Here is a 461373-nt window from a genome sequence, read left to right on the forward strand (position 1 = left end):
CGTGGCTTCGGCTTCGGGCGTGCCGCCTTCACTGGCGGTCGAGTTCGGTCGCAAGGTTCTGTATCCGGCGCACCGCCCCAGCTTCAGCGAGCTGGAACAAGCTGTCCGCGGTCGTTGATCCATGGAAAATAATCAGCCAATCATAGTCAAGCGCATCAAGCGCTTTGGCGGAGGGCACCACGGCGGCGCCTGGAAAATCGCGTTTGCCGACTTCGCGACGGCAATGATGGCGTTCTTCCTCGTGCTGTGGCTGATGTCCTCGGCCACGCCTGAGCAGTTGATCGCCATTGCCGGTTACTTCAAGGACCCGGTCGGTTTTTCCGACAGCGGCTCGCCTTACGTCATCGACCTGGGCGGTTCGCCCGAGATGTCGCCTGACCAGACGCTCAACCCTGAGGTGAAGAGCACGCCCGCGCCGGACAAAGTGCCTGTCGATGCCGACAAGCAGGATGCCGCCGCTGAGCAGGTCGAGCAGGAACGCTTGGAAATGCTGCTGCAGGAGCTCCAGACCAAGATCAACGAGAACCCGCAACTGGCCAAATTCAAGGATCAGATTCTGTTCGAGATCACCCAGGACGGCCTCCGCATCCAGATCATGGACGCCGAGAACCGGCCAATGTTCGACATCGGCAGCGCACGTCTGAAGCCTTATTTCGAAGACATCCTGCTGGCCATGGCTGACACCATCAAGGCTGTGCCGAACAAGGTCAGCATCAGCGGTCATACCGACGCGACGCCGTATGTCGGTAACAATGGCTTCGGTAACTGGGAGCTGTCGGCCAACCGCGCCAACGCGGCTCGCCGGGCATTGACCGCCGGAGGATACCCGGATGCGCAGGTTGCACGTGTCGTGGGCTATGCCTCGTCGTCGCTGTACGACAAGGAGCACCCTGAAAATCCGATCAACCGCCGTATCGACATCGTCGTGCTGACCAAAAAGGCTCAGGCACGCATCGAAGACGCTCAGAACGCCGGTGAGGCGCCGAGAACGGACGCTGCACCTGCGCCGACGTCGCCGACCGCCCCGGCCGGCAAGCCCGGCGCATCGACCGCCACGCCAGCGGTCGATCCACAGGCTTACGCCCAGCCCCATGAGATCCGGCAGAAGCTGAACATCTTCGATCAAGGGCAACTGAAGTTCGACGAGACCAAGAACTGACCGTGAGACCGTGGTCGTCCGGGCGGGTCTCTCGCGAATGAATTCGCTCCCACAGTGGGAATGCATTTTTCCTGTGGGAGCGAATTCATTCGCGATGGCCGCACTGCGGAGATAACCAGTGCACACAAAAACGCCGCGATGATCGCGGCGTTTTTGTGTGCACGGACTGTGGGGTTTTCCGACCAAGCGCGTCAGCGTGCAGGAGTGGGCTTGCTCGCGACGCGTCAAGTCAGGCGTCGCGATGGAGTCTGATGGACCGCCACCGCGGGCAAGCGCGCTCCTACACGTTGGCGGCGATCAGTAACTGTTACCCGTCAAGCTCGCAATGATCGACCGGTAGCTGTTCATCCGCTGTTGCTGCACGCGGCCGTCTTCAAGGCCCTTGAGCAGCGCACAACCCGGTTCGCGGTCATGTTTGCAGTCGCGGAAGCGGCATCGGCCGAGCAGGTCGTTGAATTCGATGAAGCCCGCTTCGACGTCTGCACGACTCACGTGACCCAGGCCGAATTCGCGAATCCCCGGTGAGTCGATCAGATCGCCACCGCGCGGGAAGTGGAACAGGCGGGCGGTGGTCGTGGTGTGCGTGCCCTGACCGGAATACTCCGACAACGGTCCGACACGGGTGCCGACTTCGGGCAGCAGGCTGTTCACCAGCGAGGATTTACCCACGCCGGATTGCCCGACGAAGACGCTGATGTGGCCGTCCAGTTGGTCCTGCAGGTTCTGCATGCCGTTTCCGTGGTGGGCCGAGACCTCCAGCACCGGATAACCGAGCGTGCGATAGACCTCCAGCAAAGCGTTCAGCGCCGGGGCGTTCTGATCGTCGATGAGGTCGAACTTGTTCAGCAGCAATAGCGGACGAATGCCTGCGTGTTCGGCGGCCACCAGGTAACGGTCGATCAAATTGGCGTGAGGCTCGGGCATGGGCGCGAACACGATGACGATCAGGTCCACGTTCGACGCGACCGGCTTGAGCTGGCCACGGGAGTCTGGACGGCACAGTTCGGTCGTGCGGGGCAGTTGCGCGACGATCACGCCGATACCTTGATTCCCCGCTCGCCAGACGACCTTGTCGCCTGTGACCAGGGTGGGCAGGTTGGCGCGCAAGTGGCAACGGAACACCTGACCGCTCAGTTCTCCTTCCTGCGCTTCGACTTCCACCTGTACGCCGAAATGCGCGATCACAAGTCCCGTTTGCTCCGGGCCCAGATCGCCGCCTTCCAGGGTTTCCAAGGCTTGCGATTCTCGTTTGGCGGCACGCGCGGCGCGCTCGCCCTGAATCTTTTCGATGCGCCAGTTCTGGCGACGGTTGAGTTGGCGTTTGGCCATGGGTGCTCAGTGTTCCATTGGATAAAGCAGCTGAAGGTTAAAGCGGGGGGAGTTTAGCATGCCCGCCTGAGCTAAACTGCGCGCCTAAGTTGAGGAGCCAACATATGCAGAGCAAGCAGAACCTGATCTGGATCGACCTGGAAATGACCGGTCTGGACCCCGATAACGACGTCATCATCGAAATGGCGACCATCATCACCGACAGCGAGCTCAATACGCTGGCCGAGGGGCCGGTCATCGCCGTGCATCAGAGCGATGAGCTGTTGGCCGGTATGGACGAGTGGAACACCCGTCAGCACGGCGGTTCGGGCCTGACCCAGCGCGTGCGCGAGAGCAAGATCTCCACGGCTGAGGCGGAAGCCATGACGTTGGAGTTCATCAAGCAATGGGTGCCTGAGCGCAGCTCGCCCATCTGCGGCAACAGCATCTGCCAGGATCGCCGCTTCCTTTATAAGCGCATGCCGACGCTGGAAAACTACTTCCACTACCGCAATCTGGACGTCTCCACGCTCAAGGAGCTGGCCGCGCGCTGGTCGCCTGAGCTGAAATTCAAAAAAGGCAGTACGCACCTGGCGCTGGACGACATCCGCGAATCCATCGCCGAGCTGCGTTTTTACCGCGAGCACTTCATCAAGGTCTAAAGCGTTGAGTGAAGAGGGCTTGATGAAGCGCCCTCTTTTGGTGCTCCGGCCCAGTGGTTAGACTGCGCTCCTTTTTCGCAGGGACTGCCGCCATGTTGTTGATGCTCTATCTGATCGCCATCACTGCCGAGGCCATGACAGGCGCGCTGTCTGCCGGGCGTCGCGGCATGGACTGGTTTGGCGTGGTGCTGATTGCCTGCATCACGGCGCTCGGTGGCGGTTCGGTACGCGACGTCCTGTTGGGGCACTACCCGCTGACGTGGGTCAAACACCCTGAATACCTGATACTCACCAGCGTCGCAGCGTTGGTGACGATTTTTATCGCCCCGCTGATGCGGCACCTGCGCTCACTGTTTCTGGTGCTCGACGCCCTCGGGCTGGTCGCCTTCACGGTCATCGGCTGCATGACGGCGCTGGACATGGGATTGAGCATGATGGTCGCAGCGGTCAGTGGCGTGATCACCGGGGTGTTCGGCGGGATTTTGCGGGACATCTTCTGCAACGACATCCCGCTGATCTTCCGTCGCGAGCTTTACGCCAGTGTGTCGTTCGCCGCGGCGTGGTGCTTTCTGCTGTGTCAGTGGGCGGGATTGCCGATTGAACAGGGCACACTGATCACGGTGTTCGGCGGTTTGCTGCTGCGCTTGCTGGCAATCAAATATCGCTGGGAAATGCCCAAGTTCGTTTACAAGGATGGGCATTGAGGCTCGTTGGCTTTTTAAATGGCTTGGCGCTAATCAGATGATCGCGCTTCTCATCTCATGCTGGCGCAACGCCCATTCCACATGCTCACGCACCATCTCCGAGGGATGATCGAGTCTTGCCTTCAAGGCTTCGATTACCGGAATGCTCGACGGCGCATTGCCCAGGCCTACTGCCAGATTCCTCAACCAGCGTTCATAACCGGCACGGCGCAGCGGTGAGCCTTCGGTGTTGCTCAAAAAGGTCGTTTCATCCCACAAAAACAACGTCGCCAGTTCGGCGTTATCAAGGCCGTGGCGTGGTTTGAAGTCGTTCTGGTCAGTCGGGCGGGCAAATCGGTTCCACGGGCAGACGATCTGACAATCGTCGCAGCCGAACACCCGGTTGCCGATCATCGAGCGTAGCGCTTCGGGAATAGCAGTCTTCAGCTCGATGGTCAGGTAAGAGATGCATTTGCGCGCATCCAGCACATAGGGGCCTGCAAATGCATTGGTCGGGCAGATCTCCAGGCACGCGGTACAGCGCCCGCAGTGCTCGGTCGCGTGAGGTTCGTCTACCGGCAGCGGCAGATCGACGAACAGTTCGCTGAGGAAAAAATAGCTGCCCGCCTTACGGTTGAGCACCAGCGTATTCTTGCCGATCCAGCCCAATCCGGCCTGCTCGGCAATGGCTTTTTCAAGGACCGGCGCGCTGTCGACAAAGGCTCGGAAACCGAATGGCCCGATGGCCTGCTGGACGCGCTCTGCCAGTTGTTGCACGCGTTTGCGGATCAGCTTGTGGTAGTCGCGGCCCAGCGCATAACGCGACACGTAGGCTTTCTCGGGTTCGGCCAGCCGTTGGGCCATGTGTGTGTCGCCGGGCAGATAGTCCATGCGCAACGACACAACACGTAACGTTCCCGGCACCAATTCATCCGGATGCGAACGTTTGCTGCCATGGGCTGCCATATAGTCCATCTCGCCGTGATAACCGGCTTCGAGCCAGCGCTCCAGATGCTGCTCATGCTCCGCCAGATCCAATCCCGAGATGCCGACTTGCTGGAACCCGAGCTCGCGCCCCCAGTCCTTGATCGATTGGGCAAGCTCGTTCAACCCCGCAGCCGTCATGGGCACAGAGTGTTTGGATGGATCTACTGTAATCGCGGACATTGCAAAGAGGACACCGGGGCGCAGGTGCGTATAATTCTGCCAGACATCGGAGCTCAAAGACGCATGTTGCACACCAAACCCCCATTACCCGACGCGCTGTATAGCGCCGCGCAAGTGCGTGACCTCGACGCACGCCTGATTGCAGCGGGCACGCCTGGCTTCGATTTGATGCAGCGCGCGGCTCATGCCGCGTGGCGAGCGTTGCGTCGGCGCTGGCCTGAAGCACGGCAACTGACCGTGCTGGCGGGGCGCGGCAATAATGCGGGCGACGGCTATCTGATCGCTGCGCTGGCGCAGCGTGCGGGGTGGCAGGTCTCGGTACTCGCCGTGGGCGACGCTTCTGCCCTGAGCGGCGATGCAGCGTCTGCCTGCAAAGAAGCCCAAAGCGCGGGCGTCAATGTGCTTCCATGGGAGCAGCAACCGCTGGTCGGCATCGTTGTCGATGCGTTGCTGGGCACCGGCCTCAACGGCGATGTCCGTGAACCCTATGCCAGCGCCATTCAGTGCATCAACGACAGCGGCCTGCCGGTGATGGCCGTCGATATCCCTTCGGGCCTGTGCGCGAACACCGGACGCACCCTGGGGCTGGCCGTTCGTGCTGACCTCACGGTGACATTCATAGGCCTGAAGATTGGCCTGTTCACCGGCGACGCCCCCGATCGGGTCGGTGAACTGGTGTTCGACGACCTTCAGGCCGATGCCGCGATCGTGGCCCAGACCCCGGTCAGCATTAAACGCCTGGATACATTCAATCTGCCCAGGCTGGCACCTCGCCCGCGCACGGCCCATAAAGGCATGTTTGGCCGAGTGTTGGTGGTTGGCGGCGACCTGGGGTTCGGAGGCGCAGCGCTCTTGTCCACCGAGAGCACGCTGCGTTGCGGCGCGGGAATGGTGACGTTGGCGACGCGCCCTGAGCATATTTCGGCGGCCCTGACACGTTTTCCCGAAGTCATGAGCGCGGGCATTCATTCGGCTAATCAGTTGATGGGGTTGATCGAACCCGCCAGCGTTCTGGTGGTTGGACCGGGTCTTGGGCAGCACAGCTGGGGGCGCAGTTTGCTGTCTGCCGTCGCCAACGCTGATCGCCCGCAAGTCTGGGACGCCGATGCATTGAATCAACTTGCCGCCGGTTTCGTGAGCCTGCCAAAAGGTTGCGTGATCACGCCGCATCCCGGGGAGGCTGCCCGTCTGCTGGGTGTCAGCACGCAGGAGATTCAGGCCGATCGCCCCGCGTCTGCCTTGGCGCTCGCCAAAAAGTACAACGCCGTCTGCGTACTCAAAGGCAGCGGCAGCCTGATTGCCAGTCCAGAGAAGCATCTGGCGCTGGCCGATCACGGGCATCCAGCAATGGCGACTGGCGGGTTGGGTGATGTACTGGCCGGAGTGATCGGCGCCCTGATAGCGCAAAAGATGCCCGCGTTCGATGCCGCCTGCCTTGGGGTGTGGCTGCACGCACTGGCCGGAGAAAAATGCGGAGCAAGCGGCCGGGGAATGGCTGCCGCTGATCTGATTCCTGTTATTCGTCAGCTTCTGGAGGAGCAACAACCGTGTCTGAGTTAACCCTGCATCTGGTGGGTGAAGAAGCCATGACGAACTTTGGCGCACGGATTGCCCAAGTCACTGAAAGTAATGGGATTATTTTTCTAGAGGGCGATCTGGGGGCGGGCAAGACGACGCTGTCGCGCGGGATCATACGCGGCCTGGGCCACGTCGGTGCGGTCAAAAGCCCGACATTTACCCTTGTAGAACCTTACGAAATTGGGAGGAATCGCGCGTATCACTTTGATCTCTACCGACTTGTTGATCCAGAAGAGCTAGAATTCCTCGGCATACGCGATTACTTCGAAGGGGACGCGCTTTGCCTGATCGAGTGGCCCAATCTTGGTGCAGGCTTTTTGCCAAAGCCTGACCTGATCATTACCATTAGGCCCCACGCGGAAGGTCGAGCGCTGAATCTGAGCCCGAAAAGCTCGCGCGGCGAGCAGTGGTGTGCCGCTTTGGCTTTGGAATTCAAATAGATATGGGGTTAGGTATGCGCATGCGCGCGCTGGTTACTGTGGTAGGACTGCTGCTGGCGACATTGGCTGTCGACGCGTTGGCCGCTACACAGGTACGAAGTGTCCGCTTATGGCGTGCTCCGGATAACACCCGGCTGGTCTTCGACCTGTCTGGCCCGGTGCAGCACAGCGTCTTCACCCTGCAATCTCCGGATCGTCTGGTCATCGACATCAACGGTGCGACGCTGGGTGGTTCGTTGAACATTCCGACGTCCAATACGCCGATCACCAGCATGCGTTCTGCACAACGCACGCCGGATGACCTGCGGGTGGTCATCGACCTGAAAAAAGCCGTGACGCCGAAAAGTTTTACGCTGGCGCCGAACCAGCAATACGGCAACCGTCTGGTCGTCGATCTGTACGACAACCCGGCAGACGCCAATCCGCCGCCGACCGTCGCTGACACCCCTGCAACCATGGCACCCGCCACACCTGCGGTCCCCGTGAGCCCGTCGAAGCCTGAAATCAAACTGCCTCCGGTACCCAACGGCAAACGTGACATCGTGGTCGTGGTCGATGCCGGGCACGGCGGTGAGGACCCGGGGGCCTCGGGCGGTCGCGGGCAGAAAGAAAAGAACGTGGTGCTGTCGATCGCAAAAGAACTGCAGCGTCAGATCAACGCTGAAAAGGGCTATCGCGCCGAGCTGACACGTACTGGCGACTACTTCATTCCATTGCGTAAACGTACCGAGATTGCCCGCGCCAAAGGTGCGGACCTCTTCGTGTCCATTCACGCTGACGCTGCGCCTTCGTCGGCAGCCTTTGGTGCTTCGGTGTTTGCCCTGTCGGATCGAGGCGCTACCTCGGAAACCGCCCGTTGGCTGGCCGACAGCGAAAACCGTTCCGACTTGATCGGTGGTGCGGGCGCTGTGAGCCTGGATGACAAGGACCGTATGCTGGCCGGCGTACTGCTCGATCTGTCGATGACCGCCTCGTTGACTTCCAGCCTTAATGTGGGTCAGAAGGTCCTGACCAACATCGGACGGGTGACTTCGCTGCACAAGTCGCGCGTCGAGCAGGCGGGCTTCATGGTGCTCAAGTCGCCGGATATCCCGTCTATTCTGGTGGAAACCGGCTTTATCTCCAATGCCGCCGAGGCCAACAAGCTAGAAGGCTCGAGCCATCAGCAGGCGTTGGCGCGTTCCATCACTGCAGGTGTGAAGCAGTTCTTCCAGCAAAACCCGCCACAAGGCACTTACATTGCCTGGCTGCGTGACAACGGCAAGCTGGCCATGGGCGCTCGTGAGCACACGGTTCGGCCCGGTGAGTCGCTGAGCATGATTGCCGTGCGTTACGACATGAGCATGGAAGCCCTTCGCTCAGCCAACAAACTCAGCTCCGATCAGTTGAAGATTGGCCAGCAACTCAAGATCCCGAGCGCGGACCTGGCGGGTGAGCCATGACCGACCTGTTGCTCGATGAACAGGGTTTTGACGCGGGTATAAACGCCGACAGTCCGGCCGCTCAAGCGGCGCGTATCCAATTGCTCAGCCCGCGCCTGGCCAACCAGATTGCAGCAGGCGAGGTGGTTGAGCGTCCCGCGTCGGTGATCAAGGAACTACTCGAAAACAGCCTCGATTCCGGTGCGCGGCGCATCGATGTGGATGTCGAGCAGGCGGGCATCAAGCTGCTGAGGGTGCGCGACGACGGTGGTGGCATCTCTTCGGATGATCTGCCGCTGGCGTTGGCGCGACACGCCACCAGCAAGATCCGTGAGCTCGAAGACCTTGAGCGCGTCATGAGCCTTGGCTTCCGTGGCGAAGCGCTGGCGTCGATCAGTTCGGTCGCACGCTTGACGCTGACGTCTCGCACTCGCGATGCCGACCAGGCCTGGCAGGTTGAAACCGAGGGCCGCGACATGGCGTCCCGCGTTCAGCCTGCTGCACATCCGGTCGGTACCTCGGTGGAAGTGCGCGACCTGTTTTTCAACACACCCGCACGACGCAAGTTTCTCAAGGCCGAAAAAACCGAATTCGACCATCTGCAGGAAGTGATCAAGCGCATGGCGTTGGCGCGTTTCGACGTTGCCTTCCATCTGCGGCATAACGGCAAGACGATTCTCAGCCTGCACGAGGCCCGTGATGACGTGGCCCGCGCGCGTCGTGTGTCTGCGGTCTGCGGCCCAGGCTTCCTTGAGCAGGCCCTGCCCATCGAAGTCGAGCGCAACGGCTTGAAACTGTGGGGCTGGGTGGGCTTGCCGACGTTCTCGCGCAGCCAGGCCGATCTGCAGTACTTCTTCGTCAACGGCCGCGCGGTTCGCGACAAACTGGTCGCGCACGCGGTGCGTCAGGCCTATCGCGATGTGCTGTTCAATGGGCGTCATCCGACGTTTGTGCTGTTTTTTGAAGTCGATCCGGCCGTGGTCGACGTCAACGTGCACCCGACCAAGCACGAAGTGCGCTTTCGTGACGGGCGCATGGTTCACGATTTCCTGTACGGCACGCTGCACCGCGCACTGGGTGACGTGCGCCCCGAAGATCAATTGGCCGGCACGACATCGGTCACGGCGTTAGTGCGTCCGACCGGACCGGAAGCGGGCGAGTTTGGGCCGCAAGGCGAGATGCGGCTGGCGAACAATCTGCTGGAAACCCCGCAAGGTTCTGCCTGGAATTCGTCATCCGAGGCGGGCGCTGGGAGCGGGAACGGGGCGGGTTATCAGTATCAGTACACGCCCCGTCCTTCCTCGATGCTGCCGATCGCCGAGGCTCAGGCCGCGTATCGTGAGTTCTTCGCACCATTGCCCGGCGCGCAGGCGAATCCGGCGTCGACGGGCGTCGCCCTGCCCGAGTCTCAGGGCGATGTCCCGCCATTGGGCTACGCACTGGCGCAACTCAAAGGCATTTATATCCTCGCGGAAAACGCACACGGCCTGGTCTTGGTGGACATGCACGCCGCTCACGAGCGGATCATGTACGAACGCCTGAAGGTCGCCATGGCCAGCGAAGGGCTCAGCGGTCAGCCGTTGTTGGTGCCCGAATCGATCGCCGTCAGTCAGCGTGAAGCCGATTGCGCTGAAGAACATATGGCGACCTTCCAGCAGTTGGGTTTCGAGCTGCAGCGCCTCGGCCCGGAGAGTCTGGCAATTCGGCAGATTCCCGCGCTGCTCAAGCAGGCTGAAGCCAATCGCCTGGTGCACGACGTGCTGGCCGACTTGATGGAGTACGGCACCAGCGACCGCGTACAGGCGCACATGAACGAGCTGCTCGGCACCATGGCCTGTCACGGGGCGATCCGTGCCAATCGGCGTCTGGCAATTCCGGAAATGAACGGCCTCCTACGCGACATGGAAAACACCGAACGCAGCGGTCAATGCAACCATGGACGGCCGACCTGGACCCAACTGGGCCTGGACGATCTCGACAAACTGTTCCTGCGCGGTCGCTGATGAGTGCTCTTCCTCCGGCCATCTTCCTGATGGGGCCGACCGCCGCTGGCAAGACCGATCTGGCTATCGAACTGACCAAAGTGCTGCCTTGCGAGTTGATCAGCGTCGATTCGGCGCTGGTTTATCGGGGCATGGACATCGGCACCGCCAAGCCTTCAAAAGCGCTTCTGGACAAGTATCCGCACCGCCTGATCGATATCCTCGATCCGTCGCAGAGTTATTCCGCTGCCGATTTTCGTACGGACGCGCTGCAGGCCATGGCTGAAATCACTGCCCGGGGAAAAATTCCCCTGCTGGTGGGCGGCACCATGTTGTATTTCAAGGCTCTATTGGAAGGCCTGGCAGACATGCCGGCCGCCGATGCCGAGGTCCGGGCGCAACTGGAAGCCGAAGCGATCAGTCGTGGCTGGCAGGCCTTGCACGATGAGTTGGCGAGTATCGACCCGGTGTCGGCGGCCAGAATCCATCCCAATGATCCTCAGCGGCTGGTTCGGGCGCTGGAAGTCTATCGGGTCAGCGGGATGAGCATGACCGCACATCGCGAGCAACAAAGTGCGCAAAGTGCTCAAGCTGGCGGTTCGGGGCGGCATCAATTGCCCTATACTGTCGCAAATCTCGCGATCGCACCGACGGATCGCAAGGTATTGCATGACCGGATCGCACTGCGTTTCAGGCAAATGCTTGATGAAGGATTCGTTGAAGAAGTTGTGGCGTTGCGTTCGAGGGGTGACCTGCACTCGAATTTACCGTCTATAAGAGCTGTAGGGTATCGCCAGGTCTGGGATTATCTGGACGGCAAACTGACCCGGGACGAGATGCAGGAACGCGGCATCATCGCCACGCGTCAATTGGCCAAGAGACAGTTCACCTGGTTGCGAAGCTGGGAAGATTTACACTGGTTGGACAGCCTGGCTTGCGACAATCTGCCACGCACCTTGAAATACCTGGGATCGGCCTCCATATTGAGCTGAGTCCTTGCAATAGCCGTCTATCCTTGGGGGGTAACGGCCCAAGCCAATGTTTTCGAATTTATTCTATTGATCCTTAAAGGAGTGCGGCACATGTCAAAAGGGCATTCGCTACAAGACCCTTACCTGAACACTTTGCGTAAAGAAAAGGTTGGGGTTTCGATCTATCTGGTAAACGGTATCAAGCTGCAAGGCACGATCGAGTCCTTCGACCAGTTCGTTATTTTGCTGAAGAACACTGTCAGCCAAATGGTTTACAAGCACGCCATCTCCACCGTCGTTCCGGTTCGTCCTATTCGTCTGCCTAGCGCAACCGAATCCGACCAGGCTGACGCAGAGCCAGGTAACGCCTGATAGGAGTCTGCTTTGTTCTTTGAGCGCCACGGTGGTGGTGAGCGGGCAATCCTCGTTCATTTGGATGGTCAGGACCCTGAGGCGCGCGAAGATCCGCAGGAGTTCCGGGAGCTTGCTCTTTCGGCAGGTGCCGATATCGTCGCGTTTATCAACGTGCCACGGCATCGGCCAACGGCCAAATATCTGGTAGGCAGCGGCAAGGTCGAAGAGTTAAGGGACCTGGTCAAAGCCGAGAAATCGGATATCGTCATTTTCAATCATGTCCTTACGCCCAGTCAGGAACGCAACCTTGAACGAGTTTTCGAGTGTCGCGTGCTTGACCGTACGGGCCTGATTCTCGACATCTTCGCCCAGCGGGCGCGCACTCATGAAGGCAAGTTGCAGGTCGAGCTGGCCCAGCTCGAGCACATGAGCACGCGTCTGGTTCGTGGCTGGACTCACCTTGAGCGTCAGGGCGGTGGTATCGGCCTGCGTGGTCCGGGTGAAACCCAGCTGGAAACGGACCGTCGCCTGTTGCGGGTTCGCCTGCGCCAGATCAAGGGCCGTCTCGAAAAAGTCCGCAGTCAGCGTGACCAGGCTCGTCGCGGTCGTTCACGCGCCGACATTCCCACGGTGTCCATCGTGGGCTATACCAACGCCGGTAAATCGACACTCTTCAATGCGGTGACCGATTCCGACGTCTACGCTGCTGACCAGTTGTTTGCAACGCTCGACCCGACGTTGCGCCGTCTTGAGCTCAACGACCTGGGGCCGATCGTACTGGCCGACACCGTGGGCTTCATCCGTCATCTCCCGCACAAGCTGGTCGAGGCCTTTCGGGCTACGCTCGAAGAGTCGAGTAACTCGGACTTGCTGCTGCATGTCATCGACGCTCATGAGCCCGATCGCATGGAGCAGATCGAGCAGGTGATGGTGGTGCTGGGCGAGATCGGTGCCCAGGACTTGCCGATGCTGGAGGTCTATAACAAACTCGATTTGCTCGAGGGGGTCGAGCCTCAGATTCAACGCGATGCCGATGGCAAGCCGCAGCGGGTCTGGGTATCTGCTCGTGATGGTCGCGGTCTGGACTTGCTCAAGCAAGCCATTGCCGAGCTGTTGGGGAATGATCTGTTTGTCGGCACTTTGTGTCTGTCGCAACGCTTCGCCCGGCTTCGCGCCCAGTTTTTCCAGCTGGGGGCGGTGCAGAGCGAAGAGCATGACGACGAAGGTCAAAGCCTGTTGGCTGTACGTTTACCCCGAGTTGAATTCAATCGCCTGGTGAGTCGCGAAGGACTGCAGCCGCTGGAATTCATCGAGCAACACACTTTGCAATAAAAGCCTGAAAAAGCGGTTGTGCTGCTTTGACAGGCATTCTGTAGCATTGGTCGGCGCGCCGCGGGCGCGTCTTTGCTTTATCAGATGGAGAGCGCTATGGCTTGGAATGAGCCGGGTGGCAACTCGAATAATCAGGATCCTTGGGGTGGTAAGCGCAAGGGCGGCGACCGCAAGGGGCCACCAGATCTCGACGAGGCCTTCCGAAAGCTGCAGGAAAGCCTGAATGGGTTGTTCGGTGGTGGTAAGAAACGCAGTGGTGATGGCGGCGGCAGTGGCGGCGGATCGGGCAAGGGCGGCGGTTTTGGCCTGCTCGGCATCGGTCTGGTCGTGCTGCTCGCCATCTGGCTCTACAACGCGATCTATGTGGTCGACGAGCAAGAACAAGCCGTTGTGCTGCGTTTCGGCAAGTATTACGAAACCGTTGGATCGGGTCTGAACATTTATTTCCCGCCATTCGATCGCAAGTACCTCGAAAACGTGACGCGCGAGCGTGCCTACAGCAAGCAGGGCCAGATGCTCACCGAAGACGAAAACATCGTCGAGGTGCCGTTGACCGTGCAGTACAAGATCACCAACCTGCAGGATTTCGTGCTGAACGTCGATCAGCCTGAAGTCAGCCTGCAACACGCAACCGAAAGCGCACTGCGTCATGTGGTCGGTTCGACCGCCATGGACCAGGTGCTGACCGAAGGTCGTGAATTGATGGCAAGCGAGATCAAGGAGCGCTTGCAGCGTTTCCTCGACACCTATCGCACCGGTATCACTGTGACCCAGGTGAACGTACAAAGCGCAGCTGCGCCGCGTGAAGTTCAGGAAGCTTTCGATGACGTGATCCGTGCCCGTGAAGACGAGCAGCGTTCGCGCAACCAGGCCGAAACCTACGCTAACGGTGTGATTCCGGAAGCCCGTGGTCAGGCCCAGCGCATCGTCGAAGATGCCAACGGTTACCGTGACGAAGTGGTATCTCGTGCCAAGGGTGAGGCGGATCGCTTTACCAAACTGGTCGCCGAGTACCGCAAGGCGCCAGAGGTTACTCGCGAGCGTCTGTATCTGGACACCATGCAAGAAGTCTTCAGCAACACCAGCAAGGTGCTCGTGACCGGTGACAAAGGTCAGAACAACCTGCTCTACCTGCCGTTGGACAAAATGATCGAAAGCAGTCGTAACGGTTCGGCATCGTCGGCGAGCGGTGCTGCGACCACCGTCGTCGATCCGGGCTCTCGGGCCGCGGACATGCAACAGCAACGTGACACGCGCACTAGGGAGACTCGCTGATGAGCAATAAATCTCTGGTTGCCCTGATTGTCTGTGTCGTATTGGCCGTTGTGGCGTGGAACAGCTTCTACATCGTCGCTCAGACCGAGCGCGCCGTGCTGCTGCAATTCGGTCGCGTGGTTCAGGCTGATGTTCCGCCGGGTCTGCACGTCAAGGTTCCGTACGTAAACCAGGTCCGTAAGTTCGACGGCCGCCTGTTGACGCTCGATGCGCCGACTCAGCGTTTCCTGACGCTGGAAAAGAAAGCCGTCATGGTCGATGCCTATGCCAAATGGCGCGTGAAGGACGCTGAGCGTTTCTACACCGCGACATCGGGTTTGAAGCAGATCGCCGACGAGCGTCTCTCGCGTCGTCTTGAGTCGGGTCTGCGTGACCAGTTCGGCAAACGCACCCTGCACGAAGCCGTGTCGGGCGAGCGTGATGCGCTGATGGCCGACATCACCGCCTCGCTGAACAAGATGGCCGAGAAAGAGCTGGGCATCGAAGTCATCGACGTTCGCGTCAAGGCGATCGACCTGCCGAAGGAAGTGAACCGCAGCGTGTTCGAGCGGATGAGCACCGAGCGTGAGCGTGAGGCTCGCGAGCATCGCGCCAAGGGTAACGAGCTGGCAGAAGGCATTCGTGCCGATGCTGATCGTCAACGCCGCGTGCTGCTGGCTGAGGCGTATCGCGAGTCCGAGGAAGCGCGTGGTGACGGTGATGCACAAGCCGCCGCGATCTATTCCAAGGCCTACGGTCAGGACCAGGAGTTCTATGCGTTCTATCGCAGCCTGCGCGCCTACCGTGAAAGCTTTGCCAACAAAAGTGACGTGATGGTGCTTGACCCGGGCAGCGAATTCTTCCGCTATCTGAATAAAGCCAAACCGTGATCGTCAACCGCAATTGAGAGCTCCGCCGGGCGGCAAAACTGTCCGGCGGGGTGATCGCACGCGAAAACGTGTGTATGATACGGCAGCCGGGAAATTCCCGGCTTTTTTGCGTCTACACGATTGATTGGCCGTGGCGTGTTTCGTGCGCGGCAGTTTTTTCGAGGACAGTGTTGGCAAAGCTGCGGCGCGTCTCGTTCCGGGATCATCGGTCCCTGGACACGTTCGTCGGGCTCAACGCTGTCTGCTTCACTCAAGGCTTGCCCAAGGGTTGGCCGCCCGGATCATAGGGGAAAGGCGTAATGGCAACGGTTGACCGCTGGCTGCTGCCGGATGGCATCGAAGAAGTACTGCCGCCGGAAGCTGCGCGCATAGAAGTGGCGCGTCGTCAGGTGTTGGATCTGTTTCAGAGCTGGGGCTATGAGTTCGTCGTCACCCCACACATCGAATACCTGGAATCACTGCTCACAGGCGCTGGCCAGGATCTGGATCTGCGCACCTTCAAGGTGGTCGATCCGCAGTCGGGTCGGCAGATGGGTTTCCGCGCGGACATCACGCCGCAGGTCGCCCGCATCGATGCGCATACCTTGCGCCGTGAAGGCCCGAGCCGCTTGTGCTACGCCGGCAGCGTCCTGCACGCTCAGCCGCGTGCGCTGTCTTCCTCGCGCAGTCCGATCCAGCTAGGGGCCGAGTTGTACGGCGATGCCAGTCCAAGCAGCGATGTCGAAGTCATCAGCCTGATGCTGGCTATGCTGAAACTGGCAGATGTGCCTGACGTGCACATGGATCTGGGGCATGTCGGTATCTACCGTGGCCTGGCCCGTGCGGCCGGTTTGTCCGGTGAAGTCGAGCAACAGCTGTTTGATGCATTGCAGCGCAAGGCCATCGACGAGGTCGTTGCCTTGACCGAAAACCTGCCGGCGGACCTGGCAGCCATGCTGCGTGCGCTGGTCAATCTGTGCGGCGGCCGTGAGGTATTGACCGCTGCCCGTGATCGTCTGGTCAAGGCGCCAGCACCGGTCATTGACGCGCTGGATGACTTGCTGGAAATCGCCGAGCGGCTGTCGGCGCGTTTCCCTGATCTACCGTTGTACTTCGACCTCGGTGAGCTGCGCGGCTATCACTACCATACCGGTGTGGTGTTCGCGGTGTTCGTGCCGGGTGTCGGCCAGTCGATCGCCCAAGGTGGTCGTTACGATGACATCGGTGCCGACTTCGGTCGCGCGCGTCCGGCAACGGGCTTCTCCACCGATTTGAAAACCCTGGTCACGCTGGGGCGGGCGCAGATCGAGCTACCGTCTGGCGGTATCTGGATGCCTGACAGCACCGATGCGGCACTCTGGCAGAAAGTCTGCCAGCTGCGCGGCGAAGGTGAACGCGTGGTTCAGGCGTTGCCAGGCCAGTCGGTCTCGGCGGCGAAAGAAGCCGACTGCGATCGGCAATTGATTCAGCACGGCGAGCTTTGGCAGGTACTGCCGCTGGCCTCTTGAGTTTTCCAGTCGGCTGCAGCCGGCACCCAGTTTGCGTGAATGAGGACAAGTGTTATGGGTAAGAATGTCGTAGTCCTGGGCACCCAATGGGGTGATGAGGGCAAAGGCAAGATCGTTGATCTGCTGACCGAACATGCTACCGCGGTAGTTCGCTATCAAGGCGGTCACAACGCCGGTCACACCCTGGTGATCGATGGCGAGAAAACCGTTCTGCACCTGATTCCGTCCGGCGTGCTGCGCGAAGGCGTTCAGTGCCTGATCGGCAACGGCGTGGTCGTGGCGCCTGACGCACTCATGCGTGAAATCACCAAGCTGGAAGAGAAGGGTATTCCGGTGCGCGAGCGTCTGCGCATCAGCCCGTCCTGCCCGCTGATCCTGTCCTACCACGTTGCGCTGGACCAAGCGCGTGAAAAAGCCCGTGGCGAGCACAAGATCGGTACGACCGGTCGTGGCATCGGCCCGGCTTACGAAGACAAGGTTGCGCGTCGTGGCCTGCGCATCGGTGATCTGTTCCACCGTGAGCGCTTCGCCGCCAAGCTGGGCGAGTTGCTGGATTACCACAACTTCGTTCTGGTCAATTACTACAAAGAGCCGGCAATCGACTTCCAGAAAACACTCGACGAGTGCATGGAATACGCTGAGCTGCTCAAGCCGATGATGCTCGACGTCACCGCTGCACTGCACGAAATGCGTCGTGCTGGCAAAGACATCATGTTCGAAGGCGCACAGGGTTCGCTGCTCGACATCGACCACGGTACTTACCCGTACGTCACCAGCTCCAACACCACCGCTGGCGGCATCGCCACCGGTTCGGGTGTCGGCCCGATGTTCCTGGACTACATCCTGGGCATCACCAAGGCGTACACCACGCGCGTGGGTTCCGGCCCGTTCCCGACCGAGCTGTTTGACGACGTGGGTGCATTCCTGGCCAAGCGCGGTCATGAGTTCGGCGCGACTACCGGCCGTGCCCGTCGTTGCGGCTGGTTCGACGCTGTCATCTTGCGCCGTGCCATCGACGTCAACAGCATCTCGGGCATTTGCCTGACCAAGCTGGACGTGCTCGACGGTCTCGAAACCATCAACATCTGTGTGGGCTACAAGAACGCAGATGGCGCAGTCATCGACGCGCCGACCGATGCTGACAGCTACATCGGCCTGGAGCCCGTGTACGAGCAAATGCCTGGCTGGTCGGAATCGACACTCGGCGCCAAGACCCTGGAAGAGCTGCCAGCCAACGCGCGCGCTTACATCGCCCGTCTGGAAGAGCTGGTCGGTGCGCCGATCGACATTATTTCGACGGGCCCTGATCGCAACGAGACCATCGTTCTGCGTCACCCGTTCGCTTGATAAGTCATTGAAATAAAAACAAAGGGTCGCTCAGGCGGCCCTTTGTTTTGCCTGCGTGATCGTCCTCGCAATATCGGCACAACACTTGCTGTAAATACCGCCAGAAAAGATGCCATCACTTTAATGGCGTTTGTTGTGGGGGAATCTCCTGTGTCAGCTGTCCTTTCGCTTCTTCGCAGTCGCTTGCTGCGCCCCGTATTCATTGCGCTTGGTATTGCCCTTTTGGTGCAGGTCTTGGTGGCGGTCGCCCTTACCCGGAGCACTGTAACTGCGCTGGAGGCCGACCTCGCCGCACGACTTGGGGTAGATTCGCAACACTTGTCGGGGGAATTGGAGCAGGCGAGCCGTGACGTAACGTCGAGTCTCGACAGCCTTTCTCAAAACACCCGTCAACGTCTTAGCAGCGGATTGTCCGCCCGTCTGAAGGATGAGCAGAAGCAACTGCGCGCCACGCTGGAAAAAGATCTCAAAGACTCGGCTACCGATATGGCTGAGCTGCTCGCGGCGGTTGCCCCGCGCGCCATGTGGGATGGTGATACCCCGACGCTGTCCGAATTCGCGCGGCGTGCGCAGCGCAATCCCAATGTACTGTTCGTGGTTTATGACGATGCGCAGGGCGAGCATCTGACCCGCTACCTGAATCGTGAGAACGAATCGATCAAATCACTGCTGGCCAAGGGTGAGGGTGAGCGGGCCATGGATAAGGTGCTCAATGCCGCGCAGAAGGACCCTTCGGTCTACTACGTCGAAGCATCGATCAGCCCCAACGGTGTGGAGATCGGCAAGGTGCGCATGGGCGTATCGACCGCTACCGTCGAAGAAAACCTGGCGGCGCTGGACAAGCGTTTCACTGCGCTGATTGGCAGTGGCGAGCAGCTTGTCTCAGAGAGTCTGGGGGGCGCCGCCGCTGAGAGTTCCAGTGCCCTGCGGTCCCGTCTGACGACGGCGCAGACGGCGGCATCGGCGATGGCTACCAATACCAGTACGACCGTCCAGGATGCTGCAGCCACGCTGCGTTGGAGAATCGGCGTGGGCCTGGCGTTGGTCGGTCTGGGCGTATTGCTCGCGCTGGCCGTGGTGCTGGGTCGTCGCGTGGTCCTGCGGCTGCAGTTGCTCAATCGCGCGCTGGATGATCTGGCGGCGGGCGAGGGAGACTTGACCAAGCGCGTCAAACTTAACAGTAACGACGAAATCGGCGATATGGCGGCGGCGGTGAACCGATTCGTGGACAAGCTTCAACCGATCGTCCGTGAGGCGGGTGACGTTGCGCAGCAGACCGGTGTCGAGATCGGTGCCATGAGTAAACGCAACGCCGGTGCTGACGCAGCCGCGGAACTGCAGCGCGATGAGGTGGCAGCCAGTCTCCAGGCGTTGGCGCAAATGGCTGACGAAGCGCAGGCCGAGAGTCAGGCCATGCAGGCAGCGCTGCAGCAGGTGGTGGATATTCGTCAGGCGACGGATGAAAACACCCGCACCTCCAATCAAGTCGGTGGCTTGATCGAGGCGTTGGCCGGGCAGGTTGAAGCCGGCTCACAGGTCATTGAGCGCCTGGCGCAGCAGAGCCAGCAGATTGAAGTGGTGTTGGAGGTGATCCACGGCATTGCCGAGCAGACCAACCTCTTGGCGCTTAACGCAGCCATTGAGGCTGCGCGTGCGGGCGAGACGGGGCGTGGTTTTGCGGTGGTCGCCGATGAGGTGCGGGCGCTCGCCAGCAAGACGCAAAGTTCCACAGGGGATATTCAGGAGCACATTGCCAAGTTGCAGTCCGGCGCCAAGGAGGCCGTCGCGACCATCGGCCTGGCGGGGCGTCAGGCCAAGGAAGGGCTCGCGGTCTTGCGTGACAGCGCGCGTCTTCAGCAAACCGTGCAGGTGTCGGTTGAGCAGGTTCACGCAGCCATTGGATTGGCGACCCGCGCAGCTGAGCATCAGGCCAAGGGTGCTCAGGCCGTGAGAGGGCGCGTGGAGAATATCCATGCACAAGCCGAGAAGGCTGCGCAGGCGGTCGTTGAAACGACGGCAAGCGGGAAGACGCTGGATAGGCTTGCGGCGCAGTTGAAGGCGAGTCTGGGGCAGTTCCGGGCTTGATGCGGTTTTGACCGACCCTTTGCAGGCGTGAGCTTGATCGCGATCACGATACATCAGCCAGTGCTGCGCTCGCTGATGTAGGGCTATCGCGAGCAAGCACGCCTGCGGGCAATGCGTGCCTTGGCTCTGAGAATTCCAATCCCCGAAAAGCACAAAACCGAGCACTTGGCTCGGTTTCGTTTTGTTTGGTGCCCAGGAGAAGACTCGAACTTCCACGACCGTAAGGTCACCAGCACCTGAAGCTGGCGTGTCTACCAATTTCACCACCTGGGCATGGCGCTGATTTAATTAGATTTTTCATTTCAATGCAACACAAATTTGCGATTTTGTGAGGGCGATGAGAAATCTTCAGCGGGATGCAGACGCAGCGGGAGTTCGATAGGGAGGAGGAAGTGATCTACGCTCAGATCTGTTTTGTGGGGCGGTTGATTTTCAAACCCCAGAAAGCACAAAACCGAGCACTTGGCTCGGTTTCGTTAAATTGGTGCCCAGAAGAAGACTCGAACTTCCACGACCGTAAGGTCACCAGCACCTGAAGCTGGCGTGTCTACCAATTTCACCATCTGGGCAATTCGTTGATTTCAATCGACTAATTTTTCAAAAAGCCGTTTGATTTCAACTACAACGTGGCAGTGCCGTCGTTGTGGGGCGCATCTTACGGATGAGATTCGAGGCTGTAAACCCCCGTTGAGAAATTTTTTTTGAAATAGCGAAAAGCGACAGCAAACGCTGTCTTAGCGTTTCAATCTGGTATATGCCAAACTAATTGCATACAGATAAGGTGAACTCATTCCAATGGCCGATTGGCAGTCCCTCGATCCCGAGGCCGCTCGTGAAGCGGAAAAATACGAAAATCCCATCCCTAGCCGTGAGCTGATTCTGGCGCACCTCTCCGACCGTGGCTCGCCTGCTGCCCGTGAGGAGCTGGTGGAAGAGTTCGGTCTGACGACTGAAGATCAGATCGAAGCCCTTCGCCGCCGCTTGCGCGCGATGGAGCGTGATGCACAGCTGATCTACACCCGCCGAGGCACGTATGCGCCAGTGGACAAGCTCGACCTGATCCTTGGGCGCATCAGCGGCCATCGCGACGGTTTTGGCTTCCTGGTGCCGGACGACGGCTCAGACGACTTGTTCATGAGTCCCGCGCAGATGCGTCTGGTGTTCGATGGCGACCGCGCACTGGCGCGTGTTTCCGGTCTGGACCGTCGCGGTCGTCGTGAAGGCGTCATCGTCGAAGTCGTTTCTCGCGCCCATGAAACGGTCGTCGGACGCTATTTCGAAGAAAGTGGCATCGGCTTCGTTGTGCCGGACAATCCGAAAATCCAGCAGGAAGTGCTGGTCACGCCGGGTCGCAACGCCAGCGCCAAGGTCGGCCAGTTCGTCGAGGTGAAAATCACCCACTGGCCGACGCCGCGCTTCCAGCCTCAAGGTGACGTGGTCGAGGTCGTAGGCAACTACATGGCGCCGGGCATGGAAATCGATGTCGCGCTGCGCACTTACGATATTCCTCACGTCTGGCCTGAGGCGGTGCTTAAGGAAGCTGCCAAGCTCAAGCCGGAAGTGGAAGAGAAAGACAAGGAACATCGTGTCGATCTGCGCCACCTGCCGTTCGTGACAATCGACGGTGAAGACGCGCGCGACTTCGACGACGCGGTGTTTTGCGAAGCCAAGCCCGGGAAGCTGCGCTTGTTCTCCGGTGGCTGGAAGCTTTACGTGGCGATTGCCGACGTCTCCAGCTATGTGAAGATCGGTTCGGCGCTGGACGCCGAGTCTCAAGTGCGTGGCAACTCGGTGTATTTCCCTGAGCGCGTCGTGCCGATGCTGCCTGAGCAGTTGTCCAACGGCCTGTGCTCGTTGAACCCGCTGGTCGACCGTTTGGCGATGGTGTGCGAGATGACCATCTCCAAAACCGGCGAGATGACCGACTACGTGTTCTACGAAGCCGTCATTCATTCCCATGCCCGTTTGACCTACAACAAGGTCAGCTCGATTCTGGAGCATCCGAAATCCGCAGAAGCGAAACAGCTTCGCGGTGAATACGGCGAAGTGGTCCCGCACCTCAAGCAGCTGTACGCGCTGTACAAGGTGTTGCTGGGCGCCCGTCACGTGCGCGGCGCGATCGATTTCGAAACCCAGGAAACCCGGATCATCTTCGGCTCGGAGCGCAAGATTGCGGAAATCCGCCCGACGACGCGCAACGATGCTCACAAATTGATCGAAGAGTGCATGCTGGCTGCCAACGTGGCCACCGCCGAATTCCTCAAGAAGCACGAGATTCCAGCGCTGTACCGTGTTCACGATGGTCCGCCGCCGGAGCGTCTGGAAAAACTGCGCGCGTTCCTGGGCGAGTTGGGACTTTCCCTGCACAAGGGCAAAGACGGTCCGACGCCGAAGGACTATCAGGCGCTGCTGGAAACCATCAAGGACCGTCCGGATTACCACCTGATCCAGACCGTCATGCTGCGTTCGCTCAGTCAGGCGGTTTACAGCTCCGACAATAACGGTCACTTCGGTCTGAACTACGAGGCGTATACGCATTTCACCTCGCCGATTCGCCGTTACCCGGACTTGCTGACCCATCGCGCCATTCGCAGCGTAATCCGCTCCAAGCAGGACACGCCGCATGTCCGCCGTGCCGGCGCTGCGTCGATTCCGAAGGCGCGTATCTATCCGTACGACGAAGCCGTGCTCGAGCAGCTGGGCGAGCAGTGCTCCATGAGCGAGCGCCGTGCCGACGAGGCAACCCGCGACGTCACGAACTGGCTCAAGTGCGAGTTCATGAAGGACCGCGTGGGTGAGTCGTTCCCTGGCGTGATTACCGCCGTGACCGGTTTCGGCCTGTTCGTCGAGCTGACCGATATTTACGTCGAAGGTCTGGTTCACGTCACCGCTCTGCCGGGCGATTACTACCATTTCGATCCGGTCCATCACCGTCTGGCGGGCGAGCGCACCGGGCGCAGTTTCCGTCTGGGCGACACCGTGGAAGTGCGGGTCATGCGCGTCGATCTGGACGAGCGCAAGATCGACTTCGAGATGTCTGAAAAAACCACCAGCGCGCCGATCGGTCGCAAGCGCAAGGCCGCCGAGCCTGCTCCGGTGGAAAAAGAGAAAGACAAAGAGAAAGCGTCGGCCGCACGACCAAGCCGTCGTAGTGCGTCCAAAGAGCCTGTCGTCGAGGCGTATCGCCCAAGCGACGCGGCCGCCAAAAACGCCGAAGTTCGCAAAAGCCGCGAGATGAAGAAAGCCTTGTTGGCGGAAGCGAAGGGCGGTAGTAAGGCGACGTCGGGAAAGTCGTCCCGCAGTGACGCTGCGCCTGAAGGCAATTCCGGCAAACCGAGTAAGCACCGCAAGGGCCCGTCGAAGTCGGGCTCGGCTCCAGCTGCGAAGAGCGGCGGGGTGCGTAAACCTAAGGCGAAGTCATGAGTTCGTTGGAAAAAATCTACGGTGTTCACGCCGTAGAAGCGCTGTTGCGGCATCACCCGAAGCGGGTCAAGCAGATCTGGTTGGCGGAAGGGCGTAGCGATCCGCGCGTTCAGGTGCTGATCGATCTGGCTGCACAGAATCGCGTATCGGTCGGTCAGGCCGAGCGTCGTGAAATGGACGCTTGGGTTGAGGGCGTGCATCAGGGCGTGGTGGCGGATGTCAGTCCGAGCCAGGTCTGGGGCGAAGCGATGCTCGACGAGTTGCTCGACCGTACCGAAGGCGCGCCCTTGATTCTTGTGCTCGACGGCGTGACCGATCCACACAACCTCGGCGCTTGCCTGCGTACCGCCGATGCTGCCGGTGCGCTCGCCGTGATTGTGCCCAAGGACAAATCCGCCACGTTGACCCCCACCGTTCGGAAGGTGGCGTGTGGCGCTGCCGAAGTGATCCCGCTGGTGGCGGTGACCAACCTTGCGCGCACGCTGGAAAAACTCCAGCAGCGTGGTCTGTGGGTGGTCGGCACCGCTGGCGAGGCCGAGCAAGAGCTGTATCAGCAGGATTTGACCGGCCCGACCATCATGATCATGGGCGCGGAAGGCAAGGGCATGCGTCGCCTGACCCGTGAGCATTGCGATTACCTGGTCCGCCTGCCGATGGCGGGCAGTGTCAGCAGTCTCAACGTTTCGGTCGCTACCGGCGTGTGCCTGTTCGAAGCCATGCGGCAGCGCAGTGTGAAAGCAGCCGCCAAAAAGTAGGCCTGACTCAGTCTCTGTGGGAGCGAATTCATTCGCGATGCGGTATTTCAGTCGATGAAGCTTGTGTCGTCTGGGCAACTGTCTCGCGAATGAATTCGCTCCCACAGGTCCGTATTCATTCCGGATTGCGTTTTACAACTCCGCTGCTCAAATAATCACCAATTTCCTTGCGCCGTCTCTGGCCCTTCTCTACAATTGCGCCCCTTGCTGTCATGGCAGGCGCGCATGTGCCTGTCCCTGTGCAAGATAAACCAGTGTTATTCACTCCTTGTCTGACCGCTTTGGCGGCAGGCTACAACCCGTAAGGAGCATTCATGCGTCATTACGAAATCATCTTTCTGGTTCACCCGGACCAGAGCGAGCAAGTCGGCGGCATGGTTGAGCGTTACACCAAGCTGATCGAAGAAGACGGCGGCAAGATCCACCGTCTGGAAGATTGGGGCCGTCGTCAACTGGCCTACGCAATCAACAATGTTCACAAGGCTCACTACGTGATGCTGAACGTTGAGTGCACTGGCAAGGCTCTGGCCGAGCTGGAAGACAACTTCCGTTACAACGATGCCGTGATCCGTAACCTTGTCATCCGTCGCGACGAAGCCGTTACCGGCCAGTCCGAAATGCTCAAGGCTGAAGAGAACCGCAGTGAGCGCCGTGAGCGTCGCGACCGTCCTGAGCACTCCGACGCTGAAGGCGTTGACAGTGATGACAGCGACAACAGCGATAACGCTGACGAGTAATCCACGGACCTTTTGAGGAGCCTATTACATGGCACGTTTCTTCCGTCGTCGTAAATTCTGCCGCTTCACAGCTGAAAATGTGAAGGAGATCGATTACAAGGATCTCAACACCCTGAAAGCCTACGTATCCGAAACCGGCAAGATCGTTCCTAGCCGTATTACCGGTACCAAAGCTCGTTATCAGCGTCAGCTGGCTACCGCTATCAAGCGCGCCCGCTTCCTGGCCCTGCTGGCCTACACCGACAGCCACGGCCGCTGAGACCAGGTTTAGTCGACAAAAACGCAGTAAGGGATAGATCGCATGCGCGCCATCGCTGAATTCATCATGCGCGGCCGCGTGCAGGCCACTCTCGTAGTGGTGGGATGTGCGGCGTTGCCGCTGTTGTTCTGGTTGAGTGCTGCCGCAGGTTGCCTTGTGCTCCTGCGACGCGGGTTGAGCGACGCTTCGAGCGTACTCGCCTGGGCTCTGCTACCGGCTTTGGTCTGGTGGTATTTCGGTGATCCTCGCACCCTGATGGTGTTGCTGGGGTCATGGGGGTTGGCGGCCTTGTTGCGCGCCAGCGAGTCCTGGGTCCGCGTGCTGCTGGTCAGCGTAGCGGCTGGATTGTTGTACTCGGTGATTCTGGGGGCGGTTTTCCGCGAGCCCATCGAAGCCATGGCGGGGGAGTTGCAGAAACTCCTTCCACACGTCTTCGGTGATGTCTACCAACAGATGTCGGTAGAAGAGCGAGCGCGTCTGGGAGCATTGATTACACCGGTCCTCAATGGCCTGATTGCAGCGGTGTTGCAGATCGTCAGCGTGGTCTGCCTGATTCTTGGGCGGTACTGGCAGGCGCTGTTGTATAACCCGGGTGGTTTCGGGCGCGAATTTCGCAGCTTGAAGCTCCCGCGGGCACCGATGCTGGTGCTGCTGGTGTGCATGTTGGTTGCCCCGAATTTCGGTCCGCAACTGGCGATGTTGACACCGTTGTGCAGCGTGCCGCTCATGTTCGCGGGGCTGGCCCTGATTCACGGTCTGGTGGCTGCAAAGCGCCTGACACGGTTCTGGCTGGTGGGGTTGTACGTCACGTTGTTGCTGTTCATGCAGCTGATTTATCCGTTGCTGGTGGTGTTTGCCATTGTCGACAGCCTGATTGATTTTCGCGGCCGTCTGGCGTCGAAGGATGCCGATAACGGTTCTGCGAACGGTGAAGGTTAAAGTTAAGAGGTTATTACCAAATGGAACTCATCCTGCTGGAAAAAATCGCCAACCTGGGCAACCTGGGCGATAAAGTAAACGTTAAGGCTGGTTACGGCCGTAACTACCTGCTGCCTTTCGGCAAAGCCACCGCTGCAACCGCTGCCAACCTGGCTGCGTTTGAAGAGCGTCGCGCTGAGCTGGAAAAAGCCGCTGCCGAGAAGAAAGCTTCTGCTGAAACTCGCGCTGCTCAACTGGCTGAGCTGGAAGTGACTATCACTGCCACCGCTGGTGACGAAGGCAAGCTGTTTGGTTCGATCGGTACTCACGACATCGCTGACGCACTGACCGCCTCTGGCGTTGAAGTGGCCAAAGCTGAAGTTCGTCTGCCGAACGGCACCATCCGTAACGTTGGCGAATACGACGTTGCCGTGCACCTGCACAGCGATGTTGAAGCTACCGTTCGCGTAGTTGTGGTGGCTGCTTAAGCTGCTTGATTCCGGCGCTTCGGCGCTGGAATCCGACCGGTTGACGACGTGTTCGTCAGTCGGTCACCGAGGGGCGCGTTCCTGTTTATCAGGTCGTGCCCTTTGTCATTTCTGAGTATCCTGTTTCAAACCCCTTATTCCGTGTGGCCATGAACGATATTTCCGCTCCCGAGCAATACGACCTGCAAACCGCCGCCCTGAAGGTGCCGCCGCATTCCATCGAGGCCGAGCAGGCCGTACTCGGTGGTTTGATGCTGGACAACAACGCCTGGGAGCGTGTGCTGGATCAGGTTTCGGACGGTGATTTCTATCGTCATGACCACCGACTGATCTTCCGCGCCATTGCCAAACTGGCCGATCAGAACCTGCCCATCGACGTCGTGACCCTGTCCGAGCAACTGGACAAGGAGGGTCAGACCTCTCAAGTGGGCGGCCTGGGCTATCTGTCGGAGTTGGCGAAAAACATCCCGTCGGTGGCCAACATCAAGGCCTACGCCCAGATCGTGCGCCAGCGCGCGACCCTGCGGCAGCTGATCGGCATCAGTAACGAAATTGCCGACAGCGCGTTCAATCCGGAAGGACGAACCGCCGAAGAGATCCTCGACGAAGCTGAACGGCAGATCTTCCAGATTGCGGAAGCGCGCCCGAAGACCGGTGGGCCGGTGGGCGTCAACGATCTGTTGACCAAGGCCATCGACCGCATCGACACGCTCTTCAATCTCGGCGAGGGGATCACCGGTCTTTCCACCGGTTATACCGACCTGGACGAAAAGACCAGCGGTCTGCAGCCATCCGACTTGATCATCGTCGCGGGTCGTCCGTCGATGGGTAAGACCACCTTCGCGATGAACCTGGTCGAGAACGCGGTACTGCGCAGCGAGAAGGCGGTGTTGGTGTTCTCGCTGGAGATGCCAGGCGAATCGCTGATCATGCGTATGCTGTCTTCGCTCGGTCGTATCGACCAGACCAAGGTCCGTTCTGGTCAGCTGGACGATGATGACTGGCCGCGCCTGACCTCGGCGGTCAACCTGCTCAACGACCGCAAGCTGTTCATTGATGACACGGCCGGCATCAGCCCTTCTGAAATGCGCGCGCGGACCCGTCGTCTGGTGCGTGAGCACGGCGAGATCGGCCTGATCATGATCGACTACCTGCAGTTGATGCAGATTCCTGGCTCAAGCGGTGACAACCGGACCAACGAAATTTCCGAGATTTCCCGATCCCTGAAAGCGCTGGCCAAGGAATTCAACTGCCCTGTGGTCGCGTTGTCGCAGCTCAACCGTTCCCTGGAACAACGGCCCAACAAACGCCCGGTCAACTCCGACTTGCGGGAATCCGGAGCGATCGAGCAGGACGCCGACGTCATCATGTTCGTGTACCGGGACGAGGTGTATCACCCCGAGACCGAGCACAAGGGCATCGCTGAAATCATTATCGGTAAGCAGCGTAACGGCCCGATCGGCTTTATTCGTCTGGCGTTCATCGGTAAATACACCCGCTTCGAGAACCTCGCGCCGGGCAGTTACAACTTTGATGATGATGAGTAACAGACCGCGACTTTGATGCCCCTCGGTCCATTCGCGAGCAAGCTTGCCCCCACATTTTCTTAAACGTGCCGCGGTCTGACAGGCCCCGTTGTCCGCTTTGTGTGTTCAACTCGATCGTGCAGCTGGCTCAAAGGCTGCCGACTCGGTCCATCAGGTCATAGCACGTTTAAACAGATGTGGGAGCGAGCTTGCTCGCGAATAGGCCCGAAGGGCATCAAAGTCACAATCTCCCATATGGGGCCCGGCATCAAACTCAACTTCTCGGAATACTCAAAAAAACCTTCCCGACAAAACCCACTCCCGTAGTCGGAATTGATCAAAATTTGTGCTATATTCCGCGCCCGCGATTTTTCCAACGTGCAAACACGTAGGTCCTGACATGCAAGCAGCCAAGCCGTTATTTGACTATCCGAAGTACTGGGCCGAATGTTTCGGGCCAGCGCCTTTCCTGCCGATGAGCCGGGAAGAAATGGATCAGCTTGGCTGGGATTCCTGCGACATCATCATCGTGACCGGAGATGCGTACGTCGATCACCCGTCTTTCGGTATGGCGATCATTGGCCGGCTGCTGGAGTCGCAAGGCTTCCGCGTCGGGATCATTGCCCAGCCAGACTGGCGATCCAAAGACGACTTCATGAAGCTCGGTGAGCCGAATCTGTTCTTCGGCGTCGCGGCGGGCAACATGGACTCGATGATCAACCGCTACACCGCGGACAAGAAAATCCGCTCCGACGATGCGTATACGCCAGGCGGCATGGCGGGCAAGCGTCCGGATCGTGCGAGCCTGGTCTACAGCCAGCGCTGCAAGGAAGCCTACAAGCACGTGCCGATCGTTCTGGGTGGCATCGAAGCGTCGCTGCGCCGTATCGCGCACTACGACTACTGGCAGGACAAGGTTCGTAATTCGATTCTGATCGACGCCAGCGCCGATATCCTGCTGTACGGCAACGCCGAGCGCGCGATCGTCGAAGTGGCCAACCGCTTGTCCTGTGGCGAGACGATCGAAAGCATCACCGATGTGCGTGGCACGGCGTTCATTCGTCGTGACACGCCGGAGGGTTGGTACGAAGTCGATTCCACGCGTATCGATCGTCCGGGCAAGGTCGACAAGATCATCAACCCGTACGTCAACACTCAGGACACTGAAGCCTGCGCTATCGAGCAGGAAAAAGGCCCGGTCGAAGACCCGAACGAACCCAAGGTCGTGCAGATCCTGGCGAGCCCGCGCATGACTCGGGACAAGACCGTGATCCGCCTGCCGTCCATGGAAAAGGTGCGCAACGACCCCGTGCTGTATGCCCACGCCAACCGCGTGCTGCACCTGGAAACCAACCCGGGCAACGCTCGTGCGCTGGTTCAGAAGCATGGCGAAGTCGATGTCTGGTTCAATCCGCCGCCCATTCCGATGACCACTGAAGAAATGGACTACGTGTTCGGCATGCCGTACGCGCGTGTCCCGCATCCGGTGTATGGCAAGGAGAAGATTCCGGCCTACGACATGATTCGTTTCTCGGTGAACATCATGCGGGGCTGCTTCGGCGGCTGCACCTTCTGCTCGATCACCGAGCACGAAGGCCGGATCATCCAGAACCGTTCGCACGATTCGATCATCCGTGAAATCGAAGAGATTCGTGACAAGGTCCCAGGCTTCACCGGCGTGATTTCCGACCTCGGCGGGCCGACCGCGAACATGTATCGCATCGCCTGCAAGAGCCCGGAAATCGAATCCGCGTGCCGTAAGCCGTCCTGCGTATTCCCGGGTATTTGCCCGAACCTGAACACCGATCACTCGGCGCTGATTCAGTTGTACCGTAGCGCACGCGAACTGCCGGGTGTGAAGAAAATCCTGATCGCCTCCGGCCTGCGTTACGACCTCGCGGTCGAGTCGCCTGAGTACGTGAAAGAGCTGGTGACGCACCACGTTGGTGGTTACCTGAAGATCGCCCCGGAACACACCGAGGAAGGTCCGCTCAATCAAATGATGAAGCCGGGCATTGGCAGCTATGACAAGTTCAAGCGCATGTTCGAGAAGTACTCGAAAGAGGCCGGCAAAGAGCAGTACCTGATCCCTTACTTCATCGCAGCCCACCCCGGCACCACCGATGAAGACATGATGAACCTGGCGCTGTGGCTCAAGGGCAACGGTTTCCGGGCGGATCAGGTGCAGGCGTTCTATCCGTCTCCGATGGCCAGCGCGACTGCCATGTATCACTCCGGCAAGAACCCGCTGCGCAAGGTCACGTACAAGAGCGACTCGGTCACCATCGTCAAGAGCGAAGAGCAGCGCCGTCTGCACAAGGCGTTCCTGCGCTATCACGATCCGAAGGGCTGGCCGATGCTGCGTGAAGCCTTGGAGCGCATGGGCCGTTCCGATCTGATCGGTCCGGGTAAAAACCAGCTGATTCCGCTGCATCAGCCGGAAACAGACAGCTACCAGAGCGCACGTCGCAAGAACTCGACGCCGGCGGGCAGTCACAAGGTGGCCAAGACCACGAAGATCCTGACCCAGCACACCGGCTTGCCACCCCGCGCGACCGACGGCAGCAAGCCGTGGGACAAACGTGAAGAGGCCAAGGCCGCCGCAGCGGCCCGCAACAAACAGGCCGCGAAGGAACGCGCCGATGCGGCCAAGGGCGGCAAAGGCGGCAAGAAACCTTCGCGTCAGCCAGTGTTCCCGCGCTAAGCGCCACGACACAACAAAACGCCAGCTTTCGAGCTGGCGTTTTTGTTTTTACATCTTCACGTTTTCGCGGATGTTCCAGCCGAACTTGACCGGCCCGCCGTCCTTGCTGCCATCGGCCTTTTGTGGCTGATAGGCGACTTCGACCTTGCCAAAATTGAGGGTGATGTCCTCTTTGAGTGTTTCGTCACTGTTTCCCGCATCCGTTTGGTAGGAGGCCACCATCACTTCCTTGAGGGTGATGATCATGTATTCGACAGGGGCGCTACCCCCGGCCTTGCGCACTGTCAGAGTGGCTTCTGGATAATGTTTTCCGCTCGAGCAGGCCATCATCAAATTAGGCGAAGCCTTGTCCAAAGACTTCCTCAAACTCAAGTTCTGCATGCTCACCTTGCCTGCACCACCGCCGCCGCCTTGATGCATCGAGCCAGACTGCGCCATACCCCACTGCATCGTTTGAATGTCGATTTCATCCTTGTGGACGCTGTCCATCGACTCACCCTTGACGTCGCCCAACTTCAAAAACATATCGATAGCCATGAACACTCCCTGAAAAATAGTCGTCGACGAGTTGTCGTCGCGCACCTTTTCTCACCGGGAGGTCGATCGCAATACGTTAGCGACAGATTAAGACTGTTCATACGAAACAAAGAAAGTCTTCCTACAGCGTGAGGGTCATTGGCCGCCTAACCTCGCCCTCTCTCAGCCAAAACGAAGGGAGAACGGAATGGTCGGGATATCACTGCGGGATGGTTTCTCAGTGGCGCGAAGTCTGGCGATTGGCGGGAGTGCGTTGTCGGGGAATATTCGCACCATTGCAGTCGCCCTATATGAGGAGGTCATGGAGCCATGAGGCCTTTTGAGTCTTTAATATTTATGAGGCGTTATTTCCCTGTTTTTATCGGAGGAATACTTGCAGCGATCTGTTCATTTGCCATCACGTCAGTGTTGTATTTTGAAACGTTCCACAATGACGCCACATTCGAAAACAGCGTGATATATGGTTTTGCAGTGATGGTGGGCGCAACGGTGCTGATGTGTATGTGCCACTTCTTGTTGGTTTGGGGAAGGCCGAAATGGGTGTGGGGCGTCGTCGCGCTGTTTTTTGCGTGTCTGTCTCTGGTGTTGCCAATGATCGAACATCGTCCGAACAAGGTTATCTATTTTCTTGGGGTGCTCGTCCCACTGATCGGTTTGTCAGTTCTCAATTCAGATCGTCATCGAGAAATGAGAAAAATCCTGCTTCTTACTCGCTACAAGAGGAATCGTTTTCTGGGGATTCGCAGAGCCCGTCTACGCCGATTGAATGCCGAACAGTGCAAATAACCCCACCCGCCTCATTTCCGTGCGACCCTTGCACCATCCGCCGAAGCTGGCGCAATTTTGGTGCTGTGCTTAGCTGAGCGAGCACCCTCAACGCCGAAGGCGCCTGACTTGCCTGGATGGCATAAGTCTTGCGCGGTTCCGCTACCGTCCAGGCTCGCAGGAGGCACGCCGTGTCGATTCACATTGCCTTGCACCACGTCACTCATTATCGCTATGAACGCGCGGTAGAACTGGGTCCGCAGATTGTGCGCTTGCGTCCGGCGGCTCACAGCCGTACGCGTGTGTTGTCTTATTCGCTGAAGGTCCTGCCTGAGAATCACTTCATCAACTGGCAACAGGACCCGCAGGGTAATTACCTGGCGCGGTTGGTGTTTCCGGAAAAGACCGATGAGCTGCGTATCGAAGTCGATCTGGTCGCCGAAATGGCGGTGTTCAACCCGTTCGACTTTTTCCTCGAGCCGTACGCCGAGAAGATTCCTTTCACGTACGCGAAGGAAGAACACCACGAGCTGCTGCCTTATCTGGAGAAGCTGCCGTTGACGCCCAGGTTTCAGGCGTATCTGGACAGCATTGACCGCACGCCGATCCCGGCCATCGACTTTTTGGTGAACCTCAACCAGCGTCTGGCCAACGACATCGGTTACCTGATCCGCATGGAACCGGGTATCCAGACGCCGGAATTCACCCTTGAGAACGCTTCGGGTTCCTGCCGCGACTCGGCCTGGCTGCTGGTGCAGCTGCTGCGTCATCTGGGCTTGGCGGCGCGATTCGTGTCCGGCTACCTGATTCAGCTCAAGGCCGACGTCCAAGCCCTGGACGGCCCGTCCGGTACGGACGTTGACTTCACTGACCTTCACGCGTGGTGCGAGGTGTATCTGCCGGGCGCGGGTTGGGTGGGTCTGGACGCCACGTCCGGGCTGTTTGCCGGTGAAGGGCACATTCCGTTGGCGTGCAGCCCGGAGCCGTCGTCTGCAGCGCCGATCAGTGGCCTGGTCGAGCCGTGCGAAACAGAGTTCAGCCACGAAATGTCGGTGGAACGGATCTGGGAGGCGCCACGCGTCACTAAACCGTATACCGAAGCACAGTGGCTTGAGATTCAGGCCTTGGGCCGACAGATTGACACCGACCTGATTGCCCATGATGTGCGCCTGACCATGGGTGGCGAGCCGACGTTCGTGTCCATCGATGATCGTGACGGCGATGAGTGGAACACGGCCGCGTTGGGGCCGAAGAAGCGCAAGCTCTCCGCCGAGCTGTTCCAGCGCATGCGTTCGCATTACGCGCCACATGGCATCGTGCATTTCGGTCAGGGCAAGTGGTACCCGGGCGAGCAGTTGCCGCGCTGGTCGCTCAACTGCTTCTGGCGTCGCGATGGCGAACCGGTATGGCGCAACAATGCGCTGATCGCTGATGAAAACGAAGATTACGGCACCGACAGCGAAACAGCGGGTCGTTTCCTGCGCAGTGTCGCCGAGCGACTGAAACTGCCGGCGCGCTACGTGTTTCCCGCCTACGAAGACAATTTCTATTACTTGTGGCGCGAAGGTGCGCTGCCCAAGAACGTTACGGCCGAAGACTCGCGCCTGGGTGACGAGCTTGAGCGGGCGCGCCTGAGCAAAGTCTTCTCACAAGGGTTGGACACGGTCATCGGCCATGTTCTGCCATTGGCGCGTACTGCGGCCGATGATCGTTGGCAGAGCGGGCGCTGGTACCTGCGTGACGAGCACTGCCGCCTGGTGCCAGGTGATTCCCCGCTCGGTTATCGATTGCCGCTGGCCTCGCAGCCGTGGGTCAAAGCTGCCGAATATCCGTACATCCACCCGACCGACCACAACCAGAATTTCCCCGATCTGCCGGATCGTGATGAGGTTCAGGCCAAGCTGGACGGTTTGACCGAACAGGAAAATGCGGGTGCTGAGCGAGCGCCTGCCATCGACGAATCGGCCGATTGGCTGACGCGCACCGCGCTGGGTGCCGAAGTGCGCGGCGGCAGGTTGTACCTGTTCATGCCACCGTTGCAGTCGCTGGAGGCTTACCTTGAACTGGTGGCCGCGATCGAGTCGACCGCTGAAGAACTGCACTGTCCGGTCTTGTTGGAGGGCTACGAGCCGCCAAGCGATCCCCGTCTGGCCAACTTCCGCATCACGCCGGACCCAGGTGTGATCGAAGTCAACGTGCAGCCGTCCTCCAGCTGGGACGAGCTGGTCGAACGCACCGAGTTTCTCTACGAGCAGGCGCGGCTGACCCGGTTGACCACTGAAAAATTCATGATCGATGGACGCCATACAGGGACCGGAGGTGGCAACCACTTCGTGCTCGGCGGCGCCACGCCGGGCGACTCTCCGTTCCTGCGTCGGCCCGATCTGCTACGCAGTCTGCTCAGTTACTGGCACAACCATCCCTCGCTGTCATACCTTTTTTCCGGGCTGTTCATCGGTCCGACCTCGCAAGCGCCACGGGTCGACGAAGCCCGCAACGACTCCCTGTACGAGCTGGAAATCGCCTTCTCGCAAATGCCTGCACCCGGTGAGGCGTGCGCGCCGTGGCTGGTGGACCGTTTGCTGCGTAACCTGCTGATCGACGTCACGGGCAATACCCACCGCGCCGAGTTTTGCATCGACAAGCTGTACTCACCCGATGGCGCGACCGGTCGGCTGGGTCTGCTGGAGTTGCGCGCGTTTGAAATGCCGCCTCATGCCCGCATGAGCCTGGCACAGCAGTTATTGCTCCGTGCGTTGGTCGCGCGATTCTGGCGGGAGCCGTATGCACCGCCAAAACTCGCCCGTTGGGGCACCGAACTGCATGACCGTTTCATGCTCCCGCACTTCATCGAGCAGGATTTCGCCGACGTCATCGTCGAGCTCAACGCTGCGGGTTATCCGGTGCGTGCCGAGTGGTTCGCGGCGCATCTGGAGTTTCGCTTTCCGAAGGTCGGCGATTACGCGGTCAGCGGCATCGAGCTGGAACTGCGTCAGGCGCTGGAGCCTTGGCATGTGCTGGGTGAAGAAGGTGCCGCGGGTGGCGCGGTCCGCTACGTGGATTCGTCGCTGGAGCGTCTGCAGCTCAAGGTCACCGGGTTGCCGCCTCAACGCTACATGCTGACGTGCAACGGCATCCCCGTGCCGCTGCAACCGACGGGGCGCATTGGCGAGTTCGTCGCAGGCGTTCGTTATCGCGCCTGGCAGCCGTTCAACGCGTTGCAACCGACCATACCGGTTCACGCGCCGCTGGTGTTCGACATCCTTGATACCTGGATGCAGCGCTCATTGGGTGGCTGCGAGTATCATGTCGCGCATCCTGGTGGTCGCAACTATGAAACCCTGCCGGTGAACGCCAACGAAGCCGAAAGCCGGCGCCTGTCGCGGTTTTTCCGCCTCGGCCACAGCCCGGGCAAACTGGCCGTTCCCGCATTGACCATCAACGATGAAATGCCGATGACGCTGGACATGCGTCTGCATCGGTAAGGCCCGGACACATTGCCTGACGTCATGCGTCAGGCAATACGACCCAGAAAGCGGCCGCAGGGAAGCAAGCCACTGCGTGTCATGTTGTCTGCGCTACTCTAACCCCTGCGAAATCAAGCCCTATAGCTGTCTGCCGAGCCTTCCATGCCCGACCTGCTTGACCAATATCCGCTGAGTGCGGCGACTTATCACGAGATGCTCGACGCCAGCGGCGAGGTCCGGCCGCATTGGCTGCGCTTTTACGAGCATCTGCAGCGCAGTACGCCCGCGCAACTGATTCAGCGTCAAGCACTGCTGGCCCGGCAGATTCAGGAAAACGGTGTTACCTACAACGTCTATGCCGACCCCAAGGGCGCGGATCGTCCGTGGGAGCTGGACTTGCTGCCGCATTTGATCCCCGTCGAAGAATGGCAGCAGGTTGCCGCCGGCATCGCTCAGCGCGCCCGTCTGCTCAATGCGGTGCTGGCTGACCTTTATGGCCCGCAGAACCTGATCGCCGAGGGGCTGCTGCCGGCCGAACTTGTCTTTGGTCACAACAACTTTCTCTGGCCGTGCCAAGGCGTCACGCCGCCGGAAGGCACCTTTCTGCATGTGTATGCAGTGGACCTGGCGCGCACGCCAGACGGTCGCTGGTGGGTCACGGCAGACCGAACTCAGGCGCCGTCAGGTGCCGGTTACGCGCTGGAAAACCGCTTGATCGTGTCCCGGGCATTCCCGGAGCTGTACCGCGATCTGGAGGTGCAGCACCTGTCCGGATTTTTCCGTTCATTGCAGGAAACCCTGACGCGTCAGGCCCCTAGCAGTAACGAAGTGCCGCTGGTGGTACTGCTGACGCCGGGACGCTTCAACGAGAGTTATTTCGAACACCTCTACCTCGCGGGCCAGTTGGGTTATCCACTGGTCGAAGGCAGCGATCTGACCGTGCGCGATGCCACGGTGTACCTGAAAACACTCAGCGGCCTGCGCCGTGTTCACGCCATCATGCGTCGGCTGGATGATGATTTCTGTGACCCGCTGGAATTGCGCACCGATTCCGCGCTGGGTGTGCCGGGCTTGCTGGAAGCCGTCCGCCAGGGTCGGGTTCTAGTGGCCAACGCGCTGGGCAGTGGCGTGCTGGAATCACCTGGGTTACTGGGCTTTTTGCCGAAGATCAACCAGCACCTGTTTGGCGAAGAATTGATCCTCCCGTCTGTGGCGACCTGGTGGTGCGGCGAGCCGCCTGTCTTGGCCCAGGCACTGGAGAAGATGCCTGAGCTGCTGATCAAGCCGGCGTTTCCGTCCCAGAGTTTCGCGCCTGTGTTCGGCCGCGATCTCACTGAAGAGCAGCGCCAGGCGCTGGCCGCGCGTATGCAGGCCCGACCCTATGCGTACGTGGCTCAAGAGCTGGCGCAGCTGTCCCACGCGCCGGTGTGGCAGGGCGAGGAAGGGCAGTTGCAGCCTCGGGCGATCGGCATGCGCGTCTACGCCGTCGCGACCGACGATGGCTATCGCGTCCTGCCGGGTGGCCTGACCCGAGTGGCCGCCGATGCCGACGCCGACGTGGTGTCGATGCAGCGCGGCGGTGCGAGCAAGGACACCTGGATTCTCGGCGAACGCACGCTGGGCAGTGAGCCGTGGAAAGGCCGTCGTTCGCTGGGCGTGCACGATCTGATTCGCCGCGACCCGTACCTGCCGTCGCGCGTGGTGGAAAACCTGTTCTGGTTCGGTCGTTACTGCGAACGTTGCGACGACAGCGCGCGATTGCTGCGGATCATGCTGGCGCGCTATGTCGATGGCGATGATCCGCTGGCGCTGCAGGCCGCTATTGAACTGGGCGAACGCTTGAATCTGGTTCCCCGGGTAGATGAAGAGGACGAGGAAGGCTCTGCGCTGCATAAACGCTTGCTCGCGGCCCTGCTCGGTGACGATTGGCCGTTTAGCCTGCGTTCCAACCTGCAGCGCTTGCAGTGGGCGGCCTCCCAGGTGCGCGGCAAGCTGTCCCGCGAGAACTGGCAGGCGCTGGTGGAATTGCAGCGCGAAGCCACGAACCTGGAGACCGACGAACCTGACTTCGGCGAACTGCTGGATTTCCTCAACCGACTGGTGATGTCGCTGGCGGCGCTGTCAGGCTTTGCCCTCGACGACATGACGCGTGACGAAGGTTGGCGTTTCCTGATGATCGGTCGGCGTATCGAACGTTTGCAGTTCCTCAGCACGAGTCTGGCAGCGTTCCTGCGCAGCGATGCGGTGTTCGATCAGGACGCGCTGGACTGGCTGCTGGAACTGGGCAACAGCAGCATTACCTACCGCTCGCGCTATCTGGCCTTGCCACAGTTAATCCCGGTGCTCGATTTGCTGCTGCTGGATGACCAGAACCCACACGCGGTGCTGTTCCAGCTCAAGCTGGTGACGCGTTCGGTGAAGCGTCTGAACGAAGATTTCGGCGCACCGCAAGACCGCAGTCTGGCAGCGTTGACCCAACGCTTGGCCACGTTTGATCTGGGGTGTCTGGAGGAAGGTCTGTTCGGAGAAAGCAGCATCAAGGCTGCGCTGCATGGCCTGGCGGATTTGCTGCAAGCAATCGGCGAGGTCAGCGGTCAGGTGTCTGACCGCCTGGCCTTGCGCCATTTCGCCCATGTCGATGATGTCAGCCAGCGTACGGTGTCCGTCTGATGAACAGCGCTCATTACCAGATCCTTCATGACACCCATTACAAATACGACAGCCCGGTTTCGCTGGCGCAGCAACTCGCGCATCTTTGGCCGCGACGCAGCCCATGGCAGCGTTGCCTGGAACAGCATCTGGTGATCAGCCCGACGCCCACTACGCGCCGCGACGAACTGGACGTGTTCGGCAATCCGCTGACACGCCTGGCATTCGAACGCCCGCATGACGAATTGCAGGTCAATGCGCGTTTACGCATCGAAGTGCTGGAGCGTCCTGTGCTGGATTTCCAGCAGTCGGATGCGTGGGATCATGCCCGCAGCACGCTCACTTACAGCGCTTCGAAGATGTCTGCGGACATTCTCGATGCTTGCCGCTATCGCTTTGAATCGCCGTACGTGCATCTGAAGCAGTCGTTTGTCGACTTTTCGGCCAGTTGCTTCCCGGCGGGAAGGCCGATGCTGCTGTGTGCTCAGGCGTTGATGGAAAAGATTTTCGACGAGTTCACGTTCGATAGCGAAGCGACTCAAGTGGCGACGCCGTTGGTGGAAGTGCTGGAGACACGGCGTGGGGTCTGTCAGGACTTCGCGCACTTGATGCTCGCGTGCCTGCGATCACGTGGGCTGGCGGCGCGTTATGTGAGCGGTTATCTGCTGACCCAGCCGCCGCCGGGCCAACCCCGGCTGATTGGGGCGGATGCGTCGCATGCGTGGATATCAGTGTTTTGCCCGGTGCTGGGCTGGGTGGATTTCGATCCGACCAACAACATCCAGCCGGCGCTTGAGCACATCAGCCTGGCGTGGGGGAGGGACTTTTCCGATGTTTCTCCGCTACGCGGTGTGATTCTGGGCGGTGGCAATCATGATCCCGAAGTGCGGGTGACCGTGATGCCGATTGCGGGATAGGCGGGTGTCGTCCGCAGTGTAGGAGCGCGCTTGCCCGCGAAAGATGCATCCGGCAACGTAGATGTGTCGGATTTGAATACGCATCGCGGGCAAGCGCGGTCCTACAGGATGTTGCCCCGCCCGGACAGACTGTGCGGGTCAGGGAACCGCAATTCGGGTCATTCAGCTGGTTTTTCTTCGCTCTGCTGCTCGGCAGTCTCGCCTTCTACAGCCTCACCTTCTCCAGCCAGTGCTTCAGCCTTTTCAGCCTGTTTGCGCTGTGCTTTCTCTTCTTTCTTCTGCTCTTTAGCCAGATCGCGTTGACGTTTGGCAAAGGAATAGTTGGGTTTGGCCATGGGCAGTCCTCGAGGCAGACGATAAGTCTGGTCATTCTGCCTCAGAACGACGCTGACCCGGCGTTGTATTTTTCGCGCGCCGATTGTCCGTTCGAGCGCGGAGACAAAAATCGACGCGATAACGCTCCGCGTCAGGCCTTACGGTAGTCGCTATAGTCTTGGGCGGCGCTGTGGTAATTGCCGCTGGAACCGCAGGCGTAAGCGGCGAGCAAACTGCGAAAAAGGCTATTGAGTTGCATGAATATCGTCCTGATTGATGAGTGACAACGCCATCTTAGGAGGACACTGTATTGTCCGCTGCTTGATTGTCTCGATGGCCCTGATAGAGCCGACCCAGACATGTTTCATAATAAGCGGTTGATAAATTGTTTAAAGTTAGGGCACTCTTTGTATACAAAAACACCAAGAGCAACCCCATTCAGGAGACTCATCATGATTCGCAAGCTTGTTGTTGCATCCCTGCTGACGCTGGTCAGTGGGCATTTGTTGGCGGCTGAATGCTCGGTCGAGGTCGATTCAACCGACCAGATGACGTTCAGCACCAAAGCGATTGAGATCGACAAGAGCTGCAAGGAGTTCACGGTCAACCTGAAGCACTCCGGCAGCCTGCCGAAGAACGTCATGGGCCATAACCTGGTGATCAGCAAAGAAGCTGATATGCAGCCAATCGCCACCGACGGCCTGAGCGCCGGTATCGACAAGCAGTATTTGAAAGAGGGTGATGCGCGCATCATCGCTCACACCAAGATCATCGGCGCCGGTGAAACCGATTCGCTGAAGATCGACGTGTCGAAGCTGGACCCGGCGGAGAAGTACGGTTTCTTCTGCTCGTTCCCGGGCCACATCAGCATGATGAAAGGCGCGATCACGCTGAAGTGATGCAGGCCTTGTGCTGACTGACACCTGTAGGAGCGCGCTTGCCCGCGATAGATGCATCCGGCGACGTAGAGCCGTCGGATTCAACGACGCATCGCGGCAAACGCGCTCCTACCGTCTTACTGGCGTCCTTACGACGCCGTCATCTTGAAAATCCCCTGCGCGTTGCTGCTGTCGAAGTTCAGGTCGATGTTGCCGTTCTCCGGGTCGATCTTGCGCTGAATGAACTCGACGAACGAGCCCGGCACCTTGTGCGTTCTAACCACACCTTCGGCATCCAGCAGTTCGCGGTTCACGGTGCAGGCTTTGTAGGCCGTCTGCATGACGCGTCCAGAGCCTGACACCTCAATGCTGTCTTTCATCGGACGCTCGCGCCGAATCTGCTCCTCAACCGTGGCTTCCAGGTCTTCGACCCGGTCGGTCAGATGATTGAAGCTGTTGCCCTCGGTCGAGATCCACGCCATTTCCGCGCTTTCGCTGAGCAACTGACGGTAATCGTCTTCCCGCACGGCACCGTGCTGGCGGCCGAAGGCACGATACAGGCCCGGCAACAGCCGAGTGGCTTCTTCGAGGCTGCAATGACGGGTCGACTGCAGGCGCTTGAGAATGCTCATGTCTTCGTGGCTCAGCGGATCGCGGCTTGAACCAACGACACGGCTGACAGCGTTCTGAAATGCTTCGCTCAGGCGACCGGGATGCAGTTCGGACACAAAAAACTGGGCGATGTCTTCCGGCAGGTCCATCTGGCGATAGCCCCAACCGGTCATGTTCAGTTTGGTCAGCGGATACGTGCGTACATCCGTGAAGCCCAGCGGCTCCAACAGTCGGGAAAACGCCAGACGACCCCTTGGCAGCTCGCCGTTCTTTACCCAGTCCACCGTGCGGATTGCGCCGTGATCGAACACCACTTTACGACCGCTTTCATATTGCTCATCCACGTAGCGAAGCCCGTCGGGCACTGCTTCGACCAGCTTGTGGAACAGGCACAGGTTCAGCGCCTCGGCGAGCCACACACGATGAATCGCGTCGTCGCTCCAGGAAAAGTCGTGCAGTGCCTGAGGGACTTCCACACGGTGTTCGAGCCAGTCAGCAGCGGGCTGTCCGACAGTGGAAGCGACGAGAGAGAAGAGGCCTTGGAAAGCAGTCATGGATAGCGGCTCTGAGCGAGAAAGTCAGGACCCTATGTAAGCCTTGATGGCGAGTGCCATCAAGCGAAAAAAAACGACGGGTTCATTCCTTTTTCGAATGATCCGCCGCGCGCAAGCTTCAAGCGCCAAGCCGCAGGTCCTAAGCCTTACGCACCTTGCTGCTTGAAGCTTGCCGCTCGACGCTGCTTTTAGGGCGCGTACGGCAAATCGCGCTTGTGTTGGGTCTTGCGGTAGGTGTTGACGATGATGTCGAACGCTTCCTGACGCAGCGGCTCGCCATGCAGGAAGGCATCGATCTCGGCGTAGGTCACGCCGTGGGACGCTTCGTCCGGTTTGCCCGGCATCAAATCTTCGAGGTCAGCAGTCGGAATTTTCTCGACCAGGTTCTCCGGCGCGCCGAAGTGGCGGGCGATGGCGCGCACCTGGTTTTTGACCAGACCGCTCAGCGGCGCCAGGTCGCAGGCGCCGTCGCCGAACTTGGTGAAAAAGCCCATGACCGCTTCCGCGGCGTGGTCGGTGCCGATCACCAGGCCGCCGCGAACGCCGGCGATGGTGTACTGCGCGACCATGCGCGTGCGCGCTTTGACGTTGCCTTTGACGAAATCCACGGCAGCCTCGGGCTGGCCTTCGAAGGCCTTCACCTGCTCGACCAGCGCCTTGACGGAGGGCGCGATGTCCACCGTGTGACGCTCGTCCGGGTTGATGAAATCAACCGAGGCGGTGGCTTCGTGCTCGTCGTGCTGAATGTGATACGGCAGGCGCACGGCGATGAACTGATAGGCGTTGTCACCGGTGCTTTCACGCAGTTCTTTGACGGCGCGCTGAGCCATCAGGCCCGCGGTCAACGAGTCGACGCCACCACTGATGCCCAGCACCAGCACTTTCAGGCGGGCGTTCTGCAGGCAGTCTTTGATGAACTGGACGCGGCGCGCGACTTCGGCTTCCAGTTCACCCTGGTTGGCGAACGGAGCCTGGACCTTGAGCTCCTTGGCGATCTCGAGCTGTACGGCTTGCATGATTTACTCCTTATGCAGAAGAAGAAAAATAGGCATGAAATAGTGTGTGATGGGTGCTCGAGTCAGGCTGGCACCTTGAATACGTGACGCAGGTAAGACACGAATTCGGGATCCTTGCACTGCGTCTTGCCCGGTTCGTCGGAAATCTTCGCCACAGGCTGGCCGGCACAGGCGGTCATTTTAAGCACGATGCTCATGGGCTCAATGCCCGGCACATCGGCGGTCAGGTTGGTCCCGATGCCGAAGCTGACGTTGATCCGACCGCGCAGTGCGCGAAATATTTCCAGCGCTTTGGGCAGGTTCAGGCCGTCGGAGAACACCAGGGTCTTGGTCATCGGATCGATCCCGAGCTTCTGGTAATGCCTGATGCACTTCTCGGCCCACTGCACAGGATCGCCTGAGTCATGGCGCAGACCGTCGAAGAGCTTGGCGAAGAACAGGTCGAAGTCGCCGAGGAACGCATCGGTGGTGATGCAGTCGGTCAACGCGATGCCGAGCAGGCCGCGGTATTCACGCACCCAGCAATCGAGCGCGGCGATCTGGCTGTCGATCAGGCGCGGGCCCAGTTGCTGATGCGCCATGATCCATTCGTGAGCCATGGTGCCAAGCGGCTTGAGGTCGAATTTGCGGGCCAGGTGCACGTTACTGGTGCCGACGAACTGACCGGGAAAGTCTTTCTTCAGCACCGAGACCACATCTTCCTGCACGGCGAAGGAAAAGCGCCGGCGGGTGCCGAAATCAGCCACCTTGAGTTCGGCCAGCTCATCGGGCGTGGCCGAGGCGGTCAGCCAGTCAAACTTGCGGTATAGCTGATCGCGCGCCTGAACCAGCAGGGTATTGGGGTTGCGGTAACGATTGCGCACTTCGCTGACGATGGCGAGGATCGGCACTTCGAACAGGATCACGTGCAGCCATGGGCCGGCGAGGCGGATGGTCAGTTCGTCGTTCTCGATGCTGGTGTGCACGTACCGGAGGTTGAAGCGGAACAGGCCGAGGAAGCGCAGGAAATCCGGCTTCATGAAGTTGATGCGTTCCAGAAAGCCGGTTTCCTCAACGCTCAGCGACAGATCGCAGAGCTGTTCGATCTGGTGGCGAATTTCCTTCAGATAAGGCCGCAGATCTTCACTGTTACGGCAGCGAAACTCCCATTCAACGTCGACGTTGGGGTAGTTGTGCAGCACAGCCTGCATCATGCTCAGCTTGTAGAGGTCGGTATCGAGCAGGTTCTGCACGATGCGATCCGCGAAAGCGCTCTCACTCATTGTGTCGCTCCAGCCAGCAGCGGCCGCCAGAGTGCGGCCCATGGAATTCAATTCGGTGTCGCATACAACCTTGTGGCAACGCCTGGTGTTGGCTCCAGGCCACTACGTCCGGTCTGTTATTGACGATGACGGACATAATGCCAGCGCAGAGCGGCTTGGGGCAGAAATGTTTGGTTGTATGGTTTTCCTGTAGGAGCGTGGCTTGTCCCGCGATCTGCCGGGAACCGGCAGCAAACCCATGCGAACCCGGCATATCAGGAAGACCTCATTTACCGGTTTTGCTGCCGCTACGCAGCAGATCGCGGGACAAGCCACGCTCCTACAGGTATCAGGTGAACGGGCCTCACTGCGGCGTAGGCTGGTCCAATTGCTCCAGCATCCACTCCACGAACACCCGAATCTTCGGCACTTCGGCCGCATGCTCCGGGTACGCCAGGTAGTACGCGTCGCGGCTGGGGAGCGCGTGTGGCCAGGGAATGATCAGCTTGCCGTCTGCCAGTTCTTCTTCAACCAGAAACCGTGGCAACAGCGCGACGCCGCAGCCAACCTGCGCGGCGCGGATGCACATGTAGAAGGTCTCGAAGCGCGGGCCGTGGTAGCTGTGTTCGGTCTGATAACCCTGATCCTCGAACCATTCATGCCAGGCCTGCGGGCGATGGGCGTTCTGCAGCAGGACGAGGTCGGCCAGTTGAGTCGGGTCGGTGAAGGGCTCGTCGGGCAGACTGCCCGGGGCGCAAACCGGGACCAGTTCCTCACTGAACAGCTTTACGCTTTCGGCGCCCGGTCGCGCGCCCTGGCCGAAGTAGAACGACATGTCGCAGCGGTTCTGCGCCAGATCGTCGCTTTCCTGTTCGTTGACGAGGTCCAGGTGTATGTGCGGATGACGCAGGCGCCAGCCTTTGAGGCGTGGGACCAGCCAGCGTGCGCCGAAGGTCGAAGGTGTGGACACACGCAGGACTTCGGTTTCGCCGCCGTAGGAGCGCAGGAAGTGCGTGGACATCTCCATCTGCGTGAGCACTTTGCGTACTTCGGCCAGATACAACGCACCGGCGGGCGTCAGTTGCAGGCGTCGGCGCACGCGTCTGAACAACAGGTGCTGGACCAGTTCTTCGAGCTGCGCCACTTGTTTGCTGACCGCACTTTGCGTGAGGTTCAGCTCTTCGGCGGCTCGGGTAAAACTCAGGTGCCGGGTCACCGCTTCGAAACATTGCAGCGCCGTGACGGAGGGCAAGTGGCGTTTGTTCAGCATATTCAGGCCTGTTAAGCGTCAGCATGAAAAAACGGAATGATATCTCGCTTAAACGTCGTTTGTTGCGCTGCGTAAGGCCAGCTATTACTACACGCTGAAGCTATCCCCATCCGCCAGCACCGAATTCCAGTATTCCGCATTCGCGTTTACGGTTCACCAGTACTCAGGAGAAATCATGCTTAACGATCTGCTATCCCGCCTCGGTGTCGACCCTGCCCTTTATCAGAAAGGCGACAAGCCTGTTCATACGCCGATCGACGGCAGCCAGGTCGCTTCGGTGAGTTGGGAAGGTGCCGCCGAAGTCGAGCAGCGCATCACCCGCGCCGAGCACGCGTTCGATGCCTGGCGCAAGGTGCCTGCGCCCCGTCGCGGTGAGCTGATTCGCCTGTTCGGTGAAGCCCTGCGCAAGCACAAGGCCGATCTGGGCGAACTGGTTTCCTGGGAAGCCGGCAAGATCACCCAGGAAGGTTTGGGTGAAGTGCAGGAAATGATCGACATCTGCGACTTCGCGGTCGGCCTGTCCCGTCAGATGTATGGCCTGACCATCGCCTCCGAGCGTCCGGGTCACCACATGCGTGAAACCTGGCACCCGCTGGGCGTGGTCGGTGTGATCAGCGCGTTCAACTTCCCGGTCGCTGTCTGGTCGTGGAACACCGCGCTGGCGCTGGTGTGCGGTAACTCCGTGATCTGGAAACCGTCCGAAAAGACCCCGCTGACCGCATTGGCCTGTCAGGCGTTGTTCGATCGCGTTGCGGCTGAATTCCCTGATGCGCCGCAGTTCCTGGCGCAGTGCATCGTCGGAGGTCGTGAAGCGGGCGAAGCGCTGGTAGACGACACCCGTGTTGCGCTGATCAGCGCCACCGGCAGCACGCGCATGGGCCGTGAAGTCGCACCGAAGATTGCTGCCCGTTTTGCTCGCAGCATCCTGGAACTGGGCGGCAACAACGCCATGATCCTGACCCCGAGCGCCGACCTGGACCTGGCCGTTCGCGCCGTCCTGTTCAGCGCCGTCGGCACGGCGGGTCAGCGTTGCACCACGCTGCGTCGTCTGATCGCCCACAAGTCGGTCAAGGCCGAGTTCGTCGAGCGCCTGAAAGCGGCGTACGCCAAGGTCCGTATCGGTCATCCGCTGGAAGGCAATCTGGTCGGTCCGCTGATCGACAAGCAAAGCTTCGAAAACATGCAGGAAGCGCTGGAGCAAGCCTTGAGCGAAGGCGGCAAGGTCTTCGGCGGCAAGCGTCAATTGGCGGACAAATTCCCGAACGCGTATTACGTTTCGCCTGCCATCGTTGAGATGCCTGAGCAGAGCGACGTGGTGCGCAGCGAAACCTTCGCGCCGATCCTGTACGTGGTCGGTTATGAAGACTTCAACGAAGCCGTGCGCCTGAACAATGACGTGCCACAAGGTCTGTCTTCGTGCATCTTCACCACCGACGTGCGTGAGGCCGAGCAGTTCATCTCCGCGCTGGGCAGTGACTGTGGCATCGCCAACGTCAACATTGGCCCGAGTGGTGCAGAGATCGGCGGCGCGTTCGGTGGCGAGAAGGAAACCGGTGGCGGTCGTGAGTCCGGTTCGGATTCGTGGAAAGGCTACATGCGTCGCCAGACCGCAACCGTGAACTACTCCCGCGAGTTGCCGCTGGCGCAAGGGATCACGTTTGATTGATTGAATCGCGGTAAGTAAACGTACCGCGTTGACACTATTCGCGAGCAAGCTCGCTCCCACAGGACTGTGAATACCTTCCGGACGTGTCCACCCTGTGGGAGCAAGCTGCTCCCACAGGACTGTGAATACCTTCCGGACGTGTCCACCCCGTGGGAGCAAGCTCGCCCCCACGGGAGCTGTGAACACTTTTTGGCGTGTTTATTCTGTGGGAGCGAGCTTGCTCGCGAAGGCGTCATAACGAACGACATCGGTATCTGGATTTTGATGATCGTGCCCACGCTCTGCGTGGGCATGCCTTGATGGACGCTCTGCGTCCGTTTTTGTATGACGCAGAGCGTCATGAACTGCGTTCCCACGCGGAGCATGGGAACGATCGGTAGACGTGTCTCTTTCCGAGGTTTTGCGATGCCGCTACGCGAAGAATGTCTGTGGGAAACGCTGACGCCGCAGAGGCCTGAGGCGCCAGCGTTGAAAGGGGAAGTGACCGTCGATGTGTGCGTGATCGGCGCAGGCATCACGGGGTTGTCGGCGGCAATTCATCTGCTTGAACAAGGCAAGACAGTCGCCATCGTCGAAGCTCACCGCACTGGGCAGGGCGGCTCGGGACGGAACGTGGGTCTGGTCAACGCCGGGCTGTGGATTCCGCCTGACGAGATCGAGGCCGGGTTCGGCGAAAAAGTCGGCAGTCAGCTCAACACCATGCTTGGCAACGCGCCTTCGCTGGTGTTCAGCCTGATCGAAAAGTACGGCATCGATTGCCAGGCGACCCGCAAGGGCACGCTGCACATGGCACACAACGCCAAGGGCGAAATCGACCTGCGCAGCCGTGAAGAACAATGGAAACGTCGCGGCGCTCCGATTGAGTTGCTCACCGGCAAGGCCTGCCAGGAGGCGACCGGCACGAAGGAAATCACTGCCGCCTTGCTCGACCATCGTGCCGGGACCATCAACCCGATGGCCTACACCAGCGGCCTCGCGGAAGCTGTCTCCCGTCTGGGCGGTCAACGTTTCGACCATTCGCCGGTCAAGCGCCTGGAGCGTCAGGGCCAGCGCTGGTGTGTGATCACCGAAAACGGATCGGTCATCGCTGATCAAGTGGTGATTGCCTCCAACGCCTACACCGAAGGTGAGTGGACTGACCTGCGTCGTAACTTCTTCCCCGGTTATTACTACCAGGTCGCCTCGGCGCCACTGACCGAAGACGCTGCGCAGCAAATTTTGCCCGGCGGCCAAGGCTCGTGGGACACCCGTCAGGTGCTGAGCAGCATTCGTCGAGATGCCGATGGCCGCTTGTTACTGGGCAGTCTGGGTAACGGTAACCAAAAGCCGACATGGTTCCTCAAAGCGTGGGCCGACCGTGTTCAGCAGCACTATTTTCCGTACCTGAAAAAGGTCGACTGGGAATGCACCTGGACCGGTTGCATCGCGTTTACGCCCGATCATCTGCTGCGCATGTTCGAGCCTGCACCGGGTTTGGTCGCGGTCACCGGTTACAACGGCCGTGGCAACACCACCGGCACGGTGGTCGGTAAAGCGTTTGCGGATTACCTGTGCAGCGGCGATGCGTCTGTTCTGCCGATTCCCTTCGCCAGCATGCAGCCGCTCTCGGCCATCGGTTTAAGAAGCTCTTTATATGAGGCTGGCTTTTCGCTATACCATGCGGGGCAATGCCTCAGAATTGTCATCTGAGGCGAAATATCTGTGGTAAAACGACGCTTTTTCGCGCATCCACTAACCTGAAATGGTGCGTCCCGTAGCGGTCTCGCACCGACGGTGTGCAGTTCGGTGACGCAGGCTGTAACAACAGGGTTGTACAGGTCAGGCTGGCGTGGTTGCGCGGTTAAATGTGGAGGGTTGCTCTTTAAAAGTCGCAAGGTTGCACCTTGCGCGGTTTAGACGGTTGCACGCCCGATTAAAAAGGGCCAGAAACAGTCGAATAACAACAAAACGACGACTTTTTTCAGAATAAAAAACCGATGGCACGCCACTTGCTCACAGCAACTCTGTGGTCGCAGTGCTAATTAAAAAACCTAGGAGCACCAACTCATGTCGCAGACGTTTTACAGGAAAGGCTTTCTGGCACTCGCAGTCGCTACTGCAATGGGTGCGGCTACTTTTGCGCAGGCTGACATCAAGATCGGCGTTTCCGGTCCAATGACCGGTGCCAACGCTTCGTTTGGCAAACAGTTCTGGGAGGGCGCGCAAGCTGCGGCTGCAGCCATCAACGCCAAGGGCGGCGTCAATGGTGAGAAGATCGCCCTGACTCAGTACGACGACGCTTGTGAGCCAAAGCAGGCCGTCGCTGTCGCGAACAAAGCGGCCGCTGACAAAATGGTCGGCATCGTGGGTCACTTCTGCTCTTCTTCGACCATTCCTGCTTCGGAAGTCTATGACGAAGCCGGCATCATCGCGATCACCCCTGCGTCCACCAACCCGAACGTTACCGAGCGTGGTTTGAGCGCTATGTTCCGTATGTGCGGTCGTGACGATCAGCAAGGCATCGTTGCCGGCGACTACATCGTCGACGTGCTCAAGGGCAAGAAAGTCGCGGTCATCAATGACAAAGACACTTATGGCAAAGGCCTGGCAGACGCTACCGCCAAGCAACTGACCGCTCGCGGCGTGAAGCCTGTACTGGAAGAAGGTCTGACCCGTGGCGAGAAAGACTTCAGCGCCCTGGTCACCAAGATCCGCGGCACAGGTGCCGACGTCGTTTACTTCGGTGGCCTGCACCCGGAAGCCGGTCCTCTGGTCCGCCAAATGCGTGAACAGGGCCTGAAAGATGTCAAGTTTGTCTCCGATGACGGTGTTGTCACCGACGAACTGGTCACCACTGCTGGCGGTGCCCAGTATGTTGATGGCGTCTACATGACGTTCGGCGCGGACCCGCGTCTGCTGCCTGACAGCAAGGCCGTGGTTGAAGAATTCCGTAAGAAAGGCTACGAGCCTGAAGGCTACACCCTCTACTCCTACGCTTCTGTACAGACCCTGGCTGCTGCATTCGCGGGCGCCAAGTCTACCAAGGGTGAGGATGCCGCCAAGTGGCTGAAGGCTCATCCCGTGGAAACGGTGATGGGTAAGAAAGAGTTCACCACCAAAGGCGACCTGAAGGTGTCCGACTACGTGGTTTACCAGTGGGACAAAGACGGCAAATATCACCAGCTCGAAAAGCAGAAGTGAGTTGAGCGCTTAGTCGGAAGCGTCGTGTCGCGGGCTTGGAACCTCGACACGACGCTGTCCGGTAATCGGTGCTGCCTTTGGGCAGCCCCGGATTTCTTCTGTTGCCATCGTGCCCGTCCCGCTATCTCTCACGAGGAGATACCCGGCACGCGCCAGGTTGGCCTTTCAAGTTCGTGAGCGTGCGTGATGGATGGTATTTTCCTGCAGCAAATGGTCAACGGCCTGACCCTCGGTTCGGTCTACGGCCTGATCGCCATCGGTTACACGATGGTTTACGGCATCATCGGCATGATCAACTTCGCCCACGGCGACGTGTACATGATCTCCGCCTACCTTGCAGCCATCGGCCTTGCCGTGCTGTCCTTCTTCGGTATCGAGTCGTTCCCTTTCCTGATTCTCGGCACGCTGATCTTCACCATTGTGGTGACCGGTGTGTACGGTTTCGTCATCGAGCGCGTGGCTTACAAGCCGCTGCGTAACTCGACCCGCCTGGCGCCGCTGATCAGCGCCATCGGTATTTCCCTGATCTTGCAGAACTACGCACAGATCGCCCAGGGCCCACGCCAACAAGGCGTTCCGACCCTGCTCGAAGGCGCCATGCGCTTCGAGGTCGGCAGCGGTTTCGTACAGATCACGTACACCAAGATCTTCATCCTGATTGCCGCGTTCATCGGCATGGGCGTGCTGACCTACATCATCAAGTACACCAAGCTGGGTCGCATGTGCCGCGCCACCCAACAGGACCGCAAGATGGCGTCGATCCTGGGTATCAACACCGACCGGATCATCTCCTACGTATTCGTCATCGGTGCAGCCATGGCGGCTTTGGCCGGCGTGCTGATCACCATGAACTACGGCACCTTCGACTTCTTCGCCGGGTTCGTCATCGGTATCAAGGCCTTCACCGCAGCGGTGCTCGGTGGTATCGGCTCGTTGCCGGGCGCGATGCTCGGTGGATTGATCCTGGGGGTTGCCGAGTCGCAATTCTCCGGTCTGATCAACTCCGACTACAAAGACGTGTTCAGTTTCGGCCTGCTGGTAGTGATTCTGATCTTCCGTCCTCAAGGCCTGCTGGGTCGCCCACTCGTGGCGAAGGTATAACCATGTCTGCTCCTGTCAAACCCATCGATATCAAACAAAGTCTGATCGACGCGGTCGTTGCCGGCCTCCTGGCGCTCATCGTGTTTGGCCCGATCGTCGGCATCGTGCTCGACGGCTACGGCTTCAACATGCAACCGGGTCGTGTTGCCGCACTGGTCGGCGTCGTCGTCGTCGGGCGCTTTTTCATGAGCCTGTTTCTGCAGACGCCAAAAGGTCTGGCCATCGCGCAGAGTTTCGAAACCACGGGTTCTGGCGTGCATGTACTGCCACCGGGTTACAAGACCCGACTGCGTTTCGTCATTCCGCTGATGATCCTGATCGCCCTGATCTTCCCGGTGTTCGCCGACAAGTACGTGCTGACCGTGGTCATCCTCGGCCTGATCTACGTGTTACTGGGCCTGGGCCTGAACATCGTGGTCGGCCTGGCCGGTCTGCTCGACCTGGGTTACGTGGCGTTCTACGCCATAGGCGCATACGGTCTGGCGCTGGGTTATCAGTATCTGGGGCTGGGCTTCTGGTCGGCATTGCCGCTGGCGGCCATTGCGGCGGCGTTCGCCGGTTGCATCCTCGGCTTCCCGGTCCTGCGCATGCACGGCGACTATCTGGCCATCGTGACCCTGGGTTTCGGTGAAATCATTCGTCTGGTGTTGAACAACTGGCTGTCCTTCACCGGCGGGCCAAACGGCGTGCCGGTGCCTTCGCCAACGTTCTTCGGCCTGGAGTTCGGGCGTCGGGCCAAAGATGACGGCATTCCGATCCATGAATACTTCGGCTTCGAATACAACCCGGACCTGAAATTCATCTTCATCTACGCCGTGCTGTTCCTGGTCGTGCTGGCCGTGCTGTACGTCAAGCACCGCTTGACCCGCATGCCGGTCGGCCGCGCGTGGGAAGCCTTGCGTGAAGACGAGATCGCCTGCCGTTCCATGGGCCTGAACCACGTGCTGGTCAAGCTCTCGGCGTTCACCATCGGTGCCTCGACCGCAGGTCTGGCCGGTGTGTTCTTCGCCAGCTATCAAGGCTTCGTCAACCCGACCTCGTTCACCTTCTTCGAGTCGGCGCTGATCCTGGCGATCGTCGTGCTCGGCGGCATGGGCTCGACCGTCGGTGTGGTGATCGCCGCGTTCGTGTTGACCGTTGCGCCCGAGATGCTGCGCAGTTTCGCCGAGTACCGCGTGTTGCTGTTCGGCATCCTGATGGTGCTGATGATGATCTGGCGCCCACGTGGCCTGATCCGCATCAGCCGTACCGGCGTACAACCACGCAAAGGCGTGCTGGCTAAAGTGGAGGGCGCGTGATGAGCGACGAAATCGTTCTTTCCGTCGAGAACCTGATGATGCACTTCGGTGGCATCAAGGCCCTCAGCGACGTGAGCCTGGAGGTGCGCCGCAACTCGATCTTCGCCCTTATCGGCCCCAACGGCGCCGGCAAGACCACCGTGTTCAACTGCCTGACTGGCTTCTACAAAGCCACAGGCGGGCGTATCGAACTCAACGCACGCGGCAAGAAGACCAACGTCATCCAGTTGCTCGGCGAGCAATTTCGCGCCAGCGACTTCGTGTCGCCCAAGCGTTTCGGCAGCCGCCTGTTCTACAAAATGTTCGGCGGCACGCACCTGGTGAACCGCGCGGGTCTGGCGCGTACGTTCCAGAACATTCGCCTGTTCAAGGAAATGTCGGTCGTCGAGAACCTGCTCGTGGCCCAGCACATGTGGGTCAACCGCAACATGATCGCCGGCATCCTCAACACCAAGGGGTATCGCAAGGCCGAAGAAGATGCCATGAACACGGCCTTCTACTGGCTGGAAGTGGTCGATCTGGTGGACTGCGCCAACCGTCTGGCGGGTGAGCTTTCCTACGGCCAGCAGCGCCGTCTGGAAATCGCCCGCGCCATGTGCACGCGTCCACAGGTAATCTGCCTGGACGAACCGGCCGCAGGCCTCAACCCACAGGAAACCGAAGCGCTGAGCGGCATGATTCGCCACCTGCGTGACGACCACGACATGACGATCGTGCTGATCGAGCACGACATGGGCATGGTCATGGGCATTTCCGACGATATCGTTGTGCTCGACCACGGCAACGTAATCGCCAAGGGCAAGCCGGAGCAGATCCGCAACGATCCGAAGGTGATTGCGGCGTATCTGGGTGCTGATGAAGAGGAGTTGGTATGAGTAAGCCGATCCTCGAACTGAAAGAGATCGACGTGTACTACGGGCCGATTCAGGCCCTGAAAAAAGTCTCGATGCACATTGATGAAGGCGAAACCGTCAGCCTGATCGGCTCCAACGGCGCGGGCAAGTCCACGCTGCTGATGTCGATCTTCGGTCAGCCGCGCGCTGCCAGCGGCCAGATCATTTATCAGGGCACTGACATCACGCACAAGTCCTCGCACTACATTGCGTCCAACGGCATTGCGCAGTCGCCGGAAGGTCGTCGTGTGTTCCCCGACATGTCGGTGGAAGAAAACCTGATGATGGGCACGATCCCGATTGGGGATAAGTACGCGAGCGAGGACATGCAACGCATGTTCGAGCTGTTTCCGCGCCTCAAGGAGCGTCGCAATCAGCGCGCAATGACGATGTCCGGCGGCGAGCAGCAGATGCTGGCCATCGCGCGCGCGCTGATGAGCCGTCCGAAGTTGCTGCTGCTGGACGAGCCGAGCCTTGGCCTGGCGCCGATCATCGTGAAGCAGATTTTCTCGACGTTGCGTGAGCTGGCGCGGACCGGGATGACGATCTTCCTGGTCGAGCAGAACGCGAACCATGCCTTGAAGTTGTCTGACCGCGCCTACGTGATGGTGAACGGAGAGATTCGTCTGACAGGTACGGGTAAAGAGCTGCTGACCAACGAGGAAGTCAGGAACGCGTATCTGGGCGGGCATTGAGTTCTTTCGTGGTCTCGTAGCAGCAGACGCCCTGGATGGAGACATCTCGGGCGTTTTTGTTTGGGTCTCGGTTGGGCGCTGATTTCGGATGTATATCCATTGTCTCGGGTGGCGCGAATTCACCTTTTCGCCCCTCGGCGACTCACTTTCGAAAAGCGCGAAAGTAAGCAAAGCGCTCTTGCTCCTGGCTTGGCCCGACTTCGTCGGGTTCCCTCAGCTCCGGCGATGCTCCGTGGGCCCGCCGCCATCCGCCATCCATGGCGGGGGGCGGCTCTCGCGGCATCCATGCCGCTCGGCCCACGAAGCACCGCCTGCGTTCGGCCTGCACCCAAGTCGCGATTTGTGTCGCCTGATCCGTCGCGTTCGAAGATCAAAAAGCCAAAGCAAGAGCCGTGCTGCTATAGATGAAAACGCCAATTGTGGAAAACAATTTTGAAGAGCTACCAAAGCGCGACAGTTAGCCGCTGCAAATGGTTGTTTTGTCACGGTTTTGACTTGTTCAGTTTTACTGTGGGCCTGGCTGTGAATAAGTTGGTAGTAGCTGGCTGGAGGCCTTTGTTTACGTGGCCTGTGGCGCGCTGTTCATTATTTGATCAGTGAGTTCGGCTGTTATTTTCGAGTGTTTTGTCAACGATCTTCAGCCTGGTTTTTTATACAGTTTTTGCAGTGTCCAGGCCTGTGGATAACTCTGTGTGCAACCGTTGGAAAGACCTCCGCAGATAGCGCAATCCCTAGGGTGTACAGCGGGATCCTGTCCAACTGTGCAGGTCCTGAGTGAATTGCGTTGCAGATACGTTTCAGCGGGTCAAGTAAAAATGCCGTCTCGCATACCCACAGGCCCCGTATGGCGCGGCTTGTGCGTATCTGAGTTGCCCCCAGAGATTGTGGGTCTGGCTGTGGATAACGTGGGCAAAACTGCTTGCAGGCCAGATAGCACAAGGCCTTGCTGCTTTTGGTCGTTTTTTGTACAGCGTGGAGGTTGTATGACGATCTTCACTGCAGGCTTGATCCCGACCCATCTGCGCGGGCATTCTCCAGAGCTTTCCTACACGCAACGCAGGTTGCGTTCACTCGATGCTTATCTGATAAGCCCGCAACCTTTAGTCAGGAGAACGACATGACATCTACCGTGTTCATTACCGGTGCCACTTCCGGGTTTGGCGAAGCCTGTGCAAGACGTTTCGCGGAGGCGGGTTGGTCGCTGGTGCTGACCGGTCGCCGTGAAGACCGCCTGCAGGCGCTGAGCGCCGAATTGTCGAAGCAGACCAAGGTTCACACCCTCACGCTGGACGTGCGTGATCGCGTGGCCATGGAGAAGGCTATCGACGGTCTGCCGGCAGAATTCGCCAAGATTCGCGGTTTGATCAACAACGCCGGCCTGGCGCTGGGGATCGATCCGGCACCCAAGTGCGATCTGGACGACTGGGACACCATGATCGACACCAACGTCAAAGGGCTGGTTTACACCACGCGTTTGCTGCTCTCGCGCCTGATTGCCTACGGCCGTGGCGCCAGCATCGTCAACCTGGGTTCGGTCGCGGGCAACTATCCGTATCCGGGCGGTAACGTGTATGGCGGCACCAAGGCGTTTGTCGGTCAGTTCTCGCTGAACCTGCGCAACGATCTGATCGGGACTGGCGTGCGCGTGACCAACCTTGAGCCCGGCCTGTGTGAAAGCGAGTTCTCGCTGGTGCGTTTTGGCGGTGACCAGGCCAAGTACGACGCCACCTACGCGGGCGCCGAGCCGATCCAGCCGCAGGACATTGCCGACACGATCTTCTGGATCATGAACACCCCGGCGCACGTTAACGTGAACAACCTGGAGCTGATGCCGGTGAGCCAGACCTGGGCGGGTTTTGCGATTGATCGCAGTCGGGGTGAGACGAAGTAAGGACGCGCTTCTGCCCGGAGGGCGTAGCAAGCTGCGCTACGCCCTCCGGGCAGAATCAAAAGCGCCAATATTGATCAGGCTTTGAAATATTCAGCCAGACCGATATAGCAGGTCGCCAGGTGATAAGGCGTGGTCGACGGCATGTCGCTGCGGCTGATCCGGCCTTGAACATCCAGGCATTCGTTCCAGCCGGTCGGGTGCAGAAAGCGTTGCTGTAAAGCATTCAGCTGGCGCGCCAGCAGTTCTTCACTGTCAGGGCGCAGCGTCAACGCTCTCAGGTATTCGGCCTGTGCCCAGATGCGCTGGGTGCCGTCTTTCACCGACCCGTCCACGTCCAGCATCGCAGCGACAGCGCCGGTGGTTGGGTCCACACCTTGTGCCTGCGCATGAGCAAAGGCCGTGGTCAGTGAGCGATGCAGCGGCGTGCCGCACAGGTGCTCGGACGACTCCAGCAGATAAAACCACTCGAACTGATGACCCGGCTCGGACCAGTTATCCACAGCGTCCAGCGGTTTCTCCAGCATCACCCCGTGCTCGATATCCACAAAGCGGCGTTGCATCGCTTCGGCAAGGCTGTCCAGCGCGGCCAGGGTGTCAGCGTCTTCGCGCACGTCCAGCGTGGCGAGAAAGGCTTCTGCCAGATGCATCAGCGGGTTTTGCAGAGGGCCTGCTTCCAGCGACGACCAGTCTTCGGCCAGTACCGATTCATACAGGCCGTCACCGTCGGCGAAACGCTGGGCAACGACGTTGAGCGCGGCGTTGAGCACCGACTCCACCAACGGCTCGCGGACTTTCGCCCAGTAATGCGCACACGCGAAAATGATGAAGGCGTGGGTGTACAGGTCCTTGCGGCGGTCCAGTGGAGCGCCCTGTGGATCGATGCTGTAGAACCAGCCGCCGTGCTCAGCGTCGTGGAAATGCCGTTGCAGGGAACGAAACAGCGCTGCGGCCCGGACGTCTGCCTCCGGCACCTGCGGGTTGCCGATGAAGCTGGAGAACAAAAACAACTGGCGCGCGCACGCCATGGCGCGATAACGCTGGGGAGGAAGCGGCTGATGCTGCGCATCCAGCGCCTCGAACGGCAGCGCCATCTCGGCGTTCCAGCCCGGTCCCTGCCAGAGCGGCACGATCACATCCATGAAGTGTTGCTGCACGGTGGAAAACACAGCGGACAGTTCAGACTTGGCGCGAGGAAGAGAAACGTCAGGCATCGGATGGCGTCACGGCAGGGGCAAATTGCGCGACATGGTAGCAGGGGACGGGGATTTTGAGTCAGAAGCGGATCAATTGTAGAAGCGTGTTCCTACAGGTTCAGGGTTTACCGCCAATGTGAACGACGGCTGAGGCTTGGGAGAGGGATGGAACTGTGGATAACATCAATACCTGTGGGAGCGAATTCATTCGCGATGCAGTGGAGCATCCGACACATTCACATCGGCTGTACCACGATCTCGCGAATGAATTCGCTCCCACGGAGGTTAAAGTTCAGGCGTAAAGTCCCCCGTCGGACTTAACCCGCAAACAACCAGACGCCGGTCGCGGCCGACAGCGCACCGGCAATACGCACGATCGGCGCAGCCGCTGCTGGCAGGAAGCGCACCACCGCATAGCCAGCGGCATGCAAAGCAGCCGTTGCGCCGACGAAGCCCATCGCATAACCCCACGGGCTGGACATTTCGGGCAGCTCAAGACCATGCGCCACGCCGTGGAACATCGCGAACAGGGCAGTTGCGGTCACGGCCATGAACAGCGGAGGACGCACGGCCAGTGCCACGGCCAGACCCAGTGCGAACACCGAGGCCGCGATACCGCTTTCCAACGCTGGCAGTTCCAGACCTTCGAAGCCCAGCAAACCACCTATCAGCATGGTGCCGACGAAGGTGCACGGCAGCGCCCAGCGAGCGGCGCCTTTCTGTTGGGCCGCCCACAGGCCTACCGCAATCATCGCCAGCAGGTGATCGACACCGCCCAAGGGGTGGCTGATGCCCGCCACAAGCCCGCTTTCGTCGTGGCCCGGGTGCGCAAAGGCCAATGCCGGGGCCAGCAACAGCGCGAGGGTGCTCAGGATTTTTTTGCCGTTCATCAATGATTGTCCTTAATGAGTTGGGGGAAAGAATCAGGCGGCTGTCAGCAGGCCCTGGCGTTCGATGAAGGCGATGATGTCCTCCAGGCCGTGACCGGTTTTCTGGTTGCTGAACACAAACGGCTTGTCGCCACGCATCTTTTTGGTGTCGCGGTCCATCATCTCCAGCGATGCACCCACCAGCGGCGCGAGGTCGATCTTGTTGATCACCAGCAGATCCGATTTGCAGATGCCCGGGCCGCCTTTGCGCGGCAGCTTGTCGCCGGCCGACACGTCGATCACGTAGATGGTCAGGTCCGACAGTTCAGGGCTGAAGGTTGCCGACAGGTTGTCGCCACCGGACTCGACGATGATCAGGTCCAGGCCTTCAAAGCGTCGGTTCAATTGATCGACGGCCTCCAGATTGATGGACGCGTCTTCGCGAATCGCCGTGTGTGGGCAACCGCCGGTTTCCACACCAATGATGCGTTCGGGCGCCAGCGCCTCGTTGCGCACCAAAAAGTCGGCATCTTCGCGGGTATAAATGTCGTTGGTGACCACGGCAAGGTTGTAGCGCTCGCGCAGGGCCAGGCACAGGGCGAGGGTCAGGGCCGTCTTGCCGGAACCGACCGGACCGCCGATACCGACACGCAGGGGTTGGCTGTTCATCAAATGCTCTCCGTTAATCTTCTTGTGCGTTTGGTGGTGTGGCCGCTGCCATAAAAAATCAGGATCGAAACAGGCGGCTGTACTGGCGTTCATGCGCCATGCTCGCCAGCGACAGGCCGAACGCGGCGCTGCCGATGTGTTCAGGGTCGAGTTCCGTCGCGTGTTGCTGAGCGTTTTGCAGCAGTGGAAGCAATTCACTGGTCAGGCGTTGCGCGGCCTGTTGCCCCAGCGGCAGTGTCTTCATCAATACAGCGAGCTGGTTTTCCAGCCAGCTCCACAGCCACGCCGCCAGCGCATCCTGTGGATGGATCTGCCAGGCACGGGCGGCAAGCGCCCAGCCAAGCGCCAGGTGCGGCTCTTCAATCTGTTGAAGGAAGTCACGGGCGGGCTGATCCAGCTCAGGCAGGCCGCTGAGCAGTTGCTGCAACGAGTAACCCATCTGCCGGCTTTCCAGGTGCAGTTCGCGGGTTTCACGGCTGGCGCGATGCTGCTCGCTCAGTTGCAACAGCATCGCCCAGTTTTCCTCAGCGGCGGCCGTGCAATGCGCCAGTAACAGCGGCGCTTCGAAGCGCGCCAGGTTAAGCAGCAACTGGTCGCCGATCCAGCGACCCGCGCTGGCCGGGTCGGTGACGATGGCGTGTTCCACCGCCATCTCCAGCCCCTGCGAGTAGCTGTAGCCACCAATCGGCAGTTGCGGGCTGGCCAGACGCAGCAGCGCCCAAGCCTTGTTCATTTGCGCACGCCGAATTGGTGGATGCGTGGCGCGTAGTTGAAGTCTTCTTCACCCGCGCGTGAATGGTGATGACCGCCGCCGTAGGCGCCGTGTTCCGGCTGGAAGGGGGCTTCGATGGACTCGGTGGTCGCGCCAAGCTGGTCGAGCATGGCCTTGAGTACGTAGTCGTCGAGCAGACGTAGCCAGCCGTCGCCCACTTGCAACGCGACGTGGCGGTTACCCAAGTGATAAGCCGCGCGGGTCAGTTCGAAGGCGCTGCTGCAGGTCACGTGCATGAGCTGCTCTGGGCGCGCGCAGACTTTCACCACACGACCGTCTTCGGCCTTCAGGAAGTCGCCGTCACGCAACGGTGGCTGGCCACGTTCAAGGAAAAGACCGACGTCTTCGCCCTCGGCACTGAAACAGCGCAGACGGCTTTTGCTCCGCGCTTCGAAATTCAAATGCAGCTCGGCGGCCCACTCAGTTTGGGGTTCGATTCGTTGATGAATCACCAGCATCGGAAAACTTCCAGCAATGTGCGATGCAATGTTCAGAGCAAGTGGCTTGCCAACTGACGGAGCGGTCAGAAATTGCCTACATACAATGCGGGAGTGATTGAGAATGGGGCGACAAGATGGCGTGTATTGGTGCGCATGGCTGAATTCAGCACCAATAGCGTGCATTTTCAGGTAAAAGCGTTCGCGGGCAGGCGCGCCATTAAGAGTGGCGGCACTGTCATGTAGGAGCTCGCTTGCCCGCGACTCGATTGATCATCCGACCACCGCAGCCGCTGACTCGCTGCCATCCCAAGCTGGCTCATCCATACGTGCGATGCAGCGCGAGGTCTTACTCGGTGCTGCCAAGCCCCTGCCAGCGTTTGGCGCCGATAAAGATGAAGCGCAATTGCTGGGTGATTTTCGCGCGCGGGGTCAGGTGTTCGGCGAGGGTGATGGGCGGCGGGTCGATGAGCTCGGGCAGCATCGCAAACACGCTTTTGACCACAAGGTCCGCCATGACCGATAGGTCGTCGGTGTTCAGGTGCTGGAATTTGGCCATCGACGCCAAGTCGGTCGCCAGGTCGGCGATGATCGCCTCACGCAACGCGCCGAGCGCCTGGCGGACTTTCAAGGAGCCACCATATTGTTCGCGCGCCAGAAACAGGAACTGCGAGCGATTGGCGGCGACGACATCGAGGAAGATCCGAACCGAGGCATCGATGATGCCGCTGTTGATGTTCTCGTTGTGCCGCACCAGGCGAATGGTTTCGCGGAAGGTCTGCCCGACCTCGCTCACCAGTGCCAATCCGAGGTGGTCCATGTCGTCGAAGTGACGATAGAAACCGGTCGGCACGATGCCGGCGGTCTTGGCCACTTCGCGCAGACTCAGGCTGCCAAATCCCCGACCGCTCTCCATCAGTCCCCGTGCTGCATCGAGCAGGGCGTGGCGGGTCTGCTGTTTCTGTTCGGCGCGGGGGAGCATTGGATGACGGGTATCTGAAGAAAGAATGGTCAGCACTCTAACAAATGCGTTTGCGTTGCGTCGAACCGGGTTTCGATGCGTATGACCCAAGACATGAAAAAGCCCGGCATCATGGCCGGGCTCGTTCGCAGCGACGGGCGAATCAGGAAACGCGCTGGTATTGCTGCACCAGACGGTCCGGGCCGTTGTCGGCAACACGCTGATAACGGTGCGCCAGGCTGTTGCAGTTTTCCTCGGCAGCGACGCGCTGGTACTGGTTGATCAGGCGATCTGGACCGTCTTGCGCCAAGGTAGGCAGACCCACTTGCTGGGCAGCTTTCACTTCGCCGAGTACAGGCTGTTCGCTGGCAGGCATGGCGAACGCGCTCGAGGCGAGGAGGGAAAGAGTCAGTGCGATCAGTTGGCGTTTCATGGACGGTGCCTCTCGAAAGGGCGGGTAAGTGAACATGGAGCCAATTTTACGGGTGTACCGGATTTAAAGAAGTTCAAAGGGCTGATGGTGACCATCGACAGAATTGATTCAGCCGGCAAAGCCTTCTAATCCGGGGCTTTGCGCGTCGTTGCAGCCCGCGCTTGCGGTTATTTTCATACCCGCGAACGGGCGGTCAGGGAACTTTATGGCCATGGATTTCCGGATTTCATCAAACCCACGGGGCTTTTGTCAGTCGAAGGGCTAAGACGTATGAGACGCGCCCAGGAAGGGGCGTCGGTATTTGGGGAGAAAACGCAATGACGCGAGGCCGCAAGATATTCGCCTGGACAGTCGGCATTCTGCTGCTGTTACTGGCCGTTCTGATCATTGTTATCGCGACATTCGACTGGAACCGGCTCAAGCCGACCATCAACGAAAAGGTGTCTGCCGAGTTGCACCGACCGTTTGCCATCAACGGCAATCTGGCCGTGCTGTGGCGCCGAGAGCCGGATGAAGGCGGTTGGCGCGCCTGGATCCCTTGGCCGCACATGTCGGCGGAAGACATCGCATTGGGTAACCCCGAATGGTCGAAAAACCCTCAAATGGTGACCCTCAAACGCGTAGAGATGCGTTTGGCGCCGCTACCGTTGCTGGCGCAGCGTGTTGTGATCCCTCGCATCGACCTGACCGAACCGAACGCCAGGATCGAGCGTCTGGCGGACGGTCGTGCGAATTGGGTATTTGATCTGCCAAAAAGCGACCCGAATGCCAAACCTTCCAGCTGGGTCGTGGATATTGGCTCCATCGGGTTCGACAAGGGCCTGGTCAGTTACAACGATCAGATGATCAATACCTCGGTCGACGTGGTCATTGACCCGTTAGGTAAACCGATCCCGTTCAGCGACATCGTTGGCACCGGCGAAGCGAAGAAGGTGTCGGACAAGGGCGCTTCGGCTCAGGACTACGCCTTCGGTTTCACCGCGAAAGGTCAGTACCACGGCCAGAAGCTCAACGGTAGCGGTAAAGTCGGCGGCTTGCTGGCACTGAAGGATGCGGCCCTGCCGTTTCCGGTGCAGGCGGACGTGAGCGCTGGCAACACGCGGGTGGCGGTCGCCGGCACCGTGACGGATCCCCAGAATCTGGGCGAGCTGGACCTGCGCTTGAAACTCTCGGGCGACAGCTTGGGCAATCTGTATCCGCTGACCGGCGTTACGCTGCCCGACTCGCCGCCGTATTCCACCGACGGGCGTTTGATCGCCAGACTGCACGAGCCGGCTGGGGCGTCCTTTCAGTACAAAGAGTTCAACGGCAAGATCGGTAACAGCGATATCCATGGCGATCTTGGCTTCGTGGCCAGCCAGCCACGGCCCAAGCTGACCGGCGCGCTGGTGTCCAATCAACTGTTGATGGCTGACCTGAAGCCGCTCATCGGCGCTGACTCCAATGCGGAGCAGAAAAACCGTGGCGGCGCGAGCAAGCAACCGACTGACAAAGTGCTGCCGGTCGAAGAGTTCAAAACCGACCGCTGGAGCGCAATGGATGCCGACGTCGAGTTCACCGGCAAGAAGATCGTGCAGAGTGCCGAGTTGCCCTTCACCGACCTTTATATCCACGTTGTCCTCAACGATGGCCAACTGAGCCTGGAACCTCTGCGCTTCGGTGTGGCGGGCGGCAAGCTGGACGCCGACATCAAGCTCAATGGCCACAGCCAACCGCTGGAAGGGCGCGCGAAGCTCTCGGCGCGCAACTTCAAGCTCAAGCAACTGTTCCCGACCTTTGAGCCGATGAAGACCAGTTTCGGTGAGTTGAACGGCGACGCCGACATCAGCGGCAAGGGCAATTCCGTTGCTGCGTTGCTGGGTACGGCGAACGGCGAGATGAAAATGGTCGTCAACGACGGTGCCGTTAGCCGTGGGCTCATGGAGATCGCCGGGCTTAACGTGGGCAACTACGTGGTGGGCAAGCTGTTCGGAGACAAGGACGTGAAGATCAATTGCGCGGCGTCACATCTGGGCATCAAGGACGGTCTGGCGAAGACCAACCTGTTTGTCTTCGACACCGAGAACGCGATCATTTATGTCGATGGCACCGCGAATATGAAAACCGAGCAACTGGACATGAAGATCACGCCGGAGTCGAAGGGTTTCCGTGTCTTCTCCCTGCGTTCGCCGCTCTACGTACGTGGGCCTTTCATCAAGCCCAATGCGGGTGTGGAGTCAGGCCCGTTGCTGTTGCGTGGTGCTGGCATGGTGTTGTTGGGTGCTGCAGTCGGGCCTGCTGCAGGTCTGCTGGCGTTGGTCGCCCCGAGTGGTGGTGAGCCCAACCAATGCGCGCCATTGCTGGAGCAGATGCGCGCAGGCAAGGCGCCGAAGACGGTGAAGTGAAACCCGGAATGCTTGCGCCGATACTGTAGGAGCGCGCTTAGTCTGGGCCGCATGCGGAAGACGTCGGCGTGTCAGACACAGTTTTGGCATAGACAGATCGCAATCGCGGGCAAGCGCGCTCTTACAGGGATTTGTATCCAGCCCCTCACCCACAAAAAAGCCAGGACATCTGTCCTGGCTTTTCCGTTGCCGTTCAGGCATCAAAGCCCGTCGAGAATGTCCGCCATGTCGTCGGCGTGTTCTTCTTCCTGAGCCAGAATCTCTTCGAAGATGCGACGCGTGGTCGGATCCTTGTCGCCGATGTACTGAATGATCTCGCGATAGCTGTCGATAGCGATGCGCTCGGCGATCAGGTCTTCGGTGACCATTTCTTTCAGCGTGTTGCCCGCCACGTACTGCGCGTGGGAGTTCTTGGACAGCAGGTCGGGATTGAGTTCAGGTTCGCCGCCCAACTGCACGATGCGCTCGGCAAGCTTGTCGGCGTGCTGTGCTTCCTGCTCGGCGTGTTCCAGGAACTCGGCAGCGGCGACCTGGGCTTTCACGCCTTTGGCCATGTAGTAGTGGCGCTTGTAGCGCAGCACGCAGACCCATTCGGTTGCCAACGACGCGTTGAGCAGGCGAATGATTTCTTCGCGGTCGCCATCGTAGCCTTCGGTCACGGCACCGTTTTCAACGTTGTGACGCGCGCGCTCGCGCAGGGTGCTGACGTCAGTTAAATGCACATCGCTCATCATTTTTCTCCAGGTGCTGATCCGGTTTTAGCCGTCTCGCTCTTGATGCGTCGGTCGCGTGGACCGACGCCTGGCAAGATCGGGTCTTAAGGTGTGAGTGGTGCGCGGCGGGAAAAGTTTGATTTTGTTTACCGACTTACATCGCGCGCTCGTTGGCCTCACGCTGTTCGCAGGTCATGAAGCCCTTGCTGTCTACGCGGTCGTTGGCGCCGAACGTCACGTAGTAGGCCTGTTGATGACCATCCTTGTTGAGGATGTAGTTGTTGCAGGTGCCTGGGTGAACCTTGCGATGCACGCGGGTAGAAGGTTCGCCGCCGATGGTCAGCACCTGCTGCTCGGTCATGCCGTCTTCTACCTGCTTGACCAGCGGCTCGTTGCGATAAGTCGCGAAGTCCACGGGGTTTTGCAGGGTTGTCGATGTACAGCCAGCCAACGCGGCCATTGCAAATACGACTGCCAGAGATTGCTTGTACATAACCGGTCACTCCACAGAAAGGCCTTCATTGGCCCGTTGCACTTATGAGCGTCGGTCGAAGGAAAGAGTTCGATTGAAAGATGGCGATGGGGCATTACTGTGCTTGTCATGATGGATGAATGGTTTGCGGCTAACGTTTGTCCATCCGGCGATCGAGGTCGGTGGCCGAACGCTGTACCTGTGGGCGTGAATTTAATCGGGCAGCATTCCGACAATTGGCCGGATCAGCCGATAGAGGTTCGTCGCCTGACCCACCTCATCGCGAATGAATTCGCTCCCACAGGGTGATCTGAACTCGACATAAGGACTCAATCGCTCATGACGCAAGAACAGGCCACGCGTTATCCCATCGTGCTGGTACCCGGGTTGTTGGGATTCGTGAAACTGGTGGTCTATCCGTATTGGTTTGGCATCGTGACCGCCTTGCGGCGCGGTGGGGCGACCGTCATTCCGGTGATGGTGTCTGCCGTCAATTCCACCGAAATTCGTGGCGAGCAGTTACTGGCTCGAATCGAAGAAATCCTGCGGGAAACCGGCGCGACCAAGGTGAATCTGATCGGCCACAGCCAGGGCGCATTGACCATTCGCTATGTGGCAGGTGTGCGTCCGGATCTGGTGGCCTCGGTGACATCGGTTGCCGGGCCTAACCACGGCTCGGAACTGGCCGACTACCTCGAAGAGCATTTCCCTCAGAGCACCGTGCGCGGACGGCTGGTCAATGCCGCGATTCGCCTGACCACACTGGTGCTGGCGGCGCTGGACACCGGGTATCGCGGCACCCGTCTGCCCACCGACGTCGATGCTGCACACCATTCGCTGACCACCAGCGGTGTCGCTCGCTTCAATAAGTTGTTCCCGCAGGGTCTGCCCAACACCTGGGGCGGGCAGGGTGACGAACTGGTCAACGGGGTGCGCTATTACTCCTGGTCCGGGACGCTGCAGCCCGGTCGTACTGACCGAGGAAAGAACCTGTTCGATACCACCAATCTCACGTGCCGAATATTCGCTCGCACGTTCAAGAAAGAGCGAGGTCAATCTGATGGCATGGTCGGGCGATTCAGTTCGCATCTGGGCACAGTCATCGGTGACGACTTTCCGCTCGACCATTTTGACATCGTCAACCAGCACCTCGGTCTGGTGGGCAAGGGGGCCAATCCTGTGGGGTTGTTTCTCGAGCACGCCAGCCGCTTGAAAGCTGCCGGTCTTTGACTTTATGAGACGTAGTTCGTAATCAGTAGGCCCGAACGGGTCGCTAAGGAAGTGATGCGATGAGCGATAAAGAACTGTATGAGATCGAGTACACGCTGGCCGGTGAACACCATGTCGATGTGATCGAGGACCTGGACGTGCCGATTATTGAAGTCGTTCACGAGCTGGCATTGAAGCACCACGTGGCGTTGGACGACGATCCGCTCGATGCCGGTAACCCTCACGTTGATCTGCCCCATGTCGCGGGCATCACCGACGTGTCGATTCACAGCACCGAGAGCGTTGAAAAAGCCTGAGTCAGGTCGCGCGCTTGATCGTCTTCTGGCGCAGCGGCGTGGTCCAGCGTTCGGCCAGGATCACGCCAGCCAGCGTCATCGCACCGCCGATGAAGTGATAGGCGGCCAGTTGCTCACCCAGTGCCAGCGCTGCAACCAGTGCCGTGAGAATCGGCACAAGGTTGAAGAACAGCGTTGTGCGGCTCGGGCCGAGAATGCCGATGGCTTTCATCCACAACAGCGGCGCGATCATCGACGTCGGGATGCATGCGTAGAGCACCAAGGGAATGTTGCTCGCGCTCAAACCGGTCTTCGGCGAAATCAGGAAAAGCGGAAACAGCGCGACGATCGCCACCAGAATCTGCAGATAAAGCAGTTGCAAAGGTGGCATGCGCAGCTGCCATTTCTTCAGCAGTGTGCTGTAGGTCGCGTAGGCCAATGTGGCCACCAGCATCATCAGGTCACCCATATTGACGCCATGTGCGATCAATACAGCCCAGCTGCCCTGCGACACCACCAGCAGAACACCCGCAAACGACACCAGTGCGCCGACCAGCGCGCCCGCGGTCAACGCCGTGCCGAGGCTGGCAATCGACATGCCCAGCGTCATGACCGGCACCAGTGACAGGATGATGCCCATGTTGGTGGCCGTGGTGATGTTCGCTGCGTAATAGGCCAGGCTCTGATAAATCGCCATGCCCAGAACACCCAGCACGACCACTTTGCCCATGATCGGCTTGATCGCGGCACGGTTGCGCAGCACGGGGCCAAGCAGGAAGGGGGTGAACAGCAGGCCCGCGAGCAGCCAGCGGTAAAAGCCGATCTCAGCCGGAAAGATGCGGCCTGCGGCCGCTTTTGTGATGACGTTGTTGCCCGCCCAGATCATGACGGTGAGCAGTGGATAAAGGTATTGCATGAAGAAACCGGCGGCAGAGTGAGGCGCCATTATCGGCTTGTCAGCGTTTGCGTCTACCTCACGGCGAGATTTCGCTGAAATATGTCGCAACATTCTTTGACTACACTGCTCCGAAAGCTGCGCGGGTGCGCGGCGCTCCTGGAGAATGTCGATGAAAATGCTGCGTGTTCCTCTGCTGGTCATGGGCTTGTTGATGTGTGCTCAAGGGTTTGCCGCCACCGCGCAGCAAAACAAGATGACCACCTGCAATGCCGACGCCACGGCCAAGTCGCTGAAGGGCGATGAACGTAAGGCGTTCATGAGCACCTGTCTGAAGGCTGCGCCCGCTCCGGCGGCGACCCAGCAGGAAAAAATGAAAACCTGCAACGCGACGGCCACGACGCAGGCGTTGAAAGGCGATGCGCGCAAAGCCTTCATGAGTGATTGCTTGAAGAAAAAGTAGGTTATTTGTTACTGATATTTTCAGGTAACGCGGGTCTGTGGGAGCGAATTTATTCGCGAAAAATCTGGCAGCCGATCAATATGTGTCGGCTGCACGGGTCAATCGCGAATGAATTCGCTCCCACAGTTGTTCAGGGCCCCCGATCAAGCGACTAACGACACTTTCGGCGCTGGTCCTCAACGGGGAACGCTGGCAGACTGCCCATCTTTTCAAGCCGCTCGTTTGAGGCTGTATGCCAACGTTTTCGCCGCGTCAAGTGTATCTGGCCAGTTGTATCCTTGTGTTCGGTGGTCTGCTGCTCGTGCTACCGCTCAATCTGTTGCCCAGCCTGCTGGCTGGCTTGCTGGTCTATGAACTCGTGGACATGCTGACCCCGCAGTTGCAACGGCTGATTGCCGGTGAGCGCGCGCGTTGGCTGGCGGTCGCCCTGCTTGGCACGATTGTGGTCACCGTGCTGTCGCTGCTGTTCGCCGGGGCCATCAGCTTTCTGCTGCATGAGGCGGAAAACCCGGGTGCTTCGCTGGACAAGTTCATGATTCTGGTCGAGCGCGCTCGCGGCCAGTTACCGCCTCTGATCGATAACTACCTGCCCGCCAGTGCGACCGAGTTTCAGGTGTCGCTCAGCGCCTGGCTGACCAAGCACATCGGCGAGTTGCAGCTGTTGGGCAAGGGCGCGGCGCATATGTTCGTGACCCTGCTGATCGGCATGGTCCTGGGCGCCATCATCGCGTTGCAACGCATTCCCGATGTCACCAAGCGCAAACCCCTGGCGGCGGCGCTGTTCGAGCGTCTGCATCTGTTGAGTCAGGCGTTTCGCAACATCGTGTTCGCGCAGATCAAGATTTCCCTGCTGAACACCGCGTTCACCTCGATTTTCCTGGCCGTCATCCTGCCGCTGTGCGGCGTACACCTGCCGCTGACCAAGACCCTGATCGTGTTGACCTTCCTGCTGGGCTTGTTGCCCGTGGTGGGTAACCTGATGTCCAACACGCTGATTTTCATTGTCGGCATGTCGCTGTCGATCTGGGTGGCAATGGCAGCGCTGGGTTACCTGATCATCATTCACAAGGTCGAGTACTTCCTCAACGCGCGAATTGTGGGCGGGCAGATCAGTGCGAAATCGTGGGAGTTGCTGCTGGCGATGCTGATTTTCGAAGCGGCGTTCGGATTGCCCGGCGTGGTGGCAGGGCCGATCTACTATGCGTATCTCAAAAGCGAGCTGCGCAGGGCGGAGTTGGTTTAGACACGCTGATCGTACCCACGCATAGCGTGGGAATGATCAAATCTGCTTGCGGTGACGATGTGCCAGACGACACTGATTTATCTGCACTACCGCCATCGCGAGCAAGCTCGCTCCCACAGGTTTGGTATTGCTCCGTGAGAGCGTGGCTGGTTAGCCGTACCGCTTCTTGGCCTCGATCGCCAGACCACTTCCGATACTGCCAAAGATATTTCCTTCAACATGCCGCGCCTTTGGCAGCATGGCGGCCACGCTGTTGCGCAGCGCCGGGATGCCGCTCGAACCGCCGGTGAAGAACACAGTGTCGACATCGGCTACGCCAACGCCTGCATCGTTCAACAGGCGGGTCACGCTTTCACGGACACGTTCCAGCAGCGATTCGATGGACGATTCGAACAGCTCGCGGGTCAGGTCGACGGTCAGGCCGGACTCGACACGGTCCATCGGCACCACACGGTTTTCGGCGTGGGTCAGCTGGATCTTGGTTTCTTCGACTTCCATCGCCAGCCAGTGCCCGGCACGTTGTTCGATCAGCTTGAACAGGCGGTCGATGCCCAGCGTGTCTTCGATGTCGTAGCGCATGCTGCCCAGCGCCAGCTGTGATTTCTGCGAGTACACCGAGTTGATGGTGTGCCACGTGGCCAGGTTCATGTGCGTGCTGGTCGGCATGTAGGCACCGCTTTTCATGCGGCTGCCATAGCCAAACAAAGGCATCACGCCTTGCAGGCTCAACTGCTTGTCGAAGTCAGTCCCGCCGATGTGAACGCCGCCGGTGGCCAGAATGTCGCTCTGACGGTCATCGACCAGTCGGCGCTCAGGCGACAGGCGCACCAGGGAGAAGTCCGAGGTACCACCGCCGATGTCGACGATCAGTACCAGCTCTTCACGCGCAAGCGTCGACTCGTAGTCGAAGGCCGCCGCAATGGGTTCGAACTGGAACGAAACGTCCTTGAAGCCGATTTTGCGCGCCACTTCAGCCAGCGTGTCCTCGGCTTCCTGGTCGGCGGCGGCGTCGTCATCGACGAAATGCACCGGGCGGCCCAGCACCACTTGCTCGAATGAATGGCCGGCTGCGGTTTCGGCGCGCTTTTTCAGCTCGCCGATGAACAGCCCGAGCAAGTCCTTGAACGGCATGGCCGTGCCCAGCACACTGGTGTCGTGCTTGATCAGCTTTGAGCCCAACAAACTCTTGAGCGAGCGCATCAGGCGGCCTTCATAGCCTTCCAGGTATTCGTGCAAGGCCAGACGGCCATAAACCGGACGGCGCTCCTCCATATTGAAGAAGACCACCGATGGCAGGGTGATCTTGTCGTCCTCCAGCGCGATCAGCGTTTCCGCTCCGGGGCGCAGCCAGCCGACCGTGGAGTTGGAGGTGCCGAAGTCGATGCCAACGGCACGGGCTGGGGATGGGGTGCTCATGTTCTTAACGTTCCAGTCAAAAAACGGCCGCGCAGTGTATGCGAGTACGCTGGCGTTTCGTAGCGCTCAATGTCGGTTTTTCAATCTATCGGTGTCTATTTCACGTCGACGGCTTGAACTGGGGCCTCAGACCCCCAATCTTCAAGGCAACTCTTTATTGCACATGGCCGGTCTGAACGACGTTTCAAGCTCGCGAGGCCGTGTGCCGATAACCTTGCAACATTCAGCGCGGCCAACGTTCTCATCTGATAACGCGATACGGAACTGTGCTGGATTATCCGGAATGGGTGACCGTTAGATGGACTTCAAAGACTATTACAAGATTCTTGGCGTAGAGCCGACGGCGGACGAGAAGACGATCAAGACCGCCTATCGCAAACTCGCGCGCAAGTATCACCCCGACGTCAGCAAAGAAGCGGGCGCGGAAGACAAATTCAAAGAGGCGTCCGAGGCCTATGAAGCGCTGAGCGATCCCGAGAAGCGCGCCGAGTACGACGACATCCGCAAATACGGCCAGCAAGGCCGTTTCCAGCCGCCTCCGGGTTGGCAAGGGCGTGGTGGCGCGGGCGCAGGTCCGGGATTTGGTGGCGGCGGCGGTTTCGAAGGCGGGGACTTCTCCGACTTCTTCAGCTCAATCTTCGGTAATCGTGGCGGCCAGCAAGGCGGTCGACCGCGCAGCGCGGGTCGTCGAGGACAAGACGTGGAAATGGAACTGGCGATTTTCCTTGAGGAAACCCTCTCGACCGAATCCAAGAAGATCAGCTTCAAGGTGCCGCAACACAGCGCCAATGGTCAGCGGATGGCCGACATCACGAAAACCTTGAACGTGAAGATTCCGGCGGGCGTTACTGACGGTGAGCGCATTCGTCTCAAAGGTCAGGGCGCTCCGGGCGTGGCCGGGGGTGAAAACGGTGATCTGTTCTTGACCATTCGTCTGGCGCCTCACCCCAAGTTCGACGTTGAGGGCCACGATCTGATCATCACCGTGCCGCTGGCACCCTGGGAAGCCGCATTGGGCACCAAGGTCGCCGTACCGACGCTAACCGGCAAGATCAACCTGACCATTCGTCCGGACAGCCAGAGCGGTCAGCGATTGCGGGTCAAAGGTAATGGTCTGTTAAACAAGCAGGGCGAGCGTGGTGATCTGTATGCGCAGTTGAAGATCGTCATGCCCAAGTCCACCGATGACGCCACCAAGGCGCTGTGGGAGAAGCTGGCTGAAAAGGCCGCGTTCGACCCGAGGGCCCAATGGAGTAGCTGATCATGAGCAATACCCTGGTCGTAGACATGCAGGAATTCTGTCAGGTGGTCGGCATGCCGGTCGCCTATGTCATAGAGATCGTCGAGCACGGCATCGTCGAACCCCAGGGGCAGAGGCCGGACGAGTGGCTGTTCGACACGTCTTCGTTGTCGGTGGCCAAGCGTGCGGCCAAATTGCATCACGATCTTGCAATGGAGTGGGACGGCGTCGCCCTGGCGCTGAACCTGCTGGACGAGCTTGAGCAGGTGCGGGCTGAGAACCGCATGCTCAAGCAGCGGTTGGGTCGGTTTCTACACGACTGAGCGGTGGGTGCAATCTGGCTTCTGCCCGGAGGGCGTAGGAGTCCGGCCAGAATCAACAGCCGCAGCGGCGGTGATCCTCAGCCTTTCTTCGGCAACACCACGGTAAACGTGGTCCCGTCGCCGAAATTCGACGTCACGGTGATGCTCCCTTTGTGCGCATTGACCACTTCTTTGACGATGAACAACCCCAACCCCAGGCTGGTTGACGGGTTGTGCGTGCCGGCTTCTTCATTGAGCGAGCGCACCAGCGGGTCGAAGATGCTGCCTATCGCTTCCTCAGCAATGGGCTCGCCGTTGTTATGCACTGACAGGCTGACATGGCTCTCGCTGCCCACCAGCGAAACACTGATCTTGTGCGTCGCGGCACCGTGTTGCAGGGCGTTGCCGATCAGGTTCTGCAGCATCTGATCGATTCGCGAACGGTCCCATTCGCCCTGTGTGTCACCGGTCGTGGTGAATTTCGGATCGCAATCCGGGTGCCCGGCGATGGCTCCATCGATGGCATCACGGCAAGCGACGGTCATTTCCATGGGTTTACGCTCGATGGGCAGCGTCACGCCCAGACGGCTGCGCACGAACTCCAGCAGGTCGCTCACCATGGTCGCCATGTGTTTGGTGCTGCTTTTGATGCGCTTGATATACGCCATTTCGGCGTCGCCCAGCCCGGCTTTGCGCATCAGCACTTCGGACGACATGCTGATAGCCTGCAGCGGCGCACGCAGGTCATGGCCCAGGATGGCGAGGAAGATATCCCGCGAGCGCGTGACGCGTTCGGCGTACGCGGCGGTGGATTCGGCCAGAGCTTCGTCGATGGCTTCGTTGAAGCGAATCATGTCGGTAAAGTGGGCGATCTCCGGGGAAGTCAGGCTTTCGGCCCAAAACCGGATGACCGTTGCGCGCAAATGACGAAACTCAGAGGTCATCTGCACCAGGTCGAACCCCACGGTGTGTCTCAGCTCGCCATGGCTGGCGGCGGCCTGGTCCAGCGTTGGCGTCTTGCCCACGTCCTCGCCCTGCGCCTTGGCGATCTGCTCCGCTTTGGTCTGAGCCGTGTTCATGTCCCGCGCGGCCGCCAGCAGAATCGCCTTCGCGTGATCGCGCAGCTCGAGGCTGTTCATCGACTCCGCGGCCGGGGTCAGCGTCGCGGCGAACTTCTCCCATTCATCGACGATGCGGTCCACGTTCTGCGCGATGAAGTCGGAAAGACGCATGGGTTACTACCTTGCTGGCATGGCGCTGAATGAAGTGGGGCCATCTTAGCGCCATGTCGTGACGGGAAGAACAAGGAATTTGAGCACTCAAATTGGCAGTCCAACCTGTAGGAGCGAATTCATTCGCGAGAGGCCGGCAAAGTCGATACTTATTTATCGGCTGTACCCTTGCATCGCGAATGAATTCGCTCCCACAGAAGCCCGCGCTATTACCCGCTAGAACAGGAAATACCGCTGCGCCATCGGCAGCACTTCCGCCGGTTCACACCACAGCAACACGCCGTCGGCCTTGACCTGATAGGTCTGCGGGTCGACGTCGATGTGGGGCAAGTAGTCGTTGTGGATCAGGTCTGCCTTGGTCACGCTGCGGCAGCCTTTCACGACACCGATCTGTTTCTTCAGGCCCAGTTGCTCGGGAACGCCGGCGTCCATCGCGGCCTGGCTGATGAAGGTGATGCTGCTGGCGTGCAGCGAGCTGCCGTAGCTGGCGAACATCGGGCGGTAATGCACGGGCTGCGGGGTGGGGATCGAGGCGTTCGCGTCGCCCATCAGGCTTGCTGCGATGGAGCCGCCTTTGAGGATCAGCGTCGGTTTCACCCCGAAAAACGCCGGGCGCCACAGCACCAGGTCCGCCCATTTACCGATTTCGACCGACCCGACTTCGTGGCTGATGCCGTGGGTGATCGCCGGGTTGATGGTGTACTTGGCGATGTAGCGCTTGGCGCGGAAGTTGTCGTTGCCTTCGCCATCGCCCGGCAATGGACCGCGCTGGCGCTTCATTTTGTCGGCGGTCTGCCAGGTGCGCATGATCACTTCGCCCACGCGGCCCATGGCCTGGCTGTCGGAGCTGAGCATGGAGAACGCGCCGAGGTCATGAAGGATGTCTTCCGCGGCGATGGTTTCGCGCCGGATACGGCTTTCGGCGAACGCGACGTCTTCGGCGATGCTCGGGTCCAGGTGATGGCAGACCATCAACATGTCCAGGTGCTCGTCGATCGTGTTGCGGGTGAACGGCCGGGTCGGGTTGGTCGAGCTCGGCAGCACGTTGGGGAAGCCGCAGGCCTTGATGATGTCCGGCGCATGGCCACCACCGGCACCTTCAGTGTGATAGGTGTGGATGGTGCGATTCTTGAACGCGCCCAGCGTGGTTTCGACGAAGCCGGACTCGTTCAGCGTGTCGGTGTGGATCGCCACCTGAACGTCGTATTGATCGGCCACGCTCAGGCAGTTGTCGATGGCGGCGGGCGTGGTGCCCCAGTCTTCGTGAAGCTTCAGGCCAATGGCGCCGGCGTTGACTTGCTCGATCAGCGGTTCAGGCAGGCTGACGTTGCCTTTACCGGTGAAACCGATGTTCATGGGGAACGCTTCGGCCGCCTGCAGCATGCGCTTCATGTGCCAGGGGCCGGGGGTGACGGTCGTTGCGTTAGTGCCGGTCGCCGGGCCTGTACCGCCGCCGATCATGGTGGTGACGCCGCTCATCAGGGCTTCTTCGATCTGCTGCGGGCAGATGAAGTGAATGTGCGTGTCGACGCCGCCTGCGGTGAGGATCATGCCTTCACCAGCGATGATTTCAGTGGCAGCGCCGATGGCAATGGTCACGTTTGGCTGGATGTCCGGGTTGCCGGCTTTGCCAATCGCGGCAATACGACCGTCCTTGATGCCGACGTCGGCCTTGACGATCCCCCAGTGATCGACGATCAATGCGTTGGTGATCAGCGTGTCGACGACGTCCGCTGCCAGCAACTGGCCCTGGCCCATGCCGTCACGAATGACCTTACCGCCACCGAACTTCACTTCTTCGCCGTAGGTGGTGAAGTCTTTTTCGACCTCGATCCACAACTCGGTGTCCGCCAGGCGCACACGGTCGCCGACGGTGGGGCCGAACATGTCGGCGTAGGCTTGTCTGGAAATTTTCATGTGTTCGCCTTGATTCAATGATCGTTCCCACGCTCTGCGTGGGAACGCATCTGTTGACGCTCTGCGTCGCAAAACGGACGCCGAGCGTCCAGTCTGGCGTTACCACGCGGAGCGTGGGAACGATCAATACGTTTTCGAAAGGGGGCCGATTACAAATCGCCCATCACGAGTGCGGCAAAACCGAACACCCGACGATGGCCGGCCAGGTCCACCAGCTCAACCTCCCGAGCCTGCCCCGGTTCGAAGCGCACGGCGGTGCCGGCCGGGATGTTCAGGCGCATGCCCCGGCTGGCGGGGCGGTCGAAGGTGAGCGCGTCGTTGGTCTCGAAAAAATGAAAATGCGAGCCGACCTGAATCGGACGGTCGCCGCTGTTGGCGACGCTGAGGGTGATCGTCCGGCGATCGGCATTGAGCTCGATCTCACCGGGCTGGATCTGGTATTCACCAGGAATCATGCGCTCTTCCTCGACAGTAACTTGTAGTAAATGGCAGTGGCGTGGTACTCGCCGTCCGGGTTGCAGGCGTAGTCCGGCAGCGTGCCGGAGAGCTGGTAGCCCAGCGCGCGGTAGAAATCTTCGGCAGGCGAACCCGCCAGCGTGTCGAGGAACAGCAACCCGCGATTGTGCTGCTGCGCGGCCTGTTCCACGGCGTTCATCAATTGCGTCGCGAGTCCGCGACGACGGGCGTGATGCAGCACCAGCAGTTTCTGCACCTCCGCGCGATTAAGCCCATTGGCCTTCTGGCACAGCGCCAGTTGCACTGTGGCCAACACCTGCTCTTCCTGCACAACGACCCACAGCAACACCTTGCCCTGCTCGACTTCCGTCTTGACGCTTTCCCACCAGCTGTAAGCCTCGTCGGCGCTCAGGTCGGCCATGAACCCCACCGATGCGCCTCGATGCACCGCGTCCAGCAGCAACGCGACCAGACCGTGGCGGTAATGCGCAAAGCTTTCGCGGGTGACACGTCGTAACTGAGCGGCATTCATGAGTCGGCTTCCTTCAAGAGAGAGCAATCAGGGCACACAGGGTTGCTAGGCGTTTTTTGTTGCGGGTGCCTGAGACGGCGGCGCCGAGGCACCCGGTGTCAGGTCCAGCTGCATGAATGTCAGGTCCAGCCAGCGGCCGAACTTGGTGCCGACCTGCGGCATCTGTCCGGTGGTGATGAAACCCTGCCTTTCATGCAGGTGGATCGACGCAGCGTTTCCGCTTTCGATGGCGGCGACCATCATGTGCTTGTCGCAGGCCCTGGCGCGTTCGATCAACGCCTTCATCAGCAATGGACCCAAGCCGTTGCCGCGCTGGTCGGCACGCACGTAAACCGAGTGCTCGACGGTGTGGCGAAAACCTTCGAACGGGCGCCAGTCACCGAACGAGGAGTAGCCCAGCACCTGATGGGTGTCATCCACGACCACCAGAATCGGGTACGCCTGCGTCTGGCGCGCGGCGAACCAGGCTTCGCGGTTGGCCAGGTCCACGGGTTGCTCGTTCCAGATCGCAGTGGTGTTGAGGACGGCGTCGTTGTAGATGTCCAGCACGGCAGGCATGTCAGTCAGCAGTGCGTCACGAATCGTATACGTCATGTTCGTTTTCACTTGTGCAAAGGGTGTTTCAGGCAATCGGCTGATGCACGGTCACCAGCTTGGTGCCATCCGGAAAGGTGGCCTCGACCTGGATTTCAGGGATCATTTCCGCAATGCCTTCCATCACTTGTTCGCGGGTCAACAGGGTGGTGCCGTAATGCATCAGCTCAGCGACCGTCTGCCCATCGCGGGCGCCTTCCAGCAGCGCGGCCGAAATGAACGCCATCGCTTCCGGGTAATTGAGCTTGAGGCCCCGAGCCAACCGCCGCTCGGCCACCAGGCCTGCAGTGAAGATCAGCATCTTGTCTTTTTCGCGTGGAGTCAGATCCATGTTTTTTTCCGTTTCAAAACCAAATAAATGAAAGCGCCGCGACCTCTGTAGGAGCGTGGCTTGTCCCGCGATCGGTTGCGAAGCAATCGTAATTCCTGCTGGCCGGGTATATCTGACACTCCGCGTGTCTGGGTTTGCTGCCGGTCCCCGGCAGATCGTGGGACAAGCCACACTCCTACAAGGGAACGGTGTCGCTTATGTACTCCAAATCCTCGGCGCCACCGCGTCGCGGCCCAACAGGGCAGGGCGCAGCAGTTTCCATAATTCGATCAACCAGGCCCGTGCATGCAGGGCTTCATCGGCCAGGCAGCGGGCGATGATCAGCCCCGGGACCTGGCTCAGGTCACCTCGCACCGGCGACTGTTCAGCCAGTGCGCGGCAGCGTTCCATCAATTCTGCGTCTATTTCCCCGGTGACGATCAGCGTCGCGAACACCGGTCTGCCGCCCAAGCCGACGGGTGAATCCAGTAAACCGTCGTTCCCCGTGATGCGCTGACGTTCATGCCACAGCAGCTTGCCGTCACGGCGAATGTCCAGATGCGCCTGGAAATGGCCTTCATCGAAGCGCTCACCGCTGGCCGGGCGACCCAACGCCACCACATCCCAATAGAACAGGCGTGCATCGCCTTCAAGCTCGATGCGCGTCGTGAGCTCGGCCTTGGCCTGGCTGAACACAATCGTTTCCTGCGGCAGCCACTCCAGCGTTCCGCCAGCGGCGATTTTCAACTCAAGCTGCTGATACGCCGGGCCCGCCGCGCGATACCACTTGGCGGCGCCGGGGCTGGTCAGTTGCGCCCAGGCATCGGGGCCGACGCTGGCATGGATGTCCAGCCGATCACCCCCGGCGATGCCGCCCGGCGGGTGAACGATGATGTGCTGACAGACTTCGGGGCCTTCGGCGTACAGGTGTTTTTGCACCCGCAGCGGGCCTTTGTGGCGACGCTGAACAGGGCGCGTGCTGTCGCCGAAACGCCCATAGCCCAGCTCCAGCTCGGCATGCCAGCTGGGCGTGAACAGGGCGGTGTGGGCAGGAAGATTCATAGGGCTCGTTATCGTGTTTCGAAGGCGTCTACCTTAGCCGATCGGCGCGTCAAATGGTGACCAGACCACGCACGCCTTCGGCCTCCATCTGTTCGCCGCGACCTTGCTGAATGATTTCGCCACGGGACATGACGATGTACTGGTCCGCCAGCTCGGCGGCGAAGTCGTAGAACTGCTCCACCAAGAGAATGGCCATGTCGCCACGGGCGGCGAGTTTCTTGATCACCGCGCCGATCTCCTTGATCACCGATGGCTGGATGCCCTCGGTCGGTTCATCGAGGATCAGCAGCCGTGGGCGGCTCGCCAGGGCGCGACCAATCGCCAGCTGTTGCTGCTGACCACCGGACAGGTCACCGCCTCGACGTTGCTTCATCTGCAGCAGCACCGGGAACAGCTCGTAAATGAACGCCGGTACTTCCTTGGCTTCGGACCCGGGGAAGCGAGACAGGCCCATCAGCAGGTTTTCTTCCACGGTCAGGCGCCCGAAAATCTCGCGGCCCTGAGGTACATAAGCGATGCCGGCGTGCACGCGCTGATGGGGCTTGAAGCCGGTGATCGGCTTGCCTTCCCACTGCACGACGCCTTCTTTGGCCGGCAGCAGGCCCATCAACACCTTGAGCAATGTGGTCTTGCCCACGCCGTTACGGCCCAACAGGCAGGTGACTTCGCCGACCTTCACGTCGAAGGACAGACCGCGCAGGATGTGGCTGCCGCCGTAGTACTGATGAAGCTTTTCTACTTGCAACATGTTCGAACTCTCCCGGTGATCGTTCCCACGCTCCGCGTGGGAATGCCGCGATGGACGCTCTGCGTCCGCTATGTGACGCACAGCGTCATGGGATGCATTCCCACGCAGAGCGTGGGAACGATCAAAGTCTGCATCACCGCCCCAGATACACCTCGATCACTCGCTCATCCGCCTGCACTTGCTCAAGCGAGCCCTCGGCCAGCACGCTGCCTTGGTGCAGCACGGTGACGTGGTCGGCGATGGTGCCGACGAAGCCCATGTCGTGCTCAACCACCATCAGCGAGTGCTTGCCCGCGAGGCTCTTGAACAGCTCGGCGGTGAATTCGGTTTCGGCGTCGGTCATGCCCGCGACAGGCTCATCGAGCAGCAGCAGTTGCGGGTCTTGAACCAGCAACATGCCGATCTCCAGAAACTGCTTCTGACCGTGGGACAGCAAACCGGCCGGACGCGACATCGACGACGTCAGGCGGATGGTTTCCAGCACCTCGTCGATGCGGTCGCGCTGCTCGCCGTTGAGCTTCGCCCGCAGGCTGGCCCACACCGACTTGTCGGTCTTCTGCGCCAGCTCCAGGTTCTCGAACACGCTCAGGGCTTCGAACACCGTGGGCTTCTGAAACTTGCGGCCAATCCCGGCTTGAGCGATCTGAACTTCGCTCATCTTGGTCAGGTCCAGGGTTTCGCCAAACCAGGCGGTGCCGTGGCTGGGACGAGTCTTGCCGGTGATGACGTCCATCAGCGTGGTCTTGCCCGCGCCATTGGGACCGATGATGCAGCGCAACTCACCCACGCCAATGTAGAGGTGCAGGTCATTGAGTGCCTTGAAGCCGTCGAAGCTCACGCTGATGTGCTCAAGGCTCAGGATGGTGCCGTGCAGCGTGTTCAGGCCTTCGCCGACGACCTGCCCCAAGCCGATCGCGTCACGGCTGGTGCCGATGTCGCTGTTTGGGTGGGGAGTCGAGTCCAGCACAGGGTCGAAAGCGGGAGTCGGAGTGCTTTTCATTGCTCGCCCCTTTTCTTGATCAGGCCAATCACGCCTTTGGGCAGGTACAGCGTCACCACAATGAACAGCGCGCCGAGGAAGAACAGCCAGTATTCAGGGAAGGCCACGGTGAACCAGCTCTTCATGCCGTTGACCAGACCGGCACCGAGCAGCGGGCCGATCAACGTGCCGCGACCACCCAGCGCCACCCACACAGCGGCTTCGATGGAGTTGGTCGGCGACATTTCGCTTGGGTTGATGATCCCGACTTGTGGCACGTATAGCGCGCCTGCCAGGCCGCACAACACGGCGCTGAGCACCCAGACGAACAGCTTGAAACCGCGTGGATCGTAGCCGCAGAACATCAGGCGGTTTTCCGCGTCACGCACGGCCGTCAGCACGCGGCCGAACTTACTGCGGGCCAGACGCCAACCCACGAACAGGCTGCCGACCAGCAACACGACGGTCAGTAAAAACAACACGGCGCGGGTGCCTTGGGAGGTGATGCTGAACCCCAGGATGCTGCGGAAATTGGTGAAGCCGTTATTGCCGCCAAAGCCCGTCTCGTTGCGGAAGAACAGCAACATGCCGGCGAAGGTGAGCGCTTGGGTCATGATCGAGAAATACACGCCTTTGATCCGCGAGCGGAAGGCGAAGAAGCCGAACACCAGCGCGAGCAAGCCCGGCGCCAACACCACCAGGCACATGGCCCAGAGGAAATGTTCGGTGCCGACCCAGTACCACGGCAGCTCGGTCCACGACAGGAAGGTCATGAAGGCGGGCAAGCTGTCGCCCGACGCCTCACGCATCAGGTACATGCCCATGGCATAACCGCCCAGCGCGAAGAACAGGCCGTGGCCCAGCGACAACAGGCCTGCGTATCCCCAGACCAGATCCAGCGCCAGCGCGACGATGGCGTAGCAGAGAATCTTGCCGACCAGCGTCAGGGTGTAGGCCGAGACCTGCAGGCTGTTGCTCTCGGGCAACAACGACATGAGCGGCAGGGCGATCAACACGGCGAGGATGACCACGCCCACCGAGATCGTGACTTTGGTGCCAGCGCGTTGCGCGGCGGTAACCATCAGTGGCTGATTCATCAGTCGATCACCCGTCCTTTGAGTGCGAAGAGACCTTGCGGACGTTTCTGGATAAACAGAATGATCAGCGCCAGGATCAGGATCTTGCCCAGCACAGCGCCGATTTGCGGTTCGAGAATCTTGTTGGCGATGCCCAGGCCGAAGGCGGCCATCACGCTGCCTGCCAGCTGGCCGACGCCGCCGAGCACCACCACCAGGAAGGAGTCGATGATGTAGCTCTGGCCCAGGTCGGGTCCGACGTTGCCGATCTGACTCAACGCCACACCGCCGAGCCCTGCGATGCCCGAACCCAGCCCGAAGGCCATCATGTCGATGCGACCGGTCGGCACGCCGCAGCAGGCCGCCATGTTGCGGTTCTGGGTCACGGCTCGTACGTTCAGACCCAGGCGGGTCTTGTTCAGCAACAGCCAGGTCAGCACTACGACGAACAGCGCGAAGCCAATGATGATGATCCGGTTGTACGGCAGCACCAGATTAGGCAGCACTTGAATGCCGCCGGACAGCCATTCCGGGTTGGCGACTTCGACGTTCTGCGCACCGAACACCACGCGAATCAACTGGATCAGCATCAGGCTGATGCCCCAGGTGGCCAGCAGGGTTTCCAGAGGACGGCCGTAGAGGTGACGAATCACGGTGCGTTCCAGCGCCATGCCGATACAGGCCGTGACGAAGAACGCGACGGGCAATGCCACCAATGGATAAAACTCGATCGCGCCCGGCGCGTAACGCTGGAGCATGATCTGCACAACATAAGTGGCGTAGGCGCCCAGCATCAGCATCTCGCCGTGGGCCATGTTGATCACGCCCAGCAGGCCGAAGGTGATCGCCAGACCGAGTGCCGCAAGCAGCAGGATCGAGCCCAGTGAGATGCCGCTGAACACCTGACCGATCACTTCCCCGATCATCAGCTTGCGTTTGACCTGAGCCAGACTGGTTTCAGCGGCCAGGCGCACACTCGGGTCGGTTTCGACGTCAGGTTCGAGCAGGTTTTCCAGGCGGGTACGAGCCAGCGGATCGCCGGTTTCACCTAGCAGGCGGACGGCGGCCAGACGCACTGTCGGGCTGGTGTCGACCAGTTGCAGATTGGCCAGCGCCAGGCTCAGTGCCGAGTGCACGGCATCGTTTTTTTCGCTGGCGACCTGTTGCATGAGCAGTTGCAGCTGCGCAGGACGCGCACTTTTTTGCAGGGTCAACGCCGCGGCCAGACGAAGCTTGGCGTCGGCAGCGAGCAATTGATGGCTCGCCAGCGCCGTGTCCACCAGACCGCGCAGGCGGTTGTTCAGGCTGATCGCTTGAGGCTCATCGGGATTGGGAGCATCGGCCAGTGCCGGAGCAGTCGGGTCGACAGCGGTGAAGCTGTCGCCATTCTGGATGAAGGCGCGGTTGCTGCTGTCGGCGGCCACGCGGCCTTCCTGCAGGGCAATCAATAAATCAACGCGCGCGGGAACGGGCTTGGCAGCCCAGGCTTCCAGCAGTTCAGCGCGCTCGGAGGATTCGGCCGCGACAAAGTCGCCGGCATCGCTGGCATGCGCTGCAAAGGGCAGCAACAGGCTCAGGGCGAGAATGAGGCGGTAGAAAGATCTGGGCATATCGGTGTCCTGAAAGCACCCGCATGACGTAACGTCGTGCGTGAAACTCTGTAGGAGCGAGGCTTGTCCCGCGATCGGCGGGGGACCCGTCGTAAAACCTGCAAACGCGGTATTACAGATACACCGCATGTGATGGATTTACTGCCGCTTCGCGCCAGATCTCGGGACAAGCCACGCTCCTACAGGAGGTGTCGGGCGCGGGGCCCGACAATGTGTCAGTTACTCTTCACCGCATAGTCAGGCTTCTTGTCGTTGCCCGGAATGAACGGGCTCCAAGGTTGGGCGCGGATAGGCTCCTTGGTTTTCCACACGACGTTGAACTGACCGTCTGCCTTGATCTCGCCGATCATGACCGGCTTGTGCAGGTGATGGTTGGTCTTGTCCATTTCCAGAGTGAAGCCCGACGGCGCGGCGAAGGTCTGGCCGGCCATGGCTTCACGGACTTTGTCCACGTCAGTCGACTTGGCCTTTTCGGCTGCCTGAGCCCACATATGGATGCCCACGTACGTGGCTTCCATCGGGTCGTTGGTGACGGCTTTATCCGCGTTCGGCAAGTTGTGCGCCTTGGCGTAGGCTTTCCAGTCGGCGACGAACTTGGTGTTGACCGGGTTCTTTACCGACTCGAAGTAGTTCCAGGCCGCCAGGTTGCCCACCAGCGGTTTGGTGTCGACGCCGCGCAGTTCTTCTTCGCCCACCGAGAACGCCACGACCGGAACGTCGGTAGCTTTCAGGCCCTGGTTGCCCAGTTCCTTGTAGAACGGCACGTTGGAGTCGCCGTTGACGGTGGAGATCACAGCGGTCTTGCCGCCTGCCGAGAACTTCTTGATGTTGGCCACGATGGTCTGGTAATCGCTGTGGCCGAATGGGGTGTAGACCTCTTCGATGTCGCTGTCCTTCACGCCTTTGGAGTGCAGGAACGAACGCAGAATCTTGTTGGTGGTACGCGGATAGACGTAGTCGGTGCCCAGCAGGAAGAAGCGTTTGGCGGCGCCGCCGTCTTCGCTCATCAGGTACTCAACCGCAGGAATGGCTTGCTGGTTCGGCGCGGCGCCGGTGTAGAACACGTTCGGCGACATCTCTTCACCTTCGTACTGCACCGGGTAGAACAGCAGGCCGTTCAGCTCTTCGAACACCGGCAGTACCGACTTACGCGACACCGAGGTCCAGCAACCGAAGACAACGGCCACTTTGTCCTGAGTGATCAGCTGACGGGCTTTTTCCGCGAACAGCGGCCAGTTGGACGCGGGGTCGACCACTACGGCCTCCAGCTTCTTGCCATTGACGCCGCCTTTGGCGTTGATTTCGTCGATGGTCATCAACGCCATGTCTTTGAGCGAAGTCTCAGAGATGGCCATGGTGCCAGACAAAGAATGCAGAATGCCGACCTTGATGGTCTCAGCGGCCTGGACGGTCCAGGTCATACCCATAGCGGCGATCGATGCGGACAAGGTGAACGCTTTTAGCAAACTACGACGCTTCATTGGCTAGCTCCATTCTTCGATTTTTTTAGTAATGACTGCTGTTGGCGGTGCAGAGGTTGAGTCTGCTTAGGCTTTAGCAAACGCTGGGCCAAGGCGAGAAACGTCGCAAAATGGAATGAAAACGTCGCTAGGTCAGGCGAGGGTGCGCCATTGTGGGGCTGGGTCGGTAAGAGGGTGCGCTGGCTGCGCTGATGTGGTGCGGGGAAGTTGTCGGGGTCGACAGGTTTTTACAGTGATCTTCACACGAGGGGCGCGTCGATCATGCGGGAAAGCGAAGGACGGGGCCTGAAACCCGAAATGAGGAGGAATTCATCACTAAACCACCCAAGAGGTTCCAGGCCCCGCAGGACGCAATCTAAGCTGTTGCTGCGGATTTGGCAAAGCGCGAACGTGCTATCCGATCGAGCAACCATACTGCCAGCATCGAAATCCCGACGAGCGGGAAGGCCGCGCCGAGCGCGATCATCACCACCGTCGCGACTTTCCAGCGCGGCAGGTCATGGCGCAGGGGTGGAACACCGAAACCGTTTTGCGGACGGCGCTTCCACCAGATGACGATCCCGCTGACCGAACTGAGCAAGACCATCAGGCAGATGAACAGGATCAGCAACTGATTCACCCAGCCAAACATCTTGCCTTCATGCAGCATCACGCCCAGCTCGGTCGCTTTGGAGACCGCGCTGTAATCCGCGTATCTCACGTCCGCCAGCACCTTGCCGCTGTACTGATCGACATGCAGGGTCGCGTCATTGCGCGGGTCGTCCGCAAATACTGAAACCGTGAACACGCCATCGGCGGTTTTCGGTGGGGTGATGCTGTATCCGGGCTCGATCTTGCGCTCGTTGGCAATGTCGACAACCCGCTGCAGCGTGATGGTCGGCGAGGCCGGTGCGCTGGACATGCCGCCATGGTTCATGTGCTCGGCATGGTCGCCGCCGGAAACAGGCATCGGGGTATTTTCCATCGCCCAAGGCACGGTCTGCACACTGGCATTGTTCAGGTCGCCGGCTTGTTTTTCAGACTTGGGCACATCGTTCCACATCGCGGCCGGGAAGGTGTTCCACACATCGGCGTACACCTTGCCCCACATGCCGGTCCAGGTCATGCCGCTCAGCAGCATGAACAACAGCGCCACCGAGCCCCAGAATCCGGTCACGGCGTGCAGGTCGCGCCACAGCACGCGACCACGGGCGGTGACGCGCGGCCATAGCACGCCTGCTGGTGAACGACCCCGAGGCCACCACAGGTAAACGCCGGACACGACAAGGACAATGCCCCAGCCCGCGGCCATTTCCACCAGTCGATCACCGACGGTGCCGATCAGCAGTTCGCCGTGTATCGCACGGGCCATCGCTTGCAGGTTGTTTTTGGCGTCCTGTGTGCCGAGCACCTTGCCGCTGTACGGGTCGATGAAGAGGTTCACCTCCCGGCCTTCCTGCTTGATGACGAACTGCGCGCTGCTCTCGGCGTTGGCGGGTGGCAGGTACTTGCTGATCGAGACGTGCGGATACGCCTCGATCACGCGCTGTTGCTGCTCGTCGGCGGTGAGCAGGTGATGCGCAGGGTTGACCGTCAGCAGGTCGTGGTACATCAGCGAATCGAGCTGCGGTTTGAACAGGTAAACCATGCCGGTCAATGACAGCATGATCATGAAGGGCGCAACGAACAGGCCGGCATAGAAATGCCAGCGCCACGCCAGGTTATAGAACGACACGTTTGGTTTGGACATGGTGCAACGCTCCCGTCAGGGATGAACACGGCGCAGCGCGCGGGCGGCTTGAACGCGGCCCACGGATACGAAATCTTTTTTAGGGATCAGGCGACTGACGAGAGGGGCGGAGCACGGCTGCGGGCGTTGGGGAAGACGCTACGCTGGGCATGCCCCTGCTGGGGAGCAGCGTTGTAGAAGTCTGCAGGTTTTGGCGGAACTGGCGCAACGACGGCGAGGGTCTGGGTGAGCGCCGGGCAACTGAACAGCAGCGTGCAATAGCCGCACTTGGCCCAGATCACATGATCCATGCCAGCAACGTCGCCGGTGTCCGCGTGATGCCCGCCGTGTTCGTCTGCCGCCATGTTCATCGGCGTAGACATGTCCATGTCCGCCGACATCGACGCGGACATCGACATGCCCGCGTGATGCTCCATCGGCATCGACTGTGAGATCAGCGGGCCGATGAAGATCATCAGCATGGCGAACAGGCTCAGCCATGCACCCGATGTCTTGCGGGGCGGAGGCGTGGAGCGGGCGCGTATCGCGGACAGGCGGCTCAATGGGTTCAGCTTCGACGGTCAGGGCTGTCAGTGGACGTGAACAGGAGGCGCGTCATCGGGTGCCTGTTTCTGCACCTTGACGTCAACCGTCACGTCGCCGGTTTTCTCGAAATGAAGGGTCAGCGGGAAGGACTGGCCGTCTGTCAGCTTCGAGCGGTCTTTCAGATCCAGCAGCATGACGTGGTAAGCCATGGGCGCGAATTTCACCTGGCCACCGGCCGGAATGTCCACCGTCTGCACCTGCTGCATCTTCATCAGGCCGTCTTTGTTCACATGCTCGTGCAATTGAGCGGCGCCTGCGACGGGGCTGTCGACACCGGTCAGACGATCGGCGTCCGGGCCCGCGTTGCTGATCACGAAATACGCCGCAACGGTGGGCGCATTCGGCGGCAGCTCCATCGACCACGGGTGGGCGATTGCTAGATGGCCTTTTGCATATTCATGAGCTTCAACATAGCAGGCAGGCAACAGCAACGCCGCCAGTAACAGGACTTTTTTTAGCGTGACGGTTTTCAACATTGCAACGAGCCTCCAATCATTCAGAAACGCGACGTGCTGCGTGAACGAACGATCAGACGCGAGGGGAGGCGCGGGGATTGAGGCTAGGCCATTGCTGGCGCGGTGGGGCGTGAAAAACCAGAATCGCCGAGGGGAAACGAACCGGCTCGAAGATCGTGAACACGCCGAACGTCTGGCCGCCAGGAAGTGCCACCAGCGACAGCGATCCGGAACAGCACGGGCAATGCTGCATTGAAGAATGTTCGCCGCCGTCAGGCGTACGCTGACTGACTTTGCTGACCAGGCCCAGTGGCGTAGCGACCCGTTGGGTACCGTTGCCGGTGCAGAAACTGCCCCACACCACCTGCTCGGCTTGGGTGCGCGGCATGGTGGGCGTCATCGGCATCGCGAGCATGCCGAACAGCAGCGCAAAACACGCCACCCAGGCAAAGGCCCGGCGCCGTTTGAGGCGGATGAGTCGATCTTGTTGTTCTTTCATGTCGGCCATTTAGCCTGAATGGCCGTGAGATGTAAAAAGCGCAGCCGCGACGTTATGTCGCGGGTGGGTATGGTTCAGGGGAGGTTCAGGTTGTGGAGGCGTGCAGTTTAAGGCCGAGAGCCTTGATCACCTTCATGATCGTTGCGAACTCGGGGTTGCCTCCGTTACCCAGAGCCTTGTAGAGACTCTCTCGACCCAGGCCTGTGTCTTTGGCTATCTGAGTCATTCCATAGGCACGCGCAATGTCGTTCAGGGCCTGGCGTACCAAAGCACCGTCTCCGGTATCTTCATCGAAACAAGCATCCAGGTAACCCGCCATATCCTCCGGGGTTTCCAGGTATTCCGCCGCATCGAATGGTTTGAATTCTTCTTTCTTCATGTTTCCCTCGCATTGAGGCTTTTGGCCATTTCCTTGGCACGTCTGATATCCCGCTTTTGTGTTGATTTGTCGCCACCGAGTAGAAGCAGGTAAATGATGTCTGCGCGACGGGTCAAATAAATCCGGTAACCCGGCCCATAGTGAACACGCATTTCGAAAACACCTTCGCCTACTGACTCAATCACCGAAATTACCTTGTTCTGCTGCTCGAATCCGCGCGATGACGCGCTGTTGGCCTGCTTTGTCCTTTAAAGACTTCAGCCAATTCGTAAATGAGGTAGATCGTTCGAAAAAAATCATACGGGAAATGTATCCCGCAGGATACTTTTCCGAAGTCAGCCAGCGCAGATTGGGACACGCGGACTTTTCTTCAGGGGGCCAGGGATTTCATTTCGAAGCGGACGAGTATGTGGAAACGTCCTGCAATGCAGCCAACAACTCCCCAACGCGCCAGAACTCCCTGTCCACCGCCGCCAACACCGGCCGCTTCAACACCAACACCGGTAACCCTCGTTCCCTGGCCACTTCAAGCTTGGGCTCGGTTGCGCTGCTGCCGCTGTTTTTGCTGATCAACACGTCGATGTTGCGGCGCTCGAACAGCTCGCGTTCATCTTCAAGATGAAAGGGCCCGCGCGCGCCGATCACTTCACAGCGTTCGTTGCCGGGATACACGTCCAGCGCGCGGAGCGTCCAGAACTGGTGCTCGGGGATTTCATGGAGATGCTGCAACGGCTCGCGGCCGAGGGTGAACAGTGGACGCTTGAAAGGGGCGAGGGCGGTGATCAGCCCTGGCCAGTCGTCGACTTCGCGCCAGTCATCGCCCTGACCTGGTTGCCATGACGGACGACGCAGCGCCCAGCACGGCACATGGGCGAGTCGTGCTGCGACGGCAGCGTTGTGGCTGATCTGCGCGGCATAAGGGTGGGTCGCGTCGAGAATCAGAGAGATGCCTTCTTCACGCACGAACTGTGCAAGCCCCTCAGCGCCACCGTAACCGCCAACGCGCACCTGGCATTGCAGGTCGTTGGGTACGCGGCCGACACCCGCGAGGCTGTAGACATGCTGCGGCCCCAGGGTTCGGGCAATCGCCAGCGCCTCGGTCACCCCCCCCAGCAGCAGGACGCGTTTCCCTGCGTGGGCAGTCAAAGGAACGCCCCCGCATGGCCGACGATCCCGCCTTGACGGTCGATCGCGAACACTTCCACCTGAACCTGTGCGGGCACCACGCTTCGCGCAAAGTCCAGCGCGTGCTGGCAGACCGCGTCACCCAGCGCCACGCCAGCGGCCGATGCCATGGCCAGCGCTTGCTGACTGGTGTTGGCGGCTCGGATGTTCTGCTGTAGCTCGGCATCGGCGCCGATCGCCGCGGCCCATTGCGCCAGTTGCTCCAGGTTGATGCTGGAGTGGCGGCTGTGAAGGTCCATATGTCCGGCGGCGAGTTTGCTGATCTTGCCGAAACCGCCACACAGGCTGAGTTTATCCACAGGCACTTTGCGCAGGTGTTTGAGCACGGCCCCCACAAAGTCGCCCATTTCGATCAGCGCGATGTCGGGCAGTTCGTAGACGCGGCGCATGGTGTCTTCACTGGCGTTGCCGGTGCAGGCCGCGATGTGCTGATAGCCGTTGGTTCTGGCGACGTCGATGCCTTGGTGAATCGAGGCAATGTAGGCCGCGCAGGAAAAAGGTCGGACGATGCCGCTGGTGCCGAGGATCGACAGCCCGCCCAGGATGCCCAGCCGCGGGTTCATGGTTTTGAGCGCAAGCTCCCCGCCGTTTTCCACGCAGATCGTGACTTCGAATCCACCGGTGTAGCCAAACTCATCGGCCAGGCGGGTCAGATGTTCGGCCATCATCTTGCGCGGAACCGGGTTGATGGCGGGCTCGCCGACGCCAAGGACCAGGCCCGGTCGGGTCACTGTGCCAACACCGGGGCCCGCTAAAAAGCGTACGCCGGGTTCAGCGATCAGACACACCTGCGAATACAACAGCGCGCCGTGGGTCACGTCTGGGTCGTCACCCGCATCCTTGATCGTGCCGGCTTCAGCGCCGGTGTCCGTCGCGCGACAGAACTCCAGGCGCATCTGCACCTGCTTGCCCTTGGGCAGCGTGATGTCGATTGCATCGTTGACTTCACCCGCCAGCAGGAAACGCGCCGCAGCCAGCGACGTTGCCGTGGCGCAGCTGCCCGTCGTCAGGCCGCTGCGAAGGGGCGCAGGTTGCTCGGCGGTTTCATCGCGCATCAGGGCTTGATCGCTTCAAGCAAGGTGATGGGCAGCGCCTGACGCCAGGTGTCGAACTCGCCGAGCGGCTTGGCGTGCGCCAAGTGAATACGGGTCAGGTCCCCGCCATGTTGCTCGCGCCAGTTCACCAGCATCGCCTCGCTTTGCAGGGTGACCGCATTGGCAATGAGCCGACCACCCGAGCGCAACTGTTGCCAGCAACTGTCCAGCACGCCTGCGCGCGTGACGCCGCCGCCAATGAAAATCGCATCCGGCGGCTCCAGTCCTTCGAGCGCGTCTGGCGCTCGGCCACGCACCAATTGCAGACCCGGCACGCCGAGCGCGTCGCGGTTGAATTCGATCAGTTGCTGGCGATCTTCGTTGGACTCGATCGCCACGGCGCGGCACGTCGGGTGCGCGCGCATCCACTCGATGCCAATGGAGCCACACCCCGCGCCGACGTCCCACAGCAGCTCGCCGGGAACCGGGGCAAGGCGCGCCAGCGTGATCGCGCGCACATCGCGTTTGGTCAGTTGGCCGTCATGTCGGAACGCATCGTCCGGCAAGCCGCCCAAGGGTGACAGGCGCAGTGTGTTTGGTTCCGCACGACAATCAATGGCAACCAGATTCAACGCGGCGATCTCGGGGTTCGACCATTCGTTGGCCACGCCGTCGATACGCCGCTCTGATGCACCGCCCAGGTGTTCGAGGACGGTCATGTGGCTGGGGCCGAATCCGCGCTCTCGCAACAACGCGGCGATGGCGGCGGGGCTGCTGCCGTCGTTGCTCAGCACCAACAGCCGCAACCCGTTGTGCAGTTGCGCATTCAGTGCCGCCAGCGGACGGGCGACGACCGACAAGGTCACTACGTCCTGCAACGCCCAGCCCAGGCGTGCAGCGGCCAGCGAATACGAGGAGGGCGCGGGAATCACTCGCATCTGATCGATGGGCACATGACGCGACAGACTGACGCCGACGCCAAACAGCATCGGGTCGCCGCTGGCGATCACGCAGACCGGCTCTCCGTGCTGTTCCAGAACCGGCTGCAGCGAGAACGGACTCGACCACTGACGCCGTTCTGCCTGGATGCAGGGCGGCAGCAGATCGAGCTGGCGTGAGCTGCCAAATACCTGGTGAGCGCCCAGAAGCGCATGCCGGGCATTCTTGCCCAGACCTTTGTAGCCGTCTTCACCGATTCCCACGACGGTTAGCCAGGGTGACATGTATTGCCCTCAAACCCGATGCATGCGACAGGCTGACCGGATCGGCCTGTGGATAAGGTCGGCATGATACAGCGCCCATGGCGCGGCGTCGTGCGGAGGGCGCTCGACGCAAAGTTTTGTAAGAGATGATGAGCGCCGCTGTGGGGCTTTTCTGAAAATGCCGTAATCACGCCGGATTTGCCGCTGCATCTGATGACATGCCCCGAAGCGCAACCCTATCGTCGGGCCTTGTTCAGGTGGTCAGGACGATTCATCCATGTCAGCGCCTTACGCGTTTATCAACGCCGGAAAGCAGAGCTTGTCCTGGTATCGAGACAGCCTGGTGGGTGCAAATACCCGCGCGAAGTTCGACACGGTGAATGCACATCTGCGCTCCGGGCTGGCTGTGATGCCGGGAGAACTGATCATCGTGGGCGACAGTTCCACCATGATGTGCACGATGGAGGAGCAAATGCTGATGGCCTACGCTCGGGAAGTCAGTCAGACAATGTTCGCCAGCAACGAAGCCAGCGCCCATCTGCAAACCGAGAACTACGACCTTTTGCAGGACGTCATGACGTACGGCTCCATCGGTGTGGGGAGTGCGACATCTGCGTGGAGCACGCATCTGAACCGTGTGCAGGACACGTTGAGCAGTGTCAACACGACGTATCAGAAGTGGCGCAGCGGGACGTTCACCAAGGATCAGTTCGTCGCCCAGCGGCAGAAACTGTTCGGCATCCTGGACGGCCAGCTTCGGGGTATCGGGCGATGGGGGACGGGGCTCAAGAACAACTCGTCGATCAAGAAAATGCTGGGGATTTCCAGCAAGCGCTACATGCGCACGGGTGAAATTCCCGACTACGTGAAGAACGTAAAACGCATTAACGCCATAGCGCGCAACTTGAGCGCGGGAACGATGGTGGGCGTTGCACTGGATGTCGGCGCGGGCGCGTTTGAAATCCGGGAGGCGTGCTCGACGGGGCGCGAGCAGGAATGTACGAAGGCCAAGTTCATTGAAGCGGGAAAGATGATGGTGGGGATACCAGCGGCGATTGCTGGTGGTGAGCTTAGTGCGAGAGCTGCAACATCCCTTTGCCTGCGAATGGCGGGACCAACTCGTGGGGCAAGTATACTTGCGTGTGGAATTGCTGCCGGGGCGGCTGGAGCTTGGGCAGGCGGTCAGGGCGGGTCCTCTTTAGGCGATGCTATGGGCACCATGATTTTCGAGATCACCGGCCATGAATGAACGCACGCTTGAGTGGGTTGTTTTTGGGTCTGGAGTTTTGGTGGTCCTGAGCTTTTGGATCAACGTTTACGTGAAGTACTCCATTCTTCCCGAAGTAGAAAAGCGGCTTCAGAACTGCGCAATCGTAGCTGACTCAAAAGCGCGATGGGGCAATTCTGGATTCTTGGGAAGGAGTCACAGGCTTGTCATGGTGAATCTTGCGCTCACCTCTACCTCGCTTCTGCACAGGAAGGGCATGGTAGATATTGATGAGGTAAGTCGTATTTCCAGAACCCATCGACGCTGGATATGCATTCCCATGAATCTAGCTTTGATTGGCTTCATTGGAGGGTTTGGAGGATTGGCCCTACTGGGCAGACTCTGGTAACGCACTGAACCAGACTCGAAATGCCTTTCTAGCCGTCCGCTTTCCCCCATCCGACAGACCGTCTTTTCATGCCAGCACCCAAAGCAGGCATAATACGGCCCCTGCAGACGCCCATCTCTGCTCCTTCCAGCCCGATCACGTCAGGTGAACCTTTGACCGAGCCGCTGTCCGCTCGCCCGCACGCTGCGCCTTTGCGCCCCTCGGCCTGTCCGGGGTTGTTGCGTATCGTCCCGGCGCTGGACGGCGGAATCTGCCGGATCAAGCTGCCCGGTGGCGTGATCTCGGCGCCGCAAGCGCTTGCGGTGGCCGATGCGGCAGAGCGTTTTGCGGGCGGTGTGATCGAGGCGACCAATCGCGGCAACCTGCAGATTCGCGGGATTGGAGCGGACCACGACGGGCTGATTGCCTCACTGCTGAACGCTGGATTGGGGCCGAAGAATCCCGCGAGCGACGACGTCCGTAACCTGATGCTCAGCCCGGCGGCGGGTGTCGATCCACAGCAGTTGTTCGACGCTCAACCCTTGGCCGAGAAGATTCTGCTCACGCTGGAAAACCATCCGCGCTTTCATGAGCTTTCGCCCAAATTTGCGATATCGCTGGACGCCGGTGAAGGGCTGGCCATGCTGGAACACCCCCATGATCTGTGGCTGTCGACGCTGAGCGTGGACGGTGAAACCCTGCTGGGGTTCGGTCTGGCGGGATGTCCGGCGAATGATTTTCCCGTGGCCGCCGTACCCTTGGGCGCCGGCCTTGAGCTTGTGGTCTCGGTGCTAGAACTGTTTCTGGAGCGCGCACGTCCCGAGCAGACCCGCATGCGTCATCTGCTTGAGGACCTGCCGGTGCCCGGTTTTCTGGGGCAGCTGTCCGAACGTTTGACGACGACATTGAGAACAGATCAAGCCATCACCTCATGGCGACGAGCGCCGGCTCAGGTAAATGCCCATATCGGTCTCTATCCACAGAAGCAGCCCGGTCTGACGTGTGTGGGCGGCGTCGTGCCTTTGGGGCGTCTGACGCCGTCCATGTTGCGCGAGGCGGCGACCTTGGCCGTCGAACTCGGTGACGGAACGCTGACCATGACCCCTTGGCAAGGCCTGATGCTGCGCAATGTCCGCGATGATCACGCCGCGCTTGCTCTCGACAGGTTGCGCGCTGCGGGCGTGTTGTGCGAGGCCGACAAGGCGCTGTCTCAAATGATTGCCTGCACCGGCGCTGCCGCCTGCGGCAAAGGGCTGGCCGACACCAAAGCAGACGCGCGGCAACTGGCAGAGTACCTGCAAGCGCAGGGCGTCAGTCACGGCGTTCACTTGTCGGGCTGCAATCGGTCCTGCGCAGCGGCCCACGTTGCGCCGATCACCTTGCTGGCGGTTTCCGCCGGCCATTACGACTTGTATTTTCGTCATGCAGATCAGCCGGGTTTCGGCGAGTTGCGTGGGCGTGACCTCACTATTGAAGCAGTCGGTGCGTTGTTGACCGCCGACTCACGGAGCAACACCGATGATTGATTACATCCGCGACGGCCAGGAGATTTACCGCAACTCCTTCGCGATCATTCGCGCCGAGGCCAACCTCGACAAGATCCCGGCCGACCTGGAAAAGCTGGCAGTGCGTGTGATTCACGCCTGCGGCATGGTCGACGCGGTCGACGGGCTGCGCTTCTCTCCGGGCGCAGGCACGGCAGGGCGTCAGGCGCTGGCCGCTGGCGCGCCGATTCTGTGCGATGCGCACATGGTGGCCGAAGGCGTGACCCGTGCGCGTTTGCCGGCGAATAATCAGGTGATCTGCACGCTCAAACAGGTCGGTGTTCCAGAGCTTGCTCGCGAGCTGGGTAATACCCGGTCCGCCGCCGCGCTTGAACTGTGGCGCCCGCACCTGGAAGGCGCTGTCGTCGTGATCGGCAACGCGCCGACCGCGCTGTTCTATCTGCTGGAGATGATCGACGCCGGTGCGCCGAAACCCGCGCTGATACTCGGCTTTCCCGTGGGCTTCGTCGGTGCCGCCGAATCCAAGGACATGCTCGCTGCTGACAGTCGCGGCGTGCCCTACGTGATCATGCAAGGGCGTCGCGGTGGCAGCGCCATGGCGGCTGCTGCGGTCAACGCGCTCGCCACGGAGATCGAATGATGCAGGCACGCGGTCGATTGATTGGCCTGGGTGTCGGCCCAGGGGATCCTGAACTCATCACCGTCAAAGCCCTGCGTCTGCTGCGCGAGTCGCCGGTGGTGGCCTACTTCGTGGCCAAGGGCAAGAAGGGCAACGCATTCGGCATCATCGAAGCGCACCTCCAAGCCGCTCAAACGCTGATGCCGCTGGTGTACCCGGTGACCACCGAGGCCCTGCCTGCGCCGATGTCCTACGAGCAGATCATCAGCGACTTTTACGACACCGCCAGTCTTGACGTGGCTGCACATCTGGATGCTGGTCGCGATGTCGCCGTGATCTGCGAAGGCGACCCTTTCTTCTACGGTTCCTACATGTACCTGCACGATCGCCTCGCTGAGCGCTACGAGGCCGAAGTCGTACCGGGTGTCTGCTCCATGCTCGGAGGCGCTTCGGTGCTGGGCGCGCCGCTGGTGTATCGCAATCAGAGCCTGTCGGTGTTGTCGGGCGTGCTCTCGGCCGACGAGCTCAAGCGCAAACTGGTCGATGCCGATGCGGCGGTCATCATGAAGCTGGGGCGTAATTTGCCGAAGGTACGTCAAGTGCTGGTCGAGACGGGCCTCGCCGAGCGTGCGCTCTACGTCGAGCGCGCGACCATGAGTAACCAGAAAATCGTGCCACTGGCCGAGGTCGATCCGATGTCGTCGCCGTACTTCTCGCTGATCATCGTTCCGGGTGAAAGGTGGCAGGGCTGATGCGGGCGTCGAACAACAAGGCACCGGCCATCGTCATTCTGGGCAAGGGTGCGCTGAACACGGCCCGGCGCATCCAGCAGCTGTATCCCGACGCCCTCGTTCATGGCCTGGCTGAACGTGTGGAAGGTGCGGACCGTACGTATTCCGAATTCGGCGCGACACTGCGCCATCTGTATCAGCAGGACACGCCGATCATCGCCCTCTGCGCGGCGGGTATCGTGATTCGGACGCTAGCGCCGCTGTTGCTCGAAAAAGGCGCCGAGCCGCCTGTGCTGGCGGTCGCCGAGGATGGCAGTGCGGTCGTGCCGCTGCTGGGCGGACTGGGTGGCGTCAATGTCATGGCCCGGAAGATTGCTGCGAGCTTGAACACGGCGGCGGCAATCACTACCAGCGGCGAACTGCGCTTTGGCACTTGCCTGCTCAATCCTCCGTCCGGTTATGCGCTGGGCGACCTGGAGCTTGGCAAGCGTTTCGTTTCCGATCTCTTGTCAGGCGAAAGCGTGCGCATTGAAGGCGCCGCACCGTGGCTGGCGCAAGCGCAACTGCCGGAAGATGATCACGCGCAACTGGCGATTCATGTCGGGTACGCCGAGCGCGAGCCTTGCGCCAACGAGTTGCTGATCTACCCGCGCAATGTGCTGGTGGCGGTCGAGGCCACGGTCCCTGATCTCGCTGAAACGGTGCGCGGCGCACTGCATGACTCGCGCATTGCCAGCCAGGCGCTCGCGTGCCTGCTGGCCAGCGAAACCGGCATGGCCAACCCTGCGTTGCACGCGGCTGCCGACACGTTGGGTGTGCCGTTGCGCTTCACGGCGCAGGCACCGGCAAGCGACATGGCGCGACAAGCACTGCCGCAACTGCTGCCACCGCTCAGTCCACGGCACGGTATCGCTATCGCCGTGGCGGCTGAACCGTTGGATGTCCAACGTATCGGTCGCGGCCGTGGACGGTTGGCGGTGATCGGGCTTGGACCTGGCGCTGCCGAGTTCATGATTCCAGCCGTGAAAGCCGAACTCGCCCGCGCCAACGACGTATTGGGTTACGAGACCTATGTATGCATGGCGGGGCCTTTCCGTGCCGATCAGGTCCTGCACTGCACGGATAACCGTGAAGAAATGCAGCGCGCGCGTCACGCGTTTGAGCTCGCCGCCCAAGGGCGTTCGGTGGTGGTGGTGTCCTCGGGTGACCCGGGTGTGTTCGCCATGGCATCGGCGGTGCTGGAAGCGCTGCATGAATCCGACAACGCTCAGTGGCACGCGGTCGACCTGGAAATCCTGCCCGGCGTTTCAGCCTCCCTTGCGACAGCCGCTCAAGCGGGCGCGCCGCTAGGGCATGACTTCTGCGTCATGTCCCTGTCCGACAACCTCAAGCCTTGGGACATCATCGAAAAGCGGCTGGACCTGGCATGCCAGGCCGATCTGGCGCTGGCGTTCTACAACCCGATTTCGCGATCCCGTCCCTGGCAACTGGGGCGTGCACTGGAGATCGTGCGTGTGCATCGCGCGCCTGAGACACCGGTCACGCTGGGCCGCGACATCGGCCGTCCGGGGCAAACCCTTCGCGTGATCACGTTGGGCGAACTGACGCCGGAGCAGGTCGACATGCGCACGATGGTGTTGATCGGCTCGTCGCTGACCCGCAGCTTCCCTCGTGCGGACGGTAAAGCCTGGACGTATACACCGCGCTGGTACGGCGAAAAGCCTGACAAGTAAGCTTCGCGACATCTTCAAAAGGTGTGGGAGTTCTCATCTGGAACAGGGAGAATCCGGTTAGTTTTTGACCGGTTTTTCCTCTGGCTGCCCAAGATATTTGTTTTGCTCCCGGTTTTATTAGAGGTGCCTGACGTTAATCGCGAACGTGTTGGTTTAGAGACGGGGTAGAAGGCAATAGCAGGTTTTGCTAGTTTGGATCGGGCCCAGGATGGGCCTATTAAATAAAGGACTATTGATATGATTCATACATTGCTGGAACTGCCATCTGTCGCTGCAGGTAAAGATCAAACCACGTTTGCCACTGACGCCATTAACGCCGTGCCAGTCGGTGCCTCAAACAATGTGCCGATGACCGCCGCTTTTAATTCGGAAACCAACACGGATGCGCAAAGCGCTGTGGTGGCGCCTGAGCACCTGATTATATTCAGCGGGAACATGTCTGCCGAACATAAGGATTACGTGACCAATTCCCTGCTGTACTCGGATTTGGCCGCCGTCTACAAGACCAAGCAGATTGCCAATGTCGCGCAACGTCGCAAGGCATGGTACGACGAAAAAACCTTCATCATGAAAGGGTTGGGCTGGGCAGGATTCACTGAGACGTTACGTGAGCACTCGGCGCGCTCGCGGAAATTCACCATGGATCAGGTCGGACTCGAAATACTGAGCAAGGCGCTTACCGCCGCGGCGGTGCCAGGCATCTCCGCAGCCGCGCTGATGAGTCTGGCGTCGGAAGCCGTCAAGGTCATCGGCAAGGGTGGCGAACCTCTTCGGCTGTTCCAGAAAGAATACCGGGCTCATCAAGACGGTAAATTCAACATTGCCGTCTGCATGGAGTCGCCCGCCGGCGACGTCGTACTGGTGAGCACCAACATTTACTTCGTCGCTTCTCAATCGGTCACGAACGTATTGTTCTGGGAATGGCAGTCCACCGACGTTGACGTCGCATCGGCCGGGAACCGAATGGTCTTGAATGAGCGACGCTTCCAAAGAGGTAAAGACAAACTGGCAGACCGGCTGGATGACTACATGTTTGACACTATTCTCGACCTACCGCTGGGCCGTTAATCAACACTTGGCGCATGGGCTCGTTCTTCGGGCTCATGCGTTATTGATTGGAAATTACCAAAGCGGGTGTGTCATGGGATCGAGAAACATAGAGGCGGCATTTGTAGGCAATAATCTTTTTACTTTTTTTCCAGGGATGACAGCGGAAGAGAAAAGTGATGTTCAGGAATTGGTCACGTATGCGGACCTTACGTCCAGCGTAAAGTTTGACCAGACCGAATTGTGGTCGAGCTGGATGTTCGATTACACCCAGCGTTTAGTGATCAGCGGATTCAAGCGCACCAGCTTTATCACACCTGATTCAAGAGTGTTGGGGCACCCGGATGAGTGGACCAGTCAGCTCTTCCAGATAGTGGGCACACATGGATCACGTAACCTGGTTGACATGGTCAAGCAGTGTTTCACCGCCGCCCGCGTCAATCGAAGCGTGAAGGCCTTTTTCGATCACTCCACCGTGGCCGGTAAGGGACGTTTCCTTCAGTTAGTCCCTTGCGAGAAAACGCCCGCTGGGGACATCGTCATTTTGCTGTGTGGCATCAATGTGAGTTTCAACGGCGACGCTCTGCACGATGGCGGCAAGCGTGTGATTCTGTTCGTCAAGGGTGGACGATACGTGTTCGACAGAACGGCCTACGCGAAGCGCCGTGAGGCTGTCTGCCTTTATCTCGACAATCGGATGGATCATCTGCTTACCCGCGTCTTGATCTGACCTACGGAACCAGATAACCCTTGATGCCGGTGAAGATGATCTGCGCGGCCAGTGCACAGACGAACAGTCCCATCAGGCGGCTGACAATTTGAAGGCCTTGATCGCCCAGCACGCGTTCGATGCTGTTGGACAGGTAAAGCACCACACCCACGGTGAAACTCGCCAACGCAATGCTGACGATGGCGGTCAGCTTGTCGTCCCAATGGGGCTGGCTGACGCCCATCACCAACAGCGCGCCAATAGTGCCGGGGCCGACGGTAATCGGGATGGTCAGTGGAACGATGGTGACGTCCTGTTGCACGTTGTCGGTCTGAACGCCGGATTTGCCCTGCGCCATGCCCAGCGCAGAGATGAACAGCACGCTCCCGGCGCCAATCCGAAAAGCGTCGGCGGTGATGCCGAAGACGGTGAAAATCACGCGCCCGAACAGGTACAGCAACACGCTCGATACCAATGTTGCGAAGGCAACCTTCCACGCCAGGTAGCGGCGCTCTTTGCGCGAATAGCCTCGGCTCAGGCTGATAAAGCAGGACAGGACGAAGAACGGGCTATAGAGCACCAGCATCTTCAGGTAAACGCTGAACAACACATGCAGCATGGCTTGAGCTCGTGGCGGCAGATTTGGACGGGGCAAGTCTATCAGGCGCCGCGCACGCCGGAGGTTCAGTTTTGCTGATAGCGTTCCGGGTCGCCGGCTTCTGCGCCCGCTTGATTACGCGCCCGTTGCTCCACCCAGTACTCCACCAGCTCGCGCAGTTGAGACAGCTCGACGGGTTTGGACATATGCCCGTCCATGCCTGACTGGCGGGCGCGGTCCTTGTGTTCGGCCAGAATGTGGGCGGTCAGCGCGACCACGGGGGTGCGTTTGCGTTGATTACCCACTTCCCAGGCGCGCAATTGCTGGGTGGCCGAGAAGCCGTCGAGAATCGGCATTTCGCAATCCATCAGCACCAGGTCATAGCGCTGGGCTTTCATCGCCCTCAGCGCCTCTTCGCCATTGCTGGCGGTGTCGGGCTGAAGATTGAGTTTGCCCAGCATGCCGCGGATCACCTTGGTGGAGATACTGTTGTCTTCTGCGACCAGGATGCGGAAGTCGGTGGGCACGTCGACCTCGAGGTTGACGACGGGCGAGGGTGGAAACGGCGCCTGGCCTTTATTGCGCTGATTGAGTTCGTCGGCCAGCGTGGTTTTCAGGGTGTAACCGGCCACCGGTTTGGCGAGGATGCGTTTGACCCCGGCATTGCGTGCGATGACCTTGCTCGGTGCATTGCTGATGCCGGTGAGCATGATCAGCAGGATGTCGTGGTTAAGGCTCGGGTCTTCCTTGATCTTGGCGGCCAGTTGCATGCCGGTCATGCCGGGCATGTTCTGGTCGAGCAACACGATGTCGAAGTAATCTCGCAGGTGCGCCTTGGTGCGCAGCAGGGCCAAGGCTTCTTTGCCTGACGGCACCGCGCTGACGTTCAGACCCCAGGCACTGCATTGCTGGACAAGCACCTTGCGGCAGGTGTCGTTGTCGTCCACCACGAGCACGCGCGCGCCTTTGAGCGGGCTGTCGAGGTCGGCAGGGGGTTGTTCAAGCCGCTCTGCGTCCAGCGGCAGGCTCAACCACAGGGTACTGCCCTGGTTGCTGCCGCTCTGGATGCCAAATTCCCCGTTCATCAACAGGATCAACTGGCGTGCGATGACCAGCCCCAGGTGGCCGCCGACCTTGCTCGCCGCCAGGAAGTTCTTGCTGTGCAGCTCTGCGTGGAGCAAGGCGTCACGCTCTTTGGGCGTGAGCGGTGTGCCGCTGTCCTGGACGGCGATGCGCAAACGCGGTTTTCCTCCGCGGGAGTCGAGGGCGACCACCAGCAAGATCTCGCCCTCGTCGGTCTTTTTTAACGCGTTTTCCAGCAGGCTGAGCAGCGTCTGTCGCAAGCGGGTCGGATCGCCACTGATGACCCGCGGGACTTGCGGCTGAATGAAGCTGATCAACTCGACGCTCTGCTGTTCGGCCTTCGCACGGAAAATGCTGAGGCAGTCTTCGATCATCGCGCTGAGGTCGAACTGAACGTCATCCAGCTCGATCTGCCCGGACTCCAGCTTGGTGATATCGAGGATTTCGTTGATCAATGTCAGCAGCTCGTTGCCGGCGCTATGAATCGTCTGCACGTAGTCGCGTTGCTTGACCGACAACGGGGTGCCCAGCAATAACTCGGTCATGCCGAGTACGCCGTTCATGGGCGTACGGATCTCGTGGCTGATCTTCGCCAGGAATTCGGCTTTGGCATTGATCTCGGCAGTGCTGGCCGCGAGTTCCCGGCTGATGCTGAAGTTGTCTTCGGTGATGCTGCGATGGCGCTCGCTCAGCGCGATGCTCATCAGCAGACCACAGAGGCAGAACATGCCCATCACCGCAATGATCAGGGTCTGAGCAGCGATGGTCGTCAACCAGAGCATGGCCGGCAGGATCACCAGGTTGCCCAGGTTGAACACAATCATCGCGATGACGAAAGGGCGTGCGGGCGCATACCCTTTTTGCAGGTGATAGATCGACACCAGCGTGATTGTGAGCGTAGTGAGGGCCACCAGCAGGAAGGTCAGAAGGTTCAGCGGCAACGTGTCAACGAACAACACCAGCAAACCACCGAAGCCGACGATCAGCAACACGCTCATCAGTAACCGGTTCAACACTTCGACGCCGCGCTGGACGAAGAAGCAGTAGGCGTACATCAGGCCCGTGGCGGCTGCGAGCAGCAGGGCGAGGTGAGCGCTGGGGGTTTGCGCCAGGTGCCAGTGCGGCAACCAGGGCGCCTGCAGGTTGAGCAGCAACAGGGCGCTCAGGCCCAGAAAGCCTTCGCAGGCCGCCAGCCATAAACTGCTAACCGAGCGCGATTGGGCGAAGCGCGTGATGTTCTGCACGATCAACATGATCAGCGAGCCGAAGAACAGCCCGAGTAACAGTGGACGGCGCTCATCCGCAGCGCTTGCGACCGCGGATTCCAGCGAAATGTTGGGCCGCAGTTCCTGTTCGGACTTCAGGCGCAGGTAGAGATCCAGCGGCTTGTCGCTGCGTGGAACCGGCAACAGAAAGTCGATGGACGGCAGCGGTTGAGCGGAGCGGGGGACCTTGTTACCGGAGCGTGAGTGATCGATCAGGGTCTCGCCGTCGAGCACGTACATGTCAACGGTCGCGAGGTCCGGGGCGAAGATACGCACCAGTTGTTCGTGGTCGGTAGGGGGCAGCAGATAGTGCAACCACAGCGCAGAGTCACGGCTGGTGGCGCGGACCTGGTCGAGTTCGACCGGGCTGAATTGGGAGTCGTAATGCGCGGAGCGAATGTCGCTGAGTTGCAGGTTGGCCTGATCGTCGACAAGGGTCGACCATCCTGCGCTGACCTCGGCGGATGCCGTAGGGACGCAGAGCTGGGCCATCATGGCGATGATCAAACAAGTGGCAATCCTGAGCCAGCGCACGGCGAAATCCCTTCGTGAATGAAGCCAGTTGACTCTGGAGCGACACTGGATGATCAGCCGGTTCTCCGAACGGAAAACCGGCTGGTTCCAGACTTACTCCAGATGTTCGCCGCGTTCCCGGGCAATGGCGCGGTAGCCAATGTCCTTGCGGTAAAAACAGCCTTTCCAGTCAATCTTTGCAGCCAGTTCGTACGCCTGCTTCTGGGCATCGCCTACGCTGTCACCCAGCGCAGTTGCACACAGAACTCGACCACCGGACGTCACCACCTGGCCGTCCTTGAGCGCCGTACCGGCGTGGAACACCTTGCCCGGCAATGCGGCAGCGGCGTCCAGGCCGTTGATCGCGTCGCCTTTGGCGTAATCGGCAGGATAACCGCCTGCCGCCAGCACGATACCCAGGCTCGGACGTGGGTCCCATTGAGCCTCGACTTTGTCCAGAGCTTGCGCCAATGCGGCCTCGACCAGCAAGACCAGACTCGATTGCAGACGCAGCATGACCGGCTGGGTCTCCGGGTCGCCGAAGCGGCAGTTGAACTCGATGACCTTCGGGTTTCCGGCCTTGTCGATCATGAGACCAGCATAGAGGAAGCCGGTGTAAACGTTACCTTCGTCTGCCATGCCTCTGACGGTCGGCCAGATCACCTGATCCATCACGCGCTGGTGGACGTCGGCGGTGACCACCGGGGCAGGGGAGTAAGCACCCATGCCGCCCGTGTTCGGGCCGCTGTCGCCATCGCCCACGCGTTTGTGGTCCTGGCTGGTGGCCATTGGCAGCACGTTCTTGCCGTCGACCATGACGATGAAGCTGGCTTCTTCGCCGTCGAGGAACTCTTCGATGACGACACGGGAACCGGCGTCGCCGAAGGTGTTGCCTGCGAGCATGTCGCGCACGGCTTCTTCGGCTTCTTCCAGGGTCATGGCGACGATCACGCCTTTACCGGCTGCCAGGCCATCGGCCTTGATCACGATCGGTGCGCCTTTTTCGCGCAGGTAAGCCAGCGCGGGTTCGATCTCGGTGAAGTTCTGGTAATCGGCAGTCGGGATCTTGTGACGCGCCAGGAAGTCCTTGGTGAAGGCTTTCGAACCTTCCAGCTGTGCAGCGCCCTTGGTCGGACCGAAGCAGTCCAGGCCACGGGAACGGAACAGATCAACCACGCCGGCGACCAGCGGCACTTCCGGGCCGACGATGGTGAGCGAAACGTTCTTCTCGGCGAAGTCAGCCAGTTGCTCAAGCGCCAGGACGTCGATGGCGACGTTCTCGCACTTGGCTTCGATGGCCGTACCCGCGTTGCCCGGCGCAACGAAAACCTTCTGGACGCGCTGATCCTGCGCGACCTTCCAGGCCAGAGCGTGTTCGCGGCCACCGCTACCGATGATGAGTACGTTCATTTTTTAAACCTCGATGACGCTAATTCTGTGGGTTTCGCTGGCAGGTCGGCGGTCTGTGCGCCGAAAACCAACCCTGTGGGAGCGAGCTTGCTCGCGAAAGCGGTGTGTCAGTCGACGTTAATGTCTCTGGCAGATTGCATTCGCGAGCAAGCTCGCTCCCACAGTTAATCGGTGTATCAGTGACGGAAATGGCGCATGCCCGTGAAGACCATGGCGATTCCGGCTTCGTCGGCCGCTGCAATCACTTCGTTGTCGCGCATCGAGCCGCCCGGCTGGATCACCGCAGTGATGCCGACCTTGGCGGCGTTGTCGATGCCGTCACGGAACGGGAAGAAAGCGTCCGACGCCATGACCGCGCCCTGAACCTGCAGGCCTGCGTGCTCGGCCTTGATGGCCGCGATGCGTGCGGAGTTCACACGGCTCATCTGGCCGGCGCCGACACCGATGGTCTGACGGTTCTTGGCGTAGACGATGGCGTTGGATTTGACATACTTGGCGACTTTCCAGGCGAAGATCAGGTCGTGGATTTCCTGCTCGCTCGGCGCGCGCTTGGTCACGACTTTCAGATCGTCGGCGGTGATCATGCCGATGTCACGGCTCTGCACCAGCAGGCCGCCATTGACGCGTTTGTAGTCCCACGCCGGAGCGCGTTCGCTGTCCCACTGGCCGCTGGTCAACAGACGAACGTTGGCTTTGCTGGCAACGATGGCCTGGGCTTCGGCGCTGACGCTTGGGGCGATGATCACTTCGACGAACTGGCGCTCGACGATGGCCTTGGCGGTCTCGGCGTCCAGTTGACGGTTAAAGGCGATGATGCCGCCGAAGGCCGACTCGCTGTCGGTGGCATAAGCCAGCTCGTACGCCTGACGAATGCCGCCTTCGGCGTCCGGGCTGACCGCTACGCCGCACGGGTTGGCGTGCTTGACGATGACGCAGGCCGGCTTGACGAAGCTCTTCACGCATTCCAGTGCAGCGTCGGTATCGGCGACGTTGTTGTAGGAGAGTTCTTTGCCCTGCAACTGGGTTGCGGTGGCAATGCCGACTTCGGCGGGTTTGGCTTCAACGTAGAACGCCGCGCTCTGATGCGGGTTCTCGCCGTAGCGCATTTCCTGAGCCTTGATGAACTGTGTATTGAAGGTGCGCGGGAATTCGCTGCGGCCTTCGGTCGACAGGGTTTCGGCGCTCTGGTCGACGCTGCCCAGGTAGTTGGCGATCATGCCGTCGTAGGCGGCGGTGTGTTCGAACGCCTTGAGCATCAGGTCGAAACGCTGTGCGTAGGTCAGACCACCGGCCTTGAGGCTTTCCAGCACCTGGCTGTAATCGCTCGCGTTGACCACGATGGCGACGTCTTTATGGTTTTTCGCGGCCGAACGGACCATGGTAGGGCCGCCGATGTCGATGTTTTCGATAGCGGTCGGCAGGTCGCAGCCTGGCTTGGAAACCGTGGCTTCGAACGGATACAGGTTCACGGCCACCAGGTCGATCGGCTTGATGCCGTGTTCGGCCATGATGGCGTCGTCGGTGCCGCGACGTCCCAGAATGCCCCCGTGGATTTTCGGGTGAAGGGTCTTGACGCGACCGTCCATCATTTCTGCAAAGCCGGTGTAATCCGCGACTTCTACCGCTGCGACGCCGTTGTCCTTGAGCAGCTTGAAGGTGCCGCCAGTGGAGAGGATCTCGACGCCGAGGGCTTCGAGTTCACGGGCGAATTCAAGGATCCCGGTCTTGTCGGAAACGCTGATCAAGGCGCGGCGGATCGGCAGGCGGGTAGTCTGGTCGGTCATCTCAACTTCCATCAAAAGCAAATGAGTTCTACAAAAAAAGCGACCGCATTGAAGTGAGGTCGCTTTTTGTGTTCTGGATGCTTACAGCAGGTCGTACTGCTTGAGTTTCTTGCGCAAGGTGCCACGGTTCAGACCGAGCAGTTCGGACGCCTTCGTCTGGTTGCCCTTGACGTAATTCATCACGCACTCGAGCAAAGGCGCTTCGACTTCCGAGAGCACGAGATTGTAAACATCAGTGACGGCAGCACCTTCAAGGTGAGCGAAATAATTGTGCAGCGCCTTTTCGACGCTTCCACGAAGGGTCTGACCTTCTTCGCTTGGCGTGTTGAGGTGCTGTTTCAAATTGACGTTGTCGCTCACGGGTGTTGTTCCACTCACTAAAGTCTCTGTCATCATCGTCATGCGGCCACCTCTTGTTCGTTCCCTGCTTCCGGGCTTTTATAGCGTTCGGCAAAGAATTCCCGAACGTTGGCGCACTGTGCTTCCGTACCTTCCAAACGATTGAAATGGGCGCGAAACTCCCTGGCGCCCGGCAAGGTTGCGAGATACCAGCCGACGTGTTTACGGGCGATCCGCACGCCCATAACGTCGCCATAGAACGTGTGAAGCGCGGCCAGATGCTCTAGCAGAATGCGTTCCACTTCACCCAACGCCAGCGCAGGGAGTTTTTCCCCGGTGCGCAAGTAGTGTTCTATCTCGCGAAAAATCCATGGGCGCCCTTGGGCGGCCCGGCCAATCAACAGTCCATCGGCACCGGTCGCGTGCAAGACGTGCCGGGCTTTTTCCGGTGAATCGATGTCGCCGTTGGCGAACACCGGAATCGACACCGCCTGCTTGATTGCAGCGATGGTGTCGTACTCGGCTTCACCGGTGTAGAGATCCGCGCGGGTTCGACCATGCACCGCCAAGGCCTGGATTCCGGCTTGTTCGGCGATTCTGGCGACCGTCAGACCATTTTTGTTCGCCCGGTCCCAGCCGGTACGAATCTTCAGGGTGACCGGCACGTCGACTGCCGCGACCACCGCGTGCAGGATTTCGGTCACCAACTGCTCATCTTTCAACAGTGCGGAACCAGCGGCCTTGTTGCAGACCTTTTTCGCCGGACAGCCCATGTTGATATCGATGATCTGTGCGCCAAGTTCGACGTTGGCGCGTGCTGCATCCGCAAGCATCTGCGGATCTCCACCGGCGATCTGTACCGAACGGGGTTCGGGATCACCTTCGTGAATCATGCGTAACCGCGATTTGCGGCTGTTCCACAGGCTCATGTCACTGGTGACCATTTCCGACACCACCAGACCTGCGCCGAGTTGGCGACAGAGCTGCCGGAAGGGCTGGTCGGTGACGCCCGCCATGGGGGCGAGAATCAAGCCGTTCTGCAATGTATATGGGCCGATGCGTACCGCCGACATAGGGTGACCTGTTGTGGGGCCGAATCACGAGGTCTGGTCCGAAAAGTGCCACCAATCAAAGTCGGCGCGACGGTTCAGACAGGACCCAGAGTATGAAAAAGGGTGGGCATGATACCCGCTCTCGATGACTGGATAAAGGCTGAATTGGATAAAATCTGAACAGTTGCTTTCTTATTGCGAACGGTTAGGTTCGGGATCGCGCTGTCATAAAACTGTCGTCGGTTTTTCAGCCGCTCTGCGCCGCATTTTCACGCGGTCGCTGCGCTCGCCATTCAGTCAAGGCCGGTCTCGGAGTTTACTCCGGCGAGCGAAAACTCAAACTGTAATTCACCGCTTTCGGACCAGGGTCGAGAATGTCCAGAGCAATGTGAATAGGCGTCTGCGGCGGCATTTCGTCCTTGCCAGCCAGCTCGCCGCTCAAATATTCGCCGGGCTTGAACCGACGACTGGCAATCAACTGACCGCTGGTATCGGCGAAGCGCAGCTCCAGCAGCGGAAACGGCTGAGAGAAGGAGGCGCGGTTGTAAATGATCGCATCGACCACCAGCGCGCCCTGAAACTCGGGATGACTGCGGACCACCAGATTGCTGCTTTTGAGCAGCTTGATGTCGACCTTGGAAGGCACCTTGCAGCCGACCTGCGGGCAGATCTCCTGGAACCAGGGGCGGTATTGATCCTGACGGGCGAGCTCGTCGAAGTGATACCAGATGTATTGGCCCGCCAGCGCGCCCAGCGCAATCAGCACCAGCAGCAGCCAGAGCACGCGGCGACCCGTGCGCGGTTTGGGCTTTTGCCAGGCCAGTTGCAGCGGGTCGTCTGTCAGGTCCAGCAATGCCCGGTCGCGCAAGGCCGGTTCACTGCGCTCGCGTTTGCCATGGGCCTGCGGCCGCTCGTCCTCATCGTCGTCTTCGTGACGGTGAGCGGGATCGCGCGCGTCGTCGCCATCCAGTGCCGAAAAGCGTTCGGACGCGTGTGGCTCATCGATTTCGGTCTCGACATGGCGCAGACGAGCATGTGTCGGCTCATCGTCGATGTCGTCGGTGTTCAGTGAGAGCGAGGGCTCGGTGCGTTGGTCGTCGTCCCGGTCGATATCCTCGCCCACCTGCGGTTCGTCGAGAGGGTCGTGGTCGTCGCGTTCGACGATGACTTCAGCGCGCAATTCCGGCAGGTGGTTGACGTCGTCGTGGCTCAGCCCGTGGTCCCAGTGTTCTGTGCTGACTTCAGGCTCGTCGCGGCGAGCGCTGAATGACTCGACCTCGTCGTGGTCACGGGCGTGGCTGGCGCGGCCGAAGGATTCGGGCAACTGAATCTCGCGCTGTTCAAGGCGGGCGAGCTCCACATCGAGGTCGTCCAGATCCAGGCTGTCCACGTCGACGTTACGGGTTTCGCGCTTGACCGGCAGCGGGGCCGGCTCGGGCACCGTTACGGAGTGGCTCGCGAGGACGGCAGGCGTTTCCACCGGTCCGGGTGTCGGGACCGGCGCGGACACGGCGGGCGCTGGCGGTTCCGCGCTGGCGTTCGCGGCCCCGATCCGTTGCTCCAGCAGTTGTTTCGCGGCGTTGAACACTTGCAGGCAAGAGCCGCAGCGCACCATGCCTCGAGCAACGCTCAACTGGGCGTGGCTGACGCGGAAACTGGTCTGGCAGTGCGGGCACTGGGTGACGAAGCTGTCGGTCATGCGGGTATCCGGGGGTTAGCGAGCGCCTGAAGGTGTGGGGTCAGTGGATCAACGACGACGACCGGTAATCCGCACCCAGCCGTCACGGTTGGCGATCGGGTCCAGGTCAAATGTGTCCGCGTAGGCAGCGGCGACTTCATCGCCTTGTTCGGCAAGAATGCCGGACAGTGCAAGACGCCCACCGGGTTTGACCAGGCTGGCCAGCTGAGGTGCCAGAGAAACCAGAGGCCCTGCGAGAATATTAGCGACCAATACGTCAGCCGGCTCTTTGGGCAGGTCTTCGGGCAGATAGAGCGGAAATTTGTCCGCCGGTACGTTGTTGCGCCCCGCATTGTCGCGAGAAGCTTCCAGTGCCTGCACGTCGATATCGGTGCCGACCGCGTGTCGGGCGCCCAGCAGCAGTGCGGCGATGGCGAGGATGCCCGAGCCGCAGCCGAAGTCGAGTACGTTGCAGTCGCTCAGGTCCTGACCGTCCAGCCATTCCAGGCACAGGGCGGTGGTCGGGTGGGTGCCGGTGCCGAAGGCCAGGCCCGGATCGAGCAGCAGATTGACTGCATCGGGCTCCGGGGCTGCGTGCCAGCTTGGCACGATCCAGAGGCGCTGGCCGAAGCGCATGGGCTGGAAGTTGTCCATCCAGCTGCGTTCCCAGTCCTGGTCTTCGATCACTTCGTGCATGTGTTCCGGCAGATCGGCGCCGGTCAGCAGCTTAAGGTGCGCGAGCACGTGATCGGCGTTGGTGTCGGCTTCGAACAGGGCCAGCAGGTGAGTGTGCGACCACAGCGGCGTGGTATTGAGTTCAGGTTCGAAGATCGGCTGGTCTTCAGCATCCATGAACGTCACGGACACGGCACCGACTTCAAGCAGCGCGTCTTCGTAGGTTTCGGCTTGTTCTGGGCTGATGGCGAGACGGACTTGCAGCCAAGGCATGGCGGATTACCTTCGAATTGAAAAAAGGACAGGCGGCGTAGAGCCACGAAAGACCCGCAAGTTTACGGGGTTCGGGGAGAAACAACAAAGCCGCTCGAAAGCGGCTTTGCGGGTCTGTAGCACTCTATGGGCGGATCAGTGTTTCTCACCGGCCAGTTTGTGTTCCAGGTAGTGAATGTTGACGCCGCCTTTGCAGAAGCCTTCATCACGGGTCAGATCACGGTGCAGCGGTATGTTGGTCTTGATCCCGTCGACCACGATTTCGTCCAGGGCATTGCGCATGCGAGCCATGGCTTCGTCGCGGTCCTTGCCCCAGGTGATCAGCTTGCCGATCAGTGAGTCGTAGTTCGGTGGAACCGCATAACCGCTGTACAGGTGCGAATCGACGCGAACGCCGTTGCCGCCTGGTGCGTGGAAATGCTTGACCGTGCCTGGGCTCGGCATGAAGGTTTTCGGGTCTTCGGCGTTGATCCGGCACTCAAGGGCGTGACCGTGGATCTTCACGTCATCCTGGGTGTACGACAACACATTGCCAGCAGCGATGCTCAGCATTTCCTTGACGATGTCGATGCCGGTGACCATTTCCGAAACCGGGTGCTCTACCTGAACGCGGGTGTTCATCTCGATGAAATAGAACGCGCCGTTCTCGTACAGGAATTCGAACGTACCGGCACCGCGGTAACCGATGTCGATGCACGCCTTGACGCAACGAGCCAGCACTTCAGCGCGGGCTTTTTCGTCGATACCCGGTGCAGGCGCTTCTTCAAGCACCTTCTGGTGGCGGCGTTGCAGCGAGCAGTCACGGTCGCCCAGGTGGATGGCGTGACCCTGGCCGTCGGACAGTACCTGCACTTCCACGTGACGTGGGTTGGTCAGGAACTTCTCCAGATAGACCATCGGGTTGCCGAAGGCTGCGCCAGCTTCGCTACGGGTCAGTTTGGCCGAGGAGATCAGGTCCTCTTCCTTGTGAACCACGCGCATGCCACGACCACCACCGCCGCCAGCGGCTTTGATGATCACCGGGTAACCGACCTCACGGCCGATACGCAGCGCTTCTGCTTCGTCTTCCGGCAGCGGGCCGTCGGAGCCTGGAACGGTCGGAACGTTCGCCTTGATCATGGCGTCCTTGGCCGACACCTTGTCGCCCATCAGGCGAATGGTGTCAGCTTTGGGGCCGATAAAGGCAAAACCGGACTTCTCGACCTGCTCGGCGAAATCGGCGTTTTCCGCCAGAAAGCCGTAGCCAGGGTGGATCGCCGTGGCGCCGGTGACTTCGGCGGCCGCGATGATCGCCGGGATGTGCAGGTAGGACTGAGCAGCCGATGCCGGACCAATGCAGACGGATTCGTCTGCCAGACCCAGGTGCATCAGGTCCTTGTCAGCCTTGGAGTAAACGGCGACGGTCTTGATGCCCAGCTCTTTGCAGGCACGCAGGATCCGCAGGGCAATTTCACCGCGGTTGGCGATCAGAACTTTTTCCAACTTCGCAGGTTTCAACATCGTTGGCTCTCCGCGGTTCAAACGATGGTGAACAGCGGCTGGTCATACTCAACCGGCTGGCCGTCTTCGACGAGGATGGACTCGATCACGCCGCTGGTTTCGGCTTCGATGTGGTTCATCATTTTCATCGCTTCGACGATGCAGAGGGTGTCGCCTTTCTTCACGGTCTGGCCGACTTCAGCGAAGGCTGGCGAGGTTGGCGACGCTTTGCGGTAGAAGGTGCCGACCATTGGCGAACGGGCAACGGTGCCGTTCAGTTTTGCGGCGGCTGGCGCTTCGGCTGCGGCGGCAGCGACGGGCGCGGCGGCTGGAGCGGGTGCTGCAGGTGCGGCAACCGGGGCTGGCGCGTAGTACTGCTGCGCTGGAGTCTTGCTGTGACGGCTGATTCGTACGGACTCTTCGCCTTCACGGATTTCCAGTTCGTCGATGCCAGATTCTTCCAGCAGTTCGATCAGTTTCTTGACTTTACGGATATCCATTAATCATCAACTCCCAAGGGACGGTCAGGGGTATTCGGTAGCCGGTTCAGGCTGTGTGGCTCAGTGCGAAACTGCGCCGCTCACGCCTTCGAACGGGTGGCCAGTTGTTCCAGGGCAGCCTCCAGGGCCAGTCGGTAACCGCTGGCGCCAAGGCCGCAGATCACGCCTACAGCGACATCTGAAAAGTAGGAGTGATGGCGGAAAGGTTCGCGCTTGTGCACATTCGAGAGGTGCACTTCGATGAATGGGATGCTCACTCCCAGCAATGCGTCACGTATTGCGACACTTGTGTGAGTAAAAGCAGCCGGATTGATCAGAATGAAATCCACACCTTCATCGCGCGCAGCGTGGATGCGATCAATCAATTCGTACTCGGCGTTGCTTTGCAGGTACATCAGATGGTGGCCGGCTTCGCGCGCACGCTTCTCCAGATCCTGGTTGATATCGGCCAACGTGATCGAGCCATAGATCCCCGGTTCACGGGTGCCCAGCAGGTTCAGGTTAGGTCCGTGAAGAACCAGAAAAGTCGCCATCGTGTGTTCCTTGTTGTATGCGTTGTCGACGCTCGCCGCGAGTGCGAGGCAGATTGCAGGTGCAAACCGTTGAAGCGCAGCGACTATGCCGGAAACCGTATTGGACTGTCCAGTTACCGACAATACTCAGCACGATGTCCGATGTTCGCGCAAAGTTTGTGACTAAGAGCCTAAATTTGGTCATTTGCTCTAGTAAGGTGCTCGGAGAAGCCCTCAACGTCGATTTCGCCGACGACACGCGCATTTGTCAGCTCGTTCCCGTCTTTTCCGAAAAACAGCAAAGCTGGGGGGCCAAACAATTTATAACGATCCAGCAACGCACGCTGCTCGGGACTGCTGTCAGTCATGTCGAAGCGGATCAAACGAAACCCCTTGAGCTGGCTGACAATTTTCGGATCGGGCAACACTTCATGCTCGATGACCTTGCAGCTGATGCACCAGTCCGCGTACCAGTCGACCAACACCGGTTTTTCGGCGTTTTTCGACTCATCGAGGATCCGGTTCAGATCGTTAACCTGTGTCACGGTCTGCCATTGCTCTGCCGTTTTTCCAGTGTTTTCACCGGCGATCTGCGCGACCTGTGGGCGGCCCAACGGTCGTAACGGGTCGGTCTGCCCGCTTAGTGCGCCATACCAGCAGGAGAGAGCGTAGACCAAGAGAAGCAAGCCGAGCAGTTGGGACAGGCGACCACGAGGGGTCTTCTCGTTGAATTCCAGCGCGCCAAGAAACAGCGCGACGCCGGCCCACAGCAGGCCGATCAGCACCAATGTGGCTTGGCCCGGAATGACCCGGCTGAGTAGCCCGATCGCCAGCGCCAGTAGCAAGACGCCAATGGCGTTCTTGACCGTTACCAACCAAGGGCCGCTCTTCGGCAGCCAGGCGGCACCGCCCGTGGCCACGACGACCAGTGGCGCGCCCATGCCCAGGCCCAGGGCAAACAATTTCAGCGCGCCGCCCAGTGCGTCACCGCTGGCGCTGATATAAAGCAGCGCACCGGCCAGTGGCGCAGAAACGCAAGGTGAAACCAGCAGGCTCGAAACCACGCCCAGCACCGCGGCACCCCACAGCGAGCCGCCTTGGGTATTGCCCGCGATGCGGTCGAGTCGGTCGTTCAGTGCGCGGGGCAGGCGCAGTTCGAAGGCGCCGAACATGGCGATGGCGAACACCACGAAGAACAGTGAAAACGGAACCAGCACCCACGCCGACTGGAGGCGCGCCTGCAGGTTGAGGCTGGCGCCGAACAGGCCCATCAGCGCACCGAGAAGCGCGAAACAGATCGCCATCGGCAGCACATACGCGAGCGATAACGAGAAGCCGCGCAACCCGCCAATCTGCCCTCGCAGCACCACACCGGAAAGGATCGGCAGCATGGGCAATACGCAGGGCGTGAACGTGAGTCCGACGCCTGCGAGGAAGAACAGCGCCAGTTGTTTCCAACTGAGCGGTGTTTTGCCTTGGTCTGTTGTGGGGCCTGCATCCGCCGTCGAAAGTGCGGCACCGGCTATGCTCAATCGTTCGGTTTCCGGTGGATAGCACAGGCCCTTGTCAGCGCAGCCCTGATAGGTCACGACCAAGGTGAAGGGGCGGGTATCACCGGCTTTGCGGGGAAGGCTGATGTCGAGAATGCCGTGATAGACCTCTACGTCGCCGAAGTACTCATCGTGTTTCTTTTCGCCATCGGGCAGTTGCGCAGCGCCCAGGCCGATATCCGCTGGCTCGGTCCGAAACTGGAAGCGATGGCGGTACAGGTAATAGCCTTCGGTGGCGACGAACTGCAACTTGATGGACTCAGGCGAGGTGTCTATCAGGTTCAGTTGAAAGGCCTGGCGGACCGGCAGGAAGTCCTTGCTGTTGTCAATGGCTGCGCCGCCCAGCGTGGAAGCGGGCCGACTGTCCAGCAGGCTCGCGCTGAAGGCGGGCAGGGCGAAGGTCAGCAGTAACAGACAAAGCAGGCGGCGCATGGCGGTCTCGCATTACAAAGGTCCGCGCATGATAGCGGAGTGTTTGCGCAGGTGCAGGGTGGTGCGGTGGTTCTATCCAGCAGCACACGCAGTCCATTGTAGGAGCGCGCTTGCCCGCGAAAGCGATCGATCAGTCACCGTCGCAGCGTGAGGTTGAGCGCAGACGTGGACTAGGTGATGTCCATCGTCGGATGCTTCTTCTGGGGCGTTAACTCGTCTCGCAACCCATGCACCTGATTGCGCCCGGCCTTCTTCGCGCGGTATAGCGCGTCGTCTGCCTGTGACGCCATCATCAACGCATCGTCGTGTTCGCCCAGCTCGACCACACCGGCGCTGAATGTGCAGAACAGATCGGTCGGTTGTGCCGGGTAATGGATCTCGGCGAAGCGCCGGCGGATTTCGTCGAGCACGCCGTAGGCGGCCTTCAGGTCGGTGTCGGGCATGACCACTGCGAACTCTTCGCCGCCGTAACGACCGATGTAGTCGGTCTTGCGCAGGCGCTGTTTCAGGAACAACGCCAGGCTTTTGATCACCCGGTCACCCATGGGGTGGCCGTGGCCGTCATTGACCTTCTTGAAGTGGTCGATGTCCAGCATCGCAAAGCTCAGCGGTTTGTTCTCGCGGCGTGCGCGGAAACTGCAATCCTCGAGCAATTGCAGAATGTGCGTGTGGTTATAAAGCCCGGTGAGGCTGTCGCGTACCATGCGCGCCTTGAGGTTGCGCGCCCGCGCCGCGCGGTTGCGCACGGTGGTGATCAAGTGCCGTGGCTTGATCGGCTTGGTGAGGAAGTCGTCACCACCTTCGCTCATCGCGTCCAGCTGTTTATCCAGATCGTCTTCGGCCGAGAGGTAGATGATCGGCACGCTGACATAACGGTCGTTGTGGCGAATCACCTTCGCAAGTTCAGTGCCAGTGCAGCCGGGCATGTACATGTCGAGGATGATCAGGTCCGGCTGAAATTCCGCCAGCTCGGCCATGGTCTTGATCGGATCGAACAGCGTGCGCGTGACGATGCCTGCGCTGTTGAGCAAACGCTCGGTGTGCGTGGCCTGCGCGCGCGAGTCATCGATGATCAGCACTTTATAAGGTTCGTACTGCGCGACCCGCGTCAGAATCTCGATCTTCTCCAGCAGGCTGGAGGCTTCCAGCGTGCCGGTCAGAAACTCTTCGCCGCCAGCGCGCACGGCGGCCAGTCGCGTGGGCGTATCGGTTTCGTGATGGCTGAAGAACAGCAACGGCAGTTTCTGCTCAAGGCCTTCCTGCATCTTGGCCGCCAGTTTCAGGCCTTCGCCGACGCCGCCAAAATCCACGTCCATCACCACAGCGGCCGGCAAACGCTCGGCCAGCGTCGCGTGAAACGCCTGGATGCTGTCGAGCGACTGCGCACTCAACCCGAAGAATTCCAGCTGTTTGGCCAGTCGCTCGCCACGTTCATGATCCTGAAGCATCACGTAAATGGGCTTGCGCAGTGGTGGAAGCGCCGTGTGTTCCAAGCGGTCGCCATGACGCAGGCCGGTGCGTGACAGGCGCTGCATCAGGCGGTTGAGATCAGTGATCAACGCGCTGCTCAAGCGACCCCGGTTGGCTTCCACCTCCTGCAGGGACTGACTGATGCCGCGCGCCAGTTGAGCGTGCTCGGCCTGTTCGAAGCGCTCGGCGAAACGCAGCAACCGCTGGTTTGCCTCACTGAGTTCCTCCATGTCGGCCACCGACCATTCGCTCTGCTGCAGGCGCTGCCATACCTCCAGGATCTGACGTGCCTGGTGAATGACGCGCTGGGCGAAATGGTGCTTGAGGCGGTCGCGGCTCGGATCTTCTGCTTCGGTCATGTCCTGACTACTTATAGGGGAAACCCTGATACAAATGCTGGCTCTATGCTAGCACTAGTTTTACTGAACAAGTGCATCGCAAGTCATTTTGTTGTCATTTTTTCCAGGATTTACGCGTCAAATTTCCATCTTTTCAACGCGATAGGCAGCAATACTCGACAGAAAACCGATGAGAGTGCGCGTGACCGATCAGTCAGGTAATGCCTGATGCCCAAGGCAGCCTCGGGCATGACCTCGGGGTATGTTTGTGCAACACCCCGCTGCATGACGCCCACAGGCCTGTCGATTACGCAAATGAACCTTCCCCCGCGTTCCTGCCAAACGCACCTTGCTGTAAGGTTGCGGTCCTAAGCACTGAATTCCGCGATTGAAAGGACAAGGCCATGCTGGATTGGAAGAAGCGCTCGGGCACTGCGGGCGGGGGTGAGCGTGTTGAAGAGAAGCCCGTAGGCAAGGCGCCTCGGGGTTATTGGGGCGGTTTGTTTTTCAGCCGTGCCGTGGGGGCCGTGGTCGGCCTCTATCTGGTCGTCACCGTGGTGCTGGGCATCTGGTGGAGCAGCGAGCCGCCTATGTTTGCGGTCCAGCAACAGGCTCAGGCCGCCGCCGAGCGTGAAGGCAAGCAGATGGTGATCGGCTACACCACCGTCGAGACGCTCAAGACCGTCGCATCGACCCTGCTCGACAAGCCCGGCGGTTACATTTCCAACGACCGTTTCCCGCCTGGCTTATGGATGGACAACATGCCGAGCTGGGAATATGGCGTGCTGGTCCAGGTCCGTGATCTGAGCCGCGCCCTGCGCAAGGACTTTGCCCGTTCGCAATCGCAGTCGGCTGAAGACGGCGATCTGGCGCGCGCCGAGCCGTTGTTCAACTTCGACAACAAGAGCTGGGTGCTGCCTTCAAGCGAATCCCAATACCGCGATGGCATCGCTGCGCTGAGCCGTTATCAGGCGCGCTTGTCCGATCCGAACCAGAAAGGCGCGTTGTTTTACACCCGCGCCGACAACCTGAACAACTGGCTGGGCGATGTCGGCACCCGTCTGGGTTCGCTGTCCCAGCGGCTGTCTGCCAGCGTAGGTCGCGTCAAGCTCAACAGCACGCTGAAAACCGAAGCGCAGTCCACGGTGACCGTGAAGCCGGGCGAAGTGCCGCAGGTCGATGAAGAAATCGTTGAAACCCCATGGATGCAGATCGACAACGTGTTCTACGAGGCACGTGGTCAGGCGTGGGCGTTGTCGCATTTGCTGCGTGCCATTGAGGTCGACTTCGCCGACGTGCTGGCGAAAAAGAACGCCACCGTGAGTGTGCGCCAGATCATTCGTGAGCTGGAAGCGTCGCAAGAGCCTATGTGGAGCCCGGTGATTCTCAACGGCAGCCCGTTCGGTGTGTTCGCCAACCATTCGCTGGTCATGGCCAACTACCTGTCGCGCGCCAACGCGGCGGTGATCGACTTGCGTCAACTGTTGTCCCAGGGTTGATCGATGTCCGTCTCTGAGAATGAAGTCGCGCACCGCGCGGCTTCCGATGCCGAACTGATTGCCTGGGTTGATCGTCAGGATCAACTGCTCGGCTCGCTGCCTCGCGCCCAGCTGCGCGAGCGCGGGCTGATTGGCCGTGGCACGTACATTCTTTTGTTCAATTCAGCAGGCGAGTTGTGCGTGCACCGGCGCACGCTCAGCAAGGCGATCTATCCCGGTTACTGGGATGTCGCCGCGGGCGGTATGGTCCAGGCCGATGAGAGTTACGTCGAATCGGCTGCGCGGGAACTGGAAGAGGAACTGGGCGTGGCGGGAGTCGAGCTGACCGCCCACGAGCAGTTTTTTTTCGATCAGCCGGACAACCGGTTGTGGTGCGCAGTGTTTTCCGCGGTCTGGGACGGACCCTTGAAGCTCCAGCCTGAAGAAGTGATTGAAGCGCGCTTCATCGCGGTCGATCAGGTGCTGCGCGAAACCGCCGAAAAGCCTTATTGCCCGGACTCTCTGGCCGCGTTGAAGCGCTATTTGGGCAACGTCGCAAATGTCCCGTAAATTGGCGCATATTTGCACTTAGCATCGACGCTTTTTGCCGTTACACTGCGCGACCTTTTTCACGCTGGACGGCCTTGCCGTCCAGTAGCGCTGCCCCTGCCTGAGTGGGGCTTCGCGGTCGGCTCCGCAGAGTAGTTTCTGACGCTCTGCCCGACCAGACTTTGGTCCTCAAGAAGAGGATTGCCGGTGGCCAAAAAAGCCGCATCCTTCGCCGCCCTCGGTGGCCTGGTATTTTCAACCGACGCTGGACGGCACTGTCCCGAATGCCGTCAGCCCGTCGATGCCTGTATCTGCAAGAAATCCGTTATCCCCGAAGGTGATGGCATTGCCCGAGTTCGTCGCGAAAGCAAAGGTCGCGGCGGCAAGACGGTGACCACCATCACGGGCGTGCCGCTGGCCGAAGATGCACTCAAGGACCTGGCGACTACGCTCAAACGTCGTTGCGGAACCGGTGGTGCACTCAAGGACGGCGTGATCGAGATTCAAGGTGATCATGTCGAGACGCTGCTGGCGGAACTGGTCAAGCAGGGCTTCAAGGCGAAAAAGTCGGGCGGTTGAATCGTCCTGTTCAACCCGCCTTGGGTTTCGTTGTCGGTCTGGCACTGGTCTGTAAAAGCAAACTCTGCTGTGCGTTGCGGGTCTACTGCCGCACAGCGAGCTGGCGCCAAACCGTCATTTCCACTCTATACACTGCGCCCAGCCGGTCAGGCCGGGGCTTTATGACTTCTATATAGGGGACTTCGATGTCCGTACGACGCACACGCAAAGACGATGGCAGCCAATGGACCGTGGCAGACAGCCGCAGTGTCTATGGGATTCGTCATTGGGGGGCTGGTTATTTTGCAATCAACGAAGCCGGTCGCGTTGAAGTTCGTCCCAATGGTCCGGGCAGCTCGCCCATCGACCTTTACGAGCAGGTAGACGAGCTGCGCAAGAGCGGTTTGTCCTTGCCACTGCTGGTGCGCTTCCCGGACATCCTGCAAGACCGCGTACGTCAGCTGACCGGTGCGTTCGACGAAAACATCGAGCGCCTGGAATACCAGAGCAAGTACACCGCGCTGTACCCGATCAAGGTCAACCAGCAGGAAGCGGTGGTTGAAAACATCATTGCCACGCAGGACGTTTCCATCGGTCTGGAAGCCGGTTCCAAGCCTGAGCTGATGGCGGTGCTGGCCCTGGCGCCGAAGGGCGGCACCATCGTCTGCAATGGTTACAAGGACCGCGAATTCATTCGTCTGGCACTGATGGGCCAGAAGCTGGGCCACAACGTCTTCATCGTCATCGAGAAAGAGTCCGAAGTCGAACTGGTGATCGAAGAAGCCGCCGAGCTCAAGGTCGCGCCACAGGTCGGCCTGCGCGTGCGCCTGTCGTCGCTGGCGTCGAGCAAGTGGGCTGATACCGGTGGCGAAAAGTCCAAGTTCGGTCTGTCCGCCGCGCAGCTGTTGTCGGTGGTCGAGCGTTTCACCAAGGCGGGCCTGGATCAGGGCATTCGTTTGCTGCACTTCCACATGGGCTCGCAGATCGCCAACCTGGCGGACTATCAGCACGGTTTCAAGGAAGCCATTCGTTACTACGGCGAGCTGCGCAATCTGGGCCTGCCGGTCGATCACATCGACGTCGGTGGTGGCCTGGGGGTCGACTACGACGGCACGCACTCGCGTAACGCCAGCTCCATCAACTACGACATGGACGATTACGCCGGTGTCGTGGTCGGCATGCTCAAGGAGTTCTGCGATGCGCAGAGCCTGCCGCATCCGCACATCTTCTCGGAAAGCGGCCGGTCGCTGACCGCGCACCACGCAATGCTGGTGATTCAGGTCACCGACGTCGAGCGTCACAACGATGAAGTGCCAGAGATCACCGACAAGGAAAACCTGCCGGAAACCCTGCAGTGGCTGATCGATCTGCTGGGTCCGACTGACATCGAGATGGTCACCGAAACCTACTGGCGTGCCACGCACTACATGAGTGACATCGCGTCGCAGTACTCGGATGGCAAGATCACGCTGGCGCAGAAAGCCTTGGGCGAGCAGTGCTATTTCGCGGTCTGCCGCCGCCTGCACAACTCGTTGAAGGCGCGTCAGCGCTCGCACCGTCAGGTGCTGGACGAACTCAACGACAAGCTGGCCGACAAGTACATCTGCAACTTCTCGGTGTTCCAGAGCCTGCCGGACACCTGGGCGATCGATCAGGTACTGCCGATCATCCCGTTGCACCGTCTGGACGAAGAGCCGCTGCGTCGTGCCGTGCTGCAAGACCTGACCTGCGACTCCGACGGCAAGATCAACCAGTACGTCGACGAGCAGAGCATCGAAACCAGCCTGCCGGTCCACGCCCTGAACGAAGGCGAAGATTATCTGCTGGGCGTCTTCCTGGTCGGCGCGTATCAGGAAATCCTGGGCGACATGCACAACCTGTTCGGTGACACCGACTCGGTGAACATCTACCAAAACGCCGACGGCAGCGCCTATTCGGCAGGGATCGAAACCCACGACACCATCGAAGACATGCTGCGTTACGTGCACTTGTCGCCGGAAGAACTGATGACCCACTACCGGGACAAGGTTGCCAGCGCCAAGATCAGCCCGCGTGAGCGTACGCAATACCTGGACGCCCTGCGCCTGGGTCTGACGCGGTCTTCCTACCTGTCGTCCTGATCAACGCCAACGCGTAAAGAACGGGCCCCTGACGGGCCCGTTTTTTATTTCTCCTACAGATTGACCGCGGCCTGCTGTCCGCTTCTGTAGGTCATTTCCTGTTCTGCATTTACCCCCTCTACTTGACGCGTCTTCTCCTCCAGAATCGCCGCCCCGTCTGAATCTGTCTGTCGAGGTCGTCCGCCGCATGCACCCGTTCGTCAATGCCCCCCATCTGCTTCTGGAGCTCAATCGTCCCAAGCGGATGCTTGATGTACTGACCTGCAAGGGGGGCGAAACCTATAACCGGCCGTACAGCTTCCAGCTGGAGGTCGTCGTCCCTCTCGGTGCCACGCTGGACGCCCATGAGTTGTTGTTCAGTCCGGCTTTTCTGCACTTGAAAAACGCCCCGTCGGGCATTCATGGGCATATCCAGAGCATCGTGCGCAGTACGACGGAGTTTGTCTTCGGCGACTTGTCGCGGGTGCGGCCCAGGCATTACCTGATCACCCTGGGCCCACGCTTGGGGCTCATGGCGTATCGGCATAACCGACGCATCTTTCAGGACATGACCGCCCAGCAGATCATCACGCAAGTGTTGAGCGAGCACGGCATCGATGACACCGCTTACCTGTGGCAGCGCAAACAACCGTGTCAGGTTCGCGATTACTGCGCTCAGTACAGCGAGAGCGATTTGCAACTGGTGCAACGGTTGTGCGACGAGGAGAAGGTGCACTATCACTTCGAGCACACACGCAACCGGCATGTGGTGGTGTTTACCGACACGCCTGACATCGCCACCTCCGGCGTCTCGCTGCCCCCTGCCGACGGGGCTGCCGACGACACTCAGGGTGACCTGCCAAGGACGATGCCTCAGCGTTCGAGCGTGCAGCGGGCGTGTGTCGTCGGCAGGTTGTTCGAGCCCGCCAGCCTGGATGCGAGGGGACGACTCAAGGTCCGGTTCGAATGGGGTAATCAGGGCGAAGGAGCACGCTTCAACGAGTGCTGGATTCCGGTAGACCCTGCCCTCAAGAGCGTCGATCACCCATGGTGGGGCGGCATGGAAGTCATGGTGAGTTTTCGGGACGACAACCCGGAGGATCCGTTTATCACTCACAGACTGTGGGACCCCGACATCAATCCTCTCGTGCACGGAGCGCCCGCCAGCGCGCCTTCCAGAGGAATTACGGCACGCGTCGACCGATGTGCGTTTCTGGGCGACTCACAGCAGTTCTCGATCGACGATGAGTTGACGGTGCAGATGGCCGAGAACAACGAATTGCAGTTCAGGGTGGGGTCGAGCCACGTCACCCTCGATAACGACACCCTCACGCTGAGTGGCTCGCGGGTTGCCTTGTCGTCCCTCTCCGACCCTGAGAGTGACGGAGCAGGGAAGGGCGCTTGAACGCGCACTCAACTATTCTGCTGCCGGGGAGTCGTAACGCTATGCGGCCATGACTGTCCTGACCGTTGCCAAGAGGACGCGCGATGATCAGAGCGGCACTGAAATGGGTTTTTGTCGGTGGCCTGCTGGGCCTGTTGATGGGGTGTTCGCCGTTGAAAGTGCTCAATGCCTTGACGCCGGAGAGCACCTTCAGCAGGACGGCAGACATCAGTTACGGCAGCGATCCGCGCAACAAGCTGGACGTCTACACCCCGACGCACCCGGCAAAGGATGCGCCCGTGGTGGTCTTCTTCTATGGCGGCAGCTGGAACAGCGGTTCGCGTGGCGATTACCGCTTCGTCGGCGAAGCGCTGGCTTCCCGTGGGATCGTTGCGGTGCTGGCCGATTACCGGCTTTATCCGCAGGTGCATTACCAGGGGTTTCTGGAGGACAGTGCGCGAGCGGTGGGTTGGACCCGTGATCACATCGGCCAATACGGTGGCGACGTTTCGCGGCTTTACGTGATGGGGCACAGCGCGGGCGGGTACAACGCCGCGATGCTGGCGCTCGATCCCAAGTGGCTGGCCAGTGTGGGCATGAAACCCTCGATGCTGCGTGGCTGGATCGGCCTGGCCGGTCCGTACGATTTTCTGCCCATCGAAAACCCGGAGGTGAAGCCGGTGTTTTTCTTTCCGAACTCACCGCCTGATTCGCAACCGATCAACCACGTCAGTGCCGCCTCGCCACCCGCGCTGTTGATCGCGGCCACAGATGACACCCTGGTCAACCCGCAGCGCAACACGGGCGGCATGGCCCGACGCCTGCGTGAGCAAGGTGTGTCGGTGCGTGAACTGTACTTTTCGAAACCCGGTCACGCCACGCTGGTCGCCTCGCTGTCCCGGCCGATGCGCAGCCTGGCACCGGTGCTGGATGAAGTGGTGAGTTTCATTCATGCGCAGGATCAGGCGCGGGTGGCTACATCGGCGAAGTGAGTCAGATTGCTGGTGATGACCGCAGGCCGTGACTTTGATCTGGCTGGCGGCCATGGCCTGTGGGAGCGAATTCATTCGCGAAAAATGTTACGGGCAATAGGGGCGTATTGGCCGGAAAATCCTATCGCGAATGAATTCGCTCCCCCAGGGTTCAATGTTCGTTCGCGCAGTCGAACCACCCACCCGTACGATTCAACCGTCGGGCGATGTGGCCCAGCGTCACGGCACGCAGTGCCATGAACAAGAGGAAAACCACCCAGAGCCCATGGTTACCGAAGCTGCTGGCCAGCCATGCGAAGGGCGCCGTGAGAAGGGCAGTCATCACCATGGCATTACGCATTTCGCGGGCGCGGGTGGCGCCGATGAACAGGCCGTCGAGCAGGTAACTCCAGACCGCGACCAGCGGCAGCACCGCCAGATACGGCAGATAGATAAAGGCAATGTCGCGGACCGGTTGGATGTTGGTCTGCATCTCGACGAACAGATGCCCTGCGAACAGGAATAGCACGGCAAACGCCGCGCTGCAGATCAATGACCAGCCACCGGCGACGTTAAGCGAACGACGCAAGGCATCTCGGTCGCGGGCGCCGATCGCATGTCCGCACAGCGCTTCCACGGCATGCGCCAGCCCATCGAGCGCGTTGGCCGTGAGCAACAGGCCGTTCAGCAGCAAGGCGTTGGCCGCCACTGTGGCATCGCCCAGTCGCGCGCCTTGCACGGTGATCAGGAAGAACACCGATTGCAGCACTAGGCTGCGTATGAAAATGTCTCGATTGACGGCCAGCAAGGGTCGCCAGCTCTGCCAGCGTTTAAGCAGCCCCAAGGCCAGATGGCCCGGATAATCGCGCAGGCCCTTGTGGGTCAGCGCGAGACCCAACAGCGCACCGATCCATTCGGCCAGGACGGAAGCCCGCGCACTGCCGACAACGCCCCAGTCCAGTCCGATCACAAACCACAGATTCAGCGCGATGTTCACCAGGTTGGTCGTCAGCAAAATGGCCAGCGGTGCGCGCGCGTTTTGCAGCCCCAGGAACCAGCCGACCAGCGCATAGCTGGCCAGCGCCGCCGGAAGACCGAACAGCCGGGTGTGGAAGAAATCGCGGGTCAGGTCGTTGAGGTCGGGCGAAGGCTGCATCATTTGCAGCGCCAGGTGCTGGAACGGCAGGCCGATCAACCCCAGCAGCACGGCAAAACCCATGGCGAGCAATAGTCCCTGTAACAGTACCTGGCGCAACGCCGCACCGTCGTTACGTCCTGCTGCTTGAGCGGCAAAGCCCGTCGTGCCCATGCGCAGAAAACTCATGGCCCATGCCAGAAAGCTATAGAGCGTGCCGCCCACCGCGACCGCGCCCAACTGATGAGCGTGTGGGAGGTGACCGATGACCGTACTGTCCACCAGCGAAACCAGCGGCACGGAAATGTTCGACAGAATCATCGGCGCCGCCAGCGCCCACACCTGCCGGTGAGTGGCACGCTGACGCCAGTCAGTGAGGAAATTGGACATGAACACTCTGGGGAATGGAGGGCATGGAAGGCCGGCATTGTAGCGGGATACCGGCTTCAGCGCAGGTCGACTGTAGGAGCCGGCTTGCTGGCGAATGCGGTAGATCGGTGACGAAAACATCGGCTGACAGACTGCGTTCGCCAGCAAGCCGGCTCCTGCCGATTCGGGTATGTCGGGGGGATTGATCGGGTCGGCTGGCAGTGCGAACAAACACACAAACCCACGGTCTATTCCCGCGCCGCGCGCCATGATCTGGATTGCGGTGCTATAACTGCTGCTCCTCATCACAACTGCCGCCAATGAGTGCCTCATGCTTAACAAAGGATTGTTTCTGGCCTGCGCGCTGGTACTGCTCAGTGCCTGCGATTCCTCCACGTCCGATAAACCTGCGCCTGCCCCGGCAACCCCGGCGGCGCCCGCGACGCAGCCTGCCGCCGCAGAGGCTGCCAAGCCCAAGCCCGCTGTCGACATTCCTGCGCTGAGCAAACGCTACGCCGGCCGTGAGCTGACGGTGGTCGATGTCTCGGAAATCCAGCTCGACGGCGCGAGTACGCTGTCGCTGAGTTTTTCGGTGCCGCTGAGCCCGGATCAGAAATTCGCGGAAAAGGTGCATCTGGTCGACAGCAAGGACGGCAAGGTCGACGGTGCCTGGGAGCTTTCAGACAGCCTGATGGAGCTACGACTGCGCCATCTGGAGCCCAAGCGCAAACTGGTCCTGACGATTGACCCTGGCCTGGCGGCCGTGAACAACAACACCCTGGCGGCTGAATATTCCGCGCGCCTGGAAACGTCCGATCTGCAGGCTACGGTCGGCTTCGCCAGTCGCGGCAGTCTGTTGCCGACTCGCCTGGCCGAAGGCCTGCCGGTCATTGCGCTGAACGTCGACAAGGTCGATGTCGAATTCTTCCGCATCAAGCCTGATTCTTTGCCCGCGTTTCTCAGTTCGTGGGAAGGTTCGTCCAGTCTGCAGAGTTACGAATCCAAGGAACTGCTGCCCATGGCCGATCTGGTCTATGGCGGACGTTTCGACCTGAACCCTGTGCGCAACACCCGTGAAACCGTGTTGCTGCCGATTGCAGGGCTCAAGCCACTGCAACAACCGGGCGTTTACCTGGCGGTGATGCGCGCCTCTGGCACCTACAACTATTCGCAGCCCGCGACGCTTTTCACCCTCAGTGACATCGGGCTGTCCGCGCACCGTTACAGCAACCGGCTGGATGTGTTCACCCAGGCGCTGGAAGGCGGTAAAGCGCTGAACGGCGTGGACCTCGAACTGTATGACGACAAGGGCCGAGTGATCGGCCAGGGCAAAACCGACAATGCGGGCCACGCCGAACTGCCCTTGCCCGCCAAGGCAGAGGTGCTGCTCGCGCATCAGGGCGAACAGACCAGCCTTCTGCGCCTGAACAGCGCCGCGCTGGACTTGGCCGAGTTCGACATCACCGGGCCGCAAGCGCACCCGTTGCAGTTCTTTATTTTTGGCCCGCGCGATCTGTACCGCCCGGGTGAAACGGTATTGCTCAACGGCTTGTTGCGCGACAACGACGGCAAGCGGGTGAAACCACAGCCAATCACCGTGGAAGTGCGCCGACCGGACGAGCAGGTCAGCCGCAAATTCGTGTGGGACGCTGACGCCACGGGCCTGTACCAATATCAGCTGCAATTGTCGGATGAGGCGCCCACAGGGCGTTGGCAACTGGTGTTCGACCTCGGCGACGGCAAGCCGCAGTTGTACGAGTTTCAGGTCGAGGATTTCCTTCCTGAGCGGATGGCCCTCGAACTCAAAGGCAGTGACACACCGCTGGCACCCGATGCGCCCTTCGATATCGCCATCAACGGCCGTTATCTCTATGGCGCGCCGGCGTCGGGCAACCGCCTGACCGGGCAGTTGTACGTAAGGCCGCTGCGAGAGGCGGTTCCCGCGCTGCCGGGTTATCAGTTCGGCTCGGTGACCGAGGAAGACCTCAAGCAGGACCTTGAGGTTGAAGACAGCACACTGGATGCCAATGGCGATCTGGACCTGAGCATCGACAGTCAATGGGCCAAGGCGCGCTCGCCGCTGGAGCTTGTGCTGCAGGCCAGCTTGCAGGAGTCAGGCGGTCGGCCCATCACACGTCGCCTGACGCAGCCTGTCTGGCCCGCCGACACACTGCCGGGCTTGCGCGGCCTGTTCGACGGCGAGGCCACCGATGGCGACGGCCCGGTTGAATTCGAAGTGCTGATGGCGGACGCCGAAGGCCACAAGCTGGCGGCCGACAACCTTAAAGTGCGGCTGATCCGCGAGCGTCGTGACTACTACTGGAACTACTCCGACAGCGATGGCTGGAGCTATCACTACAACGAGAAATTCCTCAACCTGTCCGAAGAAACAGTCAGCGTGAAAAAAGACGCCACGGCGAAGATCAGCTTCCCGGTCGAGTGGGGCCCGTACCGCGTCGAGGTCGAAGACCCTGCCACCGGGTTGATCAGCAGCGTGCGTTTCTGGGCCGGTTATCGCTGGCAGGACAACGCCGAAGGCGGCGCCGTGCGGCCTGATCAGGTCAAGCTGGCGCTGGACAAACCCGCCTACGCCGATGGCGACACGGCCAAAGTCACGGTGACGCCACCGAGCGCCGGTAAAGGCTATCTGCTGGTAGAGTCCAGCGACGGTCCACTGTGGTGGCAGGAGATCGACGTCCCGGCCGAAGGCAAAACCTTCGATATCCCGATGGACAAGCAATGGGCGCGTCACGATTTGTACGTCAGTGCGCTGGTGATCCGTCCGGGCGAGCGCAAGGCCAACGTCACGCCTAAACGCGCGGTGGGCGTGCTGCACTTGCCGCTGGATCGTTCTCAACGCAAGTTGGCGTTGACCGTGACGGCGCCGGAAAAGATGCGACCCAAGCAACCGCTCACGCTCAAGGTCAACGCGAAAAACGCCGACGGATCGATCCCCAAGGACGTACACGTGCTGGTCGCGGCGGTCGATGTCGGCATTCTCAACATCACCGAGTACGCCACGCCGGATCCATTCGCCAGCCTGTTCGGGCGCAAAGAATATGGCGCTGACCAACTCGATATCTATGGGCAGTTGATCGAGGCCGGACGCAACCGCCTTGCCAGTCTGGCGTTCGGTGGCGACGCCGCGCTGGCCAAGGGCGGAAAACGGCCTGAAACCAGCGTGACCATCGTTGCCCTGCAGAGCGCGCCGGTGACATTGAATGAGCAGGGCGATGCCGAAGTCAGCGTCGACATCCCTGATTTCAATGGTGAGCTGCGCATCATGGCGCAGGCCTGGACCGACGAGCGCTATGGCATGGCCGAAGCGAAAACCGTTGTCGCCGCGCCGTTGATTGCCGAGCTGTCGGCACCGCGCTTCCTGGCCGGTGGCGACCAGACCAAAGTGGTGCTGGACCTTTCGAACCTGTCCGGCAAAGCGCAGAAACTCAACGTGCAGGTCACTGCCGAAGGGCAGCTGAGCCTGGGTGAAGGTGACGCAAGCAAATCCGTGAGTCTTACCCAGGGCCAGCGCACGACCTTGCAGATTCCGGTCAAAGCGCAGGGCGGATTCGGCCAGGGCGTGATCAAGGTCACGGTCAATGGCCTGGACCTGCCGGGCGAGAACCTGCCGGCCTTCAGTCGTGAGTGGACGATCGGCGTGCGCCCGGCGTATCCCGCCATGCTGCGGCAATACCGGGCCGTGCTGAAAGATCAGGTATGGAGTCTGCCAGAGGGTGCGCTTGAGGCGTTCGAGCCGGCAGGAAGAGAGGCATTACTGTCGGTGTCGAGCCGTCCGCCGCTGAACCTCGGCGAGCAGATTCGCGCGCTGAAGGCTTACCCCTACGGCTGCCTGGAGCAAACCACCAGCGGCCTGTATCCGTCGTTGTATGCCGATGCTGCAACCCTCAAGCGTCTGGGTCTGGAAGGCGAACCGGACGCGGTGCGCAAACGCAAAATCGAGCTGGGCATCGAGCGGTTGATCGGGATGCAGCGCTACAACGGCAGTTTCGGCCTGTGGGGCGCCGACGGTGAAGAGGAATACTGGTTGACGGCGTACGTCACCGACTTCCTGCTGCGCGCCCGTGATCAGGGCTATGCCGTGCCACCGGATGCGTTGAAAAAAGCCAACGAGCGTCTGCTGCGCTACTTGCAGGAACGCAATCAGATCGAGGTCAACTACAGCGAGAACGCCGACCACACGCGCTTTGCGGTGCAGGCGTATGCGGGGCTTGTGTTGTCGCGCAGCCAGCAGGCGCCGTTGGGCGCGTTGCGTAGCCTGTTCGACCGTCGCACGGACGCCCGCTCCGGATTGCCGTTGGTGCAACTGTCCATCGCGCTGGAGAAAATGGGCGACAAGCCTCGCGCCGATCAGGCCTTGCTGGCCGGGTTGGCGGCGGGCCGCAAAGCCAACGACTGGCTTGCCGATTACGGCAGTCCGTTGCGCGATCAGGCGTTGATTCTGTCCCTGCTGGAAGAGAACAAGCTGGCGGCGGACAAGGTCGAAGAGCGCTTGTTTGCGCTGTCCGATCAGGTGGCCGCCAGTCGGTATCTGTCAACGCAGGAGCGTAACTCACTGTTCCTGGCCGGGCGTGATCTGCTCGGCAAGCCGGAAGCCAAATGGGCGGCGACTCTGAACAGCGGCAGCAGCAACCGTGAACTGAGCAATGACCAGCCGGGCGTGAAGCTGGACAGTTCTGTGTTGGCGTGGCCGTTGACCGTGCAGAACACGGGCGGCGACACGCTGTATCAACAGATGACGATCTCCGGTTATCCATCGCAACCGCCTGCGGCCGGTGGTGAGAACCTGGCCATTCGCCGTGAGTACCTCGGGATGGATGGCGAGGCGCTGAACCTCAACGCCCTGAAGAGCGGCGAACTGGTGCTGGTGCACCTGGAGGTCAAAGCCAAGGAGCGGGTGCCGGATGCGCTGGTGGTGGACTTGCTGCCCGCCGGTCTTGAGATCGAAAACCAGAACCTGGCGCAAAGTGCGGCCAGCCTGGAAGACGCCAGCGAGTCGGTGAAGCAGTGGCGCGAGTCGATGGAAAACGCCGGGGTGAAACACCAGGAGTTCCGCGGCGACCGCTATGTTGCAGCCATGGATCTTCAGGGGTTCAACACCGTGCACCTGCTGTACCTGGCCCGCGCCGTGACACCGGGTATCTACCGCGTGCCGCCGCCACAAGTGGAGTCGATGTACCGGCCGAACTGGCAGGCACTGGGCGAAGCGCCTGCGCAGTTGGTGGTGAAAGGGAAGAAATAGCAGATGCCGTGCGATCCCTTGTAGGAGCGTGGCTTGTCCCGCGATCGGCGACGAAGTCGTCGTAAATCCAGCGAATCCGGTGTCATAGACAGACCGCATACGCCGGATTCGCTGCCGGTTTCCGGCAGATCGTCTGGATGCGGCCCAGGCACAAGCCACGCTCCTACAAGATCGGTGCTTCGTGTACTTAATGAATAATCCAGCTCAACAACCACAACCCCAGAAACAGCCAGATGATCCCCATGATGATCGAGGCGCGCATGAAGGCGCGGATGGCCGAGTACAGCAGCATCAGGCCGATGATCAGGGCGACGATGCTGATCAGCGAGGTGTCCATGCCCAACGTGCGTGACAAGCCGTCGACGAAATTGCCACCGGCATGAGTGAACATGTTGAATAACCAGCTTAACCCGTCGACCACGAAGCGAATCACGGCCCCGATTACCTGGCCAAGCCATTCGAAAACGCTTTCTACCCGCATGTCTGCTTCCTGATGAAAGGGGTGGAACACAATAAAGACTGTTCGCTTTGGCTGTCGATGGGCGAGACGAGTTCCCTGAAGCATAAAGGCTGTTTGGCATGACGGGCAGATTTCTTGTGAGCAGATGCAGGCCCCTGTGGGAGCGAGCTTGCTCGCGAATGGGCCTCTCACTCAATGCCGGGTCGACTGATATGCCGCCTTCGCGAGCAAGCTCGCTCCCACAGGATCGCGGTCTGCCGCACAGTGGATGGCAACGGGCGAGACGAGCAGGGCGCTGGGTCATGGGCAGCCTGCTGCTGGTATGCCTGCTGCTCTGGCTCGCGGACCGGATCTGGCCATTGCCGCTGCCCAAGGATGATATGGCGCGGGTGGTGCTCGCTGAAGACGGCACGCCGTTGTGGCGCTTCGCCGATGCCAACGGCGTGTGGCGTTACCCGGTGACGGTCGATCAGGTATCGCCCTATTACCTCGAAGCGCTGCTCACCTACGAAGACCGCTGGTTCTATCAGCACCCCGGCGTGAACCCGATGTCGCTGGTGCGAGCGACCTGGCAGAACCTCAGTGGCGGCCATGTGGTGTCAGGCGGCAGCACGTTGTCGATGCAGGTCGCGCGCTTGCTCGATCCCCATTCGCGCACGCTGCCGGGCAAGTTCCGCCAGTTATGGCGCACGGCACAGCTCGAATGGCATTTGTCCAAGCAGGAGATCCTCGGCCTCTACCTCAATCGCGCGCCGTTCGGTGGCACCTTGCAAGGCGTCGCGGCGGCCAGTTGGGCGTACCTCGGCAAGTCGCCACAACAGCTGACACGCGCCGACGCCGCGCTGCTCGCCGTCCTGCCGCAGGCGCCCAGTCGCTTGCGCCCGGATCGGCACCCTCAGCGCGCGCAGGCCGCGCGCGACAAAGTGCTGAGGCGTCTGGCCGAGTTCGGCGTGTGGCCGCAATCATCCGTCAATGAGGCGCTGGAGGAACCACTGTTGCTCGCGCCGCGACAGGAACCGAGTCTCGCACCGCTGCTCGCTCGACGACTCAATCGTCCGGACAGTCCGCCCTTGATCCGTACGGCACTGGATGCAGGATTGCAGCGTCGTCTCGAAGACCTGCTACTGGGTTGGCGTGCGCGGCTCCCGGAACGCACCTCGGCAGCGATTCTGGTGGTGGAAGCCGAGAGCATGGCGGTGCGCGCTTACGTCGGCTCTGTGGACATCGGCGATGCCAAACGCTTCGGTCATGTCGACATGGTCAGCGCGCTGCGATCACCAGGCTCGACGCTCAAACCTTTTCTGTACGGCAAAGCGATGGACGCCGGGCTGATTCATTCCGAGTCACTGTTGCAGGACGTGCCGCGACGTTACGGCGATTACCGGCCGGGTAACTTCTCGTCAGGTTTCAACGGCGCGGTGGCGGCAAGTTCTGCCCTCTCGATGTCGCTCAATCTGCCTGCCGTGCAACTGCTCGAAGCCTATGGTCCCAAACGCTTTGCTGCCGAGTTGCGCAACGGCGGTGTGCCGCTGACCTTGCCGCCGCTGGCCGAACCGAACCTGGCGTTGATTCTCGGCGGCGCGGGCAGTCGGCTGGAGGATCTGGTGGGCGGCTACAGCGCGTTCGCGCGGGGCGGTCGCAGTGCCGACATCCGCTTGCAACCGGACGACCGTCTGCGTGACCGGCCGATGATGTCGCCGGGGCCGCGTGGATTATCCGGCGCATCCTCAGCGGCCAGTCGCGGCCCGATCTGGACCCGCATGCCGAGCTGGTTCAGCGTCCGCAACTGGCCTGGAAAACCGGCACCAGTTATGGCTTCCGGGATGCCTGGTCCATCGGGGTCGGGCCGAGGTTTTTGATTGGCGTGTGGATTGGCCGGCCAGACGGCACGCCGGTGCCCGGGCAGTTCGGACTGGCGTCGGCGGCGCCTCTGATGCTGCAGGTTCACGATCTGCTGGTGAACCGCGATGCTCAGCGCAACATCGTGCCGCCGATACTGCCGGTGCCGCTCAACGTGGGTGTGGCTGCCATCTGCTGGCCGTTGGGGCAACCGATGAGCAAGAGCGACCCCAACTGTCGGCGTCAGCGCTTTGCCTGGACGCTGGACGGCACCACGCCGCCGACCCTGCAAGCCACCGATCAACCGCTGGGGCTGGGGCTGCTGGAGAAAGTCTGGGTCAACGACAAGGGGTTGCGTGTCAGTGCGAGTTGTCCACAGGCTCAGGCTCGGGATATTGCGCTGTGGCCCGCGCCGTTGGAGCCCTGGCTAGCGAAAAGCGAGCGCAGAGAGGCACGCTTGCCGGCGGTCGATCCGGCCTGTCCGCCGGAAGCGCTTGGCCTGGCGGCGCCGCTGACGATTGTGGGGGTTCGCGAGGGCGATCAACTGCGTTTGCCGGCAGGCAGTCAGCAGCAGCTGCGTCTGAACCTGTCGGCGCTGGGAGGCAGTGGTCGACGGTGGTGGTTCATCGACGGAGCGCCGGTGGGCGACACCGCGAATCAGGGCAGCTACAACCACACGTTCACCCGGCTGGGTCGCTATCAACTGAGCGTGCTGGACGAAAGCGGCCAGACCGCGCGGGTGGAGTTCAGTGTGGTGGATTGAGGGCGGCGCGCAGACCCCTGTGGGAGCGAATTCATTCGCGAATCGGTATTCCGGTCGACGACCGTTCACCGGTTGTACTTCCATGGCTGCACTGAGTGCCGGCGCACCTCGGCACCGAGTGCGATTTTTTTAGCCATCAAACCTATTCAATTACGACTATATAACTTTCGTCCGCAGACCGGTCTGTCCTGCTTTTAACCTGACCATATCATTGATTTACAGGGCTATTTATTCGGGCGGGTGCAGGCGTGCCTGTGTGTATATAAGTTGTTAATACCAAGTTGTGAATTGCTCGAATCCTTCCCAACGCTTGTTATGACGCCATGGACAAGCGCTTTTCGGGTCATGCCGCAAAGCCAAAAAAACAATCGCGTTTTGGAAGGATTCTCCCCATGAAAACCCAAATGTTTTTCGCGACATCCGCATTGGCACTTGTTCTGGCAGTCAGCCTGGGCGGTTGCAGCAGTGGCGGTGGTGGTTCGAAAAGTCATGTCGATGGTTCGTCATCAGCGGGTACATCGGGAGGCTCCGCCAGTGACGGAAGTACCGATGGCAGCGGCACGGGTGGCACTGGCAGTACAGGCGGGACAGGCGGTGTTGCCGATGGCGGTACGGGTGGAACCGGTGGCACGGGCGGCACAGGGGGCACAGGCGGTGGTACCGGAGGAACTGGCGGCGGCGGGGTAGGGACCCCGGTGGTGCGTTCGACCACCGCCCAGACCAGCATCAATCTGGGGAATGTGCTCGGCCAGGTCGGCGATGCGGTGGTCGGCGTCGGAGATGCCGTGTCTTCGGTGCCACTCGCAGGCAACACGGATCTGACGTCTGGCGCAGGTGGTCTGTTGTCCTCGGCTGGCACGGCTGTCAACAGCGTTGGCGACGGACTGGTGAAAGGTTTGGGGACCCTGGGCACCGACAGCAACTCCCTGGGCGTGACACTCTCCAGCGTCGGCACCGCGACAGGCGACCTGGGCGGCGGCGTTTCTTCCCTCGGTACCGGCGTGACGAAATTTGCCAGATCCTCAACGATTGAACAGGTGCCGCTGGTGGGTACGGTGGTCGCAGGGGCTGGTGGCCTGGTTGATGGCGTCGGGCAAAAAGTCACCATGTTGGGCGACACCCTGAGCGCCGCGACCACCAGCGGTCCACTCGGATCTGCGACGAAAGCGATAGGCGACAAGCTGGTGCCAGTCGTGTCGATGCTGGAATCGACCACTGACAAAGTGGGCGATGCCACAGGGTTAGGCGCGCCTGTCAATGGCTTGCTGCAAAACGCCAAAGGCACGCTCAACAATCTCGGCAGTACGCTGCAAAACGGCGCTGCGAATAACCCGGTCACCGCTGGGCTTGGCGGATCGCTGGGCGGGTTGGGCGATGTGGCAGGCACGGCCGCGGGCTATCTGCAGGCCGGTGCGGGCACCGGTGGCAGCGTCGGGTTGCCAGGGTTGCCAGGGTTGCCGGGTGTACCGGGGCTGCCGGGTGTACCAGGGCTTGGCGGCGGATTGCTGGAAAACGTCGGTGGTGTCGTGGTCGCTGCTGGCACAGGTCTGACTGGAGGTTCCGGCAACACCGTGGTCGGTCTACTGGGTCTGAATGCCAGTAATGGCGGGGCGACGATAGCCTCTCTTGGTCCGATCCTTGGCGGCAATGGGGTGCCCAATACCGCACTTGGTGCACCGATCGCAGCGCTGACCACGAACGTGTCGGCTGCGGTGGGCCCGGTGATCAACAACGTCACCAGCGTGACCCAGAACATCGGTGCATCGACGGGGCTCGGTGGGCCTGTCAGCGGTCTGCTCGGGCAGGTCGGTAATGCGGTGAGCGGTGTGGGTAACCAGATCGCAAACGCGAGCGCCAATCCGGTCGCGGCGACAGCAGGTGCGACGGTTTCAAGTGTGGGCAATACGGTGGTGCACACCGGCGGTGTGGTCAATGGCGGCGGCGCGTCGGCCGGTGGTATCGGCGGGCTGCTCAACGGGGTAACAGGCGCTTTAGGCGGTGGTTTGGGTGGAGCGTTGGCTAACCGTAAGTAAACAGTGCTGGGCAGTGTGAGAACTATTGCGAGTTTGTTTTCCGTAATGATGTGTTCTTTCTCCGGCTAACTTTGGTAGCGACTTTCCATACAACGCCTACGCTTGTTTCAGACAGGGGAGTCGGATGATCCCCTGTCTTTTTTATGCCTGTGCAACGCCGCTGCTGTTGGCCAATGGAGTGTCCTTATGCGTGCTTGTGTCCCTGTCCTGGTGCTGGGTGTTTCTGTGTCTCCTTTTTTCGCAAACGCTGAACCGCTTCCCAGTTTTTTGAACAGCAACGACCGCGAACGCACCCTGCCGGTGCCCAACCTCCCCGCCGACGCCTATCGCCCCACTACGCCCGCCTTGCAAGTCCCCGCGCCTCCGGCCGATGCCACGCCATTGATGATGAGTACCAAGGTCGATGTGCGCAAAATCCGCATCGAGGGCGGGACGGTTTACCCGCTCGAAGAGCTGGGCGCGGCCTATGAGTCGCTGATCGGGCGTGATGCCACGCTGGCCGAATTGATCGACGCCACCCGACGCGTGACCAAGCGTTATCAGGATGACGGCTACTTGTTGTCCTACGCCTTTTTGCCGCCGCAAAGCTTTGATCAGGGGCTGGTGCGAGTCGTGCTGGTTGAAGGGTACGTGCGCGATTACCGGTTGGAGGGCGACATCGGCAACGTGTCGGCCTATTTGCAAAAACTGGTCGACAAGATCAAGCAGGAGCGCCCGCTGACCCGCAAGACGTTCGAGCGCTACACCTCATTGATGAGCCGCGTCCCTGGCGTGACGTTGCAGGCTCAGGTGCCGCCACCCGGCACCACCAACGGCGCGACGACGCTGATCGCCCAAGCGTCGCGCAAGCCTTTTACCAGCACGCTGAGCACCACCGATGACAACCGCGACGGCCTGCAGGCGCTGCTCGGCCTGAACAGCAATGCGCAGACCTCCATGGCCGAACAACTCACGGTCAGCGGGCTGTTTCCGCCGGGTGACGACAACGAACACTACTACCGGCTCGATTACAGCCAGTACCTCAATACCGAAGGGACGCAGCTGAACCTGTCGGCCTCGCATTATCGCAGTGAGCCCGGCACCAACGTCGCGCTGGACAACGGCCTGGAGCTCAAGCAACGACGCGACAACGACCGCTTTTCCATCGGCTTCACCCATCCGTTGATCGCGGCGCAAAGTGAGTGGCTCAGTGTCGGTTCGCGCCTGTATGCCGTGAACGACAAGACCCGCTACGACGTGATTGGCTTTCCGCTGAGCGTGGAGAGCAAAACCGACATTCGGGCGCTGGCGATCGAAGGGGACTGGCGCAAGTCTACGGATCGCCAGCTGCGCATCCTTAGCGCCGGTGTGTATCAGGGGATCGATGGCATGGGTGCCAAAACGGACGACAACACCTACGACCTCGACTTCTTCCGCGCGCGGTTGTCGGGCGTGCAGAGCGACACGTTTTTCGAGCACTGGCAGGGCGTGTTTTCGGCGGCGCTTTACTGGAGTGACGACACCTTGCCGGACAGTGAACGGGCACAGTTTGGCGGCCAGAATTTCGGTCGTGGTTACCCGACCGACCAAGCGTCGGGGGACAAGGGTTGGGGTGTGGCGTATGAGGTCAACTACAGCTTCAGGCGCGACGGCAACTGGGTCAAAGTGCTGCAACCGTATGTGGTGCTCGACACTGCGAGGACCTGGTTCAACGAGCTGCCGATCAAGACGTCGAGGTTGTCTTCGGCGGCGACAGGTTTGCGCTTTGGTGATGCCCGTTACTACAACATCGCACTGGAGGCCGCCAAGCCCATGTCCGATGTTGGCCTGGATAGCTTTAACCGCAACCCGAGATTTACCTTGAGTTTCAGTTACCAGCTTTGAGAGGGGCGGATGGAGGAGGGAGGTGCATCGAGCCTAGGCACACCCCTTCGTCATGCGGCGTTTTCTTTGTGGGAGACGTCGGAGGTTACGACGGCAGCGAACGCGGTGGATCATTCAACATTGATGTCGCTGATCCAGCCCCTTCGCCAGCAAACTGGCTCTTATCATTCGCCATGCTCTGCGCAAATCCTCCGAAAAACGAAATACTCTGTAGGAGACGTCGGAGGTTACGCCGGCAGCGAACGCACAGTGTCAGGCAGTAGATAGGCGACTGACACTGCGCGTTTGCCAACAATCGGGGTCTTGCAGGGATTTGAGTGATTCAGGGTCAGTTCCCGACCTGATACACCTTGGGCTCTGGAAACAGATTGTTGAGGGTTTCCAGGAGGCGGACGTGATAGATGGGTTTGCGGAAAAGGTCCAGCACCTGCAGGCGAAGCAAATCGCTGACATCCTCCATGTCGGCGTGGCCCGAGGTGACGATCACCGGCAGGTGCTGGCGTGACGTGTGTTCGCGAAGACGCTTGATCAGCGAGATGCCGCTTTCTTCGGGCATGCGCAGATCAGTGATCACCAATGCGATGTCAGGGTGCTCGGTCAGCAGCTTCAGGGCTGCCCTCACGGACGGCGCTGTGAAGCAGCAGAAACCCTCACCTTCGAGCAATTCGGCGAGTTCTTCGTTGGCGTCCTCTTCGTCGTCAACGAGCAGAAGTTGTTGGCGTGTGGGGTGAGAGGGCATGTTGGCTACCTTGCTGGGTTCATCCGAGAAACAAGCGTCTGGTCCTGATCTCGTCAGACAGCCGTGCCGCCTAGTCCTTTAAGTATGTTGTTGAAGATGATCTTGATCTGAGCACCGATGTTGGTCAGGAACAGAATCGCCACCAGTGAGATCATCGACGCAACGATGGCGTATTCGATCGCGGAAGCCGCCTCTTCGTCTTTCACAAAACGTCGAATCAATGCTGATACAAAGTTAAGGAACATCTGACTTCTCCTCTGCGCTTCTTGGCGCCATTACACGCTTGCAGCGTTTAACAATCCTTCGTAACTACAGCATTGACCCCAATGCCCGACTCTACAATCACAAGAAAGCATTAATCAGAAAGTATTACCCCCTTGTGCGCTTGTCCCCCGAACGGATGCCATGAGGTGAAATTTCCCACAACTGATGGCGTTTTGGATGACCTCGACTACCTTCAAAGGGCGAAAGGATGAATGTTCGCAGCCAACTGAATCACAGGTTGTCTCGTAACGTTTCGAAGGTGTGATCGGGCAAGGGAGGGCCGTCATGAGCAGTCGCGTCACAACGGGGCTCGCTGTGCTGTTTTTGCTGGGGGCGCTGTTTGCCGGGTATTGGGGATTGGTGCTGAGTCGCCAGCCAGCGCCGGTGCCTCAAGCGCCCGTTGTGCAAACTGACACCGTCGTTGCAGCGCCTCCCGTCGCTGAAAAACCGATGGAAGATCCCACCCGCCAGCCGGTGCTGGTGCTCGCCAAAGACATTCCCGCCTATGCACCTATCAAGGCTGACGACCTGATCGTCGAGCGTCTGAAAGTCGCGCCTGCCGGAAGCTTCAGCAAGCCTGAAGAGGCCATCGGTCGCATGTCCTGGCGTCCATTGGCGGCTGGCACCTGGCTGACAGACAGCAGCTTCGAAGCAGGTGGCACCCTGGCGCGCATGATCCGCCCTGGCGAGCGGGCACTGGCCTTGTCCATTGACGAGATCATCGGCGCAGGCGGGCAGTTGAGCCCCGGTGACTACGTCGATGTACTCCTTTATTTGCCGTCCGATCAAACCAATACCGATCGCACTGCACAAACCGTTGTGCCTGCGTTACGGGTGCTCAGTGTCGGGGCGCTCATGGGGCCGGTCAATCAAGGACAGGAAGAACAGGGCATCAGCCGAGACGAGCGTGCGCAGCAACAGAAACTCAAGGCAAACGCGCGCAGCGTGGTCGTGGCGGTCCCGGAAAAACTGCTCAACCGCCTGATGCTGGCGTCTCAGGCCGGACCGCTCAGGCTCGCCGTGCGCAGCGCCGAAGAAAAGAACCTGGAACGTTACTGGGCCGGCGACAGCGACATCGCCCTTCAGCAAGACGCCGCAAGTCGCAACATCACTCACTTCAATCAACTGAGCATGGGCGCTGCGCGCAGCGTCCAGGTTGGCAGCGGCGAGCCTCGCAAGCCGCGGTCAATCGAAGTCATTCGTGGCAATCAAACGGCGCAGCAAACCCCCTGATCGAGCAAGGACTGCACATTCATGAGCAAGTGTTTTAGGCCGATGTTGAACCGTGCCGTATTGGCTTTTTCAGCAGGGTGTCTGTATCAGGGGGGCGTGGTCGCAGCGCCGGCAGGTTGCGCCGGGTTGCCAGCGATGCCTGCGGCCATGGAGATTGGCCAGGGCGTGCAGCAGGACATTCGCTCGCCGGTCGCGATCACGCGGCTTGCAGTCGGGGACCCGAAAATCGCCGACGTGCATGTCAATGACGGCGACAGCAGCGGGTATCTGTTGACCGGCGTCGGGCCTGGCACCACCAGCCTGATGGTCTGGACCGCCTGCTCTTCGTCGCCTCGGCAAAGCATGGTGTTCGTGCGGGGCACGGCAAAAACAGCGATGACCGACACGCTGATTCCGCCGTCTGAAGACCCGCTGTTGCCCAGTCAGGTGCAGACCGACATTCGATTCGTCGAAGTCAGCCGCACCAAGCTCAAAGAAGCCAGCACATCGATCTTCGGCAGAGGCTCCAGCAATTTCCTGTTCGGCTCTCCCGGCACGGTTCCGGGCGTCACGGTCACGCCGGGCACCCTGGGCGGCACGCGGCCGGCGATTCCGCTGAACAACAACAATTTCAATATTGTCTGGGGCGGCGGCAGCAGCAAAGTGCTGGGCTTGCTCAACGCCATGGAAAGCAGCGGCTTCGCGTATACCCTGGCGCGTCCAAGCCTGGTGGCGCTGAGCGGGCAGAGTGCGAGTTTTCTGGCCGGGGGTGAGTTTCCGGTGCCGGTGCCCAACGGTGAAGGCAACGGCATTTCCATCGAATACAAGGAATACGGTGTCCGCCTGACCCTGACGCCGACCGTGGTGGGTCGCAATCGTATCGCCTTGAAGGTCGCCCCCGAGGTCAGTGAGCTGGACTTCACGGCCGGCGTGACCATTGCCGGCACCACGGTGCCCGCGCTGAACGTACGTCGCACCGATACCAGCGTCTCGCTGGCCGATGGCGAAAGTTTCGTGATCAGCGGTCTGATCAACACCAGCAACATTGCCTCGGTGGACAAGTTTCCCGGTCTGGGCGACATCCCGATTCTCGGTGCGCTGTTTCGCAGTTCCCAGATCAATCGGGACGAGCGCGAGCTTTTGATGATCGTCACCCCGCACCTGGTCCAGCCGCTGGCGGCCAATGCGCCGTTGCCTTCGCTGCCCGGTGAAGGGTTGCGTAACTACGATCCGAACTTCCTGAAAATGTATTTCCTCGAAAACGGCAGTTTCGACCGCCGCAGCGGGTTATCGCAATGAGCCAGGGACCCAGCTTGAGCCAGACCTTTCTGGCCATTACGCGCAACACCACCGACCTCGAATGGCTGCAGGGCGCGCTGGCGCCGTTGGGGCAGGTGGTGAGCGCGGGAACCGGCAGCCTCGACGAACTGCTCGCCTTGGTGGACGTGACCTTCGCCAGCGTGGTGTTCGTGGGGCTTGATCGTGAGCATTTGATGAACCAGAGCGCGTTGATCGAAGGTGCGCTGGAGGCCAAACCGATGCTGGCCATCGTTGCCTTGGGCGACGGCATGGACAACCAGTTGGTGCTCAACGCGATGCGCGCCGGTGCGCGGGATTTCGTCGCCTATGGCTCACGCTCCAGTGAAGTGGCCGGGCTGGTGCGGCGTCTCAGCAAACGCCTGCCAGCCGTGGCGCCGAACCCTAACATGGGCGGCCTGACCGTGATTTACGGCGCCCAGTGCGACGGTGACGGCGCGTTGGTGTCGGCGCATCTGGCGCTCGTGGCGCAGCAAAAAGGGCAGCGCACCTTGCTGCTGGACCTCGGCATGCCGCGCGGCGACAGCCTGGCGATGCTGAGCCTCGAATCGTCGTTCAATTTCGGCGATGCCCTGCGGCACCTCCGCAGGCTCGACTCGACGCTGATCGACAGCGCCTTCACCGTTCACGCCAGTCAATTGCGCATCCTCGCCTACGCCCACGACGATATGTCGCTCGAGCACACCAGCGCAGCCGAGTTGTACATGTTGCTCAGCGCTTTGCGTCAGCATTTTCAGCGTGTGGTGGTGAATCTGGTGGGGCAGCCGGACAGTGAGTCGTTGCGTACCTTTGTGGCGCATTGTGATCAGTTGCTGTGGTACGTCGACCAGAACGTCATCGAGTGTCGGCGCAATCTGGCGATCCTCAATCTATGGCGCGAGAAGGGCCTGAAGCTTCAGCAAGCCGGCTTGTTGGTGGACAAATACCTGCGCCAGGTCACGCCCAATTCCGAGACGCTGGAAAAGACCTTCGGCCTGCCCGCGCTGGGCGTGCTGCCGTTGAGTCCGGAGTTGCGGTTGAACGCCAAAAATCAAGGCCTGTCGTTGTTCGAACTGTCGCCACGGGAGTCCCTGACCAGTGGTTTACGCGGTCTGGGAGAACGCTTGGCGAGCCAATCCGACGCACCAGGCAAGCCCCGCGACGGTTGGCTGGGTCGCCTGTTGAGGACGCATAAATGAAAGGCGAAAAGCTCTTTGGCGTGTCAGCCCGTCCTGCCGACAGCGGCGGGGACGGCCAAGGCCTGAAGCTGGTCTTGCATCGCTACATCATCGACGCCATCGAGGAGAGTGGACGCAACCTGCTGGAAGGCACACGCCCTGCGCTGGCGCAGTTTGTCACCGACAAGGTCGCCGAGTATGTGGCCCGGTTGCGCCTGGCGATTTCCCGCTACGAGATGGAGCGTCTGGCCGAAGAGCTGGTCGACGAACTGACCGGGTTCGGGCCGCTCGAGGTGCTGCTGCGCGACAATTCGGTCACGGAAATCCTGGTGAACGGTCCGAACAAGGTCTTCATCGAGCGCGAAGGTGTGTTGCATCACTCGGACCTGCGCTTCATCGATGCCCATCATGTGGAGCGCGTGATTCAGCGGATTCTTGCGCCTCTGGGGCGGCGTCTGGACGAGTCTTCACCGATGGTGGATGCGCGGTTGCCCGATGGCAGCCGGGTCAATGCGATCATCCCGCCGATTGCCCTGGACGGCCCTTGCCTGTCGATCCGGAAGTTTCGCAAGGACATGCTCAAGAGTTCGGACCTGGTTGCGATGCAGACCATCGATCAGTCGATCTACGACTTTCTGGAAAACGCGGTGAGCAAGCGCTGCAACATCCTGATCAGCGGCGGCACCGGCACCGGCAAGACCACCATGCTCAACGTTCTGAGCCAGATGATTCAGACGCAGCAACGCTTGGTGACCATCGAGGACGTGGCTGAACTGCAGCTCGGTCACCCGCACGTGGTGCGGCTGGAGACCCGTCCGCCCAATGCCGAAGGCCACGGCGAAGTCCGTGCCAGCGACCTGATTCGTAATGCGCTGCGGATGCGGCCAGACAGGATCATTCTGGGTGAGATCCGGGGTGTTGAAGTGCTCGACGTCATGACCGCCATGAATACCGGGCACGACGGCTCCATGAGCACCGTCCACGCCAACAACGCGCAAGACGCGTTGCTGCGTCTTGAAACGCTGGTGGGCCTGACCGGTCGGCAAATTGCCGAGAAAACGTTGCGGCAAATGATCTGCGCCGCGCTGGACGTGATCATTCAGCTGACGCGCATGCCTGACGGTCGGCGTTGTGTCAGCGAGGTGGTGGAAGTGGTAGGCACGCGCGATGACGTGTACGTCACCAACACGCTGTTCCGCCTGGATCGGCGCACCGGTTTCGGTTTTCTGCGCGAGGCGATCAACCCGGCCGGCGACAAGCTGCGCCAGCTCGATTACTAAGCCACGGAGTGGGTCAGCCTATGAAACAGGGAGATTCAAGGTGAAGGGAGCCATCGTCCTCGGACTGATTTTCATGCTGATGATGGCAGCCTCGCTGTACCTGTTCTATCGCGGGCTGAACAAGGGCGCCAATGAACGGATCATGGCGAGGCTTGCGGTTGACCAACCTGTGGCTGCGACCACCAAGCCGGGAGCGGACCGCATTGAGCGGGCGTTCTTGCGGGCAGGTCTTGGAAAACCAACCGAGCGGTTACCGTTGGCGATCACGGTCTGGGGACTGTCGATGCTCGTGGGATACCTGGCGTACGACGGGTTCGGGCTGGTGCTTGGGATCCTGCTCCCGGTGATCGTGCTGCGGTTCTACGTGAGCTTTCGCTACCAGCGGCGCGTGAGTCGCATGATCGAGCAATTGCCGCAACTGCTTGACCACACGGTGCGCAGCTTGAAGTCCGGGCGGACCCTCGGCGACGCCGTACTGAACAGCATTGATGCAGCGGTCTCTCCATTGAACGAAGCCATGTCCCGGATCAAACGCAATGTCCAGCTGGGGGTGACGCTGCCGGATGCAGTACAGGATTTTGCCGAGCTGTATGAGCGCGACGAGTTTCGGTTGTTTGCGTTGGGGCTTAGGGTCAACCACCGCTATGGCGGCAACGCGAGCGAACTGCTGGAGAACCTGATCCGCGTGATCCGGGAGCGGGAGCAGGGCGCTCGTCAACTACGCGCGCTGACCGGCGAAACGCGCCTGACTGCAGTCGTTCTGGCCTTGCTGCCGTTAGGCATGGTTGCTTATTTTTTGATTGTGAACCCGGCCTACCTGATGCACATGTGGGCTGACGACTCCGGGCAAACAATGCTGATGGTCGCGTTCGCGTTGCAGACATTGGGCTGTCTGGTGTTGTGGCGCATGCTGAGGAGTATTTGAGATGGTTTTGATGCTCAGTGCTCTCCTGTTCGCAGCGGCTGGATTCTTTCTGATGCTGTCCGTGGCGCGTCAGCGTCGTAACGCGCGCCAGATCATGTCTCGGCTGCATGGTGAGATCGCGCGTGACAGTCGGGTCGGCAGCCTTCTTCGCCTATTGGGTGACAGCCGATTCGGTCAGCGCTCCGTCAGCCTGGACAGCGAAACGCAGATCCTGCTCAACCGTATCGGCTGGCGCCGGGCGCGACAGCGCTCACTGTTCGCCGCCTGTCAGGTGGGTGTCCCCATCGTCGCGGTGTGCGTGGTCATGCTGATTCAGGCGCTGTTTTTCAGCGACGTGCAATACCCGGTCATGGCGCCCCTGTTTGCGGTCGGTCTTGGTTACCTAGCACCCAAACGAGTACTCGCGGCCGCGGCTGCCCGTCGGCAAAAGCGGACGGTCGTCGAGATCGGTACTTTCATCCCGCTGCTACGGATCCTGTTCGAGTCAGGCATGGCCGTTGAGCAGGCACTGCGCGTGCTGAGTTCCGAGGGCAGCAAACTTTTGCCGGTTCTGTCTTCGGAGCTGCGGGTGATGCTGGTGCGGGTCGATTCCGGGCTCGAACTGGGTGATGAACTGAACAAGGTCGCGTCAGTGCTGGCCGTCGATGAGTTCAGTGACACCTGCGTCATTCTCAATCAGTTGATTCATCAGGGCGGCGGGGCGATGAAGTCACTGCTCACGCTCAAGCAACTGATCGATGATCGTCGCCTGACACGCCTGCAGGAATACATCTCCAAGCTCTCGGCAAAGATGTCGGTGGTGATGATGGTGTTTCTGTTTCCGGCATTACTGATCGTATTGGCCGGGCCGGGTTTTATCGCCATCGGCAAGGCTTTGGGTTCGCATTAGGGAGATCGCATGAAAGCAGTCATCGCCGCATTGGGACTGGTCCTGCTCAGCGGGTGTGCCACGGATGGCAGCGCGCCCTGGCTAGCTCAGGCCACCAGCCGCAGTTGCGCCAAGCCAACCTCGGATCAGGAGCTGGCGTTGAACATGGCGCAGGACATGGCCGACGAAGGTCGTCTGCACGCCAGCCTGGCCAACCTCGAAAGCCTGCCGTCCACGCTGCCGGAGGTTCGGCTGCGCAAGGCGCGGGTGTTGCGCCTGTTGGGCAGCAATGAGGCCGAGCCGCTGTACAAGAGTTTGCTGGGCACCTGTCGGGCAGCCGAAGGCGAGCACGGTCTGGGTCAGCTGGCAGCAGCGCGCGGGGACAATGGTCAGGCGTTGATGCATTTGCAGGCCGCCGTGAAGCTGTCGCCCACTGACGAGAAAATCCGTAATGACCTCGGAGTGGTGTATCTCAATCAACTGAAGCTCGACCAGGCGCGGTTCCAGTTTCTGACGGCGATCGAACTCAAGCAGTCCGACACGCTGGCCGCGCTGAACATGGTGACGTTGTTGATCTATCAGGACGACTGGACCCAGGCGGCGGAGCTGGTGTCGCGGACGGGGCTGACACCGGATCAGGTCAACGATGCGCAAGCCCGCGCCGAAAAACTCAAGGGCGCCTCGGGCGGTTCGCCCATCAAAACCGACAAGGTCGCCACCGTCACCGATCCCGCCGTGATTGCAGGGAGACAGCCATGAACATCCGTGTGTTGATCGGCATCAGTCTGGCATTCGTCGCTGGAACTGCCGCAGCGATTGAGCCAGGACCTTCCTCGCCAGACCAGAAGCAGACCGACGCCTGGCTGCAACTGCAAGCCAGCGGCAAGGCCGCATCGTCGGTGCCGCAACCCTCAAGCCCCATCGAACGCGACCTGAGCATGCAGCGCTGGTTGAACAGCTATCAGCATCCCATCCCGGACTTTTACGAGCAGAAAAAGGGCGGCAGTGTGTCGGGGGGCGGCTCAGGGAGTAACTGAAGCGCAATCGGACGAATGCGGTGTGTCATTCATCACTAATGCTGCTGACCCACCGCATTCGCGAGCAAGCTCGCTCCCACAGTATCAGCGTCGTTCTCAATTCTTTGGAACGTCGCGGACCCTGTAGGAGCAATCGGAAGTTACGACGGTCGCGAACGCGGTATGTCATTCACCGTTGAAGCTGCTGACCCACCGCATTCGCGAGCAAGCTCGCTCCCACAGTATCAGCGTCGTTCTCAAGTCTTCGGAGCAACGCGGACCCTGTAGGAGCAATCGGAGGTTACGACGGTCGCGAACGCAGTGTGTCATTCAGCATCAATGTGGCTGACCCCCCGCATTCGCGAGCAAGCTCGCTCCCACAGTATCAGCGTCGTGCTCAAGTCTTCGGAGCAACGCGGACCTGTAGGAGCAATCGGAGGTTACGACGGTCGCGAACGCGGTATGTCATTCACCGTTGATGCGGCTGACCCACCGCATTCGCGAGCAAGCTCGCTCCCACAGTATCGGCGTCGTGCTCAAGTCTTCGGAGCAACGCGGACCTGTAGGAGCAATCGTGAACTGGCCTAATGATCTCGGACACCTCTTAAGGGCGATATGATTCGCCTATTCAGGAGGTTCCATGCAAGAACGAAAGACCTATACCCGCGAGTTCAAGCAACGTGCTGCAAGCATGGTTCTTGACGATAACTGTTCGGTTCCCGATGTCTGCGCATCAATGGACGTCGGTCCTACGGCTCTGCGCCGCTGGGTTGATCAGGTTCGTAAAGAACGCCAAAAAGGACAGCCCGTTGCAGGCACCAAGGCGATCAGCGATGAGCAGCGAGAACTCCAGCAGTTACGCGCCAAGATCAAACGCCTTGAGACCGAGGCCGAAATCCTAAAAAAGGCTACCGCTCTCTTAATGTCGGATCCCGATCGTTTTTCCTGATCGAGGAGCTGAGAGAGTCAGGCTCGTATCCGACCTGCCAGCTTTGTGACGCGCTGGGCGTTTCTCGCAGCGCGTTCTATGACTGGCTTCATCGTCGTTCAGCGCCGGATGCCAAGCGTGACGTGCTCCGGGCAAAGGTCGTGCAATTGCATGCTGAAAGCAGAGAAAGTGCGGGGGCGAGAATGATTTCTCAGTGTTTGAAGGCCCAGCAGCTCAGGGTTGGAAGGTATCTGGCTGGAAAACTCATGGCAGAGGCAAACCTGACCAGCAGGCAGCGCCGTCGCCACCCGTATCGCTCCAGAGGGGTTGAGGCATTTGTGGCCAAGAATCTGCTTGAACGTAATTTTCAGCCAGCAGCCATCAATCAGGTCTGGTGCGGCGACGTTACCAGTCTGATGGTCGGGAAACGTTGGTACCACTTGGCCGTGGTCATCGACCTGTTCGCCCGACGAGTCGTTGGGTGGGCATTTTCTCTGATCAATGACGCCAACCTGGTCACCAAAGCGCTCAGGATGGCGGTAGAAGTACGAGGCAGGCATGCAGGTCTGATGTTTCATTCGGATCAAGGCTGCCAGTACACCAGCCAACGCTTCCAGGCTGGACTGCTTGAGCATGGCATCACCCAAAGCATGAGCCGCAGAGGCCAGTGCTGGGACAATGCGCCGACGGAGCGATTCTTTGGCACGCTCAAATCAGAATGGGTACCCGCCAAGGGCTATACAGAGATCGAAGAAGCCAGACGGGACATGACCAGCTTCTTTATGCGATACAACCGAACCAGGCTCCACAGCTACAACAACTACCTGTCGCCAATAGCCATGGAGCAGCAGGCAGCTTGATTACCGTAACCGGTGTCCGGGATTACTTGACCAGAACATCGGAGGTTACGACGGTCGCGAACGCGGTGTGTCATTCACCGTTGAAGCTGCTGACCCACGCATTCGTCAGCAAGCTAAACCCCCACCCCTTCGGCTAAAACCTGACGCCGATGAGGGGTTGGGGATCCAGGCCTCAATGCGCCGTCACACGCCCCCGTGCCGCGGCATTGTTCGGTGACAACGCCAGCGCCAGTTGGGTGCGGTTGTGCATGTGGGTCAGCCGCAGGACTTGAGACACATACAGCTTCACGGTGTTTTCCGTGATGCCCAGCTCGCAGGCGATCTGGTAGTTGGTCTGGCCTTTGCTCACCAGCTTGGCGACCTCCAGCTGGCGCGGGGAGAGTTGTTCGAAGATGGCGGGCATTTCAAAGTCGACATCGCTGTCCCCGATGACCGGCTGAGCGAGCTGTCGTGATTTGTCCAGGTCCTGGCAAAGGTCGTCGATGGACGCCGCCAGAAACTGCAACTTGTCGTTGAGATGGCCCAGGTGCTGGACGTTTTTCACCCGCTCCTCCAGTGATGCTTGCTGGCGTTGCACGCCTTCGAGCATCTCGTTCAGGTCCACGGGTTTCTGATAATAATCGGCTATCCCGGCCCGCAGGGCCTTGATCACGTCCTGTTTCTCGGCGCGACCGGTGAGCATGATGGATTCGAAGATGCGTTTCTTCCCGGCCAGCACCTTCATGGCTTCCACCAGTTCGATGCCGTTCATGCCGGGCATGTCCAGGTCACACAGCACGATGGCAATGGCGCTGTCGTCGCGGAATCGTTCCAGCGCCTCCCGGCTCGAATAACAGGGCACGCAGCGGTAGCCGCTGCCTTCCAGAAATTCGGTGATCTCATCGACGATAAGGGGCTGATCGTCGACCACCAACACCTTCACGGCTGAATACTTGTTCACTCGCGACTCCCTGCGACTGCTTTTGAACGGGTCCGGCGCCATGGAGGTCCTTCACGGCATGCCACTGTAGGACGATCTCTGTCCGGACGTAGGGATAAACCTAGTCGCACTTTCTGACTATGTACATAGAGTGAGATGGCAATTCGACTAGTGGATCGAGAGCGCCGTCGCCGCGAAGCCTACAAACAAAAACGGCACGAAGGGCTGTTTGTTTGACGCGTGCGGCGCAAGGTTGGGGTATCGGTTTCTAACCCGTTGACTCACATGGCACCAGCGTTTTTGACGCAGGATCAGCCAGATCACAGTGGCCACCCCGGCCCCGATAAACGTCCCCAAAAGGTGTACGTAATCGCTGCCCAGCGCCAAGGCGACCAAGAGTTTCACATCGCCTGCGCCGAGCCTGTTCAAGGCATAACCCGGCAGGGTCATGACCAGGGCCAACAGTAACGCCCACCACGCATCCGGCGCCGGGGCGCCGAGCCAGCTGTTGCCGTTTATCAGCAGGTACATCAGAAAAAACAGCGTGCCCCCGAACGTCAATGCGTTGGAAACCTTTCTGCCTCGGGCGTCCTGATCGGCACAGACGGCAAACCACAGCAGCAGACCAAGTAAATTCATGGGGTAAAAAACGTCCTGTTTTTCGGAAAGAATCTATGCTCCATGCAAGGTAGCACTGTCAGGGCAGACGTCGGCATGCGAAGGATTCCCCGCAATTTTTCCCCCCTTAAACAAAAAGGCGCTGCGGCCATCGAGTTCGCCTTGGTGTTCGTCGTTTTTTTCGCCGTTTTCTATGGTGTGGTGACCTACAGCCTGCCGCTTCTGATGATGCAATCCTTCAACAACGCCGCCGCCGAAGCGGTCCGTCAGAGCGTAGCCATCAGCCCAAGCGCCGCCAACTACCAGACACTGGTGCCCAACCAGGCCAAAGCCGCGCTGGCCACTCACCTGAATTGGATACCGTCGTTCAACGTTGCCTCGGACGCCACCGTGTCTTTCGACGGCAAGTTACTACGGGTTCTGATCAGTTATCCGAAAACCAAGCTGACCCAGATCTTGCCGGTCCTGACGCTGCCCGGGGTTGGCGACGTGCCGAATCTGCCGACCTATCTATCTGCTGAAGCGAGCCTGCAACTTGCCCCTTAAAAACGAAATCCTCAATCGCTGGCTCGGGCGCGCCGATGCGCCTCCAGAGCGCGAAACCGTCGTGATCGAGCCCACCCAGGCCAGTGCCGACTGGCACATGCAGCTGGATGAAGACGGGCGCGTCACGAGCATCAGCAAGTCGTTGCGCGGGGCGTTGGGCCTGGCGGCAGCGATAGCGCCAGCACAACGGTTACTCGGTTACTTGATGCCCAGCAGCGCACTGGTGGTGGAGGGTGTGCCCAAAGAATGGCTGGGGCACATGCTTGACCTGGATTTCAAGCGGCCCAACGGCAACGTGTTGCACACCCGTGGCTGGGTGCAGGCGCAAGGCGGTGTTTGGCTGTTGCAGTTACTCGACATCGGCGACCTCATGGAAGAGGCCAACGTCGCGCAGAGCCGCCAGCAGTGCCTGCGGCTTGCCGGGCAGATCGCGGAAAAGGTCCGGGGTTGCCATGTGGAGCGGTTGCAATCCGTGACGGCCGATCAACTGGAAGAGCTCGCCCAGAGTTATCGGGTGCCCTGCCTGGCGTTGGCCCTTGCCGAGCCGGGCGGAGTCGGGTGGCGCATTTATGCGCATTACAACGCGCACACCGCGCCGCAGCTGTGGCAGGACAGTCAGCGGCTGGGCACGGACCTGGATTCGCTGAACGGCACGGTCACCCACCAGATCGACTTTAGCGTGCCAACCCCTCTGGTCCACCTGCAAAGTGCATTCGGCAACGCCAATGGATTTCTGTTGCCGCACCACAAGGAAGGCTCGGTCAAGGCATGGCTGTTGTTCGGGTTCTATGACGCGGCGCAGCAGGTTCCCGATCTCGGTGAGCGGGAGTGGATGAACCTGTGTTCGGCGCTTGCGGGGCCGATTCTTTATCGGCACGCCGACCAGGCCCACCGGCATCAACTGGAACGGCTGGCGGTGCTGCAGGACCTGCTAGGCACCGGTTGGTGGGAATTGTTGCCCGACAGCGAGGAGGTGCAACTGGCGCCGCAGCTGGCGCGCACCCTCGGCTTGCCGGAGACGAGCGATGTGCTGCCGCTTGCCGAGTGGCTGCAACTGATTCACCCCGCCGACCGCCACGAACTGGAAAGCCGGATGGGCCTGTTGCGCGACCAGGGCACACCGATGCTGTCGTGCGTCAGGCTGCGGCAGGACGACTCTGGCGAGGCTCCGGTCTGGTTGCGCATTCAAGGTCAAGTGCTGGTCAGCGGGCAGGCACGTCGCGTATTGGGCTTCATGCTCGACGTCAGCGATATCAAGAATCAGGAAACGCAGGCGGCCGCGGCGCATGCGCGGCTCGACAACCTGATCGCCAGTTCGCCGGCCGTGATCTACGTGCTGGAGTACGACAGAGGCAGCCTGGAACCGACGTTCTTCAGCGCCAGCCTGACGCCACTTCTGGGCTGGACCCTCGCCGAATGCAGCGACGGCCAGCTCACCCAATACATTCATCCCGAGGACCGCGACATCTGGTTTCAGCGCACCCGTCAGTTGTTGCGCGAAGGGGTGGTCAGTTGCCGTTATCGGCTGCGGGACAAAAAGGGCGAATACCACTGGTTGCTGGACGAAGCCCGGCTTCTGCGCGACGACCTCGGCATGCCGGTGGAAGCAGTCGGGCTCTGGCTGGATGTCACCGAGGCAACCCAGGCCACCGAGCGCGTGCGCGAAAGCGAGGAGCGTTACCGGATTCTGGTCGAAGACTCACCCGCGATGATTTGCCGCTACACACCGGACCTGAGGTTGAATTTCGGCAACCGGCCGTTGGCGGATTATCTGGAGTGCACGCCTGCCGAACTGCCCGGCATCAATCTGGGCGAATGGTTTTCGGCGGAGCAGAAAGAAGCCTTCCTGCGGCGCATCGACGAACTGACACCGGAGTCGCCGACGACCACGGCGGAGATCTGCCTGGAACTGCCGGGACGCGAACATGCCTGGTGGGTCTGGGCGGATCGCGGGGTGTTCGATGACAGCGGCAAATTGATCGAGATTCAGGCCGTCGGCCGTGACAACACGGAAATTCGCCGCACGCGCATGCAGCTCAACCAGAGCGCGAAAATGGCGACCCTCGGTGAGATGGCGACGGGTTTGGCGCACGAGATCAACCAGCCCCTCAACGTCATGCGCATGGCGGTGGTGAACGTGCTCAAGCGCCTGAGCAACGGTGATGTGGAAGTCGATTATCTGACTGACAAGCTCAACCGTATCGATACCCAGGTGCAGCGCGCCGCGAGGGTGGTCAACCACATGCGCGTGTTCGGCAGGCGTTCGGAAATCGAACAGCAACTCTTCGACCCGATCGACGCCGTGGACGGCACCCTGAACATGCTGAGCGAAGGCATGAAGGGCAAGGGCGTCGAACTGCAAATTGACGAGCCCGGGCCGCGCGTTCAGGTGCGCGGTCATGTGGATCAGCTTGAGCAGGTGCTGATCAACCTGATGGTCAACGCGCGAGATGCGTTGCTCTCCAAGCGTGAAAAGAACCACGACTTCGAACCCTGGATCGCCCTGCATGTGGAGCAGGACGAGCAGACGATCTGGCTGGTCGTCGAGGACAACGGCGGCGGCATCGATCCGCGTCTGCTGGAGCGTATCTTCGAACCGTTCTTCACCACCAAACCGGTGGGCGTCGGCACCGGGCTCGGCTTGTCGGTGAGCTACGGCATCGTCGAGCAGATGGGCGGGCGATTGAGTGTCAGCAACTCAAGCGAAGGTGCGTGCTTCCGGGTTGCGTTGCCGATCGTGCGGGAATAGTGCACAACACTCGCGTGTGGCTCTGGCCCACGGGCGTGGTGTCTGATTGTTCCCACGCTCCGCGTGATAACACGGCGAATGACGCTCCGCGTCACCCTGGACGCGGAGCGTCCGTAGCGGCATTCCCACGCGGAGCGTGGGAACGATCAGCCTTGTGCTCACTGACGCTCTACGGCGTGTACGTCATTGGCGGCCTGACGCAGACTGTGTAGGAGCAGTCGGAGGTTACGACGGCCGCGAATGCGGAGTGTTATCCACCGCTGATCCCGCTGCCCCATTGTCATCGTGAGCAATCAGCCTTGTGCTTGCTGACGCTCTGCGGCGTGTACGTCATTGGCGGCCTGACGCAGACTGTGTAGGAGCAGTCGGAGGTTACGACGGCCGCGAATGCGCAATGTCATCCACCGCTGATCTCGCTGCCCCATTGTCATCGTGAGCAATCAGCCTTGTGCTTGCTGACGCTCTACGGCGTGTACGTCATTGGCGGCCTGACGCAGACTGTGTAGGAGCAGTCGGAGGTTACGACGGCCGCGAATGCGGAGTGTTATCCAACGCTGATCCCGCTGCCCCACTGTCATCGTGAGCAATCGAACTGCCCGATTCGGTCTCAGATCACCAAAACCGCCTGAGCGGGATGACAGCTGAGGTTGGCGCCGACGTTGACGTTGGCGATGTTTACCCCGAGATTTTTCAGCACCAGGTTCAGCAACGGATCCAGAAGCGGTCCCAGCAACGTGCCGAGCAGTCCGGCAATCGTGCTCACCAAACCGTTCACGATCCCCATTACCGTGTTCAGAACCAGCCCCAGCAGGCCGCCACTGCTCGCCGTATGCAAAACGACCGGGTTGCCCAGGCTGTTTCCCAGTTGCGTCACGATGTTGGGAGGACCGCTCAGTGAAAGCACCGGCGACGGCGTTGCATTGATCTCCGCAGGCTTGGCAAAATTCAGCGTGGCGCGGTTAGGGGCGATGGGAAGGTTCACCATCAAACCCACACCGCCGCCGCCGAAGCTGGTCTTCGGTGTACCGGTGCGCACGTCCAGCAGCACCAGTTCTTGAGGCGCGGGTAAATCGCTGGCCGAGGAATTCCAGGCGCTGCTATCGATCTTGCCGACCTTCAGTTTCACCAAGGCTGTATTGGTATCGGCAGCCAGGCTCTTGGTGTCGTCGGAGGCGCAGGTAAACCCGGTGACGTGGCTGCTGGCGCTTGCCGCTTCCAGACTGATATCCAGTCTTAAAGGCGCCGGAGCAATCTGAACATCGGCATTCAACAGGCCCAAAGCCAGACTTATGGCGCTGCTGGCCAGGCCAAGCTCCGAACCCAAAGAGCTGAGGTCTACGGTCGTCAAGGTACGTACCTGCGCCGTCCTGACATAGATCTGATTGGGGTCGGTGCTGTTGGTAGTCGCAAGACGTGGATCGCCTGCGGCAGAGAGTTGCGACGGCTCGACGATTTTCACCTTGGTGCTCAGCCCGACCAGTCCCAGAACATTGGCAGGAACCGTGGCATAGACGGCGCTTTTGCTGTTGGCGACCTGTACGAACCCTTGGACCAGGCTGAACACATTAAGGTTGGTATTGAGCCCGGCCGAGGGAAGCCCGGTCTGCACGCTCAAAAGGTCCTGAAGCCTGATGGTGGAACCGCTGGCGATGGTGCTCACACTGAGCAAGCCACTGATCGCAGCCTGCACAGCCGAATTATTCTGAGGCAATACGGTTGCGGCGGTCTTCAGCAGTTGTTTAATTGAAACGTTGGTCGCAAGCAACGCTGTGTAGTCGCCCGCCTTTGCGTTTACGTCGATTGCCAACTGGTCTAGGTAGCTCAGCAGATTGATGTTGGTGTTCGCCAGGCCGTTGTAGCCGACCGCAGAGAGATTCAGCGTTCCGCCCAGCAGTCCGCCCCATAACGTATTCAGTAATCCGGCCTGACTGCTGTCGACAGTGGCGAGGGTGCTGTTAATCGTCAACTGCGCCAACGGCTGCAACGGCGGGGTCGCAACAGCGACCGCGGTCAGCTGAATGTCCGTCGGCGTCGGGTTGGTGTCGAACATCGCGCCAATGCCCGCTGCAATGCTGCGGGCGACGGAGTGGCTGACGATGACCTGAATGGCGTCGGATTTTGTGGCGTCCACCACAAAACTGCGGCGGCTGTCGGCGCCGGTGGAGAGGAGGCCGCAGCGTGTGGTCAGGGTGCGGGTGCTGTCCGTGACGGTGAAGCCGTTGCGCGTGGCGCTCTGCGTCGCATAGCTGTTGGCGGTGCTGGCTCCCGCGCAACTACCGTTCAGGCTCGCGGCTTCCAGCGCGGCCATGTCGGCGACCCGCTGCAAGGAACGTTTTTCCATGTAGAGCCGACCGCTGTCGACCACCACCAGGGTGCAAAGCAAGGCCAGGGCCATCGTCAGCGCTGCCAACAATCCTATGGCACCTCGCTGCCGATCCCGGCGTGCGCAGGAGGACATCAGGGGAGACATCAGCACTCCTTCGGCAACGCCGTCGCTACTCACCCGAGATGCAAGGGAGTGTAGTTGGCGCTTCGGGAATGTGCTGTGTTAATGGTGGCGTTTGGTCAGCGGTGACGGCGCAAAGGCTGAACCGCGTGCGGACTCCCGTGGGAGCGAATTCATTCGCGAGACGTCGGTACATTCGACACCTCTGTATCGCCTGGAAGATCATTCGCGAATAAATTCGCTCCCACAGGGGACAGGGTGGACCAGCACGCCAAGGTGGCGGTCACCCATCGATCAATGAGGTGGATACTGCTGAAGAATTTTCTGCACGGTCTGACGCAGCGCCAGTTCGCGCGCCGCCGGGTTGGCGTTGCTGTCGCTCACGACCTGCTCAGTGCTGCCGCGCCACACCAGTTTGCCGTCCTTACCGTCGAGCATGTCGATCTGCAGGGTCGAGACCTTGTAATCGACGTTGCGCGTCTCAGTGCCGATCGGTCCGCCCCAGTAACCGCCCCACGGGTTGCCCCAATAGCCGCCACCGCCATAGTTGGTGGTGACCATCTGTTGGCGATTCTCGACAATCAACCAGGCTTGCACCTGCAAGTCAGCTTTGGCGCCCGGCGCGGCCATGCGCAGGCCCCGTTGATCGAGTTGCTCGCTCACTGACTGTCGAATGCGTTGTTCGGTCAGGTCACTCTTGATGCGTGGGTCGTTGGGTTGATATTGCAGGCCGGGTTCTTTCCAGGCCCAGGTTCGGTACCCGCCGAAGTCGCGCTGAGCGTCGAAGTCACGATTGACCCGATCGGTCTGGCAGGCGGCGAGCAGCAGGGCAACACACACAACAGCGATACAGCGAAACATGTTGGTTCTCCAGAGCATGCACATAACGGTTGCGTAGCAGGACGACTCAAGCGCACTACGTAGGAGGATACGCTGTCAACGCGCGCTGAACGGCCTGACGCAGCGCCTTGGCGCGATCCGACTGATCACAGCCACTGCCGGTTTCGGCGCTGGCGCTCCACACCGGCTGGCCGCTGCGGGCATCGAACATACTGATGCGCACGACCACCACTTGCTCTTGGTAGGTGCGGACAATCGGCACACTGGCGTAGCCGCCGTAACCGTTGCGATAGCCGTTGTAGTACCCCACACCCGCGCCGCCGTAATACGGGTCGTAATAATCGTCCCTGACTTGCCGGATACGGGTCTCTGTCCGGGTGTCAGCGGTTACGCGCAAGTCGGCGGCCTGGGGGTTCTGCGAAGGACGAAGACCGCGCTGATCCAGTCCATTGCTTACCGCTTCGGCCACTTGTGCGGAGTCAGCCCATTGAGTGCCAGGCGGCAGTTGGCCGTTGAGCCACGTCCAGTTGCGATAGCGACCGAAGTCACGTGGCGCGGCCGGGTAGGCACTCATGTCGATCGCATTGGCCGCGTGTGGCGGCGCAGGCGGGATCGCGGCGGACACGGCGTTGTAGGGGTTGGGACTCTGGCACGCGGCGAGTCCCAGGCAGAGGGCAAGCAAAGCAAGGCGGCGTTTCATGATGGTCTCCGCAGATAGCCTCAAACAGGTCGGCACATCCAGTGCAGATAACGTCCCAGTCCGGCAAAACTTGGGTGACGTCGATGCGCGAGCTCCATTTCCAGTAAATCTGCGAGCTCGGCTTTCGCCTGAAACTCCACCGGCATGTAATCGTGGAAAACACGAACGCCACTCTGGGTTTCGACCTGCCACTGACCTTCAAGTTGCGCTGCTAATTCGCGGGGATCAAGAGGTTGTTGCGGGGTCAGGCTCTGTTTTTCACCGGCCAGGGTGTTTCGGCGCATTTTCTTGAAATGGCCTTTGAGCAGATTGCGGTAGATCAGCGCGTCGCGGTTGTAGAACGCCAGCGACAACCAGCCGTCGGCTTTGGTCAGTTGATGCAGCGCAGGCAGGATCGTATGAGGCTCGGCCAGCCACTCCAGCACCGCATGGCAGAGCACCAGATCGTAGGGCTCGGTCAACTTGCCGGGCAGGTCCTGCCATGGCGCTTGAATGAACGTGCCCGATTGACCCGCTTCGTCAAAGCGCTGGCGCGCACCCTCAAGCATCGGCTCAGCAGGTTCAGCCAGCGTGACGTCATGGCCACGCTCGGCCAGCCACAACGACATGTGACCCAGACCCGCGCCGATGTCCAGCACGCGCAAAGGGCGATCCGGCAGGCTTTCCTTCAGGTCCGCCTGCAACACCGCCAGACGGATCGCGCCTTTTGCGCCGCCGTAGATTTTCTCGGCGAAGCGCGTCGCCAACTGGTCGAAATGCCGATCGCTCATTTGCTGAACCGCCGTTCGCTGTCCGCCAGCTTGGCGCGAACCACTTCATTCATGTCCAGGCCCAGTTCGCTGCACATCAGCAGCAAATACAAGACGATGTCACCCACTTCCTGGCCTGCATGCGCCAGCTCGTCAGCCGGCAACTGACGCGACTGGTCTTCGGTTTTCCACTGGAAGATTTCCACCAGTTCAGCCATTTCCACGCTGGCCGCCATCGCCAGGTTCTTCGGGCTGTGAAATTGCCGCCAGTCGTTGGTGTCGCGGATGCGATGCAGGCGTTGAGTGAGTTCGTCGAGGTTCATGTGCGGGTCTCCTGAAGGTGCGTAGCTTCAGGGGGATGGTTGGCGGAATCAAGTGGAGCTGGTGTGAAACTGTAGGAGCGTGGCTTGTCCCGCGATCGACGGGGAATCCGTCGCGAAATCTGCAAACGCGGCTTGTCTGGCGCTGCCAAGGCGTATGGACTTGCGACGGGTTCCCCGCCGATCGCGGGACAAGCCACGCTCCTCCATAGATAACCCTTTCACTCCGACGCTGGCTGCCAGCTTCCTACCATATGCACGATCCCTTCTTTGCCCTCGACCTTCAATTGCCCGTGGGAGCCGGCGGCGCAGGCGGATAGCGTCAATTCGCTCGGCAAGCGCACCGGCTTCTGGAATTCCACGCAGATGTCCACATTCGACGCGGGCAGATGGTCTTCCAGTGCCGCCAACGTTCGGCTTTTGATCCACAGACCGTGGGCGATGGCCGTGGGGAAACCAAACAGCTTGGCGCTGGCATCGCTCAAGTGAATGGGGTTGTAATCGCCGCTGACCTTGGCGTACTGCCGACCGATATCGGATGGCGCATACCAGGTCGCCAGTTCGGTCATCGGCAACGGCGCCGGCTCATACGCGCCTTCCACTTCGCCTTCAATCTGCACGCCTCGACAAAGCATGGTGCTGTGCTCTTCCCACAGCAGCCCCAGCGCATCCTCGATCTGTGTAATCAAGCTGAACGTCGCGCCTTTGGCATGAGGCTTCAGATCGGCGACCCGCACGCTCACCTGGGCCTTGATCACGCTGCCCAGCGGGCGACGAATGCTGATGCGGTTTTGCAGATGCACCAGTCCCAGCAACGGGAAGGGGAAATCCTTGTCGGTCAGCAACTTCATTTGCAGCGGAAACGCGAGCACATGGGGGTAAGTCGGCGGTAACAGGCTGCTGGGAACGAACCCGCAGACTTTAGAGAATGCATTGACCTTCTCGGGATCGACCGACACCCAGCAACGCAGGCCTTGGTCAGGCAAGTGCGTGCCATTGACCTTGCGCCGCAAGGCGGCCTGCATGAACAAACCGGGCAGCGCCGGTGGAGCATCCAGATAACGCCAATGTGCACTCATCGAAATTCTCCCGTGTTCATTCTCTTGAACCCCGCCAAGCTTAGAAGGCTCAGGCACCGATGACGCTTTGTCCACAGACCCGCAATACCTGACCGCTTACCGAGCCTGAGCCCGGCTGGCTCAGCCACGCCACCGCCTCGGCGACATCCTGAGGCAGGCCGCCCTGACCCAGCGAGCTCATGCGGCGACCCGCTTCACGCAGGGCAAACGGCATATGCGCAGTCATGCTGGTTTCGATGAACCCCGGCGCGACGGCGTTGATGCTGATGCCGCGTTCTTTCAGCAACGGCGCCAATGCTCGCGCCAGTCCGATCAGACCGGCCTTGCTGGTGGTGTAGTTGGTTTGCCCGCGATTGCCTGCCAGGCCGCTGATCGACGCCATCAGGATCACGCTGCCGTTGTCGTGCAGTGCGCCCGCCTCGATCAAGGCCTGAGTCAGGACTTGAGGGGCATTGAGGTTGACGTTCAGCACCGAATCCCAGAAATCTACGGTCATGTTGGCCAGGGTTTTATCGCGCGTGATGCCCGCGTTGTGGACCACGATGTCGAGCCCGCCCGGAATCCGTTCGATCAACTGTGTCGCGGCATCGGGCGCGCAGATATCCAGCACCACTGCCTGACCGCCCAACCGAGCGGCCAGCGCCTCGAGGTCGGCCTTGGCCTGTGGGACGTCCAGCAGCACGATGTCGGCGCCGTCCCGTGCGAGGGTTTCGGCGATGGCGGCACCAATCCCGCGGGCAGCGCCGGTGACCAGCGCCTTGCGTCCGGCCAGCGGACGACTCCAGTCCTGAACTTTGGCCTCACATGCGCTGAGGCGAATCACTTGCCCTGAAATGAACGCGCTTTTGGGCGACAGGAAGAACCGCAGCGCGCCTTCCAGTTGATCCTCGGCACCGTCCTCGACCTGCAACAGCTGAACCGTACCTCCGTTGCGCATTTCCTTTGCCAGCGAGCGGCTGAACCCTTCGATGGCCTGCTGCGTGCTGGAGGCCAGCGGATCGCTCAGGGAGTCCGGGACGCGCGCCAGAATCACGATGTGCGCGCTGGGCGCCAGATGACGCAGCACAGGCTGAAAGAATTCACGCAGTTGGCCCAGTTGGTCCGTTTGCAACAGCGCGGTGGCGTCGAACACCACGGCTTTGATCTTCGAGCCTTGTTCGCCGGTCCATGGGTGTGCGCCACTGACGTCGCTGCCGAAACTGAACAACAGGTCTGTCATGCGCGGCGCAAACCCGCTGACGCGCTCGGCCAGGGGACCTCCGCTCAACAACAGCGCGCCTTCAACCGGGCGCAGGCGACCCGCTTGCCAGCGCTCCAGACGAGCGGGCGCAGGCAGACCTACCGCCCCGACCAATCGGCGGCCGATGTCCGAGTTGACGAAGTCAATGTAGCGATCAGATGCCATGGAACACTCTCCTTGAGTCGGGGTTCAAAGCAGTGGACCACACTCGCCTTTAGAAAGTCCTACGCTCTTCAGTTAAGCAATCCACACGAGAAAGGGAGATTTCAATGAGTCAGACACGCCGCGTGGCCATCATCGGAGGGAATCGGATTCCGTTCGCCCGTTCCAACGGGCCTTACGCCACCGCCAGCAATCAGGACATGCTGACCGCCGCACTGGAAGGCCTGATCGAGCGCTACAACCTGCATGGCCTGCGCATGGGGGAAGTGGCGGCCGGCGCGGTACTCAAGCATTCCCGGGACTTCAACCTCACGCGCGAATGCGTGCTGGGCTCGCGGCTGTCCCCACAAACACCGGCGTATGACATCCAGCAAGCGTGCGGGACCGGACTTGAGGCGGCATTGCTGGTCGCCAACAAAATTGCGCTGGGGCAGATCGAATGCGGCATCGCCGGCGGCGTCGACACGACCTCCGATGCGCCGATTGGCGTCAACGAAGACTTGCGGCAGATCCTGCTGCAGGTCAATCGCAGCAAAACCACGGCCGACAAGCTCAAGGCGTTGACGCAGTTGCGCCCGCACAACCTCAAGCCGGAATTGCCGCGCAACGGCGAGCCGCGCACGGGGTTGTCGATGGGGCAGCATTGCGAGCTGATGGCGCAGACCTGGCAGATTCCCCGGGAGGCGCAGGATCAACTGGCGTTGGAGAGTCATCAAAAGATGGCCGCCGCCTATGCGCAAGGCTGGCACAGCGATCTGATCACCCCGTTTCTGGGACTGACCCGCGACAACAACCTGCGGGTCGATGCCAGCCTGGAGAAGCTCGCATCGCTCAAGCCAGCCTACGAACGCAGTGCCAAGGGCACATTGACGGCTGGCAACTCCACGCCGCTGACCGATGGCGCCTCGCTGGTCCTGCTGGCGAGTGAAGACTGGGCGCGTGAACGTGGCCTCCCGGTCCTGGCCTACTGGCGCGACGGCGAGGCAGCGGCAGTGGATTTCGTGCGCGGTGAAGAGGGTTTGTTGATGGCGCCGGTGTATGCGGTGCCGCGTCTTCTGGGCCGCAACGGACTGACCTTGCAGGACTTCGATTACTACGAAATCCATGAGGCGTTCGCGGCACAGGTGCTGTGCACCTTAAAGGCCTGGGAGGACGCGGATTACTGCAAGACCCGGCTGGGGCTCGATGCGCCATTGGGATCGATTGATCGCAGCAAGCTCAATGTCAAAGGCAGTTCGCTTGCGGCAGGGCATCCATTCGCCGCCACCGGCGGACGCATTGTCGCCAACCTGGCGAAGCTGTTGAGCGTGGCAGGGCAGGGACGCGGCCTGATTTCGATTTGTGCAGCGGGCGGGCAGGGCGTCACGGCCATTATCGAGCGGTGATGGTGTGAAGTGTTGCCCGCGATCCTGTCGGAGCGAATTCAGTCGCGAGAGGCGGGTTCAGTCGATAGATATTGATTGTTTGAAACATCCCGTCGCCAATGAATTGTTCCCGGCGGGATTGAAGCAGCTCCGACTGGAGGGCGCCCACGCTGCAACGTAAACTGCCGCTTCACGACACAAGGCCTGCTCATGCCGACCAACGGACACCGCCCCTCTCGTAACGCCGACACCCAGCGCCTTATCCCGGCGCTGGCTGATCTGCCCACGCCGCTCTATGCCCGCGCCGAAAGCCTGAGTGCCGGATCGTGGACCCCGACTCACCGTCACGACTGGGTGCAGTTTTCCTACGCGATCAGCGGCGTGCTGGGCGTACACACCGAGCAGGGCAGCTTCTTCGCACCGCCGCAATGGGGCGTGTGGATTCCGGCCGGGCTGGATCATGAGGTGGTCACCTCAACGCGTGCGGAAATGCGCAGCCTGTACGTGCGCACGCAGGATTCTCAATGGGCGCCGAACCGATGCCGGGTCCTGGAAGTCACGCCGCTGGCCCGTGAGCTGATCAAGGCGTTCTGCCTGCTTCCCGCCGATTACCCTCAGCACGACAGCCACGAATCACGCCTTGTTAACGTCTTGCTCGATCAGTTGGCGAGTTTGCCGGAAGTGGGCTTCTCCCTTCCCTTGCCTCGTCATGCCCGATTGCTGGCGCTGTGCAACGAGCTGGTGGACGACCCTGGGCAGGCCGTCACGCTCACCGAATGGGCGTCACGCCTGAACATGTCGGAAAAAACGCTGATGCGTTTGTTCCAGCGCGAGACGGGGCTGAGCTTTCGGGGTTGGCGTCAGCGAGCCAGGCTGTTGGCTTCGCTCAATGCCTTGGAAGAGGGCGAAAGCGTGACCAGCGCCGCGCTCAATTGCGGCTATGACTCCACGTCGGCGTTCATTGCTGCATTCAAGGGGCTGTTTGGCTTCACGCCGGGCGAACTGTTCAGAAACTGAAGGCGCTGTCCTTTATCCGATTGGCCGTTCGTCGATCTGTCCGCCCGGTGCGCGCAGGCCTCGGTTTAGGGCGGTGGGGCCATGCTGCAGCCCGGCATGAAAGGTGCTTGGATGAATTCAGGGAACGTATGGTTTGCAATTGAATCCATGACTGCATTCCATCTCCCTCTACTCGCTGGCAGAGGATTGCCGTATAACGAGCAACAATCGCGTGTTTGGCAACGAAGGACCCACAATAAAAGCTGATGAAGACTCCAAAACGCATTGAACCCCTGATCGAAGACGGTCTGGTAGACGAGGTGCTGCGTCCGCTGATGAGCGGCAAAGAGGCAGCTGTTTATGTGGTGCGCTGTGGCAAAGAGCTGCGGTGCGCGAAGGTTTACAAGGAGGCCAACAAACGTAGTTTCCGTCAGGCTGCGGAGTACCAGGAAGGACGTAAGGTCCGTAACAGTCGCCAGGCCCGCGCCATGGCGAAAGGCTCGAAGTTTGGTCGCAAGGAAACCGAGGACGCCTGGCAGAACGCCGAAGTCGCGGCCTTGTTCCGGCTGGCCAACGCGGGTGTCAGGGTGCCTAAACCGTACGACTTCCTTGAAGGCGTGCTGTTGATGGAGATGGTCTCGGATGAGTACGGCGATGCGGCGCCGCGTCTGAATGACGTCACGATGGAGCCTGATCAGGCGCGCGAGTATCACGCGTTCCTGATTCAACAAATCGTGCTCATGTTGTGTACCGGTCTGGTGCACGGTGACCTTTCCGAGTTCAACGTGCTGTTGTCGCCAGACGGCCCGGTCATCATCGACTTGCCGCAAGCGGTCGACGCCGCCGGTAACAACCACGCGTTCAGCATGCTGGAGCGTGACGTCGGCAACATGGCTTCGTATTTCGGGCGCTTTGCGCCGGAATTGAAGCAGACCCGGTACGCGAGGGAGATGTGGTCGTACTACGAGGCCGGCACGTTGTCGCCTGCCACGGTCTTGACCGGTGTATTCGCCGATCCGGACGACGTTGCCGATGTGAACAGTGTGCTGCGTGAGATCGAAGCGGCGCAACGGGATGAAGCACGACGTCAGGCCGCACGCACGGCAGACGATGCTCCGCCCAACAAAACCGAAGAACCGCCTCCGCCCTGGATGCAGTGATCGGTTAAACGAAAACCCGGCTTCGGCCGGGTTTTTTGTTGTTTGCGCAGGGCTTAATGGCAACACCCTCCCGACTCCAGATCCTTGAGGATCGGGCAGTCCGGTCGATCATTTCCCTGACAGTGCTCGACCAGATCCTGCAATGTGTCCCTCAATCCCGCGAGTTCTTCGATCTTCTGATTCAGGTCGATGATGTGTTTGTGCGCCAGCGCTTTCACATCGGCACTGGCCCGACCTCGGTCTTGCCACAAGGTCAGCAGTTTGCCGACCTCTTCCAGCGAAAAACCCAGATCCCGTGAGCGTTTGATGAACGCCAGGGTGTGCAGGTCGTTGCTACCGTAGACGCGGTAGCCGCTGTCGGTGCGGGTCGCGGCCTGCAGCAAGCCGATGGACTCGTAGTACCGAATCATTTTCGCGCTCAGACCGCTGCTTTTCGCGGCTTGGCCGATGTTCATCGCGCCTCTCCTTCATCCTGCTGTGGATCGGTCATTTTCCAGGTTTTCAACAGCAGGGCGTTGCTGACCACGCTCACGCTGGACAGCGCCATGGCAGCGCCTGCCAGCACCGGGTTCAACAGGCCGAATGCGGCCAGCGGAATGCCGATCAGGTTGTAGACGAAGGCCCAGAACAGGTTCTGCCGAATCTTCGCGTAGGTCCGGCGGCTGATATCGAGTGCTGCGGGAATCAGGCGTGGATCGCCGCGCATCAGCGTGATGCCCGAGGCGTGCATCGCCACATCGGTGCCGCCACCCATCGCGATGCCGATGTCGGCTGCCGCCAGCGCAGGCGCGTCGTTGATGCCGTCGCCGACCATCGCCACCACGCCCGTTTTCTTGAGCCTCATCACGGTCGCGGCTTTATCGGCCGGCAAGACTTCGGCGTGGACATCGGTAATGCCCAGCGCGTTGGCCACGGCTTTGGCGCTGCCCCAGTTGTCGCCGGTCAGCAGGTGACTGCTGATGTTGCGTCGGGTGAGTTGTTCGACCGCTTGTGCGGCGCCAGGCTTGAGTGTGTCGCCGAACGCGAACAGTCCGAGCACCTGTCGCTGCGGGCTAACCTCGATCAGCCACGACAACGTGCGGCCTTCGGCCTCCCACGCCTTTGCGTGATCGGCGAGCGCACCCAGGCTCAGGTCGCTTTCGTCCAGCAGGCGCCGGTTGCCCAGCGCCAGATCGCGACCCTTCCAGGTGCCGGCAATCCCACGCCCGGCGAGCGACCGGCTATTGCTGACGTCATCCGGTATCAAGCCGCGCTCGTTGCACACGTCCAGCACGGCTTTAGCCAGTGGATGTTCGCTGCCGCGCTGCAACGCGCCCGCCATCTGCAGCAGGGCGTCTTCGTCGCCGTTCAAGGCCGCCATGTGCGCGATGCGAGGTGCGCCGGAAGTCAAGGTGCCGGTCTTGTCGAACACGACGGCGGTGACTTCATGCGCGCGCTCCAGCGCTTCAACGTCTTTGATCAGGATGCCATGGCGAGCCGCGACGCCTGTACCGGCCATGATCGCGGTGGGCGTCGCCAGACCCAGTGCGCAAGGGCAGGCGATCACCAGGACCGCCACGGCGTTGATCAAGGCGGCTTCCAGAGAGGCGCCTGCCAACAGCCAGCCGACCACGGTCACCACGGCCAGGAGCAACACAACCGGGACGAACACCTGGCTGACTTTATCCACCAGCTTCTGGATGGGGGCCTTGGCGGACTGTGCGTCCTCAACGAGGCGGATGATGCGCGCCAGCACGGTTTCGGCGCCCAAGGCCTGAGTGCTGACCAACAAGCGTCCCTCGCCATTGATCGCGCCGCCGGTGACCTTGTCGCCCGGTCGTTTGGGGATCGGCAGGCTCTCGCCGCTGATCAGGGCTTCGTCGGCGTGGCTCTGGCCTTCGATCACTTCTCCGTCCACCGGAAAACGTTCACCGGGTTTGACCAGCACCAGGTCGCCGACTTTCAGCGCGCTGATGGCGACATCGTGTTCCTGCCCATCGATGACCTGAATCGCGCGTTCAGGGCGCAACGCCTCAAGCGCCCGGATGGCGCTGGCGGTCTGGCGTTTGGCACTGCTTTCCAGGTATTTCCCAAGGAGTACGAGCGCGATGACCACGGCCGACGCTTCAAAGTACAAGTGCGGCATGCTGCCCGGCGCTGCCATCAGCCACTGATACGCGCTCAGGCCATAGCCCGCGCTGGTGCCCAGGGCGACGAGCAGGTCCATGTTGCCCGCGCCGGCTCGTACGGCCTTCCACGCGGCCACGTAGAAGCGCGCACCCAGGAAAAACTGCACCGGTGTCGCCAGCAGAAACTGCACCCACGCGGGCTGCATCCAGTGCACGCCCAATGGCTGCAGCAGCATGGGCAGCACCAGTGGCACCGCCAGGACGATCGCCAGCACCAAGTGCCAGCGTTCGCTGTCATGGCGTTTTTGCTGGTCGGCCTCCTGAACGGAAGGGTCCTGTTCCAGACTCGCGCCATAACCGGCTTTGTCGACCGCGGCGATCAAACTGGCTGGATCGATCGGCTCGGCGACTTCCACGTGAGCGCGTTCATTGGCGAGGTTAACGGTGGCGTTTGTAACGCCGGGGACTTTACGCAAGGCGCGTTCGACGCGACCCACGCAACTGGCGCATGTCATGCCGGTAATCGGCAGGTCGAACGTATTGGGGCTGGGCATGGCTGGGTACTCCTTGAAGGCGATTGCCAGCAAGGATCAACCTTGCCACGTTGGCAAGGTCAAGTCCTGATTTGCATCAATAATTCAGGTCAGCTTTTTTGAGGTACATGCCGTTCGGGCCGGAGGCAATCCGGTATTTAAGGACATCGCCGGCGTTGATGTGCAGGCGGGTATTGTTCTGCGCTTCGATGCCGGGCGAGCAACCGGGCATCTGGCCGGGCAACACGCGCAGGCGCAGTGACAGATCGCCTGCGGGCAAGTTGAAGGAGCGCGACTCTTCCTGGAACAGACGACCTACCAGCTGATCCTGCATGTAGATACCAATCTCGCAGGACGTGGCCACTTCCAGCCGCTCGCGGGAAATGATGAGTACGCCGTAGTCCTGATCGGCCTGAGCCCAGGATGCGGAAGCCAACAGGCCGATAAAACCTGCGATGCGAAAGGCTGACCAGCGCATTGCCGATTCTCCTGATATTCGTTGATGAAACACTTTGGCTCAGGAAATCGCGGAATACCAGCCCGGCAGATGCACGAGAAACTTGACCTTGCCACGGTGGGAAGGTCGAACATGGCGACGTCCCGCTGTTTCACCCCGTGAGCAGCCACTCAACCGAGGAGTCATCACATGCAAGTATTCAACGTTCAAGGCATGACCTGCGGGCATTGCGTCCGCGCCATTACCAACGCGATCAAGGGTGAAGACCCGGCTGCCGACGTGCAGATCGACCTGGCCAAAGGCGAGGTCAGGGTGCAGAGCCAGTTGGCGAGCGAGCAGGTGATTGGGCTGATCGAGGAGGAGGGGTACAGCGCGAAGGTAGTTTGAGTGCGGATAACGGAACACGCTGCATTGACTGTAGGAGTGAGCTTGCTCGCGATTGCAATTTGCCAGATACATCATCGGTGAATGACCTGACGCATTCGTCGGAATGCCGCCCAGACCAAGCGCGCTCCTACAGATTAACGTTCCTGATCAATAGTGATACCACTTCAACTCAAGCATCACTTCGTTCACCGGCGACGTCAGCTGGCTGAATTCCCTTTGCGCGCTGAGCCGCAGCCCCAGATTACGCGACAACTCCCACTGCTGATTCAAGCTGATATTGCGGCGGACTTCGCCGTTGGTGAAGTAGTCGCCTTTGGTTTCCAGGCTGAAATTGCCCAGCGGATTGCGCCACAGAACCCCGGTATTGAAACCGGCGGCAGGTGACACGAGCGCGTCGAAGTCATTGTTGTGCTCGATCCGGACCGTGCCCAGCGCAAAGCCCAACAGGTCGTCGCCCAGTTTCCACGTTCCGCCTGCGCCTCCGTTGACGTGGCTGACCAGATTCTCGTCGCCATGCTTGCCCAGCACCCGCTCCAGCCCGCCCGCCACTTGCCACGACCATGGCTGCAGCAGCTCGTTGCGAGGGGTCAGCGAGCGAATGGTCGCCAGGTCCAGTTGCTGAACTTGCCAGCGACTGTCTTCGTACTGACGCAGCTTGAGCTGAAGAATCTCGATCTGCGCGCCCAGCGGGAAGCCATACGCATTGTCGTTGAGGTCGTGATACGCCATGCGCAAGCCGTATTCGGCGAACGCCTTGTCATCCCGCGTGCCGGCGCCCAGTTGCCAGGTACGTGACTCATGGCCTTCTTCCGGCAAGCCGGGACGCTCGATTTCCAGTGCCGGTGGCGGATTGGTGCTGATTGCACGCAGCAAGTCATAGCTGCGCTGCGAACGCACCGGGTCGCGCTCCAGACCGTTGGCGCGGTAGCGCTCCAGCCGATAGGCAGCGTCCTGAATCAACGCGCGTCGGTCTTTGGGCACCGCGAGGTATTCAGGGCTCTGCATCTGTTGCTGATCAGCGCTGACTTTCAGCACCCATTGTTTTTCATCATGGTTCAGCGGCTCGGCGCGGCTAAGCAGCTCGCGCTCCCTCGAAGGCCGATAGTCGATCTTCTCCACAAGCCCGGCTTCCTTGACGGCGCGCACGGTATCGGTAGGGATCGCGGTCAGGCGGAACTGCGGCGTCAGGTTCAGGCTGGGGCGCGCGACCTGCAACAGTTCGAGCAGGCGATAGGAGCAGTTTTCGTCGAAGAAGAAATAGCCGAAGCGGATCTGTTTGAGTTCCCACACGTGCTCGACCATGCGACGGGTTTCTTCCGGCGTCAGGTTCAACCGGTATTCCCACAGATCGCGGTTTTCCAGGCTGCGGTACTCAGAGAGTTTTTCCTGATACGGCACCAGCGCGAACAGCCCCGGATAGCCACCCATCAGGCCTTTCCAGGCGTACAGGATGCTGTTGTCGGAGCCTTCGATGTAGGCGCCGAAGTTGATCGCATAGCTGAGCAGGGCGGTCTTGTTCGCCTCTACGCCTGCCTGATCGATGCGCAGCAAGGTGTGGCCGAACATGGATGACGGGCTGTTGAGGTACGCGGCGGGGAAAATCATCACCGTGCTGTCGGGGGCGACGTCAGAGAACCATTTGTTGAATTCTTTGCAGTCGACGGCGGGCAGGTCAGTCAGCTTCAGCTCGTCGCGCAGAAAACGGGTGCGGGAGGGATAGACGCACTGTGGATGAGAGTCTTCCTTGCCCTGAACGACAGGGCGATAGATCGCCTCAAGCGTGGCGGCCAGTTCGGCCTTGGGGTCATGGGCGCCGTTAACGGCGAGGAAGAATTTCGGGTCGTCGACATAGCTGCGCCAGCCACCGAGTTTCCCGGCTTCATAATGGCCTATGGCGACCCAGAATCTGGAATCGGCCAATTGCTGCAAACGATCATCTTCGACGTGAGGCGCGGCATACAGCGGGGCGCAGACACAGAGCGCCAGCCAGGCAAGGCGTTTGAGCATAGATTGGCAACTAATCAGGTAGAGGGAAGCTAAACGAAAGCGTTGGAAACCTGCCTTCCGAAGAAGGCAGGGTGATCGTATTTAAGCCTGAGTTGCGTATTTGGCCAACGTCGGATCGTTCTTCAGTACGTCGAGGGTGTTGGTGTGAACGTCTTCAGCGGTGGCGTCTGCCTTGTTGAAGATCTGCTGGTAGTGGTCATGGGTGACTGCGGCGAAATGCGCACGGTCTTGCGGTGCAACGCCCAGTACGACCGCATAGGTCGTCAGTGCTTCGCCCTGGCCCATCGCCATGTCTTTGGAGAGCTCGTCCATCATGCCATTCATGGCAATCCAGGATTTACCGCCGTAGGTCAGGGCGCTGTTAGTGGAGCAGCCGTTGGTGCCTGAGGTCATGCCGAACGTGGCGTTACCGGAGGTGCCGTTGGTGGTGGAAGCGAGGAAGTGGGCGGGGGTACCGCGTTGACCTTCGAACAGCATGTTGCCCCAGCCGCAGTCTGGGCCGCCAGGGGCTTGAGCCATGGCGTTGATGGACACAGCGGCGAAGAGAGTACCAAGAAGAATCCGTTTCATAGCTTTAGTCTCTGTTGTTTCAACCAAGGGTCGGATCCTGGCCAGTACTGGCGCCAGGGAGGGCCGGCTATTTAATTTGTTACCGGCCGCGCAGCTTGGAGTTTAGGCACGATCTGAACGTTCCGTGGTTTATTACGGTTAGTTGTATATAGTCCGCCGCCCTCTCGGCGCGCGGCCGCTTCGCAGGCAGAAAATTTTCCGGTGGTTCTTGCCTTGCCAGTCTGGTGCGGCGAGCGCCAGAATGCCCCCATCTGCCCCGCCTGATGTAAGGATGTCCGATGCCCGATCCTGTTGCTGCCAGCTTGCGACTTGCGCCTGAAGCGCTGACCCGTCCCTTTTCCGCTGAACAGTTCAGCTTCACGACAACCAACGATCTGGAACCCTTTCGCGGCGTGCTCGGCCAGGAACGAGCAGTCGAGGCTCTACAGTTCGGGGTCGCCATGCCGCGCCCTGGCTACAACGTGTTCGTCATGGGAGAGCCCGGCACCGGTCGCTTCTCCTTCGTCAAGCGCTACCTCAAGGCCGAGGCCAAGCGCATGCAGACCCCGTCCGACTGGGTCTACGTCAACAATTTCGATGAATCACGCGAGCCGCGTGCACTGGAACTGCCGCCGGGGAGTGCCAGTTCGTTCATCGCCGACATCAACGGGCTGATCGACAACCTTCTGTCGACGTTTCCGGCCGTTTTCGAGCATCCGTCTTACCAGCAGAAGAAGAGCGCCATCGACCGCGCCTTCAACCAACGTTATGACCGGGCGCTGGACGTGATCGAGCGCCTTGCCCTGGAAAAAGACATCGCGTTGTACCGCGACAGCAGCAACATCGCCTTCACGCCGATGCTGGACGGCAAGGCGCTGGACGAGGCCGAGTTCTCGCAGTTGCCAGAGGCTGACCGTGAGCGCTTCCACACCGATATCTCAGCACTGGAAGAGCGCCTGAACGAAGAACTCGCCAGCCTGCCGCAGTGGAAGCGCGAGTCCAGCAACCAGATGCGTCAGCTGAATGAAGAGACCATCATTCTGGCCTTGCAGCCATTGTTGGCGCCGTTGTCCGAGCAGTACGCGGAAAACGCCGCCGTCTGCGCGTACTTGCAGGCGATGCAGGTCAATTTGTTGAAAACAGTGGTCGAGCAACTGGTCGATGACAGCAAGACCGATGCTCAGGCGCGCAAGCTCCTGGAAGAACAGTACTGCCCGAGCCTGGTCGTCGGTCACTCGGCCAGCGGCGGAGCGCCCGTGGTCTTCGAGCCACACCCGACCTACGACAATCTGTTCGGCCGTATCGAATACAGCACCGATCAAGGCGCGCTGTACACCACGTATCGCCAGTTGCGTCCGGGTGCGTTCCACCGGGCAAACGGCGGCTTCCTGATTCTGGAAGCTGAAAAAATGCTCAGCGAGCCGTTCGTATGGGACGCGCTCAAGCGTTCGCTGCAATCGCGCAAACTGAAGATGGAATCGCCGCTGGGCGAACTGGGCCGCATTGCCACGGTGACGCTGACGCCGCAGACCATCCCGTTGCAGGTCAAGGTCATCATCATCGGCGCCCGCTCGCTGTACTACACGTTGCAGGACCTCGATCCGGACTTCCAGGAGATGTTCCGGGTACTGGTGGATTTCGATGAAGACATCCCGATGGTCGACGAGAGCCTGGAGCAGTTCGCCCAATTGCTCAAAACCCGGACCTCGGAAGAAGGCATGGCGCCGCTGACCGCCGATGCGGTAGCGCGTCTGGCGACCTACAGCGCGCGTCTGGCCGAACACCAGGGGCGTCTCTCGGCCCGTATTGGCGATCTGTTCCAACTGGTGAGCGAGGCGGATTTCATTCGCAGCCTGGCCAACGACGAGCGGACCGACGCCGGTCATATCGAACGGGCGCTGAAAGCCAAGGCCACGCGCACCGGTCGCGTGTCGGCCCGCATTCTGGATGACATGCTCGCCGGGATCATCCTGATCGACACCGCAGGCGCGGCGGTGGGTAAGTGCAACGGCCTGACGGTGCTGGAAGTCGGCGACTCGGCGTTTGGGGTGCCCGCGCGGATTTCTGCCACGGTGTACCCGGGCGGCAGCGGTATCGTCGACATCGAGCGTGAGGTCAACCTCGGTCAGCCGATCCACTCCAAGGGCGTGATGATCCTCACCGGTTACCTGGGCAGTCGGTATGCACAGGAATTCCCGCTGGCGATTTCCGCGAGCATCGCGCTGGAGCAGTCTTACGGTTATGTGGACGGCGACAGTGCGTCGTTGGGTGAGGTCTGCACCTTGATTTCCGCGTTGTCGAAGACACCGCTCAAACAGTGCTTCGCGATCACGGGTTCGATCAACCAGTTCGGTGAAGTTCAGGCAGTCGGCGGGGTCAACGAGAAGATCGAAGGCTTCTTCCGGCTGTGTGAGGCTCGGGGTCTGACCGGCGATCAGGGCGCGATCATTCCGCAGGCTAACGTCGCCACGCTGATGCTCGATGAAAAGGTCTTGCAGGCCGTGCGTGCCGGACAGTTCCATGTCTACGCCGTGCGTCAGGTCGATGAGGCGCTGAGTCTGTTGGTGGGCGAGCCGGTGGGCGAGGCTGACGAAGAGGGTCAATTCCCTGAAAACTCGGTCAACGGTCGAGTGGTGGATCGCCTTCGCGACATCGCCGAAATGCTCAGCGAAGAGGACCTCAAAGAGCTCGAAAAAGAGGCGCCACAATTACAACCGGAACTGAAAAGTTGACGGTTTGACGTCAACTAATCGGGGCGTCTGATGGCCAAATGACCATTCGGCGCCCTTTTTGTTTTCACTCTTTTCCTACAGGGTATTTGTTCGATATTGTCGTGTTGCAGCAGTTGTCAAATGGACTGACGCATTTCCGAAAGCGGTTCGAGGGAATGAATACTGCACTCAATGAGGAGCTCGCCATGCCGCGCAGCCTCTGTCTTACTCGCCAATGTCTGGGTCTGGTGACCCGTATCGAATGTGTGGTTCGCCCGCTGTCCGGCGATAACGGTATGTGGACCTTGCTGTTCGCTGCCGGGATGTCCGGAGAACAACCTTCTGCGCTCAAGGCTCAAGGGCCTTTTCATGGTCCGGTCGCCGCTGAGTCGGTGCTGGATGCCATTGCCGAGAGTCTGGCGTTGCATGGCTATCAGACCGCAGAAGAAATACCGATCTGGAGCCTTCATCTGCAAGGTGAATTACGACGGATCAATGGTGATTCATCCCACAGTCAGCGAACTTTCCCTGTTAACTGACAGGCACTAACGTCTCGACGAAAGCCGCGTCTGTTTTTCCTGGTGTCCAGGGTTGTAGCGCGGGGTTCGTCGAGTGTTTTCCTTCCGGGTTAATTGTTTCAAGTCTTGTCGTAAAGGGTTGTGCCGCAGCGGCTTCGCCCTATACTCGCGAGCTTTCAATTATCTGTGAGCTTCAATGGAACGTTTTATCGAAAATGCCATGTACGCATCGCGCTGGTTGCTGGCGCCGATCTACTTTGGCTTGTCTCTGGGATTGCTGGCGCTGGCGCTCAAGTTCTTCCAGGAAATTTTTCACGTCATTCCCAACGTGTTTTCGCTCGCCGAGTCGGACCTGATTCTGGTCCTGCTGTCGCTGATCGACATGGCACTGGTCGGCGGCCTGCTGGTGATGGTCATGATCTCCGGCTACGAGAACTTCGTCTCTCAGCTGGACATCGACGAAGACAAGGAAAAGCTCAACTGGCTCGGCAAAATGGACTCGTCTTCGCTGAAGATGAAAGTCGCCGCGTCCATCGTCGCGATTTCGTCCATTCACCTGCTGCGGGTGTTCATGGACGCCAAGAACATCGAACCCCAATACCTGATGTGGTACGTGATCATCCACATGACCTTTGTGGTGTCGGCGTTTGCGATGGGCTACCTGGACAAGCTGACTAAGCATTAAGCCCGAGTGCATGCGCACTACCCTATGGGAGCGAATCCATTCGCCATGAAGGCGTACTGACGATTAGCGATTACCGGATGTACTGGCGTCTCGCGAATGGATTCGCGCCCACAGTGGTTTTTGTGGCGTGAACAAAAAATGACCAGCGGCACTCCCGGCACCTTGTACTCCGGCCAGAGTGGGCGAGACTTGTGATTCGCTCATTGAAGTCCGAGATCACCGAGGGTCCTCTCATGAATCTGCAGGAACTGACTGCCCACGCCAGTGCTGGTCGCATTGACGAACTCAACCTCATCTCCATGGAAGGCGGCATCTACTTGCTGGAGGCGCGCATGCATGGCGCTGCTCATCCGTTGAACGACGCCCGCGGCAAGACCTTGCACCTGCGCTCGGTCGAGCATGCACGGGACGTGCTGCACGCAATAACGCCGATGCCGTTCAACCTGGTGCATGCGGTGGTTCACGATGAGATGTGCGGCTTGCATGACACTGAAGAGCAAACGGTGCGCGTACCGCTTTCTATCCGTTCGGCATGGTAGCTTGTTACTGGATATACCCTGTTGTGCTAGGCTGCTCGGCCATTTAGATCAGGGCGCCTGCGGGCGCTCTTCAGCGGAGCAGCGTTATGTCCGAAGTCAATCTGTCCACCGACGAAACCCGCGTCAGCTACGGCATCGGCCGTCAGTTGGGCGACCAACTGCGCGACAATCCGCCACCGGGTGTCAATCTGGACGCCATCCTGGCCGGTTTGACTGACGCCTTCGGTGGCCAGCCAAGCCGTGTCAGCCAGGAAGAAATGGCCGCGAGCTTCAAAGTCATTCGCGAAATCATGCAGGCCGAAGCCGCTGCAAAAGCAGAAGCGGCTGCGGGCGCTGGCAAGGAATACCTGGCCGAGAACGCCAAGCGCGAAGGCGTGACCACGCTGGACTCGGGTTTGCAGTTCGAAGTGATCACTGCCGGTGAAGGCGCTCAGCCAACCCGCGAAAGCAACGTGCGCACCCACTACCACGGCATGCTGATCGACGGCACCGTGTTCGACAGCTCCTACGATCGTGGCGAGCCTGCCGAGTTTCCGGTCGGTGGCGTGATTGCAGGCTGGACCGAAGCGCTGCAACTGATGAAGGCCGGCAGCAAATGGCGTCTGCACGTTCCTAGCGAACTGGCTTACGGCGCGCAAGGCGTGGGCAGCATCCCGCCGCACAGCGTTCTGGTATTCGACGTGGAACTGCTCGACGTTCTGTAAGGCTGCGCAGCTGTAAGCGACAAGCCTCAAGCGTCAAGATAGATGTTTACCGGGCGGGCCTTCGCGCCCCCTCGGTAAACAATGATTCATGTCCCATGCTCAGTGCAGTTCACAGGCCGGGCGCAATGCCCGTGCGTAGCAGAACAGAAACAGATTGCGCACCATCTCCTTCTGAATGCCGGGTTCACACGAACTCAGGCTGATCACATCCAGATCCCCCAGATCCCGCAGCTCATCCAGCGCATCCTCATGCAGCACCGCGCACACTTCGCCCGTTTCGCGATGCAGGATGCGGAGGTACGGGTGAGGCCGATCCAGCCAGGCGTCGATCAGATAGGTCATGTTCATTCTCCTTGAAGGTTTCCAATGAGAATAATTCTTATCTGTGGAATAGCAAGGATGTATTTGAGATTAATTCTCATTGTGTGCGGTCGATGCAGGCAAGTCACACGCCTGTGGGTAAAACGCAGGCAATAAAAAGCCCGTCATGTGGACGGGCTTTCGGTGTGACGAGGCTGTGATCAGTGCGTGCGGGCGACCGCAAACTCACTCAGCTCGACCAGTGCGTCGCGGTATTCGCTGGCGGGCAAGGCGTCCAGGCAGGCGATGGCACGTGCCACATAGTCGCGTGCCAGTTGGGCGGTGTAGTCCAGCGATCCCGACTTCTCGACCGCATCGCGGATGCTTGCCAGATCTTCCAGACCGCCTTTCTGAATGGCCTGACGTACCAGCGCTGCTTGTTCCGGCGTGCCTTCGCGCATCGTGTAGATCAGCGGAAGCGTAGGTTTGCCTTCAGCAAGGTCGTCACCGATGTTTTTGCCCATGGTTTCCGCGTCGCCACGGTAATCGAGCAGATCGTCCACCAACTGGAATGCGATGCCGAGGTGATCGCCAAAGGTGCGCAGTGCTTCGCTCTGCTCAGGGCTCGCCTTGGCCAGGGCGGCAGCACTGTGCGTCGAGGCTTCGAACAGCATGGCTGTCTTGCCGCGAATCACTTCCATGTAGGTTTCTTCAGTGGTGCTGGCGTCACGAATCTTCGACAACTGCAGGACTTCGCCTTCGGCGATGACGCGGGTGGCCTTGGACAGGATCTGCATGACCGGCATCGAACCGAGCTCGACCATCATTTCGAACGAGCGCGAATAAAGGAAGTCGCCGACCAGCACGCTCGGGGCGTTGCCCCACATGGCGTTCGCGGTCGAGCGGCCACGACGCATGCCGGACATGTCGACCACGTCGTCGTGCAGCAGGGTCGCGGTGTGCAGGAATTCAATGGTGGCGGCCAGCAGACGCAGGTCATCACCGCCGCTGCCCAGTGCCTTGCCGCACAGGAGCACCAGCAATGGACGCAGGCGTTTGCCACCGGCGGAAGTAATGTAGTCGCCGATTTTCGAGACCAGCGGCACGCGCGATGTCAGCTGCTTCTTGATAATGTGGTCGACGGCTGTAAAGTCGTCCGCCACAGCGCGGTAGAAGGCTTGGGGTTGCATCAGCGAGACGTGCTCCAGAAGGGTTGCGCGGCATGCTAGGTTGCAGGCCCCACCCTGTCAAGGCGTGACGTAACGCCGCTTGCAAGGCGTTCGCGGCTTGCGTACAATCGCGCACCCTAACTTTCCTGGGCAGCACCTGCCTTACGCAATTGCACATGGGCCTTTCCAGCCCCGTGCAGCCATGCCAGCCAATACCTCTTCCTATAAAGAGCTGGGTGAGCAGGATTTTCGGAGAAATACCATGTCTTATGCAGTAATCGTTACTGGCGGCAAGCAATACAAAGTCGCCCCAGGTGAATACCTGAAGATCGAAAAGCTGGAAGTCGCTACTGGCGAATCCGTTACTTTTGATCGCGTTCTGTTGGTCGCCAATGGCGACGACGTGAACATCGGCGCTCCAGTTGTTGCCGGCGCTACCGTTGTGGCTGAAGTGATCTCCCAAGGTCGTCACGATAAAGTCCGCATCATCAAGTTCCGTCGCCGTAAGCACCACATGAAGCGTATGGGCCACCGCCAGTGGTACACCGAGATCAAAATCACCGGTATTCAGGCTTAATTTCAGCCTAATTCCTCACTAGGAGAATTGAACTCATGGCACACAAAAAAGCTGGTGGTAGTACTCGTAACGGTCGCGACTCAGAAGCCAAACGCCTTGGCGTGAAGATGTATGGCGGCCAGGTCATCGTTCCGGGCAACATCATCGTGCGTCAGCGCGGCACCCAATTCCACGCTGGCTACGGCGTTGGCATGGGCAAAGATCACACTCTGTTCGCTAAAGTCGAAGGCGTGATCAAGTTCCAGGTTAAAGGCGCCTTCGGTCGTCGTTATGTAAGCATCGTGCCGAAAGCAGAAGTCGCGGCGTGATCTTGCGTTCAGGTTGTGTGAAGGCGTAGCGAAAGCAACGGCCTGCACACTGCCTGAGCTGAAAAGCCCTGTCGTTGACAGGGCTTTTTCGTTTGTAAAAGGTCTGGTTTTGGTGAGTCTCTTGCAAAGCTGTTTGTGTGGGCCGTTGTGGTGTGTAGTCGCTGGTTTTTGATCGGTATCGCAACGCTCATCTTTGCAAGAGCCTTATGAATTTATGTTGTTTGCTCGTCTTTGTGACGGGAGGCGTGCGTTATGAAATTTGTTGATGAAGTATCCATTCGGGTGAAGGCCGGTGACGGCGGCAACGGTTGCATGAGCTTCCGTCGCGAAAAATTCATCGAAAACGGTGGTCCCAACGGTGGTGATGGTGGCGACGGCGGCTCGATCTACATGATCGCCGATGAAAACCTCAACACGCTGGTCGACTACCGCTATACCCGTCACTTCGACGCCGAGCGCGGTTCCAACGGTGGCAGCACCGATTGCACGGGTCGCAAGGGTGAAGATCTGGTGTTGCGCGTACCGGTCGGTACCACGGTGATCGATGCCAGCACTCAGGAAATCATCGGCGACCTGACCAAGGCGGGTCAGCGCTTGCTGGTGGCTCACGGCGGTTGGCACGGCCTGGGGAACACCCGTTTCAAATCCAGTACCAACCGTGCGCCGCGTCAAACCACGCCGGGTAAACCGGGCGAGCAGCGTGATCTGAAGCTGGAGCTCAAAGTGCTGGCTGACGTCGGTCTGCTGGGCTTGCCAAATGCGGGCAAGAGCACCTTCATTCGTTCGGTGTCGGCCGCCAAGCCAAAAGTTGCCGACTACCCGTTCACCACCCTGGTGCCTAACCTGGGCGTGGTGAGTGTTGATCGCTGGAAAAGCTTCGTCATTGCCGACATTCCGGGCTTGATCGAAGGTGCGTCTGACGGTGCGGGTCTTGGTATCCGTTTCCTCAAGCACCTGGCGCGTACGCGTCTGTTGCTGCACCTCGTCGACATGGCGCCGCTGGATGAAAGCAGTGCGCCGGATGCAGCTGAGGTCATCGTCAATGAGTTGATCAAGTTCAGCCCTGCGCTGGCGGATCGTGATCGCTGGCTGGTGCTGAACAAGTGCGATCAGATCCTCGAAGAAGAGCATGAAGAGCGCAAGCAGGAGATCATCGATCGCCTGGGTTGGACCGGCCCTGTCTACGTGATCTCGGCTATCGCCAAAGAAGGCACTGAGCAGCTGAGCCGCGACATCATGCGCTATCTGGAAGATCGTGCCGATCGTCTGGCGAGCGACCCGGCGTACGCCGAAGAGCTGGCCGAACTGGATCAGCGTATCGAAGACGAAGCGCGTGCCCAGTTGCAGGCACTGGACGATCAGCGTGCCCTGCGTCGCAGTGGTGTGAAGAGCGTGCATGACATCGGTGATGACGATGATTGGGATGAAGATGATGTGGACGATGAAGATGGTCCGGAAATCATTTACGTCCGTGAGTGATCGACTGAAGTAAACTACAACGCCGCTAAATTAGCGGCGTTTTAGTATCTTGAATGTGTACCTCTGGCTTAAGGTTGAAAGATCATGCGGAGCAAGGTGACAGGTGCCCAGCGTTGGGTTGTGAAGATCGGAAGTGCGCTGCTGACGGCGGATGGCAAGGGTCTCGATCGCAACGCAATGGGTGTTTGGGTCGAGCAGATGGTGGCGCTGCATGAGGCAGGCGTCGAACTGGTTCTGGTTTCTTCCGGCGCAGTGGCTGCCGGCATGAGTCGCCTGGGCTGGGCTGTACGACCGAGTGCCATGCATGAGCTTCAAGCGGCGGCAGCGATTGGTCAGATGGGCTTGGTACAGGCCTGGGAATCCAGTTTTGCGGAGCACGATCGCCACACGGCGCAGATTCTACTGACCCATGACGACCTGTCCGACCGCAAACGCTACCTGAACGCTCGCAGCACGTTGCGTACCCTTGTTGATCTCGGTGTGGTCCCGGTCATCAACGAAAACGATACCGTCGTCACCGACGAAATCCGTTTCGGCGATAACGATACCCTGGCGGCGCTGGTGGCAAACCTCGTTGAGGCTGATCTGCTGGTCATCCTCACTGATCGCGACGGCATGTTCGATGCTGATCCGCGTAATAACCCTGAAGCCCAATTGATCTACGAAGCCCGTGCTGACGATCCGGCGCTGGACGCTGTGGCGGGTGGCACCGGGGGTGCGTTGGGTCGTGGTGGTATGCAGACCAAGTTGCGTGCGGCACGCCTGGCAGCGCGTTCCGGCGCGCATACCGTCATTGTGGGTGGTCGTATCGAGCGTGTGCTGGCGCGTCTTAAGGCGGGTGAGCGGCTGGGTACGTTGCTGTCGCCTGAGCGCGGCATGCTGGCGGCACGCAAGCAATGGCTGGCGGGGCACCTGCAGACGCGCGGCACACTCGTGCTGGACGACGGTGCGGTGAAGGCGCTGACCGAGAGCAACAAGAGCCTGTTGCCGGTCGGTGTGAAGCTGGTTCAGGGCAGCTTCCGTCGCGGCGAGATGGTGGTGTGTGTCGCGGCGAACGGTCGCGAAGTTGCGCGAGGTCTTAGCAACTACAGTGCACTTGAGGCGCAGAAAATCATTGGCCAGCCATCCGACGCCATCGTGAAGGAGTTGGGTTACATGGCTGAGCCTGAGTTGGTTCATCGCGACAACCTCATCCTGGTCTGACGTCAGGCGGGGTCGGTTTTTTTCTTATAAGGAAGCACACATGCGCGTTCTGAAAGGAATTCTGGGTGCGGCGTTGATGCTGCCCCTGCTGGTTTCGGCTGAAGAGATCGGCCAGGTGTCGACGGTATTCAAATTCGTCGGTCCCAATGACCGGATCGTCGTTGAGGCGTTCGATGATCCCAAGGTGGACGGCGTTACCTGCTACCTGTCGCGGGCCAAGACCGGTGGCGTGAAGGGTGGGCTGGGTCTGGCTGAGGATCGTGCCGAGGCGTCCATTGCGTGCCGTCAGGTGGGGCCGATCCACTTCAAGGAGCAGTTGAAGGACGGCGATGAAGTGTTCAAGGAGCGAACTTCGTTGGTGTTCAAGACCATGCAGGTGGTTCGCTTCCTGGACAAGAAGCGCAATACGCTGGTGTATCTGGTCTACAGCGATCGCGTCATCGAAGGCAGTCCGCAGAATGCGGTAACAGCTATCCCGATTCTGCCGTGGGCGCCAGCACCTTCTCCTGGTCCTTGATGGGGTGTTGTTGTGGAAGGGGTCGGCTTGGAATCGTTACGCTGATCCCCTTCGGGCATTTCCTGAGCAGGTGTGCTTATGCATTTGCTGCATCGTGCCATGGCCTGATGGATCGCAATGGCAGGAATCGCAGGCAATAAAAAACCGACCCTGGGGTCGGTTTTTTAACAAGCGGGTCGCTTAGGCAGCAGCAGCAAGGTTCAGAGCCTTGATGTGGCCATTCAGGCGGCCTTTATGGCGAGCAGCTTTGTTCTTGTGGATGATGCCTTTATCGGCCATACGGTCGATAACTGGCACGGCCAGAACATAAGCAGCTTGCGCTTTTTCAGCGTCTTTTGCGTCGATGGCTTTCACTACGTTCTTGATGTAGGTACGAACCATGGAACGCAGGCTGGCGTTGTGGCTGCGACGCTTCTCAGCCTGTTTTGCACGTTTTTTGGCGGAAGGTGAGTTGGCCACCGTCGAGCTCCTCGAAAGACTTGGGAAATAGCTAACAAAATAGGCCGCGAATCATGCCGATGAGTTTGACGCTTGTCAAGGGCAGTTGATGCGTTCCGCTGAGTGGTCGCTGTGTGATGCCGAGGTTATTTCATTCCGGCGTGCGACCTGTAAACTCGCGGGTTTTGGCTCTGAGCTGTTTTGCGGCGCGGAGTATCGCATAAATGGATCGCGCTTTGGCGCTTCCTTTGGTCGGGCGCACAAACTTTAGATGAACCTACTTAAATCGCTTGCCGCCGTCAGCTCTATCACCATGCTTTCGCGGGTCCTGGGTTTTATCCGTGACACCATCATCGCCCGCGCATTTGGCGCCGGAATGGCAACGGATGCCTTCTTCATTGCATTCAAACTGCCCAACCTGTTGCGACGAATCTTCGCAGAAGGCGCATTTTCTCAGGCCTTCGTGCCGATCCTTGCCGAGTATAAAAGCCAGCAAGGGGAGGAGGCGACCCGCACCTTTGTCGCTTATGTCACCGGCCTGCTGACGCTGGCGTTGGCGCTGGTCACTGTCCTGGGCATCCTTTTCGCGCCGTGGGTGATCTGGGCCACGGCCCCGGGCTTCGCCGATACGCCGGAAAAATTCCAGCTGACCTCCGACCTGCTACGGGTGACCTTTCCTTATATATTGCTGATTTCGCTGTCCTCGCTGGCCGGCGCCATCCTCAATACCTGGAACCGTTTCTCCGTGCCGGCCTTCGTGCCGACGCTGCTTAACCTCGCGATGATCTTTTTCGCGCTGTTTCTCACGCCTTATTTCCACCCGCCCGTCATGGCGCTGGGTTGGGCCGTGCTGGCAGGCGGGCTGCTTCAATTGCTGTATCAACTGCCGCACCTGAAGAAGATCGGCATGCTGGTGCTGCCACGTCTGAATCTGCGGGACACCGGCGTCTGGCGCGTGATGAGGCAGATGCTGCCCGCCATGCTGGGCGTGTCGGTCAGTCAGATTTCCCTGATCATCAACACGATATTTGCTTCTTTTCTGGCGGCGGGCTCGGTGTCGTGGATGTACTACGCCGATCGGTTGATGGAACTGCCGTCGGGCGTACTCGGTGTCGCACTGGGGACGATCCTGCTGCCGATCCTGTCGAAAACCTACGCCAGCAAGGATCGACAAGAATACTCGCGGATTCTCGACTGGGGCCTGCGTCTCTGCTTTGTGCTGGTCCTGCCCTGCACATTGGCGCTCGGACTGCTGTCGGAGCCGCTGACAGTTTCTCTGTTTCAGTACGGCAAGTTCGATGCGAACGACGCCGTCAAGACTCAGGGCGCGTTGGTCGGCTATGCGGTGGGGTTATTGGGCATTATTGTCATCAAGGTGCTGGCGCCTGGCTTCTATGCGCAACAAAATATACGCACCCCGGTGAAAATCGCGGTGTTCACCCTCGTCGTGACTCAGCTGTTCAACGTGCTGTTCGTCTACGTCGTGCATCTGGCGCATGTGGGGCTGGCGCTGGCGATCAGCATGGGCGCCTGTCTGAATGCGCTGCTCCTGTTCTGGCAACTGCGCAAACAGGATCTTTATCAGCCGCAACCCGGCTGGCCGGTGTTTCTCATCAAGTTGCTGGTGTCTGTGGCGGTCATGTCGGGGGTGCTGTTGGGCCTGATGTATGTCATGCCGGCCTGGTCCGACGGTCAGATGCTTGAGCGCTTCATCAGACTCGGTGGTCTGGTGGCCGCGGGTGTGGTGACGTATTTCGGCATGTTGCTGTTGCTGGGTTTCCGCCTGAAGGATTTCGCTCGCAAGGCGATCATGTAGGATCAGTCGTCGGTTTTTGCCGGTTAACGCCGATTGTTGCGCTTTGCCTCACTGTGTCGCCTGTCGTTGACGGCGGTGTGTGGTTATAATCGGCCACTTTATGAGCAAGAAGCGCGTTATGCAGCTGGTTCGAGGCCTTCAAAATCTGCGCCCCCAGCATCGGGGCTGCGTCGCCACCATTGGCAATTTCGACGGTGTTCACCGTGGTCACCAGGCTATCCTGGCGCGACTGCGTGAGCGTGCCGTTGAGCTGGGCCTGCCCAGTTGCGTGGTGATTTTCGAACCGCAGCCGCGCGAGTTCTTTGCCCCCGAGACCGCTCCGCCCCGGCTTGCACGTCTGCGCGACAAGCTTGATCTGCTGGCCGCCGAAGGGATTGACCTGGTGCTCTGCCTGGCGTTTAACCAGCGTCTGAGCAAGCTGAGCGCCGCGGAGTTCGTCGACACCGTGTTGATCGACGGGCTTGGCGTCAAGCACCTTGAGGTCGGTGACGACTTCCGATTCGGATGTGACCGGATTGGCGACTTTGACTTTCTTCAAAAGGTCGGCGCAGAAAAAGGATTCTCGGTAGAAGCCGCGCAGACCGTCGAGATCGACGGCGTACGCGTCAGCAGCACCAAGGTGCGCGATGCCCTGGCCAACGGTGACTTTGCGCTGGCCGAGCTCTTGCTGGGGCGGCCGTTCGCGATTTCCGGGCGTGTTCTGCATGGCCAGAAGCTGGCCCGTCAGCTGGGTACGCCCACCGCCAACGTGCAACTCAAACGTCGTCGCGTGCCATTGACCGGTGTCTATCTGGTCAGTGCCGAGATCGACGGCAAGGTCTGGCCAGGCGTCGCCAACATCGGCGTACGACCGACCGTGGCGGGCGATGGACGTCCGCACCTTGAGATTCACCTTCTGGATTTTGCCGGCGATATCTATGGCCGGCGTTTGACGGTGGTATTCCACCAAAAGCTGCGTGATGAGCAGCGTTTCGCCTCTCTGGAGGCGCTTAAGACGGCGATCGATGCGGATGTCGCTGCCGCCCGTGCCCATTGGGGCATGGTCAACCGCTAACTTAGAGCCTGAAATGACCGACTACAAAGCCACGCTTAATCTTCCGGACACCGCCTTCCCGATGAAGGCCGGCCTGCCCCAGCGCGAGCCGCAAACTCTGCAGCGCTGGGACAGCATTGGCCTGTACCAGAAGCTGCGCGAAATTGGCAAGGATCGTCCAAAGTTCGTCCTGCACGACGGTCCTCCGTACGCCAACGGCAATATTCACATCGGTCATGCGGTCAACAAGATTCTCAAGGACATGATCGTCCGTTCGAAGACCCTGTCGGGCTTCGACGCGCCTTATGTTCCTGGCTGGGACTGCCACGGTCTGCCGATCGAGCACAAAGTCGAGGTCACCCACGGCAAGAACCTGCCTGCGGACAAGACTCGTGAGCTGTGCCGGGCCTATGCGGCCGAGCAAATCGAAGGCCAGAAAGCCGAATTCATTCGTCTGGGCGTGCTGGGCGACTGGGCCAATCCGTACCGGACCATGGACTTCGCCAACGAAGCCGGAGAAATTCGCGCGCTGGCGGAAATGGTCAAGAACGGTTTCGTGTTCAAAGGCCTGAAGCCGGTCAACTGGTGTTTCGATTGCGGCTCGGCGCTGGCTGAAGCGGAAGTCGAGTACCAGGACAAGAAGTCGTCGACCATTGACGTCGCATTCCCGGTGGCTGACGCCGACAAACTGGCCGCAGCCTTTGGCCTGTCGAGCCTGAGCAAGCCTGCCGCGATCGTGATCTGGACCACCACCCCGTGGACCATCCCGGCGAACCAGGCGCTCAACGTTCACCCGGAATTCAACTACGCGCTGGTGGACACTGGCGACCGGCTGCTGGTCCTCGCCGAAGAGCTGGTCGAGGCATGCCTCAAGCGCTGGAACCTCGAAGGTTCGGTGCTGGCTACCGCGCCGGGTTCGGCGCTTGAGCGGGTCAACTTCCGTCACCCGTTCTACGACCGTCTGTCGCCGGTCTATCTGGCCGAGTACGTCGAGCTGGGCGCCGGTACGGGCGTGGTTCACTCCGCGCCGGCCTATGGCGAAGACGACTTCGTGACCTGCAAGCGCTATGGCATGGTCAACGACGACATCCTGACCCCGGTTCAGAGCAACGGCGTGTACGCCCAGTCGCTGGAGTTCTTTGGCGGCCAGTTCATCTGGAAAGCCAACCCGGCCATCGTCGACAAGCTGCAGGAAGTCGGTGCGCTGCTGCACACCGAAACCATCACCCACAGCTACATGCACTGCTGGCGTCACAAGACGCCGCTGATCTACCGCGCCACGGCGCAGTGGTTCGTGGGCATGGACAAGCAGCCAACCGCTGGCGATACCCTGCGCAACCGCGCGGTCAAAGCCATTGAAGACACCAAATTCGTACCGTCCTGGGGCCAGGCGCGTCTGCACTCGATGATCGCCAACCGTCCCGACTGGTGCATCTCCCGTCAGCGTAACTGGGGCGTGCCGATCCCGTTCTTCCTGAACAAGGAAAGCGGTGAGCTGCACCCACGCACCGTCGAGCTGATGGAAGAAGTTGCACTGCGCGTCGAGAAAGAAGGCATCGAAGCCTGGTTCAAGATGGACGCGGCCGAACTATTGGGCGACGAAGCGCCGCAGTACGACAAGATCTCCGACACGCTGGACGTCTGGTTCGACTCGGGCACCACGCATTGGCACGTGCTGCGCGGCTCTCACCCGATGGGCCATGAAACCGGTCCGCGCGCCGACCTGTATCTGGAAGGCTCCGACCAGCACCGTGGCTGGTTCCACTCCTCGCTGCTGACCGGCTGCGCGATCGATAATCACGCGCCGTACCGCGAACTGCTCACCCACGGCTTCACCGTGGACGAGAACGGCCGCAAGATGTCCAAGTCGCTGGGCAACGTCATCGCGCCGCAAAAGGTCAACGACACCCTGGGCGCCGACATCATGCGTCTGTGGGTTTCGGCCACCGATTACTCGGGCGAGATGGCCGTTTCGGAAACCATCCTGCAGCGCAGCGCCGATGCTTATCGCCGTATCCGTAACACCGCGCGCTTCCTGCTTTCCAACCTGAGCGGCTTTAACCCGGCCACCGACATCCTGCCCGCTGATGAGATGCTGGCACTGGACCGTTGGGCCGTGGATCGCGCACTGTTGCTGCAGCGCGAGCTGGAAGAGCATTACGGCGAGTACCGCTTCTGGAACGTCTACTCCAAAGTGCACAACTTCTGCGTGCAGGAGCTGGGCGGTTTCTACCTGGACATCATCAAGGATCGCCAGTACACCACGGGCGCCAACAGCAAGGCACGCCGTTCCTGTCAGACCGCATTGTTCCACATCTCCGAAGCGCTGGTTCGCTGGATCGCGCCGATCCTGGCGTTCACGGCCGACGAGCTGTGGCAGTACATGCCAGGCGAGCGTAACGAGTCGGTGATGCTCAATACCTGGTACGAAGGCCTGAGCGAACTGCCGGAAGGCTTCGAGCTCGACCGCGCCTATTGGGAGCGGATCATGGCGGTCAAGACCGCCGTCAACAAGGAACTGGAGAACCAGCGTGCGGCGAAAGCCATCGGTGGCAACCTGCAGGCCGAAGTGACGCTCTACGCCGAAGACGATCTGACCGGCGACCTGAACAAGCTCGGCGATGAGCTCCGTTTCGTACTGATCACGTCCAAAGCCGGTCTGGCACCCTTCGCCAGTGCGCCTGCCGACGCTGTGGTCACCGAAGTCGCGGGCCTGAAGCTGAAAGTGGTCAAGTCCGGCTACACCAAGTGCGCACGTTGCTGGCACTTCCGTGAAGACGTCGGCGTGCACGCCGAGCATCCGGAAATCTGCGGTCGTTGTGTCGACAACATCAGCGGCGCGGGCGAGGTTCGTCACTATGCCTAATGCGTCGGCTGGCCGTATGGGCCGTCTTGGCTGGCTGTGGTTGAGCGTGCTGGTCGTGGTCATTGACCAGGCCAGCAAGTTCTACTTCGAGAACGCGTTGAGCCTGTATCAACAGATCGTGGTCATCCCCAGCTACTTCAGCTGGACGCTGGCTTACAACACCGGGGCAGCGTTCAGCTTCCTGGCTGACAGCTCCGGCTGGCAGCGCTGGCTGTTTGCGCTGATTGCCGTGGTGGTCAGTGCGGTGCTGGTGATCTGGCTCAAGCGCCTGGGGCGTAACGAGACCTGGTTGGCGATCGCTCTGGCACTTGTGCTGGGCGGCGCGCTGGGTAATCTCTACGACCGCATCGCGATTGGCCACGTCATCGACTTTATCCTGGTGCACTGGGACACTCGCTGGTACTTCCCGGCGTTCAATTTTGCCGACAGTGCGATCACTGTAGGCGCGATCATGCTTGCGCTGGATATGTTCAAGAGCAAGAAAACCGGAGAACCCGTTCATGACTGAACAGTCGATGACCGAACACGCTACACAGGAAACACGTATCGGTCAGAACACGGAAGTCACCCTGCATTTCGCGTTGCATCTGGAGAACGGCGACACCGTCGACAGCACGTTCGATAAAACCCCGGCGACCTTCAAGGTCGGCGACGGCAGTTTGTTGCCAGGTTTTGAAGCGCTGATTTTCGGCTTCAAGGCAGGCGACAAGCGCACCCTCCAGGTACCGCCGGAAAATGCGTTTGGTCAGCCCAACCCGCAGAACGTGCAGATCATGCCGCGCTCGCAGTTCCAGAATATGGAGCTGGCTGAGGGCCTGCTGGTGATCTTCAACGATGCGGCCAATACTGAGCTGCCAGGTGTGGTGAAAGCGTTTGACGACGATCAGGTGACCGTCGATTTCAACCACCCGTTGTCCGGCAAAACGTTGACCTTCGAAGTGGAAATCTTCGAGGTGAAGGCGCTCTGATCAGTCAGATCGCCTGTGGCCCCGACATGGCTCGGGGCCTTTTCGTTTTTATGTTTCATTGCGCGTAGATACGAGGCACATCATGCAAATCAAACTCGCCAACCCACGTGGCTTCTGTGCCGGGGTGGACCGTGCGATCGAAATCGTCAATCGCGCGCTGGAAGTGTTTGGCCCGCCGATCTACGTGCGCCATGAAGTGGTTCATAACAAATTTGTCGTCGAAGACCTGCGCAGTCGCGGTGCGATCTTCGTCGAAGAACTGGATCAGGTGCCCGACGACGTCATCGTCATCTTCAGTGCTCACGGCGTTTCCCAAGCAGTGCGTACCGAAGCCGCGGGTCGCGGTTTGAAGGTGTTCGACGCGACCTGCCCGCTGGTGACCAAGGTCCATATCGAAGTTGCGCGTTACAGCCGCGACGGGCGCGAATGCATCCTGATCGGCCATGAGGGCCATCCGGAAGTCGAAGGCACGATGGGCCAGTACGACGGCAGCAATGGCGGCGCCATCTATCTGGTCGAAGACGAGGAGGACGTCGCCAGGTTGCAGGTTCAGAACCCGGAAAAACTGGCGTTCGTGACGCAGACGACCTTGTCCATGGACGACACCAGCCGGGTGATCGACGCCTTGCGTTCGCGCTTCCCTGCCATCGGTGGGCCTCGCAAGGACGACATCTGCTACGCGACCCAAAACCGTCAGGACGCCGTCAAGCAACTGGCCGACGAGTGCGATGTGGTGCTGGTCGTGGGCAGCCCGAACAGCTCGAACTCCAATCGTCTGCGTGAGTTGGCTGAGCGCATGGCGACGCCGGCCTATCTGATCGACGGCGCCGAAGACATGCAGCGCAGCTGGTTCGACGGTGTCGAGCGAATTGGCATCACTGCGGGTGCTTCGGCGCCGGAAGTCCTGGTTCGGGGCGTGATTCAGCAGTTGCAGGCGTGGGGCGCTATCGGCGCCGACGAGCTGGCGGGTCGGGAAGAAAACATCACCTTTTCGATGCCCAAGGAACTGCGCGTCAAGCAGGTTGAATAAACCGTCTCACGCGCACGGTTCCGTGCCGAAGCCTTCGCTTCGAAGGCTGACGCGTCCCGTGACCGCGATGGCGACTTGAGCGTGGCTGGCGGGTGAGTCCTTGAGGCACACCGCCAGCGTCCCGTTGCCGTTGTTGATCAGCCGTTTCGTGCTGTCGAAACCGACGCGCGCCGCGACTCGGGTATTGCCCACCACCCTGATGTTTCGATGGCCGCTGCGTTCGGCGAGGATCAGCTCATCGTCGTCTCGAAACTGATTTCGGTTGGCATCGACGAAGACATTCCATCCTTGACTCCATCCGCCCTCAAGGGCCTGCATGATCACCGGCTGACCTCTCAAGATGGCTTCTACGCGCGCCAGTCTCAGGCCGCTGATCAATTGCTGGGCAGTGTCCTGACGGCGCTGTGAATCAATCAAGGCGCCAAACGCCGGCACTGCCAACGCCGCGACGACTCCGATCAATACCAAGCCCGCCAGCAGCTCAATGAGTGTCAATCCTTGCTGCCTCACTCTGGTTCTCCCTGACCCTAACGCCCCTAGCAGACCCTCCAGGCGGTGAGATGGCAAGGGCGCCGATTGTCAGCCGATATGTCCGCAAGGAGCAGTTACACAACGATCGGGCAGGCTTCTGGTTATCGGCTTCAATGGTCCCTGCACACGGACTTGCGGAGAGGCTGGATGGACACGAGATCGAGACAGGCAGGGATGACGCTGATCGAAGTGTTGGTCGCCCTGGTGGTGTTTTCCATAGGCGCCTTGGGCGTGGCGATGTTGCAGCTCAACGCGCTGAAGCACACCGACAGCGCCATGCGCAGTACACAAGCGAGCTTTATCGCGCAGGATTTGCTGGAGCGCATCCGTGCCAATCCCGACGCGAACTACGCATTGTCCTCCCTGAGCCAGGCGCCGACGTCCGGCAACCCCGATAACCCCAGAGATCAGGACCTGTTCGATTTCGCCGACCAGCTTCGGCGCATGGTCGGGGACGATGTTCAGGCCACCGTCTCGGTCGTCGGCGCTCATGTCACGCTGGAGTTGGACTGGGATGACTCGCGCGCTGAGGGTGAAACCGGACACCGGCAAACGCTCACGCTGAGCAGCCTCACACGAGCCCTTCGACCATGAGGCGGCAGGCGAGGGGATTTGGGCTCGTGGAAATCATGCTTGCCTTGGCGCTCGGGCTGGTGATGTCGCACGCGTTGATACAGATTTTTCTCAGCAGTAAGAACACCTACCTGAGTCAGGCATCGTCGGCAGGCCTGCAAGAAGATGCGCGTTTCGTCCTCAGCAAGGTGGTTCAGGAAATACGCCTGGCAGGCATGTTCGGCTGCCTGGCGACGGTTCGTGACGCCAGCGCGGGTGGACAATTCTCCACGGCCACTCGCACACCTGTGGAGTGGGAGGCGCAGCAACAGTCACTGACCCTCATAACGGCCGGCGTAGGGCAGGGCGGGGCCTGGCACAACTGGGAGATTCACACCGACTGCCTGTCATCCGCCACCGCATGGACCCGAGGCCGGGCGCCGCGCCTTGCCGAAGGCGAGCTGATGCTGCCGATCCACAAACAGGTGTATCGCTTCAACCCAAGCCGGGGCGAGCTGGCGCTCAACGGACAGCCACTGATCAGCAACGTCCGGTCGTTCAGCGTGTTGTTCGGGGTGGCAGATGGCATCGATACGCCTGGGATTGCGCGTTACACCGATCAACCTGATCCCGCGCTGATCCGCAGCGTGCGGCTGACGCTGACCCTCTTTGATCCGGCAGATCGCACTCAAGAACAGACCTTCAATGTGGTCGCTGCCATTCGTAACCGGCTGGGGTGAGGACACACCGATGAACGCTCAACGCGGTGTGGTGCTGATTGTCAGTCTGGTGTTCCTTCTTCTGCTGACCCTGCTCGCCACTTCATCCATGCAGAACGCCACCCTTCAGGAGAAAGTCGCGGGCAGCCTGTCACTGCGGCACGATTCGTTTCAAAGAGCCGAAACGGTGCTCAGGGCCGCAGAGGCCGCTGTTCTTGAACCCGGATTCGCGCTCCCCGAATGCTCGACTCCGACGATGTGCCTGCCGCCGATGGATGCGCTGACGCGTACTGCCGCAGGCTCAGGCGGCGCTTCCGACGTGAGCTGGGTATCGAGCCACGGTGGGTTCTATGGCATTCAGCACTTGGGGCAAACCGAGGATCCTGCCGGCGCAGGAGAACGAGGCGAGTTTCGCCGGTTGTACCGTGTTACGGCCGTCGGTCTTCAGGGCTCCACAAGGACCGTGCTGGAGAGCATTCACACCGATAGGGGACGAGTCATGTGGCGACAACGGTTATGAACGGGCGCTCACTGTCGAGGTACGGCAACGGGTTTACCCTGATCGAATTGCTGATCGCCATCGCCGTCGTCGCGATCCTGGCGGCGATCGCATACCCGACGTACACCGAACACGCGAAGAAAACCCGCCGCTCGGAAATCGCCGGTGTGCTGGTCGAGGAAGCGCAAAGGCTGGAGCGTTTTTTCTCACGCGCAGGGCAGTACTCAAATGTAGCCGGACCGCCCGTTCGGGAGCATGACGTTTCTGGCGGCAACGCGTATTACGCGATCAGTGCCGAGCGGTCGGAGCAGACGTTCATCCTGACAGCGATGCCTGTCGCCGGGACGCTGATGAGCGGCGACAGATGTGGCGGGTTCGTGCTGGATAACACTGGCAGGCACGACAATGTGGGGATGTCGGGCGATGCCAGTGTGGCGGGGTGCTGGGGGCGATGAGGCGCTCGTTTATTTGAAGCAGTCGGCACCGGTGGCCGATTTAGTGCCGTCCTGACTCACGCTCAACGTTCCACAAGTGTCCGTCGCCTGGCTGCCTTGCGGCGCTACCACCACCGAGTAGGCGGTTGCGGTTGGATTCGGGATGGTCAGTTTGTATTTCCCATTGGTCGACATCATTGGATCGGTGTAGCCCAGCTTCGTGAGTGTTGCTCCGGCATAGCTATTGTTCTGCGCATAGAAACGCTCCATTTTCGCGGCGGCGTCATTGAGCAATGCAATGCCTTCGGAGCGATACCCGCGCTTTACGTAGTTGGTGTAACTGGGGTACGCAATGGCCGCCAGAATGGCCACGATCGCCACCGTGATCATCAGTTCGATCAGGGTAAAGCCCTGTTGATGTTTCGGTTTTGCCAGCATGTTCAAAACTGCCTCTTCTGGGACTGCTTGTTAAGGGAAAGACGGCATGGTGCGCCAGGCTTGACGGCCGTTGGTCGATGACCCTGTGTTTCCGCCTTCAAATTTGCCATCTGCGCCAACAATGGTGACGTTGCCGTTGGTGTCGGTCGCGTTAATGCCTTTTCCGCTCACAACCGCCATGCCACCACCCGCAGAGCTGTATGCGCTGACGACATTGTTGTTGTACTGATCGGTGCTGCTGATCGTCCCGTTCCGGCTGAAGTTGAAGACCGAGACGCTGGTCCGACCCCCGGTGTCGGGGTTCAGGCCGTAGATCCATCCAGTAATACCCGGTGTACAGACGTCGGAACTGGGCGTGCGGGTTGAAGCGAACAGGACACTGCCAGTCAACGTCAACGGATCCACCAGACGTTCGCCCAGCAATGAATTTCCGACGGCGAGATCAAGGTACCAGCCGAAACTGGTGTTCCAGTCCACCGCATTGGCACTGACCAGTCGAATGGTCTTGGAGTTGCCATTAAACGTTCCGGTAGCCTGTTGGGTGATGTTTTGTGACTGAAGCTTGAGTCGGGTCAATACGGGGGTCGAGCTGGCCGTCGCGCCTGCGGTCTGTTTATCCCAGATCCCGTACAGCGTTTGAAGGTCTGTACTGGTTTTGTCCGCGCTTGCGAAATAGCGTCCCGTACCGAAGATCACCAGCGTGCCGGTACCCGTTGGGTGGCCTTTGACGATCGGCGGGGCGGTGATCGACTGCGCGACGCCCGAGCTTGTGCTGGTGGTGGCGGTATACAGCGGTGTGTTGCCGAACGCTACCTTGTAGCTGCTCGCTGCGGCCGTCGCGGTCAAGGACGTGCCAATCAGGTCAAAACGCCAGAGATTGCCCAGCAGATCGCCGGCGTACACATAGTCGGCAATCCCGTCCGAGTTGGCGTCCAGGACGACCGGGGACGACAGCCCGTTGTTGCCCGAAACCGACGTGGTGAGCTTGCTGATGACCGCGCCATTCGAGGCGTTGAGGACAAACAGTGCTGCCTTGCCATTGTTGCCGTTGTAACCGTTGCCGACGATCACGCCCCAATCTCCCGAATGAAGCTTGGCGATGACCGGCGTGGCGAAGGTCGCTCCCAGTTCGGGGTCGGTCTGAGAGGTGAACTCCCACAACAAGGTGATGTTGTCAGGGTTGGTAACATCCAGGGCGAAGATTTCATTGCCGCCAGCGCCGAGTGTGCCGACAACAATCGTGTGCCAGGCGCTGTTGAAATAGACGTCCGCGGTGGTGGAATTGCCATCGACGAAGTAGCGGTGCAACGAAGCGTCAGAGTTATAGCTTTTGTTGGTCAATGCGCTGAGGCCGGAGATGACGGCGGACGGAATGAAGGCAAATTTCTCCACGCCTGTCAGTGCATCGAAGGCATGCAACATCCCGTCGTTAGCGCCGACATAAACCTGCGCGCGCCGGGTCTTCTGGTTTGCGGTAAACGTCGCGTAATCACCGGCGGATCCGTCGAGCGTGTCCGCAACGGTAGGCTCGTACAACGCGGTGTCTACGACGACAGGCGATGAGTTGACCAGATCGCCGATCAACGAGGCGCGACGCCTGAACGTTGAAATCTCTTTGCTGGAGTCGCCCTTGATGAAGTCGACCTGATCCGACGTGAGCGTGGTCTGCAGATTGACGGTCGCGTAGGTCCTGTTGCCGAGGTTGGTGAAGGTGAAGGGTTGCAACGCGTTACCCGTCTGTGTCGCCATCTGGATATTACGAAGGCTCCAGGTGGGGACGTTTTGCGCGGCTGACCAGTTCTGCACCGTGCTCGACCCCGTGCTGGTGTAGGTGGTCGTGGTCTTGGTCAGATCACCGCTCCAGTACGCGACGTTCAGGCTGTTCAGGTAGGTGGAGGAAGAGTTGCTGGTGCCCAGCGCAGGTATGGCCGCGGGTGTGGCGACCGAGCTGTTGGCCTGCAGAATCTGGTTGAACGCCTTCGCCAGCTGCGTTTTCAGGGTTGAGGCGTTGCTGACCAGGAAATAGTTGTTCGGGGTGCCGCTGACGTTCGAGTCCCACTGTCCGGCCACCGGTACGCTGCTGGCAGTGTTGTTAGTGTCGCCGAAACCACCCCATTTCGCGGCATACCAGAGCGGGTCTTGAAGGTTGGTGACCGAGTTGGCAGAAGACGGTTTGAAGTTGCGCACATGGGTGTCGCTGCCGTTGACGATGATGCTGCCTGATTTGCGTCCTGGCAGCAGCGTACTGTTGCCTGTGCAGGGACAGGATCCCGGCAACTGCGTACCGGGGGTGTCGAGTGCGTAATGCGTGGCGCCCGTGCTGCCGCCACCGGTCACTTCCAGGTAGATCCCGTCGGCCGTGGTGCCGGAAATGGTGTAACCCATGTGCGATTCCGCGCCCGAAACCGAGTAGACCGTTTGCAGGGTGACATCCAGCGTACCTGCGGCGGTGACGGCGACCGTGTACAGGACGATCGCGTCCATGTCGTAGTCGCAGCCTTGGCCACAGTCGTCGAATACCACCCGGAAGACCGCCTGCGCGCGACCACCGTTGACGGTGGTATCGGTCGGCTGGCCGGCCATGTTGTAGAGCGAGTCGATATAGAAACCGGTGATCTGCTCGGTGACCCCCGAGGTGACCTTGCCGAATGGCAGCAACGTGATAGTGCCGTTGCCGACAGGCATCTGAATCCGTGGCAGCGTCGATGATAGAGCGATGGAGAACGTCTGGACATTGAGGTTGCCCAGCGGCGTGATCGGGTGCGTATTAGCGAAATACGCCACGGCCGCGGCGTTGAAGGTCCCCTGTTTCGTCGGCTCTTCCGGAAGCCCTCGGATATTGCCGAGGCTGCCCGCTATTTTCGAGGTGGGCGCGGTGTCGCTGCTGGTTGTCGTTTCACCAATGTTGATGTTCTTGTTGCCAGCACCTACGTCGGCGTTCCAGATCGCTTGCCCCAGCGTTTGTGCACTGAAACCGGTGAGCGTCGATGTGGTGGAGGGTGCTGCTGTCGTCGAGAAAGCACTGCCCGGGAGGTCCGAGTCGTAGGTCGGGTTGACGTCACTGAACAACGTTTCAAAGGGTTTGGAGCAACTCGGATAGGTCGGGTTGGTCGCATTCGCATCAGGTGATGCGGCGTAAGGGCTGGTCCACGCCGTTAACCCGCTCAGCCCCAGCGCGTTATCGCCTGTGCCGGAGAGATAGCCTGAAGTCGGCGCGGTCGTGACACCGTTCACGGTCACGGTGCTGAAATAACGCAGCGTCTCGAACATCATTTCTGCCAGCGGGTTGCCCCAGTTCTGACAGTTCGAGTTGGTGATCGAGTTGCCGGACGTGCTGCAACCGGTGGAGGTCAGTTTCAGCCCGTCCAGGGTGCCGATGATGCCGCTCTTGGTGTAGAGGCCTGTCGTCGTGTTCTTGGTGCCAAAGATACCGGTAGAGGCTTCGATTTCGTTGGAAAAACTGCTGATCGCTTTGCGGATGGCACCGCCCTGGATGTTGTTCTGGTAGGTGCCGGTCATCAGACCGAAATACATCTGGTTGCCTTCACCGTAGTCGTGAAGGATGCCTGTCGGCTTGTATTTGCCGTTCGGGTAAAGCTTGCAGTTGCTTTCCAGGAAGCCGGTCTTGCAGACCTCGACCCTCACCTGATAGTCCGAAGGCGAGACGGTCACGTCCTTGAAACTGGTGTTAGTGGCGGTCGTGCCTCCTTGGGTGACTTCTCGGGACACCCAGCCGAAAATACGAATGTTGGAGACGTTTGACAGCACCCGTAGAAGAGGCGCGCTGACCTGCGTGTTGTTGGCGAACAGCGTGTAGTTGCCGGCATCCGGGTTGGACAGCGGCGTGTAGTCGGACAGATTGTAGCCGTCGACTTTCAGGCTGGTGTACTCCTTGCCCCACGTGTGCGCGTCGGTCGGGATATAGGCGCGGGTCAGGATGGTCTGCGTGGTGGTGTCGACTTCGCGGTAGCCGCCATAAAGCACTTTGCGCAGGGCGTCTGCCCGGGAAGTGGTGAGGTAGTTGAGGTAGTCACCGCTCCAGCTTCCTGGGCATTTTTTCAGGTTGGCGGCGGTGGTTTTCGAGGCGGCCGTGAAGTAGCCGCTGCCGTAGGTGTAACACGTCAGGGAGTCAAAATAGCCCAGATAGTCGATCGAGGGTTTGTAGCGGATATCGATCGAACCGTTGCCGTCGAGGTCCGAGGCGTCGTTATACGCCGGGAAAAAAAGCTTATGGTCGCGCCCGACGACCAGCATGTTCAGCGGCGGCACCGAGTTATTGAGGAACAGGGGAAGTTGCGCCGGGACCTGACTTACAACGGCCTCCGCGGTCGCAGGCAACATCAGACTGCTCAGGGCGACAACGATGAAACTGGCGACTGCTTTTTTACTCATGATTTTCTGCCAGAGACACATGTTCATCAGTTGGATACCCCGACTACCGATCGCAGGATGACCCGCTGGGTGACCGCATCGCTCGTGCACAGGACCGTAGACGCGCACGCATTGATTTCGTAATAACGATGACAGTTGCTCTTGGCCACGTTCAGCAACGCGCAGTTATTCTGGCTTTGTGGGGATACCAGCGAGGTGATGTCGACAACGTACCACTGGATTCTTACGCCGTTATACGCGTTAGCCGGAACGGCGTTCACCACGCCCCCGTCATTCACGCCGAACCGCGTCGGGGTATCGCCGTTGGTGTTGGCCGGAACACTGACGGGTTGAAGTATCGCCTTGCAATCGGCGCATTGAATCTTCTGTTCACCGATTCGCAATCCCGCTTCGGCTGCGCTGGTCAGGTTTTTTTGCTGTTTGAGGTTACCGGTGATCCGCGATTCCAGCGAAACGCCGCGCATGCTCGAGAGCGCCAGCAGCGTGATGATCAACAGCATCATGAGTGCCACCAGGAGGGTCGCACCGGATTGACGTCTGCCGGTCAGGTGTTCGATCCGTTTCAATCGCACGTTCATGGCATAAGGTTCCTGACCATGAATGTGCCCTGCACGATCTGGTAAATACTTTTTGTGTCGCTATAGGTGGTGCTGTAACGGGTGTTCCACTCTCTCAGCGCTGGCGAGATATCGGCCGTGTCGAGAAGGCTGCTGGTGCCTGGACTTTGCATCAGGACCGAGTAACGGACCATACGGACGGTGCCCGCTGGAGAGACGCCGTATGCCTTGATATTTCTTTCGTTAACATCGCCGGCACCGTATTCAAAGCGCATGTCTTTAACGCCGGTGACCAGTGGAACCGTATTGCTGCCCGTGGTGCAGGTGATGGCTTTGGCCGCACTGTCGAAGGCGATCTTTTCCGTGATCACCGGATTTTGCTGTCCATAGGGTGTTGCGATCGCATTTTTGGAAGCGTTCGAAAGCGCCGTCCCCTGACACGTGACATCGGCCCGGTTGCTGGCCTGATACTGAATGCACAGCGTTGTTGCGGATACGGCCAGGACCGGTACGTTTTCACTGGAAAAATTGCAATCGCTCAACGTGCTGTTGATCGCCAGAGGCTTAAGAATGTTGCTTCGGTACCCGGCTTTAGACAGCTCCTGCGCAAGGAGGCCAAGTGCAAAACGGCCGTTTTCCTGGTTGCCGACCTGGCCCTGCTGAAAAAGATAGCTTTTCTGATTACTGATGAAAATCTGCGTCACGCCCAGAATCAGAAAACAGCCGATGACCATCGCGACCATCAGTTCGATGAGAGAAAGGCCGCGCTGACGACCACGCGACTGTTTTGAAGCCGGCGTCCACTTCATCAAAGGCGAGTCCTTAGCTTGTACGTACACGTTCCATTGGCGCCGCCGTCCAGGCAGTCGCTGGGGTTTTTCACTTTCCAGGCCACTTGTATCTCAACTTCGGTGTCCAAAATGGTGTCCGTCCCGCAGGCAGCGGCTTTTATATCGCCAGCCACAATGCTGCGGCAGATATAGAACAAGTTCACCGCCAAATCTTCAGCACCGGGTAACGAGGCTCTGGCCCGGTTCGCCCAGCAGCCTATCTGTTGAGTCGCAACTGTCGGGGTGGGGATGCAGCTGGACGCGGCGGCCTGAAAGGTAGCCCCGGGTGCTTTCATGCAGTCGTTCGTCCCGGTGCATGTCGTCGAGGCGCGAAGGATTTCCACCAGATCATCCACCAGCATCATCGCGGTATTACGTTGCACCGAATCCTGAGTGTAAGGAATCGCCTTGCTCTGAAGGGCGACCATGCCCAGCACGCCGACCACGGTAATCAGCAGACTGACCAGCACTTCGATCATGCTGAAGCCGGCACAGCGACGGCGCATGCCCACGATCATCAACATTCTCCCGGTCTTACGGTAGAAGGTGCGGTAATCCGCCCGCTCGCCTGGACGCCGATGTACTGCGTCGCGACCTTGTTATCGGTGCTGTGGCTGACCGCGAAACAAGCTGTGCTGGACACGGTCCCCGTCGACGCAAAGACGAGGCTGCCGACGGCCGTTACGATGCTGATACCGGTCTGAAAGCCCGATGTGCCGATTTGTCTAAGGTTGACGCTGGTCGCAGCCGCGCCAGACGCATAAGCGACAGTGACGTTGCCGTTCCACGCCCCACTGGCTCCGCCCGGCGCTTGAATGGTGACGCGCGTGCCGCGGGTGACGGCCTCTGCGCGGGAATACTGCAAGAGGTCGTAAAGCTCGTTACTGGTCGCGGTCACGGCGCTCTTGTGAATCATGTAGCTGAAGCTCGGAATTGCAATCGCCGCAAAAACGCCGACGATCACCACCACCACGATCAATTCGATCAAGGTAAACCCGGCGCTGTTGCCCCTGTGAGGACCCTGCCAACGGCGATGCAGATTCGGGCGTGTGTGTGGACACGGACGCCCTGCGCTGAAATCCATCAAGGAAATTCCATTTTTCGTTCGAAATATGGTGATACTACTCAGGTTCGAAGTCGCTATGTAGTGGATGTCCGGGGATATTCGCCGGACCAGTGGCATGGCGCCAATTGTTGGCCATTGTCGAGTCGGTTTATCAGCCACCTGTTGGGCGCAAACCGGCGTTAATTTTCTATTGATGATCGGGTTCTGCATGTCCAGGCAACACGTGGTAATCGTCGGCGGTGGCGTCATCGGTCTTTTGACCGCCTTTAACCTCGCGTCAAAGGTTCAGAGTGTGGTGCTGCTCGACCGTTCCGGGGTGGGGCAAGAGTCTTCCTGGGCCGGCGGCGGTATCGTTTCGCCGCTGTACCCTTGGCGCTACAGCCCGGCCGTGACCGCGTTGGCGCACTGGTCGCAGGATTTCTATCCACAGCTGGCCGAGCGGTTGCTCAAGGTCACGGGTATTGATCCCGAGGTGCACCAGACCGGTCTCTACTGGCTTGATCTTGACGACGAGAAGGAAGCGCTGGAGTGGGCGCAACGGTTGAATCGCCCGCTGTCTTCCGTGGACATTTCCCAGGTGCACGATGCCGTTCCGGTGATGGGCGGCGGCTATTCGCGTGCGGTGTACATGCCCGACATCGCCAACGTGCGGAATCCCCGTCTGGTCAAATCGCTCAAGGCGGCGTTGCTGGCCATGCCGAACGTGACGATTCACGAGCAGAGTGAAGTCAGTGATTTTGTGCGCGATGGCGACAGGATCATCGGGGTGAGCACCGCTGCAGGTGACGTACTCGGTGACAGCGTGGTGCTGGCGGCCGGGGCGTGGAGCGGCGACCTGCTCGGCAAGCTCGGTCTTGAGTTGCCGGTCGAGCCGGTGAAGGGGCAAATGATTCTGTTCAAGTGCGCGGCGGATTTCCTGCCCAGCATGATCCTCGCCAAAGGTCGCTACGCGATCCCTCGTCGTGACGGGCACATTCTGATTGGCAGCACGCTGGAATATGAAGGCTACGACAAGACACCGACCGACGCGGCGCTTGAAAGCCTGAAGGCGTCGGCGGTCGAGCTGATCCCCGCATTGGCGGACGCCGAGGTGGTGGGGCACTGGTCAGGATTGCGGCCGGGCTCTCCCGAGGGGATTCCGTTCATTGGTCCGGTACCGAATTACGAGGGGCTGTGGCTGAACTGCGGCCATTTCCGGAACGGACTGGTGCTGGCCCCCGCGTCCTGTCAGTTGCTGACCGATTTAATCGTGGGTGATGCGCCGATTATCGATCCGATGCCGTATGCGCCAGAAGGAAGAATTCAGAGCTAAAGCGTCATTGCCTTCTGTACCAGCAGGTGCAGGGCCTCGGTATTTTCGAGCAGTTCTTTGAGCAGAGGTTCATCGATATCCATGTAGCCTTCGTATTCCGCAAGGTTGCGTCGTTCGTGGCAAAGTGCAAACAGGCGGACCTGCACTTTGTCGAGGGCAATGGTATGAGGCAAGCACTGGAAAACCAGGTATCGCCGGTCAGAGCGGTACCCCATCAAGCGCATCGCGGCGAGAGCCAGCGCATGTGCAGCGTTGTAGCCCAGGTCGAAGCGGCTGGCGTAGGAAAGGGTGGAGTTGTGCGCGTCCCGGAGGCGGTCTGCTGCAGAGCGAATCAGTCCGGCGCATTCCTTGGTGTCGTAAGGTTCAAGCTTTAAACCGCCACTGCGCACAAGGTTATCGAGATTGTCATTGCTGCCCATTCCTTGGCGTACTCCCTTATTCGCTTCCAATGATCTTGATCTTGTCCTGCTCGGCCACGCGCATCACGAAGCTGTTTCCGGCTTTGAGCTTCGCCGTCCAATCAGCGGGCGAATAAAGCGTCGGGTTGATTGTTCTGCCCAGTAATTCCTCGATCGGGATCATACGCTCCATCACTTCGCTGTAACTGATTCCTTCGCCTATCAGCATCAAGTCAATGTCACTGGATGTGTTCGCGGTCCCTTTCGCGATTGATCCATAGATGAAGGCTTGCTGAAGACGGTCCGCAAACGGCATCAATTCCACTCGCAAGTGATCGGCAATGCCGAAGGTCTTGCGCACGATAGCCACCAATTCCTGGAAAACAGGATTTTCGGGATTGGCCTGGTAGTGAATCTGATTACCTTGGCGGGTCGCCGTGAGCAGGCCGGCGGAGTGCAGTTTCTCCAGTTCGCGGACCATGCTTCCCCTGCCAACCTGAGCCCATCGCCCAATTTCATTGGTGTAAAAGCTTCGCTCTGGATGGCCGTATAGCAGTCCAAGCAGCCGCTGTTGGGTTGTGGTGAAGAGTGCATCGCCGATAGACATAAGCGCTCGGTGCGGTAAGTCCCAAAAAGGGAACGATAGGTCCCTTTTTGGGACTTATCAAGTGGAGAAGCGCTCCGGCTACTCCAACCCCAGCTTCTTCAACCGATAGCGCATCGATCTGAACGTCAGGTTCAATCGCTGCGCGGCGGCTGTGCGGTTCCAGCGGGTTTCTTCGAGCGCCTGGAGGATCAGCTTGCGCTCGATGCTTTCGAGGTAGTCTTCCAGGTTGTCGATATCGGCCAGACTCGGTCCGTCTTGTTCGCTGGCGCTGACAGGCTCTGCAAGTCGCAGGTCGTCGGCGTTGATCTGGTCGTTTTCGCACAGCGTGTACGCGCGTTCGAGCATGTTCTCCAGCTCGCGAACATTGCCTGGAAAACGATAGCCCTTCAGCGCAGCCAAAGCCTGGGAAGTCAGGCGCGCAGGCGGTTGGCCAGCGCTTTCTGCGAGGCGCCGAAGCACGTTATTGGCGATCTCCTCGATGTCTTCGCGACGTTCGCGCAACGGTGGCACGCGCAGTTCAATCACGTTGAGGCGGTAATACAAATCCTGGCGGAAGCGTTGGGCAGCCACTTCGACGCCGAGGTCTTTGTGGGTGGCGCACAAGACGCGAACGTCCACCACTTGCTCCTGCTGGCCGCCGACGGCACGCACGGATTTTTCCTGGATGGCACGCAGCAGTTTGACTTGCATCGCCAGCGGCAGGTCGGCGACTTCGTCGAGGAAAAGCGTACCGCCGTGGGCTGCCTGAAACAGACCGGGCTTGTCTTCGTGAGCGCCGGTGAAGCTGCCCTTCCGGTGGCCGAAGAACTCGCTTTCCATCAGCTCTGTAGGGATAGCCCCGCAGTTGACCGGCACGAACGGTTTGTCGATGCGCGGTCCTTGTTCGTGAATCAGGCGCGCGACCAGTTCCTTGCCGCTGCCGGACTCGCCGCTGATGTAGATCGGCGCCTGACTGCGGGCCAGTTTGCCGATCTGCTTGCGCAACGCCTGCATGGGTGGTGAGTTGCCGAGCAGGCGATTGTCGATGGTGTTCTCGTTGGAAGGCGAGGCGTGCAGGCGCAATGCGCTGCCTACCAGCTCGCGCAGACGGCCTAAATCCACCGGTTTGGTGAGGAAGTCGAACGCCCCGGCTTTCAGGGCATGGATCGCTGTGTCAACGCTGCCGTGGGCAGTGATCATCGCCACGGGCACTTGGGTATGGCGCTTCTGGATATGCTGCACCAGCTCAAGGCCGTTCCCGTCGGGCAGGCGCATGTCGGTCAGGCACAGGTCGAAGGGCTCGCGCGCGAGCCAGTCCTGCGCTTCCTTGACGTTGCGCGCACTGCGCGTGTCCAGTTTCATTCGCCCGAGAGTGATCTCCAGCAATTCGCGAATGTCCGGCTCATCGTCGACGATCAGGATCTTTTGCCGTGGGCTCATGTTCAACTCAATTTGAACGGATGGGCGAAGGTGATCCGCATGCAGCTGCCGCCACCTTCCCGTGGTGTGTAATCCAGGTTCGCCTGATTGCTTTCGCACAACTCACGCGAAAGGTACAGGCCCAGGCCGGTTCCTTTGCTTTCGGTGGTGAAAAAAGGCTCGAAAATCTTCGTCAGGTGTTCGGTCGCGACGCCGGGACCGTCGTCCAGCACTTCCAGGCTGGGCAACTCGCTGTGTGGATCATGGAACAGTTTGAGCCAGACCTGGGCTTTTTCGTGCAGCTGGCCGCTGTAGCGCAGGCCGTTCTGCACCAGATTGGTCAGGACCTGCTGCAATTGCTCGGCGTCCATGCGCGTGGTCAGGGTGCCGTCGCCGGTTTCCAGGTGTACAGACTGGTCGGCGGACAGCCGACTGCGCAGGTCGCTGACGAAGTGTTCGAGCCACTGCTTGAGGTCGAGCAGGTGGGGTTCGGTCTGACGTCGGCGGGACAGCTGCAAGACGTTCTCGATCACCAGATTCATCCGTCGCGATTGATCTTGAATGATTTCACTGAGACGCCGGTCCGGCCCGCTCAGTTCCTCTGACTCGTGGAGCAGCTGCGCCGCATGGCTGATGGCGCCCAGTGGGTTACGGATCTCGTGGGCGATGCCGGCTGTCAGCCTGCCCAGTGCGGCAAGCTTGAGTTGTTGGGCCTGTTGGGAGATCTGCGAAAGGTCATCGAGAAACACCAGGGTGTGCCGGTGGCTGCCACGGGTCAGAGCAATGAAACCCGGGCGCAGCACGGGGCCGATCGCCGACGTGGTCATGCTGCGCGACGCCATGGAAGGGTTGATCAACCATTGGCGCAAACGCTCGACCAGTTGGGGTGAGTACGGATCGATGACTTCACCCAGCAGGTGCTGATGGCCGAGCAAGGTCAATGCGCTCTGGTTGGCGAGCAGCACCTGGCGGTTCGAGTCGAGCACCAGAATGCCTGTGCGCATGCGCTGCAGGATCAGGGCGTTGAGTTGCTCCAGGTTATCGACATCGGCCGCGCGCTTCTCGGCGATGTCTTCGCTGAGCTGAAGCCGGCGAGCCAGCGTTTGAACCAGCAGCGCGGCCGCAAAACACAAGGCGCCGAGTGAACCCGCCTGGACGAAGTGATTGGCTGCCGCAGGCTGGTGATAACTGATGAAGAAGGTCAGGTAGATGATGCCGATGGCTGAAACGGCGGCAATCAGGAGCCCGCTGCGCTGACGCAACAGCACGTTGCTGATGGCCACCGAGGCCACGATCAGGTTGCCGATGCCGCTCGGGGCGCCACCGCCGGCGTAAAACAATGCGCACAGCGTCAGCGCGTCGGCCATGGCCAGGGTGAACAGTTGTCCCTGACGACTGGGCCGCTCAAGCAACACGACCACGAGGATGTTGAAGACGAGGTACAGCCAGCAACCGGTGCGGAACAGTTCGATGTCGGCCAGCTGAAGCAGTTCGGCATCGAGGCTGCTGGAAATCAACAGCACCAGCAGGATGCCGATGCTCAGACGGTACAAGTGATACAGCCGCAGAATGCGCTGGGCCTGGGGTGTGGCCAGCGACAGGGTTTCAGCGGTCACGTGCAGCCGGGCCCTGTAGGCGGTGCGCTTCGGTGCAATACCATTGGAGACCCTGGCTCAGGGCGCGGTCGCGTGGAACATGCACGCCACACTGCGCGCAACGCACCATCGGCGCGGCGTCGAGCTCCGGTGCTGCGGGTTTCGAGCGTGCGGCAGGACCTTTGGTAGCGCGTTTGTACAACCAGATGATCGCCATGACCAAGGCGATCCACATAATCAAGCGAATCATGTCTACCAGCTTATGAAGTGAAGATGTCGCAGTGTAGCCAAGGCGCTGTCAGCCGCACAGTGATCTGCGCCGATCCAGGCTGTCGGAAAACTGACCGAAATAAAAAAGAGGCCCCAAAGGGCCTCTTTTTGCTGACGCTCGAATCGCGACGGTGATCAGTCGAAGACGCCGAAGGTCATGTAGCTGAAGATGGAACGGCTTTTTGGCGTGCCGTCATCGTCTTCGCTCTTCTTGTCGGCTTCGTCCGTCTGGTTCTCAGGCAACAGGTCGGCCGGAATGGCGTCCTTGGCGTCCTGATACTGCTTGATCACGTCCTGGTTGGCGCGGGTTTCTCCCGGCGGCAGTGGCGGACGGCTTTCGATCAGACCCAGCGTCGCTTTCGACAGCCACGAGCGGTTGTCCGGATCGGGCGTGCGCGGTTCGAACTTGCCATCGGCCAGCTGCGGGAAGTCCGGATAGTTGGTTTTCAGGACTTGCAGGCTGGTGTCGGCCAGGTCGTTCAGTTGCAGGCGCTGATACGCTTCGACCATGACCGCAAGCCCGTCCGGAACCGAAGGGGTTTCCTGGAAGTTTTCAACCACGTAACGGCCACGGTTCGCCGCTGCGACGTAGGCCTGGCGGGTCAGGTAGTAGTCGGCCACGTGAATTTCGTACGCCGCCAGCAAGTTGCGCAGATAAATCATGCGCTGCTTGGCGTCAGGCGCGTAGCGGCTGTTCGGGTAACGGCTGGTCAACTGGGCGAACTCGTTATACGAGTCGCGCGCAGCGCCCGGGTCACGCTTGGTCTGATCCAGCGGCAGGAAGCGCGCGATGATGCCCACGTCCTGGTCGAACGACGTCAGGCCTTTGAGGTAGTAGGCGTAGTCGACGTTCGGGTGCTGCGGGTGCAGACGAATGAAGCGCTCGGCAGCGGTCTTCGCGGCCTCGGGCTCGCCATTCTTGTAGTTGGCGTAGATCAGCTCCAGCTGCGCCTGGTCGGCATAGCGGCCGAACGGGTAGCGGGATTCCAGCGCCTTGAGTTTTTCGGTCGCGCTGTTGTAGCTGTTGTTGTCCAGATCGGCCTGCGCCTGCTGGTACAGCTCGACTTCACTGAGGTTTTCGTCGACGACTTCTTTCTTCGAAGAACAGGCAGCGGTAAGTCCGAGGATGGCTATCAGCAGCAGGTGTTTCACTTGCATGGCGGCTTGCGTCCCTATAACGGCCTGCTGTCTTGCGCAGGACCGTCCTGTTATGATGGGCGCCCCGTGGAACCCCCGGGACAAAAGACGCCGTATTTAACCACAAGCGCACAGCCGAAACCAAAGGCCAGTGCCACCTCCTAGTTTGAGCATGTCTGAGATCATAGAACTCCGCGCAGAGGTGCCGTCCGAATTGGGCGGTCAACGCCTCGACCAAGTCGCCGCCCAACTCTTCGACGAGCACTCGCGCTCGCGCCTTTCCGCCTGGATCAAAGACGGCCGCCTGACTGTGGACGGAGGCGTTCTGCGCCCGCGTGACATCGTGCATGGCGGTGCCGTACTGGTCCTCAAAGCCGAGCAAGAGGCTCAGGGCGAGTGGGTCGCGCAGGACATCGAACTGGACATCGTCTATGAAGACGACCAGATTCTGGTGATCAACAAACCGGCCGGGCTGGTCGTCCACCCGGCTGCCGGTCATGCCGACGGCACGCTGCTCAACGCCTTGCTGCACCACGTGCCGGACATCATCAATGTCCCGCGTGCTGGCATCGTGCACCGTCTGGACAAGGACACCACCGGATTGATGGTGGTCGCCAAGACCATTCAGGCGCAGACCCAGTTGGTCACTCAGCTGCAGAATCGCAGCGTCAGCCGCATTTATGAGTGCATCGTGATCGGTGTCGTGACCGCAGGTGGCAAGATCAACGCGCCGATCGGCCGTCATGGTCAGCAACGTCAGCGCATGGCGGTGATGGAAGGCGGAAAGCCTGCAGTCAGCCACTACCGCGTCCTGGAGCGTTTCCGTTCCCATACGCATGTACGGGTCAAACTGGAAACCGGCCGTACGCACCAGATTCGTGTGCACATGGCGCACATCAACTTTCCGTTGGTCGGTGATCCGGCCTACGGCGGTCGCTTCCGCATCCCGCCAGCGGCCAGTGTCACGATGGTCGAGTCGTTGAAACATTTCCCGCGTCAGGCGCTGCATGCGCGTTTCCTGGAGCTGGATCATCCGACGACCGGTCAGCGCATGAGCTGGGAATCGCCATTGCCGGATGATTTTGTCTGGCTTCTGTCGCTGCTCAAGCAAGACCGTGAGGCGTTCATCGGATGAGTGAGTTCGTGGCGGACTGGCTGATTCCCGACTGGCCTGCGCCGGTGGGTATCAAGGCGTGCGTCACGACTCGCGCGGGCGGCATCAGCCTTGCCCCGTTCGACAGTTTCAATCTGGGTGATCATGTCGACGACGATCCGGTAGCCGTTGCGCATAACCGTGCATTGCTGACGTCGCGTCTGCACACCCAGCCTGCCTGGCTCAAGCAGGTTCATGGCATCAACATCGTCGAAGCGTCACCCGCCGAGGTGCTGCAGGCCGACGCCAGCTGGAGCCAGACGCCGGGCGTTGCGTGCACCATCATGACGGCTGACTGCCTGCCTGCTCTGTTCTGCAACCGCCAAGGCACTCAAGTGGCAGCGGCGCACGCCGGTTGGCGTGGTTTGGCCGCAGGCGTGCTGGAAGCGGCGGTCGACAGCTTTGCTGATGCGCCCTCCGAGGTTATGGTCTGGCTCGGTCCGGCCATTGGCCCTCAGGCCTTCGAAGTGGGGCCGGAAGTCCGCGACGCTTTTATCGCCACGCACCCTGAAACCGTCGAAGCCTTCGTACCTAGCGTGAATGCGGGCAAATTCATGGCCGATATCTACCAGCTTGCGCGTTTGCGTTTGGCGGCTTATGGCGTGACAGCGGTGTATGGCGGTGGTTTGTCTACTTATAACGACGAGCGCTTCTTCTCTTATCGCCGGGGTGCGCGCACTGGTCGGTTTGCCTCGCTTGTCTGGATCGACGCAGTCTGAAATACCCTGTAGGAGCGTGGCTTGTCCCGCGAACGGCTGCGAAGCAGTCGTAAATCCGGCCAATGCGGTGGATCAATAGGCTCGCAGGCTCAGGGCTTACTGCCGCTTCGCGCCAGATCGTCCCGATGCGGCCCAGAGACAAGCCACGCTCCTACAGTTCGTCGTATTGCCCCCCGTTCGCATTTTCTCCCGCTAATCCCCCTCAACAAGCTAATGTTGATCTGTGTCAAGCAGCCACCGCTTGAATCCTGTGCAATCGGCCACATCTAAAGGGCTATCTGGCAGGTTTTCTTTATTAAGGTGTGTTCATTGCTCCGGCCTGCCCATTAGGAAGGTGACCAATGCGTATTGACCGTTTAACCAGCAAATTACAGCTCGCTTTATCCGATTCTCAGTCCCTGGCGGTGGGTATGGACCATCCTGCCATCGAGCCTGCGCACCTCATGCAGGCATTGCTTGAACAGCAGGGTGGCTCGATCAAACCCCTGTTGCTGCAAGTCGGCTTCGACATCAACAGCCTGCGCAAGGCGTTGAGCAAGGAGCTTGATCAGCTGCCGAAGATTCAGAACCCGACCGGCGACGTGAACATGTCGCAGGACCTGGCGCGCCTGCTCAATCAAGCCGACCGCCTGGCCCAGCAAAAAGGCGATCAATTCATCTCCAGCGAACTGGTGCTGCTCGCAGCGATGGATGAAAACAGCAAACTCGGCAAATTGTTGCTGGGGCAGGGCGTCAGCAAGAAGGCATTGGAAAATGCCATCAGCAACCTGCGCGGCGGTGATGCGGTCAACGACCCGAACGCCGAAGAATCCCGTCAGGCGCTGGACAAATACACCGTCGACCTGACCAAGCGTGCCGAAGAAGGCAAGCTCGACCCGGTGATCGGCCGTGACGACGAAATCCGTCGGACCATTCAGGTGTTGCAGCGCCGGACCAAGAACAACCCGGTTCTGATCGGTGAGCCCGGTGTCGGTAAAACCGCCATCGCCGAAGGCCTGGCCCAGCGCATCATTAACGGCGAAGTGCCGGACGGCCTGAAAGGCAAGCGCCTGCTGTCGCTGGACATGGGCGCGCTGATTGCCGGTGCCAAGTTCCGCGGCGAGTTTGAAGAGCGCTTGAAAGGGTTGCTTAACGAGCTGTCGAAGCAGGAAGGTCAGATCATTCTGTTCATCGACGAATTGCACACCATGGTCGGTGCAGGCAAGGCCGAAGGCTCGATGGACGCCGGCAACATGCTCAAGCCCGCCCTGGCGCGTGGAGAGCTGCACTGCGTGGGCGCCACGACCCTCAACGAGTACCGCCAATATATAGAGAAGGACGCAGCCCTTGAGCGTCGCTTCCAGAAAGTGCTGGTGGACGAGCCGAGCGAAGAGGACACCATCGCGATCCTGCGTGGCCTGAAAGAGCGCTACGAAGTTCACCATAAGGTGGCGATCACCGACGGCGCGATCATCGCAGCGGCCAAGCTCAGCCATCGCTATATCACGGATCGGCAACTGCCGGACAAGGCCATCGACCTGATCGACGAAGCGGCCAGCCGCATTCGTATGGAAATCGACTCCAAGCCCGAAGTGCTGGATCGTCTTGAGCGTCGTTTGATTCAGTTGAAGGTTGAATCCCAGGCGCTGAAGAAGGAAGACGACGAGGCCGCGATCAAGCGCCTTGAGAAGCTTCAGGAAGAAATTGAGCGCCTGGAGCGTGAGTACGCCGATCTGGAAGAAATCTGGACCTCGGAAAAAGCCGAAGTAACAGGCTCTGCGCAGATCCAGCAAAAGATCGAGCAATCGCGTCAGGAACTGGAGGCGGCACGGCGTCGTGGCGACCTGAATCGCATGGCTGAATTGCAGTACGGGGTCATCCCGGACCTGGAACGCAGCCTGCAAATGGTCGATCAGCACGGCAAGCCCGAAAACCAGTTGCTGCGCAGCAAGGTGACCGAGGAAGAAATCGCCGAAGTGGTTTCCAAGTGGACCGGCATTCCCGTGTCGAAAATGCTGGAAGGCGAGCGCGACAAGCTGCTGAAAATGGAAAGCCTGCTGCACCAACGTGTGATCGGCCAGAACGAAGCGGTGGTGGCTGTGGCCAACGCGGTGCGTCGTTCGCGCGCCGGGTTGTCCGACCCGAATCGCCCGAGCGGTTCGTTCATGTTCCTCGGCCCGACCGGTGTGGGTAAGACCGAGTTGTGCAAGGCGCTGGCCGAGTTCCTGTTCGACACCGAAGAGGCGATGGTCCGCATCGACATGTCCGAGTTCATGGAGAAACATTCCGTGGCCCGTCTGATCGGTGCGCCTCCGGGATATGTCGGTTATGAAGAGGGTGGTTACCTGACTGAAGCCGTGCGCCGCAAGCCGTACTCGGTGATCCTGCTGGATGAAGTCGAGAAGGCGCATCCGGATGTCTTCAATATCCTGCTGCAAGTGCTGGAGGACGGTCGCCTGACCGACAGCCACGGGCGTACGGTCGACTTCCGTAACACGGTGATCGTCATGACCTCGAACCTGGGTTCGGCACGGATTCAGGAGCTGGTGGGTGATCGCGAAGCCCAGCGTGCGGCGGTGATGGATGCCCTTACTTCGCATTTCCGTCCGGAGTTCATCAACCGGGTCGACGAAGTCGTGATCTTCGAGCCGCTGGCGCGTGAGCAGATCGCTGGCATCACGGAGATTCAGTTGGGTCGCCTGCGTCAACGCCTGGCAGAGCGGGACCTGCGTCTGGAACTGGCGCCTGAAGCCATGGACAAGCTGATCGCCGTGGGTTACGACCCGGTGTATGGCGCACGGCCGTTGAAGCGGGCGATTCAGCGCTGGATCGAAAACCCGTTGGCTCAGCTGATCCTCTCCGGCGGATTCATGCCGGGCACCAGCATCAAGGGTACGGTGGTGGACGACGAAATCGCTTTCGTCTGATCCGCTGCTCTCTATATAGAAGGTGCATGGGGGCGCTCCCGGTGAGCGCCCTTTTTTATGCGCGGGTGATTTTGCCCCTCGAACGCCTGATTTTCGGGCTCGGGAGGCTTTCTCGAAAAAAAGTTGCAAATCATTGTCTTAAAAGCAATTTGGAGGGTTGACAGGTGTTTCTGGGAATGTAGAATAGCGCGCCTCAGAGACGTGAACGCAGCGATGCAGACAGGTCGAAGAGACTGAAAATGCAGTAGATTCAGGGTTGTAAGTGCGAGATTCGTTTCGCAAAGAAGTACTGAATTTGTTGTGTTGAAGTGCGTCAAACGCTGCATCTGGAAATTGAAATTCCGTGATAGCTCAGTCGGTAGAGCAAATGACTGTTAATCATTGGGTCCCAGGTTCGAGTCCTGGTCACGGAGCCAATTTCAAGAAGTAGTACCGTCGGGGTATAGCGCAGTCCGGTAGCGCGCCTGCTTTGGGAGCAGGATGTCAGGAGTTCGAATCCCCTTACCCCGACCATTTTTGGGTCGTTAGCTCAGTTGGTAGAGCAGTTGGCTTTTAACCAATTGGTCGTAGGTTCGAATCCCACACGACCCACCATTTTTGACCTGGCTGTATCGGGTTAAATCTTAGGGAGTGACGCCAGTTGCGTCACCCGCTTGAAATACGCCTCCAGAGGTGTATTTTGTGTAACACCGGGGTATAGCGCAGTCCGGTAGCGCGCCTGCTTTGGGAGCAGGATGTCAGGAGTTCGAATCCCCTTACCCCGACCATTTTCGCCCCAGCAGTACCCGGGCAGAAAATCTGGCAACAGCGCCAACCGCGTTGAAGCCTAAAGAAAAGGCGTCCTTCGGGACGCCTTTTCTCGTTTCCGGGTTCCTGCGTTTCAGCTTTCTTCCCATCCCGCCGATGCGGTTCAGGCGCCGCCACAGCGGCACCTAATGATGCGAATTTTGGGAACTCAGGCTGGCGTCTACTGCGTCTTGGGCGCATCGCCCCAGTACGCTTCGATCTGGGTTTTCAGATCGGCCGGGATCGGGGCGAAGTCCAGTGAGCGGGCTTGTTCCTGACCGCTTTCAAGTGTCCAGCGGAAGAAGTCTTGCACCGCCTTCTGGCGCTCGGCGTTCTTCGGCTGCTTGTAAAGTACGATGAACGTGGCGGCTGTGATCGGGTAAGCGTTTTCACCCGGCGCGTTAAGCATCGAGAGGTCGAAGTCCTTGGCATTTTTCCAGTCTGCGGTCGCGGCCGCCGCTTGGAACGACTCCGTGCTTGGCACCACAAAGTTTCCGGCGGTGTTCTGCAGCAAGCCGAAGTTCAAGCCCTGCTGCTTGATGTACGCGTATTCGACGTAGCCGATCGAATTCGGCATCTTCTTCACGTACGACGCCACACCTTCACTGCCTTTGCTGCCAATGCCCACCGGCCATTTCACCGACGTGCCGGCACCCACTTTGCCTTTCCACTCAGCACTGACCTTCGACAGGTAACTCACCCAGTTGAATGTGGTGCCCGAATCGTCAGAGCGATACACCACGTTGATTTTCTGCGCAGGCAGTTTTACGTCCGGGTTAAGCGCCACCAGCGCCGGGTCGTTCCATTGGGTGATCTTGCCCAGGTAGATATCGGCCAGCACCGGGCCGCTGAATTTGAGGCTGCCGGGTTTGATCGACGCAATGTTGATCACCGGCACCACGCCGCCGATCACCGACGGGAACTGCTGCAAGCCCGACGCCTGAAGATCGCTCGAGCTCATTGGCATGTCGGTCGCACCAAAGTCCACCGCACCTTCCTTGATTTGCGCCACACCTGCACCCGATCCGATGCTTTGGTAGTTCACTTTCACACCGGTCTTGTGGTCGTAATCGGTCGCCCACTTGAACAGCACCGGGTAGATGAAGGTGGAACCGGCGCCGGTCACTTCTTGTGCGGCGCTGGCGCCGTTCAGCAGCGACAGGTTGAGTGCGATGCCCAGGCCTGCGGCCAGCATCATTCGGGAAAGCTGAAACATGGATGACTTCCTGTAATCGAGCGACATCGGGGTGTGATGTCTTAATGGGATCACAGTAATCAGCACGTTTTTATGACAGGGAGTGCCTGAGTGATTCATCCACCGCGAATGTGGTCGCTGTCGTCAAAAACTGTGGGAGCGAATTCATTCGCGAAAAATTTTCCAGCCGACAAAAGATGTGTTGGACCTGCTGGCCAATCGCGAATGAATTCGCTCCCACAGGTTTGATCGCAGCACCGTTGGGAGACGAGTGATCAATACGTGCGCGAAGGCGCTGTGACGTTGTGAGGCTCGCGGTAACGCGCCAGATTCTCTTTGGCGGCCTGGCGCAGGAGGCTGATATCGATGCCCACCGCCAAAAACTGGCAACCCCAACTCATGTAGCGCCGCGCGTCTTCTTCCGCCGGGGCGAGAATGCCGCAGACTTTTCCGGCTGCCAGCGTGGCGTCCACGGCGTGCCGAATCTGTTTCTGCACCTCGGGGTGCGACGGATTGCCGATATGCCCAAGCCCGGTGGAGAGGTCCGCAGGGCCGATAAACACCGCATCGACCCCTTCAACGGCGGCAATCGCTTCGACGTTCTCCACGCCCAGGCGCGACTCCACCTGCACGATCAGGCAAAGCTCTTCATGGGCGGTGTTCAGGTAATCGGGTACGGCGTCCCAGCGCGTGGCGCGGGTCAGGCCGCCACCCACGCCGCGAACACCATGGGGTGGATAACGCATGGCCTGCACCAGTGCGCGGGCCTGCTCGGCGGTTTCCACCATCGGCACCATCAGGGTCTGCACGCCGATGTCCAGCAACTGCTTGATCAACACCGTATCGCCGGTCACCGCACGGACAACCGGCGCAGTGCTGTAGGGCATCACGGCCTGCAGCTGCGAAAGAATGCTCGGCACGGTGTTGGGGGCGTGTTCGCCATCGATCAACATCCAGTCGTAACCCAGGCCCGCGACGATTTCCGAGGCATACCCGGTGGTAAAACCGGCCCAGATGCCATATTGCGGCTCGCGTTTGGCCAAGGCGGCCTTGAACGCGTTGTGAGGCATTTTCATTCGGGGACTCCTTTCAAGTGCATGTCAGGTGCATGTCAGTGCGTATAAGGACGGTGCAATGGGCACTCGGGATTGAGCGTCACGCCAAAGCCCGGCTTGTCGAGTCTAGACAATCGCATCCGACCGTTTTCAGGCACAGGTTCGCCCAGTAATTGTGGATGGAACATCGGCACGACCTCGTCGGCTTTTGGCGCCATCATCAGAAACTCTGCGAACGGGCTGTTGGTGCGTGTGGCGACGAAGTGGTAACTGTAGACGGACGATCCGTGGGGCACGACGAGCGTGTTGTGGGCGTCGGCCAGCGCGGAGATCTTGATCAGTTCAGTGATGCCACCGCACCAGCCAACGTCCGGCTGGATGATGTCGCAGCAGCCCATTTCCAGCAGCATACGGAACCCCCAACGCGTGGCTTCATGCTCGCCCGTAGTGACCAGCATCCCTTTGGGAACGTTTTTGCGCAGGTCGGCGTAGCCCCAGTAATCGTCGGGGGACAAGGCTTCTTCGATCCACTTCAAGCCAAATTCCTGAGCCCCGTGGGCGAGTCTGGTGGCGTAGTTCAGATCCAGGCTCATCCAGCAGTCGAGCATCAGCCAGAAGTCCTTGCCAACGCGCTCGCGCATCACCGCGAGTTCTTCGAGGTTCTTGCGCAGGCCTTCCTCGCCTTCGGACGGGCTGTGATGGAGCGGGAGTTTGCCACCGATGAAGCCCATTTTCTGTGCCAGATCGGGACGCGCGCCTGTGGCGTAAAACTGCAACTCGTCACGAACGGCGCCGCCGAGCAGTTGATGCACCGGCTCCTGACGGACTTTACCGAGCAGGTCCCACAGTGCCAGGTCGATGCCCGAGATCGTGTTGATCACCAGCCCTTTGCGACCGTAGTACTGGGAAGACAAATACATCTGGTCCCAGATTTTTTCGATGTCGGTGACCTTTGCCCCTTCGAGAAAACGCGCCAGGTGCTTCTCGACGATGTAAGCCGCAGGCTCGCCACCTGTCGTCACGGCAAAGCCGACGTTGCCCGCCGAGTCTTCGATTTCCACCACCAGCGTGCCGAGCACGTTAATGCCGAAGCTGCGACGGCTCTGGCGGTACTCCGGGTATTTGCTCATCGGCGTCGCGATATGGTCGTCGATCCAGTGGCCATCGCCCTGATCGTGATAGTCGGCACCGCCGCCCCGCAGAACAAAAGCGCGGACGTGCTTGATGGTTGGCGTGCTCATGGAGGACTCCTGTGATTCCAGTGAATGGCGATCAATGTTGATAAGTTGGCAGCTTGTGCGCTGTGTTCGATTTGGGCGGCCGGATACCCATGATCAAAGCAGCGGCGATCAGCGTGGTCACCGACAGCAGATAGAGGCCCGCCACCGGTGTCTGAAACGCGCCCTCGGCCCAGTTCTTGAGGATCGGTGCGACGAAACCGCCCAGCGCACCGAATGAGTTGATCAGCGCAATGGCGCCTGCCGCTGCGCTGCCGGCCAGGAAACTGCCGGGGAATGTCCAGAACACCGGTTGCACGGCGATAAAACCGGACGCCGCGAAACACAGGGCGAGAATCGCCAGCAGCGGATTGGCGAACGTGACCGATGCGGCAATGCCAAGTCCGGAGACCACCAGCGTCAGCGCAGCGACCAGACGACGCTGGCCGGTGCGGTCGGCGACTGCCGGGACACGCCAGGCGGCAATCAGCGCGCAGATCCACGGAATCGCGCTCACCAGTCCGACCATGAAACCGACCTTGCTCCCCATCAACCCGGCGACCTGCGAGGGCAGATAAAACACAACCCCGTAGACACTGGCCTGAATCAGCAGGTAGATCGCGCACAGGTAGAGAACAGCCGGTTGGCACATGGCCTTGAGCACACTGCCGTGGCCCTGTTTCTGACTGTCTTCAGCGTCGAGCACGGTTTGCAGCTGTTGGCGTTCTTCAGCGCTCAACCACTTGGCGTCTGCGGGGCGGTTGTCCAGATAGAAATAGGCCCAGATGCCCACGGCCGTCGCCATCAGGCCTTCGACCGCGAACAGCCACTGCCAGCCATGGCTGCCGAGCACGCCGTCCAGTTCCAGCAACAAACCCGAGAGCGGGCTGCCGAAGATGAACGCCAGCGGTGCACCAAAGTAAAAGAAGCCCATGGCCCTTCCGCGTGCTGCCTGAGGGAACCAGTAGGTGAGATAGAGAATGACGCCGGGGAAGAAGCCAGCTTCGGCCACGCCCAGCAGGAAGCGCAGCACGTAGAAAGTGGTTTCATTGTGGGCGAAGACCATCGCTGCAGAGACCAGGCCCCACGTGACCATGATTCGGCACATCCAGAGTTTGGCGCCGATCTTGTGCAGCATCAGATTGCTTGGCACTTCGAGCAGCGCGTATCCGGCAAAGAACACCCCGGCGCCAAAGGCAAACGCGGTGTCGCTGATGCCGGTGTCCGCCTGGAACGCCTGTTTGGCGAAGCCGACGTTGGCGCGGTCGAGAAACGCCATGATGTACATCAACAGGAGGAAGGGCAGCAGGCGCCAGGAAACCTTGGCCAGCAAGGAAGCGGGGAGTGTGTTCACGACAGTTTCCTTTTTGGAATTATTTGACTGCGTACGAGCGTGACTCTACTGCTGCGAAACGATGCGCGACCAATCGTTTTTAGCTTAGGATCGATACCCTCACGGTATCGATAACAGGACGCTCATCCATGGCCGACAACAGCGCGCCGCAGCATCTGTTCAGTCGTCTGCGCTACAAGCACCTGCAAATGCTGGTGGTGCTGGGTTCCAGCCTCAACCTTCACCGCGCTTCGCTGAACATGCACATGTCGCAGCCGGCCGCGACCCGAATGCTGCATGAGATCGAAGACATGTTTGGCTGCGAGTTGTTTGAGCGACTGCCGCGTGGCATGCGTCCGACGGCGCTGGGCAAGGAGTTGTTGCGATTTGCCGAGTCGGCGTTGAGCGGGCTGGACCGCTGTGCGGCCGACATGCAGGCGCGGTTGCACGGTGGGTACGGGTATCTGGCCATCGGCACGATCATGGGTGCCGCGCCGGACCTGGTCATGAACGCGGTGGCCGAGATCAAGACGCTCAACCCGCAGCTGCGTATTCGCATCATGGGCGACACCAGCGATCAGGTGATTCAGTTGCTGGAGCAAGGACGCATCGATCTGGCCATCGCGCGGCGTAACGCAGCCACCGACCGCGAGCATTACGCATTCGAGCCACTGGGCAACGAGCAACTCATGGTCGTCGTGCATCAGGGCCATCCATTGGCCAGGCGGCGCAAGCTGGACTGGGCCGAGCTGGTCAGTGACTGGCCGTGGATTCTGCAACCCGACAGCAGCCCTGCGCGTATCGCGTTCGATCAGGCGCTGGAGCGACTGGCCTTGCCAGCACCCGCAGATATCATCGAGTGCAGCTCGGTATATTCCATGCAGCAATTGGTGCAACTGACCGATGCGATCATGGTGCTTTCAGCGTCCGCGCTACGTGATTATCTGAAAATGGGGTTGGTCAAGGCCCTGCCGGTCACGATCGAGGAACGGATGGCGCCGTTTGGATTGCTCACGCGAAAGGGCGAAGCCGCCAGCCGGGAACTTGTGCAGTTCATCGAATTACTACGGCGCAGGGCGGCAGAGCAAGTGTTCGTACCCGATTGACCGTCAATGCCCTGCGCGGGTGCGCATCGGCGACACCCGGTATAGACTCCAGACAGTCTTTTCAGGATCGGCCGGTATTATGAAAGCGCCCATTCCGCCCTATGAAAAAGAGCGCCTTCAGGCGCTGCACGAGCTCGATATCCTCGACACCCCGGCCGAAGCCTCGCTTGACCGGATCACCCGGCTGGTTGCGCGCGTGCTCGACGTGCCCATCGCATTGGTGTCGCTGGTCGATGAAAATCGGCAGTGGTTCAAGTCCCGCGCGGGCCTTGAGGCAAGCGAAACGCCCAGAGACATGGCCTTCTGCGCCCATGCCATTTTGCAAACCACGCCCCTGGTCGTACCGGACGCTGAGCAAGATGAGCGCTTTAGCGACAACCCGCTCGTCACCGGTGAGCCTCATTTCCGCTTCTATGCCGGCGTGCCGATCCGCACCAGCAAGGGTTTCGCTGTCGGGACGTTGTGCGCCATCGACGAACGCCCCCGTGAACTGACTCAGGACGAGATGGATATCCTGAGCGACCTGGCCGACGTAGTCAGCCGAGAGGTCCAGCTGCGCGAGAACCTGATGCTGGCGCGGATGCAGAGGAACCGTTCCGATGCCTTGTTCAGAGCGAGCGAAGCGGGGTATCGGTCGATGTTCGAGTTGGCCTCGGTGGGCATCGCACTGGTGGGACCGGATGGCGGTTGGCTCAGCGTCAACGCTGCCCTTTGCGACATCCTTGGTTACACCCCTGACGAACTGAAAGTCCTGACCTTTCAGGACATCACCCATCCTGACGACCTGAACGCGGACATGGAGCTGTTGCGCCAATTGACCCATAACGAGATTGATCGTTATCAGATGGAAAAGCGCTACCTGCGCAAGGACGGCAGTCCGGTCTGGGTCAACCTCAGCGTTACCAAGAAATTGACCGAAGACGGGGATCTGGAGTACTTCATTTCGATCATTCAGAACATTCAGGCACGCAAGGAGCTGGAGCAGGAAGCGCGTCATGATGCGCTGACCGGACTCTATAACCGCCGTGCCCTGGACGCCCTCCTGCCCATCGCCCAGGCACGCGCTGACCGCTCAACGTTGCAAATGGCGCTGATGTTCATCGATCTGGACGGCTTCAAGGGCATTAACGACACCTATGGACATGACGCAGGCGACGACCTGCTGCGCACGATTTCTGCACGCCTGCAGAGTTGTGTCAGGCGAACCGACAGTCTCGTTCGGCTGGCGGGCGACGAGTTCATTGTGGTGCTGGAAGGTATTGTGCCGGGCGTGGACGAGGCGCGAGAAGTGGCGAAAAAGCTGCTGGCGGCGATTGCCGAGCCGATCATCATCAAGGGCGACGTGATCCGGACCAACGCCAGCGTAGGCTTTTCCATGTACGAACCCGGCTCCGGCAAGGCTGCGGATGAACTGATGCGCGAAGCCGACCGCTGGATGTACAAGGCCAAGCACATGGGGAAAGGGCGGGTGATGCCTTAGGCTGTCGGCCCGTGTTGTCTCTGTTTTTGATTCTGGCCGCAGGCCGTAGGAGCGCAGCTTGCTCGCGATGATGATCGTTCCCACGCTCCGCGTGGTAACGCCTCCCTGGACGCTCCGCGTCCCGCTCTGATTGACGCAGAGCGTCAGGGGATGTGTTCCCACGCGGAGCGTGGGAACAATCAATTGAGGTGCGGCAGGCCGTGAACCTTAGTGCAGCTTCATCCTCGGCTCCGTCCCTCGTCCGATCCGACTGCCAAGCATCAGCATCAGCGTGCGGAAGGTGCCGTACAACGCCATCTGATGCATGCGATACAGCGACACATAGAACATCCGCGCCAGCCAGCCTTCGAGCATGACGCTGCCGGTCAGGTTGCCCATCAGATTACCCACCGCCGAGAACTTCGACAGCGAAATCAGCGAGCCGTAGTCCTTGTAGCTGTATTCCGGCAGATCACCGCCTTCGATACGCAGCTTCAGGGACTTCACCAGCAACGACGCCTGCTGGTGCGCCGCCTGCGCTCTCGGTGGAACATTGCGGTCGGTGCCTTTTTGAGGGCAGGCCGCGCAATCGCCGAACGCGAAGATGTTGTCGTCACGGGTGGTCTGCAGCGTCGGACGTACCTGAAGCTGATTGATGCGGTTGGTTTCCAGTCCGGCGATGCCTTCCAGAAACGCCGGTGCGCGAATACCCGCCGCCCAGACTTTCAGGGTCGCCGGGATCATCTGGCCTGTCGCCGTCACCAGACCTTCAGCCGTCACTTCACTCACCGCCGCGTTGGTCAGCACGGTGACGCCCAGTTTTTCCAGGGTCTTGTGAACCGGACCGCCGATGCGCTCAGGCAGGGCAGGCAGTACACGCGGACCGGCTTCGATCACCGTGATGCGCAGGTTCTCGGGTTTGATCTGGCCCAAACCATACGCGGCCAGCTCATGCGCGGCATTGTGCAGTTCAGCGGCCAGTTCGACGCCTGTCGCGCCTGCGCCGACGATGGCCACGTTGATTTCTTCCGTCGCTGCCAGCTCACTGGCGTGGGCGCGCAGGTAGCGATTGAGCAACTGCTGGTGGAAGCGTTCGGCCTGCTTGCGCGTATCGAGAAACAGGCAGTGTTCGGCCGCGCCTTTGGTGCCGAAATCATTGGTGGTGCTGCCGACGGAAATCACCAGCGTGTCGTAATCCAGGCTGCGTGCCGGGACCAGTTCGTCGCCGTTTTCATCCTGCGTGGCACCAAGATGAATCTGCTTGTTCTCGCGATCCAGGCCGGTCATGCGACCCAGCTGAAACTGGAAATGATTCCACTTGGCCTGGGCCACGTAGTTCAGCTCGTCCTCGTAGGAGTTGAGCGAACCGGCGGCCACTTCGTGCAGCAACGGTTTCCAGATGTGCGTTAGATTGGCGTCCACCAGCGTGACGCTGGCCGTGCCTTTCTTGCCCAGGGTTTTACCCAGGCGGGTAGCCAGCTCCAGACCACCAGCGCCTCCGCCGACGATCACGATACGATGAGTCATGGGGATATCTCATAAGGCTTAAGGAATTCTCTTTTGGCTCTATCCGAGCGAGCGCCAGGCAGCTCATAGCGTCAGATAGCTCAATAAACGGCTCAACAGACCCAGTCCGATCACCACGACCAGGACCACCACAAGGAGCAACCAGGGCCTGAAAGGCCGGCGCTCGACTTGATGCTGCGGTGCGCGAAGGTACTCTTCGACACGCTTTTGGTCCTCGGGGTTCAGGCGGCTGGTCATATAAGCCTCGTCATGAACATTGACCGGCGTCAGGCGACGACGGAGGTTGATGCGTTAACGTCGTTGACGACAGACGCCGGTGATTCGATACAGCCGATGTCTGCGTGCGATGTCGCTTTGTAACATTCGGCCCTGAATTGCGCCATCACAGGCTGATCCCCACATCGAACACCACGCTGCGCCCCAGGTTCGTGCGCAGAAAATCCGGCGCATCGGGGTGTGCGAACAGCACGCGAGCGAACGTAGGGCCTACCAGAGACAGCGAACGCCAGCCTTGACGCAAGTATTCGGTTGGCGGTGGAAAGTGGCTGTTGAGGTCCAGCACTTCGCGTTTGAGGCTGGCGAAAGCGATGATGTCCAGCTCACTCAGATCCAGTCCGCGTTCCTTGTAGTTGTGGGCTTTCTTGCGCAGCGTGGGCGCCAGGCGACGCAGCAGCTCGGAGGCCGGGATGCGCTTGGGTTTGGCTTCGCGCCGAACCAGCTGACTCAAGGAAAACGCACTGCGTCTGCGCTGCAGCTCTTCACGCCATTCATCGTTGAGGCGTCGGCCTTCATCGAGTACGAAGAACACCTCAAAACACGCATCGCGAAACAGTACGTCCGGCGGTTCTTGCCCGGCGGGCAGAAAATCGTCGGTGCGATGAGGGATGTTCAGGCCTTGCAGCAAACGCTGGCACACCCACCGTTCGCGCTCCCATTTGCGCGCGTTGGACAGGAATGCATTGGCTTGCTCGGCCTGGATCGTCAGCAGACGTAAGTAGTCGGAGTCATCCATGAGGGCAAGCTTAGCTCTCGAATGGAGAAATAAAACAGGGTTCTTTGATAGGTGTGGGGTACGGGGAAGGCTCAGGGCACTTGACCTGTGGGAGCGAATTCATTCGCGATGCAGCCGTACAGACGACCATTTGCTATCGATGGTATTGGCCTCTCGCGAATGAATTCGCTCCCACAGATCTCTCATGGGCCATTCGGACGTGGCCAAGGCGCCGTATTGCTTCGCCTACACGTCCCGCTGCTTGCGAAACTGCCCCGGCGGCATGCCATGGGCGTGGCGGAAGCGGCGGGAGAAGTAAGCCTCATCGGCGAACCCGCACAGCCTTGCGACTTCGCCCACCGGTTTGGAGCCATTGAGCAGCAGCGTTCGCGCCAGGTGCATGCGTCGCTCCAGCACCAATTCACTGAAGGTCTTTCCGACCTCTTTGCGCAGCCAGTGAGTGAGGTAATTGGGTGAAAGAAATGCCGCCGATGCGGCTTTTTTCAAACTCAAATCCGGGTCGCTGAGGTTCTTGCGCACGTATTCCGACATGCGCGCCAATGCATCGCGGCGGCTGCGTTCAGCCGCATTGTCGTCGGCCAGCAGTTTGATGGGCTCGGCATAAAGCGCGCACACCGTACCGATCAGTTGCAGCAAGCAGCCTTTCAGAATTTCCCGGGTACCGAACTGACGGTTCTGGTCCAGCGTGCGCATGCGGTCGAGCAGGCGCTGGATTTCAGCGAAGTTCTCGGTGTCGAGAGTGAAGTCCAGATGCTCCTGAAAACGGAACGGCGACAGCTCGGGCGCAAGGGCGATCGCGACGTCTTCCAGGTCCAGCGGATCGCATTGCAGCTGTGGGAGCAGAAAGGTCTGGGCGAAGTTGATCAGCAGGAAATTGCCTTCCGGCGGGTGCGGAATCAGGTGCAATTTGTGCGGCAGGATGAACGCCAGCGTGTTGCGCGGGAAGGGGCGAACGACGCCGCCAATGTGTTGCACGGTGTCGCCGCCCAGATTGATCTGGATCTGGAAATACTCGTGGCGATGGGGCGCGGTTTCCGGTTTGCCTTCGGTCTTGCCACGGATATAAAAATCAGGCCGCTCGCTGCGTTGCTGCATGCCGTACGTGGGGACGCGGTTGGCAGAGTCCATCGTGAATTTCCTCGCTGTTCTGCTTTTATTGTCAGTTGTCCTATGACTTCATTCAAAACCTTTCTGCTGGGCTGTGCGATTTTTTTTGTCCAAAAAATCCAGTGACGCGTCAAAAAAAACAGCCGCTCTAGATCGAGTCTTACACGCCGTATCGACCCTCTTTTGCCTGTCTCGGGTGCCTGGAAAATTCTTGGACAAATAATTAGGCCACCGTCCTGAAATCCAAAAACGTTCTAAGCAGCGCCTTGTTTAAAACCGGTCGTACGATAACTTAGAGGTGCGCTTCATCACTCGATTCCAATAAAAACAACGAGGAATTCTCATGTCGAGCAATCCTGATATTCAGGCGATCGACGCCGCCGTGGCCGCTCCCGCGGCAGCTGCTCCGGCCCGCCTGTCATCCCATCGTCGCTGGTTCATGCTTTCGCTGTTGCTGATCGCCACGATCATCAACTACGTGGACCGGGTCAATATCTCCATCGCGGCGCCCTTCATGGCCAAGGACCTGGGCCTGGATAAAGTCCAGATGGGACTGATCTTCTCCGCGTTCGCCTGGACCTATGCCTTCGCACTGGTGCCGGCCGGTTTCATCGCCGACCGTTTTGGCTCGCGACTGACCTATGGCGCGTCATTGATCTCATGGTCTGCGGTCACGGTATGCCAAGGCATGGCAGGTGGCTTTGCCTCGTTGTTCGGTCTGCGTCTGGCCATCGGCGCCATGGAAGCGCCTGCGTTCCCGGCCAACAGCCGCGCGGTCACCGTCTGGTTCCCGGCGCGCGAGCGTGGCATGGCCAGCAGTATCTATGTTTGTGGTCAGTACCTGGGCACGGCATTGTTCACCGGCTTGCTCCTGTGGCTGGCGACCACCTATGACTGGCGGCACGTGTTCTACAGCACCGGCATCGTCGGCATCCTGTTTGGTATCGCCTGGCTCTATCTCTACCGCGATCCGCTGAACTGCAAGAAGGTCAGCAAGCAAGAGCTCGAGTACATCGAGGCGGGCGGCGGTCTGGTCAAAAGCAGTCAGGACAAGAACAAATTCAAGTGGGCGCAGATTGCCGAGCTGCTCAAATATCGCCAAGTCTGGGCAATCTGCATCGGTAAGTTCGCGAGCACGTCGGCCCTGTATTTCTTCCTGACCTGGTTCCCGACTTACCTCATCGAAGAGCGGCACCTGACCATGGTCAAGGTCGGTATCTTCGCCGTGCTGCCGTTCATTGGCGCCACTGTCGGTGTATTGCTGGCAGGGTTCATCGCCGACTGGATGATCCGTCGCGGGGTGTCGTTGTCCTTCGCTCGCAAGCTGCCGTTGGTGGTGGGTTCGGCGCTGGGCATGTCGATCATGCTGGTCAATTTCACCGACTCCAACGAGCTCTGCATCGCGCTGCTGACCATCGCATTCTTCGCACAAGGCATTGCGTCTTCTTCCTGGGCGGCGGTGTCTGAAGTCGCGCCGAAAGAACTGATTGGTCTGACGGGTGGGATCACCAGTCTGGCCGCGAACATCGGCGGCATCGTGACGCCTATCGTCATCGGCCAAATTCTCCACCTCACAGGCAATTTCGCCTGGGCCTTCTGGTTCATCGGCGGTATGGCTTGCATCGGAACGCTGTCTTACTCGCTGTTGCTGGGCCGCATTTATCGGATCGAACTCAAGGCGAAGTAAGCCTCAAGCATGTGTGTGTGACTTTCTGCCGTACTGGGCAAAGGCGTACGTGAGTGCGCCTTTTTTATGCCTGAACGATTGAGTTTTTTAGTCCAGCGCAAACACGGTTTTGTCCAACTTTCGAGTGTTTTGATCCCGTAGTCTCTGGATGACAGGCCTCGGGCCATGAGGAAATGCCATGAGCAACTTTGTATTCGAACCCACGCGTGTGGCCAGTTTGCCGGTCAGCGGCAGTGATGCACGTTTCCCCGTCGCTCGTGTGTTTTGCCTGGGGCGAAACTACCACTGGGGTGATGCGCTGAATGCCGTGCGTGAAGTGCCCGCGTATTTCATGAAGCCCGCCACGTCGGTGATCGACGCCACAGGCGAGCTGGCGTTTCCAACCCAGACCCAACAGTTCTGCCACGAAATCGAACTGGTCGTGGCCATTGGCAAAGACGGTTTCGAGATCAGCGAAGAGCAGGCGCTCGACCATGTCTGGGGGTATGCCGCAGGCCTGGACCTGACGCGCCGTGATCTGCAAATGGCCGCCAAGGCCGTCGGTAACCCATGGGAGCCGGCCAAGGCATTCGACGGTTCTGCCCCCATCACCCCGATCTTGCCTGCGAGTCGCGACGGCCATCCAAGGCAGGGCGCGATCTGGCTCAGCGTCAACGGTGTCGAGCGCCAGCGCTCGGACCTCGAAAGCCAGATCTGGTCGGTCAGCGAAATTGTCAGTCAGCTTTCCCATTCGGTTAGTCTGCGCGCGGGTGATCTGATCATGACCGGGACACCGCCGGGCGTCGCGTCGCTTGAGGCGGGTGACGTGATCAATGGCGGTATCAGTGGTGTCGGCGAATTTGAAGTGCGGATCGGCAGCCGTCCCGCTGACTGACCGCTTTGAACACACCGCACTCAGACAAGCAGCATTCAGAAGAGCATCAGGAGAATAACAATGACTCAACAATCCCCTTCGAAAATTGCCTTGGTGACGGGCGCAGGCAGCGGTATCGGCCGCGCCGTAGCGCTCGGTCTGCTGGAAGACGGTTACAAGGTCGTGGTGACTGGCCGTCGTATCGAGCCACTGGAAGAACTGGTTGCGTTGGCGCGGGAACAAGGCGGCGAAGCGCTGGCAGTGTCGACCGACGTGCGCGATCCGGCCAGCGTCGACAAGCTGTTCGCGACCATCGATGAGGTCTACGGCCGACTCGACGTGGTGTTCAACAACGCAGGCGTCAACGCCCCTGCCGTGCCGATGGATGAGCTGCCGGTCGAGAAGTGGCTGAGCGTGATCGACACCAACGTCACCGGCGTTTTCCTGTGCAGCCGTGGCGCCTTTGGCCTGATGCGCAAACAGTCGCCGCAGGGTGGCCGGATCATCAACAACGGTTCGATCTCCGCACACGTTCCACGCCCGTTCACCGGCCCTTACACCGCCAGTAAGCACGCCGTGCTGGGCCTGACCAAAAGCCTGGCGCTGGACGGTCGCGAATTCAACATCGCGTGCAGCCAGATCGACATCGGCAACGCGCTGACCGAGTTGTCGGTGCGCATGACCAAAGGCGTGCGTCAGGCCAATGGTTCGATTGCGGTCGAGCCGATGATCGACGTCAAACACATTGCCGACGCGGTGCGTTACATCTCCGCGCTGCCGCTGTCCGCCAACGTGCTGAACATGACCGTCATGGCCACCAACATGCCCTTCGTGGGCCGTGGTTGATCCCGTCTGAATTCGATATGAGCGAGACTTCGATGAAACCTGAAATCCTCCAACTGAGCCCGATTCTGATTCCGGACGTCAACGCGAAGCTAAACGCGTTGTACACCGTGCGCCCTTACTTCCAACAGACCGACAAGGCGGCTTATCTGCGCGAACATGGCGCCAATATCCGTGGCGTGGTCACGGGCGGCCATACCGGCATCAAGCGCGAGGTGCTGGAGCAACTGCCGAACGTGGAAGTGATCGCGGTCAATGGCGTGGGCACTGACGCGGTGGACCTGAGCTATGCCCGTGATCGCGGCATTCGTGTCACCGCCACCATTGGCGCACTGACTGAAGACGTGGCCGACCTTGCGATCGGCTTGCTCATCTCGGCTTGCCGTGGACTCGGAACGGGCGATCGTTACGTGCGTTCCGGCGAATGGGCCAGGACCGCAACGCCCTTGGTACCGCTGCCGCTGGCGCGTCAGTTCAGCGGCATGCGCGTCGGCATCGTCGGCCTCGGGCGAGTAGGGCGTGCGGTTGCCACGCGTGCGGCGGCGTTTGGCTGCCCGATCAGCTACACCGACCTCCACGCCATGAGTGATGTGCCTTACACCTTTGTCAGTGACCTGGTGGAACTGGCGCGTCAAAGTGATGCGTTGATCGTGGCGGCGGCCGCCGACAACGCCAAGGGCATCATCAACGCCAAAGTGCTGCAAGCCTTGGGCGCGGAGGGTTACCTGATCAATGTCGCGCGGGGCAGTCTTGTGAACGAACCGGACCTGATCGCAGCGCTGGAATCCGGATCAATTGCCGGTGCCGGGCTGGATGTGTTCGTGGACGAGCCGAACGTGCCAGACGTGTTGTTTGGTCTTGAAACCGTGGTGCTGCAGCCTCACCGTGCCAGCGCGACCGTCCAGACGCGCACGCGCATGGGGGAAATGGTGCTGGCGAGCCTGGCGGCTGTGCTTGAGGGCCAGGAACCGGTGGGCGCGGTCGCTTGAGGGGCTGTTGCGAGGGTGTTGAACGTGCCGGTTGCGCAGAGGTTTTCGAGGGTTTGCGCAGCCGGATAATCGGCTAGAATCCGCGACATGTTTTTCCCCTCATCGTCGCGGGAGCGCTCCCTTGAAACTCTGGACCCTGCTGTTCATGGCTTTCCTTCCTTTTGCCGCCCATGCACTGGAAGTCGGCGACACACTCGCTCCCTGGACCTTGCTCGACCAGTACGATCAGCCCTACACGTTCGGTGACGACGCGCAGATTCTGTTGGTGGCGCGCAGCATGGACGCGGCGAAAATCGTCAACGGTGCATTGCAGAACACGCCAAAGACGTTCCTTGAGTCGCGTCATGCAGTATTCGTCGCCGACATCCAGAAGATGCCGGCCATCATTGCGAAGATGTTTGCCGTGCCTGCGATGCGCGCCTATTCCTATCGGGTGATGCTGGATCGCGACTCACGCGTGGTGCCGCGTTATCCCGGTGATGCAGAAAAGGTGCTCGTGCTGCGGCTGCACAACGGCAAGGTCGTCAGCCAGGCACAGTTCGACAACGCAGAAGCGCTGCATGGCGCCCTCGCACAGCCCTGAGCTGCGTCAGAAGCCGGCTGTGCCCAGCGCCAGCTCCGCCACCAGAAAATCAATGAACGCCCGCGTTTTCATCGGCACCCGGCGTGCCGATGGATACACCGCATTCACCGAAATCGCCGGCGCTTCCCACTCGCACAGCACCGGTTTCAATCGCCCGTCGGCCACGGCCCTTTCGACGATGAAGTTCGGCAGCAACGCGATGCCCATCCCCGAGACCGCCGCTTGCGCCAGGATATCGCCATTGTTCGCGTGCAACGGCCCGCTCACGGTCACGCGCTGGGTCTCCTTTCCGTTGCACAGTTGCAAGCTGATGCCGCTCTGCAAGTAGCCGTAACTCAGGAACTTGTGGTTGCTCAGGTCCTTGGGCGACTGCGGTATGCCCTCTTTGGCGAGATAAGCCGGGGAGGCGACCATGACCCGTGGCGCTGGTGCCAGCGCGCGCGCGACCATCGATGAGTCGGGCAGGCTGGCGATCCGGATCGTCACGTCAAAACCGCCCTTCACCGGGTCCACCTGCTGGTCACTCAACACCACTTGCAGCTCGACGTTGGGGTGACGCTCGTTGAACAGCGGGATCAGCGGGCCCAGACGGCTCAATCCAAACGACATCGGCGCGTTGACACGCAAAACCCCACGTATCTCGCCCATCCCTGTGCGTGCCCGCTGCTCGGCTTCGTCCAGGGAAGCAATGACATCACGACACGCGTCGTAGTACTCGGCGCCTGCTTCTGTCAGGTGCAGGCTGCGGGTCGTGCGCTGGAGAAGTTGTACGCCGATGGCTTCTTCCAATGCCTGAATCTGTTTACTGACTTTCGAGCGTGGTACGTCCAGCGCGCGGGCGGCTGCGGCAAAGCCATTGGCGCCGACGGTGGCGACAAAAGCACGCATGCATTCGATACGGTCCATTAACGTCCCTAATATGGAAACAATGAGTCTCAATTCTATGGGATTGTTCCGAAGTCGACCAGTCCGTACATTTACTCCCAAGCCAGCAAGCAAACAGCTCAACGGGCAGAACCCACGAGCTAGAGCGGCTACCTCTACTGACCATTATCGACATCCAAAGGAACATGCCATGTCTATCCGCGAACTGCTGAACCCAACCAACGCTGCTCTGATCCTGATCGACCACCAGCCGCAAATGGCCTTCGGCGTGCAGTCGATCGATCGTCAAACACTGAAGAACAACGCCGTCGGCCTGGCCAAAGCCGCGAAGATCTTCAACGTACCGACGATCTTCACCTCGGTGGAAACCAAGAGCTTCAGCGGTTACATCTGGCCTGAGCTGCTGGCGGTACACCCGGAGCAACAGCCCATCGAGCGTACTTCGATGAACTCCTGGGAAGACAAGAAGCTGGTAGAAGCGGTCAAGGCGACCGGTCGCAAGAAGTTGATCATCGCAGCACTGTGGACCGAGGTCTGCCTGAACTTCCCGACGCTGGACGCACTGGCTGAAGGCTACGAGGTGTACATCGTCACCGACGCCTCGGGCGGCACGACCAAGGAAGCACACGACATGTCGGTGCAGCGCATGATTCAGGCTGGCGCCGTACCCGTGACCTGGCAACAAGTTCTGCTCGAATTCCAGCGCGACTGGGCACACAAGGAAACGTACGAAGCGGTCATGCAACTGGTCCTGGAGCACAGCGGCGCTTACGGCATGGGTGTCGACTACGCCTACACCATGGTTCACGGTGCACCGCAGCGTAAGCTCGACTGATCTGCAAAAAATTGATCACTGAAACACCCGATCGGGCGAATAAATACGCTCCATCGGGTGTTTTTGGTTTGGACACGCAGGCTGTTTTAGCAGGAGTAGACTGCTTCTTATCCGAACACAGAAGAACAACTCATCATGATCGGAACCCAAGTGCTCACCTCGCAAACCATGATCCTCGCCTGGCTCTTCTATGTGCCCCTGCTGCTGTGGGCGGTTTGGCGGTGTCCCTGGGTTGAACTGTTCAGCGACACACGACGCCAGCATCTGCTGTTCGGCACCGTGTTCGCGTTGTTTCTGCTGTGGTTGATGCGTCGGGACTTCGACACCGGCGTCTCGTACCACCTGCTGGGCATGACCGCCGTGACATTACTGCTGGACTGGCCGTTGGCGATGGTCGGCGGGTTGATTGCGCAGCTCGGGCTACTGGCGATGGGGCGACAGGACCTGGCATCGCTTGGGGTCAATGGCCTGCTGTTGGTCGTGATGCCGGTGCTGATCACGGAAGGCTGCTCGCTGATTGTCGAGCGTGCCCAGCCGAAAAATCCGTTTACCTACATCTTCTGCTCGGGGTTCTTCGCCGCGGCGCTGGTGGCGCTGTCGTGCCTGCTGGTCGCGATGGGATTACTGTGGTTCGACGGGCTGTTTGCGATGCCGGAATGGCTGGGGGATTTCATCGGCTATGTGTGGCTGATCATCTTCCCTGAAGCCTTCATCAACGGGATGATCGTCACCGCCCTGGTGGTGTTTTGTCCCGAGTGGCTGGAAACGTTCAACCGCACGCGTTATCTGTCAGATCCATGGACGGATGATGGGGATACGTGAGGTGCTTTGGACGCGAGCCGGCTTGATGCAGGCCGCGATCGGGTGGATGCGGTGGGTCAGATACTGACAACTCGCATTACCTGTGGGAGCGAGCTTGCTCGCGAATGCGGTATATCTCATACATCTCTGGCGGCTGACCCACCGCATTCGCTGCCCTCGTAACCTCGGACGTCTCCTACAGGGCCCGAGTCATCAGTGAGCGGGTCGTCAGTCAGTTCGGGATTCGATCAATGCTGCCTTGGATCGAAATCACCCGAAAACAACTCATCCTCCGCATCCGGCGCGACCGGAATCGCATGTTCTTCCGACGCCCAGGCGCCCAGGTCGATCAGCTTGCAGCGGTCCGAACAGAACGGCCGGAATTTACTCTCCGGCGTCCATTCCACCGGGGCTCCGCAGGTTGGACAATCGACGGTCATTGGTTGGCTCATCATTGGCCTCCACGCAAAGTTAGATAAAAGTGATGCAGTCGCTCGACTTCGCTTTTCAGCCAGGTCGGGTCGCGGTCGTTGACGATCACGTCATCGGCGCGACGTAGACGTTCTTCACGGCTGGCCTGTGCCTTGAGAATCGCCCGAACCTGCGCTTCGTTGGTTTTGTCACGCAGCACCGTGCGCTCGATCTGCACCGCCTCGGGCACATCGATCACGAGGATGCGTTGGACCATCTGATGCTGCGAAGTCTCCAGCAGCAGCGGCGACACCAGAATCGCATAAGGCGATTGCGCGCGAGCCAGGTACTGCTTGATCTCCTCGCGAATCAACGGATGCAGCAAACCTTCCAACCAGACCCGCTGCTGCGGATCCTTGAAGATCAGCTCGCGCAACGCCGCACGGTCCAGTGTGCCGTCGGCCTGTAGCACGCCCGCGCCAAAGTGCTCGGCGATTTGCGAAAGGGCAGGTCGCCCCGGTTCGACCACCCAGCGGGCGGCGTTATCGGCGTCCACCAAATGGATACCCAGATCGACAAAACACTGTGCAGCGGCACTCTTGCCGCTGCCGATGCCGCCAGTGAGACCCAGAATCCAGGGTTGTTGAGCGGGTGGTGTTTCGGGAGCAATCATCTGAAACCGGCGATCTGCATATACGAAGTCGTTATTTGATCACCCCAGAGCAGTGCGATCCACCCCGCGATGGCCAGATAAGGGCCGAAGGGGATCGGCGTGCTGGTTTCGACGTTACGCAGACGCAGCAAAATCAGGCCCAACACCGCCCCGACAATCGACGACAAAAGAATCGTCAGCGGCAAAATCTGCCAGCCACCCCAAGCGCCGAGCATCGCCAGCAACTTGAAATCGCCGTAGCCCATGCCTTCTTTGCCGGTGATCAACTTGAACAGCCAGAACACACACCACAACACCAGATACCCGAACACCGCGCCCCACAATGCATCGGTCAGCGACGTGAACAGCCCGAAGGCATTGACGATCAACCCCAGCCACAACAGCGGCAACACGATCGCATCGGGCAACAACTGGTGATCGGCGTCGATCAGGCTCATCGACAGCAAACCCCAACTCAACACCAACACCGCGCCCGCTGGCCAGCCAAACCCGAAATGCCACGCCACAAACGCCGACAGCAACCCACAAGCCAGCTCCACCAACGGATAACGCTTGCTGATCGGCGCCTTGCAACGCGAACACTTACCGCCAAGGAACACATAACTCACCACCGGCAGATTCTCCCACGCACGGATCTTGTGGGAACAGTGCGGGCAACGCGAATGCGGGAGGATCAGGTTGAAGGTTTCCGCTTGCGGCTCGGCAGGCAATTCAAGCACTTCCCGCGCCTGAGCTTTCCAGTCGCGCAGCATCATTTTCGGCAGGCGGTAAACGACGACGTTGAGGAAGCTGCCGACGAGCAGGCCTAAAACGAGGGTGCATAGAATGAAGGCCAGCGGAGAGCTGGCCAGGAGGTCGAGGAGGGACATGGTTAGACGACGCTGCCGAGTTTGAAGATGGGGAGGTACATGGCGATGACAAGGCCGCCGACGATGACGCCCAAGACGGCCATGATCATGGGTTCCATGAGGCTGGTGAGGCTGTCGACCATATTGTCGACTTCTTCCTCGTAATAGGTTGCGACTTTATCGAGCATGGAGTCCAAAGCGCCGGATTCTTCTCCGATAGCAGTCATTTGGACAGCCAAGGTGGGAAAGACGCCAGTGCTTCGCATGGAAAAATTCAACTGCATGCCTGTCGATACGTCCTGCTTTACCTTATTGACGGCATTCTTGAAGATGATATTGCCCGTCGCGCCTGACACAGAGTCGAGCGCATCAACCAAAGGGACGCCTGCCGCGAACGTCGTTGCCAACGTCCGGGCAAACCGTGCGACCGCGGATTTGTACAGCAGCGGGCCGATAACAGGAACCTTGAGCAGCGTCCGGTCAAGGCCGTTTCTAAATTTTTCTGACGTTTTATGGGCGCGCTTGAATGCAAAGATCATAGCGAACAGTGCCACGAGGACGATAAACCAATAGTCCTGAAGGTATTGGGACAAGTTGATAACCATTACCGTGAAGGCAGGCAATTCGGCTCCAAAGCCCGCAAACAACGATTGAAACTGCGGCACGACCTTGATGAGCAAAATGCCCGTCACGATAAACGCGACGATGACTACTGCAATGGGATAGGTCATCGCTTTTTTGATTTTCGCCTTCAGCGATTCAGTTTTTTCCTTATACGTTGCCACACGGTCCAGAAGCGACTCCAGGGCACCGGCCTGTTCACCTGCGTCCACAAGATTGCAAAATAAATCGTCGAAGTATTGGGGCTTTTGTCGCAAGGCGGTCGCAAAGCTATGACCTGCAGCAACCTCCTGCTTGATGTCGTCCACCAGCTTGCGCATGTTAGGGTTGGCAGAGCCCTCACTGATGATGTCGAAAGACTGCAGCAGTGGCACCCCAGCCTTCATCATGGTTGCCATCTGGCGTGAGAAAAATGCGATGTCCAGCGGTTTGATTTTCTTGCCCGCGCTAAAGATCGAAACCGACTTCTTACGAACTTTTAGCGGATTAACGCCTTGCTTTCGCAGCTGCGCCTTGATCAGCGCAGGGCTGTGACCTGTAAGCTCGCCAGTAACTTTTGCGCCTTTTCTGTCCACCCCTTCCCACACATATACGACAGGTTTGGCCACCTTTGGGGTCTTCACTGCTTTGGTTGCCATGTCAGTCCTTGGTTACCCGGTTTATTTCCTCAAGGCTGGTGACGCCTTGCATTGCCTTCAGCAGGCCAGAGGTGCGCAAGTCATTGAAGCCGTCCTTGCGCATTTGGGTGGAAATTTCGATGGAGTTGCCTTCTTCCATGATGATGCGCTCGAGGGCTGGGGTATTTTTCACCACTTCATAGATGCCCACGCGACCTTTATAACCTCCGTTGCATTGATCGCAGCCTACCGGTGAGTAGAGTTTGAAGCTGCCAATTCGGTCTTCTGGAAATCCTTCGGCCAGCAGTGTGTCCTTGGGGACATCGATCTCTTTCTTGCAGTGCGGGCAAAGTTTTCGCGCAAGGCGTTGGGCGATAATCAGATTAATCGCAGTCGCGATGTTAAAGGCTGCAATGCCCATGTGATGAAGGCGCGTCAACGTTTCTGCTGCGCTATTCGTGTGTAGCGTCGACAGCACCATGTGGCCGGTTTGCGAAGCCTTGATCGCGATTTCAGCCGTTTCGAGGTCGCGGATTTCCCCCACCATAATCACGTCTGGGTCCTGGCGCAAAAAAGCTCTCAAAGCTTGGGAGAAGTCCATGCCTTGGCGAGGGTTGACGTTGACTTGATTGATGCCCTCCAGGTTGATCTCTACAGGGTCTTCCGCTGTGGAAATGTTGATGTCGACGGTGTTCAGAATATTCAGGCCCGTATAAAGAGAAACCGTTTTGCCTGAACCCGTTGGCCCTGTCACAAGAATCATGCCTTGAGGCTGGCGGAGCGCTTGCAGATAGAGCTCCTTTTGCTCCGGCTCATAACCCAAGGCATCAATACCCATTTGGGCACTGGTCGGGTCAAGGATACGCATGACGATTTTTTCGCCCCACAACGTAGGGAGCGTGTTCACGCGAAAATCGATGGCGCGGTTCTTCGAAATCCGTAGTTTGATTCGGCCATCCTGAGGCTTGCGTCGTTCAGAGATGTCCAGCCCAGCCATGACCTTCAATCGAGCCGCGATTCGTCCAGCCAGTTGCGTCGGAGGTTTGGCGACCTCGTGCAAAATGCCATCTGTCCGCAGACGCACGCGGAAGATTTTTTCATAGGGCTCAAAGTGGAGGTCCGAGGAGCCAAGGCGGATGGCGTCCAACAGCATCTTGTTGACGAAGCGAACAACAGGCGCATCCTCGGCATCCACTTCGCCTAAGGTGGTCTCTTTGCTGTCTGTGGTGGACTCGATCTCGAGACTGAGATCAACGTCTGCCATTTCTCCCAGACCACTATGAGTGTCAAAAAATTTGTCGATGGCGACGCTTAGTTTGTCGTCCTCAACCAGAATGGCTTCCGTGTTCAACCCAGTGCTGAACTGAATGTCTGTGATTGCCTGATGGTTTGTTGGGTCGGAAACACCCACAAACAGCTTGTTGCCACGTCGCCATAAAGGGAGTGCCGAGTGCTGGCGGACGAGTTTTTCGCTGACCAGCCCTTTGGGTTGGCTTTCTTTATCGAGGGTGCTGAGGTCGAGGAACGGAAGTCCGAACTGATCCGAGGCGACCTCTGCCAGGGTCAAACTGTTCACCAGCTTGTTCTGAACCAGATAGCTCACCAGAGAGAGCTTGTCGCGTCGTGCCTGCTGATAGGCCTGCTGTGCAACTTTTTCATTGAGCAGTTCGGCCACAACGAGTTGTTTGGCCAAACCGGTGAGGACAACATCAGTCATAAAACCACCGAACGCAGACAGTGAGTGGTTTATAGCGTAGTCGGGGCGCACTTCCAAATAGATGCTACAGGTGTGACAAAAATTGTCACTTTTTGGCTAAATCAGAGCAAACGCATTGAGCTGGGCGTTCTGAACCCGGCCTGTTTCTGGGAGGGAAGTTTGGCACAAGGCATGCAAGCACAGCAGTCACCATCACCGCAGCGTCATGATTTTGGAGAAGTACTCATGAAGGCACAAAAAGGTTTCACACTTATCGAACTGATGATCGTCGTTGCGATCATCGGTATTCTGGCGGCGATCGCTATCCCGGCTTACTCCAAGTATCAGGCTAAGGCCAAGGTAACTGCTGGGTATGCTGAGTTGACTGCTTTGAAAACCGGCTACGAAGACCAAATTAATCAGGGCGCGACCCCATCTTCCACCAACATCAACGTCCCAACCTCCTCAACCTGCACAGTTACAGTAGGCACTGGCGCAACTGCCTTGGTTTGCACTTTGGTGAACGCACCGCCGGTCGTGAACAGCAAAAAGATTACTCTGGCTCGAACTGATGATGGAACATGGACATGCACCACCGAGGTTGCCGCCGATTACCAGCCTAAAGGATGTGGCAGCGCTGCAACTGGTGGTTGATAAATCGTTGGCTTAGCTTTATAAGCTTCGCGAACTAGCCGAAATAGCTCAGTCGGTAGAGCAGCGCACTCGTAACGCGAAGGTCGTAGGTTCGATTCCTATTTTCGGCACCAGAAACACAAAAAGCCCGGTCCTCAAGACCGGGCTTTTCCGTTTCCGGAGGGTTCGACATCCTGTAGGAGCGCGCTTGCCCGCGATTGCGGTGTGTCATTCACCCTCAGTGTTGTCAGACACATAGCAATCGCGAGCAAGCTCACTCCTACAGGTTTTGCGGTGTTCGTTGAATCAGCGGGACGGCGTCCGTCAAGCGCTCAACCGCATCGACAAATCCACGGCCTTCACATCTTTGGTCAGCGTCCCTATCGAGATGTAATCCACGCCCGTTTCAGCAATTGTGCGCAAGGTCGCATCGGTCACTCCGCCGCTGGCTTCAAGCTTCGCTTTGCCTGCCGTGAGGCGGACGGCTTCGCGCATGTCGTCCAGGCTCAGTTCGTCGAGCATGATGATGTCGGCGCCGCCGTCGAGGGCTTGTTTGAGTTCGTCGAGGTTTTCGACTTCGACTTCCACCGGTTTGCCCGGCGCAATCTTGTGGGCAGCGGTGATGGCTTCGGCGATGCCGCCGCAGGCTGCGATGTGGTTTTCCTTGATCAGGAAGGCATCGAACAGGCCGATCCGGTGGTTGTGGCAACCGCCGCAGGTCACGGCGTATTTCTGTGCCTGTCGCAGGCCCGGCAATGTTTTGCGGGTGTCGAGCAGTTTGACTTGGGTGTCGGCGACCATGTCGGCGTAATGCTGGGCGCGGGTGGCGACGCCTGAGAGCATCTGCAGGAAGTTGAGCGCGCTGCGCTCGCCTGTCAGCAACGAGCGGGCAGGGCCTTCGAGATGGAACAGAGGTTGGTTGGGTTTGACCCGCTCACCGTCGGCGACTTGCCAATGCACCGCGACGCGCTGATCCAGCTGACGAAAAACGCTGTCGACCCAGGCCGTGCCGGCGATCACCGCAGCATCGCGGGAAATCACGGTGGCCTTGGCCAGACGCTCGGCGGGAATCAGCTGTGCAGTGATGTCGCCACTGCCGACGTCCTCCAGCAACGCACGGCGTACGTTGGCTTCGATCTCGGCGGTCAGCGTGGCAAGACGTAGATTCGGCATATCGGGCTCCACTTACTAAGTGCCCGGAGTATAAGGCAGTCGACTGTACCAACCCACATGCGTGACACCACGCGTTTGAGTGTATCAGCTGCACTTTGTCGGTTTTTTCGCTTCTTATGCGACAGATTGCGATTTTCGCGGTCTATCGCTGCACATGATTCTTCGTCCCCTCCTACTATTTCAATCAAGGCGAAGAGTCCGCTGGCGAGCGGGCAGCATTTAAAACATAATTCGCCTTGCATTTGACGTCATAGCTTTGACGTTCCGCCTGTACACCCCAGGGACAACACCTTTGAGCGCCGTCCAATCGGAGGCTTCCTCCGTTTGTGATCAGGTTGTGGCTGTGCATTCGTTGTTGAGTGATGTTGGATGAAAGGAGTCCTTGATGCAGAACGACAATAAAGTGGTGCCCTTGAGCAAAACGGGGCCGGATATTCCGGGGTCTTCGCCTGTCGCTCGGCTGCCCGTCGTTCTGTTGCAGGTGCGCGACAAAGCCGCGCAGCAACTCAAGGAAAGCCTGCAGACCCTCTTCGATAACGCCGATGACACCTTGTTTGAAATGGCGGACCGGGCGCATAACAACGCCGAACAGAATGTCTTTTTTGAAGCCATGCGCGACCTGCGCCTGAAGCGAAAGAGCATCGAACGTAACTTCCTGGACAAATTCTTCGAGGCGTTTCTGCGCCTCGGTCAGTACGAGCTCGCCGAGCCGATCCTTGCTGAACCTGTTTCTTTCGACAAACTCGCGCTGGTTCACAACGACGACCTCGAGCGCACGGTGGCCGTCGATGCCATGGTGACCAAGGTCGTGAACCGCGATGGTGTGGCGCTGAGCCAGCTCACCACGCGTTTGAACGAACTCATTCCGCAACCGCTGACCGACGAAACCAACCCGCTTGGTCCGACCCTGCTGTGCGATTTCTTTTTGCAGGCCGGTCGCAATCTCGGCGTCGAGATCAAGGTCAAGCTGATCATCCTCAAGCTGTTTGAAAAGTACGCGTTGACCAACGCTGATCAGCTGTATGAAGAGGCCAACCTGCTGCTGATATCTGCGGGTGTGTTGCCGGACCTGAAAGTATTGCCGTCGCGTCGCTCGACCGATCGTTCCACCAGCTCGGCGACTGAAGCCCAGCGCGCTGACAGCGCGGCGCTTGTTCAGGCCGCCGAGAAGCTCGACAAGAGCGTTCAGGAAGTTTTCTCCGCCTTGCAGGAGCTGCTGGTCCATGTGCGCGGTAACCTGACGCCACATCCGGACAGCAACGCCGAGGCTCGCCCGATTTCAAGCCAGGACCTGCTGCGCCTGTTGTCGCATCTGCAGCAATACGTACCCCGCGCCGAGAACCCGGACGACTTCGACTTGCGTGCGCAACTGGAGCAACTGATCGGTCGTGTAAGTGCCCGCAGCGGTAAATTCCGCACGGTCGGCACCATCGACGAGGACGTGATCAACCTCATCTCGATGCTCTTCGAATTCATTCTCGATGACCGTAACCTGCCAGGCTCGTTGCGTGCATTGATTGGCCGTTTACAGATCCCGATGCTCAAGGTCGCCGTCATCGACAAGAGTTTCTTCAGCCGCGGCAGCCATCCTGCCCGTCGTCTGTTGAATGAAATCGCGTCGGCGGCACTGGGCTGGGGCGGGCGTGACGACAGCCAGCGGGATTCGCTGTACACGCGCATCGATCAGATCGTGCAACGCCTGTTGCACGACTTCGTCGATGACCCGGCGATCTTCACCGAACTGCTGGTCGACTTCCTGGCCTTTACCAGTGACGAACGTCGCCGCAGTGAGCTGCTGGAACAACGCACCCGTGATGCCGAAGAAGGCCGCGCGCTGGCCGAACTGGCGCGTCAGCGGGTTCAGCAAGCGCTCAATGATCGCCTGCTGGGGCGCACGCTGCCGGAAGTTGTCGTGCGTCTGTTGCAGGAAGCCTGGAGTAAAGTCCTGCTGCTCACCTGTCTCAAGCACGGCGAGCAGTCAGTTGAGTGGGCGGCCGGTCTTCAAGCGATGGACGATCTGATCTGGAGCGTTGAGCCCCATGACGAGCCGGACGCCCGTCAGCGTCTACTCGAGCTGGTGCCGGGTCTGTTGAAGTCGCTGCGCGATGGTCTGAGCAGTGCCGCGTTCGACCCGTTCGCCACCAGCGAGTTTTTCAGCCAGCTCGAAGCGTTGCATGTGCAGGCATTCAATCACGTGGCCCGTCCGGCCGGTGACGCGGATGAAGTCGTGGCCGATGAGCCGGGTGACGGCCCGACGATGATGGCCGTTGTTGAAGAAATCGTGCTGGTCGCGCCGGGCGAGCAGGTCATCAGCGAGCCTTCTCTGCATTTGCCCGAGAACGATGAGGGGCTGATGCAAGTCGACAAACTACGCTTGGGAAGCTGGGTTGAAATCCAGGAAGACGAAGACCACAAGCTGCGTTGCAAGCTGGCGGCGATCGTTGAGCCGAGCGGACGCTATGTGTTCGTCAACCGCACGGGCATGAAGGTCCTGGAAAAGACGCGCATGGGCCTGGCGGTCGAATTCCGTCGCGGCACGATTCGCGTGCTGGACGATTCGCTGCTGTTCGACCGGGCGCTGGAGTCGGTGCTGGGGAATCTGCGCAAGCTCAAAGGCTGAGCCGCTTCGCCCTCCCACAGGTTATTCGTCGCGGGCACGGTCAAGTGCCCGCACAGAACCCATCGGCGAATCGAATCACGATTCGCCGCCCACATCGTTTCTCATCACGGGCATACTGGCCGCTGTCGATTCACGTTCCAAGGACCCTCCATGCAATTGGACCCTGCCACGGGTTGGTGCCATGGCGCGCACCATTGCCCTTCGCCCAACTTCAATGCTCGCCCCGAAGCCGAGATCTCGTTGCTGGTGATTCACAACATCAGCCTGCCGCCGGCTCAGTTCAAGACGGGCAAGGTGCAGGAATTCTTTCAGAACCGGCTGGACGTCACAGAGCATCCCTACTTTGAAGGCATCGCTGAACTGCGGGTGTCCGCGCATTTTCTGATCGAGCGCGACGGCGAACTCACGCAGTTCGTGTCCTGTCTGGATCGGGCGTGGCATGCCGGTGTATCGGTGTTCGACGGGCGTGAGACGTGCAACGACTTTTCCGTGGGTATCGAGCTGGAAGGCACTGACGATCAGCCTTTCACCGATGCGCAATACGACACGCTGATCGCCCTGACCCGACAGTTGCAGTCGGCATGGCCTGCGATCACCCCACTACGAATAACCGGGCACAGCGACATCGCGCCGGGACGCAAGACCGATCCGGGGCCATGCTTTGACTGGGCACGGTTTCGTTCGGCTTTGCAGGACTGAATCAAGGAGCTGGTGATGAGTTTTCTGGTGTTGCTGTTGGCCGTGTGGGTCGAGAAATTCTCTGCCCTGCGTCAGCGTGTTCAGCGCGATGCGCCCTGGTTGAATCAGCTGGGACGGCTTGAGTCGAACCCACGCACAGCCAAGCGGCCTTGGTGGATCCTGACGCTGACGATCCTGTTTCCGTTGTTGCTGCTGGCGCTGGTGCTTTGGATTGTCGGCTCGGTGGCGTATGGCTGGCTAGCGCTGCCGATTCATCTGTTGGTACTGATCTACAGCCTGGGCCGTGGCGATATCAAAGCCAATCTGGGTTCATTTCGCGACGCCTGTCGACGTGGTAATCAAGAGGCGGCGGTGCTGGTGGCCGATCGGGACCTGGGGGTTCAGGCGGAAAATGAAGAACAGCTGTTGGGCGGTGTGCAGACGTATTTGTTGTGGCAGGTCTATCAGGGTTTCTTCGCGGTGATCTTCTGGTATTTCGTGCTGGGCCCTGTCGCCGCATTGGCCTACCGATTGCTGGCGCTGGCGTCTGAGCATGGCAAGACCCCGGCGCTGGTGGAGCGCGCCACGCAACTGCGCCATGCATTCGATTGGGTGCCTGTGCGTCTGCTGGCCGCAAGCTTTGCATTGGTCGGCAACTTCGTCGCGGTCAGCCGCGTGATGCTCACTGAATTGCTCAACTGGAACATCAGCGCGGCCGGGCTGATCACCCGGGCCGGTTGCGTGGCCGGCGAAGTGCCTGCGCCGGTCGTGGGCGCGGAAGGCGTGAACAGCCTAGACGTATTGTGGGAATTGCTGATTCGTTCGGCGATTGTCTGGTACGCCGGATTTGCCTTGTTTACGCTGTTTGTTTGAAAGCGTTGCGTTACCCGCTGTGCTTTGAACACGCAGATCCACTAACCGAATGGATGGGTTTCTGATCGCGCCTTGACCTGTGTCAAGCGCGGTCTGCGTCCTGCCGTTACGCTCTCTCCTGTATTTTCCTTCGCGCAAACCGTATGAACGGTGTGAACTTTACCGACGTTCAATACAGTCACTATTTATTCCGAAGTTGTTAAAAAGTGGCTTTTCGCTAGCAGCTAAAGACATGTCCATTTCTTGCTTAGTGAGAATCTTTTGCTATAGCTAAAAGCCTCTCACTTCATCCTATGAGGCAACGGAATGTCAGTCGCAAAGAAAATGAGCGTGGGACAACTGACGATGTTGACGGCCGTCAACATGTTGGGATCCGGCATCGTGTTGTTGCCGACCAAACTCGCTGAAGTCGGCGGTATTTCGATCCTTTCCTGGCTGATCACGGCCACCGGTTCACTGGCTCTGGCCTACGCGTTCGCGCGCTGCGGGATGCTCAGTCGCAAGACTGGCGGCATGGGCGGTTATGCCGAATACACCTTCGGTAAGTCCGGAAACTACATCACCAACTACACCTATGGGCTGTCGTTGTTGATCGCGAACGTCGCGATCAGTATTACGGCCGTGGGTTATATCCAGACGTTGTTCGATATAAAACTCGGCTCGCTGCAAGTTGGCCTCGCGACCATTGCCTTATTGTGGATTACTACATTCGCCAACTTTGGTGGTGCGAGCATCACCGGCAAGATCGGCGCAGTCACTGTCTGGGGCGTGATTGCGCCCGTGGTTCTGGTCTCGACCATCGGCTGGTTCTGGTTCGACAGCAGTGTGTATTCGGCCGGCTGGAACCCCCATGACATGCCTTGGTATCAGGCGGCGGGCGCATCGGTGGCGATCACGCTGTGGGCGTTCCTCGGGCTTGAATCCGCGTGCGCCAATGGCGATGCAGTGGAGAACCCTGAGAGGAACGTGCCCATCGCCGTACTCGGCGGCACTTTGGGCGCGGCGGTGATCTACATCGTCTCCACCAACGTGATCGCGGGCATCGTCGACAACGCCGAACTGGTGTCTTCCACTGCGCCGTTCGGGTTGGTGTTCGCCAAGATGTTCAACCCGATGATCGGCAACATCGTCATGGGGCTGATGGTGCTGGCCTGTATCGGCTCGCTGCTCGGCTGGCAATTCACTGTCGCCCAAGTGTTCAAGAGCTCGGCGGACACCGGTTACTTTCTGCCGATCTTCGCCAAGGCCAACAAGCATGGCGTACCGATCATCAGCATGCTGATCCTGCTAGCGATCCAGACGGCCATGGCGCTGCTCACGATCAGCCCGGATCTCGCCAAGCAGTTCGACACGCTGGTGAACCTGGCGGTGGTCACCAACCTGGTGCCGTACATCCTGTCGATGGCCACGTTGATGACCCTGCAGAAGGTGTCCAACGTTCCGGCGAACAAGGCGCTCATTACCAACATCGTGGCCTACATCGCCGCCGCGTACAGCTATCTGGCGCTGTACAGCTCGGGCGCCCAGGCGCTGATGCTCGGCGGCGTTGCCACCATCGTCGGCTACACGCTGTTCGGCTTCGTCAACACACGCCTGATCAAACTGGAAGCCCTCAACAACAGCGTGCCGACCCAGACCGTCGCTGCGCAGCACATTGTCGGTGAACCTGTTCCGGTCAATGACCTGCCTCTCAACAACTTGCCTCGCAATGACCTGAATCGCGCCACTCTGGAGACTCAACCATGACGGAATACAGACACCTGCTCGGCATGCTGGCCTTACTCGTCACGAAGCAGCCCGACAAACGCAGCGTGTTCGGAAGGGCACTGATTCAGCTGATCAGCGATGTGGAAGAGCGCTCCATCAGCGTACTGACCTCGGAAAGCCTGAGCGACGCGAAGTCGATTCTGAGCACTGACCCGGCGATTCAATGCGTGCTGCTCAGTTGGGAAATGGACACCAGCGAAGACCACCAGGAGTGCATCGATCTGCTCACCACCTTGCGTGAGCGCAACACCCGCGTGCCGGTGTTTCTGATCAGTGATCGCAGCACTGCGTCCAGTGTCCCGTTGATTGTCATGCAACACGCAGACGACTTCATCTGGCTGCCGGAAGACACCAGCCGCTTCCTGAGCGGGCGGATCATGGCCGCGATCGAACGCTACCGTCAGGCGGTGCTGCCGCCGATGTTCGGCGCGTTGCTGAAGTTTGCCCGCAGCTACGAATACTCGTGGCACACGCCGGGTCATGCAGGCGGTACTGCCTTCCTGAAAAGCACCGCAGGCCGGGCATTTTATGAATTCTTCGGCGAGAACCTGCTGCGTTCCGACCTGTCGATTTCCGTGGGTGAGCTGGGCTCATTGCTCGATCACAGCGGGCCGATCGGCCAGGGCGAGCGCTACGCGGCGAAGGTGTTTGGTGCCCATCGCACCTACTACGTGACCAACGGCTCGTCGATGTCGAACCGTGTCATTCTGATGGCCAGCGTGACCCGCGATCAGATTGCGTTGTGCGACCGCAACTGCCACAAGTCTGCCGAGCACGCGATGACGCTGTCCGGCGCGATTCCGACGTACCTCGTGCCGACCCGCAACCGCTTCGGCATCATCGGACCGATTCTGCCGCAGACCCTGAGCGCCGAGGGCGTGAAAGCGGCGATTGCCAACAACCCGCTGGTGAAAAGCCACATCGACCCGACGCCGGTACACGCCATCGTCACCAACTCGACCTACGACGGGCTGACCTACAACGTAACGCGGGTCGAAGAGCTGCTGGGGCAAAGTGTCGACCGCCTGCATTTCGACGAAGCCTGGTATGGCTATGCGCGCTTCAATCCGCTGTACAAGGATCGCTTCGCGATGCACGGCAGCCCGGACGATCACGACGCCTCCAAGCCCACGGTGTTCGCCACCCAGTCGACCCACAAGCTGCTGGCGGCGCTGTCTCAGGCCTCGATGATCCATGTGCGTAACGGGCGCAACCCGATTCCCCATGGCCGCTTCAACGAGTCCTACATGATGCATGCGTCGACCTCGCCGAACTACGCGATCATGGCCTCGTGCGACGTCAGCTCGGCCATGATGGAAGCGCCCAGCGGGCAGATCCTGACGAATGAATCCATCGAAGAGGCAATCGCGTTCCGGCAGGTCATTTCGCGCATGCAGAGTGAGATGCTCGCCAACGATGACTGGTTCTTCTCGTGCTGGCAGCCGCCGTCGGTCAAAGTCGGCGCGACCTCGATTCCGTTTCACGAGGTCGATCCGGGCAGGCTCAAAACCGATCCGAATTGCTGGGTACTGCACCCGAACGAGATCTGGCACGGCTTCGGCGACATTGAAGACGGCTACTGCATGCTTGATCCGATCAAGGTGTCGATCCTCAGTCCCGGCATGGGCGATGACGGCAACCTGTTGGACTTCGGCATTCCAGCGTGCGTGCTGACCGCCTACCTCGGACGGCAGGGCATCGTGGTCGAGAAGACCACGGACTTCACCATTCTCTTTCTGTTCTCGATCGGCATCACCAAGGGCAAATGGGGCACGCTGGTCAATGCGCTGCTGGACTTCAAGCGTGACTACGACACCAACCTGGAACTGGAGCTGTGCCTGCCCGATCTGCTGACCGCCAACCAGCAACGTTATGCCGGCATGGGGCTGAAGGACCTGGCGCAGGACATCTTTGCCGCCATGAAAAAGACCAAAACCACAGCAGCCATGTCGCAGGCGTTCGGCACGCTGCCCAAGGCCGAGTTCAGCCCGGTGGAAGCGTACGAAAAACTGGTCAGGAACGAGGTCGAACAGGTCACCTTAGAAGAGGCGGCCGGGCGCATCGCGGCCACCGGCATCGTGCCTTATCCGCCGGGTATTCCGCTGCTGATGCCGGGTGAAAACGCAGGGCCTTCCGACGGCGCCTTGTTGGCGTATCTGAAGGCGCTGGAAAGCTTCGACCGATCCTTCCCCGGGTTCACCCATGACACACACGGGATCGAGAGCGAAGCGGGCGTTTATCGGATGTTGGTGTTGAAGTGATAAGCCACCGCTTCGACTCACCTCAAACGTTCCGACAGGATGAGGTTTTGTGGGAGGTTGTATGGTGCTCAAACCAGTGGTGTCAGTCCGTTTCTTGAGGGTCGCCAAGCCTGACAGCATGCGCCACGTCCCGGATGACGCAGAGCGTCATTGGATGTGTTACCACGCAGAGCGTGGGAACCATCAGCTTGCTGGTGATGGGAGTGAGCCAGTTTCATCAAGGGTGAATGACACATCGCATTCGTCAGCAAGCTAACTCCCACAGGCTTTTTGTTTATTCAACGAGTGCTGATTGTTCCCACGCTCCGCGTGGTAACACATTCAAGGACGCTCTGCGTCATCTGGGATGTGGCGCATGCTGCGAAGCTTCGCGACCCTCAAGAAACGGACTGACACCACTGGTTTGAGAGCCTGAGAGGCTCCCACAATCGATCCATTGCGTGGCGAGTTGCCTCAATTACTCTGAAGTTTCTGCAGCGCCTGCTGCGTCAAGGAAACACACTCTCTCGCGCCATCATCGTTGTGCCGCGCCAGAGCTGATTCGGCGCGGTGGACGGTGGTGTCGACGTCGCTTCTTACCGCGTCGCTGAGGTCTGGTTTAGCCGCTTCGGTGTCGCGAATCTTGCTCAGGTTTATCTGGCACAGGCTGTTGTCGTCGTTGGCCGTTGCGGTCAAAGGCAAGGCAAAGGCAGTCAGGAGCATGCCGGTGAGCAGGGCGTGTTTCATGTTGTTTTCCGCAGAAAGGTAGGTAAGGGGTTCGTGATGTGTACGAACCTGCTGCATGAGACAGCGGATTTTGAAATTGCGCCAGATGCCGGGCCTGTTTAACGTCGGATATCGCTCATGTTTTTGCGCTTGGGCGACGGGCCGCTGCGCTACCATGTCGCGGCCAATCTGACGCCAGCCGCCGAGCCGTATCGATGGACATTGACCTCGCCCGTACCTTTCTTGAAATCGTTCGACTGGGCAGCCTGATGGCTGCTGCCGAGAAGCTGCACGTCACTCAGACCGCGATCACCGCGCGAGTGCAGAAGCTGGAAAGCCACCTCAACTGTAAGCTGTTCATCCGCAATCGCACGGGCGCGAAGCTGACGTCCGATGGCGAGGCGTTTGTGGTGTTCGCCAATCAACTCGTCCAGACCTGGGATGCCGCGCGGCGGGAATTACCGTTGCCGGATGGCTATCGCCATGTGTTGCGTGTGGGCGCGGAAATGAGCCTGTGCAACCCGTTGATGCTCAGCTGGGTGCGCGAGATCCGCAACGCGATTCCGGACTACGCGCTGCATTCCGAGGTCAAGGACGGCGACGTGTTGATGAAGGAGGTCGAGCGCGGGGTGCTGGATGCCGCGTTGGTCTACCAACCGGCCTACTGGCCCGGGCTTCAGGTCGAAGAGTTGCTGGAAGAGAAGCTGATTCTGGTGCGCGTGGCGGGCAAGCCGGAGCCGTATGTGTACATCGACTGGGGGCCTGCGTTTCGTGAGCAGCACGACGCCGCGATGCCGGAAAAATCCAGGGCCGCCGTGGCGTTCAACCTGGGCCCCTTTGCGTTGCAGTACATCCTCGATAACGGCGGCTCGGGCTATTTCCGCACGCGAGTCGTTCAGTCCTGGCTGGACCGGGGTGTCCTGGAGCGCGTGCCGCTGGCGCCGGAGTTCAGCTACCCGACGTATCTGGTGTATGCGCGGGACAATCCCTCGGCGACCTTGCAGCGGGCCTTTGAACTGTTGCGTGAGATTGCCAAAGAGAAGGGCGACTGGTCCCAGCGTTGGGATCCGTCGGTGTAGTGCGCGGCACCCTTAGAAAGCCAGGTTCAGTCAATCCACCAGACTGATGATGCCAATCACCTTTCGGTCCGCATCAAGCACCGGCAGGTATTTGCTGTCCTGTCCGGCCAGCATTTTCATGGCATCTGCCACCGAGTGTTCCAGCGATAGACTGTTAGTGCTGCGCGAGATGATGTGCTCGGTGTCGATGTCCGTCCGGTTGCGATGCTGGGCGTTCGCTTCGGTCTTGTGCAGGATCGTCTCCAGGTCTTCACGAGATACGTCCACAAACGCACCCACGTCGTCGAGTGCCTTATCCAGATCCTGAGTGTTGAAACCCGCTGATTCGGAGTTTGCGACCTGTGCTTCAGGCGCTGTTTTCGCCTGCGCCCTGGGATAACGCACACGCGTCAGGTTGTTGTAGACCAGCGCGACAATCAGCAGGCAAATGGCGTTGAGCATGACCGGAAAAAGCACCTGTAAGCCGAGCGCCGACAGTTCCTGTTTAGAGGTGATGATGCTGATCGCGACAGCAGCGCCCGGCGGGTGAAGGCAGCGGCATACGCACATGATCACGATGGCCGAACACACCGCGACACTCGCCGCGGTGATGGTGTTGCCGAACAGGCGAATGCATAGCAATGCGACCAGCGTCGAGATCAGGTAACTGCCAATGATCGACCATGGCTGTGCAAGTGCGCCGGTCGACACGGCAAACAGCAATACCGCTGATGCGCCGATTGGACCGAGCAGATGCAGCGTGACGTCGATGCCGAACAACTGACGGCTCAGCAATGCGCTGATGAAAATACCCAGGCAGGCGCCCAGAGCCGCGCGCGACCATTCAGCCGGATGGGTGTTGAGGGAGTGAGGGATGAAGCTGCGCAAAAGCGTTTTCAACGAGTGAGTGTCCGAGGCTGAAAAAAGGAGCTCGTCGGCAGAGACAGAGCTCCCGCACAAAGGGGCAAGTGCCATGCATTTCAAAGGGCAGAACAACGATTGGAGAACTGTTGCGGCAGCTTTCCGTTCGGATGTGAAGCACGCCGATTGTGGTCAGGAAACGGGTGAGAGGCAAATTCGAAATAATGCAGTTTTGATTCAATAGTTTTGAATTAAATGCAGTTTAAGTCTGGATAGGTCTTTTTTAGCTCATTGTTAGTGATCTTAGGCAGGTGCCTATTAGGCTGGATGAACGATGCTTGAAGGCAAAAGCTGACGACACGGTCAGGTCGGATAGGGCGTTTCTGGGGAGGAAAGGGCGTTACCAGGAATCAGCTGAGGAAGGTCAAAAAAGCAACAGGCCATTGGCGAAATTGTTGTCGAGCAGGGGGACTCGCAACAACCGTCGTCAATGGCCTGTGATCTTACAGAGTGCGCGGCTGAGCCGATTGGCGGGTTCTCTTGGCAGGTCGCGCGGTTTCTACTTCCAGCAGATGCATGGCCAACACATCAGTCAAGAAACGGAACTGATCGTTAAAGCCCACCACTTCGTTGCTGAAGTGATTTTCCGCCGACGGCATCATGAAGGCATCAAAGCGTTTGTCTTCAATCAGGCTGTGACGGTTTTTACGAACGACGACATGTTGTGAGTAATAGTTATTACCAAATTTGGGAAAACTAACGTGCAGGGTGACGTCTCGGGTCATGTCGAGTGCTCCGCATCAAACAGAAAGTTGAAAGGTGAAAAGTGCTGATGAGTGTCAGCTACTTGGGCCTTAGTTGGCCCGTGCCATAACACGATGACTGTTTTCGTCCGCCGTGACGTGCACGGGTTCCAGAGCGAAAAGTTTGAGGGCGACGACGTAGCTGGTGAAAGCGGTCAGCGTCAAGCAAGTCAGAAGATGAATAACCATTTTTCCTGCCCTCAGTTCGTGTTTGGGTGTGAGGTGATAGTACGCCCCTGAAATTTGAGCGGAAGGCAAACGCAGGAATGTTGGTTATCGACAGGAATGATGGTACGGGCGGAACTCGGAAACGTAGCGTTAATCCCGCGACTGCAGTGTGGCAGATTCGCCAGGGCGTTCGACACGGCACAACCGCGGTCAGAAGCGCCGTTACAGGCGCTTCTGCCGAGCCTTCACGCGCGAAGGGTCTCGCCGTAGCGATAGGTCGCAAGGCCTGCCAGCACCAATCCGCTGAAGGCCACGAGGCCGCCCACCAGGCCGATGTTGGCAATGCCCAACTGGCTGATCACGACGCTGCCCAGCAGTGCGCCGCCACCGATGCCGATGTTGTAGATACCCGAGTGCAGCGACATCGCGACATCGGTTGCATCCGGCGCCATCGCCAGTACCTTGGATTGCATCACCAAGCCGAAGCACATGATCGCCATGCCCCAGACCACGCTCAGAGTGGCGATCCACGAGGCCTTGCCGGACAACGGCAGCAACAGAATCAGACACAACGCGAGCGCGCCGATGGCGGTGATCAACAGCCCACGCGGGTAGCGGTTGTTGTAGCGGCTGAACACGATGGAGCCGAGAATGCCGGCGCCGCCGAAAAGCAACAAAACAATGGTGGTCATCTCGCCGCTCATCTTGGCCACGACGTCGGCAAAGGGCTCGATGTAGCTGTAGGCGGTGAACTGCGCAGTGATGACCAGCGCGGTCAGCACATAGAGAGACACCAGCGCCGGACGCTTGAACAGAATCGGCAGGCTGCGCAGCGACCCTGAGTTCTGGCTTGGCAGCAGCGGCAGCGATTTGATCAGCACCAGCACCGTCAAGCCCGACGCAATGGCGATGGCCAGAAACGTCGTGCGCCAGCCCAGCGCTTCGCCCAACATGCGGCCCAGCGGAATCCCCAACACCATCGCGAGCGAAGTGCCGGTTGCCAACAGCCCCAGCGCCTGAACCTGTTTGCCCGCAGGTGCGACGCGCACCGCCAGCGATGCGGTGATCGACCAGAACACCGCGTGCGCCAAGGCAATGCCGACGCGGCTGACCAGCAACATGCCAAAGCTGGACGCCATGCTCGACATCACATGGCTGGCGATGAACAGGATGAACACGAAGCTCAGCAACTTGCGCCGTTCGATGTTGCGGGTCATCAGCATCATCGGCAACGAGGCCAGGGACACGATCCACGCATACACCGTCAACATCAGGCCGACTTGTGCAGAGGTCATGTCGAAGCTGTGGCCGATCGCGCTCAGCAGCCCGACCGGCACAAATTCGGTGGTGTTGAAGATAAAAGCCGCAAGGGCCAGCGCGATAACGCTGAGCCAACTTCCAGTGCGTGCATCGGTGGTGTTCATCAAAGGATGCGTCAGCCTCAAGGTAAATGTTCGAACTGTCAGGGTCGCCGAGCTCACACATACAAAACGCCAACAAGCAAAAACGCCGCGCGAGGCTCGGAGCCTGTGCGGTGCGTGCAGTCAGCAGAATATTATGAGTATGGGAGGGTACGACCAGATGAGGCGGAGTCTACGCCGTTGTTAACGTTGTCACAACCGGCGGCCCATGCGTCAAATCGGCTCATGAAGCGCAGATCAATCGTTCGATACAGGCGCCTTAGACGCTGGACTGTCCGCCAAACCCCCGTGGTAGACGGTGTGTGCCTGGCATCGCTTTCAGGCGTTCGGCCCAGGCGGCGCGCCAACCGGTGGCAGTGTGAGGCGATTTTGATCTACTCGCCGCCATGGTAGGCGTTGCTGAACCCATCATCCGTACAGCCTGTTGATAAATTGACGTAAAAGAAAACCTGTTCTTAGATGAATAAAGAAGAGGAGCAATTATTCAGTGCGCGTACACAGGAACGGCACTGTTATTTAAAAGGAATTAAACCGCCCCGGGTTATACCCGCAGGAGCACGCCTGATGAAAAGGCCCGTTAGGGCTCGCGTCGGCAATATTATTTACCTGTCTTGCGTATCCCTGCTGTTATTGCCAGCCACCGAGATTAAAGCCGCCTGTACCCTGACAACAGGGCCGGGCGATGACAGCTATGTCTGCGACAGCGGTACAAGTACCGGGCTGACCGATCTGGTCGGCAATAACACATTGACGCTTCCGTCAGGTGGCACAGGTTCCATCCTGGGAAATGTCGTCTTCGGCGCCGGGATAAACCGGCTGGAGATGGACGGTGGAAACATACTCGGCACTGTCGATATGGGGGATGGCGGTAACGTCATTCGCATTGGCGCAGGGGCTATTCGTGACGCGGTTTTCCAAGGTAGCGCCCGGGACAGCTTCGTGATGACCGGCGGGTCGATTCAATCACTGGCTCAGGGTGATGCGCGCGACATCTTCTCCATGAGTGGCGGGACCATCATCGGCGCATTTGAGGATGGCGATGTTGCAGCCATGAGCGGCGGCACTATTGGCCGTGTCGACATGAAGCTGGATGACAACATCTTCGACATGTCAGGCGGGCAGATCACCGGCAATCTTGTCACCGGATTCGGTCGCGACACTGTCAGTGTTTCTGGCGGCAGCATCGGCGGCAACGTCAGCGTGAGTGGCGGAGACGACAGTATCAACGTGACCGGCGGAGTCATCTCCGGGCAGATCCGCGCCAGTTTCGGAAACGACGTGTTCAGTTGGGACGGTGGCGGACACATTCAGTCTGCGGTACTGATGGGCGATGGAGACGACACCGCGCGGGTCGCCAATCTCACCGAGAGCACACTTAGCGCGACACCGTTGATCGACGGTGGTTTGGGCGCAGACACGCTGACCTTCATCAGCACCTCATCGGCTACGCCGTCACGTTATGTCGGCTGGGAGACCGTCAACCTCACCCAGCAGTCGCGGTTCAATCTGAGCGGCGATTTCTTTTTGGGTGACAGCGCGACCGGCACCGGCAACTTCAACGTCGACAGCAGCAGTACGTTGTTTCCGGTGCAGGGAGCGGTGCGGCCCTACATCGCGGGCAATCTCGCTACGCTTAATAACGCTGGCGTGATCGACATGACTTCCCGTAGCGCAGTGGCTGGCGATACGCTCAGCGTGTTCGGCAACTACGTGGGCAGCGACGGTCAGTTGTTGCTGCAGACCACATTGGGTGGTGACAGCTCTGCAACCGACCGGCTGGTCGTTTCGCAAGGCACGATCAGCGGCAATACCCAGCTGGGCATTACCAATCTGGGCGGCCTGGGTGGGCTGACTCAGGCCAGTGGTATCGAAGTGGTTCAGGCCGCCAATGGTGCGACCAGCAGCAGCGGTGCTTTTGCGCTGAAAGGATCAGTGTCGGCGGGCGCTTATCAGTACTACCTGTTCAAGGGTGGCGTGACAGCGGGAACCGAGAATAACTGGTACTTGCGATCCTCGGTTGTGGCGGTCGCCCCGCTGGCTATTCCGATCCCTCCGGCAGCGCCTGTGATCCCCCAAGCCACTGTGCCAGTGGCCGTGGCGCCGCCGACGGTGAGTGCGGATGAGCCGGCTGTCGAACCGCCGACTGCAACGCCCGTTGCGCCGGCAGCGCCCGCGACCTCCGACTCGACCGCAGTGGCAAGCACCTCGCCGGTGCCCGCCGCGACTACGCCTTCAATACCGCAGGCCGTACCGGGAGCCGAGGCGATTCCTCTTTATCGACTGGAAGTCCCGGTCTATTCGGTTGTCGTTCCAGCGGCACAAATGATGGTGTTGTCCGCGCTGGGAACATTCCACGACCGACAGGGCGATCAAAGCCTGCTCACGGGAACAGGAAGTGTTCCGGCCGGTTGGGCACGCCTCTATGGCAGTGATCTGAAAAAGAGCTGGTCAGGCACCGTGTCGCCACGCCTGGACGGTTCGACGCAGGGTTACCAGATCGGCCATGACCTCTACGTCGCCGTCACCGATTCAGGCCAACGGCAACGTGCGGGATTCTTTGTAGGGCAGAGCCGACTGCGAGGCGATGTCGACGGATTCGCCGAAGGCTTCCAGCATCGCAAGGCCGGGCACGTGAAGCTTGCGGGCGATCATTTCGGCGCCTACTGGACACTCGTCGACCCGAAGGGTGGGTACCTCGATGCCGTGGCAATGGGCACGCGTCTTCGCGGCGACAACCGGTCTGATCGGGGCGTCAAACTCGACACCGAAGGCCGCGCGGTCACGCTGTCGCTGGAGAGCGGTTATCCGTTGCCGGTTTTTGAACACTGGGTCGTGGAGCCGCAAGTGCAAGTCATTCATCAGAACATCGACTTGGACAAGCAGAACGACGGCATCTCCGATGTGTCATTCGACTCCCAGGGTTACTGGACCGGCCGAGTCGGGGCGCGCCTCAAAGGACGGTATCTGGTCAATAACCTTCCGGTCAAACCCTACCTGCGCGCCAATACCTGGCACACCTTCGGCGGTAAAGACACCGTGACGTACAACGGTGTGGACCGGATCAAGAGCGATCACAAGTCCTCTTCCGCTGACGTTGGAGTGGGGGTTGTGGCAAAAGTATCGTCAGACGTCAGTGTGTATCTGGCGGTGGATTACAACACGAATCTCGACAGCGAAACGCTTGAAGGTGGAAGCGGGACGTTAGGGGTGCGAGTCAGTTGGTAACTGTGCTGCGCGCGCTCACGTTATCGGGTGTTGAACCGGTAAAGGGTTCGGCATCCGTGTGTGTGAGGATCAGGCGGAAAGTCTCCACCAAAGGCCGCAAGTTGACCCGATGCCACGCCGCCCATAGCGGCATGGTGAAACTCAGCCACGGCAACTCCCGGAACACGACGCCGGGATAAGCAGCCTGGTTCAGGCTCTTCTGCGTCATCGCGATGCCCAGACCCGCCGCGACCAGGCCGAGTGCGGTGTAGGGTTCGGCGGCCTCCAGCCGAATCTCCGGTGTGAAACCCGCCCGAATGCACGCCGCGACAAAGTCGTCGTGGTGATTCTTGCCCTGACTGGACTTCACGCCGATCCAGTCCAGATCCTGCAAGTCAGCAGGCGTAAGGCGCTCGACCTGCGCGAGCGGATGATGGGCGGGCAACGCCAGCATCATCGGGTCTTCCAGCAACTGGCGATAGGTGAGGTCAGGGTCATCATCGCTCGGCGGCTCGCTGACCAGCGCCACATCCAGACTGCGCTGCCGCAACCCTTCAAGCTGGTCGCTCGAAGGCATGTTGTACAACGCCACATGAACCCCCGGCCGTACCTCGCGCACCGCACTCAAGGCCGTAGGCAACACATTGGCGTGCATTGCCGTCTCGATATAGCCAATGCACAACCCACCTTCCTCGCCACGCCCCAGCCGTTTGCCCAGCGACTCCAGCCGATTCGCGTGCGTCAGCAACGCGCGGGCTTCGGTCAGGAAGGTACGGCCATCCGTGGTCAGACGAATCCGCTGCTGACTGCGCTCGAACAGGTTCAACCCGAGACGCTCCTCAAGTTGTGCGATCTGCCGACTGAGCGGCGATTGAGAGATATGCAGACGCTCAGCCGCACGGCCCACGTGCTCCTCTTCAGCGACCACGACGAAATAACGGAGTTGGCGAAGGTCGATCATGTGAGGCTCTGGGTGTCTTAAGTGCTGGGGATTGTGTCTTGAGCGGTCTTTGAATGGCAATCGGGAATGGCCGGTGGCTTTAGCAGCTGACCTGTGTACCTGAGTGCATGCTGACAAAATTCAGGCACAAAAAAAGACGTCCGTGGACGTCTTTCATTTGTTTGGTGGAGCCGGGGGGATTTGAACCCCCGTCCGCCAGTACTCCGCTGTCGGGACTACATGCTTAGCCGTGTCTATTAAGTTAACCCTCAGCGACCCGACGGGCAGGGTGCTTTGGGCGAGCTGTGTAAGTTTTAGCCGATTCGTCCACAGCGTACTGCACGGCGATCCTGTTCTGTATGACAATCATTTTGGGTTTACAGGCATCCCCTGATGATTGCTGGAGCCGAAGCTACCAGAAGGAAGGCTAGCGCCGCTTACGCAGCGAGAGCTTGTTCCCCGTAGGTTTCGTCATTGGCAACTATAGAAAGTTGCAACAGTGGATTTACGACTTCTGTTACCAAGTCGGCATGCCCCTAGAGTTTCATCACCGGCGTCGAATCCTAATCGGCCCCAATTCTGCTGCTCTAGCAGTCAGGTCGCGGAGTGTACCCGAATCAACGGGATACGTCACCTTGAGCCTTTGCACAGATCGGCGGGCCGGCTCATGGCCGGCCCAGGCCGGGCATTACTTGGTGGCGCCGCCGTCGGAACCGTCACCGCCGGTTTTCAGCGAGGTGATTTCCTTCTGGGTCAGCTCGATGCATTTTTTGTCATCGCCAGCCTTTTGAGCCGCCATGGCATCAGTCATCGTTTTTTCCAGTTCCTGCTTGCTGTCCGCGCTCATATTGGTGCTGGTCGAAGTATGAGCATCTTTCAGGGTCTGCAGGTTGGCGCCGCACAGGTCATCAGCAGCGAATACCGGGGAACCCATCAGTGCAGCGGTCAGAAACAAACCAGTCAGTGCTGTGCGTTTCATGTGTATCTCCTTAAGCCTGGGGACTCGGTATGGCCGGTTAAATCTGGCCGATGTCCGAGGTAGAGGAATAAGCGTCCCGTGTTGTGGCGCTTAAAGAGATGGACTGCCCTCGAACGCAGGGGTTCTATTTATTTTTCGAGTGGTGGGAAAAAGCCATGTTGCAGAATGTGTCATTCAAATGGGGCGAAAAACTCCCCATTTGAGTGCATCAAGCGGATCTTGCTCGCGTCACGCGGTCAACCAGGTACACCAGTCCGTGGTAGTCGATTCCGCCGTGTTGCGTCAGGCCGATTTCACATGTGCGGCTGGTGGAAATGCCCTCGCTGCAGTACTGCACGGCGTCCTTCAGGGTACGTAGCGAATGGGCATTGAGCTCCGGCGTGGTGAAGCCTTTGTCACCCGCAAAGCCGCAGCAGTGAATGCCTTCGGGAATAACCACGTTGACGCTGCACAACCGCGCCAGTTCGATCAGCGCCTGGCTTTCGCCGAGGTGTTGAGTGCTGCACGTGACGTGAACCGCGATGGCTTCCTGTTGAGGTGTGAACTCCAGTTTGTCGAGCAGATGCGTGCGAATGAAACGCACCGGATCGTAGAGGTCGAGGCGGGTGTCCTTCAGGTCCTGAACCAGCCGAAGGGTGCAGGGGCTGGTGTCGCAGTAGATGGGATCGAGTCCGCCACGACTGGCTTTGGTCAGCGCCGCAAGCAGTTGTTGACGCTTCTCTTCGGCTTGCTCTGCGTAACCTTTGGAGGCGAAAGGCTGGCCGCAGCACAGGCTGTCCTGATCGTCGGGGAACACCACTTGGTAACCGGCTTTTTCCAGCAGGCCACGGGTTTTGTCCATCAGGGACATCTGTTCATGATCCGCGGCTGCCGGACCCATGACTCGTGACACACACGCGGCGAGGTAGACCACACGTGGGCGCTGATCGTCGACCGGTGGATTGAAGCGAATGGCGTTTTCCGGCTGAGGCATGGCGGGTGTCCATAGCGGCACACGACCCGAAGAGGCCTTGGTCAGCGCAGCGGAAATCTTCGCCAGTCTCGGAGCACCCAACAACATGCGTGCGCCGTTCGCGGCATGCAGGGTAAAACGCGCGCCCTTCAGAGCCGTCGTGAAGTGATGAGCCAGCCAGTCGGCGGTCTTGCCGTGCGTGGCTTCTTGCCCCCGCAGCTTTTTCACCAGCTCCCCGGTGTTGATGCCGACCGGGCACCGCTGTGCGCACAAGCCGGTGGCAGCGCAGGTCTCGATGCCTTGGTAGTGATAATCGCGCTCCAGGTCGGTGGTGTCGGTGCCGGCGCGTTTTTTGGCCTGGATATCGCGCCATATCACGATGCGCTGGCGCGGGCTGAGGGTCAGTCCCTTGGACGGGCAGACCGGTTCACAGAAACCGCACTCGATGCATTTGTCGACGATGGCGTCGGCCGCAGGCATCGGCTTGAGGTGTTTGAGGTGGATCTGCGGGTCTTCACTGAGCACCACGTCAGGGTTGAGGATGCCGTTGGGGTCGAGCAAGCGCTTGAGTTGCCACATTAACTGATAGGCGTCGCTGCCCCATTCGAGTTCCACGAACGGCGCCATGTTGCGCCCGGTGCCGTGCTCGGCCTTGAGCGAGCCGTTGAATTCAACGGCAACCAGTTGCGTCACGTCGTCCATGAAAGCCGAGTAGCGGGCGACTTCTTCGGGGTCGTTGAAGCCTTGGGTGAAGACGAAGTGCAGATTGCCCTCCAGCGCGTGGCCGAACAGGATGGCTTCGTCGTAGTGATGTTTGTCGAACAGCTCGATCAGGCGTCGCACGCCAATTGCCAGTTGTTCGACGGGAAAGGTGACGTCTTCGATGATCACCGTGGTGCCGGTTTCGCGCACGGCGCCGACGGCGGGGAAGGTGTCTTTGCGGATGGCCCACAGTCGGGCGTTTTCGGTGGGATCCTCAGTAAAGTCCACCTGCTTTTCCATCGGGAAGTGCGCGATCGACGCCATGATCTGCGCCAGTTGTTCGTGCAGCAAAGGCTGGGTCGCCGCGCGGGCTTCGATCAACAGCGCGCAGGCGTTTTCCGACAGCTCTCGCACGAAGGCGGGCATGCCCGGTTTGTTCTGCACCGAGCGCATGCTGCGCCGGTCGAGCAGTTCGACGGCGGAGACCGGCTGGGTTTTCAGCACGGTGACGGCGTTACAGCAAGTCTCCACATCTGGAAACACAATCAGCGCCGACGCCTTGTTCGGGTGATCGAGCACGGTGTCGTAGGTCACTGCACTGATGAACCCCAGCGTGCCTTCTGAGCCGACCAACAGGTGGCTGAGGATATCGAGGGGTTCTTCAAAATCGACCAAGGCGTTCAGGGACAGGCCGGTGGTGTTTTTCAGGCGGTATTTGTGGCGAATCTTTGCAGCGAGTTCGGGGTTGGCGCGGGTTTCCCGACCCAATTCGCGCAGACGCTCGAGCAGCGTGCCGTGACTGGCGCGGAAAGCGGCGACGCTTTGGGCGTCTTCGGTGTCGATACGCGTGCCGTCGGCCAGCACCAGGCGAATGCCGGCGAGCGTGTGATAGGTATTTTGCGCCGTGCCGCAGCACATGCCGCTGGAGTTGTTGGCGACGATCCCGCCGATCTTGGCCGCGTTGATGGAAGCCGGGTCGGGTCCGATCTTTCGCCCGAACGGTGCCAGCCAGGCGTTGGCCTGTGCCCCGATCACGCCCGGCTGCAGGCGAATCTGTTCACCTTCACGACGGACTTCGCGCCCATTCCAGTTATCGCCGAGGACGATCAGCACCGAGTCGCTGATGGCCTGGCCCGACAGGCTGGTCCCCGCCGCACGAAACGTCACGGGCACCCGGTCGACTTGCGCCAGCTTAAGCAGCGTGACCACTTCCTCTTCGGATTCGACGCGGATCACCAGTTTGGGGATCAGCCGATAGAAGCTGGCGTCGGTGCCAAAAGCGAGCGTCGACAGCGGATCGTCGAAACGGCGGTCGGCGGGAATCAGGCGCTTCACATCGTCCAGAAACGAGGCGGGCAGGCTCATACGGTCTTCCTCACGGGATCATCATCATGGCGCCGCGGCATCTGGCGTGCCGCGTGCGTTATCTACAGCGTGCGCTCAGGCGCCGAGCTCGCGAACCAGTGAGTCGCGGGTGATTTCGCTGACGGATTTGGCGCCTGTCAGCACCATCGCCACGCGCATTTCCTTTTCGAACAGTTCGAGCAAATGTTTCACGCCGGCTTCGCCGTGGGTGGCGAGGGCGTAAATGAACGCGCGGCCGATCAGCACGGCGTCGGCGCCCATGGCAATCATGCGCACTACGTCCAGGCCGCTGCGAATGCCGGAGTCGGCGAGGATCTTGATTTCGCCCTTCACGGCGTCGGCAATGGCGGGCAGCGCACGGGCACTGGACAGCACGCCATCGAGCTGGCGGCCGCCGTGGTTGGATACAACGATGCCGTCCGCGCCGAATTTCACGGCGTCGCGGGCGTCTTCGGGGTCAAGGATGCCTTTGATGATCATCGGGCCGTCCCAGAAGTCGCGAATCCATTCCAGGTCTTTCCAGGAAATCGACGGATCGAAATTGTTACCGAGCCAGGCGATGTAATCCGTCAGGCCGGTAGGGTTACCGCGATAGGCCGACACGTTACCGAGATCGTGAGGACGGCCGTTCACGCCGACGTCCCACGCCCATTGCGGATGAGTCATGGCTTGCAGAACGCGGCGGATCGGGCCGTTCTTGCCGCTCATGCCGGAGTGCAGGTCGCGATAGCGGGCGCCAGGCACAGGCATGTCCACGGTGAACACCAGCGTCTTGACGCCGGCGGCCTTGGCGCGCTCAAGGGCATTGCGCATGAAGCCACGATCCTTGAGGACGTAAAGCTGGAACCACATGGGGCGGTCGATGGCCGGGGCGACCTCTTCGATCGGACAGAGCGACACGGTCGACAGCGTGAAGGGAATCCCTTTGGAGGCTGCAGCGCGAGCGGCCTGCACCTCGCCACGGCGGGCGTACATGCCGCACAGACCGACCGGCGCCAGTATCACGGGCATGCTCAGGGTTTCATCGAACAGCCGGGTTTCCAGGCTGAGTTCGGACATGTTCTTGAGCACGCGCTGGCGCAGAGCGATTTCGGAAAGGTCCGAGACGTTGTGGCGCAGCGTGTGTTCGGCGTACGCGCCACCGTCGGCGTAATGAAAGAGAAACGGAGGCAGCTTGCGTTGCGCAGCGGCACGATAATCGGTGGAAGCAGAAATGATCATGAGGTCTCGCAACATTGAGTGAGCGGGGCAGCGCCGGGTGCACGTGAGCACACCCGGCGCTTGTCTCGTTAATGAACCAGCATGCCGGTCAGCCAGTACGCCTGAACGTAGGTGATGCAGCCCACGATGGCTGCGAAGAAGATGCTGTGCTTGAGCGTGAAGCGGAACAGGTCCGATTCCTTGCCGACCAGACCGGTCGCGGCGCAGGCCACGGCGATCGACTGCGGGGAAATCATTTTGCCGGTGACGCCGCCGCTGGAGTTGGCGGCAACCATCAGCACGTCACTGACACCCAACTGGTGCGCGGTGGTCGCTTGCAGCGAGCCGAACAGGGCGTTGGACGAGGTGTCGGAACCGGTCAGGAACACACCGAGCCAGCCGAGGAATGGCGAGAAGAACGGGAATGCAGCACCCGTACCGGCCAGGACCAACGCCAGTGTCGACGACATGCCGGAGTAGTTCATGACGAAGGCGAAGGCCAGCACCATGCCGATGGACACGATGGCCCAGCGCAGTTCGAACAGGGTCTCTTTGAAAGTGGTAAGACCAGTTTTGACGCCGATTCGCAGGACAATCATCGCCAGAATCGCCGAGATCAAAATGGCGCTGCCGGAGGCTGCCAGCAGGTCGAATTTGTACACGGCAGGCATGGCGGTCGCTGTTGCGACGATCGGCGCGCCCTTCATGACCAGTTGGTCCAGGTGTGGAACCGGGAAGTTCATGGTCAGCGAGGCCAACGGACCGCCTGCGGCGAACAGGGCCTTGAACGGCTTCAAGGTCCAGATTGTCACGATGACGGTCAGTATCAGGAACGGTGACCAGGCCTTGAGGATGACGCCGGCGGAGTACGGGGATTTCTTGGTGGTGCGTGGTTGACCGAAGCCGCCAGGACCGCCGCCCATCACGACTGCACCGCCACCTGCGCTCGCCACTTGCATGTCGGTTGCGCGGGCTGGCTGCCAGACCTTCAGGAAGAACGTCAGGGACACGAGGCTGACCAGTGCCGAGGTAATGTCAGGCAGTTCCGGGCCAATGTAGTTCGAGGTCAGGAATTGCACGATGGCGAAGCTGCCGCCGGCCACCAGCGCGGCTGGCCAGGTTTCCTTGACGCCTTTCACGCCGTCCATCATGAACATCAGCCAGAACGGTACGAACACCGACAGCAGCGGCAGTTGACGGCCTGCCATCGCGCCGATTTTGAAGGCGTCGATGCCAGAGACCTGACCGGCGACGATGATCGGGATCCCCAGTGCGCCAAACGCAACAGGCGCGGTGTTCGCGATCAGGCACAAGCCTGCTGCGTACAGCGGGTTCAAACCCAGACCTACCAACAAGGCTGCCGTGATCGCGACCGGAGCACCGAAGCCTGCCGCACCTTCCAGAAAGGCGCCGAAGCAGAACCCGATCAGCAGGACCTGCAGACGTTGGTCGTCAGTGATCGACATGACCGAGCTGCGAATGATCTCGAACTGGCCGCTCTTGACCGTCAGTTTGTAGAGGAACACCGCCGCAATGATGATCCACGCAATCGGCCACAAGCCGTAAAGGAAGCCGTAGACCGCCGAAGCGACCGCCATATCGGCGGGCATCTGAAACGCGAAGATCGCGATCAGGACGGCAAGCAACAAGGTGATGGCGCCTGCAACATGGCCTTTGAGCCGGAACACGGCCAAGGCGAGGAAGAAGAACACGATGGGAATGACCGCAGCGAGTGCCGATAGGCCCAGGCTGCCGAGAGGTGTGTAGAGCTGTTGCCAGGTTTGCATGTATGAGGCCCCTAATTGTTGTTGGTTAGGCCCGGTGTCCATGTCTTGCGTGCGCTGCTCCTGCAGGGGACAACTGCTTTTCTGTCGTCCTGCCGGCGCCGACGAACGAAGTCGCACAGCTCACCAGCTCAAGCGTTCCGCCGTCGCGGATGACTTGCGGCGTGTCGTGGAGGATGACCACTAATCGCCGGCACCGATAAATTGGTAATACCAATTTACAATGTCTTGTCGCTAGGTTAAAAGCCTTGGCATTGGTGTGTCAATTTATGACTCTAGAACTTTTGTAGCAGTTATCTGGTTTTTCGCCTGAATTGGAGATTTGTCCTACATCTGCTGGGTGAATGTCTGATCACAATCAGCGAGAATAATCGCCCCCGTTGTTGCGTCGGACGGGGCAGCTGAGGATGTGGAGAAAGGGGATGGGCTTCGATCAGGTGCGTCAGCGCCGCTTGTCAGACGATATTGTCGAACAGCTTGAGAGGATGATTCTCGAGGGCACGCTGCGGGCGGGTGAACGTCTGCCGGCCGAGCGTGCGTTGGCCGAGCAGTTTGGCGTGTCGCGCCCGTCTTTGCGCGAAGCGATTCAGAAGCTCACTGCCAAAGGCTTGCTGATCAGTCGTCAGGGTGGCGGCAATTATGTGGTGGAGAGTCTAGGTTCGACCTTCAGCGATCCGTTGCTGCATCTTTTGGAAAGCAGCGCCGATGCGCAGCGCGACCTATTGGAGTTCCGCCACACCCTCGAAGCGTCCTGTGCTTATTACGCTGCCATTCGCGCGACCGACGTCGACCGCGCACGGCTGCGTGAAGCCTTTGATGCGTTGCAGGACTGCTACGCGCGGGTCGATGAGGTGAGTCGTGCGGAAGAGGGCGCGGCCGATGCGAATTTCCACCTGGCGATTGCCGAGGCCAGCCACAACGCGGTGCTGCTGCACACCATTCGCGGGCTGTTCGATTTGCTGCGGCGCAACGTCGTGACCAACATTGGCGGCATGTACAAACAACGCTCAGAGACGCGCGACATGCTGATCAATCAGCACCGTGAGCTGTACCTGGCGATTATCGAAGGTCGGGCGGACGATGCCCGGGAAGTGTCCAGTCGACATCTGCTGTACGTGCAGGAAGTGCTCGAAGAGGTGCGTCAGCAGGTGCAGCGTACGGCGCGGGCCGAGCGGCGTAACGGCATTTGACGCAAATGCCTGCAGTGAGCTGAAACCTGTGGGAGCGAATTTATTCGCGAAAAATCTGCGAGGCGCTAGACATCTGCCGCCTGTACTGGCCAATCGCGAATAAATTCGCTCCCACAGTTGATCCATGTCCGTCAGAGCGCATCGTCAAACCTGCGAAAAAGTCAGTCTTCCTTGCCCTTGTTTCGCACGGCGCGTTGCAGCTCGCGATTGGAGTCGCGTTCGCGCTCGGTATCACGCTTGTCGTATTCCTTCTTGCCTTTACCCAGAGCGATTTCGCACTTGATCAAGTGCGCCTTCCAGTAAAGGGCAAGGGCGACCGCGGTATACCCTTTTTGCGCAACCGCGGCGTTGAGCCTTTCCAGCTCGCGTTTGTTGAGCAGCAGTTTACGGGTGCGTGTCGGGTCAGCGATGACGTGGGTACTGGCTGTCGTCAACGGCGTGATGTGGCTACCCATCAGCCATGCCTCACCGTCCTTGAGCAGCACGTAACTGTCCACCAGCTGCACCTTGTTGGCACGCAGGCTTTTTACTTCCCAACCGGCCAGGACCAGACCGGCCTCGAACTTGTGTTCGATGAAGTAATCGTGACGCGCCTTTTTATTTTGCGCGATGGTCCCTGTGGGATGTTTCTTGAGCTTAGCCATAGGCGACGCATTATAGGGATCAACGGTGCTCTCGGCTATGGGCTCGGCAACGTGAAGCGGTGTGCTTGAGCACGATGAGTGAATCCCGGACAATGCGCGATCTTTTTTGCGTGTTGGACGTGTCAACGATGTCGACGGACAAGGTTTCGGTTCACGGCAGCTGGGCGAGCCGCTGGGTGTTTATCCTGGCCGCCACAGGCTCGGCCGTGGGGTTGGGAAGCATATGGAAATTCCCCTACATGGTCGGCGTCTACGGCGGCGGTGCATTCGTGCTGGTGTTTCTGGCGTGCATCGCGTTGATCGGCGTTCCGGTGATGATGGCCGAAACCCTGATCGGCCGTCGTGCGCGCCAAAGTCCGGCCAATGCGCTCAAGGTGCTGGCGCTGGAAGCGGGGCATTCGAGTAAGTGGTCCTGGGGCGCATTCGCCGGGATGATCACTGCGCTGCTGATTCTTTCTTTTTATAGCGTCGTGGGCGGCTGGTCGCTCGAATACATCATTGATGTGGGCAAGGGCGATTTCCAGGCCGCTACGCCGGATGGCGTAGGCGCATTCTTCGGCGAGATGATCGCCGATCCATGGCGTCTGGTGGCGTGGCACACGCTGTTCATGCTGCTGTCGGCGATCACCATTGCCAAGGGCGTCAACGCCGGTCTTGAGCGCAGCCTGCGGATCCTGATGCCGCTGCTGTTCGTGCTGATGGTGATTCTGTTGGGCTACAGCCTGACCACCGGGCACTTCATGGAAGGCGTGCATTTCATGTTCGACTTCACACCCGAGAAACTGCTCGACGGGTTGCTGCCTGCGATGGGTCACGCGTTTTTTTCGCTGAGCGTCGGCGTGGGCTCGATCATGATTTATGGCGCCTACATGACCAAAGAGGCCTCGATCAGCGCTACGGTTGTGGGTGTGGCGCTCCTGGATACCTTTGTTTCGTTGCTAGCCGGTCTGGCATTGTTTCCGATTGTGTTTGCGGCAGGTCTGAATCCGAGCGAAGGCCCGGGCCTGATGTTTGTCACCTTGCCTTACGCGTTTAGTAACGTAGCGTTCGGCACGGTCATGGGCGTGGTGTTCTTCATTCTCGTCGCCGTGGCGGCGTGGAGTTCGGCGATCTCGCTCCTGGAGCCGATGGTGGCGTACCTCGTGGAGCGCACCAAGGTGCGTCGTGGTTGGGTGACCTTCTGGCTGTCGTTCATCTGCTGGTTTGTGGGACTCGGAACCGTGTTCTCGTTCAACATCTGGAAGCAGGCCAAATTTTTCGTGAACGAAGGCGGCGCGTTTCATCTCTACCAGTGGGGCGCGACGGCTGGCCTGGATTTCTTCGGCGTGATCGATTTCTTCACGTCGCGGATCATGCTGCCGCTGGGTGGATTGTGCTTTGTGATTTTCGCGGGTTGGGTGATGGGCCGTGAGGCCGTGCGCGACGAGTTGTCGGTGCGCAGTCCGGTTCTGTTCGCTCTAACGTTTTTTTTGATGCGCTATGTGGCGCCGATCGGCATTCTGATTGTGTTTGCCGCTCAGCTTTGGAAATGACGCTGACATGACTACGCATATTCAACGTTCGGCCCTGTTGCCGTATCCCGCTCAGGCGCTGTACGACCTGGTCAACGACGTGGCTCGCTATTCCGAGTTCCTGCCCTGGTGCTCCGGCGCCACGGTGCTGGAACAGAGCGATACGATGATGCGCGCTCGCGTCGAGGTGGCCAAAGGTGGCCTGAGTCAGCATTTCGTGACGCGCAACACGCTGAAGCCTGGGCAGATGATCGAGATGAACCTGGAGGAAGGGCCGTTCAGTCAGCTGCATGGCATCTGGACCTTCAAGGCGCTGGGCGAGAAGGCCTGCAAGATCAGTCTGGATCTGTCCTTCGATTACTCCGGTTCCATCGTGCGTGCCACGCTGGGCCCGTTGTTCAATCAGGCAGCCAACACCTTGGTCGATGCGTTCTGCCAGCGCGCTAAAGAGCTGCATGTCTGAGGCGATGATCAACGTCGAGGTGGTGTATGCCGCTGTCGACCGTCAGGAGCTGCTCAAGATTGAGGTGCCCGCGGGTACCACCGTCTTGGGCGCTGTGACGGCTTCCGGCATCGCTGAGCGCTTCGCCGATGTGCAGTTCGATCAATACGCGCTCGGGATATTTGGCAAGGTGATCCCCGATCCTTCAGTGCGTCGAGTGGAGGAGGGCGATCGGGTCGAGATCTACCGCCCGCTGCTGGCTGATCCGAAAGAAGTGCGACGGTTGCGCGCGGAGAAGGCCGCGAAGGCAAAAAAAGCGCAAAAACCGATTTAACTTTTTCATCGGTTCGATTGAAAGGCGTAAAAAAGCCCGGCATTGCCGGGCTTTCTTTTGCAGCTGCTTTTGGCAGCCCGCGAGGATCAGCGTGGATTGGTGTCCAGCGGTTCCTGAGTCGGGACCGGAACGGTTTCGACCTTGTCGACATCGTTCTGGATCTGCTCGAGCAGAGAGCCAGGCTTCGGCGGCTCTTCCTTCGGCTGCTGTTCCCCTTTGTTTTCGGGGGTAGTAGTCGTGTCGCTGCTCTTGCCAAGGATGGCTTCGTCGCGGCTCACGCCGGGTTTGAAGTCGCCGGAAAGGCTCGCGAGTTGATCGTTGGCATTGAAGATCAGGCTGATGCGTTCCTGTTGGCGTTCACCGCCACCGGGCTGCAGGCTGTACAGGTAGTCCCAGCGATCAGGGTGGAAGGTATCGGCCAACAGGGGATTGCCCATGATAAACCTTACTTGCCGACGGGTCATTCCGGGCCGTAACTGGTCTATCATGTCCTGCGTGACGACATTGCCCTGTTGGATGTCGATTTTATAAACCCCGGGGAATGAACAACCGGCGAGTGCGAGCAGTCCCACGAAGGTGAAACTGGTTAGCAAGAGCTTGGTGTTTTGCATCGGTGGGCGACTTCCACTATCTTGGCTGGGACAACGTAAACCCCGATCATACCTGCATTAAGAGAAGCTGCGAAGCAGCGTCTGCGAGAAAGCTGACCATGGTTGAAAATAGCGAACTACGCAAAGCTGGACTTAAAGTGACTCTGCCACGGGTCAAGATCCTTCAAATGCTCGATTCTGCAGAGCAGCGCCACATGAGCGCGGAGGACGTCTACAAGGCACTTATGGAGGCCAACGAAGACGTCGGTCTGGCAACGGTTTACCGTGTTTTGACTCAGTTCGAAGCAGCCGGGTTGGTGGTTCGCCACAACTTCGACGGCGGTCATGCCGTGTTTGAGCTTGCCGACGGAGGCCACCACGACCACATGGTCAATGTGGAGTCCGGTGAGGTGATCGAGTTCTTCGACGAAGAAATCGAAAAGCTGCAAAAAGCCATTGTGACCAAGCACGGTTTTGAGCTGGTGGATCACAATCTGGTGCTTTACGTACGCAAGAAAGAGAAGCTGGACTGAGTCTTTTTCGGATACACAAAAAAGGCGACCCTCGGGTCGCCTTTTTTGGTTTCCGTCACGCCATTTTCAGGATTTGGCGGTAATCACCATCTTTTTCGCGTGGGCCAGGGATTCCTTGGTCAGGTCGATCCCGCCCAGCATCCTCGCCACTTCCTCCACGCGCTCGCTCTTGCTGAGTTTGGAAACGGCGGTGCGTGTCACCTCTTCCTCGCGAACCTTGTGCACGAATAAGTGCTGATGCCCTTGCGCCGCGACCTGTGGCAAGTGCGTGACGGTCATGACCTGGCCACGCTCACCGAGCCTGCGCAGCAGCTGCCCGACGATTTCAGCGGTCGGTCCGCCGATGCCGACGTCGACTTCGTCAAAGACCAGCGTGGGCACGCGTGAGGTCTGTGCGGTAATGACCTGGATCGCCAGACTGATCCGGGAGAGTTCACCGCCTGATGCCACTTTTGCCAGCGCCTTGAGCGGTTGACCGGGGTTGGCACTGACCAGCAGCTCGACCTGTTCAAGGCCGTGAGGTGACAGTTCCTTCTCCGCGTTTTCACGCAGTTCGATATTGAAGCGTCCGCCTGGCATGCCCAGTCGCTGAATCTCATGCTCCACGGCATGGGCCAGCTCAGGGGCTGCACGATGGCGAAGGTCGCTCAGTTCGCGGGCCTTTTCCTGATAGTGGCGGGCATACGAGCCGAGTTCATGCTCGAGACGCTCGATGGCTTCGTCATTGGCGTTCAGCGTCTCGATCTCGTCCAGCAGCTTCTGATGCAATGCCGGCACTTCGGTTGGCTGAACCCGGTGTTTGCGCGCGAGCGTGTAAATGGTGTCCAGCCGCTCTTCGATCTGTTGCAGGCGTGCAGGGTCGGCTTCGAAACGATCCAGGAAACGATTGATTTCGCCAACGGCTTCTTCCACCTGAATCTGCGCGCTGGAGAGCAGGTTGGTCGCTTCATTCAGCGCGTCTGGCGAGTTGTTTACGCTGGTCAACCGGTTGAGGCTGGCGGTCAGGGCGTTCAGTGCGTTGCCTGAATCGCTCTCGCTGCACAGCTCGACGACTTGTCGGCAGATGCCCAGCAAGCTTTCTGCGTTCGTCAGGGTGGTGTGTTCCTGCTCCAGATGTTCAAGCTCGTTTTCGCCCAGACTCAGGCTTTCGAGTTCTTCCAGCTGATAGCTCAACAATTGGTGCTTGGCGCGCTGTTCGTCCCCGGAGTTGGCAAGTCGCTCAAGCTCCTGGCGCGTCTGGCGCCAGCGTTGAGCGGCCAGTTGCACCTGGCGCGCGAGGTCGGTGGCGCCTGCATATTCGTCCAGCAGCCGACGATGAGTGTCGGTCTTGAGCAGTGACTGATGCTCGTGCTGGCTATGGATATCGATCAGCAGTTCGCCCAGCGCTTTGAGATCGCCCTGCGGGCAGGGCGTGCCGTTTATATAAGAGCGCGAACGGCCTTCGGCGGTGATCACCCTGCGAAGAATGCAGGGGCCGTCGGTTTCCAGATCGCGCTCCTTGAGCCAGGCGTCGGCTTCCGGGATGTCCGACACATCGAAGGTTGCCAGAATGTCAGCCTTGTCGGCACCCGGTCTTACTACGCCGCTGTCGGCACGATCACCCAGCGTCAGGCCAAGCGCGTCGAGCATGATCGACTTGCCGGCACCGGTCTCACCGGTGATCACGCTCATGCCGCGATCCAGTTCCAGATCGAGATGTTCAACGATGGCGTAGCTATGTATGGACAGGTGCACCAGCATAAGGGCGGCTCCCAAGCGATTTGTCTGGTTATTTATACAGTGTTTTGCTTCGGGCTGACAATGCCCGGCCTTAGCTCGATTTGGCAGGGCTTCGATGTTTCTTAGCACCGTTGTCGAGTTTTCGTGAGCGGGATCACGAAACGCATCATGTTGGAATGTTTGTAGGGTTATTCGCCCTCTCCTGCATCAAAACCCCTTGAAGCCGAAAATTAAGGCCCCATATAGCCGGACAGAAGCGTGAGTTCAGCTCACGGACGCAATTAGAAGGAGAGAACGATGGCTGACGAACAGAACCCGGATACGCAGGCTCAGGATCAGGCTACAGGCGCGGCGAATTCCGGAGAAGATTTGGCAACGCGTGTACAGGTGCTGGAAGAGCAACTGGCTGCGGCACAGGACCAGTCTCTGCGTGTCGCTGCGGATCTGCAGAACGTCCGCCGCCGCGCCGAACAGGATGTGGAAAAGGCTCACAAATTTGCACTGGAGAAGTTCGCTGGCGATCTGCTGCCGATCGTCGACAGCCTGGAGCGTGGTCTGGACCTGTCCAACCCGGATGACGAGAGCATCCGTCCGATGCGTGAAGGCATCGAGCTGACCCTCAAGATGTTTGCGGACACCCTCAAGCGTTATCACCTGGAAGCCATCGACCCGCACGGTCAGCCGTTCAACGCCGAGCATCACCAGGCAATGGCGATGCAGGAAAGTGCTGACGTCGAGCCGAACAGTGTGCTGAAGGTGTTCCAGAAGGGTTATCAGCTGAACGGCCGTCTACTGCGCCCGGCCATGGTCGTGGTCAGTAAGGCGCCGTCGCCTGTTGCACCGTCAATTGACGAGCAGGCTTGAAATCAGCTGAGTGGCCCCCATTTACAGGCCATGCGTTTAAAGAATTACCGCAATTTGTAAACGCAGTTGCGGCAACCTAATTAAAAAGTTTCGGGAGAGTCAAAGATGGGCAAGATTATCGGTATCGACCTGGGGACCACCAACTCCTGTGTCTCGGTTCTGGAAAACGGTGTTGCGAAGGTTATTGAGAACGCCGAAGGCGCGCGTACCACGCCTTCGATCATTGCTTACGCCAACGACGGTGAAATTCTGGTCGGTCAGTCGGCCAAGCGTCAGGCAGTGACCAATCCGCACAACACTCTGTACGCGGTGAAGCGTCTGATCGGCCGTAAGTTTGACGAAGAAGTCGTTCAGAAAGACATCAAGATGGTGCCTTACACCATCGCCAAGGCTGACAACGGCGACGCGTGGGTTTCGGTCAACGACAAGAAGATGTCCCCTCCTCAGATTTCCGCGGAAATCCTGAAGAAGATGAAAAAAACCGCCGAAGACTACTTGGGCGAGACTGTGACTGAAGCGGTCATTACCGTTCCGGCCTACTTCAACGACAGCCAGCGTCAGGCAACCAAAGACGCCGGCCGCATCGCGGGTCTGGACGTAAAACGCATCATCAACGAACCGACCGCAGCTGCTCTGGCTTACGGTATGGACAAAGCGAAAGGCGACCACACTGTCATCGTTTACGACTTGGGTGGCGGTACTTTCGACGTGTCGGTCATCGAGATCGCTGAAGTCGACGGTGAGCACCAGTTTGAAGTGTTGGCCACCAACGGCGACACCTTCCTGGGTGGTGAGGACTTCGACATTCGTCTGATCGACTACCTCGTCGACGAATTCAAGAAAGAAACCAGCATGAACCTCAAAGGTGATCCGCTGGCGATGCAGCGTCTGAAAGAAGCTGCTGAAAAAGCCAAGATCGAGCTGTCCTCGAGCTTGCAGACCGATGTGAACCTGCCGTACATCACTGCAGACGCCACCGGTCCTAAGCACCTGAATGTGAAGATCTCCCGCGCCAAGCTGGAATCGCTGGTAGAAGACCTGGTTCAACGCACCATCGAGCCATGCCGTATCGCGCTGAAAGACGCCGGTATCGACATCAGCAAGATCAACGACGTGATTCTGGTCGGCGGTCAGACCCGTATGCCGCTGGTTCAGCAGCAGGTCACTGAGTTCTTCGGTAAAGAGGCGCGTAAAGACGTCAACCCGGACGAAGCGGTTGCCATGGGTGCTGCCATCCAGGGCGCGGTTCTGGCCGGCGACGTGAAAGACGTTCTGTTGCTCGACGTAAGCCCGCTGACTCTGGGTATCGAAACCATGGGCGGCGTGATGACTGCGCTGATCGAGAAAAACACCACGATTCCTACCAAGAAATCTCAAGTGTTCTCGACGGCCGATGACAACCAGAGCGCCGTGACCATTCACGTGCTGCAAGGTGAGCGTAAGCAAGCGGCTCAGAACAAGTCGCTGGGCAAGTTCGACCTGGCTGAGATTCCACCGGCTCCACGCGGTGTGCCTCAGATTGAAGTGACCTTCGACATCGACGCCAACGGCATCCTGCACGTCGGCGCGAAAGACAAGGCCACTGGCAAGACTCAGTCGATCGTGATCAAGGCTAACTCGGGTCTGTCCGAGGAAGAGATTCAGCAGATGATTCGTGACGCTGAAACCAACGCCGACGAAGACCGTAAGTTCGAAGAGCTGGCCTCTGCCCGTAACCAGGGTGATGCGCTGGTCCACTCGACTCGCAAAATGGTCGCTGACGCGGGTGACAAGGTCACCGCGGAAGAGAAAACCGCTATCGAAGCTGCTGTTGTTGCTCTGGAAGCGGCTGTCAAAGGCGATGACAAGGCTGCCATCGAAGCGAAGGTCGAAGAGCTGTCGAAAGTCTCTGCCCCTGTCGCTCAGAAGATGTACGCCGAGCAGGCTGAAAAACCGGAAGCCGGTGCTCAGGCTGCACAGGAAGAGCACAAGGCTGACGACGTTGTCGACGCTGAGTTCGAAGAAGTGAAAGACCATAAGTAATGCATCACAGGTAAGCGCAGGCTCACTTGATCGCCGGTTGACCACTTTCGAGTGGTCACTGGTAGGATGTCGCCGCGCGGGAGCTTGCTCCCGCGTTGGTGCGTCTGGAACACCCAAAATTTTTAGGGTCTGCAACGTTGTTTTGCGGGCTTTGTGGCTAAGCCGGGAGCTCCTGCAATCCGGCTTGTTCTGCCGCTTTTCTCGGTCGATCAAAGGCCGTTGAACCAAGACCAGGATCGTTGAATTGACGTGAGTTGGGTCCGGGCCTGAAAGGGGCTCAACGAGTTCGGCAAACTCAGGAGGGTTATGTCGGACGTCCTCAAGAGTGCAGAAAACTTATGTCAAAGCGTGACTATTACGAAGTATTGGGGGTGGAGCGCGGCTCCAGCGAGGCGGACCTGAAAAAGGCATACCGCCGTCTTGCGATGAAGTATCACCCTGACCGCAATCCGGGCGACAAAGCCTCGGAAGACGCCTTCAAAGAAGCCAATGAGGCTTACGAAGTGCTGTCCGACGCCAGCAAGCGTGCTGCGTACGATCAATACGGCCATGCCGCTGTGGATCAAGGCATGGGCGGTGGCGGTGCCGGTTTCGGCGGCGCGAACTTCTCCGACATTTTCGGCGATGTCTTCAGCGACTTCTTCGGCGGTGGCCGTGCCGGTGGCGGCGGTCGTGGCGGTGCTCAGCGCGGCAGCGACCTGCGTTACACCCTGGAACTGAACCTGGAAGAGGCCGTGCGCGGCACCACGGTCAGCATTCGCGTGCCGACACTGGTCAATTGCAAGCCGTGTGATGGCAGCGGCGCCAAGAAAGGCTCCTCGCCGGTGACGTGCCCGACGTGTGGCGGTATCGGTCAGGTGCGCATGCAGCAGGGCTTCTTCTCTGTTCAGCAGACCTGCCCGCGTTGCCACGGCAACGGCAAAATCATTTCTGATCCTTGCGATTCCTGCCATGGCGAAGGCCGCGTCGAAGAGTACAAGACGCTGTCGGTCAAGGTGCCTGCGGGTGTCGACACGGGCGACCGCATTCGTCTGTCAGGCGAAGGCGAGGCCGGTGTTCAGGGTGGTCCGACCGGCGACTTGTACGTCGTGATCAACGTGCGTGAGCACGCGATCTTCCAGCGCGACGGCAAGCACCTGTATTGCGAAGTGCCGATCAGCTTCACCGACGCAGCATTGGGTGGCGAGCTTGAGGTGCCGACGCTGGATGGTCGCGTCAAGCTGAAGATCCCGGAAGGTACTCAGACCGGCAAGCAATTCCGTCTGCGCGGCAAGGGCGTTGCCCCTGTGCGTGGCGGCGGCGCTGGCGACTTGATGTGCCGCGTCGCGGTCGAAACCCCGGTCAACCTGGGTCGTCGTCAGCGTGAATTGCTCGAAGAGTTCCGTGCATCGCTAGAAGGTGACAGCTCTCATTCGCCCAAAGCCAGTGGCTGGTTTGAAGGCGTGAAGCGTTTCTTCGGCGATCTGTAAGGAGCAAGGCATGCGACGCATTGCTGTGATGGGCGCCGCCGGGCGCATGGGCAAGAACCTGATCGAGGCGGTGCAGGATCGCGCGCCGCTCACCGGGCTGACGGCGGCAATCGTTCGTCCTGGCAGCACGATGATCGGCGCCGACGCGGGCGAGCTCGCATCGCTGGGGCGTATTGGTGTTCAGTTGACCGGTAATCTGGAGCAGGTCGCCGACGAGTTCGACGTGCTGATCGACTTCACATTGCCGGACGTCATGCTGAAAAACCTGGCGTTCTGCCGTAAGGCAGGCAAGGCCATGGTCATCGGTACCACCGGGCTGAGTGTCGAGCAAAAGCACCTGCTGGTGGAGGCGAGCAGGGATATTCCTGTCGTCTTCGCGTCCAATTTCAGTGTGGGTGTGAACCTGTCGTTCAAGCTGCTGGATCTGGCGGCGCGAGTGATGGGCGAAGACGCGGACATCGAGATCATCGAAGCCCATCACCGAAACAAGGTCGATGCGCCGTCGGGTACGGCGGTGAGTATGGGTGAGGTCGTTGCCAATGCCCTGGGTCGTGATCTGAGCAAAGTCGCCGTCTACGGCCGTGAGGGCTATACGGGTGTTCGTGAGCGCGAGACGATCGGCTTCGCCACGGTGCGGGGTGGTGATGTCGTCGGTGATCACACCGTGCTGTTCGCCGCCGAGGGTGAGCGTCTGGAGATTACGCACAAGGCGTCCAGTCGCATGACCTTTGCCAAAGGTGCGGTGCGTGCTGCGCTCTGGCTCGATGGCAAAACCTCGGGCCTGTACGACATGCAGGACGTGCTCGACCTGCGCTGACCGGCGATTCGTTCCACGCTGTCAGACGCGCAACAATGCGGGCAGGAAGGGTGTTTTACCTGTATCCTGCCCGCAGTTTTGACCCGCTACGCGATGTCCTGTCGCATTCCTCTGCCTTAAAGGCGTTTTAGCGGTGGATTAAAAAAGCCCTTTTCTGTAAGCTACAGCTTTAGTGTGTCCACTAAAAGCGCGCAGATAATTCGATGAAAAAAGCGGGGTGACGTGTCTATACGTCATTCCGCTTTTTTACAACCTGCGATCGCCCTTTCAGGCTTTATTACGGGAGGTCTTCTTGACTAAGCCAGCCATACTCGCCCTTGCTGATGGCAGCATTTTTCGCGGCGAAGCCATTGGAGCCGACGGTCAAACCGTTGGTGAGGTGGTGTTCAACACCGCAATGACCGGCTATCAGGAAATCCTTACCGATCCTTCCTATGCCCAGCAAATCGTCACCCTGACTTACCCTCACATCGGCAACACTGGCACCACGCCAGAAGACGCCGAATCCGACCGCGTGTGGTCGGCGGGCCTGGTGATTCGTGACCTGCCGCTGGTAGCGAGCAACTGGCGTAACAAGATGTCCCTGGCTGACTATCTGAAAGCCAACAACGTCGTCGCCATTGCCGGCATCGACACTCGCCGCCTGACCCGCATTCTGCGTGAGAAAGGTGCACAGAACGGCTGCATCATGGCGGGCGACGACATTTCCGAAGAGGCAGCCATCGCAGCAGCGCGCGGCTTCCCTGGCCTGAAAGGCATGGATCTGGCGAAAGAAGTCAGCACCAAGAAAAGCTACGAGTGGCGTTCCAGTGTCTGGAACCTGAAAACAGACAGCCACCCGGAGATCGCTGCCGCTGATTTGCCTTACAACGTGGTTGCCTACGACTACGGCGTCAAGACCAACATCCTGCGCATGCTGGTAGAGCGCGGTTGCCGCGTGACCGTGGTGCCGGCCCAGACGCCTGCCAGCGAAGTGCTCGCGCTGAATCCGGATGGTGTGTTCCTGTCCAACGGTCCTGGCGATCCAGAGCCTTGCGACTACGCGATTCAGGCGATCAAGGACGTGCTGCAGACCGAGATTCCGGTGTTCGGTATCTGCCTGGGTCACCAGCTGCTGGCGCTGGCCTCCGGTGCCAAGACCGTCAAGATGGGTCACGGCCACCACGGTGCCAACCACCCGGTTCAGGATCTGGACACGGGCGTGGTCATGATCACCAGCCAGAACCACGGTTTCGCAGTGGACGAAAGCACCTTGCCGAGCAACGTGCGCGCCATCCACAAGTCGCTGTTCGACGGCACCTTGCAGGGTATCGAGCGCACCGACAAGGAAGCATTCAGCTTCCAGGGTCACCCTGAAGCGAGCCCGGGCCCGAACGATGTCGCGCCGCTGTTTGATCGCTTCATCACAGCCATGGCCAAGCGCCGCTAAGCGGCTGACTTGCGACTGTAGCGAGCAGGTGACTGCGGCGAGCCGGATCAGATCCGACAGCTCGCCCGGCCACCTCAGAGAATGTTCAAGACGGCTTGCCGACTGACACAGGATTCGAGTGACAACCCATGCCAAAACGTACAGACATTAAAAGCATCCTGATTCTTGGCGCTGGCCCGATCGTAATCGGCCAGGCCTGTGAATTCGACTACTCCGGCGCCCAGGCCTGTAAAGCCCTGCGCGAAGAGGGTTACCGCGTCATTCTGGTGAACTCCAACCCGGCCACCATCATGACCGACCCGGCCATGGCTGACGCCACCTACATCGAGCCGATCAAATGGGCGACCGTTGCCAAGATCATCGAGAAGGAGCGTCCGGACGCATTGCTGCCAACCATGGGCGGCCAGACCGCTCTGAACTGCGCACTGGATCTGGAGCGCGAAGGCGTACTGGAGAAGTTCGGCGTAGAGATGATCGGTGCCAACGCTGACACCATCGACAAGGCTGAAGATCGCTCGCGTTTCGACAAGGCCATGAAAGCCATCGGTCTGGAATGCCCGCGTTCCGGCATCGCTCACAGCATGGAAGAGGCCAATGCGGTCCTCGAGAAGCTGGGCTTCCCGTGCATCATTCGTCCGTCCTTCACCATGGGCGGCACAGGCGGCGGTATTGCGTACAACCGTGAAGAGTTCGAAGAAATCTGCGCCCGCGGTCTGGACCTGTCACCGACCAAAGAGCTGCTGATCGACGAATCCCTGATCGGCTGGAAAGAGTATGAGATGGAAGTGGTCCGCGACAAAAAGGACAACTGCATCATCGTCTGCTCCATCGAGAACTTCGACCCGATGGGTGTCCACACCGGTGACTCCATCACGGTCGCTCCGGCACAGACCCTGACGGACAAGGAATACCAGATCCTGCGTAACGCCTCGCTGGCGGTCCTGCGCGAGATCGGTGTTGAAACCGGCGGCTCCAACGTGCAGTTCGGTATTTGCCCGGACACCGGCCGTATGGTCGTGATCGAGATGAACCCGCGCGTTTCCCGTTCTTCGGCGCTGGCCTCCAAGGCCACCGGTTTCCCGATCGCCAAAGTCGCGGCCAAACTGGCAGTGGGTTACACCCTGGACGAACTGCAGAACGACATCACCGGCGGCAAAACGCCTGCTTCGTTCGAGCCGTCCATCGACTACGTCGTGACCAAGCTGCCGCGTTTCGCGTTCGAAAAATTCTCCAAGGCTGATGCGCGCCTGACCACCCAGATGAAGTCTGTCGGTGAAGTCATGGCCATCGGTCGTACCTTCCAGGAGTCCCTGCAGAAAGCCCTGCGTGGTCTGGAAGTCGGCGTGAGCGGTCTCGATCCGAAACTGGATCTGAGCAACCCTGAAAGCGCGAGTATCCTCAAGCGCGAGCTGACCGTGCCGGGCGCCGAGCGTATCTGGTATGTCGCTGACGCTTTCCGTGCGGGCATGACCGTCGAGCAAATCTTCGGCATGAACATGATCGACCCTTGGTTCCTGGTTCAGATCGAAGATCTGATCAAGGAAGAAGAGAAGGTCAAGACCATGGGCATGTCGGCCATCGATCGCGACGTGATGTTCCGGCTCAAGCGCAAGGGCTTCTCCGACGCCCGTCTGGCCAAGCTGCTGGGCGTCACCGAGAAGAGCGTTCGTACACACCGTCACAAGCTGGACGTGCTGCCGGTCTACAAGCGCGTTGATACCTGCGCCGCCGAATTCGCGACCGACACTGCGTACATGTACTCCACGTACGAAGAAGAGTGCGAAGCCAATCCTTCGACCCGCGACAAGATCATGATCCTCGGTGGCGGTCCTAACCGCATCGGTCAGGGTATCGAGTTCGACTACTGCTGCGTACACGCGGCACTGGCCCTGCGCGACGACGGTTACGAGACCATCATGGTCAACTGCAACCCGGAAACCGTATCGACCGATTACGACACCTCCGATCGCCTGTACTTCGAACCGGTGACCCTGGAAGACGTGCTGGAAATCGTCCGCGTCGAGAAGCCGAAAGGCGTGATCGTCCAGTACGGCGGCCAGACCCCTTTGAAGCTGGCGCGTGCATTGGAAGCGGCTGGCGTGCCGATCATCGGCACCAGCCCTGATGCCATCGACCGCGCTGAAGACCGTGAGCGTTTCCAGCAGATGGTCGAGCGTTTGAACCTGCGTCAGCCGCCGAACGCCACTGTGCGCAGCGAAGACGAAGCGATTCGTGCTGCGGCGAAGATCGGTTACCCGCTGGTGGTTCGTCCGTCCTACGTTCTGGGCGGTCGTGCGATGGAAATCGTCTACGAAGAAGAAGAACTCAAGCGCTACCTGCGTGAAGCGGTTCAAGTGTCCAACGACAGCCCGGTGCTGCTGGACCACTTCCTCAACTGCGCCATTGAAATGGACGTGGATGCTGTGAGTGATGGCACCGATGTCGTCATCGGCGCGATCATGCAGCACATCGAGCAGGCGGGCGTTCACTCCGGTGACTCCGCGTGCTCGCTGCCGCCTTACTCGCTGCCTGCGCACATTCAGGACGAGATGCGTGAGCAGGTCAAGAAAATGGCCCTGGAGCTCGGCGTTATCGGCCTGATGAACGTCCAACTGGCGCTGCAAGGCGAAGACATCTACGTGATCGAAGTGAACCCGCGTGCCTCGCGTACCGTGCCGTTCGTTTCCAAGTGCATCGGTGTTTCCCTTGCCATGATCGCGGCTCGCGTCATGGCGGGTAAAACCCTGAAAGAGCTGGGCTTCACCAAGGAAATCATTCCGAACTTCTACAGCGTGAAAGAGGCAGTGTTCCCGTTTGCCAAATTCCCTGGCGTTGACCCGATCCTCGGGCCAGAGATGAAGTCGACCGGTGAGGTCATGGGTGTCGGTGACACCTTCGGCGAAGCATTCGCCAAAGCCCAGATGGGCGCCAGCGAAGTATTGCCAACCGGCGGTACAGCGTTTATCAGCGTGCGTGATGACGACAAGCCATTGGTGGCTGGCGTTGCGCGCAACTTGATCGAACTCGGTTTTGAAATCGTCGCAACGGCCGGCACTGCCCGCTTGATCGAAGCAGCAGGCCTGAAAGTTCGCCGCGTGAACAAGGTGACCGAGGGCCGCCCTCACGTGGTCGATATGATCAAGAACGACGAAGTGACGTTGATCATCAACACCACTGAAGGTCGCCAGTCGATCGCGGATTCTTATTCCATTCGTCGCAACGCCTTGCAGCACAAGATTTACTGCACCACCACCATTGCTGCGGGCGAGGCTATCTGTGAAGCGCTGAAGTTCGGTCCTGAAAAAACCGTTCGCCGCTTGCAGGATCTACATGCAGGATTGAAAGCATGAGCATTACCAAATATCCGATGACCGTTCAGGGCGCTCTCGCCCTGGAAGAAGAGCTGCATCACCTGAGCAAGGTCGAGCGTCCGCGCTTGAGCCAGGCCATCGGTGAAGCACGTGAGCTGGGCGACCTCAAGGAAAACGCCGAGTACCATGCTGCCCGCGAAGAGCAGGGCATGGTCGAGGCGCGGATCCGTGATATCGAAGGCCGTCTGCAAAACTCGGTCGTGATCGACGTCACCAGCATCGCTCACTCAGGCAAGGTGATTTTCGGCACAACCGTAGAGCTGGCCAACGTTGAGACTGACGAGCAGGTGACGTACCAGATCGTGGGTGAAGACGAAGCGAACATCAAACAGGGCAAGATCTCTGTAGGTGCTCCGATTGCCCGGGCCATCATCGGCAAGGAAGAAGGTGATGTCGTGGCGATCAAGACGCCGAGCGGTGTGATCGAGTACGAGATTGTCGAGGTCAAGCACATCTGACCGGTGCCTGCGGAGGTCGTCCCCAGGGGCGCCTTCCGTGGGCGAGCGGGTTCGGGTTGGAAGTGGTGAAAGCGCTGCTTCTTGCTGATGATCAGGTGGTTCCGGTCAGGGCGCGCGATCCGCGCCCCTGACAGGGTTCACGCTTATTTGTAGCGGTGAATGTTCGACAGCTGTTTGTTAGGCTGTGGGTTCTTGCGGTAGATCAGCGCCATCTTGCCGATGGTCTGCACCAGTTCCGCACGACCTTGTTTGCACAGTTCTTCGATGACGGCACGGCGATCGTCGCGATCTTCCAGCTTGATCTGAACCTTGATCAGTTCATGATCGACCAATGCGCGATCAAGCTCGGCCAGCACGCCCTCACTCAGGCCGTTGCCGGCAACCATCAGGACCGGCTTCAGGTCATGTCCAATGGATTTGTACTGTTTCTTCTGCTCGTTAGTGAGCGGCATAATCTGACCCTTTTCGTCTGATTCTGTAAAATTGGCGGCCATTTTACCCGAGGGCTCGTGGCTCCGCCCAGTTAATCACGACGCATATCATCGAGGTGCCCCGTGGCGCAGCGTTCCAAGAGCAGCCATAACTGGCTGAGAGAACATTTCGACGACAAGTACGTCAAAATGGCACAGAAAGATGGCTACCGTTCCCGCGCCAGTTACAAGCTTCTGGAGATCCAGGAGAAGGACAAGATCATTCGTCCCGGCATGACGGTTGTCGACCTCGGTGCAGCCCCGGGAGGCTGGTCGCAAGTGACCAGTCGTCTGATTGGTGGCAAGGGTCGCCTTATCGCATCCGACATTCTGGAAATGGACAGCATCCCTGATGTGACCTTTATACAAGGGGATTTCACTGAGGATGCAGTCTTTAAACAGATCCTCGAGGCGATCGGTAATACTCAAGTAGACCTTGTGATTTCCGATATGGCCCCCAATATGAGTGGATTGAGCGCTGTGGATATGCCACGCGCCATGTTCCTTTGTGAGTTGGCGCTCGACCTGGCGGGTCGGGTTCTGCGTCCGGGTGGTGATTTCTTGATCAAGGTCTTCCAGGGTGAAGGCTTCGATGTGTACCACAAGGATGTTCGCAAAATGTTCGATAAGGTACAGATGCGCAAGCCTCTGTCCTCCCGTGACCGCTCTCGTGAGCAGTACCTTCTGGGCCGCGGTTTCAAAGGCGGTTATGAGGCCCCGGGCGATTCTGAGTAAAGGCAATAGCTTTTTTCAAATGGCTTTATTCACGGAGCGTAACGAAGATCGTGTAGTCAAAGTTTCACAAAGGGTTACAGACGCCGCCTGCCACACCTGTAGGATCTGTAGTAAGTTAGGCCGGTGAATATCATGCGAGGCACGCTCCAGCGTGGAGCTTGCTTCAGAGGGTAGCTAATTGAACGATATGGCAAAGAATTTGATCCTGTGGTTGATCATCGCCGCGGTCCTTGTGACGGTGATGAACAACTTCTCCAGCCCGAACGAGCCGCAGACCCTCAACTACTCCGAGTTCATCCAGCAGGTTAAGGATGGCAAGGTCGAGAAAGTTGCCGTTGACGGTTACGTCATCACGGGCAAACGCAGCGACGGCGATACCTTCAAGACCATTCGTCCGGCGATCCAGGACAACGGCCTGATCGGTGATCTGGTCGACAACAATGTCGTGATCGAAGGCAAACAGCCTGAGCAGCAAAGCATCTGGACCCAGTTGCTGGTCGCCAGCTTCCCGATCCTGGTCATCATTGCTGTCTTCATGTTCTTCATGCGCCAGATGCAAGGTGGCGCGGGAGGCAAGGGCGGACCAATGAGTTTCGGCAAGAGCAAGGCGCGTCTGCTCTCCGAAGATCAGGTCAAGACCACACTGGCCGACGTTGCAGGTTGCGACGAAGCCAAGGAAGAAGTGGGCGAACTCGTAGAATTTCTCCGTGATCCGGGTAAATTCCAGCGCTTGGGCGGTCGTATTCCGCGCGGCGTCTTGATGGTCGGTCCTCCGGGTACCGGTAAGACCTTGCTGGCCAAGGCGATTGCCGGTGAAGCGAAGGTCCCGTTCTTCACCATTTCCGGTTCTGACTTTGTCGAGATGTTCGTGGGTGTCGGCGCCAGCCGGGTTCGTGACATGTTCGAACAAGCCAAGAAGCATGCACCTTGCATCATCTTCATCGACGAAATCGATGCGGTAGGTCGTCACCGTGGCGCCGGTATGGGCGGCGGTCACGATGAACGTGAGCAGACGCTCAACCAGTTGCTGGTTGAGATGGACGGTTTCGAGATGAACGACGGCATCATCGTCATTGCGGCAACCAACCGTCCCGACGTCCTCGACCCTGCATTGCTTCGTCCGGGCCGTTTCGACCGTCAGGTTGTGGTGGGTCTGCCAGACATTCGCGGTCGTGAGCAAATTCTCAAGGTCCACATGCGCAAAGTGCCAATGGGTGACGACGTCAACCCGGCGGTGATCGCACGCGGTACTCCAGGTTTCTCCGGTGCCGATCTGGCGAACCTGGTCAACGAAGCGTCGCTGTTTGCCGCTCGTGTCGGTAAGCGCATCGTTGAAATGAAGGAATTCGAACTGGCGAAAGACAAGATCATGATGGGCGCCGAGCGCAAATCCATGGTCATGTCCGAGAAAGAGAAGCAGAACACGGCTTATCACGAGGCAGGTCACGCCATCGTCGGTCGTGTCGTGCCCGAGCATGATCCGGTCTACAAAGTCTCGATCATTCCTCGTGGTCGTGCGCTGGGTGTGACGATGTTCCTTCCAGAGGAAGACCGTTACAGCCTTTCCAAGCGCGCGCTGATCAGTCAGATCTGTTCGCTCTACGGCGGTCGTATCGCTGAAGAGATGACGTTGGGCTTCGACGGTGTTACCACCGGCGCATCCAACGACATCATGCGGGCCAGTCAGATTGCCCGGAACATGGTCACCAAGTGGGGCCTGTCCGAGAAGTTGGGGCCTCTGATGTACTCGGAAGATGAAGACGGCGGTTATCTGGGTCGTGGCGGTGGCGGTCAAAACGCCAGCCTCTCGGCAGATACCGCTCGCATGATCGACTCCGAAGTGCGCAGCATCATTGATCAGTGCTACGGCACTGCCAAGCAGATCCTGACGGACAATCGCGACAAGCTGGACGCGATGGCCGATGCACTGATGAAGTACGAGACCATCGACGCCGAGCAGATCGATGACATCATGGCGGGTCGCACGCCTCGCGAACCGCGTGACTGGGAAGGTGGCTCGGGTGCTTCCGGCACGCCAACCGCTCCAGTAGGTCCTCGTCCTGAAACCCCGATTGGCGGCCCTGCTGCTGACCACTAAGGCCTGACATGACTTCTGCGCTGTACCCAACCCGGTTGCCTTGCGGCAACCGGGTTCTTGATTTATCCCGGACGCATGTCATGGGAATCCTCAATGTCACCCCCGATTCGTTCTCCGATGGCGGTCGCTTCGCCCAGCGCGATCTCGCTTTGCGGCACGCTGAAGCCATGGTTGTCGCCGGCGCGACCCTGATCGATGTCGGAGGGGAGTCCACGCGCCCTGGCGCTCGTACGGTTTCGCCGGTCGAAGAGTTGGAACGCGTTGCGCCCATCGTCGAAGCGATCAGTCGCGAGCTTGACGTCATTATCTCGGTGGACACTTCAACGCCCGCAGTCATCCGTGAGACGGCGCGCTTGGGTGCAGGCCTGATCAACGATGTGCGTTCCCTGCAGCGTGACGGCGCGCTGGATGCGGCAGTGGCAACCGGGTTGCCGGTGTGCCTGATGCACATGCGTGGCGAGCCTACGGACATGCAGAACGATCCTCGCTATGACGATCTGCTGGGCGAGGTCAGTTCGTTTCTCAGGGAGCGGATGGACGCCTGCATCGCTGCGGGCATCGCGAGAGAACATATCATCCTCGATCCCGGTTACGGGTTCGCCAAAACGCTTGAGCACAACCTGAGTCTGTTCAAGCATATGGAGGCCCTGCTTGAGTTGGGTCGGCCGCTGCTGGTTGGCGTCTCACGCAAGAGTATGATCGGCAAGGTGCTGGACAAGCCTGTTGACCAGCGGCTTTACGGAGCGCTCGCACTGGCGGGAATGGCCATGATCAAGGGCGCGAGAATTTTGCGTGTGCACGATGTCGCTGAAACCGTCGATGTCGTCCGCATGATTTCCGCTGTTGAATCGGCAGAATAAGAATCTGGAGCACCCATGAGCACTAAGAAATATTTCGGAACCGACGGCATTCGCGGTCGCGTAGGTCAATTCCCCATCACCCCTGATTTCATGCTCAAGCTGGGTTGGGCCGCCGGCATGGCATTTCGCAAGATGGGCGCGTGCCGCATCCTGGTAGGCAAGGATACTCGCATCTCGGGTTACATGTTCGAGTCTGCGCTCGAGGCTGGATTGTCTGCGGCCGGCGCTGACGTCATGTTGCTTGGCCCGATGCCGACGCCTGCGATCGCCTACCTGACCCGCACCTTTCAGGCTCAAGCGGGCATCGTTATCAGTGCGTCGCACAACCCGCATTACGATAACGGCATCAAGTTCTTTTCCGGGAAAGGCACCAAGCTCCCTGATGAAGTCGAAATGATGATCGAGGAGTTGCTCGATGCGCCGATGACGGTGGCGGAGTCTGAGCATCTCGGCAAGGTGTCCCGGATCAACGACGCGGCAGGCCGCTACATTGAATTCTGCAAAAGCAGCGTGCCGACCAGCACCAGTTTTGCGGGGCTCAAGATCGTGGTCGATTGCGCCCATGGCGCGACCTACAAGGTGGCGCCGAACGTATTCCGTGAGCTGGGCGCACAGGTGACGGTGCTGTCGGCTGCGCCCAATGGGCTGAACATCAACGACGACTGTGGTTCGACCCACATGGGTGCTCTGCAGGCGGCTGTCGTTGCCGAGAAGGCCGATCTGGGTATTGGCTTCGATGGCGATGGTGATCGCGTCTTGATGGTCGATCACACCGGTGCGATCGTCGACGGGGATGAGTTGATCTACATCATCGCCCGAGACCTGCACGAGCGTGGCCGCTTGCAGGGCGGTGTCGTGGGTACATTGATGAGCAATCTGGGGCTTGAGCTGGCGCTTGCCGACCTGAGTATTCCGTTCGTGCGGGCCAATGTGGGTGACCGCTATGTCATCGCCGAATTGCTGGAGCGTAACTGGCAGGTCGGTGGTGAGAATTCGGGTCACGTCGTCTGCTTCCAGCACACCACGACCGGCGATGCGATCATCGCCGCGCTGCAGGTGTTGCTGGCACTCAAACGCTCGGGACAGAGCTTGGCGGAGTCTCGTCAGGGACTGAGAAAATGCCCGCAAGTATTGGTCAACGTGCGCTTTGAGGGCGGTGGTGTGGACCCAGTCCAGCACCCTGCGGTCAAGGAAGCGTGTGAGCGCGTGACGGCGGCCATGGGGGGGCGTGGTCGCGTGCTGTTGCGCAAGTCAGGTACCGAGCCGTTGGTGCGTGTCATGGTTGAAGGTGAGGACGAAACACTGGTCGCTGGCTATGCCGACGAACTCGCAAAACTGGTTGCTGAAGTTTGCGCCTAGTTTCGGCTTGCCAGTGTTGAAACTGTTGGGTAACATCTGCGCCCACTTTGACCGACGAGGTACAGCATGCGTCGCCCTATGGTAGCTGGTAACTGGAAAATGCACGGTACCTGCGCCAGCGTCGCTGAGCTGGTCGAAGGTTTGGCAAATATGGCCATTCCTGACGGTGTCGATGTTGCCGTATTCCCTACGAGCCTGCACGTCAGCTTCGTTGTCGAGTGCTTTAAAGAGCACGCGATTTCGGTAGGTGCGCAGAACTGCGCTCACGAAGCAGGGCAGGGAGCACTGACCGGTGAGGTCTCGCCGACTCAGTTGCAAGATGCAGGTTGCAAGCTGGTGCTGGTTGGGCACTCGGAGCGTCGCCAGATCATGGGCGAAAGCAACGAGGTCCTGAGCCGCAAGTTTGCTGCAGCCCAGGCAAGTGGTTTGACACCGATCCTGTGTGTCGGTGAAACACTGGAGCAGCGCGAAGCCGGCAAGACGCTTGAAGTTGTCGGGCAACAGCTCGACAGCATCATCGAAGAGCTCGGTATCGATGCTTTCGTGAATGCGGTAATTGCTTACGAGCCGGTCTGGGCCATTGGCACCGGATTGACTGCCTCGCCGGAGCAGGCGCAGGAAGTGCACGCAGCCATTCGTGCGCAGTTGGCGAAAGAGAATTCTGAAGTCGCGCAAGGTGTGCGTCTTCTATATGGCGGCAGCGTGAAGGCGGCCAATGCGGTCGAGCTGTTCAGCATGCCGGATATCGATGGGGGGCTCATTGGTGGAGCGTCCCTGAATGCAGATGAGTTCGGTGCGATCATTCGCGCCGCGGGAAACTGAAAAAATGCTGGAAACAGTCGTAGTCGTTCTTCATCTGCTGGGCGCATTGGGCGTAGTTGCTCTCGTATTGCTGCAGCAGGGTAAAGGTGCGGACGCTGGCGCGTCGTTCGGAGCAGGTGCATCAAATACTGTCTTCGGAGGCCAAGGTTCCTCTACCTTTCTTAGTAAGTTTACTGCTATACTTGCCGCCTGTTTCTTCATGACCAGCTTAGGGTTAGGTTACTTTGCTAAAGAGAAAGCTCACCAGCTGACTCAAGTAGGTTTGCCAAACCCAGCGGTGTTGGAAGTTAAGCAAAAGCCGGCAGCAGATGATGTTCCGGTCCTGGAAGGACAACAGAAACCAGCCGCTGTACCAGCTGACGTTCCTGCCGCTCCAGAACAGAAGTAACACAGGATTCGCAGTCGATAGTTGGGCTGCAAAAAGAGTTGTAATGCCGAGGTGGTGGAATTGGTAGACACGCAACCTTGAGGTGGTTGTGCCCATAGGGTGTAGGGGTTCGAGTCCCCTTCTCGGTACCAATTAAACAAGTCAGCCCGCAGTAGCGGGCTTTCTTGTAGGTGGATGTGTCGGATTGACCCAAATCGGGATCGGTCGTATACTTCCGCCCCAGCTTTGTCGCGGGGTGGAGCAGTCTGGTAGCTCGTCGGGCTCATAACCCGAAGGTCGTTGGTTCAAATCCAGCCCCCGCAACCAGTTTTAGCGGAGCCCCTTTTCAGGGGCTTTTTGTTAGCTGGACACTTTATTACGCCGCTGTTGACGGCGTTTTTCATGATGGGCGCTTTGCCCATTTTTTATTTGCACAGCATGCACGAGGGGGTTCAGGTGTCGAGCAAGCTAGAACAGTTGCAGGCCTTGTTGGCCCCGGTGGTCGTGGCCCTTGGCTATGAATGCTGGGGTATCGAGTTTTCGGCCCAGGGTCGTCACTCAATGTTGCGCGTTTATATCGATAAAGAGGGCGGCGTGCTGGTGGACGATTGTGCCATCGTCAGCCGTCAGATCAGCGGTGTTCTGGACGTAGAAGATCCGATCAGCTCCGAATATACGCTCGAAGTTTCTTCTCCTGGCATGGAACGCCCACTGTTCACGATTGAGCAGTTTGCCTCGTTTGCCGGGGAACAAGTGAAGATAAAGCTGCGTTCGCCCTTCGACGGTCGGCGCAACTTTCAAGGCCTTCTCCGCGGGGTGGAGGAGCAGGATGTCGTGGTGCAAGTGGAAGATCACGAATACCTGTTGCCGATCGATCTGATCGACAAAGCCAACATTATTCCCACGTTTGACTGAGACGCGGATCCCGCGGATCCAATGGCTTGCGAAAGGCGAGGCGTACGATGAGCAAAGAAGTACTGCTGGTTGTTGAGTCGGTATCGAATGAAAAAGGCGTACCGGCCGATGTGATTTTTGAAGCGCTTGAAATCGCTTTGGCTACGGCCACCAAAAAGCGTTTTGAAGACGAAGTTGACCTCCGTGTGGAAATCAATCGCCACACGGGCGCTTACGAGACGTTCCGTCGCTGGACGGTTGTCGAAGAAGACGATCTTGACGATCCTGCGATTGAAACCTGGCCGACCAAGGTTGCCGAAACGCATCCGGGCGCCAAGGTGGGCGACGTTGTAGAAGAAAAAATCGAATCCATCGAGTTTGGCCGTATCGCCGCTCAGACTGCCAAGCAAGTCATTGTGCAGAAAGTTCGCGAAGCCGAGCGCGCTCAAGTCGTGGACGCTTATCGTGAGCGTCTGGGCGAAATCATTTCCGGTACTGTTAAAAAAGTTACACGTGACAATGTCATCGTCGACTTGGGTAACAATGCCGAAGCGCTGCTGGCGCGTGAAGACATCATTTCCCGGGAAACTTTCCGTGTCGGTGTCCGCGTTCGTGCATTGCTCAAAGAGATCCGCACTGAAAACCGTGGTCCTCAGCTGATCCTGTCGCGTACTGCGCCAGAGATGCTGATCGAGCTGTTCCGGATTGAAGTTCCGGAAATTGCCGAAGGTCTCATCGAGGTGATGGCTGCCTCTCGTGATCCTGGTTCGCGTGCAAAAATCGCAGTTCGCTCCAAGGACAAACGCATTGACCCGCAAGGCGCTTGCATCGGCATGCGCGGTTCGCGTGTCCAGGCAGTTTCCGGCGAGTTGGGCGGCGAGCGTGTGGATATCGTGCTGTGGGACGACAACCCGGCACAGTTCGTCATCAACGCCATGTCGCCCGCCGAAGTGGCAGCGATCATCGTTGATGAAGACGCCCACGCCATGGACATCGCTGTAGGCGCAGACAACCTGGCCCAGGCGATTGGTCGCGGCGGTCAGAACGTGCGTCTGGCGAGCCAGCTGACTGGCTGGACCTTGAACGTAATGACCGAATCGGACATCCAGGCCAAGCAGCAAGCGGAAACCGGTGACATCCTGCGCAACTTCATCGACGAGCTGGAAGTTGACGAAGAACTTGCTCAGGTACTGGTAGATGAAGGCTTCACCAGCCTGGAAGAGATTGCCTACGTACCGTTGGAAGAAATGCTCAACATCGACGGCTTTGACGAAGACATCGTCAACGAGCTTCGCGCTCGTGCCAAGGATCGTTTGTTGACTAAAGCCATCGCTACTGAGGAAAAGCTGGCAGACGCCCATCCGGCCGAAGACCTGCTCTCGCTTGAGGGTATGGACAAGGATTTGGCGATGGAACTGGCGGTGCGCGGCGTAATTACCCGCGAAGACCTGGCCGAGCAGTCTATTGACGATCTGCTCGACATCGACGGCATTGACGATGATCGTGCCGGCAAGTTGATCATGGCCGCCCGAGCCCATTGGTTCGAGTAAGTAGATGCGGCCTGAGGAGAGAAGTGCATGACGCAAGTCACGGTGAAAGAACTGGCCAAAACGGTCGACACACCGGTAGAGCGCCTGTTACAGCAGATGCGTGAGGCAGGTTTGCCGCACACCGCCGCCGAGCAAGTTGTGACCGATAACGAAAAACAAGCCCTGTTGACGCACCTGAAAAGCGGTCACAAGGCGAAAGTGGAAGAACCGCGCAAGATCACTTTGCAGCGTAAAACCACCAGTACTCTGCGCGTTGCTGGCAGCAAGAGCATCAGCGTTGAAGTGCGCAAGAAGAAAGTCTTCGTACAGCGTAGCCCGGAAGAAATCGAAGCCGAGCGCAAGCGCGAACAGGATGAACGCCGTGCGGTAGAAAATGCCGCCCGTCAAAAGGCTGAAGAAGAAGCCCGTCAGCGTGCCGAAGAAGAAGCACGCCGCCAGCCTGCTCCTGCTCCGCAAGCGGCTGAAGCGGTGGCAGCTCCTTCGCCGGAGCCGGTTGCACAATCGGTGTCCGAGCCTGTTCTGGACGTTGCACCTGCAGCGCCTGCTCCGGTGGCCGACGTTCGCAAGAAAGACGAACAGCGCCGTCCTGACAAACCACGCAACGACGACAGCAATCGTCGCGGCAGTGGCGATGGCGAGCGCAAGAACGCTCCACATCGTGCTTCGGTCAAGGAAAAAGCGCCGGCTCCACGCGTTGCTCCACGCACCACCGACGAAGAGAGCGATGGCTTCCGTCGTGGCGGTCGTGGCAAGGCAAAGCTGAAAAAACGTAACGCTCACGGCTTCCAGAACCCTACCGGTCCTGTGGTTCGTGAGGTGAAGATCGGCGAAACCATCACTGTGGGCGATCTCGCTCAACAGATGTCGGTCAAAGCTGCTGAAATCATCAAGTTCATGTTCAAGCTGGGCACTCCGGCCACCATCAACCAGGTTCTGGATCAGGAAACTGCCCAGCTGGTCGCTGAAGAACTGGGCCACAAAGTGACCCTGGTCAGCGACACCGCCTTGGAAGATTCCCTGGCTGAGTCGCTGAAGTTCGAAGGTGAGACGGTTCCTCGTGCGCCGGTCGTTACGGTCATGGGTCACGTTGACCATGGTAAGACCTCGCTGCTCGACTACATCCGTCGTGCCAAGGTTGCCGCTGGCGAAGCCGGTGGTATCACTCAGCACATCGGCGCTTACCACGTTGAAACCGAACGCGGCATGGTGACGTTCCTCGACACCCCGGGTCACGCTGCGTTTACCGCAATGCGTGCACGTGGTGCGAAAGCGACCGACATCGTCATTCTGGTTGTCGCTGCCGACGACGGCGTGATGCCACAGACCATCGAAGCCGTGCAGCACGCACAGGCAGCCGGTGTTCCGTTGGTCGTTGCCGTGAACAAGATCGACAAGCCGGGCGCTGACCTGGACCGCATCCGCAGTGAACTGTCGGTTCATGGCGTAACGTCCGAAGAGTGGGGTGGTGATACCCCATTCGTGCCTGTATCGGCGAAAGTCGGTACCGGTGTCGACGAGCTGCTCGAAGCCGTTCTGCTCCAAGCCGAAGTGCTGGAACTGGTTGCCACTCCATCGGCTCCTGGCCGTGGTGTCGTGGTCGAATCGCGTCTGGACAAGGGCCGCGGTCCTGTCGCCACTGTTCTGGTTCAGGACGGTACGCTGCGTCAGGGCGACATGGTGCTGGTCGGTTCGAACTACGGTCGCGTTCGCGCCATGCTCGACGAGAACGGCAAGCCAATCAAGGAAGCCGGTCCTTCCATCCCTGTCGAGATCCTCGGCCTGGACGGTACGCCGGACGCTGGCGACGAGATGAGCGTGGTTGCCGACGAGAAGAAAGCCCGTGAAGTGGCTCTGTTCCGTCAAGGCAAGTTCCGTGAAGTCAAGCTGGCCCGTGCTCACGCTGGCAAGCTGGAAAACATCTTCGAGAACATGGGTCAGGAAGAGAAGAAGACGCTCAACATCGTCCTCAAATCCGACGTCCGCGGTTCTCTGGAAGCTTTGCAGGGCGCTTTGAACGGCCTGGGCAACGACGAAGTACAAGTGCGTGTAGTGGGCGGCGGCGTCGGTGGTATCACCGAAAGCGACGCCAACCTGGCGCTGGCTTCCAACGCTGTACTGTTCGGCTTCAACGTGCGTGCCGATGCTGGCGCGCGCAAGATCGTCGAGCAGGAAGGTCTGGACATGCGTTACTACAACGTGATCTACGACATCATCGAAGACGTCAAGAAAGCCCTCACCGGTATGCTTGGCAGCGACGTCCGGGAGAACATCCTGGGTATCGCCGAAGTTCGCGACGTGTTCCGTTCGCCGAAATTCGGTGCGATCGCCGGTTGCATGGTCATCGAAGGCGTTGTGTTCCGTAACCGTCCGATCCGTGTACTGCGTGAAGACATCGTTATCTTCGAAGGCGAGCTGGAATCCCTGCGCCGCTTCAAGGATGACGCTTCCGAAGTACGTGCCGGCATGGAATGCGGTATCGGCGTCAAGAGCTACAACGACGTCAAGGTCGGTGACAAGATCGAAGTCTTCGAGAAGGTCCAAGTGGCTCGCAGCCTCTAAATCGCGAGCTTCAGGAGTCATGGTTGTCGTCGCATGCGAATGCCCAGCGCCAGCTACTGACTCTAAACGCAACGCCCGGTCCGGCTTCTGCCAGGCCGGGCGTTTGCCGCTTTCAGACCGCACGGCTTTTTTGCCGTAGGTGACAGGTAACAAGACATGGCAAAAGAATACAGCCGTACCCAGCGTATCGGCGATCAGATGCAGCGCGAGCTGGCTCAACTGATCCGTCGCGAAGTCAAGGACCCACGCGTGGGTCTGGTCACGATCACCGCCGTCGACGTCAGCCGTGACGTGGGCCACGCCAAGGTCTACATCACCGTGATGGGTGAAGACAGCGCTGAAGAAATCAAGCAGTCGATCAAGGTGCTCAACTCCGCAGCGGGCTTTCTGCGCATGCAGCTGGCACGTGAGATGAAGCTGCGCAGCGTGCCTCAGTTGCACTTCCACTATGACGAAAGCGTCGCCCGTGGCGCGCATTTGTCCGCGCTGATCGAGCGCGCCGTGGCTGAAGACGGTCAGCACGAATCCGCTGCCAAGCAAGACGGTTCGGAGGAATAACGCCGTGGCTCAGGTCAAGCGCATTCGCCGCAATGTCAGCGGCATCATCCTGCTCGACAAGCCGCTGGGTTTCACCTCCAACGCAGCCTTGCAAAAGGTTCGCTGGTTGCTCAACGCGGAAAAGGCCGGTCATACCGGCAGTCTCGACCCACTGGCCACCGGCGTACTGCCGCTGTGCTTTGGCGAGGCGACCAAGTTCTCCCAGTACCTGCTCGATTCCGACAAGGGTTACGAAACCCTGATGCAGTTGGGCAAGACCACCACCACGGCAGACGCCGAGGGTGAGGTTTTGCAAACGCGTCCGGTGACCGTTGGTCGCACCGATATCGAGGCTGTGCTGCCCGGATTTCGCGGCCAAATCAGTCAGATACCGCCGATGTACTCCGCGCTGAAGCGTGATGGCCAGCCGTTGTACAAGTTGGCGCGGGCAGGGGAAGTGGTGGAGCGCGAAGCGCGTTCTGTTACTATTGCGCGCCTGGAATTATTGGCAAGCGAAGGCGAGACCGCTCGCTTGGCCGTTGACTGCAGCAAAGGCACCTATATCCGCACCCTGGTGGAGGATATCGGTGAGAAATTGGGCTGCGGTGCGTACGTCGCTGAACTGCGTCGCACGCAAGCCGGACCTTTCACGCTGGCCCAGACGGTCACGCTGGAAGAGCTGGAGGCGGTGCACGCCGAAGGCGGCAATGAAGCGGTTGATCGCTTCCTGATGCCTTCCGATAGTGGATTGCTCGACTGGCCGCTGTTGAAGTTTTCCGAGCACAGTTCGTTTTACTGGTTGCATGGTCAACCAGTCAGAGCCCCGGATGCGCCGAAGTTCGGCATGGTTCGGGTGCAGGATCATGAAGGTCGCTTCATCGGGATCGGTGAGGTGAGTGAAGACGGGCGTATTGCGCCACGTCGACTGATTCGGTCAGAGTGACCGAACCCGTCGAGTCGGGGGTTCCTGGCACGGCGGTAAGAGGGTGGCTGTTAACAGGCACGGTCACTCCTCTCTTATAGATACAGGGATTTGTCCCTGGCCTGTTGAAGCTGTTTCTTTGAAACAGTTTCCTGATAAAAAGGATTGCCTCATGGCTCTCGACGTTCAAGAAAAAGCTCAAATCGTTGCTGACTACCAGCAAGCTGTTGGTGACACGGGTTCGCCAGAAGTGCAAGTTGCACTGCTGACCGCCAACATCAACAAACTGCAAGGTCACTTCAAGGCCAACGGTAAAGATCACCACTCCCGTCGTGGTCTGATCCGCATGGTTAACCAGCGCCGTAAGCTGCTGGACTACCTGAAAGGCAAAGACGTGAGCCGTTACAGCGCTCTGATCGGTCGCCTGGGTCTGCGTCGCTAATCAGCGATTGCGCTAGAGGTTGGTTGTCTGTCGTACATCTGCGGGTCTCCCGCAGGTGTAGGGCAGGCTCCCAGCCTCAAGTTTTATCTGGATACACGTTTTACGCTCTACCCTGGACTGACGAAGGGGCCGATTCCCCTCACTGCCCAAGAATTCGCAAGAAACCAGTTCCCCCAAGAGCCACAAAGAAGGTAGGAAACCGTGAACCCGGTAATCAAGAAATTTCAATTCGGTCAATCGACCGTAACCCTGGAGACAGGCCGCATCGCCCGTCAAGCTTCTGGTGCAGTATTGGTCACCGTTGACGACGACGTCACCGTTCTCGTGACTGTGGTCGGCGCCAAACAAGCAGACGCCGGCAAAGGCTTCTTCCCACTGTCCGTTCACTACCAAGAAAAAACCTACGCTGCCGGCAAGATTCCTGGCGGTTTCTTCAAGCGTGAAGGCCGTCCTTCCGAAAAAGAAACCCTGACCTCGCGTCTGATCGACCGTCCGATCCGCCCACTGTTTCCAGAAGGCTTCATGAACGAAGTGCAGGTTGTCTGCACCGTCGTTTCCACCAGCAAGAAAACCGATCCGGACATCGCTGCGATGATCGGTACCTCGGCTGCTCTGGCCATCTCGGGTATTCCTTTCGACGGCCCAATCGGCGCCGCTCGCGTTGCTTTCCATGAAAGCACCGGTTACCTGCTGAACCCGACTTACGAACAACTGAAAGCGTCGAGCCTGGACATGGTCGTTGCCGGTACCGAAGAAGCGGTACTGATGGTTGAGTCGGAAGCCAAAGAACTGACCGAAGACCAGATGCTGGGCGCCGTACTGTTCGCCCACGACGAATTCCAGTCGGTGATCAAGGCTGTTAAAGAGCTGGCCGCCGAAGCTGCCAAGCCAACCTGGACCTGGGCTCCAAAGGCTGAAGCCACCGAACTGCTGGGCGCTATCCGCTCCGAGTTCGGCGCTGCCATTTCCGAGGCCTACACCATTACCGTCAAGGCTGATCGCTATGCGCGCCTGGGCGAGCTGAAGGATCAGGTCGTTGCCAAGCTGGCTGTTGAAGAAGGCAGCCCGTCGGCTTCCGAAGTCAAAGCTGCCTTCGGCGAAATCGAATACCGCACCGTTCGCGAAAACATCGTCAACGGCAAGCCACGTATCGACGGCCGCGACACTCGCACCGTGCGTCCGCTGAACATCGAAGTCGGCGTTCTGCCGAAGACTCACGGTTCGGCCCTGTTCACCCGCGGCGAAACTCAGGCGCTGGTTGTTGCCACGCTGGGTACTGCGCGTGATGCACAGCTGCTGGACACCCTGGAAGGCGAGAAAAAAGACCCCTTCATGCTGCACTACAACTTCCCTCCGTTCTCGGTGGGCGAGTGCGGTCGCATGGGCGGTGCGGGTCGTCGCGAAATCGGTCACGGCCGTCTGGCCCGTCGTTCGGTTCAAGCGATGCTGCCACCGGCTGACGCGTTCCCTTACACCATTCGTGTGGTGTCGGAAATCACCGAGTCCAACGGTTCCAGCTCCATGGCTTCGGTCTGCGGCGCTTCCCTGGCCTTGATGGACGCGGGTGTTCCGATGAAAGCCCCGGTTGCCGGTATCGCCATGGGTCTGGTTAAAGAAGGCGAGAAGTTCGCTGTTCTGACCGACATCCTGGGTGACGAAGATCACCTCGGCGACATGGACTTCAAAGTAGCCGGTACCGCCAATGGCGTCACCGCGCTGCAGATGGACATCAAGATCAAAGGCATCACCGAAGAAATCATGGAGATCGCCCTGGGCCAGGCCCTGGAAGCTCGCCTGAACATCCTCGGTCAGATGAACAAGATCATCGGCCAGTCGCGTACCGAACTGTCGGAAAACGCGCCGACCATGATCGCGATGAAGATCGACACCGACAAGATCCGTGACGTCATCGGTAAAGGCGGCGCGACCATTCGTGCCATCTGTGAAGAGACTAAAGCGTCTATCGATATCGAAGACGACGGTTCGATCAAGATCTTCGGCGAAACCAAGGAAGCCGCTGAAGCAGCACGTCAGCGCGTTCTGGGTATCACCGCAGAAGCCGAGATCGGCAAGATCTACGTTGGTAAGGTTGAGCGCATCGTCGACTTCGGCGCATTCGTCAACATCCTGCCGGGTAAAGACGGTCTGGTTCACATCTCCATGCTGAGCGATGCTCGCGTTGAGAAAGTCACCGACGTGTTGAAAGAAGGTCAGGAAGTCGAAGTGCTGGTTCTGGACGTGGACAACCGCGGCCGTATCAAGCTGTCGATCAAAGACGTTGCCGCTGCGAAGGCGTCGGGCGTTTAATCGCACGCTGCTAACGCTGCACAGAAAAGAGCCCTTCGGGGCTCTTTTTTTTCGAATGCAATTAATGGCTTACCGCAAAAATTACACCCGGTCATCTGTCCCGAACATGCATCTTGCAAGCGGAACTTTTTATAAACGGGCAATCTGCACGATCATGCAGGATCCAAAAAATCATAAGCTATTGATATATAACGATAAATGTCCGTTGGCATGTTTGGCACAGCGCTTGCGATATATACGGTAACCCTGCGGCCAACGAGGTTGGCGCAGATTCTGAGAAAAACAGGAGTTACTCGTATGAAGAAGTTCGCTATTGCTGCCGCTACCGCCACTGCTCTGACTCTGACCATGGCAAACGTAGCCATGGCCCAGACCTCTACTCAAGCTCCGATGGTGGTCGCTGCAGGTGAAGTCGCAAAAACCAAAGAAGCCACTTCCGATACCTGGATCACCACCAAGGTCAAATCCGACCTGCTGACTGAGAAAGGCATTCCTGGCTCCGACATCAAGGTCGAAACCAACAAAGGCGTGGTTTCCCTGTCGTCGACTGTCGCGATCACCGAAGCGCAGAAAACTACGGCTGTTGCGATCACCAAGAAAATCAAAGGCGTGAAAGCTGTTTCGGCTGACGGCCTGAAAGCTGAGTAAATCAATTCTCTAGAACCGGTAGAACGGACGATTGACGGCCAGGGAGGCCGTTGGTTGGTCGATTGAAGGTTCATGCGAAGGCCATATGGAAGTGGCCATTACAAGCCCTGGCGCTCGCGTCGGGGCTTGTTCTATTCAAACCCTGCCTCATTAGACACAGCCCATCAATACAGCACATCCGCTCAAGATTTCCCTCCGAAACAAGCCTTAGCCTGTCTCCACGTATCAATCCTGCGTATATTTAGAGCCCGTTCGACACGTTCGTCTAAGGGCATCGTTCGATACAAAAACGACTATTCTGGCTTCGTCCCCCGTTGTCGTGACGGCAGAGGCCATCGCGGGCCTTCAACGTTCGCGAAGATTTATTTTGCGCTGCCATCCCAATGATTAAAAACAAGGCATAACGGTCGCAATGAATACTGTCCCTGCTGCCCTGGCGGCGGCTACCAGGGCTGAGGTTTCGCCCAGCGTCTGGTTACTGAGACTCGGCGCAGTGATACTCGCGTTGATCATTTTCCTGATCGACTGGCTCAGCTCGCTCGATGTCGCGATTGCCGTGCTGTACGTCGCGGTCATTCTCATGTCCAGCGATCTGTTCTCGCGTCGCGGGGTTGCGCTCGTCTCGGTAGCCTGTGGCGTGCTGACGTTGGCCGCGTTCCTTTTCTCCCATGGGCCGGAGTGGCTCGTCCCGCCCTTCGCCCGGTGTCTGGTCAGTTTGTGCGCCATCGCAATCACCGCCTTTCTGGCACTGAAGAACAAGGCAGCGCGTGACGCGTTGCAGGAGCAGGTGCATTTGCTCCATCGCAGCGAGGCGTTTCTGGCGGGCGCCCAACGGTTAAGCCAGACCGGCAGCATCGGGTTGAAAATGCCCAGCGCGGAAATGTACTGGTCTGACGAGGCGCGCCGCATTTTCCAGTTCGACGACCAGTTGCAGCCGACTCTGGAGTACATGATCGGTCGCACGCATCCCGAAGACACTGACGATCTGAAATCCCTCATCGAGCAGGCTTATGCGCGCCACGCGAACATGGAAGCCGAATTTCGGCTGCTCATGACGGATGGTTCGTGCAAGTGCGTGCGAATGCTCGCCAAACTGGTTCACGACGCGTCTGGCGATTGCGAGTACATCGGCGCGCTGATGGATGTCACGGCCTCCAAGACTGCCGAAGAGGCGCTGCATCGCTCGCAAAGTCAGCTCGCCCACGTCACCCGCGTCACCACATTGGGAGAGATGGCAGCGTCCATCGCCCATGAAGTCAATCAGCCGTTGTCGGCCGTCACCACCAACGCTGAGGCCGGTCTGCGCTGGTTGAATCGCAACGTCCCGGATCTGGGCGAAGTGCGCAGCGCGATCGAACGCATCAAGAGCGAAGCCCATCGCGCCAGCGAGGTCATTCGGCGCATCCGTGCGTTGTCGCGCAAGACTGATCCCAAACATGTCCGGATCGACCTGCAGGATGTCTTGCTGGAGTCGGTCGCGTTGGTGCGCAGGGAAGTGCTGCGGCATCGCGTCAACTTCGATTTCACGCCCGCCAGCGAGCCGATGTGGGTCAAGGGTGACAAGGTGCAACTGCAGCAGGTGATCATCAATCTGCTGATGAACGCCATGCAAGCCATGTCCGGAATGCACGGCAAGGAGCGGGCGCTCCTGGTGTCGTTGACCACGGCACCCAATGGTGACGTGATGCTGCGCGTTCAAGACAACGGGCCAGGCATCTCCACGCAGAACTTGCCGAGCCTGTTCAATCCGTTTTTCACTACTAAACCAGAGGGGATGGGCATGGGCCTGTCGATTTGCCGTTCGATCATTGATGCGCACGGCGGCCGCATATGGGCGGAGAGCGAACTGGGCCATGGCGCAGCGCTGAACTTCTCTCTGCCCGCCTGTGAGCAGATACCGTGATGACTGTCGCCGATCATAGCCCCATTGTCTTCGTGGTCGACGACGACCCGTCCATCCGCGCCGGGCTGGACAGTCTGTTGCGTTCTGTGGGGATGCGCGTCCACACGTATGCCTCCGGTGCGGAATTCTTGCAACACCCGTTCGAGGACGTTCCCGCCTGCCTGATTCTCGATGTGCGTCTGCAAGGCGAGAGCGGCCTGGACTTTCAAGTGCGCCTGACAGAGATGAAGGTGTCGATGCCCATCGTGTTCGTCAGCGGTCACGGTGATATCGCAATGTCGGTCAAAGCGATGAAAGCCGGCGCACTGGATTTTCTGGTCAAACCGTTTCGCGAGCAGGACCTGCTCGACGCCGTGACGCTCGCACTGCAGACCGATGGCAAGCGTCGCGAGACCGGCAAGGCGGTTGCCGATCTGCTTGCCCGCTATCAGACGCTCACCGCTCGCGAGCAGGAAGTCATGGCCTACGCGGTGAAGGGCCTGATGAACAAGCAAATCGCTTCCGAAATGGGGTTGAGCGAGATCACCGTGAAGATCCACCGTGGGCACGCGATGAAGAAGATGCAGGCGCGCACCTTCGCCGATCTGGTGAAAATGTCGCAGGCACTCGCGGCCGTCTGAACGGCAATGGCATCAGTGGATGCCTGAACCGACTTGGCCGAGCGCCTTCAGGCGTCGCTCATACGGAAGTATGACGGCGACAGCCTGATGGCTAATCGGCATCGCTTCGCTCCGATGTTAGTTTTCCTTTTTTGATCCTGAAACCCGTTTACCCATCAGGGTTCATCAGTTTGCCGCGTGGCCGGGTGCTGGGGCTGAGCGCAAGAGGAAAACACACCATGTTTCTCAGATCATTCAGCATCGGAAGCCGGGTCGCCGGCAGTGCTTGGCGAGTCACATCGCTTGCATCGTTCGACACCGTGGTCAGCCCGATACTGAGCGTAATGCTGAATGGGGCCGAGGCGACATGATGACGGCGCGAGTGTTGAACGAGGGTGAGCACATCACTTGCCTGCTGACGCCTGACACGGAGAGGAAGGTCGTCGGCACCCCCGTGGTCAAGCCTCAGGCATGGCTATGGCTCGGCATGGCGCTGGTCATCGTCGGTTTACTGGGCGTACTGCTCGGCTTGCTGTACCAGCAGGCTCAGCGCCAAGCACGCGCGGATGTCAGCAATCTGAGCCTTGTACTGGAAGCGCGTCTGAGCAGCAGCTTTCGTGACACCCACGCTGCGCTCCACGGCATCGCAACCGGTCAGTCCCTGGAAAAGCTCCAAGACATATTCAGGCAGGTGGATGTGGGCGCGCATGGCGTCATCACCCTGCGCCGTACCGACAGCCCGCAAACCGTGTTGCGTGTACCTGCGGTGGAGAATCAGGCGGGCCCCTATCAGCCCGATGCGATCGACCGGCATTTGAGCGAAGGCGTTCATGAGGGGACGCTGGTCAACCGCTCCCGGGTTGACGGGATCAAGCGACTGTACGGTTTCAAACAAATCAGCGGCTTTCCATTGGTTCTGGTCATCGGTCTGGCATCGGAGGATTACCTCCTGAGCTGGAAATACACGGTAATTGCCTCATCGGTGGTCTGCGGTGTGCTTTACCTGCTGATTGTCGGCCTCACGCTGCGCCTGCAGACCAACCGGATTCGGCGCCAGCAGATCATGGATGAGCTGCGCCACAGTGCGTTTCACGACGAACTGACAGGTCTGCCTAACCGGCGTTACCTTCTTGAGCGCGTCAATCAAGCCATCAATGAGTGCGGGCGGGGCCAGCGTCTGACGCTTCTGTACGTTGACGTGGATAACTTCAAAACCATCAACGACTCCCTGGGGCATGTCGCAGGCGACACGATCCTTGAGCGTCTGGCGCAGCGGCTGGTGTCATTGAAGCCTTTGGTGGATACGGTCGCGCGGCTCAGCGGCGATGAGTTTCTGGTGCTTGTGGACGACGATGATTCCGCGCGTCTGACGCAACGGGTCGAGCAAATCCTGCAGGTCATGCGCCAGCCACTCGAGCTGGCCGGCTATACCTTGTCGATCGGTGCCTCGATCGGCATTGCTGTTCATCCCGCTCACGGTCATGACTTTGGCTCTCTGCTCAAGGCCGCTGACACGGCGCTCGCTCAGGCCAAGCGTAACGGTCGCAATACCTGGGTGTTCTACGAAGCCGCCATGGGCGAGCGTGAATTGCGCTTTCTGTATGTTCAAACCGAGTTACGCCAGGCGTTCGAGCAGAACGAGCTGCAGGTTTTTTATCAGCCGCAAATTGATCTGGGCACCGGCGCAGTCATCGGCGCCGAAGCGTTGCTGCGTTGGCCGCACCCGGGTCTGGGATCGATTGCGCCTGGCGAGTTCATTCCGGTTGCGGAGTCCAGCGGGCTGATCCTCCCGATCAGCCGATGGCTGCTGAGCAAGGTCTGCCATCAGGCCGTGGCGTGGCAGAAGGCGGGGTTTGGTGAGCTGAGCGTGGCGATGAACTGCTCGGCAGTCCAGTTTCGTCAGGGCGATCTGGTGAATGAGGTCAGAAGAGCGCTTCACGACAGTGGGCTCAAACCCCAATTGCTTGAGCTTGAGCTGACAGAGTCGATCCTGATCGAGAACTCGGACGGCGTCCTTGAAACGATCCGGGGGCTCAAGGCCTTGGGCGTGCGGATGTCCATTGACGATTTCGGCACCGGTTATTCGAGCATGGCGTATCTGAAACGCTTTGCCGTGGACAAGCTGAAAATCGACCAGTCCTTCGTGCGCGGCCTTTTAAGCAATCCTCAGGACGCGGCCATCGTGCAAGCGGTCATTACCCTGGGGCACAGCTTCGACATGAAAGTCATTGCCGAAGGGGTCGAGACTTTCGACCTGCTCGACGCGCTTGCCCTGCGCGGTTGTGACGAGGCGCAGGGTTACTACTACGCCAAAGCGCTGTCGCCGGGGGATTTTGCGGTGTACATGGAAGGCCGGACAGCCTCGCCGTTTGCCGTTGAACGTTGGGTTTGAACGGGCAGGTAAGCGACTTCGGATGTTGTCGCAATGGTCAGGAAACTGCCCGTCCGTCGCGGTCATACACCTGTATACTTCTCGGGCTGCGGCTGGGTCGGTACCGTGTGAGCTGTTGTGATGTGCATCGTTGCGCATTGCGTTAAGTTTGCAATCGAAGGTATTCCGTTTGTCCAGCCCTCCAATGATCGCGGTGGTCGATGACGACAACGCCGTCCGCGCCAGCATCGACAGCCTCGTCCGCTCCCTGGGTTTTCTCGTCTGTGCGTTTCCCTCGGCCGAGGACTTCCTGGAGTCTGTCGAATTCGGCAGCGCCGATTGCCTGATCACCGATGTGCAGATGCCCACCATGAGTGGCGTCGAGTTGCACGAGCACCTGACCGCAAAAGGGATTCAGATCCCGACCATCTTCATCACCGCGTTTCCAGAAGAGTCCGTGCGCAAGCGTGCGATGACAGGCAGCGCAATATGCTTTTTGAGCAAACCCTTTCAGGCGCAAACGCTGATCGATTGTCTGGAGTCGACTTTCGTTTAATGGCGAGTTGCGAAACGATTAATTCTTTTAAATCGCTGCTGAGTGCCACATGAATGTTATCGGTGTCCTTTAAAAAACGCCGAACGTTCAGGGAGTTGCACTCATGCTTTATTTTTTTGCGCGCGCGAATACGCACGCATGGCGATATTGCGTCACGAAGGAGAAAGACTTCGTGACGAAACCTGAGGGTGGCTGCCGCTATACCGAATGGCGCACTAACGACGGGGAGGGCGGGGTTGCCGGCATTGACGGTTCGGTCGGCAAATGAATCTGAATCAGCGCAATCAACTGGCTTATTTGATACACGCAATCGGTCATGACATGCAGACTGTTGTAGTCACCATTAATGACCGCCCGGTCCATGAAGCTTTTTGTGTGTGAAGCAAACGTCGCCAATGTGTTGGTGCGAACGCCAATCTGATGAATACAGCCGGCGAAGCTGAGCGTGTCCGCGATATTCTCGTGTGCTGCACTCACTCCGTTCGGGGCGCTGTTCCGGGAGTATCCGCCGAGGTCCTGAATACGCTCATCCAGAAACGAAGCACAGCGTTCGGACGCGTCGCCGATTCTGTGGAACAGCTGGCGCACATCCACGAAACTGACGTTCCGCAGCCGCGCCTCAAGGCTGCGCACATACTGCCGCAGCTCCAGCGTGGTCGTCATGTACCCTTCCATCAACTCAGTCAACGCCATGCGCTCGGACACGCCCGCTGCGGGAGGAGCACTGTATTGGCTCACGGCGAGGGTATAGGGGCGACTGTCCTGCACTCTTTTATGGCTGTTCATGACGACCTGTCCTCGCATCCGATAGGGGCATTGATCTGAATCATCGCGGTGACAGAAACAATAAAGCAGAACGCGGCCAGCCTCACTCCTACGTCAATACAGTGGAGTACTACCTGGGTACAGCCGACTAATACTTGAGTATCAATAAGCACAAAGTTAGCAGTACGGATTATGGCCGATGTGGCGTCTCCGACTGGATCAACTCTCTGAGTGACTGGAATATTGGCGTCATAAAACAAACACTTGGGGTTCATTCAAATGGTCGGGTGCTCTTTAAGTAATGTTTAGCATGGATATTGCATACCACGCTGCGCATCACACAATGAGTGAAGATTCGACTCACTTTCCTTCTGAGTTGCAAAACAACTAACTGTGCAGATATTCCGGGCCATGCCTGAAACTCTTTTGCCGTGAGATTGAGAGCAATGCCCATGATTCCCTTGCTGATTTGCGACGACTCCAATATGGCGCGCAAACAGCTGATAAGAGCGCTGCCTTCCGATTGGGGGGTGTCCGTTACGACAGCGACCAATGGACATGAAGGTCTGGAGGCCATTCGCCAGGGTTTGGGCCATGTGGTGCTGCTCGACCTGACCATGCCGGACATGGACGGGTATCAGGCATTGGCGGCCATGCGCGCGGAAAACATGCAGGCCAAAGTGATCGTGGTGTCCGGCGACGTTCAGGAAGAAGCGGTGCGGCGCACGCTCGAACTGGGCGCATTGGCGTTTCTCAAGAAGCCGGCGGATCCGCTTGAGCTGCAATTGACGCTGCAGCGGCTCGGCTTGTTGGGCGAGCCTTCTCAGCCGGTCGCGTTGGCGCCCAGGGTCGAAAGCACCGCCATCAGTTTTCAGGATGCGTTCCGTGAAACCGTCAACGTCGCCATGGGCCGTGCGGCTGCGTTGCTGGCGCGGGTGCTGGGTGTCTTTGTCCAGTTGCCTGTCCCTAACGTCAACATGCTGGAAGTCGGCGAATTGCACATGGCGTTGGCCGATGCCCAAGGCAGTGACCGGCTGACCGCCGTGTGTCAGGGGTATATCGGCGGTGGCATCGCGGGCGAAGCGTTGCTGCTGTTTCACGACTCCGAAATCGCCGACATGGCGCAGTTGATGCGAATCCGCGACAGCGATTATTCCGACATGGAAATGCTGTTGGATCTGTCGTCAATCCTGATCGGCGCCTGTCTGAGCGGGATAGCCGAGCAAATCGATATCGCCTTCTCGCAAGGGCATCCGCAGGTGCTTGGTGCGCACAGCGGGATCGAAGAGCTGATCCGGATCAACCAGCAACGCTGGAAGAAAACCCTCGCCGTGGAGATCAGTTACAGCCTGGAGGGCCACAACATTCATTTCGACCTGTTGATGTTGTTCACCGAAGACTCGGTAGAGCGGCTGTCGCGAAAACTCGCCTACCTGATGAGCTGATTCATGAACGATCGTATCGACATCAAAGAGCTGCATTGGCTGCTGACCATTACCCAGAGCATCGACGTCGGCGTGGTGGTGCTGGATCAGGAATACCAGGTTCAGGTATGGAACACGTTCATGGAGAACCGCTCTGGCGTGTTGCCGTACGAGGCGGCCAACCGCTCGTTTTTCGACCTGTTCCCCGAGGTCAATCAGGACTGGCTGAAAAAGAAGATCGACAGCGTGATCACGCTGGGCACGCCGGCCTTCACGATCTGGGAACAGCGTCCCTACCTGGTGCGCTTCAAGAGCTACCAGCCGATCACCGGGCAAGAAGACTTCATGTACCAGAACACCACGATGTTTCCGCTGCGCTCGACCAGCGGCGACGTCACCCATGTGTGTCTGGTGATCTACGACGTGACGGACGTCGCCACCAACCGTTTGCAGTTGCAGGCGGCCAACCGTGAACTGCAGAAGTTGTCCAGCACGGATCGGCTGACGGGGCTGTATAACCGAGGGCATTGGGAAGAGGCCCTGCGCCTGGAGTATGCCCGGCATGTTCGCTATGGCACCTCGGCTGCGCTGGTGATGTTCGACATCGATCACTTCAAGCGCGTCAACGACACCTACGGTCACCAGTGCGGCGACAAGGTGATCCAACGGGTCGCCGATGTGATTCGCGAGCACATTCGCGATTCGGATATTGCCGGGCGCTATGGCGGAGAGGAGTACGCGGTGCTGTTGCCGGACACCGACAAGTATGGCGGTGGCATGTTCGCCGAACGGCTGCGCGTGGCGATCGAGGCTCAGGAAATCATGCACGAAGGCGAGATCATCCGCTGCACCATCAGCCTGGGCGTCGCTGACATGAACGCGCCCCTGAACGAGCACAAGACCCTGATCGAGCGTGCTGACCAGGCGTTGTATGCGTCGAAAAAGAACGGGCGCAATCAGGTGTCGTTGCACGAGGCGGGGTGAAGGGCGGTATTGCCGACGGATGCAGAGTCTGTGGGAGTGAGCTTGCTCACGAAGGCGTCGTTTGAGCCGCTGATCAGGCCGGTCGTGCCGCCCTCTTCGTGAGCAAGCTCACTCCCAGAGTGAATGAAAGGTGTCTGCTGCCCTAGGACACTTCCGCAAAATCACTCAGCACGTCATCGCGCAGCGCGATGAATCGTGCGTCGCTGCGGTTGCGCGGGCGGGGCAGGTCGATGTCGACGATGCGTCGAATACGGCCCGGGTGCGGCTGCATCACGACCACGCGATCACCGAGGTACACCGCCTCATCGACGTCGTGGGTGACGTGGACCATGGTGATTTTTTCCTGCTGCCAGATGTGTTGCAGCTCCCGTTGCAATCGCGTGCGGGTCAGTGCATCCAGTGCGCCAAAGGGCTCGTCCAGCAGCAAGACGCTGGGCCGGTTCACCAGGCCGCGGGCAATCGCCACGCGCTGTGCCATGCCGCCTGAGATCTGATGCGGGTAAGACTCGGTGAAGTCCTGCAGTCCGACGAGGTGAATATGTTCGCGCACCGTCTCGCGTTTCTGCGCGGGCGTCAGCGGCGCGTTTTTCAGGCCCACGGCGACGTTTTGTTCCACGGTCAGCCACGGAAACAGCCGGTGGTCCTGGAACACGATGCCGCGCTCAAGCCCCGTGCCCTTGATCGGCTTGTCGTCCAGCAGGATGCGCCCGTCGAACGCTTCATCCAGGCCCAGAATCAGCCGCAGCAGCGTTGACTTGCCGCAACCGCTGGCGCCGACGATGGTGATGAATTCGCCGGGGGCGATGTCCAGTTGAATGTTATCCAGCACGTGCAGTTGCGTGTCGGTGCTGGCGGCGGAAAACCGCTTACTGATGTTCTCAAGGCGCAGACCGTTGCCTTGGTGGGTCGGAAGATGAAGCGCTTGGCTGACCGTCATGGGTAAAGTCCTGAATGAGCAAAAAGAACATCTAGCGAGGCGTGATGCCGTAAAGCCGCTGCATGCGTCGTTCAAGGCGCCGGGCCAGGACGTTCAGCGCCCAGCCAACCAGCCCGATGATGACCATGCCGAACAGCACCAGATCCATCATGAAATGCTCGCTGCCGTCGATCAGCGTGTTGCCGATGCCATCGCCCGAGACGAGCAGGTATTCCGCGCCAATGGTCGCGAGCCACGAATACACCAGCGCCAGATAGATCCCGGTGAAGATCGAAGGCAACGCCGCCGGCAGCATCACGCCGATGATGGTTTGCCAGCGACTGAAGCCGTACACCTTGGCCACCTCTAGAAAAGCGGGGGGAACGTTGCGCAGTCCATCGCAGGTGTTGACCACCACCGGCACCAGCGCCGCGAGGGACAGGAACACCACCTTGGCGACATCGCCCAGGCCGAACCAGACCGAGATCAACGGAATCCAGGCGAACAAAGAAATCTGTTTGAAGGTATTGAAACTGGGCCCGACCAGCCGCTCGAACAGCCGCGAGAAGCCCAGCAGGCAACCGAGCAACAGGCCGAGTGCTGTGCCGATGAAAAAGCCGCTGAGGTTGCGCGCGAGACTCGACGAAATCGCTCGCCAGAACTGCCCGGAAGACACCTGCTCCCAGGCGGTCAGCGCGACCTTTTGCGGCGAAACCAGCAGGCCTGAATCGCTCCATCCCTGATTCGCCGCCAGCCACCAGACCGCGACGCCCAGCACCGGGACAACCCAGCCGCGATAGCCTGTGGAGCGAGGCGCTTGAGTGGATGCCAATGAACTCATACGAGCCTCCCTGGTGTCATCGCCCGACCTTTATTGAGGCGCCGCTCGATGAACTCGAAGCCTCGATCAATCAACAACCCGACCGTGCCCACCACGACCACGGCCGCCATCACCAGATCGAGCTGGAACAACTGACGTCCGTAAGCGATCAGGTAGCCAAGGCCTTCGCTGGAGGCCAGCAGCTCAACCACCACCAGCGACAGCCAGGCCTTGGTGAACCCCAGGCGCAGCCCGGTGAAGATCGGGGCGACGGCAGAAGGCAGGACGATATCCGTGACGATCTGCCGCTGACTGAACCCATAGGCCCGCCCGACTTCCAGCAAGCGCTTGGGCACCTGATGAAAAGCCTGCAGCGTGCACAGCGTGACTGGCACCAGGGCGGCGTGGGCAATCAGTACGTACTTCAGCGGCTCGCCGATGCCGAATAACAACAGCGCAAAAGGCATCCAGCCCAATACCGGAATCTGCACCAGTGCGTTGAAGGTGGGGAGCAGATAATCCTCGATGGTTTTCGACAGCCCCATCGCCAGACCCAATGTCACGCCAAGCCCCGAACCGATCAGGAACCCGACCAACACGCGCTGCAAACTCGCGGACGCGTTGAGCCACAGATCGCCGGTGCTGATCAGATCGACGAGCGTCTGATACACATACGCAGGTGGCGGAAGCACCTGTTCGGAGAGCCAGCCGCGTTCAGTGCCCACATACCAAAGGCCGAGCAGCGCCAACGGCAGCAGCCAGGGCAGGGCGCCGTTGAGCGTGCGTGCTCGCCATGCCAAGCGAGGGCGAACGTTGACCGACTCCCGTCGAGCAGGGCGGGCGGGGAAGTTAGGCAGGCGTTCGACCGGCGCGAGTGTATTCGCAGGCGCTTGCGATCGGTCGAGTGCTGTAGCGGTGGCTCTGGCCATGAGGTCAGCCTCCGTTGTTGACGGATGTGTTCGAGGACGCGGTCGCCGTGTTGGCGGTCTGCTTGCCGTCCGCGCCGTAAGCCGTCCAGTAGTGCTCAAGCCCTTTGGACTTCAGTGCGTTCTCCAGGTATTTGGTCTCGAACCAGCCATCAATGGTGACCGGACGACGAATCATTTTTTCTTCCTTGGCCTGGTCGGCGACCGCCTGATACCGCGAGCGCAGGAAGTCGTCTACCAGCGGCGACGCACTGTCGCGCAAGGCGAGGTGGCCGAAGTCAGCCTTGAGGGATGCGACCGGTTCGTTGGTCTTGGCCCATTCGTTGAGCACGGCATCGCGGTTGCCTTCTTCGGATTCCCACTTGGCCGCGTCGACCAGTGTATCGACGACTTTCTGTACGTTGTCCGGGTGCTCTTTTTCGTAGGCGCCGCGTACGACCAAGGCGCATTGGCGGGTGTAGCGCACCTCGTTTTTCGGGTTGTCGAAGATGATGTCGATCAAGCCCTGATCGCGAAGCTTGAACAGCTCCCGACCGCCGAATGCAGCATCGACGCCTTTGGAGGCCAGCGCCGCCTGGCTACTGCCGCTGTCCAGATTGATGACCTTCAGATCCCGCTCGGTCAGGCCGTGATCCGCCAGCAGGTTGATCGACACCAAGTGGGCGTTGGTGCCGCGGAATACCGCAACCTTCTTGCCCTTCAGGTCTTCGACGGACTTGATGTCAGAGCCTTTGGGCACCGCCAGATACACGTTGGAGCGAACGCCGATGGCCGCCAGCAACTTGGTGTCCAGGCCATTGGCCCGGCCGACCACTTGCGGCAGGTCGCCTTCGTAGGCGAAGTCGAGTTGCTGGTTGGACAGTGCTTCGTTTACTGCAGGCCCGGCGCCCTTGAAGAAGAACCACTGGATCTCGGTGCCGGTGCCTTCGAAGGCCTTTTCCAGCAGCTGCTGGTTGCGCACGATGCCCAACGGCGAGCCACTGAACGTGACGGGATCGCCGCCCCCCGCGCTGGCCACGCCGATGCGCAACACGTCGGCATCGGCCAAGGGCATCATCAGCAGCGCCGCCAGTGCGGTAGCTACGCTTTTTTTGCTGAATACAGATGTTCGCTTGGCCTTTGCCATGACGGTTTCTTCCTTAAAAAGTTGAATGAAGGGCGATCAAGCAGCCAGGTGTTTCTTGTCGGCTTCTGTCTTGGGCGAGAGGGTTTCAGGTGTGGGTTTGATGGCCTGGCTGGTACGGCCGTCGACGCCCACAGGAATGTCGCCTGCCACCGTGGTGCGACGCACGACGCGCTCGGCATTGCCGTAGTCATTGATCGCGATGTGCTGCGCGGCGCGGTTGTCCCAGATCACCACGTCGCCTTCGTTCCAGCGCCAACGCACGGTGTTGTCCAGGTGGGTGATGCGGTCGTGGAACAAGCGGATCAACTGCTTTGAGTCGTTGCTGCTGACGCCTTGAATCTGCTTCACGAAGTGCCCGAGCAACAGGCTGCGTTCGCCGGTTTCCGGATGAACGCGCACCAGTGGGTGTTCGGTCTCATAGACCTCGGCAGTGAACTGTTCGCGGTAGCGCTTCACGCCAGCATCGCCGGTGTCCCGTGGAGCGGCATAGTCGTAGAGGTTGGTGTGCAGGGCCCGCAGGCTGTCGGCCAGTACTTTCAGCGGGGTCGGCAGGTCGGCGTAGGCAGAGGCGGTATTGGCCCAGACGGTGTCGCCGCCGTAGGGTGGAATCACCACGCCGCGCAGGATGGAGATCTTCGGGTAATTGGCGACGAAGGTGACGTCGGTGTGCCACGAGTTGGCGCGGGTTTCCTTGGCGTCCAGGTGCAGGATCGCGCTGCTCTTGTCTGCCGAACGGACGGTGGGGTGTGGGACCTGATCGCCGAAACGGCGAGAGAAGCTTTCGTGCTGTTCGTCGTTGAGGAACTGTTCACGGAAGAACAGCACCTTGTGTTTCAGCAGCGCTTGATTGATGAACTCGAAGTCTTGCTCGGAGATATCACCGGAAAGTCTGATGCCGGTCAACTCGGCACCGATTCTTCCTGCCACGGGTTTGATCTGAATCGCCATGTCCTGAGCTCCTGTTCAGGTTGTTGTGGCTCAGATCATAAAGATATAAATCGGCTCTCCGCTAATCACCTTTTGTCATAAATATAGAAGGAGAGTTTATGCGTGGTATTTATGAAGATAACCGTATTTCATAAGCATATTTCTAAATGAGTATTTGGCAATGTCTGCGGGGGGATTAAAACTGTGTAAGCGAATCCATTCGCGAGGCGCTTTTGCAGTCGACATATTTGCGTCTTCTGAAATGCCCATCGCGAATGAATTCGCACACAGGTAGCGGCGTGCCGAATATCGCCACCGCCGTCAGGCGGACGGGGACAGAAATCAAATGCCGTTAGAAGTGATTCAGGTTTGAGGCACATCTTCATGCGCCGGTTGCCCCTTCACAGTGCCCAGCGACTTCCTCAACCTGCTCGCCAGCGAACTGCTGCCATGCACGTTGTGGTAGTGGAACACCGCGGTGGCGCGCAGGGCGTTTTCGGATACCGGCAGGTTGGTGTGCAGTGAACGATAACCCCAGAACAAGTACAGATGCCCAGGCTGCATGGCGATGCGCGTGAAGGTTTGGCCGTTGTTGGCGAACCGCCTTTTCAGGTAGCGCTGCACCCACCTGTTGTCCACCAGCAGCTTGTCCACCAGGTTACGGGCATAACTGCGTCTGACGGGACGGCGGTTGGGCAGCATCAGCAGATCGCCCCGTTCGCCGCCGTCAGGCATGCACACCGGCATGATTGTGGTCAGCACAAACGAGTCATAGTGGAAGATCAGCGACTCCTTGCGACCACCGTCGCCCGTCAGGCAACGAAGGGTCTGGGTGAGGTTTGTGTCGCTTGAGCGTTCGCCCGTGGCGCCTTCCGTAATGCGGCGGCAGAGGTCGATGAAATCCCGTGAGCCGCCCCAATCGTAAAGTGGCGTGCCTTTTACGGCCTGACGGCCGGAGAGGGCGACATAGTCATTGCCAGCGGCGGCCACGGTCTCGGTGACCAGATCCTGCAGATCCTTGAGTTGGGCCGCACTGGCCCAGTCCGGCAAGACAGCGTATCCGTCACTGTCGATGGCCTTGATCAGGCTCTCGATTTGAGCATCCGAAAAAGTCGAGTAAGGCATCGGGTGTAACCTCATGACGTACTCCTTGAAGGTTGAAAGCCCTCGGACTACTGCCTGAGATGTACCGTTTCAGCCGGGCGAAGCGAGAGCCTAGCACCTAGCACAGCTTTAGCTATTCGCTTCGAAAAAATATTTCAAATTATGTATTTTCGAGCCGGAAAGGCGGATTTTGTGTCCATTTTTGAAACAGATCGACGCAGGACGGCTGTTCTATGGTGTTTAAAAAGTGTAAGGGTTTTGTGTCACTTTCTATTTCCAGCGTTGCCTGATAGATGTCGGCTCAGGGTTTGAACAACGGTTCTTCCAGACCTCGTACACCGGGCTGCAAGGCAAAGACACCGCCAGCCAAGGGCTGATCGCTGAGGTCACCGCCAGGACGGATCGAGGTGACGAAGAGCGTTCCCAGATCCCGTCCGCCAAACGCACACATCGAGGGCTTTTTGACCGGCACGGCCAGCGAGCGGTCGAGTTTTCCTTCGGGCGTGAAGCGATGAATCAGGCCTTCGTCGTTGCCGCAAATCCAGTAGCAGCCATCGGCGTCGACGGCCGCGCCATCCGGTCGCCCCGGGTACTGATTCATGTCGACGAAGAGGCGACGATTGTGGGGCGTGCCGGTGTCGATGTCGTAATCGAATGCCCAGATCTTCTGCACGGATGGATGCGAGTCCGAGAGGTACATGATCGTGCCGTCAGGGCTGAAGCCCAGGCCGTTGGGTACGATCATGTCGGTGACGTGAGCCTCGAGTGGCGCAGTCTGGCCGCCCTCGTAGCGGTACAGCGAACCCACGACAGACGCTTCACCCATGTCCATGAACATCGTCCCGGCCCAGAATCGACCCTGGCGATCGCAACGGCCGTCGTTGAAGCGCATGTGGGCGCGAGGATGCTCGACGTTGACTCGCAACGCCGACGCGAGCGTGCCATCGTCCTGAGGGCGAATGCGGTAGAGACCGTCCTCCATGCCGGCCAGCCAACTGCCGTCGCCGCAACTCGCAATACACGCCAGCATCTGCGGCGCTTCCCAGCTCTGCGCGCGATTATCCAGCGGGCTCCAGCGATGCAGCCGACGCGCGGGGATATCCACCCAGTACAGCGCCTGCTCCTGTGCATTCCAGACCGGGCACTCACCCGTGGCGTTACGGGCGTCGAGGATCAACTCAGCCTGCATGACGTTCATTCCTTGGCGTGGGTTCAGGAAGGTCGCCCGTGCAGGCGACCCTTTTGGCTCGGCGACTCAGTTGTCGCCAAACGGACCTGAGGCGACGAATGCGCCGCCCTGATAGACCATCGCCGGGTCGTCTGCCGCTGGCATCGGCTGGGTTTCGACCTTGGCGCGGAACTGTTCGGAGCTGTCTTTGGGCGCATAGCCCAGATGGCTGGCCAGGCGGTTGTCCCACCAGACTTTCGCGTTGTCCGACGCGCCGTACACCACGGTATGACCGACGTTGGGCGTGAACAGACCGCGCTCGATCAATTGGGTCAAGTCGTCGTAGCTCAACCAACTGCTGAGCATGCGGCGGTTCTGCGCTTCCGGGAACGAGGAGCCGATACGGATGCTCACGGTCTCGATACCGTAGCGATCGAAGTAGAAACTGGCCATGTCCTCGCCATACGACTTCGACAGGCCGTAGTAACTGTCCGGACGGCGTACGGCGCTGGCGTCGATGGTTTCGTCCTGGCGATAGAAGCCGATCACATGGTTCGAGCTGGCGAAGATCACCCGCTTCACGCCATGACGACGTGCCGCTTCGTAGATGTGGAAAATGCCGCAGATGTTCGGGCCAAGGATTTCCTCGAAAGAGCGCTCAACCGAGACGCCACCAAAGTGCACGATGGCGTCCACGCCTTCGACGAGTTGGTGAACGGCCTGTTTGTCGGCGAGATCGCAGACCTGAACTTCTTCGTAGGGACCAGTAGCAGGGGCCATCTCGGCAATGTCGGAAAGGCGCAGCACCTTGGCAAACGGACGAAGGCTTTCGCGCAGCACTTTGCCAAGCCCGCCAGCGGCACCTGTCAGCAGAATGCGGTTGAAAGGAGCCTGGGCAGAAGATTGAGTCATCGTGAGAAGCCCTGATCGGAAGTTGTTGTTATTGGTGTCATCGGTTGTCGTATGACATATCAATGGATTATCGACACTCGTTGCAAAATTTGTCAACGCGAATACGGCATGACGACCGGTCCTCACGGGCTGTTGCAGGCCTACGGGATCTCTGCTAATTTCGAAAATGTTAACGATGACATTTCCGCTTTAACAATAAAAACAACGGGATTTTTCGCTATGACAATTCGCCTCAAGAAGGGCTTCTCCGCCGTTTTTTGTTCGCTCGCTGTGGCTGTAGCGTGCGCCAGCTCCTTCACCGTTCAAGCTGCCGACGCCGCCAAAGCCGGTCCGCTGAAGATCGGTGCCTCGTTTCAAGAGATCAACAACCCTTATTTCGTCACCATGAAGGACGCCCTTCAGGACGCCACTGGCAGCATCGGTGCGACCTTGCTGGTGACCGATGCGCGTCACGATGTCTCCAAGCAGATCAGCGACATCGAAGACATGCTGCAAAAGGGCATCGACATTTTGATCATCAACCCGACCGACTCCGTGGGTGTGCAGTCCGCTGTGAAGCAGGCGCATGACAAAGGTGTGGTGGTCGTCGCGGTCGATGCGCAGGCCAACGGCCCGCTGGACTCGTTCGTGGGCTCCAAGAACTACGACGCGGGCGTTCAGGCTTGTGAGTACCTGGCCAAGAGCATCGGCGGCAAAGGCGATGTCGGCATCCTCGATGGCATCGCCGTGGTGCCGATTCTTGAACGTGTGCGCGGCTGCAAAGATGCCTTGGCCAAACACCCTGACATCAAGATCGTCAGCATCCAGAACGGCAAGCAGGAGCGTGATCAAGCGCTCAGCGTGACCGAGAACATGCTTCAGGCGCAGCCCAACCTGAAGGGTTTGTTCAGCGTCAATGACAACGGCTCGCTCGGTGCGCTCGCGGCGATCGAATCCAGCGGCATGGACGTCAAGCTCACCAGCGTCGACGGCGCCCCGGAAGCGGTGAAGGAAATCCAGAAGCCGAACAGCAAATTCATCGCCACCTCGGCTCAATACCCTCGCGATCAGGTTCGTCTGGCGCTGGGCCTGGCGCTCGCCAAGAAGTGGGGCTCGCAAGTCCCGGCGACCATCCCGGTCGACATCCTGCTGGTCGATCAGGCCAAGGCGAAGACCTTTACCTGGTGATGAGTGCGCTGCCGCTCGCCTGACGTCTGTCTGGCGAGCGCCACGGGTTGAGGCTCTGCTGGAACAGAGAGCCGTGCTGCGATGAGGTGCGTATGAGCTGCCTTCTGCAATTGGAAAACATCTGTAAAAGCTATCCCGGCGTGCATGCGCTCAAGTCGATCAACCTGTCGGTCGAGCGCGGTGAGATCCATGCCTTGCTCGGCGAAAACGGTGCGGGCAAATCCACGCTGATGAAGATCCTCGCCGGGGTCGAACATCAGGATCAGGGCAGCATTCGTATCGACGGCGCGGAGCAGCATTTCGCGACCTACAACGAAGCCATCGCTGCCGGCATTGGCATTGTCTTTCAGGAGTTCAGCCTGATTCCTTATCTCAATGCCGTGGAGAACATTTTCCTCGGCCACGAGATCGTCAATGGCTTCGGGCTGCTGCGCAAACATGAGATGCGCGAAAAGGCGATCGGGCTGTTCGATCGTCTGGGCGTGACGATCAATCTCGATTGCTCCGTGCTGCACTTGAGCGTGGCCGAGCAGCAATTCGTTGAAATCGCCAAGGCGCTGGCCCTCGAAGCACGCCTGCTGATCCTCGACGAACCCACCGCGACGTTGACGCCTTCGGAGGCCGAACTGCTGTTCGACATCATGCGCGAGCTGAAAAGCCAGGGCGTGGCGGTGATCTTCATTTCTCATCACCTGGAGGAGATCTTCCAGGTCTGCGACCGCATCAGTGTGCTGCGCGATGGCGCTAATGTGGGTGCGTTGACCGTGGCTGACAGCGACATCGATACGCTGGTCGAGATGATGGTCGGGCGCCGTCTGGAAGCGAGCTTCCCGCCCAAACCGACGCAAGCCCGTGGCGAGGTGGTGCTGCAAGTGCGCGACATTCAGCTTACCCGCAACGGCCCGCACAACAGCTTCAATCTGCACAAGGGCGAGATTCTCGGGTTTGCCGGACTGGTTGGCTCCGGGCGCACCGAGCTGGCGCTGGGCGTCATCGGCGCGCTGCCGGTGGTGAGCAAGGATGTGCTGTTGCGTGGGCAGTCGGTCAACCTCAGCGACCCGGCGCACGCGTTGGCCAACGGCATCGGTCTGCTGCCGGAAAGCCGCAAGAGCGAAGGCCTGATCGTTGATTTCAGCATTCGCGAGAACATTTCGCTGAACAACCTGGGCAAGTACGAAGGCGCTTCGCATCTGCTCGACCGACATAAAGAGGACGTGACCACTGAAGCGCTCATGAAGCAGTTGTCGATCAAGGCGCCGACATGCGAGAGCCGCGTGCTGAACCTCAGCGGCGGTAACCAGCAGAAAGTCGTTATCGCGCGCTGGATCAACCATCACTGCGACATTCTGATCTTCGACGAACCGACCCGGGGCATCGACGTCGGCGCCAAGGCAGAGATCTACAACCTGATGCGCAAACTCACCGAACAAGGCTTCGCGATCATCATGATCTCCTCGGAACTGCCGGAAATCATCGGCATGTGCGACCGCGTAGCCGTCTTCAACAAGGGCGCCATCGTCAACGTGCTGCAGGCAAGCGACATCAATCCCCAAGAAGTGATGCGCCATGCCACCGGGAGTCTGAACAGTGAACACCTCCATTAAAACCATGACCGAACAACCGAACCGGATGAAGCTCAACTTCGCCCAACTGATCCGCTCGCCGGCGTTTTATCCGTTCGTGGGGCTGGTCGTGGTGACCGTCTTCATGATCTTCGCCAGCGACAAGTTCCTGACCGGCGCGAACCTGGAAAACATCGCGCGGCAGGTGTCGATCAACGCCATCATCGCCGTCGGCATGACCTGCGTGATCCTCACCGGCGGTATCGATCTGTCAGTCGGTCCGGTGATGGCGCTGTCCGGCACCTTGACCACCGGCTTGATGGTGGCAGGCGTTCCAGCGCCGATTGCGATCCTGATCGGTTTGCTGATTGGCGTGGGCTTCGGCGTCGGCAACGGGATCTTTGTCGCCTACCTGAAGATGCCGCCGATCATCGTCACGCTGGCGACCATGGGCATCGCGCGGGGCCTTGGCCTGATGTACACCGACGGCTACCCGATCTCGGGCATGCCTGACTGGTTCGCCTGGTTCGGTCGCGGCACGTTGTTCGGCATTCAGGTGCCGATCCTCATCATGCTCCTGACTTACTTCTTTGCCTGGGTGCTGCTGCAACACACCCGCATCGGTCGCTACGTCTACGCCATCGGCGGCAACGAAGAAGCGGTGCGTCTGTCCGGTGTGCGCGCTTCGCGTTTCAAACTGCTGGTCTACTCGATCAGCGGTCTGACGGCGGCGATTGCCGGGCTGGTGCTGTCGTCGCGGTTGATGAGTGGTCAGCCGAACGCTGGCGTCGGTTTTGAGCTGGACGCGATTGCGGCCGTGGTCCTGGGCGGCGCATCGATTGCCGGCGGTCGCGGCGTAATCGTCGGCACGCTGGTCGGTGCCATGCTGCTGGGCGTGTTGAACAACGGATTGAACATGCTCGGCGTATCGCCTTACGTGCAGAGCGTGATCAAAGGCGCAATCATTTTGCTGGCGATTTTCATCAGTCGGCAGCGGCATAAATAAACGATTTGAACACTGCACCTGTAGGAGCGCGCTTGCCCGCGATGACGTCAGCCCTGAAACATGTTGTCGTCTGACATGACGCCATCGCGGGCAAGCACGCTCCTACAGGTCACCAATCAGCCTCACAAGGAAACCCGACATGGAAAACAACACAAAAACCACCATGCAAGCCGTCGTCTGCCATGCCCCGAAGGACTACCGTCTGGAGCAGATCACCAAGCCGGTTGCGCGCATCAACGAGCTGGTCATCCGCATCGGCGCGTGCGGCATCTGCGCCAGTGACTGCAAATGCCATTCGGGCGCAGCGATGTTCTGGGGCGGCGAAAGCCCGTGGGTCAAGGCGCCGGTCGTACCGGGTCACGAGTTCTTTGGGTATGTGGATTCGGTGGGCGAGGGCGCTGAAGAGCACTTCGGTGTGAAGGTCGGCGACAAGGTCATCGCCGAGCAGATCGTGCCGTGCGAGAAGTGCAAATTCTGCAAGTCCGGCAAGTACTGGATGTGCGAAGTGCACAACATCTTCGGGTTCCAGAAGGACGTCGCCGAGGGCGGCATGGCGCAGTACATGCGCATCCCGAAAACCGCCATCGTGCACAAGATCCCTGAATCGGTGTCGCTGGAAGACTCCGCGCTGATCGAGCCGATGGCGTGCTCGATTCACACCGTCAACCGTGGCGATATCCAGCTCGATGACGTACTTGTGATTGCCGGTGCCGGCACGCTGGGCCTGTGCATGGTGCAGGTCGCGGCCCTGAAGACACCGAAGAAACTGGTGGTCATTGACATGGTCGACGAGCGCCTGGAGTTGGCGAAGAAGTTTGGCGCTGACGTGGTGATCAACCCGAGTCGCGATAACGCGAAAGAGATCATCAACGGCCTGACCGATGGCTACGGTTGCGACGTGTACATCGAAACCACGGGCGTGCCGGTGGGTGTGACCCAAGGGCTGGATCTTATCCGCAAGCTGGGTCGCTTCGTCGAGTTCAGCGTGTTCGGCGCCGAGACCAGCGCCGACTGGTCGATCATCGGCGACCGCAAGGAACTGGACGTGCGCGGCGCCCACCTCGGCCCGTATTGCTACCCGATCGCCATCGACCTGTTCGAACGTGGCCTGGTGACTTCAGAAGGCATCGTCACCCACGACTTCGGTCTGGACGATTATGCAGAGGCCTTCGAACTGGCGAACTCGACCAAGTCGATCAAGGTGCTGCTCAAGCCGGTGAGTTGATGCGCCGGGCCCTGTAGGAGCGCGGCTTGTCCCGCGACCGGCGACGGAGTCGTCGTAGAGCCTGAGAATGCGGTCTTCCTGTCATACCGCGTTTTTTGCATTTACGACGACTCCGTCGCCGATCGCGGGACAAGCCACGCTCCTACAGGTGGCATGTCAGGTCTGTGGCAGTGCACCGTCGGACCGTCGTAAAACACCCAATAACAAGAGAGCGCACGAAGATGGAATACGTCATCGGGGTCGACATCGGCACCCAGAGCACCAAGGCATTGCTGGTCGATGCTCAAGGCCGGATCGTCGCGCAGCACAGTCACAGCTACAAGGTCGACACCCCTAAACCCCGCTGGGCCGAGCAATGGCCTCAGGTGTGGCTGGACGCCGTGGAAATCTGCGTCGCCGCCTGCATGAAGAAAAGCGCGGTGCCCAAGGACAGCGTCAAATCGCTGTGTGTGAGCAGCCTGTATGGCGGCTCCGGGATTGCGGTCGATGCACAGATCAAACCGCTCTACCCGTGCCTGATCTGGATGGATCGACGGGCGGAAGACCAGGTGGAGTGGGTCAGGCAGAACGTCGATCTGGAACGCCTGCATGCCATCACCGGCAACTCGGTGGACAGCTATTATGGCTTCACCAAAATGCTCTGGCTCAAGGACAAACAGCCGCATCTCTGGGACGAAACCCGTTACCTGCTGCCGCCCAACAGCTACATCAATTACTGCCTGACCGGCGAAGTGGCGGTCGACCACAGCTCGGCCGGCAATATCGGCGGCGTTTACGACGTCGAGGCGCGTGGCTGGTCGACGGAAATGCTCGACGCCCTGGGCATCCCGCAATCGATGATGCCCGAGCGTCTGGTTCATTCAGGTGACGTGGTCGGCGGCCTGGTAAACGAGTGGGCCGAGCGTCTGGGCCTGTCGGCAGGTACACCCGTGCTCGGCGGCGGCGTTGATGCCGCAATGGCGACGTTCGCTGCGGGCGTCACGCAAGCCGGCAACCACGTCGCGATGATCGGCACCAGCATGTGTTGGGGTTACCTCAATCAACAGGTCGATGCACGGCATGGGCTGGTCAGTTTTCCCCACGTCTTCAACGGTGCCAAGGACCTCTACATTTTTGGTGGGGCGATCACTGCTGGCGCTTCTGTCAGCTGGTTTCGCGAGCAGTTCTGCCAAGCCGAAGAGCAGCAGGGCCGGGAGACCGGCGAAGACAGCCACGTCATTCTTGAACGCGCTGCGACACAGATTCCGGCGGGCAGCGACGGGGTGCTGTTTCAGCCTTACCTGATGGGCGAGCGCAGCCCGGTCTGGGACGCAAAAGCCAGCGGCAGCTTTGTCGGCCTCAGCCTATATCACACGCGGATTCACCTCTACCGCGCGGTGCTGGAGGGCGTCACCTACGCGCTGCGCCACAACATCGAGGCCGGCACCAAAGGCGCGCAGTCGCTGGACCCGCGGTTGATCGTGGTCGGTGGCGCGAGCCATTCGGACCTGTGGATGCAGATCATTGCCGATGTCACCAATTTTCCGGTCTACACCATCGTGCAAGAGGTCGAGGCGGCCCTCGGCGCTGCGCTGCTGGCTGCTCATGCGGTCGGGCTGGTCGATGAAGCACAGATACACAAAGGCTGGGTTCAACTGGAACGCCGGGCAGAACCCCAAGCGGAAAACGTCGCGTTGTATTCGCGCCTGTTCGCCGATTACGTGGCGCTGTATCCGGCGCTTAAACCGATCATGCATCGTTTGCAAGGAGCGTGAATGTGAACACTGCCCGTTTTGATTTCAGCGGCCACCGTGTGCTGGTCACCGGCGCCAGCAGCGGCATCGGTTGGGAAGTGACGCAGCAACTGCTCAGCGCAGGCGCCCGCGTGTATGCCATGGGACGCGATGCGGCTGCACTGGACACTCTGGCCAGTCAGGGCTGTGAGGTCTTGCGCGTGGACATGGCCGATCAGCTGCAACTGGCTTCGATACTCGCGGAGTTGCCGGTGATGCACGGCCTGGTCAATTGCGCCGGCATCTCCATTCTGGAAGCGGCGACCGAGGTCAGCGCCTCGGCGTTCGATCAGGTCATGACGGTGAACGTGCGCGCGGCCGCAATAGTGGCGGCCAGCGTGGCCAAGGCGATGATCGGGGACGGTGTGAAGGGCAGCATCGTCAATGTCTCAAGCCAGGCGTCGTTGGTGGCTCTGGACGATCACCTGAGTTATTGCGCGTCCAAAGGCGCCATGGACGCCATGACCCGTGTGCAGTGTGGCGAATGGGGCAAGTACGGGATCCGCGTCAACAGCGTCAACCCTACCGTGACCCTGACCCCGATGGCGCAGATGGCCTGGAGTGAGCCGAGCAAACGCGACCCTGCGTTGGCGGCCATTCCGCTCGGACGCTTCGCCGAAACCTCTGAGGTGGCGGCGCCGATTCTGTTTCTGTTGAGCGATGCTGCGTCGATGATCAGCGGTGTGTCACTGCCGATTGATGGGGGATATACCAGCAAATAGCGTGCAATCTGTAGGAGCACGCTTGCCCGCGAAGGTGTCGTGTCAGGCGACGCGTTTGTTCCAGATATATCGCCATCGCGGGACAAGCCACGCTCTTACAGATTCTGTATCAGCCAGTCACCCCATTTTCCAGCTCGCCCACAATCACCACCTTCGCCTTCGGCAAATACCGATCCTGAATCCGCTCCAGCAACAGCGTCACGGCGCTGCTGCCTGCGCGCGAAGCGTCGTGTGCGATGCAGGCGATGGGGATTCCGAAGATGTCGGCGAACGGCAACCGGTCGATGCCGCAGATGGGCACGCTCTCGTGAGGGATGTTTCGATCACGCAGTGCCTTCATCGCCCCGAGCGTGATCAACTGGTTAAAGCCAAAAATCGCATCGGGCACGGAATGTTCAAGCAGGTAATCCAGCGTGCTCTGGTACGAAGGCGCCAGGGTGTAATCACCGGCAAACACATCCAGTTGAACCTGCTTGCCGCTCTCTGCGAGCGCCGCCGTCACGCCCTTGAGGCGCTCCTCGGAAATCCGCGAGTGCGCCGGCCCCGTCAACACCAGCAGCCTTTCCATTGTCGGGTTTTGCGACAACAGGTAACGCGCGCCTTTCAGACCGCTGTGATAGTTGTCCAGCACCACATGGCTGAAAGGGCTGTCATGGATCGCGCGGTCCAGTTGCACGACAGGAATCTCGCCGTTGCTGAGGCGACTGAGGTAAGCAGGCTGGTACTCAGGTTCATCCGATACCGGGGACAGTACGATACCCGCGACGCGATAACTGAGCAGCGTGTCGACCGCCTTACGTTCAAGCTCTTCCGAGCCATCGGTGTCCACCAGCATGATGGTGTAGCCGTGCTTTTTTGCCTCGCGGGAAATCGCTTTGATCATCTCGCTGTAAAACGGGTTGTCCACCGACGCCGTGATCACGCCGATGATCATGCTCTCGCTGCGCTTGAGGCTCCGGGCGAACGCGTTGGGCACATAGTCCAGTTCCTGAGCCACTTCCAGAATGCGCGCGAGCGTGGCCGGCTTGACCAGGTCGGGTTTGTTCAACGCACGGGAAACGGTGACCGGCGTCATGTTCACGCGGCGGGCGATGTCGGAAATGGTGACGGGCGTTTTTTTGCTCATTGGACTTCGGGGGACCTTGGAACGGGACAACGAGCGGGGACGCCGCATCGTTGCAGGATTGCGCAAGGCTAGCACGAGGCGGGGCGAAAGCGGTGCTCTCACGACGGGTAATGTTAACGTTTTCATCGCCATACTCCGTGGCTTTGAGCAGATGCCGGGCCGTTGAGTCGAACACAACGGTTCTCGCTGGGGTCCATTGGCCGGAGAAACTTTTCCAACGTTTTGTACGCAATCGGCCAATAATGTGTGTCCGTTTATTGGTCTGGAGGATTCATGACCTTGCCCGCTTCACCTTCTTCGCGCGACTTCTTCATTGCAGCCGCCGCGTTGTTGATCGCGATGGTCGGCACGACGCTGCCGACACCGTTGTATGCGATTTATCAGCAACGGCTGGGTTTCGATGCCAGTTGGCTGACGATCATTTTTTCCATTTATGCGGCAGGCGTGATCGCTGCGTTGCTGGCCGTCGGGAGTTGGTCGGATCAGTTGGGGCGGCGGCCGATGCTGCTTGCCGGGTTGTCGATGGGGGCGATCAGCGCGGTGATATTCCTGTGCACCGATTCGATCGGCGGCTTGCTGATCGGGCGACTGTTCTCAGGGTTTTCGGCCGGCATCATGACCGGTACGGCGACAGTGGCGGTGATTGAGCTGGCGCCCAAAGCCTGGAAGAACGCCACGTTGATGGCGACCGCCGCGAACATGCTGGGGTTGGGACTCGGGCCTTTGCTGGCCGGGTTCACTTCGCAGTACATCGACGATCCGTTGCACCTGATTTTCTACGTGCACCTCGCGATGTTACTGCTGGCTGCGCTGGGCATTGCCGTGATTCGCGAGACCGTAAAGCGTCCGGCGCAATTGAAGCTGGGCATTCAGAAACCCTCGGTCCCGGTCTCGGTTCGCGGTGTTTTCATTTCTGCGTCCATTGCTGGCCTGGCGGGTTTCAGTGTTGCGGGATTGTTCACCAGCATGGTGCCGTCGGTGATGATTCACATCATGGAGGAGCGGGGCGGACTGGTGATCGGTGCAGTGATCGGTTTGTTCTTCGTGGCATCGATCGTGGGTCAGGCGTCGTTGCAGTGGCTTCCCAAAACCCAGCACATGAACCTGGGTTGCGTGGGCTTGATGCTGGGCATGATCTCTCTGGGCGTGAGCATCGCCACCGCCCAATTGCTGCTGCTCATTCTCGCCGGCCTGCTCGCGGGGATCGGGCAGGGCATGATCCTGCGCTCAGGCATGGGCGCGGTGACGGCGAGCAGTCCGCCTGATCAGAAGGCCGCTGTGACCTCCGCATTCTTCGTGGTGCTCTACGTGTCGATTTCGGTGCCGGTGGTGGCGGTCGGCTTCAGCGTGCAGGCGTTCGGCTTGCCTCATGTTGGCGAGTTCTTCGCTTCGCTGGTGGCGCTGGTCGCCTTGCTGGCGATGTTCAGCATGAAGCGGGTGCAGGCCCGGCAAGCGGCCGTTTCATCGGCAGGAAGCTGACCGATGACGATCAAGGTCGGCCTCATTTCAGACACCCACGGCCTGCTGCGTCCGCAGGCGCTGGACGCGTTGCGCGGCTGTGATTACCTGATCCATGGTGGCGACATCGGCAAGCCGGAAATTCTGGACGCGTTGAGAGATGTTGCGCCGCTGACGGTGGTGCGAGGCAACAACGACACCGACGATGCCTGGGCATCGGAGGTGCCGTATGAAGCCATCCTGAGGATTGGCGACCTGGCGACCTGGCGATCTACGTCACCCACATCCTGGCAGACGTGCCAGACCCATTGCCGTCTGAGGTCAGCGTGGTGGTGACCGGGCATTCCCATAAGCCGTTGCAGCAGATGCGACAGGGCGTGCTGTTCATCAACCCGGGCAGCGCCGGTCCACGGCGTTTCAAGTTGCCGATCACGGTCGGGATACTGCACATCGACGGGGTCGATGTGCGAGGCGAGTTGATCGAGTTGAACCTGAGTTGAAATGCCCGTTGTCGGCGTGAGCATGCTCACACCCACAGGGATTTGCGAAGGCCCTACTTCGCAATCGGGTCCAGCCCGCTGGCCTTGATCGCAGGCGCTGCCGCCGACGAGCTCAGGAACTCCAGGAACTGTTTGGCTTGCTCCGGATGTTTGCTCTTGGTCACGACGCCTGCGGAATACAGGGTCATCTGCTGGGCCTGATCAGGGATCAGACCGATGATGTCGATCCCGTCCACCGGCTTCAATTCGCTCAATTGTTGAAAGCCGATCTCGGCGTCCCCACGCGCAACCACTTCACCTACGGGCTCGGCGGGGATCATGTGGCTCTTGCTCTGGATACGGTCGGCGATGTGCATTTGGTTGAACAGAACGCGTGACAGGTAAACGCCGCTGGCGCTGTCGGAATACGCGATGCTCTTGGCGTCGAGCAGGGTCTGTTTGAAAGCGTCCATGGTACTGATATCAGGGTGCGGCGCGCCGTGACGGACAGCCATGGCGATGTAGGATTTGCCCAGATCGACGCGGGTTTTCGGATCGACCTTGCCGTCTTTGATCAGCTTGTCCAGAGCGGCACCCACCATCAGCACGACATCGGCAGGCTCCTGACGCGCTAGGCGATTGGGGATGGCCTGCGGGGTTGCGCCCATTGACGGCGCCACTTCACCTTGCAGTTTGACGCCCACGCGTTGTTCGTAATCCGGGGTCACGGCCTTGAAGGCGCCCATGATGCCGCCGGAGCTCAAAACGATCAGTTGAACGGGGGCTGTGGCCGTTGCGGCATGGGTAAAAGCCGCAGGAATGAAGGTGATGGCGGCGCTCAGCAGGTAAGGCAGGATTTTTTTCATGAAGATGAACCTGGCGTTGTTAGAGGTGAATCTGAGGAAATAAAAACAGCGCGGGCAGTATGTGGCAAATGTGCGCTGAGTAAATCCCTTTCTTGCGACCTCGGATTCACAGACGCCATTTGCCACACTGGGTTCAGTAAAAAAAGGCCGCGCCGAGTGGTTGACCCGGCGCGGCCTTTTTTCCGGTTTACACCTTGAAGTGGCTGACCAGCATCTGCAACTGGTTGCCCAGACGGGCCAGTTCGACGCTGGACGCGGCGGTTTCTTCACTGGCGGCGGCAGTCTGCTCGGAGACGTCGCGGACGTTGAGGATACTGCGGCTGATTTCTTCGGCCACCGAGCTTTGCTGCTCGGCCGCAGCGGCGATCTGCTGGTTCATCGCCTGAATGTTCGACACGGTGTGGGTGATGTTTTCCAGTGAGGTACCGGCCTTGCGGGTCAGCGCCACGCTGCTGTCGGTGAGGTTGCGACTGCTGAGCATGATGTCCGAGACCTGACGTGTGCCGTTCTGCAGGGCGGCAACCAGGCCTTCGATTTCTTCGGTGGATTGCTGGGTGCGTTGCGCCAGCCCGCGGACTTCATCGGCCACGACCGCAAATCCACGGCCGGCTTCGCCCGCGCGGGCCGCTTCGATCGCGGCATTGAGCGCCAGCAGGTTGGTCTGTTCGGCAACGGCCTTGATCACGTCCATCACCTTGCCGATCTTGTCGCTTTCCTGTTCCAGAACGCTCATCGCGTCCGTGGAGCGGACCACTTCGCTGGCCAGTTTTTCAATCTGTGCAATCGCTTCGCCCACGACCTTATCGCCATCACGGGCCTGCTTGTCGGCATCGGAGGCCGCGACCGACGCCTGTTCGGCGTTGCGCGCTACTTCGTGAACGGTGGCAGACATTTCATGCATCGCGGTGGCGACCTGGTCGGTCTCTACCTTCTGGCTGTTGACGCCAGCGCTGGTTTGCTCGGTGACCGCAGACAGTTCTTCGGCGGCGCTGGCGATTTGCGTGACGCTGTCACGGATACCGCCGATCAGTTCACGCAGGGTGGTGCCCATGCGCTGAATGCCGTGCTGCAGCACGCCCAGTTCATCCTTGCGAGTGATGATCATGTCGTGCGACAGATCGCCTGATGCGATGCGGTCGACGACCGTCAGGGTTTCCTGCAACGGGCCGGTGATCTGGCGAGTAATGAGCAGTGCTGCCAGGGCACCGAAGATCAGCGCCAGCAGGGTGCCGCCGATTTGCAACGTGCGCGCCTCGTGAACATCGGACTCGCCCAGCGTGTTCTGAATGTCGATCAGTTGCTGGCTCAGTTTGATGATTTGGGCTTGCTCTTCGGTCATCTCGGCGCGCGCTGCGTTGATGTTGTCGGTGGCTGACTTGAAGCCTTGAACCGAGGTGCGGTAGCCGATCAACGACGCTTCGAGTTGTTTCAAACGGTCGGCTTGCGTACCGCCAAATGTCGAGTTGAGCTGCTCAAGGCCGCTGATGGCGGCAGACAACTGACGAGTCGCCGCTTCTTCTGTCTTGGCCGTGACGTTACCGGTGTAGCCGCGCACTTCGTAGCGCACCAGCATCACGTCTTCCTTGGCCTTGATGATGGTCTGGTACTGCTCGAAGCGACGTTCGTCGGTCGGGTCCAGCTTCATCACGTCATCGTTGATCGCAGCGATCAGCTCGGCCGCCTTGACGGCATCGACGCCCATGTCGGCGCGTACCTTGGCGCTGGTTCGGTAGCCATCGCGCATCTTGTTCAGCGAGTTTTGATAAGCACTGATCTGATCGCCCAACGCTTTGATCGTGGGTACGTTCAGCGGGTTGCTGAAGGTGGTCTGCAGGTATTGCTGTTGGGCCTTGTAGGCGTCGAGGGCAGTCTGCACGGTTTGTGCGACGGCCTCATCGCCGTTGCTAAGCATGTATTGCAGACGGGTCACGCGCAGGTCGGTGAGTTTGTAGCCGAGCTTGGTGATATCGGCCACGCGATCACTGCGGTAGGTCATGTTGCCCAGGCTGTTCCAGCCAATCAGTGCAAGCAAGGCAGTAAAAACGAGTACGACACCGAACCCGAGGGCCAGCTTCATATTGACGCTGATGTTGGCGAACCAGCTCTTCATCACAATTCTCCCGAGTATCAATTTTTTGAAGTCATTAGCTGGAAGGTTGTTGTTATGACGGCCAGCGAAACATTCAGATGTACGAATGCATCGGCCGGATCTGGAAAATCTGAAAGAAATGTCTGAAAACGACGTCGGTTTTTTCAGGCGAGGTAGAACGCGAGGAAGGTGATGCGGGGCTTTTTCCAGGACCAGAAACAATCAAGCCCGGCGAAGGCCGGGCTGGGAAGGAGCAGAGCGGGAATCAGCTCAGGCGGCTTGCACCTACGTGATCGGCGCCATCGGCAGCGATGCGGCCCATGTTGGTGTGGTCGGAACCGTTTTCAGCAACGCGGTTCGCACCGACGCGGTCAGCGCCATCAGCAGCAACGCGGTTTGCACCGACGCGGTCAGCGCCATCAGCAGCAACACGACCCATGTTGGTATGGTCAGAACCGTTTTCGGCAACGACTGGTGCATTAAGGTGCTGGCTGGCATCGACAGCGGGCAGGGCAAATGCGCTGCTTGCCAGTACGGAGAAGGCCAGGCCAAAGATCAGTGTGTTGGTTTTCATGGTGGTTGCTCCAGAACTCGTTAGTGATTAACTCGGTATGGAGGCAATGTTACGCCGCGCTGGATTATTAAGAAGTCAATCGCATTGGTAGCGATCATCGCTGTGGTTGATAGTTGGATGGGCTGGTCGGGCAAATAAAGAAGGCGGGGCACCCTCGGCCCGGTTTGAGACGATCACGCAAAAGCTTGAGCGGATCGCACGTACCCTGCGATTCGCGTCTCCTTAACCTTGAGCCTACTGAATATCACAGAGGGCTCAACGCCATGCTCACGCTCAATACCCTGCTGCAAAAGGCTTCCCGCCTCGACAAACTCGGCATCCATCTGATCAGGATCGGCGTCGCCATCATCTTTATCTGGATCGGTGCATTGAAGTTCGTGCCCTACGAGGCCGACAGCATCACCCCGTTCGTAGCCAACAGCCCGGTGATGTCGTTCTTTTATGAACACCCGCACGAGTACAAGGAACACCTGACCCATGAAGGCCAGCTCGACCCGGTCAAACGCGAATGGCAGGTTAGCAACAACACCTACGCGTTCTCCGACGGGTTGGGCACTGTCGAGATCCTGATCGGCTTGCTGGTGCTGTCATATGGCTTCTCTCGCCGTCTGGGCATGGTGGGTTCGGTCCTCGCCTTCCTGACGCCCATCGTGACCCTTTCGTTTCTCTTCACGACACCCGAAGCCTGGGTTTCCAATCTTGGCGATGCCGACTATGGATTCCCCTACCTCTCCGGCGGAGGCCGCCTGGTGCTCAAGGATGTGCTGATGCTTGCGGGCGCCGTGATGATGATCGCCGACTCGGCGCGCCAGCTGCTGCAGGCGCCGGTCAAACGGTGAGATGACTGACGCTGAAAACTACGTTGGCGGGCCTGATGGCGTCAGCATTTCGTCGAGCGATCTGACGAAGCGTTGACCATCAGGTTCGCGCAAGACTTGACGATCAGACTCCTCAAACGCTGGCGTCAACTTTCTCTCCCTCGACTGTATCAGGGATGAAATATTTCAACTGTCGAGGTTGAGCGGAACAAAATACCGTGTACTGGCTTCAGTCTCCGCCAAGGGTGGCGGTCTTCTAACCAGTATGGAAGTTGCGTTATGAAACCTGTTCAGCGATTTACCACACTCGACAGTTTCAGAGGTGTTTGCGCATTGCTGGTCGTGTTCTTCCATCTGCATGTGGTCGACACGTTCATCCAGCTGCCGTTCTTCCGACGAGACGAGGTACTGCTTAATTTCTTCTTTGTCCTCAGTGGCTTTGTTCTTGCTCACACCTACGGCATGAAGCCGAACCTTTCATTCAAATCCTTCTTCATTTCCCGAGTTTTTCGCCTCTATCCGCTGCACCTGTTGATGCTGGCCGTGTTCATCCTGTTCGAGACGGTTCGCTGGATCGCCTACAACAAGGGCTTCTACCTCAATAACGTTCCGTTTACCGGGCTTTTCGCGCCGAAGGAAATCCTGCCCAACCTGTTCCTGGTTCAGGCCTGGACTACGCTGACGGAAACCATGTCGTTCAACTACCCGTCCTGGACCATCAGCATCGAGTTTTACATCTACATGCTGTTCGGTGCCCTGTGCATGTTCTCCATGAAAAACCGCTTCCTGTTGTTCGCCGCGATATCGCTGACGGCCTTTGCGCTGATCTTTTCGGGAAACGAGCCGCTGGTCGAGCGGGCCATGCTCGGGTTGTCCTGCTTCTTTGCCGGCAACATCACCTACGTGGTGTACCTGCTCATCCGGGACAAGTTCGTGCCCCGGCCCTGGCTGATGACGATTCTGGAGTGCGCGATGATGTACGCGACCTACTGGATCGTGATGAACGACTTCGACTATCGCTCGCCCGTTGGCAGCCTGACGTTTTGCGGGTTGGTGCTGCTGTTCGCGTTCGAAGGTGGTCTGGTGTCTGCGCTGTTGAAGACCGGCGTATTCGTCCTGCTGGGCAAACTGTCGTATTCGATTTACATGACCCACGCAGCGTTCCTGTTCTGCCTCTCGACAGTGTTCATCGTGGCGCAGAAAGTCACGGGCCTGGAGCTGGCGCCGATGATCGACGGTCAGCGATTCATGGACACAGGGTCAATGCTCGCCAACAACCTCTTCGTAGTGGCGGTTGCCGTGGTGTGCGTCGTGATCGCGGGCTTTGCGCACAAATACGTCGAGATGAAAGGCTACGAACTCGGCAAGCGCGTGGTCGGCGGCTCGGCAAAGGCCAGAACGCCGTTGGACAAGCCGGAGTCAGTCCCTGCGATGGAGCCGCGAGTTGACCGAGTGGCGTGAGGATTGAGAGCTCAGCGCGCCTGCGGGTGTGATGAGCCGTTCAACCGCGCAACCATTCCACCATCCCCAGGCCTGCCGCGCGGCCGCTGGCGAAGCACGCGGTGAGCAGATAGCCGCCGGTAGGGGCTTCCCAATCGAGCATTTCCCCGGCACAGAACACGCCCGGCAAAGGTTTGAGCATGAGGCGCTCGTCGAGGGCCTCGAAGGGAACGCCACCCGCCGTGCTGATCGCTTCGTCCAACGGGCGGGGTTTGATCAGCGTCAGCGGCAACAGCTTCATGGCCTTGGCCAGCCGCGCCGGATCAGCGAATGCCTCGGCGGGCGCCAACTCACGTAACAATGCCGCCTTCACGCCTTCGATGCCGAGCTGACTGTGCAAATGCTTGGACATCGAGCGAGCGCCACGTGGCTTGCTTAACGCTTTCTGCACATCGGTCAGACTTTTCCCCGGCAGCAGATCAATTTCCACCGTGGCCAAGCCCTGTTGATTGATCGCCTCACGAATCTGCGCCGACAGCGCGTAAATCAAGCTGCCTTCGACACCGGTCCGGGTGAGCACGCATTCGCCCAGCCGCAGAGGTTGCCCTTGCAGGCCGATGGCGATGTTCTTGAGTGGCGCGCCTGCAAACTTGTCGCGCAACAGGTCGCTCCAGGCCGAGACCTCAAAACCGCAGTTCGCCGCTTGCAACGGCGCGACGGGCACGCCGCGTTCCTCCAGTAACGGCAACCACGCGCCATCGGAGCCGAGGCGTGCCCAACTGGCGCCACCCAATGCGAGCAAGGTCGCCGCTGGCTGAAGGATCAATTCACCTTCCGGGTGCGCCATGCGCAGGCTGTTGTCGGCATTCCAGCCCAGCCAGCGGTGACGGTTGTGGATAACGACGCCTGCGTCGCGCAGGCGCTTGAGCCAGGCGCGCAGCAGCGGCGCGGCTTTCATGTCCGTCGGGAACACGCGGCCAGAACTGCCCACGAACGTCTGAATGCCCAGTCCGTGAATCCATTCGCACAACGCCTCGGCACCAAAGCCTCGCAGCAGCGGGGCGATCATCGGGGCGCGTTCGGCATAGCGCGACAGAAACGCCGGGTAGGCCTCGGAGTGAGTGATGTTCATCCCGCCCACGCCGGCCAGCAGAAACTTGCGACCCACCGACGGCATGGCGTCGTACAGATCGACCTTGAAGCCCGCCTGGCTCAGCACTTCGGCCGCCATCAGACCGGCAGGGCCGCCGCCGATGATGGCGACAGTGTGGGCAGGGGAGGACGTGTCTGAAGTCATGGGCAAGGCGCGGATCGTTGACGTGGGGCGCGCATTCTAACCGAGGTGCATGGCAAACGAACGGCCTGTGGACAACTATTGAGCAAAAAACGTACAGCCCTCGCAACGCCTTGCGCTGTATGGCGTCCGTTGCGTTGCGCTCAGGTTATCCACAGGCGGTTCCACAGTGGATGTGGGTAACCCCGTTCGCTCATTCTCTACAGCCCCTCCGACATCCACACCCGCTGCGCGCTGTGATGCAGAATCCCGTGCCGACGCGCCAGGGCTTCGCGATCCTTGCTGTACCCGCCTCCGATCACGCCCATCACCGGGATGTCTCGGCCCAGACAATGGCGCATCACGGCTTCATCCCGACGCGCCACGCCGTCGTCAGTCAGTTGCAGGTAACCCAGCGCATCATCCTTGTGCACATCGACTCCTGCGTCATACAGCACCAAGTCGGGTCGATACAGCGGCAGCAGGTAATTGAGCGTGTCATCGACTACTTTCAGGTAGTCGTCGTCGCCCATGCCCATTGGCAGCGGAATGTCCCAATCACTCCGGGCCTTGCGCGCGGGGAAGTTTTTTTCGCAATGCAGCGAAACGGTGATCGCGTCGTCGGTGTGTTCAAGAATGCGCGCCGTACCATCGCCTTGATGGACGTCACAGTCGAAGATCAATACCCGGTCGACCCGACCGCTTTGCAGCAGGTAATGGCTGATGATCGCCAGGTCGTTGAAGATGCAAAATCCTGCGGGATAATCGTAATGCGCGTGATGGGTGCCGCCCGCCAGGTGACAGGCCAGACCGTGCTGCAACGCCTTCTCGGCGGTCAGCAACGATCCGCCGACGGCGCGCACGGTCCGTCGGGCCAGGTCTTCGCTCCAGGGCAGGCCCAGACGACGCTGATCTTCGCGCGACAAGTCGCCGTCCATGTAGCGCCGGATATACGAAGGGTCATGGGCAAGCGCGAGAATGTCGTCCGGGCAGACCTCTGGACGGAATAACTGAGCATCCGTGGTCAGTCCGCTGTCAATAAGGTGGTCGTGCAGCAGACGGAATTTGTCCATCGGGAAACGATGGTCGGGCGGGAACGCCGGACTGTAGTCTTCGTGATAGATAAGCGGCAGGGACATAGTGCGTACGCGTAGGGTTCGACGGGGAATCTTGCCAGTTATGGCCGCGACCGCACAGCGATTTGGCTGAGCGCCGTCGTGGTGAAGACTGGTGAACACTTTGAGGTGCGGGGCAGGGGAGATGTTCAATGGAGCCGATACTTGAGCTCAACAGCGCACGCTTGTTGATGCGTCAGTGGCGAGATGATGATTTGCCAGCCTTTGCACACATGTGCGCGGATCCACAGGTGATGCGGTATTTTCCTGCGCCGCTCACACGGCTCGAAAGCGCCAAGATGATCGGTCGCGTGCGGGGGCATTTCGCGGAATACGGCTTTGGCCTGTGGGCGCTGGAGCGTAAGGACACCGGGGAGTTCATCGGTTTCACCGGTCTGAATGTGGTGGGTTTCGACGCCGCGTTCACCCCGGCGGTGGAGATCGGCTGGCGCCTGGCCCGCGAGCACTGGGGCCTGGGGTATGCCAGTGAAGCCGCCTGGACCGTGCTGGGCTGCGGGTTCGAGCATGTCGAGCTGGATGAAATCGTGTCATTCACGGCGGTCAGCAATCTGCCGTCGCAGAAGGTCATGCAAGCCATCGGCATGCAGAACAATCCGGTCGATGATTTCGATCACCCGAACCTGCCCGAAGGCCATCCGCTGAGGCCTCACGTGCTCTATCGCATCAACCGCCAGCAGTGGCTGGCGACCTTGTGATTCGTGGGAATCGGGCTACAAACACCTGTATCATCTCGCCCACCGACCCATGACTGCCGCTCTTCGGCCTTTGTGGGCGGTTTGTGCAATGAATGGTGTGTGACGACTGTGTGCGAGGAGCCCCGAATGAGCCATGTGCTGGATGATCTGGTGTCGCTGTTGAGCCTGGAACCGATCGAAGAAAACCTCTTCCGTGGGCGCAGCCAGGACCTTGGTTTCCGCCAGCTGTTTGGTGGTCAGGTGCTGGGCCAATCGCTGTCTGCCGCTAGCAAGACGGTCGAAGACGAGCGCCATGTTCATTCGCTGCACGGCTATTTTCTGCGTCCCGGCGATGCCCATCTGCCGGTCGTCTACCAGGTTGATCGCGTGCGCGACGGCGGCAGTTTCAGCACCCGCCGCGTGACGGCCATCCAGAAAGGCCAGCCCATTTTTACCTGCAGTGCGTCGTTCCAGTACGACGAAGAAGGGTTCGAACACCAGAGCCAGATGCCTCAGGTGGTCGGCCCGGAAAACCTGCCGTCCGAAGTCGAACTGATGCGTCAGCGCGAGCACCTGATTCCCGCGCACATGAAAGACAAGTTGCTGTGCCCCAAACCCATCGAGTTTCGACCGATGACGGAGTCCGACCCGTACAACCCCCAGCCGACCGATCCGGTGAAGTACGTCTGGTTCCGCGCCGACGGCACGCTCCCGGACATCCCGGCGTTGCACAAGTACATGCTCGCTTATGCGTCCGACTTCAATCTGCTCACCACCTCGCTGCTGCCTCACGGCAAGACGGTCTGGCAGAAAGATATGCAGATCGCCAGCCTCGACCATTCGCTGTGGTTCCACGGTGAGCTGCGGGCCGATGACTGGCTGCTGTATGCCATGGACAGTCCCTGGGCGGGCAACTCGCGTGGCTTCTCGCGTGGCAGTGTCTACAACCGGGCGGGTAAGCTCGTTGCGTCGGTCAGTCAGGAAGGCCTGATTCGCCATCGCAAGGACTGGTCGTGAGCCTCTCGCACCTGCGTCACTGGGTGTTCGACATGGACGGCACCCTGACTATCGCCGTGCATGATTTTCCCGCCATCAAACGGGCCCTGGATATCCCGCAGGAAGACGACATTCTTGGTCATCTGGCGGCATTGCCGGCGGACGTTGCCGCGCAGAAACATGCGTGGTTGCTGGAACATGAGCGCGAGCTCGCCGTGGCGTCGAAACCTGCGCCAGGAGCCGTCGAGCTGGTCCGGGAACTGGCCGGACGCGGTTATCGACTGGGCATCCTCACCCGCAATGCGCGAGAACTGGCGCATATCACGCTGGAGGCGATTGGCATTGCCGACTGTTTCAACGTGGAAGACGTGCTGGGCCGCGATGAAGCGCAGCCCAAACCTGATCCGGGCGGATTGCTGAAACTGGCCGAGGCCTGGAACGTCGAGCCCTCGCAGATGGTGATGGTCGGCGATTACCAGTTCGACATGGCCTGCGGGAAGGCCGCAGGCACTTACACGGTGCTGGTCAACCTGCCGGAGAATCCGTGGCCGGAACTCACCGACTGGCATGCGGATGATTGTGGGGTGTTGCGGGAGATGCTCGCGTTGAACGCGTGACCTGTTCAAGCCGGCTTGGTGCGGGCCGCGTTCGGACGAATACGGTGTGTCAGTCTAAGTGACATTGACTGATACGACGCTTCCGCCAGAGAGTCGGCACCACCGATATGAGGTGCACCAGAGATCCAGTAGACGCAGAGCGTCAGAACCTGCATGCCCACGCCGAGCGTGGGTACGATCAACATGCGCTTCGACGCGGGACCTGTGGGAGACGTCCGAGGTTACGAGGGTATGGGCCGCACTTCGGACGAATGCGCTGTGTCAGTCACAGTGACATTGACTGATACGACGCTTTCGTCCGAACGCGGCGCGCACCGAGCCGGCTCCCACAACGTAGATGACCTTCAGATCGGCTGGGACTGTCAATTCCCCTTGAACAGCGCCGCCTGGCCTTCAGGTGAAGTGAACATCCCGTCGCCGTTATGGCCGACGCCTTTCACCTCGATCAGGCGCTGGTTCAAGCCTTCCGGATGGCGCTTGGTCAGGTAATCGAAGTAGTTATGCCCACGCGTCAACCGGTTCGGCCCTTGTGCTTCTGCGCCGCAATCCTTGTCCAGCGCCGGATGGTTCGGGTCGGTATCCAGTTCGCCCAGCAGATACGTGATATCGCGTTTCACATAGCCCGCTTCCAGCTCAGCGGCGCTTTCCTTGTCCGCGTAGGCGGGCAGTTTGTTCAAGCCGTACTTCCAGGTGTCGAACGTCGGGCACGTCGCCGCATCGACCGGCATTGGGCGCGTGGCGTCGAAATACGCGTAGGACGACGGGTTGGCGATCACGTAGCGCAGCTTTATGCCTTCCTTCTTCAACAACACGTCCTCCTTCCCGCCAATCAGCGCGTAGCGCTGCACCACTTGCGCGCCGCCGGAATGCCCGGCGATCACGATTTCTTTCAGGTTCGGAAACAGTTTGCTGTCGCTTAAACGCTTGAGGATGTGGTCGATGACCACGAACGAGCTGATCGGCTTGACGCCGGTTGACTTGGAGCCGAGTGATTTTTCACCTGCCATCCAGTCATTGCCGTGCCAGCGCAGGATCGTGTCCGGCAAATGGTGAGCGGCGATGTCTTTCTCATCGAGAAACTGCGGCGCGATCAGCAGGGTTCTGGACCGCTGCTTGGACTGGTTCGCCGCGCGCTCGACGCTGCGCAGATAAGTCTGCGCGTTGCGCAGGCGCCCGTGAAAGACGATGACCACCCGCTGGATCTGCGGGCTGGGGCGCACCCAGCTCTGGCTCAGTCCCAGTGTGGCCTGGGACGTTCCATTGATCAGCAGCCGGTCGGGGCTGATGGATTTGACCGCCTGATCCGCAGCATGAGCCGTGACGCTCATCAGGGTGCCCAACAACAGGATCGAAAGCGGTTTCATCATGTGATCAGAGGCTCTTGGCGGCGAATGTATCGCATTGGTTGAGTTGTCCTTGGGCAAAACCTGCCTTGAACCAGCGCACGCGCTGGGCAGACGTCCCGTGGGTAAACGAGTCCGGCACTACACGTCCTTGGCTCTGTTGCTGCAAGCGGTCATCGCCAATGGCGTTGGCGGCGTTCAGCGCCTCTTCAATATCACCGGGCTCAAGCCAGTTCAAACGCTTTTGTGCGTTAGCGGCCCAAACACCGGCCAGGCAGTCAGCTTGCAGCTCCTGACGCACCAACAGACCGTTGTCACCTTCCATGCGCATGCCACGCTGGCGGGCGGCGTCAACTTTAGCTGAAACCCCTAGCAAGGTCTGCACATGATGGCCAACTTCATGTGCAATCACGTAAGCCTGAGCGAAATCCCCTGCCGCTTTGAACCTTTGCGTCATTTCCCGGAAGAAATCCATGTCCAGGTAAACCCGCTGATCGCCGGGGCAATAAAACGGCCCGCTGGCCGAGGTCGCGTAGCCGCAGGCCGACTGGACCTGCCCACGGAACAGGATCAGGGTCGGATTTTTATACTGCCGACCGCCTTGTTGAAAGATCTGCCCCCAAGTGTCCTCGGTGTCCCCTAGGATCGCCCGCACGAAATCCGCCTGCTCGTCATTGGCGGGCGGCGCCTGCCGCGTTTGCGGATTGACCGCCGAGGTCTGCTGCGTGCCCACCTGACCGGTGATCTGCCCGAGAATCTGCATCGGGTCCTGCCCGGTCAACAGGCCGATGGCGACAATGATCACGATCCCGCCGATGCCCAGGCCCTTGCCCCCGATGCGCATTCCGCCACCACCACCTCCAGTGTCGTCGCGCGCGTCGACGACGTTGTCACTGCGACGTCCTTTTTTCCAGAGCATGGGGGAATCCTCTTTTAGTCGTGTAGGAAGTGTAGACGGCGAGGGAGGTACGGCGTCTGACTGTTGGGACTAAGAGGGGGCGGAGCGGGGAATGGTTCAGCGAGCGCTCGGGGATAGCCGATGACTCTCTGAACCTGATAATTATCGAGAGCTTTTAATGGCGTAACACAATGCTGCCAAGAAAATGCAATTTATGACAAGCCAAGTGTGAATGGCCCACATCCGCCTTCTCAGATCGGCCGGGATATTGAGGTGAGCATTTTCGGTGATGTCACCTCGCCGATACATAATTCGTGGCATGTACATGATTGCGAAGATGATGCTGAGCCGCATGTGTCGACCCACCATGCCTCCTTGCCACAGGTTTCTGGTGTTCGTGACGCCTTGGCAATCGGACAAAGAGTGTTCAAGAGCGTCGATATGTTTGTAGGCAAACCGAGCCATCACCGCGAGATTGATCCATGAGGAAATCAGCCAGATCAAAGCCAGAACAACAAGAAGCGGCATTACGGCCTCCATTCGTAGAATATTTCACCGAAGTGCTCTCCGCTCTCCTAATCAGGCAAACCTCCGGCGCATCCAATTGCGCTAAACCCTTCCGTTTGAGGTCCCGACATGATTGGCTGCTGGGACCAATGGAGGGGGCGCACGGAATAGTTAGGTGCCGAATGCCTTTCCCAAGAAAGGCTCAATCAACTAGAAAATAAAACCCTATCATCCCCAGGCAGTTTAAAAAGGCCATCACATACAGCGCACGTATATGCGCGACCAGCGAATAGGGAAGCCGCAGATAGGCCTCTCATAAAAGTTCTCCGCGCTTTTGCAGCAATTCCGGCATGAAGACAACCATTGATAAGGCGTTGAGCCTCGCCTGCCTGCCGATGAGACTAGTGCCGAAGAAATTTCTGTACCAGCAGATGAACTTCCCATCGCTCAAAAGGCATTCAGCTTTTTCAAGTCTGGTGTACAGAAACAGGATTATTAAAAAAATTTTGATCAGCACGCTGCCCATGTTGACGAATGCCCACCATATTTCAATTTCCATCGTCTTCAGCGCCACTCCTGCCCCTGCAGATGCTCAGTAAATGAAGAAATAAAGCCCGACCATTCCCATGCCGTTGAAGAGCGCAAATACAAAAAGCGCTCTCACTTGTTTTATGAGTGAAGCGGGTAACCGCTGATAGGCTTCCTGGGAAACTTCGCCGCGGTTTTGCATGACTCCTGGCATCATGACCACCATCGATATTGCGTTCATCCTCGCTTGTCTACCGATCAGGCTTGATCCGAAGGTGTTTTTATACCAACCGATAAACTCAACATCGTGCAGCAACTCTTCGGCCTTCTCGAGTTTGGTATACAGGAAAAGGATCATCATCCCCATGTTGATTAGTACGCTGCCGAACACTAGGAATACCCACCAAACTGGGTCAACGTTCACTGTTTGGCCTCCATTCATAAAGCTTGGTGCCCATCATCTCTCCCCCCATCTCCCCCAATACCCCGCCGCCATATCCCCCAGCAGCTGCCCCTACAATCATGCAGGCCAAGGCTCCTGGTCCGCTTAAAGCTCCAAGTACCAGAAAACAGGCAAATGTAGCGGCGGACGTACCCAGCGCCCCACCAAAATATCCCGCGCTTACTCCGCCGACCAGTTTCGCCCCTTCTACAAACTTCGCCCGGGTACACACCTCTTCACGACCCAGCGAACAAGCCTCTTCTATTTCCAGATGCGTGGACCACGCATTCAACCCAATCCCAACCGGTGTTCCCGCCCGCAGCAATTTCGACGCCTTGGCAATGTGACCCAGCCGCTGCGAATACCCGCGAAGCTCCTGGGTGTGCAGGTAGCTTTACGTCGATATCCCCAGCATCTTCTTGATCGAACCCTTGTTGTGCATCCCCGTGCCCCAGCGGGCGATGCCTTCCAGCTGGGTGTCGAGTTGGGCGAAGAGCACTTTGCGCTGGTTGATAAATTCCTGGCGCGCGATGGGAGTGCCGCGTTTGAGGGACAGTCGATAAAGCCGCTCGATGTTTTCCATTGTGGTTTCCACGCCTTTGAGGTGCGTGTTCCAGCTTCCGGAGGCTGAACCCAGGCCCAGCGATCCGTAACCAAGCATCTGCTGCAGCAGGTCGTAATTCTTGATGATGTCGCCATCGGCCCTGGCCTGATTCTGGAACAGGGCGTGGTGAGTGCCGTAGGCGAGGCGCACCATTTCGGCTTCTTCGGCCGAGATCTTTGGGGTCGATTCGTCGCCGACCACGATGAGCTGGCCGGGCATGACCATGGTGTTGCGAATGTAGGCATTGAGCGCGTCGAATTTTGCGCCACCACTTACGTTCGATTTGAGGGTGGGGTAGTGCTGGAACTGATCGTTGATGAACACATAAGGCTTGCTGCCGACGGCCATTTTCCTGTCCCTGAAGAATGCGAGCGGGGCAGGATAGGGAAAAGGGCAGGGTACTTACGATGCGCTGAGACGCGCTTTCAGAAGATTCAGAACCTCCCTACTTGTGTGAGGGGAAACGTCCTACGCATCACCCTGCTCAGCCTTCACCGAATTGATGAACGCCTGCATCGCCGACGACTGGATGCGATGACGACGCGTGATCAAGCCGTACGGCGGCAGGCGCGCTTCGAAGCTGATCGGCAGGACCGCCAGCAGGTCGCGACCGGCGTAATCTTCGACCACCGACACCGGGGTGATGCCGAGCATGTCGGTCTGCTGCACGAGTGAGAGCAGGGTCATGATCGAGGTGGTTTCGACGATGCTGTTGGGGATGTCGACTCGCGCATTATGGAACACCTGATTGACGATCGCGCGCATTGGGCTTGGGTGTTGTTGCAGTACCCAGGTTTCACTTTGCAGCGCCGACCAGCTCAGGTCCTTTGCGTGAACCAATGGATTTTTCGCGCCGGCAATCACACACAGTTCTTCTTCGCCCAGGCTGTCGAACAGCAATTCTTCGGCGCGCGCGCCACCGGGAATCCGGCCCAACACCACGTCGAGCTGGTCCTGAAGCAATGCCTGGACAAGGACGTCACTGGTGTCGACCTGAATGCTCATCGACAGGCGCGGATGGCTCTGTTTGAGGTTGGCGATGGTGCGGGTCAGCAAACCCGACGCCAGTGCAGGAATTGCACCGACCGCCACACGCCCCAGATTGCCCGACTCCAGCGCCACCAGTTCCTCGCGCATGCCGCTCAACTCGGCGAAGACCATGCGCGCATAGTAGATGACCGTCTCGCCGAACGGTGTCGGGCGCATGCCGCGTGGCAGGCGCTCGAACAGTTCGACCCCGAGCAGATCCTCGGCTTCGTGCAGCATCTTGGTGGCCGCCGGTTGGGTCATGCCGATGTTGTCGGCGGCGCGACGCAGCGAGCCGAATTCCTGCAAGGCCAGCATCAGCCGCAACTGGCGCAAGCGCAGGCGGCTGTGGATAACATTGGCCTCGGGAATCTTGGTCATGGGATTGGCTCGCGTGAAAGACTGCGGCGAGCCTGACAAGAACTGCAGGGCATTTCCAGCATTGCTTGTCATCACAGTGTTTTCGGCTTGATTGCGTGACGATTACGCCAACCGAAGGCGGCTTTGATGCCACCCGAGATCAGCGGCCAGAACAGCATCAACAGCGCGGCGGTGGTGAGGCTGCCGACCAGCGGGTTGGACCAGAAGATCCCCAATTGCCCGTCCGAGAACAGCATCGACTGACGGAACGCGTCTTCGGCCTTGTCACCCAGCACGGCGGCCAGCACCAGCGGCGCAATCGGATAACCGAGCTTTTTGAACAGATACCCCAGCGCCCCGAAGCCCAGCATCAACATCACGTCGAACATCGAGTTGTGCACCGAGTACGCACCGATGGCACAGACCATGATGATGATCGGGGCAATGATCGAGAACGGAATGCGCAGGATCGACGCGAACAACGGCACGGTCGCCAACACCACCAGCAGACTGACCACATTACCCAAGTACATGCTGGCGATGAGGCCCCAGACAAAATCATGCTGCTCGGCGAACAGGGTCGGACCCGGGTGCAGGCCCCAGATCATCAGGCCGCCGAGCATGACCGCAGCCGTCGCCGACCCCGGAATGCCCAGCGTCAGCATGGGCAGCAGCGCACTGGTGCCGGCTGCGTGGTCGGCGGTTTCTGGAGCGATGACGCCTTCGATTTCGCCTTTGCCAAAGTTGTCGCGGTTTTTCGAGAAGCGGCGGGCGATGCTGTAGCTCATGAATGACGCCGCCGTCGGACCGCCCGGTGTCACGCCCATCCAGCAACCGACAACGGTGCTGCGCAAAATGGTGAACCAGTAACGCGGCAGTTTCGCCCAGGTGCGCAAGATCACCATTGGCGTGATGCGTGCGTGTTCGCCCCGGAAAACCAGGCCTTCCTCGACCGTGCAGAGAATCTCGCCGATCCCGAACAGGCCGATCACCGCCACTTCGAAACTGATGCCGGTCATCAACGCCGGTTGATCGAACGTCAGACGCAGGTTGCCGGACACGGTGTCCATGCCGACGGCTGCCATGGCGAAGCCGATCATCATCGCAACCACGGTTTTCAGCGGCGGGTTCTTGCTCATGCCGATGAAGGTGCAGAACGCCAACAGGTACACCGCGAAAAACTCCGGTGAACTGAAGGTCATGGCAAACGCAGCGATGCGCGTCGACAGAAAGGTCAGCAACAACACACCTGCCAGCGCGCCAATCAGCGCAGAACTGAATGCAGCGGTCAGCGCTTCAGCGGCGCGGCCTTCACGGGCCATCGGGTAACCGTCGAAGGTCGTCGCCACCGACGACGGCTCACCGGGAATATTGAACAGGATCGAGGTGATCGACCCGCCGAACAGCGCCCCCCAGTACATGCATGAGAGCAGGATGATCGCCGACACTGGCGACATGGTGAAGGTGAGCGGTAGCAATAAAGCGACGCCGTTGGGCGCGCCCAGCCCCGGCAACACGCCGACCAGAATACCCAGCAGCACCCCGATGACCATCAGCCCGATATGACCGGGGGTGAGAATCAGGTTCATGCCTTGCAGCAAAGAATCGAATTCGCTCATTTCATCGATCTCCCGACCATGGCGATCAGGTCACCCAACGGACCTGCATCCAGCGGCACCTTGAACCACAGGTCGAAGATCAAGAAGCTGGCGAGCACTGCGCCGAGCGACACGGCGCCAATCATGATCACGCCATAGGGCTTGGCGCGTACCTTGTCACGCCACATGAACCAGGCGATGAACACGGCCGAGGCCAGGTAGATACCGGTGAAGGGCATGGCGCAGACGAACAGGGCTATCGGGATGAACACCGACAGCACCTGACGGAATTCGCCACAGCTGACGAAACTGATGCTCAGCGGCTTCCAGCGAAGGAACGTCAAGACGCCATTGGCCACGCTGGCGGCGGCCAGAAGAAGGCCAATGTAAAAAGGGAAATAGCCTGGCTCGGGACCGGCGTCACCCCAGCCGATGCCTTGCTCGATGCTGCCGAACATCACCACCGCACCGATCAACAAGGTGAACGCAGCGAGGCCGAGCTCCACCCAGCGGGTGCCGACCAGCGAGGTCGCGTGAGAAGAATTGGACATGAAACACCTCCAGCGAGTGACTGCCGCGCGCCTTCATTTCAGGCGCGCGGCAGCAGGGCGGATCAGTTGCGCAGCCAGCCAGCTTCCTTGAACACCGGGGTGACGCGCGCGGTGTCCTTCTCGATGTAGGCGGTCAGTTGATCGCCCTCAAGGAAGGTCGGCACCAACGCGTTCTGCGTCACATAGGCCTTGAACTCAGGTGTCTGCGACACCTTGCGCATCAGGTCGATGTAAAAGGCGCGCTGCTCGGCGGTGACATCGCCCGGCATGAAGATCGTGCGCGGAAAACGGTACTGATCGATGCCCAGTCCGGCTTCGTGACAGGTGGGGACGTCGGCCCAGGATTTATCGCCTGCCACTTTCTCGGTGTAGCCCATGCGGTCCTTACTGAACACGCACAGCGGTTGCACCTGATCGCCGCGCCATTGGCTGATGCTCTCCGCGGGGTTGTTCACGTTGGCGGCGATGTGTTTGCCCGCCAGTTGCGTGGCGGCCTCGCTGCCGCTCTTGAACGGGATGTAGACCAGCTTGGTGTTGTTGGTCTGGTTGAGCAGCAGGGTCAGGGTCTGGTCGACGTCCTTGGACTGACTGCCGCCCATGCGCATGCTGGACGGGTCTGTCTTGACCGCTTCGTAGAAGCCTTTGGCGTCTTTCCACGGCGCGTCTTTGTAGGTCCAGAGAATGAAGTCGTCTTCTGCGACGGCGGCCACGGGCGTCAGCTCCTGCCATTCGTAGCCGAGCTTGGAGACCAGAGGCAGCAAGTAGATGTTGTTGGTGGCGATGACCAGTTTATCGGCGTCGCCCTTGGAGACCTTCATGTCGAGAAAGGCTTCGGCGCCATTGCCGCCGCCCTTGTTCAGCACGATGGTGTTGACGTCCAGAAACTTGTGGGTGCTGATGATCGATTGAATCAGACGGCCGAGTTGATCGGTGCCGCCGCCAGGACCACCGGCCACGACGATCTCGACGTTCTTGTCAGGTTGCCATGCGGCGAGGGCGAGGGTGGGAAGTGCCGTGGCGCACATCAGCGTGCAACCGAGCAGCAGACGGGACGCGCGTCGAAAGGATGCGGTTCGCATGGTGATCCTCATTTTTGTAGTTGTTATGAGTGGCCGTCGTGTGGAGCAGCCATGCGCCGAGTGTGTGAAAGTTGCTATGCCGCGTCTAGTCAAAACATCACATACACCGATAGCCTGGGGTTATAGGTGAAAGGATGGGGGGATGGATTGATTCGCATGAAAACGATGATGCCTTCACCTCGCCGCCCTCACCGCGGGCTCCCTGAGCGATGATTCAGGGGGCAGCGACAAGGCGAGAAACTGAGCAGTTTGATATTGCGGTACAGGATCACCAATGGATTTTACGAAAGTAATGAACGCACTTCATTCAGTTGAGTGGAGGGAGTGTCTAGAGTTGCCAAGTTCGAGGGGGAGGCAACTTGCATGGGTGTTATTAGTGTTGGTGAATCAATCATTTCTGCAGTTGAATGCCTGAAAAATGTCGCACCAGTGAGGTAATTAAGTGTTACATTTTTGGCGTCTTTATGAATCAACAGGTTAGCGTCTCTGGTTGGCCGTTTATCCTAAATTCGCCAATGTATTGCTCGCGCCGTTTGACAACAAGTCATGAGTCGCCGATATATACACCTGCCCCCTGACTCGTTGTAACCGCTGAACCGCTTATCTGAGAGTCTTATTTCGTTCACCGTTGTGTCAATGAGCTGTCATCGACACGTGCTGCTTACCGAGTCGCAGGAAATCCATGGGTCGCCCACATCGCCTTGAGTATTTGCGCCATGACTGCTACTTCATCTCATACCGCCACCAGCCGGCGCTCTCGACAGCCGTTGTTGAGCATCATCTGTCCTACCTACAATCACGAAGATTTTCTGGCCCAGACACTAGATGGGTTTCTGTCGCAGCGAACGCATTTTCCTTTTGAAATTCTGGTGAATGATGACGCATCGACTGATGGCACAGCCGCCATTCTCGCCAGCTACGTGGAGCGCCACCCGGACATCATTCGCCCGTTCTATCACGAGATTAATCAGTTCCAGCTAGGCAAGACATGCACCCTGGAGTTATTCAACGCGGCGCGCGGGCGCTATATCGCGTACTGCGAAGGCGACGATTACTGGACAGACCCGGATAAGTTACAAACCCAGGTGGACTTTCTTGAGGCGCACCGGGATTACGTCATTACGTATCACGACGCCATGGCCTTCGACGGCACTGGCGATCAAGGCATCCAGCTGCAGGGCAAATTAAGGCGCGACGCCAGTGCCCTGGAGCTGCAGAAAGGCAGACCTATCTCGACGCTGACGGCCTGTTTCCGCAACGTGATTCATGAGTTGCCGCCGGAACTGGTCAATGCTCCCTTGGGCGACATTTGCTGGTGGTCATTACTGGGCGCGCATGGCAAAGGAAAATTTCTGGAGCAGATAAAACCTGCTGCCTACCGGGTTCATCCTGGCGGGATTTTTTCCATGCGGTCGAAGAAGCGCAAATTGCACATGAGCCTCCAGACCTGCTCGGCGCTTGCCAACTACTACCATCGGCTGGGAAACCAGGCCTTGTATGAATATTTTCTGGTTCAACTGTTTGGTTTTTCGTTATCAGCCATATCGCCCTTGAATAAACTACAAGCCTTGGGGCTGGTGGTTCGAAATGTCAGTATCAACGTCGCGAAACGGTTGATGCCGACGGTCAACAAGAGTCAGGTCTGATGACACCGGATGTTTGATGAAGGTCGACAACAAGGAGAGTAGAGGGATGACCCGTACCATTACAATGATGCAGCCTTATCTGTTTCCTTACTTGAATTACTTTCAACTGATTGCGGCCGCGGATGTGTTCGTTCTCGGCGACGATCTGCAATACATCAAGTCGGGCTGGATCAACCGCAACCGAATTCTTGAACATAACGACGCGCGAATGATCACCTTCCCGTTGAAGCGTGACAGTTTCGATTTAGCCATCAATCAGCGTCAGTTGAGTGACACGTTTGATGATGAGTCAAAACGCCTGATCAATCTCCTGAAGCATCACTACTCCCGAGCGCCCCACTTTTCCGAGGTGATGCCGTTACTGGAGCGTCTGATCGGTTTTCCAGAGCGCAATCTGGCGTTATACATCGAGCATACCCTCAGGGGTTTGTGCACGTACCTGGACATCGGAACCCGGGTGGTCAGGGCTTCGGACCTGAATTTGCCGCGCATGCTGGACAAACAGGACCGGGTCATACAGACCGCAAAGCTGTTTGATGCGACGCTTTACATAAACCCGATGGGTGGGGTGGCGCTCTATGATCAGGATTATTTTTCCCGACATGGCCTGGCGCTAAGGTTCATGCAAATGGACGAGATCAGCTACCCACAATACCGTTTACCGTTCGTAAGCAATCTGTCGATCATTGACGTGATGATGTTCAATGACGTTGAGCGGATTCGGGCGCTTTTAGGCTGCTATTCGCTCCACCTCGGATGCGCCCACAGCGCGCCCGCGACGGTGTCTGATGTTGCCTGGTCTTGAGCGCATCCAGCGCTTCCCGGTTCTTCGGGATATCCAGACCTCCCCTGTAGATCCTATATCTTCCAGCTATCACCCTATCTCCAGTTTTGATTAGACGGTTATCGCTGGGCCTCCGATAGTGTTGGTCACGACGGGCGATCTCACACAAGATCGCCCAACTATAAGAACAACAAGATCGAGGTACGCACCATGGCTCGCAGCAGCGCCGACGTGAACCTGTCCGCGACAGGTGAACCGTATGTTCCTCCCGTTTCCAGCGTTGCCGCCGTGGCCAAAGCCAGTACGGTGCGGTGGCGCATCTTCGCAATCATCTTCGTGCTGACCATGGTCAACCTGATCGACCGGGTTTCGCTGTCCATCGCAATGCCAACCATTGCCAAGGAATTCACGCTTTCGCCTGCGATGCAGGGTTTGATCCTCAGCAGTTTCTTCTGGGCATACGCGCTGTTGCAGATCCCTGGCGGCTGGATGATCGACCGCTTTGGGCCACGCCGCGTGATCACGTGGTCGACCGGGTTGTGGGGCACGTTCCAGGTGTTGGCCGGTTTCGCCACGGGTGGTGCGTCGCTGTTGTTCGCCCGAATGTTTCTGGGGGCTGCGGAAGCACCGCTGTTTCCGTCGGGCGGCAAGCTGATTTCCCTGTGGCTGGCGCCGAGTGAGCGCAGCCGCGGCGCGGTGATGATGGACAGTGGCAGTCCGTTGGGCGTGGCGCTGGGTGGATTGATCATCGCCTTCCTGATCGTGTCGCTAGACTCCTGGCGCTCGGCCTTTGTGATCGCCGGGGTCGCGACACTGTTGTTGGGCTGGGTGTCGTGGCGGTATCTGCGGGACGACCCTTCGGTTCACCCGCAGGTTAACGAAGCGGAACTGGCGAAGATCAACGCAGGCCGTGAAACCCCGGCGGCTGAAGCGGCACGGGCCAAGGTTAAAGGCCTGGGCATCGCCGCTCGCTCGCTGACGGGCTTGCTGATCGGCCGTTCGACCTGGGCGATGGTGTATTTCGGTCTGCTGACCTGGGGGCCGAGCTATCTGGCTCAAGCGCGAGGCTTCGACATCAAGGGCATCGGTTTCGCGACATTCGTGATTTTTATCTGCGGTTCGCTGGGATCGCTGACCGGTGGTTTTCTTTGCGACGGCCTGATTCGCAAGGGCGTGCGCCGTGGCGTGGCGGTTAAAGGCTTGCTGACTTTCTCGGGTGTGATTGCCCTCGGTGCGCTGCTGCTGTTGCCGCAACTGAGCGATCCGATTGCCGCCGTGGCATTGCTGGCGATGACGGCGTTCTTCCTGATGTGGGGCAGCCTCTACTGGAGCTTCCCGGCATTGCTTGCGGCGCCTGCCCGTGTCGGTCTGATCGGTGGTGTGATGAACCTCGCGGGCAGCATCGGCGGCATCTTCGTACCGATTCTGGTGGGCTTGATCCTGCAATACTTCGGCGGTTTCGGTGCGGTACTTGGGTTCTTCGCGGTCTGCGCGGCGCTGTTCGTACTCGCCACCCTGCTGATCGGCCTCGACGGCGAGCGTGAGGTGAGCAATGGCTGAGGAGGTCTATAGCGGCCCGATTGTCGATGCCCATCACCACTTCTGGGACCCGCAGGCCAACTACCATCCTTGGCTTGCGCAAGGGGTGAGTATCCCGTTCCGATACGGTGATTATTCGGCGATCAAGCGACGTTACCTGCCACCCGATTACTTCGCCGATGCGGGCGAGCACAACGTGGTGCAGACGGTCTACGTCGAGACGGAGTGGGACCCGAGCGATCCGATTGGCGAGACCCGTTTCATCGAGCAGATCGCCACGCGTTACGGCGTTCCCAACGCGGTCGTCGCGCAGGCCTGGCTCGATCATCCGGATGCGATTGCCGTGCTCGCCGAGCAAGCGTTGTTCCCCAGCGTACGCAGCGTACGGCACAAGCCCGGCGGCCCTGCGTCGCCCGACGACGTTGGATCGCAGTGCACATTAATGAGCAACGAACACTGGCGTCGCAGTTACGCGACCTTACACGACCTGGGCCTGCGTTTCGACTTGCAGACGCCTTGGTGGAACCTACCGGAAGCCGCGTTGCTGGCGCGGGACTTCCCGGCCACGACGCTGATTCTTAACCACGCCGGGCTGCCGTCGGATCGCAGCACTGAAGGCCTGGCAGGGTGGCATGCAGCGATGGCGAATTTGGCCGAACAACCCAACGTGATGGTGAAAATCTCCGGCCTCGGTTTGCCCGGTAGACGCTGGAGCGTTCAGGACAACGGCTGGATCGTGCGCGAGGTCATCGCGATGTTTGGCGCTGACCGGGCGATGTTCGCCAGCAACTTCCCGGTCGACAGCCTGTGCGGTTCTTTCGACGACATCTACAGCGGTTTCAAACACATCGTTCGTGATCTGCCGCGCGCGGATCAGGAGCGTCTTTTCTACAGCAATGCGCAACGTATCTATCGTTGCGAGCCGCGCGCCGTGGACCGTCCGCGGCAAGAACACATGAGGAGTCAGGCATGAATAAAACCCGAATTGCGATGGTGCTCGGTGACCCGGCAGGCATCGGCCCGGAATTGATCGCACGTCTGCTCAGCGATGAAAAGGTACGCAGTCAGGCGCAGGTGGTCCTGATCGCCGATGAAGCCGAAATGCGTCGGGGCATGGACCTCGCCGGGCTGTCGTTCCCCTACCGGCAGATCGATTCGTTGGAGACGCTGGATTTCAGCGATGACACGCCGTTGTTCTACAACTACCGTGGCGACGCCGTCGGCGAGTTCCCGCGCAGCGAGGCCAGCGCCATCGGCGGTCGTTACTGCCTGGACACGCTGAAAATCGCGGTCGAGCTGACGGCCGCCAAAACCACCAACGCGGTGCTGTTCGGGCCGCTGAACAAAACCTCGCTGCACATGGCGGGCATGGATCACAACGACGAGTTGCACTGGTTTGCCGAGCTGTTGGGCTTCACCGGGCCGTTCTGCGAATTCAACGTGATGGATAACCTGTGGACCTCCCGTGTGACCTCGCACGTGGCCCTGTCGGCGGTGCCGGGCATGTTGAGTCAGGAGCGGGTGGTCGAGGCGATTCGGCTGATCGATACCGCGCTCAAGCGCAACGGTCTGAAAGCGCCGCGCATCGGTGTCTGCGGTTTAAACCCGCACAACGGCGACAACGGTTCGTTCGGACGCGAGGAAATCGACATCATCGGTCCAGCCGTCAAAACCGCGCAGGCGCAGGGCATGAAGGCGGACGGACCGTATCCGGGCGATACGATTTTCTTGAAAGTGCAGGGCGACGCCAACGCGTTCGATGCGGTGGTGACGATGTACCACGACCAGGGTCAGATCGCGATCAAGCTGATGGGCTTTTCGCGCGGGGTGACGGTGCAGGGCGGGTTGCCGATTCCGATCACCACGCCGGCGCACGGCACGGCGTTTGATATTGCGGGACAGGGTAAGGCGAATGTCGGGGCGATTCGCCAGGCCTTCGAAATCGCCTGCCGGATGGGGCAAAGCAACGTTTAAAGGGTCGAGCCTCCGGGCTGAGTGAAAAACAGACCACGTTTTCGCCGCAGGACGTTAGATGAGCGTCCTGCGGTTTTTTTTGCCTGCACGTTTTGGATTCTTTGATTGTTCCCACGCTCTGCGTGGTAACACCTCTCTGGACGCTCTACGTCCAGGGTTCACTGTGACGCGGAGCGTGGAAACGATCAAACAACCTCCATCCCTCCTATAACTCCTCAACCAGTTATGTCTTGCCACCGATCACCACTGGCTATCACTGGATACGCATAAGTGATTAGCCGACGCGCTTCTCCGCTGGCAAATTCCTTCCATCGAGCCGCGATGCGACGCCTGCGAATCGAAGAACAATTACAAGAAGCCCTGTTCCGAACCCCGTGGAACGATTGGGCGCAACCAGCAGTGGCAAGGACTCTTCTCATGAAAATCAAAGCAATCCGTACCCGTGTCTTCGAATGGAAAGGCAAAGTCGTTCCACCGCAGGCGCACTTCTGCACCAACGCCAGTGACATCCTGTTTGAACGTGGCGACGCCATGGGTTCCTTCCGGTTCCACGGCTGGCTGGTGGTGGAAGTCGAGACCGACAACGGCATCGTCGGCATCGGTAACTGCGCGCTGGCGCCCCGTGTGGCCAAGGAAATCATCGACAACTACCTCGCCCCGATCGCCATTGGCGAAGACCCGTTCGACAACGAATACATCTGGCAGAAAATGTACCGCCAGACCCACGCCTGGGGCCGTAAAGGCATCGGCATGGCGGCCATCTCGGCGATCGACATCGCGATCTGGGACATCATGGGCAAAGCGGTGAACAAGCCGGTGTTCAAACTGCTCGGCGGCCGCACCAAAGAGAAGATCTGGACCTACGCCTCCAAGCTCTACGCCAATGACAACCTCGACCTGTTCCTGGAAGAAGCGCAGGGTTACCTGAGCCAGGGCTTCACTGCCATGAAAATGCGTTTTGGCTACGGCCCGAAAGACGGCCCGGCGGGCATGCGCCGCAACATCGAGCAGGTGCGTGCGCTGCGTGAACTGGCAGGTCCTGACGTCGACATCATGCTTGAGTGCTACATGGGCTGGACCCTGGAATACGCCCGTCGCATGCTGCCGAAACTGGCTGAATTCGAACCGCGCTGGCTGGAAGAGCCGGTGATCGCCGACGACCTCGAAGGCTACATCGAGCTGAAGAAGATGGGCATCATGCCAATCTCCGGCGGCGAGCATGAATTCACCTCCTATGGCTTCAAAGACATGCTCGAACGCCGCGCGGTCGACGTGATCCAGTACGACACCAACCGCGTGGGCGGCATCACGGCGGCACGCAAGATCAACGCCATGGCTGAAGCCTGGTCGGTGCCGGTCATCCCGCACGCCGGTCAGATGCACAACTACCACCTGACCATGTCCACCACCGCTTCGCCGATGGCCGAGTTCTTCCCGGTATTCGACGTCGAGGTCGGCAACGAACTTTTCTACTACGTGTTCAAGGGCGAGCCAGCACCGGTCAACGGCTACATCCAGCTGGACGACAACAAACCGGGCCTGGGCCTGGAAATCTCGGACGAGTACCTGAGCGAGTTCAACATCATCGAGTGATGTTGTAAGCGGTCGCGCGTCGTCCCTGATGCCGCGCGAGCTGCTTTTGATTCGGTTCTGACGCCCCACGATCTGCTTTTGATTCTACCCGGAGGGCGTGGGAACAAGCTTGCTCCCAAGCCCCCCGGGCAGAAGCGAGATCGCATTCCACATTTCTGGAGATTCAGCCCATGCGCCTTATCCAGTTCGAAAACAGCCAGGGACAGCGCCAGGTCGGCGTGGTCGAGGGCTCGCAGGTCAATGTCATACGCAACACCACCAGCACCCGTGAACTGGCGCTTGCCGCCATTCGCAGCCAGCACAGTCTGCAGGCTGAAGTCGAAAGCCGTGGCACCGAATCCGGCCCGGATTACGCGGGCCTGTTGCAGAACGGTCAGATCCTCCCACCGCTGGACCACGAAGACCCGGCGCATTGCCTGATCAGCGGCACGGGCCTCACGCACCTGGGCAGCGCCTCGGCGCGGGACAAGATGCACCAGCACGACGGTCAGGTCGAAGCGGGCATGACCGACACCATGAAGATCTTCAAGTGGGGCATCGAAGGCGGCAAACCGGCGCAAGGTCAGGTCGGGGCGCAACCGGAATGGTTCTACAAAGGCGACGGCGGCATTGTGGTGCGGCCGGGTGCGGACTTTCCGGTCCCTGCATTTGCTGAAGACGCGGGTGAAGAACCCGAACTGACCGGTCTCTACGTCATCGGCGACGACGGCCAGCCTTACCGCTTGGGCTACGCACTGGGCAACGAGTTCTCCGACCACGTCATGGAGCGTCGCAACTACTTGTACCTGGCGCATTCCAAGCTGCGTTATTGCGCCTACGGCCCGGAACTGCGCGTCGGCGAATTGCCGCGTCACCTGTCCGGCATGAGCCGCATCAAGCGCAACGGCGAGGTGATCTGGGAGAAGGAGTTTCTCAGTGGCGAAGACAACATGTGCCACAGCCTGGCCAACCTCGAATTCCACCATTTCAAGTACGCCCAGTTCCTGCGCCCTGGCGATGTGCACATTCACTATTTCGGCACGGCGACCCTGTCGTTCGCCGATGGCGTGAAGACCCAGCCGGGCGACCGCTTCCAGATCAGCCTCGATGCCTTCGGCGCACCTTTGGAAAACGGGATTGGCGAAGGGCCGCGTCCTGTGGCGATCGGTCAGATCAAACCTCTTTAAAGGAAGAACGGATGTCTTCGGATCTCGGACACAACTTCATCGGCGGCCAACGCAGCGCACAGGGTTCTGTGCAACTGAACAGCCTCGACGCGACCACCGGCGAAGCGCTTGCGCATGCGTTCGTGCAGGCGACCGAGGTGGAAGTCGACATTGCCGCGCAATCCGCAGCAGCGGCTTTCCCGGTCTTTCGCAACCTGTCAGCTGAAAAGCGCGCGCAGTTCCTCGACGCGATTGCCGATGAACTGGACGCACTGGGCGATGATTTCGTCGCCACCGTATGCCGCGAGACCGCGCTGCCGGCCGGGCGTATTCAGGGAGAGCGCGGCCGGACCAGCGGACAGATGCGCTTGTTTGCCAAGGTGCTGCGCCGTGGCGACTTTTATGGCGCGCGCATCGATCGGGCCTTGCCAGACCGTCAGCCGCTGCCGCGACCTGATCTGCGTCAGGTGCGCATTGGCGTGGGGCCGGTCGCGGTGTTTGGCGCGAGCAACTTCCCGTTGGCGTTCTCCACGGCCGGCGGTGATACGGCCTCCGCGCTGGCGGCCGGGTGCCCGGTGATCGTCAAGGCTCACAGCGGTCACATGGCCACGGCCGAGCGTGTCGCCGAAGCCGTCACCCGCGCGGCTGAGCGTACCGACATGCCGAAGGGCGTGTTCAGCATGATCTTCGGCAATGGCGTAGGCGAATGGCTGGTCAGGCATCCGCTGATTCAGGCGGTAGGGTTTACCGGCTCGCTGCGTGGCGGCAACGCGTTGGTGAAGATGGCGTCCGAACGTGCTCAGCCGATTCCGGTGTTTGCCGAGATGTCGAGCATCAACCCGGTGTTCGTCTTGCCTGACGCGCTGGCGGCGCGGGGTGAGAAGATTGCTTCGGAACTGGCCGCTTCGGTGACCTTGGGGTGCGGGCAGTTCTGCACCAATCCGGGCCTGGTGATCGGTTTGCGTTCCACTGCGTTCAGCCAGTTCGTCGAGCGGCTGAGCGCCAGCATGAATGACCAGGCGCCACAAACCATGCTCAACGCGGGCGGTCTGGTCAGCTACAGCAAAGGCCTTGAGCATCTCCACGGTCATGCTGGCGTGACGCATCTGGCCGGGCATCCGCAGCAGGGCAAACAGGCCCAGCCGCAGTTGTTCAAGGCCGACGTCAGTTTGTTGCTGAACGGTGATGAGTTGCTCCAAGAAGAGGTGTTCGGACCGACCACGATCGTCATCGAAGTCGAGGACGAGGCCTCGTTGAAGTCCGCGTTGGGCGGTCTTCGCGGACAACTGACAGCGACCGTGATCGGTGAGCCGGCCGAGCTCGGCCGTTACGCGTGGTTGCTGGAGACGTTGCAGGAGAAGGTCGGGCGCGTGCTGCTCAATGGCTACCCGACAGGCGTCGAAGTGTGTGATGCGATGGTTCACGGCGGGCCGTATCCCGCCACGTCCGATTCGCGCGGTACGTCGGTCGGCACATTGGCGATTGATCGTTTCCTGCGCCCGGTGTGCTTCCAGAACTACCCCGATGCGCTGTTGCCCGAAGCCTTGCAGAATGCCAATCCGCTGAAGATCCGGCGGCTGGTGGATGGAGAGGTCACTGATTCAGCGCTAAACCAATAACCTGCGCTGATCGTTACCACGCAGAGCGCGGGAACGATCAGCGCGAGCAATAAACCTGTGGGAGTGAATTCATTCGCGGGACGGCGGTACAGACGATGAAAATGTATCGCCTGAACTGTCGATTCGCGAATGAATTCGCTCCCACAGGTACGGTGTCAATCAATGAACCTGGATCACACCCGCGCTTTTTGCTTTTCGGTCACTTCCGAAGGCGACGCATCGGCGAAGTGATTCACCTGCCGCAGGGGCTTGAAGGCCCACATCCACGTCCCCACCACGCCCAACGTACACAACCCGCCGATGATCGCCGCGGGCACAGCGCCCCATAGCGCGGCGCTGCTGCCGGCGCGGAATTCGCCCAGTTCGTTGGAAGAGCCGATGAACAGCATGTTCACCGCATTGACCCGACCGCGCATGTCGTCGGGGGTCGAGAACTGCACGAGCGTCGAGCGGATATACACGCTGACCATGTCCGCAGCCCCCGCAATCATCAGGGCCAGCAATGAGAGCCAGAACAACGTCGACAGCGCGAATACCAGGTTCGCGAGGCCAAACACCGCCACCGCGATGAACATGACCATGCCGACGTTGCGATCGAACGGCCGCACACTCAGATAAAGGCCAGTGCCGACCTCACCCAGACTCATCGCACTACGCAACGCGCCCAGGCCTTGGGGGCCCAGGTGCAGGACTTCGTGAGCGTAGATCGGCAGCAAGGCGACCACGCCGCCCAGCAGCACGGCGAACAGGTCCAGCGAAATGGTGCCGAGAATGATCGGACGCGAACGAATGAACGCGATGCCCGCCGTGAAGCGTTTCCAGGCGGTGGATTCCAGAATCTGTTTCTTACCGGCGTACAGCACTGGCACACGGATCAGTAACAGCACGGCAGCGATAAAGCTCGCCATGCACACTGAATAGGTCAAACCGCCGCCGCCCGCTGCATACAGGCCGCCGCCCACCAGCGGTCCGGCGATGGTCGCGATGCGCATGATCATGCTGTTGGTGGCGATGGCCGAGGCGAGCTTTTCGCGGGGCACGACCTGCGGCAACAGGCTTTGCAGCGCCGGACCGGTGAACGCGCGGGCACAGCCGAACAGTGCCAGCGTGGCGTAAATCAGCCGGGTGTCCTGATGGTGGGTGACCGAGAACAGCATCAGCATCAAGCTGCACAGCGCCTGGACGGTCCAGCTGATGGTCAGGATCAGTTTGCGATCGTAGCGGTCGATGAGGTCGCCGGCCGGCATCAGCAACAGCAGCATCGGGATGAACTGCGCAAGGCCCACATACGCCAGCGAAATCGGGCTGCGGGTCATGTCATAGACCTGCCAGGCGACCACCACCGCTTGAATCTGCATGGCAAACACGGCAGCGAGGCGGGCGGTCAGAAACTCAAAAAAGCCGGGCTGCCGAAGCACGCTTTCAGAGGCTGGTTCGGAGGGCGAAGCGGGCGATTCGGAACTCAAGGCAGGACATCCATCGACGCGAAAGACGGCCGACTGTTATACACCGGTAAGCAGGTATATGCCTGTTACTGTCAGAAATTTAATGATGGACGGTGCGATGTCATTTGACTTCGCCGCAGAGCCGACTGGCATCTCGCGGATCTGTGGGAGCGAGCTTGGTCTGGGCGGCATTCCGACGAATTGGGGGTGTCAGTCGACGTTGATGCAACGGACCGACCGCATTCGCGGCCCTCGTAACCTCGGACTGCTCCTACAGGATTGCGGTGTTTCGATGCTTTGCGGCATGCACACAAATTGTGGGAGCTTGGTCTGGGCGGCATTCCGACGAATTGGGGGTGTCAGTCGACGTTGATGCAACGGACCCACCGCATTCGCGGCCCTCGTAACCTCGGACTGCTCCTACAGGATTGCGGTGTTTCGATGCTTTGCGGCATGCACACAAATTGTGGGAGTCGGCTTGCTGCGGGCCGCGTTCGGACGAAGGCGCCGGGTCAGACACTGATGTGTTGAATGACCCCATCGCATTCGCCACTGTCGTAACCTCCAGCAGCTCCCACATTTGAATGTGTTGCGTATTCGCTTAGCGCCGAACCAGCAACACACCCGATTCCATATGGTGCGTGTACGGAAACTGATCGAACAACGCGCAACGCTCCACCCGGTGTGTGTCATGCAGCTGGGCGATGTTGGCCGCCAGGGTTTCCGGGTTGCAGGAGATGTACAGGATGCGTTCGAAACGACGGGTCAGCTCGCAGGTGTCCGGGTCCATCCCTGCGCGCGGCGGGTCGACGAACACGCTGCCGAAGTGGTAGCTCTTCAGGTCCACGCCCGCCAGACGCCGGAACGGGCGCACATCGTTCAGCGCTTCGGTCAGCTCTTCGGCCGACAGCCGAACCAGCGACACGTTATCCACCGCGTTATCTGCAAGGTTGCTCAAGGCGGCGTTGACCGAGGTCTTGCTGATCTCGGTCGCCAGCACCTTGCGCACGCGGGTCGCCAGCGGCAGCGTGAAGTTGCCGTTGCCGCAATACAGCTCCAGCAGGTCATTCTCACGGTCGCCCAACGCGTCGTACGCCCAGCTCAGCATTTTCTGGTTCACGGTGCCGTTGGGCTGGGTGAACGCACCTTCCGGCTGGCGATAGCTGAACGTGCGCCCGGCGACCTCCAGCTCCTCGGTCACGTAATCGCGGCCGATCACCAGACGTTGCCCCTTGGAGCGACCGATCACGCTGACCTTCAAGTCTGCGGCCAATTGCTCGGCTTCCAGCTTCCAGGCGTCATCGAGGGGGCGGTGGTAGCACAGCGTGATCATGCCGTCGCCGGCCAGCGTGGTCAGGAAGTCGACCTGAAACAGCTTGTGGTTAAGCGTCTTGCTGGCTTCCCAACGATCACGCAGCACCGGCATCAGGGCATTGATCTGCAGGCTTGCAATCGGGAAGTCGTTGATCAGGATCGGCGTGTACTTGTCGCCCGGCGTGAACATCGCATAGTGACGCTTGCCATCGTCGCGCCACAGGCGGAATTCGGCGCGCAGGCGGTAGTGCTCACGCGGCGAGTCAAAGACCTGAGGTTCTGGCGCGTCAAACGGCTTCAGCAGTTCGCGAAGACGATCGGCTTTTTCATCGAGCTGACGGCTATAGCTCGCAGGGTCGAACGTACTGCTCATGGATAGAAGCCCAGCTTGATGACGAACAGGATCGACAGCACGACCAGCGCCGAATTCAGCTCACGGCCGCGGCCCGACAACAGCTTGATCACTGTCCAGGAAATGAAGCCAAACGCGATGCCGTTGGCGATGGAGTAGGTGAACGGCATCGCCAGCGCGGTGATCACCACTGGCGCGGCTTCGGTGATGTCGTCCCAGTTGATTTCCGCCAGGCCCGAGGTCATTAGCACGGCCACGAACAGCAGGGCCGGAGCGGTGGCGAAGGCCGGAACGCTGCCGGCCAGAGGCGCGAAAAACAGCGCCAGCAGGAACAGCACGGCCACCACGATGGCGGTCAGGCCGGTGCGGCCACCGGCACTGACGCCCGCGGCGGATTCGATGTAACTGGTGGTGGTCGAGGTGCCCAGCAGCGAACCGGCCATGGCGGCGGTGCTGTCGGCGACCAGCGCACGGCCCATTTTCGGCATGTGGCCGTCTTTGCCCATCAGGCCCGCGCGCTTGGCGACGCCGATCAGCGTCCCGGAGTTATCAAACAGATCAACGAAGAGAAACGAGAAGATCACGCTGACCAGACCGATGTTCAAGGCACCGGCGATGTCCAGCTGCAGAAAGGTCGGCGCCAGCGACGGCGGCATCGACACCACGCCGCCGAACGGCGAGAAGCCCATCAGGATCGAGATGATGGTTACGGCCAGAATTCCGATCAGCACCGCGCCGCGCACTTTAAGGGCTTCCAGCGCCACGATCAGGGCAAAGCCCAGCGCCGCGAGCACCGGCGCCGGTTTGGCCAGGTCGCCCAGCCCGACCATGGTGGCCGGGTTGCTGACCACGATTTCCGCGTTGTGCAGGGCAATCAGCGCCAGGAACAGGCCGATACCGGCGGCAATCGCCGAACGCAGCGGCAGCGGGATGCTGTTGATGATCCATTCGCGGATGCGAAAGATCGACAGCAGGAAGAACATCACGGCAGAAATGAACACCGCACCCAGCGCCACTTGCCAGGTGTGACCCATGTGCAACACCACGGTGTATGTGAAGAACGCGTTCAAGCCCATGCCCGGCGCCAGCGCGATCGGGTAATTGGCGATCAGGCCCATGACAGTGGAGCCAATGGCGGCTGCCAGACAGGTCGCGACGAAGATGGCGCCTTTGTCCATGCCGGTCGCGCCGAGGATGCTCGGGTTCACGAACAGGATGTAGGCCATGGCCAGGAACGTCGTGACGCCGGCCAGGATTTCCGTGCGCACATTGGTGTTATGTGCCTTGAGTTGAAACAGCCGCTCCAGCATGTGTGGCTCCCCGGTGGCGCAACGCGCCATTAATGAAATCGACTAAAACAGCAAAGCACAGCTCGCGAAAACAGCTTGCACAAATTCTGCCAGTCGCAAAAAGCCGCGCATCATACCAGCGTCCCCGGCGAAAGGCTGCTGACGTTGATCGGCAGGGAAAGGCAGCCGTGGTCGTGGCCCGGAACCGTGCTCGCTCATCACAAACCCTGAACGTTTGGGAAAACCCGCCAGTCGTACCTCAGGAGACGCAGATTGACTGCGCAAACGCGTACCTACCGTGAGGTTTGCAATGAGCGAGACAACGAACCAGGCCTTCGCAGAGCATTCCATTGCTCTGACGTTGAACGGCCAGCCCAGACAATTGAACGTACAGCCGTGGGCGACGTTGCTGGATGTGTTGCGTGAGCAATTGGATCTGGTGGGCACCAAGAAAGGGTGTGACCACGGGCAGTGCGGGGCATGCACGGTGCTGCGCGACGGCAAGCGGGTCAATGCGTGCCTGACCTTGGCGGTCATGTGCGACGGCGCCGAGTTGACCACCATCGAAGGTCTGGCGGACGGCGACACGCTGCACCCGATGCAGCAGGCGTTCATCAAGCACGACGCTTTTCAGTGCGGTTACTGCACGCCGGGGCAGATTTGCTCAGCGGTCGGGCTAGCCAATGAAGGCCGGGCGCAAACACCGGACCAGATCAAAGAATTGATGAGCGGCAATTTGTGCCGCTGCGGCGCCTACACGAACATTCTCGCGGCGGTCGAAGAAGCCTTGCCGCAATCCGCCACCCAGGCGTTGACTGACGGAGGGATCGACGCATGAATCCTTTCCATTACAGCAAGCCCGTCGACGTCAGTCAGGCGATCAGTCTGGCCGGAGCGGCCAGCCGTTTTATCGCGGGCGGCACCAACCTGCTGGACTTGATGAAAGAAAACATCGCCCGGCCGGAGCACTTGATCGACATCACAGGCCTGCCGCTCAAGGACGTTAGCGAAACCGCCAATGGCGGGCTGATGATCGGTGCGTTGGTGAGCAACGCCGATCTGGCGTGGCATCCCTTGGTCGAGCAGCGTTACCCGCTGCTGTCTCAAGCCATCCTGGCAGGCGCCTCGCCTCAGTTGCGTAACATGGCCAGCACCGGCGGGAATCTGCTTCAGCGCACCCGTTGTTACTACTTTTATGATTCGGCAGTGCCTTGCAACAAGCGCGAGCCGGGCAGCGGATGCCCGGCCAAAGACGGCCTCAACCGGATTCACGCGATCCTGGGCGCCAGCGATGACTGTGTGGCCACTCATCCGTCAGACATGTGCGTAGCGCTGGCCGCGCTGGACGCCGTTGTGCACGTCGAAGGCCGAGGCGGCAAGCGCACCATCGAGTTCGCAGACTTTCACCGGCTGCCGGAAGACGCCCCGCAGCGCGACAACCAGCTGGCCGATGACGAATTGATCACGGCCATCGAACTCCCGCCCCAAGGGTTTGTTGCGCACAGCCATTACCTGAAGATTCGTGATCGTGCCTCCTACGCCTTCGCGCTGGTGTCGGTCGCGGCTGCGCTGGAACTGGACGGCGACATCATTCGCGACGTGCGCCTGGCCCTTGGCGGGGTAGCGCACAAACCGTGGCGTGACAAAGCGGTCGAGCAGTCGCTCATAGGGCAGCCAGTGTCGCGGGAAAATTTCGTGGCGGCAGCCGAAGCCATGCTGCGTGACGCCAAACCCCTCGAGCACAACGCCTTCAAGGTCAAGTTGGCTCAACGCGCTATCGTCCGTGCGCTCAGCGACGCGGCAACAGGAGGTAACGCCTGATGAACGCGAAAATCAATCCGCCCGGTTATGTGTCCCCCGTTGGGCAACCGCTGGACCGCGTCGACGGTCACCTTAAGGTCACCGGCCAGGCACGCTATGCCGGCGAATACCCGCAAGACGGTCTGCTGTTTGGCAGCGTGGTGTCCAGCAACATTGCGTGCGGCCGTGTGCTGCGCATCGACGCTTCGCAGGCGTTGCAGGTCAACGGCGTCGTCGCCGTCATTGACCATACCAACCGCCCGCATGTCGCCAGTTACGACAAGGATTATGAGGACGCGGACTCGGCCGAGGGCTCAGCCTTCCGGCCTTTGTATAACGATCGCGTACTGTACAGCGGGCAACCGCTGGCGCTGGTCGTCGCCGACACCCTCGAGATTGCGCGACACGCAGGCTCGCTGGTGCGCATCGAGTATGAAACCGACGCTCACCAGACTGATTTGGTGGCTGCACAAGGGAACGCGCACACGGCGCCGGCTGAAACCCCCAAACCGCGCGGCGATTTCGAAACCGCCTTCACCCAGGCGGCGATCACCGTAGACGCGCGTTACAGCACGCCGAACGAGCACCACAACCCGATGGAGCCGCACGCTTCGACGGTGATGTATCAGGATGACGGCAGCCTCGAGATTCACGACAAGACCCAAGGCACGCAGAACTGCCAGGATTACCTGCACAAAGTGTTCGGCCTTGAGAAGGACAAGATCCGTGTCCTGGCGGCGTTTGTCGGCGGCGCGTTCGGCTCCGGCTTGCGCCCGCAGTATCAGCTGCCGCTCGCCGTCATGGCCGCGCTGCATCTCAAGCGCTCCGTACGCGTCACCCTGACGCGCCAGCAGATGTTCACATTCGGCTATCGCCCCCACACGTTGCAGCATTTGCGGCTGGGCGCGACCGCCGACGGGCGCTTGTCGGCAGTCGGTCATGATGTGATCGGTCAGACCTCGCGATTCGAGGACTTCACCGAGCACGTGGTCGAGTGGAGCGGCATGCTCTACAAGTGCGACAACGTGCAGTTGACCTACAAACTGGCGCCGCTGGACGTGTACACGCCGCTGGACATGCGGGCGCCGGGCGCGACGTCAGGCATGGTCGGTCTGGAGTGTGCGCTGGATGAACTCGCCTATGCGACCGGCGTCGATCCCGTGCAGCTGCGCGCGATCAATTTCGCCGACCGTAACGGCAACGAAGACAAGCCTTACTCCAGCAAAGAACTGCTCGCCTGCTACGAGCAGGGCGCTGATCGCTTCGGCTGGAACCAACGCAACCCCGAGCCACGCAGCATGCGCCAAGGTCGCCAACTGGTGGGTTGGGGCATGGCCGGTGGCGTGTGGGAAGCCATGCAGATGAAGGCCAGTGCCAAGGCGAGCATTGACGCGAGCGGCAAGCTGACCGTCAGCAGTGCAACCACCGACATCGGGACTGGCACCTACACGGTCATGACCCAGATCGCGGCCGAAGCGGCGGGCATGACGCCGCAGGACGTTACGTTCGTGCTGGGCGACTCCTCGCTGCCGACGGCGCCGCTTCAGGGCGGCTCCTTCACCGTGTCGTCGGTCGGAACGGCGGTGCAGCAAGCGTGCCGAGCGTTACGTGCCAAGTTGCTGGATGCCGTGCGCATGGCTCACCCCGAGTTCGCGGTGGTGGACATGGAAGAAGTCGGCTTCGGCGACGGTTTCCTGCACATTCGTGGACAGCGGTTTTCCTATGCCGACATCGTGCGTGCGTCGTCCCACGAGACATTGGAGGTCCAGGTAGACGCCGAACCGGATGAAAAGCGCGAGGGCTATTCGACCGCGACCCACTCGGCGGTGTTCGTCGAGGTGCTGGTCGATGAAGACCTGGGCACCGTGCGCGTCAATCGGGTCGTAAGCGCCGTGGCCGCTGGCCGCGTGGTCAACCCCAAGACCGCACGCAGTCAGATCCTCGGCGGCGTCGTGTGGGGCATCAGCCAGGCGATGCATGAAGAGACCCAGAACGATCAGCATCTGGGCCGCTTCATGAACCACAGCCTGGCCGAGTACCACATCCCGGTGAACGCGGACATTGGCGACATCGACGTGGTGTTCGTCGAGGAAAACGACGACATCGTTAACGAACTGGGTTCCAAGGGCGTCGGTGAGATCGGCATCGTGGGGGTGGCGTCGGCTATCGCCAACGCTGTTTATCACGCGACCGGCAAGCGGGTGCGGGATTTCCCGATTACGCTGGATAAGGTGCTTTGATTATCCGACTGTATTTCTGAGCGTTAGGCTTGCCCGTGGTAGCGGTTGTCATTGGGGTAAATCAATGACAGTGGCACCGTTGCCGCGGGCTCGCTGGAGTTATCATAAAGGACCCCAGTATGAGTTCACTGGATCTGCGACTATTCGTAGATAATCGCCTTTCCAACCATGCGGACGTAAATCTCAAATAACCGCCGATATAGCCTGACGGCTAGCAGGTTGGTAAATCGAAATCAAACCACGTGTCCAATTTTAATGCATGCTTGAGTCTAACAGCGGTCCTGCTTTCTTTGGGGAGATATTTTCCTCGGCAAAAAAAGCCTTCGATGCTTTTATACTTTATCTGCTCGTTCGGTAAGATTTTTTCTATAACTTCGCGGAATGTTGTGTTGCCTTCTGTGAGCCGTAAGATGTCAACGCCCGTCGATCTCGCGAATCTCGAATATCTAAGATCAATTTCCGCTTCAAATTGTAAGTCTTTTGCTAATTTCAGCTGGGGTGTATTTGTCGGCATGTTAGCGGTGGTTTTGGATATATACCCTGCGTTCTCGTACCAATCGTTTTCGAGCGGCGCAAGATTGTAATCAGGGATGAGTTTGTTGGCTTTGGCAGGATCGAAGTTTGGGCGATTTCTGCCGAACTGCGGCTTGTTGCGCACATCTACTGAATAGTTACTGTGATCTGTGAGTGCTACTTTGTATTTCGGCGTGTAGAAACTAATGTGGGTATCGCTAGGTACGAAAAATCTCTTGCTTTCCTTGCGAAAGTATCCGTGAGAATCTACAACCAGACGTTTGGAGTCAACGTCGCCCACGTAGATCTTATATTTCGCCTGTCCATGTTTCGCGCCAGTTACGACTCCAGATGTATTCTTGCCGGGTGCTATTTGACCTGCAAAACCTCGTGCCAGCGTCATTTCGTCTTTCACTTTTGAGGCGAGTCTTCCAACTTTACTCCCTGCCCAACGAATCAATCTTGCTCCACGACTCACCACCGATTTGACGACCCCAGACAACATCGTCCCCATATCAATCCCGAAGGCCGCCCAGCCCAGCTTCGATGCCAATTCAGGGTTACTGTTCTGTAGCGCCACGCTGGCGATGGAAAGCCCGGTCGCCACCGCAGTGGCCGCGAGCGCCGCGCCCGCGAGGGCCAGGGACAAGCCGCCGGTAGGAATGGCAAGCAATACGCCTGCAACTGCCGTCAATATCGCAACACCCCCCCAGATGATGCTGGACATGATTGCCCAGAAGCCGCTGTTTTTCTCCGGCGTCGGTTCCGGCGCCGGTGTCCAGGTCCAGTCGCTGACCATCTTGTCCAGGCTGCGGAGCATGTTTTCCTGGCCCCAGCGGCTGATCATGATATGGCCGTCAGGGTCGAAGAGGTTGACAGGGTCTCCACTGCAATAAGCGTAGTCATTCAAGGCCCCGCGACCGAAGGGGCTGGCGCTGTCAGGTTGCTGAAATACCCGCAGCGCAGGGCTATACGTCCGATATCCGTTGCCCAGGTGATAGCTGCCGGTGACCGGATCCCGGCGCGCGTCGTTGTACCCGATGCCGCTGAGCATCGCGCTCTGTCCGGCATTGGGTGATTCACCCCACGGGGTGTAGCAAATGCTGCGTCGATTCAGACCCGAAGCGCTGTCAGGTTGAAGCTCGCTGGACATGCCGTTTTGTGGATCGCTGAGGGTGAAAACCGTGTGCAGGCTGGAGCCCTCGACGATCTGGACGGCAAGGCCTGCCTCTTCGTCGAAACGGATTCGTTTGATCTCCTTGCCGCTGTCGTTCCGCCAGATTTCCCCGCACAGTGCATCACCGCTGTAAACAAGGACTCGACTCTGACTGTTTTTTACGTCCCATTGAATCGCCAGCCTGTCCTGCTCGTCGTATTCATAGCGAGTGATCAGCGTCTTGTCTTTGCCGGTGATCGACGCCAGCCTGCCGGTCAGCGTGTACGCCAGTTTTCTACCCTGATCGTCCTGAGTCAGATTGCCGTTGGCATCGTAAACAAGCGTTGATTCGGCACGGGATGTGGCTCCCGCACTGTTGCCGTTTATCGTGACCACCTTGATCCGCTGGGTCGGATTTTCGGTGCTGTAGGTGTATTCCTGCTTTTGAGTGGTGTTGTCCGCATAAAGCGTTTCGCACAGCGTCAGGTTATTGATCGCGTCATAACCATAAACCTGTCTACGGATGGCTTTTCCGCTCTCATCGGCTGGGCCATTTGAGGTTTTCTCATCCACTGACCAGGTCTTGAGGCGGTCTCGTACGTCATACTCAAACGCTTCGCTCAAGCAGACTTCGCCCTCGCGTGTGACCACTTTCTTGATGAGTTGGCCGCTGAGTGACCACTGCTGTTCGTACTTTTCAAATTCGCTGCCATTAAGCCAGTAGGTGCGGCAGGTCTCTTGGCCGAGCCCATCAAATTCATGACCGACGATCAGGGTATGACCGGTCTGGCGATCCAGCACGGTGACTCGCTCACACTGACCGAACGCGTTGTAGCGATAGCGATAATCCAGATGGTTGCGTTGCACCCGCGTGCGCCGCCCGAGTCGATCTTGCCAAGCCACTACGTAACTGTCATTGGGGTATTGGGTGACGTAGTTGGCGCCCAGTAGCGAATAATAAAAACCAGCGCTCAAAATTTGATCGCTGCAAACCTGGCGTTGGTGACTGTCCAACCAGGGCGAATGCTGGTCTGTGGCAACAATCTGCTGGCTATCATCCGCGCCCGTGACCGTATGCCGAGACTGAATGGCCGCCTGCAGAGGGTCGTAAGTGAACGTCGCAAGCGTGGTCAGATCGCCCTTCGCTGTTTTGCCTTTCCAACTGAGGACGTTGCCGTCGGCTGAGCGCTCACTGAACACTTGAGTGGTGTCCGGCATGGTCGCTCCGGCAAAACGGCCGTTGTCATAGGTGAATGCGTAGGCCCTTGCCCCGACCGTGCGTGCGCTCACTTGAGACTGAGCGTCTATATCCTGGCTGCCGACGACGGTTTTCGTACCTTCTTTGGTCATCACCGTCAGGCTTTTCACCTCAGTGCCCATGGCGTGATACGCGCGTTCAATTTGGGTGCCGTCAGCACCACTCCACAGCACGGGGCGGTCAAGGTCGTCGTACTGGATCTTGAATTCTCGAGTGCCTTCCGTAGCGTGGGTTTTGAGGGTGGTCAACCGCCCGCGCCAATCAAGTGTTTGCTCCGTTTCATAATGTTTGACGATCATGCTCTCGTCGTACTCATCGTCCTGATTTTGCTTGTTGTCCGCAGGCATAAATGAATAGTCGCGTTGAATCACGCCTCCGTTGGGAAGGTTTACCTGAAGGCTTCTATGAGTTACCCGCGCGCCTTGGACATTGCCTAGTGTCTGATCGTGTTCAACCTGCGCATCTTGTATCACCGCGCGATCATCGGTCATCAATGGACTGTAGGTATCCTTAGAGCCTGTCCACATCCAGTCACTGACATAATCCGGTCGGTCGACGGGGTCGGCAACGCGCTGCAGGCCCCCGGGCATATAGTCCAGCGTTCTTCCCGCGTCGTGTATCGGGCAAAAGTTGCTGTCGGACAGATCCTCGCCGGGTTCGCGCTGCTCCTCAATTCGTATGACCTGCTGCAAACCGTCTTGCCAGATCCTGCGACGACGAGCCTGAGGCTGTGAGCGATCAAACACAATCAAGCGGGTGCCGCTGGCGATTTCTTCGTAGCGAGTCACCAAGTCACTGATGACCTTGTCAGTTCGTTCTGAAAGCTCGTTTTGTGAAGGGTTGCTGGTGTAAGTCATTTCACCGGTGACCCGGCCAAGAGCGTCATACGTATAACGAACCTGTTGTCCCCCTTCCGTGCGATGCAGTAGTCGACCGCTGTAAAGGGATCGCCGCTCGGTGCTGAGATCGATGTTGTCTCGCGGATCGTCGGTGGTGCGCGACGTGAGCGTGAGGGTGGTCATGCCTTTGGCGGGATCGGCGGTTTGAGTGCGGGTTGTCACCAACTGGCATTTTTCAGTGCCCCAATAACGCCGCTCGATGGCCGTGGCGGTTGCGACAAGCTCATCGCTGCTTTCGACGAGCTGCTGGCAACGGACTTCAGGCACTGTGCGGCCTTCCGCCAGCTTCAGCTCCCAAACGGTGTCCCCCCGACCCGATGCATTGCTCAGATTGCTGAGCGTCACCCCCTTGATGATGACCACTGTATCCTGCTTCAGCGGCGCGCGTTCACTGCCCTTTACCGTGCTGTATCCGTAAAGCGTCAGAGCAATGGGGAGCACCTGACCTGCAAATTTCTGATATTCGAACTCTGCCTGGATCGGCCTCTTCAAACCGGCAGGGGTCTTCGGTGCCTTCAGGCAGAACGTTTGGGGGGCGGCGGCGGAGTCTTTCCTTTCATTTTTCCAAGCGCTGCCCATGAAGGCGCTGATGTCCGGGCTCGCTCCGCCTGCCTGAGGGTAGTAACAACGCAAGGTAATGGTGGCGTCTGCCGCCGTGCTCTGGATCAGGCGGCCATCATCGGTGTACTTGAACGTTTGGGTAGCGGTCTCTGCGCTCATGATGCGGACTCCTCGATGGCTGGCTTAATGTTGTCCTGATACGTCGTTGTCGTCCTGGTGTTCAATCCATATCTGGGATCACCCTGAGGCACATCACTAAACTCCCAGACAACCGTTGTACCGAAGCCAGTCGGTGTTGTTTGTTGCTCCTCAACTTGCAGATGCAGTCCATTCCAGGTGCGTTTCGTGGTGAGGCCGTGTTCTTCGATGGACGTGGAAGAGTACTGATAACTAGAGCCTCGCTTGACAGCAGAATCCTCCAGATGGCTGTATTCACCGTCTTCGCTGTAGCCCAAGTAGTTATTGATTGAGTATCGCCAGTCTGTGCGCAGCGGAGGCTGCTGAGCTCCTGAAGAAATAATGTGGGAAATGACCCTTGGCAGGGCTGGTTTTTCCAAAGTGCCCTTTTTAGGAAAAATCATTCCCTCGGCCTCATAAACTACTTTCTCTAACGAGCCGTCTGACTCTTCGATGCATGTAAGCACCCTGTCTAGCGTGGGATCAGGGCTGTAGCCATACTCGCAGCGCTCAGACACGTTACCCGTTCCACTGCTGACAATGGATTTGAGCAAGTAGTTTTTAAGGCTCAAGGTGACGCAATAGGCTTCGTTGCTTTCCGGCCAAAAGATGAGCGTAGCGTTCGAGTGGATATCCCTAGACCCTTCACCGAGCGTAGGTAGGTCGTACGCACAACGCAAAAGCGTTATATTTTCCGCTCCCATTACTTCTTCGAGTAAGTACTGTCCTTTTCGGCGAGTCCATTTGAGCGTCAAAGAATCTCCTAGAGGTGAGGTGATGCTTGAGGGCAATAGCTGAAAATCCGGGCTTTCCCAATACGCAATTTCGCGATCAAACTCTTTTTCAAGTGCAGGCAGTCTTTCTGTCCAGAAGTCTTTCCATGGCTTTAAATATCGCGCTTCCCAATCAGCTCTCTGTTGTTTTTCTGGATCGACTGAGTCTATCGCTGACTGCAGTTGATCGTTGATAGGGGTAAGCATAGCGGCGCCTCTCGCAGGCATCAAAGCGCTGCTCGCTAAGTAGTATAACGCTTTGTCATACCACAGCTGATTATCTATAGGTTCAGATTTTTGCTTGTGTATATATATCTGGCTCTTGGCCTCTTTGAATGCGTCAAGCGCGGTTTTTACTAAGTCTGAATTGTGTTCATAATTATCTCCCGACGGAATTGATAATAGTTCTTTGGCTCCGGTGCGGAAGGTGATTTCAAGACTGTTTAACTGGCTAAGAGATGTATCCGCTTTGCCTGTTATCAATCCAGCGGTCTTCTCTAGAGTGTCGCCCTTCATGAGTTTCTGGACTTCGTCTGGGGTGAGTTGAACAGTCTGCCCGGTGCTCAGGGTGAGCATCCGTTGACGGCTAGCATACGATGAGAAGTTAAACGCCCAGCCATCACCCAACCCCCCCTCATTGGCCCTTAACGGTGAGTAGTGCAGCGTCAGATCACACACCGGCCCATTGCCCTTTACCCCTGCCAATACGCCAAGGGAATAATGAGCGTTGAACAGTCCGGTGCGAGGGTCTACGCCAGTGTAGTTCTGGCCTGTGATGTCAAAGACTTCTGATCGGTAAGTGTTGCCGTAGTCTTCGCAGAGGAGCGATTCTGGTGTGGGACCTTCATAGGGTTCCTTCACCTCAAAAGAGATCGCAACTCCATTTTTCCATATGCTGTTTGAGTCCGAAATGCCCATGTAGAAAGACGCTATCGACTCTGTGTAGTTTCTCATAGGGGCATAAAATTCAAACTGCTGACTAAAAAGCTTACCGCTCACTCTGTCTACTTCAAGTGTCCTGGCTTTAATTTTTGATTCGTCATCTACTAACATCGTCGAAATTATCTTCACGCCCTCGGATAGGGACACCGGTGAAATACGAGTCACTAGTGTGCTGAGGCTGTCCCCGCCTTTGTAGCTCAGGCACGAGCTTTGCGCGGTGGTCTTTGTTGTTTTGTACACTGATGGGGCTAGAAGAATATTCCCAGGATCTAGTGAGTGATCAATAACTATTAGCAATGAGTTGTATTTGTATTTTAGCTGTTCGATAACGCTTAATAATACATTGGTTGTGTATTTTAAGACGTCAAGTTGTAGGGTCTCGGCTTTCTTGGATAAAGCAATATCTATATTGTCTAGTATAATGCAGAGGTCGCTTACTATTTCAGAGTTGACGTCTATGTTGTCAAGGTGATCGTTTGAGAGTGAGTCATCTGATAGCGGAATTTTTTCGAAGAAAGATATTTCCTGAATAGTGAGACTTTTCAGTAGTTCGGCTTCGGAAGAGCTGATTATTCTTTCGTTCAAAAGTTTAAGGACTGTATCCGCAGGGCAGTATTTTTGGTATTTAATTGGTTTTGATGTTGTTGGATTTATTCGGGTGGCTGGCTCCGTATGAAAATTTATTGTGATCGGGATTGGCGTGGCCTTCTCTTCCGTAGCATGCGTTTTTGAAGCACGTTCCGACAAAAACCTTGAACTCTCCTGGTTAGCCACCGAAGGCTCCGTCGTGCACACCCTTAACGGCGCACCCACTTGCCAGATCGAAGCCTGGACCGCATCAGCCGGCACGGCTTCTGAGACGTTGCCTTTACTTGCAAGGCGGACGTAAGGCTTCAGGCTTGATGCATTGAGTGATTTCGCCCAGGCGCTCACCCATTTTTCTTTCTTGCGATCCTCTGCATTGGCGGGCTTGAAGCAATGAGGCGCGACCAGCTCTGCGTTGGAGAAGTCGTCCAAGACATACGTATAGATTGACTCGTCCTCCGTCAGATCCCTTTCTGCCGTCACGCTCTGTTGTGTCCACCATGTGACGGGCATGAGCGTTACCGCCAGGTCGGAGCATTGCGGTATCCAGAGTGCGTTGTTCGTTTCGTCTGGTTCGATGTTTCCTGACGTACCATTAAGCCGCCCACCTTTGAGCATCTTCCCGTCATTATTGATCTGCTCGCATAAGTCGCGGGTCCATTGCTTGTAGGTCAGCCGTCCGGCGCTGGCTCGAAAGATGTGGGTTTCATACAGGTACTGCGAAGTGATGTCCCTGACCTGTACCCACAGGGTGGTGTCAGCGTTAAGGCTAATCTCGCCAAGTTTGAGTGCTTGTACCCAGTTGGTCCGGAACGCGGCGGTTGATATCACACGGTTGCTGCGGCTGTAGTGCCAGAGTTGGTTAATTCTGGACTTTTCCACCAGGCTCATTCCGGCAAACGCTTGCGATGTGGCGCTGCCTTCAAGTTCGGTGAATGCTCCGTCTTCCGTCCAGCCTCCTACTCTGATGTGGCGCGCACCCTGTTTGAGCTGTTTGGCGAACGCCTGCGGCCATTGCGTCGAAAGGCGATTGCTGGCATCGGCTTTGAATTCCACGTGTTCCAGTGGCTCACCATCGGCTTGTCGAATCAGCCAGGCGTGAAGCACCTCATCGACTCTCAGATCCCGGTCAGCCAGCAGATAATACGGACTGAGCCAGCAATTCTCGGGTGATCCGATGACGTCGTTTTCGAAGCCGGTCATGTCCGGCAGACGAGTATCACCTGCAGCAATCAGCCCAGCCGCCAGTTTGAAGGGCGGGAATTGCGAAGGGGCCTCGGTCTTAACATCTGCGCTGGCGTCTGGCGTTCCCGCCGTAGCAAGGGTCCCGTTACTGGTCACCTCGATAGAGAACTCGGCGTTGCGAGGTATCCATACGGTTGCCCCCGGCGAGTTCAGGCTTATTCTGCCGTTGGCGTCGTGGCCGCCGGCCTTGATGTACACATTGTTGTTATTGATGAATGTACAGAGGTCATGATGCCATTGGTCCGCTTCGAGCCTGTCCGGTTCGGGCTTGAACGAAAAAGAGCTGAATTGTGCCTTGGAAGTGCGATCAAGTATGCGAACTTCTATTGTGGCGTCTGCAGGCAGCGATTGTTTATTAAAAGTAAGGTACTTGACCCAGTTGTCCTTGTTGAGAAGGGTATGGAAAGCTCTGTTCTCTTCGCCTTTGTACCAAATCTTTGTTTTGTCCTGAGGTAACTCGCTACGGAAGTTTGTCTGTGTCGGTACAGTCGGCGCATCCGCGTTATCCGCACTGGGCTCGCCCATTGCAATTTTTCTTGTGTTGTCCCAAACGGATTTTAGAGTGACGACAAAGTATTTCGGCCAGTCCTTCGCAGGTGCACCTTGCTCGTTGTAAGGCCACCAATAATGCCGATCGACTATTTTTCCGGAAGTTCTTTCAACCACAAAAAGGTAGATTTTTTCCTTGGGATTAAGATCTCGGTCGGCCTCTTCTACAAAACCCGCGCTCAGCCATTTGTCTTTCCCGTGTGTAAAAGGCGGCAGGTATTCGGTATTGACAAGAGTGTCCGCGCCGTCTTCTTTAAACGCCACGCCAAGTGAGTCTTTTCCGTCCATGGTCATTGTCCGAGTTATAGGTCGAATTTCATTCTGGGTTTGTTGATGGATTCACAGGTTCAGCGTAGTGCGTGACGGCGACTAAGTGTGAGCCGCCAGTCTTGGGGCCCAGACCGAATCCTCATTATTGTTACTTCGAATTGTTATATTGAAGGTGTTACCGAACCTTCGAGGGTCTGCATATCGCGGTCATTAACCTGCCGCGTTGATGGGAGTGGGGCTGCGCACGTGTCACTGTCATCACCCACGTCGTTGAATGTCGCTCCAGTGCAAGCACAGGTCGCGCTGGTGCGCTTCTTGCGAGGGGCTGCTGCGTAATTTGCTCCAACGCGGCAGCATTCGGATTGCCGTGGGTCTTGAAGCCTTAGAAAAACTGCCGAAAAGAGCTGAATAAAATAACGAGCCGACCCGAGGAGCACGCATGAAGAGATTTATTCGTCAGATCAGTTGCGGTGTGTTGATGCTGAGCAGTACCGCCTTGATGGCAGCCGAACCGGCCAAATGTCAGAGCGTGCGGATGGGTGTGGTCAACTGGACCGACGTGATCGCGACCAGTGCGGTGGCGGAAGTGCTGCTGCAAAACATGGGGTACGAGGTCAAGCAGACCAGCGCGGCGCAGCAGATCGTCTTTGGCGGCTTGCGCGATGACCGACTCGACGTGTTTCTGGGTTACTGGAAACCGGCGATGGACAAGAACATCGCACCGTTCGTGGCCGCGAACCAGGTCAAAGTCTTCGACACGCCAAGCATGAACGATGCTCAAGCCACGCTGGCCGTGCCGCAATACGTGGCCGATGGCGGGCTGAAAACCTTCGCCGATATCGCCAAATTCAAAGACAAGCTGGGCGGCAAGATTTACGGGATTGAGCCAGGCACCGGCGCCAACGCCAACATCAAGGGCATGATCGAGAAGAACCAGTTCGGTCTCGGTGGCTTCCAGTTGGTGGAGTCGGGCGAGGCGGGCATGCTGGCGGCCGTGCAGCGTGCGACCAAGCGTAACGAGTGGGTGGTGTTCGTGGGCTGGACCCCGCACCCGATGAACATCAACATGAAGATCGCTTACCTGACCGGCAGCGAGGATGTGTTCGGTCCGGGCGAAGGCGCAGCAACCGTGTCAGTGGTGACCGCACCGGATTACGCGACGCGTTGCCCCAACGTGAACAAACTGATGAGCAACCTGAAGTTCACCGCCGCTCAGGAAAGCCAGATGATGGTGCCGATCATGGACCGCAAGGCGCCGAACGACGTAGCCAAACAGTGGCTTAAGGATCATCCTGAGGACACCAAGCGCTGGCTGGACGGCGTGACCACCTTCGATGGCAAGGACGCTGCCGCTGCCGTGCAGGTTGCGGTCAATAAATAACACGGTGGGCTTGATCGTCAGGCGATAGCGGGTCTTGATGCGCACTCAGTGGGAGCGAATTCATTCGCGAGACGCCCGTACAGTCGCCATGCTCATGGCGGCTGGAATACCGACGCTCGAATGAACTCGCTCCCGCCGGGTTTTGTGTCTTGCAACAACCAGGTAAGTCCCTCGATCCCGGTGGTTCAGACGGGCTGGAGCCACAAATGCCCTCTCACTATCCGCTGTCGCAGGCAATGCTCGGCTTCGTCGAAAAGACCCTGAGTTTCAGCGTCACGTCGCAGGATATCGCTGACCAGCGACGTGCCTATTCGCGCCTGTGCGAAGCCTTTACGCCCGCCCGCTCTCAGGATCTCGATGTCAGGGATGTCCAGCTCGGCGGTGTGTTGGTGCGCAGCTACCGACCTCGCTACCTCTCAGCGGAATACCCGGCACCTTGCGTGGTGTACCTGCATGGAGGTGGCTGGGTGGTGGGCGATCTGGATTCCCACGACTTCCTCACCGCCGCGCTCGCGGTCGATCTCAATGCCGTTGTGATTGCCGTGGACTATCGACTGGCGCCCGAGCATCCGTTTCCCGCGGGATTCGGTGACTGTCTGACGGTCTGGCATGCGTTGCAGGTTCAGGCGCCGCGAATGGACATCGATCCCCGTCGAATCGCCATTGCGGGTGACAGCGCGGGCGGTAATCTGGCAGCGGCTGTGTGCCTGGCGCTGCGCGATGCGGGCGAGCGCCAGCCTGTCGGGCAGGCGTTGGTGTATCCAGGCCTGGGTGGCGGCGACGATCTTCCATCGCGAACGGAATGTAGTGATGCGCCGCTGCTCAGCACGGCGGAACTCGGGTTCTATCGCCAGCTTTATATGGGTGAGAGCGAGCGTTCACCCTACGCCATGCCGTTGAACGCGACTGATTTTCGAGGGCTGGCGCCTGCGTTCATTGCGGTGGCCGAGTTCGACCCGCTGCGCGATGACGGGGTCTGGTATGAACGGGCCTTGCGCGAAGCAGGCGTGGCGACCGAGTTCGATCCCGGTCTGGGGCTGGTGCATGGCAGCCTGAGAGGCAAAGGTCAGGTGCCGGAGGTGGATGAGCTCTACCGGCGCCTTGTTTCTGCATTGCTGGGGTTTATCCGCAGTTCGTTGTAAGCGGCGTTCTTTAAACTGCCGTTTCCTGGCCTCAGCCAAGATCTCCCTCATCGGGTCCCGCCTGGCCTGCCGCTTTGCATCAGATCATCCTTTGTAACAGGGCATCGCCTAATATCGGGTTTGCTTAGGCTTCCGGCCGGCGCAGCACCGGTCTGATCCGCTTTTAACGAAACTGCTCTGCATCAAGGGGTGAGGCAACTCGCCACGCGACAAAAGACCACGCAGTTCACTTGCCGAAATGGGACTACTCTTTGATCGTCGGTTGACCTGAATCAATCGCGCGTTGCGCGTGAGTTGACCGGGCGGCTTGACAGAACTCCCGCGTCGTCTTCTGGCCTGTGGCCTGAGCGCGAACTAAAAAGAACAAACGCATTACGTCGTACTCAATACACCGTGGGGGCAGACGCTGAGGGCCCCAAGGTCCGAAGCCGGTTTCACCTGATAGAGGAAGACCTATGTTCGGTTTAGAGGCACTCGATCTCGCCCGAATCCAGTTTGCGTTCACCGTTTCATTTCACATCCTGTTCCCTGCCATCACCATTGGTCTGGCGAGTTTTCTGGCTGTGCTCGAAGGCCTGTGGCTCAAGACCCACGACAATACATACCGCGATCTTTACCACTTCTGGTCGAAGATCTTTGCCGTGAACTTCGGCATGGGTGTGGTTTCCGGTCTGGTCATGGCGTACGAATTCGGCACCAACTGGAGTCGATTCTCCGACTTCGCGGGTGCGGTGACGGGGCCGCTGCTGACCTATGAAGTGCTCACCGCCTTCTTCCTCGAAGCCGGCTTCCTCGGCGTGATGCTGTTTGGCTGGAATCGTGTCGGCCGCGGCCTGCATTTCTTCGCCACCGTCATGGTCGCGGTCGGTACGCTGATTTCGACCTTCTGGATTCTCGCCTCCAACAGCTGGATGCAGACCCCGCAGGGTTACGAAATCGTCGACGGCCGCATCATTCCGGTGGACTGGCTGGCGGTCATCTTCAACCCTTCATTCCCGTACCGTCTGGCGCACATGGCAATTGCCGCGTTCGTCGCCACTGCGTTTTTCGTTGGCGCGTCGGCGGCCTGGCACTTGCTGCGTGGCCGCGACAACCCGGCCATCCGCCGCATGCTCTCGATGGCCATGTGGATGGCGCTGATCGTTGCGCCGATTCAAGCGGTGGTCGGTGACGCCCATGGTTTGAATACGCTGGAGCACCAGCCGGCGAAGATCGCGGCCATTGAGGGGCACTGGGAGAACGTGGGTGACGAACCCTCTCCGCTGATTCTGTTCGGTATTCCGGATATGAAAGAGGAACGGACCAAGTACGCGGTGGAAATCCCTTACCTGGGCAGCCTGATCCTGACCCACAGCCTGGACAAACAGATCCCGGCGCTCAAATCGTTCCCGCCTGAAGACCGTCCCAACTCTCTGATCGTCTTCTGGTCGTTCCGGATCATGGTGGCGCTGGGCATGTTGATGATTTTCGTGGGGCTCTGGAGTGCCTGGCTGCGCTGGCGCGGCGGGCTGTACACCAATCGCCTGTTCCTGCGGCTGGTCATGTGCATGGGCCCGGCTGGCCTGATTGCGATGCTCTCGGGCTGGTTCACCACTGAAATCGGGCGTCAGCCATGGGTGGTATACGGGCTGATGCGCACGGCCAATGCGTCGTCGAACCACAGCGTGGGCCAACTGACGATCACGCTTGTGCTGTTCGTCGTGGTGTATTTCATGCTGTTCGGCACAGGCTTCGGCTACATGATGCGCCTGGTGCGCAAAGGACCGAAAACCCATGAGGGCGATGACACGCCGCACGGTGGTCCCGGCCAGAAACGCACTCCTGCACGTCCTCTCTCCGCTGCCGACGAAGGCGCCGAAGAAAGGCACAAAGACAGCCTGCGCGAGGTGAACTGAGCCATGGGTATTGATCTTCCACTGATCTGGGCCGTGATCATCATCTTCGGCATCATGATGTACGTCATCATGGACGGCTTCGACCTCGGGATCGGCATTCTCTTCCCGTTCATGAAGGACAAAACCGACCGGGACGTGATGATGAACACCGTCGCTCCCGTCTGGGACGGCAATGAAACCTGGCTGGTCCTGGGCGGCGCTGCGCTGTTCGGTGCCTTCCCTCTGGCCTATTCGGTGGTGCTCGAAGCGCTTTATCTGCCGCTGATCTTCATGCTCATCGGGCTGATTTTCCGCGGCGTGGCGTTCGAGTTCCGTTTCAAGGCCACCGACGCCAAGCGTCACCTCTGGGACAAAGCGTTCATCGGCGGTTCGCTGGTGGCGACGTTCTTCCAGGGCGTGGCACTGGGCGCGTTCATCGACGGGATTCCAGTGGTCAACCGCGCTTATGCCGGGGGCGGACTGGATTGGCTGACACCGTTCTCACTGTTCTGCGGCCTGGCGCTGATCGTGGCCTACGCATTGCTCGGCTGCACCTGGCTGATCATGAAGACCGAAGGCGGTCTGCAGAAGGCGATGCACGACCTGGCCCGTCCTCTGGCGATTGCGACGCTGGTGGTGATGGGCATCGTCAGCCTGTGGACGCCGCTGGCGCATCAGGACATCGCCGACCGCTGGTTCAGCGTGCCGAACCTGTTCTGGTTCATGCCGGTCCCTGCACTGGTCCTGGTGACCATGTACGGGCTGTTCAAGGCGGTCGAGCGTAATGCGAACTACGCGCCGTTCCTGCTGACGCTGGTGCTGATCTTCCTGGGTTATAGCGGTCTGGGCATCAGCCTGTGGCCGAATATCGTGCCACCGTCGATCTCGATCTGGGACGCCGCTTCGCCACCGCAAAGCCAGGGCTTCATTCTGGTCGGGACGCTGTTCATCATCCCGTTCATCCTGGGTTACACCTTCTGGAGCTACTACGTGTTCCGTGGCAAGGTCACTCACGAAGACGGTTACCACTAGTCGGCGTCGGCCCCGATTTGATATCGGGGCCGGTTTCCTGAAAGAAGAGGGCTGAGCGATGTCCGGTAAAGAATCCTTTCACGACAAACCTGCGCACGAAGAAGACCCCGCGCGCAAGTCGCCGCTCTGGAAGCGCATCGGCTGGCTGTTGACCATCTGGGCGGGGAGTGTGTTCGTACTGTTCATATTCGCCAGCCTGCTGCGCATGTTCATGACAGCGGCGGGGATGAAGTCGCATTGACTGTTTTTTGCGCAATAAAAAACCCGCTTCGGCGGGTTTTTTCAGGTTTGGCGCCCTGACCGCGCAGGATACTTGTAGGAGCGCGCTTGCCCGCGATTACGGTGTGCCAGTCACCATTGAAGGTGGCCGGCTTCATGCATCGCCGGCAAGCGCACTCCTACAATCCAGTCATTAAAATCATTTGCGCGCTTTGAGAATGACGAACTTCGGCGTCGCCGCCACTTGCTCAACCCCTCGAAACAACCGCGCCAACTTGCTGTGATAACCCAGGTGGCGGTTACCGACGATGTACAGCGCTCCGCCCGTCACCAGCGCAGAACGCGCCTGCTGGAACATGCGCCACGCCAGAAAATCGCCGACCACTTGTTGCTGGTGAAACGGCGGGTTGCACAGCACTACGTCCAGTGAATCCGGCTCTTGCCCCGCGAGGCCGTCGCCCGCGCGGATCACCGCCTCACGATCACCCAGCGCCAGCTGCCAGTTTTCCTGAGCGGACTGCACCGCCATGAACGACTCGTCCACCAGCGTGTAGTGCGCGTCAGGGTTGGCCAACGCACTGGCAATTGCCAACACACCATTACCGCACCCCAGGTCCGCGACGCGCGCGGCGCCCAGGTCTTTCGGCAGATGCGGCAAGAACGCCCGGGTGCCGATATCCAGACCGTCACGGCAGAACACGTTCGCGTGGTTAATCAGCTCGATCTTCGGCTCGTCCAGCCTATAGCGCGTCGGGAACGGCGAGGGCTGGAAGTCTTTTGCCTCCGGTGTGCAGAACAGCAGGCGTGCCTTTTTCACCGCCAGCGAGGCCTGCACCGGGCCAATGTACTCTTCCATCAACTCACCCGCCGAACGAGGCAGATGTTTGATCATCCCGGCGGCGACCACTTTGGCGTTCGGCGCCAGTTGCCCTTGCAGGCGAATCAATTGCTCTTCAAGCAGAGCGAGGGTCTTGGGCACGCGAATCAGTACCCAGTCGAACGGACCGGTCAGTGGCTCGCTGGCGGGAATCACCGGGACCGCATCGTACGCCTGACCGTTACGCACCAGGTTCTTTTCCAGCGCCTGAACCCCCAGAAAGGAGTCCGTGCTGCTGAAGACCGCCGCGTGCGGAGCGAGGCTTGCGGCAAGGGCGCCGAAGTTGTCGTTTAGGATCAGCACCCGGGTCTGCAACGTCAGGCCCTGTTCAGCGACGTGGTTGAGCAGGTATTCGTCGGCGGCGTCGAATGCCTGCAAGGGTTCATCCGACTGCTCCGGCTGGCGAATCAGGTCGAGCTCGGCGAAAGGCGTGGTAAGCAGGGGCATGTGCAGGAAATGTCCATTCGTTGGCGACGCGGTCAGGCGCTCGGCGGGTGTCATGTAAGCGCCGTTTCAACCGGACTCACGAAACCAGCGATTTTACGTGTTTTTCGGCCTTTCGCGCCCGAGGTTTTTTCGCCGTCGCCTGTGAATCGCCCCATGTCCCGCGTTATCAGAATACCCCGTGCAGCGCCGCCTGTACGACGGCCGAGGTCTTGTTCGTGACGCCCATTTTGCGAATGGCGCTGCCGATGTGGAAGTTCACCGTTCGCAGCTTCAGGTCCAGGATCATCGCCACTTCAGCCGCGGTCTTTCCCTCCGCGGACCACTTGAGTATCTCTGCCTCCCGTAGTGTCAGCCCCTTGTGGGACAGTGGGGCGGCCTCTGTCAGTTGAGGTGACGCCAGTGTCTGATGTTCCATCGCAAGCCTCCATGCCTGATCTTACTGACTGCCGTTTTGATTGAAGTCTAGGAAAAAAATCATTTTGCGGGCGGGCATCGGCCATGGGCTGCTGACGAGCGGGGCAATTCGGCGGCGTTCATGTTTTTTTAAAAGCTGGTGTTAATCAGTGTGTTATCGCTCCATTTGGGGGCGGCAATCGTTGATGGCGATAACGGTGATTGCGAAATGCTCTAAAAATACGCTTCCTGCCATCCGGCCCGGTAAGTGGATACCACTACAAACCTGCGGTGTTTATCGCGGCCGGTTTGCGGGAAACTGAGTGCTCTTGATTGAGTGACAGGAGCCAGGAGCGCCCAATGACCGCCAGTGCAGAGAAATTCACCCGGCAAACGCTGCTGGACGTGACGCCGTTGACACCTAGCCTGTTCACCTTTCGTACGACTCGCGATCCGGGTTTCCGCTTCACCGCAGGCCAATTCGCACGGCTTGGCGTAACCAAAGCTGATGGCAGCACCGTGTGGCGGGCCTATTCGGTCGTGTCGTCGCCGTTCGACGAGTTCCTGGAGTTCTTCTCGATCGTGGTGCCGGGGGGCGAATTCACTAGCGAACTGAGCGGCCTGCACGCGGGCGATACGCTGATGGTGGAAAAGCAGGCGGTGGGATACCTGACGCTCGACCGGTTCACCGACGGCCGGGATCTGTGGATGTTGTCCACAGGCACGGGCGTGGCGCCGTTTCTGTCGATCCTCCAGGACTTCGAAGTGTGGGAAAAATTCGAGCGCATCATCCTGGTGTACAGCGCCCGTGAGGCGAAAGAACTGGCGTATCAGGAACTGATTGCCGAGCTGACTCAGCGCGACTATCTGGCCGAATACGCGCACAAGTTTCAGTTCATTGCCATCGTGACCCGCGAACAACATCCGGGCGCGCTGCACGGGCGGATTACCACGCTGATCGAAAATGGCGAGCTGGAGAAGGCTGCCGGTGTGGCGCTTTCACCTGAGCATTCGCGGGTCATGATCTGCGGCAATCCGCAGATGATCGACGACACCCGCGCACTGCTCAAAACCCGCGACATGCGCCTGGCCCTGACGCGCAAGCCGGGGCAGATTGCGGTGGAGAATTATTGGTAGGGCAGGTGTCAGCAGGCGGACAGAGTCACTGTGGGAGCGAGTTCATTCGCGAGAGGCCGTTACATCCGCTAGAAATTCTGCGTCTGATCGTCCGCATCGCAAATGAATTCGCTACCACAAGGTTTCTCGCCGAGCACACGGGCTGTGGCAGAAGCCTTTTGCTTAAACCAACCGATCAGGATTCACAGACAGCGGCGCAGCTGGCTTGCTGTTCTGCTCTTTGAGCAGGTCTCGGATTTCGGTCAGCAGGGTTTCCTGCGGTGTTGGAACCGGTGGCACGGTTGGGGCTTTGGCCTCTTCACGTTTCAGGCGATTGATAGCCTTCACGCCCATGAAGATGGCGAACGCGACGATGATGAAGTCGATCACGGTCTGGATGAATTTGCCGTAGGCCAGCACCACGGCCGGTGCCGTACCTTCCGCGCCTCTTAAAGTGATCGCCAGATCACTGAAGTCCACGCCGCCGATCAGCAAACCGAGGGGAGGCATGATTACATCGCCGACGAACGACGAAACGATCTTGCCGAATGCCGCGCCGATGATGATACCGACGGCCATGTCGACGACGTTTCCTTTTACGGCAAAGGCTTTGAACTCGCTAAGTACGCTCATGGTGTATTCCTTTGTTACAGATGAGGGTGGTGGATGCAGTGTAAGTCAGCTACACGGATCCCGCGTAATCCATGCAATCGACCGGCTCTGGTCGGGTTAGTTTTACTGAATGACTCAAAAAGGTGGCTCGCGCTCCCTGCACACGCAGGCGTTTGAGCCTTGGGGTATGATTGCCCCTTTTTTGCGGCGGGGGTTTCATGGCCAAGGCCAAACGCATGTATGGCTGCACCGAGTGCGGCGCGACCTTTCCCAAATGGGCCGGGCAATGCGGCGAATGCGGCGCCTGGAACACCCTGGTCGAGACCGTCATTGAAGGCGGCGGCGCAGCGGCCCCGAGCGGGCGGGCGGGCTGGACCGGCCAGCAGGCGCAGATCAAGACCCTGGCCGAAGTCAGCGTCGAGGAGATCCCGCGCTTCTCTACCAACTCGGCGGAGCTGGACCGCGTGCTCGGCGGAGGTCTGGTGGATGGCTCGGTGGTGTTGATCGGCGGTGATCCCGGGATCGGCAAATCGACAATCCTGTTGCAGACCCTGTGCGCCATCGCCGAGCGCATGCCTGCGCTGTACGTCACCGGTGAAGAGTCGCAGCAGCAAGTCGCCATGCGCGCCCGACGCCTCGGGTTGCCTCAGGACAAACTGCGAGTGATGACCGAAACCTGCATCGAAAGCATCATTGCCACGGCGCGGGTCGAGCAGCCGAAAGTCATGGTGATCGACTCGATCCAGACCATTTTCACCGAGCAGCTGCAGTCAGCGCCGGGCGGCGTCTCGCAAGTCCGCGAAAGTGCGGCGTTGTTGGTCCGCTATGCGAAACAGAGCGGGACGGCGATTTTCCTCGTCGGCCACGTCACCAAGGAAGGCGCGCTGGCCGGTCCACGCGTCCTCGAACACATGGTCGACACGGTGCTGTATTTCGAGGGCGAGTCGGATGGGCGTCTGCGCTTGTTGCGCGCGGTGAAAAACCGCTTCGGCGCCGTCAACGAATTGGGCGTCTTCGGTATGACCGACAAGGGCCTGAAAGAAGTCTCCAATCCCTCGGCGATCTTTCTGACCCGTGCGCAGGAAGCGGTCGCGGGGAGCGTGGTCATGGCGACGTGGGAAGGCACGCGCCCGATGCTGGTGGAAGTGCAGGCATTGGTGGATGACAGTCACCTGTCCAACCCGCGCCGGGTCACGCTGGGTCTGGATCAGAACCGTCTGGCCATGCTGCTGGCGGTCCTGCACCGCCACGGCGGCATTCCGACCCACGATCAAGACGTGTTCCTAAACGTGGTCGGCGGCGTAAAGGTACTGGAGACCGCGTCCGACCTCGCGTTGATGGCTGCGGTCATGTCCAGCCTGCGCAACCGCGCATTGCCGGGTGATTTGCTGGTGTTTGGGGAAGTCGGTCTGTCGGGCGAAGTGCGCCCGGTGCCCAGCGGACAGGAGCGCTTGAAGGAGGCGGCCAAGCACGGTTTCAAACGCGCCATCGTGCCCAAGGGCAACGCGCCCAAAGAATCACCGCCGGGGCTGACCGTGATCGCCGTGACACGGCTCGATCAGGCGCTGGATGCGTTGTTTGAGGAGTAAGTCGGGACAGGGCTTGCTGCGGACTGCCTAAATGGACTCAAGACCTGTGGGAGCGAGCTTGCTCGCGAATGCAGTGGGTCAGTCGACGTCTTTTTTTCTGACCTGTCGCTTTCGCGAGCAAGCTCGCTCCCACAGGTGCTATGCGCATCCGATGCCTTCGTTCGCTGATCAAACCTCAATCAACGCCGCCAGCTCCCGCTCCAGTTCGTCGTGATCGGCCAGGTTCAGTTCGATCAACCGGCGCAGGTGGGTCACCGATTCCAGTCCGATGTGTTCACACACGAACCCCAGGTGATTGTGATCGTCGTGGCTCAGTCGCACCTCCATCTGCACATCGATATCGACGTTCAAATGAATATCAACGATTAACGGCTCGTCGGGATTGCCCTGCCAGGGTGAGGGCCGTTCGATCAGCAGGCCTTTGAGCGACAAGTCGATCAGGTGAACGGGCCAGGTCTTGGGGCCCTGAGTCAGTTCGGTCTTGGCATCGAACGAAATGCGTTTAAAACGTCGGCGGTCTTCGTGGGAATCTGTCATAAGTCGACTTCTCCTTGGCTGCTTTGACTATAGGCCAAAACCACCGCTAGACCATTGTGGGGGTGGCCTTTCGCTTCAGCAGCGCTAAACTCTGGAGGCTGCTCACACAAGTCCACTCAGCTGGAAATAAAAAAAAATGAAAAACAATAATAGTCTGCTGCGCCACGTGCCCTGGCTGATTGTTGCGATTCTTGGGGCCTGGGCCCTGGGAGTGGTTGCATTGCGTCGGGGAGAGGCAATCAACGCACTCTGGATCGTGGTCGCCGCGGTCGCTATCTATCTGGTCGCTTATCGCTACTACAGTCTGTTCATCGCCACCCGCGTCATGCAACTTGACCCGACACGGGCCACGCCCGCGGTGCTGAACAACGACGGTCTGGACTATGTGCCAACCAACAAACACATTCTGTTCGGTCACCACTTCGCCGCAATCGCCGGTGCAGGTCCGCTCGTCGGCCCGGTGCTGGCAGCGCAGATGGGCTACCTGCCCGGCACGCTCTGGCTTATAGCCGGTGTGGTACTGGCCGGTGCGGTTCAGGACTTCATGATCCTGTTCCTGTCCACCCGCCGTAACGGCCGTTCGCTGGGCGACATGGTCCGTGAGGAAATGGGCCGCATTCCTGGCACCATCGCCTTGTTCGGCTGCTTCCTGATCATGATCATCATCCTCGCGGTGCTGGCGCTGATCGTGGTCAAGGCCCTGGCCGAGAGCCCGTGGGGCATGTTCACGGTCATGGCGACGATTCCGATTGCGATGTTCATGGGCATTTACATGCGCTACATCCGCCCGGGCCGCATTGGCGAAATCTCCGTGGTGGGCGTCGTGCTGTTGCTGCTGTCGATCTGGGTCGGTGGCCAAGTGGCTGCGAGCCCTGAGTGGGCGCCGCTGTTTACCTTCACAGGCGTGCAAATCACCTGGATGCTGGTCGGTTACGGCTTTGTGGCCGCCATGCTGCCGGTCTGGCTGGTGCTGGCGCCACGCGATTACCTGTCGACCTTCCTGAAAATCGGCACCATCGTCGCGCTGGCGATCGGGATTCTGATTCTGGCGCCTGAGCTGAAAATGCCAGCCCTGACCCAGTTCACCGACGGTACTGGTCCGGTCTGGAAAGGCACGCTTTTCCCATTCCTGTTCATCACCATCGCCTGCGGTGCCGTATCAGGCTTCCATGCGCTGATTTCTTCGGGCACCACGCCGAAACTGCTGGATAACGAAGTCAACGCCCGTTACATCGGTTACGGCGGCATGTTGATGGAATCCTTCGTCGCCATCATGGCCATGGTCGCGGCCTCCGTCATCGAACCAGGCGTTTACTTCGCCATGAACAGCCCGGCGGCGATCGTTGGCACCGACGTCAACGCGGTTGCACAGATGGTCAGCAGTTGGGGCTTTGTGATTACCCCGGATCAACTGATCGCAACGGCCAAGGACATCGGTGAGAACACCGTTCTGGCCCGGGCTGGCGGTGCTCCGACGCTGGCCGTCGGTATCGCGCAGATCCTGCACCAGGCATTCCCTGGCCAGAACACCATGGCGTTCTGGTACCACTTCGCGATCCTGTTCGAAGCCTTGTTCATCCTGACAGCCGTTGACGCCGGTACCCGTGCCGGTCGTTTCATGCTGCAAGACCTGCTCGGCAGCTTCGTGCCTTCGCTCAAACGCACCGAGTCCTGGACCGCCAACGTGATTGGCACCGGTGGTTGCGTGGCGCTGTGGGGTTATCTGCTGTATCAAGGCGTGATCGATCCGCTGGGCGGCATCAACACCCTGTGGCCGCTGTTCGGTATCTCCAACCAGATGCTGGCGGGTATCGCGCTGATGCTGGCGACTGTCGTGCTGATCAAAATGAAGCGTCAGCAGTACGTGTGGGTCACGATCCTGCCTGCCTCTTGGCTGCTGATCTGCACCGTAACCGCGGGCTTCATCAAGCTGTTCGACCCAAGCCCGGCCGTAGGTTTCCTGGCCTTGGCGAAGAAGTACAGCACGGCAGCCGACGCCGGTCAGGTGCTGGCCCCGGCCAAGACCATGGACCAGATGCAGCACGTGATCTTCAACGCGTACACCAACGCGGCGCTGACCACCCTGTTCCTGTTCGTGGTGCTGAGCATCCTGTTCTACGCCATCAAGGTAGGCCGCGCGGCCTGGACCAAGAAAGAGCGTACCGACAAGGAAGCGCCATTCCAGGCCTTCCCGAAAGCCAACTGAGTGCGCTGTGAGGCGAGGAGCTGTGTATGTTCAATGACCTGAATCGTTTGGGTAAGTATCTGGGTCAGGCGGCGCGCCTTATGGTGGGCATGCCGGACTACGACAACTACGTCGAACATATGCAGAACAAGCACCCCGACAAGCCTGTGATGACGTACGAGGCGTTCTTTCGGGAACGCCAGGACGCGCGTTACGGCGGCAAGGGTGGGCCCAAGTGCTGTTGATGGGCTGATGCTGTAAAGCAGGTTTGAATAGCGCGCCACGCCTGTCGTGGCGCGTTTTCGTTTGGATACTTCTATTGTTTGTGCCGACGTGTCGCGAATGAATTCGCTCCCACAGAGAGAGCGTCGGCGCGCATCTGAAAGCAGGAGAACGCATGACCGTTTCGCAACCCATTCCCGTCACCGTCCTGAGTGGTTTTCTCGGCGCGGGCAAGACCACGTTGCTGCGTCACCTGCTCAAGGAAGAGCACGGCCTGAAAATCGCCGTGATCGAAAATGAGTTCAGTGACGCAGGCGTCGACACGCAATTGCTGGGCGATGAGCCCGTGCAGGTGATGACCCTGTCCAATGGCTGTGTGTGCTGCACCATCCATACCGACCTGACCAAGGCGCTGTTCCTGCTGCTGGAGCGTCTGGACAGCGGTGAAATCGCGTTCGACCGTCTGGTGATCGAATGCACCGGCCTGGCCGATCCGGCGCCGGTGGCACAAACCTTCTTCATCGATGAGGAGCTGCGCGAGCGCTATATCCTCGACGGCATCATCACGCTGGTCGACGCCGCCCACGCTGACACGCATCTGGAACAGACCATTGCCCAGGCACAAATCGGTTTCGCCGACCGCCTGCTGGTGAGCAAGACCGATCTGGTGGACGAGGCGACCTTCGAGGCCCTGAGTCAGCGTCTGGCCCGTATCAACCGTCGCGCGCCGATTCGCATCGTCAAGCACGGCAAGATCGATCTGGCCGAACTGCTCGATGTGCGCGGTTTCAACCTGAACGCCGACATCGGCGGCATGACCCTGCGTCCGGCAGCGCCTGCGGGCCGTTCGATCGACCGTATCAGCAGCCTGGTCCTGCGCAGCGACAAGGCGCTGGATCTCGACAAGCTCAGCGAGTTCATGAACGAACTGCTTGAAGACCACGGCAAACAACTGCTGCGCTACAAAGGCGTGCTGAACATCGCGGGCGAAGCGCGCAAGCTGGTGTTTCAAGGCGTGCTGAAGCTGTACGGCTTTGATTTCGACGTGGAATGGGCCGAAGGCGAAACCCGTGAGAGTGTGATCGTGTTCATTGCCGATGAGCTGCCGGAAGAGAAGATCAGGGAAGGATTTGCGAAGGTGGCGGCTGGCTGACATTTTCGGTTTTACACGATCTCCTGTGGGAGCGAGCTTGCTCGAAAGCGGTGAGTCATTCACCCTTGGTGTATCTGATCCACCGCATTCGCGGCCGTCGTAACCTCCGACTGCTCCCACAGGTTGATCTTCCCCCGTCAGCCACAAAAAAGCCCGGCTAAAGAGCCGGGCTTTTCATGCAACCGCTACTGCGTCAGATCACGCGCCGTAAACCGGCAGCTTGGCGCAGATGGCTTTGACTTTCTCACGAACGGCGTCAATCACCGCTTCGTTGTTCAGGTCAGCCAGGATGTCGCAGATCCAGCCAGCCAGTTCCTTGCACTCTGCTTCCTTGAAGCCGCGAGTGGTCACAGCCGGTGTGCCGAAGCGCAGGCCGGAGGTGACGAACGGGGAGCGTGGGTCGTTCGGTACGGAGTTCTTGTTCACGGTGATGAAGGCCTTGCCCAACGCGGCGTCGGCGTCTTTACCGGAGATGTCCTGTTTGATCAGGGACAGCAGGAACAGGTGGTTCTCGGTACCGCCGGAGACCACGTCGAAACCACGCTCGATGAACACCGAAGCCATGGCCTTGGCGTTCTTCACCACTTGTTGCTGGTAAGTTTTGAACTCAGGCTGCAGTGCTTCCTTGAAGCAGATCGCTTTGGCGGCGATGACGTGCTCCAGAGGACCGCCCTGGCCGCCAGGGAACACGGCGGAGTTCAGCTTCTTCTCGATCTCGGCGTTGGCGCGCGCCAGGATCAGGCCGCCACGTGGACCGCGCAGGGTTTTGTGCGTGGTGGTGGTGACGACGTCAGCGAAAGGAACCGGGTTCGGGTAGACGCCAGCGGCAACCAGACCGGCCACGTGGGCCATGTCTACGAACAGGTACGCACCGACTTTGTCAGCGATGGCGCGGAAGCGTGGGAAGTCCAGGATCTGCGAGTAGGCGGAGAAACCCGCGACGATCATTTTTGGCTTGTGTTCTACCGCCAGACGCTCGACTTCGTCGTAGTTGATCAGGCCGTTGCCGTCGATGCCGTATTGAACAGCGTTGTACAGCTTGCCGGAGGAGGAAACGCTGGCGCCGTGAGTCAGGTGACCGCCGTGAGCCAGGCTCATGCCCAGAATGGTGTCGCCTGCGTTCAGCAGGGCCAGGTAAACGGCGCTGTTGGCCTGGGAGCCGGCGTGTGGCTGAACGTTGGCGTAATCGGCGCCGAACAGCTCTTTGGCGCGGTCGATGGCCAGTTGCTCAACGATGTCGACGTATTCGCAGCCGCCGTAGTAACGCTTGCCTGGGTAACCTTCGGCGTACTTGTTGGTCAGTACCGAACCCTGGGCTTCCATGACAGCCGGGCTTGTGTAGTTTTCCGAGGCGATCAGCTCGATGTGCTCTTCCTGGCGCTTGGCTTCTTGTTCCATAGCGGCATACAGGTCGGAGTCGTACTTGGCGATAGTCAAATTACGGCTGAACATGGCGGGTCCTCGGGGATCAGGCGGTAGAAAAGGGGGGCATTCTACCCCATCGCGTTTTATCTGGCATATGAAAGCAGGTCATGTGCCTGATGAGCGGAATGCAGTTTCAAGCCACACGCTTCAAGCCGAGCGCGTGACGGCGTCTGCTTGCGGCTTATGGCTTGAAGGTTGTGGCTGCTGTCAGTCAATCATGAACAGCGCATCGTTGCTGAACTGCGCTTCGAACCGCGAGGCCGGCATCGGCCGCCCGAACAGGTATCCCTGCACTTCGTCGCAGCCGTGTTCGCGCAGGAATTCCAGTTGTTCGTGGGTTTCCACGCCCTCCGCGATGACCGCCAGGTTGAGGCTGTGGGCCATGGCGATGATCGCGCGGGCGATCTGTGCGTCCTGTTCGCCGGAAGGCAAACCGTCGACAAAGGTGCGGTCGATCTTCAGCACATCGATCGGGAATTGCTTGAGGTAGTTCAGCGAGGAATAGCCGGTGCCGAAGTCGTCGACCGCGATGCTCAGGCCCAGGCGCTTGAGGCCGTCCAGGATCTGCATCGCTTCGCTGACCTCGCGCATCAGGATGCTTTCGGTCAGCTCCAGTTCCAGGCAGGCCGGCGGCAGGCCGGTTTCCTGAAGGATATTGGCGATGCGCATGCCCAACTGCCCATCGGAGAACTGCCGCGCGGAAATGTTGACCGAGACCTTCGGCACGCGGACCTTCGCCTTGTGCCATTCGCGCAACTGCTGACAGGCCTCCTTGAGCACCCACTCGCCGACTTCAACCACCAGCCCGAGCTCTTCGAGCACCGGAATGAAGTCGCCCGGCGGTACCAGGCCGCGACGGGGATGACGCCACCGCAACAGGGCTTCTGCGCCGGTCAGGCGTTTGCCGTCGCCGCTGAACTGCGGCTGGTAGTACAAAGTGAACTCTTCTTGCTCCAGCGCGTGGCGCAGGTCGCTTTCCAGTTCCAGACGCTCCAGGGCGCTGGCGTTCATGTCGGCTTGATAGAACTGGAAGTTGTTCTTGCCGCGCTCCTTGGCGTGATACATCGCCGTGTCGGCGTTCTTCATCAACTGGCTCAGCTCGCTGCCGTCCTGCGGGCTCAGCGCGATCCCGATACTGGCGGTCACGAAGAACTCACGGCCTTCCAGCACGAAAGGTTTTACCAGGCTGGCGAGGATCTGCTCGGCCACATGAATGGCGCGGGTCAGCGCGGCCTGTTGCGTGGCGCCGGGCTGCAACAGCAAGGTGAACTCGTCGCCGCCCATGCGCGCAACGGTATCGTCGTCGGCCACGCACGCCAGCAGGCGTGTCGCCATTTCCTTGAGCATGCGGTCGCCCGCAGCGTGCCCGAGGGAGTCGTTGATCGGTTTGAAGCGGTCCAGATCGAGGAACATCAAGACCACCCAGGCATGCTGGCGCTCGGCGTGTTGCAACGCGGTGTGCAGACGGTCCTGGAACAGCGTGCGGTTGGGCAGGTGGGTCAGGGCGTCGTAGTAGGCGAGCCGGTGAATGCGCTGTTCGCTGGCCTTGCGCTCGCTGATGTCGCTGAAGAAACACACGTAGCTCGCCAGGTCGCCTTCGTCGTCAAACACGGCCGTGATGCCGACCCACGCCGGGTAATGTTCGCCATCGCGTCGCTTGAGCCACAACTCACCCTCCCAACTGCCGCGCTGGTGCAGTTGTTTGAGGATGTAACCCATGTGGGCTTCCTGCTGGTCTTCGACGGTCAGCATCATCGGCAACTGGTCGAGCACTTGCGCGACGGCATAGCCGCTGACGCGACTGAACGCGTCGTTGGCCTGGACGATATAACCGGCCGGGTCGGTGATCAGAATCGCGGAGGTCGAGTGTTCGAATACGGTCGCGGCCATGCGCAGGTCTTTTTCAGCGCGGCGCTGCTGACTGATATCGCGGCCGACCCCGAGAATGCCTTCGAACGCTCCGGCTTCGTCCCACACGAGAACCAGACGCAGCTCGACGGGAATCTTGCGGCCGTCGGCGCGCAGGCAGTCAAACAGAAACAGTTGCGTCGTCACTTCACTGCGCAGCGCCGCCAGGGACTCAGGCTTGCCCAGACCTCTGCGAACCCGGTGCAGCAAGGCATAGAGCCCCGCCAGCTGTTGAGGGTTGGCAATGATCGAATTCCAGCCGTTTTGCAGAATCCAGTCGGAGGTATAACCCAGCACGGCGTTGACCGAAGGGCTGACGTAGTTGGGTTTCAGTGTCTGATCGGTGGAGAAGATCACGTCGCTGATGCTTTCCGCCAGCATGCGGTAGCGCTGCTCGCTGTCGCGCAGCGATTGACTGGCTTCGACCTGCTCGGTGATGTCCTTGGCCACGCCGATGATGCGAGTGACCCGACCGTTCTTGTCCGGCGCCAGTGCCTGCTCGCGAATATCGAAACGGCGCCACCCGCCTCGGCGGTCGCGAAAGCGCAGTTGGCATTCGGTCATTCCGCTGTCGCTTTGTTGGGTCCAGTTCAAGCGCATATGTTCATAGCACTCGGTGTCTTCAGGGTGCAGCAGTATCTCCCAGAAGTATTCCCCCATTTGCTGCAGATCTTCCCGGGTGTAGCCCAGGGTCTGCCCCAAATGATGGTTGCTGTAAATCATTCGCCGCGTGGTGATGTCCTGAACGTATAGATGATCGGGAACGGTGCGCACCACGTCCGACCAGAAGCTTTCACGCTCCTGCAACGCCAGCTCGGTCTGCTTGCGATTGGTGATGTCGTTGATGCTCAGGATGACGGCATTGAAGTCTTCCGGCTGCTCGGGCAGGCGCACGACCAGCCACAAGTGCTGGTCGTGGCCGTCGGCATCGGGCAGCAGGATTTCCAGCTCAAGCTGTGGCAGGCCGTCGAGCACCGCGCTGATCAACTGCACGCCAATGCCTGTACTCGACCGGGGACAGCCCTCGATCAACTGCTGCCAGACTTTTTCGGCGGATTCTGCACGCAGCAGGCTTGAGGCGACCTGATTGACCTCGGTGATGCGCAACTGGTGTAACAGGCCCTTGAGCTGGACTGGACGATGGATCAGGCGCTGGCTCAATTCTTCGCTGCTGCTCAGCTGTAGTTGTCTCAGGTATTCGGGCAGGCCCGAGAGATCGAGAACACAAAGCGCGACGCCGGTGCCCTCGAAGATGTCTTGGTAGCGGCGACGGCTTTCATGCAGCTGCAGTTGGCGGCGTCTCAAGCTGCGCAACGCCAGCAGAGGCACGATGGAGCAGAGCAGGGCGATCAGGCATTTGGCTACCAACGGTGCGGCCAAGGCCTGACGCGCTTTGTTAGCATCGAACAGCCCGCGCAGTTGCCAGTCACTGTTGGTCAGCGGTTCGAGCAGCACGGTCTGCGGATCACTGCCGACGGCTTCTGCGCCAGCCGCTTGTCCCTGATAGATGAGACGGTGTGTCGTACGGTTTTCCAGTTGCCAGCCTGGCTGATAGTCCTGATCGCTTTGTCGGGTCAGGGACGTGAGGGCTGACGTGTCCAGACGGATCGCCCAATAGCCTTCGCTTTCGCTGCCCGGTTGACGAACGAACAGGTAAATCAGCGAACCGTCTTCGGCGTCGGCGTAATAGTAGGTGCGGCCTTGAATGCGCTTGTGCTGGCCAGTCAAAAAACCGGCGTCCTGACGTCCCTGCTCGCTGTCGCCGATGACGTTGGATTGGCTGTCGAGCCAGGCGACGCTGCGCAGACCGGGGATCGATTGACGCAGGCGATCCAGTGTTGCGGTCAGTTGTTCGCGGGGCTGCGGGCTACCCTTGGCGTCATCCAGCACGTTAAGCGCAACCTGAGCGTTCAGCGCCATGTTCAGGCTCAAGCGGTCGGCCAGCTGAATGCTGTAGTCGACGCTGCGTTGACGCTGACGCTCCTGCGTCTGTTGAAACTGTTCAACCAGTTGCCATAACAACAACACGAGCATCAGCAACACCAGCACCGCCAGCGCGCCTTTCAGCGAGCCACGAAAAGGCGTAGCCGTCGCAGTTTTCGACGAGCGCAAGGGCGGTGTGGGGGTTGATGTGGACAAACTGTGATCCTGACTGCTGGACTGAATCAGCGTGTGCGAAATGCACTATAAGCTCGACGCCCAAAGGGCGGCTAGCATGCCTTGACTTGTGGCTAAGTGCCAGTCCCATTGGGCTGCACGGTTTGCCCTGTCGACTGCATTCGGGTAGCTTTGCGCCACGCGCGGGATGCCCGATTTCTGCAAGCGTTACGCAATGCCTGCAAACATTGCTCCAGCTTTATTACCGGTGCTCGGAAGTTTTGCCGCAGCTATTCTGGTCAAGCCTTCATCAATTCAAGGCCCGGATGCGCCCGACGGCAAGTTGCAAGGTCATTAAAAAGCTGTTTTTGCGACAGAGCACCGGGTTTCTCCCGGCCGCTCGCGCCTTTATTCACAGTCATAACCAGGTTTTCATTCCATGGCTCAATACGTCTTCACCATGCATCGGCTGAGCAAAGTTGTTCCGCCGAAGCGGGAAATCCTGAAAAACATCTCCCTGTCGTTCTTCCCGGGCGCCAAGATCGGTGTGCTCGGTCTCAACGGTTCGGGTAAATCCACGCTGCTGAAAATCATGGCCGGTGTCGACACCGAGTTTGACGGTGAAGCACGCCCGATGCCCGAGCTGAACATCGGCTACCTGCCGCAGGAACCTCAGCTGGACCCGACCAAGACTGTTCGTGAAGTGGTCGAGGAAGCGGTCAGCGTGATCAAAGACGCCCAGGCGCGTCTGGACGAGGTCTACGCTGCCTACGCAGAACCGGATGCCGACTTCGACAAGCTGGCCGCCGAACAGGCGAAGCTGGAAGCCATCCTGCAGGCCAGCGATGGCCACAACCTCGAGCGTCAACTGGAAGTCGCCGCCGATGCGCTGCGTCTGCCCGCCTGGGACGCCAAGGTCGAGCACCTGTCCGGTGGTGAGAAGCGTCGTGTGGCCCTGTGCCGTCTGCTGCTGTCGGCACCTGACATGCTGCTGCTCGACGAACCGACCAACCACCTGGACGCCGATTCCGTTGCATGGCTTGAGCACTTCCTGCACGACTTCCCAGGCACCGTGGTCGCGATCACGCACGACCGTTACTTCCTGGACAACGTCGCCGGCTGGATTCTGGAACTCGACCGCGGCGCCGGTATTCCTTACGAGGGCAACTATTCGGGTTGGCTCGAAGCCAAGTCCGATCGTCTGGCCCAGGAATCCAAGCAGCAATCCGCTCACGAAAAGGCCATGAAGGAAGAACTGGAGTGGGTGCGCAAAGGCGCCAAGGCTCGTCAGTCGAAATCCAAGGCCCGTCTGCAACGCTTCGAAGAAATGCAGTCGCAGGAATTCCAGAAGCGCAGCGAAACCAACGAAATCTACATCCCGGCCGGCCCGCGTCTGGGCGACAAGGTCATCGAATTCAAGAACGTCACCAAGGGCTACGGCGATCGCGTATTGATCGACAACCTGTCGTTCTCGATGCCTAAAGGCGCCATCGTCGGCGTGATCGGTGGTAACGGTGCCGGTAAGTCGACCCTGTTCCGCATGCTGATGGGCAAGGAACAGCCGGATTCAGGCTCCATCGAGATCGGTGAAACCGTGCAACTGGCGTGCGTCGATCAGAGCCGTGACGACCTGGACGGCAGCAAGACGGTGTTTGCACAGATTTCCGATGGCTCCGATCAGATCAAGATCGGCAACTATGAAATCCCGTCGCGCACCTATGTCGGCCGTTTCAACTTCAAGGGCGGCGATCAGCAGAAGTTCGTCAAAGACCTCTCCGGTGGTGAACGCGGTCGCTTGCACTTGGCGCTGACCCTGAAAGAGGGCGGTAACGTCCTGCTGCTCGACGAACCGTCCAACGACCTCGACGTCGAAACCTTGCGTTCCCTGGAAGAAGCGCTGCTGGACTTCCCGGGCGCCGCCATTGTGATCTCCCACGATCGGTGGTTCCTTGACCGCGTCGCGACCCACATCCTGGCGTACGAAGACGACTCCCAAGCCGTGTTCTTCGAAGGCAACTACACCGAGTACGAAGCCGATCGCAAGAAGCGTCTGGGTGACGCCGCTGCCCAACCGCACCGCGTGCGCCACAAGAAACTGGCCTGATTCAGGCGAGTGTCATGAAAACGGAGCCCTCGGGCTCCGTTTTTTTTACGTGTGCGGTCGGTCGCTGATGCGCGTAATTCCCACATATTGGAATGCGCCCATATCTGCGCATTGACGCGGTACCTGTGGGAGACGTCCGAGGTTACGAGGGCAGCGAATGCGGTGGGTCCGGTGAAGGAAATGTCAGCTGACCTGCAAGAACGTTTTGAGGTATCTCTAACACCTGGAAGCTCCGGCAACGAGGGTTTGCGGGTTCATCAACCATCCGCCTCAATCTGCACAACCTCAATCACCTGATCGCCGACGGGCCGTTTCCAGCTGACTTCATCCCCGACTTCCGCACCCAGCAGCGCCTTGCCCAACGGAGATGCCCAGTTGATCAACTGACTCGTCGCATCGGCCTGATCTTCCCCTACCAACTGGACACGCTGTTGGTTGTCCTGCTCATCGGCAAAGGTCACCCAGCTGCCGATCTGCACCTTCTCCGTGGACACCGCAGGTGAGACCACTTGAGCACTCTGCAGGCGCTGATTGAAGTAGCGCAGGTCCCTCTCGATATCGGCCAGACGCTGTTTGTCGGCGTTCTCGCCACGCGCGGATTGTTCGCTGTGTTGCGCCTGCAATGACACGACGTGGGCCTGCAACTGAGCAAGACCACTTGCCGTCACGTAATTCGGTTGTTCGCTGACCTGTCGCTCGACCGGCTGGCTTGCCTGCGCGGCAGCGTTGTCTTCGTTGACGAAGGCCCGACTCATGATGTGCTCCCTTATTCACGTTCATGAAAGTTGGGCCATGATCGCATCCGATAAGTTTCGCCAAATGTCCCGCAACGACGTGAACGTCAGTGAGAGCGATAAGCCTTGGCGGCGCCTTGGGTCTTCTGTTGCTCCCAGGCCCGGTCCCGGTCGTTCCAGATACTGTCTCGGCCCTGATCCTGAATAGAGCGGTTTTCCAGTTGGGCCTGGCACTGGCGGAATCCGTCGCCCCAACCCTGCGCATAAATCGTGTCACGCAAATAGCGCGGCACGTCCTTTTTGTATTGCCCTTTCATGATATCCACGGACTGCCGACCACTCCCGCAGCCATCCTGAAAACCATCGGCAAAGGCCGGTGGGTAACCTTCGGCCAATAACTGGTCGTGGGTAGACTGACATCCGGCGACAACCAAGCAGCACCACAGCACAACCCAACGCGTATTCATTTCCGTGTCCTCGACTGATGTTAAAAGTCTAGAAGCGCATCTGTGAGTTATGTGTAAAAGCGTTGTGAGAAATCCATTAACCGATGCCCGGTACAGCGCGATTAGTTCCGGATTTCCGCCTGACGGATCAAGAAGCTGAAAAAACTTTTAGTAATTTTCCTGTCGACGGCCTGAGAAGATTCAGGGTTGTTAAACTGTCCAGCTGCGCGAAACTGCTTAGGAAGATGAATGAACCTGCGAACGATCCTGATCCTTGGCGCACTCAGCGCTTTCGGCCCATTGGCCATCGATTTTTATTTGCCCGGTTTTCCGGCCATTGCATTGGCGTTCGCAACGGATGAACAACACGTTCAGTTGACCCTGGCTTCTTACTTCCTCGGCTTGAGCATCGGTCAACTGGTTTACGGACCGATCGCTGACCGTTTCGGCCGACGCCTGCCGCTGTTGTTCGGCGTGGGCTTGTTCACACTGGCGTCGCTCGCCTGCGCGTTCGCGCCGAGCCTTGAGTGGCTGATTGCGGCCCGATTCGTTCAGGCGTTGGGTGGGTGCGCCGGCATGGTGCTGTCGCGGGCCATTGTCAGTGACAAATGTTCCCCCGTTGAGTCGGCGAAAGTGTTTTCGCAGCTGATGCTGGTGATGGGACTGGCCCCGATTCTGGCGCCGATGCTCGGCGGCCTGCTGGTGAATGTGTACGGCTGGCAGACGATCTTCATGACCCTGACCCTGTTCAGCGCAATGACGGCGGCGGCGGTGGCCTGGGGACTCCCGGAAAGCATGCCCGCCGGGCATCCGCGGCTGCCGTTGTCCGGCGCGCTGGGTTCCTACTGGCGCCTGTTCGGAGACCGGATTTTTCTGGGCCATGCATTGACCGGCGGCATCGCGATGGCCGGGATGTTTTCCTACATCGCCGGTTCGCCGTTCGTGTTCATCAAGCTGTACGGCGTTCCGGCCGAACATTACGGCTGGCTGTTCGGTACAAACGCGGCAGGCTTCATCCTGGTCGCACAGGTCAACGCCCGCCTGGTGGGCCGTTTCGGGCCCGCGTGGTTGCTGTCGCGGATGGTCTGGCTTTACCTCACCGCTGCACTGGTGTTGCTCGGGATCGCCTCGCTGCATACCGAGAAGCTCTGGCCGCTGCTGGTTCCGCTGTTTGTCTACATTGCCAGTCTGGGGTGCATTATCCCCAATGCGTCGGCGTGCGCGATGGCCGGGCAGGGCAAACGTGCCGGCAGCGCGTCGGCCCTGCTGGGATGCCTTCAGTTCAGTGTGGCTGCAGGCGCGGCGGCGTTGGTCGGTGTGTTGCATGACGGCACCGCCGTGCCCATGGCGACGGTCATCACCGGGTGTGGTGTTCTGGCCGTGAGTCTGGCTTTGGTCACGCGGCGTGCACAGCTGAAACGCGATGCGCTCACCCAGCATGTTGACGTACGACTGTAACGCCCGTTCGGCGACGTGATGACGTTGCCGAACCCTTCCCATCGCAGGCAGATAAACGCGGAGTCAAATACACCGCCTGTCTTTGATGTGCGAATGAATTGGATTTCGCCGCAGTTGTTTACTACTTAAAAAATAGAATCTTCTTACATGGGCTTTGTGCAGGAAGAATCAGGACAGTTTTTTCAGTGGATAAATCCGGTGTTCTTGTTTGATCAGTGGATTTTTTTCTTGAGAGTTTTCGGAATATTCGCTGTAGGCATTTGCCTCGGTATTAATCCCGCACCGTTAACCACACAGGACGGACAGGCCCGTGCGAAGCGGTTTCTGGCTGCATCGTGGAGCATGCCCGGGCATTGAGAACGTGCGAACCTTTGCCCAATGTTTTACCTAAGCAGCTTACAAGCTTCAACACCCGACTTGGCGAAGCCAATTCTCTGCGTAGATGCAACGCTTATACTGTGCAGTCACCGTGGATCCCATTACTGGCGCAACATTGAAACTGTCTTGATGACTTGAGCCAATCTGTACGACGGGGCGAATCAGGCCATTCAGAGTTTCCATGAAGTGATGCAGATCAAAACCATCATGTGCGCCATGCAACGATCATGGCTGCATACCGTGTATGGCGAGCCGGTCATCGTAGTAGACGAATGTTTCAACAGGGAGTGAAGACATGGAACACGCACCTTGCATCAGTCAGATTGCCGCGCTGCTGGCGGATCCCAAGCGCAGTGCGATGATGTGGGCATTGATGGACGGGACCTCGCGGGCGGCCGACGAGTTGGCGCTGCTGGCAGGCTTGTCGACCTCCTCGGCGGGTGCGCACCTGGCGCGGCTGGCGTCCGGCGGATTGCTCCGGCAGGAAGTGCGCGGACGAAAGCGGTTTTTCAGACTGGCCGCGCCGGAAGTCGGCGCAGCCGTACAGGCGTTGGCCAGTGCTTCGATGATCAGCGCCGAGGTCGTCAATCGGAGCGTCGCGCAACCGTTACCTCCGTTGCCCTTACGCCGCGCGAGCGTGTGCGCCGATCATCTCGGCGGAGAACTGGGGACAGAGTTGTACCAGCGCATGCTGGGGGCGGGCTGGATCGAACAGTCCGATCAGCGCCTGGAGGTGACGAACGTCGGGATTTCACGGTTTGCCGAACGCGGCATCTTCGTGCCGGCACTGGCTCACAGGCAGCGGGAAACCGTTTGTGCCTGCGCCGATTGCAACGAGGTCAACCCGCACTTGGGCGGTGCCTTGGGCGCCGGATTGCTTCAGCTGTTCATGCAGTTGGGCTGGTTGCGGGCGACGGAGGAGGCTTGCACTCTTCAGGTGTCGTCCAACGGGCAGCGTGAAATCAACAAGATTGCGGCGGCGGCGTGATGAATGTCTGGCGAGAAACGCGCAGTGTCACGGCTTGCCGCGGTGGCGATGTTGACGTCGCACCGCTGGCAAACCGCATGGCTGCGGAAGACGTTTCTTGAGATCAGGGCTTGATCAAACGCGCATCCAGGCTGTTCTGGGCCAGGCGTTTCGCCTGATCTTGAGTCATGCCGAGATGCTCGTGCAGCGCCTGGAAGTTTTCAGTCACGTACCCGCCGAAATAGGCCGGGTCATCAGAATTCACCGTGACCTTCACCCCACGCTCGAGCATGTCGAGGATGTTGTGCTGGCTCATGTGGTCGAACACGCAGAGTTTGGTGTTTGACAACGGGCAGACCGTGAGCGGGATTTGCTCGTCGATGATGCGTTGCATCAAGCGTTCGTCCTCGATCGCGCGCACGCCATGGTCGATACGCTGGATTTTCAGCAAATCCAGTGCTTCCCAGATGTACTCGGGCGGGCCTTCTTCGCCAGCGTGGGCCACGGTCAGGAAGCCTTCGTTGCGAGCACGATCGAATACGCGCTGAAACTTGCTCGGCGGGTGACCCATTTCAGAGCTGTCCAGACCGACCGCGACAAAGGCATCACGGTACGGCAAGGCCATGTCGAGGGTTTTTTCTGCCTCTTCTTCGCTGAGGTGTCGCAGGAAACTGAGGATCAGGCCGCTGCCGACGCCCAGCTGCTCCTTGCCGTCCTTCAACGCCCCGGCGATGCCGTTCAGCACGACCTCAAACGCAATGCCGCGATCGGTGTGGGTCTGCGGGTCGAAGAATGGCTCGGTGTGGATGACGTTCTGAGCCTTACAGCGTTGCAAGTAGGCCCAAGTCAGGTCGTAGAAATCCTGCTCGGTGCGTAGCACGTCCGCGCCCTGGTAATACAGGTCGAGAAACTCCTGCAGGTTGTTGAACGCGTACGCCTTGCGCAGGGTGTCGACGTCATTCCAGGGCAGGGCAATCTTGTTGCGTTCAGCCAGGGCGAACAGCAGTTCAGGCTCAAGCGAGCCCTCCAGATGCAGGTGTAATTCAGCCTTGGGCAGGGCATTCAACCAGTCGTACATGTGCTTTTCTCATCAGGTGCAATGGTGGGCATTCTACAGAGTTGAGCGCGTCGGCTGGGTGAAAACCTGACCGGACGGTTCAGACTTTTGCGTCCTGCTCCCTTCTGTAGGCATAGGTGTCGGCGAAACGTGACAGCAGAAACTCAGCGCATGTGGTCGGCGGGTAGAGCGGTGGATGGTGCTGGTCGGTGCAGCCCGGCAGGCATTCAACGCGAGTATCGGGGTGCGGTTCGGCGAAGAACGGCATCGAATAGCGATCGACGCCCAGCGGGCTGATAACCCGGTGCGGCGTCGACACGTACTGATCATTGCTCCAGCGCGCCATCATGTCGCCCAGATTGACCACGAAGGTGCCCTCGATGGGCGGCGCATCGACCCACTCACCGCGAACATCACGCACCTGAAGACCGCCGGCAACGTCCTGGTAAAGCAAGGTGATGCAGCCGTAGTCGGTGTGAGCGCCAGCGCCTTGTTGCTGTTCGCTGGTGGCGGTGTGGCGGGGCGGGTAGTGGATCATCCTCAACACGCTGACCGGTTGCTCGAAACGTTGATCGAAGAAGTTGCGCTCGATGCCCAACGCCGGCGTCATGGCCCTTAGCAGCGTCAGGGCCAATGCCTGCATGTCTCGGTAATGCTGTTCCATGAGTGACTGCCAACCCGGCAGATCCGGGTGACGGTTAGGTCCGCGCAACGCCTTGCCGGCCAGCACGTCAGGATGATCGGCCGGCAAGTGAAGGCCCATGTCGAAGGTTTCCTTCAGATCGCTGGGCAGGTCGGGGTCCAGTTGCTCGGTGGCAATCGCCCCATAGCCACGATGATGCTGGCTTTGGGTGATGTCGATTTTCAGCTTCTCGCTCAGAGGCTGAGCGAAAAATCGCTGAGCGCTGCCGATCACCTGGTCGATACGCTCGGTGCTGATCGGGTGGCCCTTGATGTAGAAGAAACCGCATTCACGGCACGCTGCATCAATGCGCTGGGCAACCTCGTGCCAGGCCTGATCGTCTTGAGCGTAGAGCGGGGAAATGTCGATGACGGGAAGCGGGTTCATGTGTACTCCGTTTAGGCAGCTATCACTCACTGTAGGAGCGCGTTTGCCCGCGATGAGGTGTGTCAGGTCCGGATGTGTTGACTGACAGAACGCAATCGCGGGAAAGCGCGCTCCTACAGATGTCTGAGACCAGGGATTGCCCTACTTCGGCAACTCCGCTTTCACCCCTTCCACGTAATAGTTCATCGACGCGAGTTCCGCATTGGTTGCGACGCTGCCTTCAGGGATTTTCACTGCGCCGCTCTGATCCTTGATCGGGCCGGTGAAAGGATGGAACGCGCCGCTCTCGATATCGGCGATGATCTTCTGCGCTTCGCCTTTCACGTCGGCGGGCACCAGGTCGCTGATCGGCAGTTCCACCGTGCCCTCTTTCAAACCACCCCAGTAATCCTGAGATTTCCAGGTGCCGTCGATGACCGATTGCGTGGCCTGAATGTAATGCGGGCCCCAATTATTGACGATGGAGGTCAGCACGGCCTTCGGACCGAAATGCGCCATGTCCGAGGCGTATCCCACGGCGTACACGCCACGACGCTCTGCGGCCTGAATCGGGGCCGGGCTGTCGGTGTGCTGGAAGATCACGTCCGCGCCCTGATCGATCAGCGCGTTGGCGGCGTCCGCTTCCTTGCCCGGATCGAACCAGGAGTTGACCCACACCACTTTGATTTCGGTGCCCGGGTTGTATTTATTCAGCGCCAGTTGAATCGCGTTGATGTCGCGCAAGACCTCTGGAATCGGGAACGAGGCGACATAACCGATTTTTTTGGTTTTGGTCATCTTCGCGGCGAGGAAACCACCCACATAACGCCCTTCGTAGGTGCGGGCCAGGTACGTGCCCATGTTCTTGTCCTGCTTGTAGCCCGTCGCGTGTTCGAAGGTCACTTTGGGAAATTGCTTGGCGACCTTCAGCGTCGGGTTCATGTAGCCGAACGAGGTGGTGAACACCAGGTCGTAACCACTCTTGGCCATGTTGCGGATGACGCGCTCTGCATCCGCGCCTTCCGGTACGTTCTCGACAAAACTGGTGGTCACTTTGTCGCCCAGTGCCTTGGCCATCGCCTGGCGGCCCTGCTCATGCTGATAGGTCCAGCCGTGGTCGCCAATCGGCCCGATGTACACGAATCCGACTTTCAACGGATCTGCCGCAACGGCCAGCAGACTGGAACTGAGGCCAACGACAGCGGCCATGGCGCACAGCAGTTTTTTCAGCGGACGACGTGAGTGAAGGGTGGAAAGCATGCAGGTCGAGCTCCTTTGGTCTTGTAGGCCGGGCCGTCTGGGCAGGGCGTCGGACTCAATGCAAAAAGCTGACCAATAAGACAGGTCTGGGTGCGTGGCGGGATTCGACGAGATCTCAGGATCGGTGGCGTCGCTCGTGTGTTCGCCGACAGTGCGTACAACGAGCTGGACGCTACGAACCGGTGCAACAGGTCAACACTCTGTGGGAGTGAATTCATTCGCGAGGGGGCCTTACAGCCGATGCATATTTATCGGCTGAAATATCTTCGCGAATGAATTCGCTCCCACAAAACACGGCTGCTTCAGGCCTGTCTTGAAACCTTTATTTACAACCAACACTCTCAACCGCTTGAGCAGTTAAACCTTCATGGACGTGCGGCCTGGGTCGCAGAGGCGAAAAGGCAGCGATGGGCACGATACTCAAGCAAGAAAAGTTTCTTCTGTTGGCGGTGATTGCGACCTGCTTCGCGTACCCGTTCGAGCATCAATTACTGGGGCACGGCAACACCGTGGCGCTGATCGCGGGCATTGCGCTAGTGGGGTTCATCGTCTGCGCCTCCATGCGTGTGGCGCACCACGCCGAATTGCTCGCGGAAAAAGTCGGCGATCCCTACGGCACGATGATCCTGACCCTGTCAGCAGTGCTGGTAGAGGTGGTCATCCTGGCGATCATGATGAGCAACGAGCCGTCACCGACGCTGGTGCGCGACACGATTTACTCGGCCGTCATGCTCGACATCAACGGAATTCTCGGGCTGGCCGCTTTGATGGGGGGGCTTAAGCACGGCGAGCAGTCCTACAACGACGATTCGGCACGTTCCTACAGCGTGATGATCCTGACGGCGATGGCCGTATCGATGGTCGTGCCCGAATTCATTCCGGAGTCGAAATGGAAGGTCTATTCGGCATTCACCATTGGCGCGATGATCCTGCTCTACGGCTTGTTTTTGCGCATGCAGGTGGGGCCGCACAGTTATTTCTTCAGTTACAGCTATCCCGACAAGAAACGCCGCAAGGAACAGCCTGAGCAGCCAAGCGAACCGGTAAACCTGCCGCGGTCCATCGGCACGCTGGTCTTCGGCGTGGTGATCATCGGTGCGTTGGCCGAGGTCATGTCGAAGACGGTCGATCTGGGCCTGGAAGGCAGTGGCGCGCCGCCGGTGATGACCGCAATTCTGGTTGCGGCGATTTCCGCCGCGCCCGAGATTCTCACGGCGTTGCGAGCTGCCTTGGCAAACCGCATGCAGTCGGTGGTCAACGTTGCGTTGGGTGCGTCCTTGTCGACGGTGATTCTGACGGTGCCTGTAATGGAGGCGATGGCGTTGTACACGGGCCAGCCGTTCCAGATGGCGATGACACCGGTGCAGACCGTGATGATCTTCGTCACGCTGCTGGTCAGCGCCATCAACCTGAATGACGGCGAGACCAACGCCATCGAAGGCATGACTCACTTCGTGTTGTTCGCGACGTTCGTCATGCTGTCGTTGCTGGGACTGTGACGGCTTTGCTTCTGGCAGCAGGCCAGAAGCTGGTTGTACTGTCAGCCGCTGATCAACTCCGCCGCCGCCTGGCGGTGGTCTGCAATCAGGCCTTTCAGGTCCAGCCCCTCGACCTGACCGTCAATCACGCGCCACTGGCCGCCGATCATCACGCGATCCGCCCGATCCGCCCCGCACAACAACAGCGCGGAGAGCGGATCATGGCTGCCTGAGAAACGCAGTTCGTCCAGTTTGAAGAGCGCAAGGTCGGCCTGTTTCCCCACGGCGAGTTCACCGATGTCGCTGCGGCCCAGCAATCTCGCCGAGCCTTTGCTCGCCCAGCCCAACGCCAGTTCCGGGGTGATCTTTTCCGCGCCGTAACGCAAACGCTGCAGGTACAGCGCCTGCTTGGCTTCCAGCATCATGTTCGAAGCGTCGTTGGAGGCTGAGCCGTCCACACCCAATCCGATCGGCGCACCGGCCGCGATCAGGTCCAGTGTCGGACAGATACCCGACGCCAGGCGCATGTTCGAACTTGGGCAGTGACAGATTCCAGTCCCGGCTTCGCCCAGTCGCGCGATCTCCTGCTCGTTGAAATGAATGCCGTGGGCCAGCCAGGTACGGGGGCCGAGCCACCCGACGCTGTCCAGATAATCCACGGTACGCAGGCCGAAGCGTTGCAGGCAGAACTCCTCTTCATCCAGCGTTTCCGCCAGATGCGTGTGCAGACGAACATCAAGCTTTTCGGCCAGCACTGCGCTTTCGGACATGATTTCAGTGGTGACCGAAAACGGCGAGCAGGGCGCCAGCGCAATCTGGATCTGCGCCCCGTCCCCGCGCTCGTGATACGTGTCGATCAGCCGTTGGCTGTCTTCCAGAATCACCTGTCCTTGCTGCACGGTCTGTTGCGGCGGCAAGCCACCGTCGGCTTCGCCCAGACTCATGGAGCCGCGGGTCAGCATCGCGCGCATGCCCAGTTCGCGGACGCTCTGCACCTGGATGTCGATCGCGTTTTCCAGGCCGTCCGGGAACAGATAGTGGTGATCAGCCGCGGTGGTGCAGCCCGACAACAGCAATTCGGTCAGTGCGACTTTGCTGGCCAGCGCCAGTTTTTCCGGGGTGAGGCGTGCCCAGACCGGGTACAGCGTCTTCAGCCACGGAAACAACGGCTGATTGACGACAGGTGCCCAGGCACGGGTCAGGGTTTGATAGAAGTGGTGGTGAGTATTGATCAGGCCCGGCAGCAGCACGTGTTCACGGGCATCGAACGTCTGATCGCACGGTGCCGAAGGCGATTGGCCGGTCGCGAGCATTTCGACGATTACACCGTTTTCCACCACCAGCCCGCCTCGGGCATCGAGATCGTTGGCGGTAAACACAGCAAGGGGATTTTTCAACCAGATACGGATCGCGGGCATTGGCCGGCTCCTCTGAAAGTGGGTTCAGGTCGCCAGCTCAGTGTTGCCCTGTCTGCTGATCCAGGGTCGCCGCGACTTCGAATGAGCCGCGAGGCGAGGGGGCGGAGTGTAGTGGGGAGTTGACCTGTAGATCAAGTATTGGGATTTACCTTGTGGCCAGCGGCTGGACGCGCTTTTTTTGACCGCCGCAGGGCTGTAGCAGACGTCGGAGGTGACGACGGCAGCGAATACGGCAGGTAGGTCAATGCGTATACACCTGACCCAACGCAGTCGCCAGCAAGCCGACGCCTCCGACTCAAAGCGTTACCAGGGAATGGTCTCTCCCTTGTAGTTCACGAAGTGATGTCCACCTTCCCCGGCAAATCGCTCAAGCTGCTCGACCAACCCGCGGACACTGGTGTCCACGTCGATGTCGGCGCCCTCGCCACCCATGGCGGTACGAACCCAGCCCGGGTGCATCGAAAGCACGGTCGGTTTGTTGTCGCCCAGTTGAGTGACGAAGGTATTGGTCATCGAGTTCAGTGCTGCCTTGCTGGCCTTGTACAACGCCATTTCCGGCGCGTCGGGCATCGTGACGCTGCCGAGCACCGAGCTCATGAACGCAATGATGCCGGTGTTCGGACGAATCTGATCGACGAAGCGCTTGGCCAGACGAATAGGGGCGACCGCGTTGGTCAGGAACAATTGGCCCAACTCACCGGCGGTGGCATCGGTAGGATTTTCATGTTTGGGACCCATGACGCCAGCGTTGACGAACAACACGTCGTACACCTGACCCTTGAGGTTATGCGTGAGCACTTCCAGCGACGATTGCTCGTCCATGTCCAGCGTCTGAATGTGCACGCCGGGCAGGGCTTTCAATGCGTCGGCGCTGTGCGGATCACGAACTGTCGCGGTGACCTCCCAGCCTTGCTCGGTCAGGCGTTTGACCAGGCCGAGACCCAAACCTCGGGAAGCGCCGATGATCAATGCAGTTTTGTTGGCAGGCATGAAGTTAACTCCTTGGAAAACGAAACGAAGCGGCATCAGGAGAGTTGACCGCGGCGGGCTCCAGGAATTTGGTTTTCCGGCGCAACGGTCACACTCTCGCCTGACTCAGTGCCCCGACTGCCAAGGCTGTCCCAAGGACACCGGTGCATACAGTCGGGTGCGCAGTGCATTGCGCGACAGTAACACCAGCACCACGATCGTCGCGACATACGGCAGCATTGCCAGCAGGTTCGAAGGGATCGCCAGGCCGATGCCCTGGGCGACCAAGTACAGGATGCTGGCGAAACCGAACAGATAGGCGCCCAACAAGACCCGTGCAACGCGCCAACTGGCGAACACCACCAGCGCCAGGGCAATCCAGCCGCGACCTGCGCTCATGTTTTCCGCCCACATCGGCGTGTAGGCCAGCGACAGATAAGCACCGGCAAGCCCAGCCATGGCGCCGCCGAACAACACCGCCAAGGTGCGAACGAGCAGCACGGGCAGGCCCATCGCACTGGCTGCGTCAGGGTTTTCGCCCACCGCTTGAATAATCAAACCCGCACGGCTTTTCAGAAGCGTCCAGGCCACCAGGGCGAACAGGGCGAAGGACAGGTAAACCAGAATGTCCTGTGCAAAAAGCATCCGCCCGATCAGCGGAATATCACTCAAGTAAGGCACTGCGAGAGGCTCGAACCCCGACAGCGGTTTGCCGACCCAGGCGGCGCCGACGAAACTGGAAAGCCCGACGCCGAAGATCGTCAGTGCCAGCCCGGTCGCGACCTGATTGGCGTTGAACACCAGCGCCACCAAGGCGAAAAGCGACGAAAGCAGCATGCCCGCGAGGATCGCCAGCAAGACGCCTAGCCACAGACTGCCCGTGCTGAGCGCAACGATGAAACCGATCACCGCACCGAACAGCATCATGCCTTCCTGACCCAGGTTGAGAACGCCGCTCTTCTCACACACCAGCTCACCCAGCGCCACGAGCAACAGCGGCGTGCCGCAACGTACCGTGGCAAAAAAGATATTACTCAGCAGATCGATGTCCATCACACGGCTCCCGGCACAGCGGCCATCTGGCGGCGGGCCCAGCGCAGCGTGAGACGTGGGCGGTAGAGAATCAGCACATCACAAGCCAGCAGGAAAAACAGCATCATGCCTTGAAACAACTGTGTGATGGCTTGCGGCAAATTAAGGGTCATCTGCGCACTTTCGCCGCCCAGATACAGCAACGCCATCAACAGGCTGGAAAACAGAATCCCGAGCGGATTGAGTCGGCCGAGAAAGGCCACGGTGATCGCGGCGTAGCCGTACCCCGGTGATACCTGAGGCACCAATTGACCGATGGGGCCGGTCACCTCGCAGACACCTGCCAACCCCGCCAGTCCGCCACTGATCAATAACGCCAGCCAGACCAACCGCTTCTCGCGAAAGCCGACGAACCCGGCGGCGCGTTTGTCCAGGCCAAGAACCTTGATCTGGAAGCCTACAAAGCTGCGTTGCAGCAACACCCAGACCGCGACCAGTGCGAGCAGGGCGAAATACACCCCGGCGTGTACGCGACCGTCTTCGGTCAGCAGCGGCAGACGACTGGCATCGCCAAACATGGCGGACTCAGGGAAATTCATGCCCGCCGGATCTTTCAGCGGGCCATGGACGAAATACAGTAGCAGGTTCAGCGCAATGTAATTGAGCATGATGCTGGTGAGGATTTCGTTGGCGTTGAACTGCGTGCGCAACCAAGCCGTCAGACCAGCCCATGCGGCACCCGCAATGATGCCGATTAGCAGAATGGGCACCAGCACCCAGCGGCTGTCAATATCGATCACATTGACCGCCACGGCGCTGCCCGCCAGCGCGCCGATCAGCAATTGACCTTCGGCGCCGATGTTCCAGATCCGCGCTTGGTACGCCACGGCCAGACCCAGCGCGCACAGCAGGATCGGCAGGGTCTTGACCATCAGTTCGGACACCCCGTAGAGGTCGCTGACCGGTGCGATCAACAAGGTGTGCAGGGTCAGCAACGGATCGAGTCCGAGCGCGATGAACAGCAACGATCCCGAAGCCAGTGTCAGCATGGCCGCCAGCAAAGGCGAAAACCACAACATGGCGCGTGACTCATGGCCGCGCGGTTCCAGTGAAAGCAGCATCGGAGCCTCCTTTAAATGTGCGACGCGGAGTCGGGTTGACGTAAGTGATCGGTGTCGAATTGCCCGGCCATCCAGCCGCCGATCTGCACCTGTGTGGTTTGCGGCGTAGGCAACAGCGCCGACAGGCGGCCGCCCGACAATGCCCCGACCCGATCGCTGATCTGAAACAACTCGTCGAGGTCTTCGGAGATCACCACAATGGCCGCGCCAGCGTCGCGCAATGCAATCAACGCGCGATGAATCGCTGCCGCCGCGCCCACATCCACGCCCCAGGTCGGGTGTGCAGCGACAAGCAGTTTCGGGTTCTGCAGGATTTCGCGGCCCAGAATGAATTTCTGCAGATTGCCGCCCGACAGGCTTCGGGCGGCTGTGCGCGCGTCCGGTGTTTTCACCGCAAAGCGCTGAATGATGGTGTGAGCCAAGGCCTCAACCTTGCCGCGCTGGATGAGCCCCTTGCTCACAAGCCCCTGCTGAAAAGCGGTCAACAGCGCGTTATCCGCCAGGCTCATTTCCGGCACAGCGCCATGGCCCAGGCGTTCGGCGGGCACGAAGGCCAGGCCTTGTCGGCGCCGAGCGTCCGGGCGCAGATGAGCAACGCCTTGCTCGCCAAGCCGGATGCGCTGCGCTTCAGCCCGGGTCAATGTTTGCTCACCGCTCAGCAGCGCGAGTAACTCATCCTGACCATTGCCGGCGACCCCCGCGATACCAACGATCTCCCCGCTGCGCACTTCCAGGTCAACCTCGATCAGCGAGCAGCCAAACGGATCCGGGTTGTGCCACGACAGCTTTTCCACCTGGAGAAAAGGCGTGTTACCTGTGGCTTTCGGATACTGCGCGACCAGACCTTCCGCATCACCGACCATCAACTGCGCCAGTTGCAGATCGCTGCATTCAGCGGGCACGCAATGCCCCGACACTTTGCCGCCGCGCAACACCGTCGCGCTGTGGCACAACGCGCGCACCTCGCCCAGCTTGTGGCTGATGAAAAGAATGCTGCAGCCTTCTTCCGCCAGCCGCCGAAGCGTGACAAACAGATCTTCGGCTTCTTGCGGCGTCAGCACCGATGTCGGCTCATCGAGAATCAGCAAGCGAATGTCTTGCATCAGGCAACGGATGATTTCGACTTTTTGCCGCTCACCGATAGACAGGCTGTGCACCAGCCGTTGAGGCTCGACGGCCATGCCATAACGTTGCGAAACCTCGCGAATCTTCGGTTCCAGTTGTTTCGGCGTGCCGGCCGCGGCGCCCATCGCCAAGGCGATGTTCTGCGCAACGGTTAGCGTTTCGAATAGCGAAAAATGCTGGAACACCATCCCGATGCCGAGCGCCCGGGCTTGAGCAGGGTTGCGCATGGAAAGTGGCTGTCCTTGCCAGATCACCTGCCCGGCATCGGGCTGGACCACACCGTAGATGATTTTCATCAAGGTGCTTTTGCCTGCGCCATTTTCGCCGAGCAGCGCGTGAATTTCGCCGGGCTGGATGGTCAGGTCGATGGCATCGTTGGCAAGACACCCTGGATATTGCTTGGTGATGTGGCGCAGTTGCAGGCGCGGTGGAGTCGTTGAATGAGGCATGACGGGCTCGATGACAAAGGATCGCTACTGCACTTAGCAATTTCTTGGCCAGCTGGTCAGGTTTTTGCGCGTTACTGACGGGTTGATGCCTTGATCGACTCCGAACCCCAATGTGATAGGGCTGACAGCCATTCATCCCCGCGACCTCGTCACCGTCAGCATCCCCTGCCTCTGTTGAAAAATGAACCATAAAGGACACATGAGCACCATGACTGGGCGCCCTGTTTTGCTGGCGAGTCAATCTGGTTCAAATAATTTGTATGAAAAATGACCAGTTGATGGCGAGCACGATATCCCCTGCGCTGTGGACAGCGTTGCACCTGTTATCCACAGGTTGCTCCACAGTTAATGTGCGCAATCGAGAATCCCCGGCATAAGCGGGCGCAGGATAGGAGCAAGTGGTGATAAGGCACTCTAACATCCTGTTTTCCGGTCTTTTTGTGCGGTGGATAAGTGGTTTGGCTAAAAATTGATCAGATTCCCCAAGCCCATATGAATCACGGCCTGCGAGGGTATGTGCTCAGCTTGTCCACAGGCAGATGCACAGTAGATGTGGGCAACCGTCAAATGAGTGGAAGCGCGAAACGGGGCAGGTCAAACGTCGGATTGTCGATGCAGGACGATGCGCCCGCGACTGAGGTCGGACAGTTGCCGCTGGAAGGTCTCGATTTGCTCTGGCCCGACAGCGATTGAGAGCGCGACACCGTTGGCCAGGAAGTCTTCGTTTTCCACCACGCCATTGAGTTCGGCAAGCCGCAACTTCACCAGCGCCAGTTCGCTGAAGGTACAGTCGAACGTCAGTGAAACACGATTGATCAGCGGCAAGCGTGCTGCCTGCTGAAGGCATTTGTTGGCCCCGCCACCATAGGCACGGGCCAGTCCGCCGGTGCCCAGCTGGATTCCGCCGTACCAGCGAATCATCAGCACCACCACCTGATCGAAATCCTGCGCTTCGATGGCCGCCAGAATCGGTCGGCCTGCCGTGCCGCCCGGCTCGCCATCGTCCGTGCTGCGGTATTGCGCACCCAGTTTCCAGGCCCAGCAGTTGTGCGTGGCGTTGAGGTCACTGTTCTGTTCGATGAACGCCTGGGCATCGGCCGGGCTATTGATGGGCGCCGCGAGGGTAATGAAGCGGCTCTTGCGAATCTCCTCGCGAAATTCACAAGGGCCGACGAGGGTAGAAGGCATTGACGGTTCCAGCCAGACGCTAAGGTTGTTCGAAGATCAGATCGGTGGCGTGAGCCCGCAACCCTTGAGGATGATGCGGATCAGGTTGTTGCCCGCCTCTTCCATGTCTTGCTTGGTCAGGCGCGTGCGACCGGTGACCTGGCAGATCTGCGTGGCGAAGTCAGCGTAATGCTGAGTGCTGCCCCACAGCAGGAAGATGAGATGAACCGGATCGACCGGGTCCATTTTGCCCGCATCGATCCACGCCTGAAAGACGGCCGCACGTCCTTGAAACCACTGCCGGTAATCCTGGCTGAAGTACTCGTTCAGGCATTCGCCGCCACTGATGATTTCCATCGCGAAGATGCGCGAGGCCTGTGGCTGGCGTCGGGAGAACTCCATCTTCGCGCGGATGTATTGGGTCAACGCCTGAGCCGGATCGTCTTCGACCTTCAGATGGTTGAAGGTGCTGTCCCACAGTTGAATGATGTTACTCAGGACCGCGATGTACAGACCCAGCTTGTTGGTGAAGTAATAGTGCAGGTTGGCTTTTGGCAGCCCGGCATTCTGCGCGATCGTGTTCATGCTGGTGCCTTTGAATCCGTGACGGGCGAACTCGTCCTCGGCAGCTTTCATGATCGCTTCTTCATTCTTTTGACGAATGCGGCTCGCCGGTTTGGTGGCGCTGGCGCTGTGAGCAGGGACTTCAAGGGTCATGTGCGGTTCCAGACGGATCATTGGGTGCGACGGGGTGAACAGATAACGCACCCGTGACGATCCGACAAGCGCTGGCAATGGAATTAGTGCTCAAATGCCTCCATCTCCTGCTTTTCTGCGAGGGTCTCTTTGCTTTCGGGCAACAACAGGCACATCGCAATCGCCGTCAGACCGCCACTGGTGATCGCCGAATCAAACAAGTTTTGTACCAGTTGTGGCAGATGGTGCAGTAAGGTCGGTTGCGCGGCGATGCCCAGGCCGACGCCGAATGACGTCGCGATGATCAACATGCTGCGGCGATCCAGCGTCGACTGCGCCAGGATCCGGACGCCGGCGGCGGCCACGCTGCCGAACATCACCAGCGTCGCGCCGCCCAGCACCGGTTTTGGAATCTGTTGCAGAATCGCACCGATGACCGGGAAGAGTCCGAGCAGGAAAAGAATCGCGCCGATATAGAGCCCGACATAACGACTGGCCACGCCCGTGAGCTGAATCACCCCGTTGTTCTGGGCGAAGGTGGTGTTGGGAAAGGCGCTGAAGGTGGCGGCGATCATGCAACTCACGCCATCACCCAATACGCCGCCTTTGAGGCGGGCGATGTAACTGGGGCCTTTGATCGGTTCACGAGAAAGCATGCAGTTGGCCGTCAGGTCGCCCACGGTTTCGATGCTGCTGATCAGATAAATCAGCGCGACCGGTAGGAACGCTGCCCAGTCAAAATTGAAACCAAACCGCAAAGGCAGCGGAATACTGATCAACGCGACGCCGCTGATGGCATGGGGCGTAAGCTTTCCGCAAAACCATGCCGCAACGCTGCCGACCGCAAGCCCGATGATGATTGCCGACAGACGCACCCACGGCGTGCTCGAGCGGTTAAGCAGAATGATGACCAGCAACACGAAGATGCCCAGCGCGAGATTGAGCGGCTCGCCAAAATCGGGGGCGTTGAAGCCACCGCCCAGGTCCGTCACGCCGACCTTGATCAGGCTGACGCCGATCAGTGTGATCACGATCCCGGTAACCAACGGCGTGATAACGCGGCGCAACTGGCCGATGAAACGGCTGAGGACAATCTGCACGATGGCGCCGAAGAAACACACACCGAAAACCATCGCCATGATGTCTTCGGGGCTGCCGCCACGCTGTTTGACCATAAATCCCGCAGACAGGACCGCGCCGAGAAACGCGAAGCTGGTCCCTTGCAGGCAGATCATCCCGGCACCAATGCCGAAGGGACGACGTGCCTGAATAAACGTACCGACACCTGAAACCATCAATGCCATGCTGATCAGGTAGGGCAAGTAAGCCCCCAGCCCTAATGCTGACCCGATGATCAGTGGAGGCGTGATGATGCCGACGAACGCCGCGAGCACGTGCTGAATGGCGGCCAGCGTGGCGGGTGCCGGGCGGGGTCTGTCGTTGAGGCCGTAGATCAGGTCGTTATTGTCGGGCGCTTCGGGCTGCATGCTGGACTCTCGGTTTTTGTGTTTTGGCCATGCCGGCGATGCGCGTGAGATCGTCTACGCGTTCCACCGACACTGGCCGTTGTTGCAAAAACCTGTCCAATCGATCAGGTAGCTGTCGTTAGTTACCCTTTATCTATATGAAAAATAACGGTTTAAAAATCTTGTGGTCAGTTCTTGTTCGCGCGATTTTTGGCACGAGTAGTTCGTTTTGGCCTCATCGTGTGGCAGCCAGACTTTCCAGGAAACTCTCCAGCACCAAATGGGGGCGACGTCCCTTTCGGGTCACGGTGACAAGACTCAGGTCATAAAATCGAGTCTGCGGCTTTAGGGCTCTTAATCTGCCTTGCTGGACCCAGAAGCTCGCGTAGTGGTCTGGCAAATAGCCCATGTAGCGTCCGGTGAGGATCAGGAACGCCATGCCTTCTCGGTCCGAAGCGCTGGCGGTGCATTTGAGTGCCTGATAGTGAGCCTGGATGTCCGTCGGCAAACGGAAGGTCGGCGCGATCGCTTCCTGATCAGCGAGACGGTCATCCCCCAGTTGCGCGTCGTCCACGTAAAACAATGGATGTCCTACGGCGCAGTACAACAGGGAGCGTTCACTGTAGAGCGGCTGGTATTCAAGGCCGGACAAGGCGCTGGCTTGGGGCACAACACCGACATGCAAACTGCCATCGAGCACGCCTTGCTCCACTTCGTTGGGCGCGATCATGCGGATGTTGATGTGCACATCCGGCCCACGCTCCTTGAGTTGTGACAGCGCGTGGGTGATTCGCATGTGGGGGAGGGTGACCAGGTTATCCGTCAGGCCGATGTTCAGTTCGCCGCGCAGGTGTCGGTGAAGGCCATTCACTTCCGTGCGAAAACTTTCCAGCGCACTTAACAGCTGCAGCGACGACTGATAGACCTCACGGCCTTCTTCTGTCAGAGAAAACCCCGCCCGACCACGCTGACACAAGCGCAAACCGAGACGTTGCTCCAGATCGCTCATCTGCTGGCTGATCGCCGAGCGACCAATGCCCAGCGCGCTTTCGGCGGCAGAGAAGCCCCCTGACTCGACTACGCTTCTAAAGATGCGCAGCAGGCGGATATCAAAGTCGCTGACTTGTGCCAGCGGGTCGGAACGTCGGGTGCTCATAGTTTAGTAATCGGCCAACTAAAGATCACAAAAGCAGGATTTTCCAGACTTTATGCCCGTGGCAAGTTAGCTGCAACCCGGTCCTGCTTCGGCCTCTGGTTTTAGCGTACGAAGACAGGCCACCCACACCCTTGTGAGGTTAATTCCAATGAATATGCCCGAATCGTCCGATATGTCTCTGGCCAGCCAGCTCAAGCTTGACGCGCACTGGATGCCTTACACCGCCAACCGCAATTTCCAGCGCGATCCTCGACTGATCGTTGCAGCGCACGGCAGTTACCTGACAGACGATAAAGGTCGCAAGATTTATGACGGCTTGTCCGGTCTGTGGACCTGCGGTGCCGGTCATACGCGCAAGGAAATTCAGGAAGCCGTCGCCAAGCAACTGGGCACGCTCGATTACTCGCCCGCGTTCCAGTTCGGTCATCCACTGTCCTTCCAGCTGGCTGAACAGATCACCGACCTGACGCCAGGCAATTTGAATCACGTCTTCTATACCGACTCTGGCTCTGAGTGTGCCGACACCGCCGTGAAAATGGTCCGTGCTTACTGGCGTCTCAAAGGTCAGGCGACCAAGACCAAAATGATCGGCCGTGCCCGTGGGTATCATGGCGTGAACATCGCGGGCACCAGCCTGGGTGGCGTCAACGGCAACCGCAAAATGTTCGGCCAGTTGATGGACGTTGACCACCTGCCTCACACCTTGCTTGCCAGCAACGCTTATTCGCGCGGCATGCCGGAGCAGGGCGGTATCGCGTTGGCCGATGAAATGCTCAAGTTGATCGAGCTGCACGATGCGTCGAACATCGCCGCGGTCATCGTCGAACCTATGGCCGGCTCGGCGGGCGTGATCGTTCCGCCGCAGGGCTACCTCAAGCGTCTGCGCGAAATCTGCGATCAGCACAACATTCTGCTGATCTTCGACGAAGTCATCACCGGCTTTGGCCGCACGGGTTCGATGTTCGGCGCAGATAGCTTCGGTGTAACACCGGATCTGATGTGCATCGCCAAGCAAGTCACCAATGGCGCGATCCCGATGGGCGCGGTGATAGCGAGCAGCGAGATTTACCAGACGTTCATGAATCAGCCAACGCCTGAGTACGCAGTCGAATTCCCCCACGGTTATACCTATTCGGCGCACCCGGTCGCTTGCGCCGCCGGCCTTGCCGCACTGGACATTCTCAAGCGCGAAAACCTGGTGCAGCAAGTTGCGGAAACCGCGCCGCATTTCGAGAACTCGCTGCACGGCCTCAAAGGCAGCAAGAACGTTGTCGATATCCGCAACTATGGCTTGGCAGGTGCGATCCAGCTCGCTGCGCGTGACGGCGACATGATCGTTCGTCCTTTCGAGACGGCCATGAAGTTATGGAAGGCCGGCTTCTATGTGCGTTTTGGCGGCGACACTCTGCAGTTCGGGCCAACGTTCAACAGCAAGCCGCAGGATCTGGATCGCATGTTCGATGCGGTGGGCGAAGCGCTCAACCAGGTCGACTGATCCCCTCTCTTTTATCAACAGGTGCAGCGTGGGCTGCGCCTGCGGGTCACTTTTTTCGGAGTTTACGCATGAGCACCATTCAACACCTGATTCATGGCGAGTTGGTCAGCGACACCGGTCGTACCGCCGACGTCTTCAACCCGTCAACCGGTCAGGCGATTCACAAGGTTCCTTTGGCCAGTCGTGAAACCGTCCAGCAGGCCATCGACTCGGCGAAAGCCGCCTTCCCCGCGTGGCGCAACACACCGCCGGCCAAGCGCGCTCAAGTGATGTTCCGTTTCAAGCAATTGCTGGAGCAGAACGAAGCGCGTATTGCTCAGCTGATCAGTGAGGAACACGGCAAGACCCTGGAAGATGCTGCGGGTGAGCTCAAGCGCGGTATCGAAAACGTGGAGTACGCCAGCGCCGCCCCGGAAATCCTGAAGGGTGAGTACAGCCGTAACGTCGGTCCCAACATTGACGCGTGGTCCGATTTCCAGCCGCTGGGTGTCGTCGCTGGCATCACACCGTTCAACTTCCCGGCCATGGTGCCGCTGTGGATGTATCCGCTGGCGATTGCTTGCGGCAACTGTTTCATCCTCAAACCTTCCGAGCGCGATCCAAGTTCCACTCTCTTGATCGCTCAATTGCTGCACGAAGCAGGCTTGCCCAAGGGCGTGTTGAACGTAGTGCATGGCGACAAAGCTGCGGTCGATGCCTTGATTGAGGCGCCGGAAGTCAAAGCGCTGAGTTTTGTGGGCTCAACGCCGATTGCCGAGTACATCTATAAAGAAGCGACGGCACGCGGCAAACGCGTTCAGGCGCTGGGCGGCGCGAAGAACCATGCCGTGCTGATGCCGGACGCGGATCTGGACAATGCCGTGAGTGCATTGATGGGCGCAGCTTACGGTTCGTGTGGCGAGCGCTGCATGGCGATTTCGGTGGCTGTCTGCGTCGGTGATCAGGTTGCCGACGCGTTGGTCGCCAAACTCGTGCCGCAGATCAAGGCGCTGAAAATTGGTGCAGGCACGACATGCGGGCTGGACATGGGGCCGTTGGTGACCGGTCAGCATCGCGACAAAGTCAGTGGCTATATAGAAGATGGTGTTGGTGCGGGTGCCAAGCTGGTCGTGGATGGTCGTGGCCTGACGGTGTCGGGGCATGAAGACGGTTTCTTCCTGGGTGGCTGCCTGTTCGACCAGGTCACCCCCGAGATGCGTATCTATAAAGAAGAGATCTTCGGGCCGGTGCTGTGCATCGTCCGAGTGAACAGTCTTGAGCAGGCCATGCAACTGATCAACGATCACGAGTACGGCAATGGCACGTGCATCTTCACCCGTGATGGCGAGGCCGCGCGCTTGTTCTGCGATGAGATCGAAGTCGGCATGGTGGGCGTCAACGTTCCTCTGCCGGTCCCTGTGGCTTACCACAGCTTTGGCGGCTGGAAGCGTTCGTTGTTTGGCGATCTCCATGCGTACGGCCCGGACGGTGTGCGTTTTTACACCCGCCGCAAGGCGATTACGCAGCGCTGGCCTCAGCGCGCGAGCCATGAGGCTTCGCAGTTCGCATTCCCAAGCTTGTAATAGTGTGTTGAAAGGGGCGGGCCGCAAGGCTCGCCCCTTTGCTTTTAGGGCCATTTCTGACCGATATGACAATTTAATGAAAATAGGGGTTGACGCCCCTCTGAATCTCTCTATAATTCGCCCCACTTCCGGCGCAGACGAAACGGAAAACTCCTTGAGAATCAATGAGTTGGACGAAGTAAGCAGCGAGGAGGGGCTTCGGTTCAGATGCTTGAATCGACAGCGGTGAAAAAGGGAGTTGACAGCAGATTGTAACGCTGTAGAATTCGCCTCCCGCTGACGTGAGACGCCAAGTCGAACGAAGCGCAAGTGGTTGAAGTTGCAAAGGAAACTTTGAAAGCTTCTGAAAATAACCGCTTGACAGATACAGAGGACGCTGTAGAATGCGCGCCTCGGTTGAGACGAAAAGCTCTTAACCAACCGCTCTTTAACAACTGAATCAAGCAATTCGTGTGGGTGCTTGCGCTGTAAGACTGAAGTCAACTGATTATCAGCATCGCAAGTTACTCCACGAGAAATCATGGTTTAACCAACGATTGCTGAGCCAAGTTTATAGGGTTTTCTCAAAACCCGATTGCAGTATTGAACTGAAGAGTTTGATCATGGCTCAGATTGAACGCTGGCGGCAGGCCTAACACATGCAAGTCGAGCGGATGAAGGGAGCTTGCTCCCTGATTCAGCGGCGGACGGGTGAGTAATGCCTAGGAATCTGCCTGGTAGTGGGGGACAACGTCTCGAAAGGGACGCTAATACCGCATACGTCCTACGGGAGAAAGTGGGGGATCTTCGGACCTCACGCTATCAGATGAGCCTAGGTCGGATTAGCTAGTTGGTGAGGTAATGGCTCACCAAGGCGACGATCCGTAACTGGTCTGAGAGGATGATCAGTCACACTGGAACTGAGACACGGTCCAGACTCCTACGGGAGGCAGCAGTGGGGAATATTGGACAATGGGCGAAAGCCTGATCCAGCCATGCCGCGTGTGTGAAGAAGGTCTTCGGATTGTAAAGCACTTTAAGTTGGGAGGAAGGGCATTAACCTAATACGTTAGTGTTTTGACGTTACCGACAGAATAAGCACCGGCTAACTCTGTGCCAGCAGCCGCGGTAATACAGAGGGTGCAAGCGTTAATCGGAATTACTGGGCGTAAAGCGCGCGTAGGTGGTTTGTTAAGTTGGATGTGAAATCCCCGGGCTCAACCTGGGAACTGCATCCAAAACTGGCAAGCTAGAGTAGGGCAGAGGGTGGTGGAATTTCCTGTGTAGCGGTGAAATGCGTAGATATAGGAAGGAACACCAGTGGCGAAGGCGACCACCTGGGCTCATACTGACACTGAGGTGCGAAAGCGTGGGGAGCAAACAGGATTAGATACCCTGGTAGTCCACGCCGTAAACGATGTCAACTAGCCGTTGGGAGTCTTGAACTCTTAGTGGCGCAGCTAACGCATTAAGTTGACCGCCTGGGGAGTACGGCCGCAAGGTTAAAACTCAAATGAATTGACGGGGGCCCGCACAAGCGGTGGAGCATGTGGTTTAATTCGAAGCAACGCGAAGAACCTTACCAGGCCTTGACATCCAATGAACTTTCCAGAGATGGATTGGTGCCTTCGGGAACATTGAGACAGGTGCTGCATGGCTGTCGTCAGCTCGTGTCGTGAGATGTTGGGTTAAGTCCCGTAACGAGCGCAACCCTTGTCCTTAGTTACCAGCACGTTATGGTGGGCACTCTAAGGAGACTGCCGGTGACAAACCGGAGGAAGGTGGGGATGACGTCAAGTCATCATGGCCCTTACGGCCTGGGCTACACACGTGCTACAATGGTCGGTACAGAGGGTTGCCAAGCCGCGAGGTGGAGCTAATCCCACAAAACCGATCGTAGTCCGGATCGCAGTCTGCAACTCGACTGCGTGAAGTCGGAATCGCTAGTAATCGCGAATCAGAATGTCGCGGTGAATACGTTCCCGGGCCTTGTACACACCGCCCGTCACACCATGGGAGTGGGTTGCACCAGAAGTAGCTAGTCTAACCTTCGGGGGGACGGTTACCACGGTGTGATTCATGACTGGGGTGAAGTCGTAACAAGGTAGCCGTAGGGGAACCTGCGGCTGGATCACCTCCTTAATCGAAGACTCAGCTTCTTCGCAAGTTCCCACACGAATTGCTTGATTCATTGAAGAAGACGATTGGGTCTGTAGCTCAGTTGGTTAGAGCGCACCCCTGATAAGGGTGAGGTCGGCAGTTCGAATCTGCCCAGACCCACCAATTACCGGTGCACCCTGTAGCGATACGGGGCCATAGCTCAGCTGGGAGAGCGCCTGCCTTGCACGCAGGAGGTCAGCGGTTCGATCCCGCTTGGCTCCACCATTACCGAGGTAGTTGGGTACAGACAGTTGTCCGCTAAAGCTTAGAAATGAGCATTTCCTTCGCATGAAGGCTGAATGTTGATTTCTGATCTTTGTCAGAATCGTTCTTTAAAAATTTGGGTATGTGATAGAAAGATAGACTGGATGGCACTTTCACTGGTGTTCATTCAGGCTAAGGTAAAGTTTGTGAAATGCAAACTTTCGGCGAATGTCGTCTTCACAGTATAACCAGATTGCTTGGGGTTATATGGTCAAGTGAAGAAGCGCATACGGTGGATGCCTTGGCAGTCAGAGGCGATGAAAGACGTGGTAGCCTGCGAAAAGCTTCGGGGAGTCGGCAAACAGACTGTGATCCGGAGATGTCTGAATGGGGGAACCCAGCTGTCATAAGACAGTTATCTTACGCTGAATACATAGGCGTAAGAGGCGAACCAGGGGAACTGAAACATCTAAGTACCCTGAGGAAAAGAAATCAACCGAGATTCCCTTAGTAGTGGCGAGCGAACGGGGACCAGCCCTTAAGTTGATTTGAGATTAGCGGAACGCTCTGGAAAGTGCGGCCATAGTGGGTGATAGCCCTGTACGCGAAAATCTCTTGTCAATGAAATCGAGTAGGACGGGGCACGAGAAACCTTGTCTGAACATGGGGGGACCATCCTCCAAGGCTAAATACTACTGACTGACCGATAGTGAACCAGTACCGTGAGGGAAAGGCGAAAAGAACCGCGGAGAGCGGAGTGAAATAGATCCTGAAACCGTATGCGTACAAGCAGTGGGAGCCCACTTTGTTGGGTGACTGCGTACCTTTTGTATAATGGGTCAGCGACTTATTTTCAGTGGCGAGCTTAACCGAATAGGGGAGGCGTAGCGAAAGCGAGTCTTAATAGGGCGTCTAGTCGCTGGGAATAGACCCGAAACCGGGCGATCTATCCATGGGCAGGTTGAAGGTTAGGTAACACTGACTGGAGGACCGAACCGACTACCGTTGAAAAGTTAGCGGATGACCTGTGGATCGGAGTGAAAGGCTAATCAAGCTCGGAGATAGCTGGTTCTCCTCGAAAGCTATTTAGGTAGCGCCTCATGTATCACTGTAGGGGGTAGAGCACTGTTTCGGCTAGGGGGTCATCCCGACTTACCAAACCGATGCAAACTCCGAATACCTACAAGTGCCGAGCATGGGAGACACACGGCGGGTGCTAACGTCCGTCGTGAAAAGGGAAACAACCCAGACCGTCAGCTAAGGTCCCAAAGTCATGGTTAAGTGGGAAACGATGTGGGAAGGCTTAGACAGCTAGGAGGTTGGCTTAGAAGCAGCCACCCTTTAAAGAAAGCGTAATAGCTCACTAGTCGAGTCGGCCTGCGCGGAAGATGTAACGGGGCTCAAACCATGCACCGAAGCTACGGGTATCATCTTTTGATGATGCGGTAGAGGAGCGTTCTGTAAGCCTGTGAAGGTGAGTTGAGAAGCTTGCTGGAGGTATCAGAAGTGCGAATGCTGACATGAGTAACGACAATGGGTGTGAAAAACACCCACGCCGAAAGACCAAGGTTTCCTGCGCAACGTTAATCGACGCAGGGTTAGTCGGTCCCTAAGGCGAGGCTGAAAAGCGTAGTCGATGGAAAACAGGTTAATATTCCTGTACTTCTGGTTATTGCGATGGAGGGACGGAGAAGGCTAGGCCAGCCTGGCGTTGGTTGTCCAGGTTTAAGGTGGTAGGCTGAGATCTTAGGTAAATCCGGGATCTTAAGGCCGAGAGCTGATGACGAGTGTTCTTTGGAACACGAAGTGGTTGATGCCATGCTTCCAAGAAAAGCTTCTAAGCTTCAGGTAACCAGGAACCGTACCCCAAACCGACACAGGTGGTTGGGTAGAGAATACCAAGGCGCTTGAGAGAACTCGGGTGAAGGAACTAGGCAAAATGGCACCGTAACTTCGGGAGAAGGTGCGCCGGTGAGGGTGAAGGACTTGCTCCGTAAGCTCATGCCGGTCGAAGATACCAGGCCGCTGCGACTGTTTATTAAAAACACAGCACTCTGCAAACACGAAAGTGGACGTATAGGGTGTGACGCCTGCCCGGTGCCGGAAGGTTAATTGATGGGGTTAGCTAACGCGAAGCTCTTGATCGAAGCCCCGGTAAACGGCGGCCGTAACTATAACGGTCCTAAGGTAGCGAAATTCCTTGTCGGGTAAGTTCCGACCTGCACGAATGGCGTAACGATGGCGGCGCTGTCTCCACCCGAGACTCAGTGAAATTGAAATCGCTGTGAAGATGCAGTGTATCCGCGGCTAGACGGAAAGACCCCGTGAACCTTTACTATAGCTTTGCACTGGACTTTGAATTTGCTTGTGTAGGATAGGTGGGAGGCTTTGAAGCGTGGACGCCAGTTCGCGTGGAGCCATCCTTGAAATACCACCCTGGCAACTTTGAGGTTCTAACTCAGGTCCGTTATCCGGATCGAGGACAGTGTATGGTGGGTAGTTTGACTGGGGCGGTCTCCTCCTAAAGAGTAACGGAGGAGTACGAAGGTGCGCTCAGACCGGTCGGAAATCGGTCGTAGAGTATAAAGGCAAAAGCGCGCTTGACTGCGAGACAGACACGTCGAGCAGGTACGAAAGTAGGTCTTAGTGATCCGGTGGTTCTGTATGGAAGGGCCATCGCTCAACGGATAAAAGGTACTCCGGGGATAACAGGCTGATACCGCCCAAGAGTTCATATCGACGGCGGTGTTTGGCACCTCGATGTCGGCTCATCACATCCTGGGGCTGAAGCCGGTCCCAAGGGTATGGCTGTTCGCCATTTAAAGTGGTACGCGAGCTGGGTTTAGAACGTCGTGAGACAGTTCGGTCCCTATCTGCCGTGGACGTTTGAGATTTGAGAGGGGCTGCTCCTAGTACGAGAGGACCGGAGTGGACGAACCTCTGGTGTTCCGGTTGTCACGCCAGTGGCATTGCCGGGTAGCTATGTTCGGAAAAGATAACCGCTGAAAGCATCTAAGCGGGAAACTTGCCTCAAGATGAGATCTCACTGGAACCTTGAGTTCCCTGAAGGGCCGTCGAAGACTACGACGTTGATAGGTTGGGTGTGTAAGCGCTGTGAGGCGTTGAGCTAACCAATACTAATTGCCCGTGAGGCTTGACCATATAACACCCAAGCAATCTGCGACTCGATGAGCACAGATTGCGGTGACTGTGAAGACGACACGCACCGAAAGTTTGCAGCACACAGGCAAAACCTGATCACATACCCGATTTACTGAAGCGAGGCCATACGGTCACGAGTCAGTACCCGAATTTCTTGACGACCATAGAGCGTTGGAACCACCTGATCCCATCCCGAACTCAGCAGTGAAACGATGCATCGCCGATGGTAGTGTGGGGTTTCCCCATGTGAGAGTAGGTCATCGTCAAGATTAAATTCCAAAACCCCATCTGCGAACGCAGATGGGGTTTTGTTTTTGCGCGCGGAAAAGCCGAACTGCAACAGCGCGACGCCCTCTGTTAGTCTTCTCCCTCTCCAAATGCCAAGGAAGCAGCTATGCCGGTGACATCCAACCTCAATCCCGGGTTCATGGTGGTTCATGGCAATCGCCTGGATGAGCTGCGCAGCCTGGTCGTGTCGTGGATGCGGCGCTATCCGCTCACACCGCTGGAGAATGAGGTCGCTCTGGTACAGAGCAACGGCATCGCTCAATGGCTAAAGCTTGCCTTGGCTGAAGACGCGGAGGAGGACGATACGGGCGGCTGCGGTATCGCTGCAGCGATCGATGTACAGCTTCCCGGCAGTTTCATGTGGCAGCTGTATCGCGCGGTCTTGGGTAAGGACGAGATTCCGGAAACCTCGCTGCTCGATAAGGCCCCGCTGACGTGGCGCTTGATGCGGCTTTTGCCCGCGCTCATCAACCAACCTCACTTCGAACCCCTTCAGCGCTTTCTGACGGCGGACACGGATCTGCGCAAGCGCTATCAACTCTCCGAGCGACTGGCAGACCTGTTCGACCAATACCAGGTCTATCGCGCTGACTGGCTGGAAGACTGGGCCGCCGGCAGACATCAATTGAGGAGCGTGCGGGGGGAAGTCAAGGCACTCAAGCCTGAGAACTGCTGGCAGGCCGAGTTATGGCGTGCGCTGTTGCATGACGTCGGTGCCGAAGGGATGGCTCAGAGTCGTGCCGGCGTTCATCAGCGCTATATCGAGCGTATCAACAGCCTGACCGAGGCGCCTGTCGGGCTGCCGGCTCGTGTCATCGTATTCGGCATTTCCTCGCTCCCTGCTCAAGCATTGGAAGCCCTCGCAGGACTGGCGCGCTTCAGCCAGGTGCTTTTGTGCGTGCACAATCCGTGTCGCCATCACTGGGCCGACATCGTCCCGGATAAAGACCTGCTGCGTCACGAATACAAACGTCAGTCGCGCAAGGCCGGCATGCCCGTTGTGCTGAATCCTGACGCCTTGCATCAGCACGCACACCCGCTGCTCGCTGCCTGGGGCAAGCAGGGGCGCGATTATATCAATTTGCTCGACAGCCACGACGACCCCAACAGTTATCGCTCTATTTTTCGCGATGGCCGGATCGATCTGTTCAGCGAAAGCGACCCGTACACGATCCTCAATCAGTTGCAGGACGACATCCTCGAATTGCGCCCGCTGGGAGAAACCCGCGAGCGATGGCCGGCGGTGGATATCAAGACCGACCGATCAATCCGTTTCCATGTAGCCCACAGTGCACAACGCGAAGTGGAAGTGTTGCACGACCAGTTGCTCGCGCGGTTCAGCAAGGACCCGGATTTGCGTCCTCGCGATGTCATCGTCATGGTCCCGGACATTGACAGCTATGCGCCTCACATTCGCGCGGTGTTCGGTCAACTGGATCGTGATGATCGTCGCTTCATCCCGTTCACGCTGGCGGACCAAGGGCAGCGTGGCCGCGATCCGTTGCTGATCGCCGTCGAGCACCTGCTGAAGATTCCAGACAGCCGTTTCCCGGTCAGCGAAATCCTCGACCTGTTGGACGTCCCGGCGTTGCGCGCCCGGTTTGGTATTAATGAGCGCGACCTGCCCACCCTGCATCGCTGGATCGAGGGTGCAGGCGTGCGCTGGGGTCTCAACGCCAAACAACGTGAAGGGCTGGGATTGCCAGAGGCGCTGGAGCAGAACAGTTGGCATTTCGGTCTGCGCCGCATGCTGCTCGGATACGCGGTAGGGTCAGGCGTCGCTTATGAGGGCATCGAACCCTACGACGAGATTGGCGGGCTGGACGCAGCGCTGATCGGTCCACTGGTGGCGTTGGTCGATGCGCTGCAGATCGCGCACAACGAACTTTCGCAACCTGCGACGCCACCGGTGTGGGGCATGCGTCTGCAGGCGCTCATGCAGTTATTCTTCGCAGCAGACAGCGAGCACGATGATTACCTCTTGGGTCAGCTGGAAACGCTGCGTGAAACCTGGCTGGAAACCTGCGAGAACGTGGGCTTGCTTGAAGAGCTGCCGCTGACCGTTGTCCGCGAAGCCTGGCTCGCCGGACTGGATCAGGGACGTCTTTCGCAGCGGTTCCTGGCGGGTTCAGTCAACTTCTGCACGCTGATGCCGATGCGTGCGATTCCCTTCAAGATCGTCTGCCTGCTGGGCATGAATGACGGCGATTACCCCCGCGCGCAGCCTCCGCTGGATTTCGACTTGATGGGCAGCGATTACCGGCCGGGTGATCGTTCTCGTCGTGAAGACGATCGCTACCTGTTACTCGAAGCGCTGCTGTCCGCTCGTGATCAGCTGTACATCAGTTGGGTTGGGCGCAGCATTCGTGATAACTCCGAGCGTCCCGCGTCTGTGCTGATCGGTCAGTTACGCGATCACCTCGCCAGCGGTTGGCGGCTGGCGGACGCCGTTGAACCAGAAGACGAACACAGGCGCGACCCCGGGCAACAGTTGCTGCATAAGCTCACGCTCGAACACCCGTTGCAGCCGTTCAGCGCCAAGTATTTTCAGGAGAGTCTGGAGTTCTTCAGCTTTGCCCGTGAGTGGCAGGTCCTGCACGAAACGGTTGAGAACAGCATTGAAGCCAAGACACTGGAAAGACACGAGCAGGAAGAGCCGCTGAGCCTGATGCAGCTTCAGGATTTCCTGCGTAACCCGGTTAAACACTTCTTCAGTCAGCGCTTGAAGATTTTCTTCGAGGTCGCCGAAGCACCGCTCGCGGATGAGGAGCCTTTCGTACTCGACGCCCTTGAGCGTTATGGCGTGAGCGATAGCCTGCTGCAAGCCGCGCTGACCGATCCCGACAACGCCGATCAGTCGCTCAAGGCTGAGGCCATACGCTTGCAAGCCAGTGGTCTGCTACCGATGGCCGGGTTCGGCGAGCTTTTGCAAGATGAGCTGATCGAGCCTTTGCCTGATCTGGTGCAGCGCTATCACGCGCTGCTGTTCAAGTGGCCTGAGCGTTTGCACAGCGCATTGCCGGTGACTTACCGACATCAGGGTGTCGAGCTCGATGGATGGCTCGACGGGCTGTATCAGAATGCACAGGGTCAATTGCTGGCGGTCACCGCGATTCCGAACGCCATTGGCGGCAAGAAGTCTCGCAAGTGGCATCGCTTGACCAAACCATGGGTGATTCACTTGGTCGCCTGCGCATGTGATTTGCCGCTGACGACTGCACTGGTCGCAAGCGATGACACCTTGCTGTTGTCGCCGCTGGATAAAGACACGGCCACGCGCACGCTGGATGATTTGCTGCTCGCATGGCAGCACGGCATGCAACGACCGCTGCCGGTCGCCGTGCAAACCGCATTTGCATGGCTGGGACAGGGCGACGAGGTGAAGGCTGAGGCGGCGGCTCGCAAAGCCTATGAGGGCGATGGGCAGACTACCCAGGGTGAACGCGCACAGAGCACGGCACTCGCTCGGCAGTTCCCGGATTTCGACGCGCTCCTTGACACCGAAGAGTTCGTCGGTTGGTGCGAATCGCTGTACAAACCGATTTTTGAAGCGCCCTGGCAATCCCTGTCCAGCGAGGAGGCCGGAGCATGAGTGACGCCCTACAGTCTTTGGTCCAGAAACCATTGCCCCTGCGGTTCCCCCTCAAAGGCAGCCAACTGATCGAGGCCAGCGCAGGGACGGGCAAGACGTTCACGATCTCGGCGCTCTACCTGCGCCTGGTGCTCGGGCATGGCGACGAACGCTCCGGTTTCGGCCAGGAACTGCTGCCTCCGCAGATTCTCGTCGTGACCTTCACCGATGCGGCCACCAAGGAGCTGCGTGATCGTATTCGCACCCGGCTGGCCGAGGCCGCGCGTTTCTTCCGTCAGGAGATCGAAGCCCCCGACGCACTGATCGCCGATCTGCGTGAAGAATTCGCCAGTGAACAATGGGCGGGCTGCGCGAGTCGTCTGGACATCGCTGCGCAGTGGATGGACGAGGCCGCCGTCTCGACCATTCACAGTTGGTGTCAGCGCATGCTGCGTGAGCATGCGTTCGACAGCGGCAGTCTGTTCACCCAAAGCCTGGAGACCGATCACAGCGACCTGCTCGGCGAGGTGCTCCGCGATTACTGGCGCAAGTTCTGTTACCCCATGAGCGGTGACGCGCTCAATTGGGTTCGAGAAAACTGGGGCGGTCCGGCGGCATTATTGCCACGGGTGCGTGCCTTGTTCGGCAGCGAGCGTGGCCCCGTTACCCAAACCCCGACGCAACTGATCGAGCAGTCGATCCATGAACGCCGCGAAGTGCTGAAAGCCCTTAAATCGCCTTGGGCAAACTGGGCTGCCGAGCTGCATGCGATCTGCATCGACGGTGTGAAGTGCAAGGTCGTCGATGGCCGAAAAATGCAGGAGCGTTACTTCAAGCCCTGGTTCGACAAGCTCATTGCATGGGCCAACGATGAAGATCAGGAGCAGCTGGATCTGGGCACCGGTTTCACACGCCTGACGCCCGATGGCATTGCCGAAGCCTGGAAAAACAATCCGCCTTCACACCCGGCGTTCGAAGCCATGGTCGAGCTGAAGGTCGCCCTCGACACTTTGCCAACGCCCGACGCTGCCGTGCTCGAACACGCTGCGCAGTGGGTCGGCGAACGCTTTGAAGAAGAGAAGCGCCGCCGGGCGGAAATGGGCTTCGACGACATGTTGTTGCGTCTGGATGCGGCGCTGCGTGGCTCGGGTGGGGAGCGTCTGGCAACCCTGATTCGCGAGCAGTTTCCGGTCGCATTGATCGACGAGTTTCAGGACACGGACCCGGTGCAGTACCGGATTTTCGACAGCATCTATCACCTCGAAGCCAATGACGAAAGCACCGGTCTGTTTCTGATCGGCGACCCCAAACAGGCGATCTACGCTTTCCGCGGCGCCGACATTTACACCTACTTGCGCGCCCGCATCGCGACGGCCGGACGCCTGCACACGTTGGGCACCAATTTCCGTTCCAGCCACGCGATGGTCGAAGCGGTCAACCATGTGTTCGTGCGCGCCGAAACCCGCACAACCGGTCGAGGCGCCTTCTTGTTCCGAAGCGCCGACGAGAACCCGGTGCCCTTCGTTGCTGTGGCTTCACAAGGCCGCAAGGAACGCTTTCAGGTCGACGGTGATCTCGTCGCTGCACTGAACATCTGGCAATTGGAAAGCGAGCAAGCGGTGTCGGGCACTACCTATCGTCAGCAGTTGGCTGCGAGTTGTGCGAGCGAGATCGTGAGGTTGCTCAATGCGGGACAGCAAAGCCGGGCCGGGTTCGCCAAACCCGGAGAGCCCCTCAAGGGATTGCTGCCCGCCGACATCGCGATCCTGGTGCGCGATGGCAAGGAAGCCCAAGCGGTGCGCGCAGAACTGTCGGCCCGAGGCGTGCGCAGTGTGTACCTCTCGGACAAGGACTCGGTGTTCGCCGCACAGGAAGCCCACGACCTGCTGGCCTGGCTCAAAGCCTGCGCCGAGCCGGACGCCGAGCGCACGCTGCGTGCCGCGCTGGCCTGCATCACCCTCGACTTGCCGCTGGCCGAGCTTGAACGGCTCAATCAAGACGAACTGGCGTGGGAAAGCCGCGTCATGCAGTTCCGTGACTATCGACGCATGTGGCGTACGCAGGGCGTGTTGCCGATGCTGCGTCGTTTGTTGCATGACTTCAAACTGCCACAGACATTGATTCAGCGTAGCGATGGCGAACGGGTGCTGACCAACCTGCTGCACCTGTCGGAACTCATGCAACAGGCCGCCGCCGAACTCGATGGCGAGCAGGCCCTGATCCGTCATCTGGGCGAGCATCTCGCATTGTCCGGTCAGGCAGGCGAGGAGCAGATTCTGCGGCTGGAGAGCGATGAGCAACTGGTCAAAGTCGTGACCATTCACAAGTCGAAAGGCCTTGAGTACCCGCTGGTGTTCCTGCCGTTCATTTGCTCGACGAAACCCGTGGATGGCAGCCGTCTACCGCTGCACTTCCACGACGCTGAAGGCCATGCGCAGATCAGTCTGAAACCGACTGCCGCCTTGGTCGAACAGGCCGACGACGAGCGTCTGGCCGAGGACCTGCGTCTGCTCTACGTCGCCCTCACTCGCGCGCAACATGCGTGCTGGCTGGGCGTGGCGGACCTCAAGCGCGGCAACACCAACGGGTCGATTCTGCATCGCTCGGCGTTGGGCTATCTGCTCGGCGGCGGTGAGGTGTTGGCGGATTCGACCGCGCTCACCCAGTGGCTGCGCTCGTTGGCCGAACACCAGCCGGCGCTGAGCGTGGAAACCGTGCCGGTGCCGACCGGCGAGACGTTCACCGCGCCCCGCAGCGAGGCTGCGTTGAGCAAACCGCGCATGCCACGGCGCAGTGCTCGGGAAAACTGGTGGATCGCCTCCTACAGCGCGCTGCGCATTGGTGACACGATCACCGACAGTGGGGATCAGTCACCGGACAGTCCACAAGCTCAAAAGCTGTTCGACGATGAGCGCCTCGACCCTGAAGCGCCTCGTGAAGTCATGGCCAGTGGCGGTGACATCCACCGGTTTCCCCGTGGGCCGAATCCCGGCACCTTCCTTCACGGTCTGCTGGAATGGGCGGGTGAGAAGGGCTTCGCCTTGGCGTCGAGAGAGCCAGCGGCGTTGGAAAAAGTCGTTGCCCAGCGCTGCAACCGTCGTGACTGGAATGGCTGGATCAACACCCTGACCGACTGGCTTCAGCATCTGCTGGTCATGCCGTTACGCCTCGGCGCTGACGTTAAACCGGTGGCCTTGAGCGCGCTGGATCAACCGAACCAGTACCGCGTCGAGATGGAGTTCTGGTTCGCCTGCTCTAAAGTCGACGTGGCACAAATGGACGCGCTGGTGCGCCGCTATACGCACAACGGCGCACCGCGAGCCGCCGCGGAAACCGTCTCGCTCAACGGCATGTTCAAGGGCTTCATCGACCTGACCTTCGAGCACGAGGGTCGCTATTACGTGGCCGATTACAAATCCAACTGGCTGGGCGTCGACGACGATGCCTACACCGAGCAAGCGATGGAAAACGCGATTCTGGATAACCGCTACGACCTGCAATACGTGTTGTACCTGCTGGCGCTGCATCGCCAGCTCAAGGCGCGTCTGGTCGATTACGACTACGACCGGCACATGGGCGGCGCGGTGTATCTGTTTGTGCGTGGCGGTCGCGCAACGAGCCAGGGCGCGTGGTTCACCCGTCCGCCTCGCGCGTTGATCGAAGGCCTTGATCTGCTGTTCCAGGGCCGTCCGTTGATCGAGGAAGAAGCGCTGTCAGGAGAGCTGGTATGAATCGCACCTTTGCTCATTTGCTCCCTACGCCGCTGGACGCCGAAAGCCTCGCCGAGCTCAAGCCCCTCAGCCGCGTGGGCGATCTGCTGTTTTTGCTCGAACGGTGGGTCGAGCGCGGCTGGCTGCGCGCGCTGGACAAGGCCTTCGTGGGGTTTCTGGCCGACCTTGATCCCACGGCTGACTCACTGGTGTTGCTCGCGGCCGCGCTGACCAGCCATCAGCTCGGTCACGGCCACGTGTGTCTCGATCTCTATGAGACCCTGAAAGAGCCGGACTTCGCCTTGTCGCTGCCACCGGAGGGCGATCTGCTGTCGACCCCGATGTTGCTGCCCTCCGCGTTGCTCAAGGCGCTGGATGGCGGGGCCTGGTGCAAGGCGCTGGCAGACAGCACGCTGGTCGCCAACGCGGGCGACAACAGCGCTGCGGCGGCGCAGAAGCCGTTGGTTCTTTCGGACCGACGCCTGTACCTGCGTCGTTACTGGACCTACGAGCGCCGCATCGATGCCGCACTGCATCGTCGACTGGCGCAGGTCGAGGCAGCGCCAAGCGATCTGGCAGAGCGTCTGGAAGCACTGTTCGGTCCAGCCGGCGCGGGCCCGGATGCGCTGATCGATTGGCAGAAGCTCGCCTGTGCGGTGGCGACACGAGGTGCGTTCAGCATCATCACGGGTGGGCCGGGCACGGGGAAGACCACCACCGTCGTGCGCTTGTTGGCGCTGCTGCAATCGCCTGCGGTCGAGCGCGGCAAACCGCTGCGCATTCGGCTGGCGGCACCGACGGGCAAAGCCGCGGCGAGGCTCACCGAATCCATCAGTCATCAGGTGCAGTCGCTGCAAGTGCCTGAAGACGTTCGCCAGAAAATTCCCAGCGATGTGACCACCGTGCACCGTCTGCTGGGCAGCCGGCCGGGCACTCGGCATTTTCGTCATCACGCGGGGAATCCACTGCCGCTCGATGTGTTGGTGGTGGACGAAGCCTCGATGATCGACCTGGAAATGATGGCCAACCTGCTGGATGCCCTGCCGCCCCATGCGCGCATGGTGTTGCTCGGCGACAAGGATCAGTTGGCGTCGGTGGAAGCCGGTGCCGTGCTGGGTGATCTGTGTCGTGATGCGGAGGCGGGGATGTATAGCCCGCAGACCCAGGCCTGGCTGGAGTCGGTCAGCGGTGAGGACTTGAGCAAGAGCGGTTTGCGGCCAGGCGATAACGTAAAGCATGCGCTGGCGCAGCAGGTGGTGATGTTGCGTCATTCCCGACGCTTCGTAGCCGGCAGCGGCATTGGCCAACTGGCGAAGCTGGTCAACCAGCAGCAGGATCGGGAAGCGCGTGAGTTGCTGGCGGCGCGTACGTATCCGGATCTGTTTGCGTTGTCGCTCAAGGGCGAGCAGGACCGTGCCTTATCGCGCCTTGTGCTCGACGGCCACGGCAACGGGCCTCAAGGCTACCGGCATTACCTCGGCGTGATGCGGGCGCAGCGGCCGCAGGATGTGATGTCCATCGACGATCCACGGTGCATCGACTGGGCGCGAAAAGTGTTGAACGCCTTCGATGAATTCCAGTTGCTGTGTGCCGTGCGTAAAGGCCCGTGGGGCGTCGAAGGCTTGAACCAGCGCATGACTCAGACGCTCTTCGCCGCGCAACTGATCGAGAGCGATCAACAGTGGTACGAAGGTCGTCCGGTCTTGATGACCCGCAACGATTACGGCCTGGGCTTGATGAACGGCGACATCGGCATTGCGCTGCGGTTGCCGGAGGGCGCGCCTGAAGAAAACCGCCAGGCCCTGCGTGTCGCGTTCCCGCGCAATGATGGCAGCGGCGGGGTGCGGTTTGTGCTGCCGAGTCGACTCAATGACGTGGAAACGGTGTACGCCATGACCGTGCACAAATCACAGGGCTCCGAATTCGCGCACACCGCGTTGATTCTGCCCGAAGCGCTGAATCCGGTGCTGACCAAAGAGTTGATCTACACCGGCATCACCCGGGCCAAGCATTGGTTCAGCCTGATCGAGCCGCGTCAGGGCGTGTTCGAAGAGGCGCTGCGGCGCAAGGTCAAACGCCTGAGTGGGTTGATGCTGGAGTTGTGAGGCACGAACGTCGATGTTGTCACATGGTGTTAAACCGATGCAGTCCTGTCTGTGTGGGAGCGAATTCATTCGCGACAGATTCCTGGTGCTGAAGGTGTATTGCCTGTGCCGGCCAATCGCGAATGAATTCGCTCCCACAGGGATCAGGTGTCTGGACGTGACTCGGTCACTCACGTCGCGCAGAACGAGTTCCCCAACTTCACACGCCCAAAACTGGCGCCTTCATCGAGCGGGGTGATGGCGGCCAGTTGATCCATTCGCACATCCTCGATCCCATCGGCGAATTGCAGGAATTCTTCTTTGCTCGGCGCGGTGCGGGTGGTGAGGGGTTTGCCTTCGAAGGTCTGGCCGTCGACCAGCTCCACCTTCAATCGATAGCCGTGCATGCAGGCGATCTCCAGATAGTCGTAGAGATCGCAATTGAGCGGTTGATAATGGTCCATTTCAGACTCCTGGGCGAGGTGAAGCGACGGTTAGGGTCGCTTCACGATAGCCGCTCAGGCTTCTTTGCGCACCGGCTCCTGCTGAGTGACCGCATGGTCCAGGCCCATGAACTTGCGCACGCGCTCGCCACACTGGTCAGCGAGAATGGTCTGCGGCGAGGCATCCACCTGCACCACACCGTTTTCCATGAAGATCACCCGGTCAGAAATCGACAACGCGAAGTCCATTTCGTGAGTGACGATCAGCATGGTCATGCCTTCTTTGGCCAGATCGCCGATCACCTTGAGCACGTCACCGACCAGTTCCGGGTCCAGCGCCGAGGTCGGTTCGTCGAACAGCATGATCTGCGGGTCCATCGCCAACGCCCGGGCGATGGCCACGCGCTGTTGCTGGCCACCGGACAGTTGGTGCGGGTATTTATGCGCGTGGGCCAGCAAGCCGACCTTGTCGAGCAAGGCATAGGCGCGCTGTTCGCTGATGGCCTTGTCGCGCCCGTGGTAGCGAGGTGCGAGGGTCACGTTGTCGAGAATGGTGCGATGGGGGAACAGGTTGAAGTTCTGGAACACCATGCCGATGCGCTGCACGCCCCGACGAATCTGCGGCGCATTCGGGCTGTCGCCCGCGTGGATAAAGCCTTCGCCGAACAGAATGATCTCGCCCTTGTCGATGCTTTCCAGGCTGTTCACGGTGCGGATCAGCGAGGTCTTCCCCGAGCCGGACGGACCGATGATGGAAATCACCTGACCCACGTTGACGTCCAGATTGATGCCCTTGAGCACTTCATGCTGGCCGTAGCTTTTGTGAATGTTGAGCAGTTGCAGGGCGGGTGCCGAGCCGGGGCCTGACTCGGCACGTTGAGCGGTCGAGGGCTGCGCCACGAGCGTGGAGCGCAAGCGGGTCAGTGCGCCGTCATCCAGGGTTTGCGGCTTGCGGTTGTTGAGTTCCAAGTGCTGTTCGAGCCAGTGAAACAGCCAGCCGAACACGGTGACGATCATCACGTAGTACACGGCCACTGCAGACAGCGTTTCCATGACCAGAAAGTTTTGCGCGTACAGGCGCTGGCCGACCGTGAGCAGTTCGGTCAGCGAGATCACCGACACCAGCGAGGTGAGTTTGACGACGGTGATGTATTCGTTGATCAGGGTCGGGAGCGAGATGCGAAACGCCTGAGGAATCACGATCAGACGCTGCATGCCAATCAGCCCGATACCCAGCGCCCGGCCCGCTTCCTTCTGCCCTTTGGCGACCGAAATCAGACCGCCACGGTGGATCTCGGCCATGTAGGCCGCTTCGGTGACGACCAGCGCCAGCAGGCCGGAGTAGAAGGGGTTGGACAGCACGTCACGGGTGACCGGAAACATCTGCGGCAGGTTGTAGGTGAAGACCACCAGCACCAGCAGCGGGACGCTTCGGAAGAACCAGATATAAATCGACGCAGGCACGCTGATCCAGCGCGCGGTCGAAAGCTTGGCCGAGGCCAGCAGGAAGCCCAGCAACATGCCGATGAACCAGCCCAGCGCACTGAGCTCAATCACGGTGATGCACGATTCCCAGAAGTCCGAGACCGAAAACAGAGAAAAAAAGTAGGACCATTCGAATTGCATACACATACCTCAGCGGGGCGAAACCCTGCGGCAAACCTCTATCAGCGCGGTCCCCTGTAGGAGCGTGGCTTGTCCCGCGATCGGCGACACAGTCGTCGTAAATCCGGTGAACGCGGTGTGTCAGCCATGCGGCGCTGGCTGATCTTACGACTGCTTCGCAGCCGATCGCGGGACAAGCCACGCTCCTACAGGAATGGGCGTCGAGTCAGAGCGCCCATCATTCATGCAATCAGTTACTCGGCTCTTCCAGGTTGTACTTCTTCAGCAACGCTGCGTACTCGCCGGATTTCTTGGTTTCGTCGAAGGCCTTGAGCAGCGCCTGATACAGCTCGTCGTTACCCTTCTTCACGTAGATGCCCAAGGTCTGCTGGTAGATCGAGTGCTCGGTACTCACCACCACGCGGCCTTTGGTGCGCTCGGCGATCATGCCCGCAGCGCCGTCGATTTCCACTTGTGCCTGAACGTTGCCGGACAGCAGCGCCTGGGTCACTTCAGGGGCCGACGGGAATTCGCTGACCGAGATCGCGCCCTTGTTGTTCGGCACGCAGTACTCGGTGGACAGCTTGTTGAACTGGGCGACCCAGGTAGTGCCTTTTTCCAGGCCGACTTTCAGGCCGCAGAGGTCTTCCGGCACCTTGGGTTTGATCGTGCTGTCCTTCAGGACCATGATCGCCGCGCCCGTCTTGGCATAGGCGATGGTCTGGGCCTGGGTCTGACGCTCAGGGGTGATGTACATGCCCGAGATGATCGCGTCGTAGTGACCGGCGTTCAGGCTCAGGATCAGGCTGGAAAACTTGGTGTCGACGAACTCGGCCTTCAGGTCCATGTGCTTGGCCAGCAGGCGCGACAGATCCGGGTCGGAACCGACGACGTTTTTCTTCTCGTCATAGGATTCGAACGGTGGATAGGTGATTTCCATGCCGACCTTGAACTGGCCGGGCGTGACGGTGGCGGCGGCGTGGGCAAAGGTGGTGCCGAGTACGGCGGCGGCAAGAACGGTCAAGCGGACAGCAGTGTTCAAAGTGTTGCGCATCGTCGGTGACTCCACGTCAGGAAGGTAAGGCACGGTGTGGTTGAATAGCTTCTTGAGCATCAGGACGGGTCCTGTGCCTGGTTCTTCAAGTGGCCGAAGCTCGATGGCTTGCGCGCCTTTTCGTACAGCTTGAGCTCGCCGCTCTCGACCTTGCGCCGCAGGTACTGATACGTCTGCAAGGCCTGGCCGAACATGTGTTCGCCGATGGTGATCGCTTCGTATTCCTTGCTGCCATTGTCAAACTGCGGAAGCGGCTTGATCTGAGTGTGGAAGTCGCAGGCGAAGAACAGGGGGAATGAGTAACGCTCTTCGCTGACGGTGCGCACACGGTGAGCCGTAGCAACGAACGTACCAGCGGTCATGACCTCCAGCATGTCGCCGATGTTCACCACGAATGCGCCTTCAACCGGCGGTGCATCGATCCATTGGCCCAGATCGTTCATCACCTCAAGGCCGGGTTTGTCGGCCAGCAGCATGGTGAAGCACTCGTAATCGGTGTGTGCACCAATACCGGGCGCGTCCTGGGCGGCGCCATCGAAGGGGTAGTGGATCAGGCGCAGCTTGGACGGCGGGCGAGTGACCATTGCCTCGAAGTAACCCTCTTCCAGGCCCAAGGCCAGTGCGAAACCGTCGAACAGGCGACGACCCAGCGCAAATACTGCGGCGTAATAGGCTTCCACCGCCGGACGAAAGCCGGGCAGGTCGGGCCATTCGTTGGCGCCGATCAACGGGGTTTTGGCGATCACCAGCGGGTCTTCATCCCCCACTTCGAAGCCGATGTCGAAGGCTTCCTTGTGATCCGGCTTGCCCTTGGCGTAGACCTCTTCGCCCTCGGGCACGAAGCCTTTGTGGCTGCGCGAGGTGCCGATGTAGTGCTGCATCTTGTAGTCGAGGGACTGCGCAAACAGGTCCTTGGCGGCCTGGCGCAGCCCGTCGATCAGCGATTGCTCGATGCCATGGTTTTTGACGTACAGAAAACCCACTTCACGCGCGGCTTTGCCCAGCTCGTCGGCCACGGCCTGACGGTGGGCGATGTCGGTGCTGAACAGGCCGGCGATGTCGACCACCGGAATGCTGTTGAAGTTGGCGACTTTCGGTGCCGCCGCTTGAGACTGATCGGGCATGGCGAGACGCTCCTTATCGGCTTGTTGTATGGGTGAAGCGCTGAAAATGTTCACGTTCGGTCTTGCCCATCCACACGTTCAGCGACCACAGATCGGCCACGGGCACGTTGGTGAAGGGGAGGTGATGCAGATAGCCGTCGGCGCCGAATTCCGGGGTCAGGGTGGTGACCTGGTAACCGCGTGCCTGCTGCGATTGCCAGATGGCTTCCCAGTGCTGCTGATGGAAGGCCAGCTCCCTGGCGCGTTCGGGCCCGGCGGGGTGCGGGACTTGCGGGCCCTGGTCATAACCGACACGGGCCTGAATGTGGTGAACGCGCTCGACGAACGCACTGAGGTCGTCTTCGGGGTCATTGAGCAAGCGCTCGCAGGTGACGATCCAGTGGCTGATGTCGCTGGTGAAACGCAGGTCCGGCAACTGACGAATGAGCTCCAGCGTGACCCACGGGTTGAACAGCGAACGGGCGCGGTGGGTTTCGAAGGTCACCGTTTGCCCGTGCTTGCGCGCCAGCTCCAGCGCCTGGCCGAAAAAATCGACCTGTTGCGGCAATAACCAGCGGTCATTGCCGGCCAGCACGTTGACGAAACGCGGGTTCAGTTCGGTGGACCAGGCGAGTTTCTTTTCCAGATCGGTGAGGTGCTCGGCGGTGGTTGCCGATTGTTCGGGCAGGACGTCGTAGGCGGTGAATACTGTGGCGATGTAAGGCAGGTGGTTGGCCCGCAGGAAGGCGCCGAACTCGGCGCGCTCGACGGGCGTCAGCGGCAAACGCGCTTCCATGCCGTCGAACCCGGCTTCCAGCAGCTCATCCAGTGCCTGAGCCTTGCTGGCGGTATAGCCCCACATCGTGCGGAAGATTTCCAGTTTCATCGAGCGTCCTCAAAGATTGCGTCTTGCGGCTGACACATGACATAGCTTCGCCACGGCGCGAGCCGAAACGGGTTACAGCGGCAGTCACATCAGAAAAAGGCAATCTTCGGGCCGGGTCTCTACTGGACGGGCTCCTTTATTGAGGCCGATCTTAGGTTCGCCCGATGAACGGAAAGAATAGGAAACCTCAAATGCATAGTTCAGAGATTTCTAAACTATGGTGGCGAGGTGCTGGCTAGACGCAGATGCGAGGGTTTGCCCTGCCATTGTGGGAGTGAGCTTGCTCACGAATGCTGCATCTCAATCACTAAAGTTGATGCGGATGTACGGGACTCTTCGTGAGCAAGCTCACTCCCACAGGGGATTTGGGCAGTAACTACGAATGTTCTTCAATCCACAAAGCTCATCACCTTGCTTTCACCCAACAAAAACGCCTGATTGGCCTCCGTCGTTTCGCGGATGTAATCCCACAACAGGGTAATACGCTTGAGCTTTCTCAGGTCTTCGCGGCAGTACATCCAGAACTGGCGCGTGATATTCACCTCGCTCTCCAGTACCGGCAGCAGCCGTGAATCCTGAGCGGCGAGGAAGCAGGGCAGGATGGCCAGCGCGCGGCCTTGCAGGGCGGCGACGTACTGGGCGATGACGCTGGTGCTGCGCAAGGTCGCGTGCGCGCCGGGGAGCAGGTTGCTCAGGTACAGCAGCTCCGAGCTGAACGCCAGGTCGTCGACGTAGCTGATGAAGGGATGATCGACCAGATCGTCGACGTGTGTGATCGGCGCATGCTTGTCCAGGTATTCCTGCGTCGCGTACAGCCGCAGGTTGTAGTCGCACAGTTTGCAGCACACGTACGGGCCATGTTCCGGCCGCTCCAGGGCGATGACGATGTCGGCTTCGCGCTTGGACAGGCTGATGAAGTGCGGCAGTGGCAGGATGTCCACCGAGATGGCCGGGTAGGTGTCGGTGAAATGGCTCAGTTGCGGGGTGATGAAGAAGCTGCCGAACCCTTCGGTGCAGCCCATTCGCACGTGGCCGGACAACGCGACGCCAGAGCCGGACACCTGCTCGCAAGCGATGTGTAATGTGCTTTCGATGGACTCGGCCGAACCCAACAGGCGTTGACCTTCGGCGGTCAGCACAAAGCCGTTGTTGCGCGACTTTTCAAACAGCAGCGTGCCGAGGGAAGCCTCCAGCGAGCTGATCCGCCGGGACACGGTGGTGTAATCCACCGCCAGCCGCTTGGCCGCCAGACTGGCCTTTCGGGTCCGGGCTACTTCGAGAAAAAACTTCAGGTCATCCCAGTTCAAAGCGCTCAGGGATGTGATGTTTTTTTGCATGTTGAACCTGCTTTTATGTGCGTTCTTATTAGAAGTTTGCACATCTATACTCCGAAGCAAGGCGCAATCCAACGTGTCGTACTGCAAGAATTTCGAGCGTGATGGATAACCATTGGGAGCCGGCTTGCTGGCGAATGCGGTGGCTCCGTCAACATCGATGTATCTGACATGACGCTTTCGCCAGCAAGCCGGCTCCCACCGGGATCGTGAACACATTCAAGAGAGGCTAACGCGATTTAGAACCACCCCACATCGCATAACACCCTGCACAACAATAAATAAGCGGAGGAGTTTATGAAGAACGCTATAACGGCGCACGCCGGTGCACTCGACGCCAGCGCTGCCAGGAACGCCAAGTCCTACCGGCTTGCCGGTGCGGCGAGCATGGCGGGCACGACCATCGAGTGGTACGACTTTTTTCTCTACGGCACAGCTGCCGCACTGATCTTCAACAAAATCTTCTTTCCCGCGCTGGACCCGATCATCGGTGTGCTGGCGGCGTTCGCTACTTATGCCGTGGGGTTTCTCGGGCGGCCATTGGGCGGAATCGTGTTCGGGCACTTCGGCGACAAGATCGGTCGCAAATCCATGCTGTTGTTCACCCTCATGCTGATGGGGATTCCGACCATCATCATCGGCCTGATTCCCACGTATCAGCAGATCGGCTACTGGGCAGCGGTGATTCTGGTGGCGATGCGTTTTCTTCAGGGCATGGCCGTCGGCGGCGAATGGGGCGGGGCGGTGTTGATGGCGGTGGAGCATGCGCCCGAAGGCAAGAAGGGCTTCTACGGCAGCCTGCCGCAAACCGGTGTGGGCGCGGGCCTGGTCCTAGCGTCGCTGGCGATGGCCATGGTCGCCAAGCTGCCGGAAGAGGACATGCTCAGCTGGGGCTGGCGCATTCCGTTTCTGGCCAGCGTCGTGCTGCTCGGCGTGGGTTGGCTGATTCGCCTGAAAATCCCGGAGTCACCTGATTTCGAGAAGCTGAAGAAGGACAACATCGCGGTCAAGGTGCCGCTGTTCAAAGTCTTCCGCGATCATCCCAGAGAAACCCTGACGATCATCGGCGCCCGCACGGCCGAGAACGCCTGGTTCTACATGTCGGTGACGTTCGCCCTGGCCTATGCCGCCAACCAGTTGCAAATCCCGCGCGCCGATGTGCTGGGGGCGATTACGGCGGGCGCTGCGCTGTCGCTGGTGACCATGCCGCTGTGCGGGCACATCTCTGACCGGGTCGGCCAGAAGCGCCTGTATTTCATGGGCCTGTTGCTGCTGTGCGCGTTCGTTTATCCCTTCTTCGCCATGCTCGGCACCCGCGACCCGGTCCTGGTCTGGTGGGCGATGGTGCTCGCGGTGGGCGTGGTCTTCCCGATTCTGTATGCGCCCGAATCGCTGCTGTTCGCTCGGCAATTCCCCGCGGAAATCCGCTACAGCGGTATCTCGGTGTCGGTGCAACTGGCGGGTGTGCTGGGCGGTGGCTTCGCGCCGATGATCGCCACGCAACTGCTGGCCATGGGCGGCGGCAATCCGCATTACGTGATCGCTTACCTGATCGGCATGGCGCTGATTGCATTGGTCTGCACGGCGCTGATGAAGCGAGACCCGGCGAGACACCACGCGGGCTGAACATTGAATCCCCGGCGCTCGCTCGCAGCCGCGCCGCTTCGAATGGAGAATATCGAAATGAACGTCTCACTGAACAAAAACAACACCACAGTGGCCCACGTCAAACTGCTGATCGATGGCGAGTGGGTCGACTCGCAGACCCGCGAATGGCTGGACGTGGTCAACCCCGCGACTCAGGAAGTGCTGGCAAAGGTCCCGTTCGCCACTACCGCCGAAGTCGACGCCGCCGTTGCCGCCGCTCAAAAGGCGTTCAAGACCTGGCGCGACACCCCGATTGGCGCGCGCATGCGCATCATGCTCAAGCTGCAGGCGTTGATTCGTGAGCACTCCAAACGCATTGCCGTGGTGCTCAGTGCCGAGCAGGGCAAGACCCTTGCCGATGCGGAAGGCGATATCTTCCGAGGTCTGGAAGTGGTCGAGCACGCGTGCTCCATCGGCACGCTGCAAATGGGGGAGTTCGCCGAGAACGTGGCGGGCGGTGTCGACACCTACACCCTGCGTCAGCCCATCGGCGTCTGCGCGGGCATCACGCCGTTCAACTTCCCGGCGATGATTCCGCTGTGGATGTTTCCGATGGCCATCGCCTGCGGCAACACCTTTGTGCTCAAACCCTCCGAACAGGACCCGATGTCGACGATGCTGCTGGTGGAACTGGCCGTCGAGGCGGGCGTGCCCGCCGGTGTGCTGAATGTGGTACACGGCGGCAAGGACGTGGTCGACGCCATCTGCACCCACAAGGACATCAAGGCGGTGTCCTTCGTCGGTTCCACCGCAGTGGGAACCCATGTCTATGACCTGGCCGGCAAGCATGGCAAACGCGTGCAATCGATGATGGGCGCCAAGAACCACGCGGTAGTCCTGCCCGATGCCAATCGCGAGCAGACATTGAATGCCTTGGTCGGCGCCGGTTTTGGCGCGGCCGGTCAGCGCTGCATGGCGACCTCGGTCGTCGTGATGGTCGGTGCATCGAAGCAGTGGATTCCCGACTTGAAGGCGTTGGCGCAGAAGCTCACGGTCAACGCAGGCAATGAGCCTGGCACCGATGTCGGGCCGGTCATTTCCAGGCGCGCCAAACAGCGAATTCTCGACCTGATCGAAAGCGGCGTGAAAGAGGGCGCAACGCTTGAACTGGATGGGCGCGGAATCAAGGTGGCGGGTTATGAAGAGGGCAACTTCGTCGGCCCGACCCTGTTTACCGGCGTCACGCCCCAGATGCAGATCTACACTCAGGAAATCTTTGGGCCGGTGCTGGTGGTGCTGGAGGTGGACACGCTGGATCAGGCGATCGAACTGGTCAACGCCAACCCGTTCGGTAATGGCGTGGGGTTGTTTACCCAGAGCGGGGCCGCGGCGCGCAAATTCCAGAACGAAATCGACATCGGTCAGGTGGGCATCAACATCCCGATTCCTGTGCCGGTTCCGTTTTTCAGCTTCACCGGTTCGCGCGGCTCCAAGCTCGGCGACCTGGGGCCGTACGGCAAACAGGTGGTGCAGTTCTACACTCAGACCAAGACGGTCACCAGCCGCTGGTTCGATGACGACAGCGTGAATGATGGGGTGAACACGACGATCAATTTGCGCTGATGAGACTTCGCCGGCGTGCAATTCCTGTAGGAGCGCGCTTGCCCGCGAATGGATATGACAGGCGATAGAGATGCAGCGGGTCTGGATACCTCATCGCGGACAAGGTGGACCGTCACCCCGGTCTCTCCTACAAGGCATCGCTTGTTTTCAGGGCCCCGTGGTTTGAATCTGAAAAAGGAATAACACCATGAAAATCGCATTCATCGGCCTGGGCAATATGGGCGCGCCCATGGCGCGGAATCTGATCCGGGCCGGTCATCAGTTGCATCTGTTCGACCTCAACACCCAAGTGCTCGCCGAGCTGGCTGAGCTCGGCAGCCGGATCAGCGAATCGCCCAAACACGCCGCCGAAGGCGCGGAACTGGTGATCACCATGTTGCCTGCCGCCGCCCACGTGCGTGCGGTTTACCTGAATGACGACGGCGTGCTGGCCGGGATTGCACCCGGTGTTCCAGCGGTAGATTGCAGCACCATCGACCCGCAAACCATTCGTGACGTGGCGGCAGCGGCGGCTAAAAAAGGTGTGGTGGTTGGCGACGCGCCGGTGTCTGGCGGAACGGGTGGCGCGCAGGCCGGGACGCTGACGTTCATGGTCGGCGCGAGCCTTGAGCATTTCACGGTGCTCAGGCCGATCCTCGCCCAGATGGGCCGCAACATCGTCCATTGCGGTGATGTCGGCACGGGACAGATCGCCAAGATCTGCAACAACATGCTGCTCGGCATCTCGATGATCGGTGTCGCCGAGGCCATGGCACTGGGTGACCGCCTGGGAATCGACACGGCGATTCTGGCCAACATCATCAACAGCTCGACCGGGCGTTGCTGGAGTTCGGAAATGTACAACCCGTGGCCGGGCATCGTCGAAACCGCACCCGCGTCGCGCGGTTACACCGGAGGGTTCGGCGCCGAGTTGATGCTCAAGGATCTGGGGCTGGCGACCGAAGCCGCACGGGTGGCGCATCAGCCGGTAGTCATGGGCGCCGTGGCGCAACAGCTGTATCAGGCGATGAGTTTGCGCGGCGACGGCGGCAAGGATTTCTCGGCAGTGGTTGAGGGGTATCGGAAGAAGGAATGAGGGGCATTGCGGGCCGGGTTGGGCATCTTCTTACCCGTTAAACACAACACCTGTGGGAGTGAGCTTGCTCGCGAAGACTGATGTCCAGCCGCTGGAGATGTAGCGGATGTTCAGGCCCTTTCGTGAGCAAGCTCACTCCCACAGGGTGCAGTGCCGACAGACAGGTCCGGGTTGAACCTCAGCCCCGAGGGCCGTTGTAGTCATTGGCCCACTGTTCTTGCGCCGCCATCTGCTGCTTGAACCTCGCGATCTGCTCGACCACGCGAGCAGGCGAGGTCCCACCCCAACCGCTTCGGGCGGCCAGTGCGGCGTCCAGTGTCAGGCTTTCCAATACCTCAGGCGTCAAGCGCGTGTCCGTCTGCGCGAGCATGGCCGGTGTCAGTTCTTCCAGCCCGATGTCCTGCGCTTCGCAGAGTTGCACCAATTGCCCGGTGATCTCATGGGCTTCCTTGAACGGCACGCCACGCACAGCCAGCCAGTCGGCGACTTCGGTGGCGAGGGTGAAACCCAACGGCGCCTGACGCAGCAGTTCTTCGGTGCGCACCGTCATGGTCCGGACCATGCCGGCAAAGGCGGGCAGCACCAGATTGAGCGTGTCCATCGCATCGAAAATGGCGTGTTTGTCTTCGCTCAGGTCGCGGTTATAGGACAGCGGTTGCGCCTTGAGCACCGACAGGATCGCCGTCAACGAACCGATCAAACGACCGGACTTGCCCCGTGCCAGCTCGGCGATGTCCGGGTTTTTCTTTTGCGGCATGATCGAGCTGCCAGTGGCGTAGGCGTCGTCGAGTTCGACCCAGCGGAACTGGCGTGAGGTCCACAGGCAGAACTCTTCGGCCATGCGCGAAATGTTGATGCCCAACATGCTCGCGCAGAACAGGAATTCGGCCACGTGATCGCGGCTGGCCACGGCGTCGATGGAGTTTTCGCACGGACCGGCGTAACCCAGTTCTGCGGCGGAGCTTTGCAGGTCGCGCGCGATGGCCGAGCCAGCCATGGCCGCCGCGCCCAAGGGCGACAGGTTGAAGCGGTTGTCCCAGTCCTGCAGACGCTGAATGTCGCGATGGATCGCTTGTGCGTGCGCCATCAGATGATGGGCGAAGACGATCGGCTGCGCCTGTTGCAGGTGCGTGAAACCCGGCGCGACGGTGTTGATGTGCTGCTCGGCCTGACCCACCAGGGCCTCTTGCAGATCGAGAATCGACAGTGTAAGGACACGAATCTGATCGCGCAGAAACAGGCGCATGTCATTGGCGGTCTGATCGTTGCGCGAACGACCGGCGCGCAGCTTGCCGCCCAATGCGCCCAGGCGTTCGGTCAGCAGGCGCTCGATAAAGGTGTGAACGTCTTCGTCCGCCGGGATGGGCTGGACTTTGCCTGCGGCAAAATCTTCGTCGATCGATTGCAGCGCCGCGATGATGCGTTGGGTTTCGTCGGCATCCAGCAGGCCCGCCCGCTCGAGCTCATGGGCGTGTGCCTTGCAACCTGCGACGTCATAGGGCGTCATGCGGAAGTAGATCGCAGGCGAGCGTGACAGGTTAGCCATTGCTAGCGCTGGACCGGATTTGAAACGCGCCCCCCACAGACGCTCAGTTGCATCAGACATGTGCAGTTCCCTTCGTATACGTGGATTACTGGCGAACCAGGCGTCGACGACGTCGAGGGATCCTAGGAAAAACCGACTGCAGGGGAAATGTTTCAAATGGCAAGTGGACTTGGCAGAAATGGAAACCTGCGTGAAGTCGCGATGCTGTTGAACCTCTGTGGGAGCGAATTCATTCGCGAAAATGGTTCAGGCAACAAAGGAGCGTCAGATGTGCCATTGATCGCGAATGAATTCGCTCCCACAGGGTGTTGAGGCGTCTGAAGCGACGATATTCAACCCGCCAGCAGCGCGTCCAGCTCGCCTCGTTGTTGCAGCAGGGCCATGTCGTCGAAACCGCCGATGTGGCGCTCTCCGATGAAGATCTGCGGCACGGTACGGCGACCGCTGCGTTCCATCATGATGGTGCGCTGTTCCACCGAGGTCTGGACGCTGATCTCGTTGTAGCTCACGCCCTTGGCCTTTAGCAGGCTCTTGGCGGCAGCGCAGTACGGGCAGGTGTTGGTGGTGTAAAGAGTGACGTTAGACATGATCAGTAAGCTCCGGGGCGGCTGGTAGACGACAGCCTTGGGCGATAGGGACAAGGGCCCGTCAATCGGTTGGGCCCTCGCGATGGTTCCCATGTTATGCCCGCAAGCCTGCTTTTCGGCGTCTGAAAGTCGCCTTTATGCAACAGATCGTCTAAATCAGCCGCACGTTGCGGGATCAGAACAGGCTCTGTCTCATCAACGGTTCGCTGTGTTGCCTGTTCAATACCAGCTGATCGCAACTGGCGTTGATGCACGCTTTGATCTTCGCGGACACCTGAGACAGGGTGTGTTTCGGGATGCGCTCGTAGTTCGCCACAGTGCTCATTTCAATGCGCGGCAGTTCAGGCAACAGCGAGCTGTCGATCACGGGCGTTTTTTTGGGAATCAACGAGCGTTCGCTGACGCCGATGCCCGCGCCGGCATTGATCGCATTGAACACTGAAAAGTTGGAGTCCGAGGTAAAGCTCACGCGCGCCTCGATGCCCGCCATCCTCAGCGCATTGACCGAAATCTCGCGACAGATGCAGCCTTCCGGGAAGTGCACCAGGGGCAAGGGCTGGCCCGGTTGCATCAGCTCTTCCTCGCCGATCCAGCTCAATGCTTCGTAGCGAATGTGTTCCGAGTTGGCCACGAGCTGGCCCTCCGGCGTGGCAATGATTGCCATGTCGAGATTGCCGTGCTCGATGTCGGTCATCAGCAGCAGCGAGGTCTTGCAGGTCACATTGAGGTGAATGGTCGGCTCCATCGAGTTCAGTGAACGAATGATGTCGTGCAGAAAGAACAGCGAGTAGTCGTCGGGCAGGCCCAGACGCAGTTCGTAGGCGTTGACCTTGTCCTTGAGCCTGAACAGGTTGTCGTTCATGGTCAGGATCTTTTCGGCGGTCATCAGCACTTCTTCGCCGATCGGCGTCAGCCTGAAACCGTGATCGCCGCGCACGAAAAGCTGCAGATCGAGCAGCTCTTCCAGCTTTTTGATTTGCATGCTGATGGCCGGTGGCGTCTTGCAAAGGGCAGCGGATGACCGAGTGATGCTGCGGGTTTCGCTGACTGATTTGAAGGTGCGCCAGAGGTTGGTATCAACATCGAAAATTCGAGACATGCTGTTTTTCCTGGAATGGCTGATCCCGGGCGGTTGAAATCAGTCCATTACCCGCGTTTTCTTGTGGTGGCTTGAATGATCGCGTCGGTCTGCGCCGTGCGTTTGGCCGTGTCTGTAATCGCGCTCATGGTGAGCCGATTAGCCGGTGATGTGCAAGTGCTAGCAAGGTTGGAAAACATGACATTCGTCGCGTAAATACCTTTTAAGAACAATGCTCGGGTGTGCCCGCACGGGCCGGATAAACCGGCCCGTTCGGTGCAAATGAGAAGCAACTGAAACAGGGTCAACCCTGCTCGCGCAACGCGATGCCCAGCGTCTGCAACAGCGGGGTGTTTTCGCACGCGACGTAGGTCGCTTCCACCGTTTCACTGGTGTTCACGTGTTTGTGCCATTGCCAGACCGGAATGTAGATCGCATCACCCGCCGTCCAGGCGACGTGAGTCTCGCCGATCAGCGAAAAACCCGATCCTGCAGTGATGTACATCAGCGTCTCGTAGTTGTGGCGCTGCAGGTCGGAACCCTGCAACGGGCGCAAGATGCCCACGCTCATGTTCATCGTCCTGGCCGGCAGACTGACGGGGTGCACCTCCGGTTTGCGCGAATTGATTCGGGAAGCGGACAGCTTGAGCCGTCCCGCTTCACGTACCGACTCGTGCAACAGGCGTTCATGCCGGTCCAGAGATTCGAGACTGGACGGGATGGGGCTCGAGAGAAATCTGTGTTGGGTCATGATCGTCTCTCACATGTCGTCGAGGAATTCGAGGCGCGCCTGAATCATCAGGAACGCGGCGTGCCTGACCACTTCAAACAGCGTCGGCTTTTCGATGATCAATCGCGAAAGAATAGCCAGCATCGTGTCGGCATGGCCGTCGTCGCACTCGATGTGCAGGGTGAAGAACTTCAAGTCCTCGAGGGCGACGCCCTGTTTGACCAGACCGGCAACGATGTCGCTGTAGAGCGACGGCACGATGGCTTCTGCGCCCAGGCACAGCGCGGACAGCCCATAGATGCCTTCGGGCTGTTTGCAGAAATTCATCATCGTGTTGATCAGGCGCTGCGTTGAAGGCCGTGTCGGGAAGGCGTCCAGTTGCAAGTCGAAGTTGAGCAGCATGTCGCGGTAAATCTGTGAATGAGGCGGTTCGCTGACCTCGCCAAAGCCCATCTCCTCAAACAGGTTGTCGAGCAGGTGCAGAATGTCTTCGTTGGACTCCAGGTTGGCCATCAACTGACAGATGTAGCGGGTGAAATGCCGGCTGTACTTGCCCTGCTGCACCATGAAGGCTTTCAGCCGGTCGAGCGACGCCAGCCCGTTGCGGCATTCGATCAGAAACGGATGCCTCGAGATCTGGTCGATCATTTCCTCTTTCAGTTGCGCGAGTTCCTGAAGGATGAAGTCGCTGTCGTTCTGATAGGTGTACTGCATGTCGAAGCGTTGGGTCATGTTGTTCATCAAGCGATCCCTCGCAGGGCGGTGACAGTCGGTGTATGGACGCAGAGGACGTTCAGGCAGGCTTGCTGCAGTTTTTCCAGACCCAGGGTCAGGGTGTTTGCGTCGATGGTCAGAGGTGGCATCAGCTTCAGCACCTCGCTTTGCGGACCGCAGGTTTCCACCAGCAGCCCGTGTTCGAGACAGGCGCTGACGAGTCGGGTGGCGATGTCGGGGTCACTGAATTTCAGGCCCATGAACAGGCCGCGTCCCACGACCTGCGCCGTGCCGGGCGAGGTCTGCGCAACCAGCGTGTCCAGTGCCGTGCGGATCAGCCGCGAGTACACGCCGATGGTGTCTTGCAGCCGGGTGTCCTGCCAGTAATCCAGTGCCGCGCAAGCCGTGACGAACGCCGGGTTGCTGCCCCGAAAGGTGCCGTTGTGTTCGCCGGGCGCCCAGCAGTCGTGCTCGGGTTTGATCAGCACCAGCGACATGGGCAGGCCGTAACCGCTGATGGATTTCGACAGGCAGACAATGTCCGGCGAAATGCCCGCAGGCTCGAAGCTGAAAAAGCTGCCGGTGCGCCCGCAGCCTGCCTGGATATCATCGACGATCAGCAGTGCGCCGAGGTCTTTGCACAGTTGCTCGATCCGTTTTAGCCAGTGCGTCGAGGCACAGTTCAAACCCCCTTCGCCCTGAACGGTTTCGAGGATGATCGCCGCCGGTTTTTCGTAGCCGCTGCCAGCGGTGCTGTAGAGCGTTGCGATGATGTCGGCGCTGTCGATGTCCGGGCCGAAGAAACCGTCGTACGGCAGGCGCACCACATTCGACAATTCGACGCCGCCCGCACTCCGCTTGTCGCCGTTGGCGGTCGCGGCCAGTGCGCCGAGTGAGACGCCGTGAAACGCGTGGGTAAACGCCGCGACAGTGGATCGTCCGGTGGCTTTGCGCGCCAGCTTCAACGCGGCTTCCACGGCATTTGTTCCGGTCGGGCCAGTGAATTGCAGTTTGTAGTGCATGCCACGAGGTTTGAGGATCACCTGCTCGAAGCGCTCGATGAACCGGGATTTTGCGTCACTGTGAAAGTCCAGCGTGTTGGTCACGCCGTCCTGTTCGATGTACGCCAGCAGCTGTTTTTTCAGGTGCGGGTTGTTGTGCCCGTAGTTCAGGGAACCCGCGCCGGCAAAGAAGTCGACATAGCTCAGGCCCTGGACGTCGGTGAGGGTCGCGCCGCGTCCGGTGGCGAATACCACGTCGCAGTCCCGGCAATAGGAACGCACGTTGGATTCAAGCTGGTAGATGGAAGTCGAGGTGTTCATAGGTTCCGTCCCGTGCAGCGCGTCAGCCTGCATTGCGCATCATGATGTAGTTGCCCAACCCGTTTTCCTGGCCATAAAAGATCGACAGCATGTCTTTGATGTCCAGGTGCAGGACCGTGCATTCGGAGGCCTCTTTGAGCTCATCGCGAAAGCGGATATTCAGGTCCTTGAAGCCCATCTGCACCAGCGCCTTGATGGGCGTGGTTCGGGTGTCGAGGAAGCAGTTGGCGAGCACGTTGTAGTTCTTCTCCTTGAGGCAGTGATGCAGGGCGGCTTTCACCAGCGCGGCAAAGACGCCGTGGGGATAGGCGGCAAACTTCTGATCGCGGTAGCGCGCAGGGACCATCAGTCTCGCGCACTCCACCAGCGACCCTTGCGCGGCGTGGCGCAGTGGCGTGATGTCGATGAAATTCTCCACCGGCAAGCCCTGCGCACTGTCGATCACCATGCGCATGACGCCGACCGGTTCGCCTTCGCTGCCGGTGGCCAGCAGGTACACCGACGAGGCGTGAAAGCGATCGTTGCGTGGGTCGGTGTTGGTTTCATCCAGCCAGCCCAGTTCTTCTTTGTAGACTTCCTCCCAGATCGCCTGGACCTTGGCCAGGTCCGGTTCGGTGCTGGCGATATAGACCTGATTGGTGCGCCGCGTCGGCACCGGGAAATCAAGTGGCAGCGTTGATGTGGTCATAGTGCGAACCCCAGAGTTTGTAGGTATACGAGATGACGGCGATGGCCAGGATCATGACCGTCGCGGTGATGACGCCCACCGAAGTGGCTTCCCAGTACTCGAGCAGCGTGCCCAGCAGAAACGATCCGACCGGGTTGCCGCCCATGAAGAACAGCATCAGCAGCGCCAGCACTTGCGCCTTGTTGCGCGCGGGGGCGTTTTCCTGAATCAGGGTCTGGCCCATGCTCAGCGCGATGCCGCCCAGAAACCCCCATCCAGACAGCAGCGTGAGCAGCAGCCAGCGGTTGAACACGTAGGGCATGACGACCAGGACAAGCGAGGCCAAAACGCAGCTCACGATCAGCATGCGTGGCTTGTTCTGCACGCCGCCGGCGAGCACCAGCGTGGCGATGGATGCGATCAGTCCGACCATGAACACGATGTTCGCGGTCGCCAGCAAAGAGGCGTCGTAGTCTGTCAGTTGAGACAGGTGCAGCGGCATGACGACGAAGTACGAACCCAGGAAAAACACCCCGATCAGCCCGTTGAGCAACAGCACCGGAAAGATCACCGGGTGTTTCACCGAGAAGCGAAAGGCCTCGCGGGTTTCGGTCAGCAGGTCCGACTGCGGCTTGGCCAAGGTGGTCGTGGAGATCCGTGCCACTGAAACGGAAGCGGTCAGAAACAGCACCGCCAGCAGCAGGAACATCACGCTGACGCCGAGCCACGACACCAGTCCGCCAAGGGCATAACCCATCACCTGAATGCCGAACTCGATGCCGATATTGATCGTGACGATTTTCTGCAACTGCCGCTGGCCGAGCACGTTGAGCCAGGCTTCCCGGGCCGGTGCGCAGAAGGCGGAAAGTACGCCGAACAGCAGCGAGTACATCAGCACCATTGAATAGCTCAGCGAACCTTGAAAGCACCAGGCCGCGAATAGCAACGCGACCATCGCGGCGATCAGGTAGAGGCGCGTCAGCAGGCGACGCAGCGGATGCCGGTCCGCCAGGTAGCCGCCGTAAATCACCAGCGCCAGCACCGGGAGCATCAGGCACATCTGCGCCACGCCGAATTGAAAGGGCGAGGCATGAAGAACGCTGATCAGCACCCAGGGCAGGAAGATGCTCTGAATGCCCACGCAGATGAACCACAGGCCCGATCCTGTCAGGAACAGACCGATGTCGCGGGTTTCGTGAAGGCGGGTTGTCGCGTTCAAGGCACTTACCTCGGTGTGGCCCTCGCGTACGAGGGCCGTTGTCATCAGGCAACGTTGAAGTGCTTCTGGTGTTCGTCCGGGTTGGCCCACTCGCCGTTGAACTCGTAGATCCCGTTGTCGAAGGTCGAGCCGTCGAACCAGTAGTACTTGGGCATGGCGGGCAGCGGTGTGCTGTAAGGCGCGCCTTCCAGGTCGCAGAGCATCAGGGTCGAGCGGCAGAGGATCAGGTAGTGGGAGGCGGTGGGTGCGATGGACAGGATCGGCACGTTGCCGGTGTCCTGCATCCAGCCGTAGATGTCCGGGATGCTCGGGAAACGTGGCTGATAGGACGCCTGCAGCTTCACCAGCTTGTCGACGAGGTCGGGAGTCATCTGCACGTCTTCGGGAATCCCGTAGAAGTCCTCCAGGGTCAAACCGTCCTTTTCGAACTTGTAGATGTTCGCGCCCCAGCCGACCACCGACGACGCGAGCATGCCTTTGCACTTCTCCGATTTGCGGTAGGCGCGGTGCAGGGCATACCGTTCGCCGATGCTGTAGAAATCCATCTGGTCGAGCACCAGGTCGCAGTTCTCCACGAACGCGTCGGCGGTGTGTTTCTGGATGCCTTCCGGAAACACTTCGATGGTCACGTCGCCGGCCAGCTTGTGGACTTCCTCGGCCACCACCAAAGCCTTGTTACGGCCGACGGTGTTCACGGAGGCGCCGAACTGGCGGTTGATGTTGCTGATCTCGAAAGAATCCGGGTCGGCGATCTTGATATGGCGCACGCCCAGTCGGGCCAGCCCCAGCGCAACGGCGCCGCCAATGCCGCCTGCGCCTGCCACGCCGACCACCGCATTGGACAGCTTGGCCTGATTGGCGACCTGCTCAAGCACGGTGTTGCCCAGGAAGCAGCCGCTGCGGGACACCCGTTCGTCGTAGATTTTTTGGTTGAGGACGCCTTCCAGCGTCACGATGCGTGCTTTCTTCAGCATGGTCTTGCTCCTTGATTAATTGCGGCCGCCGCAGAAATTGCAGGTCAGTGCAAGCGGGGTATAGGGTCCGTCGAGGAATACTTGAACTTCGCGATACAGTTCAAAACGCTTCTTTTCAAACAACATGGCGTGCGTGCCTTTATCAATTAACACCGAGCGCTTACTGGGGGCGTTAGTCAGGTGGCTGTATAACCAGTCGGTGTCTTCGCGCGGGGTTAAAACATGGTCGTAATCTCCGCGTGTAATTAATACGGGTACTGTCACTTTGGCCGGGTCCCAATAAGTACCGTGCCAGGCGTCGTAGATATCCTGAGCGAATCCGCCGGGTACTTTTATCGTGCCTTGGCGGGTGCCGCGCTCTGACAGGGAGTCGCTCGGCCAATGCTTGATGAAGTCGTCTTCCAGCTGCACGTCGGTGCCTTGCGGGCGATCGTCTGTGAGCATGGCGAGGCGCTTGTCCATGGGGATTTCATAGAAGTTCAGGCTGGGTCGGTCAGCATTGCCGAACAGGCTTTTGATGACCGCCGGGTCGATGCCGTCGCGGCGCACGATGGGCGAGTTGAAGACCACTTTGTCCAGCTTTTCCGGGTGTGCCGTGACGTAATAGCCCACGGGAATCGCGCCTCGGGAGGTGGCGATGATCGTAAGTTTCCGGGCGCCGCTCTGCTTGAGGATGTAGTCGACCGTGGCGTCCAGCACGGGCACCAGGCTCTTGGCATTGCCCACCGGATCCTTAGTGGTGCCGGCGTCCGGCTTACGCATCTCGGGGTAGTCGTCGGAGCGGCCATAACCGGGCAGATCCACCACCCAGGCGTCGCGCCCGGAGTTGGCAACATCGCCAGACCAGGAATAACCATCTATGGGATAACCGGCGGACAACTTGCCGGAAATCGTGGCGCCGTGAACAAATAAAACCACTTGGGATTCTTTGATCATTGCGCGATTCGGGCCACGGGCTTTGTCTTCCCATAGCGCGATATTAATCGGCGAGTCCGGCAGTTTGAATGTATGAAGTTTCGAACTTTCGGTAGCGACTGAAGTGGATGTTTTAACGGGTTCTACTTGTGCGGCAAAGGTCAATGTACAGGCGAGTGAAAGCAATAAAGCGGTTGCAGTCCGTTTCATGGAAGGGCGTCCAGGGCGTTAGGTGGGGCAAGACTTTCACGATCCCCGGCCCCTGTCTGTTCACGTTTTTTTAAACGGATTAATTTTTTCTGAATGGGTAATCACCGGCCCGGCACTTAATCTTGCGTTCAGGGGGAATTCATCCATGAATGCGAGCAAACGATTCAACGACTTACACCGGCCTGACAGCCCACTCTTCGTGATGCCCAACGCGTGGTGCGAGGGGAGTGCGCGTCTGATCGAGCAACTGGGTTATCCGAGTGTGGGGACCACCAGCGCGGGCATTGCCTTTACGCGCGGGTACCGCGACTCGTCGCCCGCCATGGACGACGAAATGAAGTTCGAGGCACTGGACCGCATCGTGCGCGCGGTCCAGATTCCTGTGAGCGCAGACCTTGAAAACGGTCTGGCAAGAACGCCGGAAGGGGTGGAAAGCAATTTTCGACGTATCTCGGACATGGGCTGCGGCGGCGCGTCCATCGAGGACATCGCCGATTACAGCAACCCGAAAGCGCCGGTCTTCTATTGCGTCGAGCAAGCCTGCGAGCGCGTAGGCGCGGCGTGTGAGGCAGTACGCACCCGCAATCCCCATTTCGTCGTGACCGCACGCACTGATTACCTGCTTGGGCAGAACGACTATTCATTGAGTGAAGTCATCAAGCGACTGGTGGCTTTTGAAGCGGCGGGCGCCGATTGCCTGTTCGCGCCCGGGTTGCGCAGCATGGAAGACCTGAAGACTGTGCAGAGCGAGTTGTTCAAACCGATCAACGTCCTGCCGGCGCCGCGCATGACCATCGACCGTTTGCGGGCGGCTGGCATTCAACGGGTCAGCCTGGGCAGCTCGCTCTTTCGCGCGGCCTATAAGCAAATCTCGATGGTGTTGGCAGAGCTGGATCAACTGACCGGACTGGATTATATGCAGCGGGCGCTGCCGTTGGAGCATCTGGACAAGGTCATGCGTTGAAATGCGGTGGGTCAGTCACTTCCGGTGATGCTGACCCGCCGCCTTCGTCGGAGTGCCGCCCAGACCAAGCTCGCTCCCACCGGTTCTATGTCATCCACAACGTATCGGATCGACGCGAAACCTGTAGGAGCAGTCGGAGGTTACGAGGGTCTGGGCCGCACTTCGGACGAATGCGGTCGGTCAGGCACCCTCAATGGCGCTGACCCACCACATCCGTCGAAATACCGCCCACAACACTGGACCGCACTCCGGACGAACGCGGTGGTTCAGTCTCCCTTTTGATTCAGCCGATCACGCAAACACGAAATACTTGCGCACGGTTTCCACGACTTCCCACGTGCCTTTCATGCCCGGTTCGATGATGAACTTGTCACCGGCTTTCAGGTGAATCGGGTCTTTGCCTTCCGGGGTGATGATGCAATAGCCTTCCTGGAAGTCGCAGTATTCCCACTTCACGTATTCCACATACCATTTGCCCGGTGTGCAGATCCAGGTGCCCATGATCTTTTCACCGTCGGCACTGGTGTAGGCGTTGAGGTTGACAGTGTGCGGGTCGCCGCCGATGCGTTCCCATTTGCAGGCGTCGACGACGGGCAGTGGCGTGGTGTCGCGAAGAACGATGATCGGGTTGCTCATGACAGCTCCAGAAAGGTGGCGAAAGTTGCGCTCGCACACCTTAGGGGCGCCGTTGCCGCGTCAGTTGTCTGAGCTCGACATCGGTGTGCCCAGAAACGCAGTTTCCGGGGTCAAATGGCGCAGCAACGCATTGATGTATTCAGGCAGTCGGCCGAAATCAGGCGCGCACAGCAGCAGTGTACGGTCGGCCCACCGGTCGCTCAGCGGCACGCTTTTCAGTTGGTCGGCTTGCTGAAAGCGCTCGACGGCCGCTTGAGGCACGACACCCAGACCGGCGCCACGCACGACCATGCGCATCACCCCGTCGAAGCTCTCCGCGCGCACGCGGGTTTTCAGTCGACGGCCCAGGTGCAACGCCTGTTCTTCGAGGTAAATCGCCATGGCACTGTTGACCCCAAGCCCGACGAACTCGTGGTGCAGCGTCTGACTGAAGCGCAGGCTGTCGTGATCGGCCAGTGGATGGTTCGCCGGCATGATCAGCGTCAGCGGGTCAGTGCAGAACGGTACGGTTTGCAGGTCGCTGGCGTCGACCGCGTCGGAAATGATGCCGATGTCAGCCGTGCCGTGACGCACCGCATGCAGAATACGCAGGCTGGGGTGTTCTTCCAGATGGAGGTCGATGTTGGGATGACGGGCGAGAAAGTCGGCCAGACGTTCGGGCAGGTGTTCACTCAGCGCAGACGTGTTGCACAGCAGGCGAATCTGACCCTTGAAGCCTTGCGCGTAGTCGGTGAGGTCGGCTTGCAGGCGTTCGACCTGCTGCAGAATCAGCCGTGCATGTTGGGCCAGGGCCTTGCCTGCGGCGGTCGGCGTTACCCCGCGCCTGCCACGTTCGAGCAGCGCGATGCCCAGTGAAGATTCCAGCCCTCGAATCCGCGCGCTGGCCGAGGCCAGAGACAGATGACTGTGCGCGGCACCCGCCGTGATGTTGCCGGCCTCGGTCACGTTGAGGAAAAGCTTCAGGTCAATCAGGTCGAAATGCATGGGGTTTGCTCCCACAGGTTGAACGTCACGCGAAGGCGCAGTGCAACATCAGGCTCTGTTAAAAGCGAAGGCTGAATCAATATATCGCAGATTTTCAAACCGGGCAGACCCGCGCAGGATGCGCCGATGACTACCTTTTTCTCGCTGTACCAAAACATCGGCTGGAGCCTGACTGCTCTGGTGTTGTTCGCCTTCCTGCTGGCGGGCACCGTCAAGGGTGTGATCGGCATGGGCCTGCCCACCGTCGCCATGGGGTTACTTGGCATGGCTATGTTGCCGACACAGGCTGCCGCGTTGCTGTTGATTCCTTCGACCTTTACCAATGTCTGGCAACTGGCGGCAGGCGGGCACTTGCGCAGTTCACTGAGGCGCCTGTGGCCGTTGCTGGTCATGATCGCGGTGGGGACGGGATTGGGTTCTTACGGATTGGGAATGGGCGGTGCGCATTCGATGGGACGTGCGCTCGGTGGCGCGTTGTTTGTCTATGCGCTGTGCGGTTTGTTTCTGCACACGCTCAAGGTGCCGCCTCAAGTTGAGCCTTGGCTGGGCCCGCTGTGCGGGTTGATCACCGGACTCATCACCTCGGCCACCGGTGTGTTCGTGATTCCCGCCGTGCCTTATATCCAAGGGCTGGGACTGGACCGCAATCAACTGGTGCAGGCGCTGGGCCTGTCCTTCACCGTGTCCAGCCTGGCGTTGGGCGCCGGGCTGTTCTGGAATGGCGCACTGGGTGGCGCCGAAATGACCGCCTCGCTACTGGCGGTGGTCCCTGCGCTGATCGGCATGATGCTCGGTCAATGGTTGCGCCAGCGCATCAGCGCGTCGCTGTTCAAGCGCGTGTTCTTTGTAGGCATGGCCCTGTTGGGCCTGCATCTGTTGATCAGCGGCTGAATGTTAAGGAGGGCATTCCAAGTCAACAATGCCATTTCAATTCGTGCGTCCAGCGCAAATGTTTTTTGCCTCACTTCGGCTTATTTCGGTCCCTTCGAATCGATATCCTGCAGCCCATTCCAATTCCCCTTTCTTATTACTCGCGCTCGAACGCATTCCTCTTCCGTGAAGGATGACGGTCGGGCCACGACGAGGCTTTCAATGAAAAAAATCCTGTTCATCAATGGCGGCAAACAATTCGCTCACTCTGAAGGTCGTTACAACGCCACCTTGCACGACGCTGCATTGGCCTTCACCGACCGCGCGGGTTTCGATGTGAAACAGACCTTCATCGACGGTGGTTACGACGTCGCCGAAGAAGTGCAGAAGTTTCTCTGGGCCGACGTCATTGTCTGGCAGATGCCAGGCTGGTGGATGGGCGCGCCGTGGACGGTGAAAAAGTACATCGATGAGGTGTTCACCGAAGGCTATGGCAGCCTGTACGCAAACGATGGCCGCACCCGCTCAGACAACTCGCAGAAGTACGGCAGCGGTGGGTTGCTGCAAGGCAAGCAATACATGATTTCGGCGACCTGGAACGCACCGCAGCAGGCGTTCGACGACCCGACCGACTTCTTCGAAGCCAAGGGCGTGGACGCTGTCTACTTCCCGTTCCACAAAGCGAATCAGTTCCTCGGCATGACCGGTCTGCCGACTTTCCTTGCCGTAGACGTGATGAAAGTGCCGAACATTGAAGCCGACGTGAAACGCTACGAGGCGCATCTGGCGTCGGTCTTCGGGTGCTGATCTGAGGCGGCGTCATCGGCGTGAACCGATGACGTGCCCACGGTTTACTTCACGCCGTTAAGGAACAGTGTGGCGTGGCTGACGAACAGGTCTGGGTATTGGTAGATCGCTCCATGGTTGGAGTCCGGATAGATCACCAACTGCGCGTTCGGCAGGTTGTGCTGCAGGGTGACGTCGTTGACGGTGTAGAACACGATGTCGTTGCTGCCTGCGACCACCAGTGTCGGTTGCTTGATCGCTTTGAGGTAGTCAGTTGCGTGCTCGGATGGCGCGCCCCAGCCGGCGATGGCCGTTGCCTGTGCCGGGGCCGTCTGGCTGCTGACGTCGATATCGCGATTCACGGTGCGGGCTCGCAGCCGGGTCAGGAACTCTCGCCCTGCGGCCTGGCTTGCAGCGCTCGGCGTGAAGAAGACATCGAGCAACAGTTCGTCAGGCACCTCTCGTTTCTTCGCCAGATAACCCTGGAATTCCGGGGTCAGCGACGCCATGCCGACACCGCCACGGGGCGATGAGCCGACCAGAATCAGGCGGCGCACGACGTCCGGGTGATCGAGAGCAACCTGCTGAGCAATCAGACTGCCCATCGAGAAACCGAGCAGGTCCGCTTTTTTCACGCCCAGCGCCTGGAGCAGCCCGGCGGCGAATCTGGCCATGTCCTCGATGGTCTTCGGCACTTCACCGCTTGAGCTGGCGACGCCTGCGTTGTCGAAGAGGATGACTTCGCGATCGCGGGCGAAGCCGTCGATGACTTTCGGGTCCCAGCTGTCCAGGTTGCCGACGAAATGCTGAAGGAACACCAAAGGCACGCCGCCTGTCTTGCCGAACCGGCGGTAGGCCAGATGAGCGCCATCGACGTCGATGAACTGTGTCGGGGCGGTTTGGTGGGTGTAACCGTGGGTGTTGCTGGGTGCAGGAGGTGGAGTGCCGGCCTGGGCATTCAGCGTTGCGCAGGCAGCTGTCAGCGCGGCGATGGCCAAGGTCTGGCGCAACGCCCGACGGGAGTTGAAAACGATCATGGAGATGTCCCGGAAAAAGTGTTGTTTGAAGTAGTCGATGTCGAACGAACAGCCCCGATCCGGTTGGGTCGGGGCAGTGTGCAATCAGGCCGGATTTTTTACGCTTGGGCGTTCTTGGACCTTCGCTTGCCAGGCCACCAGAGCTGTGCATTCTTCGGGAATGGCGATGGCGGCAAAGCCTGCGAACACCAGTCCGGCGTACACGGTGATGTCGGCCATGGAGAAGTGATCACCTGCCACATAAGGCTGGCTGCGTAGCACGTCATCGAAGTACCTCATGCCCGCAACGGCTTTCTCGCGCTGACGATTGCCCCACTCGACACGGCCTTCCCAATCGGGGCTCTTGTACGGTTGCAGCGCTGCGCCCAAGCCAGGCGTGGCATGGTGGAAGTAAAAGCCGATCGGGTTTTCCAGTTCGGACTCTGCCCGCCGCTGCATCATGTGGATGATGGCCTTTTCCTTCGGTGTTTTACCGGTGAGGACCGGGTTGCCGTCCTGGTTGTCGAGGTATTCGGTGATGGCGGTGCATTCAGAGATGTGGGTGCCGTCGTCGAGTTGCAACACGGGGACGGTGCCCAAGGGATTGATGGCTAGAAACGCCGGTTGTTTGTGCTCCGCCGCAGGCAGATCAATCGTGATGAATTCGACTTTGGACGCCAGGCCTTTTTCAGCAAGGGCGATCCGGACGCGAAGTGGATTGGGGAAACCGGGAATATCGAAAACTTTCATGCGAGCTCCATAGCTGTCTACCTATCGGTAGGTATACACTGCGCCGAGAAGATTTGAATTGTCAACGTCTATCTATCGATAGGAAGGTAAAATGTGACGACGGATACCCGTGAAACGATCATGGCGGCTGCCCGAAAAATGGTGCAGACCCGCGGCTACAACGGCTTGAGCTTTCGTGAGCTGGCAAAAGAGGTCGGCATCAAGAGCGCGAGCATTCACTACCATTTCCCCACCAAGGGCGATCTGGGGCAGGCCCTCGCCAAGCGATACACCGAAGACGGTCTGGCGTACCTGACGGGATTGCGCGCGGATTCTGATGACCTGAATCTGTGGATGAAGGGCTACACCGAGATTTTTCGTATGGCCTTGGTCAATGACAACCGAATGTGCCTCTGCGGAATCATGGCCGCCGAGTACGACGACTTGCCTCTAGAAGTTCGAGCAGAAGTGGACGCCTTCACCGACGTCAACGTGCGCTGGCTGAGTGACGTCTTGTCCATTTGCCGCCCTCAACTTTCGGATGATGAAAAACAGCAGCAGGCGTTGGCGATCTATGCCGCTGTGGAAGGCGCGCAACTCGTTGCACGAGGACGGGATGACATCGGAGTCTTTGATGCCACCGTCCAGGCATACCGGACGGCAGGCCTGTTGCCTTGAGGACGACGGGCATGCTGGGGGGCTTGAATGCAGAGCATTGAGAGAGACGTCGGTGGTGATGTGGCTTTTGCGAAAAACGAGGCTAATCTGCAGTCTGTTTTGAGCGGAGGACAACAGTGAAAGCCAGATCCGATGAGTTACAGGTGTTCGTGTCGGTCATTGAAAGCGGGTCGATTTCGGCCGCTGCCGAGCAGATTGGCCAGACGCCGTCGGCCATCAGTCGCACCTTGTCGCGACTGGAAGCCAAGCTCGACACCACGCTGATCAACCGCACGACACGCCGTATGGACCTGACCGAAGAGGGCAAGTTTTTCCTGGAGCGGGCCAAGCAGATTCTGGGGCAGATGGAAGAGCTGGAAGAACGCATGTCGCATCGGCAGCAGACGCCCTCCGGGCGTTTGCGGATCAACGCCGCGTCGCCGTTCATGCTGCATTCCATCGTCCCGTACGTGGCTGAGTTCCGGTCGTTGTACCCGGACATTCAGCTGGAGCTGAACAGCAACGACCTGATCATCGACCTGCTTGAACAAAGCACGGACGTGGCGATTCGCATCGGTGCGTTGGCGGACTCGACCCTGCACGCGCGCTCGCTGGGTACCAGCCCGTTGAACATCCTCGCCAGCCCCGATTACCTGAAAGAACACGGGACGCCCAAGACCGTTGAGGCGTTGAGCGGGCATTCCTTGTTGGGGTTCACGCAGACGGAAACACTCAACCACTGGCCGTTGCGCCATGCGGATGGTGATCGCCTGTTCATTCATCCGACCGTGTCCGCGTCCAGCGGCGAAACCTTGCGTCAGCTGGCGTTGGCAGGCGAGGGCATCGTCTGCCTGTCGCACTTCATGACCCACGAGGACATCCGCTCGGGACGTCTGAAGGTCATCCTGCCGCAGGCCAACAGCGGCTATCGCCAGCCGATTCACGCGGTGTACTACCGCAACTCGCAACTGGCGCTGAGGATCCAGTGTTTTCTGGATTTCATTCAGCAGAAGCTGGCGAATTATGCGGCGTGAGGTTCCGTCGAGCAGGGGCGGGGCAAACGCGATCCTGTGGGAGCGAATTCATTCGCGATTGGTCGGTATAGTCGACACGTCTCTGTCGACTTCATGCCCATCTCGCGAATGAATTCGCTCCCACAGGTCTGCATCAGAGCGACTTGAACCGGCAGTCATGCGCTTCGACTTCCACTGAACTCCGCCTTCAACATCTCCACGAACGCCTCCCGCGCCGGGTGATGCTCGGCGTTTTCGTGCCAGTAGAACAGGTTGTCGATGGAGGTCAGTTCGGGAAATTCGTAACCGACCCAGCCCGAGCCTTTGTGGTACTGCTCGAACACGCCCTTGGGCACCAGCGCGACGCCTGCGCCGGCACTGACGCAACCGACGATGGTGCCGTAGCTGGCGATGCTGATGATCGGCTGGGTCTGCCCGTTGTTCAGCAACCAGCGCTCGAGCGCCGCGCGGTAAGGGCAACCTTCCGGCCACATGAAAATCGACTTGCCCTCCAAGTCCGCCGCGCTGCGAATCGGGCCGAGTGATTCGGCGGCAATCAACACCAGGTCCTCCCGGTACATCGACGTTCGCTTCAACCGTGGCCGTTTGACGTCGATGGCGACAATCGCGCCGTCGAGCTTGTGGTTCAACGTCGCCTCCAGCAATTGCGGGCCTGTGCCGGTGGTCAACTCGAGGGACACGTCCGGGTAACGCGCGTGAAAGCGTGCAAGCAATCGGGGCAAGCGTGACGTGGCGGAGGATTCGATAGCGCCGATGCGCAGAGGTCCCGACGGCGTGGCGTCCGGGTGTACGGCACGCTTGGCTTCTTCGGCGAGGCTGAGCATGCGGCCCGCATAGGTCAGGAAGATCTCTCCCGCCGGGCTGATGCGCAGCCCTCGACCATGGCGAAAAAACAACTCGGTCCCCAACTCGCTTTCCAGCGCCTTGATGCGCGCGGTGATGTTCGACGGCACGCAATGCAACACCTCGGCGGCACGCGCGATGCTGCCGGTGTCGGCGACGGTCTTGAACATACGAATCTGGGCCAGTTCCATGCATCACCTAAAGTGAACGGTTGAGTCATTATTGTTCGGTTGTGGTGAGCATAGGTTGTTTCGATACTCGCAGCCAAGCGCGGGCAAACGGCTCGCGGACGGGAGCATCGACATGAGCGTGGTGAGTGAGCCGGTTGCAGGCGTAAGCGGTTCTGAAGGGTCGGCTGTGCGCTGGCAGGGGCTCAAAGTGGCCCTGGCGACGTTTTTCGTGGTGGCATGCTGGGGTTTTTCGCCGACCGGGATTCGCATCGGCTTGCAAGGGTATGACCCCGGCCATCTGGCGCTGCTGCGCTTTATCATTGCTTCGGTCTTCATGGCGATCATCGCCTCTTCACTGCGCATCTCTCTGCCGCGTCTTAGAGACCTTCCGCTGCTGGCTGTGCTCGGTTTCTTCGCGGTCAGCCTGCACCACATTGCGCTGAACTTCGGCCAGGCCGGCGTCACGGCGGGCGCGTCCAGCGTGTTGATTCAATCAATGCCGCTGTTCACTGCACTGCTTGCACACTTTGTATTCAAGGAACGCGTCAGCGCCTGGCGCTGGACATGCGTGGCGTGGGGGCTGGTGGGCGTCGCGATTGTCATCACCGGTGATCGTGGGTTTGGGCACATTGATGTGCGGGGGTTGCTGGTCTTGCTCGCGGCGTTTTCGTGGAGCGTGTACTTCTCGTTGCAGAAGCGCTACAGCCACCGTTATGACGGACTGACCATGGTTTGTTATACGGTCTGGGCGGGGACGTTTTTTCTACTGGTGTACCTGCCTGGGCTGGTGGGCGAAATCGTGAATGCCCCACTGCGGGTGAACATTGCCGTGGGCGTTTTGGGATTTTTCCCCAGTGCGCTGGCGTACCTGGCGTGGGCGTATGTGCTGAAACACATGGAGGTCAGCCGAGCCTCCATGAGCCTGTACCTGACCCCGCCGATGGCGATCGCCATCGCCTCGGTGCTGCTGGGCGAAATGCCGTCAGCGATGGTGATCGTGGGGTCGTTGGTGGTGTTGAGCAGCGTGCTGGCGCTGAATCTGCGGCGGGAGCGAGTGATACCTGCCTCTGTTGTTCAGGCGGCTCGATGAGCACTGTGAGCAGTGTCGGAGGTGGCGACGGTGGCGGATGCGATGTGTCAGAAAGGCCGTTTTCGCCACCGTCGTAACCTCCGGCAGCTCCCACAGGATTAGCGGTGCTCAGAGATCTGAGTGTGATTCGTGATCTGCAGGCAATAGTCATTTGGCCTGACCTGTCTTTTTCGCAACGAATGACGCGCCGATACTAAGTCCATCACTTACTCAGCAGGAGTCAGCTCATGAACATCTTCATCACCGGCGCCGCAGGTTTTATCGGTGGCTCCATTGCAACCGGCCTGGTCAAGAAAGGTCATCACGTCACGGGGCTGGTGCGCAGCGCCGAGCAGGCGGAAGAACTCAAAGCCCTCGGCATCGTCCCTGTGATCGGCACGCTGGACGACACCACGCTGCTGATCGAGCAAGCCCGTAAAGCCGATGTCGTGATCAACGCGGCGAGCAGCGATCACCGGGGTGCGGTCGAGGCGCTGATCGAAGGATTGAAGGGCTCGAACAAGCCATTTCTGCACACCAGCGGGTCGAGCATTGTCGGCGATGCGTCCGGCGGCAAAGGTACCGACAAGATCTACTACGAAGGTCAGTTGCCCGCTGCAACGCCGGACAAGGCCGCCCGCGTGGCCATTGACGATCTGGTGATTGCCGCAGCGAAAGACGGCGTGCGTTCGGCGGTGCTCTGCAACACTCTGATCTACGGCCACAGCCTGGGCGTTAACCGTGACAGCGTGCAGTTGCCGCGTCTGGTCAAGCAGGCACGCAAAAGTGGCGTGGTTCGCCACGTCGGCACCGGCGGCAACATCTGGTCCAACGTGCACATCAATGACGTGGTCGAGCTGTATGCGCTGGCGCTGGAAAAGAGTCCGGCGGGCACCTTCTACTTCGTCGAAAGCGGCGAAGCCTCGTTCCTCGACATGAGCAACGCCATCGCAGAGGCGATGCATCTGGGCAAGGCGCAAGACTGGCCGCTGAAGGATGCCGAAGCGGAGTGGGGCTACGAAATGGCCAACTACGGCCTGGGCTCCAACAGCCGGGTGCGCGGCAAGAACGCTCGTGAGTTGCTGGGCTGGGCGCCAAAGACCACCTCGGTGCTCGACTGGATCAAGCACGACATGCTCAAAGCCTGAGTCGCAGACCTGTAGGAGCGCGCTTGCCCGCGATCTGACGCGCAGCGGCAGTAAAACCGGATAACGCGATGTTTCAGAGGCAACCGGGCCAGAAAGATTGGCGACTGCTGCGCAGCCGATCGCGGGCAAGCGCTCTCCTGCATTGACGTGTGGAAATCGGCTACCTCAGGGTGGCCGTTTGCGTTTACGGGAAGTTTCATCATTAATGAGTGACTGGACCTTTAGTCTCGTCAGCGTTCAGACAGCTTCCATACAGCACGCGCGTACGAAGCTGTCGCCTCCGCTCATTAAGGAAGCCCTATGCGAGTCGTGACACTCAAGACCCTCGCCTTGTCGGTCATCTTTGCCGTCAGTTCGCCTGTGTACGCCGTCGTGCTGGAAGGTGGGGCCGTTGCAGCACCTGACCAGTACGGCGCCGACGTCGCCGCGCAAATCCTGAAAAAAGGCGGCAACGCCGTCGATGCCGCAGTGGCGACGGCGTTCACACTGGCCGTGACCTACCCCGAAGCAGGCAACATCGGCGGGGGCGGGTTCATGACCCTGTTTATGAAGGGCAAGCCTTACTTCCTTGACTACCGCGAAACCGCGCCCAAAGCCGCCAGCCGCAATATGTACCTGGATGAGAAAGGCGACGTGATCCCCGGCATGAGCCTGGTGGGGGCGCGCGCATCCGGCGTGCCCGGTACGGTGATGGGGCTGTGGGAAGCGCATCAGAAGTTCGGCAAGCTGCCGTGGGCCGAGCTGCTGACACCCGCCATCGGCTACGCGAAAAACGGTTTCACAGTGGCCGACAAGCAATACCTGTACGGCGAAGCAGCGATCAAGCAGCTCGAGGGCAAGACCAACTTTGGCGACTACTTCGGCGGCATGAAGGCGGGGGACACATTTCGTCAGCCGGAGCTGGCCAAGACGCTTGAGCGGATCGCGGACAAAGGCGCGAACGAGTTCTACCAGGGTGAGACAGCCGACCTGCTGGTCGCGCAGATGCAGCGCGACAACGGGCTGATCACCAAGCAGGACCTGGCCGATTACAAGGCCGTATGGCGCAAGCCGTTGCGGGTGAACTTCGACGGAAACACACTCTATACCGCGCCGCTTCCCAGTTCGGGCGGTGTGGCATTGGCGCAGCTTATCGGCATCAAGCAGCAATTGAGTGACGACTTCAAGGGCGTGCCGCTCAACTCTGCGCGTTACATTCACCTGTTGGCGGAAATCGAAAAGCGGGTGTTCGCCGACCGCGCCAATTACCTCGGCGACCCTGACTATTCTCAGGCGCCGGTGAGCCAGCTGACCGACCATGTGTATCTGGTTCAACGCGCCCATGAGGTTAACCCGAACGCCATTTCTCCCACCGAGCACATCAAGGCCGGTCTTGAATCGCACCAGACCACGCACTTCTCCATCGTCGACGCCAAGGGCAACGCGGTCAGCAACACTTACACCCTGAACTGGGATTACGGCAGCGGTGTGGTGGTCAAGGGCGCGGGCTTCTTGATGAACGACGAGATGGACGATTTCAGCGCCAAACCGGGTGTGGCCAATGCCTTCGGCGTGGTGGGCGGCGATGCCAACGCCATCGAGCCCGGCAAGTGCATGTTGTCGTCGATGAGCCCAAGCCTGGTGACACGCGACGGTGCCGTAACGCTGGTGCTGGGCACGCCGGGCGGGTCGCGGATCTTCACCACGGTCTTTCAGGTGCTGAACAACCTCTACGATTTCCACATGCCGTTGAAAGACGCGGTGGCGGCGCCACGCGTGCATCATCAGTTGCTGCCGAAGGACACAATCTTCACCGAGAAATTCGCGCCGCTGCCCACGCCGGTGGTCGAAGAGCTGCAGACCATGGGCTATACGCTCAAGGACCAAGGCTGGTCGATGGGCAATGTGCAGGCGATCAAAATCGACGGCACGAAAGTCGAAACCGCCTCCGACCCGCGAGGCAGGGGCGTGGGGAGGGTGGTGAAGTAAACGCGTCGGGATGATCGTCCGGCCTCCGATCAGATAACGCCGCATTGATCGTTCCCACGCTCTGCGTGGGAATGCATCCCTGGACGCTCCGCG

The 461373-nt window shown here is 59.5% G+C and carries 385 protein-coding genes, 11 tRNA genes, 3 rRNA genes, 1 other RNA gene and 7 pseudogenes (1 of these 407 running past the window's edge); 217 read left to right on the forward strand and 190 right to left on the reverse strand.

Annotated features, from left to right (window positions below; all coding sequences use genetic code 11):
- Positions 1-118 carry the 3' end of a flagellar motor stator protein MotA gene (gene motA / locus ABDX87_RS16490; protein WP_093465081.1) on the forward strand. It extends 734 nt beyond the left edge of the window, so the window shows 118 of its 852 coding nt (coding positions 735-852); its start codon lies beyond the left edge, outside the window; it ends in the stop codon at positions 116-118.
- A 3-nt stretch (positions 119-121) separates the two neighbouring features.
- The gene (motB, locus tag ABDX87_RS16495; RefSeq protein WP_346828847.1) at positions 122-1159 is read left to right on the forward strand and encodes a flagellar motor protein MotB; all 1038 of its coding nucleotides are present in this window, start codon (positions 122-124) and stop codon (positions 1157-1159) included.
- A 297-nt stretch (positions 1160-1456) separates the two neighbouring features.
- On the opposite strand, the gene rsgA is transcribed toward motB, so the two are convergent.
- Positions 1457-2488 (reverse strand): small ribosomal subunit biogenesis GTPase RsgA, encoded by a 1032-nt coding sequence (gene rsgA, locus ABDX87_RS16500; RefSeq protein ID WP_346828848.1) that lies wholly within the window; start codon positions 2486-2488, stop codon positions 1457-1459.
- 104 nt (positions 2489-2592) lie between these two features.
- Here rsgA and orn point away from each other — a divergent pair, with 104 nt between their 5' ends.
- Together orn and ABDX87_RS16510 are read left to right on the forward strand one after the other, a co-directional pair.
- Positions 2593-3129 (forward strand): oligoribonuclease, encoded by a 537-nt coding sequence (gene orn, locus ABDX87_RS16505; protein WP_074751815.1) that lies wholly within the window; start codon positions 2593-2595, stop codon positions 3127-3129.
- Positions 3130-3221: 92 nt separating this feature from the next.
- Positions 3222-3833 (forward strand): trimeric intracellular cation channel family protein, encoded by a 612-nt coding sequence (locus ABDX87_RS16510; protein WP_346828849.1) that lies wholly within the window; start codon positions 3222-3224, stop codon positions 3831-3833.
- A gap of 33 nt (positions 3834-3866) precedes the next feature.
- On the opposite strand, the gene queG is transcribed toward ABDX87_RS16510, so the two are convergent.
- Positions 3867-4937: a tRNA epoxyqueuosine(34) reductase QueG gene (gene queG, locus ABDX87_RS16515; protein ID WP_346833543.1), complete on the reverse strand. Its 1071-nt coding sequence runs from the start codon at positions 4935-4937 to the stop codon at positions 3867-3869.
- A gap of 105 nt (positions 4938-5042) precedes the next feature.
- Between queG and ABDX87_RS16520 the strand changes: the two genes are divergently transcribed.
- The 13 genes and pseudogenes from ABDX87_RS16520 to ABDX87_RS29245 all read left to right on the forward strand — a co-directional run.
- Complete coding sequence (locus ABDX87_RS16520; RefSeq protein WP_346828850.1) at positions 5043-6539, forward strand: NAD(P)H-hydrate dehydratase; 1497 nt, start codon at positions 5043-5045, stop codon at positions 6537-6539.
- Entirely contained in the window at positions 6527-6997 is a 471-nt protein-coding gene (tsaE, locus tag ABDX87_RS16525) for a tRNA (adenosine(37)-N6)-threonylcarbamoyltransferase complex ATPase subunit type 1 TsaE (protein WP_346828851.1), read from the forward strand. The genes ABDX87_RS16520 and tsaE overlap by 13 nt, the downstream gene beginning before the upstream one ends.
- Positions 6998-6999: 2 nt before the next feature.
- Positions 7000-8439 (forward strand): N-acetylmuramoyl-L-alanine amidase, encoded by a 1440-nt coding sequence (locus tag ABDX87_RS16530; RefSeq protein WP_346828852.1) that lies wholly within the window; start codon positions 7000-7002, stop codon positions 8437-8439.
- Positions 8436-10421: a DNA mismatch repair endonuclease MutL gene (gene mutL, locus ABDX87_RS16535; RefSeq protein WP_346828853.1), complete on the forward strand. Its 1986-nt coding sequence runs from the start codon at positions 8436-8438 to the stop codon at positions 10419-10421. Before ABDX87_RS16530 ends, mutL begins: the two co-directional genes overlap by 4 nt.
- Complete coding sequence (miaA, locus tag ABDX87_RS16540) at positions 10421-11392, forward strand: tRNA (adenosine(37)-N6)-dimethylallyltransferase MiaA (RefSeq protein WP_346828854.1); 972 nt, start codon at positions 10421-10423, stop codon at positions 11390-11392. The genes mutL and miaA overlap by 1 nt, the downstream gene beginning before the upstream one ends.
- A gap of 90 nt (positions 11393-11482) precedes the next feature.
- Positions 11483-11743 (forward strand): RNA chaperone Hfq, encoded by a 261-nt coding sequence (hfq, locus tag ABDX87_RS16545; RefSeq protein ID WP_062379035.1) that lies wholly within the window; start codon positions 11483-11485, stop codon positions 11741-11743.
- Between the two features lie 12 nt (positions 11744-11755).
- A complete protein-coding gene (hflX, locus tag ABDX87_RS16550; RefSeq protein ID WP_074751831.1) occupies positions 11756-13057 on the forward strand; it encodes a ribosome rescue GTPase HflX in 1302 nt (433 codons plus the stop codon).
- Between the two features lie 96 nt (positions 13058-13153).
- Positions 13154-14332: an FtsH protease activity modulator HflK gene (gene hflK / locus ABDX87_RS16555; RefSeq protein ID WP_346828855.1), complete on the forward strand. Its 1179-nt coding sequence runs from the start codon at positions 13154-13156 to the stop codon at positions 14330-14332.
- A complete protein-coding gene (gene hflC / locus ABDX87_RS16560) occupies positions 14332-15201 on the forward strand; it encodes a protease modulator HflC (protein ID WP_346828856.1) in 870 nt (289 codons plus the stop codon). The genes hflK and hflC overlap by 1 nt, the downstream gene beginning before the upstream one ends.
- A gap of 299 nt (positions 15202-15500) precedes the next feature.
- Positions 15501-16688 (forward strand): ATP phosphoribosyltransferase regulatory subunit, encoded by a 1188-nt coding sequence (locus ABDX87_RS16565; protein ID WP_346828857.1) that lies wholly within the window; start codon positions 15501-15503, stop codon positions 16686-16688.
- Between the two features lie 54 nt (positions 16689-16742).
- Complete coding sequence (locus ABDX87_RS16570; protein ID WP_346828858.1) at positions 16743-18035, forward strand: adenylosuccinate synthase; 1293 nt, start codon at positions 16743-16745, stop codon at positions 18033-18035.
- Positions 18036-19001: 966 nt separating this feature from the next.
- Positions 19002-19214 (forward strand): annotated as a pseudogene (locus ABDX87_RS29240) (methyl-accepting chemotaxis protein); the annotation flags it as partial.
- Between the two features lie 390 nt (positions 19215-19604).
- Positions 19605-20120 (forward strand): annotated as a pseudogene (locus ABDX87_RS29245) (methyl-accepting chemotaxis protein); the annotation flags it as partial.
- A gap of 186 nt (positions 20121-20306) precedes the next feature.
- Here the strand turns inward: ABDX87_RS29245 and ABDX87_RS16580 are convergent.
- A tRNA-Leu gene (locus ABDX87_RS16580) sits at positions 20307-20393 on the reverse strand.
- A 209-nt stretch (positions 20394-20602) separates the two neighbouring features.
- Positions 20603-20689 (reverse strand) — tRNA-Leu (locus ABDX87_RS16585).
- A 226-nt stretch (positions 20690-20915) separates the two neighbouring features.
- On the opposite strand from ABDX87_RS16585, the gene rnr reads away from it, so the two are divergent.
- From rnr to ABDX87_RS16625, 8 genes are all read left to right on the forward strand, one after another.
- On the forward strand, positions 20916-23543 hold the full coding sequence (gene rnr, locus ABDX87_RS16590) for a ribonuclease R (protein ID WP_346828860.1): 2628 nt from the start codon (positions 20916-20918) through the stop codon (positions 23541-23543).
- Positions 23540-24298 carry a 23S rRNA (guanosine(2251)-2'-O)-methyltransferase RlmB gene (gene rlmB / locus ABDX87_RS16595; RefSeq protein WP_346828861.1) on the forward strand — a complete coding sequence of 253 codons (759 nt, stop codon included), beginning with the start codon at positions 23540-23542 and terminating at the stop codon, positions 24296-24298. The genes rnr and rlmB overlap by 4 nt, the downstream gene beginning before the upstream one ends.
- Before the next feature lie 314 nt (positions 24299-24612).
- Positions 24613-25035, forward strand: coding sequence for a 30S ribosomal protein S6 (rpsF, locus tag ABDX87_RS16600; RefSeq protein ID WP_062379020.1), 423 nt, complete (start codon positions 24613-24615; stop codon positions 25033-25035).
- 28 nt (positions 25036-25063) lie between these two features.
- Positions 25064-25294 (forward strand): 30S ribosomal protein S18, encoded by a 231-nt coding sequence (rpsR, locus tag ABDX87_RS16605; RefSeq protein WP_037015707.1) that lies wholly within the window; start codon positions 25064-25066, stop codon positions 25292-25294.
- Between the two features lie 42 nt (positions 25295-25336).
- Positions 25337-26233, forward strand: coding sequence for a hypothetical protein (locus tag ABDX87_RS16610; protein ID WP_346828862.1), 897 nt, complete (start codon positions 25337-25339; stop codon positions 26231-26233).
- 20 nt (positions 26234-26253) lie between these two features.
- Complete coding sequence (gene rplI / locus ABDX87_RS16615; protein ID WP_062379016.1) at positions 26254-26700, forward strand: 50S ribosomal protein L9; 447 nt, start codon at positions 26254-26256, stop codon at positions 26698-26700.
- 149 nt (positions 26701-26849) lie between these two features.
- Positions 26850-28247 (forward strand): replicative DNA helicase, encoded by a 1398-nt coding sequence (gene dnaB / locus ABDX87_RS16620; RefSeq protein ID WP_346828863.1) that lies wholly within the window; start codon positions 26850-26852, stop codon positions 28245-28247.
- 379 nt (positions 28248-28626) lie between these two features.
- Positions 28627-30930, forward strand: a complete 2304-nt coding sequence (locus ABDX87_RS16625) for a YgiQ family radical SAM protein (protein ID WP_346828864.1) — start codon at positions 28627-28629, stop codon at positions 30928-30930.
- A gap of 48 nt (positions 30931-30978) precedes the next feature.
- Here ABDX87_RS16625 and ABDX87_RS16630 read toward each other — a convergent pair whose 3' ends face one another.
- Complete coding sequence (locus ABDX87_RS16630; RefSeq protein WP_346828865.1) at positions 30979-31467, reverse strand: Hcp family type VI secretion system effector; 489 nt, start codon at positions 31465-31467, stop codon at positions 30979-30981.
- Between the two features lie 309 nt (positions 31468-31776).
- On the opposite strand from ABDX87_RS16630, the gene ABDX87_RS16635 reads away from it, so the two are divergent.
- The 4 genes from ABDX87_RS16635 (at position 31777) to ABDX87_RS16650 (ending at position 39265) form a co-directional block, all read left to right on the forward strand.
- A complete protein-coding gene (locus ABDX87_RS16635) occupies positions 31777-32253 on the forward strand; it encodes a hypothetical protein (protein ID WP_346828866.1) in 477 nt (158 codons plus the stop codon).
- Positions 32254-32423: 170 nt separating this feature from the next.
- Positions 32424-35717, forward strand: a complete 3294-nt coding sequence (locus ABDX87_RS16640) for a DUF2126 domain-containing protein (protein WP_346828867.1) — start codon at positions 32424-32426, stop codon at positions 35715-35717.
- 144 nt (positions 35718-35861) lie between these two features.
- Positions 35862-38369, forward strand: a complete 2508-nt coding sequence (locus ABDX87_RS16645) for a circularly permuted type 2 ATP-grasp protein (RefSeq protein ID WP_346828868.1) — start codon at positions 35862-35864, stop codon at positions 38367-38369.
- Complete coding sequence (locus ABDX87_RS16650) at positions 38369-39265, forward strand: transglutaminase family protein (protein ID WP_346828869.1); 897 nt, start codon at positions 38369-38371, stop codon at positions 39263-39265. Before ABDX87_RS16645 ends, ABDX87_RS16650 begins: the two co-directional genes overlap by 1 nt.
- 158 nt (positions 39266-39423) lie before the next feature.
- Here ABDX87_RS16650 and ABDX87_RS16655 read toward each other — a convergent pair whose 3' ends face one another.
- Positions 39424-39600, reverse strand: a complete 177-nt coding sequence (locus tag ABDX87_RS16655; protein WP_346828870.1) for a hypothetical protein — start codon at positions 39598-39600, stop codon at positions 39424-39426.
- Positions 39601-40032: 432 nt separating this feature from the next.
- On the opposite strand from ABDX87_RS16655, the gene azu reads away from it, so the two are divergent.
- A complete protein-coding gene (gene azu / locus ABDX87_RS16660) occupies positions 40033-40479 on the forward strand; it encodes an azurin (protein ID WP_346828871.1) in 447 nt (148 codons plus the stop codon).
- Positions 40480-40607: 128 nt separating this feature from the next.
- On the opposite strand, the gene ABDX87_RS16665 is transcribed toward azu, so the two are convergent.
- The 4 genes from ABDX87_RS16665 to ABDX87_RS16680 all read right to left on the reverse strand — a co-directional run bounded on the left by ABDX87_RS16665 (position 40608) and on the right by ABDX87_RS16680 (position 45151).
- Positions 40608-41624, reverse strand: coding sequence for a DUF1338 domain-containing protein (locus ABDX87_RS16665; protein WP_346828872.1), 1017 nt, complete (start codon positions 41622-41624; stop codon positions 40608-40610).
- Positions 41625-41812: 188 nt separating this feature from the next.
- Positions 41813-42640, reverse strand: coding sequence for an ammonia-dependent NAD(+) synthetase (nadE, locus tag ABDX87_RS16670; RefSeq protein WP_346828873.1), 828 nt, complete (start codon positions 42638-42640; stop codon positions 41813-41815).
- A gap of 62 nt (positions 42641-42702) precedes the next feature.
- The gene (gene pncB, locus ABDX87_RS16675; RefSeq protein WP_346828874.1) at positions 42703-43902 is read right to left on the reverse strand and encodes a nicotinate phosphoribosyltransferase; all 1200 of its coding nucleotides are present in this window, start codon (positions 43900-43902) and stop codon (positions 42703-42705) included.
- Positions 43903-44245: 343 nt separating this feature from the next.
- Positions 44246-45151, reverse strand: a complete 906-nt coding sequence (locus ABDX87_RS16680) for a LysR family transcriptional regulator (protein ID WP_346828875.1) — start codon at positions 45149-45151, stop codon at positions 44246-44248.
- A gap of 175 nt (positions 45152-45326) precedes the next feature.
- On the opposite strand from ABDX87_RS16680, the gene amaB reads away from it, so the two are divergent.
- The 8 genes from amaB (at position 45327) to ABDX87_RS16720 (ending at position 55875) form a co-directional block, all read left to right on the forward strand.
- On the forward strand, positions 45327-46817 hold the full coding sequence (gene amaB, locus ABDX87_RS16685; RefSeq protein WP_346828876.1) for an L-piperidine-6-carboxylate dehydrogenase: 1491 nt from the start codon (positions 45327-45329) through the stop codon (positions 46815-46817).
- Positions 46818-47222: 405 nt separating this feature from the next.
- Positions 47223-48506, forward strand: a complete 1284-nt coding sequence (gene amaA / locus ABDX87_RS16690; protein ID WP_346828877.1) for an L-pipecolate oxidase — start codon at positions 47223-47225, stop codon at positions 48504-48506.
- 357 nt (positions 48507-48863) lie between these two features.
- Positions 48864-49997, forward strand: coding sequence for a branched-chain amino acid ABC transporter substrate-binding protein (locus ABDX87_RS16695; protein WP_346828878.1), 1134 nt, complete (start codon positions 48864-48866; stop codon positions 49995-49997).
- A gap of 186 nt (positions 49998-50183) precedes the next feature.
- Positions 50184-51098 (forward strand): ABC transporter permease subunit, encoded by a 915-nt coding sequence (locus tag ABDX87_RS16700; protein WP_093464991.1) that lies wholly within the window; start codon positions 50184-50186, stop codon positions 51096-51098.
- Between the two features lie 2 nt (positions 51099-51100).
- Positions 51101-52396: a high-affinity branched-chain amino acid ABC transporter permease LivM gene (gene livM, locus ABDX87_RS16705; RefSeq protein WP_346828879.1), complete on the forward strand. Its 1296-nt coding sequence runs from the start codon at positions 51101-51103 to the stop codon at positions 52394-52396.
- Positions 52396-53271 (forward strand): ABC transporter ATP-binding protein, encoded by an 876-nt coding sequence (locus tag ABDX87_RS16710; protein ID WP_346828880.1) that lies wholly within the window; start codon positions 52396-52398, stop codon positions 53269-53271. The genes livM and ABDX87_RS16710 overlap by 1 nt, the downstream gene beginning before the upstream one ends.
- Positions 53268-53984, forward strand: a complete 717-nt coding sequence (locus tag ABDX87_RS16715; RefSeq protein ID WP_346828881.1) for an ABC transporter ATP-binding protein — start codon at positions 53268-53270, stop codon at positions 53982-53984. The genes ABDX87_RS16710 and ABDX87_RS16715 overlap by 4 nt, the downstream gene beginning before the upstream one ends.
- Positions 53985-55101: 1117 nt before the next feature.
- The gene (locus tag ABDX87_RS16720; protein WP_346828882.1) at positions 55102-55875 is read left to right on the forward strand and encodes an SDR family oxidoreductase; all 774 of its coding nucleotides are present in this window, start codon (positions 55102-55104) and stop codon (positions 55873-55875) included.
- A gap of 74 nt (positions 55876-55949) precedes the next feature.
- Here the strand turns inward: ABDX87_RS16720 and ABDX87_RS16725 are convergent, their stop codons facing one another.
- The 7 genes from ABDX87_RS16725 to ABDX87_RS16755 form a co-directional block, all read right to left on the reverse strand.
- Entirely contained in the window at positions 55950-57086 is a 1137-nt protein-coding gene (locus ABDX87_RS16725) for an AGE family epimerase/isomerase (RefSeq protein WP_346828883.1), read from the reverse strand.
- A gap of 299 nt (positions 57087-57385) precedes the next feature.
- Positions 57386-57958 (reverse strand): HupE/UreJ family protein, encoded by a 573-nt coding sequence (locus ABDX87_RS16730; protein ID WP_346828884.1) that lies wholly within the window; start codon positions 57956-57958, stop codon positions 57386-57388.
- 33 nt (positions 57959-57991) lie between these two features.
- Positions 57992-58606, reverse strand: coding sequence for an urease accessory protein UreG (gene ureG / locus ABDX87_RS16735; RefSeq protein ID WP_062378949.1), 615 nt, complete (start codon positions 58604-58606; stop codon positions 57992-57994).
- 58 nt (positions 58607-58664) lie between these two features.
- Positions 58665-59339: an urease accessory protein UreF gene (locus ABDX87_RS16740; RefSeq protein WP_346828885.1), complete on the reverse strand. Its 675-nt coding sequence runs from the start codon at positions 59337-59339 to the stop codon at positions 58665-58667.
- Positions 59336-59836, reverse strand: coding sequence for an urease accessory protein UreE (gene ureE / locus ABDX87_RS16745; protein ID WP_346828886.1), 501 nt, complete (start codon positions 59834-59836; stop codon positions 59336-59338). The genes ABDX87_RS16740 and ureE overlap by 4 nt, the downstream gene beginning before the upstream one ends.
- 328 nt (positions 59837-60164) lie before the next feature.
- Positions 60165-60797: a TetR family transcriptional regulator gene (locus ABDX87_RS16750; protein WP_346833544.1), complete on the reverse strand. Its 633-nt coding sequence runs from the start codon at positions 60795-60797 to the stop codon at positions 60165-60167.
- Between the two features lie 142 nt (positions 60798-60939).
- Positions 60940-61209 (reverse strand): hypothetical protein, encoded by a 270-nt coding sequence (locus ABDX87_RS16755; protein ID WP_074751900.1) that lies wholly within the window; start codon positions 61207-61209, stop codon positions 60940-60942.
- Positions 61210-61526: 317 nt separating this feature from the next.
- Here ABDX87_RS16755 and ABDX87_RS16760 point away from each other — a divergent pair, with 317 nt between their 5' ends.
- Positions 61527-63593, forward strand: coding sequence for an AsmA family protein (locus ABDX87_RS16760; protein ID WP_346828887.1), 2067 nt, complete (start codon positions 61527-61529; stop codon positions 63591-63593).
- Positions 63594-63793: 200 nt separating this feature from the next.
- Here ABDX87_RS16760 and ABDX87_RS16765 read toward each other — a convergent pair whose 3' ends face one another.
- Both ABDX87_RS16765 and osmE read right to left on the reverse strand, forming a co-directional pair.
- Positions 63794-64324, reverse strand: coding sequence for a ferritin-like domain-containing protein (locus ABDX87_RS16765; protein WP_346833545.1), 531 nt, complete (start codon positions 64322-64324; stop codon positions 63794-63796).
- Positions 64325-64460: 136 nt separating this feature from the next.
- Positions 64461-64799, reverse strand: coding sequence for an osmotically-inducible lipoprotein OsmE (gene osmE / locus ABDX87_RS16770; RefSeq protein ID WP_346828888.1), 339 nt, complete (start codon positions 64797-64799; stop codon positions 64461-64463).
- 318 nt (positions 64800-65117) lie between these two features.
- On the opposite strand from osmE, the gene ABDX87_RS16775 reads away from it, so the two are divergent.
- Complete coding sequence (locus ABDX87_RS16775) at positions 65118-66008, forward strand: esterase/lipase family protein (RefSeq protein WP_346828889.1); 891 nt, start codon at positions 65118-65120, stop codon at positions 66006-66008.
- 59 nt (positions 66009-66067) lie between these two features.
- The gene (locus ABDX87_RS16780; protein ID WP_346828890.1) at positions 66068-66304 is read left to right on the forward strand and encodes a hypothetical protein; all 237 of its coding nucleotides are present in this window, start codon (positions 66068-66070) and stop codon (positions 66302-66304) included.
- 1 nt (position 66305) lies between these two features.
- On the opposite strand, the gene ABDX87_RS16785 is transcribed toward ABDX87_RS16780, so the two are convergent.
- Entirely contained in the window at positions 66306-67199 is an 894-nt protein-coding gene (locus ABDX87_RS16785; RefSeq protein WP_346833546.1) for a DMT family transporter, read from the reverse strand.
- Positions 67200-67350: 151 nt separating this feature from the next.
- Here ABDX87_RS16785 and ABDX87_RS16790 point away from each other — a divergent pair, with 151 nt between their 5' ends.
- Both ABDX87_RS16790 and ABDX87_RS16795 read left to right on the forward strand, forming a co-directional pair.
- On the forward strand, positions 67351-67641 hold the full coding sequence (locus ABDX87_RS16790; protein WP_074751914.1) for a PsiF family protein: 291 nt from the start codon (positions 67351-67353) through the stop codon (positions 67639-67641).
- Positions 67642-67873: 232 nt separating this feature from the next.
- Entirely contained in the window at positions 67874-68884 is a 1011-nt protein-coding gene (locus ABDX87_RS16795; protein ID WP_346828891.1) for an AI-2E family transporter, read from the forward strand.
- A gap of 150 nt (positions 68885-69034) precedes the next feature.
- Here ABDX87_RS16795 and ABDX87_RS16800 read toward each other — a convergent pair whose 3' ends face one another.
- Positions 69035-70300 (reverse strand): Hsp70 family protein, encoded by a 1266-nt coding sequence (locus ABDX87_RS16800; protein WP_346828892.1) that lies wholly within the window; start codon positions 70298-70300, stop codon positions 69035-69037.
- Between the two features lie 298 nt (positions 70301-70598).
- On the opposite strand from ABDX87_RS16800, the gene cbpA reads away from it, so the two are divergent.
- Entirely contained in the window at positions 70599-71561 is a 963-nt protein-coding gene (gene cbpA / locus ABDX87_RS16805; RefSeq protein WP_346828893.1) for a curved DNA-binding protein, read from the forward strand.
- Positions 71562-71563: 2 nt separating this feature from the next.
- Positions 71564-71863, forward strand: coding sequence for a chaperone modulator CbpM (locus ABDX87_RS16810; protein WP_346828894.1), 300 nt, complete (start codon positions 71564-71566; stop codon positions 71861-71863).
- Positions 71864-71940: 77 nt separating this feature from the next.
- Here ABDX87_RS16810 and ABDX87_RS16815 read toward each other — a convergent pair whose 3' ends face one another.
- The 21 genes and pseudogenes from ABDX87_RS16815 to cbiE form a co-directional block, all read right to left on the reverse strand.
- A complete protein-coding gene (locus ABDX87_RS16815) occupies positions 71941-73074 on the reverse strand; it encodes a sensor histidine kinase (RefSeq protein ID WP_346828895.1) in 1134 nt (377 codons plus the stop codon).
- Positions 73075-73290: 216 nt separating this feature from the next.
- The gene (gene ureC / locus ABDX87_RS16820; protein ID WP_346828896.1) at positions 73291-74991 is read right to left on the reverse strand and encodes an urease subunit alpha; all 1701 of its coding nucleotides are present in this window, start codon (positions 74989-74991) and stop codon (positions 73291-73293) included.
- 149 nt (positions 74992-75140) lie between these two features.
- Positions 75141-75446: an urease subunit beta gene (locus ABDX87_RS16825; RefSeq protein WP_346828897.1), complete on the reverse strand. Its 306-nt coding sequence runs from the start codon at positions 75444-75446 to the stop codon at positions 75141-75143.
- Positions 75443-75979: a GNAT family N-acetyltransferase gene (locus ABDX87_RS16830; RefSeq protein WP_346828898.1), complete on the reverse strand. Its 537-nt coding sequence runs from the start codon at positions 75977-75979 to the stop codon at positions 75443-75445. The genes ABDX87_RS16825 and ABDX87_RS16830 overlap by 4 nt, the downstream gene beginning before the upstream one ends.
- A gap of 45 nt (positions 75980-76024) precedes the next feature.
- The gene (locus tag ABDX87_RS16835) at positions 76025-76573 is read right to left on the reverse strand and encodes a GNAT family N-acetyltransferase (RefSeq protein WP_346828899.1); all 549 of its coding nucleotides are present in this window, start codon (positions 76571-76573) and stop codon (positions 76025-76027) included.
- Positions 76574-76601: 28 nt separating this feature from the next.
- Entirely contained in the window at positions 76602-76904 is a 303-nt protein-coding gene (gene ureA, locus ABDX87_RS16840; protein ID WP_062378910.1) for an urease subunit gamma, read from the reverse strand.
- 195 nt (positions 76905-77099) lie between these two features.
- Positions 77100-77945 carry an urease accessory protein UreD gene (locus ABDX87_RS16845; RefSeq protein ID WP_346828900.1) on the reverse strand — a complete coding sequence of 282 codons (846 nt, stop codon included), beginning with the start codon at positions 77943-77945 and terminating at the stop codon, positions 77100-77102.
- A 49-nt stretch (positions 77946-77994) separates the two neighbouring features.
- A complete protein-coding gene (urtE, locus tag ABDX87_RS16850) occupies positions 77995-78693 on the reverse strand; it encodes an urea ABC transporter ATP-binding subunit UrtE (RefSeq protein WP_346828901.1) in 699 nt (232 codons plus the stop codon).
- Between the two features lie 133 nt (positions 78694-78826).
- Positions 78827-79693, reverse strand: coding sequence for an urea ABC transporter ATP-binding protein UrtD (gene urtD / locus ABDX87_RS16855; protein ID WP_346828902.1), 867 nt, complete (start codon positions 79691-79693; stop codon positions 78827-78829).
- Positions 79690-80769 (reverse strand): urea ABC transporter permease subunit UrtC, encoded by a 1080-nt coding sequence (gene urtC / locus ABDX87_RS16860; protein WP_346828903.1) that lies wholly within the window; start codon positions 80767-80769, stop codon positions 79690-79692. Before urtC ends, urtD begins: the two co-directional genes overlap by 4 nt.
- Entirely contained in the window at positions 80769-82358 is a 1590-nt protein-coding gene (urtB, locus tag ABDX87_RS16865) for an urea ABC transporter permease subunit UrtB (protein WP_346828904.1), read from the reverse strand. Before urtB ends, urtC begins: the two co-directional genes overlap by 1 nt.
- A gap of 215 nt (positions 82359-82573) precedes the next feature.
- Complete coding sequence (gene urtA / locus ABDX87_RS16870; protein WP_346828905.1) at positions 82574-83839, reverse strand: urea ABC transporter substrate-binding protein; 1266 nt, start codon at positions 83837-83839, stop codon at positions 82574-82576.
- A gap of 355 nt (positions 83840-84194) precedes the next feature.
- Positions 84195-85568, reverse strand: a complete 1374-nt coding sequence (locus ABDX87_RS16875; protein ID WP_346828906.1) for a PepSY-associated TM helix domain-containing protein — start codon at positions 85566-85568, stop codon at positions 84195-84197.
- 86 nt (positions 85569-85654) lie between these two features.
- Positions 85655-86101, reverse strand: a complete 447-nt coding sequence (locus ABDX87_RS16880) for a DUF2946 domain-containing protein (RefSeq protein WP_431061261.1) — start codon at positions 86099-86101, stop codon at positions 85655-85657.
- A 36-nt stretch (positions 86102-86137) separates the two neighbouring features.
- Positions 86138-86629 (reverse strand): copper chaperone PCu(A)C, encoded by a 492-nt coding sequence (locus ABDX87_RS16885; protein ID WP_346828907.1) that lies wholly within the window; start codon positions 86627-86629, stop codon positions 86138-86140.
- Between the two features lie 52 nt (positions 86630-86681).
- A complete protein-coding gene (locus tag ABDX87_RS16890) occupies positions 86682-87107 on the reverse strand; it encodes a DUF2946 domain-containing protein (protein WP_346828908.1) in 426 nt (141 codons plus the stop codon).
- 85 nt (positions 87108-87192) lie between these two features.
- Positions 87193-87486, reverse strand: coding sequence for an addiction module antidote protein (locus tag ABDX87_RS16895; protein ID WP_346828909.1), 294 nt, complete (start codon positions 87484-87486; stop codon positions 87193-87195).
- A pseudogene (locus ABDX87_RS16900) lies at positions 87483-87786 on the reverse strand (type II toxin-antitoxin system RelE/ParE family toxin). The gene ABDX87_RS16895 and the pseudogene ABDX87_RS16900 overlap by 4 nt, the downstream one beginning before the upstream one ends.
- A gap of 87 nt (positions 87787-87873) precedes the next feature.
- On the reverse strand, positions 87874-88632 hold the full coding sequence (locus tag ABDX87_RS16905) for a cobalt-precorrin-6A reductase (RefSeq protein ID WP_346828910.1): 759 nt from the start codon (positions 88630-88632) through the stop codon (positions 87874-87876).
- On the reverse strand, positions 88629-89726 hold the full coding sequence (locus ABDX87_RS16910; protein ID WP_346828911.1) for a cobalt-precorrin-5B (C(1))-methyltransferase: 1098 nt from the start codon (positions 89724-89726) through the stop codon (positions 88629-88631). Before ABDX87_RS16910 ends, ABDX87_RS16905 begins: the two co-directional genes overlap by 4 nt.
- A complete protein-coding gene (cbiE, locus tag ABDX87_RS16915) occupies positions 89726-90928 on the reverse strand; it encodes a precorrin-6y C5,15-methyltransferase (decarboxylating) subunit CbiE (RefSeq protein ID WP_346828912.1) in 1203 nt (400 codons plus the stop codon). The genes ABDX87_RS16910 and cbiE overlap by 1 nt, the downstream gene beginning before the upstream one ends.
- 256 nt (positions 90929-91184) lie before the next feature.
- Between cbiE and ABDX87_RS16920 the strand changes: the two genes are divergently transcribed.
- The 7 genes from ABDX87_RS16920 to ABDX87_RS16950 all read left to right on the forward strand — a co-directional run bounded on the left by ABDX87_RS16920 (position 91185) and on the right by ABDX87_RS16950 (position 98867).
- On the forward strand, positions 91185-92156 hold the full coding sequence (locus ABDX87_RS16920; RefSeq protein ID WP_346828913.1) for a hypothetical protein: 972 nt from the start codon (positions 91185-91187) through the stop codon (positions 92154-92156).
- A gap of 519 nt (positions 92157-92675) precedes the next feature.
- A complete protein-coding gene (gene cobG, locus ABDX87_RS16925; RefSeq protein WP_346828914.1) occupies positions 92676-94028 on the forward strand; it encodes a precorrin-3B synthase in 1353 nt (450 codons plus the stop codon).
- A complete protein-coding gene (locus ABDX87_RS16930) occupies positions 94021-94647 on the forward strand; it encodes a precorrin-8X methylmutase (RefSeq protein ID WP_346828915.1) in 627 nt (208 codons plus the stop codon). Before cobG ends, ABDX87_RS16930 begins: the two co-directional genes overlap by 8 nt.
- Positions 94644-95378 (forward strand): precorrin-2 C(20)-methyltransferase, encoded by a 735-nt coding sequence (locus ABDX87_RS16935; RefSeq protein ID WP_431061157.1) that lies wholly within the window; start codon positions 94644-94646, stop codon positions 95376-95378. Before ABDX87_RS16930 ends, ABDX87_RS16935 begins: the two co-directional genes overlap by 4 nt.
- Positions 95378-97090, forward strand: a complete 1713-nt coding sequence (cobJ, locus tag ABDX87_RS16940; protein ID WP_346828917.1) for a precorrin-3B C(17)-methyltransferase — start codon at positions 95378-95380, stop codon at positions 97088-97090. Before ABDX87_RS16935 ends, cobJ begins: the two co-directional genes overlap by 1 nt.
- Positions 97091-97327: 237 nt before the next feature.
- Entirely contained in the window at positions 97328-98158 is an 831-nt protein-coding gene (locus ABDX87_RS16945) for a hypothetical protein (protein WP_346828918.1), read from the forward strand.
- 73 nt (positions 98159-98231) lie between these two features.
- On the forward strand, positions 98232-98867 hold the full coding sequence (locus tag ABDX87_RS16950) for a hypothetical protein (protein ID WP_346828919.1): 636 nt from the start codon (positions 98232-98234) through the stop codon (positions 98865-98867).
- Between the two features lies 1 nt (position 98868).
- On the opposite strand, the gene ABDX87_RS16955 is transcribed toward ABDX87_RS16950, so the two are convergent.
- The 13 genes from ABDX87_RS16955 to ABDX87_RS17015 form a co-directional block, all read right to left on the reverse strand.
- Entirely contained in the window at positions 98869-99465 is a 597-nt protein-coding gene (locus tag ABDX87_RS16955; RefSeq protein WP_092407413.1) for a MarC family protein, read from the reverse strand.
- Positions 99466-99530: 65 nt separating this feature from the next.
- Positions 99531-102326, reverse strand: coding sequence for a hybrid sensor histidine kinase/response regulator (locus ABDX87_RS16960; RefSeq protein WP_346828920.1), 2796 nt, complete (start codon positions 102324-102326; stop codon positions 99531-99533).
- A gap of 93 nt (positions 102327-102419) precedes the next feature.
- The gene (purD, locus tag ABDX87_RS16965; protein WP_346828921.1) at positions 102420-103715 is read right to left on the reverse strand and encodes a phosphoribosylamine--glycine ligase; all 1296 of its coding nucleotides are present in this window, start codon (positions 103713-103715) and stop codon (positions 102420-102422) included.
- Between the two features lie 176 nt (positions 103716-103891).
- Complete coding sequence (purH, locus tag ABDX87_RS16970) at positions 103892-105499, reverse strand: bifunctional phosphoribosylaminoimidazolecarboxamide formyltransferase/IMP cyclohydrolase (RefSeq protein WP_346828922.1); 1608 nt, start codon at positions 105497-105499, stop codon at positions 103892-103894.
- A gap of 81 nt (positions 105500-105580) precedes the next feature.
- Positions 105581-105901, reverse strand: coding sequence for a DNA-binding transcriptional regulator Fis (gene fis / locus ABDX87_RS16975; protein ID WP_007907419.1), 321 nt, complete (start codon positions 105899-105901; stop codon positions 105581-105583).
- Positions 105898-106911: a tRNA dihydrouridine synthase DusB gene (gene dusB, locus ABDX87_RS16980; protein ID WP_346828923.1), complete on the reverse strand. Its 1014-nt coding sequence runs from the start codon at positions 106909-106911 to the stop codon at positions 105898-105900. Before dusB ends, fis begins: the two co-directional genes overlap by 4 nt.
- A 295-nt stretch (positions 106912-107206) precedes the next feature.
- Positions 107207-108589 (reverse strand): DUF3426 domain-containing protein, encoded by a 1383-nt coding sequence (locus ABDX87_RS16985; protein WP_346828924.1) that lies wholly within the window; start codon positions 108587-108589, stop codon positions 107207-107209.
- 48 nt (positions 108590-108637) lie between these two features.
- A complete protein-coding gene (gene prmA, locus ABDX87_RS16990) occupies positions 108638-109516 on the reverse strand; it encodes a 50S ribosomal protein L11 methyltransferase (protein ID WP_346828925.1) in 879 nt (292 codons plus the stop codon).
- A 135-nt stretch (positions 109517-109651) separates the two neighbouring features.
- The gene (gene accC / locus ABDX87_RS16995; protein ID WP_346828926.1) at positions 109652-111016 is read right to left on the reverse strand and encodes an acetyl-CoA carboxylase biotin carboxylase subunit; all 1365 of its coding nucleotides are present in this window, start codon (positions 111014-111016) and stop codon (positions 109652-109654) included.
- Between the two features lie 17 nt (positions 111017-111033).
- A complete protein-coding gene (gene accB / locus ABDX87_RS17000) occupies positions 111034-111495 on the reverse strand; it encodes an acetyl-CoA carboxylase biotin carboxyl carrier protein (protein ID WP_346828927.1) in 462 nt (153 codons plus the stop codon).
- An 80-nt stretch (positions 111496-111575) separates the two neighbouring features.
- Positions 111576-112028 carry a type II 3-dehydroquinate dehydratase gene (gene aroQ, locus ABDX87_RS17005; protein WP_074751988.1) on the reverse strand — a complete coding sequence of 151 codons (453 nt, stop codon included), beginning with the start codon at positions 112026-112028 and terminating at the stop codon, positions 111576-111578.
- A gap of 170 nt (positions 112029-112198) precedes the next feature.
- Complete coding sequence (locus tag ABDX87_RS17010; protein WP_346828928.1) at positions 112199-113989, reverse strand: protein-disulfide reductase DsbD; 1791 nt, start codon at positions 113987-113989, stop codon at positions 112199-112201.
- A 170-nt stretch (positions 113990-114159) separates the two neighbouring features.
- Positions 114160-115818 carry a PleD family two-component system response regulator gene (locus ABDX87_RS17015; protein ID WP_346828929.1) on the reverse strand — a complete coding sequence of 553 codons (1659 nt, stop codon included), beginning with the start codon at positions 115816-115818 and terminating at the stop codon, positions 114160-114162.
- A gap of 383 nt (positions 115819-116201) precedes the next feature.
- On the opposite strand from ABDX87_RS17015, the gene ABDX87_RS17020 reads away from it, so the two are divergent.
- The 6 genes from ABDX87_RS17020 (at position 116202) to ABDX87_RS17045 (ending at position 122857) form a co-directional block, all read left to right on the forward strand.
- Entirely contained in the window at positions 116202-117296 is a 1095-nt protein-coding gene (locus ABDX87_RS17020; protein ID WP_346828930.1) for a DUF2333 family protein, read from the forward strand.
- A gap of 3 nt (positions 117297-117299) precedes the next feature.
- The gene (locus ABDX87_RS17025) at positions 117300-117845 is read left to right on the forward strand and encodes an NUDIX hydrolase (protein WP_346828931.1); all 546 of its coding nucleotides are present in this window, start codon (positions 117300-117302) and stop codon (positions 117843-117845) included.
- Positions 117846-118031: 186 nt separating this feature from the next.
- Positions 118032-118403, forward strand: a complete 372-nt coding sequence (locus ABDX87_RS17030) for a translation initiation factor Sui1 (protein ID WP_346828932.1) — start codon at positions 118032-118034, stop codon at positions 118401-118403.
- Between the two features lie 185 nt (positions 118404-118588).
- Positions 118589-120502, forward strand: a complete 1914-nt coding sequence (speA, locus tag ABDX87_RS17035; RefSeq protein ID WP_346828933.1) for an arginine decarboxylase — start codon at positions 118589-118591, stop codon at positions 120500-120502.
- 187 nt (positions 120503-120689) lie between these two features.
- Complete coding sequence (locus ABDX87_RS17040) at positions 120690-121886, forward strand: contractile injection system protein, VgrG/Pvc8 family (protein ID WP_346828934.1); 1197 nt, start codon at positions 120690-120692, stop codon at positions 121884-121886.
- Between the two features lie 83 nt (positions 121887-121969).
- Positions 121970-122857: an alpha/beta hydrolase gene (locus ABDX87_RS17045; protein ID WP_346828935.1), complete on the forward strand. Its 888-nt coding sequence runs from the start codon at positions 121970-121972 to the stop codon at positions 122855-122857.
- Between the two features lie 151 nt (positions 122858-123008).
- On the opposite strand, the gene ABDX87_RS17050 is transcribed toward ABDX87_RS17045, so the two are convergent.
- Positions 123009-124361 (reverse strand): MATE family efflux transporter, encoded by a 1353-nt coding sequence (locus ABDX87_RS17050; RefSeq protein ID WP_346828936.1) that lies wholly within the window; start codon positions 124359-124361, stop codon positions 123009-123011.
- A gap of 310 nt (positions 124362-124671) precedes the next feature.
- Here ABDX87_RS17050 and ABDX87_RS17055 point away from each other — a divergent pair, with 310 nt between their 5' ends.
- The gene (locus ABDX87_RS17055) at positions 124672-129600 is read left to right on the forward strand and encodes an alpha-2-macroglobulin family protein (protein ID WP_346828937.1); all 4929 of its coding nucleotides are present in this window, start codon (positions 124672-124674) and stop codon (positions 129598-129600) included.
- Between the two features lie 187 nt (positions 129601-129787).
- Here the strand turns inward: ABDX87_RS17055 and ABDX87_RS17060 are convergent, their stop codons facing one another.
- Positions 129788-130081, reverse strand: a complete 294-nt coding sequence (locus ABDX87_RS17060) for a hypothetical protein (RefSeq protein ID WP_346828938.1) — start codon at positions 130079-130081, stop codon at positions 129788-129790.
- A gap of 281 nt (positions 130082-130362) precedes the next feature.
- Between ABDX87_RS17060 and pbpC the strand changes: the two are divergent.
- From pbpC to ABDX87_RS17075, 3 genes and pseudogenes are all read left to right on the forward strand, one after another.
- Positions 130363-132662: pseudogene (pbpC, locus tag ABDX87_RS17065) on the forward strand (peptidoglycan glycosyltransferase PbpC).
- A 392-nt stretch (positions 132663-133054) separates the two neighbouring features.
- Positions 133055-134695 carry a collagen-like triple helix repeat-containing protein gene (locus ABDX87_RS17070; RefSeq protein WP_346828939.1) on the forward strand — a complete coding sequence of 547 codons (1641 nt, stop codon included), beginning with the start codon at positions 133055-133057 and terminating at the stop codon, positions 134693-134695.
- 186 nt (positions 134696-134881) lie between these two features.
- Positions 134882-136558 carry a ShlB/FhaC/HecB family hemolysin secretion/activation protein gene (locus ABDX87_RS17075; protein WP_346828940.1) on the forward strand — a complete coding sequence of 559 codons (1677 nt, stop codon included), beginning with the start codon at positions 134882-134884 and terminating at the stop codon, positions 136556-136558.
- Positions 136559-136886: 328 nt separating this feature from the next.
- On the opposite strand, the gene ABDX87_RS17080 is transcribed toward ABDX87_RS17075, so the two are convergent.
- Together ABDX87_RS17080 and ABDX87_RS17085 are read right to left on the reverse strand one after the other, a co-directional pair.
- The gene (locus ABDX87_RS17080) at positions 136887-137297 is read right to left on the reverse strand and encodes a response regulator (protein WP_346828941.1); all 411 of its coding nucleotides are present in this window, start codon (positions 137295-137297) and stop codon (positions 136887-136889) included.
- A gap of 53 nt (positions 137298-137350) precedes the next feature.
- Positions 137351-137542, reverse strand: coding sequence for a Flp family type IVb pilin (locus ABDX87_RS17085; RefSeq protein ID WP_346828942.1), 192 nt, complete (start codon positions 137540-137542; stop codon positions 137351-137353).
- A gap of 304 nt (positions 137543-137846) precedes the next feature.
- Here ABDX87_RS17085 and cpaB point away from each other — a divergent pair, with 304 nt between their 5' ends.
- The 10 genes from cpaB (at position 137847) to ABDX87_RS17135 (ending at position 147124) form a co-directional block, all read left to right on the forward strand.
- Complete coding sequence (gene cpaB / locus ABDX87_RS17090) at positions 137847-138794, forward strand: Flp pilus assembly protein CpaB (RefSeq protein ID WP_346828943.1); 948 nt, start codon at positions 137847-137849, stop codon at positions 138792-138794.
- Positions 138795-138836: 42 nt separating this feature from the next.
- Positions 138837-140072, forward strand: coding sequence for a type II and III secretion system protein family protein (locus ABDX87_RS17095; RefSeq protein ID WP_431061262.1), 1236 nt, complete (start codon positions 138837-138839; stop codon positions 140070-140072).
- Positions 140069-141268: an AAA family ATPase gene (locus tag ABDX87_RS17100; protein WP_346828945.1), complete on the forward strand. Its 1200-nt coding sequence runs from the start codon at positions 140069-140071 to the stop codon at positions 141266-141268. Before ABDX87_RS17095 ends, ABDX87_RS17100 begins: the two co-directional genes overlap by 4 nt.
- Complete coding sequence (locus ABDX87_RS17105; protein WP_346828947.1) at positions 141265-142527, forward strand: CpaF family protein; 1263 nt, start codon at positions 141265-141267, stop codon at positions 142525-142527. The genes ABDX87_RS17100 and ABDX87_RS17105 overlap by 4 nt, the downstream gene beginning before the upstream one ends.
- Positions 142528-142567: 40 nt before the next feature.
- A complete protein-coding gene (locus ABDX87_RS17110) occupies positions 142568-143452 on the forward strand; it encodes a type II secretion system F family protein (RefSeq protein ID WP_346828948.1) in 885 nt (294 codons plus the stop codon).
- 1 nt (position 143453) lies between these two features.
- Positions 143454-144341, forward strand: a complete 888-nt coding sequence (locus tag ABDX87_RS17115; RefSeq protein WP_346828949.1) for a type II secretion system F family protein — start codon at positions 143454-143456, stop codon at positions 144339-144341.
- Between the two features lie 9 nt (positions 144342-144350).
- On the forward strand, positions 144351-145079 hold the full coding sequence (locus ABDX87_RS17120) for a tetratricopeptide repeat protein (RefSeq protein ID WP_346828950.1): 729 nt from the start codon (positions 144351-144353) through the stop codon (positions 145077-145079).
- The gene (locus ABDX87_RS17125; RefSeq protein WP_346828951.1) at positions 145076-145357 is read left to right on the forward strand and encodes a DUF3613 domain-containing protein; all 282 of its coding nucleotides are present in this window, start codon (positions 145076-145078) and stop codon (positions 145355-145357) included. Before ABDX87_RS17120 ends, ABDX87_RS17125 begins: the two co-directional genes overlap by 4 nt.
- Before the next feature lie 619 nt (positions 145358-145976).
- Positions 145977-146285 (forward strand): transposase, encoded by a 309-nt coding sequence (locus tag ABDX87_RS17130; protein WP_004376391.1) that lies wholly within the window; start codon positions 145977-145979, stop codon positions 146283-146285.
- 8 nt (positions 146286-146293) lie between these two features.
- Positions 146294-147124 carry an IS3 family transposase gene (locus ABDX87_RS17135; RefSeq protein ID WP_346833549.1) on the forward strand — a complete coding sequence of 277 codons (831 nt, stop codon included), beginning with the start codon at positions 146294-146296 and terminating at the stop codon, positions 147122-147124.
- 172 nt (positions 147125-147296) lie between these two features.
- Here the strand turns inward: ABDX87_RS17135 and ABDX87_RS17140 are convergent, their stop codons facing one another.
- Entirely contained in the window at positions 147297-148064 is a 768-nt protein-coding gene (locus ABDX87_RS17140) for a response regulator transcription factor (protein WP_346828952.1), read from the reverse strand.
- 147 nt (positions 148065-148211) lie between these two features.
- A complete protein-coding gene (locus tag ABDX87_RS17145; protein WP_346828953.1) occupies positions 148212-148682 on the reverse strand; it encodes a prepilin peptidase in 471 nt (156 codons plus the stop codon).
- Between the two features lie 75 nt (positions 148683-148757).
- Between ABDX87_RS17145 and ABDX87_RS17150 the strand changes: the two genes are divergently transcribed.
- Positions 148758-149207 (forward strand): TadE/TadG family type IV pilus assembly protein, encoded by a 450-nt coding sequence (locus tag ABDX87_RS17150; RefSeq protein WP_346833550.1) that lies wholly within the window; start codon positions 148758-148760, stop codon positions 149205-149207.
- Positions 149197-151956 (forward strand): PAS domain-containing sensor histidine kinase, encoded by a 2760-nt coding sequence (locus tag ABDX87_RS17155; RefSeq protein ID WP_346828954.1) that lies wholly within the window; start codon positions 149197-149199, stop codon positions 151954-151956. The genes ABDX87_RS17150 and ABDX87_RS17155 overlap by 11 nt, the downstream gene beginning before the upstream one ends.
- A gap of 607 nt (positions 151957-152563) precedes the next feature.
- Here ABDX87_RS17155 and ABDX87_RS17160 read toward each other — a convergent pair.
- From ABDX87_RS17160 to ABDX87_RS17190, 7 genes are all read right to left on the reverse strand, one after another.
- Positions 152564-154426 (reverse strand): pilus assembly protein TadG-related protein, encoded by a 1863-nt coding sequence (locus tag ABDX87_RS17160; protein ID WP_346828955.1) that lies wholly within the window; start codon positions 154424-154426, stop codon positions 152564-152566.
- 270 nt (positions 154427-154696) lie between these two features.
- Complete coding sequence (locus tag ABDX87_RS17165) at positions 154697-155263, reverse strand: DUF4136 domain-containing protein (RefSeq protein ID WP_346828956.1); 567 nt, start codon at positions 155261-155263, stop codon at positions 154697-154699.
- A gap of 55 nt (positions 155264-155318) precedes the next feature.
- Entirely contained in the window at positions 155319-155942 is a 624-nt protein-coding gene (locus ABDX87_RS17170) for a DUF4136 domain-containing protein (RefSeq protein ID WP_346828957.1), read from the reverse strand.
- A 20-nt stretch (positions 155943-155962) separates the two neighbouring features.
- Positions 155963-156712, reverse strand: a complete 750-nt coding sequence (locus ABDX87_RS17175; RefSeq protein ID WP_346828958.1) for a methyltransferase domain-containing protein — start codon at positions 156710-156712, stop codon at positions 155963-155965.
- Positions 156709-157014 carry a nucleotide pyrophosphohydrolase gene (locus ABDX87_RS17180; RefSeq protein WP_341960132.1) on the reverse strand — a complete coding sequence of 102 codons (306 nt, stop codon included), beginning with the start codon at positions 157012-157014 and terminating at the stop codon, positions 156709-156711. Before ABDX87_RS17180 ends, ABDX87_RS17175 begins: the two co-directional genes overlap by 4 nt.
- Positions 157015-157232: 218 nt before the next feature.
- Positions 157233-158090, reverse strand: coding sequence for a MaoC family dehydratase (locus tag ABDX87_RS17185; RefSeq protein ID WP_346828959.1), 858 nt, complete (start codon positions 158088-158090; stop codon positions 157233-157235).
- Between the two features lie 49 nt (positions 158091-158139).
- Positions 158140-159495: a 3-oxoacyl-ACP reductase gene (locus ABDX87_RS17190; RefSeq protein ID WP_346828960.1), complete on the reverse strand. Its 1356-nt coding sequence runs from the start codon at positions 159493-159495 to the stop codon at positions 158140-158142.
- 104 nt (positions 159496-159599) lie between these two features.
- On the opposite strand from ABDX87_RS17190, the gene ABDX87_RS17195 reads away from it, so the two are divergent.
- The 3 genes from ABDX87_RS17195 (at position 159600) to ABDX87_RS17205 (ending at position 163012) form a co-directional block, all read left to right on the forward strand.
- A complete protein-coding gene (locus tag ABDX87_RS17195; RefSeq protein WP_346828961.1) occupies positions 159600-160877 on the forward strand; it encodes an acetyl-CoA C-acetyltransferase in 1278 nt (425 codons plus the stop codon).
- 189 nt (positions 160878-161066) lie between these two features.
- The gene (locus ABDX87_RS17200) at positions 161067-161873 is read left to right on the forward strand and encodes an AraC family transcriptional regulator (protein WP_346828962.1); all 807 of its coding nucleotides are present in this window, start codon (positions 161067-161069) and stop codon (positions 161871-161873) included.
- 245 nt (positions 161874-162118) lie between these two features.
- Positions 162119-163012 carry a PA4780 family RIO1-like protein kinase gene (locus ABDX87_RS17205; RefSeq protein ID WP_346828963.1) on the forward strand — a complete coding sequence of 298 codons (894 nt, stop codon included), beginning with the start codon at positions 162119-162121 and terminating at the stop codon, positions 163010-163012.
- Positions 163013-163065: 53 nt separating this feature from the next.
- Here ABDX87_RS17205 and cueR read toward each other — a convergent pair whose 3' ends face one another.
- The 3 genes from cueR to ABDX87_RS17220 all read right to left on the reverse strand — a co-directional run bounded on the left by cueR (position 163066) and on the right by ABDX87_RS17220 (position 166131).
- A complete protein-coding gene (gene cueR, locus ABDX87_RS17210) occupies positions 163066-163467 on the reverse strand; it encodes a Cu(I)-responsive transcriptional regulator (RefSeq protein ID WP_346828964.1) in 402 nt (133 codons plus the stop codon).
- Entirely contained in the window at positions 163464-165674 is a 2211-nt protein-coding gene (locus ABDX87_RS17215) for a heavy metal translocating P-type ATPase (protein WP_346828965.1), read from the reverse strand. Before ABDX87_RS17215 ends, cueR begins: the two co-directional genes overlap by 4 nt.
- Positions 165675-165750: 76 nt before the next feature.
- Complete coding sequence (locus tag ABDX87_RS17220; protein WP_346828966.1) at positions 165751-166131, reverse strand: hypothetical protein; 381 nt, start codon at positions 166129-166131, stop codon at positions 165751-165753.
- A gap of 168 nt (positions 166132-166299) precedes the next feature.
- Here ABDX87_RS17220 and ABDX87_RS17225 point away from each other — a divergent pair, with 168 nt between their 5' ends.
- Complete coding sequence (locus ABDX87_RS17225) at positions 166300-166497, forward strand: heavy-metal-associated domain-containing protein (RefSeq protein ID WP_346828967.1); 198 nt, start codon at positions 166300-166302, stop codon at positions 166495-166497.
- A gap of 147 nt (positions 166498-166644) precedes the next feature.
- On the opposite strand, the gene ABDX87_RS17230 is transcribed toward ABDX87_RS17225, so the two are convergent.
- Complete coding sequence (locus tag ABDX87_RS17230; protein ID WP_346828968.1) at positions 166645-168504, reverse strand: DUF4105 domain-containing protein; 1860 nt, start codon at positions 168502-168504, stop codon at positions 166645-166647.
- Positions 168505-168585: 81 nt separating this feature from the next.
- Entirely contained in the window at positions 168586-169074 is a 489-nt protein-coding gene (locus ABDX87_RS17235) for a DUF3015 domain-containing protein (protein WP_346828969.1), read from the reverse strand.
- Between the two features lie 278 nt (positions 169075-169352).
- Here ABDX87_RS17235 and ABDX87_RS17240 point away from each other — a divergent pair, with 278 nt between their 5' ends.
- The 5 genes from ABDX87_RS17240 to ABDX87_RS17260 all read left to right on the forward strand — a co-directional run bounded on the left by ABDX87_RS17240 (position 169353) and on the right by ABDX87_RS17260 (position 174210).
- A complete protein-coding gene (locus tag ABDX87_RS17240) occupies positions 169353-171785 on the forward strand; it encodes a Lon protease family protein (protein WP_346828970.1) in 2433 nt (810 codons plus the stop codon).
- A 185-nt stretch (positions 171786-171970) separates the two neighbouring features.
- Positions 171971-172303, forward strand: a complete 333-nt coding sequence (locus ABDX87_RS17245) for a hypothetical protein (protein ID WP_346828971.1) — start codon at positions 171971-171973, stop codon at positions 172301-172303.
- Positions 172304-172478: 175 nt separating this feature from the next.
- Positions 172479-172967, forward strand: a complete 489-nt coding sequence (locus ABDX87_RS17250; protein WP_037015447.1) for a TIGR00645 family protein — start codon at positions 172479-172481, stop codon at positions 172965-172967.
- 233 nt (positions 172968-173200) lie between these two features.
- Positions 173201-173506: a DUF6482 family protein gene (locus tag ABDX87_RS17255; RefSeq protein WP_074752075.1), complete on the forward strand. Its 306-nt coding sequence runs from the start codon at positions 173201-173203 to the stop codon at positions 173504-173506.
- Between the two features lie 86 nt (positions 173507-173592).
- Positions 173593-174210, forward strand: a complete 618-nt coding sequence (locus ABDX87_RS17260) for an FKBP-type peptidyl-prolyl cis-trans isomerase (protein WP_346828972.1) — start codon at positions 173593-173595, stop codon at positions 174208-174210.
- A gap of 99 nt (positions 174211-174309) precedes the next feature.
- Here ABDX87_RS17260 and ABDX87_RS17265 read toward each other — a convergent pair whose 3' ends face one another.
- Both ABDX87_RS17265 and ABDX87_RS17270 read right to left on the reverse strand, forming a co-directional pair.
- Positions 174310-174552, reverse strand: a complete 243-nt coding sequence (locus tag ABDX87_RS17265) for a PA4570 family protein (RefSeq protein ID WP_346828973.1) — start codon at positions 174550-174552, stop codon at positions 174310-174312.
- A 179-nt stretch (positions 174553-174731) separates the two neighbouring features.
- A complete protein-coding gene (locus tag ABDX87_RS17270) occupies positions 174732-175700 on the reverse strand; it encodes a polyprenyl synthetase family protein (RefSeq protein WP_346828974.1) in 969 nt (322 codons plus the stop codon).
- A gap of 241 nt (positions 175701-175941) precedes the next feature.
- Here ABDX87_RS17270 and rplU point away from each other — a divergent pair, with 241 nt between their 5' ends.
- From rplU to ABDX87_RS17295, 5 genes are all read left to right on the forward strand, one after another.
- Entirely contained in the window at positions 175942-176256 is a 315-nt protein-coding gene (gene rplU, locus ABDX87_RS17275; protein ID WP_007950961.1) for a 50S ribosomal protein L21, read from the forward strand.
- Between the two features lie 35 nt (positions 176257-176291).
- Positions 176292-176564, forward strand: coding sequence for a 50S ribosomal protein L27 (gene rpmA, locus ABDX87_RS17280; protein WP_062378791.1), 273 nt, complete (start codon positions 176292-176294; stop codon positions 176562-176564).
- Between the two features lie 252 nt (positions 176565-176816).
- A complete protein-coding gene (gene cgtA / locus ABDX87_RS17285) occupies positions 176817-178043 on the forward strand; it encodes an Obg family GTPase CgtA (protein WP_346828975.1) in 1227 nt (408 codons plus the stop codon).
- Between the two features lie 84 nt (positions 178044-178127).
- Positions 178128-179246, forward strand: coding sequence for a glutamate 5-kinase (gene proB / locus ABDX87_RS17290; protein ID WP_346828976.1), 1119 nt, complete (start codon positions 178128-178130; stop codon positions 179244-179246).
- 40 nt (positions 179247-179286) lie between these two features.
- Positions 179287-179763, forward strand: coding sequence for a CreA family protein (locus ABDX87_RS17295; RefSeq protein ID WP_346828977.1), 477 nt, complete (start codon positions 179287-179289; stop codon positions 179761-179763).
- A gap of 180 nt (positions 179764-179943) precedes the next feature.
- Here the strand turns inward: ABDX87_RS17295 and rpsT are convergent, their stop codons facing one another.
- Positions 179944-180222 carry a 30S ribosomal protein S20 gene (gene rpsT, locus ABDX87_RS17300; protein ID WP_007924739.1) on the reverse strand — a complete coding sequence of 93 codons (279 nt, stop codon included), beginning with the start codon at positions 180220-180222 and terminating at the stop codon, positions 179944-179946.
- 250 nt (positions 180223-180472) lie between these two features.
- Here rpsT and murJ point away from each other — a divergent pair, with 250 nt between their 5' ends.
- The 6 genes from murJ (at position 180473) to ispH (ending at position 187914) form a co-directional block, all read left to right on the forward strand.
- On the forward strand, positions 180473-182017 hold the full coding sequence (murJ, locus tag ABDX87_RS17305; RefSeq protein WP_346828978.1) for a murein biosynthesis integral membrane protein MurJ: 1545 nt from the start codon (positions 180473-180475) through the stop codon (positions 182015-182017).
- A 118-nt stretch (positions 182018-182135) separates the two neighbouring features.
- A complete protein-coding gene (gene ribF, locus ABDX87_RS17310; RefSeq protein WP_346828979.1) occupies positions 182136-183071 on the forward strand; it encodes a bifunctional riboflavin kinase/FAD synthetase in 936 nt (311 codons plus the stop codon).
- 13 nt (positions 183072-183084) lie between these two features.
- Entirely contained in the window at positions 183085-185916 is a 2832-nt protein-coding gene (gene ileS, locus ABDX87_RS17315; protein WP_346828980.1) for an isoleucine--tRNA ligase, read from the forward strand.
- On the forward strand, positions 185909-186424 hold the full coding sequence (gene lspA, locus ABDX87_RS17320; protein ID WP_346828981.1) for a signal peptidase II: 516 nt from the start codon (positions 185909-185911) through the stop codon (positions 186422-186424). The genes ileS and lspA overlap by 8 nt, the downstream gene beginning before the upstream one ends.
- On the forward strand, positions 186417-186884 hold the full coding sequence (fkpB, locus tag ABDX87_RS17325) for an FKBP-type peptidyl-prolyl cis-trans isomerase (protein ID WP_346828982.1): 468 nt from the start codon (positions 186417-186419) through the stop codon (positions 186882-186884). Before lspA ends, fkpB begins: the two co-directional genes overlap by 8 nt.
- Positions 186885-186966: 82 nt before the next feature.
- Entirely contained in the window at positions 186967-187914 is a 948-nt protein-coding gene (gene ispH, locus ABDX87_RS17330; RefSeq protein WP_346828983.1) for a 4-hydroxy-3-methylbut-2-enyl diphosphate reductase, read from the forward strand.
- Positions 187915-187920: 6 nt separating this feature from the next.
- Here the strand turns inward: ispH and ABDX87_RS17335 are convergent, their stop codons facing one another.
- Positions 187921-188409: a GspH/FimT family pseudopilin gene (locus ABDX87_RS17335; RefSeq protein ID WP_346828984.1), complete on the reverse strand. Its 489-nt coding sequence runs from the start codon at positions 188407-188409 to the stop codon at positions 187921-187923.
- Between the two features lie 183 nt (positions 188410-188592).
- Here ABDX87_RS17335 and pilV (ABDX87_RS17340) point away from each other — a divergent pair, with 183 nt between their 5' ends.
- The 4 genes from pilV (ABDX87_RS17340) to ABDX87_RS17355 are packed head-to-tail and all read left to right on the forward strand — an operon-like array spanning position 188593 to position 190670.
- Entirely contained in the window at positions 188593-189039 is a 447-nt protein-coding gene (gene pilV / locus ABDX87_RS17340; RefSeq protein ID WP_346828985.1) for a type IV pilus modification protein PilV, read from the forward strand.
- A complete protein-coding gene (locus ABDX87_RS17345; RefSeq protein WP_346828986.1) occupies positions 189036-189737 on the forward strand; it encodes a PilW family protein in 702 nt (233 codons plus the stop codon). The genes pilV (ABDX87_RS17340) and ABDX87_RS17345 overlap by 4 nt, the downstream gene beginning before the upstream one ends.
- A gap of 10 nt (positions 189738-189747) precedes the next feature.
- Complete coding sequence (locus ABDX87_RS17350; RefSeq protein WP_346828987.1) at positions 189748-190236, forward strand: pilus assembly PilX family protein; 489 nt, start codon at positions 189748-189750, stop codon at positions 190234-190236.
- A complete protein-coding gene (locus ABDX87_RS17355; RefSeq protein WP_346828988.1) occupies positions 190233-190670 on the forward strand; it encodes a type IV pilin protein in 438 nt (145 codons plus the stop codon). The genes ABDX87_RS17350 and ABDX87_RS17355 overlap by 4 nt, the downstream gene beginning before the upstream one ends.
- Before the next feature lie 9 nt (positions 190671-190679).
- Here ABDX87_RS17355 and ABDX87_RS17360 read toward each other — a convergent pair whose 3' ends face one another.
- From ABDX87_RS17360 to ABDX87_RS29250, 6 genes are read right to left on the reverse strand one after another with little or no spacing between them, the layout of a single operon-like run.
- Positions 190680-191087, reverse strand: coding sequence for a type IV pilin protein (locus tag ABDX87_RS17360; protein WP_346828989.1), 408 nt, complete (start codon positions 191085-191087; stop codon positions 190680-190682).
- A gap of 30 nt (positions 191088-191117) precedes the next feature.
- On the reverse strand, positions 191118-195479 hold the full coding sequence (locus ABDX87_RS17365; protein ID WP_346828990.1) for a pilus assembly protein: 4362 nt from the start codon (positions 195477-195479) through the stop codon (positions 191118-191120).
- A 26-nt stretch (positions 195480-195505) separates the two neighbouring features.
- Complete coding sequence (locus ABDX87_RS17370; protein WP_346828991.1) at positions 195506-196057, reverse strand: pilus assembly PilX family protein; 552 nt, start codon at positions 196055-196057, stop codon at positions 195506-195508.
- Positions 196054-196845, reverse strand: coding sequence for a prepilin-type N-terminal cleavage/methylation domain-containing protein (locus ABDX87_RS17375; RefSeq protein ID WP_346828992.1), 792 nt, complete (start codon positions 196843-196845; stop codon positions 196054-196056). The genes ABDX87_RS17370 and ABDX87_RS17375 overlap by 4 nt, the downstream gene beginning before the upstream one ends.
- Positions 196845-197384 carry a type IV pilus modification protein PilV gene (gene pilV / locus ABDX87_RS17380; RefSeq protein ID WP_346828993.1) on the reverse strand — a complete coding sequence of 180 codons (540 nt, stop codon included), beginning with the start codon at positions 197382-197384 and terminating at the stop codon, positions 196845-196847. The genes ABDX87_RS17375 and pilV (ABDX87_RS17380) overlap by 1 nt, the downstream gene beginning before the upstream one ends.
- Positions 197384-197854 carry a GspH/FimT family pseudopilin gene (locus tag ABDX87_RS29250; RefSeq protein WP_431061158.1) on the reverse strand — a complete coding sequence of 157 codons (471 nt, stop codon included), beginning with the start codon at positions 197852-197854 and terminating at the stop codon, positions 197384-197386. The genes pilV (ABDX87_RS17380) and ABDX87_RS29250 overlap by 1 nt, the downstream gene beginning before the upstream one ends.
- 286 nt (positions 197855-198140) lie before the next feature.
- Here ABDX87_RS29250 and thiO point away from each other — a divergent pair, with 286 nt between their 5' ends.
- The gene (thiO, locus tag ABDX87_RS17390) at positions 198141-199244 is read left to right on the forward strand and encodes a glycine oxidase ThiO (protein ID WP_346828995.1); all 1104 of its coding nucleotides are present in this window, start codon (positions 198141-198143) and stop codon (positions 199242-199244) included.
- On the opposite strand, the gene ABDX87_RS17395 is transcribed toward thiO, so the two are convergent.
- The 6 genes from ABDX87_RS17395 to ABDX87_RS17420 all read right to left on the reverse strand — a co-directional run bounded on the left by ABDX87_RS17395 (position 199241) and on the right by ABDX87_RS17420 (position 204670).
- Entirely contained in the window at positions 199241-199663 is a 423-nt protein-coding gene (locus tag ABDX87_RS17395) for a hypothetical protein (RefSeq protein WP_346828996.1), read from the reverse strand. The genes thiO and ABDX87_RS17395 overlap by 4 nt on opposite strands.
- Before the next feature lie 16 nt (positions 199664-199679).
- Positions 199680-200249: a nucleotidyltransferase domain-containing protein gene (locus ABDX87_RS17400; RefSeq protein WP_346828997.1), complete on the reverse strand. Its 570-nt coding sequence runs from the start codon at positions 200247-200249 to the stop codon at positions 199680-199682.
- 78 nt (positions 200250-200327) lie between these two features.
- Positions 200328-201668 carry a sigma-54-dependent transcriptional regulator gene (locus ABDX87_RS17405; RefSeq protein WP_346828998.1) on the reverse strand — a complete coding sequence of 447 codons (1341 nt, stop codon included), beginning with the start codon at positions 201666-201668 and terminating at the stop codon, positions 200328-200330.
- 2 nt (positions 201669-201670) lie between these two features.
- Positions 201671-203263: a sensor histidine kinase gene (locus ABDX87_RS17410; RefSeq protein WP_346828999.1), complete on the reverse strand. Its 1593-nt coding sequence runs from the start codon at positions 203261-203263 to the stop codon at positions 201671-201673.
- Positions 203253-203492, reverse strand: a complete 240-nt coding sequence (locus tag ABDX87_RS17415; protein WP_346829000.1) for a PP0621 family protein — start codon at positions 203490-203492, stop codon at positions 203253-203255. The genes ABDX87_RS17410 and ABDX87_RS17415 overlap by 11 nt, the downstream gene beginning before the upstream one ends.
- Before the next feature lie 155 nt (positions 203493-203647).
- Positions 203648-204670: an outer membrane protein assembly factor BamD gene (locus ABDX87_RS17420; protein WP_346829001.1), complete on the reverse strand. Its 1023-nt coding sequence runs from the start codon at positions 204668-204670 to the stop codon at positions 203648-203650.
- Positions 204671-204821: 151 nt separating this feature from the next.
- Here ABDX87_RS17420 and rluD point away from each other — a divergent pair, with 151 nt between their 5' ends.
- From rluD to ABDX87_RS17455, 7 genes are all read left to right on the forward strand, one after another.
- The gene (gene rluD / locus ABDX87_RS17425) at positions 204822-205784 is read left to right on the forward strand and encodes a 23S rRNA pseudouridine(1911/1915/1917) synthase RluD (protein WP_346829002.1); all 963 of its coding nucleotides are present in this window, start codon (positions 204822-204824) and stop codon (positions 205782-205784) included.
- An 8-nt stretch (positions 205785-205792) separates the two neighbouring features.
- Entirely contained in the window at positions 205793-206521 is a 729-nt protein-coding gene (gene pgeF / locus ABDX87_RS17430) for a peptidoglycan editing factor PgeF (protein ID WP_346833551.1), read from the forward strand.
- 341 nt (positions 206522-206862) lie between these two features.
- On the forward strand, positions 206863-209427 hold the full coding sequence (gene clpB, locus ABDX87_RS17435; RefSeq protein ID WP_346829003.1) for an ATP-dependent chaperone ClpB: 2565 nt from the start codon (positions 206863-206865) through the stop codon (positions 209425-209427).
- A gap of 340 nt (positions 209428-209767) precedes the next feature.
- Positions 209768-209843, forward strand: a tRNA-Asn gene (locus ABDX87_RS17440).
- 20 nt (positions 209844-209863) lie between these two features.
- Positions 209864-209940 (forward strand) — tRNA-Pro (locus ABDX87_RS17445).
- Positions 209941-209945: 5 nt separating this feature from the next.
- Positions 209946-210021 (forward strand) — tRNA-Lys (locus tag ABDX87_RS17450).
- Between the two features lie 96 nt (positions 210022-210117).
- Positions 210118-210194: transfer RNA gene (locus ABDX87_RS17455), tRNA-Pro, on the forward strand.
- A 200-nt stretch (positions 210195-210394) separates the two neighbouring features.
- On the opposite strand, the gene pstS is transcribed toward ABDX87_RS17455, so the two are convergent.
- From pstS to ABDX87_RS17475, 4 genes are all read right to left on the reverse strand, one after another.
- Complete coding sequence (pstS, locus tag ABDX87_RS17460) at positions 210395-211429, reverse strand: phosphate ABC transporter substrate-binding protein PstS (RefSeq protein WP_431061159.1); 1035 nt, start codon at positions 211427-211429, stop codon at positions 210395-210397.
- Positions 211430-211683: 254 nt separating this feature from the next.
- The gene (locus ABDX87_RS17465; RefSeq protein WP_346829004.1) at positions 211684-212484 is read right to left on the reverse strand and encodes an HpcH/HpaI aldolase/citrate lyase family protein; all 801 of its coding nucleotides are present in this window, start codon (positions 212482-212484) and stop codon (positions 211684-211686) included.
- Between the two features lie 35 nt (positions 212485-212519).
- A complete protein-coding gene (rhmD, locus tag ABDX87_RS17470) occupies positions 212520-213704 on the reverse strand; it encodes an L-rhamnonate dehydratase (RefSeq protein WP_346829005.1) in 1185 nt (394 codons plus the stop codon).
- Positions 213705-213735: 31 nt separating this feature from the next.
- Positions 213736-215034 carry an MFS transporter gene (locus tag ABDX87_RS17475; RefSeq protein ID WP_346829006.1) on the reverse strand — a complete coding sequence of 433 codons (1299 nt, stop codon included), beginning with the start codon at positions 215032-215034 and terminating at the stop codon, positions 213736-213738.
- 128 nt (positions 215035-215162) lie between these two features.
- Between ABDX87_RS17475 and ABDX87_RS17480 the strand changes: the two genes are divergently transcribed.
- Both ABDX87_RS17480 and ABDX87_RS17485 read left to right on the forward strand, forming a co-directional pair.
- Positions 215163-216119, forward strand: coding sequence for a LysR family transcriptional regulator (locus ABDX87_RS17480; protein WP_346829007.1), 957 nt, complete (start codon positions 215163-215165; stop codon positions 216117-216119).
- A gap of 79 nt (positions 216120-216198) precedes the next feature.
- A complete protein-coding gene (locus tag ABDX87_RS17485; protein ID WP_346829008.1) occupies positions 216199-217599 on the forward strand; it encodes a diguanylate cyclase domain-containing protein in 1401 nt (466 codons plus the stop codon).
- Between the two features lie 207 nt (positions 217600-217806).
- Here ABDX87_RS17485 and ABDX87_RS17490 read toward each other — a convergent pair whose 3' ends face one another.
- The 4 genes from ABDX87_RS17490 to ABDX87_RS17505 all read right to left on the reverse strand — a co-directional run bounded on the left by ABDX87_RS17490 (position 217807) and on the right by ABDX87_RS17505 (position 221245).
- A complete protein-coding gene (locus ABDX87_RS17490; protein WP_346829009.1) occupies positions 217807-219105 on the reverse strand; it encodes an NAD(P)/FAD-dependent oxidoreductase in 1299 nt (432 codons plus the stop codon).
- Positions 219106-219168: 63 nt separating this feature from the next.
- Positions 219169-219342 carry a DUF3094 family protein gene (locus ABDX87_RS17495; protein WP_062378735.1) on the reverse strand — a complete coding sequence of 58 codons (174 nt, stop codon included), beginning with the start codon at positions 219340-219342 and terminating at the stop codon, positions 219169-219171.
- Positions 219343-219487: 145 nt separating this feature from the next.
- Positions 219488-220117: a DUF1780 domain-containing protein gene (locus ABDX87_RS17500; protein WP_081566644.1), complete on the reverse strand. Its 630-nt coding sequence runs from the start codon at positions 220115-220117 to the stop codon at positions 219488-219490.
- 225 nt (positions 220118-220342) lie between these two features.
- Positions 220343-221245 carry a helix-turn-helix transcriptional regulator gene (locus tag ABDX87_RS17505; protein WP_346829010.1) on the reverse strand — a complete coding sequence of 301 codons (903 nt, stop codon included), beginning with the start codon at positions 221243-221245 and terminating at the stop codon, positions 220343-220345.
- 322 nt (positions 221246-221567) lie between these two features.
- On the opposite strand from ABDX87_RS17505, the gene ABDX87_RS17510 reads away from it, so the two are divergent.
- From ABDX87_RS17510 to ABDX87_RS17530, 5 genes are all read left to right on the forward strand, one after another.
- Positions 221568-222911, forward strand: coding sequence for an MFS transporter (locus ABDX87_RS17510; protein ID WP_346829011.1), 1344 nt, complete (start codon positions 221568-221570; stop codon positions 222909-222911).
- 178 nt (positions 222912-223089) lie between these two features.
- Positions 223090-223785 (forward strand): fumarylacetoacetate hydrolase family protein, encoded by a 696-nt coding sequence (locus tag ABDX87_RS17515; RefSeq protein WP_346829012.1) that lies wholly within the window; start codon positions 223090-223092, stop codon positions 223783-223785.
- Positions 223786-223845: 60 nt separating this feature from the next.
- Entirely contained in the window at positions 223846-224610 is a 765-nt protein-coding gene (locus ABDX87_RS17520) for an SDR family oxidoreductase (protein ID WP_346829013.1), read from the forward strand.
- A 32-nt stretch (positions 224611-224642) separates the two neighbouring features.
- On the forward strand, positions 224643-225596 hold the full coding sequence (locus ABDX87_RS17525) for a 2-hydroxyacid dehydrogenase (RefSeq protein WP_346829014.1): 954 nt from the start codon (positions 224643-224645) through the stop codon (positions 225594-225596).
- A gap of 121 nt (positions 225597-225717) precedes the next feature.
- Complete coding sequence (locus ABDX87_RS17530; protein WP_346829015.1) at positions 225718-226179, forward strand: hypothetical protein; 462 nt, start codon at positions 225718-225720, stop codon at positions 226177-226179.
- Between the two features lie 6 nt (positions 226180-226185).
- On the opposite strand, the gene ABDX87_RS17535 is transcribed toward ABDX87_RS17530, so the two are convergent.
- The gene (locus tag ABDX87_RS17535; protein ID WP_346829016.1) at positions 226186-227085 is read right to left on the reverse strand and encodes a LysR family transcriptional regulator; all 900 of its coding nucleotides are present in this window, start codon (positions 227083-227085) and stop codon (positions 226186-226188) included.
- A gap of 169 nt (positions 227086-227254) precedes the next feature.
- Here ABDX87_RS17535 and ABDX87_RS17540 point away from each other — a divergent pair, with 169 nt between their 5' ends.
- The gene (locus ABDX87_RS17540) at positions 227255-227899 is read left to right on the forward strand and encodes a hydrolase (protein ID WP_346829017.1); all 645 of its coding nucleotides are present in this window, start codon (positions 227255-227257) and stop codon (positions 227897-227899) included.
- A 135-nt stretch (positions 227900-228034) separates the two neighbouring features.
- Positions 228035-228721: an energy-coupling factor ABC transporter permease gene (locus tag ABDX87_RS17545; RefSeq protein WP_346829018.1), complete on the forward strand. Its 687-nt coding sequence runs from the start codon at positions 228035-228037 to the stop codon at positions 228719-228721.
- Between the two features lie 227 nt (positions 228722-228948).
- Here the strand turns inward: ABDX87_RS17545 and yacG are convergent, their stop codons facing one another.
- The 5 genes from yacG to pilB are packed head-to-tail and all read right to left on the reverse strand — an operon-like array spanning position 228949 to position 233587.
- Entirely contained in the window at positions 228949-229152 is a 204-nt protein-coding gene (gene yacG, locus ABDX87_RS17550) for a DNA gyrase inhibitor YacG (RefSeq protein ID WP_062378727.1), read from the reverse strand.
- A complete protein-coding gene (coaE, locus tag ABDX87_RS17555) occupies positions 229152-229784 on the reverse strand; it encodes a dephospho-CoA kinase (RefSeq protein WP_346829019.1) in 633 nt (210 codons plus the stop codon). Before coaE ends, yacG begins: the two co-directional genes overlap by 1 nt.
- Positions 229781-230653: a prepilin peptidase gene (locus tag ABDX87_RS17560; RefSeq protein WP_346829020.1), complete on the reverse strand. Its 873-nt coding sequence runs from the start codon at positions 230651-230653 to the stop codon at positions 229781-229783. The genes coaE and ABDX87_RS17560 overlap by 4 nt, the downstream gene beginning before the upstream one ends.
- Positions 230654-230655: 2 nt before the next feature.
- On the reverse strand, positions 230656-231891 hold the full coding sequence (locus tag ABDX87_RS17565; protein WP_346829021.1) for a type II secretion system F family protein: 1236 nt from the start codon (positions 231889-231891) through the stop codon (positions 230656-230658).
- Position 231892: 1 nt separating this feature from the next.
- Complete coding sequence (gene pilB / locus ABDX87_RS17570) at positions 231893-233587, reverse strand: type IV-A pilus assembly ATPase PilB (RefSeq protein ID WP_346829022.1); 1695 nt, start codon at positions 233585-233587, stop codon at positions 231893-231895.
- A gap of 72 nt (positions 233588-233659) precedes the next feature.
- On the opposite strand from pilB, the gene ABDX87_RS17575 reads away from it, so the two are divergent.
- Positions 233660-234220: a pilin gene (locus ABDX87_RS17575; protein WP_346829023.1), complete on the forward strand. Its 561-nt coding sequence runs from the start codon at positions 233660-233662 to the stop codon at positions 234218-234220.
- A 37-nt stretch (positions 234221-234257) separates the two neighbouring features.
- Positions 234258-234333, forward strand: a tRNA-Thr gene (locus tag ABDX87_RS17580).
- Between the two features lie 190 nt (positions 234334-234523).
- On the opposite strand, the gene nadC is transcribed toward ABDX87_RS17580, so the two are convergent.
- Positions 234524-235372 (reverse strand): carboxylating nicotinate-nucleotide diphosphorylase, encoded by an 849-nt coding sequence (gene nadC / locus ABDX87_RS17585; protein WP_346829024.1) that lies wholly within the window; start codon positions 235370-235372, stop codon positions 234524-234526.
- Between the two features lie 385 nt (positions 235373-235757).
- Between nadC and ABDX87_RS17590 the strand changes: the two genes are divergently transcribed.
- From ABDX87_RS17590 to ABDX87_RS17610, 5 genes are all read left to right on the forward strand, one after another.
- Positions 235758-237992 carry a DUF1631 domain-containing protein gene (locus ABDX87_RS17590; protein ID WP_346829025.1) on the forward strand — a complete coding sequence of 745 codons (2235 nt, stop codon included), beginning with the start codon at positions 235758-235760 and terminating at the stop codon, positions 237990-237992.
- 150 nt (positions 237993-238142) lie between these two features.
- The gene (ampD, locus tag ABDX87_RS17595; RefSeq protein WP_346829026.1) at positions 238143-238691 is read left to right on the forward strand and encodes a 1,6-anhydro-N-acetylmuramyl-L-alanine amidase AmpD; all 549 of its coding nucleotides are present in this window, start codon (positions 238143-238145) and stop codon (positions 238689-238691) included.
- Between the two features lie 15 nt (positions 238692-238706).
- Positions 238707-239543 carry a regulatory signaling modulator protein AmpE gene (gene ampE / locus ABDX87_RS17600; protein ID WP_346829027.1) on the forward strand — a complete coding sequence of 279 codons (837 nt, stop codon included), beginning with the start codon at positions 238707-238709 and terminating at the stop codon, positions 239541-239543.
- Between the two features lie 306 nt (positions 239544-239849).
- Positions 239850-241289, forward strand: coding sequence for a putrescine-ornithine antiporter (gene potE, locus ABDX87_RS17605; RefSeq protein WP_346829028.1), 1440 nt, complete (start codon positions 239850-239852; stop codon positions 241287-241289).
- Positions 241286-243571 (forward strand): Orn/Lys/Arg decarboxylase N-terminal domain-containing protein, encoded by a 2286-nt coding sequence (locus tag ABDX87_RS17610; protein WP_346829029.1) that lies wholly within the window; start codon positions 241286-241288, stop codon positions 243569-243571. Before potE ends, ABDX87_RS17610 begins: the two co-directional genes overlap by 4 nt.
- A gap of 453 nt (positions 243572-244024) precedes the next feature.
- Here ABDX87_RS17610 and ABDX87_RS17615 read toward each other — a convergent pair whose 3' ends face one another.
- Positions 244025-244297 carry a hypothetical protein gene (locus tag ABDX87_RS17615; RefSeq protein ID WP_346829030.1) on the reverse strand — a complete coding sequence of 91 codons (273 nt, stop codon included), beginning with the start codon at positions 244295-244297 and terminating at the stop codon, positions 244025-244027.
- A 194-nt stretch (positions 244298-244491) separates the two neighbouring features.
- Here ABDX87_RS17615 and ABDX87_RS17620 point away from each other — a divergent pair, with 194 nt between their 5' ends.
- Complete coding sequence (locus ABDX87_RS17620) at positions 244492-245355, forward strand: LysR family transcriptional regulator (protein ID WP_346829031.1); 864 nt, start codon at positions 244492-244494, stop codon at positions 245353-245355.
- A 30-nt stretch (positions 245356-245385) separates the two neighbouring features.
- On the opposite strand, the gene ABDX87_RS17625 is transcribed toward ABDX87_RS17620, so the two are convergent.
- From ABDX87_RS17625 to ABDX87_RS17635, 3 genes are all read right to left on the reverse strand, one after another.
- A complete protein-coding gene (locus ABDX87_RS17625) occupies positions 245386-246234 on the reverse strand; it encodes an HPP family protein (protein WP_346829032.1) in 849 nt (282 codons plus the stop codon).
- A gap of 464 nt (positions 246235-246698) precedes the next feature.
- On the reverse strand, positions 246699-246980 hold the full coding sequence (locus tag ABDX87_RS17630; protein WP_346829033.1) for a hypothetical protein: 282 nt from the start codon (positions 246978-246980) through the stop codon (positions 246699-246701).
- 431 nt (positions 246981-247411) lie between these two features.
- Positions 247412-248590: a sugar transporter gene (locus ABDX87_RS17635; protein WP_346829034.1), complete on the reverse strand. Its 1179-nt coding sequence runs from the start codon at positions 248588-248590 to the stop codon at positions 247412-247414.
- Positions 248591-249151: 561 nt separating this feature from the next.
- Between ABDX87_RS17635 and ABDX87_RS17640 the strand changes: the two genes are divergently transcribed.
- On the forward strand, positions 249152-251812 hold the full coding sequence (locus ABDX87_RS17640; protein ID WP_346829035.1) for an autotransporter outer membrane beta-barrel domain-containing protein: 2661 nt from the start codon (positions 249152-249154) through the stop codon (positions 251810-251812).
- On the opposite strand, the gene ABDX87_RS17645 is transcribed toward ABDX87_RS17640, so the two are convergent.
- From ABDX87_RS17645 to ABDX87_RS17670, 6 genes are all read right to left on the reverse strand, one after another.
- On the reverse strand, positions 251802-252752 hold the full coding sequence (locus ABDX87_RS17645; RefSeq protein WP_346829036.1) for a LysR substrate-binding domain-containing protein: 951 nt from the start codon (positions 252750-252752) through the stop codon (positions 251802-251804). The two genes, ABDX87_RS17640 and ABDX87_RS17645, sit on opposite strands and share 11 nt — an antisense overlap.
- 162 nt (positions 252753-252914) lie before the next feature.
- Positions 252915-253306: a transfer-messenger RNA gene (gene ssrA, locus ABDX87_RS17650) on the reverse strand.
- Positions 253307-253419: 113 nt separating this feature from the next.
- On the reverse strand, positions 253420-253710 hold the full coding sequence (locus ABDX87_RS17655; RefSeq protein WP_346829037.1) for a hypothetical protein: 291 nt from the start codon (positions 253708-253710) through the stop codon (positions 253420-253422).
- 208 nt (positions 253711-253918) lie between these two features.
- A complete protein-coding gene (locus ABDX87_RS17660; protein ID WP_346829038.1) occupies positions 253919-256729 on the reverse strand; it encodes an FAD-binding and (Fe-S)-binding domain-containing protein in 2811 nt (936 codons plus the stop codon).
- 75 nt (positions 256730-256804) lie between these two features.
- Positions 256805-257950: an FMN-dependent L-lactate dehydrogenase LldD gene (gene lldD, locus ABDX87_RS17665; protein WP_074756406.1), complete on the reverse strand. Its 1146-nt coding sequence runs from the start codon at positions 257948-257950 to the stop codon at positions 256805-256807.
- A gap of 68 nt (positions 257951-258018) precedes the next feature.
- Positions 258019-259716, reverse strand: a complete 1698-nt coding sequence (locus ABDX87_RS17670) for a lactate permease LctP family transporter (protein ID WP_346829039.1) — start codon at positions 259714-259716, stop codon at positions 258019-258021.
- A 419-nt stretch (positions 259717-260135) separates the two neighbouring features.
- Between ABDX87_RS17670 and ABDX87_RS17675 the strand changes: the two genes are divergently transcribed.
- A complete protein-coding gene (locus ABDX87_RS17675) occupies positions 260136-260903 on the forward strand; it encodes a GntR family transcriptional regulator (protein WP_346829040.1) in 768 nt (255 codons plus the stop codon).
- 161 nt (positions 260904-261064) lie between these two features.
- Here ABDX87_RS17675 and smpB read toward each other — a convergent pair whose 3' ends face one another.
- Positions 261065-261547, reverse strand: a complete 483-nt coding sequence (smpB, locus tag ABDX87_RS17680) for an SsrA-binding protein SmpB (protein ID WP_062389795.1) — start codon at positions 261545-261547, stop codon at positions 261065-261067.
- Between the two features lie 128 nt (positions 261548-261675).
- Here smpB and ABDX87_RS17685 point away from each other — a divergent pair, with 128 nt between their 5' ends.
- Genes ABDX87_RS17685 through ABDX87_RS17695 form a run of 3 tightly spaced genes read left to right on the forward strand, consistent with a single transcriptional unit; the run spans position 261676 to position 263834 of the window.
- Complete coding sequence (locus ABDX87_RS17685; protein WP_346829041.1) at positions 261676-263079, forward strand: sodium-dependent transporter; 1404 nt, start codon at positions 261676-261678, stop codon at positions 263077-263079.
- A 7-nt stretch (positions 263080-263086) separates the two neighbouring features.
- Complete coding sequence (locus ABDX87_RS17690; RefSeq protein ID WP_346829042.1) at positions 263087-263521, forward strand: type II toxin-antitoxin system RatA family toxin; 435 nt, start codon at positions 263087-263089, stop codon at positions 263519-263521.
- Positions 263514-263834 carry an RnfH family protein gene (locus ABDX87_RS17695; protein ID WP_346829043.1) on the forward strand — a complete coding sequence of 107 codons (321 nt, stop codon included), beginning with the start codon at positions 263514-263516 and terminating at the stop codon, positions 263832-263834. The genes ABDX87_RS17690 and ABDX87_RS17695 overlap by 8 nt, the downstream gene beginning before the upstream one ends.
- Before the next feature lie 86 nt (positions 263835-263920).
- Here the strand turns inward: ABDX87_RS17695 and ABDX87_RS17700 are convergent, their stop codons facing one another.
- Positions 263921-264445 (reverse strand): outer membrane protein assembly factor BamE, encoded by a 525-nt coding sequence (locus tag ABDX87_RS17700; RefSeq protein WP_346829044.1) that lies wholly within the window; start codon positions 264443-264445, stop codon positions 263921-263923.
- A gap of 98 nt (positions 264446-264543) precedes the next feature.
- Between ABDX87_RS17700 and fur the strand changes: the two genes are divergently transcribed.
- Positions 264544-264957: a ferric iron uptake transcriptional regulator gene (fur, locus tag ABDX87_RS17705; protein ID WP_346829045.1), complete on the forward strand. Its 414-nt coding sequence runs from the start codon at positions 264544-264546 to the stop codon at positions 264955-264957.
- Positions 264958-265023: 66 nt separating this feature from the next.
- Here fur and recN read toward each other — a convergent pair whose 3' ends face one another.
- On the reverse strand, positions 265024-266697 hold the full coding sequence (gene recN / locus ABDX87_RS17710) for a DNA repair protein RecN (protein WP_346829046.1): 1674 nt from the start codon (positions 266695-266697) through the stop codon (positions 265024-265026).
- A gap of 276 nt (positions 266698-266973) precedes the next feature.
- Between recN and grpE the strand changes: the two genes are divergently transcribed.
- The 7 genes from grpE to greA all read left to right on the forward strand — a co-directional run bounded on the left by grpE (position 266974) and on the right by greA (position 277106).
- The gene (gene grpE / locus ABDX87_RS17715; RefSeq protein WP_346829047.1) at positions 266974-267540 is read left to right on the forward strand and encodes a nucleotide exchange factor GrpE; all 567 of its coding nucleotides are present in this window, start codon (positions 266974-266976) and stop codon (positions 267538-267540) included.
- 105 nt (positions 267541-267645) lie between these two features.
- On the forward strand, positions 267646-269562 hold the full coding sequence (gene dnaK, locus ABDX87_RS17720) for a molecular chaperone DnaK (RefSeq protein WP_346829048.1): 1917 nt from the start codon (positions 267646-267648) through the stop codon (positions 269560-269562).
- A gap of 338 nt (positions 269563-269900) precedes the next feature.
- Positions 269901-271031, forward strand: a complete 1131-nt coding sequence (dnaJ, locus tag ABDX87_RS17725; protein ID WP_346829049.1) for a molecular chaperone DnaJ — start codon at positions 269901-269903, stop codon at positions 271029-271031.
- Positions 271032-271041: 10 nt separating this feature from the next.
- Positions 271042-271848 carry a 4-hydroxy-tetrahydrodipicolinate reductase gene (gene dapB, locus ABDX87_RS17730; RefSeq protein ID WP_346829050.1) on the forward strand — a complete coding sequence of 269 codons (807 nt, stop codon included), beginning with the start codon at positions 271042-271044 and terminating at the stop codon, positions 271846-271848.
- 292 nt (positions 271849-272140) lie between these two features.
- On the forward strand, positions 272141-273277 hold the full coding sequence (gene carA / locus ABDX87_RS17735; protein ID WP_346829051.1) for a glutamine-hydrolyzing carbamoyl-phosphate synthase small subunit: 1137 nt from the start codon (positions 272141-272143) through the stop codon (positions 273275-273277).
- Between the two features lie 128 nt (positions 273278-273405).
- A complete protein-coding gene (carB, locus tag ABDX87_RS17740) occupies positions 273406-276627 on the forward strand; it encodes a carbamoyl-phosphate synthase large subunit (protein ID WP_346829052.1) in 3222 nt (1073 codons plus the stop codon).
- A gap of 2 nt (positions 276628-276629) precedes the next feature.
- On the forward strand, positions 276630-277106 hold the full coding sequence (greA, locus tag ABDX87_RS17745) for a transcription elongation factor GreA (protein WP_346833553.1): 477 nt from the start codon (positions 276630-276632) through the stop codon (positions 277104-277106).
- Positions 277107-277249: 143 nt separating this feature from the next.
- Here greA and yhbY read toward each other — a convergent pair whose 3' ends face one another.
- Positions 277250-277558: a ribosome assembly RNA-binding protein YhbY gene (gene yhbY / locus ABDX87_RS17750; protein WP_062390112.1), complete on the reverse strand. Its 309-nt coding sequence runs from the start codon at positions 277556-277558 to the stop codon at positions 277250-277252.
- Between the two features lie 102 nt (positions 277559-277660).
- Here yhbY and rlmE point away from each other — a divergent pair, with 102 nt between their 5' ends.
- The 20 genes from rlmE to ABDX87_RS17850 all read left to right on the forward strand — a co-directional run bounded on the left by rlmE (position 277661) and on the right by ABDX87_RS17850 (position 299105).
- Complete coding sequence (gene rlmE, locus ABDX87_RS17755) at positions 277661-278311, forward strand: 23S rRNA (uridine(2552)-2'-O)-methyltransferase RlmE (RefSeq protein WP_346829053.1); 651 nt, start codon at positions 277661-277663, stop codon at positions 278309-278311.
- Positions 278312-278498: 187 nt separating this feature from the next.
- On the forward strand, positions 278499-280409 hold the full coding sequence (ftsH, locus tag ABDX87_RS17760; protein ID WP_346829054.1) for an ATP-dependent zinc metalloprotease FtsH: 1911 nt from the start codon (positions 278499-278501) through the stop codon (positions 280407-280409).
- An 8-nt stretch (positions 280410-280417) separates the two neighbouring features.
- On the forward strand, positions 280418-281269 hold the full coding sequence (gene folP / locus ABDX87_RS17765) for a dihydropteroate synthase (RefSeq protein ID WP_346829055.1): 852 nt from the start codon (positions 280418-280420) through the stop codon (positions 281267-281269).
- A 15-nt stretch (positions 281270-281284) separates the two neighbouring features.
- Entirely contained in the window at positions 281285-282628 is a 1344-nt protein-coding gene (glmM, locus tag ABDX87_RS17770; RefSeq protein WP_346829056.1) for a phosphoglucosamine mutase, read from the forward strand.
- 66 nt (positions 282629-282694) lie between these two features.
- Positions 282695-283450 (forward strand): triose-phosphate isomerase, encoded by a 756-nt coding sequence (gene tpiA / locus ABDX87_RS17775; protein WP_346829057.1) that lies wholly within the window; start codon positions 282695-282697, stop codon positions 283448-283450.
- Positions 283451-283454: 4 nt separating this feature from the next.
- Complete coding sequence (gene secG / locus ABDX87_RS17780; protein WP_074756369.1) at positions 283455-283838, forward strand: preprotein translocase subunit SecG; 384 nt, start codon at positions 283455-283457, stop codon at positions 283836-283838.
- A gap of 45 nt (positions 283839-283883) precedes the next feature.
- Positions 283884-283969 (forward strand) — tRNA-Leu (locus ABDX87_RS17785).
- Positions 283970-284067: 98 nt separating this feature from the next.
- Positions 284068-284144 (forward strand) — tRNA-Met (locus ABDX87_RS17790).
- Between the two features lie 129 nt (positions 284145-284273).
- Complete coding sequence (gene rimP / locus ABDX87_RS17795; RefSeq protein WP_074756531.1) at positions 284274-284732, forward strand: ribosome maturation factor RimP; 459 nt, start codon at positions 284274-284276, stop codon at positions 284730-284732.
- 47 nt (positions 284733-284779) lie between these two features.
- Positions 284780-286261: a transcription termination factor NusA gene (gene nusA / locus ABDX87_RS17800; RefSeq protein ID WP_346829058.1), complete on the forward strand. Its 1482-nt coding sequence runs from the start codon at positions 284780-284782 to the stop codon at positions 286259-286261.
- A gap of 27 nt (positions 286262-286288) precedes the next feature.
- Positions 286289-288820, forward strand: coding sequence for a translation initiation factor IF-2 (gene infB, locus ABDX87_RS17805; protein ID WP_346829059.1), 2532 nt, complete (start codon positions 286289-286291; stop codon positions 288818-288820).
- Between the two features lie 156 nt (positions 288821-288976).
- Positions 288977-289378: a 30S ribosome-binding factor RbfA gene (gene rbfA / locus ABDX87_RS17810; RefSeq protein WP_074756363.1), complete on the forward strand. Its 402-nt coding sequence runs from the start codon at positions 288977-288979 to the stop codon at positions 289376-289378.
- 4 nt (positions 289379-289382) lie between these two features.
- Positions 289383-290300 (forward strand): tRNA pseudouridine(55) synthase TruB, encoded by a 918-nt coding sequence (truB, locus tag ABDX87_RS17815; protein WP_346829060.1) that lies wholly within the window; start codon positions 289383-289385, stop codon positions 290298-290300.
- 151 nt (positions 290301-290451) lie between these two features.
- Positions 290452-290721, forward strand: coding sequence for a 30S ribosomal protein S15 (rpsO, locus tag ABDX87_RS17820; RefSeq protein ID WP_046820615.1), 270 nt, complete (start codon positions 290452-290454; stop codon positions 290719-290721).
- A 201-nt stretch (positions 290722-290922) separates the two neighbouring features.
- Positions 290923-293028, forward strand: coding sequence for a polyribonucleotide nucleotidyltransferase (pnp, locus tag ABDX87_RS17825; RefSeq protein ID WP_346829061.1), 2106 nt, complete (start codon positions 290923-290925; stop codon positions 293026-293028).
- A gap of 297 nt (positions 293029-293325) precedes the next feature.
- Positions 293326-293676, forward strand: a complete 351-nt coding sequence (locus tag ABDX87_RS17830; RefSeq protein WP_346829062.1) for a BON domain-containing protein — start codon at positions 293326-293328, stop codon at positions 293674-293676.
- Positions 293677-294088: 412 nt separating this feature from the next.
- Positions 294089-295579, forward strand: coding sequence for an ATP-binding protein (locus tag ABDX87_RS17835; RefSeq protein WP_346829063.1), 1491 nt, complete (start codon positions 294089-294091; stop codon positions 295577-295579).
- Entirely contained in the window at positions 295579-296199 is a 621-nt protein-coding gene (locus ABDX87_RS17840; RefSeq protein ID WP_346829064.1) for a response regulator transcription factor, read from the forward strand. Before ABDX87_RS17835 ends, ABDX87_RS17840 begins: the two co-directional genes overlap by 1 nt.
- 346 nt (positions 296200-296545) lie before the next feature.
- Positions 296546-298570, forward strand: coding sequence for a putative bifunctional diguanylate cyclase/phosphodiesterase (locus ABDX87_RS17845; RefSeq protein WP_346829065.1), 2025 nt, complete (start codon positions 296546-296548; stop codon positions 298568-298570).
- Between the two features lie 169 nt (positions 298571-298739).
- Positions 298740-299105 carry a response regulator transcription factor gene (locus ABDX87_RS17850; protein WP_346829066.1) on the forward strand — a complete coding sequence of 122 codons (366 nt, stop codon included), beginning with the start codon at positions 298740-298742 and terminating at the stop codon, positions 299103-299105.
- A 198-nt stretch (positions 299106-299303) separates the two neighbouring features.
- On the opposite strand, the gene ABDX87_RS17855 is transcribed toward ABDX87_RS17850, so the two are convergent.
- Positions 299304-299891, reverse strand: a complete 588-nt coding sequence (locus ABDX87_RS17855) for a hypothetical protein (protein ID WP_346829067.1) — start codon at positions 299889-299891, stop codon at positions 299304-299306.
- Between the two features lie 425 nt (positions 299892-300316).
- Here ABDX87_RS17855 and ABDX87_RS17860 point away from each other — a divergent pair, with 425 nt between their 5' ends.
- The gene (locus tag ABDX87_RS17860) at positions 300317-301315 is read left to right on the forward strand and encodes a response regulator (protein ID WP_346829068.1); all 999 of its coding nucleotides are present in this window, start codon (positions 300317-300319) and stop codon (positions 301313-301315) included.
- A 3-nt stretch (positions 301316-301318) separates the two neighbouring features.
- Positions 301319-302278 (forward strand): sensor domain-containing diguanylate cyclase, encoded by a 960-nt coding sequence (locus ABDX87_RS17865; protein WP_346829069.1) that lies wholly within the window; start codon positions 301319-301321, stop codon positions 302276-302278.
- Between the two features lie 142 nt (positions 302279-302420).
- Here the strand turns inward: ABDX87_RS17865 and ABDX87_RS17870 are convergent, their stop codons facing one another.
- The 8 genes from ABDX87_RS17870 to ABDX87_RS17905 all read right to left on the reverse strand — a co-directional run bounded on the left by ABDX87_RS17870 (position 302421) and on the right by ABDX87_RS17905 (position 310177).
- Entirely contained in the window at positions 302421-303215 is a 795-nt protein-coding gene (locus ABDX87_RS17870) for an ABC transporter ATP-binding protein (protein WP_346829070.1), read from the reverse strand.
- Between the two features lie 31 nt (positions 303216-303246).
- The gene (locus ABDX87_RS17875) at positions 303247-304035 is read right to left on the reverse strand and encodes an ABC transporter permease (RefSeq protein ID WP_346829071.1); all 789 of its coding nucleotides are present in this window, start codon (positions 304033-304035) and stop codon (positions 303247-303249) included.
- Positions 304032-304943, reverse strand: a complete 912-nt coding sequence (locus ABDX87_RS17880; protein ID WP_346829072.1) for an ABC transporter permease — start codon at positions 304941-304943, stop codon at positions 304032-304034. Before ABDX87_RS17880 ends, ABDX87_RS17875 begins: the two co-directional genes overlap by 4 nt.
- Positions 304944-304947: 4 nt before the next feature.
- Positions 304948-306066 (reverse strand): ABC transporter substrate-binding protein, encoded by a 1119-nt coding sequence (locus ABDX87_RS17885; RefSeq protein ID WP_346829073.1) that lies wholly within the window; start codon positions 306064-306066, stop codon positions 304948-304950.
- Positions 306067-306102: 36 nt separating this feature from the next.
- Positions 306103-307014, reverse strand: a complete 912-nt coding sequence (locus ABDX87_RS17890) for a TauD/TfdA dioxygenase family protein (RefSeq protein ID WP_346829074.1) — start codon at positions 307012-307014, stop codon at positions 306103-306105.
- A gap of 342 nt (positions 307015-307356) precedes the next feature.
- Positions 307357-308133 (reverse strand): hypothetical protein, encoded by a 777-nt coding sequence (locus ABDX87_RS17895; RefSeq protein WP_346829075.1) that lies wholly within the window; start codon positions 308131-308133, stop codon positions 307357-307359.
- Positions 308134-308398: 265 nt separating this feature from the next.
- Complete coding sequence (locus ABDX87_RS17900; RefSeq protein WP_346829076.1) at positions 308399-309286, reverse strand: SMP-30/gluconolactonase/LRE family protein; 888 nt, start codon at positions 309284-309286, stop codon at positions 308399-308401.
- Between the two features lie 66 nt (positions 309287-309352).
- Positions 309353-310177, reverse strand: coding sequence for an NAD-dependent epimerase/dehydratase family protein (locus tag ABDX87_RS17905; RefSeq protein WP_346829077.1), 825 nt, complete (start codon positions 310175-310177; stop codon positions 309353-309355).
- A gap of 219 nt (positions 310178-310396) precedes the next feature.
- Here ABDX87_RS17905 and ABDX87_RS17910 point away from each other — a divergent pair, with 219 nt between their 5' ends.
- The 6 genes from ABDX87_RS17910 (at position 310397) to ABDX87_RS17935 (ending at position 317631) form a co-directional block, all read left to right on the forward strand.
- Positions 310397-311344 carry a substrate-binding domain-containing protein gene (locus tag ABDX87_RS17910; RefSeq protein ID WP_346829078.1) on the forward strand — a complete coding sequence of 316 codons (948 nt, stop codon included), beginning with the start codon at positions 310397-310399 and terminating at the stop codon, positions 311342-311344.
- Positions 311345-311436: 92 nt separating this feature from the next.
- Positions 311437-312948 carry a sugar ABC transporter ATP-binding protein gene (locus ABDX87_RS17915; protein ID WP_346829079.1) on the forward strand — a complete coding sequence of 504 codons (1512 nt, stop codon included), beginning with the start codon at positions 311437-311439 and terminating at the stop codon, positions 312946-312948.
- 4 nt (positions 312949-312952) lie between these two features.
- Entirely contained in the window at positions 312953-313912 is a 960-nt protein-coding gene (locus tag ABDX87_RS17920) for an ABC transporter permease (RefSeq protein ID WP_346833554.1), read from the forward strand.
- Between the two features lie 139 nt (positions 313913-314051).
- Positions 314052-315137 carry an alcohol dehydrogenase catalytic domain-containing protein gene (locus ABDX87_RS17925; protein WP_346829080.1) on the forward strand — a complete coding sequence of 362 codons (1086 nt, stop codon included), beginning with the start codon at positions 314052-314054 and terminating at the stop codon, positions 315135-315137.
- Positions 315138-315358: 221 nt separating this feature from the next.
- A complete protein-coding gene (locus tag ABDX87_RS17930; protein WP_346829081.1) occupies positions 315359-316891 on the forward strand; it encodes an FGGY-family carbohydrate kinase in 1533 nt (510 codons plus the stop codon).
- A gap of 2 nt (positions 316892-316893) precedes the next feature.
- The gene (locus ABDX87_RS17935; RefSeq protein ID WP_346829082.1) at positions 316894-317631 is read left to right on the forward strand and encodes an SDR family oxidoreductase; all 738 of its coding nucleotides are present in this window, start codon (positions 316894-316896) and stop codon (positions 317629-317631) included.
- Between the two features lie 109 nt (positions 317632-317740).
- On the opposite strand, the gene ABDX87_RS17940 is transcribed toward ABDX87_RS17935, so the two are convergent.
- On the reverse strand, positions 317741-318757 hold the full coding sequence (locus ABDX87_RS17940) for a LacI family DNA-binding transcriptional regulator (RefSeq protein ID WP_346829083.1): 1017 nt from the start codon (positions 318755-318757) through the stop codon (positions 317741-317743).
- A 273-nt stretch (positions 318758-319030) separates the two neighbouring features.
- Here ABDX87_RS17940 and ABDX87_RS17945 point away from each other — a divergent pair, with 273 nt between their 5' ends.
- Positions 319031-320236: an MFS transporter gene (locus tag ABDX87_RS17945; RefSeq protein ID WP_346829084.1), complete on the forward strand. Its 1206-nt coding sequence runs from the start codon at positions 319031-319033 to the stop codon at positions 320234-320236.
- Positions 320237-320239: 3 nt separating this feature from the next.
- Positions 320240-320715: pseudogene (locus ABDX87_RS17950) on the forward strand (metallophosphoesterase family protein).
- Between the two features lie 53 nt (positions 320716-320768).
- On the opposite strand, the gene ABDX87_RS17955 reads toward ABDX87_RS17950, so the two are convergent.
- The 4 genes and pseudogenes from ABDX87_RS17955 to ABDX87_RS17965 form a co-directional block, all read right to left on the reverse strand.
- Complete coding sequence (locus ABDX87_RS17955; RefSeq protein WP_346829085.1) at positions 320769-321560, reverse strand: substrate-binding domain-containing protein; 792 nt, start codon at positions 321558-321560, stop codon at positions 320769-320771.
- A 187-nt stretch (positions 321561-321747) separates the two neighbouring features.
- A pseudogene (locus ABDX87_RS29255) lies at positions 321748-322815 on the reverse strand (methyl-accepting chemotaxis protein); the annotation flags it as partial.
- A gap of 57 nt (positions 322816-322872) precedes the next feature.
- Positions 322873-323670 (reverse strand): annotated as a pseudogene (locus tag ABDX87_RS29260) (methyl-accepting chemotaxis protein); the annotation flags it as partial.
- Positions 323671-323914: 244 nt separating this feature from the next.
- Positions 323915-324223 carry a hypothetical protein gene (locus ABDX87_RS17965; protein ID WP_346829087.1) on the reverse strand — a complete coding sequence of 103 codons (309 nt, stop codon included), beginning with the start codon at positions 324221-324223 and terminating at the stop codon, positions 323915-323917.
- 263 nt (positions 324224-324486) lie between these two features.
- Between ABDX87_RS17965 and rclC the strand changes: the two genes are divergently transcribed.
- Positions 324487-325062 (forward strand): reactive chlorine resistance membrane protein RclC, encoded by a 576-nt coding sequence (rclC, locus tag ABDX87_RS17970; RefSeq protein WP_346829088.1) that lies wholly within the window; start codon positions 324487-324489, stop codon positions 325060-325062.
- 258 nt (positions 325063-325320) lie between these two features.
- Positions 325321-326502 (forward strand): acyltransferase family protein, encoded by a 1182-nt coding sequence (locus ABDX87_RS17975; RefSeq protein ID WP_346829089.1) that lies wholly within the window; start codon positions 325321-325323, stop codon positions 326500-326502.
- A gap of 40 nt (positions 326503-326542) precedes the next feature.
- On the opposite strand, the gene ABDX87_RS17980 is transcribed toward ABDX87_RS17975, so the two are convergent.
- Positions 326543-327778, reverse strand: a complete 1236-nt coding sequence (locus ABDX87_RS17980; protein ID WP_346833555.1) for a TIGR03862 family flavoprotein — start codon at positions 327776-327778, stop codon at positions 326543-326545.
- 197 nt (positions 327779-327975) lie between these two features.
- Positions 327976-328893, reverse strand: a complete 918-nt coding sequence (locus tag ABDX87_RS17985) for a histone deacetylase family protein (RefSeq protein WP_346829090.1) — start codon at positions 328891-328893, stop codon at positions 327976-327978.
- A gap of 128 nt (positions 328894-329021) precedes the next feature.
- On the opposite strand from ABDX87_RS17985, the gene ABDX87_RS17990 reads away from it, so the two are divergent.
- From ABDX87_RS17990 to ABDX87_RS18000, 3 genes are all read left to right on the forward strand, one after another.
- Positions 329022-329585, forward strand: a complete 564-nt coding sequence (locus ABDX87_RS17990; protein WP_346829091.1) for a GNAT family N-acetyltransferase — start codon at positions 329022-329024, stop codon at positions 329583-329585.
- A 126-nt stretch (positions 329586-329711) separates the two neighbouring features.
- Positions 329712-330581 carry an acyl-CoA thioesterase II gene (tesB, locus tag ABDX87_RS17995; protein WP_346829092.1) on the forward strand — a complete coding sequence of 290 codons (870 nt, stop codon included), beginning with the start codon at positions 329712-329714 and terminating at the stop codon, positions 330579-330581.
- Positions 330578-331177, forward strand: coding sequence for an HAD family hydrolase (locus ABDX87_RS18000; RefSeq protein ID WP_346829093.1), 600 nt, complete (start codon positions 330578-330580; stop codon positions 331175-331177). The genes tesB and ABDX87_RS18000 overlap by 4 nt, the downstream gene beginning before the upstream one ends.
- A gap of 362 nt (positions 331178-331539) precedes the next feature.
- Here ABDX87_RS18000 and ABDX87_RS18005 read toward each other — a convergent pair whose 3' ends face one another.
- The 10 genes from ABDX87_RS18005 to ABDX87_RS18050 all read right to left on the reverse strand — a co-directional run bounded on the left by ABDX87_RS18005 (position 331540) and on the right by ABDX87_RS18050 (position 340113).
- Positions 331540-332544: an alpha/beta hydrolase gene (locus tag ABDX87_RS18005; RefSeq protein WP_346829094.1), complete on the reverse strand. Its 1005-nt coding sequence runs from the start codon at positions 332542-332544 to the stop codon at positions 331540-331542.
- Positions 332545-332548: 4 nt separating this feature from the next.
- Positions 332549-333439: a KPN_02809 family neutral zinc metallopeptidase gene (gene ypfJ, locus ABDX87_RS18010; protein ID WP_346829095.1), complete on the reverse strand. Its 891-nt coding sequence runs from the start codon at positions 333437-333439 to the stop codon at positions 332549-332551.
- A 141-nt stretch (positions 333440-333580) separates the two neighbouring features.
- The gene (locus ABDX87_RS18015) at positions 333581-333946 is read right to left on the reverse strand and encodes a hypothetical protein (RefSeq protein WP_346829096.1); all 366 of its coding nucleotides are present in this window, start codon (positions 333944-333946) and stop codon (positions 333581-333583) included.
- A 292-nt stretch (positions 333947-334238) separates the two neighbouring features.
- Positions 334239-334499, reverse strand: a complete 261-nt coding sequence (locus ABDX87_RS18020) for a hypothetical protein (RefSeq protein ID WP_346829097.1) — start codon at positions 334497-334499, stop codon at positions 334239-334241.
- Between the two features lie 18 nt (positions 334500-334517).
- Positions 334518-334877, reverse strand: a complete 360-nt coding sequence (locus tag ABDX87_RS18025) for a hypothetical protein (RefSeq protein WP_346829098.1) — start codon at positions 334875-334877, stop codon at positions 334518-334520.
- Positions 334878-335289: 412 nt separating this feature from the next.
- Entirely contained in the window at positions 335290-335847 is a 558-nt protein-coding gene (locus ABDX87_RS18030; RefSeq protein WP_346829099.1) for a hypothetical protein, read from the reverse strand.
- A 120-nt stretch (positions 335848-335967) separates the two neighbouring features.
- Positions 335968-336906: a LysR family transcriptional regulator gene (locus tag ABDX87_RS18035; protein WP_346829100.1), complete on the reverse strand. Its 939-nt coding sequence runs from the start codon at positions 336904-336906 to the stop codon at positions 335968-335970.
- A gap of 71 nt (positions 336907-336977) precedes the next feature.
- Positions 336978-338504, reverse strand: coding sequence for a tripartite tricarboxylate transporter permease (locus tag ABDX87_RS18040; protein ID WP_346829101.1), 1527 nt, complete (start codon positions 338502-338504; stop codon positions 336978-336980).
- Complete coding sequence (locus ABDX87_RS18045; protein ID WP_346829102.1) at positions 338501-339034, reverse strand: tripartite tricarboxylate transporter TctB family protein; 534 nt, start codon at positions 339032-339034, stop codon at positions 338501-338503. The genes ABDX87_RS18040 and ABDX87_RS18045 overlap by 4 nt, the downstream gene beginning before the upstream one ends.
- A 62-nt stretch (positions 339035-339096) precedes the next feature.
- Complete coding sequence (locus ABDX87_RS18050; RefSeq protein WP_346829103.1) at positions 339097-340113, reverse strand: Bug family tripartite tricarboxylate transporter substrate binding protein; 1017 nt, start codon at positions 340111-340113, stop codon at positions 339097-339099.
- Between the two features lie 716 nt (positions 340114-340829).
- Between ABDX87_RS18050 and ABDX87_RS18055 the strand changes: the two genes are divergently transcribed.
- The 8 genes from ABDX87_RS18055 (at position 340830) to ABDX87_RS18090 (ending at position 350413) form a co-directional block, all read left to right on the forward strand.
- Positions 340830-341759 carry a glycosyltransferase family 2 protein gene (locus ABDX87_RS18055; protein WP_346829104.1) on the forward strand — a complete coding sequence of 310 codons (930 nt, stop codon included), beginning with the start codon at positions 340830-340832 and terminating at the stop codon, positions 341757-341759.
- A 46-nt stretch (positions 341760-341805) separates the two neighbouring features.
- Entirely contained in the window at positions 341806-342564 is a 759-nt protein-coding gene (locus ABDX87_RS18060; protein WP_346829105.1) for a WbqC family protein, read from the forward strand.
- 189 nt (positions 342565-342753) lie between these two features.
- The gene (locus ABDX87_RS18065) at positions 342754-344103 is read left to right on the forward strand and encodes an MFS transporter (RefSeq protein WP_346829106.1); all 1350 of its coding nucleotides are present in this window, start codon (positions 342754-342756) and stop codon (positions 344101-344103) included.
- Positions 344096-345055, forward strand: a complete 960-nt coding sequence (locus ABDX87_RS18070; RefSeq protein WP_346829107.1) for an amidohydrolase family protein — start codon at positions 344096-344098, stop codon at positions 345053-345055. The genes ABDX87_RS18065 and ABDX87_RS18070 overlap by 8 nt, the downstream gene beginning before the upstream one ends.
- Positions 345052-346056, forward strand: a complete 1005-nt coding sequence (locus tag ABDX87_RS18075) for a 4-hydroxythreonine-4-phosphate dehydrogenase PdxA (RefSeq protein ID WP_346829108.1) — start codon at positions 345052-345054, stop codon at positions 346054-346056. Before ABDX87_RS18070 ends, ABDX87_RS18075 begins: the two co-directional genes overlap by 4 nt.
- 417 nt (positions 346057-346473) lie before the next feature.
- Complete coding sequence (locus ABDX87_RS18080) at positions 346474-347649, forward strand: L-rhamnonate dehydratase (protein WP_346829109.1); 1176 nt, start codon at positions 346474-346476, stop codon at positions 347647-347649.
- A gap of 170 nt (positions 347650-347819) precedes the next feature.
- Positions 347820-348815 (forward strand): AraD1 family protein, encoded by a 996-nt coding sequence (gene araD1, locus ABDX87_RS18085; protein WP_346829110.1) that lies wholly within the window; start codon positions 347820-347822, stop codon positions 348813-348815.
- 11 nt (positions 348816-348826) lie between these two features.
- Positions 348827-350413 carry an aldehyde dehydrogenase (NADP(+)) gene (locus tag ABDX87_RS18090; RefSeq protein ID WP_346829111.1) on the forward strand — a complete coding sequence of 529 codons (1587 nt, stop codon included), beginning with the start codon at positions 348827-348829 and terminating at the stop codon, positions 350411-350413.
- A gap of 173 nt (positions 350414-350586) precedes the next feature.
- Here the strand turns inward: ABDX87_RS18090 and ABDX87_RS18095 are convergent, their stop codons facing one another.
- The 3 genes from ABDX87_RS18095 to ABDX87_RS18105 all read right to left on the reverse strand — a co-directional run bounded on the left by ABDX87_RS18095 (position 350587) and on the right by ABDX87_RS18105 (position 354834).
- Positions 350587-351879, reverse strand: coding sequence for an MFS transporter (locus ABDX87_RS18095; RefSeq protein ID WP_346829112.1), 1293 nt, complete (start codon positions 351877-351879; stop codon positions 350587-350589).
- A 580-nt stretch (positions 351880-352459) separates the two neighbouring features.
- Complete coding sequence (gene trmA, locus ABDX87_RS18100) at positions 352460-353545, reverse strand: tRNA (uridine(54)-C5)-methyltransferase TrmA (protein ID WP_346829113.1); 1086 nt, start codon at positions 353543-353545, stop codon at positions 352460-352462.
- On the reverse strand, positions 353542-354834 hold the full coding sequence (locus ABDX87_RS18105; protein ID WP_346829114.1) for an NCS2 family permease: 1293 nt from the start codon (positions 354832-354834) through the stop codon (positions 353542-353544). Before ABDX87_RS18105 ends, trmA begins: the two co-directional genes overlap by 4 nt.
- Positions 354835-355123: 289 nt before the next feature.
- Here ABDX87_RS18105 and ABDX87_RS18110 point away from each other — a divergent pair, with 289 nt between their 5' ends.
- Genes ABDX87_RS18110 through ABDX87_RS18120 form a run of 3 tightly spaced genes read left to right on the forward strand, consistent with a single transcriptional unit; the run spans position 355124 to position 358853 of the window.
- Positions 355124-355651 (forward strand): (2Fe-2S)-binding protein, encoded by a 528-nt coding sequence (locus tag ABDX87_RS18110; RefSeq protein WP_346829115.1) that lies wholly within the window; start codon positions 355124-355126, stop codon positions 355649-355651.
- Positions 355648-356634 carry an FAD binding domain-containing protein gene (locus ABDX87_RS18115; RefSeq protein ID WP_346829116.1) on the forward strand — a complete coding sequence of 329 codons (987 nt, stop codon included), beginning with the start codon at positions 355648-355650 and terminating at the stop codon, positions 356632-356634. The genes ABDX87_RS18110 and ABDX87_RS18115 overlap by 4 nt, the downstream gene beginning before the upstream one ends.
- Positions 356634-358853 (forward strand): xanthine dehydrogenase family protein molybdopterin-binding subunit, encoded by a 2220-nt coding sequence (locus ABDX87_RS18120; RefSeq protein WP_346829117.1) that lies wholly within the window; start codon positions 356634-356636, stop codon positions 358851-358853. The genes ABDX87_RS18115 and ABDX87_RS18120 overlap by 1 nt, the downstream gene beginning before the upstream one ends.
- A 211-nt stretch (positions 358854-359064) precedes the next feature.
- Here ABDX87_RS18120 and ABDX87_RS18125 read toward each other — a convergent pair whose 3' ends face one another.
- Both ABDX87_RS18125 and ABDX87_RS18130 read right to left on the reverse strand, forming a co-directional pair.
- Positions 359065-363399, reverse strand: a complete 4335-nt coding sequence (locus tag ABDX87_RS18125; protein ID WP_346829118.1) for an RHS repeat-associated core domain-containing protein — start codon at positions 363397-363399, stop codon at positions 359065-359067.
- Positions 363396-367799 carry a hypothetical protein gene (locus tag ABDX87_RS18130; protein ID WP_346829119.1) on the reverse strand — a complete coding sequence of 1468 codons (4404 nt, stop codon included), beginning with the start codon at positions 367797-367799 and terminating at the stop codon, positions 363396-363398. Before ABDX87_RS18130 ends, ABDX87_RS18125 begins: the two co-directional genes overlap by 4 nt.
- A gap of 421 nt (positions 367800-368220) precedes the next feature.
- On the opposite strand from ABDX87_RS18130, the gene choX reads away from it, so the two are divergent.
- From choX to ABDX87_RS18155, 5 genes are all read left to right on the forward strand, one after another.
- Positions 368221-369162: a choline ABC transporter substrate-binding protein gene (gene choX, locus ABDX87_RS18135; protein WP_346829120.1), complete on the forward strand. Its 942-nt coding sequence runs from the start codon at positions 368221-368223 to the stop codon at positions 369160-369162.
- A gap of 206 nt (positions 369163-369368) precedes the next feature.
- Positions 369369-370304: an alpha/beta hydrolase gene (locus ABDX87_RS18140; protein ID WP_346829121.1), complete on the forward strand. Its 936-nt coding sequence runs from the start codon at positions 369369-369371 to the stop codon at positions 370302-370304.
- A 455-nt stretch (positions 370305-370759) separates the two neighbouring features.
- Positions 370760-372199: a cytochrome ubiquinol oxidase subunit I gene (locus ABDX87_RS18145; RefSeq protein WP_346829122.1), complete on the forward strand. Its 1440-nt coding sequence runs from the start codon at positions 370760-370762 to the stop codon at positions 372197-372199.
- A gap of 3 nt (positions 372200-372202) precedes the next feature.
- Complete coding sequence (gene cydB / locus ABDX87_RS18150) at positions 372203-373210, forward strand: cytochrome d ubiquinol oxidase subunit II (protein ID WP_346829123.1); 1008 nt, start codon at positions 372203-372205, stop codon at positions 373208-373210.
- Between the two features lie 58 nt (positions 373211-373268).
- Positions 373269-373451 (forward strand): DUF2474 domain-containing protein, encoded by a 183-nt coding sequence (locus ABDX87_RS18155; RefSeq protein ID WP_346829124.1) that lies wholly within the window; start codon positions 373269-373271, stop codon positions 373449-373451.
- A gap of 177 nt (positions 373452-373628) precedes the next feature.
- On the opposite strand, the gene ABDX87_RS18160 is transcribed toward ABDX87_RS18155, so the two are convergent.
- Positions 373629-374753 (reverse strand): class I SAM-dependent methyltransferase, encoded by a 1125-nt coding sequence (locus ABDX87_RS18160; RefSeq protein WP_346829125.1) that lies wholly within the window; start codon positions 374751-374753, stop codon positions 373629-373631.
- Positions 374754-374919: 166 nt separating this feature from the next.
- Positions 374920-375168, reverse strand: a complete 249-nt coding sequence (locus ABDX87_RS18165) for a helix-turn-helix domain-containing protein (protein WP_346829126.1) — start codon at positions 375166-375168, stop codon at positions 374920-374922.
- Between the two features lie 338 nt (positions 375169-375506).
- Between ABDX87_RS18165 and ABDX87_RS18170 the strand changes: the two genes are divergently transcribed.
- Positions 375507-376283: a ferredoxin--NADP reductase gene (locus ABDX87_RS18170; protein ID WP_346829127.1), complete on the forward strand. Its 777-nt coding sequence runs from the start codon at positions 375507-375509 to the stop codon at positions 376281-376283.
- A 162-nt stretch (positions 376284-376445) separates the two neighbouring features.
- Here the strand turns inward: ABDX87_RS18170 and mscL are convergent, their stop codons facing one another.
- Positions 376446-376895 carry a large-conductance mechanosensitive channel protein MscL gene (mscL, locus tag ABDX87_RS18175; protein WP_346829128.1) on the reverse strand — a complete coding sequence of 150 codons (450 nt, stop codon included), beginning with the start codon at positions 376893-376895 and terminating at the stop codon, positions 376446-376448.
- 197 nt (positions 376896-377092) lie between these two features.
- Here mscL and radA point away from each other — a divergent pair, with 197 nt between their 5' ends.
- Positions 377093-378463, forward strand: coding sequence for a DNA repair protein RadA (radA, locus tag ABDX87_RS18180; RefSeq protein WP_346829129.1), 1371 nt, complete (start codon positions 377093-377095; stop codon positions 378461-378463).
- Positions 378464-378631: 168 nt separating this feature from the next.
- Here the strand turns inward: radA and ABDX87_RS18185 are convergent, their stop codons facing one another.
- The gene (locus ABDX87_RS18185; protein ID WP_346829130.1) at positions 378632-379000 is read right to left on the reverse strand and encodes a PilZ domain-containing protein; all 369 of its coding nucleotides are present in this window, start codon (positions 378998-379000) and stop codon (positions 378632-378634) included.
- A 136-nt stretch (positions 379001-379136) separates the two neighbouring features.
- Here ABDX87_RS18185 and ABDX87_RS18190 point away from each other — a divergent pair, with 136 nt between their 5' ends.
- The 3 genes from ABDX87_RS18190 to yjiA all read left to right on the forward strand — a co-directional run bounded on the left by ABDX87_RS18190 (position 379137) and on the right by yjiA (position 382560).
- On the forward strand, positions 379137-381206 hold the full coding sequence (locus ABDX87_RS18190; protein ID WP_346829131.1) for a carbon starvation CstA family protein: 2070 nt from the start codon (positions 379137-379139) through the stop codon (positions 381204-381206).
- Positions 381207-381232: 26 nt separating this feature from the next.
- Complete coding sequence (locus ABDX87_RS18195) at positions 381233-381430, forward strand: YbdD/YjiX family protein (RefSeq protein WP_074756223.1); 198 nt, start codon at positions 381233-381235, stop codon at positions 381428-381430.
- Positions 381431-381582: 152 nt separating this feature from the next.
- Positions 381583-382560, forward strand: coding sequence for a GTPase (yjiA, locus tag ABDX87_RS18200; protein ID WP_346829132.1), 978 nt, complete (start codon positions 381583-381585; stop codon positions 382558-382560).
- A 198-nt stretch (positions 382561-382758) separates the two neighbouring features.
- Here yjiA and glyA read toward each other — a convergent pair whose 3' ends face one another.
- Positions 382759-384012: a serine hydroxymethyltransferase gene (gene glyA / locus ABDX87_RS18205; protein WP_346829133.1), complete on the reverse strand. Its 1254-nt coding sequence runs from the start codon at positions 384010-384012 to the stop codon at positions 382759-382761.
- 180 nt (positions 384013-384192) lie between these two features.
- A complete protein-coding gene (locus ABDX87_RS18210; RefSeq protein WP_431061160.1) occupies positions 384193-388032 on the reverse strand; it encodes an EAL domain-containing protein in 3840 nt (1279 codons plus the stop codon).
- A gap of 397 nt (positions 388033-388429) precedes the next feature.
- Between ABDX87_RS18210 and ettA the strand changes: the two genes are divergently transcribed.
- A complete protein-coding gene (gene ettA / locus ABDX87_RS18215) occupies positions 388430-390094 on the forward strand; it encodes an energy-dependent translational throttle protein EttA (protein ID WP_346829134.1) in 1665 nt (554 codons plus the stop codon).
- 257 nt (positions 390095-390351) lie between these two features.
- Here the strand turns inward: ettA and ABDX87_RS18220 are convergent, their stop codons facing one another.
- Together ABDX87_RS18220 and ABDX87_RS18225 are read right to left on the reverse strand one after the other, a co-directional pair.
- Positions 390352-390849: a GreA/GreB family elongation factor gene (locus tag ABDX87_RS18220; protein ID WP_346829135.1), complete on the reverse strand. Its 498-nt coding sequence runs from the start codon at positions 390847-390849 to the stop codon at positions 390352-390354.
- 86 nt (positions 390850-390935) lie between these two features.
- Positions 390936-391295 carry a hypothetical protein gene (locus tag ABDX87_RS18225; protein ID WP_346829136.1) on the reverse strand — a complete coding sequence of 120 codons (360 nt, stop codon included), beginning with the start codon at positions 391293-391295 and terminating at the stop codon, positions 390936-390938.
- 228 nt (positions 391296-391523) lie between these two features.
- Here ABDX87_RS18225 and ABDX87_RS18230 point away from each other — a divergent pair, with 228 nt between their 5' ends.
- Positions 391524-392732, forward strand: coding sequence for a multidrug effflux MFS transporter (locus tag ABDX87_RS18230; protein WP_346829137.1), 1209 nt, complete (start codon positions 391524-391526; stop codon positions 392730-392732).
- Positions 392733-393405: 673 nt separating this feature from the next.
- Positions 393406-394098: an ArsR/SmtB family transcription factor gene (locus tag ABDX87_RS18235; protein ID WP_346829138.1), complete on the forward strand. Its 693-nt coding sequence runs from the start codon at positions 393406-393408 to the stop codon at positions 394096-394098.
- A 103-nt stretch (positions 394099-394201) separates the two neighbouring features.
- Here ABDX87_RS18235 and ABDX87_RS18240 read toward each other — a convergent pair whose 3' ends face one another.
- The 3 genes from ABDX87_RS18240 to ABDX87_RS18250 form a co-directional block, all read right to left on the reverse strand.
- Positions 394202-395155 carry an adenosine deaminase gene (locus tag ABDX87_RS18240; RefSeq protein WP_346829139.1) on the reverse strand — a complete coding sequence of 318 codons (954 nt, stop codon included), beginning with the start codon at positions 395153-395155 and terminating at the stop codon, positions 394202-394204.
- 79 nt (positions 395156-395234) lie between these two features.
- Complete coding sequence (locus tag ABDX87_RS18245; RefSeq protein ID WP_346829140.1) at positions 395235-396203, reverse strand: 2-oxoglutarate and iron-dependent oxygenase domain-containing protein; 969 nt, start codon at positions 396201-396203, stop codon at positions 395235-395237.
- A gap of 141 nt (positions 396204-396344) precedes the next feature.
- On the reverse strand, positions 396345-397442 hold the full coding sequence (locus ABDX87_RS18250) for a BMP family ABC transporter substrate-binding protein (protein WP_346829141.1): 1098 nt from the start codon (positions 397440-397442) through the stop codon (positions 396345-396347).
- Between the two features lie 407 nt (positions 397443-397849).
- Between ABDX87_RS18250 and ABDX87_RS18255 the strand changes: the two genes are divergently transcribed.
- Positions 397850-398941: a calcium:proton antiporter gene (locus tag ABDX87_RS18255; RefSeq protein ID WP_346829142.1), complete on the forward strand. Its 1092-nt coding sequence runs from the start codon at positions 397850-397852 to the stop codon at positions 398939-398941.
- Positions 398942-398982: 41 nt separating this feature from the next.
- Here ABDX87_RS18255 and ABDX87_RS18260 read toward each other — a convergent pair whose 3' ends face one another.
- The 9 genes from ABDX87_RS18260 to ABDX87_RS18300 form a co-directional block, all read right to left on the reverse strand.
- Complete coding sequence (locus tag ABDX87_RS18260; RefSeq protein WP_346829143.1) at positions 398983-400338, reverse strand: 8-oxoguanine deaminase; 1356 nt, start codon at positions 400336-400338, stop codon at positions 398983-398985.
- Positions 400339-400641: 303 nt separating this feature from the next.
- Complete coding sequence (locus ABDX87_RS18265; RefSeq protein WP_346829144.1) at positions 400642-401328, reverse strand: SDR family oxidoreductase; 687 nt, start codon at positions 401326-401328, stop codon at positions 400642-400644.
- Positions 401329-401433: 105 nt separating this feature from the next.
- Complete coding sequence (locus ABDX87_RS18270; protein ID WP_346829145.1) at positions 401434-402360, reverse strand: ABC transporter permease; 927 nt, start codon at positions 402358-402360, stop codon at positions 401434-401436.
- Positions 402360-403460 (reverse strand): ABC transporter permease, encoded by a 1101-nt coding sequence (locus ABDX87_RS18275; protein ID WP_346829146.1) that lies wholly within the window; start codon positions 403458-403460, stop codon positions 402360-402362. Before ABDX87_RS18275 ends, ABDX87_RS18270 begins: the two co-directional genes overlap by 1 nt.
- Before the next feature lie 11 nt (positions 403461-403471).
- The gene (locus tag ABDX87_RS18280; protein ID WP_346829147.1) at positions 403472-405034 is read right to left on the reverse strand and encodes an ABC transporter ATP-binding protein; all 1563 of its coding nucleotides are present in this window, start codon (positions 405032-405034) and stop codon (positions 403472-403474) included.
- A 594-nt stretch (positions 405035-405628) separates the two neighbouring features.
- Positions 405629-406222 carry an IMPACT family protein gene (locus tag ABDX87_RS18285; protein WP_346829148.1) on the reverse strand — a complete coding sequence of 198 codons (594 nt, stop codon included), beginning with the start codon at positions 406220-406222 and terminating at the stop codon, positions 405629-405631.
- A 36-nt stretch (positions 406223-406258) separates the two neighbouring features.
- A complete protein-coding gene (locus ABDX87_RS18290) occupies positions 406259-406918 on the reverse strand; it encodes a TetR/AcrR family transcriptional regulator (RefSeq protein ID WP_346829149.1) in 660 nt (219 codons plus the stop codon).
- An 83-nt stretch (positions 406919-407001) separates the two neighbouring features.
- Positions 407002-408384 carry a uracil-xanthine permease family protein gene (locus tag ABDX87_RS18295; RefSeq protein WP_346829150.1) on the reverse strand — a complete coding sequence of 461 codons (1383 nt, stop codon included), beginning with the start codon at positions 408382-408384 and terminating at the stop codon, positions 407002-407004.
- Positions 408385-408598: 214 nt separating this feature from the next.
- Entirely contained in the window at positions 408599-409519 is a 921-nt protein-coding gene (locus ABDX87_RS18300; RefSeq protein WP_346829151.1) for a LysR family transcriptional regulator, read from the reverse strand.
- Between the two features lie 148 nt (positions 409520-409667).
- Here ABDX87_RS18300 and ABDX87_RS18305 point away from each other — a divergent pair, with 148 nt between their 5' ends.
- From ABDX87_RS18305 to recD, 10 genes are all read left to right on the forward strand, one after another.
- Entirely contained in the window at positions 409668-411014 is a 1347-nt protein-coding gene (locus tag ABDX87_RS18305; protein ID WP_346829152.1) for an aspartate aminotransferase family protein, read from the forward strand.
- 68 nt (positions 411015-411082) lie between these two features.
- Positions 411083-412576, forward strand: coding sequence for a CoA-acylating methylmalonate-semialdehyde dehydrogenase (locus ABDX87_RS18310; protein ID WP_346829153.1), 1494 nt, complete (start codon positions 411083-411085; stop codon positions 412574-412576).
- Between the two features lie 584 nt (positions 412577-413160).
- Positions 413161-414697, forward strand: a 16S ribosomal RNA gene (locus tag ABDX87_RS18315).
- Positions 414698-414761: 64 nt separating this feature from the next.
- Positions 414762-414838: transfer RNA gene (locus tag ABDX87_RS18320), tRNA-Ile, on the forward strand.
- A 26-nt stretch (positions 414839-414864) separates the two neighbouring features.
- A tRNA-Ala gene (locus tag ABDX87_RS18325) sits at positions 414865-414940 on the forward strand.
- A 248-nt stretch (positions 414941-415188) separates the two neighbouring features.
- Positions 415189-418081 (forward strand): 23S ribosomal RNA (locus ABDX87_RS18330).
- A gap of 153 nt (positions 418082-418234) precedes the next feature.
- Positions 418235-418350, forward strand: a 5S ribosomal RNA gene (rrf, locus tag ABDX87_RS18335).
- Together the 16S, 23S and 5S rRNA genes with 2 tRNA genes alongside form the textbook arrangement of a ribosomal RNA operon.
- Before the next feature lie 125 nt (positions 418351-418475).
- Entirely contained in the window at positions 418476-421961 is a 3486-nt protein-coding gene (gene recC, locus ABDX87_RS18340; RefSeq protein WP_346829154.1) for an exodeoxyribonuclease V subunit gamma, read from the forward strand.
- The gene (gene recB / locus ABDX87_RS18345) at positions 421958-425671 is read left to right on the forward strand and encodes an exodeoxyribonuclease V subunit beta (RefSeq protein ID WP_346829155.1); all 3714 of its coding nucleotides are present in this window, start codon (positions 421958-421960) and stop codon (positions 425669-425671) included. Before recC ends, recB begins: the two co-directional genes overlap by 4 nt.
- Complete coding sequence (recD, locus tag ABDX87_RS18350; protein WP_346829156.1) at positions 425668-427755, forward strand: exodeoxyribonuclease V subunit alpha; 2088 nt, start codon at positions 425668-425670, stop codon at positions 427753-427755. The genes recB and recD overlap by 4 nt, the downstream gene beginning before the upstream one ends.
- Before the next feature lie 170 nt (positions 427756-427925).
- Here recD and ABDX87_RS18355 read toward each other — a convergent pair whose 3' ends face one another.
- From ABDX87_RS18355 to ABDX87_RS18380, 6 genes are all read right to left on the reverse strand, one after another.
- On the reverse strand, positions 427926-428198 hold the full coding sequence (locus ABDX87_RS18355; RefSeq protein ID WP_346829157.1) for a Rho-binding antiterminator: 273 nt from the start codon (positions 428196-428198) through the stop codon (positions 427926-427928).
- Between the two features lie 54 nt (positions 428199-428252).
- Positions 428253-429803 carry an amino acid ABC transporter permease/ATP-binding protein gene (locus tag ABDX87_RS18360; protein WP_346829158.1) on the reverse strand — a complete coding sequence of 517 codons (1551 nt, stop codon included), beginning with the start codon at positions 429801-429803 and terminating at the stop codon, positions 428253-428255.
- Between the two features lie 229 nt (positions 429804-430032).
- Complete coding sequence (locus tag ABDX87_RS18365) at positions 430033-430836, reverse strand: ABC transporter substrate-binding protein (RefSeq protein ID WP_346833557.1); 804 nt, start codon at positions 430834-430836, stop codon at positions 430033-430035.
- 59 nt (positions 430837-430895) lie between these two features.
- The gene (locus ABDX87_RS18370) at positions 430896-431960 is read right to left on the reverse strand and encodes an isopenicillin N synthase family dioxygenase (RefSeq protein ID WP_346829159.1); all 1065 of its coding nucleotides are present in this window, start codon (positions 431958-431960) and stop codon (positions 430896-430898) included.
- Between the two features lie 13 nt (positions 431961-431973).
- Positions 431974-432825: a sugar phosphate isomerase/epimerase family protein gene (locus tag ABDX87_RS18375; protein WP_346829160.1), complete on the reverse strand. Its 852-nt coding sequence runs from the start codon at positions 432823-432825 to the stop codon at positions 431974-431976.
- A 389-nt stretch (positions 432826-433214) separates the two neighbouring features.
- Positions 433215-434162 (reverse strand): LysR family transcriptional regulator, encoded by a 948-nt coding sequence (locus ABDX87_RS18380; protein ID WP_346829161.1) that lies wholly within the window; start codon positions 434160-434162, stop codon positions 433215-433217.
- A gap of 294 nt (positions 434163-434456) precedes the next feature.
- Between ABDX87_RS18380 and ABDX87_RS18385 the strand changes: the two genes are divergently transcribed.
- From ABDX87_RS18385 to mmsB, 3 genes are all read left to right on the forward strand, one after another.
- Complete coding sequence (locus tag ABDX87_RS18385; RefSeq protein ID WP_346829162.1) at positions 434457-435785, forward strand: MFS transporter; 1329 nt, start codon at positions 434457-434459, stop codon at positions 435783-435785.
- Between the two features lie 57 nt (positions 435786-435842).
- Positions 435843-437369: a CoA-acylating methylmalonate-semialdehyde dehydrogenase gene (locus tag ABDX87_RS18390; RefSeq protein ID WP_346829163.1), complete on the forward strand. Its 1527-nt coding sequence runs from the start codon at positions 435843-435845 to the stop codon at positions 437367-437369.
- A gap of 187 nt (positions 437370-437556) precedes the next feature.
- Positions 437557-438444 carry a 3-hydroxyisobutyrate dehydrogenase gene (gene mmsB, locus ABDX87_RS18395; protein ID WP_346829164.1) on the forward strand — a complete coding sequence of 296 codons (888 nt, stop codon included), beginning with the start codon at positions 437557-437559 and terminating at the stop codon, positions 438442-438444.
- A gap of 178 nt (positions 438445-438622) precedes the next feature.
- On the opposite strand, the gene argH is transcribed toward mmsB, so the two are convergent.
- The 10 genes from argH to ABDX87_RS18445 form a co-directional block, all read right to left on the reverse strand.
- On the reverse strand, positions 438623-440050 hold the full coding sequence (gene argH, locus ABDX87_RS18400; RefSeq protein WP_346829165.1) for an argininosuccinate lyase: 1428 nt from the start codon (positions 440048-440050) through the stop codon (positions 438623-438625).
- 272 nt (positions 440051-440322) lie between these two features.
- Positions 440323-440577 (reverse strand): glutaredoxin 3, encoded by a 255-nt coding sequence (gene grxC / locus ABDX87_RS18405; RefSeq protein ID WP_346829166.1) that lies wholly within the window; start codon positions 440575-440577, stop codon positions 440323-440325.
- 175 nt (positions 440578-440752) lie between these two features.
- The gene (locus tag ABDX87_RS18410; RefSeq protein WP_346829167.1) at positions 440753-441676 is read right to left on the reverse strand and encodes a LysR family transcriptional regulator; all 924 of its coding nucleotides are present in this window, start codon (positions 441674-441676) and stop codon (positions 440753-440755) included.
- Between the two features lie 283 nt (positions 441677-441959).
- Positions 441960-442406: a cupin domain-containing protein gene (locus ABDX87_RS18415; protein ID WP_346829168.1), complete on the reverse strand. Its 447-nt coding sequence runs from the start codon at positions 442404-442406 to the stop codon at positions 441960-441962.
- A gap of 9 nt (positions 442407-442415) precedes the next feature.
- Positions 442416-443126: a TenA family transcriptional regulator gene (locus ABDX87_RS18420; protein WP_346829169.1), complete on the reverse strand. Its 711-nt coding sequence runs from the start codon at positions 443124-443126 to the stop codon at positions 442416-442418.
- The gene (gene ectB / locus ABDX87_RS18425) at positions 443126-444421 is read right to left on the reverse strand and encodes a diaminobutyrate--2-oxoglutarate transaminase (protein WP_346829170.1); all 1296 of its coding nucleotides are present in this window, start codon (positions 444419-444421) and stop codon (positions 443126-443128) included. Before ectB ends, ABDX87_RS18420 begins: the two co-directional genes overlap by 1 nt.
- A gap of 22 nt (positions 444422-444443) precedes the next feature.
- Positions 444444-445109 carry a GNAT family N-acyltransferase gene (locus ABDX87_RS18430; RefSeq protein ID WP_346829171.1) on the reverse strand — a complete coding sequence of 222 codons (666 nt, stop codon included), beginning with the start codon at positions 445107-445109 and terminating at the stop codon, positions 444444-444446.
- Positions 445084-446307, reverse strand: a complete 1224-nt coding sequence (locus tag ABDX87_RS18435) for an MFS transporter (RefSeq protein WP_346829172.1) — start codon at positions 446305-446307, stop codon at positions 445084-445086. The genes ABDX87_RS18430 and ABDX87_RS18435 overlap by 26 nt, the downstream gene beginning before the upstream one ends.
- A 44-nt stretch (positions 446308-446351) precedes the next feature.
- The gene (locus ABDX87_RS18440; RefSeq protein WP_346829173.1) at positions 446352-447281 is read right to left on the reverse strand and encodes a ThiF family adenylyltransferase; all 930 of its coding nucleotides are present in this window, start codon (positions 447279-447281) and stop codon (positions 446352-446354) included.
- Between the two features lie 15 nt (positions 447282-447296).
- Entirely contained in the window at positions 447297-448406 is a 1110-nt protein-coding gene (locus ABDX87_RS18445) for an alpha/beta hydrolase (protein WP_346829174.1), read from the reverse strand.
- A 145-nt stretch (positions 448407-448551) separates the two neighbouring features.
- Between ABDX87_RS18445 and ABDX87_RS18450 the strand changes: the two genes are divergently transcribed.
- On the forward strand, positions 448552-449370 hold the full coding sequence (locus ABDX87_RS18450) for an isocitrate lyase/PEP mutase family protein (protein WP_346829175.1): 819 nt from the start codon (positions 448552-448554) through the stop codon (positions 449368-449370).
- A 291-nt stretch (positions 449371-449661) separates the two neighbouring features.
- Here the strand turns inward: ABDX87_RS18450 and ABDX87_RS18455 are convergent, their stop codons facing one another.
- Entirely contained in the window at positions 449662-450006 is a 345-nt protein-coding gene (locus ABDX87_RS18455; protein WP_074756107.1) for a cupin domain-containing protein, read from the reverse strand.
- Positions 450007-450066: 60 nt separating this feature from the next.
- A complete protein-coding gene (locus ABDX87_RS18460; protein WP_346829176.1) occupies positions 450067-450990 on the reverse strand; it encodes a LysR substrate-binding domain-containing protein in 924 nt (307 codons plus the stop codon).
- Between the two features lie 126 nt (positions 450991-451116).
- Here ABDX87_RS18460 and ABDX87_RS18465 point away from each other — a divergent pair, with 126 nt between their 5' ends.
- Together ABDX87_RS18465 and ABDX87_RS18470 are read left to right on the forward strand one after the other, a co-directional pair.
- On the forward strand, positions 451117-451881 hold the full coding sequence (locus ABDX87_RS18465) for a sulfite exporter TauE/SafE family protein (RefSeq protein ID WP_346829177.1): 765 nt from the start codon (positions 451117-451119) through the stop codon (positions 451879-451881).
- Positions 451882-452082: 201 nt separating this feature from the next.
- Entirely contained in the window at positions 452083-452667 is a 585-nt protein-coding gene (locus ABDX87_RS18470; RefSeq protein ID WP_346829178.1) for an NAD(P)H-dependent oxidoreductase, read from the forward strand.
- 44 nt (positions 452668-452711) lie between these two features.
- Here the strand turns inward: ABDX87_RS18470 and ABDX87_RS18475 are convergent, their stop codons facing one another.
- Together ABDX87_RS18475 and ABDX87_RS18480 are read right to left on the reverse strand one after the other, a co-directional pair.
- Entirely contained in the window at positions 452712-453683 is a 972-nt protein-coding gene (locus ABDX87_RS18475; protein ID WP_346829179.1) for an alpha/beta fold hydrolase, read from the reverse strand.
- An 84-nt stretch (positions 453684-453767) separates the two neighbouring features.
- Complete coding sequence (locus ABDX87_RS18480; RefSeq protein ID WP_346829180.1) at positions 453768-454412, reverse strand: glutathione S-transferase family protein; 645 nt, start codon at positions 454410-454412, stop codon at positions 453768-453770.
- A 93-nt stretch (positions 454413-454505) separates the two neighbouring features.
- Between ABDX87_RS18480 and ABDX87_RS18485 the strand changes: the two genes are divergently transcribed.
- Positions 454506-455069, forward strand: coding sequence for a TetR/AcrR family transcriptional regulator (locus tag ABDX87_RS18485; protein WP_346829181.1), 564 nt, complete (start codon positions 454506-454508; stop codon positions 455067-455069).
- Between the two features lie 116 nt (positions 455070-455185).
- The gene (locus ABDX87_RS18490; protein ID WP_346829182.1) at positions 455186-456082 is read left to right on the forward strand and encodes a LysR family transcriptional regulator; all 897 of its coding nucleotides are present in this window, start codon (positions 455186-455188) and stop codon (positions 456080-456082) included.
- 155 nt (positions 456083-456237) lie between these two features.
- On the opposite strand, the gene ABDX87_RS18495 is transcribed toward ABDX87_RS18490, so the two are convergent.
- Entirely contained in the window at positions 456238-457116 is an 879-nt protein-coding gene (locus ABDX87_RS18495) for a LysR family transcriptional regulator (RefSeq protein ID WP_346829183.1), read from the reverse strand.
- A 112-nt stretch (positions 457117-457228) separates the two neighbouring features.
- Between ABDX87_RS18495 and ABDX87_RS18500 the strand changes: the two genes are divergently transcribed.
- The 3 genes from ABDX87_RS18500 (at position 457229) to ggt (ending at position 461280) form a co-directional block, all read left to right on the forward strand.
- The gene (locus ABDX87_RS18500) at positions 457229-458185 is read left to right on the forward strand and encodes a DMT family transporter (RefSeq protein WP_346829184.1); all 957 of its coding nucleotides are present in this window, start codon (positions 457229-457231) and stop codon (positions 458183-458185) included.
- A 227-nt stretch (positions 458186-458412) separates the two neighbouring features.
- A complete protein-coding gene (locus ABDX87_RS18505) occupies positions 458413-459312 on the forward strand; it encodes an NAD-dependent epimerase/dehydratase family protein (protein WP_346829185.1) in 900 nt (299 codons plus the stop codon).
- A gap of 300 nt (positions 459313-459612) precedes the next feature.
- Positions 459613-461280 (forward strand): gamma-glutamyltransferase, encoded by a 1668-nt coding sequence (ggt, locus tag ABDX87_RS18510; RefSeq protein WP_346829186.1) that lies wholly within the window; start codon positions 459613-459615, stop codon positions 461278-461280.
- Positions 461281-461373 lie beyond the last annotated feature (93 nt).

The organism is Pseudomonas abietaniphila (genome assembly GCF_039697315.1).
GTDB lineage: Bacteria > Pseudomonadota > Gammaproteobacteria > Pseudomonadales > Pseudomonadaceae > Aquipseudomonas > Aquipseudomonas abietaniphila_B.

Coding starts and splice junctions, on each gene's coding strand:
- rbfA (WP_074756363.1), top strand. CDS start 288,977: ATGGCAAAAGAATACAGCCGTACCCAGCGTATCGGCGATCAGATGCAG.
- grpE (WP_346829047.1), top strand. CDS start 266,974: ATGGCTGACGAACAGAACCCGGATACGCAGGCTCAGGATCAGGCTACA.
- ABDX87_RS17830 (WP_346829062.1), top strand. CDS start 293,326: ATGAAGAAGTTCGCTATTGCTGCCGCTACCGCCACTGCTCTGACTCTG.
- cydB (WP_346829123.1), top strand. CDS start 372,203: ATGGGTATTGATCTTCCACTGATCTGGGCCGTGATCATCATCTTCGGC.
- ABDX87_RS17050 (WP_346828936.1), bottom strand. CDS start 124,361: ATGTCCAATTTCCTCACTGACTGGCGTCAGCGTGCCACTCACCGGCAG.
- pilV (WP_346828993.1), bottom strand. CDS start 197,384: ATGATCGTGGGCATGCGCCGTCGCTGTGCCGGCTTCAGCATGATCGAA.
- recC (WP_346829154.1), top strand. CDS start 418,476: ATGCCGGTGACATCCAACCTCAATCCCGGGTTCATGGTGGTTCATGGC.
- ABDX87_RS17100 (WP_346828945.1), top strand. CDS start 140,069: ATGAGCCAGGGACCCAGCTTGAGCCAGACCTTTCTGGCCATTACGCGC.
- ABDX87_RS18235 (WP_346829138.1), top strand. CDS start 393,406: ATGGAACACGCACCTTGCATCAGTCAGATTGCCGCGCTGCTGGCGGAT.
- ABDX87_RS18300 (WP_346829151.1), bottom strand. CDS start 409,519: ATGAGCACCCGACGTTCCGACCCGCTGGCACAAGTCAGCGACTTTGAT.
- ABDX87_RS18070 (WP_346829107.1), top strand. CDS start 344,096: ATGGCTGAGGAGGTCTATAGCGGCCCGATTGTCGATGCCCATCACCAC.
- purH (WP_346828922.1), bottom strand. CDS start 105,499: ATGACCGACCAGACTACCCGCCTGCCGATCCGCCGCGCCTTGATCAGC.
- ABDX87_RS17020 (WP_346828930.1), top strand. CDS start 116,202: ATGCTGGATTGGAAGAAGCGCTCGGGCACTGCGGGCGGGGGTGAGCGT.
- ABDX87_RS17225 (WP_346828967.1), top strand. CDS start 166,300: ATGCAAGTATTCAACGTTCAAGGCATGACCTGCGGGCATTGCGTCCGC.
- ABDX87_RS18110 (WP_346829115.1), top strand. CDS start 355,124: ATGAGCGAGACAACGAACCAGGCCTTCGCAGAGCATTCCATTGCTCTG.
- ABDX87_RS17560 (WP_346829020.1), bottom strand. CDS start 230,653: ATGTCCCTCCTCGACCTCCTGGCCAGCTCTCCGCTGGCCTTCATTCTA.
- ABDX87_RS18080 (WP_346829109.1), top strand. CDS start 346,474: ATGAAAATCAAAGCAATCCGTACCCGTGTCTTCGAATGGAAAGGCAAA.
- ABDX87_RS17400 (WP_346828997.1), bottom strand. CDS start 200,249: ATGTCTATCGGCGATGCACTCTTCACCACAACCCAACAGCGGCTGCTT.
- ABDX87_RS16570 (WP_346828858.1), top strand. CDS start 16,743: ATGGGTAAGAATGTCGTAGTCCTGGGCACCCAATGGGGTGATGAGGGC.
- ABDX87_RS16655 (WP_346828870.1), bottom strand. CDS start 39,600: ATGGCCAAACCCAACTATTCCTTTGCCAAACGTCAACGCGATCTGGCT.
- ABDX87_RS18415 (WP_346829168.1), bottom strand. CDS start 442,406: ATGACCCAACACAGATTTCTCTCGAGCCCCATCCCGTCCAGTCTCGAA.
- thiO (WP_346828995.1), top strand. CDS start 198,141: ATGTCCAGGCAACACGTGGTAATCGTCGGCGGTGGCGTCATCGGTCTT.
- orn (WP_074751815.1), top strand. CDS start 2,593: ATGCAGAGCAAGCAGAACCTGATCTGGATCGACCTGGAAATGACCGGT.
- ABDX87_RS18045 (WP_346829102.1), bottom strand. CDS start 339,034: ATGTCCAATTCTTCTCACGCGACCTCGCTGGTCGGCACCCGCTGGGTG.
- ABDX87_RS18505 (WP_346829185.1), top strand. CDS start 458,413: ATGAACATCTTCATCACCGGCGCCGCAGGTTTTATCGGTGGCTCCATT.
- ABDX87_RS17655 (WP_346829037.1), bottom strand. CDS start 253,710: ATGAAACGCACAGCACTGACTGGTTTGTTTCTGACCGCTGCACTGATG.
- ABDX87_RS17890 (WP_346829074.1), bottom strand. CDS start 307,014: ATGGCGATTCAGATCAAACCCGTGGCAGGAAGAATCGGTGCCGAGTTG.
- rlmB (WP_346828861.1), top strand. CDS start 23,540: ATGAGTTCGTTGGAAAAAATCTACGGTGTTCACGCCGTAGAAGCGCTG.
- ABDX87_RS18500 (WP_346829184.1), top strand. CDS start 457,229: ATGAGCGTGGTGAGTGAGCCGGTTGCAGGCGTAAGCGGTTCTGAAGGG.
- ABDX87_RS17465 (WP_346829004.1), bottom strand. CDS start 212,484: ATGAAAATGCCTCACAACGCGTTCAAGGCCGCCTTGGCCAAACGCGAG.
- ypfJ (WP_346829095.1), bottom strand. CDS start 333,439: ATGCTCTGGAAAAAAGGACGTCGCAGTGACAACGTCGTCGACGCGCGC.
- cobJ (WP_346828917.1), top strand. CDS start 95,378: ATGCGGGCGTCGAACAACAAGGCACCGGCCATCGTCATTCTGGGCAAG.
- tpiA (WP_346829057.1), top strand. CDS start 282,695: ATGCGTCGCCCTATGGTAGCTGGTAACTGGAAAATGCACGGTACCTGC.
- ABDX87_RS16945 (WP_346828918.1), top strand. CDS start 97,328: ATGATTCATACATTGCTGGAACTGCCATCTGTCGCTGCAGGTAAAGAT.
- ABDX87_RS16680 (WP_346828875.1), bottom strand. CDS start 45,151: ATGCTGAACAAACGCCACTTGCCCTCCGTCACGGCGCTGCAATGTTTC.
- ABDX87_RS18075 (WP_346829108.1), top strand. CDS start 345,052: ATGAATAAAACCCGAATTGCGATGGTGCTCGGTGACCCGGCAGGCATC.
- rpsO (WP_046820615.1), top strand. CDS start 290,452: ATGGCTCTCGACGTTCAAGAAAAAGCTCAAATCGTTGCTGACTACCAG.
- ABDX87_RS16885 (WP_346828907.1), bottom strand. CDS start 86,629: ATGTTGAAAACCGTCACGCTAAAAAAAGTCCTGTTACTGGCGGCGTTG.
- recB (WP_346829155.1), top strand. CDS start 421,958: ATGAGTGACGCCCTACAGTCTTTGGTCCAGAAACCATTGCCCCTGCGG.
- ABDX87_RS18475 (WP_346829179.1), bottom strand. CDS start 453,683: ATGATCGTTTTCAACTCCCGTCGGGCGTTGCGCCAGACCTTGGCCATC.
- ABDX87_RS17990 (WP_346829091.1), top strand. CDS start 329,022: ATGGAGCCGATACTTGAGCTCAACAGCGCACGCTTGTTGATGCGTCAG.
- proB (WP_346828976.1), top strand. CDS start 178,128: ATGCGGAGCAAGGTGACAGGTGCCCAGCGTTGGGTTGTGAAGATCGGA.
- mmsB (WP_346829164.1), top strand. CDS start 437,557: ATGAAAATCGCATTCATCGGCCTGGGCAATATGGGCGCGCCCATGGCG.
- ABDX87_RS17660 (WP_346829038.1), bottom strand. CDS start 256,729: ATGAGCCTGCCCGCCTCGTTTCTGGACGATGTGAAGCGCCTGATTCCC.
- ABDX87_RS18280 (WP_346829147.1), bottom strand. CDS start 405,034: ATGCCTCATTCAACGACTCCACCGCGCCTGCAACTGCGCCACATCACC.
- ABDX87_RS17975 (WP_346829089.1), top strand. CDS start 325,321: ATGAAACCTGTTCAGCGATTTACCACACTCGACAGTTTCAGAGGTGTT.
- ABDX87_RS16625 (WP_346828864.1), top strand. CDS start 28,627: ATGCAAGCAGCCAAGCCGTTATTTGACTATCCGAAGTACTGGGCCGAA.
- cbpA (WP_346828893.1), top strand. CDS start 70,599: ATGGACTTCAAAGACTATTACAAGATTCTTGGCGTAGAGCCGACGGCG.
- fis (WP_007907419.1), bottom strand. CDS start 105,901: ATGACGATGATGACAGAGACTTTAGTGAGTGGAACAACACCCGTGAGC.
- ABDX87_RS17635 (WP_346829034.1), bottom strand. CDS start 248,590: ATGAACACCACCGATGCACGCACTGGAAGTTGGCTCAGCGTTATCGCG.
- recN (WP_346829046.1), bottom strand. CDS start 266,697: ATGCTGGTGCACCTGTCCATACATAGCTACGCCATCGTTGAACATCTC.
- ABDX87_RS16955 (WP_092407413.1), bottom strand. CDS start 99,465: ATGCTGCATGTGTTGTTCAGCGTTTACCTGAAGATGCTGGTGCTCTAT.
- ABDX87_RS17130 (WP_004376391.1), top strand. CDS start 145,977: ATGCAAGAACGAAAGACCTATACCCGCGAGTTCAAGCAACGTGCTGCA.
- carB (WP_346829052.1), top strand. CDS start 273,406: ATGCCAAAACGTACAGACATTAAAAGCATCCTGATTCTTGGCGCTGGC.
- ABDX87_RS17885 (WP_346829073.1), bottom strand. CDS start 306,066: ATGGCAAAGGCCAAGCGAACATCTGTATTCAGCAAAAAAAGCGTAGCT.
- ABDX87_RS17350 (WP_346828987.1), top strand. CDS start 189,748: ATGAACGCTCAACGCGGTGTGGTGCTGATTGTCAGTCTGGTGTTCCTT.
- ABDX87_RS18445 (WP_346829174.1), bottom strand. CDS start 448,406: ATGAAACGGACTGCAACCGCTTTATTGCTTTCACTCGCCTGTACATTG.
- ABDX87_RS18145 (WP_346829122.1), top strand. CDS start 370,760: ATGTTCGGTTTAGAGGCACTCGATCTCGCCCGAATCCAGTTTGCGTTC.
- ABDX87_RS18470 (WP_346829178.1), top strand. CDS start 452,083: ATGAAAAAAATCCTGTTCATCAATGGCGGCAAACAATTCGCTCACTCT.
- ABDX87_RS17905 (WP_346829077.1), bottom strand. CDS start 310,177: ATGACTCAATCTTCTGCCCAGGCTCCTTTCAACCGCATTCTGCTGACA.
- ABDX87_RS18255 (WP_346829142.1), top strand. CDS start 397,850: ATGGGCACGATACTCAAGCAAGAAAAGTTTCTTCTGTTGGCGGTGATT.
- ABDX87_RS16835 (WP_346828899.1), bottom strand. CDS start 76,573: ATGACGTATACGATTCGTGACGCACTGCTGACTGACATGCCTGCCGTG.
- ABDX87_RS17150 (WP_346833550.1), top strand. CDS start 148,758: ATGCGAAGGATTCCCCGCAATTTTTCCCCCCTTAAACAAAAAGGCGCT.
- ABDX87_RS18285 (WP_346829148.1), bottom strand. CDS start 406,222: ATGCCTTCTACCCTCGTCGGCCCTTGTGAATTTCGCGAGGAGATTCGC.
- amaA (WP_346828877.1), top strand. CDS start 47,223: ATGCCGCTACGCGAAGAATGTCTGTGGGAAACGCTGACGCCGCAGAGG.
- ABDX87_RS16530 (WP_346828852.1), top strand. CDS start 7,000: ATGGGGTTAGGTATGCGCATGCGCGCGCTGGTTACTGTGGTAGGACTG.
- ileS (WP_346828980.1), top strand. CDS start 183,085: ATGACCGACTACAAAGCCACGCTTAATCTTCCGGACACCGCCTTCCCG.
- ABDX87_RS18365 (WP_346833557.1), bottom strand. CDS start 430,836: ATGCGCAACACTTTGAACACTGCTGTCCGCTTGACCGTTCTTGCCGCC.
- ABDX87_RS17145 (WP_346828953.1), bottom strand. CDS start 148,682: ATGAATTTACTTGGTCTGCTGCTGTGGTTTGCCGTCTGTGCCGATCAG.
- ABDX87_RS17700 (WP_346829044.1), bottom strand. CDS start 264,445: ATGCAAAACACCAAGCTCTTGCTAACCAGTTTCACCTTCGTGGGACTG.
- ABDX87_RS16665 (WP_346828872.1), bottom strand. CDS start 41,624: ATGACTGCTTTCCAAGGCCTCTTCTCTCTCGTCGCTTCCACTGTCGGA.
- cueR (WP_346828964.1), bottom strand. CDS start 163,467: ATGAACATCGGCCAAGCCGCGAAAAGCAGCGGTCTGAGCGCGAAAATG.
- yhbY (WP_062390112.1), bottom strand. CDS start 277,558: ATGCCGCTCACTAACGAGCAGAAGAAACAGTACAAATCCATTGGACAT.
- ABDX87_RS17015 (WP_346828929.1), bottom strand. CDS start 115,818: ATGACCGAAGCAGAAGATCCGAGCCGCGACCGCCTCAAGCACCATTTC.
- ABDX87_RS17870 (WP_346829070.1), bottom strand. CDS start 303,215: ATGACGGTCAGCCAAGCGCTTCATCTTCCGACCCACCAAGGCAACGGT.
- ABDX87_RS17910 (WP_346829078.1), top strand. CDS start 310,397: ATGACAATTCGCCTCAAGAAGGGCTTCTCCGCCGTTTTTTGTTCGCTC.
- hflC (WP_346828856.1), top strand. CDS start 14,332: ATGAGCAATAAATCTCTGGTTGCCCTGATTGTCTGTGTCGTATTGGCC.
- ftsH (WP_346829054.1), top strand. CDS start 278,499: ATGGCAAAGAATTTGATCCTGTGGTTGATCATCGCCGCGGTCCTTGTG.
- yjiA (WP_346829132.1), top strand. CDS start 381,583: ATGACCGTTTCGCAACCCATTCCCGTCACCGTCCTGAGTGGTTTTCTC.
- nadC (WP_346829024.1), bottom strand. CDS start 235,372: ATGCCGAATCTACGTCTTGCCACGCTGACCGCCGAGATCGAAGCCAAC.
- ABDX87_RS18260 (WP_346829143.1), bottom strand. CDS start 400,338: ATGCCCGCGATCCGTATCTGGTTGAAAAATCCCCTTGCTGTGTTTACC.
- ABDX87_RS18360 (WP_346829158.1), bottom strand. CDS start 429,803: ATGCAATTCGAATGGTCCTACTTTTTTTCTCTGTTTTCGGTCTCGGAC.
- ABDX87_RS18165 (WP_346829126.1), bottom strand. CDS start 375,168: ATGGAACATCAGACACTGGCGTCACCTCAACTGACAGAGGCCGCCCCA.
- ABDX87_RS17245 (WP_346828971.1), top strand. CDS start 171,971: ATGCCGCGCAGCCTCTGTCTTACTCGCCAATGTCTGGGTCTGGTGACC.
- coaE (WP_346829019.1), bottom strand. CDS start 229,784: ATGATTGCTCCCGAAACACCACCCGCTCAACAACCCTGGATTCTGGGT.
- ABDX87_RS17045 (WP_346828935.1), top strand. CDS start 121,970: ATGATCAGAGCGGCACTGAAATGGGTTTTTGTCGGTGGCCTGCTGGGC.
- ABDX87_RS16610 (WP_346828862.1), top strand. CDS start 25,337: ATGCGCGCCATCGCTGAATTCATCATGCGCGGCCGCGTGCAGGCCACT.
- ABDX87_RS18250 (WP_346829141.1), bottom strand. CDS start 397,442: ATGCTTTCCACCCTTCACTCACGTCGTCCGCTGAAAAAACTGCTGTGC.
- grxC (WP_346829166.1), bottom strand. CDS start 440,577: ATGTCTAACGTCACTCTTTACACCACCAACACCTGCCCGTACTGCGCT.
- ABDX87_RS17125 (WP_346828951.1), top strand. CDS start 145,076: ATGAACATCCGTGTGTTGATCGGCATCAGTCTGGCATTCGTCGCTGGA.
- ABDX87_RS16510 (WP_346828849.1), top strand. CDS start 3,222: ATGTTGTTGATGCTCTATCTGATCGCCATCACTGCCGAGGCCATGACA.
- ABDX87_RS17845 (WP_346829065.1), top strand. CDS start 296,546: ATGATGACGGCGCGAGTGTTGAACGAGGGTGAGCACATCACTTGCCTG.
- ABDX87_RS17675 (WP_346829040.1), top strand. CDS start 260,136: ATGGGCTTCGATCAGGTGCGTCAGCGCCGCTTGTCAGACGATATTGTC.
- ABDX87_RS17185 (WP_346828959.1), bottom strand. CDS start 158,090: ATGAGTGCACATTGGCGTTATCTGGATGCTCCACCGGCGCTGCCCGGT.
- ABDX87_RS18230 (WP_346829137.1), top strand. CDS start 391,524: ATGAACCTGCGAACGATCCTGATCCTTGGCGCACTCAGCGCTTTCGGC.
- ABDX87_RS17615 (WP_346829030.1), bottom strand. CDS start 244,297: ATGAAACACGCCCTGCTCACCGGCATGCTCCTGACTGCCTTTGCCTTG.
- ABDX87_RS18055 (WP_346829104.1), top strand. CDS start 340,830: ATGACTGCTACTTCATCTCATACCGCCACCAGCCGGCGCTCTCGACAG.
- ABDX87_RS16785 (WP_346833546.1), bottom strand. CDS start 67,199: ATGCAATACCTTTATCCACTGCTCACCGTCATGATCTGGGCGGGCAAC.
- ABDX87_RS18040 (WP_346829101.1), bottom strand. CDS start 338,504: ATGAGCGAATTCGATTCTTTGCTGCAAGGCATGAACCTGATTCTCACC.
- ABDX87_RS17230 (WP_346828968.1), bottom strand. CDS start 168,504: ATGCTCAAACGCCTTGCCTGGCTGGCGCTCTGTGTCTGCGCCCCGCTG.
- ampE (WP_346829027.1), top strand. CDS start 238,707: ATGAGTTTTCTGGTGTTGCTGTTGGCCGTGTGGGTCGAGAAATTCTCT.
- ABDX87_RS16565 (WP_346828857.1), top strand. CDS start 15,501: ATGGCAACGGTTGACCGCTGGCTGCTGCCGGATGGCATCGAAGAAGTA.
- motB (WP_346828847.1), top strand. CDS start 122: ATGGAAAATAATCAGCCAATCATAGTCAAGCGCATCAAGCGCTTTGGC.
- ABDX87_RS17175 (WP_346828958.1), bottom strand. CDS start 156,712: ATGAGCGATCGGCATTTCGACCAGTTGGCGACGCGCTTCGCCGAGAAA.
- ABDX87_RS16825 (WP_346828897.1), bottom strand. CDS start 75,446: ATGATTCCTGGTGAATACCAGATCCAGCCCGGTGAGATCGAGCTCAAT.
- rluD (WP_346829002.1), top strand. CDS start 204,822: ATGTCTGAGATCATAGAACTCCGCGCAGAGGTGCCGTCCGAATTGGGC.
- urtE (WP_346828901.1), bottom strand. CDS start 78,693: ATGTTGCAAGTAGAAAAGCTTCATCAGTACTACGGCGGCAGCCACATC.
- ABDX87_RS17120 (WP_346828950.1), top strand. CDS start 144,351: ATGAAAGCAGTCATCGCCGCATTGGGACTGGTCCTGCTCAGCGGGTGT.
- ABDX87_RS17495 (WP_062378735.1), bottom strand. CDS start 219,342: ATGACCAGCCGCCTGAACCCCGAGGACCAAAAGCGTGTCGAAGAGTAC.
- ABDX87_RS17250 (WP_037015447.1), top strand. CDS start 172,479: ATGGAACGTTTTATCGAAAATGCCATGTACGCATCGCGCTGGTTGCTG.
- ampD (WP_346829026.1), top strand. CDS start 238,143: ATGCAATTGGACCCTGCCACGGGTTGGTGCCATGGCGCGCACCATTGC.
- dapB (WP_346829050.1), top strand. CDS start 271,042: ATGCGACGCATTGCTGTGATGGGCGCCGCCGGGCGCATGGGCAAGAAC.
- ABDX87_RS17080 (WP_346828941.1), bottom strand. CDS start 137,297: ATGCCCTCTCACCCCACACGCCAACAACTTCTGCTCGTTGACGACGAA.
- ABDX87_RS16520 (WP_346828850.1), top strand. CDS start 5,043: ATGTTGCACACCAAACCCCCATTACCCGACGCGCTGTATAGCGCCGCG.
- ABDX87_RS16830 (WP_346828898.1), bottom strand. CDS start 75,979: ATGAATGCCGCTCAGTTACGACGTGTCACCCGCGAAAGCTTTGCGCAT.
- rsgA (WP_346828848.1), bottom strand. CDS start 2,488: ATGGCCAAACGCCAACTCAACCGTCGCCAGAACTGGCGCATCGAAAAG.
- ABDX87_RS17200 (WP_346828962.1), top strand. CDS start 161,067: ATGCCGACCAACGGACACCGCCCCTCTCGTAACGCCGACACCCAGCGC.
- ABDX87_RS16750 (WP_346833544.1), bottom strand. CDS start 60,797: ATGCTCCCCCGCGCCGAACAGAAACAGCAGACCCGCCACGCCCTGCTC.
- ABDX87_RS17085 (WP_346828942.1), bottom strand. CDS start 137,542: ATGTTCCTTAACTTTGTATCAGCATTGATTCGACGTTTTGTGAAAGAC.
- pncB (WP_346828874.1), bottom strand. CDS start 43,902: ATGAGTGAGAGCGCTTTCGCGGATCGCATCGTGCAGAACCTGCTCGAT.
- rplU (WP_007950961.1), top strand. CDS start 175,942: ATGTCTTATGCAGTAATCGTTACTGGCGGCAAGCAATACAAAGTCGCC.
- ABDX87_RS16740 (WP_346828885.1), bottom strand. CDS start 59,339: ATGAACAAGGCTTGGGCGCTGCTGCGTCTGGCCAGCCCGCAACTGCCG.
- ABDX87_RS16775 (WP_346828889.1), top strand. CDS start 65,118: ATGACGCAAGAACAGGCCACGCGTTATCCCATCGTGCTGGTACCCGGG.
- ABDX87_RS17190 (WP_346828960.1), bottom strand. CDS start 159,495: ATGGCATCTGATCGCTACATTGACTTCGTCAACTCGGACATCGGCCGC.
- fkpB (WP_346828982.1), top strand. CDS start 186,417: ATGACTGAACAGTCGATGACCGAACACGCTACACAGGAAACACGTATC.
- dnaB (WP_346828863.1), top strand. CDS start 26,850: ATGAACGATATTTCCGCTCCCGAGCAATACGACCTGCAAACCGCCGCC.
- ABDX87_RS17860 (WP_346829068.1), top strand. CDS start 300,317: ATGCCCATGATTCCCTTGCTGATTTGCGACGACTCCAATATGGCGCGC.
- ABDX87_RS17255 (WP_074752075.1), top strand. CDS start 173,201: ATGAATCTGCAGGAACTGACTGCCCACGCCAGTGCTGGTCGCATTGAC.
- ABDX87_RS17025 (WP_346828931.1), top strand. CDS start 117,300: ATGTCCGTCTCTGAGAATGAAGTCGCGCACCGCGCGGCTTCCGATGCC.
- ABDX87_RS18275 (WP_346829146.1), bottom strand. CDS start 403,460: ATGCTGCTTTCACTGGAACCGCGCGGCCATGAGTCACGCGCCATGTTG.
- ABDX87_RS16935 (WP_431061157.1), top strand. CDS start 94,644: ATGATGCAGGCACGCGGTCGATTGATTGGCCTGGGTGTCGGCCCAGGG.
- ABDX87_RS18195 (WP_074756223.1), top strand. CDS start 381,233: ATGTTCAATGACCTGAATCGTTTGGGTAAGTATCTGGGTCAGGCGGCG.
- ettA (WP_346829134.1), top strand. CDS start 388,430: ATGGCTCAATACGTCTTCACCATGCATCGGCTGAGCAAAGTTGTTCCG.
- ABDX87_RS16875 (WP_346828906.1), bottom strand. CDS start 85,568: ATGTCCAAACCAAACGTGTCGTTCTATAACCTGGCGTGGCGCTGGCAT.
- ABDX87_RS17500 (WP_081566644.1), bottom strand. CDS start 220,117: ATGGATGACTCCGACTACTTACGTCTGCTGACGATCCAGGCCGAGCAA.
- pilV (WP_346828985.1), top strand. CDS start 188,593: ATGGACACGAGATCGAGACAGGCAGGGATGACGCTGATCGAAGTGTTG.
- ABDX87_RS17945 (WP_346829084.1), top strand. CDS start 319,031: ATGACCTTGCCCGCTTCACCTTCTTCGCGCGACTTCTTCATTGCAGCC.
- cbiE (WP_346828912.1), bottom strand. CDS start 90,928: ATGTCACCCTGGCTAACCGTCGTGGGAATCGGTGAAGACGGCTACAAA.
- rpsF (WP_062379020.1), top strand. CDS start 24,613: ATGCGTCATTACGAAATCATCTTTCTGGTTCACCCGGACCAGAGCGAG.
- ABDX87_RS17415 (WP_346829000.1), bottom strand. CDS start 203,492: ATGATTCGCTTGATTATGTGGATCGCCTTGGTCATGGCGATCATCTGG.
- ABDX87_RS17515 (WP_346829012.1), top strand. CDS start 223,090: ATGAGCAACTTTGTATTCGAACCCACGCGTGTGGCCAGTTTGCCGGTC.
- ABDX87_RS17345 (WP_346828986.1), top strand. CDS start 189,036: ATGAGGCGGCAGGCGAGGGGATTTGGGCTCGTGGAAATCATGCTTGCC.
- ABDX87_RS18035 (WP_346829100.1), bottom strand. CDS start 336,906: ATGACCAAGATTCCCGAGGCCAATGTTATCCACAGCCGCCTGCGCTTG.
- ABDX87_RS18385 (WP_346829162.1), top strand. CDS start 434,457: ATGAAGAACGCTATAACGGCGCACGCCGGTGCACTCGACGCCAGCGCT.
- ABDX87_RS17075 (WP_346828940.1), top strand. CDS start 134,882: ATGCGTGCTTGTGTCCCTGTCCTGGTGCTGGGTGTTTCTGTGTCTCCT.
- cgtA (WP_346828975.1), top strand. CDS start 176,817: ATGAAATTTGTTGATGAAGTATCCATTCGGGTGAAGGCCGGTGACGGC.
- ABDX87_RS17270 (WP_346828974.1), bottom strand. CDS start 175,700: ATGCAACCCCAAGCCTTCTACCGCGCTGTGGCGGACGACTTTACAGCC.
- ABDX87_RS17355 (WP_346828988.1), top strand. CDS start 190,233: ATGAACGGGCGCTCACTGTCGAGGTACGGCAACGGGTTTACCCTGATC.
- ABDX87_RS17180 (WP_341960132.1), bottom strand. CDS start 157,014: ATGAACCTCGACGAACTCACTCAACGCCTGCATCGCATCCGCGACACC.
- ggt (WP_346829186.1), top strand. CDS start 459,613: ATGCGAGTCGTGACACTCAAGACCCTCGCCTTGTCGGTCATCTTTGCC.
- trmA (WP_346829113.1), bottom strand. CDS start 353,545: ATGAGCAGTACGTTCGACCCTGCGAGCTATAGCCGTCAGCTCGATGAA.
- pstS (WP_431061159.1), bottom strand. CDS start 211,429: ATGTTTCAGCTTTCCCGAATGATGCTGGCCGCAGGCCTGGGCATCGCA.
- ABDX87_RS18290 (WP_346829149.1), bottom strand. CDS start 406,918: ATGACCCTTGAAGTCCCTGCTCACAGCGCCAGCGCCACCAAACCGGCG.
- nusA (WP_346829058.1), top strand. CDS start 284,780: ATGAGCAAAGAAGTACTGCTGGTTGTTGAGTCGGTATCGAATGAAAAA.
- ABDX87_RS17235 (WP_346828969.1), bottom strand. CDS start 169,074: ATGAAACGGATTCTTCTTGGTACTCTCTTCGCCGCTGTGTCCATCAAC.
- ABDX87_RS16985 (WP_346828924.1), bottom strand. CDS start 108,589: ATGACCGACAGCTTCGTCACCCAGTGCCCGCACTGCCAGACCAGTTTC.
- ABDX87_RS18410 (WP_346829167.1), bottom strand. CDS start 441,676: ATGTCTCGAATTTTCGATGTTGATACCAACCTCTGGCGCACCTTCAAA.
- ABDX87_RS16710 (WP_346828880.1), top strand. CDS start 52,396: ATGAGCGACGAAATCGTTCTTTCCGTCGAGAACCTGATGATGCACTTC.
- ABDX87_RS17480 (WP_346829007.1), top strand. CDS start 215,163: ATGGCCGACAACAGCGCGCCGCAGCATCTGTTCAGTCGTCTGCGCTAC.
- ABDX87_RS17590 (WP_346829025.1), top strand. CDS start 235,758: ATGCAGAACGACAATAAAGTGGTGCCCTTGAGCAAAACGGGGCCGGAT.
- ABDX87_RS17265 (WP_346828973.1), bottom strand. CDS start 174,552: ATGACCTATCTGATCGACGCCTGGCTGGATCGGCCTCACCCGTACCTC.
- ABDX87_RS18005 (WP_346829094.1), bottom strand. CDS start 332,544: ATGATGAAACCGCTTTCGATCCTGTTGTTGGGCACCCTGATGAGCGTC.
- ABDX87_RS18380 (WP_346829161.1), bottom strand. CDS start 434,162: ATGCAAAAAAACATCACATCCCTGAGCGCTTTGAACTGGGATGACCTG.
- ABDX87_RS17865 (WP_346829069.1), top strand. CDS start 301,319: ATGAACGATCGTATCGACATCAAAGAGCTGCATTGGCTGCTGACCATT.
- ABDX87_RS16730 (WP_346828884.1), bottom strand. CDS start 57,958: ATGAACGGCAAAAAAATCCTGAGCACCCTCGCGCTGTTGCTGGCCCCG.
- secG (WP_074756369.1), top strand. CDS start 283,455: ATGCTGGAAACAGTCGTAGTCGTTCTTCATCTGCTGGGCGCATTGGGC.
- ABDX87_RS17260 (WP_346828972.1), top strand. CDS start 173,593: ATGTCCGAAGTCAATCTGTCCACCGACGAAACCCGCGTCAGCTACGGC.
- ABDX87_RS18375 (WP_346829160.1), bottom strand. CDS start 432,825: ATGAAACTGGAAATCTTCCGCACGATGTGGGGCTATACCGCCAGCAAG.
- nadE (WP_346828873.1), bottom strand. CDS start 42,640: ATGCAAGCCGTACAGCTCGAGATCGCCAAGGAGCTCAAGGTCCAGGCT.
- rclC (WP_346829088.1), top strand. CDS start 324,487: ATGCTCACGCTCAATACCCTGCTGCAAAAGGCTTCCCGCCTCGACAAA.
- cpaB (WP_346828943.1), top strand. CDS start 137,847: ATGAGCAGTCGCGTCACAACGGGGCTCGCTGTGCTGTTTTTGCTGGGG.
- ABDX87_RS18115 (WP_346829116.1), top strand. CDS start 355,648: ATGAATCCTTTCCATTACAGCAAGCCCGTCGACGTCAGTCAGGCGATC.
- ABDX87_RS18455 (WP_074756107.1), bottom strand. CDS start 450,006: ATGAGCAACCCGATCATCGTTCTTCGCGACACCACGCCACTGCCCGTC.
- ABDX87_RS17055 (WP_346828937.1), top strand. CDS start 124,672: ATGCTTAACAAAGGATTGTTTCTGGCCTGCGCGCTGGTACTGCTCAGT.
- ABDX87_RS18015 (WP_346829096.1), bottom strand. CDS start 333,946: ATGCCGCTTCTTGTTGTTCTGGCTTTGATCTGGCTGATTTCCTCATGG.
- ABDX87_RS18060 (WP_346829105.1), top strand. CDS start 341,806: ATGACCCGTACCATTACAATGATGCAGCCTTATCTGTTTCCTTACTTG.
- ABDX87_RS16920 (WP_346828913.1), top strand. CDS start 91,185: ATGTCAGCGCCTTACGCGTTTATCAACGCCGGAAAGCAGAGCTTGTCC.
- ureA (WP_062378910.1), bottom strand. CDS start 76,904: ATGGATCTGACTCCACGCGAAAAAGACAAGATGCTGATCTTCACTGCA.
- ABDX87_RS17895 (WP_346829075.1), bottom strand. CDS start 308,133: ATGAGGTTACACCCGATGCCTTACTCGACTTTTTCGGATGCTCAAATC.
- ABDX87_RS17900 (WP_346829076.1), bottom strand. CDS start 309,286: ATGCAGGCTGAGTTGATCCTCGACGCCCGTAACGCCACGGGTGAGTGC.
- ureG (WP_062378949.1), bottom strand. CDS start 58,606: ATGAACAGCCAACCCCTGCGTGTCGGTATCGGCGGTCCGGTCGGTTCC.
- ABDX87_RS18030 (WP_346829099.1), bottom strand. CDS start 335,847: ATGGCCGTCGGCAGCAAGCCTTATGTGTTCATCAACGATCAGTTCCAG.
- ABDX87_RS18130 (WP_346829119.1), bottom strand. CDS start 367,799: ATGGACGGAAAAGACTCACTTGGCGTGGCGTTTAAAGAAGACGGCGCG.
- osmE (WP_346828888.1), bottom strand. CDS start 64,799: ATGTACAAGCAATCTCTGGCAGTCGTATTTGCAATGGCCGCGTTGGCT.
- ABDX87_RS17240 (WP_346828970.1), top strand. CDS start 169,353: ATGCCCGATCCTGTTGCTGCCAGCTTGCGACTTGCGCCTGAAGCGCTG.
- ABDX87_RS17365 (WP_346828990.1), bottom strand. CDS start 195,479: ATGAGTAAAAAAGCAGTCGCCAGTTTCATCGTTGTCGCCCTGAGCAGT.
- ABDX87_RS16650 (WP_346828869.1), top strand. CDS start 38,369: ATGAACAGCGCTCATTACCAGATCCTTCATGACACCCATTACAAATAC.
- ABDX87_RS18155 (WP_346829124.1), top strand. CDS start 373,269: ATGTCCGGTAAAGAATCCTTTCACGACAAACCTGCGCACGAAGAAGAC.
- ABDX87_RS18090 (WP_346829111.1), top strand. CDS start 348,827: ATGTCTTCGGATCTCGGACACAACTTCATCGGCGGCCAACGCAGCGCA.
- ABDX87_RS17685 (WP_346829041.1), top strand. CDS start 261,676: ATGTCGACGGACAAGGTTTCGGTTCACGGCAGCTGGGCGAGCCGCTGG.
- ABDX87_RS18245 (WP_346829140.1), bottom strand. CDS start 396,203: ATGAACCCGCTTCCCGTCATCGACATTTCCCCGCTCTACGCTCAAGAC.
- ABDX87_RS18430 (WP_346829171.1), bottom strand. CDS start 445,109: ATGACCACATCAACGCTGCCACTTGATTTCCCGGTGCCGACGCGGCGC.
- tesB (WP_346829092.1), top strand. CDS start 329,712: ATGAGCCATGTGCTGGATGATCTGGTGTCGCTGTTGAGCCTGGAACCG.
- ABDX87_RS16895 (WP_346828909.1), bottom strand. CDS start 87,486: ATGAAGAAAGAAGAATTCAAACCATTCGATGCGGCGGAATACCTGGAA.
- ABDX87_RS17980 (WP_346833555.1), bottom strand. CDS start 327,778: ATGACTTCAGACACGTCCTCCCCTGCCCACACTGTCGCCATCATCGGC.
- ABDX87_RS17525 (WP_346829014.1), top strand. CDS start 224,643: ATGAAACCTGAAATCCTCCAACTGAGCCCGATTCTGATTCCGGACGTC.
- ABDX87_RS18065 (WP_346829106.1), top strand. CDS start 342,754: ATGGCTCGCAGCAGCGCCGACGTGAACCTGTCCGCGACAGGTGAACCG.
- ABDX87_RS17565 (WP_346829021.1), bottom strand. CDS start 231,891: ATGGCAACCAAAGCAGTGAAGACCCCAAAGGTGGCCAAACCTGTCGTA.
- radA (WP_346829129.1), top strand. CDS start 377,093: ATGGCCAAGGCCAAACGCATGTATGGCTGCACCGAGTGCGGCGCGACC.
- ABDX87_RS18265 (WP_346829144.1), bottom strand. CDS start 401,328: ATGCCTGCCAACAAAACTGCATTGATCATCGGCGCTTCCCGAGGTTTG.
- ABDX87_RS17360 (WP_346828989.1), bottom strand. CDS start 191,087: ATGCTGGCAAAACCGAAACATCAACAGGGCTTTACCCTGATCGAACTG.
- folP (WP_346829055.1), top strand. CDS start 280,418: ATGACTTCTGCGCTGTACCCAACCCGGTTGCCTTGCGGCAACCGGGTT.
- prmA (WP_346828925.1), bottom strand. CDS start 109,516: ATGCCTTGGCTGCAAGTCCGTCTCGCCATCAGCCCAGAACAAGCCGAA.
- ABDX87_RS16845 (WP_346828900.1), bottom strand. CDS start 77,945: ATGAATCTTCCTGCCCACACCGCCCTGTTCACGCCCAGCTGGCATGCC.
- accB (WP_346828927.1), bottom strand. CDS start 111,495: ATGGATATCCGTAAAGTCAAGAAACTGATCGAACTGCTGGAAGAATCT.
- ABDX87_RS17395 (WP_346828996.1), bottom strand. CDS start 199,663: ATGGGCAGCAATGACAATCTCGATAACCTTGTGCGCAGTGGCGGTTTA.
- ABDX87_RS17880 (WP_346829072.1), bottom strand. CDS start 304,943: ATGGCCAGAGCCACCGCTACAGCACTCGACCGATCGCAAGCGCCTGCG.
- ABDX87_RS16630 (WP_346828865.1), bottom strand. CDS start 31,467: ATGGCTATCGATATGTTTTTGAAGTTGGGCGACGTCAAGGGTGAGTCG.
- ABDX87_RS16950 (WP_346828919.1), top strand. CDS start 98,232: ATGGGATCGAGAAACATAGAGGCGGCATTTGTAGGCAATAATCTTTTT.
- ABDX87_RS17040 (WP_346828934.1), top strand. CDS start 120,690: ATGCACCCGTTCGTCAATGCCCCCCATCTGCTTCTGGAGCTCAATCGT.
- rnr (WP_346828860.1), top strand. CDS start 20,916: ATGGCCGATTGGCAGTCCCTCGATCCCGAGGCCGCTCGTGAAGCGGAA.
- ABDX87_RS17545 (WP_346829018.1), top strand. CDS start 228,035: ATGATCGGAACCCAAGTGCTCACCTCGCAAACCATGATCCTCGCCTGG.
- ABDX87_RS16780 (WP_346828890.1), top strand. CDS start 66,068: ATGAGCGATAAAGAACTGTATGAGATCGAGTACACGCTGGCCGGTGAA.
- ABDX87_RS18305 (WP_346829152.1), top strand. CDS start 409,668: ATGAATATGCCCGAATCGTCCGATATGTCTCTGGCCAGCCAGCTCAAG.
- ABDX87_RS17095 (WP_431061262.1), top strand. CDS start 138,837: ATGTTGAACCGTGCCGTATTGGCTTTTTCAGCAGGGTGTCTGTATCAG.
- ABDX87_RS17690 (WP_346829042.1), top strand. CDS start 263,087: ATGACTACGCATATTCAACGTTCGGCCCTGTTGCCGTATCCCGCTCAG.
- ABDX87_RS17915 (WP_346829079.1), top strand. CDS start 311,437: ATGAGCTGCCTTCTGCAATTGGAAAACATCTGTAAAAGCTATCCCGGC.
- ABDX87_RS17115 (WP_346828949.1), top strand. CDS start 143,454: ATGGTTTTGATGCTCAGTGCTCTCCTGTTCGCAGCGGCTGGATTCTTT.
- ABDX87_RS16720 (WP_346828882.1), top strand. CDS start 55,102: ATGACATCTACCGTGTTCATTACCGGTGCCACTTCCGGGTTTGGCGAA.
- dnaJ (WP_346829049.1), top strand. CDS start 269,901: ATGTCAAAGCGTGACTATTACGAAGTATTGGGGGTGGAGCGCGGCTCC.
- ABDX87_RS17220 (WP_346828966.1), bottom strand. CDS start 166,131: ATGCGCTGGTCAGCCTTTCGCATCGCAGGTTTTATCGGCCTGTTGGCT.
- speA (WP_346828933.1), top strand. CDS start 118,589: ATGTCCGTACGACGCACACGCAAAGACGATGGCAGCCAATGGACCGTG.
- ureE (WP_346828886.1), bottom strand. CDS start 59,836: ATGCTGGTGATTCATCAACGAATCGAACCCCAAACTGAGTGGGCCGCC.
- ispH (WP_346828983.1), top strand. CDS start 186,967: ATGCAAATCAAACTCGCCAACCCACGTGGCTTCTGTGCCGGGGTGGAC.
- ABDX87_RS16765 (WP_346833545.1), bottom strand. CDS start 64,324: ATGAGCGATGTGCATTTAACTGACGTCAGCACCCTGCGCGAGCGCGCG.
- ABDX87_RS17855 (WP_346829067.1), bottom strand. CDS start 299,891: ATGAACAGCCATAAAAGAGTGCAGGACAGTCGCCCCTATACCCTCGCC.
- ABDX87_RS17925 (WP_346829080.1), top strand. CDS start 314,052: ATGGAAAACAACACAAAAACCACCATGCAAGCCGTCGTCTGCCATGCC.
- ABDX87_RS16795 (WP_346828891.1), top strand. CDS start 67,874: ATGCCAACGTTTTCGCCGCGTCAAGTGTATCTGGCCAGTTGTATCCTT.
- ABDX87_RS18050 (WP_346829103.1), bottom strand. CDS start 340,113: ATGCGAACCGCATCCTTTCGACGCGCGTCCCGTCTGCTGCTCGGTTGC.
- miaA (WP_346828854.1), top strand. CDS start 10,421: ATGAGTGCTCTTCCTCCGGCCATCTTCCTGATGGGGCCGACCGCCGCT.
- ABDX87_RS18185 (WP_346829130.1), bottom strand. CDS start 379,000: ATGACAGATTCCCACGAAGACCGCCGACGTTTTAAACGCATTTCGTTC.
- ABDX87_RS17205 (WP_346828963.1), top strand. CDS start 162,119: ATGAAGACTCCAAAACGCATTGAACCCCTGATCGAAGACGGTCTGGTA.
- ABDX87_RS18120 (WP_346829117.1), top strand. CDS start 356,634: ATGAACGCGAAAATCAATCCGCCCGGTTATGTGTCCCCCGTTGGGCAA.
- ABDX87_RS16635 (WP_346828866.1), top strand. CDS start 31,777: ATGAGGCCTTTTGAGTCTTTAATATTTATGAGGCGTTATTTCCCTGTT.
- ABDX87_RS18105 (WP_346829114.1), bottom strand. CDS start 354,834: ATGCTGGAGCGGCTGTTTCAACTCAAGGCACATAACACCAATGTGCGC.
- ABDX87_RS17940 (WP_346829083.1), bottom strand. CDS start 318,757: ATGAGCAAAAAAACGCCCGTCACCATTTCCGACATCGCCCGCCGCGTG.
- ABDX87_RS17375 (WP_346828992.1), bottom strand. CDS start 196,845: ATGAAGTGGACGCCGGCTTCAAAACAGTCGCGTGGTCGTCAGCGCGGC.
- ABDX87_RS17640 (WP_346829035.1), top strand. CDS start 249,152: ATGAAAAGGCCCGTTAGGGCTCGCGTCGGCAATATTATTTACCTGTCT.
- urtC (WP_346828903.1), bottom strand. CDS start 80,769: ATGAATCAGCCACTGATGGTTACCGCCGCGCAACGCGCTGGCACCAAA.
- ABDX87_RS16700 (WP_093464991.1), top strand. CDS start 50,184: ATGGATGGTATTTTCCTGCAGCAAATGGTCAACGGCCTGACCCTCGGT.
- ABDX87_RS18440 (WP_346829173.1), bottom strand. CDS start 447,281: ATGCTGAAGAAAGCACGCATCGTGACGCTGGAAGGCGTCCTCAACCAA.
- ABDX87_RS18295 (WP_346829150.1), bottom strand. CDS start 408,384: ATGCAGCCCGAAGCGCCCGACAATAACGACCTGATCTACGGCCTCAAC.
- dnaK (WP_346829048.1), top strand. CDS start 267,646: ATGGGCAAGATTATCGGTATCGACCTGGGGACCACCAACTCCTGTGTC.
- infB (WP_346829059.1), top strand. CDS start 286,289: ATGACGCAAGTCACGGTGAAAGAACTGGCCAAAACGGTCGACACACCG.
- smpB (WP_062389795.1), bottom strand. CDS start 261,547: ATGGCTAAGCTCAAGAAACATCCCACAGGGACCATCGCGCAAAATAAA.
- ABDX87_RS16815 (WP_346828895.1), bottom strand. CDS start 73,074: ATGCGTCTTTCCGACTTCATCGCGCAGAACGTGGACCGCATCGTCGAT.
- ABDX87_RS17875 (WP_346829071.1), bottom strand. CDS start 304,035: ATGAGTTCATTGGCATCCACTCAAGCGCCTCGCTCCACAGGCTATCGC.
- ABDX87_RS18480 (WP_346829180.1), bottom strand. CDS start 454,412: ATGAAAGTTTTCGATATTCCCGGTTTCCCCAATCCACTTCGCGTCCGG.
- ABDX87_RS17540 (WP_346829017.1), top strand. CDS start 227,255: ATGTCTATCCGCGAACTGCTGAACCCAACCAACGCTGCTCTGATCCTG.
- ABDX87_RS17620 (WP_346829031.1), top strand. CDS start 244,492: ATGGACATTGACCTCGCCCGTACCTTTCTTGAAATCGTTCGACTGGGC.
- ABDX87_RS16760 (WP_346828887.1), top strand. CDS start 61,527: ATGACGCGAGGCCGCAAGATATTCGCCTGGACAGTCGGCATTCTGCTG.
- potE (WP_346829028.1), top strand. CDS start 239,850: ATGTCAGTCGCAAAGAAAATGAGCGTGGGACAACTGACGATGTTGACG.
- ABDX87_RS17105 (WP_346828947.1), top strand. CDS start 141,265: ATGAAAGGCGAAAAGCTCTTTGGCGTGTCAGCCCGTCCTGCCGACAGC.
- ABDX87_RS18240 (WP_346829139.1), bottom strand. CDS start 395,155: ATGTACGACTGGTTGAATGCCCTGCCCAAGGCTGAATTACACCTGCAT.
- ectB (WP_346829170.1), bottom strand. CDS start 444,421: ATGAACACCTCGACTTCCATCTACCAGCTTGAATCCAACGTGCGTTCC.
- ABDX87_RS16810 (WP_346828894.1), top strand. CDS start 71,564: ATGAGCAATACCCTGGTCGTAGACATGCAGGAATTCTGTCAGGTGGTC.
- ABDX87_RS17165 (WP_346828956.1), bottom strand. CDS start 155,263: ATGTTTCGCTGTATCGCTGTTGTGTGTGTTGCCCTGCTGCTCGCCGCC.
- urtB (WP_346828904.1), bottom strand. CDS start 82,358: ATGCCCAGATCTTTCTACCGCCTCATTCTCGCCCTGAGCCTGTTGCTG.
- purD (WP_346828921.1), bottom strand. CDS start 103,715: ATGAACGTACTCATCATCGGTAGCGGTGGCCGCGAACACGCTCTGGCC.
- murJ (WP_346828978.1), top strand. CDS start 180,473: ATGAACCTACTTAAATCGCTTGCCGCCGTCAGCTCTATCACCATGCTT.
- ABDX87_RS16725 (WP_346828883.1), bottom strand. CDS start 57,086: ATGCCTGACGTTTCTCTTCCTCGCGCCAAGTCTGAACTGTCCGCTGTG.
- ABDX87_RS18370 (WP_346829159.1), bottom strand. CDS start 431,960: ATGCCCGATCAGTCTCAAGCGGCGGCACCGAAAGTCGCCAACTTCAAC.
- ABDX87_RS16645 (WP_346828868.1), top strand. CDS start 35,862: ATGCCCGACCTGCTTGACCAATATCCGCTGAGTGCGGCGACTTATCAC.
- queG (WP_346833543.1), bottom strand. CDS start 4,937: ATGACGGCTGCGGGGTTGAACGAGCTTGCCCAATCGATCAAGGACTGG.
- ABDX87_RS17060 (WP_346828938.1), bottom strand. CDS start 130,081: ATGCGGGTAGAAAGCGTTTTCGAATGGCTTGGCCAGGTAATCGGGGCC.
- ABDX87_RS16790 (WP_074751914.1), top strand. CDS start 67,351: ATGAAAATGCTGCGTGTTCCTCTGCTGGTCATGGGCTTGTTGATGTGT.
- ABDX87_RS18160 (WP_346829125.1), bottom strand. CDS start 374,753: ATGCCCCTGCTTACCACGCCTTTCGCCGAGCTCGACCTGATTCGCCAG.
- lspA (WP_346828981.1), top strand. CDS start 185,909: ATGCCTAATGCGTCGGCTGGCCGTATGGGCCGTCTTGGCTGGCTGTGG.
- ABDX87_RS16695 (WP_346828878.1), top strand. CDS start 48,864: ATGTCGCAGACGTTTTACAGGAAAGGCTTTCTGGCACTCGCAGTCGCT.
- ABDX87_RS16910 (WP_346828911.1), bottom strand. CDS start 89,726: ATGCGCGATGAAACCGCCGAGCAACCTGCGCCCCTTCGCAGCGGCCTG.
- choX (WP_346829120.1), top strand. CDS start 368,221: ATGAAGAGATTTATTCGTCAGATCAGTTGCGGTGTGTTGATGCTGAGC.
- glmM (WP_346829056.1), top strand. CDS start 281,285: ATGAGCACTAAGAAATATTTCGGAACCGACGGCATTCGCGGTCGCGTA.
- rhmD (WP_346829005.1), bottom strand. CDS start 213,704: ATGAGCACGCCAACCATCAAGCACGTCCGCGCTTTTGTTCTGCGGGGC.
- ABDX87_RS16755 (WP_074751900.1), bottom strand. CDS start 61,209: ATGAAACGCCAACTGATCGCACTGACTCTTTCCCTCCTCGCCTCGAGC.
- hfq (WP_062379035.1), top strand. CDS start 11,483: ATGTCAAAAGGGCATTCGCTACAAGACCCTTACCTGAACACTTTGCGT.
- ABDX87_RS17010 (WP_346828928.1), bottom strand. CDS start 113,989: ATGCGCCGCCTGCTTTGTCTGTTACTGCTGACCTTCGCCCTGCCCGCC.
- ABDX87_RS18125 (WP_346829118.1), bottom strand. CDS start 363,399: ATGAGCGCAGAGACCGCTACCCAAACGTTCAAGTACACCGATGATGGC.
- ABDX87_RS17160 (WP_346828955.1), bottom strand. CDS start 154,426: ATGTCTCCCCTGATGTCCTCCTGCGCACGCCGGGATCGGCAGCGAGGT.
- ABDX87_RS17955 (WP_346829085.1), bottom strand. CDS start 321,560: ATGAAAAAAATCCTGCCTTACCTGCTGAGCGCCGCCATCACCTTCATT.
- ABDX87_RS18420 (WP_346829169.1), bottom strand. CDS start 443,126: ATGAACAACATGACCCAACGCTTCGACATGCAGTACACCTATCAGAAC.
- amaB (WP_346828876.1), top strand. CDS start 45,327: ATGCTTAACGATCTGCTATCCCGCCTCGGTGTCGACCCTGCCCTTTAT.
- ABDX87_RS17920 (WP_346833554.1), top strand. CDS start 312,953: ATGACCGAACAACCGAACCGGATGAAGCTCAACTTCGCCCAACTGATC.
- ABDX87_RS17535 (WP_346829016.1), bottom strand. CDS start 227,085: ATGGACCGTATCGAATGCATGCGTGCTTTTGTCGCCACCGTCGGCGCC.
- ABDX87_RS18460 (WP_346829176.1), bottom strand. CDS start 450,990: ATGCATTTCGACCTGATTGACCTGAAGCTTTTCCTCAACGTGACCGAG.
- ABDX87_RS17965 (WP_346829087.1), bottom strand. CDS start 324,223: ATGAAAACCAACACACTGATCTTTGGCCTGGCCTTCTCCGTACTGGCA.
- ABDX87_RS17405 (WP_346828998.1), bottom strand. CDS start 201,668: ATGAGCCCACGGCAAAAGATCCTGATCGTCGACGATGAGCCGGACATT.
- ABDX87_RS18140 (WP_346829121.1), top strand. CDS start 369,369: ATGCCCTCTCACTATCCGCTGTCGCAGGCAATGCTCGGCTTCGTCGAA.
- ABDX87_RS18450 (WP_346829175.1), top strand. CDS start 448,552: ATGAATGCGAGCAAACGATTCAACGACTTACACCGGCCTGACAGCCCA.
- ABDX87_RS18355 (WP_346829157.1), bottom strand. CDS start 428,198: ATGGACCATTATCAACCGCTCAATTGCGATCTCTACGACTATCTGGAG.
- ribF (WP_346828979.1), top strand. CDS start 182,136: ATGCAGCTGGTTCGAGGCCTTCAAAATCTGCGCCCCCAGCATCGGGGC.
- ABDX87_RS16800 (WP_346828892.1), bottom strand. CDS start 70,300: ATGAGCACCCCATCCCCAGCCCGTGCCGTTGGCATCGACTTCGGCACC.
- ABDX87_RS17485 (WP_346829008.1), top strand. CDS start 216,199: ATGAAAGCGCCCATTCCGCCCTATGAAAAAGAGCGCCTTCAGGCGCTG.
- fur (WP_346829045.1), top strand. CDS start 264,544: ATGGTTGAAAATAGCGAACTACGCAAAGCTGGACTTAAAGTGACTCTG.
- ABDX87_RS17695 (WP_346829043.1), top strand. CDS start 263,514: ATGTCTGAGGCGATGATCAACGTCGAGGTGGTGTATGCCGCTGTCGAC.
- ABDX87_RS18465 (WP_346829177.1), top strand. CDS start 451,117: ATGACTACCTTTTTCTCGCTGTACCAAAACATCGGCTGGAGCCTGACT.
- ABDX87_RS18495 (WP_346829183.1), bottom strand. CDS start 457,116: ATGGAACTGGCCCAGATTCGTATGTTCAAGACCGTCGCCGACACCGGC.
- ABDX87_RS17670 (WP_346829039.1), bottom strand. CDS start 259,716: ATGCAAACCTGGCAACAGCTCTACACACCTCTCGGCAGCCTGGGCCTA.
- ABDX87_RS17630 (WP_346829033.1), bottom strand. CDS start 246,980: ATGACCCGAGACGTCACCCTGCACGTTAGTTTTCCCAAATTTGGTAAT.
- rpsR (WP_037015707.1), top strand. CDS start 25,064: ATGGCACGTTTCTTCCGTCGTCGTAAATTCTGCCGCTTCACAGCTGAA.
- pilB (WP_346829022.1), bottom strand. CDS start 233,587: ATGACTGATGTTGTCCTCACCGGTTTGGCCAAACAACTCGTTGTGGCC.
- azu (WP_346828871.1), top strand. CDS start 40,033: ATGATTCGCAAGCTTGTTGTTGCATCCCTGCTGACGCTGGTCAGTGGG.
- recD (WP_346829156.1), top strand. CDS start 425,668: ATGAATCGCACCTTTGCTCATTTGCTCCCTACGCCGCTGGACGCCGAA.
- ABDX87_RS16930 (WP_346828915.1), top strand. CDS start 94,021: ATGATTGATTACATCCGCGACGGCCAGGAGATTTACCGCAACTCCTTC.
- ABDX87_RS17840 (WP_346829064.1), top strand. CDS start 295,579: ATGACTGTCGCCGATCATAGCCCCATTGTCTTCGTGGTCGACGACGAC.
- clpB (WP_346829003.1), top strand. CDS start 206,863: ATGCGTATTGACCGTTTAACCAGCAAATTACAGCTCGCTTTATCCGAT.
- glyA (WP_346829133.1), bottom strand. CDS start 384,012: ATGTTCAGCCGTAATTTGACTATCGCCAAGTACGACTCCGACCTGTAT.
- ABDX87_RS18310 (WP_346829153.1), top strand. CDS start 411,083: ATGAGCACCATTCAACACCTGATTCATGGCGAGTTGGTCAGCGACACC.
- ABDX87_RS17295 (WP_346828977.1), top strand. CDS start 179,287: ATGCGCGTTCTGAAAGGAATTCTGGGTGCGGCGTTGATGCTGCCCCTG.
- ureC (WP_346828896.1), bottom strand. CDS start 74,991: ATGAAAATTTCCAGACAAGCCTACGCCGACATGTTCGGCCCCACCGTC.
- ABDX87_RS17835 (WP_346829063.1), top strand. CDS start 294,089: ATGAATACTGTCCCTGCTGCCCTGGCGGCGGCTACCAGGGCTGAGGTT.
- ABDX87_RS16715 (WP_346828881.1), top strand. CDS start 53,268: ATGAGTAAGCCGATCCTCGAACTGAAAGAGATCGACGTGTACTACGGG.
- ABDX87_RS17195 (WP_346828961.1), top strand. CDS start 159,600: ATGAGTCAGACACGCCGCGTGGCCATCATCGGAGGGAATCGGATTCCG.
- ABDX87_RS17520 (WP_346829013.1), top strand. CDS start 223,846: ATGACTCAACAATCCCCTTCGAAAATTGCCTTGGTGACGGGCGCAGGC.
- urtA (WP_346828905.1), bottom strand. CDS start 83,839: ATGAAGCGTCGTAGTTTGCTAAAAGCGTTCACCTTGTCCGCATCGATC.
- ABDX87_RS17215 (WP_346828965.1), bottom strand. CDS start 165,674: ATGCCCAGCCCCAATACGTTCGACCTGCCGATTACCGGCATGACATGC.
- ABDX87_RS18270 (WP_346829145.1), bottom strand. CDS start 402,360: ATGGACATCGATCTGCTGAGTAATATCTTTTTTGCCACGGTACGTTGC.
- ABDX87_RS17645 (WP_346829036.1), bottom strand. CDS start 252,752: ATGATCGACCTTCGCCAACTCCGTTATTTCGTCGTGGTCGCTGAAGAG.
- ABDX87_RS18170 (WP_346829127.1), top strand. CDS start 375,507: ATGACCGCCAGTGCAGAGAAATTCACCCGGCAAACGCTGCTGGACGTG.
- ABDX87_RS17505 (WP_346829010.1), bottom strand. CDS start 221,245: ATGGACTCTGCCAACCGCGTCCCCACGTACGGCATGCAGCAACGCAGC.
- rplI (WP_062379016.1), top strand. CDS start 26,254: ATGGAACTCATCCTGCTGGAAAAAATCGCCAACCTGGGCAACCTGGGC.
- ABDX87_RS17985 (WP_346829090.1), bottom strand. CDS start 328,893: ATGTCCCTGCCGCTTATCTATCACGAAGACTACAGTCCGGCGTTCCCG.
- accC (WP_346828926.1), bottom strand. CDS start 111,016: ATGTTGAAACCTGCGAAGTTGGAAAAAGTTCTGATCGCCAACCGCGGT.
- ABDX87_RS16890 (WP_346828908.1), bottom strand. CDS start 87,107: ATGAAAGAACAACAAGATCGACTCATCCGCCTCAAACGGCGCCGGGCC.
- dusB (WP_346828923.1), bottom strand. CDS start 106,911: ATGTCGGCGGTACGCATCGGCCCATATACATTGCAGAACGGCTTGATT.
- argH (WP_346829165.1), bottom strand. CDS start 440,050: ATGTCTGATGCAACTGAGCGTCTGTGGGGGGCGCGTTTCAAATCCGGT.
- aroQ (WP_074751988.1), bottom strand. CDS start 112,028: ATGGCGACTTTTCTGGTTCTTCACGGACCTAACCTGAACCTGCTGGGC.
- ABDX87_RS18190 (WP_346829131.1), top strand. CDS start 379,137: ATGAAAAACAATAATAGTCTGCTGCGCCACGTGCCCTGGCTGATTGTT.
- ABDX87_RS17610 (WP_346829029.1), top strand. CDS start 241,286: ATGACGGAATACAGACACCTGCTCGGCATGCTGGCCTTACTCGTCACG.
- ABDX87_RS17420 (WP_346829001.1), bottom strand. CDS start 204,670: ATGCAAGTGAAACACCTGCTGCTGATAGCCATCCTCGGACTTACCGCT.
- ABDX87_RS17510 (WP_346829011.1), top strand. CDS start 221,568: ATGTCGAGCAATCCTGATATTCAGGCGATCGACGCCGCCGTGGCCGCT.
- rpmA (WP_062378791.1), top strand. CDS start 176,292: ATGGCACACAAAAAAGCTGGTGGTAGTACTCGTAACGGTCGCGACTCA.
- ABDX87_RS17490 (WP_346829009.1), bottom strand. CDS start 219,105: ATGACTCATCGTATCGTGATCGTCGGCGGAGGCGCTGGTGGTCTGGAG.
- hflK (WP_346828855.1), top strand. CDS start 13,154: ATGGCTTGGAATGAGCCGGGTGGCAACTCGAATAATCAGGATCCTTGG.
- ABDX87_RS18390 (WP_346829163.1), top strand. CDS start 435,843: ATGAACGTCTCACTGAACAAAAACAACACCACAGTGGCCCACGTCAAA.
- urtD (WP_346828902.1), bottom strand. CDS start 79,693: ATGAAAAGCACTCCGACTCCCGCTTTCGACCCTGTGCTGGACTCGACT.
- ABDX87_RS17070 (WP_346828939.1), top strand. CDS start 133,055: ATGAAAACCCAAATGTTTTTCGCGACATCCGCATTGGCACTTGTTCTG.
- araD1 (WP_346829110.1), top strand. CDS start 347,820: ATGCGCCTTATCCAGTTCGAAAACAGCCAGGGACAGCGCCAGGTCGGC.
- ABDX87_RS18225 (WP_346829136.1), bottom strand. CDS start 391,295: ATGAATACGCGTTGGGTTGTGCTGTGGTGCTGCTTGGTTGTCGCCGGA.
- ABDX87_RS17370 (WP_346828991.1), bottom strand. CDS start 196,057: ATGAACGTGCGATTGAAACGGATCGAACACCTGACCGGCAGACGTCAA.
- ABDX87_RS18220 (WP_346829135.1), bottom strand. CDS start 390,849: ATGAGTCGGGCCTTCGTCAACGAAGACAACGCTGCCGCGCAGGCAAGC.
- mscL (WP_346829128.1), bottom strand. CDS start 376,895: ATGAGCGTACTTAGCGAGTTCAAAGCCTTTGCCGTAAAAGGAAACGTC.
- ABDX87_RS17930 (WP_346829081.1), top strand. CDS start 315,359: ATGGAATACGTCATCGGGGTCGACATCGGCACCCAGAGCACCAAGGCA.
- ABDX87_RS17170 (WP_346828957.1), bottom strand. CDS start 155,942: ATGAAACGCCGCCTTGCTTTGCTTGCCCTCTGCCTGGGACTCGCCGCG.
- yacG (WP_062378727.1), bottom strand. CDS start 229,152: ATGAGCCAACCAATGACCGTCGATTGTCCAACCTGCGGAGCCCCGGTG.
- livM (WP_346828879.1), top strand. CDS start 51,101: ATGTCTGCTCCTGTCAAACCCATCGATATCAAACAAAGTCTGATCGAC.
- mutL (WP_346828853.1), top strand. CDS start 8,436: ATGACCGACCTGTTGCTCGATGAACAGGGTTTTGACGCGGGTATAAAC.
- lldD (WP_074756406.1), bottom strand. CDS start 257,950: ATGATCATTTCTGCTTCCACCGATTATCGTGCCGCTGCGCAACGCAAG.